The organism is Polynucleobacter sp. AP-Ainpum-60-G11 (assembly GCF_018688375.1).
In the GTDB taxonomy this organism is placed as follows: Bacteria; Pseudomonadota; Gammaproteobacteria; order Burkholderiales; family Burkholderiaceae; genus Polynucleobacter.
Map to the genome: position 1 here is coordinate 1 of NZ_CP061318.1, position 461,373 is coordinate 461,373.

Below are 461,373 nucleotides of genomic sequence, written 5' to 3' on the forward strand. Positions count from 1 at the left end.
TACAATGGATCCTCCAAAAATATGAGTAACTTACAGAATCCCCCCACATTGAATTCACTTAGCCCCCTGGGGTTTTGGGATGGCGCCTTAGGCGCCCTTGCTCGCGAGCTCTCTCCCCAACAATTTAAAACCTGGATTCAACCCCTAACTTTAGTATCTTTTGATGAGAGTGAGCAGTCACTCATATTGGGAGCCCCAAACAGATTTAAGCTTGACTGGATTAAGAAGACATTTTCTGATCGCTTCCAAGAGATGGCCGACCAGTATTTTGGGCAGCCAATTACTCTAAGCTTCATCCTAAATGTTGAGGGGTCGGCAGCACAAACGGTTGAGGTAAGTGCCCCCCAAGAAAAGTTTGAGGCCCCAGAGCTTGCTCTTAGCCCAGATAGCACCTCGACAGAGGAACAAGCCTTTGAGATTGAAGACCACTCTAAGTTGAACCCAAACCTGACCTTTGAGACATTTGTGACCGGTAAGGCAAATCAATTGGCAAGAGCAGCATCAATTCAGGTGGCTCATAACCCCGGCACATCTTATAACCCCATGTTTTTGTATGGCGGGGTTGGCTTGGGCAAAACTCACTTGATACATGCGATTGGAAACCACCTTCTAAAAGAGAAGCCGAACGCCCGAATTCGGTACATTCATGCCGAACAATACGTCTCTGATGTCGTTAGGGCTTATCAACAAAAAGCTTTTGATCGATTTAAACGCTATTACCACTCATTAGACCTGCTGCTAATTGATGATATTCAGTTTTTTAGCGGCAAATCCAGGACTCAAGAAGAGTTTTTCTATGCTTTTGAGGCGCTTCTGAGTAATAAAGCCCAGGTCATCATTACCAGCGACACCTACCCCAAGGAAATGGCTGGAATTGATGATCGACTCATTTCCCGGTTTGACTCTGGTTTAACCGTCGCCATTGAGCCCCCCGAACTTGAAATGCGGGTTGCTATTTTGATGAAAAAAGCCCTAAGCGAGGGAATTCCCATGAGTGAGGATGTGGCTTTTTTTGTAGCAAAACACCTCAGGTCCAATGTGCGGGAATTGGAGGGCGCATTAAGAAAGATTCTGGCATTTGTGCGCTTTCATGGCAAAGAAGTCACTATTGATGTGGCTCGTGTGGCCCTCAAGGACTTACTTTCTATACAAAACCGCCAAATCTCTGTTGAAAATATTCAAAAAGCGGTAGCAGATTTTTACAGTATTAAGGTTGCGGATATGTATTCCAAAAAGCGCCCGGCCAATATTGCACGCCCTCGCCAAATCGCCATGTTCATGGCTAAAGAGTTAACCCAAAAAAGCCTCCCGGAGATTGGTGAGCTATTTGGTGGGCGAGACCACACCACAGTCTTACATGCTGTGCGGAAGATTGGTGATGAACGCTCACATGATGGCCAACTCAATCATGAAATTCATGTGATTGAACAAACCCTAAAATCATAAGTTTTTTGCTTGTGGATAAGTCTGTGGATAGTTTAGGGGATAAGTTTGGGGATAGCTTGTGGATAAATTGTGGAAAGTTCACGCTTCATGCAAAAATAGGGTGTTGATTAAAAGTTATCCACTATTTATGCAGTCTTTATACAAAAGTTTTCCACAGGTTTTTTTGGTTTTAACAGCTTGTTTTTTATACGGTTTTTGAGTTATCCACCGAAATAACAAGCCTTATTACTACTACTAATGAGATATATACAAGGATTTAAAAGCAATGCAACTAATAAACACTTCACGTGACAGTTTGTTAAAACCACTTCAGGTTGTTAGTGGCATTGTTGAGCGTCGACACACCTTACCCATCTTGGCAAACTTGTTGTTTAAAAAACAGGGTGATAAGGTTTCTTTTATCTCCACTGATATCGAAATTCAGATTACAACCAATGCCAATTTTGGTGTTGGTTCAGAAGACGTAACAACTACAGTTGCAGCAAGAAAATTACTTGACATCCTACGTGCACTTCCCGAGGGGCCGGTTGCCTTAAATCTTAAGGACAACAAAATGGTTGTTCAAAGCGGGAAAAGCCGCTTCTCTTTACAAACTTTATCTGCAACCGAGTTCCCAATAATGCAAAGTGTTGGTGAGGTGACTGCGAGTTGGAAGATGACTCAAAAGAGTTTTCGTCAACTAGTTAGTCAAGTTCACTTTGCGATGGCGCAGCAGGATATTCGCTATTACCTAAATGGTATGTTGTTGGTTATTGAGGGCAAGCAAGTAATTGCTGTGGCAACCGATGGTCATCGCTTGGCTTACTCCCAGGTTGAGTTGGCAGAAGCCCCTGTAGGCTCTGGTCAAAAACAAGAAATTATTATTCCTCGTAAAACTATTCTTGAGTGCCAACACTTGCTTGAAGATTCAGACGAGATGCTTGAGATGAGCCTCACGTCCAATCAAGTGAAATTTACTTTTGGTGATATTGAATTGATTTCAAAATTGGTCGAGGGTAAGTTCCCTGACTTTCAACGAGTAATTCCAAAAGGACATAAAAATTCACTAGTTGTTGGTCGTGATGTTTTGCAGTCCGCACTTCAGCGCGCTGCTATTTTGACAACCGACAAATTTAAAGGTGTACGTTTTTCTTTATCACCAAATCGAATTACTGTTCAATCAACCAATGCCGAACAAGAAGAGGCGCAAGAGGAAATTGAAACCGAGTATGGTGGTGATGCAGTTGAAATTGGCTTTAATGTGAGTTATTTGTTAGATGTCTTATCAAACCTGAAGAATGAAAAAATTCAAATTAGTTTGGGTGATGCCAATAGTAGTGCGGTGATCACCTTACCTGGTTCAGAAGACTTCAAGTATGTTGTGATGCCAATGCGTATTTAATTTAGAAAAAAATGACTGAAGAAAAAAAGGTAGTAGAGCAGTACGGTGCATCATCGATCCAAATCTTAGAAGGCCTTGAGGCTGTTCGTAAACGCCCAGGAATGTACATTGGAGACACCTCTGATGGAACTGGTTTACATCACTTGGTTTTTGAGGTTTTAGATAACTCTATTGATGAGGCGCTAGCTGGGTATTGTTCTGAAATTACTGTAGTCATCCAAACCGATAATTCAATTTCTATTGTTGATAACGGACGGGGTGTACCAACCGGCATTAAATACGACGACAAACACGAGCCAAAAAGAAGTGCGGCTGAGATTGTGATGACTGAGTTACATGCTGGTGGTAAGTTTGATCAAAACAGCTATAAGGTTTCTGGTGGTTTACATGGTGTTGGTGTTAGTTGTGTAAACGCACTATCAAAATGGTTGAAGCTCACCATTCGTCGTGATGGTAAAGCCCATTACATGGAATTTGCACGTGGCGTTATCCAGAACCGTAATATCCAAGAAGAAAATGGCGTAGCAATTTCTCCAATTTCTATTACAGGTGATACATCCCTGTCGGGCACAGAGGTTCACTTCCTAGCCGATGAAGATATTTTTGGAAATATTGAATTTCACTATGAGATTCTTGTTAAACGTATTCGAGAACTCTCATTCTTAAATAACGGCGTACACATTAAATTAATTGATCAACGTTCTGGTCAAGAAGAGGACTTTGCGTTCTCTGGTGGTGTAAAAGGTTTTGTTGAGTACATCAATCAAACAAAAAATGTTTTACACCCAAATATTTTTTATGCAGAAGGAATTCGTCCATCTGACTTAGGTGGCAATATTACCGCTGAAGTATCTATGCAATGGAATGATAGTTTTAGTGAGCAGGTTTTATGTTTCACTAACAATATTCCACAGCGCGATGGTGGTACTCACTTGACAGGTCTACGTGCTGCAATGACCCGAGTAATCAATAAATACATTGATGAACATGAGGTTGCTAAAAAAGCCAAGGTAGAAATTTCTGGGGATGACATGCGCGAAGGACTCGCTTGTGTGTTGTCGGTAAAAGTTCCAGAACCAAAGTTTTCAAGTCAAACAAAAGATAAATTAGTTTCCAGTGAGGTTCGTGGACCTGTTGAGGAAATTGTTGCCGAAGCTTTAAGTGCTTATCTGCAAGAGCGGCCAGCCGACGCCAAAATCCTGTGCGGAAAAATCGTTGATGCGGCCCGTGCGCGGGAGGCTGCGCGTAAAGCGCGTGATATGACGCGCCGCAAGGGTGTTTTGGATGGCTTAGGTCTCCCAGGAAAATTAGCGGATTGCCAAGAAAAAGATCCAACTAAATCAGAATTATTTATTGTCGAGGGAGACTCAGCGGGAGGTTCTGCAAAGCAGGGGCGTGATCGCCGGTTCCAGGCAATTCTTCCGCTTAAGGGAAAAATCTTGAATGTGGAGAAGGCCCGCTTCGACAAAATGCTGGCCAGCCAAGAGGTTGTTACATTAATTACCGTGCTTGGTACTGGGATTGGTGTTGAGGAATACAAAGCCGACAAGCTGCGCTATCACCGCATCATCATCATGACCGACGCGGACGTTGATGGTAGTCACATCCGCACACTCTTACTTACATTCTTTTATAGACAGATGCCTGAGTTAATTGAGCGCGGTCACATTTATATTGCACAACCACCTTTATATAAGGTGAAGTTTGGTAAAAATGAGCAGTACATTAAAGATGACGCCGAGTTGAATCAACTACTCTTAAAGATTGCTTTGGAATCAGCATCACTTCAAACCCCTACTGGTGAAGTTATTGAGGGTGCCGCATTGGGTGAGTTGGCCAAACACTATCAAGTGATTCAGTCCATTGTTGATCGCCTCTCGCGTACCATTGACGAAGATGCTTTACGCGCCATTGCTTCGGGCACTCAACTGAACTTAGATACAGAAAAGTCCGCTCAAGAGTCCGCAGATCGTCTTCGGATTGCGTTGGCAGATTCCTTAAATCCTTTAGCACTCGCACCTGAAATTATTGTGCAGAAGGAAGAGCGCACCGATCGCTACAAGTTATTATTGTCCCGTCGCATTCATGGCAACTTGAAGTTGTCTGCAATTAACTCAGACTTTGTGCATGGTGATGACTACCAAAGCCTGGCAAACGCAGCAGCTGTTTTATCTGGCAAGGTGTTGCCAGGATCAAAAGTGCGTCGTGGTGATCCAGATAAGAATCAAAAAGAACAGTCTATTCAAGACTTCAGGGCGGCCTTTGCTTGGTTGCTTTCAGAGGCAGAACGTGTTCTCAGTCGTCAGCGCTATAAAGGTCTTGGTGAGATGAATCCATCGCAGTTGTGGGAGACCACAATGGATGCTGGCTCACGCACCTTGCTTCAAGTCAAAATTGAAGATGCAATTGCTGCGGATCAGGTCTTCACCACCCTAATGGGTGATGAGGTTGAGCCGCGCCGTGCATTTATCGAGAAAAATGCATTAATTGCTCGTAACCTGGATGTTTGATTTACATGAGTAAAAAGAAATTGGCCGCTCCGAAAATTGATCGCTCAAGAATTGTTGTGAAGTCTTCCCCAATTCATGGAAAAGGCGTGTTTGTTGCTAAGCCAATAAAAAAAGGTGAGGCCATCATTGAATACAAGGGTGAGCGCATTAGCTGGAAGCTGGCTGAGAGGCGGCATCCCCACGATCCAAAAGATCCAAACCATACTTTTTATTTTTCTTTAGAGGATGGTCGATGTATTGATGCCAAGTATGGTGGCAATGCCGCTCGCTGGATTAATCACTCATGTAAGCCTAGTTGTGAAACTCGGGAAGATAGTTTTAATGGTGAGCCTCGCGTCTTTATTTATGCGAAACGCAACCTTAAGTTGGGCGAGGAGCTTTTTTATGACTACTCGCTTGATGTAGAGGGCCCCATCACAAAGCAAATGAAAAAAGATTATGAGTGTCGGTGTGGTGCAAAAAAGTGCCGCGGCACCATGCTATCCCTCAACGAAAAATAATTTCATCAATGTTGTTCGTTAGCATTCAAGATTTAGAGGCGGCAATCAATTATTGGCGTAGCCAATCTCCAGCCTTTGGTGAGGAATTGCATCTTTGCCCAGAAGCTGCGGCGCTCGCAAAACCCTATGCCCTCATGATTGTTCAAGGCGCACAAAGAATTCCAGTTGATACATTGGATGAGACCGCAAAACTAGCAATTCAAAATTTTCTAAAAATTACTCGCTAAGACTAATCAAGATACCTTTTGTAATTTTAGGGTTATCGCTATATTAGTGATCGCCCTCTTGATGTATTCTTATTTTCTTACCCAAACAAGGGTGTGGGGATTTAAGTTTGCAAGAAACAATACTAAAAACAATTGGTCTAGGAAAATCCTTTAAAGGTTTTTCTGCGGTGAGTGATGTCAACTTAGATGTCACTCGAGGAACTATCCACGCCCTAATTGGGCCCAACGGTGCAGGCAAAACGACTTGCTTTAACCTGCTTACAAAATTCTTAGAACCTTCTAGCGGCCAAATACTATTTAATGGTTTTGATATCACCAAAGAAAAGCCAGCTCAAATTGCTCGACGCGGCGTTGTTCGCTCTTTCCAGATTTCGGCGGTTTTTCCTCACTTGACTGTTTTAGAAAATGTTCGTGTTGCACTGCAACAAGGATTGGGTACCGAGTTTCATTTTTGGAAGTCTGGAGACTCCCTTAATGTGCTTAAAGAGCGGGCAGAGGAGTTGTTATGTGAGGTCGGTTTGGCGGATTTTGCTCACGAGGAAACTTTAAATCTGGCTTATGGCCGCAAGCGTGCCTTGGAAATTGCTACCACCATGGCAATGGAGCCTGAGCTAATGTTGTTAGATGAGCCTACACAAGGTATGGGTCATGAGGATGTTGAGCGTGTGACCGAGCTAATTGACCGGGTGGCCAAGGGCCGTACTATTTTGATGGTCGAGCACAATATGAAGGTGGTTTCGTCTATTGCCGACCGTATTACCGTGTTGCAGCGTGGCTCGGTGCTAGCTGAGGGCTCTTATGATGAGGTTTCAAATAATCCCCAGGTGGTTGAGGCTTACATGGGTAGCCATGGGGGCGACAGCATATGAGCACCATGGCGCTTGAGGTTAAAAATCTCGAATCTTGGTATGGTGAGTCTCACATTCTTCATGGTGTGAACTTCGCAGTTCGTGACGGTGAGGTGGTTACTCTTTTGGGTCGAAACGGGGCGGGTCGAAGCACCATCTTAAAAACCATTTTGGGTTTAACTAGCAAGAGAACTGGCTCAGTAGAAATCTATGGCACCCAAACTATTGCGATGCCAACCTATAGAATTGCCCGCCTAGGCGTTGGCTTTTGCCCGGAAGAGCGCGGCATCTTTGCCAGCCTAAGTGCCGAAGAGAACCTGATGCTATTGCCAGAAATTGCACCTGGCGGCATGGGTTTGGATGAGATATACGAGATGTTCCCCAATCTGTATGAGCGACGCAATAGCCCTGGTACAAGACTATCTGGAGGTGAGCAGCAGATGCTCGCAATGGCGCGCATTCTGAGAACGGGTGCAAAACTATTGTTGTTGGACGAGATCACCGAAGGTTTGGCCCCTGTGATTGTGCAAAAACTGGGTGAGGTGGTAACTAGTCTACGAAATAAAGGCTTCACCATTGTGTTGGTGGAGCAAAACTTCCGTTTTGCTGCACCGCTAGCGGACAGACATTATGTAGTTGAGCACGGCAATGTTGTTGAGGTTGTCAATCAAAATGAGTTGGCTGAAAAAGCAGGTTTATTAAATGAGTATCTTGGTGTTTAGTGGTTATTTATAGGAGACATAAATGAAGTTAAAGCAAATTACCGCGTGTCTGGTGGCGGCAACCTTTTTTGGTTCAAATCCAGCATTCGCGCAAACATCTAAAGTGAGTGGTGACGTCATTAAGATTGGCGTGTTAACCGACCTTTCTTCAACCTATTCTGATTTGGCTGGCCCTGGTGCGGTGATTGCCGCCAAAATGGCAATTGCTGACTTTTCAAAAGACGGCACCGTTATTGGTAAGAAGATTGAGCTTCTTAGTGCGGACCATCAAAACAAGGCTGATATCGCTGCCAATAAAGCGCGAGAGTGGTACGACAAAGATGGCGTTGATGTGATTGTTGAGTTGGTTTCAACTAACGTAGCCCTTGCTGTCATGGAAGTGGCAGAACAAAAAAATAAGATTACTTTGGTTTCTGGCGCAGCTTCTTTGCCAATTACCAATGAAAAATGTACAGCCAACAACGTGCATTGGACCTATGACACTTATGCCCTTTCAAACGGCACTGCGAAGGCTGTTGTAAAGCAAGGCAAAAAGAATTGGTACTTCCTGACTGCTGACTATGCTTTCGGCGCGGCCTTGGAAAAAGATTCAACCAACGTTGTTAACGCTAACGGCGGTAAGGTGCTGGGAACTAGTAAGCACCCATTTCCTAATAGCGATTTCTCTTCATACCTCTTGAAGGCTCAAGCGAGTGGCGCCGATGTTGTTGCGTTGGCAAATGCGGGTCAAGACACCATTAACTCTGTTAAGCAGGCATCAGAGTTTGGTATCAATAAAAAGCAAACCGTTGTTCCATTACTCATGTTTATCTCTGATGTTCATTCCTTGGGTCTGAATGCTGCACAAGGCATGTACTTAACTGAGGGCTTCTACTGGGATAAAGATGACAAGACACGCGCCTTCGCCAAACGTTTTATTTTGCAACATAAGCGCATGCCTACTAGCGTTCAGGCCGGCGTCTACTCATCAGTTCTCGCTTACTTAGCAGCAGTTCAAAAAGCCGGCACTGACGATACTCAAGCGGTAATGAAGGCGTTGAGATCTACCAATATTGATGATGGTTTATTCAAAGGAAAAATCCGTGCTGATGGCAAGTTTGAGCATGACATGTATTTGCTTGAAGTGAAGAAGCCGTCAGAGTCTAAGAGCCCTTGGGATTATTACAACGTTAAGGCGGTGATTCCTGCTGCTGAGGCAACACAACCACTTTCATTGTCACGATGCAAGCTGGTTACTAACAAGTAATGAGTTTCTAATTAAGTATGTTTGAACTTCTTGGAATTACCCCACAAGGGCTGGTTGCTCAGCTCTTAGTGGGGCTTATTAATGGTTCCTTCTATGCCATTTTGAGTTTGGGTTTGGCCATTATTTTTGGCCTACTCAACATCATCAATTTTTCCCATGGTGCTCAGTACACGATGGGTGCATTTGTTGCGTGGATTGGTTTGACACAGGTTGGTCAGTGGTTTGGCTTTCCTGAGTTCTCAATTAATTATTGGTTTGCATTAATTCTGGTGCCGTTGGTTATGGCAGGCTTTGGTTTGATTCTTGAGCGCACCATGCTCAAGCGCCTCTATCACCTAGATCACCTTTATGGCCTGCTATTAACTTTTGGTTTGGCGCTCATTATTGAGGGTATGTTCCGCCACTGGTATGGTATTTCAGGTGAGAGCTATCCAGCCCCCGAAATATTACAAGGCGCGATCCCATTAGAGTCCATTGGCATCATCTTGCCTAAATATCGTTTGTGGGTTGTGGTCGCCTCATTGGTGGTTTGCTTCTCCACTTGGTATGTAATTGAAAGAACAAAGTTGGGCGCTTATCTTCGTGCCGGCACCGAAAATCCAAAATTACTTCAAGCATTTGGCATCAACGTACCCTTAATGATTTCTTTGGCCTATGCCTATGGCGTGGGACTTGCTGGTTTTGCTGGTGTTTTAGCTGCACCCATTTTTCAAGTGAACCCATTAATGGGTTCCAATTTAATCATTGTAGTTTTTGCGGTGGTGGTGATTGGCGGTATGGGCTCGATCATGGGCTCCATTTTGACTGGCCTTGCCTTGGGATTGATTGAAGGCTTAACCAAAGTTTTTTATCCAGAAGCATCTGGTGTAGTCATCTTTGTGATCATGGCAATCGTGTTGCTTATTCGTCCTGCTGGACTGTTCGGTCGGGAGAAATAAGTTGAACTCAAAAACAAAATTACTCTACGGCATTCTTCTTTTAATTGCTTTGTTGTTGCCGTTCCAAGAGTTTATTTATTTAGTGTTTGCAATGAAGGTGTTGTGCTTCGCACTTTTTGCTTGCGCCTTCAATTTATTGCTGGGTTTTACAGGACTTCTTTCTTTTGGGCACGCAGCATTCTTTGGTACCTCCGCTTACATTACTGCCTACCTCTGTAAAGAGGCTGGCCTATCCCCGGAGTTCGGAATTGTGTTGGGAGTTTTAGGATCTGGCTTCTTAGGCTTCTTGATCGGCTCTTTAGCCATTCGTCGTCAAGGAATTTATTTTGCAATGGTGACCTTGGCCCTCTCTCAAATGGTGTATTTCCTTGCCGTGCAGTTGCCATTCACCGGCGGTGAAGATGGTATTCAAGGTGTTCCACGCGGAATGTTATTTGGCCTGATTGATTTAAAAGATGACGTCAGTATGTATTACTTTGTGCTGACCATTTTCTTGCTTGGCTTTGCATTAATTGTTCGCACTGTACATTCCCCATTTGGCCAGGTCTTAAAAGCGATTCGTGAAAATGAGCCGCGCGCAGTGTCTTTGGGTTATGACGTTGATCGTTTCAAGTTAATCTCTTTTGTAATTTCTGCTGCGCTCGCCGGCCTTGCTGGTTCTTTGAAAACACTCGTATTCCAGTTGGCAACCTTGACCGATGTTCATTGGCATATGTCTGGCGAAGTTGTTTTGATGACTTTGCTCGGCGGCATGGGAACCATTCTTGGTCCAGTGGTGGGTGCCGGCATTGTTGTTGGTTTGCAAAACTATTTGGCCAACATTGGATCCTGGAGCACGATTGCAACAGGATTCATTTTTGTAATCTGCGTCCTAGCTTTTCGTCGTGGCGTTGTTGGCGAAATCACCCATCTCTTTAAGAAGAAAAGTTGATTTAGTTTTTTCTTATTAGCTTTTAGTACGGCGCTTCGGCGCCGTACTCATTTAAAGTTTGCAGCCATGCGCACCACACTGTTAGATATCACTCGATGGCAGTTATTGGCCCTTCCCCGAGGCCATTAATTCAACGTGATTTTATAAAAAAGTCAATAAAATCATAGGTTTATGAAATAACAATAACAGAAATTGTTATTTGGCTGCAGATTTGTTTCACGTGAAACCCACAAAATGCTATGATCATCGCCCTATCTGAGGCAAATCATGCGCTATTCAAAGAACTTTGATGTCATTGTGGTTGGCGGCGGTCACGCTGGAACTGAGGCCGCCCTTGCGGCTGCGCGCATGGGATGTGATACCCTACTCATAACTCATAGTATTGAGAATTTGGGTGCCATGAGCTGCAATCCCTCGATTGGCGGTATTGGTAAAGGCCATTTAGTTAAAGAGATTGATGCGATGGGCGGCGCCATGGCAGCCGCTACAGACGAGGCCGGCATCCAATTTAGGATCCTCAATTCAAGCAAAGGCCCTGCCGTTCGGGCAACCCGTGCACAAGGTGATCGTGTTTTATATAAAGCGGCGATTCGTCGTCGCCTAGAAAACCAACAAAATCTGACTCTTTTCCAGGCGGCTGTAGATGATCTTTTGGTTCAGGGTGATGTAGTCCAAGGCGTAGTGACGCAAATGGGCTTAAAGTTTATGGCCAAGAAGGTGGTCTTAACGGCCGGCACTTTCTTGGATGGCAAGATTCACGTGGGCTTAAATAACTATGCTGGTGGTCGTGCTGGCGACCCGGCAGCGGTTTCATTGTCGGCTAGATTAAAGGAGCTGAAGCTTCCTCAGGGAAGATTAAAGACTGGCACCCCACCACGTATTGATGGGCGAACCATTGATTTCTCGGTGATGTTGGAGCAGCCGGGGGATTTAGACCCTGTACCTGTTTTCTCCTACCTGGGTCGACCAGAGCAACACCCAAAGCAAGTCCCCTGCTGGATTTCTCATACGAATGAGCAAACGCATGACATTATCCGTGGCGGTCTAGACCGCTCCCCAATGTACACGGGGGTTATTGAGGGGGTTGGTCCGCGCTACTGCCCTTCTATCGAAGATAAGATCCATCGTTTTGCTTCTAGAAATAGTCACCAGATATTCTTGGAGCCAGAGGGGTTAACAACGAACGAGTTTTACCCCAATGGAATTTCTACGAGCCTGCCATTTGATATTCAGTGGGGTTTGGTGCGGAGTATTCGGGGTTTGGAGTCTGCGGTAATTGTCCGTCCCGGCTATGCCATTGAGTATGACTTCTTTGACCCGCGCCATTTGCGCCATAGTCTGGAGACCAAGGCAATTGCTGGCCTCTACTTTGCAGGTCAAATTAACGGCACAACGGGTTATGAAGAGGCTGCCGCACAGGGCATGCTCGCTGGAATCAATGCTGGCTTGGCAGCACAAGGCAAGGAGCCTTGGCTCCCCAAGCGGAGTGAGTCCTATATTGGCGTTTTGGTGGACGACCTCATTACCTTGGGTGTTCAAGAGCCATACCGTATGTTTACTAGCCGCGCCGAGTACCGCTTGAGCTTACGTGAAGACAATGCTGATTTGCGCTTAACCACTATTGGACGAGAGCTTGGTTTGGTGGACGATTACCGTTGGAATACGTTTTGCAGGAAGCAAGAAGCTGTTTCACGTGAAACATCCCGTCTGCAAGATATTTGGATTGGCCCAAAGCATGTGTCAGCCAAGGCCGTTTCTGAGCTTTTGGGGCAAGACTTATCGCATGAGTGTAGTTTGGCCGACTTATTGAGGCGTCCCGGCATTACTTATGAGGCGGTTACTTGTCTAGCAGATGGCCTTTGGTCCCCTGGGACGCTTGATGATGATTTGGGCCTGGCGCAACAAATCAGCGACCAAGTTGAAATTTCGATTAAATATCAAGGCTATATCGATAGGCAGGCTGTTGAAATTGCTCGGCAAGAGCATAACGAGAGCTTTCCTTTGTCGGAGTCTTTGGACTACGCCCAGGTTCTGGGTTTGTCGAAAGAGGTGCAGCAAAAGCTCAATTTACATAAACCTGGCACCCTTGGCCAGGCTGGAAGAATTTCTGGAGTGACGCCCGCAGCCCTCTCCTTGCTTTTGGTCCACCTTAAAAAGGGCTTAGGTCGCACCCAAGAAGAGACCCATGACTAACGATTTAGTTTCTTTGGGGATTGAGGATTTAGGTTTGAATCTCAGCCCTGCCAATATTGCTGATTTGGAGCTCTTTTTGCAAGAAATGGGTCGTTGGAACCAGGTGCATAATTTGACTGCAATTGAGGGCGAAAAGAACTCAGTTCGTTTGCATCTTATTGATTCTATTACAGTTTTACCATTAATGCGCCAATTTCTGGATATACAAAATCTCAAAATTGCAGATCTGGGGTCGGGCGGCGGTTTGCCGGCAATCCCCATCGCTATTTTGCAGTCCGATTGGCATGTGACCTTGATTGAAGCAATACGCAAAAAAACAGCTTTTTTGCAGCATGTGCGCGGCAAGTTGGGCTTAAAGAATATTCAAGTTCTAAGTGAGCGCGTCGAAGCAGTGGCTAAATCACAGCCCGGACAGTTTGATGCTGTAATTTCTAGGGCGTTTACTAATCTTGCCCATTTTTTGGAGCTTTCCTTGCCCCTTCTTAAGCCTAGCGGCCTGGTATTCGCAATGAAGGCAAGGCGCGCTGATGAAGAGCTGAAAGACGTGTGCATGGATGACTGGCGATTAGTCGCCGATGAGCCTTTGCAGATCCCAAACTTAGCGGTGGAGCGACGGCTTTTGGTTTTATCCCCCGTGAGAAAATCACCCCTTTAAAGCACGATCCTATTAAGAAAAATTATGGCCAAAATATTTTGTATCGCTAATCAAAAAGGTGGGGTTGGAAAGACCACCACTGCAGTTAATTTGGCCGCTGGTTTGGCTGGGCATCGGCAGCGTGTTTTGTTGGTGGATTTAGATCCACAAGGCAACGCCACAATGGGGTCTGGAATTGAAAAAGCAGATCTCAATAGCACGGTGTACCAAGTGCTAATTGGCCTCTCAACAGTAAAAGAATCGGCTGTACTTTGTGAGAGTTCTGGCTACGATGTGTTGCCAGCAAACCGCGACTTAGCTGGCGCAGAAATTGAATTGGTAGATTTAGATTCTCGCGAACAACGCTTAAAAGATGCGCTTGCGCTTGTAGCAAATGACTACGATTTTATTTTGATTGATTGTCCTCCTGCGCTCTCTTTATTAACGCTCAATGGATTGTGTGCGGCGAATGGTGTAATCGTGCCAATGCAGTGTGAATATTTTGCATTAGAAGGTTTATCAGATTTAGTGAACACCATCAAACAAGTGCATGCGAATTTGAATCCTGATTTGGTCATCATTGGTCTATTGCGAGTGATGTTTGATGCGCGCATGACATTGCAACAACAAGTTTCTGATCAGTTGCTCGAGCACTTCGGTGACAAAGTGTTTAAAAGCATTATTCCCCGTAACGTCCGTCTTGCCGAAGCCCCGTCCTATGGGCTTCCTGGGGTGGCGTTTGATAAGTCATCTCGTGGAGCCAAAGCCTATTTGGAGTTTGGCGCCGAGATGATTGAGCGCATTAAGCAAATGTAAAACCTAGGAACAATAAAAATATTATGGTTGTAATTAAGAAAAAAGGATTGGGCCGTGGCCTAGAGGCATTGCTCGGTGACAAGGCGCAAAAAGAAACCACAGCTGAGATTAATCGTTTGCCATTGACTGCTTTGCAAGCTGGCAAATATCAACCACGTCAGAAAATGGAAGTGGGCGCATTGCAGGAGTTAGCGGATAGTATTCGCGAGCAAGGTGTGATGCAGCCACTGCTAGTGCGCCTGGTTTCTCCTGGTAAATATGAAATTATTGCCGGTGAACGTCGCTTCCGTGCAGCAACATTAGCCGGCTTAAAAGAGGTGCCGGTTTTGGTTTCTGGTGCCAATGATCAAGCTGCTGCAGCTATGGCCTTGGTCGAGAATATGCAGCGCGAAGACTTAAATCCGCTGGAAGAATCTCAGGGTCTCGCAAGGTTAATTGAAGAGTTTGGTTTTACGCATGAGCAGGCGGCAAAAGCGGTGGGTAAATCACGCAGTGCTGTAACTAATTTATTGCGCTTAAATCAACTGGCAAAACCAGTGCAAGCCATGCTTTTAGCGGGCGATATTGATATGGGTCACGCCCGCGCTTTATTGCCTTTGCCTGGAGCAAGTCAGGTAGCTTTGGCGCAAAGAATTGCTGCTCAAGGACTGTCGGTGCGAGAGGCTGAAAGAATGTCGACTGCCCTGGCGCTTGCCGGAGGTCAAATTGGGGACAAAAAAGCCAAAACCCAGGCTGAAGCAGGTGCGCCAAGCCGGGATCCGGATATGCGCCGTTTGACCCAAGAAATTGCTGATTTGATAGGCTTAAATGCAGAATTTAAGTTCAAAGGCAAAGGCGGAGAGCTCAGGATTCGGTTCAGCCAATTTGATGAGTTGGATTCTTTGTTGAAAAAGCTGGGCGTTGAGGCTTAAAAGTCTCTAAAAATGACCCTAAAACATTTGACCTATTGCAGTGCACACATTAAACTCACGGGGCTAAATTGATTCCTCAAAAAAATCAATTTTCTGAGGCAAATGGCTGGGATGAGCCCGAAGAAGAGGTCTATCGGGTTTTAAGTAAAGAGGAAATGGCTGCATTGCAAGCAAGCAATGCAGTTAAACACCCCCCACTGTCGCCCTGGAGAATTTTGGCTGCGCAAGTGGCCGTTACCGTGCTCAGCATGGTGATTTGGTCAATTTTTGGGGAGCCGGTAGGGGTAAGCCTTTATACTCAGTCGGCCTTTTTAGGTGGTTTAATAAGCGTCTTGCCGTCAGCCTTGTTTTTATCCAGGCTTGAGATGGCTAAAAAGACGAAAATATTGAACCCAGGGAATTATTTGGCGGCATTGGTTTCAGGCGAATTTATCAAAATCGTCGTGACATTGATGCTGTTTATAGGGATTGCGTATTGGGTCCCGGGGGTGCTTTGGGTCCCATTGTTGGTGACTTATGTGCTTGCCCTCAAGTGTGTGTGGCTGGCGTGGTTGTGGCGCTAATAGTAATAAATGAGATTGAACCAAAGGACTAGTTAAGAGATGTCTAGCGAAGTAAACCAAGCCCACGCGGCAGCCGAGCAAATGACGCCAACAGCGTACATTTCTGAGCATTTACAAAACCTCAACAATTCAGGTGGACCACAGACGTCCATTATCGATTTCAGCATCATCAATTTAGACACCATTTTTTGGGCATCCCTCATGGGCTTGCTCACTGTATTTATTTTGTTGATTGCAGCGCGTCGCGCAACTCCAGGTGTGCCAGGCCGTTTCCAGTGCTTTATTGAAATGATTGTTGAGATGGCTGAGACACAATCGAAGAGCATTGTTCATGGTGACCGCTCTTATATCGCCCCACTCGCTCTATTCGTATTCTTCTGGATCATCCTCCTCAATACCTTGGACTTAGTCCCAGTGGATTGGGTTTTGGGTGTAAACCACTTTATTGAGAGTTTTGGTGTTCATGTGCCGCACCATAAGGTTGTTCCTACAACCGATCTAAATGCGACCATGGGCATGTCCATGTCTGTTTTGCTTTTAGTTTTCTTTTACAGCTTCAAAGTAAAAGGTTTTGGCGGTTTCCTGCACGAGCTGGTTTCTGCCCCGTTTGGCGCGAAGTGGTACTTAGCCCCATTCAACCTCGCTTTGAACATCATCGAATATCTTGCTAAAGGTGTTTCTTTGGGAATGCGACTGTTCGGCAATATGTACGCCGGTGAGTTGGTTTTCCTGCTGATCGCATTGCTTGGTAGTGTGTGGACATTTAATTTAGATTTATCCCTGTTCGGATTGGTGGGCCATGTTATTGCTGGATCAGCTTGGGCCATCTTCCACATTTTGGTTATTTTGTTGCAAGCCTTTATTTTCATGATGTTGACCTTGGTTTACATCGGGCAAGCGCATAGCCATCACTAAGATTTTTATTTTTAACTTATCTCTTTAACTTCAGGAGTCAGCAACATGCAACAATTTCTCGCAAACATTCAAGGTTTCACAGCAATCGCTATCGGCATCATCATCGGCCTCGGCGCGATCGGTGCTTGTTTAGGTATTGCATTGATGGGCGGTAAGTACATCGAAGCTTGTGCACGTCAACCAGAATTGATGGAGCCACTCCAAACTAAGATGTTCCTTTTGGCTGGTTTGATCGACGCTGCGTTTTTGATCGGCGTTGGTGTTGCAATGTTGTTTGCTTTCGCAAACCCACTGCTCGCAGTTATTAAGTAATTGTTTTGGCGTGGATGACCACCGGGTCATCCAACCGTTCTCAACAATACTGAAAGGAATATCGTGAATCTGAACGCGACCCTATTCGCGCAAATGATCGTTTTCTTCGTCTTATGGTGGGTTGTTGCACGCTTTGTGTGGCCACCGCTGGTTAAGGCGTTAGATGAGCGTTCAAGCAAAATTGCTGACGGCTTAGCTGCTGCCGAGCGCGGTAAAGAAGCGCTCGCTTTAGCAAGTAATGAAGCAGAGCAAGAATTAAATAAAGCACGCCAAGAAGGCGTGCAGCGTGTTGCAGAAGCAGAAAAACGTGCACAAATGTCCGCTGAAGAAATTCGCGTCAATGCACAAGCTGAAGCAGCCCGCATTATTTCTCAAGCTAAGCAAGATGCAGACCAGCAAGTTACTCGAGCACGTGAAGTATTGCGCGCTGAAGTCGCTGTGTTGGCTGTTAAAGGTGCCGAGCAAATTTTGCGTCGTGAAGTTGATGCAAAGGCCCACGGCACATTGCTAGATCAACTAAAGGCAGAACTTTGATATGGCTGAATTAGCCACGATTGCACGCCCTTATGCTGAAGCGCTTTTTCAAAGCGCTAAGCCTGCTGAGCTTGCTACTTGTTTAGAGCAGTTAAATGAATTGGCGCAGCTTGCTGCATTGCCAGAAGTTGCTGCTTTATCAAACAACCCTAAAGTATCTGCAGATGATTTAAGCAAATTGCTTTCTGGCATGGTGAAGACAAAGCTAGACGGCAAAATGGCAAGTTTTTTAAGCCTTGTAAATCAAAACCATCGCTTATCTGCTATTCCTGAAATTGCGCGTCAATTTGAGGCAATGAAGAATCAGAGTGAAGGTGCAGCAGAAGTAATGATTACTAGCGCATTCCCATTAGAGGGTTCCGCGCTGAAAGATTTGTTGTCAAGTTTGAAGAAGCGCTTTGGGGGTAAAGAATTGCGCCCAACTATTCAAGTAGATCCTGCGTTGATTGGCGGAGTTCGCATTCAAGTCGGTGATGAAGTATTGGATAGTTCAGTTAAGGCACAGTTAGCTCAAATGCAAGCAAGTCTTGGCGCATAAGTTATCCCTATTAAGAACATACGAAATAAGACCCAGGAGTAAGTAATGCAACTCAACCCTTCCGAGATCAGTGAACTGATCAAAAGCCGAATTAGCGAAATGGGTGTTGATTCCCAACTTCGCAACGAAGGCACTGTAATTTCAGTGACCGACGGTATTTGCCGCGTACATGGCTTGTCTGGTGTTATGCAGGGCGAAATGTTGGAATTCCCTAACAACACAATTGGCCTCGCATTGAACCTTGAGCGTGATTCAGTTGGTGCTGTGGTGTTGGGTGAGTACACCCACATTAAAGAAGGTGATCCAGTTAAATGTACTGGCCGTATTTTGGAAGTTCCAGTTGGCCCAGAGTTGCTCGGTCGCGTTGTAAACGCACTCGGTCAGCCGATTGATGGCAAAGGCCCAATCAATACTAAGTTAACAGACTTTATCGAAAAAGTTGCTCCGGGCGTTATCGCTCGTCAATCCGTTAGCCAACCAGTTCAAACTGGTTTGAAGGCGATTGATGCGATGGTTCCAATCGGCCGCGGTCAGCGCGAGTTGATCATTGGCGACCGTCAAACAGGTAAGACAGCAGTTGCGGTTGACGCGATCATTAACCAAAAAGGTAAAGGCGTTTATTGCGTTTACGTTGCGATTGGTCAAAAAGCTTCTACTATTGCTAACGTTGTTCGCAAGCTCACAGAGCTTGGCGCAATGGAATACACCGTGGTTGTAGCAGCGAGTGCTTCTGAGTCTGCAGCGATGCAGTACCTCTCAGCATACGCAGGTTGCACAATGGGCGAATACTTCCGTGACCGTGGTGAAGATGCATTGATCGTTTATGACGACTTAACAAAACAAGCTGTTGCATACCGCCAGATTTCTTTGCTCTTGCGTCGCCCACCAGGCCGCGAAGCTTATCCTGGCGATGTGTTCTATCTCCACTCACGTTTGCTGGAGCGCGCAGCTCGCGTAAGCGCTGACTACGTTGAGAAATTTACAAATGGTTCAGTAAAAGGTAAGACAGGTTCATTGACTGCATTGCCAATTATTGAAACTCAAGCAGGTGACGTTTCTGCATTCGTTCCAACCAACGTGATTTCGATTACTGACGGCCAGATCTTCTTGGAAACCGACTTGTTTAATGCGGGCGTACGTCCTGCGATTAATGCTGGTATTTCAGTATCACGTGTTGGTGGCGCAGCTCAAACTAAAGTCATTAAGAAATTGTCTGGCGGTATTCGTACCGACTTAGCGCAGTATCGTGAATTGGCAGCGTTTGCTCAGTTCGCTTCTGACCTTGACGAAGCAACCCGTAAGCAGTTAGAGCGCGGCCGTCGTGTTACAGAATTGTGTAAGCAAGCTCAGTACAAGCCTTTGCAGGTTTGGGAAATGGCTGCGTCACTCTATGCTGTTAACAATGGCTACTTTGATGACCTCGAAGTGAAGAACGTATTGCCATTCGAAAAAGGTTTGCAAGATCACTTGAAATCTAAATATGCGGATTTAATTGGCCGTATTGAAGAGACTAAAGATTTGAGCAAAGATGACGAAGCTGCTTTGCGTGCTGCAATTGAGGATTACAAGCGTTCAGCCTCTTTCTAAGAGGGCTCGCATAAATCATGGCAAGCACAAAAGAGATACGATCTAAGATCAAGAGCGTGCAAAACACGCGCAAGATCACGAAGGCAATGGAAATGGTCGCCGCATCCAAGATGCGCCGCGCCCAAGAGCGCATGCGTAATGCGCGTCCATATGCTGAAAAAATTCGTGAGATTGTTGCCAATCTTTCCAAAGCAAATCCTGAGTTCCGCCCTGCTTACATGGCAACTCGCGAAGTGAAGAAAATTGGCACGATATTGGTTACAACAGACAAAGGTTTATGCGGTGGTTTAAATACCAACGTACTGCGTTTGATTGCAAACCAAGTGCGCGATATGGAAGGCAGCAACATTGGCATTGAATACACTGCCATTGGTTCTAAAGGCCTCCAGTTTTTAAATCGCTCAAAAGCAAAACTGATTTCTCAAACAATTCAAATTGGCGATACGCCACATATGGATGTTTTGATTGGCGCAATTACTGCCCAATTGGAAGCGTTTGAGCGCGGCGAAATTGATGCCGTTTACTTGGCATATACCCGCTTTGTAAACGCAATGAAACAAGAGCCTGTTTTAGAAAAACTCTTGCCTTTGGAGTCGGCTGCATTAACTCCAGAAGAGAAGGCGGGAAATTCTTGGGATTACATCTACGAACCAGATGCAGAGTCCATTTTGAATGGCCTGCTCAAGCGCTATGTAGAAGCAATGATTTATCAAGCGGTTGCTGAGAATATGGCTTCAGAGCAATCTGCGCGAATGGTCTCTATGAAGGCCGCTTCAGATAATGCGAAGAATGTAATCGGCGAATTGCAATTGGAATACAACAAAACACGACAGGCTGCTATTACAAAAGAGTTGTCAGAGATTGTTGGCGGAGCGGCTGCTGTTTAAGCGGTCAGCGTTTAGGAATACGAAAGAATTCAGGAATTAAAAGCGGAGAAATGCGATGAGTAACGGAAATATCGTGCAGTGTATCGGTCCAGTGGTGGACATTCAGTTCCCACGCGACAAAATGCCAAACATTTATGATGCGTTGACATTAGTTGATAGCGGCGAAAAATCATTTGCTGAAAAAGGTTTGACCTTTGAGGTACAACAACAGATCGGTGACGGCGTAGTTCGCGCGATTGCCATGGGCGCAAGCGATGGTTTGCGTCGTGGTATGGAAGTGAAATCTACTGGCGGTCCAATTTCTGTTCCTGTTGGCCCAGCAACATTGGGACGCATCATGGACGTTTTAGGACGCCCAATTGATGATGCAGGTCCTATTGCCACTGAAGAGCGCCGCGCTATTCACCAGCCAGCACCAAAGTTTGATGAACTCTCTCCTTCCGTTGACTTGTTAGAAACCGGTATTAAGGTTATTGACTTAGTTTGCCCGTTTGCAAAAGGCGGTAAGGTTGGCTTGTTCGGTGGTGCGGGTGTTGGTAAGACCGTAAACATGATGGAATTGATTAACAACATCGCTAAGCAACACTCAGGTTTATCTGTGTTTGCTGGTGTTGGTGAGCGTACTCGTGAAGGTAATGACTTCTACCACGAGATGAAAGAATCTAACGTTATCGACAAAGTGGCAATGGTGTTCGGTCAGATGAACGAGCCTCCAGGCAACCGTTTGCGCGTTGCGTTGACTGGTTTGACGATGGCTGAAGCGTTCCGTGATGAAGGCCGTGACATTTTGTTCTTCGTTGACAACATCTACCGTTACACACTCGCAGGTACTGAGGTATCAGCGTTGTTAGGTCGTATGCCTTCAGCTGTGGGTTATCAACCTACTTTGGCTGAAGAAATGGGTAAGTTGCAAGAGCGTATTACATCAACTAAGACTGGTTCCGTTACATCTATTCAGGCCGTTTATGTTCCTGCGGATGACTTGACCGATCCGTCACCAGCAACAACCTTCTTACACTTAGACTCCACAGTTGTGTTGTCACGTGATATTGCTGCTTTGGGTATCTACCCAGCGGTTGATCCATTGGATTCAACCAGCCGTCAGCTTGATCCACAGGTGGTTGGTCAAGAGCACTATGAAGTAGCTCGTGAAGTTCAGATGACATTACAGCGTTACAAAGAGTTGCGCGACATTATTGCTATTTTGGGTATGGACGAGCTGTCACCAGAAGACAAATTAGCTGTGTCACGTGCACGTAAGATTCAGCGTTTCTTGTCCCAGCCTTTCCACGTTGCTGAAGTATTTACTGGTTCACCAGGCAAATACGTTCCATTGAAAGAAACTATCCGTGGTTTCAAAATGATTTGCAGCGGTGAATTGGATCACTTGCCAGAGCAAGCGTTCTATATGGTGGGTTCAATTGATGAAGCCATCGAGAAAGCTAAGAAGCTTTAATCGAACTCATCTAGGGAAATTATGTCAACCATACGCGTCGATGTAGTAAGTTCTGAGCAATCTATTTTCAGCGGTGAAGCCAAGTTTGTTGCGCTTCCCGGTGAGAATGGTGAGCTCGGTATTTTGCGCGGCCACACACCTTTGATTACACGTATTCGTCCAGGTTCAGTTCGTATTGAAAAAGCTGATGGTGATGAAGAGTTTGTATTCGTAGCAGGTGGCTATTTAGAAGTGCAGCCTGACCATGTCACCGTACTAGCAGATACCGCTATTCGTGGACATGACCTTGATGAAGCTAAAGCTAACGAAGCTAAGAAACGCGCTGAGGAAGCAATGCAAAATCGTGGTACTGACTTTGATATGGCTTTAGCTCAATCAGAATTTGCAATGGCGGCAGCACAGCTTGCGGCAATTGCACGTTTCCGTCGTAAAAAGTAAGAGCCGGCCATCTCCTTGTTGTTAAATGACCGGTTTTTAAAAGCCTGCTTGGGCGAAGCGGTTGATCAAACACCGCTTTGGCTCATGCGCCAAGCGGGTCGCTACCTTCCAGAATATAACGCTACTCGAGCTAGGGCTGGTAGTTTTTTGGGGCTCGCAAAGAATCCTGCATATGCTACCGAGGTAACGCTCCAACCCTTGGATCGTTACCCATTAGACGCAGCAATCTTATTTTCAGATATTTTGACCATCCCCGATGCAATGGGCTTGGGTTTGAAATTTACTGCTGGCGAGGGGCCTAGTTTTGATAATCCCCTTCGTACAGAAGAGGCGGTGAAAAAATTACGCGTTGCGGATATGGATCAGCTCAAATATGTTTTTGATGCTGTGTCTGAAATTCGTAAAGCACTTATTCAAGATGGTAAGCAACGCGTTCCATTGATTGGCTTCTCCGGAAGCCCATGGACATTAGCTTGCTACATGATTGATGGTTCTGGCTCTGATGATTTCCGTCATGCCAAGACGATGATGTTTAGTCGCCCAGATTTACTAGAACATATTCTGGAGATAAACGTACAGTCAGTAGCCGCATATTTGATTGAGCAGGTAAACGCTGGCGCGCAAGCGTTGATGATTTTTGACACCTGGGGAGGACTGCTTCCCGACGGCTGGTATCAACGCATGTCTTTGGCAGCAATGCAAAAAGTAATTGCACTATTGCCGCGTGAGCATGGGGGCCGCAAGATCCCAATCATTATGTTTACTAAAGGCGGCGGGATTTGGTTGAATGACATGGCGCAAATTGGCGCGGATGTAATTGCAATCGACTGGACTATGCGTTTAAGTCGTGCCCGTAAGCAGCTGTTGGATATTAAAAAGCCTCTGGCACTGCAGGGTAATTTAGACCCGCTGATTTTGTTTTCAGAGCCAAAGCAAATCTCGGCCGCTGCCGATTTGCTTTTGACTGATTTGGCAGGCGCCCCCGCACTAAAACAGGGCTTGCATTCTCTGGATGGCCACATCTTTAATCTTGGTCATGGTATCAATCAATTTACCCCACCAGAAAGCGTAGCTGCACTTTCTGAGACGGTGATATCTAGGTCAAAAGCCCTGCGAGCACAGCAATAAACACAAGTAATTGCTAACTTAGCCAAATATTTTGGTAAAAGTTATGCACAGAAATGTGCAAAATAAAAAATACAGTGAGATTCGTAAGAATTATGAACTTTCACCTTTAGTAATCGATATAAGCCTTTGATTTATATAATAGATTATTAAATTACCACTTTTCTATTCAAAAGAACAGTCCGATAGAATGACTATAGAAATATAAAAAAGCCAATGATATCCACAGACTTATCCACAGGGTAAGACAGAAAAATTCAATAAATAATGCCTCAGCCCATCGTTGTCCAGGTAGTAATAGATAAGCCATTAGCCCAAGGCTTTGACTATCTATGGGATGCTGAAAAATTAGGCAAACTACCAGAAATTGGGAATGTAGTGGAAGTCTCTTTTGCTGGATCTAGGGTAGTCGGTATTGTAATAAAAGTAAGTGATCACTCCGAATATGATTTAGCAAAGCTTAAATCCGTTGAGCAGCTTGCGCCACTGCCTGCATTTGATCCGGCCCTGTTGCGCCTGATGAATTTTGCAAGTCATTACTACATCCACGCTTTAGGCGAAACCATATTGCCCGTCATTCCACAAATGTGGAAGAAGGCAGAAAACTGGGAAAAAATCCCCAAAAAATTGGAATCTGCTGAAAAGAAAATTAAGAAAAATGCTGATGAGCCCGAAGAGGGATTAATTACGCAAGATCAATTAAACCCGAATCAAAAAAATGCATTGCAAGATTTGCTAAGCAGCAAAAATAGTAAAAATCAATTTAGAGCTGTCCTACTGCAAGGTCAAACAGGCAGTGGAAAAACTGCCGTCTTTCTCAATTGGCTAGCAAGCATCCTGCGTGATGAAAGCGCCCAAGTACTTTTGCTGGTGCCGGAGATCAATTTAACCCCACAATTGGAAAGACGCGTAAGAGCTTACTTCCCAGATAAAAAAATGGCTGTACTCCATAGCGGTGTCAGCGAAAAGAAAAGGGGTATTGCCTGGTATGAGGCAATGACAGGCAGTGCGCAAATTATTCTAGGAACAAGGTTGGCGGCTTTGACGCCGATACCAAACTTACGTGCCATCGTAGTAGATGAGGAGCATGACGCATCTTATAAGCAGCAAGATGGAATACGTTACTCAGCAAGAGATTTGGCAATTTGGCGCGCCCATGATCAAAGAGTTCCCATCCTCTTATCTTCAGCAACACCATCATTAGAAACTTGGCTGGCAGCACAGTCAGGTCGTTACGAATATATTCGTCTTGATCAGCGTGCGCAGGGAGCTAGCTTGCCACGCGTGCATCTCATTAATACGCGAGATCCACAAAATCAATTTAGCCCAGGCGATGAGAATGCGCCAAAGGAAAAAAGCCTCATCACCAAAACACTGGCTAATGCGATTAGCAAATCACTCGCAGAAAATAAGCAGAGCCTCATTCTGATTAATCGGCGTGGATATGCTCCAGTGTTGAGTTGCACAGCCTGCAATTGGTTATCAAAATGCAGTCAGTGCTCTACCTATACTGTGATGCATAAGGCAGGCGCCTTAGGAAGGCGATCCGTATTAAGTTGTCACCACTGCGGATTAGTAAAGTCGATTCCACAGTTTTGCTCAGACTGCGGGAATGCAGATTTAAAAACCTTGGGCCATGGCACGCAAAAGTTAGAAGATGCTATAGAGGCAATGTGGCCAGAAGCAAGAGTGCTCAGAGTTGACACAGACTCCAGTAAAAAGAGCAAAGGCGCGGAAGCACTATTTCAAGAGATACACGAGGGAAATGTAGACATTGTTGTTGGTACTCAAATGATTGCCAAAGGACATGACTATCAGAACATAGGATTAGTTGCAGTATTAGATGCTGATAGTCGACTGTACTCAGCCGACTTCAGGGCGGCAGAAAGATTATTTGCCCAGTTAGTGCAGGTGGCTGGACGTGCAGGAAGGTCTGGCACGCAAGGTGAAGCGGGCGGCGATATTTATATAGAAACTCAATATCCAGAGTCGCCTGTATTCCAGTATTTATTAAGGCACGATGTAGATGGTTTTTTAGCGTTTACTGCGAGCGAGCGAGAAGAGGCAAAGCTGCCACCCTACTCTTATCAAGCCCTTATCCACGCAGAAGGCAAAAGCCTCGATAAGGCGATTCAGTTTTTAAATCAGCTAAAAGCAAGCATGAAAAACAGGGGCATGATTACTAAAGAGTTAAAGGTCTACGACCCCGTACCCAAGCCGGTGATGCGAGTTGCCGGCTCAGAGCGTGCCCAATTACTTATTGAGTCCGCAAACCGCAAGGCACTGCAAGAGGCGCTTGAAATGATTGATCAAGAATTGCGCCAAGATTCAACTGGAAGAATCAGTAAGATATCCCGTATTCGTTGGCTGATAGAACGTGATCCAATTGCTATTTAGGCGCCAGGACCTGATTCATACTGCGCAAGTGACAGCAATGCACTGAGATCGGAGGTCAAAGAATCTACCGATGTTGGCTTAATTTTAAACAGCCAAACTGCATAAGGTTTTTCATTGATAATCTCGGGGCTGGCATCCATCTCATCATTGAGAGCGATGATCTCGCCACCAATAGGTGCATGAATGTCACTCGCCGCTTTAACAGACTCGATTGCTGCAATAGCTTCGCCCGGCTTTACTTGCTGCCCTATTTTGGGCGCTTGAAAAAACATGACATCACCTAAAGCTTCTTGTGCATGATTGCTAATGCCTACCCACACTAGCTCATCATCTTCGATGCTAGCCCACTCATGCGTTTCTGCAAATTTAAATGTATCTTGTGTTTTCATTGTGTATCCTGTGAGAGCTATTCTAGCTTCTTTGCCATAAACAAGTGGCCGATTAACTTATGCGTTTTTATTTATGCCGATCAAATTAGGAATTGTTCCCGTTACCCCATTCGAACAAAACTGTTCTATCTTAGTTTGCCAAGAAACTGGTGATGCAGCAGTGGTAGATCCTGGTGGAGATCTAGATAAGATTTTGGATGGCGTTAAGCAGCTAGGCGGTACGATTAAAAAGATTTTATTAACCCACGGCCATCTAGATCATTGTGCTGCAGCCAAGGATTTATCTGATCAATTGGGTGTACCTATTGAAGGCCCACAAATTGATGAACGGTTTTGGTTGGATCAATTGCCTGAGCAAACTATACGCTTTGGCTTTGGCCATGCAAAAGCATTTCTACCTACACGCTGGTTAGAGGATGGCGATCATGTACAAGTGGGGAATGTGGACCTAGAAGTTTTGCATTGTCCGGGCCATACACCGGGACATGTTGTGTTCTTTGATAAAGAAGATCGTTTGGCCTTGGTGGGCGACGTGCTTTTTGCGGGCTCAATTGGAAGAACGGATTTCCCTCGTGGCAATCATGCCGACTTAATAAATGCCATTAAGACAAAGCTATGGCCGCTAGGCGATGATGTGGAGTTTGTGCCTGGTCATGGACCTATGTCCACATTTGGTAAAGAACGACAAACAAACCCCTACGTTGGGGATTGATCAAGCTGGAGTTGGTAAAGCCTAATTGAGAAATTAGGTTTTTGCTGAACCGGTGCGGTGTGTGCGGTTATATAAACAGCTTGCACAAATCCAGCGTTGTTTGCGATTGCTTGTCGGAATCCAGGTGCCACCTTCCAGACGCTTTTCGCGACTGCATGAAGAGCAAAACTTAAGGCTCTGAGAGGTTTCTTGGGGAGCAGCTGGAGTCGAGGTAGTCATGGGCAATCCGGGTAAGCCAAATCTTGTACAGAGGATCTATTTTACCCGTTTTGTCCCGCTGGGGCTGGGCTCAGCACAACTCGAACGGATTCAGCGGTTTTATTGCCATCAAAATCGAGCCAAGCCTTGTTTTCGAAGTCATACAGCTTGCATTTGCGAGCTGTATCGAAATACCAGGCCCAAGAGAACTTTTGTACAAAAATACGCTCTGGAAGGATGGTTTCGAGGGTATTTTGGGCCTCTTGGAGACGGTATAGGGGAACGCTCATGTCCACATGGTGGGCAGTATGCTCCATGATGTGGTGCATTAAAGAGCCCCAAATCCAATTAAACGTTAAATGCACTGTGGTCGATACAAAAGGCTGGGCGCGTAACCACTCAGATTTTTTGTCATACCAAGAGACTTTTGGATGGGTATGATGAACATAGACAACAAAGCCAATCATGCCGTTCCAGAACAAGAAAGGGACGGCAAAGCCAGTAATTAAACCAAGCCAAACTGATTGTCCCGTTGCTAGTGCTCCTGCAATCAGGCAGCCTATCCAGATGATGGCAAAACCAGTTACCAGTAAATTGTCTTTAAGGAAAATGGGACGATCGCCAGGTTTGTTCTTGGCGTTGGGGAAGTACTCGCGTCTCCACCAGATTTCAATGAGGTAGTAGAAAACAGGGCCCCAGCCGCTGCGGTACAGGCGCTCTAAGGCTTTGCGCCATGCTGGCAAAGCATCAAACTCTGCCTTGGAAAGCGGGGCCCAAACAAAGTCAAAGCCCTTGAGGTTGGTTTGACCATGATGAACCACGTTGTGGCCTACATCCCATAAGCTATATGGGGTTAAGGACGGTAAGAAGGCAATGCGACCCAGAACCTTATTGAGTTCGCGGTGCGGGGTATAGCTCTGGTGGCAGGCATCGTGACCCAAGATAAAGATGCGGCCAGTAACAAATCCGGCAACCAAGCCCAAGATAATTTTGATCAGGATGCTTTCAACAAAAATAGTGCCGGCAATACAGGCGAGCCATAAAACGGCATCAAATGCGAGAAGCGCGATTGCTTTTGCTGTTTCTCCTTGAGCCATAGGGATCAGCCAGCTACGAATAACTTTTCGGTGTGGCAACGGAAGATCAGGAGCCAAAGGATTGGCCATAGATGGTTCGGAGAGTGCAGAATTTAGATGATTTGACATGATAAGAATCAATAAGTTAGGTGCAAATGATAGCCTTTTTCACGAATTTACGCATGATATAGGTCAAAAAACCCCCTGTTTTGGTGCGCCCGGCAGGAATCGAACCTGCGACCCTTGGCTTCGGAGGCCAATACTCTATCCACTGAGCTACGGGCGCCAGTAGGAAATTCGCTAACTACGCTATTGTAAGTGCCTATATCCCCCACGGTCTCGTTATAATCACGGCAAAGTAACCCTTAAACCCGTCAAACGATAAAAGTCCTATGAGCGAAGCGCACGGCAGCCTAATTAAGTCCCCTAAACAACTGATCATCATGGTGTTTGCCAGTTTTTTTGTGCCCCTGATTATTATTTTGTTACTAATGGTGTTTGTAAACAATGGCAAGCGCACGGACCCCGAAGCTTCCGCTGAGGTGCTGATTAAGCCTGTTGCCCAATTGAATTTCAAAGATGCTAGCGCACCACGTGAACTGCAAACCGGTGAGCAGGTATATAAAACAGTTTGTGCTTCTTGTCATGCAAGTGGTGCAGCAGGTGCGCCGAAATTTGGTGACACTGCCGCTTGGAGTGCTCGTCTTGGTAAAGGTTACGATGGATTGTTGACTTCAGTGCTCAAGGGCAAAGGTGCAATGCCTGCGCGCGGTGGCGCAAGTCCAGCGGATATTAGTGATTATGAGTTGGGTCGCGCGGTTGTTTACTTGGCAAACTCTGCTGGCGGCAAGTTGCCAGAACCTAAAGCCCCTGCCGCTAAATAATTCTGAGCGCATTAGAAAAAGCTGGCTACAGGCCAGTTTTTTATTGCCCAGCATTTTGGCTCTTGGCATCTAAAGCTACTTGGTAAGCCTCTTTCTTGCTCAGCCCCAGTGCTTGTGCAAGTACAGCAGCAATTTCTTTGCTACCTAAATAAGGGCTCAATGCATTGGCCCAGAGCAACAACGCAGAATGTTCCGGAGCCTCATCGGCATTGGCTTGCCGACCAGCAACCAAAATAATAAATTCACCTTTGAGGCTTTCTGCATTTTCAAGCCACCCTGGAATATCTGCCGCAGTAAGAGTGACTAGCTGCTCAAATTTTTTGGTGAGCTCTCTACCTACTAGCACCTGCCGTTCCGGCTCTAACTCTTTGCTCAGTGACAGCAGTGTTTCGCGTATTTGATGGGGCGATTCAAAAAAGATGCTCGTTTTGGAATTACTTCGAATATCTTGAATAAGTACACCGCGCTCTTTGGTTTTATTTGGCCAGAAGCCAAGAAACTGAAAGCGCCCTTCTGATGGCAGCATCACTGAACCACTGGCAGAAATGGCGGAGGACACTGCGCTAGCTCCAGGAATCGGAATAATTCGAAAGCCTGCTTTTTGAACGGCGCTTACTAGTCGTGCGCCTGGATCTGAAACGCCCGGGGTACCTGCATCTGAGATGTAAGCCCAACGTTCGTTTTGAGCCAGATGCTGAATAACAATTTGTGCGCCTGCAAGTTCGTTGTGCTCGTGCAATGCCACGCATTTTTTATGAATGCCAAAGTGTTGAAGCAAGGGCGCGCTATGTCTGGTGTCTTCACAGGCAATGCCGTCTACTGAATTAAGCACATGTAGTGCTCGCAAAGTGATATCTCCCAAGTTACCAATTGGGGTGGCAATCATATACAAGGCTCCAGCAGGCAAATCCTGTTGTTTTAAAAAATCAAGGGAGCTTAGTTCCATGGGGGCAATCACTTGCGCAAAAGATATGAATAACTAAGAGAATACGACTCTTTTGAAATCAGTGACAAGCTAGACAATTCGCTTGCACTTTGGCGCATAATAATGCGATGGATAAAGATACTCTCGAACGTTTGCGCGCTCGCGCATCCCAACATTTCTTAGACAGCATTGCTGTAAAGCAAGAGGCTGAAAAAATATTACCTGAACAAATTGCTCGCGGCATAGTCGCCATGACAAACTGTTTGCGCGCCGGAGGAAAGGTAATGGCTTGCGGCAATGGCGGATCTGCTGCCGATGCACAACATTTTGCTGCAGAGCTTATTGGGCGCTTCGAAAGAGAGCGACAAGAATTAGCTGCGATTGCATTGACAACTGATACTTCAATTTTGACCGCAGTGGGAAATGACTACAGCTACGACGAGATCTTTAGTAAACAAGTTCGCGGCCTTGGAAAAAAAGGTGACATCTTAATTGGTATCTCCACTTCAGGAAATTCAAAAAACGTAGTGAAGGCAATTGAGGCTGCAAAAAAATTAGATATCAAGATTATTGCTCTCACAGGCAATGGCGGTGGAAAGATTGCTAGCTTATTAGATGCGAATGATATTCATCTATGTGCACCCTCCACTCGCACTGCCCGTATTCAAGAAACCCATTTAGTTTTGCTTCACGCATTATGTGATGGCGTTGACCATCTGTTGCTAGATTAATAGCCTTACTAATTAGAAAGTTCGCACATGAGAAATACACTCACCATCAAACTATTTGCAGCGATTTTGATTTCATCATTCTTATCTGGATGTGGTGTATTGGCTGTCGGTGGTGTTGTGGCGGGCGCAAGTGTCATGGCCGATCGACGCACCCCGGCTGTACAGGCAATTGATAAGGGCATTGAGCTGGAGGCTGGAAATGCTTTGGCTAAGCGCTATGGCGATAACGCGCACATCAACGTGACATCATTCAATCAAAAGGTGTTATTAACTGGCGAAGCGAAAGATGCAGACATTAAAGGCCAGGCCGGTGCTTTTGTGAAGGCTATGAAAAACGTACGATCTGTTTTTAATGAATTGACCATTGGACCAAACAGTACCTATACAGCTCGTGCTAATGATTCTTTCCTCGAATCTAAAATCAAAACACAAATGATCTTCACAGATAAGTTGCCATCGAATTCAATGGCCATTGTTGCTGAAGGTGCTAGCGTTTATTTGATGGGTATTTTGACGCAGAATGAAGCGGCGATTGCAAAAAAAGTGGCTAGCAATGCCGACGGTGTAAAAGATGTTTACGCCTACTTCGATATTATTTCTGAGGCAGAAAAAACTCGTCTAGAAAAACAAGGCAAAGCAGACGAGTCGCAGCCCGACTCAATGCCTAAGCAGTAAATCCATTTGTCGGGAAGCGGGCAATGAATTTATCGATGCAAGCGCTAAAACTATTTTTCGCTACAAGTTTTTTTTCGCTTTGTACTTTGAGCGCTCATGCAGCCACTGAAGATGTGAAGGCAACAGCACTTGCAAAACAAAGTGCCTGCTTGGGATGTCATGCTGTCGATAAAAAAATTGTGGGGCCTAGCTTTCAAGCTATCGCAAAAAAATATGCGAACGACCCCAGCGCAACAGTTTTTTTGAAAAACAAAATTCTTAAAGGTGGTTCGGGGACTTGGGGCATTGTGCCCATGCCAGCAAATGCGAAGTTAAGCGATGCCGATTTATCCTTACTAACGACTTGGATTTTGCGTGGAGCGCCTAGCGCAAATTAGCTTGGACGTGCGATTGGTTTACCAAGAAACCAAGACCACACATCGTTTGAGCGCTTAAAGTTTGTCTTAACCGCGTAGTCAAAATCTGCCCATTGCTCATTAGCAGCCTCTTCCACCATAGTGCCGGGGTTTGCAGGGGGTAATTTGAGGTAAGCGTCTGCATCACCGTAGGCATATTCAACTCGCATGCCACTTTTCTGAGCTAGGTGCATCATGGCCCTATTGTTTGCTAAACAATGCACAAATAAGGTTTCGATACGTGTATTGCGTGAATGCACTGAGGCGCGTGCCAATAAAGCGGTGCCTATGCCCTGTCCACGACCATCGGGAAGTACAGACACTCCAAACTCAGCAGACTGAGGCTGGCCCTTAGTTTTTGGTAAATAGGCCAAATGCGCCATCCCAATGAGGTTTAGTTGGGAGTCAAAGCTGCCGAACACCGTGTCTCTATTGAAATCTAGGCCCTCAACATAGTGATGAATAACCTCATCAGGGGTCTGAGTACCGAAGCGTAGGCGACGATCTTCCTCATTTAAGAGTAAAAGATGGCGCAAAATCTCATCCCTATGACCTGCATGTAGCTCGCGCACAGGGACGACCAAGCCAGCCAGATAAGGCTTGCTGGGTGAGTGACTGTTTGCTAATTTATTGTGCATAGCAACATATTAGCAGAAATTACAGGGTTTTCCCTAGTTTTATCTATAAATAGGAAGAAAAGCAACAATGAGTGTGAAAAATGGGGTGCTTATCGCAAACCCTCGGTTGAAATCATAAAAAACAGTAGATTTTTGAAAAAAATTTATAAATATTTTTAATTTCTATCCCATTGTTTTTATTGAATTAAATTTCAAAGTAAGAAAAAACTTCGCCTTTTTAAGGAAAAAGACTACGAAAGGTGTTGACAGACCCAAATGAGTAGGATAAAGTCTCATCTCTCTGCTGAATGTTTTTAAGAAATACGAAACAAGTCAGCCCTCTTTAAAAATTAGTCAACCGATAATTGTGGGTACTAAGTGAAAGCATCAAGTCCTTCGGGACAGATGTAAATAAATAGTACTCATAGACAGTAAAAAGATTTGGTTTTATTACCAAGTCAATTTCTTGAATGAGTGCGACGATCCGCAAGGATCACAGGAATTGAACTGAAGAGTTTGATCCTGGCTCAGATTGAACGCTGGCGGCATGCCTTACACATGCAAGTCGAACGGCAGCACGGGTGCTTGCACCTGGTGGCGAGTGGCGAACGGGTGAGTAATACATCGGAACGTACCTTATCGTGGGGGATAACGCAGCGAAAGCTGTGCTAATACCGCATACGCCCTGAGGGGGAAAGCGGGGGATCGAAAGACCTCGCGCGATTAGAGCGGCCGATGCCTGATTAGCTTGTTGGTGGGGTAAAAGCCCACCAAGGCGACGATCAGTAGCTGGTCTGAGAGGACGATCAGCCACACTGGGACTGAGACACGGCCCAGACTCCTACGGGAGGCAGCAGTGGGGAATTTTGGACAATGGGGGAAACCCTGATCCAGCAATGCCGCGTGAGTGAAGAAGGCCTTCGGGTTGTAAAGCTCTTTTGTCAGGGAAGAAACACCGGCTCTAACACAGTCCGGGAATGACGGTACCTGAAGAATAAGCACCGGCTAACTACGTGCCAGCAGCCGCGGTAATACGTAGGGTGCGAGCGTTAATCGGAATTACTGGGCGTAAAGCGTGCGCAGGCGGTTATACAAGACAGGCGTGAAATCCCCGGGCTTAACCTGGGAATGGCGCCTGTGACTGTATAGCTAGAGTGTGTCAGAGGGGGGTAGAATTCCACGTGTAGCAGTGAAATGCGTAGATATGTGGAGGAATACCAATGGCGAAGGCAGCCCCCTGGGATAACACTGACGCTCATGCACGAAAGCGTGGGGAGCAAACAGGATTAGATACCCTGGTAGTCCACGCCCTAAACGATGCTGACTAGTTGTTCGGGATTTACATCCTGAGTAACGTAGCTAACGCGTGAAGTCAGCCGCCTGGGGAGTACGGTCGCAAGATTAAAACTCAAAGGAATTGACGGGGACCCGCACAAGCGGTGGATGATGTGGATTAATTCGATGCAACGCGAAAAACCTTACCTACCCTTGACATGTCACTAACGAAGTAGAGATACATTAGGTGCCCGTAAGGGAAAGTGAACACAGGTGCTGCATGGCTGTCGTCAGCTCGTGTCGTGAGATGTTGGGTTAAGTCCCGCAACGAGCGCAACCCTTGTCTTTAGTTGCTACGCAAGAGCACTCTAAAGAGACTGCCGGTGACAAACCGGAGGAAGGTGGGGATGACGTCAAGTCCTCATGGCCCTTATGGGTAGGGCTTCACACGTCATACAATGGTGCATACAGAGGGTTGCCAACCCGCGAGGGGGAGCTAATCTCAGAAAATGCATCGTAGTCCGGATCGTAGTCTGCAACTCGACTACGTGAAGCTGGAATCGCTAGTAATCGCGGATCAGAATGTCGCGGTGAATACGTTCCCGGGTCTTGTACACACCGCCCGTCATACCATGGGAGTGGGTTTTGCCAGAAGCCGTTAGCCTAACCGCAAGGAGGGCGACTGCCACGGCAGGGTTCATGACTGGGGTAAAGTCGTAACAAGGTAGCCGTATCGGAAGGTGCGGCTGGATCACCTCCTTTCTAGAGAAAGATGCTGAATCCTAGTGCCCACACTTATCGGTTGACAATAAAAGCCACGGGTCTGTAGCTCAGCTGGTTAGAGCACTGTGTTGATAACGCAGGGGTCGTAGGTTCAAGTCCTACCAGACCCACCACCAGCCAGAAACAAGACTTAGTGGGACGTTGGGGGATTAGCTCAGCTGGGAGAGCACCTGCTTTGCAAGCAGGGGGTCGTCGGTTCGATCCCGTCATCCTCCACCATCATCTAAATGTCAAAACTAAGCGAAGACTTAATCGTTTAGTTTTGCCATTTATGGCTGTTCTTTAAAAATTTGAGTAAGCAAAGTGTCAAATGTTTCTTTGAGAGGACATTTGACAATGTAATAAGGGTAAAGATTGAATCATCAATCAGTAATACAAACGAGTTTTACCAAGTTCTTAACAAAGTACTTACAGTTTGGATTACGGCAAACATGTCAGAAGTAGAAGTAAACCTGTAACAGGTACTAGCAATGGTGCTCGTTATAGGATCAAGTGAATAAGTGCACATGATGGATGCCTTGGCGATTACAGGCGACGAAAGACGTTATAACCTGCGATAAGCCCCGGGGAGCTGGTAAATAAGCTTTGATCCGGGGATTTCTGAATGGGGAAACCCACCACTTTTGTGGTATCCATACCTGAATACATAGGGTATGAGAAGCGAACCTTGTGAACTGAAACATCTAAGTAGCAAGAGGAAAAGACATCAACCGAGATTCCCAGAGTAGTGGCGAGCGAAATGGGAACAGCCTTCTAGTGATAGCTCAGTAATTAACAGAACGGAATGGAAAGTCCGACAATAAAGGGTGATAGTCCCGTATGTGAAAATTATTGGGTGGTACTAGGCTAGAGAGAAGTAGGGCGGGACACGTGAAATCCTGTCTGAATATGGGGGGACCATCCTCCAAGGCTAAATACTCGTAATCGACCGATAGTGAACAAGTACCGTGAGGGAAAGGCGAAAAGAACCCCGGGAGGGGAGTGAAATAGATCCTGAAATTGTGTGCATACAAACAGTAGGAGCCTCGTAAGGGGTGACTGCGTACCTTTTGTATAATGGGTCAGCGACTTACATTCAGTAGCAAGCTTAACCGAATAGGGAAGGCGTAGCGAAAGCGAGTCCGAATAGGGCGCTAGTTGCTGGGTGTAGACCCGAAACCAGTTGATCTATCCATGGCCAGGTTGAAGGTGCGGTAACACGTACTGGAGGACCGAACCCACTAACGTTGAAAAGTTAGGGGATGAGCTGTGGATAGGGGTGAAAGGCTAAACAAAACTGGAAATAGCTGGTTCTCTCCGAAAACTATTTAGGTAGTGCCTCGTGTATCACTGTAGGGGGTAGAGCACTGTCATGGTAGTGGGGTCCATTGCGGATTACTGCGCCATAGCAAACTCCGAATACCTACAAGTGCAAGCACGGGAGACAGACATCGGGTGCTAACGTCCGGTGTCAAGAGGGAAACAACCCAGACCGCCAGCTAAGGTCCCTAATATATGCTAAGTGGGAAACGAAGTGGGAAGGCTAAAACAGTCAGGAGGTTGGCTTAGAAGCAGCCATCCTTTAAAGAAAGCGTAATAGCTCACTGATCGAGTCGTCCTGCGCGGAAGATGTAACGGGGCTAAGCATATAACCGAAGCTGCGGATCACAGTAATGTGATGGTAGGAGAGCGTTCTGTAAGCCTGTGAAGGTGTCTTGTAAAGGATGCTGGAGGTATCAGAAGTGCGAATGCTGACATGAGTAGCGATAAAGGGGGTGAAAAGCCCCCTCGCCGTAAGCCCAAGGTTTCCTGTTCAACGTTCATCGGAACAGGGTGAGTCGGCCCCTAAGGCGAGGCAGAGATGCGTAGCTGATGGGAACAAGGTTAATATTCCTTGACCATTGTTAGATGCGATGGGGGGACGGATCGCGGAAAGTTGTCCGGGTGTTGGAAGTCCCGGTTCTTGCGTTGGAGATGGCTATTAGGTAAATCCGGTAGCGTAATTCAAGGGCGTGAGACGAGCGAATTTATTCGCGAAGCAATTGGAAGTGGTTCCAAGAAAAGCCTCTAAGCTTCAGTCTAACAAGACCGTACCGCAAACCGACACAGGTGGGCGAGATGAGTATTCTAAGGCGCTTGAGAGAACTCAGGAGAAGGAACTCGGCAAATTTGTACCGTAACTTCGGGATAAGGTACGCCCTGGTAGTTTGACCCTGTACAAGGGGAGGACGAAAGGGTTGCAATAAAAAGGTGGCTGCGACTGTTTAATAAAAACACAGCACTCTGCAAACACGAAAGTGGACGTATAGGGTGTGACGCCTGCCCGGTGCTGGAAGATTAAATGATGGGGTGCAAGCTCTTGATTGAAGTCCCAGTAAACGGCGGCCGTAACTATAACGGTCCTAAGGTAGCGAAATTCCTTGTCGGGTAAGTTCCGACCTGCACGAATGGCGTAACGATGGCCACACTGTCTCCTCCTGAGACTCAGCGAAGTTGAAATGTTTGTGATGATGCAATCTACCCGTGGCTAGACGGAAAGACCCCATGAACCTTTACTGTAGCTTTGCATTGGACTTTGAACCGGTCTGTGTAGGATAGGTGGGAGGCGTTGAAAGCGGGATGCTAGTTCCGCTGGAGCCAACCTTGAAATACCACCCTGGTTTGTTTGAGGTTCTAACCTTGGCCCATTATCTGGGTCGGGAACAGTGCATGGTAGGCAGTTTGACTGGGGCGGTCTCCTCCCAAAGTGTAACGGAGGAGTACGAAGGTACGCTTGGTACGGTCGGACATCGTACCTAAAGTGCAATGGCAAAAGCGTGCTTAACTGCGAGACCGACAAGTCGAGCAGGTGCGAAAGCAGGTCATAGTGATCCGGTGGTTCTGTATGGAAGGGCCATCGCTCAACGGATAAAAGGTACTCTGGGGATAACAGGCTGATACCGCCCAAGAGTTCATATCGACGGCGGTGTTTGGCACCTCGATGTCGGCTCATCTCATCCTGGGGCTGTAGCCGGTCCCAAGGGTATGGCTGTTCGCCATTTAAAGAGGTACGTGAGCTGGGTTTAAAACGTCGTGAGACAGTTTGGTCCCTATCTGCCATGGGCGTTGGAGATTTGACGGGGGCTGCTCCTAGTACGAGAGGACCGGAGTGGACGTACCGCTGGTGTACCTGTTGTTTCGCCAGAAGCATCGCAGGGTAGCTATGTACGGAAGAGATAACCGCTGAAAGCATCTAAGCGGGAAACTTGCCTGAAGATGAGATCTCCCGTAGGTTTAACCTACATAAAGGGTCGTTGAAGACCACAACGTTGATAGGTCAGGTGTGGAAGCGCAGTAATGCGTTAAGCTAACTGATACTAATTGCCCGTTAGGCTTGATCCTATAACCAGCACTATTGTGTTGGATGTTTGCCAGATTTAATCTGCATCCTTAATTACATGCTTACTCAAATAAGAGTTGTTGATTTATCAGCAACTCGACCCTCTACGCCCGGTGACCATAGCAAGTTGGAACCACTCCTTCCCATCCCGAACAGGACAGTGAAACGACTTTACGCCGATGATAGTGCGGATTACCCGTGTGAAAGTAGGTAACTGCCGGGCACCAATGCGACGCCCAGACCCTCTTAGGTCTGGGCGTTTTTACTTGTGCAAAGCGTTTTGAGGTTTTAGAGATTGACAGAAACTCCATTTGGAGTCAGAATATTGGGTTCGCGGAGGGGTGTCCGAGCGGCTAAAGGAGGCAGACTGTAAATCTGTTGGCTATGCCTACGTAGGTTCGAATCCTACCCCCTCCACCAGATGTGCGGGATTAGTTTAATGGTAAAACAGCAGATTTCCAATCTTCGGTCAAGAGTTCGATTCTCTTATCCCGCTCCAGTATTAACAGTATTTGTATTTGCCCATGTGGCTCAGTGGTAGAGCACTCCCTTGGTAAGGGAGAGGTCGGCAGTTCGATCCTGCCCATGGGCACCATGGCTTACGTAGTAAAAATTTTAATTTCGTGTGTTGGTTTAAGAGTTAACTAAAGGCAGACAAAAAAATGGCAAAAGAAAAGTTTGAGCGGACAAAACCGCACGTAAACGTTGGCACAATTGGTCACGTTGACCATGGTAAAACCACATTGACAGCAGCTATTGCAACTGTGCTTTCAAAAGCATTCGGTGGCGAAGCAAAAGCATACGATCAGATCGATGCTGCTCCAGAAGAAAAAGCACGCGGTATTACGATTAATACAGCACACGTTGAGTATGAGACTGCTAATCGTCACTACGCACACGTGGATTGCCCAGGACATGCTGACTACGTTAAGAACATGATTACTGGTGCTGCTCAGATGGACGGCGCTATTTTGGTTTGCTCTGCAGCTGACGGCCCAATGCCACAAACTCGTGAGCATATCCTCTTGGCACGCCAAGTTGGTGTTCCATACATCATCGTATTTTTGAACAAGTGCGACATGGTTGATGACGCTGAGTTGTTAGAACTCGTAGAAATGGAAGTTCGTGAGCTTCTATCTAAGTACGACTTCCCAGGCGATGACACACCAATCGTTCAAGGTTCTGCTAAGTTAGCGCTTGAAGGCGACGAAGGCCCATTGGGTAAAGAAGCCATCATGAAGTTGGCTGAAGCACTTGACTCCTACATCCCAACTCCAGAGCGTGCTGTTGACGGTGCGTTCTTGATGCCAGTAGAGGACGTGTTCTCTATCTCCGGTCGCGGTACTGTTGTTACAGGCCGTATCGAGCGCGGTATCGTTAAAGTTGGTGAAGAGATTGAAATTATCGGTATCAAGCCAACACTCAAGACAACTTGTACTGGTGTTGAAATGTTCCGCAAATTGCTCGACCAAGGTCAAGCAGGCGATAACGTTGGTATCTTGTTACGCGGTACAAAACGTGAAGAAGTTGAGCGCGGCCAAGTATTGGCTAAGCCAGGTTCAATCACCCCACATACTCACTTTACAGCCGAGGTTTACATCTTGGGTAAAGATGAAGGTGGTCGTCATACTCCATTCTTTAACAACTATCGTCCACAGTTCTACTTCCGTACAACGGACGTAACTGGTTCAATCGAGTTGCCAAAAGACAAAGAAATGGTAATGCCTGGCGATAACGTCACAATTACCGTAAAACTCATCGCTCCTATCGCGATGGAAGAAGGTTTACGTTTTGCGATCCGTGAAGGTGGCCGTACTGTTGGCGCCGGCGTGGTTGCAAAGATTTTGGCTTAATAGTTTTAATAAAGGGGTGTAGCTCAATTGGCAGAGCGTTGGTCTCCAAAACCAAAGGTTGGGGGTTCGATGCCCTCCGCCCCTGCCACGATTTGAACTGAAAGTAATATGTCTCAACATACAGCAGGTCACTCTGAAGAAAAGAGCAGCTGGGTCTCCGGACTCGCTGCTTTAATCGTCGTTGCAGCGTTAGTTCTTTACTACACGCTGGCGGATCAATCTCTATTGATTCGTTTAGCTGTTTTGTTAGGCGGCATTGCTGCTGCAGTTTTGATTGTGGCGATGTCAGCAGATGGACGTCGCTTCATCGCTTACGCAAAAGATTCTTGGTATGAAGTAAAAAAGGTTGTTTGGCCGACTCGTAAAGAGACGACGCAAATGACTCTAGTCGTATTTGGCTTTGTTCTGATCATGTCCCTCTTTTTGTGGATTGCAGACAAATTAATTGAATGGCTAGTTTTTTCAGTCTTCCTAGGCTGGAAGTGAGTAAAAAATGATTGAAACTGAATTGGTCTCAAATCCACAAGCTACTGGCAATATGCGCTGGTACGTTATTCATGCTTATTCAGGCATGGAAAAAAGCGTTAAAAGAGGCTTAGAAGAGCGTATTGCGCGCTCTGGAATGCCTGAAAAATTTGGCCGTATCTTGGTTCCATCCGAAGAGGTTGTAGAAATCAAGTCTGGCACTAAATCTGTATCTGAGCGTCGTTTCTTCCCAGGATATGTCCTGATTGAGATGGAAATGACGGATGAAAGCTGGCATTTGGTGAAAAATACGCCAAAAGTTACCGGTTTCGTAGGCGGTGTTCGTAATCGCCCAAGCCCGATTTCAACGGCAGAAGTATCCAAAATCATGGATCAAATGCAGGCCGGGGTTGATAAGCCTAAGCCTAAGACCCTATTCGAGGTCGGTGAGATTGTGCGCGTTAAAGAAGGTCCATTTGTCGATTTCAACGGAAATATCGAAGAAGTCAATTATGAGAAGTCAAGACTGCGCGTTTCTGTTACAATTTTTGGCCGCGGTACCCCAGTTGAGCTGGAGTTCGGGCAAGTAGAAAAGATGTAAAAACACCCAATTTAAGGGGGTTTTGTAGCAAAAAGTAGTGGTTTTAAGTGGTTAGCAATAACCGAGGAGCGGATCTAGATAGCCAAAAACTAGTGAAGCGTTTACTCAACAGCGGTCTTTCCTAATGAGGTTAGGCGCGCTTTTAGGAGCAATCAATGGCAAAGAAGATCATAGGCTTTATCAAGCTGCAGATCCCTGCAGGTAAAGCAAATCCATCACCTCCCGTAGGTCCAGCATTGGGTCAACGCGGCCTCAATATTATGGAATTCTGTAAGGCGTTTAATGCTCAAACTCAGAGCATGGAACCTGGCCTTCCAATTCCAGTCGTGATTACAGCGTTTGCTGATAAGAGCTTCACTTTTATCATGAAGACTCCTCCAGCAACCATCATGATTAAGAAGGCTGCAAAGATCGAAAAAGGATCACCACGTCCGCATACCGACAAGGTAGGAAAAATTACACGTGCTCAAGCAGAAGAAATTGCTAAAGCAAAAATGCCAGATTTGACAGCTGCTGATATGGATGCTGCTGTAAGAACAATCGCTGGTAGCGCCCGTTCAATGGGCATCACAGTGGAAGGTCTCTAATCATGACTAAGTTATCTAAGCGTTTAAAAGCAATCGAATCTAAGGTTGATCGCAATAAGTTTTATGCATTAGAAGATGCATTGAACCTCGTAAAAGAGTGTGCAACTGCTAAGTTCGATGAGTCTATCGACGTTGCAGTGCAGTTGGGTATTGATGCGAAGAAATCTGACCAAGTTGTGCGTGGCGCAGTAGTGCTCCCAGCTGGTACAGGTAAGCATGTTCGTGTAGCGGTATTTGCACAAGGCGAAAAAGCTGAACAAGCTAAAGCTGCTGGTGCTGAAATCGTTGGCATGGAAGACCTTGCTGATCAAATTAAAGGCGGCAAAATCGATTTCGATATTTTGATCGCATCCCCAGACACAATGAAGATCGTTGGTACTTTAGGTCAAGTATTGGGCCCACGTGGTTTGATGCCGAATCCAAAAGTGGGAACTGTTACTCCTGACGTTGCTACTGCAGTTAAAAATGCAAAAGCAGGTCAAGTGCAATTCCGTGTGGACAAAGCCGGTATCGTGCACGCAAGCATTGGCCGTCGTTCATTCGAGCCAGCTGCATTGAAATCAAACTTGCTCGCATTGCTTGAGGCTTTGAACAAAGCTAAGCCACCTGCATCTAAGGGCGTTTATTTAAAGAAGGTTGCCGTAAGCAGCACCATGGGTGCAGGCGTACGTGTTGACCAGGCATCGATACAAGCTGCTCAGTAATTAGCTTGTAGCAAAAAGAACTTTGGGTCGACTCCTGCTCTTAGAGTGAGAGTCGAACATCAAAGACCGTTGGTGAATTATTTGCTTACTCAGAATTAATTCTTAATCGTTACGAAAGTAATAGCCAGCGCAGATGGCGACCCTGAAAAGATTTCACAAGATTCTCTTGTGACAAATGATCAGACGCTGGTGTGTAACCCCAACTGGAAACAGTTGGTTTTTTAGGAGTTAAACCGTGCCTTTGAATGTACAAGACAAAAAAGCGATTGTTGCTGATGTCGGCGCTCAATTGGCTGGAGCTCAAACAGTCGTGCTCGCTGAATACCGTGGTATTCCAGTAGAGCAGTTGACAAAGCTACGTGCTAGCGCACGTGACCAAGGTGTATATCTTCGCGTTTTGAAGAACACATTGGCACGCCGTGCTGCACAAGGCACACAGTTTGAGCCTCTTGCTGATTCGATGGTTGGCCCCTTGATCTATGGCATCTCTGCTGATCCAATTGCTTCGGCAAAAGTATTGCAGAACTTTGCTAAGACTCAAGACAAGCTAGTCATTACTGCTGGCTTATATAACGGCAAGTTGTTAGATGTTGCGGGAGTTAAAGCTCTTGCAACAATTCCAAGCCGCGACGAGTTGTTATCTCAGTTGTTAGGTGTGATGTTGGCACCAGTATCTGCCATGGCTCGCGTATTGGGCGCAGTAGCAGCGCAAAAATCAGCCGGAGCACCTGCTCCAGTTGCAGCACCTGTAGTTGAAGCAGCAGCACCAGCAGAAGTAGTTGCTGAAGCGGCCGCTCCAGAAGCAGCTGCTGAGCCTGCAGCCCCAGAAGCTGGAACAGAAACACCTGAAACCCCTGCCGCTGAATAAGCGCAGATTAACTATTAAGTATTAGGAGCTAAAAATGGCGATTACCAAAGAAGAAATCATTGATGCAGTAGGTAGCATGTCCGTAATGGATTTGAACGACTTGGTTAAGGCGTTCGAAGAGAAGTTTGGCGTTTCAGCTGCAGCTATGGCTGTTGCTGGTCCTGCTGGCGCTGCTGGCGGTGCTGCTGCTGAAGAGCAAACAGAATTCACTGTTAACTTGCTCGAAGCTGGTGCAAACAAAGTTTCAGTAATTAAGGCTGTTCGCGAAATCACTGGCCTTGGCTTGAAAGAAGCTAAAGACTTAGTTGACGGCGCACCGAAGCCAATCAAAGAAGCTGTTGATAAGAAGACAGCTGAAGAAGCTAAGAAGAAGCTTGAAGAAGCTGGCGCTAAAGCAGAACTCAAGTAATACAAACTCTGTTAGTGCCCCTCAAAAAGGGGTGCTAGCCCTGTTGGGTTTGACCATTAGTGGTCAAACCCGATTTCATTTCTGATTGAAATCGGGTTTGCCTTCTGATACGACTGCAGAATGCAAGTTTGGTCGGACACTGAATCTTTCGATTTAGTGTTGTCCGCCAGTGATTGGTAGTGGCCAATCGCCAAATCTTTGTACAGTCGCTGAATTCGGAGATGAAATGAACTACAGCTTCACCGAACGCAAGCGAGTCCGTAAAAGCTTTGCTAAGCGAGTAAATAATCATCAGGTTCCATACCTGATCGCAACGCAGCTGGAATCCTACGCTAAATTTTTACAGGCTGAAAAGCCAGCAATGTCTCGTGTCACTGAGGGACTTCAAGCTGCCTTTACATCAGCATTCCCAATTGTGTCCAACAATGGCTACGCACGTATGGAATACGTGTCATACCAGTTGTCACAGCCACCGTTCGACGTTAAAGAATGTCAACAACGTGGTTACACATACCACTCAGCCTTACGTGCAAAAGTTCGCTTGATTATTTATGATCGCGAAGCGCCTACTAAGGTTAAAGAGGTAAAAGAGAGCGAAGTCTACATGGGTGAAATTCCACTCATGACTGATAACGGCTCTTTTGTGATCAACGGTACTGAGCGCGTGATCGTTTCTCAGTTGCACCGTTCCCCAGGCGTGTTCTTTGAACACGATAAGGGCAAGACACATAGCTCAGGTAAGTTGCTGTTCTCGGCACGCATCATTCCTTACCGTGGTTCATGGCTCGATTTCGAGTTTGATCCAAAAGATATTCTCTATTTCCGCGTTGACCGTCGTCGCAAGATGCCTGTCACCATTTTGCTTAAAGCAATTGGTTTAAACAACGAACAGATCCTTGCAAACTTCTTTAACTTTGATCATTTCTCATTGAGCGCAAATGGCGCGTCCATGGAATTTGTTCCAGAGCGTTTGCGTGGTCAGTTGGCTAGTTTTGATGTGCTTGATAAGAATGGCGTTGTTGTCATTCAAAAAGACAAGCGTATCAATGCAAAACATATTCGTGAACTCGAAGCCGCTAAGACTAAAAACATCGTTGTTCCAGATGACTACTTAGTTGGCCGCGTAGTTGCACGCAACATCATCGATCCAGACTCTGGTGAAATCTTGGCTTACGCTAATGATGAAATCACTGAAGAACTGTTGGCGACATTGCGCGATGCAGGTATCAAGCAATTGGAAACCATCTACACCAATGATTTAGATTCTGGCGCGTACATTTCTCAGACATTGCGTACTGATGAAACTGCGGATCAAATGGCTGCTCGTATCGCCATCTATCGCATGATGCGTCCTGGTGAGCCTCCAACAGAAGATGCTGTTGAAGCTTTGTTCCAGCGCTTGTTCTACAACGAAGATAGTTACGATTTATCACGCGTTGGCCGTATGAAAGTGAATAGCCGTCTCGGTCGTTCAGAGATGGAAGGCAAAATGGTTTTGTCGGATGAAGATATCCTCGACACCATTAAGTCTTTGGTTGATTTGCGTAACGGTAAAGGCGAAGTTGATGACATCGATCACTTAGGTAATCGTCGCGTACGTTGCGTAGGTGAGTTGGCAGAGAATCAATTCCGTGCAGGTTTGTCACGTGTTGAGCGTGCGGTTAAAGAACGTCTCGGCCAAGCCGAAACTGAAAACCTCATGCCGCATGATTTGATTAACAGCAAGCCAATCTCTTCAGCGATTCGTGAGTTCTTCGGTTCTTCACAGTTGTCCCAGTTTATGGACCAAACAAACCCATTGTCAGAGATCACGCACAAGCGTCGTATTTCTGCATTGGGACCTGGTGGTTTGACACGCGAGCGCGCAGGTTTCGAAGTGCGCGACGTGCATCCTACTCACTACGGACGTGTTTGCCCAATTGAAACTCCAGAAGGACCAAACATTGGTCTGATCAACTCACTCGCGTTGTTTGCGCGTTTGAATGAGCATGGTTTCTTAGAGACTCCATACCGTAAAGTTTCCAATAGCAAGGTAAGCGACGAAGTTGTTTACCTCTCTGCGATTGAAGAAGCGAAATACGTGATTGCTCAGGCAAATGCAACGATCGACAAGAGCGGTAAGTTAGCCGATGAATTGGTTTCAGCGCGTCAAGCTGGTGAGACCATGATGGTTAGCCCAGAGCGCATCGATTTCATCGACGTTGCTCCGAGCCAGATCGTTTCTGCTGCTGCTTCATTGGTTCCATTCTTGGAGCATGATGATGCGAACCGTGCGTTGATGGGTGCGAATATGCAACGTCAAGCGGTTCCTTGCTTGCGTCCAGATAAGCCATTGGTTGGTACCGGTTTAGAGCGCATTGTTGCGGTTGACTCAGGTACAGTTATTTTGGCTTCCCGCGGCGGTATCGTTGACTATGTTGACGCAAACCGTGTAGTTATTCGTGTAAACGATGACGAGACAGCGGCTGGTGAAGTTGGTGTGGATATTTATAACCTCATCAAGTACACCCGCTCAAACCAAAATACCAACATCAACCAACGTCCAATCGTTCAGGCTGGTGATCGTGTAGCCCGTGGCGACGTAGTTGCTGACGGTGCATCTACCGACTTAGGTGAGTTGGCTTTGGGTCAAAACATGACTGTGGCATTTATGCCATGGAACGGTTACAACTTCGAAGATTCAATCTTGATCTCTGAGAAAGTTGTTGCTGACGACCGTTACACCTCTATTCATATTGAAGAGTTGTCGGTTGTTGCTCGTGATACCAAGCTTGGTTCAGAAGAAATTACACGCGATATCTCCAACTTGGCTGAGTCACAGCTCTCCCGTTTGGACGAGAGCGGTATTGTTTACATCGGTGCTGAAGTTGAAGCTGGTGACGTATTGGTTGGTAAAGTTACTCCAAAGGGTGAGACTACTCTCACTCCAGAGGAGAAGTTACTGCGTGCGATCTTCGGTGAAAAAGCATCTGACGTTAAAGATACTTCTTTGCGCGTTCCATCTGGAATGATTGGTACTGTTATTGATGTTCAAGTCTTCACCCGTGAAGGTATTGAGCGCGATGCACGTGCACAGTCAATTATTCAAGAAGAATTACAACGCTATCGTTTGGACTTAAACGACCAGTTGCGTATTGTTGAAGGCGACGCCTTCATGCGTTTAGAAAAACTGTTGATTGGCAAAGTTGCCAATGGTGGCCCTCAGAAATTGGCTAAAGGCACTAAGATCGACAAGGAATACCTTGCTAGCTTAGATAAATACCATTGGTTCGATGTTCGTCCAGCGGATGATGAGGTTGCTACACAAGTTGAGGCAATCAAATCTTCTATCGAGGCTAAGCGTAAGCAATTTGATGAGGCTTTTGAAGAGAAGCGCACCAAACTTACCCAAGGCGATGATTTGCAGCCTGGCGTAACGAAGATGGTTAAGGTGTACTTGGCAGTTAAGCGTCGCTTACAGCCTGGTGACAAGATGGCCGGTCGTCACGGTAACAAGGGTGTGGTTTCTAAAATCGCCCCTGCAGAAGACATGCCATTTATGGCTGACGGACGCCCTGTTGACATCGTCTTGAACCCATTGGGTGTTCCTTCCCGTATGAACGTAGGTCAGATCTTGGAAACCCACTTAGGTTGGGCAGCTCAAGGTATTGGTAAGCGTATTGATGAGATGGTTCGTCAACAAGCTAAACAAGCTGAACTCCGTAAGTTCATGAAGCAGCTTTACAACGAAACCGGTCGCATCGAAGATATCGATAACTTCACTGATGAGCAGATCACAGTTTTGGCTGAGAATTTACGCCAAGGCTTGCCATTCGCTACCCCAGTGTTTGACGGTGCAACTGAAGCTGAAATCGGACGCATGCTCGAGTTGGCCTATCCAGAAGAGGTGGCTACTTCTTTGAAGATGACGCCTTCACGCCAGCAAATGATTTTGTGCGACGGCCGTACTGGCGATCAGTTTGAGCGTCCAGTAACTGTTGGCGTAATGCACGTCTTGAAACTCCACCATTTGGTCGATGACAAGATGCACGCACGTTCAACCGGACCTTACTCGTTAGTAACGCAACAGCCACTGGGCGGTAAAGCTCAGTTTGGTGGTCAGCGCTTTGGTGAGATGGAAGTTTGGGCCCTCGAAGCATACGGTGCTTCATATGTCTTGCAGGAAATGCTGACAGTGAAGTCCGATGACGTCGCAGGCCGTACCAAGGTTTACGAAAACATCGTCAAGGGCGAGCACACAATTGATGCTGGCATGCCCGAATCCTTCAACGTGTTGGTAAAAGAAATCCGCTCGTTGGGTATTGACATTGACATGGAGCGCAACTGATATGAAAGCATTGCTCGATTTATTTAAGCAAACGCAGGGTGATGAGCAGTTTGATGTCATCAAGATTGGTCTTGCATCCCCTGAGAAAATTCGCTCATGGTCTTTTGGTGAAGTACGCAAACCAGAAACCATCAACTACCGGACTTTTAAGCCCGAGCGTGATGGTTTGTTCTGCGCCAAGATTTTTGGACCAACCAAAGACTACGAGTGCTTATGCGGTAAGTACAAGCGTTTAAAGTTCCGTGGCGTTATCTGTGAGAAGTGTGGCGTTGAAGTTACGCTCGCTAAGGTACGTCGTGAGCGCATGGGCCACATTGAGTTGGCAGCCCCTGTAGCGCACATCTGGTTCTTGAAGTCATTGCCATCCCGCCTGGGTATGGTTCTCGATATGACCCTCCGGGATATCGAGCGCGTTCTTTACTTTGAAGCATATGTTGTTGTTGATCCTGGCATGACTCCTGAAGGCGCAATGAAGCGCGGTCAGATCATGTCTGAGGACGAGTACATTGCCAAGACTGAAGAGTATGGTGACGGTGCATTTACTGCCATCATGGGCGCTGAAGGTATTCGTGATCTCTTGCGTTCCATTGATATCGATCGCGAAGTTGAGACTATTCGTGCTGACTTAAAAGCTACTGGTAGCGATGCCAAGATCAAGAAATACGCTAAGCGCTTAAAAGTGCTCGAAGCGTTCCAGACTTCAGGTATTAAGCCTGACTGGATGATCATGGAAGTATTGCCAGTATTGCCACCTGAATTGCGCCCATTGGTGCCATTGGATGGCGGTCGCTTTGCTACCTCCGATTTGAACGACCTCTATCGTCGCGTGATTAACCGTAACAACCGTCTCAAGCGTTTGTTAGAGTTGCGCGCACCAGAGATCATCGTTCGCAACGAAAAACGTATGTTGCAAGAAGCGGTTGACTCATTGCTCGACAACGGTCGTCGCGGTAAGGCTATGACAGGCGCTAACAAGCGTCCTCTCAAGTCCTTGGCTGAGATGATTAAAGGTAAGAGCGGTCGTTTCCGTCAAAACTTGTTGGGTAAACGTGTTGACTACTCTGGTCGTTCAGTCATCGTGGTTGGCCCAACATTGAAATTGCATCAGTGCGGCTTACCAAAATTGATGGCTTTGGAATTGTTCAAGCCATTTATTTTCAACAAGCTCGAGACTTTGGGAATTGCAACCACGATTAAGGCTGCGAAGAAGGAAGTTGAAAGTCAGACTCCAATCGTTTGGGACATTCTCGAAGAAGTGATTCGTGAACATCCAATCATGTTGAACCGTGCGCCTACATTGCACCGTCTCGGTATCCAGGCTTTCGAGCCAATGCTGATTGAAGGTAAAGCAATCCAATTGCACCCATTAGTCTGCGCGGCATTTAACGCCGACTTTGACGGTGACCAAATGGCGGTTCACGTTCCTTTGTCGCTCGAAGCACAAATGGAAGCGCGTACATTGATGTTGGCTTCGAACAACGTATTGTTCCCAGCTAACGGCGAACCATCTATCGTTCCTTCGCAGGACGTGGTGTTGGGTCTGTACTACGCTACTCGTGACAAGATTAACGGTAAAGGCGAAGGCATGGTCTTCGCAAATATCACTGAAGTAATTCGTGCATACGAGGCTGGCCAGGTTGAATTGGCTTCCCGCGTTGCTGTACGTATTACCGAGTTTGAGATTGTGGACAAGAAGGCGGAGGGCGATGCCCGTTTTGCTGAAAAGACCAAGATCTATCAAACCTCAGTTGGCCGTGCAATCTTGTCAGAAATTTTGCCTAAAGGCATGTCTTTCGAGGAAATCAATAAGCCTCTGAAGAAAAAAGAAATCTCACGTTTGATTAACACTTCATTCCGTAAGTGCGGTCTTCGTGAAACAGTTATTTTTGCTGACCGCCTCTTGCAGTCTGGTTTCCGCTTAGCGACTAACGCCGGTATCTCGGTTGCGATCGACGATATGCTGATTCCGACCTCTAAAGAGCGCATCATCACTGAAGCTTCAAATAAGGTTAAAGAGTATGACAAGCAGTTCATGTCAGGCCTTGTAACCAATCAAGAGCGTTATAACAACGTGGTTGATATTTGGGGTGCCGCTGGTGACCAAGTTGGTAAAGCGATGATGGATGAGTTGTCACACGTTGACGTACTCGACCGTAACGGTAAAACTGTGCGTCAAGAATCTTTCAACTCCATCTACATGATGGCGGATTCTGGTGCGCGTGGATCTGCAGCGCAGATTCGTCAGTTAGCTGGTATGCGTGGTTTGATGGCAAAGCCTGATGGCTCCATTATTGAAACTCCAATTACTGCGAACTTCCGTGAAGGTTTGAATGTGTTGCAGTACTTCATCTCAACCCACGGTGCTCGTAAAGGTCTGGCTGATACAGCGTTGAAGACAGCGAACTCCGGTTACTTGACACGTCGTTTGTGTGACGTAACTCAAGACCTCGTGGTGATTGAAGAAGATTGCGGTGCAACTTCTGGCGTAACGATGAAAGCGCTTGTTGAAGGTGGCGAAATTATCGAAGCATTGCGAGACCGTATTTTGGGTCGCGTATGTATCGGTGATATCGTTCATCCTGACACACAAGAAGTCATCGTGCCTAACGACACCTTGCTCGATGAAGATCACGTTGATCAAATCGTTGCCTTGGGTATTGACGAAGTTAAAGTACGCACAGTGTTGTCATGCTTAACTCGTTTTGGCTTGTGCGCGAAGTGCTACGGACGTGATTTAGGTCGCGGTGGTTTGGTGAACGTAGGTGAGGCAGTTGGTGTTATTGCTGCTCAGTCTATCGGTGAGCCAGGCACTCAGTTGACTATGCGTACCTTCCACATCGGTGGTGCAGCGTCACGTGCATTGGTTGCAAGCAATATTGAAGCCAAGTCAAACGGTACTTTGAAGTTCTCCGGCACGATGCGTGTTGTGAAGAATGCAAAAGGTGAGCAGATCGTGATTTCACGTTCAGGCGAAGCTGTGATCATTGACGATAACGGTCGCGAGCGTGAGCGTCATAAAGTGCCTTATGGTGCAACTCTCTTGTTGAAAGAAGATGCAGCAGTGAAAGCCGGCGCAAGCTTGGCAACATGGGATCCGTTAACACGTCCAATCATCTCTGAGTACGCTGGTATTGCTCGCTTTGACAACGTTGAAGAAGGCGTTACTGTAGCTAAGCAAGTTGACGAAGTAACCGGCCTCTCCACTTTGGTGGTAATTGACGGTAAGCGTCGTAGTGCTGCTAGCAAAGGCGTTCGCCCAATGATCAACTTAGTTGATGACAAGGGCGGCGAAGTGATGATTGCGGGTACAGATCACCCAGTAAACATTGGTTTGCAAGTCGGCGCTTTGATCACCGTTAAAGATGGCCAAAAAGTTGAAGTTGGTGAAGTATTGGCACGTATTCCAATTGAATCACAGAAGACTCGCGACATTACCGGTGGTTTGCCACGTGTTGCTGAATTGTTCGAAGCGCGTTCACCAAAAGATGCTGCTGTATTGGCTAAAGTCACTGGAACAGTTTCCTTCGGCAAAGAAACCAAAGGTAAGCAACGTTTAGTGATTACCGATATGGATGGCGAAGCTAACGAATTCTTGATTCCTAAAGAGAAACAAGTTCTCGTTCATGACGGTCAAGTTGTGAACAAGGGCGAGATGATTGTGGAAGGCCCTGCCGATCCGCATGACATCTTGACACTCAGAGGTATTGAAGAGTTGGCGATCTACATCGTGGACGAAGTTCAAGACGTTTACCGTTTGCAAGGTGTGAAGATTAATGACAAGCACATTGAAGTCATCGTGCGTCAAATGTTGCGTCGTGTGCAAATTACTGATGGTGGCGATACTGCCTACATCACCGGTGAGCAAGTTGAGCGTTCTAAGTTGTATGACGCAAACGATGCTGTGATTGCACAAGGTAAGCGCCCAGCTCAGTTCGAGAATGTGTTGCTCGGTATTACTAAGGCGTCCTTGTCGACAGACAGCTTCATTTCCGCGGCTTCTTTCCAAGAAACCACCCGTGTATTGACCGAAGCCGCAATTATGGGCAAGACCGATACACTCCGTGGCCTCAAGGAAAACGTCATTATTGGTCGTCTGATCCCTGCTGGTACTGGCTTGTCTTACCGCCGTGCACGCAAGGTCAGAGAGCAATTCGAGCGTGATCGCGCTCAAATGATTGCCGCCGAAGAGGAAGCAATGGCTGATATGCCTGTAGAAATAGAGGCTGAAGTGATTGCTCCTGCTGGGGAGGCTGATCCAAGCTAATTTGGTATTCCTGGCCAGAAATGGCCAGTTTTTTCCCTCGAGGTTGACGGAAAGGGCTGGCCAGGCTAGAATGCTGAGTTCTACTGATTCAGAAGAGGGTCGTTTTGACCTAGAATTTCTCTAAGTCATTGATTTTCTTGAAGAAAGCAACAAAGAAGTACTAACCGAGCTATTTTATGCCAACAATTAATCAATTATTACGTAAGCCAAGAACTCGGCTGACCGTTAAAAGCAAGAGCCCTGCGCTGCAAAACAGCCCGCAGCGCCGTGGCGTATGTACACGTGTGTACACAACCACTCCTAAAAAGCCTAACTCTGCGCTACGTAAAGTAGCTAAAGTTCGCTTAACCAATGGTTTTGAAGTGATTTCATACATTGGTGGTGAAGGCCATAACCTCCAGGAACACTCAGTAGTGTTGATTCGTGGTGGTCGTGTAAAGGATTTGCCAGGTGTTCGTTACCACATCGTTCGTGGCTCACTTGACTTGCAAGGTGTTAAAGACCGTAAGCAGTCACGTTCCAAGTACGGTGCTAAGCGCGCTAAGAAAGCTGCTTAATAGCAACTTACAGTATTTGCAGTAAGTCTTCGTTTGTCAGACTTTAAAGACAAGTAAGTGGCCGTTCCGTCTAGAGATTTCTCCAGATAGTAGGGCGGCCGGAGCGGGTGATCCATGTGGACCACCCCTAACTGAACTGAAGGAGTAGTTATGCCACGTCGTCGTGAAGTTCCCAAACGGGAAATCCTGCCTGATCCAAAATTCGGCAATGTAGAAGTAGCAAAATTCATGAACGTCCTCATGTTGGACGGCAAAAAATCGGTTGCAGAGCGTATCGTTTACGGCGCCTTTGATCACATCGAGAAAAAAGCAAACAAAGAACCACTCGAAGTTTTCTCAACAGCTATGGGCAACGTTAAGCCAATGGTTGAGGTGAAGAGCCGTCGTGTTGGTGGCGCTAACTACCAGGTTCCTGTTGAAGTTCGCCCATCACGCCGTTCTGCTTTGGCAATGCGCTGGGTGCGCGAAGCCGCTAAAAAGCGCGGTGAAAAATCTATGGCTCAACGTTTGGCCAATGAATTATTAGAAGCTGCAGAAGGTCGCGGCGGAGCAATGAAGAAGCGTGAAGAAGTTCACCGTATGGCAGAAGCTAACAAAGCTTTCTCACATTTCCGCTTCTAATCGCACAGCAAAGAAAAGGTACCAACAGTGGCACGTAAAACCCCTATCGACAAATACCGCAATATCGGTATTTCTGCGCACATTGACGCAGGTAAGACAACAACAACAGAACGTGTTTTGTTCTACACCGGTGTTAATCACAAAATCGGTGAAGTGCATGACGGCGCTGCAACCATGGACTGGATGGAGCAAGAGCAAGAGCGTGGTATCACGATTACTTCTGCTGCTACTACAACGTTCTGGAAGGGCATGGCTGGTAATTTCCCAGAGCACCGTATCAATATTATTGATACCCCAGGACACGTAGACTTCACTATTGAAGTTGAGCGTTCAATGCGCGTTTTGGATGGCGCTTGCATGGTTTACTGTGCGGTAGGTGGTGTACAGCCACAATCCGAAACTGTTTGGCGTCAAGCTAACAAGTATCAAGTTCCACGTTTAGCTTTCGTAAACAAGATGGACCGTACAGGTGCGAACTTCTTCAAGGTCTATGACCAAATGAAGATGCGTCTCAAAGCAAATCCTATCTTGATCCAAATTCCAATCGGCGCTGAAGAAAACTTCAAGGGCGTTGTGGACTTGGTAAAAATGAAGGCCATTTATTGGGATGAGGCTTCACAAGGTACTAAATTTACATACGAAGATATCCCTGCTGAATTGCAAGCATCTGCTGAAGAGTGGCGCGAGAAAATGCTCGAAGCTGCTGCAGAGAGTTCAGAAGAGTTGATGGAAAAGTATCTCGGCGGCGAAGGCTTGACCGAAGAAGAAATTAAAGCTGCATTGCGTCAACGTACTATCGCCAATGAAATCGTTCCAATGTTGTGCGGAACAGCCTTCAAAAACAAAGGTGTTCAGGCGATGTTGGATGCGGTTGTTGAATTGTTGCCTTCACCGTTAGACGTTCCACCAGTTCCATGTGAATTAGAAGATGGCACACCGACAACACGTGAAGCTTCTGATAGCGCAAAGTTCTCAGCATTGGCATTTAAGATCATGACTGACCCATTCGTCGGCCAGCTCATCTTCTTCCGTGTTTACTCTGGCGTAATGAAATCTGGCGACACGATCTACAACCCAATCAAGGGTAAGAAAGAACGTGTTGGTCGTTTGTTGCAGATGCATGCAAATGAACGTGAAGAAATTAAAGAAGTATTCGCTGGCGATATCGCAGCTGCAGTTGGTCTAAAAGACGCAACTACTGGCGAAACATTGTGTGATCCAGATAGCATCGTTATTTTGGAGCGCATGGTATTCCCAGAGCCAGTGATCTCTCAAGCTGTAGAGCCAAAGACAAAAGCTGACCAAGAAAAAATGGGTCTTGCTTTGAATCGCTTGGCACAAGAAGATCCATCTTTCCGCGTGAAGACAGACGAAGAATCTGGCCAAACAATTATTTCCGGTATGGGCGAGCTCCACTTGGAAATTTTGGTTGACCGTATGAAGCGCGAATTCGGTGTTGAAGCAACTGTTGGTAAGCCACAAGTTGCGTACCGTGAAACGATTCGTAAAGTTTGCGAAGAGATCGAAGGTAAATTCGTTAAGCAGTCTGGTGGTCGTGGTCAATACGGTCACGTGGTATTGAAGTTAGAGCCACAAGCCCCAGGCAAAGGTTTTGAATTCGTTGACGCTATTAAGGGTGGTGTTGTTCCACGTGAATACATCCCTGCAGTAGAAAAAGGAATTATCGAAACATTGAACTCCGGTATTTTGGCTGGCTATCCAGTTGTAGATATCAAAGCAACATTGTTCTTCGGTTCATACCATGACGTTGACTCCAACGAAAACGCATTTAAGATGGCGGGCTCGATGGCATTCAAAGATGGTATGCGCAAAGCAGCCCCAGTGTTGCTAGAACCAATGATGGCTGTTGAAGTTGAAACACCAGAAGATTTCATGGGTAACGTAATGGGTGACCTCTCATCACGTCGCGGTATTTTGCAAGGTATGGATGACATTCCAGGGGGCGGTAAGATCGTTCGCGCTGAAGTGCCATTGGCAGAGATGTTTGGTTACTCAACTGGCTTGCGCTCGTTGACCCAAGGTCGCGCTACCTACACCATGGAATTTAAGCATTATTCCGAAGCACCTAAGAACGTTGCTGAAGCAGTGATGGCTGCTAAAGCGAAGTAATTTATCCACATTATTTTGAATATTGACTAGCTAAGAAGGCAGACAAAAAAATGGCAAAAGAAAAGTTTGAGCGGACAAAACCGCACGTAAACGTTGGCACAATTGGTCACGTTGACCATGGTAAAACCACATTGACAGCAGCTATTGCAACTGTGCTTTCAAAAGCATTCGGTGGCGAAGCAAAAGCATACGATCAGATCGATGCTGCTCCAGAAGAAAAAGCACGCGGTATTACGATTAATACAGCACACGTTGAGTATGAGACTGCTAATCGTCACTACGCACACGTGGATTGCCCAGGACATGCTGACTACGTTAAGAACATGATTACTGGTGCTGCTCAGATGGACGGCGCTATTTTGGTTTGCTCTGCAGCTGACGGCCCAATGCCACAAACTCGTGAGCATATCCTCTTGGCACGCCAAGTTGGTGTTCCATACATCATCGTATTTTTGAACAAGTGCGACATGGTTGATGACGCTGAGTTGTTAGAACTCGTAGAAATGGAAGTTCGTGAGCTTCTATCTAAGTACGACTTCCCAGGCGATGACACACCAATCGTTCAAGGTTCTGCTAAGTTAGCGCTTGAAGGCGACGAAGGCCCATTGGGTAAAGAAGCCATCATGAAGTTGGCTGAAGCACTTGACTCCTACATCCCAACTCCAGAGCGTGCTGTTGACGGTGCGTTCTTGATGCCAGTAGAGGACGTGTTCTCTATCTCCGGTCGCGGTACTGTTGTTACAGGCCGTATCGAGCGCGGTATCGTTAAAGTTGGTGAAGAGATTGAAATTATCGGTATCAAGCCAACACTCAAGACAACTTGTACTGGTGTTGAAATGTTCCGCAAATTGCTCGACCAAGGTCAAGCAGGCGATAACGTTGGTATCTTGTTACGCGGTACAAAACGTGAAGAAGTTGAGCGCGGCCAAGTATTGGCTAAGCCAGGTTCAATCACCCCACATACTCACTTTACAGCCGAGGTTTACATCTTGGGTAAAGATGAAGGTGGTCGTCATACTCCATTCTTTAACAACTATCGTCCACAGTTCTACTTCCGTACAACGGACGTAACTGGTTCAATCGAGTTGCCAAAAGACAAAGAAATGGTAATGCCTGGCGATAACGTCACAATTACCGTAAAACTCATCGCTCCTATCGCGATGGAAGAAGGTTTACGTTTTGCGATCCGTGAAGGTGGCCGTACTGTTGGCGCCGGCGTGGTTGCAAAGATTTTGGCTTAATAGCAGTAAAAATATTTAGCGGTTTGCTAACCGGTGACGTCCGTGCTGCGGATGTCACCGAGCTCTTTAGAAATATAACGCGGCAGCACCGCAACGCTCTTTGGAATTAATATGCAAAACCAAAAAATTCGTATTCGTCTTAAAGCATTTGATTACCGTTTGATCGACCAGTCTGCAGCTGAAATCGTTGATACAGCTAAGCGTACTGGTGCAGTTGTTAAAGGTCCAGTACCTTTGCCAACACGTATCGAGCGCTTTGACATTCTGCGTTCACCACACGTAAACAAGACATCACGTGACCAGTTAGAGATTCGCACCCATCTGCGTTTGATGGATATCGTTGATCCTACAGAGAAAACAGTGGATGCCTTGATGAAATTAGACCTCCCAGCAGGTGTGGACGTCGAAATTAAGTTGCAGTAATTCAGTATTTCCAGTCTTAGCGCTTGCCAAGACTGGCCTTTCGGGATAGAATCTAAGGCTTCGCTCAATTATTTGGGCGGATTTTAAGGTTTTATCAGCATCAAAAACGTTGTAAGTTATTGATTTAGAAGTACTTTTACTTGTAAATCACTTAAATTAATTTTGCCGACCAATCGAAGTCGGCGTGGAGCATGAATATGAGCTTAGGCTTAATCGGTCGAAAGATCGGCATGACCCGTCTATTTACGGACGAAGGGGAAGCAATTCCTGTCACCGTAATTGACGTGAGCGACAACAGAATCGCTCAAATCAAGACCCAGGCAACTGATGGCTATGATGCTATCCAGTTGGCACATGGCACACGTAGAGCTACTCGCGTTACCAAAGCAATGGCTGGTCACTTCGCTAAAGCGGGTGTGATGGCTGGTAACGGTCTCAACGAATTTCATTTAGATGCATCAAAAATCGCAGAAATGACACCAGGACAAGTTATTCCTGCTGACACTGCATTTGCTGCTGGCCAAAAAGTGGACGTACAAGGTGTAACGATTGGTAAAGGCTATGCCGGTACCATCAAGCGCCATCACTTCGCTTCAGGTCGCGCGTCACACGGTAACTCACGTTCACATAACGTGCCAGGTTCTATCGGTATGGCGCAAGATCCAGGTCGTGTTTTCCCAGGTAAGCGCATGACAGGCCACCTTGGAGACGAAACGCGCACTGTACAAAATTTAGTCATCGCACGCATTGATGCAGAACGCAATCTCATCATGGTTAAAGGCGCTATTCCAGGTGCCCCAGGCGGTAAAGTTATTGTTACTCCAGCGGTGAAGACACCGTTGAAGAAGAAATAAGGAGAGCGAATATGGAACTTAAGCTTCTCCAAGATAACGGAACTTTGGGCGCAGGCATTCAAGCCTCACCAGAAGTATTCGAGCGCGAATATAACGAAGCATTGGTACACCAAGTTGTTGTGGCTTACCAAGCAAATGCACGTAGCGGTAACCGTGCACAAAAAGACCGTGAGCAAGTTAAGCACACAACCAAAAAACCTTGGCGTCAAAAAGGTACTGGTCGTGCACGTGCTGGTATGAGCTCTTCCCCGCTGTGGCGTGGAGGTGGTCGTATATTCCCGAATTCACCTGAAGAAAATTTCAGCCAAAAAGTAAACAAGAAAATGTACCGCGCTGGTATGAGATCGATTTTGTCTCAGTTAGCTCGCGAAGGTCGTTTGAATGTTGTTGACCAATTTAATCTTGATGCTCCAAAGACTAAAGTTTTAGCTGACAAAGTTAAAGCAATGGGCTTGGATTCAGTCTTGATCATCGTTGATCAGGTTAGCGAGAATTTGTACTTGGCATCACGCAACTTGCATAAGGTTGCTGTTTGTGAGCCACAGCACGCTGATCCATTAGCTTTAGTTCAATACAAAAAAGTATTGGTAAGCAAAGCAGCGATCGCAAAAATTGAGGAGTTGCTGAAATGAGCCAAGTCCGTAAAAACGATCACAGCTTGATGAAGGTTCTGCTTGGACCGGTTATCTCTGAAAAAGCCACCATGGTTGCAGAGAAAAACGAACAAGTGGTATTCCAAGTTACACGCGACGCTAATAAAAGCGATGTGAAACAAGCTGTTGAGTTGCTCTTTAAAGTGCAAGTTGACTCTGTTCAAATCGTGAATCAAAAAGGTAAGCCAAAGCGCTATGGCCGTTTTGAAGGTCGTCGTGACCACACTAAGAAGGCCTACGTTAGCTTGAAGCCAGGTCAAGAAATTAACTTTGAAGCGGAGGCGAATTAATCATGCCTTTGATGAAGACAAAACCGACCTCACCAGGTCGTCGCTCAATGGTCAAGGTGGTAAATCCTGACCTGCATAAAGGTAAACCTTTTGCAGCGTTGGTAGAGCCACAGTTCCAAAAAGCAGGTCGTAACAATAATGGTCACATCACTACCCGTCATAAAGGTGGTGGTCATAAGCATCACTATCGTGTTGTTGATTTCAAACGCAACGACAAAGATGGCATTCCAGCAAAAGTAGAACGCTTGGAATACGATCCAAACCGCAGTGCAAACATTGCATTGATCGTGTTTGCTGATGGTGAGCGTCGCTATATCCTTGCTGCAAAAGGCATGACTGTTGGTCAGGCATTGATGAGTGGTGCAGAAGCCCCAATCAAGTCTGGTAACAACTTGCCAATTCGCAACATTCCAGTTGGTAGCACGATTCACTGTGTAGAAATGTTGCCGGGTAAAGGTGCTCAAATCGCACGTTCCGCTGGCGGCTCTGCAGTGTTATTGGCTCGTGAAGGTGTATACGCTCAGGTGCGCTTGCGATCTGGTGAAGTTCGCCGCATTTTGATTGATTGCCGCGCCACTATTGGTGAAGTTGGTAATGAAGAGCACAGCTTGCGCGTTATCGGTAAAGCTGGTGCAAATCGCTGGCGTGGTATTCGCCCAACCGTTCGCGGTGTGGCAATGAACCCAGTAGATCACCCACACGGTGGTGGTGAAGGTAGAACTGGCGAAGGCCGTGTACCTGTATCCCCATGGGGCACACCAACCAAAGGTTATCGTACACGTCGCAATAAGCGTACAACTTCGATGATCGTTCAACGTCGTCAAAAACGTTAAGCGATAAGGATAAATAGATATGACACGTTCAGCTAAAAAAGGCCCATTTTGCGAAGCCAGCTTAGTAAATAAAGTTGAAGTCGCACAAGCCAACAAAGACAAAAAGCCGATCAAAACTTGGTCACGCCGTTCAACAATCCTCCCAGACTTTATTGGTCTGACGATTGCTGTACATAACGGTCGTCAACACGTTCCGGTATATGTATCAGAAAACATGGTGGGTCATAAGTTAGGCGAATTTGCCTTGACCCGTACTTTCAAAGGTCACGCTGCTGACAAGAAAGTAACGAAGAAGTAAGGGGATGATGATGGAAGTTAAAGCTATTCACAAGGGCGCCCGCATTTCTGCGCAAAAGACACGTTTGGTCGCTGATCAAATCCGTGGTTTGCCAATTGCGCGCGCTATGAACATTTTGAATTTCAGCCCCAAGAAAGCTGCCTTCATTGTGAAGAAAGTTGTTGAGTCCGCAATGGCCAACGCTGAACACAATAAGGGTGCTGATATTGATGAGCTCAAGGTTTCAACAATTATTGTTGATAAAGGTACTTCCTTGAAGCGCTTCACAGCACGTGCTAAAGGTCGCGGTAATCAAATCGAAAAACAAACATGTCACATCACCGTGACCTTGAGTAACTAAGGGAAGATATGGGACAAAAGATAAACCCAACCGGATTCCGACTCTCGGTAACGAAGAACTGGACATCAAAGTGGTATGCAAACAATACTGATTTTGCGAAGATGCTCAAAGAGGACGTAGATGTCCGCATCTATCTCAAGAAGAAGTTGAAGAATGCATCAGTAAGTAAAGTAATTATTGAGCGTCCTGCAAAGAACGCGCGCATCACAATTTACAGCTCACGCCCAGGTGTTGTGATCGGTAAAAAAGGTGAAGATATTGAAGTTCTCCGTCGTGAACTCCAGAAACGTATGGGCGTTCCAGTTCATGTGAACATCGAAGAAATTCGTAAGCCTGAAGTTGATGCTCAATTGATCGCTGACTCTATTACTCAACAGTTAGAGAAGCGCATCATGTTCCGTCGTGCAATGAAGCGTGCAATGCAAAATGCGATGCGCCTTGGTGCACAAGGAATCAAGATCATGTCTTCTGGTCGTTTGAATGGTGCTGAAATTGCACGTCGCGAATGGTACCGTGAAGGTCGCGTTCCACTTCATACATTGAAGGCTGATATTGATTACGCAACTTCAGAAGCGGAAACAACATACGGCATCATCGGTGTAAAAGTTTGGGTATACAAAGGCGATACATTAGGCCGCGGTGCTGATGCTGTAGCAGTAACAGCAGAGCCAGCAGCTGAAGAGAAAAAGCCACGTCGCGTACCAGCTAAAACAACCGCACGCAAACCAGCAGCCGACAGCAAGCCTTTAGTTGCTGCTAAGCCAGCAGTAAAGCGTGCACCGAAAGCCGCTGAAGCCCCAAGTGCTGAAGCGCAGAAGTCAGGAGAGTAAGCATGCTACAACCAAAGCGTCGTAAGTATCGCAAGGAACAAAAGGGACGTAACACTGGCGTGGCAACACGCGGTAGTTCAGTAGCCTTTGGTGACTTTGGATTGAAAGCTATTGGCCGTGGTCGTTTGACTGCACGTCAGATTGAATCTGCACGTCGCGCAATGACACGTCACATTAAGCGTGGTGGTCGTATCTGGATTCGCATTTTCCCAGACAAGCCAATTTCACAAAAGCCAGCTGAAGTACGTATGGGTAACGGTAAAGGTAATCCAGAGTACTACGTAGCAGAAATTCAACCAGGCAAGATTTTGTACGAGATGGATGGTGTGGATGAAGGTTTGGCGCGCGAGGCTTTCAAGCTTGCTGCTGCTAAGTTGCCATTGCAAACCACTTTCGTGATTCGCCACTTAGGTTGATCGGGATAGAGATTATGAAAAAGACAGAATTAGCATCCAAAGATCTGGTTGCCTTGAACGCAGAATTAACAGAGCTTTTGAAGACTAGCTTCAAACTCCGTATGCAAAAAGGTACTCAGCAACTCACAAATACCAGCCAATTGGGTAAAACTAAGCGTGAAATTGCTCGCGTGAAGACTTTTATTACTCAAAAAACTGCACAGAAATAAGGAAAAAGGGATATGACAGAATTATCTAAACCCTTGCGCCGCACCCTTGTGGGTCGTGTCGTTAGCGACAAAATGCAAAAAACTGTGACTGTGCTAGTTGAGCGCCAAGTAAAACATGCGCTTTATGGCAAATATGTTGGACAGTCAAAAAAATACCATGCTCATGACGAAGCTGGTCAATACAAGATGGGTGATACCGTTGAAATTGCTGAATCAAAGCCAATTTCACGCACTAAATCTTGGGTTGTGACCCGTTTAGTTCAAGAATCCAAAGGTATTTAAAGAAATATTAGGGATTTTGGCGAACTTTCTTGCCAAATCCCTGTTTTGCGTAGTATGATAGAAGGCTTCTCTGGTTTGATTGGGGGAAGCAGTGTTTTTTCATTAATTCCGGGTTTTAACTTTCGTTAAAGCCCATAGACGGAACCAAGACTGTTTGCCTTTGGCTAACAAGTTGGGGATTAAAAAATGATTCAGACCGAAAGTAGATTACAGGTCGCCGATAACACAGGCGCCAGTGAAGTTTTGTGCATCAAGGTATTGGGCGGCTCTAAGCGTCGTTACGCCAGTATCGGTGATGTCATCAAAGTGACTGTAAAGTCCGCTGCTCCACGTGGCCGTGTAAAAAAAGGTGATATTTATAACGCCGTAGTAGTGAGAACTGCTAAGGGTGTACGCCGTCCAGACGGCTCATTGATTAAGTTCGATGGAAACGCTGCGGTATTGCTCAACGCTAAGTTAGAGCCAATCGGCACACGTATCTTTGGACCAGTTACGCGCGAATTGCGTACTGAGAAGTTCATGAAGATCGTTTCTCTCGCCCCCGAAGTTATTTAAGAGGCTGATATGAAAAAGATTCGTAAAGGTGATTCAGTAGTTCTTTTGACTGGCCGCGATAAGGGCAAGCAAGGAACAGTTACAGCCGTTCTCGAGAACAAATTGGTAATCGAAGGCGTAAATATTTACAAAAAGAGCGTTAAGCCAAATCCAGCAGCCGGTGTTACTGGCGGCATGATTGACAAGACGATGCCTGTTCACATTTCTAATGTGGCTGTGGTTGACGGTAACGGCAAACCATCACGTGTTGGTATCAAACTCGTGGACGGTAAAAAGCAACGTTTCCTCAAAACCACTGGCGCAACTTTAAGCGCATAAGGGGCACGGAGAAATTATGAGCACACGTTTTCAAGAACATTATCAAGCTAAAGTTGTTGCTGATTTGATCGCCAAATTTGGTTACAAGTCAGTAATGGAAGTTCCACGTATCACTAAGGTAACCCTCAATATGGGCTTGGGCGATGCAGTGAACGACAAGAAAATTATCGAAAATGCAGTTGGTGATTTGACTAAAGTTGCAGGTCAAAAGCCAGTTGTGACAAAAGCGAAAAAAGCGATTGCTGGTTTCAAAATTCGTCAAGGCTACCCAATCGGCGCCATGGTGACATTGCGTGGTGCACGCATGTACGAATTTTTAGACCGTTTCGTGACTGTTGCTTTGCCACGCGTACGTGACTTCCGTGGAATTTCCGGCAAGGCATTTGACGGCCGTGGTAACTACAACATCGGCGTTAAAGAGCAAATCATTTTCCCTGAAATCGAATACGACAAAATTGATGCCCTCCGTGGTCTCAATATCAGTATTACGACGACCGCTAAGACTGACGAAGAAGCAAAAGCTTTGTTAGCAGCGTTCAAATTCCCTTTCCGCAATTAAGAGGCTAACGTGGCAAAACTATCCCTAATTGAGCGCGAGAATAAGCGCACAAAAACTGTAGAGAAGTACGCTGTAAAGCGTGCTGAACTCAAGGCAATCATTGCTGATCAATCACGCAGCGATGAAGAGCGGTATGAAGCTCGCTTGAAGCTACAGGCACTTCCACGTAACGCAAGCCCGATTCGTCAAAGAAATCGTTGTTCATTAACCGGTCGTCCGCGCGGTGTATTCAGCAAGTTTGGTTTAGCGCGTAGCAAAATTCGTGAAATCGCCTTCCGTGGCGAAATCCCCGGTTTAACCAAGGCCAGCTGGTAAGCGGCGAAAGAATTAGGAGAACTCATGAGTATCAGCGATCCAATCGCCGACATGTTGACAAGGATCCGCAATGCGCAAGCAGTGCAGAAACCCGTAGTCTTGATGCCGTCGTCAAAAGTTAAAGTAGCTATTGCAAAAGTCTTGCAGGATGAAGGTTATATCGATAGTTTTGAAATCAAAGGTGAAGCAGCTAAGCCAGTGCTACACATTGAACTCAAATACTACGCAGGCCGCCCTGTTATTGAGCGTATTGACCGTGTTTCTACACCAAGTCTACGTATCTACAAAGGCCGCCACGACATTCCTGAAGTGATGAATGGCTTGGGCATCGCAATTATTTCAACCCCACAAGGCGTAATGACAGACCGCAAAGCTCGTGCAAACGGCGTTGGTGGCGAAGTTATTTGCTACGTCGCGTAAGGAGAGAGATATGTCCCGCGTTGGAAAATCACCTATTCCAGTACCTAAGGGCGCTGAAATCAGCATCAACGGTGCAAACATCACTGTAAAAGGCCCATTGGGTACTTTGACACATAACTTGCATCCTTCTGTTGGTTTGAAACAAGAAGATGGCGTATTGACAGTTATTTTAAATAACGACACACCAGAAGCTGGTGCACAGTCAGGTACAGCCCGCGCACTAGTTAACAACATGGTTGTTGGCGTAACTACTGGCTTTGAGCGCAAGCTCAGCTTGGTAGGCGTTGGTTACCGTGCTGCAGCTCAAGGCGAAACATTGAAGTTGCAGTTAGGTTTCTCACACGACATTATTTACAACCTGCCAAAGGGTGTAAAAGCTGAGACTCCAACTCAAACTGAAATCATTATTAAAGGTTCCAACAAGCAGCAAGTTGGCCAGGTTGCCGCTGAAGTTCGCGCATACCGTTCACCAGAGCCATATAAAGGCAAGGGCGTTCGCTACGTGGATGAGGTTGTGCACCTGAAAGAAACTAAGAAGAAGTAAGCGAGATTAAAAAATGAATAAAGACGAATCCAGACAAAGACGCGCTAGGCAGACTCGTATTCGCATTGCCGAAGCATTGGCAAATCGCTTAACAGTTATCCGTAGCAACTCACATATTTCTGCACAGGTATATAGCCCATGCGGAACCAAAGTTGTAGCAGCTGCTTCAACAATGGAAAAAGATTTGCGCCAAGCAATCAAAAACGGCGGCAACGCTGATGCGGCTAAACATATCGGCAAATTAGTTGCTGAGCGTGCTGTTAAGGCAGGCATTGTTGATGTTGCTTTTGATCGCTCCGGTCATCGTTACCACGGCCGTATTAAGGCCTTAGCTGAAGCTGCGCGTGAAGCCGGCCTGAAGTTCTAATAGGGTTTAGGAAAAAACATGGCAAAAATGCAAACCAAGATGCAAAACGAAGAGCGTGATGATGGTCTTCGCGAGAAGATGATTGCTGTTAATCGTGTAACTAAAGTGGTTAAGGGTGGTCGTATTCTCGGCTTCGCTGCACTCACTGTAGTTGGCGATGGCGATGGTCGTATCGGCATGGGCAAAGGCAAATCAAAAGAAGTTCCAGTTGCTGTTCAAAAGGCAATGGACGAAGCTCGTCGCAAGATGATCAAAGTTTCCTTACGTAAAGGTACTTTGCAGCACACTGTGATTGGTAAGCATGGCGCGTCACGCGTGATGATTTCTCCAGCTAAAGACGGTACTGGCGTTATCGCTGGTGGCCCAATGCGCGCAATTTTCGATGTAATGGGTGTAACTAACGTTGTTGCCAAGTCACTTGGCTCAACAAACCCTTACAACATGGTTCGTGCAACGATTGATGGCTTGAGCAAGATGAGCACTCCTTCTGAAATTGCTGCCAAGCGCGGTAAGTCAGTTGAAGAGATTCTCGGCTAAGACCAAAAGATTAGGAATCTATAAATGACAACAACTAACTCCAAAGTCAAACTGCAATTAGTGCGCAGCTTGATCGGCACACGCGAAAGCCACCGTGCAACTGTTCGTGGTTTAGGCCTCGGACGTATCAATTCTGTTTCAGAATTGGAAGACACTCCAGCTGTTCGCGGAATGATTAATAAAGTTTCTTATCTAGTTAAAGTCATTGGCTAATAACTAGCAAGTAAATAGGCGAAGAATATGCAACTCAATACACTCAAACCCGCAGAGGGATCCAAGAAAAATCGTCGTCGCGTAGGTCGCGGCATCGGTTCAGGCCTTGGTAAAACTGCAGGCCGCGGTCACAAAGGTCAAAAATCACGTTCCGGCGGATTCCACAAAGTTGGATTCGAGGGCGGCCAGATGCCTATGTATCGTCGTTTGCCAAAACGCGGTTTCGTGTCTTTGACACGTCGTCACGTTGGTCAAATCACTTTGAATGACTTAGCAAAAATCAACTTGCCAGAAGTAGACTTGTTGGTTTTGAGAGCCCATGGTTTTGCTGGCGAGCAAATCAATGCAGTCAAAGTAATTAAGACTGGCGAACTGTCAATTGCTGTGACCCTCAAAGGTATTACAGCAACTGCAGGTGCAAAAGCGGCTATTGAAGCAGCTGGCGGCAAATTGGTTGACTTGGTTTAATTAGTTTTTAGTAAACGATGGCACTCGCTCCTACCAACACAGCAAATATTGCTCAATCAGGAAACAAGTTTGGCGAATTACGCCAGCGCTTGATATTCCTGGTTTTGGCATTGCTCGTGTTCCGTTTGGGCGCGCACATTCCTGTTCCAGGTATTGACCCTGACCAATTGGCACAATTGTTCTCCGGTCAAAAAGATGGCATCTTGGGAATGTTCAATCTGTTCTCAGGTGGTGCTTTATCGCGCTTCACAGTTTTTGCTTTAGGAATCATGCCCTACATCTCTGCATCGATCATCATGCAGTTAATGACGATTGTTGTTCCTTCTTTGGAGTCTTTGAAAAAAGAAGGTCAAGCAGGACAGCGCAAGATCACTCAGTACACCCGTTACGGTACTGTGTTCTTGGCAACATTCCAGGCATTAGGCATCTCAGTAGCACTGCAGGCTCAACCAGGTTTAGTTATTAATCCTGGCTTGATGTTTGAACTCAACACAGTAGTTACTTTAGTTACTGGCACGATGTTCCTGATGTGGCTCGGAGAGCAGATCACTGAGCGCGGTCTCGGCAACGGTATCTCTATTATTATTTTCGGCGGTATTGTTTCTGGCTTGCCAACTGCAATCGGTAGCTTGCTTGAATTAGTTCGTACCGGTTCCATGAATATCCTATCCGCATTACTCATCGTAGTAATTTGTATTGCGGTAACTTATTTTGTTGTATTTGTAGAGCGTGGTCAGCGCCGTATTTTGGTGAACTACGCTAAGCGTCAAGTTGGTAACAAGGTATATGGCGGTCAGTCTTCATATTTCCCATTGAAGTTGAATATGGCTGGTGTTATCCCTCCAATTTTTGCTTCATCTATCATTTTGTTCCCTGCAACGATTGCTGGCTGGTTTACATCAGGCGAGCCTACCAATATGTTCAGCAGAATTATTAAAGACTTGGCAGCAACATTAGCCCCAGGTCAACCTGTTTACACAATTTTGTATGCAGCTGCGATTATTTTCTTCTGCTTCTTCTACACAGCTTTGGTTTTCAACAGCCGTGAGACTGCAGATAACTTAAAGAAGAGCGGCGCTTTTGTTCCAGGTATTCGTCCTGGCGATCAGACTGGTCGTTATATCGATAAGATCTTGGTTCGTTTGACATTGGCTGGTGCAATTTATATGGTTTTGGTTTGCTTGTTGCCGGAATTCTTAGTGTTGAAGTACAACGTGCCATTCTATTTTGGCGGTACTTCATTGTTGATTATTGTCGTTGTTGCAATGGATTTCATGGCTCAAGTTCAGTCATTCGTAATGCAACAACAATATAGTTCTTTGATGAAAAAAGCTAACTTTAAGATGGGCGCTTAACTGAATGTCTAAAGACGATGTAATTCAGATGGCGGGAGAAATTATTGAGAATTTGCCGAACGCAATGTTTCGCGTGAAGCTAGAGAACGGACATGTGGTTCTAGGGCATATTTCTGGAAAAATGAGGATGCATTACATCCGCATTCTGCCAGGAGATAAGGTAACGGTGGAGATGACTCCTTACGACCTTACACGCGCAAGAATCATTTTCCGAGCGAAGTAAAGATTAAGTAGTACATATTTTTTTAGAGGTGAGTTATGAAAGTTTTGGCATCCGTTAAGTGTATTTGCAGAAATTGCAAGATCATTAAGCGCAAACGCGTTGTGCGTGTGATCTGTTCTTCAGACGCACGTCATAAGCAGCGTCAAGGCTGATCTGGTTAATTAAGAGGAAATCTCATGGCACGTATCGCTGGGGTAAATATCCCAAATCATCAACATACTGTTATCGGTTTAACAGCAATTTTTGGCATCGGCACAACACGTGCTCGCAAAATTTGTGAAACCACAGGTGTTGCTATCGACAAAAAAGTTAAAGATCTTACTGATGGTGACTTGGAAAAGTTGCGTGATGAAGTAGGTAAGTTCATCACTGAAGGTGACCTTCGTCGTGAAGTAACGATGAGCATCAAGCGTTTAATGGACTTAGGCTGCTATCGTGGCGTTCGTCATCGTAAGGGCTTGCCTGTACGTGGTCAACGTACTAAGACTAACGCGCGTACCCGCAAGGGCCCACGTAAGTCTGGCGTGCAACTCAAGAAATAATCAAGAAAGTTTATTGACATGGCAAAACAACAATCCGCTTCTGCAGCTTCACAGCGCGCACGTAAGAAGGTTAAAAAGAACGTTGCTGACGGTATTGCACACGTTCACGCTTCTTTTAATAACACCATTATTACGATCACTGATCGTCAAGGTAATGCGCTTTCATGGGCAACATCTGGTGGCCAGGGTTTCAAGGGCTCACGTAAATCAACACCTTTTGCTGCTCAGGTAGCTGCAGAAGTTGCTGGTAAGACAGCTATTGAATGCGGCATCAAGAACTTGGAAGTTCAGATCAAAGGCCCAGGCCCAGGTCGTGAATCAGCGGTTCGTGCATTGAACTCATTGGGCATCAAGATCACTGAGATTCAAGACGTAACTCCAGTTCCACATAATGGTTGCCGTCCTCCAAAGCGTCGTCGTATCTAAGCTTAGATCTTGGCAGTACAACAGTTTTAGTAGTTTTTTATTAAAGCCCACCGTTCATCTGAATTAAAGGGTGAACTCACCGTCGGTCGTAAGACTGCGGCAAAGAAAGGAAAGCATCGTGGCACGTTACTTAGGGCCTAAGGCCAAATTAGCACGTCGGGAAGGTACCGACTTATTTTTAAAGAGCGCACGTCGCGCCCTGTCAGACAAATGCAAGTTAGATACTAAGCCTGGTCAACATGGCCGTACATCTGGCTCAAGAACATCTGATTACGGCAATCAATTGCGTGAAAAGCAAAAGGTTAAGCGTATCTATGGCGTATTAGAGCGTCAATTCCGTCGTTACTTCGCAGAAGCTGAGCGTCGTAAAGGCAATACTGGCGAAACATTGCTCCAGTTGCTTGAGTCACGTTTAGACAACGTGGTGTATCGCATGGGCTTTGGTTCAACACGCGCTGAAGCACGTCAGTTGGTTTCTCATTGCGCAATTTTGCTCAATGGTAGCCCTGTCAATATTCCATCTATTCAGGTTAAGCCTGGTGATATTGTTGCGATTCGTGAAAAAGCGAAGAAGCAAGCGCGTATTACAGAATCACTCAATTTAGTTGGGCAAATGGCAGCTGTTACTTGGGTTTCAGTTGACGCAGCCAAGCTCGAGGGAACATTTAAGCAAGTGCCTGACCGTGAAGACATTAGCGGCGAAATTAATGAAAGTTTGATTGTTGAATTGTATTCACGCTAATTAGGCACTCTCAAGGAAAAAATATGCAAACAAATTTGCTCAAGCCAAAAATTATTTCTGTTGAAGCGCTTACCGCCAACCAAGCTAAGGTTGTTATGGAGCCGTTCGAGCGTGGCTATGGCCACACACTCGGAAATGCATTACGTCGTGTTTTGTTGTCTTCGATGGTTGGTTATGCACCAACTGAAGTAGCAATTGCTGGTGTTGTTCATGAATACTCCACATTAGATGGCGTTCAAGAGGATGTAGTTAACCTTTTGTTGAACCTCAAAGGTATCGTATTTAAGTTGCAGTCACGTGATGAAGTTACTATCAATTTGCGTAAAGAAGGCCCAGGCGTCGTTACAGCAAAAGATATTGATTTGCCACATGATGTAGAAATCATTAACCCTGATCACGTTATCGCTCACTTGTCAGCTGGTGGTAAGTTGGATATGCAGATCAAGGTTGAAAAAGGCCGTGGTTATGTACCGGGCAATATGCGTCAATACCATGACGAAGCTACCAAGATCATTGGCCGCATCGTATTGGATGCCTCATTTAGCCCAGTAAGCCGTGTTAGTTATGCTGTTGAGTCTGCTCGTGTTGAGCAACGTACCGACCTTGATCGTCTCGTAATGACAATCGAAACAAACGGTGTGCTGTCTCCTGAAGAGGCGATTCGTCAAGCCGCTACCATTTTGGTTGATCAGTTAGTTGTATTCGCAGCTCTCGAAAGCAGCGAAGTTTCTGGTGATCTCGCACCAAGCCGCTCTTCAATGGTTGATCCAATGTTGATGCGTCCGGTTGATGATCTCGAACTCACAGTTCGCTCTGCAAATTGCTTGAAGGCTGAGAACATTTACTACATCGGTGACTTGATTCAACGTACAGAGAATGAATTGTTGAAGACGCCTAATTTAGGTCGTAAGTCTTTGAATGAAATCAAAGATGTATTGGCGGCTCGTGGCTTAAGTCTTGGCATGAAACTCGAAAGCTGGCCTCCAGCTAACCTCGAGAAATAATTAGAAAGGAAGCATCATGCGTCACGGAAACGGCTTACGCAAACTAAATAGAACATCATCACATCGCTTGGCGATGCTGCGCAACATGTCCAATTCTCTTTTGGAGCACGAAGTGATTAAAACCACTTTGCCAAAAGCAAAAGAATTGCGCATGGTTGTTGAGCCTTTGATTACCTTGGGTAAAAAAGATAACTTAGCAAATCGTCGCCTAGCATTCAATCGCACACGCGATCGCGATATCGTGACCAAACTCTTTACAGAGCTCGGCCCACGTTACGCAACCCGTCCAGGTGGCTACCTTCGCATTTTGAAGTTTGGCTTCCGTCATGGTGACAATGCGCCTATGGCTTTGGTTGAGTTGGTAGATCGTCCAGAAGTTGAAGAAACAGCAGTGGCTGAAGAGGCATAAGCCCTTTAGCAAGATTAAAAGCCAGGCTTCGGTCTGGCTTTTTTCATTTATACAGTTTAAATACACTATGACCAAAGACCAATCTGCCGAACTATTGATTATTGTTACCAGCTTTGCATCGCTTGAAGATGCAAAGAAAATGGGACATCAATTGATTGAAAGCCGTTTGGCTGCCTGCGTGCAAATTCAAGAGGGCGTGCATTCCATCTATCGATGGGAAGGCAAGGTATGCGAAGGCAGTGAGGTTCTATTGTCAGCAAAGACGGTTGCAGATAAATGGATGGATATTTCTAATTTCATCCAAAGTAATCATCCTTATGATTTACCAGAGGTGATTACCTATGCTCCTGAAAAATTTGAAGCGCTGTATGGCAAGTGGGTGCAGGCCGAGGTAAAGTAAGTCTCATGAGATTGATTAACAGATTCATCCCGGCTTTAGCAACACTCCTATTCTTTGCGGGGAATGCATTTGCAGCTCCAGAATTCCTGCCGCCTGAGAAAGCATTTCAGGCTGAAGCAAGCTGGTCGGTCAATACGAATGACATTGAGTTGGAGATTTTTCCAGCCAAGGGTTATTACATCTATCAAGAATCCTTGCATTTTAAGATGGGCTCCGAGCTCAGTAAATTAGGGCTTGTAAAGGCATCGCTTCCTTATGGGATTGAAAAGTATGACGAGACTTTTCAGAAGAAAATGCAGGTTTATAAGCAGGCATTTCTGCTCACTCTGGATAAAAAAGCAGAAGCAGGAAAGCCTCTATATTTTGAGCTGGAATTACAAGGCTGCGCTGAAGCAGGAATTTGTTATCCACCAATGACCCTGAAATTTTTACTTGCAGGACCGGGGGTAAAGGCTGGGCCGATACCGGATGTATTGGATGGGGTATCAGCAGCTACTGCGCCCCAAAAAGAATTGAGCCTAATGGATATATGGCGTGAGCGTGATGACGTTAATGCCATTAGTCGCTTCTTAGAAAGCACGCCAACTGGATATCTTTTCCTAGCATTCTTCATTCTGGGTCTGGCACTAGCTTTCACCCCATGTGTTCTACCGATGCTACCCATTCTCTCGAGCGTGGTATTTGGAACGCAGGGCAAGCAATCTATTAGTAAGAGTCGGGCAAGTCTTCTGGCTGTCGCTTATGTACTTGGTATGGCTTGTGTCTACGCCTTAGCCGGAGTCTTGATGGCTGCTCTGGGTGGTAGTGTCCAAAGGGCCCTGCAGAGCCCTATAGCGTTAATAACCTTTTCTGTATTGCTGTTAGCCTTGTCAGGAAGTCTATTTGGCCTATATGAGCTCAGAATGCCCCAATCTTGGCAGCAAAAGGTAGACCAATTGGCAGGGCGCCATAAAGGGGGCAGCTTTTTTGGTGCCTTTGCTCTAGGTGGAATTTCTACATTAGTTGCCAGCCCTTGTATTACTGCACCTTTAGCTGGGGTACTCGCGTTTATTGCCCAAACGGGCTCAATGAGTTTGGGTGCAGGACTTCTCTTTGTGATGGCTTTGGGCATGGGATTACCCCTTTTACTTATTGCTATTGAGGCGCGCATCCTCATTCCATCTACTGGTATTTGGATGGTCTGGTTGCAAAAAACGCTTGGTGTTCTCCTGGTGGCAACTGCAGCCTGGATTGCATCTCCATTACTCCAAGGTAATGGTGGGGAAGCAGGCAAGACAATGGTTAATGGTCAGCGTCAACATCAGGTTGGAAATGCGAATTTTGTAGTGATTGGATCTAGCGCACAGTTAGATCAACTCTTAATCCAAGCTAAAGAACAAAAGAAATTAGTGCTCTTAGATTTTTATGCAGACTGGTGCATCTCTTGTAAAGAGATGGAGGTCAATACATTTGCAAATTCAGAAGTGAATCAAGATCTACAGCAATTTGTTTTAGTTCAAGCGGATGTGACAAAGAACAGCCCTGAGAATCAGGCTCTACTAAAGCGCTTTGGATTATTTGGCCCGCCCGGAATTTTGATCTTTGATCTCAACTCAGAAGAGTTAAAAGACCAACGGGTGATTGGTTATATGCCGCCACAACGTTTTTCTGAGCGTTTGAAGAAAGCTTTGGGTAATTAAGTTACTTAGATGTAAATGGGGATAAGCCATTTACCTTCTTGAGCCATTAATTACTTGGCGGCCTTTAAAAGGCGTGCAGCTTCAAGTGCAAAGTAAGTCAGGATGCCATCGGCACCAGCACGTTTAAATGCCAGCAAGGATTCCATCATCACAGCGTCATGATCAAGCCAACCATTTTGCGCGGCAGCTTTGAGCATGGCGTATTCACCACTCACTTGATAAGCGTAGGTTGGGAAATTAAATTCATCACGCACTCTACGCACGATATCTAGGTATGGCATGCCAGGTTTGACCATCACCATATCAGCCCCTTCGCTGATATCAAGCGCAACCTCCCGCAAAGCCTCGTCAGTATTGGCACAATCCATTTGGTATGTTTTTTTATCGGCCTTGCCTAAATTCTTTGCTGAACCTACTGCATCTCGAAATGGGCCATAAAACGCAGAAGCATATTTAGCTGAGTAAGCCATGATGCGAGTGTGAATCAGTTTCTTCTGCTCTAGCGCCTCACGAATTTTTCCGATGCGACCATCCATCATGTCGGATGGTGCAACGATATCAACACCAGCTTCCGCCTGAGTAATAGCTTGTTGTACCAAGATCGCTGTAGTCTCATCATTCAGAATACGACCTTGCTCATCTAAGACACCATCTTGACCGTGGCTTGTGTAAGGGTCAAGTGCGACATCCGTCATGATGCCCAAATTCGGAAAGCGTTTCTTGAGTTCACGCACGGCAGTTGGAATTAATCCATTGGGATTAAAAGCTTCTTTGCCATCAGGTGTTTTCAGAGATGCATCAATCACTGGAAAGAGTGCCATTACAGGAATGCCTAATGAAACGCATTCTTCGGCAACGCCGAAAAGTAAATCTAGCGACACCCGATTGACTCCTGGCATGGAAGCAACGGCTTGAGACTGATTGCTGCCTTCAAGCAGGAAGACGGGGTAAATCAAATCACTTGAGTGGAGGTGGTTCTCTTGCATCAGGCGGCGGGACCAATCATCGTGACGCATACGACGTGGGCGATGTGCCGGAAAGTTCAATAAAGAGTTAGCTTGTAATTTCATCTTCTTGAGTCTCTGCTTCAAATAACCATTTAATAACAATATTGTCGGCCTCTTCAAGACCAATACGCTTAGTACTTGAAAATAATTGTGCCGTAAGTTGGGTAGATTCACCATTGCCGTCAGGCAGTGCCGGATCGTATTGTTGTAATCGCTTACGCACGGCTTCTAGGGCATGCTTGCACTCACTTTTATTGAGTTTGTCGCACTTACTGAGCAAAATATGAATTGGTTTGCCGGTTGGCACAAACCACTGAATCATTTGCTCATCCAAATCGGTGATGCCACGTCTAGAGTCCACAATAAGGACCATGCCTACCAGTTGCTCCCGCTCTTGCAGATAATCGCTTAGGAGGGCATTCCAGTGGTATTTGGTCTCATGATTGACGGCCGCGTAGCCATATCCAGGTAAATCCACTAAATAGGCTAAAAGATCGTCTTTTGCAAAAAGCCCAAAATAGTTGATGTGCTGAGTGCGTCCTGGCGTTTTACTGGCAAAAGCGAGCCTTTTTTGGTTGCAAAGCACGTTAATTGCACTAGATTTACCCGCATTTGAACGCCCAGCAAAGGCCACCTCACGCAGTGGAGTGGCAGGCAAACAATGGGTGTCGTTGACTGTGGTCGCGAATCGGGCTTGAAAGAGTTTAGACATGTCCAGAAGCTATTGTAAAATCACGCAAAATCATGAAATATCTCATGGTGTTGGGTAAAAGGTTGTAAAAGTAGGGCCCAAACACTTTTAGGAATTTTTGCCAAGGTAAACATAATGCGTCAAACCTCTCAAATCTCCAAATTAACTAGCGTAAGCGCTAGCCTAGCCGCTGGCTTTTTTCTGGCGATGACCAGCTTCTCCGGCGTGGTTAGCGCTGCAGATCCTGCTCCTGCTGCTGCTCCGATGGCGGAGGCTGCTGCTAAGCCAGCAGTTCCAGGTAAGCCTAAGGCAGATCCTGCAGTCGGTGAAGCGCTGTACTCTAACGGCGACGCTAGCCGTGGTGTAACTGCCTGCCTTACTTGCCATGGACCTAAAGGGCAAAGCGCTACAGCCACTTGGCCTAAGTTGTCTGCTCAACATGCTGCCTACACTACTAAGCAGTTAAAGAATTTTAAAGACGGATCTCGTGCTAACCCAGTCATGATGGGAATGGCTGCTACCTTAACTGAGCAAGATATGAATAATATTTCTGCTTACTTAGCTGCTCAGCCAGTTTCACAGGGCATCGCTCAAAACAAAAACACGATTGAATTAGGTCAAAGCATCTACCGCGGTGGTATCGCCGCCAAGGGTGTTCCAGCGTGTGCAGCATGTCATAGCCCAACTGGCGCTGGCATTCCATCACAGTACCCACGTATGGGCGGTCAGTGGGCTGAGTACAACGCAGCACAGTTGCTTGCTTTCCGTGAAGGCACTCGTAAAAATAGTACGCAAATGACTACGATTGCTACCAAGCTTTCTGATCAAGAAATGAAAGCTGTCGCTGATTACATGGCAGGCTTGCATTAATTTAAGGTTCAGTGCAAAACAAAAACCCCGCTGATGTAGCGGGGTTTTTTATTGCCTCATAATTCACTAAAAGAAGTGAACGTTCAATTGAACTTAATTTGGCAAGACGGTTTCACTAGCAAATAGATCAGCAACATTTTCCCGTGCGCGAATGACGTATGCGTTCTTGCCATCAACCATAATCTCTGCTGGCTTTGGTCTCGTGTTGTAATTCGATGCCATCACAAAACCATAAGCGCCAGTAGACAGAATAGCCAGTAGATCGCCTTCTTCAACTGCAAGATTACGATCTCTTCCAAGCCAATCACCGGATTCGCAAACAGGTCCAACAATGTCATAAGTGGAGTTTGTAACTTGTTTAGTCTGGACTGGAACGATACCGTGATAAGCCTCGTAGAGGGCTGGACGCATCAACTCGGTCATTGCCGCATCAACAATACAAAAGTTTTTCTCAGCGCCAGGCTTGAGATATTCCACTTTGGTCAAAAGCACGCCAGCATTGCCTACAAGGGATCTACCGGGCTCTAAGACGATATCGAGATGCGCAAAGCCGCGCTCAGCAACACGGTTGAGTAAGGTATTGGTGAACTCGGTAATGTCTGGTGGATTGTCGTCTCCATAGGAGATCCCAAGGCCACCACCTAAATCGAGATGATGAATCTCAATACCTTCTTTTTTCAATTGAGCAACTAACTCGAGTACCTTATCAAGCGCATCAAGGTAGGGTGCTGTGGTGGTGATTTGTGAGCCAATATGACAATCAATGCCCACTACATCAATTTGTGAAAGCAGCGCAGCCTCACGATAGGTTTTTAAAACCTCGTGATAAGCAATTCCAAATTTATTTCCCTTTAATCCAGTAGAGATGTAGGGATGTGTTTGTGCATCTACATCGGGATTTACGCGCAAAGAAATTGGGGCGCGACAATTCAGCTTAGTGGCAACGCGATTAATTTGGTGCAGTTCTGCGATCGATTCCACGTTGATACATTTAACGCCAGCCTCTAAGGCCTGAGCAATTTCAGAGGCGGACTTGCCAACACCTGCGAATACCAAACTCTTTGGATCTGCACCAACTGCAAGGGCACGAGCTAATTCACCGCCGCTGACTAAGTCAAAGCCAGAACCTAATTTCTTAAAGCAATCGATCACCGCTAAGTTGCTATTCGCCTTCATCGCATAGTGGACGCGAGCACGTCTTTTACCAGAAGAATCTACACAAGCTTTGTCATAGGCTTGATAAGCCTCGGTCAATGCTTTTTTGCTGTAGACATACAAAGGCGTGCCGAATTCTTTTGCCAAATCTGACAAAGGAATTTCTTCCGCATACCAATTGCCGTTGCGCTCTGTAAATCCAGCTAAGTCAGGGAGTGGAATCGCTTTACTTGTCATTGCTTGGTCGATGTTGGGTTGGTAGCAGGGCTTTGGGGTGGATAGAGCTTGCCTTTGGGTTCTGGTTCAGAGGGAGGGCTTGGTGCCGGCGGTACATTTGGCAAATATAAGGGCCCTCTGACCCCACACCCAACAAGGGATATTAGAAGGCTAATACCAAGAGTTCTTTTAAGAATCGCTATCATGAATGTCTCTAAAACGAATGATTGAATATAGCATGCAGGACTCTAATATGAAGCCGAGTAATTTGACTGTGGAAACCATCGACGATAAGCAATTCCACCAGTTAGGCAGCAATTTATTGCAGTCAATTGAAGTGGCCTTGGAAGCTGCAGACGATGCCTTGGATTTAGATCTCGATGTAGAGCGCCAGGGCGGGAACGTGATCAATATTCGATTCAGGGATCGCAGCGTAATTGTGGTCAATACACAACCCCCTCTGCATGAAATCTGGGTAGCAGCAAAATCTGGCGGTTATCACTACCGCTGGGCTGGGACTTTAGCTTCACCGCTGTGGCTAGATACCAAAACTGGGCGCGAGCTACTGGGCGACTTGTCGGAATTTGCTAGCGCCCAAGCCGGGCAAGCAATTACTATTGGCCTGCTCCAGAATAAGTAAGTTAGGAAATTAAACTGCCCCTGTGGCAGCTAGGGTCTCTATGACCTGAGCATCGGGAACACTCTTAATTTGCGCTTTGCCAATCTTTTCTAAAACGACGTAACGGATTTGTCCGCCCTCAGTCTTTTTATCTACTTGCATCAATTCCATATAACGCTGTGCGCCAAACTTCGGGGGCGCTATCGGCAGATTCATAGATTGAATAATCTGAGTTAAGCGATTGGCCTCATCCTGAGTAATGAAGTTCAAGCGTCTTGATAGGTCTGCACCCATGACCATGCCACAGCCAACAGCTTCACCATGTAACCACTCCCCGTAACCCATGCCGGCTTCAATCGCATGGCCAAAGGTATGTCCAAAATTGAGGGTGGCACGAATGCCCCCTTCTCTCTCATCTGCCGAAACAACTGCCGATTTAATTTCGCAAGAGCGTAAAACTGCATGCGCCATTGCTGCGGTATCACAGGCTAGCAAGGCTTTTGCATTTGCTTCAATCCAGTTTAAGAACTCCGCATCTGCAATAGCGCCATGCTTCACCACTTCAGCGAGGCCCGCAGAGAGTTCGCGCGCAGGCAATGTCTTTAAGGTATTGAGGTCAGCAATGACCGCTGCTGGCTGATGAAATGCCCCGATCATATTTTTTCCGAGCGGGTGATTGATGCCAGTTTTGCCGCCGACAGAAGAGTCCACTTGAGCTAATAAAGTTGTTGGTACTTGAATAAATCGAATACCGCGCATAAAGCTAGCTGCAGCAAAGCCAGTCATATCTCCAATGACGCCACCACCCAATGCCACCAACATAGTTTGACGATCAGCACCAAACTGAAGGAGGTCATCAAAAATGAGCTGAAGATTTTTCCAGTCTTTATAAGACTCTCCATCTGGCAACACAATCGTTCTAACAGGTTTGCCGAGTTTCTCTAAAGTCCTGGTAAGACGATCTGCATACAAGGGGGCAACGGTCGTATTGGTCACAATATAAATCGACGTTGCTTTTTCACAAGCGCTAAATAATTCTGGCTGATCTATTAAATCCGTACCGATATGAATGGGATAGCTACGATTGCCTAGATCAACTTCTAATGTTTTCATGGATAAATTTATGCGGAGAGTTCGAGTTGCATGATGAGGGTGTTGACGAGCTGATTGACGCTGGGTTTTCCAGTCTCAATGACATAGTCAGCGATTTCGCGATACAGGGGATCACGAATGGCGTATAAGTTTTCCAAAATCTTTTTTGCATCGCCATTTTTAAGAAGCGGTCTACCTTCACCACCTTTAGTGCGATGCCACAGCTCCATTGGATTGGCATGGAGATAAATTACGGTTCCTCTTTCACTGAGAAATTGCCGATTCTCAGGTAGAAGTATGGCACCGCCACCGGTTGCCAAAATGACATCACGTTCAGCGGTTACATCCTTGATGGCCTGAGCTTCACGTTTGCGAAATCCATCTTCACCCTCCATTTCGAAGATGACAGGAATCTTGACTCCACAACGATCTTCAATCACATGGTCGGCATCCAAAAAGCGACGATCCAATTTCTTAGCCAGCAATTTACCGACGGTCGATTTCCCGGCACCCATTAGGCCAATCAGAAAGATATTGTTAGATGAAGAGTTCACCCTCCGATTTTATTAGTGTTTATCGAGCACGGTGGGGGTTAAAAAGACTAATAGTTCAGTTTTATCAGCCAATTTAGATTTATGGCGAAATAAATGCCCAATCAAAGGAATATCGCTTAGAAGCGGAACTTTGATTTCATCATCGCGTTCAGTGGTCTGAAAGATGCCACCAATAATGGCAGTGCCTCCATTTTCTACAGTGACTTCAGAGCTCAGGTTTTTGGTATCAATGGCATAGCCCTGTTCGGTCTTCATGCCAATTGTGTCTTTATTGATCCCCACCAACATCGATATCTTCCCGTCAGGATGAATTTTGGGTAAGACTTCTAGGCGTAAGTTGGCTTTGCGGAACTGCAATTTACTCCCGCTTTGAGAGCTTACCTGGTAGGGCAGCTCGGTTCCTTGCTCAATAGTGGCCTTGACTTGATCGCCGGTCATGATGCGGGGATTGGAGAGGATCTTGCCTTGGCCATCGGATTCCAGGGCTGACAGCTCCATTTGTAGCAACCTGGCTGCATTCTTAGAAACCAGGGTAGCGGCCAAGGTGGCAGGGTTAAAACCAGCTAAGCCGGTACCCGCAAGATCTAGATTTGCGCTGGCGTGCTGGTCTGGATGATTGCCAATACCCTGGGCTTGGTAACCAAGTTTGATACCGAGTTCGCGTGCAAAGCGCTGGTCTGCCTCGACGATACGAGCCTCTATAAGGATCTGGCGAGGGCTATTAATGTGATCTCCACCAAAAGGAAGAGCAGCATCCTCCCGACGATTCTTTTGAAAACTTTGTATTTCCGCATGGGGGCCAATCCAGTAAATATCCCCATTTCGGATAAGGCGCAAGCCTCGACTAGCCAGAATGGAATGGAGGGCAGTTTGCCAGGGGGTGTCCTTGAGGTCGACCGAAATCTTGCCTTGAATAGATTCGCTCAGTAAAAAATTGGTATTCCCCATTTTGGCTAAAACCTGCAAAAGCTCAGTCATTTCAATGTGGCTAAATTGCAGGCTAATACGGTTATCTTTTGGCTTGTCTGAGAGGTTTGCCTCGGGGTGCTTTCCTGACGCTGGATTGAGTAAAAAGAGCAAAATCAGGGTTGCCAAGTTGGCATGGATTTTCTGAAGAATCTTCAAGGAAGTCACTCTGATGGGGTGGAGTTAAAAGTGATGGATTTGCCTTTAGGGTGGGTCAAGACGGCTAACTCTTTTTCTGCTTGAGTGAGGCGCCATTCCCCCAAAGTTAGATCCTGTTTTTGCACCATCCTGGTGGTCTTGCCAGTATGAAAAAAGGCCTGCTCAGTCACTCCCATTCTTGTGATCCCTAAATACCGCCAGCGACGCAGTTCTAACTCATGCGGTATGACTACAGGCTTGGTTTGGAGTGCTTGTATTGAAGGTTTTATATTTAATGAGTGAACACTTACTTCTATCTCATCAATGGCCTCATATAGAGCATCTCTTTCAGAAGCCCATTCACTTTGAGAGAATTCAAGCTCATCCTTGAGGGTGACTAGCTGATTCTGCAGGCTACTAATTTCTTCAGTAGCATCAGATCTAGTGAAGTCAAAGTAAAAAAAGAGGGCTCCACCGCAAAGCAAAAAGATGCCGCCTAAGAGCAAAAGCGGAGTGAAATTGAACCCTCTCAGATCAAAGGATTGAGATACAAATGGGAGGTTTGGGCCCTTGCTTTTGGGTGCTGTATCTACCCTTGGGGGAGATGATGTTTTGCGAATTCCATGGGGATCTGGGATGGCGGGGTCGTCCCCCAACTCGCTCAGAATGTCATCAAAAGACTGGGGGGAAATATGGCGTGGAGGCATGCCATATTGTTCGCCCTGAACTCAGGAAAAAGGATCGGGGAAGGCAGAATTACTTGTCAGAAATAGCTGCCTAAAAATATTTCTGACAAGGGTTTTGGAGCTTTAAGGAAAAGTGCGTAAGCACCCTATAATTTGACTCTATGGCCCTACCCCCAAAAGACAAGCCGCCCTTAAACCGGCGAAATACCCGACTACCTGATAGAGGCCCTGGTCAGTCAAGAGCGGGGCAATTTCTGTCAAAGAAATCGGGTGGTAATCCCCTCACAAAAGCACTACTCATTTTGAGTATGGTTTTTGCGGTGATATTTACGTTGTTGCTGGGCTACGCTTTTCTTATAGCGAAGCCGAATTTGCCAAAGATTTCCGCGCTGGTTGACTACAACCCGAAAACACCATTGCGCATCTATACGGCCGACAAGGTCCTGATTGGTGAGTTTGGCGAGGAGCGCCGCAAGGTGATTCCTTTGATCGAGATACCTAAGAGTATGCGTAACGCAGTCTTGGCCATTGAGGATGATCGCTTTTATTCCCATGGTGGTGTCGACTATGTCGGTATTCTCAGGGCTGCCCTTACCAATTTGCGGGGCAATCTTTCGCAGGGGGCATCAACCATCACGATGCAGGTAGCCCGGAATTTCTTTCTCAGCAATGAGAAAACCTTCAGTCGCAAAATTTATGAGGTTCTCTTAGCTTGGGAAATCGAGTCCCAACTAAGCAAAGACAAGATTCTTGAGATTTACATGAATCAAATCTTTTTAGGGCAACGAGCATATGGATTTTCCAGTGCTGCCCAGATCTATTTTGGTAAAGAGTTAAAAGATATTTCGATTGCTGAGTCAGCAATGTTGGCGGGTTTACCTAAAGCGCCATCAGCATATAACCCGGTTAGTAATTTCCGTCGTGCCAAAATTCGCCAGGAATACATCTTGCAACGTATGCGTGATTTGTCTTACATCACTCAAGAGCAATATCAAATCGCCATGGCGGAAGAGTTGCATATTCGTGGACTTGGAAATGAATTTAGTACTCGTGCAGATTTTCCGGCCGAGATGGTGCGTCAATTGCTGTTTGCGCAATATGGTGAGGCAATCTATTCCCAGGGAATTGATGTCTACACCACGATCTTGAAGGCGGATCAGGATGCTGCATATAAGGCAGTGCGCCGAGGTATTTTTGAATATGATTTGCGCCACGCATATCGTGGTCCAGAGGGATTTATTGATTTGCCGGAAGATTCTGTGAGGCGTCAACGGGCAATTGATGAGGCCTTATTGGCTTATCCACAATTAGATGATTTGCAGTCTGGCGTAGTGCTCGATATCAAGCCAAAAGAAATGCTGGTCATGACTTCTACTGGGGATACGATCACGCTCAAAGGTGATGGTATGAAGCTAGCTGCTGCTTCTCTAACAGATAGCGCTCAACCCAAAAAGCGTTTACGTCCTGGTGCGATTGTTCGATTGCTTTCTGATGGCGGCGTTTGGAAGTTAGCCCAGTTGCCGCAAGTTGAAGCCGCCTTTGTATCTATGAATGCAGAGACTGGTGCGATTCTCGCTTTGGTGGGCGGCTTTGATTTCCGTCGCAATAAATTTAATCACGTTACTCAAGCTCAACGGCAGCCAGGATCTTCTTTTAAGCCATTTATTTACGCTGCTGGAATTGAAAAAGGCTTTTCTCCAAGCACGATGGTGAACGATGCTCCTTTATCTATTGGCGGGATGGAAACCGGTAGTCAGGCCTGGGAGCCTAAAAATTACGATGGCAAATACGAGGGCTTGATGCGCTTACGTACTGCTTTAGCAAAATCAAAAAACTTAGTGTCAGTGCGATTAATACGTACTATTGGCCCATCTTATGCCCAAGAATATATTCAGCGCTTTGGATTTGAGGCTGAGAAGCACCCACCTTATTTAACAATGGCTTTGGGCGCGGGCTCTGTGACGCCTTTGCAAATGGCGTCAGCGTACAGTGTTTTTGCAAATGGTGGTTATCGTGTAGACCCTTATTTGATTAATAAGATGACGGACTCAAAAGGTGCGGTGCTGTTTGAGGCCAAACCCACTCAAGCGCGTGAAGATGCACCTCGTGTATTGGATGCAAGAACTGCTTTTGTGATGGACAGCATGTTGCAAGAGGTGACAAAAACTGGCACTGCAGCCAGTGCGAGAGCAAAATTAGGTCGCAATGATATCGCCGGTAAAACAGGTACTACCAATGAATCTCATGATGCTTGGTTTGCGGGATATAACCCAAAGGTCGTAGCGATTGCATGGATTGGCTTTGATAAACCAGCAAGTCTGGGTGATCGTGAAACTGGTGGTGGGCTCGCTTTACCAATGTGGATCTCCTATATGAGTACGGCGCTAAAGGATGAACCACAACAAGGTCGTGAAGTGCCAGCAGGTGTAACTCAGGTTGATGGAGATTGGTTTATTCCTGAGTTTTCTAATAATGGCGGTGTGCGCGAACTTCAGTAGTTCGCTTTAGCAATGGCAAGGCTAGCTCGTACCATTATTCCCGGCCAAGCAATGCATGTCATGGTCCGTGGCAATAATCGGGAAATACTCTTCTTTAATGATGCAGATCGCCGTATCTATTTAGATTGGCTCAGGGAAGCCGCTAAACAGTTTGGGAGTGCTGTGCATGCTTTTGCTTTGATGCCCAATCATGTTCATCTATTGATGACTCCGCAAAACGTAGATTCGCTCGCAAAAACGATGCAATCTTTAGGTAGACGTTATGCCCAGTATTTCAATCAGCAGCATCATCGCTCAGGAACGATTTGGGAGGGTCGCTATCGTTCCTCGCTAATAGATCCCGAATATTTTTTGCGCTGCCAACGCTATATCGAGCTCAACCCAGTCAGAGCCGGTTTTGAATCTAGTCCTCAGGATTCCACTTGGACTAGTTTTGCTTGCCATATCGGTGGCAATGCAGAGCCTTGGTTGGTTGATCACCAGCACTTCTGGAGCTTAGGTAATACCCCTTTTGAAAGACAAATGGCCTGGTCTGCGTTTGTGAAGGATGGCGCTCCTCACTGGGAGGATCGTCAGATTACTGAAGCATTGGTGAGGTCTAAGCCCTGGGTAAGTGATATTTATGCTAAAAAGTTGTTTAAGGATAATCCTGACCTGACACTGATGCGCCACCGTGGACGACCTAAGAAATTAATTCAATTAAATCAGTAACTTAAAGATGTAATGCGGCATAAGGCCGTTCAGTAGCCAAACCTTAGAATTTTACTCTGTCCCTTTTTTAGTAAATCATTTTGGTGCTCTCCCAATTTAAATGGGACAGAGTCATTTTATTTCTATTGCATCAGCATGGGTATTCACCTATATTGGATCCTCCAAAAGTAATCAGGCCCCCAGGGCAAACGGAAATACCATGACTACACAAATGAATACAGACCTTCGTCCAATCGCACAGGGTCTATACGATCCACAAAATGAGCATGATGCTTGCGGTGTAGGATTCGTCGCACACATCAAGGGCAAAAAGTCGCATGAGATTGTTGCTCAAGGATTGAAAATTCTTGAGAATTTGGATCACCGGGGAGCGGTTGGTGCTGACCCACTAATGGGTGATGGCGCAGGAATATTGATTCAGGTCCCCGATACTTTATATCGCGAAGAAATGGCAAAACAGGGAATCGAGCTGCCACCGTTCGGTGAGTACGGTGTCGGCATGATTTTCTTGCCCAAGGAGAATGCCTCCCGTTTGGCTTGCGAACAAGAATTGGAGCGGACTGTTCGTTTAGAAGGTCAAGTTGTTTTGGGTTGGAGAGACGTTCCGATTGATGTGAAGTTGCCGATGTCTCCAACAGTGCAAATGACAGAACCATTTATTCGTCAAATTTTTATTGGACGTGGGCGCGACATCATGACAACCGATGCGCTTGAGCGTAAGTTGTATGTGATTCGTAAAACTGCCAGCCACGCAATTCAAGATTTACATTTGAAGCACGGCAAAGAATATTTTGTAGCATCGATGTCGGCTCGCACCATTGTTTATAAGGGTTTGCTGTTGGCGAACCAAGTGGGTGCGTACTATAAAGATTTACAAGACTCACGCACTGTATCCGCATTAGCTTTAGTGCATCAACGTTTCTCCACCAATACTTTCCCAGCTTGGGAGTTGGCTCACCCATACCGCATGATTGCGCACAACGGTGAAATCAATACAGTTAAAGGTAACGTAAACTGGGTGAACGCTCGCGAGGGTGCGATTAGTTCACCAGTATTGGGAGATGATCTTAAAAAATTATGGCCGCTGATTTATCCAGGCCAGTCTGATACGGCCTGTTTTGATAACTGCTTAGAGTTATTAGTGATGTCAGGCTATCCATTAGCGCAAGCCATGATGATGATGATTCCAGAAGCATGGGAGCAACATTCATTGATGGATGAAAATCGCCGCGCATTTTATGAATACCATGCAGCAATGATGGAGCCATGGGATGGACCAGCAGCCATGGCGTTTACTGACGGTCGTCAAATTGGTGCCACTTTGGATCGCAATGGTTTGCGTCCAGCTCGCTACTACGTGACTGATGATGATTTAGTCATCATGGGTTCTGAGGCGGGTGTATTGCCGATTCCAGAGAGCAAGATTGTTCAAAAATGGCGCTTGCAACCAGGCAAGATGTTCATGATTGATATGGAACAGGGTCGCATTATTGACGACGTTGAATTAAAGGATGCCGTTTCTAAGGCCAAGCCATACAAGAGCTGGATCGATGCAGTACGCGTGAAGCTTGATGAAGTTGATGCAAGTAAAGATGACCTGGTTGATGAAAAAAATACTATTCGCCCAGCGGCAAAATTATTAGATCGTCAGCAAGCTTTTGGTTATACCCAAGAAGATATTAAGTACCTGATGGCACCAATGGCCATGAATGGTGAAGAGGCGATTGGATCGATGGGCAACGATAGCCCATTAGCCGTGCTCTCCAATAAGAACAAGCCCCTCTATAACTATTTCAAGCAATTGTTTGCACAGGTGACCAATCCTCCGATTGACTCTATCCGTGAAAACATGGTGATGTCTTTAGTGTCTTTCATCGGACCTAAGCCGAATTTGTTGGACACCAACAACATCAACCCACCAATGCGCTTAGAAGTAAGTCAGCCGATTTTAGATTTTGACGATATGACCAAAATTCGTCATATCGGCCACTACACCAATGGAAAGTTCCGTTCATACGAGTTGGATATTTGCTACCCAGCATCTTGGGGCAAAGCTGGCATTGAGGCACGCTTAGCATCTTTGTGTGCCGAAGCGGCGGATGCAGTGCGCTCTGGTTACAACATCTTGATCGTGAGCGATCGTCAGGTTGATGAACAGCATGTCGCTATTCCAGCATTGTTAGCAACTTCAGCGATTCATCAGCACTTAGTGGAAAAAGGTTTGCGTACAAGCGTTGGTCTCGTGGTTGAAACTGGTAGCGCGCGTGAGACACATCACTTCGCACTTTTGGCCGGTTATGGTGCAGAAGCAGTTCATCCGTACTTGGCAATGGAAACTTTGGCTGAAATGGCTAAAGGTTTGTCTGGCGATCTGTCAGCAGAAAAAGCCGTAAAGAATTTTGTTAAAGCGGTTGGTAAGGGCTTACAAAAAGTGATGTCCAAAATGGGCATCTCTACTTACATGTCTTACACCGGCTCACAGATCTTTGAGGCGATTGGTTTAAATAAAGACGTCATTGATCATTACTTCAAGGGTACACCTTCTAATGTGGGCGGTATCGGTGTATTTGAGATTGCTGAAGAAGCTTTGCGCATGCATCAGTCCGCATTTGGCAATGACCCAGTGTTGACCAATATGCTCGAGGCGGGTGGTGAGTATGCTTTCCGTATTCGCGGTGAGAATCACATGTGGACTCCAGATACGATTGCAAAGTTACAGCACTCCACTCGTATTGGTATCGAGAAGGGTTATCAAACCTATAAAGAGTATGCCAACATCATCAATGACCAAACCAAACGTCAGATGACATTGCGTGGCTTGTTTGAGTTCAAGATTGATCCAGCTAAAGCAATTCCATTGGATGAAGTCGAGTCTGCAAAAGAAATCGTTAAACGTTTTGCAACGGGTGCAATGTCTTTAGGATCTATTTCCACTGAAGCGCATGCAACTTTGGCAATTGCCATGAACCGTATTGGCGGTAAGTCGAATACGGGTGAGGGTGGCGAAGATCCAAATCGTTATGTGAATGAACTTAAAGGCATCCCAATTAAGAAGGGTGAAACCTTAGCCAGCATTTTGGGTAGCGATGTTGTTGAAGCAAACATTCCTTTGCTCGATGGCGACTCACTGCGCTCCAGAATTAAGCAGGTTGCTTCAGGCCGTTTCGGTGTTACTACTGAGTATCTCCGCTCTGCTGATCAGATTCAGATCAAAATGGCTCAAGGCGCCAAGCCAGGTGAAGGCGGTCAGTTGCCAGGCGGCAAAGTTTCTGATTACATTGGTAAGTTGCGCTTCTCAGTGCCAGGCGTTGGTTTGATTTCTCCTCCTCCGCATCACGATATTTACTCCATTGAAGATATTGCTCAATTGATTCACGATCTGAAGAACGTGAATCCAGCAGCTGACGTATCTGTGAAGTTAGTTTCTGAGGTGGGTGTTGGTACGATTGCAGCCGGTGTTGCCAAGGCGAAAGCAGATCATGTGGTGATCGCTGGTCATGACGGCGGTACAGGGGCATCACCACTCTCTTCCATTAAGCATGCTGGTTCCCCGTGGGAATTAGGCTTGGCTGAAACTCAACAAACATTAGTCCTTAATGGCTTGCGTAGCCGTATTCGTGTGCAAGCCGATGGTCAAATGAAAACTGGTCGCGATGTCGTAATCGGTGCATTGTTGGGCGCAGATGAGTTTGGTTTTGCAACAGCGCCATTGGTTGTTGAGGGTTGCATCATGATGCGTAAGTGTCATTTAAATACCTGCCCAGTTGGCGTTGCGACACAAGATCCTGAGTTGCGCAAAAAGTTCTCTGGTAAGCCAGAGCATGTTGTGAACTTCTTCTTCTTTATTGCCGAAGAAGTGCGCGAGATTATGGCTCAGTTAGGCATTCGTAAGTTTGATGATTTGATTGGTCGCGTTGATTTCTTGGATACCCGAAAAGGTATTGAGAACTGGAAAGTACATGGTTTGGATTTCAGCAAGATTTTTGCTGAGCCAGCGGTGGCTAAAGATGTGCCACGTTATCAAGTGTTGACTCAAGATCACGGTTTGGATAGTGCGCTCGATAACATTCTGATTGAGAAGAGTGAGCCTGCATTACAGCGTGGCGAGAAAGTCTCCTTTATTGTTCCGGTGAAGAACGTCAACCGTACTGTTGGTGCAATGCTCTCCGGAGAAATCGCCCAGCGTTATGGTCATGCTGGTTTGCCTGATGACACGATTCATATTCAATTGAACGGGACTGCTGGTCAAAGTTTTGCTGCCTTCTTGGCGCGTGGCATTACTTTGGACTTGGTTGGTGACGGTAATGACTATGTTGGCAAGGGCTTATCTGGTGGACGTGTGATTGTGCGAGCACCACATGAGTTCCGTGGCGATACAGCAAAGAACATTATTGTTGGAAACACTGTCCTCTATGGTGCTATTGGAGGTGAAGCATTCTTCAATGGTGTGGCTGGCGAGCGTTTTGCAGTTCGTAATTCTGGTGCAACAACTGTTGTTGAGGGTACTGGCGATCACGGCTGTGAATACATGACTGGCGGTACTGTAGTGGTGTTGGGCGCAACGGGCCGTAACTTTGCAGCAGGTATGAGCGGCGGTATTGCTTATGTTTATGACGAAGATGGACTCTTTGAGAAGCGTTGTAATACCAGCATGGCAACTTTGGAAAAAGTGTTGCCTTCCGCTGAGCAAATTGCCAAGATGCCTCAGTCAGAGTGGCATGCCCCTGTTGATGTGAAGGATGGTGGTGAGCGTATGACTGATGAGCAAATTCTGAAGGGCTTGATCGAGCGTCATTTCCGCCATACTGGTTCAGAGCGTGCAAAAGCGCTCTTAGCTGATTGGGAAAATGCCCGCAGTCGTTTTGTGAAAGTGCTACCAACCGAGTACAAACGTGCTCTAGGTGAGTTGTGGGAAAAAGCGCAAAACAAAACTGTAGCTGCGTAAGTTGCTTAATTAATAAAAACATTAAGAAAAGATATTAAGGATTCGATATGGGTAAGGTCACTGGATTTATGGAGTTTGAGCGCGTAGATGAAACCTACGAAGCTCCCGTTAAACGCCTCCATCACTACAAAGAGTTCGTTGCAGCATTAACGGATGACGAAGCCAAAGTGCAGGGTGCGCGCTGCATGGATTGCGGCATTCCGTTTTGCAATAATGGATGCCCTGTAAATAACATCATCCCCGACTTTAATGACTTGGTGTTTCATAATGATTGGAAGAATGCATTAGATGTTTTGCAATCCACCAATAACTTCCCTGAGTTCACCGGCCGCATTTGTCCTGCACCCTGCGAAGCTGCCTGTACCTTGGGCATTAATAGTGACGCAGTTGGCATTAAGTCTATCGAGCACGCCATTATTGATAAGGGTTGGGAAAATGGCTGGGTTAAGCCACAACCATCCAAAACTAAGACTGGTAAGAAAGTAGCAGTTGTTGGTGGTGGTCCTGCTGGTATGGCGACTGCTCAGCAATTAGCGCGTGTTGGTCACGACGTTACTGTGTTTGAGAAGAATGATCGCGTTGGCGGATTGTTACGCTACGGTATTCCTGATTTCAAAATGGAAAAGTGGTTGATCGACCGTCGTGTTGAGCAAATGCAAGCTGAAGGCGTGAAATTTGAGACCGGTGTATTTGTTGGAAAAGAAGCCATTGGGGCTGAAGTAAAAAACTATTCAACAAAAACAGTTTCTCCTGATCAGTTGATGAAAGACTTTGACGCTGTTGTTATCAGCGGCGGATCAGAGCAGCCGCGGGATTTGCCATTGCCTGGTCGTGAGTTGAAGGGCGTTCACTATGCCTTGGAATTCTTAATTCCACAGAACAAAGAAAACGCAGGTGATTTCAAAAACGAAATTTCTGCAGCTGGTAAGCATGTCGTGGTGATTGGTGGCGGTGATACTGGGTCTGATTGCGTAGGTACTTCCAATCGTCATGGCGCCGCCAAGATTACCCAGTTTGAATTGTTGCCGCAGCCACCAGAGACTGAAAACAAGCCTTTGGTATGGCCTTACTGGCCAACCAAGTTACGCACATCTTCTTCGCACGAAGAAGGTTGTGAGCGTGATTGGTCTGTTGCTACAAAGCGTTTTGAGGGCAAAGATGGCAAATTAGAGAAATTAATCTGCGTTCGCTTGGAGTGGAAAGACGGCAAGATGTCAGAAATGCCAAACTCTGAGTTTGAGATTAAGGCGGATCTGGTTTTCTTGGCGATGGGCTTTGTATCACCTGCGGCTCAAGTTCTCAATGCCTTTGGTGTTGAAAAAGACGTTCGCGGCAATGCAAAAGCTACTGTTGATGGCCAAAATGCGTATCAAACCAATGTTCCTAAGGTATTTGCTGCAGGCGATATGCGTCGTGGGCAATCTTTGGTTGTTTGGGCAATTCGTGAGGGCCGTCAGGCCGCCCAGGCGGTAGATGAGTATTTGATGGGGTCTTCTGTTTTGCCGCGATAATATCGAGCATATGAACAGTGGCCATGCCAACTCGGTGGAAGTGAAGCAAAAAACCTCTAGTGGTGGCCATGGCGAAGTTGTCGTTCAAATTAAGGACGTTAACTTTTCCTATGCCCCTGGTGAGCGGCAAATTTTATCGGGACTCAATATGGAGTTCCGTCGCGGCCAAGTTGTTGCAGTAATGGGCGGCTCCGGTTGTGGCAAGACAACTATTCTGAGACTCATCGGCGGCCAGTTCGCCGCGCAGTCTGGTCAAGTTTTATTCGAAGGCCATGACATTGGCAAAATGAACGGCACTGAATTGATGGCTGCCCGACGTCGCATGGGAATGCTCTTTCAGTTTGGCGCACTCTTTACTGATCTCAGTGTTTTTGAAAACGTCGCCTTTCCTTTGCGTGAGCACACCGATTTAAGTGAAGAGCTATTGCGCTCTTTAGTGTTGATGAAGCTCAATGCAGTTGGCTTGCGTGGTGCACGCGATTTGATGCCTGCACAAATCTCTGGCGGTATGGCACGTCGTGTTGCTTTGGCAAGAGCGATTGCACTTGATCCCCCGTTGATCATGTACGACGAGCCGTTTGCTGGCTTGGATCCGATTTCTTTAGGAATTACAGCACGCTTGATTCGGGATTTGAATCAAGCTCTGGGCGCGACCAGCTTATTGGTTACGCATGATGTTGAAGAGACTTTTGAAATTGCCGATTACGTTTATTTCATTGCCAATGGTCGTATTGGCGCTGAAGGAACTCCTGAAGAGTTAAGTAGATCAAGCGATCCTTTTGTACGTCAATTCCTCGATGCATCACCGGATGGCCCTGTGCCATTCCACTATCCAGGCCAAAGCCTCGCAGAAGATTTTGGGGTGAGCCTGAAATGAGCATGCTCCATAAAGCCATAGACCTTTTCGGTGATCTTGGATTTTTTATTCGTCGTAACTTAACGAGTCTTGGCCTTGCTGCCCGCATGTTTTCTGCAGTGATTTGGCGCTCTGGCTTTTTATTAAAAAGACCCCGCTTAGTTTCTGATCAGATTTTGTTTGTTGGAAATCACTCGTTTGTCATCATTGCGGTATCTGGTTTATTTGTTGGTTTTGTCTTGGGTCTGCAGGGTTATTACACGCTCAATCGTTATGGCTCAGAGCAGGCTTTGGGTTTATTGGTTGCGCTATCGCTCACTCGTGAATTGGGCCCAGTGATTACGGCCCTCCTATTTGCTGGTCGCGCTGGAACCTCCCTTACCGCCGAGATTGGTTTGATGAAGGCTGGTGAGCAGCTTAGCGCTATGGAAATGATGGCCGTCGATCCGCTGAGTCGCGTGATAGCACCGCGCTTGTGGGCTGGCATTATTGCGATGCCGATTTTGGCGACGATCTTTACGGCTGTTGGTGTGATGGGCGGGTACTTCGTTGGAGTCCCATTAATTGGCGTGGACTCCGGTGCTTTCTGGTCACAGATGCAGGGCGGGGTTGATCTCTTTTCCGATATTGGCAATGGCCTGATTAAGAGCCTAGTGTTTGGTGTGGCAGTGACTTTTATTGCCCTGTATCAGGGCTATGAGGCAAAACCAACGCCTGAGGGCGTATCGCAAGCTACCACTAGAACAGTGGTGATTTCTTCTTTATCGGTTTTAGCATTGGACTTCTTGCTCACCGCGATGATGTTCTCGAATTAGAAAGAATAAACTGGGACTCTTATGAGAAAAAGTGCAATTGATGTTTGGGTCGGAATCTTTGTAGCCATTGGCTTGCTGGCCGCTTTGTTTCTCGCATTGAAAGTCGGCAATATGAATGCCGTTTCCTTTGCGCCTACTTATAAAATTTCTGCGCGTTTTGATAATATCGGCGGACTCAAGCCGCGTGCACCAGTTAAAAGTGCTGGGGTAGTAGTTGGGCGTATTGCTAATATCTCCTTTGATGACAAGACTTATCAAGCAACTGTCACCATGACTATTGAAGATAGCTACAAGTTTCCTAAGGATTCATCTGCAAAGATTTTAACTTCGGGTTTATTGGGCGAGCAATACATTGGACTTGAGGCTGGCGGATCAGATGACATGCTTGCTGCTGGAGACAAAATTACTCAAACCCAATCTGCTGTAGTGCTAGAAAATTTGATTAGCCAGTTCCTGTATAACAAGGCTGCCGATAGCGGTAAAGATAAGGGCGCTGAAAAGTAATGCAGTGGCTTGCCAAATGTAAACGTCTTGTGCTCCTTTGTTTGGTAGCTGGAATGGTAGGCTGCGCCTCAATTCCTGCTGGCGTGGAGCCTTCCCCGCATGATCCTTGGGAGCCATTTAATCGCTCCGTCTTTGAATTCAATGAAGGCTTAGATGCCTATTTTCTCAAGCCGGTAGTAGCTGGTTACCGTTTTGTATTGCCAGAGTTTGTGCGTGACGGTATTTATAACTTTTTTAGTAACTACAGCGATATCTATACGGCTCTGCAGAACCTATTACAAGGTAAGCCTGATTACGCCTTTAGTGATTTGATGAGGGTGGTAGTCAACACTACCTTTGGTTTAGGTGGCTTAATTGATATGGCAACGCCCGGCGGTCTACCAAAACATAAGGAAGATTGGGGTCAAACCTTTGGTGTCTGGGGTATTCCTTCTGGACCATATGTTGTTTTGCCATTCTTCGGACCAAGCAATGTGCGCGATACCTTTGGTACGGCTGCTGACATGGAGTCTGATTACTTATTTAGACTGTTGCCAGATGTTGCCCTTCGTAACAGCATTACTGGTTTACGGGTAGTGAATGCCCGTAATACCTATTACGAAGCAGGCGACCTATTAGATGGCGCTGCAATTGATAAATACAGCTTTATGCGAGATGCGTACATTCAGCGACGTGAATATCAGATTAATGAAGGGCGCGACGATAAAGAGCCCCTTATGCCGGTTTACGAAAACCCTTACGAATAAAGGCGATCAAGCCTAGCCCGATTTCCTTTAAGGGCTAAAATGGGCTCCAAAGACCAGCATTCATCGAGGACATATGAAAACCCATAAAACCATTCAAAAATACTTTGCAGTATTGCTATCAAGCCTGCTCTTGATTGCTGGTGGCGCTTCTGCTCAGGCGGTTGATCAGTCCACGCCAGATGGTTTGATTAAGACCGTGGTCTCTGAGGTAATGGCTTCTGTAAAGTCTGATCCAGAAATTCAAAAAGGGAATATCCCGCGCATCGTGGATTTAGTGGAAAAGAAAATTGTCCCTTATACCGATATGCGCCGCACTACTGAAATGGCGATGGGCCCTAATTGGAAAAAAGCGACCCCAGAGCAGCAGACTCAATTAATTTCTGAATTTAAGAATTTACTGATCCGGACCTATTCTGGCGCTTTAAGCCAGTTGCGTGATCAGACTATTCAATTTAAGCCTTTGCGTGCGGCTCCGGACGATAAAGAAGTGGTTGTGAAGACTGTGGTGATTGGTCGTGGAGATCCAATACCTTTGGACTATCGCCTTGAGAAAACCCCCAATGGCTGGAAAGTCTATGACATGAACATTATGGGCGTCTGGCTGGTTGAGGCTTATCGTAATCAGTTTGCAAATCAAATTAGCCAGAATGGCGTTGAAGGTTTGGTGAAGTTTTTACAGGATCGCAATAAACAGCTTGCTGCTACGAAGCCAGCAAACTAAAGACCACACAAGATCAATCAAAGATAAATATCAGATGCCATTTTTATTACCCGCTTCAGTGACGCAGAGCAATGTCCTGCAGTTGGAAAAAGATGGCCTGTTAAATCTTGCGACATTAAGAAATATAGATTGCATCAATCTCAAGGATTTTGATTCCACCGTGCTAACAGTTTTATTAGCATGGCAGAAAAAATTGCAAGCCGATGGTCAGCAGATTTCTGTACAAAATGCACCAAAAAAATTAACCGTATTGGCTGGCGTATATGGCGTTGCTGAGTTGCTAGGTTTGTCATAGCATGCACTCAGCAATATCAATCAAAAACGTTTCAAAAAATTACGGCGCACTTCAGGCGCTAGACGATGTTTCCTTATCAATTGAGCAGGGCGAGTTCTTTGGCCTGTTGGGCCCTAATGGCGCCGGTAAGACAACGCTGATCTCCATTCTGGCTGGACTAGTTACAGCAGATGGGGGCCATGCTGCAATCATGGGTGCGGATGTTCAGAGTCAGTTTCGTGACGCACGTCGCATGCTCGGAGTCGTGCCGCAGGAATTAGTATTCGACCCCTTTTTTACTGTTAGAGAGACGCTGCAATTTCAGTCAGGCTATTTTGGGATTCGTCATAACGATGCCTGGATTGAAGAGATCATGGCGAACTTAGATCTGACCAATAAAGCTGACAGCAATATGCGCTCTCTATCTGGTGGTATGAAGCGCCGAGTATTGGTTGCGCAAGCTTTGGTGCACCGGCCGCCTGTGATTATTTTGGATGAACCAACAGCTGGTGTTGACGTAGAGTTGCGGCAATCCTTATGGCAATTTATTAGTCGCTTAAATCAGGATGGGCACACCATTGTTTTAACAACCCATTACCTTGAAGAGGCTGAGGCATTGTGTCAGCGCATTGCCATGCTCAAGCAAGGAAAGATTGTGGCTTTGGACACCACCGCTAATTTATTAAGTCAATACGGCTCAGTGAAGAAAGATGGCGAAGGCAAAACAGATCTCGAAGATGTGTTTGTCAACATCATGTCGGGGGGTGCTCGATGAAACCTAGTTTAAATAAGCTGCCAATCTCCTATGGCAGTGGTTTCCCAACGCTCTTACGAAAAGAAATTAAACGTTTTTATAAGGTAGCGTTTCAGACAGTTGCGGCACCCGTTCTGACCGCTGTTTTGTATTTAATGATTTTCGGTCATGTACTGGAGGGCAAAGAAGTTTATGGTCGCCTCAACTACACGGCTTTTCTGATTCCTGGCCTAGTCATGATGAGCGTGTTGCAGAACGCGTTTGCCAATACCTCCTCATCCCTTATTCAGTCGAAGGTGACTGGCAACCTCGCGTTTGTTCTGCTGGCTCCATTTAGTCACTTAGAGTTTTATGCTGCTTATGTCTTGGCTGCAGTGTTTCGTGGAATTGTTGTGGGCTCGGGTGTCTTGTTGATTACTGCCTGGTTCGCAATGCCATCTTTTGAATATCCTCTCTGGATCATGGCATTTGCTCTCTTGGGCGCTGCAATTTTGGGCAGTATGGGTTTAATTGCAGGTATTTGGGCTGATAAGTATGATCAATTAGCAGCCTTCCAGAATTTCATCATCATGCCGGCAACAATGCTTTCAGGCGTTTTTTATTCTATTCATTCTTTGCCGGCAGCATGGCAGGTCGTGTCTCACTTCAATCCATTTTTCTACATGATCGATGGTTTCCGTTATGGCTTCTTTGGAGTGTCAGATATCTCTCCTTGGAATAGTTTGGCGATTGTGGCCTGTTTCTTTGTGTTGGTCTCAGCTATTGCTTTGCGTTTACTGCAAAAAGGCTACAAGCTAAGGAACTAGCTACTGTTAGACCATCCCAAGATATGTATTAAAAAAATTATTCAGAAATTAGAAATCAGGAGATTGTGATGTTGCCAACCCCAGAACAAATTGAAGGCTATATCCAGCAAGGTCTAGCATGCACTCATGTCAAAGTTGAAGGTGATGGCCAGCATTTCTTTGCAACGATTGTGAGCCCAGAGTTTGAAGGCAAGCGTTTGATTCAGCGTCATCAATTGGTATACGGCGCTATGGGTGATCGTATGAAAGCTGAAGTTCACGCTTTATCAATCAAGGCATTTACTCCTGAAGAATTTGCACAAAACACCCCAACTTAAAATACGACGTTAGCTTTTTACTGGAATAGATTCATGGATAAATTACGAATGGTTGGCGGCACCCCGCTTAAGGGCGAGGTAGCGATTGCTGGTGCGAAGAATGCGGCACTACCCATTTTGTGTGCTTGTTTACTCACCGATCAGCCTATCACTTTGCGTAATGTTCCCGATTTGCAAGATGTGCGGACCATGCTTAAGCTCCTCCAGGAGATTGGCGTGACTGTTACTTTTCCAGTTGCACATGATCGCAATCACGTGGTGCTCAATGCGGCCAATATTAAGAGCTCTGAAGCAACGTACGAGATGGTAAAAACCATGCGTGCTTCTATTCTGGTTCTGGGCCCATTGCTTGCCAGAATGCATAGCGCTAAGGTTTCGTTACCAGGCGGATGCGCAATTGGAGCACGTCCAGTGGATCAGCACATCAAAGGCTTAAAAGCCATGGGTGCCACTATCAAGATTAAGAGTGGCTATATTCAGGCTGAAACCAAATCTGCTACTGGTCGTCTGCAGGGCGCTTCTATCTTGACTGACATGATTACCGTAACCGGTACAGAGAATTTATTGATGGCCGCCACTTTGGCATCAGGCACAACTATTTTGGAAAATGCTGCTCGCGAACCTGAAGTGGGTGACTTGGCTGAGTTGCTTGTCAAAATGGGCGCGAAGATTGCTGGTATCGGTAGTGATCGCTTAGTCATTGAGGGTGTGGAGAAGCTCCATAGCGCAGAACATGCTGTGATTGCAGATCGCATTGAGGCGGGCACATTCTTGTGCGCAGTTGCTGCTGCTGGTGGTGAGGTGCTGGTGAAGCACTGCCGTCCAGATACGTTGGATGCGGTCATCGTTAAACTCAAAGAAGCTGGCTTAAAAATGGAAGTAGGTCCCGACTGGATTAAGGCTTCCATGCAAGGTCGCCCTAAGGCAGTCAGTTTCCGGACTTCTGAATATCCGGCCTTCCCGACTGACATGCAGGCCCAGCTCATGGCGGTTAATGCCATTGCCGAGGGTAACGCCACGATTACCGAAACTATCTTTGAAAACCGCTTTATGCACGTTCAAGAGATGAATCGCCTTGGTGCTGATATCGCGATCGAGGGTAATACGGCAATTGCGCAGGGCGTGGAAAAGCTTTCTGGAGCTATCGTGATGGCCACTGATTTGCGTGCCTCTGCCAGCCTGGTAATTGCCGGCTTAGCTGCCCAAGGAGAAACCCAAGTGGACCGGATTTATCACTTGGATCGTGGATATGATCGTATGGAGCAAAAGTTGACCCTTTTGGGGGCTAACATTCAGCGAATCAAGTAAGCCTGATAGATAATTACTCTATGAAGTTAACTCTAGCCCTCTCGAAGGGGCGCATCTTCGAAGAAACTGCCGAAATCTTATCTAAGATCGGTATTCGTCCGCTTGAGGATCCAGAAAAATCACGCAAACTCATTATTGAGACCTCTAACCCTGATGTCCGTCTCATTATTGTGCGCGCATCAGATGTGCCTACTTACGTTCAGTTTGGCGGTGCCGATTTTGGAGTGGCTGGCCTGGATGTTTTGATGGAAAACGGCACCGATGGCCTATATGTTCCATTTGATCTAAACATCGCTAAATGCCGGATGTCGGTTGCTGTTAGAGAAGGCTTTGATTACGCTGCTGCAGTAAAGCAAGGTTCGCGTTTGAAGGTTGCCACAAAATATGTCAATTGCGCACGTGAGCACTTTGCCAATAAGGGCGTGCATATCGATACGATTCATTTGTATGGCTCGATGGAGTTAGCTCCATTAGTTGGTCTAGCAGATGCGATTGTGGATTTAGTATCTACAGGCAATACCCTGCGTGCTAATGGCTTGGTTGAAGTTGAGCCCATTGCTGATATCAGCGCACGCCTAGTCGTTAATCAAGCTTCGTACAAACGTAAGCGTACTCAGCTCCAACCATTTTTTGAATTGCTGAAGTAAAGAAAAATTCATATGTCAGCAGACATCAAAGTCAAGCGCCTTAATAGCAAAGATGCCGGGTTTAAAGACACGCTACTCTCTAGCCTTTCTTTGCCGATGGCAGATGACGAAGCGATTGATGCTGCAGTAGTAAAAATTCTGGCGCAAGTCAAAAGTGAGGGTGATGCTGCAGTGCTCTCCTTTACAAAGCAGTTTGATCGTCTCAATGTTTCAAGTGTTGTTGAGTTAGAGATTTCTCAAGCAGAATTAAAAAAAGCCTATGAAGGTTTATCGGCTGAACAAAAAAATGCTTTAGATATTGCTGCGCAAAGAGTGCGTGCGTATCACGAAAAGCAAAAGATTGAAGCGGGTTGTCACTCTTGGGAATATGAAGAGGCTGATGGCACACGCTTGGGTCAGAAAGTCACAGCCTTGGATCGCGTGGGTATTTATGTTCCTGGTGGTAAAGCTGCATACCCATCATCTGTTTTGATGAATGCGATCCCCGCAAAAGTTGCTGGAGTTAAAGAAGTCATCATGGTGGTACCCACTCCGGATGGTGCTCGCAATTCTTTGGTCTTGGCTGCCGCATACTTATCCGGAGTTGATCGCGTCTTTACGATTGGCGGTGCACAAGCTGTTGGTGCTTTGGCTTATGGCACCCAAACAATTCCGCCAGTGGACAAAATTGTTGGCCCTGGTAATGCCTATGTAGCAGCTGCTAAGCGCAGGGTTTTTGGTACTGTAGGTATCGATATGATTGCCGGCCCCTCAGAAATTTTAGTGCTCTGTGATGGCTCTAGCAATCCCGATTGGATTGCGATGGATTTGTTTTCTCAAGCTGAGCACGATGAGTTAGCGCAATCTATTTTGCTTTGCCCAGATGAGCAATTTATTGAGCAAGTGCAAGCAAGCATTAGCAAGCTATTACCTGAGATGCCCAGAAAGAAAGTGATTGAAACTTCGCTTGCTAATCGCGCCTTATTGATTCAGGTAAAAGATATGACTGAAGCTTGTGATATTGCCAATGCCATCGCTGCCGAACATTTAGAAATTTGTGCGACTGAGCCACGCAAGTGGGCTGAGTTAATTCGTCATGCTGGTGCGATATTTATGGGTAACTACACCAGCGAATCTCTAGGCGATTATTGCGCAGGCCCGAATCATGTTTTACCAACAGCACGGACTGCTCGCTTCTCATCCCCATTGGGTGTGTATGACTTTATCAAGCGCTCAAGCATGATTGAGGTGAGTGAAGCAGGCGCTCAGACCTTAGGCGCTGTTGCTAGCACGCTCGCACATGGTGAGGGTTTGACGGCCCATGCACGTGCTGCTGAGATGCGACTAAAAAAATAAACTTAAGTACTTGCCAGAATTTCTTTTAGAGCAGCAATTAATTCGTTTGTTTGATCATCGGTACCGATGGTGATGCGTAAAAATTCTTCAATGCGTGGCGATTTGAAGTGACGCACAATAATTCCGCGGTCGCGTAAAGCTTGATACAGCTTCACGCCAGTATGTTTCGGATGGCGCGTAAAAATAAAGTTGGCTGTTGATGGCAGGGTATCAAAGCCTAACACGCTTAATTCAGCTACTAAGCGTTCGCGAGTTTGAATCACTTTTTTGCTAGTGGATTCCAAATGGGCTTGATCTTGTATTGCCGCAATCGCTCCAGCTTGAGCTAGACGCCCCAGTGGGTAGGAGTTAAAGCTATTCTTCACACGCTCCAAGCCTTCAATGAGATCTGGGTGACCCACTGCAAAACCAACCCGCAGTCCTGCTAGGGCGCGTGACTTGGATAGGGTGTGAACGACTAAGAGGTTCTCTGGGCAAGCACTGCCGCGAAGAAGTGGAATGCAGGACTCAGTTCCATAATCTACATAGGCCTCGTCGATGACCACAACTGAATCTGTATTTCTGCTGAGTAGAGTCTCGATGTCTGAGCGCGGAATAGAGCGACCAGTTGGGGCATTTGGGTTGGGAAAAATAATCCCGCCATTTAGGACCTTGAAATTCTCTGTCTGAATTTCAAAATCAGGGCCTAAGGATACTTTTTGATAGTCGATCCCAAATAGCTTGCAATAGACTGGATAGAAGCTATAGGTGATATCTGGGAACTGGATAGCCTTAGCTTGCTTGAGTAGGCCTAAAAATACGTGGGCCAGGACTTCGTCGGAGCCATTACCCAGAAACACCTGTTTTGGGTCTAGGCCGTGTAAATCAGCGATGGCCTTTTTAAGGGCTGCGCCCTCTGGGTCTGGGTAGAGTCTTAAATCATCTGTATTTTGCTGGTTTATTGCTGCCAAAGCCTTAGGAGACGGGCCATAAGGACTCTCATTCGTATTGAGCTTTACCAGTCGCTCCATTTGCGGCTGTTCCCCAGGAACGTAAGGGGTGAGGGTCTGAACAACGGGGCTCCAAAAGCGGCTCATGAGGGACTCTAGTCAAAAATCAGCAAAAGTGAATAAACGCTAGCAATCAACATCGGCATTTATATCTGTATTAGGAATGATATTATGAGGCTTCAATCAACACTTCGCCTCGCGGCGCACTGAAGCATGCGGCAAGCCGACGTTACCCGAAACACTTCGGAAACCAAAATTCAAATTGCTATCAATTTAGATGGCACAGGTAAAGCTGAGCTAGCCTCTGGCGTACCTTTCCTAGACCATATGTTGGATCAAATTGCCCGTCACGGCATGATCGACCTTAAAGTGATCGCAAAAGGCGACACCCATATTGATGACCATCACACCGTTGAGGATGTAGGGATTACTCTGGGGCAAGCTTTTGCTAAGGCGGTTGGCGATAAAGCAGGCATTACCCGCTATGGTCACTCCTACATTCCTTTGGATGAAACCCTTTCTCGCGTAGTAATTGACTTTTCTGGCCGTCCAGGCCTGGAGTTCAACGTTCCATTTACCCGTGCACGTGTGGGTGACTTTGATGTGGATCTCAGCATCGAGTTCTTCCGTGGTTTTGTAAATCACGCTGGAGTGACTTTGCATATTGATAACTTACGTGGCATTAATGCTCACCACCAGATTGAAACCGTGTTCAAGGCCTTCGGTCGTGCATTGCGCATGGCTTTGGAGCTCGATCCACGCGCTTCCGGTGTTGTTCCCTCCACTAAAGGCAGTCTCTAATCTAGAAAATCTCTAGTATTGAGTAGCAGACTGCCAAAAAACTACGGAACATAGGCTAACAATTGGCGCAAACCATTGCGATCGTTGACTACGGAATGGGTAACCTACGTTCCGTGTATCAAGCCTTTCATCATGTAGCTCCCGATGCCAATGTTCTGATTGCGCACACTCCTGAAGAAATCATCTCCGCAGAGCGTGTAGTTCTCCCAGGGCAAGGCGCGATGCCCGATTGTATGAAGCATCTTCAAGAGTCAGGCTTATTGGATGCGCTATTAGATGCTGCCAAAAATAAGCCTTTGCTAGGTGTATGTGTGGGTGAGCAAATGCTGTTTGATCAAAGTGCTGAAGTGCGGGCAAATTCCAATACCGCTTGGACGCCTTGTTTGGGATTGATTCCTGGTGAAGTTCGGCGTTTTGAATTGGCTGGAAAATTACAGCCAGATGGTTCTGCGTACAAAGTGCCGCATATGGGTTGGAACCAGGTGCGCCAGGATCGCCGGCACCCACTATGGGACGGGATTCCAGATTTGACTAGTTTTTATTTTGTACATAGCTACTATGTTGTGCCGCAACGCAAAGAAGATAGTTCAGGCTCAACTGAATATGGTGATTGGTTTACTTCTGCAGTTGCGAGGGATAATATTTTTGCAACGCAATTTCATCCAGAAAAAAGTGCAGAATACGGATTAAAGCTCTACAAAAATTTTGTTTCTTGGCAACCTTAATATTTCTCTAACCTACCGCTATGCTGCTCATTCCTGCAATTGACTTAAAAGATGGTCACTGTGTTCGGCTCGAACAAGGTGACATGGATAAAGCTACTGTGTTTTCTGAAGATCCAGGCGCCATGGCTGCGCACTGGATTAGTAAGGGGGCACGTCGTTTACACCTGGTTGATTTAAACGGTGCGTTTGCCGGAAAACTCAAAAATGAATCTGCCATCAAATCTATTTTGAAAGCAGTGGGCGATGAGATTCCAGTTCAGCTAGGTGGCGGTATCCGCGATTTAGAAACTATTGAGCGTTTATTGGATGACGGTATTAGTACCGTGATTATTGGTACTGCAGCGGTGAAGAGCCCTGGCTTTGTGCAAGATGCCTGCACGGCTTTCCCTGGCCACATTATGGTGGGTTTAGATGCGCGTGATGGCAAGGTAGCAACCGATGGTTGGAGCAAGATTACGGGTCATGAGGTGATCGACCTCGCTAAGAAATTTGAAGATTACGGCGTTGAAGCCATCATCTATACCGACATTGGTCGTGACGGCATGATGAAAGGCATCAACATGGATGCCACAGTCAAATTGGCGCAAGCTATTCGGATTCCGGTGATTGCTAGCGGTGGTTTATCCAATAACCAAGATATTGAAGCGCTTTGTGAAGCCGAGGCTGAAGGCGTTATGGGTGTTATTGCCGGGCGCTCAATTTACGCTGGTGATTTAGATTTAACCGTAGCGCAAAAATATGCTGATGAGTTAACTCTGAAGTTTGCTAAGAAAATTATCTAGATTGCTGATCGGTGCTAACTAAAAGAATTATTCCTTGCCTTGATGTCACGGCAGGGCGCGTTGTTAAAGGCGTGAACTTTGTTGGTCTGCGTGATGCAGGTGATCCGGTGGAGATTGCTAAGCGCTATGACACTCAAGGTGCTGATGAGCTTACCTTCTTAGACATTACTGCTACCTCTGATGGGCGTGATCTGATATTGCATATCATTGAAGATGTTGCGTCCCAGGTATTTATTCCTCTGACGGTTGGTGGTGGTGTTCGTGCTGTAGCGGATGTACGTCGCTTACTCAATGCGGGCGCTGATAAAGTGAGCATGAATTCTTCTGCAGTGGCGAATCCAGATTTAGTTTCTGATGCGGCGTCGTATTACGGTTCGCAGTGCATCGTAGTTGCCATCGATGCAAAAAAAACTGAAGCGGGTAATTGGGAAGTCTTTACCCATGGCGGTAGAACTTCGACTGGTATGGATGTAGTGGCATGGGCTTCTGAAGTTGCTAAACGTGGTGCTGGAGAAATTCTTCTTACGAGTATGAATCGCGACGGTAGTAAAGATGGATTTGATCTGGAGTTAACTGCCGCTGTGAGTGATGCTGTAAGTGTGCCGGTGATTGCTTCTGGCGGCGTTGGTAATTTGCAGCACTTAGTCGATGGCATTACCAAAGGTCATGCTGATGCAGTTCTCGCAGCTAGTATTTTTCATTATGGTGAATTCACTGTTGGCCAAGCAAAAGAATATATGGCTAGCCAAGGTATCCCCGTTCGTATTTGAGCCAAGATAGATCTTCTGAAAGAATCATACGAATGACTATGAAAAATACCTTCACCCCAGTTGAATCCCTGGAAGTGGGTTCATGGGTTGACTCCGTTACTTGGAATGAGCAGGGCTTAGTTCCAGCAATCGCTCAAGAGGTTGGCAGCAAAGATATCTTGATGATGGCTTGGATGAATCGCGACGCCTTATTGGCAACGTTGCGTTTAGGGGAGGCTGTGTATTGGACTCGCTCCAGGCAGAAACTTTGGCATAAAGGCGAAGAATCTGGCCATACCCAAAAGGTGAAAGAAATTCGCCTTGACTGTGATGGCGATACGATTTTGCTGATGGTTGAACAAAAAGATGGCATTGCTTGTCATACGGGAGAGCACAGCTGCTTCTTCATGCGCTGGGATTCCGATAAATCTGCCTGGGTGGATGAGTCCAAGACTCATAAATAAGACCCTCTCAGTATTCCCGGCAATAAAAGACATAAAATCACTTTATGACTAGTCCAGCACAAAAACCTTCTAATTTAGATTCCGCTTTGGCTTATTTGGCTGATGTGCTGGATCAGCGACGCGATGCATTTAAAGCTGGAGAGGCCGACCCCAAGACTTCCTATACTGCTTTGCTCTTTTCTAAGGGTGATGACGGGATTTTGAAGAAAATTGGTGAAGAAGCAACTGAGGCTGTAATGGCGGCAAAAGATGCGCGTAATTCCAATCTAGCCCCTGAGCAGCAAAAGCTCTTGGTTGGCGAGATGGCTGACCTTTGGTTCCATTGCTTAATTGCACTTTCCCAGTTTGGCTTACGCCCAGAAGATGTGGTGGCCGAGTTGAATCGTCGCCTGGGCACCTCAGGCATCGAAGAGAAGGCAGCCAGAAAAGCTTCTGGCAAAGAGTAAATTCAGAAAATTCCCAATAATTCATCAAAACTAGAGGCGAAAGCGTGAGCCACGATCCGAATTGCTTGTTTTGCAAGATTTCCAAAGGCGAAATCCCGTCCCAAAAGGTATACGAGGATGATGAGATTTACGCATTTAAAGATATCAATCCTGCCGCTCCCATTCATTTTTTGATGATTCCTAAAAAACATATCCCTATGTTGGAGTCTGCGGAAATGGTGGATGCGCCATTGCTAGGTAGAATGATGGAATTAGCACCGCGTCTCGCCAAAGAGCAGGGTTGTAGTCCCGGAAAGGATGGCGGCTTTAGATTGGTAGTGAATAACGGTGCAGATGGTGGGCAAGAGGTTTATCACTTGCATTTACATGTGATGGGCGGTCCGCGCCCCTGGAAAAAATAGTCCGAGGAGATTAAAAATGGGTTCATTTAGTATTTGGCATTGGTTAATTGTTTTGGTAATCGTGATGTTGGTATTCGGTACCAAAAAATTACGCAATATCGGCACTGACTTAGGTGGTGCTGTGAAAGGTTTTAAAGACGGCATGAAAACACCTGAGGGAGCCGAAGAGTCGCAAGACAAAGCTAAAGAGCAAATTCATAGCGCTGCTGCATCAACAGAGAAAACTGTGGATGTCCAAGCTAAAGACATAAATAAGTAATTTCAGATTGAAATAATGCACACCCGCAATGATTGATCTCGGAGTTTCAAAGCTTGCACTCATTGCAGTGGTTGCATTGGTGGTGGTCGGCCCAGAGCGTCTTCCTAAGATAGCGCGCATGGCGGGTAATTTATTTGGAAGGGCACAGCGCTATATGGCTGATGTCAAATCCGAAGTTAGCCGGCAGATGGATGTTGAAGAGTTCAAGAAACTCCGTGAAGAAAGCGTCTCCGCTTTCAAGGATGTTGAGAGCTCAATTCAATCCACTACTCAAGAAGCAGGCGCAAATTTGAGCGATCAAGCTGACATCTTTGAAAATAATTTCACGAGAGCACCGCTTGATGAAAAAGAGGTGCTCCAAAAATCGGTTCGCCAAGGTCGCAAGAGTTGGGGTGTGAGACGTGCAGCAAGACCGGTTTGGTTTAAGCGCTCCACTGGCATGCGCACTCGCGTGCAATCTGGTGCAGCTCGCATGAAGAGATTCCACCACAGTGCAGGCAAATAAATTAGCCTAAAGAAAAGTAAATACGAATATCAATGACGCAAAATAATTCAACAGAAGATTCGGGCCTACAAGAATCCTTCCTGTCTCATTTATTTGAGTTGCGTGATCGCATCATTAAGTCGGCCTTAGCCATCATTGTGGTATTCATTTGCCTCGTTTACTGGGCACCAGATATTTTTCATTTGTTTGCACAGCCTTTACTTAAGGCATTGCCTGCAGGTGGCAAGATGATCGTGACGGATGTAACTGGTTCCTTCTTTGTGCCTATGAAAGTGACTATGTTGGTTGCTTTCTTAATTGCACTACCTGTGGTGATGTATCAGTTGTGGGCGTTTATTGCACCAGGACTTTATCAGCATGAGCGCAAACTGATTGTGCCTTTGGTAGTGAGTAGTTACAGCCTATTTATTTTTGGTATGGCCTTTGCTTACTTCTTGGTATTCCCAACAGTATTTCAATTCATGGCTAGCTATAACGCGCCACTGGGCGCGGAGATGTCGACCGATATTGACAACTACCTTAGCTTTGCAATGACTACCTTTTTAGCCTTTGGTATCACCTTTGAGGTGCCTGTGGTTGTCGTAGTGCTGGTGCGTATGGGTATGGTGCCGCTGGCTAAGCTGAGAGAGATACGCCCATATGTGATTGTTGGTGCTTTTGTGATTTCAGCAGTTGTTACGCCACCGGACGTGTTGTCACAATTACTTTTGGCTGTTCCAATGAGTCTTCTTTATGAACTCGGACTTCTGATAGCGCGCTTTTATGTGCCCAAGCCGTCAGGCGATGATGCTGACTCAACTACGAATTCCGATACTCAAGCCACTGCTTGATCTTGTGAGAAGGTGGTAGTGAGCCACCCTGTTACTCGATCAAATCGATAGCGCCTTTGTCGTAAATTTCCCTCTAAGTCTGAATCGATGCTTGCAAAAACTTTTCCAGCTGCAAGCAAAGAGCGGCGCTGCTGGGTAGTATCAATCTGAATCAATCTAGGTAGTATCTTTGGCAACTCGTGGCGAATATCTATAACAACACAATGTTCATGCTGCAATTGGCCAACTTTGCAAAGCAATAACTCGGCTTTACTCAAATTAAATTGATTGGCAATGATGAGTCGGTGACATAGCAAGATCCACTCCTCATCTAACTTATGTTCTGCATGATGATTTAAGGCTTTTTCAGCATAAGTAGCCAATTCAAACCAATCATTCTGCTTTGGGATGGAGACGTTCCCCAAGATTTTTCTAAGCAATTCTTTTGCCTCGGGTACGCCTTGTTGGTGTGCTTGCCAAACCCAATAGGAGGCCTGAAGTCCTCGAACCTTTTCCTCAATCTTTTCGCGCTTGCGCCATAAGCTAGCACCTTTTCGAAACTGCGCTTGGGCATGACCTAGGTCCGCAGCACGATCAAAACATCGATCGCTTTCACTGGCGTTGTATCCAGAAAATTGTGGGCGGCGGTAAATCTCACCAAGTGCAAACCAGGCATCACGATCACCATCTTTTGCTGCAAGTTCTAACCAGTATGCAGCCTTCTTGAGAGAGGCATTCGATTTGCCGCCCGGTTCATTCAAATCATTTTCAACTGGGTCAGTTAATTGCGCTAAACGCAAGCCTAAGGTGAGTTTTGCGATAGTGAGACCAAGCTCTGCGGCTTGTAAAAGTGGGGCATCATTTTGTTCAGTGAGCCACCTATTCCACAGAGAGGATAGCGCTTCATCTTTTGGTTGCAACTGAATCAGTAGCTCTTTAGCAGAGTTGGTAAACGGCGTTTCTGAGTTAGCTAGATTGAGAAGAAATTCTTTAGCTGTTTTTTGAAGTGATGCGAAGTCGGCGTTACCATTTCGCTTCAAAAGCCAGCCAACAATCTGAGTATGCAAAACTTTTTTATTGGGATTTAGTAAAAGTTCCGCGAGTTGCCATTGCGCAGCATGGCTTGCATCGATTTCAGCTTGAGCTAATCTCCAGAAAGATTCCCAACCAAATGAAAATGCGGGTGAATTGAAGGTCTTCTCTAAGGGAACGGTTGGAATTTGCCCCCAGATTTCCAGCATATCTGGGTGGAAGGGGTCTAATTCAGGAATTTCAGCATTACTCGAGCTCAGCTTGCTAACTAGCTGATTCTGAATTGATAAATAAGATTTTTCTAACCAAATCAGAGCATTAGCAGGCTGGATTGGGGTTTTAAATGCCCCAGTTAAATAGGCTGATGCTAAATTTTGTTGTGCGGATACATCACCCATTCTGGCAGATTGGAGGATTTTTAAGAATTCACGGCTTGCCATATGACAATTTTGGCATCTAAGACCCTAAAAAGACAGCAATCAAAGCTCTTGTTGCCCTGATACAACGAAGAAAGCCAAAAAACTGCCTTTCCACAAGCAAAAACAGCCTCTAAATGCCCCAACCCCTAATCTAGGAAAGCAAAACAAGCAAAATTCATGAGTCCCATCTTTATTTGGGCATTACTTTCAATTTATGGAGATTTAAAGAATGAAAAAATCGCTATTCGCAGTTGCAGCCGTAACAGCATTTGCTGGTGCAGCCCAAGCTCAGTCAAGCGTTACTGTTTATGGTCTTATCGACTATGGTTATCAGTACGCTCAACAACGTAACGCAACAGGTACTGCAGGTACTACAATTACTAACCAGAATACATCTGGATTCTCTGGTAACGGTGAGTCAACATCACGTATCGGTTTTAAAGGCAACGAAGATTTAGGTGGCGGTGCATCAGCATTCTTCACGGTAGAAGCAGCTTTAAATACTGACCAAGGTGGTATCTTGAACTCAGGCGCAACTGGTAACCGTCAAACATTCGTTGGTTTGGGCAAAAAAGGTCTAGGCGCTGCGAGTATTGGTATCCAGTACACACCAGTCCATGAAGCAGTTAGCGTGACTGACGCAGGCGGTGCAAACAATCAAAATGGTAACGTAATCTATGATCGTACTGGCGGCTTCGGCGCTACTTCAGGTCAACTTGTTGCTGGTTCAGGCGTGGGACTAAACTCAGTATCAGGTATGTCTACAAATACTTCATACACAGTTCGCTCAACAAACGCTCTTGTTTTGAAGTCCGAAAACGTTGCAGGTTTTTCTGGAAAAGCAATGCTAGTTAGTGGCGGCAAGAATTCAAACACTACCACTCAAACAGTTGATAATAGCGGTTGGGGTCTAGGTGCTGATTACACATGGCAAAAGCTTTATGTAACAGCTGCATACCAGTCATTTACTAACCAAACTTTAGGTGGCGGTGCATTTGCTCCTGGTTACAACGGTGCTGGTATTACTCCGGGCGTAAACAGCAAGGACAATCAGCAGTACTATGCTGCAACTTATGACTTTGGTATTGTGAAGGCATTTGCACAATACGTAAATCGTAAAGTTACCAACTTTGGTGATAATAATAATTACGTTTCAAGAAGTGCCCAGCAAATTGGTGTTCGTGCTCCAATTACACCAGCTGTTCAAGTTTGGGCTTCTGCAGGTACCGGCTCAATCAATGGGGGCGGTACTTCTGTAACGCCATCTAAGTTTAATGGTTGGCAGTTGGGTTCTGACTACATGTTGAGCAAGCGTACTAATTTGTATGCTATCTACGGTCAGACAGCTACAAGCGGCAATGCAATGGCTACTACATACGGAACAAACGCAGCTACAACTGCTCCAAATTCCTATAATGCAAACAGCTATGCTGTTGGTGTACGCCACACATTCTAATTTCTTAGCTTAAGTTTTAACTAAGAATTAGTTATAAGATCAAACCCCACTGTACTTTTGTGCAGTGGGGTTTTTTTTATTTAATAATAAAATCCTTTTTAAAGTAGTTTTGAATAGTTATTTAAAGTTTGACTGACATAAAAATGAATGTAAAAATTTATCAAATTTTTTATGATGAAGTTACAAGAGGTAGATTAGATCCAGGTTTTATACCGCTAGATAATAGAGACCCACAAGTGAAGGGTTGGTACGAGTTTTGGCCGATACTGAACTTCTTAAACAATCAAAAACTTGATGAGGGAGACTGGTATGGGTTTCTATCTCCAAAATTTGAGAGCAAAATTGGGCTTCGCTCCGAAGATTTAGTGGAGTTGATTGAGCAAAATAGCAGTCGTGCAGATGTACTTCTGCTATCTCCAGAATGGGATCAAATTTCATATTTTATAAATGTCTTTGAGCAGGGTGAGTTGTGCCATCCTGGGTTGACGTCTCTATCACAAAATTTCTTAGATTCAGCGGGCATCGAGATAAAACTCGACAGGGCTGTAATGGATTGCTCAAATTCAGTATTTTCAAATTACATCATTGCAAAAAAAGACTATTGGGAACGGTGGAGAGAGTATGCTAATTTATTTTTTGAGTATGTGAACCTTCGATCCGAATACAACAAAGAGGTAGGCGGAATTTTTTATAGCACTTACCCCATGAAGGCTTTTATACAGGAGCGCCTTGCAAGCATAGTATTAACTAAAACAGCATTTTCCACAATCAATGTCGATCAATCTGAGTGGGGTCCAGTGAATACATTCTTATTTGAAGACAGCCAAGAAACTCGAAAGCTATTAAGGGAATGTAACGAGCTGAAATCTCAATATAGAAGAACTGGTGATGGCCTATATTTAAGCCAATACTGGGATGTCAGAAGTAAGGTAAATATAAAAGACCTAGCATTTCTATCAAATAAACAATGAATGAAATCTTTTTTAAGGACTTACTTAGCATTGCAGAAAAAAACTACCTAGAAGGTAAATTTTTCGATGCCGAGATACAGTTAATTGAGTTGCTAAAGGAAAAACCATTAGATGCAAAGTCTAATGAATTGCTTGGCCTAGTTTATTTAAGTCAGGATAAAAATCAAGAAGCAATTGAAACGTTGGAAATAGCCGCAAAAGATAAGAGTGCCCCGATCTATGGGCAATACAAACTTGCAATGCTTTATATGCAAGAGGAATCTTATGAGTCAGCAATTCATACTTTATTGCGATTGCATAAAACTGCTCCAGAATCATTGGATATTATTCTCGAGTTGGCAAATGCCTACTTGATTGCAGGCAAATATGGTGAAGCATTGCAATGGCTGCATATGGCAAATACTCGATCACCAAAAGATAAAGAAATTCTTTATAACCTTGGAAGAATTTATGATGAAACGCATGAGTTATTAAATGCGATAAATTACTACAAAAAATCCCTAGAGGTTGATCCAAAATTTATTCTACCAATTATCAATATTGGAACAATATATATAGGTTTAAAGGATTATCAAAATGCAATAGAGTATTGCAAAATAGCGCTCCAAATATCGCCAAATTATGACTACTTAATAGGCGATATTATTTATTGCATGAAAAATCAATGCATGTGGTCGGAAGAAGACGAATTTATAAATAAATTAAATGAAAGAATTGCCCTAAATCAAAAGGCAATCTTTCCATTTCAGTATTTAGCGCTTAGTGACTCACCGAGTCATCAGCTTGCAATAGCAAAATCTTACAATGAAAAATTTGATGATATTGAGGTCGAACCCTTGGCGACCGGATTTAAAAAGCATAAAAAAATAAAAATAGCATACGTCTCAGCGGATTTTAAATCCCATCCGATGGCTTATCTAATGGCTGAAGTATTTGAACTCCATGATAGAAATCGTTTTGAAATATACGCATTTTCCCTATCTCCGCTAAATCAGAATGATGCAATAACATCGCGCTTAAGAAATGACTTTGATGAATTTTATGATGTATCAAAAAATACGGATGAGCAAATATACGAATTGGCGAGAAAAAAAGAGTTAACTATTGCCATAGATTTGATGGGCCACACAACCAATGCACGCACCAAGATATTTGCAAAAAGAATAGCTCCAGTACAAATAAATTTTTTAGGCTACCCTGGAACTATGGGGGGAAATTTTATGGACTACATTATTGCTGATAAAAATGTGATTCCCCAAGAGCAGAGAAAATTTTATGCAGAAAATATAATTTTTATGCCGCATACATTTCAACCTAATGATAATAAAAAAATTATTTCTAAGCAATTGATGTCAAAAATTGAAGTCGGTCTACCCGAGGATAAATTTATATTTTGCTGCTTTAATTCAATATATAAAATTAACAAAAATATATTTTCTGCATGGATTGAAATACTTAAATTAGTGCCTAATAGTATTCTTTGGATTTGCACAGATAACAGTGCTGCTATTAAAAATTTGAGAAATTCTATGGTGGAGGGAAATTTAGATCCTGGGCGCTTGATTTTTTCACACCCAAAACCATATAGCCAGTATTTGGAAATGTACAAATTTGCAGATTTATTTCTCGATACAATACCTTTTAATGCAGGTACAACTGCTCGAGATGCGCTTTACTGTGGTGTGCCAGTTTTGACTATCGAGGGAAAATCATTTTCAGGAAGAATGGCCTCAAGTCTCTTGAGGGCAATCGACATGGATGAGTTGATTGCTCAGGATTTGAGTGGCTACATCAATATTGCAATTAAGCTTGCAACTAGCGAGGAAGACTATAAAGCAATAAAGCTTAATTTAAGTATAAAAAAGAGTTCCAAGCAATTTTGCTCTGAGGAGTATGTAAGAAGTTTGGAGAGTGCATATGAAAAAATAGGTGAAATCGCCCTGAAAAATGGAGAGCATGGTGACTTGTATCTACATGGGTGAGCCTTAAAAATATATACTATTTTGTATTGTTGAAGAATTGCGCTCATTTTTGGTGATTGCCAATGGTGGAAAGCATGCATATGCATTCAGGGATGGATATAGGCTATTCATAGCAATATCAATACCGTTGTTCTGCATTTGATATGACATTAGTGGAAACTCAATCTCAAAAGGGAGTAGTGGAAAGCATTGCTCTTTAAATTTAACTGCACCTTGTGCACTTATTGTATAAGCTGGGATTCCAAAACATTTATCCAGCGACATTAATGTTGATGAAGATTTGGAGTTATAAAAATTAGGTACCGAATTACGGAGTTGCTGCTGATTAAAAATCATGATGACCGGAGAGATATCGGGCATAACGTTAACGGAAAGTACGTGATCAAAATTCCAGCCCCAAAGTACAATATCCCAACCACCACCTATGGAGTCGATCATTTTATTGTGCTCTGGCTCAAAGTCAGCTCTTAATATGACATCATCCTCTATCACTGTAATAGCGCGGTTAGTATTGATAGCCTCCTCCCAAAGTGATAGGTGAGAAAGCGCGCATCCAAATGCACCCTTCGTGTAGGGAAGCCTTCCATCAAATAACCCTGACTCCGCCAAAAATTTCTTACTTAATGTCGATCCATCAACACCTTCATGAAACGAGTAATTAACATTGGGATTATTCTTAATAAATTGTTCTTTTCGAGAAGTTGATCTCTTCAGATTGATAACTTTAATCATGGGTAGCCCCTATTTTTTATGAATTTATTGAATAATAACCTTAGTCGTATTGAATTTTTGGTTAGTGGCGGCTCAATCGAAGAAGCGGAAAGATTGTCTTCTGATCTTATAAAAATTTATCCGCAACATGCACTTCTTCTTCAGTATCGGGGAGTGATATTTGCCCTCTTAAATAAGCATAAAGAGGCAATAAAGTGTTACGAGAAAGTGCTTAAAAAAACCCCCAATAATTTGGATTGCATGCTTAATCTAGCATCATCATTAAATACTGTGGGTGAGAATATCAAAGCCCTTTCTTTTTTAGACAGAGTCATTTCTGTAAGTCCGAAATATTTCGAGGCCCACTACAACAAAGGAAATGTTCTCAATGATCTCGGAATGATTGAGAATGCAATTACATCATTTGAGCAGGCCGTGAGCATCAATCCTAGAGATCCAAGGGCTCATCATAATCTCGCAAAATGTCTTCATGATATTGGTCGTTTTGAATTAGCTGTTGTTGAATATGACAAGGCTATCTCTCTGGATTCCAACTATGCAGAGGCTTGGTCTAATAAAGGGGTTACTTTACTTGAAAACAGGCAATATGCTGATGCAATTATTTGCTTAGATACGGCAATAGCATTGACTCCAAGATTTGCTCCAGCATATTCAAATAAGGGGCTGGTCCTTCATGCGTTGAAAGATTTTGATGGGGCAATTGCTGAATATGACAAGGCTATCTCTCTGGATTCCAGCTATGCAGAGGCTTGGTCTAATAAAGGGGTTACTTTACTTGAAAACAGGAAATATGCTGATGCAATTATTTGCTTAGATACGGCAATAGCATTGACTCCAAGATTTGCTCCAGCATATTCAAATAAGGGGCTGGTCCTTCATGCGTTGAAAGATTTTGATGGGGCAATTGCTGAATATGACAAGGCTATCTCTCTGGATTCCAACTATGCAGAGGCATACCTTAATAAATCATTTTCTGAATTATTGTTGGGTAGATTTGATTCTGGTTGGAAAAATTTTGAATATCGCTGGAAGCTCAAAGAATTTGATGCGGAGAGACATGCTGTCATACCAAGACTTAGTTCATTGGAATCTATTGAGCATAAAAAAATCCTCATTTGGGCTGAGCAGGGACTGGGTGACAGCATCCAATTTTTTCGATTTGTGCTGTTGTTATGCGATTTGGGCGCTCACGTAGTATTCGAGGCGCCCGAATCATTGGTCCCCATATTTTCAAAGAAGGAAAACCTTGAAGTGGTTACTGAGGCAGTTAATGTAGATTTCGACTTTCAGTTGCCACTTTTATCGCTCCCACTAATATTTGATGTGCGCAAAGAGGTTATACCCAACAACATTAATTACATCGATATTAATCCTGAAAAAATTAACCTTTTTTCTGCTGTAACTAGATCTGAAAAACCTTACAAAATTGGATTGGTATGTAGCGGCCACAAAAATCATAGAAATGACATGAATCGTTCAATACCATTACATCAGTTTGCAAGCATTCTGGATCAAGGGCATCAGTATTTTTTAATTCAAAAAGAAATTAGGCTTGGAGATGAGGATTTTCTCAAGGATGGTGGAATTGAGAGTCTTGCACACTGTATCAATGACTTTTCAGATACGGCTGCTATTATTTTGAATCTAGATTGCGTGATCAGTGTTGATACCTCGGTCATCCATCTCGCTGGAGTTTTGAATAAGAAAGCATTCTTGCTGCTCCCATTTTGCCCGGATTGGAGGTGGCAAGTTGATCGAGGAGATACGCCATGGTATCCCAGTATAAAGATTATTCGTCAGACAAAAATAGATGATTGGAGTCAGGCATTGGAGGAGTTGCAAATGACTATCTTAAATCTAGCTAATTAGATTTCTTTAAGCTGTCACGAATCTCTCTCAGCAAGACCACATCTTCTGGTGTTGGTGGTGCAGGCGGGGAATCAGTAGTCCTTACTCTATTGACGATTTTCACCATTTGAAATATCACAAAAGCCAAGAGTATGAAATTAATGGAGATAGTGATGAAGTTGCCATAAGCAAAAATGGGCACGCCGGCTTTTTTGAGGGCATCAAAGGTTCTTGGAACCCCATCTGGAATCTTCCCCAGAACGAGAAAAAGGTTGGTAAAGTCAATATGACCCCCTAAGAGAGTGGAAATGACTGGCATGACAATGTCATTTACCAGGGAATCAACAATCTTCCCAAAAGCCCCGCCAATGATGACGCCCACTGCTAAATCAATGACATTTCCCTTAACCGCGAAGTCCCGAAATTCCTTTAAGACGGCCATAAATGCCTCCCTCTACGTTTAGATTGAGATTAACTCAAGATTAACCTCATAACTTACTTGCATACCCAACTTTTTACTTTAAAATCTTAACTTTAAGCAATTTCCACCTATAAATGCTCTATCAAGGAATTTTGTAAATGAGTGATAAGCCCTGTATGGATAAGGATCGTCGTAATTGGTTGATCGCGACTTCAGCGGTTGGCGGTGTTGGTGCAGCCGCAGCCCTTTACCCTTTTGTGGACAGTTTTGAGCCTTCTGAGCGTGCTAAAGCCGCTGGGGCAGCTGTTGAAATTGATATCGCTGGCATGCAGCCGGATGAGATGCGCATGGTTGAGTGGCGTGGTAAGCCGGTTTGGGTGGTGCGTCGCACGCCTGAGCAAGTTGCTGAGCTCTCAAAGATTGACTCTGAGCTCGCTGACCCTGATTCTTTAAGGGATCCAGCCCAATTTACACCGCCTTATGCCCAAAACCAGTGGCGTTCAATTAAGCCTGAATACCTCGTTGTAGTTGGTATTTGCACTCATTTAGGCTGCTCTCCTACGGCTAAGTTTGAGTCGGGCCCACAACCTTCTTTGCCGAATACTTGGCCAGGCGGCTTCCTATGCCCATGCCACGGCTCTACATTCGACATGGCAGGCCGCGTATTTAAGAACAAACCAGCCCCAGACAACATGGAAGTACCACCACATATGTATTTGAGCGATACCAAGATTCTGGTTGGCGAAGATAAGAAGGCCTAAGGAGAGATAAATGGCATTTCACGAAAAAGAAGTCCCGGCAGATGCTTCTGGCGCACAAAAGCTCATGGCTTGGGTAGATTCACGCTTGCCGGTAACAGAAGCGTTTAAGCGTCACATGAGCGAGTATTACGCTCCAAAAAACCTGAATTTCTTCTATATTTTTGGTGCGTTAGCAATTGTTGTGTTGGCAATCCAGATCATTACCGGCATTTTCTTGGTGATGAACTATAAGCCGGATGCAGCTAAAGCATTTGAATCTGTTGAATACATCATGCGTGAAGTGCCATGGGGTTGGTTGATCAGATACATGCACTCGACTGGCGCTTCAATGTTCTTTGTTGTGGTTTACATGCACATGTTCCGTGGCTTGATCTACGGTTCATATCGCAAGCCACGCGAGTTGATTTGGATTTTCGGTTGCGCGATCTTCTTGTGCTTGATGGGTGAAGCGTTCTTTGGTTATTTACTCCCATGGGGTCAAATGTCCTATTGGGGTGCTCAAGTGATTGTGAACTTGTTTTCTGCTATCCCATTAATTGGACCAGATCTATCTTTGTGGCTGCGTGGTGACTACGTAGTTGGCGATGCAACACTAAATCGCTTCTTCGCATTCCACGTAATTGCTATCCCATTGGTGTTGATTGGATTGGTTGCAGCTCACATTCTTGCTTTGCATGAAGTTGGCTCTAACAACCCAGATGGCGTAGAAATCAAAGATACACTTGATGCAAATGGTCATCCAGTAGATGGCATCCCCTTCCATCCTTATTACAGCGTCCATGACGTAATGTATTTGGGTGGATTCCTGATGGTATTTGCTTGCATCGTATTCTTTGCCCCGGAAATGGGCGGATACTTTTTAGAAGCAAATAATTTCATCCCTGCAAATCCATTTGTTACTCCAACCCATATTGCGCCGGTTTGGTATTTCACACCGTTCTATTCGATGTTGCGTGCTACAACCTCAAACTTCTTGCTGCCATTATGGATTTTCTTGGCAGTGATTTTAGGAATGTTCGCACTCAAATCTAACAATATCAAGGTTAAGGGTGCATGCGCTGCGATTGCCCTAGTTTTAGCTGCAGGCTTCTACGCATTTGATGCTAAGTTTTGGGGTGTTGTGATCATGGGCGGCTCTGTTGTGATCATGTTCTTCCTGCCCTGGTTGGACCATTCTCCAGTGAAATCTATTCGCTATCGCCCACAATTCCATAAATACATCTATGGAGTATTTATTGTGAGCTTTGTGATATTGGGTTACTTGGGTATTGAGCCGCCATCACCAATATTTGAAAAGATTTCTCAGATTTGCACTATTTATTATCTGGGCTTCTTCTTGGCGATGCCTTTCTGGAGCAAGCTTGGTACGTTCAAGCCAGTTCCAACTCGCGTTACTTTTAAGTCCCATTAATTCAGATACCCGAGAAATTAGGAACTAGTATGAAACGAATTCTGCAAACTTTGACGGGCGTCTGCCAAGCAACTGTTCTAGTTGCTGCCCTGGGCCTTGGCGTAAGCGCTAATGCCAATGAAGGCGGCTTTCCATTGGATACGGCGCCAACTCGCGTTAGCAATAACGCATCTCTACAAAACGGTGCCAAGTTATTTGTGAACTATTGCTTGAACTGTCACTCAGCTACAAGCATGCGTTATAACCGCTTGCGTGATATTGGCCTGACTGACCAGCAAATCAAAGATAACTTGATTTTTACTGATGCCAAGGTCGGCGATTTGATGACGATCTCCATGACACCAAAAGAAGGCAAGGCATTCTTTGGCAAAACTCCTCCTGATTTATCTGTAGAGGCGCGAGCACGAGGCACTGATTGGCTTTATACCTATTTTCGCACTTTCTACAAAGACGACGCTACTCAAACTGGTTGGAATAATTTGGTGTATCCAAACGTTGGCATGCCACACGTTCTATGGCAGTTGCAAGGCGAGCGTGCTGCGAAGTTTGAAGAGCGTAAAGATCCACATGATGAAACTCGTATGGAGAAGGTGTTTGTAGGTTTTGAGCAGTTGACGCCTGGAACCATGAAGTCACAAGAGTATGACGACAATATTGCTGACCTGGTTGCTTTCATGTCTTGGATGGCTGAGCCAGTCCAACTCGAGCGTAAGCGTCTGGGTGTTATTGTGCTGATCTTCTTGGCAATCTTCACGCTCCTAGCTTCACGTTTGAATAAGGCTTACTGGAAAGATATTCACTAGGCCAAGTTTTAAGAGTTAATGTCGCAGTTATTTGTGCGTTTGTTGTATTGAAGTGGATATTTAAGGAAATAAATTTATGATGGTGTTGTACTCGGGCACAAACTGCCCATTCTCGCAACGCTGCCGTTTGGTGCTTTTCGAAAAAGGCATGGACTTTGAGATCCGTGATGTTGACTTGTTTAACAAGCCAGAAGACATCTCGGTCATGAACCCTTATGGCCAAGTGCCAATCTTGGTTGAGCGTGACTTGATTTTGTATGAGTCAAACATCATCAATGAGTATATTGATGAGCGCTTTCCTCATCCACAATTGATGCCGCCTGATCCAGTTGCGCGCGCACGTGCACGACTCTTCCTTTTTAATTTTGAGAAAGAATTGTTTGTGCATGTTGCCGCTTTGGAGAATGAAAAAGGTAAGGCAGCAGAGAAATCTCACGAAAAAGCGCGTTTGGCTATTCGTGATCGCTTAACTCAGCTTGCACCTATTTTTGTGAAGAACAAGTACATGTTGGGCGAAGAGTTTTCTATGCTTGATGTAGCCATCGCCCCATTATTGTGGCGTTTAGAGCATTACGGTATCGACCTTTCGCGTAATGCGGCCCCCCTCTTAAAGTACGCTGAGCGTATTTTCAGTAGACCTGCTTACATTGAAGCTCTAACTCCTTCAGAAAAGGTAATGCGTCGCTAAGCGGCTCATTATTCATGCTGGCAAGATAGGCATGGCTGATATACCAAGCAATAAACCATACCTAATCCGTGCTCTACATCAGTGGTGCACGGATTTTGGTTTTACACCCTTCATGGCAGTTTTTGTAGATGAAAACGTAGAAGTGCCCATGGAGTTTGTGAAGAATAATGAAATCGTCCTCAATCTTTCCCTTGAAGCTTGTCATCAGCTCAACTTAGACAATGACTGGATTAGCTTCCAGGCTAGATTTGGCGGAGTCCCAAGAAAAATCATGGTTCCTGTGAGCCATGTTTTGGCAATCTATGCCCGAGAAAATGGCCAAGGAATGTCCTTTCCATTTGATGCTAGCCAGTCAGTCAAACCTAAAGACGGGGATCCACAGAATCTTGAAAAGCCAAAAGCCGGTAGACCTTCCTTGACAATTGTGAAATAGGTTAAAATATTAACCGTTGCCCCTTTAGCTCATCTGGTAGAGCAACTGATTTGTAATCAGTAGGTGGTCTGTTCGAGTCGGACAAGGGGCACCAAAATTCAAAACCTAAGTTCGCGAGAATTTAGGTTTTTTACTTATGAGGCCAGCAATTAAGTTTGCTGCAGTGTGTTTAATCAAGTAGATTCATTCTTTTGGTTTCGGGCAGATATAGTACTGCCATAATTGCACCACCCGCCAAGAAAATTGTCGGATACCAGAGCCCTGCGATGCTGCTTTTCCAGTATTGATTCAACCAAGTCACAATCAAAGGCAGAAGTCCGCCTATCCATCCTGCTGCAAGATTGTGCGGAAGTGTTGCTGCGCTATTTCTAGTTTTGGCTGGGAATAGTTCTGCAAGGAGGGCTGTTTGTGGGCCTACTACTAGCGCAAGGATTGCTGATAAGCCAATTAATATCAAGCTTATCAAGTATGTGGATCCAACATTACTTTGTAAGAAATGAAAGGCTGGCAGTATTAGTGTGGCGCCTAAGATTAGACCGGAGACAACTACAGGTTTTCTACCAATCTTGTCAGATAGCCATCCCGCAAAAACTGTTAGCGGCAGCAGGGCAACTGTTGCAAAGACACTCAATTGATCTACCAGTTGAGGCGGCAATTTCACAGAAGTCTTTAAAAAGATTGAGGTGTAAACCTGCACACAGAAAAATAACACTGCACCACCAGCAGAGATGCAGAAAAAAAGTAGGAACATTCTCTTTCTGATTTCAGGATCTTGGAGATTATCTCGTAAGGGGCTTTTGGATTGGGCCTCATTTTGACTTAGCTGTAAATAGATTGGCGTCTCCTCTAAAGCCATGCGAACTTTAAACGCGAGCAGTAGCAGAATAAGTGAAAGCCAAAATGGCACGCGCCAACCCCAGGATAGAAATTCTTCTTGAGTCAGATAGCCTTGAAGCAGTGCAATTTGTAGAGTGGATACCAGGATTCCTAGTGGCCCCATGAGTTGTAAGAAGCTTGTCTTAAAGCCGCGGTTAGTGTCTCCAGCATGCTCTGTGAGGTAAACAGCACTACCACCAATCTCACCACCTGCAGAGAGGCCCTGCAGCAGTCTTAGGCTAACTAAAAGAATGGGTGCCCAGATTCCAACTTGAGCATAGGTCGGCAAAAAACCAACGCAGACCGTTGCGATACCCATGAGGGTAATGGTAATCATGAAAACAGGCCTTCTTCCAATGCGGTCACCAATGCTGCCAAATATGGCCGCACCAATAGGCCTCACCACCATACCCACGCCAAAGGTTGCTAGGCTAGCTAATAAAGCTGTACTGGGATCACTGGAGGGAAAGAAGAGGGGTCCAAATACAACTGCAAGAGTTGCAAATGTCAAAAAGTCATACCACTCTAGAAATGTTCCGAAGCAGGCTGCAATGGCAACTTTTCTATAGGAAGGCGACGAGGTTTTTGATTCTGATTCGGAAGTAGCAGTCAATTTTTATTCTGCGTTTATTCTGTGTCTGTTGACGATTCAATCAGGGGTGCAGAGATATTTTTACTAGGCTTAACACCTAGCTCACGCACCTTCTCGGCAGTACGAATGAGATTGCCTTTGCCTGACTTGAGTTTATTGAAGGCATCGTGATAACTTGTTTGAGCTTGATCTAAGCGTTGACCTAGTTTTTCAAGGTCGTCCACAAAACCGACGAACTTATCGTAGAGGGTGCCACATTGTTTTGCAATCTCTAAGGCATTGCGATTTTGGTGATCCTGACGCCAGAGATGCGCAACAGTTCTCAGCGTAGCCATTAGAGTGCTTGGGCATACGAGCACAATATTCTTTGTCAATGCTTCTTGATAAAGATTGGGTGCAGTTTTCAGCGCCAATAGGAACGCGGGCTCAATGGGTACAAACATCAATACAAAATCTACAGAACCAATTCCATATAAAGAGCTATAGTTTTTGCTTGATAAGCCTTGAATATGTTGGCGCAGAGACTGAATGTGCGCAGCCAATTCCTGCTCGGCAATGACTGGATCGGATGCTTCTGCGTGCCTTGAGTAAGCAGTAATCGATACTTTGCTATCAACAACGAGACTTCTACCCTCTGGCAACTTAACAACTACGTCTGGTTGCAAACGTGAGCCATCGGTCTGGGTGTGGCTATCTTGAACCAAATACTCTTCACCTTTTCTTAGGCCCGAAGACTCGAGAATGGACTCTAGAACTAACTCACCCCAATTGCCCTGCACCTTGGGGTCACCTTTGAGTGCCTGAGTTAGCGAGCGAGTCTCATCAGACATGCGCAGATTGAGATTGGCAAGACGCTCGATCTCGCTTTTAAGCGCAAAGCGCTCGCGCGCTTCATTGCTATAAGAAGTATTGACTTGCTCTTTAAATTCTAAAAGCTTGGTTTGTAAGGGCTTGAGTAAGGCGTCTAGATTAGCAACATTCTGTTCAGTAAAGCGTTTCGATTTATCTTCCAATATTTCGTTGGCTAGATTTTTGAATTGACTAGTCAATGCCTCTTTAGCTTCATTGAGCGACTCAATTCTTCCCAAGCCCTGCTTACGCTCAGAATCTAGTGCCGCTTCAAGGCGGATAGCATTTTGCAGTGCCTGATCACGCTCTGCGCGAAGGCTGGTGGCTAATACAGTATCAGTTTGATTCTGTTGCTCAGCACGACTGAGAGCGGAGCGCAAATTCAGTGCATATACCAAAAGGCCTGCACATAAACCCAATGGCAGGCCAAATAGAAGCAGAGAGCTTAAGTCAAAAGTCACAAATTCAGCCTATGGAATCGGATGAATCTTAGGATTGAACTAACTTTTGTAATTCGCCACTTTGAAACATTTCAGTCATGATGTCAGAGCCGCCAATAAATTCACCATTGATATAAAGCTGAGGAATAGTTGGCCAATTAGCAAATTCTTTAATGCCTTGACGAATTTCTGCGTCTTCCAATACGTTTATCGTATGAAGTTTATCTACGCCACAGGTGCGCAAAATATTGACCGCATTTCCGGAAAAGCCGCACTGAGGAAACTGGGCATTACCCTTCATAAACAATACAACAGGATGACTGCTAACGATTTCTTGAATTCTTGCTTGGGTATCCATAATTTTTTCCTAAATTGATGCTGTAAGGTGATCTTGAGCTGCAACTAACAATAAGAGTAATTTTAAGGCTATCCGGAGAAAAGGGTTAATTTCTCGCTGGGGTTTTTAAAGGCTTTTTCTGCTAGATGCTGCGCGACTGTGACCAGCTAAATCCTGATGAACTTGCACGTCTACTAGGCCCGCCTCTTTCATGAGTTCCACCACCGTTTCTGATTGATCAAAGCCATGCTCGACGGCAATCAAGCCACCAGCTTTCAGGTGCTGATCTGCTCCGGCAATAATGATTTCTAGGCAATTCAGCCCACTAGCGTAATCCGTAAGGGCAGATTTAGGCTCAAATCGGAGATCCCCTTGGGAGAGATGGGGGTCTTGATTGGCAATATACGGCGGATTACTCACTATCACATCAAATTGGCTCTGCTGAATTAATACCTCATACCAGCTACCTTGTAAAAACTGGATTTGCTTTGTCAAATTTAACGATTCAGTGTTTTTTATTGCAATTGCCAAAGCCTCTGTGGATTGATCTGTTGCAACAACCGAGACCAATGGAGCTGCACTTGCGATGGAAAGCGCAATGGCGCCCGAGCCCGTACCCAAGTCCAATACTCTTGCGGGTTTATTGAGTTTAGTGATTTCAGCAAGAGCAATCTCTACGAGAAGTTCAGTTTCTGGGCGGGGAATCAGCGCCCCAGGCCCCACTTGTAACTCAATATTGTGAAAGCCTTTCTTGCCCAAGATATATGCAATGGGCTCACCATGTAATCTTCTGGATGCTAGGCTTTCCCATTCTTGAAAAGCTTGCTCATTCAGGCTCATATCGTCGTGCGATAGGAGGGCAGAGCGTGGGAGTTGATAGTGTTTCTCTAATACATGGGCGAGCAGTATGCGCGCCTCATTGGCTGGCAATACGCAGTTGCTAATTAATGCGCGCAAGGAGTGACTTCCACTCATCCTGCTTGTATTAATTGTCACCAAGTGCTGCAAGAAGTTCAGCCTGGTGTTCTGATGCCAAAGCATTGCACAGGTCGTCTAAATCCCCATCCATCATGGCATCAATCTTGTAGAGCGTGAGGTTAATGCGGTGATCTGTAATGCGCCCCTGCGGAAAGTTATACGTCCGAATACGATCGCTGCGATCACCAGAGCCAATGAGAGATTTTCTGGTTTGGGCTTCTAGCTGATGCTTTTCACGTTCTCTTGCATCCATGATGCGTGAGACCAGCACCTTCATTGCCTGCTCTCGATTACGATGTTGACTGCGATCATCTTGACACTCCACTACCGTTCCACTTGGTAGATGTGTGATGCGTACCGCAGAGTCTGTTTTATTAATATGCTGACCACCAGCACCAGATGCTCTAAAAGTATCAATACGTAGTTCAGCAGGATTAATCTTTACAGCCTCCAATTCATCGGCTTCAGGCATCACTGCTACCGTGCAGGCCGAAGTATGAATACGGCCCTGAGTTTCTGTTTGAGGTACACGTTGCACGCGGTGACCACCTGATTCAAATTTGAGGCGTGAGTAGACAGACTGACCAACTAGGCGAAGAACAACTTCTTTATATCCACCCAGGTCTGATTCGGCAGCATTCACTACTTCTACTCTCCAACCCTGTCGCTCAGCAAAGCGCGTATACATCCTCAGTAAGTCACCAGCAAATAGTGCGCTCTCATCACCACCTGTACCTGCACGAATTTCTAAGAAGACGTTACGCTCATCGTTCACATCTTTAGGTAATAGTAGTTTTTGAAGCACACCCTCAAGCTCTTCCATGGTGGCTTGCGCTTGCTTTTGTTCTTCGTCGGCAAAGTCCCTCATCTCAGGATCTTTGCGCATCTCTTCGGCGGCTTGAGCATCTGCCTCAGCTTGTTTGTATAAGCCAAATTGCTCAACCACCATCGCAATATCTGAATGCTCGCGCGTGAGCTTCCGGTAGTTGTCCATATCTTTAGTGGACTCTTCGGTGGTTAATAGGGAGTTAAGTTCGGCTAAGCGTGTGTCTAGGTGGTCTAGCTTAGCCCGCATGCTGGGCTTCATCTAATGATCTTCTGGCTTGGAGTGCGAGGCGAATAATTTAGGAAGCAACTTAATCAGGGCGTCACGCTCAGCGCCATTCGAGTGTTGTAAGGCATGCAATGAACCATGCAAGAACTTATTGGTTAAGCCTTGGGCCATTGCATTGAGAACCTCTTGGGGATCTTCGCCGCGCATTAATCGTTTCATGGCCCGATCCAACTCCAACTGCCTTAGGTGTTCACCTTGTTGCTGGATATCTTGAATGAGTGGAACAGTTTTACGGCTCTGCATCCAGTGCATGAAATTACCAACGCGATCTTCAATGATTGCTTCGGCTTGACTTACAGCGGCTTGACGCAAAGAAGCGCCTGTTTGAATCATCGCACCTAAATCATCTACCGTATAGAGATATACATCATCAAGTCTTGATATTTCAGGTTCAAAGTCACGGGGTACTGCCAAGTCAATCATCACCATCGGTTTATGGCGGCGCTGCTTTAGTGCGCTCTCTACCATGCCCAAGCCAATGATCGGCAGTGAGGATGCGGTGCTTGAAACAATGATGTCGAATTCATGAAGACGCGAGGGAAGCTCGGATAATTTAAATGACTCTGCTTCAACATCTTGAATCGATATCGAGTCCGCTAATTCTTGTCCGCGCTCGATGGTGCGATTGGCAATGGCAACAGCCTTAGGTTTGCGTGCAACGAAATGGGTTGCGCACAAAGTGATCATGTCACCAGCGCCGATAAACAGAACACGTTGTTCTGCAATACTTTCAAAAATACGTTCAGCTAGTCGAACGGACGCAGCCGCCATCGAAATCGAATGAGCACCAATCTCGGTAGAGCCACGAACTTCTTTTGCAACGGCAAAGGTTTTCTGAAAGAGTTGGTTGAGATAAGTACCCAAGACGCCTGCGTCATTTGCAGTGCGCACAGCATCTTTCATCTGCCCTAAGATTTGGGTTTCACCAATCACCATAGAATCCAATCCACAGGCAACTCTAAAGGCATGACGTACCGCATCTGATTGCGGTAGCGAGTAAATGTGTGGTTCTAAACTGCTGGGAGCAACCTGTTGAGTTTTTGCTAACCAATCAAAAGTGGCCTCATGCAAGAGACTGGCTGCATCTGCATCGTTAGCAGCGCAGTACACTTCTGTGCGATTGCAGGTAGACAAAATTGTGGCTTCCGGCAGGCCGGCCTGATTCGCGCCAACGAGATGTTGGCGAAGATCGTGCAACGCTTCTTGAAGAAATTCAGGGTCAAAGGCGACCTTTTCCCGAATGGCGACCGGCGCTGTGTGATGATTGATGCCGAGTGTCAACAACTTCATAATGGTGATTATAGATTTGATGGCAGCAATAATGGGGGTAGCAATGGGGTTTTTAGCTTTTCTGGTGATTGGTGGTTTAACTGGCGTATTCGCCTTAGCTTTTTACCCGGGAGAGCGTAAAGCTAGGCCCAAAATCAAGGGATTCCTCATGGCTGCCTTAATAGGCTTCTTGTCTGCCTTAGCGAGCTCCTATGTAGGGCAATTTACAGGCTTCTTTCAGTCTGGACAGATGCTCGAGTGGCTAAGCGCCATAGCCGCCTCGTGCCTTGTAGGCTGCCTCTATGCGGCAGTAAATAACTAGTTAAATAGTTTGGCCTGAGGGGCCGCGCTGGTGTTTTGCCCGCTTGGGATAGTCCAGCGAATGGGGGTTTCGTGGTGCTCCACTAACCATTCATTAGCCTTAGTGAAATGCCCACAACTTGCAATCCCACCCAGCTCCAGGAAGGGTCGATCCGTTTTATAGACGCCAAGCCCAGAGGGGTGGGAGGATTCCAGAATCAATTGGTTCGGAGCCGCCTCAATCATAGGTAACTTGGATTGGGCATGACCACCCCACAGCATCCAGACTAAATGGGGCTTTTGGAGAGCTAAGGCGCTAATCAGTCTATCGATCAGAGACTTCCAGCCCAGATTGGTATGGCTACCAGCCTCACCCAATTTGACACTGAGAGCAGTATTGATAAGTAGGACGCCTTGTTCAGCCCAGGCATGAAGATCGCCATTAGGAAGGGCGCCAAACCCCTCCAGTGCCAGTGCTTTACTGATATTGCGTAAAGAGCTGGGAAATTGCCGAGAATTCGTCGGAATATCACTCGGGATGGAAAAAGCTAGACCTTGAGCCAGCCCAGGAGAGTGGTAGGGATCCTGTCCCAAAATGACGACCTTGGCCTTGGTAAGCGGGGTTAATGTCAGCGCTTTGAAGAAATTCCGAGGTTCAGGGCAAATCTTTGCTGCGTCATTGTTTAATTCAGCCCTGAGATTGGTCTGTAGTTGTTGCCACTCAGGAGATTCGAAATAATCACCGAGCAGGGCGCGCCAGTCCTCAGGAATATCAGCAGCAGAAAACGAATGCATTACTCAGCTGGAGTGAGTGTGTACTGAGTTGGGATTTGATCACCCTCAAGAAAAGTCATGCATTCATGTTCTAGATCATCTCGGTAAAAACAAATCTGAATTACTTGTCCTGATATCAGGCTGGATAAGACCTTATCCCATCGAGCAGCAGTAACGCGCTCACCATTGATGCTAGCTAGGAGATCTCCGGTAGCTAGACCAGCCAATTGCGCGGCACCACCGTCGAGTACATGGGTTACCTTTAGCCAGCCGGCTACTTCGGTATGACGCAGCCCAAGTTGCAATTTAATTTGCTCAAGCTTGGAATGGGTTTTTTGTTTCACTGAAATAGTTTGGGAATCAATCCATTTCTGAATGGGAATATCTTCAGCGCCAAAAATGTAGCGGGATTGAAATTCATTCCAAGTTTTATTAAATCCTGTACCCAGAAGTATTTGCATTAAGTTATCGAGACCATCTTCGGCAATTCCATCAAGCGTGACACCATGGGTTTGCCAGATGAGGCGCATCAAATCATCTAGCGATTGACGGTTGTTGGTGAATGCGCGAATCTTAAGATCTAAACCTAAGGCGAGCAATGCACCTTTCCCGTAATAGCTGACAACTGCGTTCGGAGTGTTCTCGTCCGCTTGGTAATACTTAGTCCAGGCATCAAAAGAGCTATCCGCCAGGCTTTGCTTTAGTCGACCCGGCCCACGCAAAATACCATTCCAATTATTAGCGACTAGCTTGAGGTAGGTTTTGAGATCGATGCGTTTGCTGCGGAATAATTGCAGATCATCGTAGTAACTCGTAAAGCCTTCAAATAGCCACAGTAAGCGGGTATGGTTTCTGCGATCGAGTTCATAAGGCTGAAATGCTTTGGGCTGAATCCGTTTGACTAGCCAAGCATGAAAATACTCATGACTACAAAGACCTAAAAACTCACGATAGGATGCTTCATCCAAAGGAGTTTTGACTTGAGGAATCTGATCACGACGGCACAGCAGTGCAGTACTGTTGCGATGTTCAAGTCCGCCATATCCAGAAAGAACCGCATTGACCAAAAATAAATAATTCTGGAAAGGCGCCTTCTTTATCTTAGGCTCAAAGAGATTGATTGTGCAAGAGCAGATAGCTTGCAGATCTGTTGCTAAACGCTCAAGATCAATTTCATGAATGCAGCCCTGAATCGCCATGCTGTGCGACACGCCATTGGATTTCCAGTGGGAAATTTGAAACTCACCCATCGCAATCGGATGATCCAGTAGATCGTCATAATTTTTGGCGAGATAAAAACCATAACCTTGACTATCCACTTTGGCTGGCTGCAAACCTGTCTGAACAGTCCAAGAATTCGCACAAGTATCTTTAGGTGGAATCAATACTAAGGCACATGGCAAAGACTCTTGACCTTTGACTGCCAAACATAAACTACTTGGATTAATAAACGCACGTTCAGTATCGAGATAAGCTGCGCGTACAGAAGTATCAAATGCATATACCGTTATGAGAATTTCTACTGCACCAGCTACCTTGGGCAGGCGCCACTGATCGTTGTCGATTCTTTCTAACTGCAGTGCTTCGTGCGGGTTATCAATCGAAAACGCTTCAATCGTTTCAATTTGCTTACTAAAGTCGCGAATTAAATAGCTACCTGGAATCCAGGCAGGCATTTGCAGAATCTGCCCATTTGGCAATGGGTTCTCAATACGTAATTTCACGTGAAAGCGGTGACCATGCAGATCTGCCGCCCAAATGGTGTATTGGATTACTGGTAGATCAGAGGTATCTAATTTGTTCATAAGCTCGACCTATTACTTCAGACTACTAAATTTCTTTTCAATATCAGTGATTTGAACGGCACCTGGAAAGCGGCTGCCATCAGTAAAGAAAATAGTAGGAGTGCCAGTAATGCCGTAGGTCTTAGCAAAGGTCATATTCTTATCTAAAGGAGTGGCACAGTCACTTTTTCCACTCGGCACAATGCCATTGATCATCCAATCAATGTAGGCCTTCTGAGGGTCAGCGGAACACCAAATTTGTTTGGACTTCTGCGCGGAGTCTGGCGACAAAATCGGAATGAGATAGGTATAGATAGTGACGTTGTCTAATTGTTGAAGTGATTTCTCAAGGCGCTTGCAGTAACCGCAATTGGGATCGGAGAAAATAGCCAGCTGTCGACTGCCATTACCACGTACTGCTTTTAACGCATTCGCTGGAACGAGTTCAGACCATTTAATGCGATTCAAGTCCGCTTGTTTTTGTTCGGTAATATTTTTTCCTGTAGCGATCTCAATGATTTCACCCTGGATTAAATATTTGCTGCTCGCATCGGTGTAAAACACATCATTTCCCACCAGTACTTCGTATATGCCGGGAATAGGTGATAGGGAAACACTTTTAATTTTGGCATTGGCGCCAATCTTTTTTTGCAATTCAGTACGAACCTGTTGTTCCGATTGCGCGTTAACCATCCCGGCTACTAAAGTGAGAGAGCAAGCTAAAGTAATAATAGAAATTAATTTATTCAAAATCAGCATCTCCAAGGGCGCGTTCAATTAGGCGCCGTTTAATAAAGTGACTACGATTGACGAGGCCTAGGCCCCAATTGCGCAATTGTTTCTCTGTGCCGCTGCTGGCTGAAAATAACTTCTTGAGTTTGTCCGTCACCCAGAGTAGCGCGCTAGTGTCGCCTTGACGCTGACGCTCATAACGACGCAGCAGTACTTTGTCGTTTGGTAGGCGGAAAGATTCTCGTTTGCCTAAAATATTTAATAGTGTTGCTACGTCCCGTAATCCCAGGTTCAAACCCTGCCCTGCTAGTGGATGCATCACATGTGCGGCATCTCCAATGAGCGCTACTTTGGGGTTCTCATCGGGTCCGATAAAACGACTCGCACGAATTCTTCTGAGAGGAAAGGCGGCTGGTGTTGAATTGAGCGCAAGTGATCCCAGTTGCTTCACTATTTCCCCGTTGGCAATGGAGGAAAACTTTTCCGTCCATGCTGCTTGATCTAGCTTTAAAAGTTCTGCAGCATTTTCTGGTGAAGTTGACCACACCATCGAGACTTGTTTATTTGGTAATGGCAACATTGCAACGATATCGCCGCCCGGCAAAAACCATTGGTAGGCGGTTTCTAGATGTGCGTTACTGCAAATCCAATTAGCCACTACGGCACTTTGTGAATAACTTTCTTCTTTTGTAGAAATACCTAACTCAGCGCGTATGGGTGAATTAGCACCATCAGCGGCAATGACGAGTTGGGCGCGTAAGGTGGATCCATTTGCAAGATGGAGGGTGGCTCCATCTGAATCCACCTGAATACTTTCTACAGCGTCATTGATGCGCTCTAATTTATTTTGGAAGCGTGAGGCTTGATCTAGGGTGTGTTCAATCACATTCGATTCGCCAATCCAGGCTAACTGAGGTGTCCCCGCTTCAAAAGCAGACAGATGCAACTGGTCATGTTTTTCTCCACGATCGCCAAAAATTCGCATATCTCGAACGGGTTGCATACGACTGTGATCAACCGCATCCCAAATCTGAAGATGGGCTAATAGCTTTTGGGTGCTGGGAGAGAAAGCGTAAATGCGTTGCCCCCACTGCTCCCCCTGAGGAGCGGGAACGGCTTGCCCTAAGTCAGGTGCAATTTGAATGGTTTGCAGACCAAGCTGCGCTAGACCTAAGGCGCAGGCCTTACCCGCTATACCTCCACCCACTACAGCGACATCGATTGTCCGCATTTGGGAGGTATTTTTGGGCAATTTAGCTGAGTTATTTTGGAGAACTTCTGACATATCTCGATGATATCGAAACTAGCCCTTTACAATACGGCTATGTCTTTGAAATGTGGCATCGTCGGCCTGCCTAACGTCGGCAAATCTACCCTCTTTAACGCGCTTACCAAAGCTGGAATCGCGGCAGAAAACTATCCTTTCTGCACGATCGAGCCTAATGTGGGCGTGGTCGAGGTTCCTGACCCCCGTCTAGCCGCTTTGGCTGAAATCGTGAAGCCTGAGCGCATCCTGCCTGCAGCCGTCGAGTTTGTCGATATTGCGGGTTTGGTGGCTGGAGCATCTAAAGGTGAGGGTCTTGGAAATCAATTTTTAGCGAATATTCGCGAAACTGATGCCATTACCCATGTGGTGCGCTGTTTTGAGGATGCGAACGTGATTCACGTAGCAGGCAAGATCGACCCGATCTCCGATATCGCGGTGATTGATACCGAGCTGGCCTTATCTGACTTAAGCACCGTGGAAAAAACTCTGCAGCGCTCTAGCAAGGCAGCTAAGTCAGGCAATGATAAAGAGGCGGCAGCTTTGGTGGCTGTGCTAACTAAGGTACAGGCCCATTTAGATCAAGCTCAGCCAGTACGTAGCCTGAAACTGACTGACGAAGAAAATCTACTTTTAAAGCCTTTGTGTCTGATCACAGCAAAACCAGCGATGTATATCGCCAACGTCAAAGAAGATGGCTTTGACAATAATCCGCATTTAGAGGCAGTGATTCAGCATGCAGCTAAAGAGGGTGCTCCAGTGGTTGCGGTATGTGCAGCTATCGAGGCCGAGATTGCTGATTTAGATGATGCCGACAAGGTTGAGTTCTTGGCAGACCTCGGCATGGAAGAGTCTGGATTAGATCGTGTGATTCGTGCAGGGTATAAGTTATTAGGCTTGCAGACTTACTTTACGGCCGGTGTTAAAGAGGTTCGCGCCTGGACAATTCATCAGGGCGATACTGCTCCACAGGCTGCCGGGGTGATTCATACAGACTTTGAGCGTGGCTTTATTCGTGCCCAAACTATTGCATTTGAAGATTTCATTCAATTCAAGGGCGAGTCTGGTGCCAAAGAGGCTGGCAAAATGCGGGCTGAAGGCAAAGAGTATGTCGTTAAAGATGGTGACGTCTTGAACTTCCTCTTTAACGTTTAAACCAGCATTACCAAATGAAAAAGCCCTTACTTGTAAGGGCTTTTTGCTTTGTTTAAAGTGCTTAACTTTCTTTGACGGCCTTTGCTAAACACTTAGAGATCTCTTCATAGCGCTTGATAGCAATCTTGCTGGGAACCACTTCCTTTTTTCGACCATCTTCATTTTCGACCATCTTGATGTAACCCATGGCGCTGAGATTCTTCAGTCGTCCATGCAGGGTTGCCTGGGAGCCAAGCTCAGAGAGAGAAATCAGGTCTCCCACCAAAATAGATTGCTTAGCATCAAAGCTCAAAATAATTTTATCTAGAAGATTTTCTTCAATGTAGCCGAGTTTCTTGCCGGAATTGATGCGATCTAGAGCATCAATGAGATTTAAAAAACGAATGTAGCAAGAAGATTTGGTGGTGGACATGTCTCGTTATCGATGTAATTATAGGCTATTAGCTTAAGGGTTAGTGTTAGTTTATTCCCTAATATATGGACTGGTACTATGGGGTCAATACAAAATAAATAACCATGCTGATAGTCATGAAAAAAATACTCCCAGAGCGGATTTTACGCTTTTTGATTAGTGCGCTAGCATACACAATTTTTTATTTTGTATCGACGCATGGTTTGTGACTAATTTGACATATGGCTTGAGAGTAAATTGGATCTATCTTCCCGCCGGCCTAAGATTATTTCTGACCTTGCTATCTGGGCGATTTTCCTCAAGACTTAACTACCTGCATCGGCGTTGGTTTAATTTAAGGATTCGCCCCTTACTTTGCCAGAATATTTGTTTTGACGAATGTCAAAATTGCACTAGATCTAAGTAGCCTGAGTTTGCCAAAGTTATTGGCATGTATTTTGATTTATGCGCTTTTCAGTGCAGGCCTACATCAGTGGTGGTTTGCTGTGCGAGGACTTGATAAAACTGAAAGTTTTAATCACTTCCTGGTGATGCTAATTGGGGACGAGCTCGGCACCGCACTACTTATTGGTCTAATTAAATACGGCCTAGATTTAATGAAGCCCTCTAAGCTGGTCTAACTATAAAGTTGGCTTGGGCGATATAAATCGATCAGGCCAATCAAAATATTTTTGTTTGGTGGTGAGCAGAGAATCGTCTCAATCTCTTTAATGGAGTCTAGCGGCAATTCCCACCACTTAAGCTTTAAAAGCAGATTAATTACATCCTGATCAAAGCGTTGCTTAATGGATCGCGCAGGATTCCCCCCAACTATTTCATATGGCATGACATTCTTTGCAATAGTGGAATTGGCTGATAGAACGGCGCCATCCCCGATAGAAACCCCAGACAGAATGGTAACGCCAGATCCAATCCAAACGTCATTCCCAATCGTTACGCCGCCTTTTGTTGATGGGTGGCCTTTTATAGAATCGCCGCCAAGCTCACTTTGATAGATATGCCCAAATGGAAATGTAGTCACCCAGTCTGTTCTGTGATTCCCCCCCAAGAAAATACTAACATCTGTGGCTATTGAGCAAAAAGAACCTATGGCTAATGGTGCCCCTTCACCCCATTGCTTTATGCTGATGTTTTCAAATCCATATGAGAAGCGCCCAATAGAAATAGCGCTATTTCCCAAGACGCTTATTTTTTCACAATCATTTGAGAATGTTTTGTTTTTGGCAATTCGCAGGATTTTAAGTTTCCTAAGTATGTAATCCAGCCTGAAATAAAAATATTTTTTTATGCCCATTTGAGGTTGCTTAAGCTTCCAGTGTGATGACTTAATTTTTACAGAAACAGTTGACGTAAAGCCGCGCCGGGATCATTGGCGCGCATAAATGCTTCGCCAATCAAGAATGCGTTGATCTGGTGATCACGCATCAGTTGCACATCAGTGCGATTCATAATGCCGGACTCGGTAACCAGAGTTTTTCCCGCTGGAACCATTGACAGCAGTGAGAGCGTGGTTTGAAGAGTCACCTCAAACGTTTTCAGATTGCGATTATTGATTCCGAGCAGGGGAGTTTTTAATTCGAGGGCTTGCTCCAACTCGGGAGCGTTATGAACCTCAACCAGAACATCTAAGCCCAGCTCATGCGCACAAGCTTCCAACTCTTTCATTTGATTGAGTTCTAAGCAGGCAACAATGAGCAAAATAGCATCGGCACCGATTGCTCTTGCTTCGTAGACTTGATAAGGGTCGATCGTAAAGTCTTTACGTAAAACTGGAATGCTGCACGCAGCTCTTGCAGCTTGAAGGTAAGCATTCGCCCCCTGGAAATAATCTTTATCCGTGAGAACGGATAAGCAGGCTGCACCATTTTTTTCATAAGATTGAGCAATCTCAGCTGGCTGAAAGTTTTCTCGCAAGATACCTTTACTAGGACTCGCTTTCTTAATCTCAGTAATCACACCAGCCTTACCTGCCGTAATCTTATTTTCGATAGATTGAATAAAGCCCCTGGGCTTTAACAGTGCAACACGATTATTTTCTTCAGCCTGATCGCGTTGATTGGCCAAAGAGATTTTTTTTGAATCAGCAACAACCTCAATTTTTTTGGTGGCAACAATTTTGTCGAGGATATCGCTCATAAAGATCTTAATTAGTTTTGGGTTGCTGCTACAAATTGATCCAGCTTTTGACGGGCAGCACCAGAAGCAATGGCTGCTTGAGCCATCTGAATACCGCTAGCAATGTTTGGTGCCACATCTGCTACATACAGCACTGCTCCAGCGTTGAGGCAAACAATGTCGCTCGCTGGGCCAGGTGTTTTATTGAGGACATCTAAAACAATGGCTTTAGATTCTTCAGCATCAGCCACCTTAAAACTATTGGTTGGAGCTGTACTTAGGCCGAAATCTTTTGGATGAATCTCATATTCACGGACTTGACCATCTTTTAATTCGCCTACGAGAGTAGAGCCTTCAAGAGAAATCTCATCTAAACCGTCGCGGCCATAAACTACCAATGCATGATCCATGCCCATAGCCTGCAATACACGCGCCTGAATGCCTACCAAGTCCGCATGAAACACGCCCATCAAAATACGCTTGGCATCAGCTGGGTTGGTAAGGGGGCCCAGGATATTAAAAATCGTACGCACACCCAAATCTTTGCGAATCGGGACAACATTTTTCATTGCAGGGTGATGATTCGGGGCAAACATAAAGCCAGCCCCAACTTCTGAAATGCATTGTGCGACTTGTTCTGGTGAAAGTGATAGCTTCACGCCTAGCGACTCCAGAATATCTGCGCTACCTGATTTGCTGCTGACGCTACGATTGCCATGTTTAGCAATTTTGGCGCCAGCTGCTGCTGCCACAAACATGGCAGCAGTAGAAATATTGAAAGTATGAGCGCCATCACCGCCAGTGCCCACTACATCGACTAAATTTTTTCTATCTTCGACGTGTACTGGTGTCGCAAACTCACGCATCACTTGAGCTGCTGCAGCAATCTCACCAACGGTCTCTTTTTTAGTGCGCAGAGCAACTAGTAGACCAGCTACTAAAGTTGGCGGCATCTCACCACTCATGATGAGACGCATCATTGCTGCCATCTCGTCATGAAAAAGTTCACGATGTTCAATACAACGTTGTAGTGCTTGCTGAGGCGTAATAGGCATAAGGATTGAGTTAATGCTTTTGAGTTATTTTGCTTGCAAGAAATTCTTCAATAGTGCATGACCATGCTCAGAAAGAATGGATTCTGGATGAAATTGGACGCCTTCCACTGCAAGTTCCTTGTGGCGTACGCCCATAATTTCGCCATCGGAAGAAGTGGCTGTGACTTCAAGAGCTGCTGGCAATGAACTCTTCTCAATCGCGAGGGAGTGATAACGCGTCACCTTGAATGGGTTTGGTAAATCTTTGAAAACACCAACACCAGTATGGTGAATATCATCCGTCTTACCGTGCATCACTTTTTGAGCGCGAATAATCTTGCCGCCGAATGCTTCACCAATCGCCTGATGTCCAAGGCAGACCCCAAGAATCGGAATCTGTCCAGCATAGCGCTGAATCGTGGCTACAGAAATGCCTGCTTCAGCTGGACTGCATGGCCCAGGTGAAATGCAAATACGCGCAGGATTGATTTTGGCAATCTCTTCAACCGAAATTTCATCATTACGGAAAACTTTGACCTCTTCACCAAGCTCTGCAAAATACTGAACGAGGTTATAGGTAAATGAATCGTAGTTATCAATCATGAGGAGCATCGAGTCCTCCTTGTACTAAATCAGCCGCCATTAATACTGCTCGGGCTTTGGCTTCGGTTTCTTTCCACTCGGCGGTGGGGTCAGAGTCTGCAACTACGCCAGCGCCAGCTTGTGAATGCAGTACTCCATCACGAATCACACCAGTGCGAATGGCGATCGCTACATCCATATCCCCGGAGAAGGAGAGGTAGCCTACCGCACCACCATAGACGCCACGTTTCACAATTTCCATCTCATCAATAATTTCCATCGCCCGAATTTTTGGAGCACCCGATAAAGTGCCGGCTGGGAAGGTTGCGCGTAGAACATCCATATTGCTCATATTGTCTAGCAATTCGCCCTCAACAGAACTCACAATGTGCTGTACATGAGAATACTTTTCGATCGACATTGAATCAGTCACCTTGACGGTGCCTGTCTTTGCGATACGACCTACATCATTGCGTGCTAAGTCAATCAACATGACGTGCTCAGCAATTTCTTTTGGATCAGCAAGCAATTCGGTGGCAAGACGCTCATCTTCTTCAGGTGTTGCGCCACGTGGACGTGTGCCAGCTAGTGGACGAATCGTCACAATCTTTTGGCTTTCTCGTTGCTCTTGGCGAACCAAGATCTCTGGAGATGAGCCTACTACTTGCAGGTCACCAAAGTCATAGAAGTACATATAAGGCGATGGATTCAAAGACCGCAACGCACGGTATAGGGCGAGGGGTGAATCTGTGAATGGTTTACTGATACGTTGACCGATCACCACCTGCATGCAATCACCAGCCAAAATATATTCTTTAGTTTTGAGAACGGCATTTTCAAAATCAGCCGCTTTGAACTTGCGTACCAACTCTGTTTTGGTGCTTGGTAATGACGCTGGCATGCTTACTGGTTTGCTGAGGCAAGCAAGTAATTCTTTTAATCGAGCTTGGCCCTTCTCAAAACTATCGGCAACGCTTGGGTCTGCATAGACAATTAAAAAAATGCGACCCGCAACGTTATCAACTACTGCCAATTCTTCGGTGAGTATCAACTGAATATCAGGCACACCTAATTCATCTGGTAGATGATGTTTCGCTAAACGCGATTCGATGTAGCGAACCGTGTCATAACCAAAGTAGCCAGCAAGCCCGCCACAGAAGCGAGGGAGACCAGGTTGAACGGCTACTGTTAAGCGTTTGAAATAGGCATCTACAAAATCCAATGGGTTGTCATGATTGGTTTCAATCACTTTGTCATTGAAGAGGACTTCAGTCAGTGGCGCATCTGGAGTGCCAACTGTTCTTAAAACAGTTTTAGCAGGCAGACCAATAAAAGAGAAGCGACCAAAGCGCTCGCCACCTAGAACAGACTCAAGTAAATAAGTATTTTTTTGTCCAAAAGCCTGTGTGAGTTTGACGTACAGCGAGAGAGGCGTCTCTAAGTCGGCTAAAACTTCTTTCACCAAAGGAATGCGATTGAAACCCTGTTTTGCTAGGGCAAGAAATTCTTCGTACTGCATTACGCTTTTCCTGACGTCGCTAGTTCTGCGCGCATCGCTTTAATCACATCGGCATAATTTTCTTTGCCAAAGATTGCGGAGCCTGCAACAAATGTATCTGCACCAGCTTTGGCTACTTCTGCAATATTGTCGACTTTAATTCCACCGTCTACCTCAAGTCGAATATGGCGACCCGTTTCTTGTTGATGGCGATCTAAGCGCGCACGTACCTGCGCAATTTTATTGAGAGTGCTTGGAATGAATGACTGACCACCAAAACCTGGATTCACTGACATCAATAAAACCAGATCGAGTAATTCAAGCGTGTGATCGAGGTGATCAAGTGGAGTGGCTGGATTTAAAACTAAGCCAGCTTGACAGCCTTGATCGCGAATCAAATTAATTGTGCGGTTCACATGGGGGCTTGCCTCTGGATGAAAGCTAATTAGGTTTGCACCAGCTTTTGCAAAATCTGGAATGAGGCGGTCTACCGGCTCAACCATTAAATGCACATCAATCATCGCTGGCTTGCCATTTTTTGTTGCATGCGGGCGTATCGCCTCGCAAACTAAAGGCCCAATAGTCAGGTTCGGAACGTAATGGTTGTCCATCACATCAAAGTGAATCCAATCTGCGCCCGCCAAGAGAACATCTTGAACTTCTTTGCCTAGGCAGGCAAAGTCAGCCGACAAAATGGAGGGGGCGATGACAAACTGGCTATTTGAGGGTGATTTCTGGCTATCCATCCCTAGATTCTAGCTTGCAGTTGGGCTTAGGATGGAGCAGAATTCGAGCATGAATCCTCATGAAATCAGCATTACGGTCAAAACTCAGTATTTGTCCGACCAGTCCGACCCCGATAACCGCCAATTTGCGTTTGCTTATACCGTCACAATCAGAAATACCGGTACGGCAAGTATTCAGCTTATTGCTCGCCATTGGTTCATCACTGATGGGGACAATGATGTCCAGGAAGTCCGTGGCTTGGGGGTTGTAGGCCAACAACCGCTTCTTCGAGCGGGTGAGCAGTTTGAGTACACCAGCTGGGCTACTTTGCCGACACCAGCAGGGACTATGCGTGGTGAGTACTTCTGCGTGACTGAAGAGGCTCAGTTTTTCCAAGCCCCAATCCCTGAATTTGCCTTGGTAATGCCAAGGACCCTGCACTAGGTCCTCAAAGCGCTATTTTTTACCCTTACCGGTCCAAAGGACAATAAAGAGCAGGAGGGCTAAGGCGACTCCTCCCTCAACGGCAAACAAGATCATGGGGTATTCATCGAGTAAATTGGCAATCATGATTTCTATATCCAAATTAATAAGTCGTGAGAATCCTTCGCGGATTCTTGTCTGCAGTGTATTCGTAATCAGTATTGCCAGCTTACTGGCCGCTTGCTCTACGCCCTCTACTCGTGGATCTGGTTACCGGTCTAGCGGTAGTGCCCCATCTTCCTACACCTCCCCAATCGCCAGCTTTCGATCGGTCTCATGGCAAGACTTGCCTGGTTGGCAAGAGGACGATTTAACCCAGGCTTGGCCAGCTTGGCTCAAGAGTTGTGATGCCCTGCGCAAACGCAATGGTGATATTAATTGGCGCCAGGCATGTGCGCAGGCCGGTAATGTTTCAGCTCGTGATGGACGTGCAATTCGCCAATATTTTGAAGGCAATTTTCAAGTCTACGAAGTGAGCAATATCGCTACTGGGAAAGAGTCCGGCCTCATCACGGGTTATTACGAGCCTGTGATGAATGGCTCCCAGACCCGAACCGCTACTTACTCTGTTCCTTTGTATGGCCTACCAAGCGCATGGAAAGCCTCTAAGCCAAATCCTGCGCCGCCACGCGCAGAGTTAATGAGTTCTGGAGTGCTGCGCGGTTCCGAGATTGCCTGGGTGCAAGATCCTGTGGCTGCTGCCTTTATGCAAATCCAAGGCTCAGGAAAAATTCGTTTAGAAGATGGGCGCGTATTGCGACTCGGCTATGCCGGTACTAATGATCAGCCCTTTAGGTCTTTTGCACAATGGTTGCTAGACCGTAAGGAAATCACGCGGAGCGAGGCAACGATGCAAGGTATTTCTGCTTGGGCTAAGCGTAATCCAGGACGTGTGGAGGAAATGCTAAATGCCAATCCTCGCTTTGTGTTCTTCAAAGAGCTCCCTGGGAATGTCAGCGCAGATCTTGGCCCCAATGGTGCTTTGGGAGTACCTTTGACTGCCGAGCGTAGCATTGCCATCGATCTCAAGGCCATGCCCTTGGGCGCTCCAGTTTTTTTGAGTACGACCAAGCCCTTGAGTAGCCAAACCTTGCAAAAATTGGTGATGGCTCAAGATACGGGCAAAGCCATTGTGGGCGGGGTGCGAGCGGATTACTATTGGGGATCAGGGGATTCTGCAGGTGAATTGGCTGGACGCATGAAACAAGATGGCAAGATGTGGTTATTGTTGCCGCGCTGAACAAATCTATTTTTGAAAGAGATTGATGACTTACAACACCATATTGACTGAAGTAGATGGCAAGGTTGCTGTCATTACTCTCAACCGCCCACAAGTATTAAATGCCCTTAATGATGAATTAATGGATGAATTGGGCGCAGCCCTCCTTGGCTTTGATGCTGATGACAACATTGGCTGCATCATAGTTACCGGTAGTGAAAAAGCATTTGCTGCTGGCGCAGATATTGCAACGATGGCGAAGTATGGATTTGCAGATGTTTATCGCGGTGACTTTATCTCTCGCAATTGGGAGGAGATGAAAAAAGTACGTAAGCCAGTGATTGCGGCAGTGTCTGGATACGCCCTTGGTGGTGGATGTGAGCTGGCAATGATGTGCGACACCATCATGGCAGCTGACAATGCTAAGTTTGCGCAACCAGAGGTGAAGTTGGGAATTATTCCTGGAGCTGGTGGTACTCAGCGTTTACCGCGCGCAGTTTCAAAAGCAAAGGCAATGGATTTGGCTTTAACAGGTCGCATGATGGATGCAGCTGAGGCGGAGCGTTCAGGGCTGGTTGCCCGCATTTTCCCTCAGGCGGATTTGCTAAAAGAAGTGAAAGCGATTGCTAAGACAATTGCAGACATGCCATTACTGACCGCAATGATGGTGAAAGAAGCAATTAATGCTGCTTATGAAACAACGCTCTCAGAAGGCATTCATTTTGAGCGTCGTTTGTTCCATACTTGCTTTGCGACCAATGATCAAAAAGAAGGTATGGCAGCTTTTATGGAAAAGCGCCCTGCTAAATTTACAAACTCGTAAAAAATTACTGCTCAGACTGAATTATTTTTCCAAGTAGCGTTGGGCTAGTTTGACCCAGTAGCTGACGCCCACTGGAATCAGTGCGTCATTGAAGTCATAAGAAGGATTGTGAAGATGGCATGGACCCATGCCATGACCTACTGCGCGGTGATCGCCATCACCATTGCCTAGGAACACATAGCAACCAGGTTTCTCCAGCAGCATGAATGCAAAGTCTTCGGCACCCATCGTTGGGTCAATTGACGTGTTGACGTTTTGCGCTCCAACTAATTCACTCATGACCTCGCTTGCGAAGCCTACTTCCTTATCATGATTAATTAGCGGGGGATAGTTGCGAGCAAAACTGACTTCCGCTTGACAGTCAAATGCACTGGAGACGTTGTGAGATATTTCTCGTAAACGTTGCTCAATCAAATCCAAAACTTCTATTGTGAATGTGCGAACAGTCCCGCCGATAAATGCGCTATCCGGAATAACGTTGCTTGTCTCGCCCGCATGAAACTGCGTGACTGACAACACGGCTGCATCGACTGGACGTTTGTTGCGGGTAATGATACTTTGTAGAGCTTGGACAACTTGAGCGCCCGCAAGAACGGGATCAGCACTGTTGTGCGGCAAGGCGGCATGTCCACCTTTGCCTCTGATAGTGATTTCAAAAGTATTGCTGGAAGCCATCATCGGGCCAGAAGTGACGCCAAAATGACCTTCGGCAAGCCCGGGCCAGTTGTGCAAACCAAAGACGACATCACAAGGAAACTGCGTGAACAGCCCGTCGTTAATCATTTCTTGCGCACCAGCACCACCTTCTTCTGCGGGCTGAAAAATAAAAATGACTGAGCCTTTGAACTCGCGATGATTAGACAGGTATTGAGCCGCCCCTAAGAGCATGGCAGTGTGACCATCATGGCCACAGGCATGCATCTTTCCCGGATTCTTTGAAGTGTGTTCAAAAGTATTGTGTTCTTGCAGTGGCAGTGCATCCATATCGGCACGCAAACCAATCATCTTGCCTGGACCTAAGTCGCCATCAAGCCTGCCAACAACCCCAGTTTTTCCAAGGCCGCGATAGACCGTAATGCCCCAGCTCGAGAGAGCTTCAGCTACAAGATCAGAAGTGCGGTTTTCTTCAAAACGTAATTCTGGGTGCGCATGAATATTGCGGCGAATCTCTTGAATGGCTGATGCGGAGTCGATGATTTCTGGAAGTAATCGCATAACTTCATCTTATCTGAATTTACTCAGGCAGTTTTATATGCCCTGCAGCAAATCGTAAGGCCTCTATGGAGTAGGGGGCATTATCAGATTTGTGAAGCTGCTGAGGAAGCGTGGGAATGACGCCTAGAAAAGGCGCAAATATCCTCTCTTTTAAGGATTGAATATTTTCGTCTAAAAGAGGCATTTCCTCCGAAAGCGTGTTCGCTACCCAGCCAGCAATAGTTAACTGTCGTGACTGAATTGCTTCACAGGAGAGTAAGGCGTGATTAATGCAGCCCAAACGCATGCCGACTACAAGGATGACTGGTAAGTCCATCGCCTGCGCTACATCCCCTAAATCTTCTTCGTTGTTCAAGGGAACTAAAAATCCACCCGCACCTTCAACTACTACCGAATCAAATGCGGAAGTTAATGTATTGAATGCATCCAGGATCAGGGTGGCATCTAAACGAACCTTCTTTTTCTGGGCAACAAGGTGCGGTGCAGCTGCTTCATCCAAAATATACGGGCAAAGATTCTGCTCCTGAGAATTTAATCCTGAGGCAATTCTTAATGTCTCTAGGTCTTCATTGAATTTTTGGCCGCTAGAGTTGGTATAGGTGCCAGCCACTACGGGTTTAAAACCGATTGTGCTTGCACCCATCTCTCTCAATTTAAGAATGAGAGCGCCGCTGATTAAAGTTTTTCCGACTTCAGTATCAGTGCCTGTGACAAAAAATCCAGCAGGTGCATTTAATGTCATGAATTATTTCCAACTTTTTGTTCGATGACTTGTAATGTCTTAATGAGTTCACGCAAATCATCGACACCGTGGTTAGCCGAGAAGGTTATGCGTAGTCTAGAGCTGCCAACGGGAACAGTAGGTGGACGAATTGCTGGAATCCAATAACCCGCCTCATCCAGGAGACTAGCTGCTGCCAATGCATTTGCATTACTTCCCAATATGACTGGTTGAATTGGAGTGGACGAAGGGGTTTTTTCCCAGATATGGAAAGTCATTTCATCGCGCCAAATCTGAATTAGCTCATTGAGTTTTTTTCGGCGAGCAATGCCTTCATCACCTTCGATTAACGCAAGGCTGCTGAGTAGAGTATGCGCAATCGCCGGTGGTGTAGCGGTGCTATAAATGTAGGGGCGTCCCTTTTGGATAAGCCACTCAATAAACGGTGCAGCTGCGCAAATAAATGCGCCGCTAACGCCAGCTGCCTTACCAAGTGTGCCGACATAAATGATTCGCTCTGAATGCACGCCCGCTTGCTCCAAAATACCATGACCCTGATCGCCAAGCACGCCAAATCCATGGGCGTCATCCACCATTAACAAAGCATCATATTGTTCGGCAATGTGCAGTAGTTTTTCTACGGGCGCGATATCCCCATCCATGCTGAATACGCCATCGACCACAATCAACTTAAGGGAATGGGTATCTTGCTTTAGCGATTCCTCGAGCGAATCGAGTTTTTGGTGATCAAACAAAGTCACCTTGGCCTTAGTTTGTGCGCTTGCCAGGCGGACGCCATCAATCAAGGAGGCGTGATTGAGTTTGGCTGAGTAAATACTGGCTTGACCCTGCTCGGCAAGTCTAGCAAGTCCAGTAATGGCGTTGATATTGGCAAGATAGCCAGTGCTAAAGAACAGTGCCCTTGCATTGGGAATATGCTTTTCCTCGCAGGCAGCTAATTTTTTTTCAAGCAAATCATGTGCAATGCTATGACCGCTAATGAGGTGCGATGCGCCGCTCCCAACCCCATACAGTCTTGCGCCTTCCGTAAGCGCGGCAACTAATTTGGGATGGTTTGCTAGACCTAGGTAGTCATTACTACAAAACATTTTTAGCTCTCGCTCACCAACGCGTGCCTTGGTGTCGCAAGGTGATTCGGTAGTTCGCAGCTTGCGTCTCAGTAGTTGCGCGTCTAAGTCGGCAATCTGTTGCTCCGCCATATCGCGAGCTTTAAAGTGTGCACTCATACCAGCACCTGATTAAGAGCGCGCTCTACAGAGGCGCCCATTTGTATTGCTTCCTCTGAAGAGAGAATGTACGGTGGCATCACATAAATCGTATTGCCAATCGGTCTAATGAGAATGCCTTCTGCCATGCTTGCTGAAAACATGTCTCGTGAAAACGTAGCTGAATTTTTTAGTGCTGCGAGTTTGATATCAAAGGCTAGGATCATGCCCTGCTGGCGCCAATGTTCGATGCGAGGATCTGCTTTTGCCCAAGCAAATGCATTAGCAAGATCTTTGCTGCGTTCAAGATTTTTTTCAAGAACAGATTCGGTTTCAAAAATTTCTAAACACGCAAGCGCTGCAGCGCATGCTAATGGATTGCCTGTATAGGAATGCGAGTGTAAGAAGCCTTGTTGCATTTGATCGCCATAAAAGGCGCGATAAATTTTGTCAGTCGTCATGGAGAGCGACAGCGGAAGGTAGCCGCCACTAATGCCTTTAGACAGCGTCAAGAAGTCCGGCCAAATTCCCGCATGTTCACAAGCAAAAAACTTTCCTGATCGACCGCAGCCTACTGCGATCTCATCTGCGATGAGATGAATGCTATAGCGATCGCAGAGTGATCGCACTAAGCGTAAATATTCTGGTGAGTACATCGCCATTTGTCCTGCGCATTGAACGAGTGGTTCCACAATGATGGCGGCAATATGGTGATGTTCTGTTTCTAGTAGCGCCTCTAATTTTTTTGCAGCTTGTCTAGCAACATCATCAGCACTTTCACCAAGCTTTACTTTGCGCGCATCAGGTGAAGGGACGGTAAAAACATCTTGTAAAAGTGAGCCATAGGCTTCACGAAAGATTGCAACATCGGTGACTGCTAATGCACCTAAAGTTTCTCCGTGGTAGCCATTTTCTAAACAGACAAATTTTTTCTTTTGCGCTTGATTGTTCAGACGCCAAAAGTGATGACTCATCTTCAAAGCAATCTCTACTGCAGAAGCGCCATCGGATGCAAAAAAAACGTGACCCAAATGACCTTGAGTTAAAGCAGACAGTTTCTCGGAAAGCGCTACTACAGGTGGGTGAGTAAATCCGGCGAGCATGACATGCTCAATTTTTTCAAGTTGCTCAGTAATGGCTTGATTGATGCGTGGATTGGAGTGGCCAAACAGATTGGTCCACCAAGAGCTAATGCAATCCAGCAGCGCATTTCCCTTGTCATCAAAGAGCCAAGCACCCTTACCCTTGGTAATGGCAATTAATGGCAATGACTCGTGATGCTTCATCTGAGTGCAGGGATGCCAAACAGCATCTAGGCTGCGATCAACCAGAGAGGTTTGATTTGGATCAGAAATAAGCTTCATGTTTGGTATTTGACCACTAGTTTTTCCTAATTTAGGCCTGTATCTGTTATGTTTATGCCTTGAATTGATCTATTTTCTGGAATTCGACCATGCAGGCCACCCAAACTACTGAAAAACCCCTCACCCAAGTCAAATCTCAAAAGGATTTGCATAAAGAGGTCGATGCATCGGGCGCTTGGTCGGTTGCTCAAATTGAGGCTCTATTTGCCCTCCCATTTAGTGAATTGATGTTTAAAGCGCAGGAGACCCATCGCGCCAACTTCCCTGATGGCGATGTGGAATTAGCTACGCTCTTGTCCATTAAGACTGGCGGCTGCCCTGAAGATTGTGGCTATTGCCCTCAGGCAGCCCGTTACGACACTGACGTGAAGGCCAATAAGTTGATGGATTTGGACGAGGTGCTTGAGGCGGCTAAGGCTGCTAAAGCAGCAGGATCAAACCGTTTTTGTATGGGAGCCGCTTGGCGGGAGCCTAAAGACCGCGATATTGAAAAAGTCACCGCCATGATTAAGGGAGTGAAAGCTTTAGGCCTTGAAACCTGCGCCACCCTAGGGATGCTAGAGGCTAATCAGGCTCAAGCCCTTCAGGAAGCAGGCTTGGACTTCTATAACCACAATTTGGATACCAGCGAAGACTTCTATCGCTCAGTCATCTCTACTCGGGGATATCAAGACCGTTTAGATACGATTTCTAATGTACGTGCAGCCGGTATGTCAGTTTGTTGCGGCGGCATTGTGGGCATGGGTGAATCCCGTGAACAGCGTGCAGCTTTCTTGGCCCGCTTGGCCAATTTAAGCCCATATCCAGAGTCAGTTCCAATTAACCACCTGGTTCCTGTTGCGGGCACTCCTTTGGCAGATCAGAAGCCCTTAGATCCACTGGAATTCGTCAGAACTATTGCTGTTGCTCGCATCACGATGCCGCGTGCACGGGTGCGTTTATCGGCTGGTCGGCAGGAGCTCGGCAGGGCAGTTCAGGCCATGTGCTTCCAGGCTGGAGCGAATTCTATTTTCTATGGTGAGCAACTACTCACTACCGGTAATCCCGAGGCAGAACAGGACCGTGAGCTTTTGGCTGAGTTGGGTTTGAAGACTAAGCAAAGCTGCAAAGCAGAGGTTTTGGTCTAGTTTTTCAAGCCTATGGCGCTAATTGATCGCTTCATTATTGAGTTTGATACAGCCTTGCGCTCGGTAGTTGGGGGAGCTCATGCCCATCGCCCAACCCCAGGTTCGGATATTCAATCTACTGCATTGCTAGATGTCAAAGAGCGAGAGCATGCTGCTGGATTAATGCGTGTCAATCACGTGGGTGAGGTTTGTGCCCAAGCTCTCTATCAGTCCCAAAAATTAGTGGCCCGTAATCCTGAAATTCGGCAGATGTTGGATCATTCTGGCCAAGAGGAAATGGATCATTTAGCTTGGTGCGAAACACGTCTTCAGGAGTTAGGTTCGCACACGAGTTATCTCAATCCAATTTGGTATGCAGGATCCTTTGCAATCGGCCTGGCTGCTGGCTTAGCGGGCGATAAGTGGAGTTTAGGATTTGTTGCTGAAACAGAAAAACAAGTAGAGAATCACCTCGAAAGCCATCTTCAAAAATTGCCTATAGAAGATGAGCGTTCTCGAGCTATTGTTGATCAAATGCGCATCGATGAAATCGAGCATGGACAAGCTGCCATTTCTGCTGGAGGTGCGGCCTTGCCGGAGCCGATTCAGAAGTTAATGCAGGCGATGTCCAAAGTCATGACAAGCACTGCTTACAAAATCTAGTTCTAAGTTAATAATTTTGTTTAATTTGATTCAGAATACTGTTTATTAATACAGTATATTTATCTATTATTAGGATAAATAGCTAAGACCTATTCTTAAGTATATTTTCCAAGCCATTGTTTCAAGTAGCATTTTTATAGGCACCATTTTATTAACACATGACGCTAAGTGTTTGTAATCACTAGGAAATTTCCTAAAAAATTACCCAAAAACACTTGACCCTCTTATTGCGATCCTCTAAAGTGGGAGGAAGTGTGAAAAAGTGGGGTAAATGGTGTTTCAAGGTGCGTCAGCTCTCAATTTAGATGCAAAAGGCCGCATGTCTGTGCCGGCAAAGCATCGTGACGCCTTGTTAGTTCAAGGCGAGGGCCGAATTACGCTCACAAAACACCCCGACGGATGCTTGCTGCTGTTCCCGCGCCCTGAGTGGGAAACCTTCCGCTCGCGTGTTGCGCAACTGCCAATGGATGCCCATTGGTGGCGACGTATTTTCCTCGGTAATGCTGCGGAAATTGATTTGGATAGCGCTGGAAGAATTTTGGTGAGCCCAGAGTTGCGCTCAGCTGCCGGCATTGAAAAAGAAGTGATGCTGCTCGGAATGGGTAGTCATCTGGAGTTGTGGGACGCCGCTACTTACGCTGCAAAAGAACAGGCTGCCATTGCACAAGGTATGCCTGAAGCCCTGAAGCAATTTAATTTTTGATGACAGGGTGCCATGAACATAACTCATCGCCCAGTATTACTGGCCGAGGCGGTGACGGCGCTGATCAGTGGTCCACGCATCACATCTTCCGAGGCATCAAAAAATCCACTCTTGATCGATGGAACCTTTGGGCGCGGTGGCCATACGCAAGCACTGCTCTTGCAATTGCCTCCAAGCGCGCAAATGATTTCTTTCGACAAGGATTTAGATGCGATCGCAGTAGCGGAAAAAATCAACGATCCCCGTTTACGAATCGTGCACGACAGTTTTGCGCAGATGGACCAGTACGCGGAGCCAGAATCAGTCGATGGAATTTTGTTAGACCTTGGGATCAGCTCTCCACAAGTGGACGAAGCGCATCGGGGATTTTCCTTTCGCAAGGATGGCCCGCTGGATATGCGCATGAACACGGATCACGGTTTAACGGCGGCAGAATGGTTGGAGCAAGCATCACAAGAGGACATCACGCGCGTGATTAAGACTTATGGTGAGGAACGTTTTGCATTTCAGATCGCTAAAGCCATTGTGGCAAAGCGAGAAGAGGGCTTGTCTCCAAAAACAACCTTGCAGCTAGCAGGCTTGGTAGCCAGCGTGGTACGCACAAGAGAAGTGGGGCAAGATCCTGCCACGAGAACTTTCCAAGCTCTCCGAATATTCATTAATCGTGAGTTGGAAGATTTGGAGCTCGGATTGAAGGCTGCGCTCAATTTATTAAAGCCAGGTGCACGCTTAGCGGTAATCAGTTTTCATTCGCTTGAAGATCGCATCGTGAAGCAATTCATGCAGTCGCACGCGAAGGTTGAAATCCCACGGGGTTTGCCAGTACGCGATAGAGATCTACCGCAAAGTGCCTTAGAAATTATTGGACGGGTTAAGCCAAGTGATCAGGAGATTCGAGAGAATCCACGTGCTCGTTCCGCCATCATGCGCGTTGCTGAAAAACGTGCGGGAGTGCCAACTTGAATCGCGCCACGTTGACCTTATTGGTATTGCTATTAGTTTGCGCACTATCTTTGGTGGCAGCACAGCAGCGTGCACGTAAATTATTTATCTCTTTAGATCGCGCGCAAATTGAAGAGCGTAAATTAAATCAAGACTGGTTACGCTTAGAGTATGAGCAGCGCAATTTATCTAAGTCTGCGCGGATTCGCGATGTTGCTCGCAATCAGTTGCGGATGGTGCCTATATCTCCAGAGCGTACTTTGTACCTGAAGGAGGCTAGATGAGGACGGTAGGTTTTTCTACTACTCCAAATCTAGTATTGCGTCTGCCAATGTGGCGGTCACGCCTCATGCTATTTATGTTGTTCTTCGTATTCATGCTGTTATTAGTGCGAGCTTTTTGGATTCAGGGTCCGGGCAATGCCTTCTATGAGGCAAAAGGTGTTCGTGGTACGCAGCGCGAGTTAGAGTTGCCAGCTTCTCGCGGAAAGATATTGGATCGTAATGGCCAAGTGATTGCTACGAGCTTGGAGGCAAAGTCTGTGATTGCCTATAACGACACCGTACCAGATGATTTGGCGGTTGATAAGGTGCAAAAGTTAGCAAGACTATTGCAGATCAGCGAATCAGAACTGCGTAAAAAGTTAAAAGAAGATCGTAAGCAGGTTTTCTTGAAGCGCCAAGTAGATCCCGTGGTGGCGCAACAGATTAAACAATTAGAAATTCCCGGCATTGGCTTAAATAATGAATACCGTCGCTTTTATCCAGAGGGTGAAGCGATGGCGCACGTTGTTGGTTTTACAAATGTGGAAGATCGTGGTCAAGAGGGTATGGAGCTCTCTCGAGAAAAAGACTTGGCTGGACATCCAGGCGCGCGTCGAGTGGTTGTAGATCGCCTGGGTCGCGTGGTCGAAGATGTGGCCATTTTGCAGTTGCCACAAAATGGCAAGGATCTGCAACTTTCTATTGATAGCAAGATTCAGTTTTTAGCCTATAACGCAGTTAAGAGTGCGGTCGAGCAACACCGCGCTAGCGCAGGTGGCGCAGTGGTATTGGACACTCAGACTGGTGAGATCTTGGCTTTAGCAAATTACCCAAGCTATAACCCTAACGATCGCAAGAAGTTAACGGGTGAGCAGTTGCGTAATCGCGTTTTAACTGACACCTTTGAACCCGGCTCGACAATGAAGCCATTAACTGTAGCAATTGCCTTGGAAAAAGGTGTCATTGCTCCCAATACCAATATGGTGATTGGTGCTAAATATTTAGTGGGGCCTAAACCCATCACAGATACACATCCCTACGGTAATTTAACTGTTTCTCAAATTATTCAAAAATCAAGCAACATTGGTACAGCCAAAATTGCGATGAACAATTTAACTGCAGAAGAGATGTGGAATTTCTACACCTCTGTTGGTTTAGGTCAGGCGCCGAAGATTGGATTTCCTGGCGCTGTAGCTGGCACAGTTCATCCCTATAAAAAGTGGATGCCAACAGATCAGGCGCGGATTGCTTTTGGTTATGGCATCTCAGGCTCACTTTTTCAAGTTGCTCGTGCTTACACCATCTTTGCCCGCGATGGAGAATTAGTGCCACTCACGATTGAGCGCAGCCCAGAATTTAAGCCAGGTACACATGTTATTTCCGCTAAGACTGCCATGGAAATGCGAAGCATGATGGAGTCGGTAACAGAGCCTGGCGGCACTGCAATCAAAGCACAGGCTGAAGGTTATCGTGTTGGCGGAAAAACAGGTACAGCCCATAAATTAGTGGGTAAGGGCTATGGCAATAAATACCGTGCGTACTTTGCAGGTCTAGCGCCAATTAGTGCGCCACGTATTGTGGTGGCGGTAATGATCGATGAACCAACTGGCGGGAGTCACTATGGCGGTGATGTAGCTGCACCAGTGTTTTCTACTATTGTGAGTGAAACCTTGCGCACACTGAATGTTGCCCCCGATAGCAATGTGAATCAGGCAATGTTGGAAGATAAAAACAGTGTAGATATTCAGAGTGCTGCGGTTAAAACAAATGCCGCGGTTTTAAAGAGATGATGGCAATGGTGAATATCGAACCGCATCTCTTGATCTCGCACTTACGCGATCTCACATCTGTAGATGCCAAGGTATCTGCGGATAGCCGTCAAATTCAATCTGGCGATATCTTCTTTGCGTACCCTGTTGGTCATGGAAATGCCCTGCGTGATGGTCGTGATTACATTGCTGCCGCCCTAGCGAATGGTGCTGCGGCAGTTGTATTTGATCCTGCAGATGGTGTAGCTAATGAATACTTAGATCGCCCAGAATGTTTTGCTGTTGAGAATTTATCAAGTTTGGCTGGAGAGCTTTGTGCAGAGTGGTATGACTACCCAAGTAAACAGCTGAATGTTATAGGTGTTACCGGTACCAATGGCAAAACCAGCATCACTCAGTGGTTAGCACAGGCCTTGGATGAGTCAAATCATCGAACAGCGGTATTAGGCACCTTAGGCACTGGATTTCCAGGAGCATTGGTTCAGACTGGTTACACCACACCCGATGCGCCTCGCCTACAAACTCAATTGAAAGAATTGTTTGATTTAGGTGCTCAGCAAGTGGCGATAGAGATCTCCTCTCATGCACTCGATCAAGATCGCGTTACTGGTTTGGATGTGCGTACCGCGGTATTTACTAATTTGACCCAAGATCATCTGGATTATCACGGCACGATGGGTGAATACGCTGAGGCAAAAGCAAAACTATTCCAATTGCCTCGGCTTGAAAATGCCATTATTAATTTTGATGATCCCTTTGGTCGCGAATTAGCAATGAAGCTCCTCGCTGTCGACGGTCCTCGAGTATGGGGCTACGCATTAAGTATTGATGCATTTTCTGGGTTTGAAAAATTTGGCGATCGTCTGAAGCGTGCCTCTACAGAAAACACTGTATTTACGGCTACAGGCTATGAATCTGAATTTAGCTGTGATGCATCTGGACCATGTGCTGTCCAACTTGCAGTATTGGGTGAATTCAATCTGAGCAATTGTCTTGCTGTTTGGACAGTTCTATTGGCGCAGGGCTTGAATCCACATGAAGCCTCCAAGCGTATGTGCAAATTAAGTCCCGTTCCAGGCCGTATGGAATTGATTCCTGTGAATAAAACGCAAAGAACCGAAGGTCCATTGGTAGTTGTGGATTATGCGCATACACCAGATGCTCTCACTAAAGCATTGAATGCCTTGCACCCTATTGCAGATCAACGTGACGGAAAAGTGTGGTGTGTCTTTGGTTGTGGCGGCGATCGAGATTCAGGTAAGCGCTCACAAATGGGTAGGGTTGCTCAAGATTTTGCCGATTACATTGTGATTACAAGTGATAACCCGCGCTCTGAAGATCCAGAATCCATTATTACCATGATCCAGTCTGGTATGTCTGGCGACTTGGCAAATGTTCAAGTGCTGTCTGACAGGGCTGCTGCAATTATGGCTGCAGTAAGACATGCTGATACCAAAGATATTGTTTTGGTTGCTGGCAAAGGGCATGAGTCTACTCAAGAAATCAATGGCAAGAAATTTGATTTTTCTGATCAAGAGCATATTCGTTTGGCAGCAGGAGGTGGCATATGAGTATGTCTATGACTAGCCTCGCCCAAGTACATGCCATGTTGCCAGGTAGTCAGTTGATTCATACTGATGCAAAGTCTGCCGAAGGAATTTCTATTTCTCATGTTGGCAGTGATAGTCGTCAGATCCAGTCTGGTGAATTATTTATTGCCTTGTCGGGCGAACGTTTTGATGCGCATCATTTTTTGGGTGATGTGGCTGCAGCGGGCGCTAGCGCTGCGCTCATTAGTAATACACAAGCCTGTCCAGAGAACTTGCCTGCAGTTTGTGTTCAGGATGTTAAACAAGGCTTAGGTGAGCTAGCAAAAGCATGGCGTGCACAGTTTTCTATTCCAGTAGCTTTGGTAACTGGATCTAATGGTAAGACCACAGTAAAAGAGATGATTGCATCAATCTTCAGGACAGCTGTGGGTGAAGAGGGCACTCTAGTTACTAAAGGTAACTTCAATAACGATATTGGTCTGCCTTTAACCTTGTTACGCATGCGCTCAACGGATCGCTTGGCAGTGATTGAGTTGGGAATGAATCATCCTGGCGAAACCGCAGAGTTAGCCGTCATTGCTCAGGCCAATATTGCGTTAATTAACAATGCGCAGCGTGAGCATCAAGAATTTATGGCGACAGTAGAAGCTGTTGCGCAAGAACATGCATCAGCTTTGGCGGCACTCCCTGTGGATGGTGTTGCAGTCTTCCCAGCAGATTCTGAATTTTCTAGTGTTTGGCGGCAAGCTGCTGCTGGACGCAAGGTAATTGATTTTGCTTTATCTGCGGACTCGGCATTAGTCAAAGCCTCTGTGACTGGAAAGTTATTAGCTAGCGGAAAAATTGAGATTTCAACTGAACTTGGCAAAGTTGAGGTTCAACCCAATACCTTGGGAAGCCACAATGTGCGCAATGCCTTAGCGGCTAGTGCAGTTGCTCTGGGCGCTGGATTAAGTTTGGAGCAAATCAAAATGGGTCTGGAATCCTTTCATCCAGTAAATGGACGCATGCAATCAAAGCTTTTGGATGCAGGCCGTACCTTGATTGACGATAGTTACAACGCTAACCCTGATTCTGTCAGAGCAGCTATTGATGCGCTGAAACAGTCTGGGAATGTCTCCTGGTTGATATTGGGAGATATGGGCGAAGTAGGCGATCAAGGCCCCGCGTTCCATGAGGAAGTTGGTGCCTATGCTGCTGAGCAGGGGATTACTAAATTATTTGCTCTTGGAGAGCAGTGCAAATTTGCAGTGCAGGGCTTTAATGATTTATCGAAGACTCAGCATGCTAGTAGTGCTGCGCACTACACCACATTGGATCATTTACTTGAGGGGCTTAATGTGGCGCTAGCAGATCAAGAGTCAAGCAAGCAGTTGCACTTAGATATTTTGGTTAAGGGATCTCGTTTTATGCGTATGGAGCGTGTAGTGCAGGCCTTATTAGAGGAGGCTAAAACATGCTCTTGATATTGGCGCAATGGTTACAGGACGATTTTGGATTCTTCCGAGTCTTTAACTACATCACTTTTAGAGCGGTGATGGCAACAGTGACTGCTTTGCTAATTGGCTTGGCGGCTGGTCCATGGGTTATTCGCAAGTTGACTGCATTGAAGATGGGTCAAGCAGTCCGTACGGATGGTCCACAAACCCATTTAGTGAAATCAGGCACCCCAACAATGGGCGGTGTATTGATTCTTTTGGGTATTTTTATCTCCTGCATGTTGTGGGCTGATTTGAGCAATCGCTTTATCTGGATTGTGATGATTGTGACTTTTGGATTTGGCTTGGTCGGCTGGGTTGATGATTACCGCAAAGTCGCGCGCAAAGATCCTAAAGGAATGGCTTCAAGAGAAAAATTCTTTTGGCAGACTTTGATTGGATTATTTGCCGCTATTTATTTAGCCTTCTCTGTATCTGAAGTAAATAACCTCAAAGTCTTGCAGTTGTTCTTTGATTGGCTTAAGAGCGGCTTCGCATTGGATCTTCCAGCTAAATCAAACTTACTGATTCCGTTTATGAAAGAAGTGAGTTACCCATTAGGCGTAATGGGTTTCATTATTTTGAGTTACTTAGTGATTGTTGGTAGTAGTAACGCCGTAAATCTTACAGATGGACTAGATGGTCTAGTGATCATGCCAGTAATATTGGTGGGTGCTGCTCTAGGTGCTTTTGCTTATGTGATGGGTAATGCAATTTACGCAAAGTATTTATTGTTCCCATACATTCCTGGCGCAGGTGAGCTCATGATTTTCTGTGGGGCCATGGGTGGTGCGGGGCTCGCATTCCTCTGGTACAACACCCATCCCGCTCAAGTGTTCATGGGCGATGTTGGCGCACTTGCATTAGGCGGTGCACTCGGAACTATAGCCGTGATTGTTCGTCAAGAAATCGTGCTCTTCGTTATGGGTGGGATCTTTGTGGCGGAAACACTATCAGTGATGCTGCAAGTCTTTTGGTTCAAATTTACCAAGAAGCGATTTGGTGAGGGTCGTCGCATTTTTAGGATGGCACCACTACATCACCATTTTGAATTGGGAGGTTGGCGCGAAACTCAGGTAGTGGTTCGCTTCTGGATCATCACCATTTTATTAGTTCTCATTGGCCTCTCCAGCCTGAAATTACGGTAAGCCAAGGAATATGCATAACTTAGATCAAGCCTTCGCTAATCCAGCTCTCATCAAAGATGAGGGTTATCAAGCGCCTCAGAATTTCTTAATCTTGGGATTGGGAGAGTCTGGTTATGCCATGGCTAAGTGGTGTTTGCGGAACGCTGCAAAAGTTAGTCTGGCCGATACGCGTGATCGTGAACAGTTAAATGAGCATCAAAAAGCCTGGTTAGCTGATCTTGAATTTGCGGGGCTCAAAGAAGCCCACTTTGGTCCGCTTGATGACCTGAATTTAAAAAATATTGATGTCATCGGAATTAGCCCTGGTTTATCGCCACTTCAAGAGCCAGTAGCCTCATTCTTGGTGAAAGCACAAGAAGCCACTATTGATATCTGGGGAGAGTTGGAATTCTTTGCCAGAGCGATTGCTGCATTAGATCGCATGGCCCAAGTCTTAGAGTCAGAATATAAGCCGGCCTTATTGGCAATCACCGGAACCAATGGAAAGACAACTACAACTGCACTGACTGGACAGTTGTGCGAACGCGCTGGTAAGCGAGTTGCTGTTGCTGGCAATATCAGCCCTGCAGCTTTAGATAAATTGATGTCTTGCTTGGATGAATCCGATCAAGTCGCTGATATGCCTGAGATTTGGGTGCTTGAACTTTCCAGCTTCCAACTGGTTTACACCAGTACCTTCAATGCAACTGCAGCAACCGTATTAAATATTACGCAAGATCACCTGGATTGGCATGGTGATATGCAAGCCTATGTTGATGCAAAAGCGAATATCTTTGGGCAAGACACTGTCAGCATTCTGAATCGTGATGATTCATTAGTAATGAATTTACTAACTGAAGAGCAAAAAGCTAATAAATCAGTCATTACTTTTGGAGCAGGTCGTCCTGATGAGCAGGGTGATTTTGGTATTGAGCATGATCTGCGTGCCGGTGGCATTGATTGGCTAGTCTGGGCTGAGGTAGATGAAGAGCTTGAGCCCCAACCTAAGCGTCGCCGAAAAGTTATTGCAGAAGAAGAAGAGCCATTAAGACTGAAGCGTTTAATACCTGCTGATGCTTTACGTATCCGTGGCCGCCACAATGCGTTGAATGCATTGGCCGCATTAGCCTTGGCACGAGCAGCTGGTTTACCAATGAATATGCTCTTGCATGGTTTACGCGACTATCATGGCGAGCCTCATCGTGTTCAAAGTGTTTCAATTGTGTCGAATGTTGAGTATGTGGATGACAGTAAAGGTACGAATGTAGGCGCAACAGTAGCCGCGTTAAATGGTTTGAGCGCGAATGAATCTGGCAAGCGGATCTGGTTGATTGCTGGTGGTGAAGGCAAAGGCCAGGACTTTAGCCCTTTGCGTGATCCTGCGCTACGTTTTGTAAAAGGAGTCTTCCTGATTGGTAAAGATGCACCAATTATTGCGGAGGCTTTGGCTGATTCGGTGCCCTACGTCATGAGTGAGACTCTCAAAAATGCAGTAGCAGAAGCTGCCAAGCAAGCCCAGTCCGGCGATATCGTTTTACTCTCGCCAGCTTGCGCTAGCTTTGATCAGTTTAGTGATTACGTAGCACGCGCTGAAGCATTTGTTGCAGAAGTCCAAGAATTGGGAATGCAATTCGAAGGAGTCGATGCATGAGTTTGAGGGAAAAACTTTTTCCTGAGAATCGTATGGCCCTTGGCCGCTTCTGGAATTTTTCCAGAGGCGGAATTGATAATTTCCGTAGCGGCTTGAGAGATGCGGTTTCTGGTGTTGAGCAAACTCGTTCGCGCATGATGGACTATGACCAGCTACTGGTATGGGCTGTATTGTCTCTGGCCTTAATTGGCTTGGTGATGGTTTACTCCGCCTCCATTACTTTGGCTGATGGCCCTAAGTATGCAAACTACAGCAGTAACTTCTTTTTAATCCGTCACTGCATTTCATTGGCTATTGCTATTGGGGTTGCTATTTGGGTATTTAAGATCCCCACCCATGTGTGGGATCGCTATTCACCAGTGATTTTTGGTTTCACGGTTCTGCTATTAATTGCCGTGCTCATCCCTGGTGTTGGAAAAGGGGTGAATGGCGCCAAGCGTTGGATTCCTTTGGGGCTCATGAATTTCCAGCCATCTGAATTAATGAAATTTGCAGCCGTGATTTTTGCCGCAAGTTACACAGTGCAGCGCCAAGAATATCTTCACTCCTTTGTTAAAGGCATGTTGCCAATGGGTATTGCAGTTGCATTGGTTGGCGGCTTATTGATGGCTGAGCCTGATATGGGTGCATTTGTTGTGGTTGCCTTAATTGCGTTCGGAATTTTGTTCTTGGGTGGTATTAACGCAAAGTTGTTTGGTGGTTTGATCCTGGTTGGTTTGTTGAGTGGCGCCACCATGATTGCGCTTTCACCATTCCGTCGTGGTCGCATGTTGGCGTTTATGGATCCATGGCAAGTTGATAACGCAGCCAATAAAGGTTATCAATTAACTCATTCACTTATGGCATTTGGTCGTGGCGAATGGTTTGGTTTGGGTCTGGGTGGCAGTGTTGAAAAATTACATTACTTACCAGAGGCGCATACCGATTTCATCATGGCGGTGATTGGTGAGGAGCTTGGCTTTGTTGGTGTGGTAGTGATGATCTTTTTGTTCTATTGGATCGTACGTCGCGCATTCTTGATTGGACGCACTGCATTGCAATTGGATCGCAGCTTTGCGGGTCTTGCCGCTAAAGGTGTGGCGATATGGATTGGTTGGCAGGCATTTATCAATATGGGCGTTAACTTGGGTTTGCTTCCTACTAAAGGTTTGACCCTTCCTTTAGTTAGCTATGGCGGCTCAGGAATTTTGATGAATGCAGTTGCAGTAGCAATGCTCCTGCGTATTGATTATGAGAACCGAATCTTGATGCGGGGTGGCAAGTTATGACCAAGCCATCTATTTTGATTATGGCCGGCGGCACTGGTGGACATATTTTCCCGGGCCTGGCGGTTGCTGAATATCTACGCATCTGTGGCTGGAAAGTTTTTTGGCTTGGCAATCAAAGCGGTATGGAATATCGCTTGGTAAAAGCTTGCGACTTTCCATTTGAAGCTGTTGAGTTTGGTGGCCTGCGTGGCAAAGGCATCAAAGCAAAATTGATGCTGCCATTCAACCTGGCAAGGGCGAGTTTTCAGAGTTTGAAAATCATGCGCCGCATTAAGCCAAATGTGGTTTTAGGTATGGGTGGATACATTACATTTCCCGGTGGCTTGATGACAAAGTTTTTGAAGAAGCCATTGGTTTTGCATGAAGCTAATTCTGTAGCAGGAAGTGCCAATCGCGCTTTAGCCAAGATTGCTATGCGTACCTTAACTGGTTTCCCAGATACGATGGCTCATGCTGAGTGGGTAGGAAACCCTATTCGTGAAGAGTTTGAAACCGTGGGCGTGCCAGCAAAACGATATGAGGCGCGTACTGGACCTTTATCGGTCTTAGTGGTTGGTGGCAGCTTAGGCGCGGCTGCTTTAAATGAAGTAATTCCAGCAGCCTTAGCACTGATGGATAAAGATGCACGTCCTCATGTGATTCACCAGGCAGGCGATAAACATCTCGTAGATTTACAGAAGCGTTATGCCGACTTGGGTGTGGCCGCCGATATCCGTCCTTTTATTGATGACATGCCAGCCGCCTATGCTCAAGCAGATCTCGTTATCTGCCGATCTGGCGCGATGACTATCTCAGAAATCGCAGCATGTGGTGTTGCATCCTGCTTAATTCCATTCCCATTTGCGATTGATGATCACCAAACTGCAAATGCGCGTTTTTTGTCGGCTGCAGATGCAGCCATTTTGCTCCCACAGCAAGATCTCAATCCCCAGGATCTCGCATCCATGATTCAAAACTTTAGCCGCCAAGATTTACAAGTAATGGCTGAGCGTGCCCATGCTTTAGCAAAGCCCCATGCAACTCAGCGTGTGGCTGAGGTATGTGCAGACTGTGCAGGAGTAGGTATATGAAACATATCGTTCAGCAAATTCATTTTGTTGGTATAGGCGGCGCAGGCATGAGCGGCATTGCCGAAGTACTGCTGAATCTGGGCTATCAGGTATCTGGGTCTGACTTGGCCGAAGGCGCTACAACTAAGCGTCTAAAAGATTTAGGCGCAGTCATTCATATTGGGCATGATCCTAAAAATATTGGTACTGCAGAGGCGGTAGTAATTTCTACTGCAGTTGCAGGAAACAACCCTGAAGTGCTGGCTGCTCGTGCAGCCAAAGTTCCCGTTATTCAGCGTGCTGTCATGCTCGGTGAACTCATGCGTTTGAAGCAGGGAATTGCTATTGCAGGTACACATGGCAAAACCACCACCACCAGTTTGGTCGCCTCAGTCTTAGCTGAAGGTGGCTTAGATCCTACCTTTGTGATTGGTGGAAAGTTAAATTCCGCAGGTGCTAATGCACGATTGGGCCAGGGCGACTTTATTGTGGTTGAGGCGGATGAGTCGGATGCCTCTTTCCTGCAATTATTTCCAGCGATGGAAGTGGTCACCAATATTGACGCTGATCATATGGATACCTATCAGCATGACATGGCAAGGTTGAAGCAAGCGTTTGTTCAGTTCATTCAGCGCATGCCTTTTTATGGTGTTGCAGTACTTTGTATAGACGATGCAAACGTTCGCGACATTATTCCATTTGTGTCACAACCGGTATTGCGCTACGGCTTATCTGATGATGCAGACATTCGAGCAAGTAATGTACGAGCTGAGGGTACTCGCATGCACTTTACAGTTGATCGTAAAACGGTACGTCGTCACGGCAATAAGCCTGGTCGACTTGAAGTGCAACTCAATTTACCGGGCTTGCATAACGTTCGCAATGCTCTAGCAGCAATTGGTATCGCTACTGAGCTTGGTGTGGGTGATGAAGCAATTGTTAAGGCTTTATCTGAATTTAGTGGTGTTGGGCGTCGCTTCCAAAGATATGGAGAGATTCCTTTGCTATCTGGTGGAAGCTTCACATTAATAGATGACTACGGTCACCACCCTGTTGAAATGGCGGCTACTTTATCTGCGGCCCGTGGCGCTTTTCCAGGTCGTCGCTTGGTACTGGCATTTCAGCCACATCGTTTTACAAGAACGCGTGACTGCTTTGGTGAATTTGTACAGGTACTCAAAAACTTTGATGCTCTCGTGTTAACCGAGGTCTATCCCGCTGGTGAAGCGAAGATTCCAGGCGCTGATGGTCAAAGTCTCATGAAAGCAGCACTTACTGCTGATAAAACTGCAAATGGTTCATTAGACTTCGCTTCCGTAGCTTTTGCACCTAGCGTTGCAGATATGCCAGAAAAACTCAGCGCTTTATTGCGTGATGGTGATGTCTTAATTACGATGGGTGCAGGCTCTATCTCTGGCTTGCCTCATGTATTGGCGGAGGCAAAACATGTCTAAGCAAAATCAACAATATCTTTCTTGGGGTGAGCGAGTGAAGCATGAGCTCGCCATTCTCGATGTTAAATCTCTTGGTCGGGTTGGTGTATTGCTTGGCGGTCGCTCTGGTGAGCGTGAGATTTCCTTGATGTCGGGTAATGGCGTCTTGGAAGCGCTGCTCTCTGTAGGGGTTGATGCACATCCATTTGATCCAGGGTTGCGTTGCCCAACTGAACTGGCAAGAGAAAACTTTGACCGTATCTTTATTTCCTTGCATGGACGCTACGGTGAAGATGGCACCATCCAAGGATTACTCGAACTTTTAGGGTTGCCTTATACCGGTAGCGGCGTATTAGCATCCGCACTGGCGATCGACAAAATTGCAACGAAGCTTGTTTGGCTCAGTAGCGGCCTTTCAACGCCAGAATTTCAGGAGTTGAAAGCGGATAGCGATTGGAATGCGGTGGTGAAGCACTTAGGTTTGCCATTGATTGTCAAGCCAGCGCATGAAGGCTCTTCACTTGGTCTGACTAAAGTGAAATCCGTCGATGAGTTGCCTGCAGCTTATAAGTTGGCTGCAGGGATGGATAAAAAGGTGATTGCCGAAACTTGTATTGTTGGTGACGAGTTGACCTGCCCATTGGTTGGATTTGGCGCCGATGCTGAGGCCTTGCCTGTGATCAAAATTATCCCGCCAGAGGCCAATTACGATTTCCACAACAAGTATTTCTCTGATGAGACTAAATACTTGTGCCCAACTGATTTAGCGCCAGAGGTAAACAAGGCTGTTCAAGATTTGGCGTTGGCCGCCTATCGTGCGCTTGGTTGCAAAACCTGGGGTCGCGCTGATGTGATGCTCGATCAAAAAACTGGCAAACCTTATCTCTTGGAGATGAATACATCTCCAGGCATGACTTCACATTCTTTAGTTCCAATGGCTGCCAAAGCAGCCGGTGTTGAATATGCTGAATTGGTTCTCTGGGTCATTAGCCAAACCTTGAATACCAAAGGGTCTACGCAAGTATGAGTCGGATGAGCGCCTTCTTAAATGGCTTCGGTGAAGTATTTGCTTCACTGGCATCTCCGCTTTGGAATTATCCAGAGCGGATGCAAAAGCTGAGCCGTTTCTTGATGCGCTGTTTTGCAGTCATGGTTTGCGTTGGAATATTTGTGTGGTTAAGTCAGCGCCCAGTCTTCGCCTTGCGCCAAGTTGTCATTGAGCCAGTAGCTGGGCAAACACTCAAACATATTAATAAACCCGTAGTGAAGCAACAAGTCTTAGAGACGGTAAAGGGTAACTTTTTCAGCGTCAGGCTGGAGGATGTGAAACGTGGGTTTGAGTCAATGCCCTGGGTTCGTCATGCAAATGTTCGCAGAGTCTGGCCTAACGGATTGATTGTGAGTATTGAAGAGCAAAAGCCCTTTGGTACTTGGGGTGGGGTTGATAGTCACACCTTAATGAATACCCATGGTGAGCTGTTTGCTGGTCGTGTTTCTGATGTGGGCGATGGTATTCAGTTGGTTGACTTCACCGGTCCAGAAGATGCAAGTAAAGAAGTGATGCGCCTGTATGAGAGAGCAAACGCATGGTTTAAGCCTTGGAGTGCCGAAGTGAAAAGTCTCACTCTCTCTGAGCGTTATGCCTGGCACGTGAAGTTATCCAATGGCATGAAGGTGGAGTTCGGTAGGGATGAAGAGAACTCCGACAAAACATTAACTGAAGATCGCGTAGCGCGTCTCTTTAAATATTGGCCAGAGGTTCAAGAGAAGTGGGCAAATCGGGTAGATGCAATTGATCTGCGGTATGCAAATGGTTTTGCAGTGCATCTCGCTTCGGTAAGTTTGAAAAAGAATGAAGTAGACGGTAAAAAAAGTGAGCAGAAGCAATGAGGAATGAGAATGAGTAAAGACAACCGCGATTTATTGGTCGGATTGGATATTGGAACCTCCAAGGTGGTTGCTTTGGTCGCCGAACTAGGTGTTGATGGCCAATTCAATGTTGTTGGTGTTGGCCAAACTGCATCCAAAGGTTTGAAAAAAGGTGTCGTTGTCAATATTGAGGCAACAGTCCAGTCTATTCAAAAGGCGCTTGAAGAGGCTGAGGTGATGGCTGATCGCCAGATCGTTCAGGTCTTTACTGGTATCGCTGGAAATCACATTGTGAGCTTTAACTCCAGCGGTATGGTGGCTATTCGCGATAAAGAGGTCAGCGCTGGCGATGTTGAGCGTGTTTTAGAGACTGCTAAAGCAATCAATATTCCAACGGATCAGCAAATCCTTCACATTCTTGTTCAAGAATTCATTATTGATGGGCAAGAAGATGTGCGTGAGCCAATTGGCATGAGCGGTTTACGCCTAGAAGTGAAAGTACATATTGTTACTGGCGCCGTGAGTGCTGCGCAAAATATTGTGAAATGTGTACGTCGCTGTGGCTTGGAGGTAAATGATCTCATCTTGCAGCCGCTTGCATCTAGCTTAGCCGTATTAACTGAAGATGAAAAAGAATTAGGCGTTGTTTTGGTGGATATTGGTGGCGGTACGACCGATATTGCTATTTATTGTCAGGGCTCAATTCGACATACTGCAGTGATTCCAATTGCAGGCGATCAAATTACCAATGACATAGCAATGGCGTTGCGCACACCGACTATTGATGCGGAAGATCTCAAAATTCAATACGGTATTGCTCGCCAAGATATGGCTGATCCGACCACCATGATTGATGTCCCGGGTGTTGGTGATCGTGAGCCACGACCAATGTCAAAACAAGCCTTAGCTGCAGTAATCGAACCCCGAGTTGAAGAATTATTCACTTTGGTGCGAGGGGTGGTTCGCGATTCTGGCTATGAAGATATGGTTTCTTCAGGAATCGTACTGACCGGTGGAACTGCATTAATGCCAGGCATGGTTGAGCTTGCTGAACAAGTGTTCTTGCGCCCAGCGCGCATTGGTACACCCGAGTACCGCGGCCATCTGCATGAAGTTTTGCGTAGCCCACGTTTTGCTACCAGCATCGGTTTATTAATGGAAGGCCAAGCGCAGTTGTTGCGTGGCCGTCGAGTATCTCAGTCAGGCGCGTTGCAGAGTGTGATCTCGCGCATGAAGGAATGGTTCGCAGGAAATTTTTAAGTTTTTCGTCGTCGTCAATGTAGTACTTATTACCTAGGAGGGTATATGGAATTTGAAATGTTAGATCAAGAAACAGCCGGCAAAACCATTATTAAAGTGGTTGGAGTTGGTGGTGCAGGTGGTAATGCAGTTCAGCACATGATTCGTCGCGGTGTTAATGGCGTAGAGTTTATTTGCATGAACACCGATGCTGGCGCTTTACAGCGTTCTGAGGCATCTGTGAATTTGCAACTGGGCTCTAGCGGACTCGGTGCTGGTGCAAAACCTGAAATTGGAGCGGCTTCTGCTGAGGAGGCCCGTGCTCGCATTGCAGACACATTGCAAGGTGCACATATGGTATTCATTACTGCCGGCATGGGTGGTGGTACAGGTACTGGCGCAGCTCCAATCGTTGCTCAAGTTGCTAAAGAGATGGGTATTTTGACGGTTGGTGTTATCAGCAAGCCATTTGATTTTGAGGGCGTCAAGCGTCTTAAAGTTGCAGAGAATGGGGCAGCCGAATTAGAAGCATATGTTGATTCATTAATCGTTGTTCTTAATGAAAAACTCTTTGAAGTGATGGGTGAAGATGCTGAGTTTGATAAGGCATTCGCATGTGCTGATGATGTATTGCATAACGCTGTTTCAGGTATTGCAGAAATCATTAACGTTCAAGGCTTGATCAACGTCGACTTTGAAGACGTGAAAACAGTGATGGGCGAACAGGGCAAGGCAATGATGGGAACTGCAACAGTTTCTGGCATGGACCGTGCACGCTTGGCTGCTGAAGCTGCCGTTGCTTCACCATTGCTCGAAGGTGTTGATTTATCCGGTGCGCGTGGTGTATTGGTGAATATCACTGCTAGCCGTTCACTGAAGTTGTCCGAGACTCGTGAAGTTATGGCAGCAATTCGTGGCTACGCTGCAGATGATGCAACAGTGATCTTCGGTACCGTTTATGACGAGAGCTTAGGTGATGCCTTGCGCGTGACTGTGGTTGCTACGGGTTTGAATAATCCACAAGCACGTCAACATCATCAACCAGAGGTGGTTTGGAGACAAGCCACTGGTACACACGATGCAATGCCAACAATGGCTGACTTAAACAGCTTTGCTCCAGCAAGTGCTTCAGCAGCAATGAGCAAGGTAAGTCTTGATTCAGCTTTGGGCACTAGCGCTGGTTTGGCAATGACGGGTGCGGGTAGTACGCCTTCGATCGCCGCTCAGCCAGCCACTAGCGGTGTTGACTACAGTCAATACGATTTGCCACGTGTATTCCGTAGTTCGCGTGAAGCTGCACCAGCCCCTACTTTAGGTGCTGATAGCTCACCACAGGCAAAATCCATGTTGGATAAAGGGGCTGATTATTATGAAATCCCAGCTTTTTTACGTAAGCAAGCAGATTAATTAACTGCTTAATACAATAGGTAATGCAGAATGCCAGCGCGGCGCCCCTCCGGACGACGAATCCCGCGCTTGCGTTGGCATGCTAAATAACAATTACTTATTGGAGATGTCATGATTGCTGTCGGACAAAAATTACCTAACGCTACTCTTTATGAGTTTTTAGATGAAGCTAGCGAAGGTTGCGCTATCGGGCCAAATGCATTTGAAGTCGAGAAATTGACTGCTGGAAAAAAAGTCGTGATCTTTGCATTACCTGGTGCATTTACGCCAACCTGTTCTGCGAAGCATGTTCCTAGCTATGTTGAGCACTTTGATGCAATCAAAGCAAAAGGTGTTGATGAAATTTGGTGTATCTCAGTAAATGACCCATTTGTGATGGGCGCCTGGGGCCGCGATCAAAAAGTAGGTAAAAAGATTCGCATGTTGGGTGATGGCAGCGCTGAATTTACTAAGAAACTCGGTTTGGAGTTGGATTTGACTGCCCGTGGTTTAGGCGTTCGTTCAGATCGCTATGCCATGATTGTTGAGGATGGTGTTGTGACATGCCTGGATCGTGAAGCTCCTGGTAAATTTGAAGTGAGCGACGCTGCTTCAATTTTGAAAAAGCTTTAAGAAATTATTCCTGAACTTAGATAAAACTATGATGAAGCAACGCACGATCGCCACTCCGATTAAAACTGTGGGGATTGGCTTGCATTCTGGGCGCAAGGTGACCTTGTCTATTAAGCCTGCGCCAGTTAATTCAGGAATCCTATTTGTACGTGTAGATACCCCAGAGCAATCGGTTGTACCGGCTACTGCTCTGGCGGTTTGCGACACACGCTTAGCCTCAGTAATTCAAAAAGATGGAGTTCGTGTTTCCACTGTGGAGCATCTACTTTCAGCCTGTGCAGGTCTAGGGCTTGATAATTTATTGATTGAACTTGATGGCGAAGAAGTTCCGATCATGGATGGCAGTGCAGCTTCATTCTTATTTCTGATGGAATCAGCTGGTATTGCTGAGCAAGAGGCTTCAAGACAGTTTGTGGTGATTAAAAAACCCGTAGAAGTGAAAGAGGGCGATAAGCTTGCTCGCTTAGAACCTTTCTTTGGGTATAAGTTAGATTTCACAATCGACTTTAAGCATCCTGCAGTAGATAAGACTGGTCAGCGCTTTGTAGTTGATTTTGCGGAACATGCTTACCGAAGCGAGATTGGTCGTGCGCGCACTTTTGGCTTTGCTCATGAAGTTGAGGCATTGCGAGAAATGGGATTGGCACGCGGCGGCAGTTTAGATAACGCGATCGTGCTTGATGAGCATCGCATCCTCAATAACGAAGAGTTACGTTATGAAGATGAGTTTGTTCGCCATAAAATTTTGGATGCTATTGGCGATCTGTATTTAGTCGGACACCCTATTGTGGGCTCTTACGTAGCTGAAAAATCAGGACACGCCTTAAATAACGCGCTCTTGCGTAAGCTGTTGGAAGACCCTAGTTCCTACGAAATTAGCAGCTTCCTTGAAAGCAAGGCTCCCGCAGCCTATTCCAAAGAGAGCCAACCCCTCTTTTTCTAGGTTTATTTAGGTTTACTTTGAAGTAGGCGCTCAACCGCCTTGCGTAGATCAGAATCTGGCGCCAATTTCTCTAATAAGGATTCCCAGGAAGCTCTTGCCACAGCATTAAAGCCTTTTGGCTTTTGGCTAGCCTGCTGTCCCACGCGAGGTTTAATTTCCCAGCTCGGTGGTGCTGGTTTGAGGCGCACCTTAATACTTGCACAGACCACCCCTTTTTTATCTAACTCATTGATTAAACTAGGTAAAACCTGTTGAAGGCGGGTGGCGATACTGGCGCCATTCACTAATAAAAACAGCTCGTTCTGTCCGCCGGAGCGCCAGCCAGCCTCAATTTTGGGTGCTAAGTTATCCAAATCTAGCTCAAAAAGAGCTGCTTTGAGGGCAATTTTAAGTTTGGCAAGATCTTCTGTTTTAGCCAAAATACCGCCTAAGCCCTCTGAGTCCCGCAAATACTCCAACCACTCATGGGCGGCTTTCGTGCGGACAGGTTTAGGGGGGAAGTTCATATAAAAAGAGGGTGCGGGTGATAAACTCAAGGTCTTAATTTACTTCAATATCCCATGGTAATCGGTCTTCTTAAAACCCTGGTCGGCAGTCGTAACGACCGCCTCTTAAAACAGTATCGCAAAGTGGTTGCCAAAGTTAGTGCTTTAGAGCCTAGCCTGCAAGCTTTGGATGATGCCGCACTGCAAGCTAAAACTGCTGAGTTCAAGTCACGTTTAGCTGCGGGTGAGTCATTAGATGATATTGCTCCAGAAGCTTTTGCGGTGGTTCGTGAAGCGAGCACGCGGGTAATGAAGATGCGTCATTTTGATGCGCAGATGATGGGTGGCCTGGCACTGCATCAAGGCAAGATTGCTGAAATGGGAACGGGCGAAGGTAAAACCTTAACCGCTACGCTTCCTGTGTATTTGAATGCCTTAACCGGTAAGGGCGTTCACGTCATTACAGTAAATGATTACTTGGCTCAGCGAGATGCTGAGTGGATGTCAACACTCTATAACTTCTTAGGCATGAAGGTTGGCGTCAATCTATCTCAGATGGACCACACTACCAAACAAGAAGCTTATGCAGCTGATATCACTTACGGTACTAATAATGAGTTTGGTTTTGACTACCTCCGTGACAACATGGTGCAAGACTTGGGTCAACGTGTACAGCGTGGACTAGCTTATGCAATTGTTGACGAGGTCGACTCCATTCTGATTGATGAGGCTCGTACTCCGTTGATCATTTCTGGTCAGGCTGAAGATCACACTGATTTATATATCAAGATCAATGCATTGCCTGCTTACTTAGAGCGTCAAATCGGTGAAGAAAAAGCAGACGGCACTGGCGTTGAAAGGCCGGGTGATTATTGGGTAGATGAGAAGTCCCAGCAAGTCTATTTAACAGAGCGCGGTCACGATAAAGCTGAGACGGCTTTAGTTGAGCTTGGTGCCTTGAATGATGGCGACTCTTTGTATGCCCCGCAAAATATTACTTTGATGCACCACGTGTATGCAGCATTGCGTGCGCACACTCTGTACAACCGTGATCAACAATATGTTGTTCAAAACGGTGAAGTCATTATTGTTGATGAGTTCACAGGACGCTTAATGCAGGGTCGTCGCTGGTCTGATGGCTTACATCAAGCGGTTGAAGCCAAAGAAGGCGTGCAGATTCAGAATGAGAATCAGACCCTAGCTACGATTACCTTCCAGAACTACTTCCGTATGTACGGCAAGTTGGCTGGTATGACTGGTACTGCTGATACTGAAGCGTATGAGTTCAAGGAAATTTATAACCTTGAAACGGTAGTCATTCCTCCAAATCGCATCAGCCAAAGAAAAGATCGTCAAGATCAGATCTACAAGACATCGCGTGAGCGGTACGATGCAGTCATTAAAGACATTGAGGATTGCTATCAGCGTGGCCAACCTGTATTGGTTGGTACAACCTCGATTGAGAACTCAGAATTAATTGCAGGCTTGCTCGACAAGCGTCAGTTGCCACATCAAGTTTTGAACGCAAAACAGCATGCTCGCGAAGCAGAGATTATTGCTCAAGCTGGTAGACCTAAGATGATCACCATTGCCACCAATATGGCTGGTCGTGGAACGGATATCGTCTTGGGTGGCAATGTTGGTAAACAATCTTCCTTAATTGAAGCGGATGCTGGCCTATCGGATGCAGACAAGGCAAGCAAGATTAAGACTTTGCAAGATGAGTGGCAAAGCCTGCATGATCAAGTATTGGCTGCAGGTGGTTTACATATCATTGGTACAGAGCGTCATGAGAGTCGCCGTATTGATAATCAGCTGCGTGGTCGCGCTGGTCGTCAGGGTGATTCTGGTTCTTCACGTTTTTATCTTTCCTTGGATGATTCACTCTTGCGTATTTTTGCTGGTGATCGTCTGCGCGCAGTAATGGATCGTCTCAAGATGCCTGATGGCGAGCCGATTGAGGCTGGCATGGTGACTCGTTCAATTGAGTCTGCTCAGCGTAAGGTTGAAGGTCGTAACTTTGATATTCGTAAGCAATTGTTGGAATATGACGACGTTGCTAACGATCAGCGTAAAGAAACTTATCGCCTCAGAAATGAAGTTCTTGAAAGCGCCGATGTTGGTGAGTTGATTGCCAATTTGCGGGAGGATGTATTACGTGGCATTTGTGCCTTGTACGTTCCCCTAGAGTCCATGGAAGAGCAGTGGGACTTAGTTGGCCTTGAGAATGTGTTGGCTAGCGATTGGGGTTTAACCGTTGATCTAAAAAATTGGGTTGAAAATGCTGAGTCTATGGACGACGAGCAAATCGTTGATCACGTTCTAGAGGCAGCAAAAGAAACCTATGATGCAAAAGTAGAGCTTTCTGGACGCACATCTTTTGCTGGATTTGAGCGCTCTGTTTTGCTTTATAGCTTAGATACGCATTGGCGTGAACATTTAGCTGCTTTGGATCATTTGCGTCAAGGTATCCATTTGCGTGGCTATGCTCAGAAAGATCCAAAACAAGAATATCGTCGCGAAGCATTTGAGCTCTATGGTGAGTTACTTAACGTCATCAAGAATGATGTTGTAAAAAGCATCATGACAGTCCAGATTCGTAGTGCAAGCGAGTTGGATGAAGCATCTGAGTCGATGAATGAAGATTTAGCTAAACTGTCCGATGTGCAGTATCAGCACGCCGATGCCGATCTTGAGGTAGCTGGTTCAACTGGCGATCGTGGCGCAGCAATTGAAATTACTCCTGCTCCTATGCGCGCTGGCCCTAAGGTCGGCCGCAATGATCCTTGTACTTGCGGTAGTGGTAAGAAGTACAAGAACTGCTGCGGCGCATTAAGTTAAATTAACTGGGATTTAAAAAGAGCTGCCGCACTCGGCAGCTCCGCAATGCCTCATCTACAATTGTCAGATCATGACAGTTAACCTACCACTCCCCCAAAAAGACCAACTTAAGCCTGTTAAAGGTTTTCAGATGGGCATCGCTGAAGCTGGAATCAAGAAAGCTAATCGCAAAGACTTATTGGTGATGACCTTAGCGCCTGGCTCCCAGGTTGCTGGTGTCTTTACCTTAAATCGTTTCTGCGCTGCACCGGTTCAGATATGCCGTGAGCATTTAGCTCTGGATGGATCTAAGGGTGAGATTCGCGCTTTGGTAGTCAACACCGGAAATGCCAATGCCGGAACTGGCGAGCGCGGCATGAAAGATGCCTTATCCACTTGCGCCGAATTAGCAAAAGAATTGAAGCTCAATCCAGAACAAATTCTGCCGTTTTCAACCGGCGTGATTCTTGAGCCGCTGCCAATTGATAAGTTGATTTCCGCTTTACCTAAAGCAGTGGCTAATTTAGGTGAAGACCATTGGTTCGATGCTGCAGAAGCCATCATGACAACGGATACGCAGCCTAAGGCTACATCTACCACTGTGGATACTCCGTCTGGACCTGTAACGATCACGGGTATCTGCAAGGGCGCAGGCATGATTCATCCAAATATGGCAACTATGTTGGGATTCATTGCCACTGATGCTGGGTTTGCTCCAGGCTTGTTAAATACATTAACTCGTGAGATTGCTGATCTTTCATTTAACGCTATTACGATTGATGGCGATACCTCGACGAATGATTCATTCATCATCATGGCGACTGGCCAGTCAGCGGTACGGATTCAATCAACTAGTGATGCTAGTTATAACTTAGTTCGATCCGCATTAATTGATCTCGCCCGTGAGCTTGCCCAAATGATTGTGAGGGATGGCGAGGGGGCAACTAAATTTATTACGATTGATGTGCAAGGTGGCAAGACTGAAGAGGAGTGTCGCTTGGTTGCAGAGGCAATCGCTCACTCACCTTTGGTAAAAACCGCTTTCTTTGCGAGTGACCCCAACCTAGGCCGCATCTTGGCTGCAATTGGCTATGCAGGTATTCATGATCTTGATGTTAACCAAGTGCAAATGTGGCTTGGAGATGTGTGGGTTGCTAAGAATGGTGGCCGTAATCCTGATTACCAAGAAGCTGACGGTCAAAGAGTAATGCAGGCCCCGGAAATTACTGTCAAGATTGATTTGGGTCGCGGATCAGCACGGCAGACGATGTGGACTTGCGATCTATCGCATGACTACGTTTCCATTAATGCTGATTACCGCTCATAGGAATTTGTTACATGAATGAAAAATTGGAGCAACTCCTCAGTCATCTCGAAACGTTTTTGCCTAAAGCCTTGACGGAAGAGCAGTGGAAATCATCAACCGCTTTTAGATGGCGTCGTCGCGATAGTATTTTCGGGAGTATTGGATTTTTGCAGCCAGTTAAACATGTTGCAGATATTAGTTTTGAAGATCTCAAAAATATTGATCGTCAGCGTGATGCGATTCGTGACAATACAAAGAACTTCATCCAAAAAAAGCCGGCCAATAATATTTTATTAACGGGCGCTCGTGGCACGGGTAAGTCATCACTCATTAAAGCTAGCCTGCATGAGTTTGCTAGCCAAGGCTTGCGTTTGGTTGAGGTAGAAAAAGAGCACTTAGCGGACTTAGCTGATATCACGGATTTATTGGCTGATCGCCCAGAGCGTTTTATCGTTTTTTGTGATGACCTCTCATTCGAGGATGGGGAGTCTGGCTATAAAGCAATGAAGTCCGCTTTAGATGGCTCTGTATCTGCTCAAGTCGACAATATTTTGATTTACGCTACCTCCAATCGACGTCACCTCTTGCCTGAATACATGAAGGACAACGAAGGCTATGTCCATGGTGATGATGGAGAAATTCATCCGGGTGAAGTGGTTGAAGAAAAGATTTCTCTCTCTGAGCGTTTTGGCCTATGGCTATCTTTCTATCCACCAAAGCAAGATGAGTATCTAGAAATTGTTGCTCACTGGCTAGGTCATTTTGGTTTGAGCGATGCACAGATTCAGGGTGCACGAGCTGAAGCGTTGGTTTGGGCTCTGGAGCGCGGCTCACGCTCTGGCCGCGTAGCTTGGCAGTTTGCTAAGCACTGGGCTGGCTCCCATTCTGCTTAATCATTGACGACTCATGAATGACGCTAATCGCCCTGTGACGGAGGTCGCTGCTGGGATTCTATTGGATGCAGAAGGCCGCTATCTTCTGGGCCAGCGCCCTGAAGGTAAGCCGTATGCAGGTTACTGGGAAGTGCCTGGTGGAAAAATTGAAAGTGGTGAGTCTGTATTTGCAGCGCTGAAGCGTGAATTACAAGAAGAGCTTGGGATTGATATTGAGTCTAGCGAAGAGTTGGTCGTTTTAGAGCATGACTACCCACATGCCTACGTCCGCTTGCATGTCAGCATCATTCGAAAATGGAGTGGGATACCAAAGGGATGTGAGGGTCAGGCGCTATCTTGGCAAATGCTTGGTAATGCACTACCAACGGTGGAGCCTTTATTACCAGCTGCGTGGCCTATGCTGGAAAAGCTGAAACTACTAAAAGCTTAAAGCTGACAGAGTGTGAGTCTGAATGGGACATTCTCATTCATGATCTGCGGTTTTTTATCCTGATCAATTTTCATAAAACGAATTGACAGCAAATATTTATTAGCGCTGATTTCGGAGAAGAGGGTGTCATCCTCTACGGCGATACGCATCAATTGATAGACTTTGCCAGATGGCGCCTGTTGATAGGAGCCTTGATATGCCACAACATCTTTAGCTTCTCCAGATTGACGCAGCAATCTTAAGAAAATTTGGCAAGCTTCATGCCATGGCAGAAGTGGCCCTACATATTTTTCTAGTAATTCTCTGCGCTGAGTTGAGGGTGTATTTTTCCAAGCATGGTAGCTCGGCAAATCAATTGGACTAGTTCCACCAGGAATATTTAATCGAGTCCGAATAGCGTTGAGCCATTCACTCTCAGTAATGGCAGCATTCGGCTTAGCCATCGACTGATTGATATTCTTAGCGGCTTTGTCAATTTCAGATAGTGTTTGTGACAATGCTTCTTGGTCTACCTTTTGGGATGTCTTTAAACCATTCAAGGCATATTTTTGACGTTCAAATTCTTTGAGTAGGAGGGATTTGATATCACCTCGAGAACCTATGTCACCCAAGTCAAATAACATTGCAACTGCATTGTGGTGAAGCTCGGGATCATCCGATCGGAGGAAGTGATTGAAGCGGGCGAACAAATACTCCAGCCGAAGCATGCTTCGAACTAATTCATTGAAGGGGTATTCGTAGACAATCACAAGCCTATATTCTATGACGAACTCAGGAGCTCTTCCTAAATTTTGAGCAATTGTTGGTGCAGTTTTGAGGCTGCTGATTTGAGCTCATCCAGCTTGCCCTCATTTTCAATTACAGAATTAGCTGCGGCTAGACGGGTATTTCGGCTGGTTTGTGCCTTGAGGATATTTTCGACCTCAACGCGGGTCATATTGTTGCGGTGCATCACTCTTTGGATCTGGCTCTCTTCTGGGCAATCAATCACTACGAGGTAATCAATCACCTTTACCCAAGATCCAGATTCGATGAGCAGTGGGACTACAAAAACAAGGTAGGGCACTCCAGACTTAGCCAGCTTCATGGCCTGTTTAACGGTTTCCTGCTGGATTAATGGATGAGTAATCTGCTCCAAAAGCTCGCGGGCTTTGATGTCTTCAAAGACTAGGGTTCGCATTTTGGAGCGAATAAGTGCGCCTTGGCTATCAATAAAGTCATCCCCAAATGCTTTCGCAATCATCGGAATGGCTTCTCCACCAGGGGCGGTAATTTGATGAGAAATCAGGTCTGTATCAATGACTCCAGCGCCCAGCTCCCCTAGCAAGTTGCTAACTGCCGTTTTGCCAGACCCAATGCCACCAGTTAAGCCAATTAAAGGGATTTTCCCCTTGAGGGCTTTTAAATCAGCTTGGGCAGGATCAAGATTGGAATGAGTTGAGGCCATAACAACTCAATGATGCCAGCAATAGCTAAAAAGGGGCCAAAAGGGAAAGCTTGTTGGAGTTGATGGCCGCGCCATTTAAGCCAGATGATGCCACCGATTATTCCTGTGGCAGAAGCTATTAGGAGAATGCTAGGTAGCGTGCCCCAACCTAACCAAGCGCCGAGTGCTGCCAGGAGCTTTGCATCCCCCATACCGATGCCATTGCGGTTTTTTAGAAGACGGTAGCTGGCATTTAAGGCCCACAGCGATGAATACCCTAGGAGTACGCCGATGATTGCAGAGCCTGGGGTGGTGAGGCGCAGGTCTGAGGCTGCGTTAAAAGCAAGACCCAAAAAAATCAATGGGAATGTAATGGCATTCGGTAGGCGAAGGGTGCGCCAATCGACATAGGCCAAGTAAAGCAAGATCAGTATCAGCAGACCTTTAACTATCCAGATGTTTGCCGAAGCTTCCACTAAACGATTTGTCCTAAATTGAAGATGGGTAAATATAGGATTATGACTAAGCTGCCAATAATGGCGCCAACCAAAAGAATGAGTGCGGGCTCTAAACTTTGACTGAGTGCATTGAGTTGACTGCTCAATTGTGCTCCTAGTGCAGTAGCGCGCTTATTGAGCATTTCTGCTAATGCGCCACTTTCAGCGCCGATATGAAGCAATAGCAATGTCTCCACATCAAGCAGTCGTGATTTAGGATCTGCTCGCTTGAGTGACTCACCCAAAGGCCAGCCACGAGTAAGGTGTTTAAATATTTCAGCACTAAAGTCATGACTCACCCAGTGATTCGAGGATTGTGCAGCCACTCTCAGTGCATCTGGGAGGGGCAGTCCCGTTTCTAGCAAGTGCCCTAAGGTTCGACACCAATGCGTCAGAGTTGCTAGTCTGAATAAATTTCCAAAAAATGGCATACGGAGCAAAAGGGCATCATAGTATTTCTGGAGTGAGCTAGATTTAATCCATGTGTATGCAAAGCTGGTGACAATCATCAGTGCGCTCAATAAAATTTCCACAGCGAAATTCTGGATACCTGTGGAGGTGGCAATCAAGATCTTCGTTGGTGCTGGTAGCTCTGCTTGAAAGTGCCCAAAGACATCTTTAAATACAGGTACAACCCAAATCATCATTACTAGCACCAGTAGAAAAGAAGTTACTAAAGTAATGATGGGATAAGTTAACGACTGCTGTACTTTTCTCTGTAGCTCAATCTGCTCCTCCAGTTGATGTGAAATGGTGCGTAGCGCCAAACTAAGATCGCCTGTTCTCTCGCTAACTCTGATGAGGTTAGAAAACTCTGGGGAAAATTTTCCGTCTTGTGAACTTAAGCAAAAAGAAAAGCTATTGCCTTTTTGAAGAAGGGCACGAATATCTAATAACCAAGTTTGCCAAGGTTTGGGTGCCGACTGAATCAATAGTTGAATGGCATTCAGCAGGGGAAGTCCAGCTTGCTGAAGGGCGAGCATCTGCTGCGCAAAGTGAAGTTGCTCAGACTTGCTAAGTGCTTTTTTGAAAAACATATAGGCTAATGCCAAGTGCCAAGCTCAGACTCTAGAGATATCTGATCTATTAAGCCAGTTTTCAGTAATCGTATTGCTGCTGAGTGGATACCTAGGGCTTGAGCTGATTCAAATAAATGTTTGCTTCCCAAAACTTCATGTACTCCAATGCGACCAAAATAGCCCGATCCTTTACAAAGATCACAGGGCGCCTTTTGTGGAATTGCATTGCATTGCTTGCAGCGCTTTCGAATTAATCTTTGAGAGCTGACACAGCGAAGACAGGATTCAATTGATTCTTGATCGATACCGAGGCTTTTGAGTCTTGTTAAAGCGCCCATGGCATTGCGCGTATGCAGCGTGCTTAAAACTAAATGACCTGTTTGGGCCGCCTGGATGGCAAGCTGCGCACTTTCTGTGTCACGTATTTCACCAATCATGATGACGTCCGGATCCTGGCGAAGAAGAGCGCGAATAATTGTCGCAAAGTCTAACCCTGCTTTTGGGTGATAAGCGATTTGATTGACTCCGGGAAGTCGGATTTCAATGGGATCTTCGACGGAGCAAATATTGCGCTGAACTTGATTCAGTGCGCTCAAGTAGCTATACAAGGTTCGAGTCTTACCGGATCCGGTTGGCCCCGTTACTAGAATCAATCCATTAGTTTGAGCAATGGCCGCTTGAACTGTTTGGAGTTGTTCCGGTAGCAAGCCAATCTGATCTAAGTCTAGTTCATCGAGGCGACTTGGCAAGATACGAATAACCGCTTTTTCACCATGCAAGGTCGGCAGAATAGATACGCGGCAATCAATGTTGGGTCGGCTAAAGTCATAGCCGATCACAAGTCGTCCATCTTGAGGCAAACGCTTTTCTGCAATATCCAGGCGCGCCAGTATTTTGATGCGCGTAATGAGTCTCTCATGTAGATCAATGGGGAATTGATTTTGTAATTCGAGCCGACCATCTATTCTTGTACGCACTACGGTTTCTTGAGTTCTGGCCTCAATATGAATATCCGTAGCCCGAGTGTTTAGTGCATTAACTGCAATATCATGCCAGGCCCGAATAATGTGAGAGTCATGCAGTAGTTCACTCAATCTAAATTGGGTTGAGTGAGGGGTCGATAAAGCTTCACTGTTTTTACACCCTGCTCATCAAATTGAACAATCTCCATCACTACGCCAGCAATGCGAATGCTGACATCATAGTCGGGGATCGCTTCAAGCTTTTCTAGGATGAGACCATTTAAGGTGCGGGGTCCATCAAGCGGAAGATCGAGATTCAATAATCGATTTAAATCGCGCAATGATGCAGTACCACTCGCAAGATAGGTGCCATCAGCAAGCCAATGAGGATCATTGGAAAGATTGGAGAATGAGGTGGTGAACTCACCAATCAGTTCTTCAACGATATCTTCAAAGGTCACAAGGCCAAGTACTTCGCCATATTCATTTACAACTAGGCTTAGCCGTTGTTGGTTGTCCTGAAAAAATTGCATTTGCTGCAGAACGGGCGTCCCACTCGGAATGAAATAGGGCTCATTTAACAGGCACCTGAAGTCTTCGTGATTTAGCTCTGCATTACCCAGCAGAGACAATGCTTTTTTAACAGACAGAATGCCAACAATACGCTCGGAGTCGCCATCGCATACTGGCAATTTGTTGTGATAGCAGGTTTCTAATTGCTCAACTACCTCATCAATAGGGCGAGCAAGATCTAATATCTCAATCTTGGAGCGAGGCGTCATCACATCATCCACCAAAATATTTTCAAGATTGAAGAGGTTGAGCAAAATATTTCGATGATGAGCAGAAACAAAGCGATTCGATTCTAAAACTAAGCTACGCAATTCTTCCTTACTCATTACTCTGTTATCGGTTGACGCTTGTAATCCTAAGACCTTCATTAATCCTGACACAAAACTATTAATGAACCAGAGCAGCGGCTTGAGAATGAATGTAAGGGGAAGAATGAACCAGCCAACATTGCTGGCAATCTTTTCAGGAAAAGCAGCGCCGATTACTTTCGGGGTAATTTCACTAAAGATGATGATGAGTAGTGCAACAACTAAAGTGGCAATCGACAATACCAGACCGCTATCGCCAAAAATATGCAAAGCAATGCCGGTTACTAAGATTGGGAGGATGGTATTAATGAGGTTGTTGGAAATCAACAGCACTGAAAGCAGAGAATCAATACGCTTTAATAGTCTTTCAGCAAGAGCGGCGCCAGCATTTCCGCCGTTAGCCATTGCACGCAAGCGATGGCGATTGGAGGAAAGCATACTGGTTTCGGCCATCGAAAAGACGCCGGATAGTGCGAGTAGGAAAATAACTAATGCGACTTGACCAATAAAGGGCCAATCATCAAAAAAAGTGTCCATCAGTAATGCCTGTAAAGAATAAGGAACAACCAATATAGCAAAGTGCCATTTGACTAGCTATAGCCATTTCGGAATCCTGCACGAATTAGTCCCTCAATATGTGTCAGAATCCTCAGCATGCCCACCCCGACATCAACCGAGTATTGCGTGATACCCGCCCCATTTGGGTGTCTGGGTGTGCAAACTGAGTTGGTAGACGGTAGTTTGATGATTTCAAAAGTCGATTACCTGCCCCCTAAAACTACATTGCACCCTCCTAGGAATGAATTGGCCAAGGCTTTTTCAATACAGTGCATTCAATATTTCAAGGATGCATCATCAGTGTTTGATGTTCCCCTCAAACCTGCGGGAACGGCGCATCAGCAAAAAGTTTGGAATGCGACCCTAGCTATTGGCGTTGGGGAGACGAGCACCTATGGTGAGATTGCTAAGAAGATTAAAAGTGGGCCCCGCGCAGTCGGAACGGCTTGCGGTGCTAACCCCTATCCCTTGGTGACACCTTGCCACAGAGTGGTTTCCGCCCAAGGCCTTGGGGGTTTTATGAAAGAAGATGCTCCAGGTTTTTATCGCCAGATCAAAATTTGGCTCTTAAAGCATGAGGGTGTGCTCTAAGGTTTCTTTGCAGATAGTTTTCTGAGTTGGCTAGATGCTGCGAAAAAGAATGCTTTCATTAAGAAGGCATTGCCGGCTGCAATCTTTGTAAAGGTATAAAAACTCCAAACTGCATTTCTAGAAAGTTTTACCTCGGACTTATTGCTAAATTCTTTTCTGGTGGCAATTTTTTCAAGTGTCATGACTGCAAGCCCGAAGGCTAGAAAGCAGAAGCGCCTCATACCCACTTCATTTTGTGGAATTAAGAGAATGTAGCTCATGGAGTCTTGCAGCTTTTCGTAGGCAATTCTGAGTAGCTCAGATTGACTCATTGATGCAGGCTTCCAAGAAACACCACGTGCACGGTCTTCTGGGGAGTCTTTCAGAATATTAGTCATTTGCAGAGCTTGGCCAAAGGCGACGGCCAGTTGTTCGTGCCCTTGAATCTGTTTTGCAAAGCTAATCGAGTAATTGCTAAAAATACTTGTCAGAAGCTCTCCCACTACTCCGGCTACTACATAGCAATACTCCTCAAATTCTGCGAGATCTTTTAGTCCTTCTTGCGTTTGTCTTCCATGGAAATGGGACATGCCATCCGACATGATCGAAACACAGCGGCTAATGGCTGCCCGATCCTTATCAGGAAAGGTATGCAGAATACGAAGAACAGTGGGTGTATGCGCAATTAAATCGAGCTCATCGACATTGGAGTAGTCCTTCAGCGCCTTTAGGCAGGGGCTTACAAAAGCCTCTACCGAAATATTTCCTAGAACCGCTTCTAAAAAGAGCTTAGATAGACCTTGCTTCTCGATTGGGCTGAGTTCGGCAGCATCTTCAATCGTGTCAACAATCCGACACAGTAAGTAGGTGTTACCAACCACCGCCTCAATAGCGGGAGGCAGGAGGGGGATAGTGAGTGCAAAGGTGCGCGATACGGAACCCAAAATCGCCTTTTGATAGGCCAGATCGCTATTGGGGTTCTCTTTAGGGTATGGGGCGGAATTCACCTATGAATTATGTCAGACCGTATGCCCAAATTTAGCTCTGATTGATTAAATGTCATAAGTAACAAGGTCATATAATTTGAGCAAATTCCTGAAGGAGAAATTGGGCGATGTTGATTTGGTTTGTCATCATCTATTGGGTGGTATCTGTAGGTATTGGGCTCTGGGCTGCGCTACGGGTCAAAAATACTGCTGACTTTGCTGCAGCAGGTCACAGCCTCCCTTTGCCGATTGTTACTGCTACGGTATTTGCTACCTGGTTTGGTTCTGAAACCGTATTGGGTATCCCAGCCACCTTTTTGAAGGAAGGGCTTGGGGGTATTGTTTCTGATCCTTTCGGTTCCTCCATGTGCTTGATCTTGGTTGGACTCTTTTTTGCGCGCCACCTCTACAACCGCCGCATGCTCACGATTGGGGATTTCTTTAGAGAAAAGTATGGCCGCACCGTTGAGGTATTGGTCACGCTCTGTATTGTGGTCTCCTACTTGGGTTGGGTGGCTGCGCAGATTAAAGCCCTTGGCCTTGTCTTTAACGTTGTTTCAGAAGGTAGCATTACCCAAACTGGCGGCATGCTCATTGGTGCGGGTAGTGTTCTCATTTATACGCTCTTTGGTGGTATGTGGTCAGTTGCAATTACTGACTTTATTCAGATGATCATTATTGTGGTGGGCATGCTGTACATCGGAGGTGAGATGACAGCTCAAACTGGTGGCATTGGTGTTGTCTTGGAGCATGCCGCCGCCGCTGGGCAGTTCTCTAACTTCTGGCCTGATATGAATCTGGCTTCTATCCTCGGCTTTACGGCTGCCTTGTGCACCATGATGCTGGGCTCTATTCCGCAGCAAGACGTATTTCAGCGGATCACCTCCTCCAAGAACGTCAACATTGCGGTGCAAGCTGCTTTGCTTGGTGGGGTGCTGTATTTCATATTCGCATTTGTACCGCTATATCTGGCCTATTCAGCAACCATCATTAGCCCAGATTTAGTGAAGCAGTATCTATATACCGATCCGCAAATGATTTTGCCAAAACTGATTTTGAATCATGCTCCGCTGATCGCGCAGGTGATGTTTTTTGGTGCCTTGCTATCAGCCATCAAGAGTTGCGCAAGCGCTACTTTGCTGGCACCCTCGGTGACCTTCGCTGAAAATATTGTGAGAGGTTTTTTTAAACACCTATCCGACCAAGACTTGCTGAAAGTAATGCGCATCACAGTGCTCTGTTTTGCAGTCGTAGTCACCTTCTTTGCTATTAACTCGAATTTATCGATTTTTAAGATGGTTGAGAACGCCTATAAAGTGACTTTGGTCGCTGCTTTTGTACCACTGGCTTTCGGGGTGTATTGGTCTAGAGCCAATTCTTTAGGTGGATTGTTATCAGTGGTTTGCGGCCTTACTGTGTGGATTAGTTGCGAAGTTCTTGCCCCTGAAGCTATTCTCCCCCCTCAGTTGGCTGGGTTATTTGCCAGTATTGCGGGCATGCTTTTAGGCGGATTGGTGCCTAGGGCTAGATTGATTGCGAGTTGAACAAAATTGCTTAAATATGAGGCATATTATTTTGTTGCACTGCAAAATATTCACCTCTAAAATGACATTAATTCAAAATTTCTTATCTTTATGGAGTTCTTATGAAAATCTGTGTGATCGGTGGAGGGGGCGCAATTGGCGGTTACCTTGCTGTCATGTTGGCGCGAGCTGGCAATGATGTCACGGTTGTTGCGCGTGGCACTACATTAGCTGCGATCAAAGAACGCGGACTGGCATTGATTATGGATGACCAGCCTGAGCCTTTGGTTGCCCAGGTAAAAGCAGTTGAAAAAATTCGAGATGCAGAAACGCCAGACGTAGTGATTTTGGCGGTGAAGGCGCATCAGGTTGAGCCGATCATTGAAGATCTTGCTGCCATCATGGGCCCAGAAACTATATTGATTCCGATGCAGAATGGAATTCCATGGTGGTACTTCCAGAAGTTGGGTGGTGACTATCAAGACCATTCAGTTGAAACAGTGGACGCTGGTGGTGTTGCGAAGAATGCAATTAATCCAAACAACATTATTGGTTGCGTGGTGTATCCAGCCACCTTTACCCAAGCCCCTGGCGTAATTCGTCACGTTGAGGGAAATCGTTTTCCATTGGGTGAGCTAGATGGCAAGCAGACCGATCGTATTCAGAAGATGTCTGAAATGATGTCAGCCGCTGGATTTAAATCACCAATCCTGGAGGATATTCGCTCTGAAATTTGGTTGAAGTTGTGGGGCAATATGACTTTCAATCCAATCAGCTCGTTGACTCATGGCACATTGGAAGGCATTTGCCAGTATCCGCTTACCAAAGAGTTGGCTCGCAACATGATGGCTGAAGCACAAACTATTGCTGAGAAGTTGGGTGTGACTTTCCGTGTCGATATTGAGCGTCGTATTGCTGGTGCCGAAAAAGTGGGCAAACACAAAACATCGATGTTGCAAGACTTGGAAGCGGGCCGTAGCTTAGAGATCGATGCTTTATTAGGCTCTGTGATTGAGCTTGGCAAGATTACCGAAACACCAACACCTTGCCTCAATACGGTCTTTGCATTAACTAAGTACCTTGATGAAAATGTTCAAGCATCTAAAGGAAGCTTGGCATTACCTTCAGTTTCTGGTTACTAAGAATCTATAGAAATATTGAGATTCAATAGTTAAAGTAATTCAGTATTAAAAAACCCTCACCACTAATCATGGTGAGGGTTTTTGTTTTCAGTCTAAGCTTTAGATCGGAAAATAAGATGACTTATTCAAAACGATTATCTAAGCGTCCAACGCCATCAATGATGATGCTGACAGTGCTGCCGGGTTTCATAGAGCCAACGCCCACGGAAGTTCCGCAAGCAATAATGTCGCCAGCTTGTAGTGGAACATCTTGAGATATCAGGCTGATCAATTTTGCTGGCGGGAAAATCATGTCAACAACGGGATAGTTCTGACGCTCTTGATCATTCAGAATGGTTTTAATTGTTAACTTGCTTGGGTCTACATCAGTGGTGATGTAGGGGCCAAAGACGCCAAAGGTATTAAAACTCTTAGAGCGTGTCCATTGCGCGTATCCAGGATCGCGATTCAAAATCTCAATTGCAGTGACATCATTAATGCAGGTGTAGCCAAAAATTGCAGCAGCTGCTTGTGATTCATCAACTTCATGACATGGTTTGCCAATGACAATGCCGAGTTCGCCTTCATAAACGACTTTTCCAGAGTATGACTTTGGCGTGCGAATCACTTGATTGGCGGCCAAGAAAGAGTTATTGCCTTTCAGAAAATATAAGGGCTCTGCCGGTACGGCATGCTCAAGCTTAGTCACCAGTGCATGAAAGTTGTCGACCATGGCAACCATTTTCGATGGGGTGCATGGGATATCGATGGTGACATTAGACAGCATTAATGACTCTCCAGTAGCCTGGGGATTATTAAATAGATCGCCGGTATACACGGCAATTTGATCGCCCTGTATTTGTCCTAAGCCGGATTTGCCTTGATGTTGAAATCTGAGCCATTGCGCCATAATGAATTCTCCTGATAGTTAATATTTAATAAGCAATATCTTACAGGGATGGATTGATGAGCAAAAATTCTGAATTGCAGTTTGCGCCCGAATTAGACCAGCCCGTTCGCTATATTGAGCGCACTCGTAATTACTATCTTGGTTTGGGGTATGAAACACCCTATGTTTGGGCGCACTACATTGAAGTGCCTTTTACCCCACTGCAAAAGCCGCTCAATCAATCGATCCTGGGCTTAGTCACCACCGCAGTACCCTTTGATGCCAGCAAAGGTCCTCAAGGACCTGGCGCATCCTATAACGCTGCAGCTAAGTTTTACGATCCTTATATCCGCTCAATTGACGAGGATGCAGACTTGCGTATTGCGCACGTTGGTATTGATAGGCGGAACGCGAATATGCAGGATAGCAATTGTTGGTTTCCATTGGATGCATCCAGACGGGCTATTGCTAAGGGGCGTATTCAATCCTTGTCCCAGCATTTTTATGGTCTACCCACTAATCGTAGTCAACGACATACTCTGGAGATTGATGCGCCCTTGATTCTGAGTAAGATGCGTGCAGATCACGTTGATGTTGCCGTGCTGATTCCGAATTGCCCGATCTGTCATCAAAGTCAAAGTTTGTTGGCGCGTTATCTGGAGGCTGCCGGTATTCCAACAGTCATCATGGGTGCAGCAAAAGATATTGTGGAGTATTGCGGTGTGCCACGTTTCCTCTTTAGTGATTTTCCGCTGGGTAATGCTGCAGCGCTGCCCAATGATATTGAATCGCAAGACTCCAATTTTGAATTAGCTCTTCGTTTGTTAGAGGGTGCTCCAGGTGCGCGAACAACGGTGCAGTCCCCTTTAGTTTGGGCTTCTGATCCTGCCTGGAAATTAGATTATTCCAATCTTGAACGACTTACCGCTGAGGAAATTGCGCGCTTGCGTGATGAGGCAGAAAAGGCGCGCATCACTGCACGCGATATCAGAGTCAAAAGTGTTGGTGCTTAGGTCTGCCTAGATAAAGAGTATTTGCACAAGGCATGTAATGCTGTTGTTGCCTCATTTGCAGGGAAGTCTTTGAGGCATTCGAGCGCCAAATCAACCTCCCTTTTCGCAGCGGCTTGGGTGTAATCCAAAGCACCTGAATTTTGAACTGCACTCAGAATCTGTTGGAAGACATCATCTGGTAAATCTTGATTTTGTTCGATTGCGGCGCGAACCAGTAAGCGCTCTTCAGTAGTGCCATTTTCAAGCAGGTAAATGAGCGGCAATGTCGGTTTGCCTTCCCTCAAATCATCGCCAGCATTTTTCCCCATTTGGGATGCATCAGCGGTGTAATCCAGAAGGTCATCCATTAACTGGAAGGCGGTACCAATGTGGCGACCGAATGCAGCAGCTTGCTCTCGGAATTCATCTGGGACGTTTGTCAAAATTGCCCCCAGCTCGGTGGAGGCTTCAAATAACTTAGCGGTTTTATAGCGAATCACCCGTAAATAGCTCTCTTCGTCTACTTCAGGGTCATTCATATTGAGGAGTTGTAAAACTTCTCCCTCAGCAATCGTATTGGTTGCATCAGATAGGATTTCCATGACGCGGAGGTCATTGGGCCCCACCATCATCTGAAAGGCCCTGGAATACAGAAAATCACCCACAAGTACGCTTGCAGCATTGCCAAAAGCAGCATTTGCAGTTTCTCTACCCCTTCTCAGGGTGGATTCATCGACGACATCATCATGAAGTAGGGTGGCGGTGTGGATAAATTCCACTACGGCCGCCAGCTCTAAGGCATGGGGAGTTTCTTTACCATTGGCTAAGGCCTTGCTTACTAAGAGTAATAGGGCTGGTCGAACCCGTTTCCCGCCCGCCTGGATGATGTAAGTCGAGATTTGGTCGATTAAAGCCACTTTTGAGGCTAATCGCAGGCGAATCACTTCATCTAAGGCCTTGAAATCTAAGGCAATTGGGGCCAAAATTTGGCTTAACTCATTGGTTTTGACAGTGCTCGTCATGCAAGATATAATAATGGGCTTAGCTCATCCAGGGTGGATTAGCTTAAATGTAGATATTAATTGAGGTTTCAAACCATGTACGCGGTCATAAAAACCGGTGGCAAACAGTATAAAGTTGCTGCAGGCGAAAAATTGAAAATAGAACAGATACCAGCGGAAATCGGCAGCGAAATCACTCTTGACCAAGTCTTAGCCGTAGGCGAAGGCGCTTCACTCAAATTGGGTGATCCATTGGTTAATGGTGCAGCTGTGATGGCCACTGTCGTCTCCCAGGGACGTCACGATAAAGTGACAATCTTTAAGATGCGCCGTCGCAAGCATTATCAAAAGCACCAAGGCCATCGTCAGAATTACACAGAAATTCTGATTAACACGATCAAAGCCTAATTTAGGCTAACGGCTAAATAGCAGGAGAAAGATATGGCACAGAAAAAAGGCGGCGGCTCGACACGAAATGGCCGCGACTCAGAATCGAAACGCTTAGGCGTTAAAGTTTTTGGCGGCGAGCAAATCAACGCTGGCAGCATCATCATTCGTCAACGTGGTACACGAGTACATCCGGGTATGAACGTTGGTATTGGTAAAGATCACACTTTGTTCGCCTTAGTTGACGGACAAGTGGAATTTGGCGTTAAGGGTGCTTTGAAGAAGGCCCAGGTTTCAGTTCTCCCGCGTTCATAAGACGCCTGACTGAGACACGTTTGATTCAGATTTATTCCGAATTTAACTCTTAGGAACAGGCCTCGCTAAGCGAGGCCTTTTTTATTCATGAAATTTATAGACGAAGCTCGTATTGAAGTCATCGCCGGCCAAGGTGGCGCCGGGAGTGCCTCTATGCGCCGCGAAAAGTTTATCGAATTCGGTGGTCCCGATGGTGGCGATGGCGGTAAAGGCGGAAGTGTATGGGCAACTGCAGATCGCAATATCAACACCTTGATCGACTATCGCTACGCTAAAACGCACACCGCAAAAAATGGTGAGCCTGGCCGTGGTGCTGATTGCTATGGTCGCGCAGGCGACGATATCGAGTTGCGTATGCCAGTTGGCACCATCATTTCTGATTACGAAACTGGTGAGCCGATCGCTGACTTAACTACCCACGGTGAGCGTCTTTGTTTGGCGCAAGGCGGTGTTGGTGGTTGGGGAAATATTCACTTCAAGAGTAGTACGAATCGTGCTCCTCGCCAAAAGACGAATGGTAAAGAGGGTGAGCGTCGAAAGCTCAAACTCGAATTAAAAGTACTCGCTGATGTAGGTTTGCTAGGCATGCCGAATGCCGGTAAATCCACTTTGATTACTGCAGTATCTAATGCGCGTCCAAAGATTGCAGATTATCCGTTTACAACTTTGCATCCAAATTTGGGTGTGGTGCGTGTAGGTGCTGAGCGTAGCTTTGTGATTGCCGATATCCCGGGATTGATTGAGGGTGCTGCAGAAGGTGCGGGCTTAGGCCATCGCTTCTTAAGGCACTTGCAGCGCACTGGTGTGCTGTTGCATTTAGTCGATATCGCACCATTTGATGACAATATTGATCCAGTGGCAGATGCTGTTGCTATCGTGAATGAGTTGCGTAAGTACGATGAAGCTTTGGTTGAAAAACCACGCTGGTTAGTGCTAAACAAAGTCGACATGATTCCCGAAGAAGATCGCAAGAAGGTTGTTGCGGACTTTATTAAGCGTTTTAAGTGGAAGGGTCCTGTATTTGAGATATCCGCTTTAACTGGCTTAGGTTGCGATAAGCTGTGCTACTCATTACAAGATTATTTAGACTCTATTCGCAAGGACAGGGATGATGAGGATGAGCGCGCTGCTGACCCACGTTATCAAGAGCAAACTCAGCCAGAAGATAAAACTCCAGATTAAGTAGCAGTCATTCGAGATCCGTATTTGATATGAACACTCAGAAAGCGAAACGCATCGTAGTAAAGGTAGGTTCGAGCTTAGTTACCAATAATGGTGAGGGCTTGGATCGTGCTGCAATCGGCATGTGGGCAGAGCAAATGGCTGCCTTGTTATCTTCCGGTCATGAGGTGTTGATGGTCAGCTCTGGAGCGATTGCTGAGGGCATGCAACGTTTAGGATGGTCTAAGCGCCCAACAGAAATTCATCAGCTACAAGCTGCAGCTGCCGTTGGTCAAATGGGCTTAGTGCAGGTTTATGAAAGTTGTTTTGCACGTTTTAATTTGCGCAGCGCGCAAGTGTTGCTGACAAATGCAGACTTAGCCCACGTAGAACGTAAGGCAAATGCCAATGCGACTTTAGATACATTGTTAAAGCTTGGCGTTGTTCCCATCATCAATGAAAACGATACCGTAGTTACTGATGAAATTAAGTTCGGCGATAACGATAGCTTAGCCGCTTTAGTGACGAATTTAATTCATGCGGATTTATTGGTAATTCTGACTGATCAGGGCGGCTTATTCACGGCTGATCCGCGTCAAGATACTTCCGCCACTCTTTTAGGTGATGCTATTGCTGGCGACCCCGCTTTGGAAAAAATGGCTGGTGGCGCTGCTAGTGAACTTAGTAAAGGTGGCATGCTAACCAAAGTATTGGCTGCGAAAGTTGCCGCACAAACGGGTGCCACAACTATCATTGCTTCTGGGCGCGAGCCTCAGGTTCTCACTCGCTTGATGCGTGGTGAGAAAATTGGCACTTATTTGGCTGCTGAATAAGTGCCAATTTACGACATCTAGTTCGTTAGGATTTTATTCAAATAAGCCGTATGAATTAGTAGGTTTTGTGCCCCCAGTAAATCCATTTGGATTAAGGGAATGAATAATAGTTTTGATGTTCTTTTCCTGTGAATCGAAGTTGCAGAAAGCGCCTTGCGCCAATGCAGCTTGGTATCGATTAGGTACATTACTTTGGATGGCACGCCAACTCGAAAGAGGATTTTCTTTCCAGACATTATTCTCAAACGTGCCATAGAGACGCCATTGAAATGAATCGCAACGAATGCCTTCGTACTGAACTTGACTGTTGCCATTTGGGCTGGTCAGAATAACGATGTATCTCGTAATGCCGTCGTTACCGATGAGAATGGAGCCAGTGTCGACTGCAAACTTAAAAATAGTACGTTCCGAAACATAAAAGGACTGGATGGTTGATTTATTGGGAGGATTCAGCGGCATTGCTGTTGCCCCCTCTTTGAAAACCATCGGTGCAAAAGGATCAACCCCACTCTCAAGGGGATCGCCGGCACATCCCGCTATAGCCAAAGTGACGCCTAAGCCAAGTATTGAAAGTCGAAGATTGCAAATAGAGAGTTTCATCATGGCTTATCAGTCGGTTTTGTTTCTTTAGGCTCATCTTCTTCGCCCCCATACAGGGATTGAAATAGATCTAGCGGGGATCCCCAGGCAAGCTGTTGCATACGCATTCCACGGGATAGGTAACGTGCAAGCTCGGATAGGGCTAATTGATAGACGTCACGCTTAAAGTCAATCACGGTGTCTAGTTGAATCCAAAAAGGAACCCAGCGCCAAGCATCAAATTCTGGATGTTCTGAAGCGCGCAGATGAATATCGCTATCCAAGCCTACTAAACGCAGTAAAAACCAAATTTGTTTTTGGCCGCGATAGCTGGCTCGATGGGTTTTGGAGGTATGTTGACGACGCAAGAACTCCTCCGGGACGTCATAACGAAGCCAGTCCCTGGTTCGTCCAATAATTTGGACATGTTCCGGTAGCAAGCCAACTTCCTCATGCAATTCGCGGTACATGGCTTGCTCTGGGCTCTCACCATGCTGAATCCCGCCTTGCGGGAACTGCCACGAATGCTGCCCAACGCGTTTTCCCCAGAAAACCTCGTTATGGCTATTGAGGAGGACTATGCCGACATTGGGTCGATACCCTTCACGGTCAAGCATGAGATCGTGCCTCAAATCCTTTAAAATCAATGATTTGATTATATCCATACATGAAAGCTTCACAGTCATTTCTCGCCACGCTAAAAGAAGCCCCTTCCGACGCTGAGGTGGTTTCGCACAAACTCATGGTGCGTGCCGGTTTAATTCGCAAGCTCAGCGCGGGCATTTATAACTATTTGCCTTTGGGTTTGAAGTCCATTCGCAAAGTGGAAAACATCATCCGCGAAGAAATGAATCGCGCAGGTGCCATTGAGTTACTTATGCCTATGATTCAGCCTGCAGAGTTATGGCAAGAGACCGGTCGTTGGGAGAAGATGGGGCCAGAGTTGCTCCGCATCAAAGACCGTCATGACCGTGACTTTTTAATTCAGCCGACCTCTGAAGAGGTGGTGACCGATTTAGCGCGCAATGAAATCAAGAGTTACAAACAGCTCCCTGTGAATTTCTATCAAATTCAAACGAAGTTCCGTGATGAACGTCGTCCACGTTTTGGAATTATGCGTGGGCGCGAGTTCAGCATGAAAGATGCTTATTCATTTGATCGCGATGCCGAGGGATTGAAAAAGTCTTACCAAATTATGTTCGATGCCTACACCCGAATTTTCAAACGTATGGGTTTGAGGTTTCGTGCAGTAACGGCGGATAACGGCGCTATTGGTGGATCAGGTAGTCAAGAGTTCCATGTAATTGCTGATACTGGTGAAGATGCGATTGTGTATTGCCCGAGCTCTGATTACGCTGCCAATCTCGAAGCTGCTGAATCAGTCTCATTGATTGGGACCCGCGCGGCCGCAACTCAAGCAATGACAAAGGTCGCAACCCCAGATCAAACAAATTGTGCTGACGTGGCCAAGTTTTTAAAGTTGCCGATCGAGCAAACTGTGAAGTCACTTCTGTTCGCTGCAGATCAAGAAGAGGGCCCAGCTAAATTATTTATGGTGCTGGTGCGCGGTGACCACGAACTCAATGAAATTAAGGCTAGCAAGATTCCTGGTATGGCAGAGTCACGCTTTGCTAGCGAAGCTGAAATCAAACAAGCCTGTAATGCGCCAGCGGGCTATTTAGGGCCGGTTGGTATTGATGCTGCGGTAACCGTGGTTGCAGATCGTACTGTTGCCAATATGGCTGACTTTATATGCGGTGCTAATGATGCTGGTTATCACTTAACTGGCGTGAACTGGGGCCGTGATTTGCCAGAGCCTTTGGTGATGGATTTGCGTAATGCTGTAATCGGCGATCCTTCCCCTGATGGAAAGGGTGTTGTCGATATCTGTCGTGGTATTGAAGTGGGCCATGTATTTCAACTGGGTACGCGTTATTCAGAGGCGATGGGTTGTACTTATCTTGATCAGCAGGGCAAGGCACAACCGATGGTGATGGGTTGCTATGGCATTGGCGTCACTCGTTTGTTAGGCGCTGCAATTGAGCAAGGTAATGACGAGCGCGGAATTATTTGGCCGATTTCAATGGCGCCATTTGAAGTAGTGATCTGCCCAATGGGTTACGAAAAATCCGAAGCTGTCAAAGCTGCCGCAGATCAATTGCATGATGAGTTAATAGCTGCTGGAGTGGATGTAGTGCTCGATGATCGTGGAGAAAGACCGGGCGCGATGTTTGCTGACTGGGAATTAATTGGCGTTCCATTCCGTGTGGTGATCGGTGATCGTGGTCTTGCAGACGCCCAAGTGGAATTTAAAGGCCGCACCGATGCTGAATCAGAAAATATTCCACTGCCAGAAATTAAAGCAAAAGTGATTTCTGCAATTGAGGCTGCCAAGAAACTCGTTTCTTAAGCCAAACAGTTTTTAACTATTATTTTTTAAAGAGTCCGCCAATACCTTTGGCGGCTCCTTTAGCTGCCATGGATGCCATGGTGCGCGCCATTTTGCCGCCCTTGAATTGTTTCATCATGGTTTGCATTTGTTCAAACTGCGCCAATAGACGATTCACTTCCTGAACTTCAACGCCTGCACCAGCAGCAATACGGCGCTTACGAGTGGCTTTCAGTAATTCCGGTTTCGCACGCTCTTTTGGCGTCATGCTGTCGATGATTCCGCGCATACGCTTAGTTTGCTTATCGGCAGCACTTAAATTGGTTTTGGATGCTGCTTGGGCCATGTGACTTGGCAACTTATCCATCAAGCTAGCCATACCACCCATCTGTTGCATCTGCGCCAGTTGATCGCGGAAGTCGCCGAGATCAAACCCACCTTTAGAAATTTTGCTTGCTAACTTTTCTGCTTTGGCAACATCAACGTTTTGTTGGGCTTGCTCAACTAGGGCAAGGATGTCGCCCATACCCAAAATACGGTTTGCCATCCGGTCGGCATCGAATGCTTCGAGGCCATCCATCTTTTCGGCAACACCAATGAACTTTAGTGGCACGCCAGTAACTTGTCGCACTGAAAGCGCAGCACCACCGCGTGAATCACCATCAAGCTTAGTCAGAATTACACCCGTCAGTGGGAGTGCTTCATGGAAGGCCTTGGCTGTATTAACGGCGTCTTGGCCCAACATCGCGTCAACTACAAATAGTGTTTCTACCGGATTGAGATTGGCATGCAATGTTTTGATTTCTTGCATAAGTGCTTCATCGATACCCAAACGACCGGCTGTATCAACCAAGAGAACATCAAAGTAATGGCGCCGAGCCCAATCTAAAGCTGCCGTAGCAATCTCACTGGGCTTTTGATTGATATCGCTTGGGAAAAACTCAGCCCCAACTTGTTTGGTAACGGTTTCTAGCTGCTCTATAGCCGCCGGGCGATAGACGTCACAAGAAACGGTCAATACCTTTTTTTTCTTTTTCTCTTGCAAAAACTTGGCCAACTTACCAACCGAAGTCGTTTTACCTGCACCCTGCAAGCCCGCCATCAAAATTACTGCTGGTGGTTGAGTGGCTAAGTTGAGTTCACCGCTTTGTGAAGTATCGCCACGCATGACTTGAGCAAGTTCACGCTGCACAACGCCTACCAGTGCTTGGCCTGGACTGAGGCTACCAACCACTTCTTCGCCAAGGGCTTTAAATTTAATTTGTTCTAGTAAAGATTTAACGACGGGAAGCGCAACGTCCGCCTCCAATAAGGCCAGGCGGATCTCCCGCAGCATTTCTGCGGTATTTGCTTCAGTAAGGCGGGCTTGCCCCCGCATTGTTTTAACAACACGAGATAGGCGGTCGGTGAGATTCTCTAGCATTTATCGATTAGACTTTCCAGATGGATATTTTAGGTTACTCAGGCTCTGGATGGCTCCCATCTGCACTTTATTTACTGCTTTTGGTCTTTTTAAGTTCGCGGCCAAAGGGAAAAATGGAATCCTCAGCTTTTACAGGCTTGGTTCAGGCGTTTATTCTGTTGATTCTCTTGGTGCACGGTATACAGCTACATGACTCGGTCTTTACGCCAGAGGGGTTTGTATTTGGTTTTGCCCAAGACCTTTCTTTGATTGCTTGGGTCGGCCTCGCTTTTTATTGGTTTCAGTCCTGGTTTTTACCCATCTCCAGTTTGCGTTGGCTGGTTTTGTGTTTTGCGTTGATTTGCTCTGCCTTACCCACTATTTTTTCTGGCACCCTGATTTCTCCAAAGGCCGTTTCTGACCCTTGGTTTAAGGGGCACTTTATTGTTGCCACTATTTCGGTTGGCTTGTTGAGTTTGGCTGCGATGCATGCCATGTTGATGAGCATTCAGGATCGAGCATTACACCGCCAGTTGGCCATCATCCCTAATAGTCGTATAGCCCATTGGCTGGAAGATTTGCCACCTTTGATGACAATGGAAAGCTTACTGTTTAATTTGCTTTATGTAGGGGTTGCTTTACTGAGTTTGACAGTGTTTTCTGGTCTCCTATTTTCCCAAGCGCTATTTGGTAAGCCACTTGTTTTTGATCACAAGACTATCTTTGCCTTAATCTCCTGGCTGTTATTTTCTGGACTCCTGATAGCTCGTTGGCGCGTAGGTTTGCGTGGGCGCGTTGCTGTTCGTTGGGTCTTAAGTGCTTATACCGCTTTACTGCTGGCTTACGTGGGCAGCCGATTTGTTTTGGAAGTGATACTCCAGAGGGCATGACGTTTTGATTAAATGGCTTCTACTATTTGCAGGTGCAGGCGTTTTATACCTTTGGATAAAAGGGAAAAAGCAGACAAAGCTCAATGCAAAAGAGGATGCCAAGGCTCATGCTGAACGAAGCAAGGTCACTGAACCAGAGGCGATTGTTCAGTGCCGTCATTGTTCAGTGCATCTTCCAAAATCTGAAGCAATTAAACAGGAGGAGCGCTTCTATTGCTCTAAAGAGCATCTTGACAGTCTAGATGCTCAGGGTTGGCTGGGCTCGGCTGCTTGGCGAACTTCACCAAATCAAGATATTCGGCCAGAAGGCGTCGCTCCTGATTTAGTGGTGATTCATCACATCAGTCTTCCGCCCGGTGGTTTTGCAGGTCGCAACTCAACACAATTCATTGTGGATTTTTTCCAAAACAAGCTAGATTCATCGCTGCATCCATATTTTGAAGAAATTGCTGGGCAAAAGGTATCTAGCCATTTCTTGATTTCACGTAGTGGTGAGGTTTTTCAATTCGTCTCAACCCATAACAAAGCATGGCATGCTGGTGTTTCATCCTTCTTAGGTCGTGAAAAGTGCAATGATTTCTCGATTGGGATTGAGTTGGAGGGCGATAGCGGACACCCTTTTGAAGATATTCAGTACTCGACCCTGGCTAAATTAAGCTCCCAACTCAGCGCTATTTACCCCAATCTTCAATTTGCTGGACATAGCGATATTGCCCCTGGCAGAAAAACAGACCCCGGGATTCAATTTAGTTGGCAAAAGTTCCAAGCCAACACCAATCTTCCAGTCAAAAAATTACCCTTTGGTTTAGACCCTCGCTAGACCTCTAAATTAGTATGTGAGCACACGCTCACTTTCTTGCCCTTTAACTAAAAAGGGCTAGAAATTTCGCACCAAAATAGCCCCTAAATTATTGGAAAACTTAGGAAAAATACTTATAAATATTCATCAGAAATGTCTTACCAAATTCCGAATATTTCCCTATACTTAGTGTCAAATGCACTTCGAGACACTAGATGTAGTGTTTGAATACAGCAATACCCTATTGTTTTTTAACGATTTTTTGCCCAAATAACTATATATAAGCAGGAGAAATATGACATATGCCAACCCCCAGACAGCAGGACAGACTGCCGGCACAAATAATCCAGGAATGAATCCTTCTGAGTCGATGAATCAAGCGCCGTCTGCTGGCTTTGTAGCTGGTGGAGTTGGTGGTGGGCAAGCTACTCAATTGTCTGATTACAAAATCATTCGTCGCAATGGTTCAGTAGTGGCGTTCGAGCCATCCAAAATTGCAATTGCAGTTACAAAGGCATTTTTGGCAGTTAATGGTGGTCAGGGCGCAGCATCTGCACGCGTTCGCGAGCAAGTGGAGCAATTAACCCATTCAGTAGTGCGCGCTTTGTTACGTAGTCGCCCTAACGGTGGCACTTTCCATATTGAAGATATTCAAGACCAAGTTGAATTGGCCTTGATGCGTAGTGGTGAACACAACGTTGCCCGCGCCTACGTTCTCTATCGTGAAAAGCGTAATCAGGAACGTGCTGCGCAGCAGGTATCAGCTCAAGAAACTCAGGCGTCCACACAAACCTTAGAGCCAGGTTTGAAGGTGACTGATAACGGTGTTGAGAAATTGCTCGATATGGCTGCTTTGCGCACCATTATTGAAGCGGCATGTGAAGGCCTCGGCAACAATATTGATGCAAGCCCAATCATTACTGAGACCATCAAGAATCTATACGATGGCGTGCCAATGGCGCAGGTGTATGACTCTGCGATTTTGGCATCACGTACATTAATTGAAAAAGATCCTGCATACAGTCAAGTAACTGCACGTATTTTGATGCACGTAATTCGTAAAGAAATTTTAGGGAAAGAAGTATTGCAAGGTGATATGCAAGCTGAATACAGCGGCTACTTTGCAAAGTACATCAATGAAGGCATTTCTGCTGAGCTTTTAGATCCCCGTATGCGCGAGTTTGATCTTCCAAGATTGGCCGCTGCATTAAACGCAAGCCGTGACTTGCAGTTCAACTACCTCGGCTTACAAACTTTATATGACCGTTATTTCTTGCATATTGAAGAGCGTCGTATTGAGATGCCTCAAGCCTTCTTTATGCGCGTTGCCATGGGCTTATCTTTGAATGAGTTGGATCGTGAGCGTCGTGCAATCGAATTCTATGAAATCCTTTCTACATTTGATTTCATGTCCAGCACGCCAACTCTGTTTAACTCAGCGACAACCCGCCCTCAATTATCTAGCTGCTACTTGACAACTGTAGATGATGATTTGGATGGCATCTATGAAGCCCTAAAAGAGAATGCACTCTTGTCTAAGTTTGCCGGTGGTTTGGGTAACGACTGGACTAATGTTCGCGCTTTGGGAAGCCACATCAAAGGCACTAACGGTAAGTCACAAGGTGTTGTGCCATTCTTAAAAGTGGTTAATGACACAGCGGTTGCAGTGAATCAAGGTGGTAAGCGTAAGGGTGCAGTTTGTGCTTACCTAGAGACATGGCATTTAGATATTGAAGAGTTCCTCGAGTTGCGTAAGAACACCGGAGATGATCGTCGCCGTACGCATGACATGAATACTTCTAACTGGATTCCAGACTTGTTCATGAAGCGTGTGATGGAGGGTGGTGAGTGGACATTATTCTCACCTTCAAATACACCTGACTTGCATGACAAATTCGGCAAGGCTTTTGAAGAGGCATATGTTGCCTATGAGAAAAAAGCAGATGCTGGTGAATTAAAACCATTCCGTCGTATTCCTGCGCAACAATTGTGGCGCAAGATGTTGGGTATGTTGTTTGAAACTGGTCATCCATGGATCACATTTAAAGATCCTTGCAATATTCGTAGCCCACAACAACATATCGGCGTAGTTCACTCTTCCAACCTCTGTACTGAAATTACTCTGAACACAAACGAGAGTGAAATCGCAGTATGTAACTTGGGTTCCGTGAACTTGACGGCGCATATGACTACCGATGCGTCCGGCAAGATGATTTTGGATCATGAGAAGCTCCAGAAAACAATTCGCACTGCCATGCGCATGTTGGACAACGTGATTGATATCAACTACTACGCTGTTGCTAAAGCGCGCAACTCTAACTTGAAGCATCGTCCAGTCGGTATGGGCATCATGGGCTTCCAAGATTGCTTGCATATGCAACGCATTCCTTACGCTAGTGATGAAGCAGTGAAGTTTGCGGATTCATCCATGGAAGCAGTGTGCTACTACGCTTACCAAGCATCTAATGAATTGGCTGAAGAGCGTGGCGTTTACAGCACATACAAAGGTTCATTATGGGATCGCGGCATTCTTCCACAAGACTCAGTGGCCTTGTTGGCAGCAGAGCGTGGCGGTTATCTTGAGGTAGATAGCTCATCCACCATGAATTGGGATGGCTTACGTGCTCGCATTAAGCAGCACGGTATGCGTAATTCGAACTGTGTGGCGATTGCGCCAACAGCAACGATTTCCAATATCATTGGCGTTTCAGCTTGTATCGAACCTACATTCCAGAACTTGTTTGTGAAATCCAACCTCTCAGGCGAATTCACTGTAGTAAATGAGTACTTGGTCCGTGATTTGAAAGACCGTGGCCTCTGGGATGAAGTCATGATTGCGGACTTGAAGTACTTTGACGGTACTTTGTCCAAAATTGATCGTGTTCCACAAGATTTGCGCAATTTGTACGCTACTGCATTTGAAGTTGAGCCAAGCTGGTTGGTAGAGGCCGCTTCACGTCGTCAGAAGTGGATTGATCAAGCGCAGTCACTCAATATTTACATGGGCGGTGCATCTGGCAAGAAATTGGATGACACTTACAAGTTAGCTTGGTTACGCGGATTGAAGACCACGTATTACCTCCGCACAATGGCTGCAACGCATGTTGAGAAATCAACCGTGACTAGTGGTCAGTTGAATTCAGTATCTAGTGGTGGCGGTGTCAATGGAACGGATGCTGCAGCTGCACAAGAAGCGGATGGTCCAGTTTGCACAATGCGCCCAGGTGATGCTGGCTTTGAAGAATGTGAAGCATGTCAGTAAGCCATTGGCTAACTGATCTAGAAAAATAAGAATTAGGAGAGAATCATGTTGAATTGGGAAGAAGAAGTTGCCCCCGCATTAGCAAAAGCCGGTCTAGCGCCACAACCAGTGGTAGCCGAACCGCAGCGCCCGCAACCCGATCAAGTTGCGATTGCTGCGCCTCAAGATGTTGCACCAGTGCAAGCAGCCCCATTGTCTGGTGGTGCAGCTTTGCGTGTTAATGCTGCCGATAAGCGTGTGATTAACGCCAAGACTGACGTTAATCAATTAGTTCCATTTAAATATAAGTGGGCTTGGGAGAAGTATTTGGCCGGTTGCGCAAATCACTGGATGCCGCAAGAGATCAATATGAATCGTGATATCGCGCTTTGGAAAGATCCTAACGGCTTAACTGAAGATGAGCGTCGCATCATCAAGCGTAATCTTGGTTTCTTCACGACAGCAGATTCATTGGCGGCAAATAACATTGTTTTGGGTACTTATCGCCACATTACTGCCCCAGAATGCCGTCAATATCTATTGCGCCAGGCATTTGAGGAGGCAATTCACACCCACGCTTATCAATATATTGTGGAATCACTAGGCTTAGATCAGAGTGAAATCTTTAATGCGTACAACGAGATTGAGTCTATTCGCGCTAAAGATGAGTTCTTAATTCCTTACATCGACGTATTAACCAACCCTAATTTCAAAACTGGAACATTAGAAACTGACCAAACTTTGCTGCGATCACTCATTGTTTTTGCTTGCGTGATGGAAGGTTTGTTCTTTTATGTTGGTTTTACGCAAATACTTGCAATGGGTCGTCAAAACAAAATGACGGGTGCTGCTGAGCAGTATCAATACATCCTTCGCGATGAGTCTATGCACTGTAATTTTGGCATCGATTTAATTAATCAAATCAAGCTGGAGAACCCGCAGTTATGGACTTCTGCGTTCAAAGACGAGATCAAATCCATCTTCGAAAAAGCAGTGGAATTAGAGTACCGTTATGCAGAGGATACGATGCCTCGCGGAGTGCTCGGATTGAACGCGCCGATGTTCAAAGGTTACCTAAGATACATCTGTAATCGCAGATGTTTGCAAATAGGACTTGACGCGATGTTCCCAAATGAAGAGAATCCATTCCCATGGATGTCAGAAATGATTGATCTGAAAAAAGAGAGAAACTTTTTTGAGACACGCGTTATTGAGTATCAAACTGGCGGTGCGCTAAGTTGGGAATAGTAGTCAGGTAGAAAGCGCATAGCCGGCTAAATAGGAGATTAGACGGTTGGATAGTTTTAAAAGTCAGCAAAACCAGACTCAAGTCCGAAAACCCTTCCTCAAGGGTGTCTGGTCTACTCTCTCTATTTTTTCCAGCAAATTTAAGAAGCCGTTGCCCTTTGGGGCCACGGCTTTTTTTCCAGGATTCATTAGCGTGCAGCACTTAGCATCAAGCCGCGCGCCGATGAATGGCTCGCTCGTCGGCTCCAATCGGTTGCAAAACCAGGCGGAAATGAATTGGTCGGGTCTTCTTAATCGGTAGTTTGTACTAATCCTCACGTGAAGGAGCATTACTATGGCAATCGCCAAGAAAAAAGTTGCTGCAAAGAAACCTGCTGCTAAAAAAGCTGCTGCTAAAAAGCCAGCTGCTAAAAAAGTAGCTAAAAAGAAGCCTGCTGCTAAGAAAGTTGCTGCTAAAAAGCCAGCTGCTAAAAAAGTAGCTAAGAAGCGTCCTGCTGCTAAAAAAGCTGCTGCTAAAAAGCCAGCTGCTAAAAAAGTAGCTAAGAAGAAGCCTGCTGCTAAGAAAGTAGCTCGTAAAGCTGCTGCTAAAAAGCCTGCTGCTAAGAAAGTAGCTCGTAAAGTAGCAAAAAAAAAGTAAGTAAGCCTGCGGCGAAGAAAGCGGGCAAGGCTGTAAAAAAGCCCGCGGCTAAAAAAGCTGCTGCTTCAACTACGTTGAATCCAGCTGCTGCTTGGCCCTTCCCAACTGGCACACGTCCATAAGCTCTGCTTGTAGGCGGGTGAAGTTCAAAGGGATCTCTCACGAGATCCCTTTTTTATTATTACTTCTGAGAATTATTGGCTTTAGAGGGCAAATCCAAAGGCAGATTTGAACTGAGTGGCGATTTCATCTTTGCTCATTTGGTGATTTTGTGGTCCCTGATGGGTGATTTTGATCGAACCCATCAAACTAGCTAGTCGACCAGTAGTTTCCCAATCCATGCCATTTTCCAATCCAAACAGCAAGCCACCGCGGAATGCGTCACCACAACCGGTTGGATCAACTACTTTTGCTGCTGGCACTGGTGGAATTGCGATGCATTTGCCTTCAAAGTAGATATCTGCGCCTTCAGCACCCTTGGTAACGATTAATGCTTTCACCCTTTCGGCTACCTTAGCCAGGCTCAAGCCAGTTCTTTGAGAAAGCATTTCGCCTTCATAGTCATTTACGGCAAGATAGCTCGCAATATCAACCAGCTCTAGTAGTTCTGGACCATTAAACATAGGTAATCCCTGTCCTGGATCAAATACAAATGGAATATCTGCATCAGCTAGCTGATGGCAGTGCTCCCACATTCCTTGACGGCCGTCTGGGGCGACGATGCCAAACTTTGCAGCACCTTTGGCATTCTTGCTGCGCTCCGCAATGACTTCTGAAACTTGGTTGAGGTGGGATTCACCCATAGCACCCGGATGAAAGGCGGTAATTTGATTATTGGCTTGGTCAGTAGTGATCATGGCTTGAGCTGTGAACGCTTGCTCAATCTGGCGGATATGCGTCGCATCAATCTTGAGTTGCTTGAGACGATCAAGATAGGGGGCTGCATCACCACCCACCGTTGCCATGATGATGGGGTCACCACCCAGAAGGCTCAGGTTGTATGCGATATTGCCTGCACAACCACCGAATTCACGGCGCATTGTAGGAACCAGGAATGCAACGTTAAGGATATGAATCTGCTCTGGAAGAATTTGATCGGCAAATTTGCCTTCAAAGTTCATGATGGTGTCGTAGGCGATAGAACCGCAGATCAAGCTGGCCATAAATAATTACTTTCTAATAAAAATCGATTGGAATGAATGTATTTTCGAATTTGCAGTCTATTTTTCAGGGTAAAAAACTCTGACACGATAGCCTGCAGCGTTTTGCGGGAGAGAAATCGGGAATTCAGCGGAAATAATTTCGCCAGAGGGTGCGCCTTGACGTAAAAAATTTGGGTGCGACTCTTGCCAAAGTATTGGCAGCCACTCTTGCGGAGAAAATTGAATCGTTTTGATCGGCAATTCCTCTGCGTCAGTGAGAGAAATTTCCAAATTCGGAAATAAAACAGGTAGCGCAAGACGATTTTGTATTTCCACTTGCAACACAGATTGATTTGAAGGGTTTTTAAGGCCCTCTCGCGCGTTTTCAGGCAAAAGAGTGACTGAAGTTATTTTCCAAGCAGCAAAATCGCTCAGAGAGCGATCTACGCACCCTAGTGCACGACACAGTTGCGCATCAAATTTCATTAAAAGAGAGAATGCACTTGTTGCAAACGCAGAAGAGCTGCCATCAACACGCGTTGCTAATCTTGGGAGCAGGGAATTTCTAGAGAGGTGCTCGCCAACAATCAGGAGTAATAGGAAAGCAAGGCTGAGAAGAATTAATTTAAGACTTTTTTTTTGAGCCGGCACTACAGTGTCTTTGCGATTACTAAGCAAACTCGCTGTATCAAGCTGCTTAGCTAGCGTGCCACGCAAACAGACCCAGCCCTCACTTTCTTTCCAAACGGAGAGACTTAACCATTGGCTATAGGTGGCAATAACTTCTTCTGCTTGGCGCGCAAGCACGCCCGAGAGCACAATTTTTCCACCGGGGCGCATCTTGTTTACCAGGGCAGGCGCTAAAACTTGTAGTGGGTTAGCCAAAATATTGGCCATCACGATGTCGTATTTGGTTTCTGCGGCGAGTTCTGGCGCATTTTCATTGGGCAGAACAAAACGAATGATTGTCTTGTTGATTTCTGCATTACTGCGTGCTGCAACCATGGCTTGCGGATCAATATCAGTGCCCACAACGGGTTTGCAACCCAGTTTCGCGGCGGCAATAGCCAGAATTCCGGATCCACAACCGTAATCGAGCAAACTTTGATTCGCTAGCTGCGTATTTTGTTCAAGCCAAAGCAAACAAAGATGTGTAGTAGGGTGGCTGCCAGTACCAAAGGCGAGGCCCGGATCTACTGCTAAGCAAATTGCATTAGGGTCGGTGGGCGCTTCATGCCAAGAGGGTACTACCCAAATCCGCTCACCAATTTGAATTGGGGCAAATTGACTTTGCGTTAAGCGAACCCAGTCTTGTTCCTCAACAATCTTTTCTTGCGGAGCTGGAAGATGAAATCCAGCTTCTTGAAGCGATGCAAGTAACTCTGGAATGAAATTCACTGCATCAGAATCATCAATTTCTGGATTAAATAGGGCAGTTACAGAAGATCGGTCCCAGGCTTGAACCTCTGGTGAGAGCCCTGGTTCGCCATAAAGTGGGTTTTCATCATAGCCACCCGCAGCATCGTCTTCAACAGTGACTGAGAGTGCACCCACTTCCAGCAATGCATCACCTAAAGGCTCGGCAATTTCTGCTGGTACCGTGAAAACGAGTTCACGATAGGACATGCTGACTCCAAACGGGCATTAATTAACCTAAGACTTTGGGTTGCCGCGACTAGCAGCTTGCTCTTCGAGGCGATGCTCTAGATAGTGAATGCTGGTTCCGCCTTCCATGAAGTTCGGATCGAGCATGAGTTCACGATGCAGAGGTACGTTGGTTGTAATGCCATCAATCACCATCTCAGAAAGCGCAATCTGCATACGACGAATCGCTTGTTCGCGAGTATTGCCATAAGAAATCAGCTTGCCGATCATCGAATCGTAATTGGATGGCACCACATAACCGCTATAGGCATGTGAGTCAACACGAATTCCAGGGCCGCCTGGCATATGGAATGAACCAATCTTTCCTGGGCTTGGTGTGAACTTGAATGGATCTTCCGCATTCAGACGACATTCAATGGCATGACCACGGAAAACGATGTCTTTCTGGCGATAACTGAGTTTTAAGCCAGCAGCAATGCGAATTTGTTCCTGAACAATATCCACGCCAGTAATCATTTCGGTAACTGGGTGCTCTACTTGAACGCGGGTGTTCATTTCAATGAAGAAGAATTCCCCGTCTTCGTATAAGAATTCAAAAGTACCAGCACCACGGTAACCAATTTTTCTACAAGCTTCTGCACAGCGTTCACCGATCTTTGCGATTAAGCGGCGATCAATGCCGGGAGCCGGAGCCTCTTCGATCACTTTTTGGTGGCGACGTTGCATTGAGCAATCACGCTCACCCAACCAAATGGCATTGCCATGGGTGTCGGCCAAAATCTGGATCTCTACGTGGCGAGGTTTCTCAAGAAACTTCTCCATATAGACTTCTGGATTACCAAAAGCGCGACCAGCTTCTTCTTTGGTCATATTGACTGCATTCAGAAGGGCGGCTTCAGTGTGTACCACGCGCATACCACGACCACCACCACCACCTGCGGCTTTAATGATGACTGGATAGCCAACGCGTTTTGCCGTAGTAATAATTTCCTTTGGATTGTCTGGCAATGCACCTTCAGATCCTGGAACGCAAGGTACACCTGCTTTAATCATGGCGCGTTTAGCTGAAACCTTATCGCCCATGAGGCGAATCGAAGCTGCAGTAGGTCCAATAAATGCAAAGCCTGATTTTTCTACACGCTCTGCAAAGTCAGCATTCTCGGAGAGAAAGCCATAGCCTGGATGGATCGCTTCAGCATCAGTTACTTCCGCTGCTGAAATAATGGCAGGCATATTGAGGTAGCTGAGTGGTGATGGGGCAGGCCCAATGCAGACAGCTTCGTCTGCAAGCTTCACATATTTAGCTTCTTTGTCTGCGGTCGAATAGACCACCACAGTTTTAATTCCCAACTCGCGACATGCGCGTTGGATACGGAGAGCAATTTCTCCGCGATTGGCAATCAGAATCTTATCGAACATGTCGGCTCTGAGTTAAGTAACGGTGGATTGGAATAGATCTAAAGGGGGATCTATTAAGCGATGATGAACAGCGGCTGATCAAACTCAACACCTTGACCGTTTTCACACAGAATTTGCTTGATGACACCGGCTTGCTCAGATTCGATCTCATTGAGAAGCTTCATCGCTTCAATAATGCACAGTGTTTGACCCACTTTGACTGTATCGCCAACTTTGACAAAGTCTGGCGACTCAGGATTTGGTGCGCGATAGAAAGTGCCGACCATTGGTGAGCGAGCTACAAAACCAGTTTCAGCAGGCGTTTCTTCGGCGGCTGGAGCGGCAGCAGGCGCGGCTACGGGAGCAGCTTGCATTGCTTGAACCGGTGCTGGATTGGCGTAAACCACTTGACCAGCTGGAGCTGGAGATCCGGCATTCACAATGCGAACACGATCTTCACCTTCATTTACTTCTAATTCAGAAATTCCTGATTCAGAAACAAGGTCGATTAGGGTTTTTAGTTTTCTCAAGTCCATGGAAAGGCTTCCTCTCTTGTAATTCTTAATTAATCTTTATTTTTATAAACGTGCGATTGCTGCTTGTAAGGCCAGTTCATATCCAATCGCCCCTAGTCCGCAAATCACGCCAGTGGCGATGTCTGATAAATAGGAGTGTTTGCGGAATTCTTCACGCTGATGAATATTGGACAGATGTATTTCGGTAAACGGTATGGCAACTCCAGCCAAGGCATCGCGTAAGGCAACGCTGGTATGGGTAAAAGCACCAGGATTAATGATGATGAAATCCACGCCATCTTGTTTAGCTTTTTGAACTCGGTCAATGAGCTCGCCTTCATGATTGCTTTGGAAGGTGGATAGATCGACTGAGTGAGTCTTGGCAATTGCGCCAAGCTTTGTATGAATATCTTCTAGGGTAGTTTTACCGTAAACCTCTGGCTCACGAGTGCCCAGCAGATTGAGGTTAGGACCCTGAATTACAAGAATTGAAGTATTTTTCGACATAGATCGATATTTTTAGAGGCAGTTAGGTTTAATTACGCAAATACAGCTTTTCTCTAAAACTGCTTACCTCATGAAGAATTAACCTCACTAAGTACAGGCAAAGTATACCCCCAGAATCTAGCGGTAAGCCCAAAAAACGGGGGATAAATTAGCTATTTTTTATGATTTTAAGAGCAGATATTGCAAGATTCAGGTGCGAAATACCCAATACTTGGCCACATAATCATTGGTGAATAGCTCTTAAAAATCCTTATAAAGCTGATTTAATAGCTTTTCTGAGCTCTTCTTCGCTTATCTTCCCTAATTTGCTGCTAGTAGACTTGCCTTGAGCATTAATGATGATGGTGTACGGAAGAGCGCCTTGGCTGTTCCCCATTTGTTTAGATAGATTGCTACCCTCTAGCCCACCAATCACGATAGGGTAGGAAACTGGGGTTTTTTCAAGGAATTCACGAATATTAGAGGGTGAATCGATACCAATGCCGACAAATAAGACATTTTGAGTCTTAAATTCTGCTTGTAATTTGTCCAAAGCCGGCATTTCTTCGACGCAAGGGGGGCACCAAGAGGCCCAAAAGTTCACAACAAGGACTTTTCCTCGCCATTTCTCGGTATCGGCTGATTTTCCATCGGGCGTTTGCCATGGGTTGGCAAAAAAGGCCTTGATAGCGGGGTCGCTTGCGAGCCCTGTTTTGTAAATCCATTGCGAAGTCAGGACTCCCGCAACGAGTGCTGCAAGACTAATTGCGATGATGCTAATCCACTGTCTTCGGTTCATTACAACTCCTTAGCTAAAATTCCCCAATGCATATTCATATCTTGGGCATTTGCGGTACTTTCATGGGCGGCATTGCCGCAATCGCTCGGCAGGCCGGACATCGCGTAACTGGCTGTGATGCCAACGTGTATCCACCAATGAGTACTCAGCTTGAAGCGCAGGGCATTGAGCTCATCGAGGGATTCTCGCCCGAGCAATTATTACAGTTTGAGACAATGCCGGATTTATTTGTAATCGGCAACGTCGTTTCTCGTGGCAATCCGCTGATGGAGGCCATCCTTAATGAAGGCCTTCCTTATACGTCTGGACCACAGTGGCTTGGTGAGCAAGTATTGTTTGATAGGCATGTATTGGCGGTTGCTGGTACGCACGGCAAAACGACCACCTCTGCCATGTTGGCTTGGATTTTGGAATTTAATGATTGCAAGCCAGGTTACTTAATTGGTGGAGTGCCATTGAATTTCACGGTATCGGCTCGTATGGGTGAGAGTAAATACTTTGTTATCGAGGCAGATGAATATGACACGGCGTTTTTTGATAAGCGCAGTAAGTTTGTTCACTATCGTCCGCGTACAGCTCTATTAAATAATCTGGAGTTTGATCACGCCGATATTTTTGCTGATCTTGCTGCAATCGAAACACAGTTTCATCATTTGGTTCGCACAGTACCAGGCAATGGTCTTGTTGTGGTTAATGGCGAAGAGCCTGCCTTAGAGAGAGTCATCGTACGAGGTGCTTGGGCGCCTATTGAAAAGTTTGGTCAAGATAAAAATAATGCCTGGTCTTTAATTTCTCAAGCAGCAGATGGCTTTATTGTTTTGCATGATGGCAAAGAAGTTGCAATGGTGAACTGGGCTCCGGACTCTGGCGTCATGGGCCGACATAATCAGCTCAATGCATTAGCGGCGATTGCCTCAGCTAATCACATTGGCATTTCACCGGTTGACGCAGCGCGTGCACTTGCGGAGTTTAAGAATGTAAAGCGTCGCTTAGAAACCATTGGTGTAGCAAATGAAATAACGGTCTACGATGATTTTGCGCATCACCCTACAGCAATTATTACTACGGTAGATGGCTTACGTCGTCGTGTAGGGCAGTCTCGAATTTTGGCAGTCTTGGAGCCTCGGTCTAATACGATGAAGCTCGGCGTGATGAAGGCGCAACTACCGAATAGCCTAGAGGCAGCCGATAAGATTTTTGCTTATGGCGCTAGTGCTGGTAAAGATTCTTTAGGTTGGGATTTAAACGAAGTTTTAGCCCCATCAAATGCCAAAGAAAAAGATCGTGCCTTAGCCTTTGATGATTTAAGTGCTTTGGTAGATGCCGTGGCAAAAGAAGCAAAGCCTGGCGACCATATTTTGGTAATGAGTAATGGCGGCTTTGGTGGAGTACACCAAAAAATATTGACTGCAATACAAGAGAAAGCAAAGCAATGACTATGAGATTGAAAGATAAAGTCGCCATCATCACTGGCGCTGCGAAAGGCATTGGCTTTGCAACTGCAAAACGTTTTGCGCAAGAAGGTGCAAAAGTCATGATTGCCGATGTTAACCCTGACGCTGTTAAGGCTGCTGTTGACCTCATTCCTGGTTCGGAAGCCTTTGTCGTGAACGTGACTGATCGTGCAAGCGTTGAAGCGGCTATTGATCAAATTATGCGGCGTCACGGACGTATTGATATCTTGATTAACAATGCTGGCATCACACAAGATGCCCGCTTAGTCAAAATGACGGAAGCGCAATTTGATACGGTGATTGATGTTAATTTGAAGGGTGTATTCAACTGCACACAGTTGGTAGTGCCACACATGTTAGAGGCAGGCAAAGGTGCTGTCGTCAATGCTTCAAGCGTTGTCGGTATTTATGGAAACTTTGGTCAGACAAATTACTCTGCCACGAAATTTGGTGTCATTGGTTTTACTAAAACTTGGGCACGTGAATTAGGTGCAAAAGGTATTCGAGTAAATGCAGTATGCCCAGGCTTTATTGCTACTGAGATGGTCAAAGCTATGCCAGAAAATATTCTGAAGGATATTGAAAGCCGTAGCTGGCTTGGACGCTTAGGTACTCCAGAAGAAATGGCGAGCGTGTATTTATTCTTGGCGAGCGATGAAGCCAGTTATGTCAATGGCGTTGCACTTGAGGCCAGCGGCGGGATCTCTCTCTAAGCATGCATCTTTTATATGAAGAGGGTGGTGACATCAAGGTCGCCACAGTCCAGTCTGCCTCGGGCGCTGGAGATGCTGAATCTTGGCAGGCGACGAGCCTGTCCGGGAAGAAGATCAAACTCAAGACCAAAGAAGTTTGGCTACGTTTTGAAAAGCCAGAACCCCAAGCCTTAATGGATGAGGCAAATACTTTATCTAAAGAGATTGATCTGCAGTTCTTATGGGACTGTGCGCCTGATGAAGAATTTGGTTTGGTGGATGTTGCTCAAGAATACTTTGGCGCACAAGCCAGCATCCCGCAAAAGACAGCATTAGCCATTGCCTTACAAGGTGCGCCGGTATTTTTCCGTCGCAAAGGGCGCGGACGTTTTCAAAGAGCGCCGCTGGAGCAGTTACAGGCTGGTCTGGCTGCACTCGAGCGCAAGCAAAAAGAATTAGAGCAGCAAGCTTCATGGCAACAGGAGTTGGTGGCTGGTGTGTTCCCGCAAACACTCAAATCTCAAGCAAATCAACTTCTCTTTTCTCCGGATAAAAATACCTCAGCCTACAAAGCACTGATTGCAGCTTGTACTGAATCAGGAGAATCGCCTGCCCAATTGATGATCCGCTGCGGTGCCATTGATTCACCTTTGCAATATCACCAAGGCATGTTCTTAAAAGCCCATTTCCCTCGGGGTGCTGAACATGACCATAGTTTGGTGGTTGAGCAAGCTGCATTAAATGCCGCTATTTCAGAGTTACCTTTAGCTGAAGTGACTGCCTTCTCAATTGATGATTCTGGTACTACTGAAATTGACGATGCTTTATCGGTCACTGTGCTTGAAGGCGGTGGGCATCGTATTGGTATTCATATCGCGGCGCCTGGTTTGGTGATCGCTAAGGATGATGCCTTAGATAAGGTCGCACGCACGCGTATGTCTACGGTATATTTTCCTGGCGACAAGATTACGATGTTGCCCGATACAGTGATTTCGCAGTTCTCATTAGATGAGGGTGCTGCTCGACCAGCTTTATCGATTTATGTAGATATCAATGCAGCTGGAGTCGTAGATAAAGAGACGCTGCAGTTGCGTGCGGAGATGGTTCCCATGGGATCTAATCTTCGGCTCGAGAATTTGGAGCATCTAGTAACGGAAGAAAGTTTGGCTGATGAATTGTCTAACTATCCCTATCGTCAAGAGCTCAGTGTGTTGTGGACCGCAGCAAAGTTATTGCATGCAGGCCGCCAGGAGCAGCGTGTAGCCAACGGATTGCGCGCCGAACAATTAGGGGTCTTGGATCCCAATGCCTTAGCGAGAGACTTTCATTTTCAAATCAAAGAAGTGGATGGTTCACAGCGGGTAGACATTACTCCGCGCCAGCGCGGTTCAATCCTGGATACCATCGTTGCTGAGTGGATGATTTATTGCAACAGTGCTTCAGGACGCTTGCTGGCAGAACATGGGATACCTGGTTTGTTCCGAACTCAAAAGGGCTGGGGCCCTTTGCGAACACGTATGCAGACGACGCCTGGCCCTCATGAAGGATTAGGTTTGGAGTATTACGCATGGTGTACATCGCCATTGCGTCGCTATTCAGATTTAGTGAATCAGTGGCAGTTAATCGCCATAGCCAAGCATGGCATCACCGCCAAAATGGTAGCGCCATTTCCACCTCGAGATGCTGCCCTGATGGGTATTGCCGCTGACTTTGAAGCCTGCTATTCAGCCTATGGTGAATACCAGGATCGTCTTGAGAAATATTGGTGCTTGCGCTGGGTTGCTCAGGATGAAGTTCCTAAGCAAGTCTTTGTGAGGCATCTCAAAGAAGGTATGTCTCGAGTGGAGCCTGTTCCATTGCATTTGCCAGTCCCAGAGTTGGCTACTCACCCGCGTATGACCAGAGCTGAAGTGAGTATTGCGGATGTAGATCTTCTGCAACTCACTGCGGGAGTTCGAGTTCTTCATATAGAAGCTCCAGAAGTTCCCGAGAGTGATGCAAGCCTCAGCTAAGTTGACTTTGTTAGTTGCTCGTTTAGATGGTAGTTGGCGCCGCTACCCATTTGGCTATGCCTTGGGCCTCTCGATTTTGGCCCACCTGATATTTCTATCCTTTCGCTGGGGCATTGGAGAAATAGAAAATCGCCGTTTAAACACACCGCTGAGCGTTGTTTTGGTGAATGCTAGTAATCAAGTGGCGCCTAAGCAGGCAAATAAATTGGCTCAGGCAGATTTGCAAGGGGGTGGCAATACATCCAATCAAGATGCAAGTGCATTGCACCGGGCAAGGCTTGGTGCAGATGCCCGCCTAGAAGTTTTAGAGAAGCAGCAAAAACAAATGCTAGCTAAGCTCGAAGCAGAACGCGCTCTAGCAGGTGGTCGTAAAAGTGGTGATGAGAAAAAAGCCACGTCGCAGCTGAACTCTTTAGAGGCTGAGTTAGCGAAACGTTTGCAGGTCCATGGGCGCGAGCCTCGTCGTAAGGTTTTGACTGGAGCGAGCACTAAGGCAGTTGTATTTGCGCAGTATTACGATGCCATGCGTCAAAAGATTGAGGCTTATGGAAGCACTTTTTTTCCGCGAGCTAATGGTCGGCCTTTGTATGGCAGCTTGGTGATTGTTGTGAGTGTCGATGCCCAAGGGCGTATTGCCAATAATGCACAAGGTAAAGATGGTTTGAGCATTGGGCGAAGTTCTGGCAATCCCGAGTTAGATCGCCAGGCCCTAGCGATTGTTCGTGCTTCCGCTCCCTTTGGAGTTTTCCCTGTAGAAATGCGCAATCAAATTGATATCTTGGATTGGGTCTCCACTTTTGATTTCGCACGAGATGGATCTGATCGCTTAGATCTGCGTCCTTAATCTAGCAGACAGCACTCAATTTCGCTTATCCTGTAGTCACTATGAGTCAAGCCACATCCGCCGAGTTGCATATCGATCCCACCCAATTTCCTGGGGTTGATATTTATGCGGTCGCAGGTAATCCAATCTCACACAGTAAATCACCTGCCATCCATAAGCGGTTTGCTGAGCAGTCAAATCAAAAAATGCACTACGGTCGCTTGCAGCCTGCACTTGATCAATTCAAAACTGCTGCACAAGCCTTCTTTGCTGCTGGCGGCAAAGGGATGAATGTAACTGTTCCATTTAAGTTGGACGCCCAGGCGCTTGCAGATGTATTAACGCCGCGTGCACAGCTGGCTGGCGCTGTAAATACTCTACTTATTGAAGATGGAAAAATCTTTGGTGACAACACCGATGGTGCTGGTTTAGTCAGGGACCTATTAGCGCAGGGCATTCAGATTCAAGGTTCCCGAATTTTATTGCTGGGAGCGGGTGGCGCTTCTCGTGGAGTACTTGGCCCCCTACTGGAGCAATTACCCAAAGAATTAATTATTGCCAATCGATCGAATGCTAAAGCCGATGAATTGGCCCACTTGTTTGCTAGCTTGGCTAGCTCACTGGATGTTGCACTACAAGCGGTTTCTCTAAGTGATCTTGAGGATGCTAGTAAGACCTTAGCTCCTTTTGATCTCGTCATTAATGCCACTGCTGCTGGCCTATCCGATGCATCACCAATTAGCGATGCGGCAGCCAGCAATATTTTTATTCCAAAATCTTTCGCCTACGATATGGTGTACGGTAAAGCAACCGCCTTTATGCAGCAGGCATTGCATCGCGGCGCACGGGTCAGTGATGGCTTGGGCATGCTAGTAGAGCAAGCTGCGGATGCTTTCTTAATTTGGCGTGGTTCTGAGCTTGCCAATGCGATTGATCCTCGCGCTGTATTGGCAGAACTTCGCACTTCCTAGTTTCTAGCTGAGCTTCGATGCGCTGGCTTTCTTACCTTCTGAAATGTTTGCTGGGTGGTTTTATCGCTATGCAAATCTACTTTGTTATTCAGGTTGGCTTGTGGGCGGCGCTGGATCCAAGCAGTACTGCTTTTCAGAGGGCGGAACGCTGGCGTCTTTGCGGTCTGTCATGGTCTTGCCCGGTGCATTCATCTTGGGTTCCTTACGAAAAAATCTCCGGCAATCTTAAGCGTGCAGTCTTGGTGAGTGAAGATGACATCTTTTTTCAGCATATGGGTGTGCGGGTCGAAGATATGAAAAAAGCTTGGACTAAAAACTCACAACTTAATCAACAGAGCAGTAAATCTAAAACCGCTTTACGGGGTGGCTCCACAATTACGCAACAACTAGCGAAGAATCTTTTTCTCTCTTCCGAGCAGAATTATTTTCGCAAAGCGCAGGAGTTAATTATTACGGGCCTACTTGAGGCAATGCTATCTAAGCAGCGTTTGTTTGAGATTTATCTGAACTCAGTAGAGTGGGGCGAGGGCATCTTCGGAATTGGTGCTGCCTCTCAACATTACTATGGCATTAAGCCCTCACTGCTTGATCGAGAGCAGTCTGCAGCTTTAGCTTCTGCATTGCCAGCACCAAAGTGTTTTGATAAAGCGCAATACTGTCGCAAGGCCAATATTCACTTCCCTACCCGGCAAGACTTTATTTTAGAAAATATGGATAGAGTGGCCTTGACACCCACTCCAAAACTAAAGGCTCGTTAAATCTGCTGTAGCTCGACCCTACTTGTTTTTATTGGTTGGCTACAGCTCTTAATGCATCTCTAGTAGTGATTGCTACTTTTCTAGCTGCCTCAGCAAAATCATTGCCTGAGCTCGCGTACAAGATTGCTCTCGAAGAGTTAATCATCATGCCGGTACCTGGTTTATTCGGGATGCCGCCAGCCTTCACAGTGGCATCGATATCGCCACCTTGAGCACCAATACCTGGGATGAGCAAAGGCATCTCGCCCACAATCGCACGTACTTTGGCAATTTCTTCGGGGAAGGTTGCGCCAACTACGAGGCTAATTTGACCGGAGCTATTCCATTTCTGCGCGGCCAGCTTGGCAACATGCAAGTAGAGTGGTTCACTATTGGGGGCCACATTCAAGAACTGAAGGTCAGAGCCTCCTGGATTTGAGGTGCGACATAAAACAATCACGCCCTTGCCAGCATGCTTTAGGTAAGGCTCGATCGTGTCAAAGCCCATGTAAGGGTTCACGGTAACGGCATCCGCACCATAACGTTCAAAAGCCTCTAGGGCATAGTGGTCGGCAGTGCTGCCGATATCACCACGCTTGGAATCAAGAATGACAGGGATGAGGGGGTATTTATCTTTAAGGTAGTGAGTCAGTTTTTCTAGTTGGGCTTCGGCTCTTTGGGAGGCAAAGTAGGCGAACTGGGGCTTAAAGGAGCAGACGGTATCCGCAGTAGCGTCAGCGATCTCGCGGCAGAACTCAAAAATCCCCTCAGGCTTACCCTGAAATACGGCGGGTAAGCGCTTTGGATCTGGATCAAAGCCCACACACAACATGCTGCCTTGGGAAGCCCATGCAGACTGGAGTTGTTGGGTAAAGGTATTTGGGCTGGAGTTCATTGGAATTAAGCTTATTTTAGTGAAACTGTCATGTTCTATAGGATAAACTAGCGACCATTCCTTAGGAGTTCACCATGATCAACTTGTTCGTCCTGCAAAATGGCCGCCTCTCTCAAGAGCAAGTGGAAGATCGCAATGAATTGTTGCAATACTCCAACCCTATCTGGATCGACGTAGTTGACCCTGAAGAGGAAGAGCTCCTGTGGATTAAAGAGGCTTTTGGCGTTCTTTTGCCTGAATTAGATGATTTGGGTGACTTAGAAGCTTCTGCGCGTTATTTCGAGGCTGATGACGGCCATCTCCATATTCGCACCGATTTCCTGCTGGATGAAGAAGAAACTTCTCGTAACGTGCGAGTCGCTTTCGTGATGACCAAGCAAGTCTTGTTTTCGATTCATGATGAAGATTTGCCGGTATTCCGTTTGGTTCGATTGCGTGCCCGTTTGCGTCCAGGCTCAGTAAGTAATGCAAAAGATGTTTTGCTCGACTTGTACTCCACCGATGCTGAATATTCCGCTGATGCTTTGGAAGAGGTTTATGAAAATCTCGAGCAAGCAGGTAAGCGTGTGCTGCAAGACGACATCACTGATCACGATGCAGAAGAAGTGCTTGAAACAATTGCTAAGGAAGAGGATACGAACGGACGTATTCGTCGCAATGTGATGGATACCCGCCGTGCATTATCTTTTTTAATGCGCAGCAAATTATTGTCTGATGAGCAGCAAGAAGAAGCGCGTCAGATTTTGCGAGATATTGATTCACTAGAAAACCATACCGCGTTCTTGTTCGATAAGATTAACTTCTTGATGGATGCGACAGTCGGTTTTATTAATTTGAACCAAAGTAAGATCATCAAGATCTTCTCGGTGGTATCTGTTGCCTTAATGCCGCCTACTTTATTGGCGAGTGTCTGGGGTATGAACTTCCGCTACATGCCAGAGTTAGAACAGACTTGGGGTTATCCAGTTGCGATTATCTCTATGGTGATTTCCGCGATGATCCCTCTGGGCTACTTCCGCCACAAGGGCTGGCTAAGCTCACGCTAATTCTGTAGTACTGGCTTATTAGGCGTTTTTAGGTTTAAGCAATTCCAGAAATTGAGAGATCGCAAAATCACGCGCTTGTTCCCGTACGATTTGACGATCACCATTGAAATGTTTAGTCAACGTGACGGTATTGATGACATCAATTCCAATGCTCTCTTTAATTGCCCAGCCAAAGCAGACCGTGCCAACTGGTTTTTCAGGTGAACCACCTGTTGGTCCAGCGATGCCGGTAATAGAGATTGCGGCGTTGACATTTGAGTTGCGGAGCGCCCCCTCAGCCATGGCTTTAGCAACTTGCTCGCTGACTGCTCCAAAAGATTCAAGTGCTTCTACTGGAACATCTAAGCATTCAGATTTTGCGGCATTGCTATAGGTGATGTAGCCTCGATCAAGCCAATCACTGGAACCTGCCAAATCCGTCAGGGTTGCGCAGACAAGACCGCCAGTACAGGATTCAGCCAGAGCAATTTTCCAGCCTCGGTTTATTAAAGTCAGCGCAACAGCTCTCGATATTTCATGCTGAGGATCATTATTATTTTTCATGAGATGTAGCTCAATCCAATATGTAAAAGCGCAATAGTAAATAGCGTGAAAAATGCTGCAGCCAAATCGTCGGCAATGATTCCGAAGCCGCGCCACAGTATTAAGCCAACACTTGATGGAGAGGAGCTATCGCCACCTTCTAAATGTTTAAAGTGTCGATCAATCATTCCAATCGGACCCGGTTTCACGGCATCAAAAAATCGGAATAGTGCAAACGCCAAAATTTGTACCCATAAGTTTGCAGGCATGATGAAAATCAATACGAGCCAGAAGGCAACAATCTCATCCCACACGATTCCGCCAAAATCTTTTTTGCCCAACTCTTCGCTGACTTGTCCGCAGATCCAGCAGCCCAGCAGTATTCCAATTCCGATGACCCATAACCATGCTTCGGTAGATAGAAAATACTCGCCCACCAGGAATGCGGCCCAAGCCCACAGTGTTCCTGCGGTGCCGGGGGCGAATGGCGCCAAACCACTACCCATACCGAATGCCAGGGCGCGACTAGGTTTACTAAATACCCACTTGAAACTAGGTGTAAGGATGGAGGAGTTTGTCGTATTAGCTTGGGTATTCATGCGAAGTGATCAAAAGATTTCAGCAGTGAAGCTGCTTGCTGAGAATTTAATTCTTTTCCATCGTTATCAATGATGTGTATCTCAGGTGCTGAGTCTTGCATGGATTTGATGCTACCAATTTGAGTGAGTGGAAGATTGAGGTCTGCACTTATTTTGGTAATGACATCCCGTTTACCACTTGGGGCGGTAAAGCACAGCTCGTAATCGTCTCCACCATTCGCAGCATATTGATTTTGAATTGCCAGAGTTTGTTTGCGCAATGTGGCAGATTTTGGAATCTTATCTAAGAAGACTTCCGCATCTTTGTTTGACTGTTTGAGGATGTGCCTCAGATCGCCTAAAAGACCATCGGAGATATCTAGAGCGGAATTAGCAACCTCTCTCAAGGCAAGACCTAAATTCAGCCTGGGGGTAGGTTGATGCATGTGTGCCTCAATGCTTGCTAAATCTTCTTTCGACAATTCAATTTCATGACGCAGTGCAGCAAGATTAAGTCTTGCGTCCCCAACGGTTCCTGAAACCCAAATGTCATCACCTTCCGATGCCCCCGATCTGCGAATGGCTTTGTCTTTCGGAATACTGCCAAAGGCGGTGATGCAAATATTGAGTGGGCCAGCAGTGGTGTCACCACCGATCAGTGGGCAGTCATATTCATTTGCTATGGCAAATAAGCCTCTACTAAAGGCCTCTAGCCAGCTTGGATTAGGATCTGGCAATGCGAGTGCCAGGGTAAAGCCCAAAGGCTTGGCGCCCATGGCTGCTAGGTCTGAGAGGTTGACTGCTAGGGCTTTCCAGCCGAGCCACTCTGGATTGGCGTCTGGAAAAAAGTGCCTGCCAGAGACCAGCATGTCGCTGGTGATTGCAATTTCTTCAGTGGGGTCAATTTTGAGTAGGGCGCAGTCATCACCAATTCCTAGCTTCACCGAGCTTGTGTTCTTGGCAAGCATGAGTTCTGACTGCGTTTTGAAGAAACGCTGAATCAGGTCAAATTCACCAAGTGGGGATGTTTGAGATTGCATGCCCCATTTTATGGCCCTTGGGACTCTTTCATCCGAGAGGAATAGAATTAGAAACTTGAATACGTCCGATTGATGAGTGAACTGATGAGTAAACCAAGCAATAGCAGCAAAGAACAGCAAATAGCGGATTTAAGAGCAGCCGCTCTCCACTATCACGAGTTTCCGACCCCAGGAAAAATAGAGATTGCCCCTACAAAGCAACTCACAAATCAGCGAGACTTAGCGCTTGCATATACACCTGGTGTAGCTGCCCCTTGCGAAGAGATTGTTAAGGATCCTGCAAATGCATTCAAGTACACAGCGCGTGGCAATTTAGTTGGCGTAATTACCAACGGCACCGCTGTTTTAGGCTTGGGAAATATTGGGCCATTGGCAAGTAAGCCGGTGATGGAGGGTAAAGCGGTTCTCTTTAAGAAATTTGCTGGCATCGATGTATTCGATATTGAGGTCAATGAAAACGACCCAGATAAATTGGTTGAGATCATTGCCGCGCTTGAGCCCACTTTTGGCGGTATCAATCTAGAAGATATTAAGGCGCCCGATTGTTTTGTAGTCGAGCGTAAGTTACAAGCGCGCATGAAGATTCCGGTCTTTCACGATGATCAACATGGAACTGCGATTGTGGTTGCTGCCGCAATTCTGAATGGCTTGAAAGTCGTTGGTAAAGATGTTGCTGACGTGAAGTTGGTCACATCTGGTGCTGGCGCTGCTGCATTGGCTTGTTTAGATCTATTAGTTGACCTTGGGATCCCGCGTAAAAATATTTGGGTTACCGACTTAGCTGGTGTGGCTTATAAAGGTCGTAAAGAGTTAATGGATCCTGAGAAGGAGCCGTTCTGTCAGGAGACAGAGTTACGCACGTTGGATCAAGCAATTGAAGGTGCTGATATTTTCTTGGGTCTTTCTGCTGGCGGTGTGTTGAAGCAGGACATGGTTAAGAAGATGGCGCCCAAGCCATTGGTCTTTGCTTTGGCAAATCCAACACCAGAAATTCTTCCTGAAGAAGTAAAGGAAGTTCGCCCTGATGCGGTAATGGCAACTGGCCGTACTGATTACCCAAATCAAGTGAACAACGTATTGTGCTTTCCATTCATCTTCCGCGGTGCATTAGATGTTGGTGCAACTACTATTACGCGTGGCATGGAAGTCGCGGCAGTCAAGGCTGTAGCGGAGTTGGCGCAAGCTGAACAGAGCGAAGTGGTGACCTCTGTGTACGGGATTGAGAACTTGTCTTTTGGTCCAGAATATTTGATTCCGAAGCCATTTGACCCACGTCTCATTACGGTCATTGCACCTGCGGTTGCTAAGGCTGCAATGGATGATGGTGTTGCTCAACGTCCGATTAAAGACTTTGACGCTTACCGTAATCAGTTGCAGCAATTTGTGTATCACTCTGGCACTTTGATGAAGCCACTATTTAGCATTGCTAAACGTGTGCCTGCTGCACAAAAACGTATTGTGTTTGCTGAAGGTGAAGATGAGCGTGTATTGCGTGCAGTACAAATCATTATCGATGAGCATTTAGCCACCCCGATTCTGATTGGTCGCCCCGCAGTAATTGAGCACCGAATTGGCAAATTTGGATTGCGCATTAAGGCTGGTGATGATTTTGAAATCGTCAATCCAGAGAATGATCCTCGCTATCGGGATTTCTGGCAAACCTATTTAGGCTTGACTGAACGTAAGGGTGTCACCGAATCATTTGCAAAATTAGAAATGCGTCGTCGCAACAGCTTAATTGGTTCAGTGATGATTACTAAGGGCATGGCAGATGGCATGATTTGTGGAACTGTTGGCAACTTAGCAACCCATTTGAAATACATCGATGAGGTGGTGGGTCAAGAGCCGGGTGCCAATGTCTATGGCGCCATGTCTGGTTTGATATTGCCAGGTCGGCAAGTGTTCTTGGTAGATACCCATGTCAACATTGATCCAACTGCGGAGCAATTGGCTGAATTGACTTTGATGGCTGCAAGTGAAATGCGGAAATTAGGTTTAGCACCTAAGGTTGCGCTCTTGTCGCATTCTAATTTTGGTTCAAGCAGTGCACCATCCGCAATCAAGATGCGTGACGTGTTGGCTTTGATTCAAAAAGCAGATCCTACCCTTGAGGTGGATGGTGAAATGCATGGCGATAGCGCTTTGGATGAAACTATTCGTGCAAGCGCCGTTACTTCATCACCTTTAAAAGGCGATGCCAATTTGTTGGTGCTGCCAAATATTGATGCCGCAAACATTTCTTACAACTTGCTAAAGACAGCAGCTGGTAACGGTATTGCAATCGGACCATTACTCCTGGGCGCCGCTAAGCCAATTCATATTCTGACGCCATCAGCTACTGTGCGCCGCATCGTGAATGTCACCACTTTGGCGGTAGTTGAGGCAGCAAGTAATGCTAGGGGTGTAGCTTAAGGCTTCATAGCAGACTTTTATTTATGTTAGTTAGTAATAACTAACATAAATAATTATTATATAAATCAATGGTTTATATAAAATGCACTGTAATTGGGCTTGATTTGATGGCGTGTTAGGGGTAACCTAGCACCCATCATGAATAATCGCTCTGAAAACGGCACTACAGTAGGGTTCGACGAACACAGTCGAGCTGAAAGTTGGGATAGCAACGATCGACTTGAAACCGAGTCATCCGCTGCCAACATCTACGCCGAGGGTGGTTTATCTCGTTTACAAACCTATGCAGCAAATCAAGTTTCGGGGAAAAAAGTGACAGCTTCTTGGCGTGCCGCTTTGGCCGTTCGCGATGCCGGACCGCCGGCAATGTTGCGCAGTGTGCGCCCTAATATCGTGCAATCCATTCGTGCTTTCCGCACTCCTGACCTCCAGGAAGCAGCTACAGAGCTTGGTCAACATTTCATTTACGCTAATTGTGCAAATGCCATGACTAAAGGCGAAGTATTGGAAGCGATTGCGATTGCATACACATTTACTAAGCAACAAGCGAAGAATTTTGATCCTTTGCTCGATGCCTTGACGACTACTGTTGATAAGTCTGGCCCGCAACCCGGTTTCGTAGTGGTGCTCGAAGGTTTGCCTTGTACTCAGAAGTTTGACAAAGAAGCTCGCGAGACCCTGTTAGATGTGTTCCGTGATGCTGTGGACTTCTGGTCTGAGCGTCGCACACCATATCGCGTGTTCTATTCTTTTGCTTAATTTCTGCCCATTTACTAGCTAAGTAGTAAATAAGAGCCCAGCATAAATCGCCTCTATTTGAGGCGATTTTGCATTTCTGAATCCCAAATGCTATGAACGGCTGTGATTGCCACAATTCCAGCAGTCTCAGTTCGCAATACCCGGTCACCTAGAGAAACAATCTGATATCCAGAGGCTTGAGCTTGAGCCTCTTCTTCTGGAGAATGCCCACCTTCAGGCCCAATCATCAAAATCACATCCTGCGGCGGACTTTCAATGAGTACCGAATACAAGCTTTTGTCAGTATCTGGGCTTAAAAGTAGCTTAAGTTTGGCTTTTTGTGGCTTTTGTAGATAACTTTCAAAACTTTGAATGGGCTCTACTGAAGCTAAAACTGTGCGATCACATTGTTCGCATGCCGCCTGAACAATGCCCTCCCAGTGGAGGAGGCGTTTTTGCGCCCGCTCGGCATCGCTAGAGCGCGTCAATTTAATCACTGAGCGCTCGCACTGGAGGGGTGCAATCACTTGAGCGCCGGTCTCTATGGCCTTCTCAACAACCCAATCCATCTTGTCGCCACCAGCCAGACCTTGTACCAAAGTAATGGCGTAGGGGCTCTCTCGATGGGTATCTTGGCGAATATCACTCAACTCTGCTTCCCCAGATTTATTGCTCAAGGAAAGTAGCTTAGCCTTGGCAATCTGGCCTTTTCCATCAAAGATGGGGAAGAATTCACCGACTTGGATACGGCGGACGCGCAGGTGATGTGCGAGCTCAGGGGTGAGGGTATTTGGCTTTTGGGTTTCCCATGGGCCGGGAAGATAAAATTGAGGCATTACTGAAATATAGCTAATTAATTTCCTAGAGACCCAATTTACGATGTCAAACCTTCAAATTCGTATGGCTAATGCCATTCGTGCTTTATCCATGGATGCAGTCCAACAAGCCAATTCCGGTCACCCTGGAATGCCAATGGGTATGGCTGATATTGCAGTTGGTCTTTGGAATGAGCATTTGCAACATAACCCAACAGATCCACATTGGATGAATCGTGATCGTTTTGTTTTATCAAATGGTCACGGCTCGATGTTGTTGTATTCCTTATTGCATCTGACTGGCTACGACTTACCAATGAGCGAGTTGAAAAACTTCCGTCAGTTACATAGCAAAACCGCGGGACATCCTGAATATGGAATTACTCCTGGAGTAGAAACAACAACCGGCCCATTGGGTCAGGGAATTTCAAACGCAGTGGGTATGGCGGTTGCTGAAAAATTATTAGCGCAAGAATTTAATCGCCCAGGTCACGATATTGTTGATCACTACACCTATGTATTTTTAGGTGATGGTTGTTTGATGGAAGGTATTAGTCATGAAGTGTGTTCATTGGCTGGCACACTCAAACTCAATAAATTGATTGCACTATGGGATGACAACGGCATCTCCATTGATGGCAAAGTAGTTTCTTGGTTTAACGAAGATACGCCAAAGCGTTTTGAGGCATATGGTTGGAATGTGATTCGTGATGTTGATGGCCATGATGCAGAGGCCGTGTCTGGCGCAATCGCTAAAGCGAAGAAGAGTGACAAGCCAACATTGATTTGTTGCAAGACGGCGATTGGTCAAGGCTCGCCTAATATGGCTGGTAGCGACAAGGTGCATGGTTCCCCGTTGGGCGCAACTGAAATTGCTGCAACTCGTGTTGCACTGAACTGGCCATATGCCCCGTTCGAAATTCCAAATGATATTTATGAAGCCTGGGATTTTAAGAAACGTGGTCAAGCTGCTGAGCATGAATGGAATAAAGAATTCCAAGCGTACAAAAATAAATACCCAGAACTGGCTTCTGAATTACAGCGTCGCATGCAAGGCGACTTATCTAAAGATTTCTCTAAAACTTTAGATGCTTATTTAAAAACTTGCGAAACCAAAGCAGAAACTATTGCTACTCGCAAGGCAAGTCAAAATGCCATCGAAGCGTTGGCACCAGCCTTACCAGAATTTATGGGCGGCTCTGCTGACTTAACAGGCTCCAACTTAACGAACTGGTCTTCATGTAAGGCTGTACGTGGTGACCAGTGGGGCAATCACATTAATTACGGTGTGCGCGAATTTGGTATGAGCGCCATCATGAACGGTATCGCTTTGCATGGTGGCTATATTCCATTTGGCGGAACATTCTTAACTTTCTCTGATTACAGCCGCAACGCATTGCGCATGGCTGCATTGATGAAGTTACGTAGCATCTTTGTCTTTACGCATGACTCGATTGGCTTGGGTGAAGATGGTCCAACTCACCAGTCTGTTGAGCATGTAGCGAGCTTGCGCCTCATTCCGAATTTGATGGTTTGGCGTCCATGCGACACCACTGAGAGTGCGATTGCATGGGGTTCCGCGATTGAGCGCAAGCATGGACCAAGCGCGCTCATCTTTAGTCGTCAAAACTGTCCATTTGTATCGCGCAATAACCAGCAAGTAAAAGATATTGCCCGTGGTGGATATGTTTTGCGTGATCCTAAGAAATCCAAAATCGATGCAGTGATTATTGCCACGGGATCTGAGATTGCTTTGGCGCTCCAAACTGCAGAGCGATTAGAGGGTGAGGGTTTTGGAATTCGCGTGGTTTCAATTCCATCAACTACCGTGTTCGATCAACAAGATGCTGCTTACAAATCAAAAGTATTGCCGGCTGACGTTCCGCGCATTGCTGTTGAAGCAGGTGTGACTGATTTCTGGTGGAAGTATGGTTGTGCAGCTGTGCATGGCGTTGATACCTTTGGTGAGTCAGCTCCAGCACCTGTACTCTATGAATACTTTGGCTTAACGGTCGATCAGATTGCTAAAACAGTGAAGCAATGTATTGCAAAGAAATAGACACATAAGAAACAAAGTATTTATCTAAGAATTCAAAATTAGTAAGGGGAATGGAATGACAATTCGTGTCGCAATTAACGGTTATGGTCGTATTGGTCGCATGGTCTTACGTGCTTTGTATGAAGATCAAGACAATGGTAAGCCAAGACGTGATATCAAAATCGTTGCAATTAATGCCATGGGCGATATCGACATCAATGCACACCTGACCCAATATGATTCTGCGCATGGCCGTTTTCCTGCTGAAGTAAAAGTGGATGGCGATTGCATGGTAGTCAATGGTGATCGCATCAAAATGTTCTCTACCCGCAATCCTTTAGAAACTCCATGGGGTGAGTTGGGTGTGGACTTAGTACTTGAATGCTCTGGCAAATTCACCTCAAAAGAAAAAGCCATGGTGCATATTGCTCAGGGCGCGAAAAAGGTATTGATCTCCGCTCCCGGTGAAAAAGATGTGGATGCCACAATCGTTTACGGTGTAAATCAGCAAGTTCTTAAACCAGGCGACGTCGTGGTTTCTAACGCAAGCTGCACAACCAACTGCTTAGCTCCGCTAGTTAAACCATTGCTAGAAAAGATCGGTATCGAGTCTGGCTTAATGACTACGATCCATGCCTTTACTAATGATCAGGTTCTGACTGACGTGTATCACAAGGATATGCGCCGTGCACGTTCTGCTGTAACCAGCATGATTCCAACAAAGACAGGCGCTGCAAAAGCGGTTGGCTTGGTATTGCCAGCCTTAGCAGGGCGCTTCGATGGTTTTGCAATGCGCGTACCCGTCATTAACGTTTCTGTTGTGGATTTGACCTTTGCTGCCAGCCGCACTACTAGCGTAGACGAAGTCAATTCCATCCTCAAAACAGCAAGTGAGGGCGAATTGAAGGGTATTTTGGGTTTCAATACCTTGCCTTTGGTTTCCATCGACTTTAATCATGATCCACGCCCAAGTATTTATGACGCCTCTCAGACTCGCGTATCAGCAGATGGCAAGCTGGTCAAAGTCTTGGCTTGGTATGACAACGAGTGGGGCTATTCAGTCCAAATGCTCAATGCTGCGGAAGCATTGATGGCTGTAAAGTAAGTAATTAATCAGGCTTTACGGCTAAAAGAGCTTAAAATCTTATTTTTTATGTAAAAAAGACCTCAATTGAGGTCTTATTCATTATCTTTACTTATCTTCCTTAATTAGGATTTTGGCTTATTGCGACAATTCTTCTTTTGGCAGTGGCCATACATCGCTAAAGAGTGCTCCTGAAGCTTAAAACCCAGGTTTTTGGCAATATCGCGCTGTCTTTTCTCAATTGCTTCGTCAACAAACTCTTCAACATGACCGCAATCTAGGCAAACCAAATGATCATGGTGTTGACCCTCATTGAGCTCATAAATAGCTCTTCCATCACCTTTACTTGACTCAAAATGACTGCGGAGCAAGAGCCCTGCTTGTTCAAACTGGGTGAGTACCCGATATACCGTGGCTAAACCAATTTCTTTGTCATCCTTAGCTAAGGCCATAAAGATGTCTTCGGCGCTAAAGTGGGTACCACTATTTTGATGAAAAAAGTCCAAGATTTTCATGCGTGGACCAGTCGCCTTGAGGCCAATGTCGCGTAAATCTGCTGGAGTCGGATTTTGGTTCATATTCATGGGTTTGGGAGCTAAAATCAATGTCTTAATGATACGGCCTGCCATGCAAAATTGCCCTCAACTGTTTACCCGTCTACTGAACTCCATTTTTGGGGCTCTTGACCTTGCTCGATCAGGGCTGGTTATTGTTGCTGTGAGTTCAGTAATGATCGCTACAGGCTGCACCAGCGCCGTTGATGACACGCAACGCGCCTGGATGAATAAAGTCTTTAGACCTTATGTTCCCGATGTGGTGCAAGGCAACTTTATTTCTAGCGAGCAATACGCCAAGCTCTCAGTGGGCCAAAGTCGCGAACAAGTCCGTCAAATTTTGGGAACACCTTTACTGGCTAGTTATTTCCATGCCAATCGCTGGGACTACGTTTTTGAATTCAAACGCGCTGGCCAGCAAATGAGTAAAGAGCGTCGTGTCACCGTATTTTTCGAAGGCGATAAATTAGTGAAGTTCCAGGGTGACGCCTTACCAACGGAAGTGGAGTTAGTTGCCGAGATTGATGGCTATGCAAAAACTAAGCGTTCATTCTGGGACGTCATGACTGGCTCGAATAAGCCCCCAGTAACTCCGCCTTTGCAACAGCCAGAGATACTGGTGCCTAGCCCAACCAATAATTTGCCGGCTGGAACGCCTGTGCCTGCGGCCCCTGCTAGCAGTTCTTTTTGGGACTTTTTTAGCTTTTCAAAAAAATCACCAGATGCCCAGCCTGATCCTCAACCCTTAGGTCCAGGCGCCCTCAATATTCCGCAGGCTACTGAAGCGAAGTAAAGATAAAGTTGTGTTGATGTCGAGTGGTTTTTTCGACAACCTTGAATAAGAAACGAAGATATAAATGATGAAAATTGCAATTGCTGGTGCAACCGGCCGCATGGGAAAAATGTTAATCGAGGCTGTACTCAATTGCTCAGATGCTGAGTTGGTTGGCGCCTTAGAGCATGAGTCTTGCCTGTTACTAGGTGAAGATGCTGGTGCGTTCTTGGGTAAAAAAACTGGCGTAGCTATTACATCCGATATTGCCAGGGCTTTGAGTGGCGCTGAATTCTTAATTGACTTCACTCGACCAGAAGGCACGATAGCCCATTTAGCTGTTGCGCAAAAGACTGGCAGCAAAATGATTATTGGTACTACTGGTCTTAGCCCAGAGCAAATCGATAGCCTGAAGAAAGCGTCTACAAGTTTAGCCATCGTATTTGCGCCAAACATGAGTGTGGGTGTGAATGCCACATTCAAATTATTAGAAATTGCTGCCAAGATGTTGAACGAAGGTTACGACATTGAAATTGTTGAAGCCCACCATCGCCATAAAGTAGATGCCCCATCCGGCACTGCACTAAGAATGGGTGAGGTGATTGCAGATGCACTTGGTGAGAAGTTAGATGATGTTGCTGTGTATGCCCGCGAAGGTCATACCGGTGAGCGTAAAGCAGGATCGATTGGTTTTGCCACTATTCGTGGTGGAGATATTGTGGGTGATCACACTGTCTTATTTGCAGGCGAGGGCGAGCGCATTGAGATTAGCCATAAGTCTTCTAGCCGCCAGTCTTATGCGCAAGGTTCATTGCGCGCTGCACGCTTCTTACAAGGTCAAAACTCTGGTTTGTATGACATGCAAGATGTTCTTGGCCTACGTAAGTAATTAAGTAAAACAGAATAGAAGAAAAGAGTTGTACTGAATGAGTAAGGATTACGATCACCGCAGTATTGAAGCTGCAGCACGCGCTGATTGGGAAAGCGCGCAAGCTTACAAGGTAGCTGAGAACGCAGTTGATGCTTCTGGCAAGCCAAGACCAAAATACTACGCTTGCTCCATGCTGCCTTACCCATCCGGTAAGTTGCATATGGGTCACGTTCGTAACTACACCATCAACGATGTGATGGCGCGACAACTGCGCATGCAGGGCTATAACGTACTCATGCCAATGGGCTGGGATGCGTTTGGTATGCCCGCTGAAAATGCAGCGATTCAGAATAAAGTGCCACCAGCTAAATGGACCTACGACAACATTGCTTACATGAAAAAGCAAATGGCGGCGATGGGTCTAGCAATTGATTGGTCGCGCGAAGTTGCTACTTGTAGCCCTGATTACTATCGATGGAACCAATGGCTCTTTTTGAAGATGCTTGAAAAGGGTATTGCTTATCGCAAGACTCAAGTCGTCAATTGGGATCCCATCGATCAAACCGTATTGGCAAATGAGCAGGTGATTGATGGACGCGGCTGGCGCTCAGGCGCTTTGGTAGAAAAGCGTGAAATCCCTGGCTATTACTTCAATATCACTGCCTATGCAGAGCAATTACTTTCTGGTTTAGATGGTTTGGGTTGGCCAGAGCGCGTCAAGACCATGCAGCAAAACTGGATTGGTAAAAGTCGTGGTGTACGTTTTGCGTTCAAGCATGAGATCCAAGATGCACATGGCAATTTTGTTCAAGATGGCCATTTGTATGTATTTACAACGCGTGCAGACACCATCATGGGCGTTACATTCTGTGCAGTTGCTGCTGAGCACCCATTAGCAACATTGGCGGCCGCCAATAATCCTGAGTTATCTGCATTTATTGAGAAATGTAAAACGGGTAGTGTGATTGAAGCAGATCTCGCTACTCAAGAGAAAGTAGGCATGTTCACAGGTTTGTATGTGACGCACCCGCTGACTAATGAGCCAGTGCCAGTCTGGGTGGGCAACTATGTTTTGATGTCTTACGGCGATGGCGCTGTCATGGGTGTTCCTGCGCATGATGAGCGTGACTTTGCCTTTGCCCTCAAATATGACTTACCAATTAAGCAGGTGATTGCCCTTCGCGCTCCTTCAGACATGTTCAATACTAGCCATTGGCAAGATTGGTATGCCCAGAAGGATGATGTTGTTTGCTTAAACAGCGGTAAGTACGACGGCCTATCGCATGAGGAGGCGGTTGATGCAGTATCTCAAGATTTGGCAAAGATGGGTATTGGTGAAATCAAAACCACATACCGTTTGCGTGATTGGGGTATTTCTCGTCAGCGTTATTGGGGTACACCAATTCCGATTATTCATTGTGGCGATGAGCAGAACCCAGGTTGTGGCGCCGTGCCAGTTCCTGAAGCAGATTTGCCGGTAGTGTTGCCGGAAGATTGTGTGCCAGATGGTAGTGGCAATCCGCTCAATAAGCGTGCTGATTTCCTGAATGTGAAATGTCCAAAATGTGGCAAGCCTGCACGTCGTGAGACTGACACTATGGATACCTTCGTGGATTCTTCTTGGTATTTCATGCGTTACACCGGTCCAGATGCGAAGACTATGGTCGATGAGCGTAATGAATACTGGATGCCAATGGATCAGTACATTGGTGGCATTGAGCATGCGATTTTGCATTTGCTCTATGCACGCTTCTGGACTAAGGTCATGCGAGATCTCAATCTCATTACTTTTGATGAGCCGTTTCAAAACTTGCTGACGCAAGGCATGGTGCTCAATGAGACTTATTACTCTGAAGAAGCATCTGGCAAAAAAACTTGGTTAAACCCTTTGGATGTAGAGCTTGAGCTCGATGAAAAAGGCCGTCCTCAAAGCGCTAAGCTGAAAGGCGATACTTCTGGCGCACCAGTCATTATTGGTGGCGTTGAGAAGATGTCTAAGAGTAAAAATAATGGCGTTGATCCCCAGGCATTAATTGATCAATATGGTGCAGATACTGCGCGTTTATTTGTGATGTTTGCTGCTCCCCCTGAGCAGCAACTCGAGTGGTCTAGTGCCGGCGTAGAAGGTGCATCACGTTTCTTGCGTCGCGTATGGATGTATTCCAGCAGTCAGGCTGATGCAATCCGTGCGGCTAGTGAGGCGTTGCCAAACGATTTAAATGATGCTGAAAAAGAATTGCGACGTGAAGTGCATACCATTCTGAAGCAGGCTAACTTTGACTATCAACGTCGTCAGTACAACACCGTAGTTTCTGCGGCAATGAAGATGTTGAATGTCTTAGAGCCTGTGAAATTAGGTGATAAGACTGTAGTCCGACCCGCCGTATTGCGTGAGTGCATCAGTATTTTGATTCGGGTGCTTTACCCAGTCGTGCCTCACTTAACGCATGCCCTCTGGAATGAGATTGGTTGCGTTCTATCTTTTGGCAGTCTATTGGATGCACCATGGCCCGTAGTAGACGAGACTGCGCTAATTCAAACTGAGTTGACCATCATGTTGCAAATCAATGGCAAGTTGCGTGGTGATATCCGTGTACCTGCGGATGCCACTAAAGAGCAAATTGAGACCTTGGCATTACAAAGTGAGCCTGCTGTAAAAGCATTAAATGGCGCAGCTCCTAAAAAAGTGATTGTGGTGCCGGGTCGCTTAATTAATATTGTTGCCTAGGTCGTTGCAAATTACTTTGGATAGAAACTAAACACATGCGCGTAAATCACCTTCGACGTACCATGCTTGGGTTTCTGGCCTTGGCTCCAGTCAGTGGTTTGATTGCCTGTGGCTATCGTTTGCGTGGCATGGTCGATTTGCCATTCAAGGTAATCGCAATTACAGGCAGTCCATCACCACCTCTGAGAGCGGATCTGCAGACAGCTATTTTGACTGGTACCAATGCTAAGGTGGCTATCAACCCTAAAGATGCCGATCTCATTTTAGAAATTACCAGCGATCTCGATGGTCGTGAGATCTTGGCCTATAACTCGAATGGTCAAGTCTCTGCTTACCGTTTAAGTATTCGCGTTGGTTTTAGGGCTTATGACAATGCTGGAGCTGACGTCGTACCTGAAGCTGAAATCTACATGACTCGAGACATGGACTTCTCGGTATCTACCGTTTTGGCGACCGATGTCCAAATGCAGCAATTTTTATCTTTGATGCGTCGAGATCTTGCGGTGCAGATTTTGCGTCGTATTTCTGCTTCTGCTCGAGCACCGCGGGCTAAAAGTTTTTAAAGAATGACGATCGAATCGCATGGTTAAGAGCGATGCCCTACAGACTCACTTGAAGTCGCTTAATTCAGCCGCTTCATTAAAGCCCCTGTACATATTTAGTGGTGATGAGCCTCTCCTCATGATGGAGGCGATGGATCAATTACGTGCCACTGCGAAAAAAATGGGTTACACCGATCGTGAAGTCTTATTGCAAGAGCGTGGGTTTGATTGGAGCGCTTTGTTAAGTGCCGGTCAAACCATGTCTTTGTTTGGAGATAAGCGCTGGGTAGAGTTACGTATACCAACAGGTAAGCCTGGTCGTGATGGTGCTGATGCGCTCAAACAGTTCGCTGCCCAAATTGATTCTCAGATGGTGGGGCCAGGCGGACCGGACACCATTTTTTGCATCATCCTGCCCAAATTGGATGGAAAGACCAAAACCTCTGCCTGGTTTAGCGCTTTAGATGAAGCGGGCATGGCGATTCAATTAGATTCCTTGGATCGCACGCAATTGCCGCAATGGATTGCGGGACGACTTAAGAAGCAGGGGCAAGAGGTGCAGTCAGGTCCAGATGGGCAGCGCGCCTTAGCTTTTATTGCTGAGCAAGTGGAGGGTAACCTTATCGCTGCTCATCAAGAGATTCAGAAGTTGGGTTTGTTGCATCCTGCTGGCGTACTGACGGAAGAGCAAATTCGGTCAGCTATTTTGAAGGTGGCTCGCTATAACGTCTTTGAATTAACGGAAGCAATGTTGGCTGGTGATCTGCCTCGCCTCAATCGCATGCTAGATGGCCTCAAAGGTGAGGGCGAGCCTTTGGTCTTGATTCTATGGAGCGTAACGGAAGAGCTTCGGATACTATCGAAACTGAAGGCAGCGAGTGATGCAGGAGAGTCGGTTCAGAATTTAATGCGTGCCAATCGCATCTGGGGCAATAAAGAGCGTTTATATCCTATGGCCCTAAAACGGGTGCAACCTTTGAAGTTGCGCAGAGCGATGCAGGTGGCTGCAGGCTTAGATCGGCAGGCCAAGGGTTTGCATGCGGCTGAATTGCCAGCAGATCCTTGGGATGGCTTGCGTTTGGTGGGTAATTTATTGCGCTAGATGAATCTAGGGTGAAGATTGAAACTTAGATAAAACAATATTAATTTAGACACAATATAGATATGAGTAATTCAACAAATACTATTCGGCACATGATGCAAGATATTGGCCGACGTGCTCGTCAGACTTCACGCGCAATGGCGCGGGCATCTAGCGAACAGAAAAATCAGGCCTTATTGCATATCGCGAAGTTGGTTCGAGCGCGCTCTGAAGAAATTCAGCGTGTGAATGCGCTTGATGTTGCTCGTGCAAAAACTAATGGTCAAGATGCGGCGTTTATTGATCGTCTCACCATGACACCAAAGACGATTGAATCTATGGCCTTGGGTTTGGAGCAAATTGTTTCCCTGGAAGATCCGATTGGGAAAATTACAGCCTTGCAAAAACAGGCATCTGGTATTGAACTCGGTCAAATGCGTGTCCCACTCGGTGTGATTGGCATTATCTATGAGTCTCGTCCTAATGTGACCATTGATGCAGCCGCGCTTTGCTTGAAGTCAGGTAATGCGGTAATTTTGCGTGGTGGCTCAGAGGCAATTGATTCGAATGCCTTATTGGCACAGTTGATTCAAGAAGGTTTGGACGCTGCTAGTTTGCCAATGGATGCGGTGCAGGTTGTGACAACAACAGATCGTGCCGCTGTTGGTGAGATGATCACCATGACTGAATATATTGATGTGATCGTACCTCGTGGCGGCAAGAGTTTGATTGCCCGCTTGATGGCAGAAGCACGCGTGCCGATGATTAAGCATTTGGACGGCATCTGCCATACCTATATTGATGCTGACGCAGATATCGCAATGGCGATTAAGGTTTGCGACAACGCCAAGACCCAACGCTATGCCCCTTGCAATGCGATGGAAACACTCTTAGTTAATAAAACCATCGCCCCGCAAGTGTTGCCAGCTCTATGCAAAATCTACCAAGACAAGGGTGTGGAGTTGCGTGTTGATGCTCTTACACGTAATACTTTAGAGGCTGCAGGATTCAAAAATCTAGTCAATGCAGTTGAAGAAGACTGGCAAACAGAATATTTGGCACCAATCTTATCGATTAAGACTGTTGCCGATATGGATGAGGCAATGGGTCATATCGAGCAATACGGCAGCAAACATACCGATGCCATCATTACTGGTAATCAAGCGCAAGCTAATCGCTTCTTGCGTGAGGTCGATAGTGCCAGCGTGATGGTCAATGCCAGCACCCGTTTTGCAGATGGCTTTGAATACGGTCTAGGCGCAGAGATTGGTATTTCCAATGACAAATTACATGCCCGTGGCCCTGTAGGCTTAGATGGCCTGACTTCTCTCAAATACATCGTCATGGGTCATGGCGAGATACGTACTTAATCTAGCCTCAAAACAGAACGGAAATTATTCATCATGGGCAATGCATATTTATGGACCAAGACCTTTCATATTATCTTGATTGCCTCTTGGTTCGCAGGCCTGTTTTATCTGCCACGTATTTTTGTCAATTTGGCGGATGAGAAAAATCCTGATGTGTATGCGCGGCTTCTCGGTATGGCTGATCGACTCTTTCGTTTTATGACAATTTTGGCGGTACCGGCAGTATTGTTGGGGCTGACACTTTGGTTGTATTTCAAGATTGGCGCTGGCGAGGTTTGGATGCATGCCAAGATGTTCTTTGTCATCCTAGTCATTGGGTATCACCATGCATGCTGGAGTTTGCTGAAGAAGTTTCGCAATGGCCTTAATCCCCGTTCGGGAGTTTGGTTCCGTTGGTTTAACGAGGTGCCAGTGATTCTTTTATTGGTTGTGACAGCCTTGGTGGTCATTAAGCCTTAAGGCTGATCCTCGACCAATTGTTTAATTCTTCTTACTATTTTTTTACCTCCCCCTTTTTTAGATTGCTAGCCTCATGAGATTTTTTGTTGTTTGTCCAGGTGGATTGGAAGTGCCTCTTGCACAAGAGCTAGCAAGTATTGCGCAACGCCCCGACTGTAAGGCCTTGGGCGCTTGGGTGATTGATCCGACGCCTACTAGTCCAACTGGTGGAGTAGGACTAGCGGCACCAATTTCTGCTGCGATGGCTTTGAACTTGCATTCACGCATTGCAAGTCGAGTCTTGCTGCAGATGGCGGAATCGCCATATCGCCAGGAAGAAGATTTATATAAGCTGGGTAGTGGCTTGGCTTGGGAAGAGTGGTTTTCTTCTAAGCAAACTTTGCGGGTGGACGTGACGGCACATCGCTCTCCACTCAAGAGCTTGAATTTCGCGACCCTGAAGATTAAGGATGCGATTGTGGATCGCTTGCGTGATGTAACCGGTGACCGCCCTAGTATTGATACTGCGTTTCCGGATGTACGAGTGCAAGCGCATCTGACTGCAACGCATGCCACGATTTATTTGGATACTTCTGGTGAGGCCTTATTTAAACGCGGCTGGCGTGATGAAAAAGGTGATGCACCCTTAAAAGAAAATCTCGCAGCTGGAATTCTGTCAATTACTGGCTGGAAACCTTCGCAAACCTTATTTGATCCGATGTGCGGTAGTGGAACCTTTTTGATTGAAGCTGCACAGATGGCTTTGGCCATTCCTCCAGGAGCCATTCGGGCGGGAATGTATGGCGACGATGCAAAGCCAAGTCGCTTGGCTTACCGTCCATTGGTCACTTCAGCTCATGGATTTGGATTTCAGCGACTCAAGCCGTTTAACGAGGCTGCAGAGCAAAAGCGCTGGGGCTCTCTGAAAGACGCTGCACACGCTGAAATGATGGAAAAGCGCAAACAGTTCCCAGATTCAGAGTCTTTGGGAATTAGTGGCGGTGATATTAATGAGCGCCTAGTGGCGATGTTTAAAGGTAATTGGCAGCGTGCTCAATTGCCTGGCCTGCCGGTGACGCGCCAGATTGATGCTTTGGCTAGTAAGCCCCCTGCAAATGCTCAAGATGGCGTGATGCTCTTGAACCCCCCATATGGTGAGCGCTTAGTAATTAAGGGTGGCCGAGGTCAGGATCGCACTGCAGGCGGCGATATGGAGCAAGACTCCTACGAGCAGGCTGAAGAGCCAGAGGACCGCTATGCGTTTAATTTGGAAACGGGCCGTCAGAGCGCTAAACGCTCTAGCCGTGAATCTCTCAAAAAGTTGCAAGCTCAAGAAGATCAGGATCCAAAATTTGTCGAGTTCTTAAGGCAATTTGGTCAGCACCTCAAGGATGCTTTTGGTGGTTGGAATGTCTTTGTGCTCACGTCAGATATGGCCTTACCAGGGCAGTTGCGCATCAAGGAGTCTAAGCGCACCCCTTTATTTAATGGTCCGCTGGAATGTAGGTTATTTAAGTTTGAGATGCATCAAAAACGCGATGCTGTAGCAGATTTAAAATAAAAATATAGATAAGGAAGACGGCAATGGAATTTAAAACATATATGTGTTTAATTTGCGGTTGGGTTTATGACGAGGCTGCTGGTCTACCCGAAGAGGGTATTGCGCCAGGAACGCTTTGGAAAGACGTGCCCATGAACTGGACTTGTCCTGAGTGCGGTGCACGCAAAGAAGATTTTGAAATGATGGCGATCTAATCGCTCTAAATCAACTAATTACTAAAAATACTTTAGCGAAAGCAGGGCAGCATCTTGGGACAAAACGACATTTTATTTGAGCGTGCGCAAAAGACTATTCCGGGTGGGGTGAACTCGCCAGTACGCGCTTTTCGTCAGGTGGGTGGTACACCTCGTTTTGTTGCTAAGGCTAAAGGCCCTTATTTTTGGGATGTTGAAGGCACGCGCTATATTGATTTGATTATGTCTTGGGGCCCGATGATTGCGGGCCATGCGAATCCAGAAGTGGTTGATGCAGTAAAGCGGGCAGCAGAAACTAGCTTTAGCTACGGAGCTCCTACCGAAGGCGAAATTGAGTTAGCGGAACGTATTTGTCAGTTGGTTCCTAGTATTGAGCAAGTTCGTATGGTCTCGAGTGGAACCGAAGCTACCATGAGCGCTTTACGTCTTGCACGTGGCTACACGGGACGTGATCTCATTATTAAATTTGAGGGTTGTTACCACGGCCATGCTGATAGTCTTTTAGTGAAGGCCGGATCTGGTCTTTTGACTTTCGCAGATTCAACTCAAAATGCACCTTCATCTGGTGGTGTGCCACATGATCTAGTAAAGCATACTTTGGTATTGCCATACAACGATGTGGCAGCGCTGAAAGAAGTGTTTGATAAGCAGGGAGATCAGATTGCGGCAGTCATTATTGAGCCGATTGCCGGCAACATGAATCTGATTAAGCCCTCAAAAGAATTTTTATCGACACTACGTCAGCTAACTAGCCAACATGGCAGCGTATTAATTTACGATGAAGTGATGACGGGCTTTAGGGTTGCTTTAGGTGGTGCTCAATCATTGCAGGGCATCGTTCCTGACCTTACCTGTCTTGGCAAGGTCATGGGCGGCGGTATGCCGATGGCTGCCTTTGGCGGTAAAAAAGAAATTATGTCTAAGTTAGCTCCGCTGGGTAACGTTTATCAGGCGGGTACCTTATCAGGCAATCCGGTAGCCGTAGCTGCAGGCTTAAAGACTTTGGAGATTATTTCTAGAGAAGGTTTCTATGAGTGTCTGACAGGTCAAACTGAAAAATTGATGGCTGGCTTAAAGTTAGCTGCGGATGAAGCAGGTGTGCCATTTGCTGTTGATAGTGTTGGTGGCATGTTCGGCTTTTACTTTGCCAATGAAGTCCCAACTTCTTTTGAAGCAGTGACGAAAACCGATATCGAAGCGTTTAAGAAATTCTTCCACTTGATGCTCGATCAAGGGGTGTACTTAGCACCTTCTGCTTATGAAGCTGGATTTACTTCTATTGAGCACGACAACGCCGTGGTTGATGAGATTATTGCTGCAGCGAAAATTGCATTTAAAAAGCTATAAGAGGAACTAGTAAGGCTTACATTCTGAGTGGATGGTCGTAACCATCTACTTGGATAATTTCTAGCCCTTTACTGGGTTTGCCTGATTCTGGAATTTCCATAGCAGTCAGCTTGCCACCCCACACACAACCCGTATCTAGCCCAATGACATTCTCATGTCGGAGTAGACCTAGGGTTGACCAGTGCCCAAAATAAATTAGAGACTCCTGCGTTTTTCTCTTAGGAGCTTTGAACCAAGGGGTGTAGCCCTTTGGCCCATCTTCAAAACCTTCTTTGCTTTCAAACTCCATGGTGCCCGCTGGAGTGCAAAAACGAATACGAGTTAGCGCATTGGTAATGACGCGTAAACGCTCATAGCCCTTAAGGGAGCCGCTCCATTTATTGGGAGTGTTGCCATACATATTTGCTAAAAAATCTTTATAGGATTTTTTGCGAAGCGCTTTTTCTACCTCTTGCGCGCACTCAATCGTTTGTTGCAGATCCCATTGAGGCACGACGCCTGCATGAACGGTCAATACCTTGCCATCACTTAATGCCATGGGTCGCTGGCGCAACCAATGAATTAATTCGGCTCTATCGGGCGCATCTAGGATGGGTTGCACAGTATCGAGCCCCTTGGTTTTGCGAATGCCTGCATCTACTGCGAGTAAATGGAGGTCATGATTTCCAAGAATGCACTCGATGCGCTTCTCTTCTTCTAATTGCTTTAAGTAGCGTAGGGTGCCGAGGGAGTCAGGGCCTCGATTAACTAGGTCACCCAAAAAAATCATCTTAGACTGAGTCGGGAGTTTTTTGACGAGTGCCTTTAGTGAAGGCGCACATCCTTGAATATCACCGACGGCGTAGATTTTGCTCATACCCTATCTTAAAGCGGAACGAACTAAGGCCCGCAATTAAGTTGCGGAATCCTCAGAAGTCACTTTTTTAACTACGCTGTAGCGCACTAAGGTTTTTTTGCGCGCTTCGTCGTGATTAACAACTGGTAGCGGATAGTCACGCCCCAAAAGAATGCCAGCCGCTTCCAACTCAATATGACCAGCTTCCCAAGGCGCATGAATCGATTTCTTGGAGAGCTTGTCTAATTGAGGCAAGTAGCGGCGGATAAATTTTCCCTCAGGATCAAACTTTTGCGACTGGGTGATAGGGTTAAAGATGCGGAAGTAGGGTTGCGCATCGCATCCTGAAGATGATGCCCATTGCCAGCCGCCATTATTGGATGAAAGTTCGAAGTCGTTAAGATGCTTTGCAAAATACATTTCACCCCAGCGCCAATCGATTCCTAGGTCTTTGGTGAGGAAGCTGGCAACTACCATACGTAGGCGATTATGCATATAGCCACTTTGGTTGAGCTGACACATAGCCGCATCGACTAAGGGGTAACCTGTTTTTCCATCACACCAGGCTTTAAATAATTTCTTAGCAGTGGCACCACTTTCCCATTCGATATTGTCATAGTCTGGTTTGAAGGCTGCACCCTCAGCGAGGCGTGGATGATTAGCCAGGATCATGAAATAAAAATCACGCCAGATCAGTTCGCTTAACCAGATCGTTGCGCCCATGCTGCCTGCCAGCATCCGGCGGTGTGCTTCACGAACTAAGCCCCGAATGGATAGCATGCCAAAACGTAAGTGGGTGGAGAGATAGCTCACACCTTTGATCGCGGGGAAGTCTCTGCCAATTTGGTATTGATCAATGCGGTGGAGGAAGTCTTCCAAGAAACTCTGCCCGCCCTCAGATCCTGGTGGGAGATAAGTTTCAATACCAGTCGAGCTAAAGCCCATAGACTCTAGGGATGGAAAGGGCGCCTCTAATGATTTTGGGATGGCGGCTAACTGACCTTTTTTTGCATCGCAATCATAAGCAGCAATATCCTTTTCCTGCAGCGTCTTAAGCCAATTATTTTTATAGGGCGTGAAGATGGAGAACACCGTATTGGAGTTGGTGAGAATTTCTTTTTTCTCAAAAATCACTTGATCCTTGAAGGTCTCCAATTCAATACCAAGTTTCTCTAGTGATCTCGCTACAGATGCATCGCGGGCGATAGCCGATGGTTCATAGTCATGATTGGTGTAAACGGTATTGACGCCCAAAACCTCCGCAATTTTGGGAATGCAAGTAGTGGGCTTACCAAACTGAACAATTAGTCCGCCACCTTGTTTTTGTAGTTGCTCATCGATTTGCTTGAGACCTTGCCAAATAAAGTCCACGCGCCGATCATGTTTAAGGCCGCTTGCATCTAGATCTTCCGCTTTCAGCGGATCCAGAATATCGGTATCGAAGATAAACGCTAGCCAAACTTGGCCATTATTTTTCAGGGCGTGATGAAGGGCGGCATTGTCATAGAGACGCAGGTCACGACGGAGCCAAACGAGAGCTTTTTGCATAGGCAACATCTTATGGCTTATTGACTAAAAGTGCTTGAATACGTAGGAATTTCTGTAAAATAAAACCTTATATGAACATGGCTAAAAAAGCCCCTGTGGGTCAAGCTACAACACCCGACCAGACTTCCCAAGCTTTTGCTGCTGGGTCCTCAATTGCTTATTCTGCTGATCATTTAGCAAATCAATTCCTTATTGCCATGCCTGGGATGGTCGATCCCAATTTCTCAGGTTCAGTAATCTATCTTTTTGAGCATACCGAGCGAGGTGCGATGGGTTTGGTGATTAATCGCCCGACCGAACTCGATATGGGTGCCTTATTTGAAAAAATTGAGGTCAAGCTGGAAGCTGAGCCAGTATCTGAGCAACCGGTCTATTTTGGTGGTCCAGTACAAATCGAGCGTGGTTTTGTTCTGCATGAGGCCACCACAGAGGTAGCTTACAGTTCTTCCTTGGCCGTTCCAGGTGGATTGACCATGACGACATCCAAGGACGTGCTTGAGGCGGTGGCAGCCGGCTCTGGCCCCAGTAAATTCTTAATGACCTTGGGTTATGCGGGCTGGAGTGCAGGCCAGCTTGAGGAGGAGATTACCCTCAATGGCTGGATCAATGTCCCCTTATCCCAGAAGCAAATGGTTGAGATTATTTTTAATACGCCCTCCAGCCAGCGCTATGAGCGGACTATGGGACTTTTGGGATTTGACCCCTCTCATTTATCGGGTGAGGCAGGGCATGCCTGAGGGCGCTAAGAAGAGCGTAGAGCTGACGGTCATGGCTTTTGACTTCGGGACGCGGCGCATTGGTGTTGCCGTTGGCAATACTCTGACTAAGGCTGGCCAGCCCTTGAGGGTTATTGAGGAGCCATCTGAGGATGTGCGATTTAAGGCTATTCAGGCCCTCATCAAAGAGTGGCAACCAAATCGGTTGGTGGTGGGACTGCCGTGCCATCCTGATGGTACCGAGCATGAAATGAGTGCCAAGGCTCGCCGCTTTGGTAATCAGTTGCATGGACGCTTTCAGTTGCCGGTGGAGTGGGTCGATGAGCGCTATACCTCTGTCGTTTTAGAGGGTGATCCCGATATGCGAGACAATTTGGATGCCGAGTCTGCGGCCTTGATTTTGGAGCAGTATTTCCTTGAAAAGAATTGGATTAGTTGAGATGAATGCAGAGCAGTCCTATCTAAAATTACTGGAGACTTTGAGTCAGCGCCAAAAGGCTGGCGATTCATTTGAGTTGGCTGGCCTTGCAATGGGCGGGGCCTGGATTGCGGAACGTTTAGCTGCAGATTTAAAGCTTCCCCACTTTGGTGTCATTAATGTTGCGTTTCATCGAGATGATTATGCTGAGAAGGGTATGACAGCGCTTCGCACTGCCAGCACGATGTCTACCCATCTTCCTTTTGAGGTCAATGGCGTAAACGTCATTTTGATCGATGATGTTTTACTGACTGGCCGGACGGTTCGTGCAGCACTCAATGAGTTGTTTGATTTCGGTAGACCTGCACAAGTGGAGTTGATGGTTTTAGCGGATCGTGAGAATCGTGAGTTGCCAATCTCAGCCGATTTTGTGGGCGAACAAGTAAGTGTTCCCGACAATCAAATATTAGTTTTAGAAAAAGATGATGCTGGCAAGTTCAGCTTCCAATTAGAGGAGCGCGCAGAATGAGTCAAGCGAATAGCCCAGTCAACCAATTCAATGCAGCTGGTGAGTTAACCCATTTACTGACTTTGGAGGGTTTACCAAAAGAACAGATTCTGCATATTTTGGATACCGCACAACAGTTTGTCAGCGTGACAGATCCTGCTCGAGAAGTAAAAAAAGTTCCACTCCTTCGCGGCAAGAGTGTCTTCAACCTGTTCTTTGAAAACTCTACTCGTACTCGTACTACTTTTGAGATTGCTGCTAAACGGTTATCAGCGGATGTCATTAATTTAGATATCTCCACATCTTCTACTGCAAAAGGCGAAAGTCTTTTAGACACGATTGATAACTTAGTAGCTATGCAGGCAGATATTTTTGTAGTGCGTCATAGCGTCTCCAGAGCGCCTATCGAGATCGCTCAACATATTCCTGCGCATGTCCACGTAGTCAATGCCGGCGATGGTAGCCACCAACATCCGACTCAAGGCTTGCTGGATATGTATACGATGCGCCACTTCAAGAAAGACTTTAGTGGTCTGAAGGTCGCCATTGTTGGTGACATCGTTCACAGCCGTGTCGCAAAATCAAATATCTGTGCATTGAGAACTTTGGGTTGTACAGATATTCGTGCGATTGGGCCTGAAAGTCTTTTGCCAGGTGATTTAGATATGCTGGGGGTGAAAGTTTTCCACAGCATGGAAGAGGGCCTAAAGGGTGTTGATGTAGTTATGACATTGCGCATTCAGAAGGAACGCATGGAAGCAGGACAAGTTCCAGAGGGCGATGCTTTCTTCAAGCAATATGGCCTAACGCCTAGCCGTTTGGCATTAGCTAAATCAGACGCCATAGTCATGCATCCAGGCCCAATGAATCGCGGCGTAGAAATTGATTCCGCTGTAGCAGATGGCCCTCAGTCTGTCATTCTGAATCAGGTCACCTTTGGAATTGCGGTGCGCATGGCAGTGATGTCAATTGTGGCGGGAAATTAGGGGTGGCCCATTGCCTCATTAGCGATCTCATTGAGATCCGCTATTTTGAATTTCCCTAAATTTCGCCAGAATAGTTTTTGCCATTTCATCGTAAGAGAAGCGGCCTTTAATGAACTTTCTTCCCGCGACTGCAATCCTCTCTATTTTTTGACTGTCATTCAGTAGCTCAGAGAGGGATTGCTTAAATTCATCGACGTTGTTAAAAAGAATTAAGTTCTGATTATTAATGAGCTCTGGATGAAGTTCATCATAATTGTCGGAAAAAAGAATCGAGCCGGATGCTAAGATTTCATAAGGCCTCATATTTATCCCGCTTTGAGTCTCCAGCACGTTCTCTGGTTTTGCAATGATGCTTAGGACAACTTTAGATGAGTTGTAGAGTTGATTTAATTTTTCACCATAACACTCAATCCCCTTAATTGCTTTAAGTAAATGGGGTTTTGATAGGGCTGGTGCCACCCACCTTGAGCCATAGAGACTAACTTTGTTTGTTACCTCCAGCGCGGCCAATATAAATTTTTCTCGGTGTACGCTATGTTTTCCAACAAAGGAAATGTCAATTGATTTTCTGGCTTCAGGAAGATGGCGGAATTCATTCTGGTCAACTGCATGTGGCAAATAGCTTGTATTTTTAAAGCCCAGCTCCTGCAGGATTCTTATCGCAATCTTGCTGTAAGAAAAATACCAATCAAGATTCGTAGAAAATAAAGCCAGTCGCTTGGGGTCTTGAACTGGGTCAACAAGCCAGGCAATCTTAGGGGCATTAATTTGGGTGAGTGTTGATTCTGAGTAATGAATTCCATGAATAAAAAATACATAATCAGGATTATTTTTTTTGTAGAACTTGACGAGCTCTGTATTAAGATAATTCCAATGAGTTAATGGGTGTTTAGAAAAAAGAAACTTTCCTTTTTTAAGTATTCTGAGGTTGTGCGCCCACTTATTAATAGCATGGAAAATATATTTATCTACCCAATGGTGATATTCATTTGCTAGAAAGCTAATTGTTTCAAGGCCAGCATTTTGAAACCCCTTTTCTAGCCCGGGGACAATGGCTGGCTTAGATTGATAAACAATAAGTATGCGGGTCATGAGGGACGAGGACTTGGTGGCGATGATTATGTAAGTTTACAATGCTATTAAATACTTCTTTTGCTGCTAAGAGAACCTTTTAATCACTACCAGAGGCTATATGAGGCTTGTAAAGTATTTTAAAACCCTGAAAATGATGTTTCGGTCTCTTAGTCATATTGTTGATATGGAGGAGGTTGAGGACCTGGAACTTTTTTATTCTAAATTCCGAGCCGCCTCGCCGAATAATACAAATTCCAGGACTTTAGATTTGGGCTGCGGAGGTATTCCTAGGAATCCATTTAAGGCAGGCCTTCTTTATGGGATTGATATCCGAGATAGCGCTAATCCCAACATTGCTAGATCTGATCTTGCGCAAGAGGGAATTCCCCATGGCGACGCCTCCATGGACTACATTACTGCATTTGATTTTATTGAACACGTCCCCCGGGTTGTTTATTTACCTCAAATTCGCTATTCCTTTATAGAGTTAATGAATGAGGTTTATCGCGTCCTTACTCCTGGCGGACTCTTTCTGGCTCAAACACCTGTATATCCGTTTTCTGCAAGCTTCACAGATCCAACTCATATCAATCCAATAACGAGCGAAACGTTCTCTCAATATTTTGATGATCAGCGTCAGTGGGGGAGGATGTATGGATTCAATGGCGCCTTCAAGATAGAGGACCAAGTTCGCCATTCGACTCATTTAATCAGCGTTCTGAGAAAAGTTTGAGCTTGGTGAGGGACATTGCAATCAAGCCTAGGGTGGGCTCCAATAATGTATTGGTGCTTTACCATTACTTTGAAAAAGACCAGTCATACATTGATAACTTTGCCCATTTTTTGAGATTTGGCTATGACTCAAGCCTAAATTATTTAATTATTGTTGCTGGCGAATATTCAATTGAACTACCTGCTTTAGATAATATTGAGTATCTATTTACTGAAAATAGAAATTTTGACTACGGTGGTTATTGTGCGGCGATAAAAAATTTAGACCTATGGTGGCGGTACGATTTTTATTTCTTTATTAACTCATCTGTACGCGGCCCATTTCTTTTGGGGCACTGTAATCAAAAATGGACCGAGTTAATTATTGAGAAGTTTTCGGATGATGTTGGAATTGTCGGATCTGTTATCAGCATCACTCCCCGTGAGCATTCGATTGCAAAGATGTACTGTAAAAAGTATGGGGTGCTTGATCGAAATGAGCAGTTCTTGGGTCATGTGCAAACTACCTGTTATGTATTGAGCCGCGCTGTTCTCAGTCAGCTTATTGAAGGCGGTTTTTATGAGGGGGTTGATGATCTTAATAAGGATGAAACGGTGCGGGATTATGAAATTCGCCTCTCTCAACTCATTTTGGATATGGGCTTGAATTTGCAATGTATGCTTCCAGAATATAACCAGATTGACTATCGAGAAGCCTTGGCGGATATAAATCCTAGATCAAGGGAGGGCGATAGTGGTTTTGAGGGATCTTATTTTGGAAGGAGTGCCCACCCTTATGAGACCATCTTTATCAAGACAAGTAGAAATACTTTTTCCGATGAGGATCTGCAGCGTTTTGCATTCTCAATGTCAGCTCAAAGCGCAGCCAATATCGGCTTAGTACGGCAAGGTCTGCTCAGTGCTTACATTAAAAAAATTCAATCTTGTGCATTGAATGTCGATGCAAAAACTAAGCCTTATCGGAAAAATTCACTTAAAGCCTTTTTTAAGGGGTTTTAAGTGAATTAGGGTTTACTTGCAAAAGTAATCGGCGATTTGTTGTTTGAATATTCTTGGCTCATCTTGCAGCCACTTCCTGTAAGTGCCAAAATCCGCATAGTGTTTTGGGAAGTTTTCCATCACATCCTTAGCAAGTTCATCAAAGGCTTCTACAAAGTTTGGGGTGCTACTATCAAATTTGTATTGCGATGGTATGGGCAGGTCAATTGCATTTCCAGCTGAACCTAGCTTCCCGGTAATTAGGCAACATCCATGCATTGCTGCCTCACGTGGCATGCGATCCCTACCAGGGTGGTGTCCAAAATCAATGTATAGCTTTGCGCTGTAAAGTTTTTCAGAAAGCTGGTCTCGGTTTAGGCCCTTAAGCGGAAGAAATTTCCATTGAGGATAGCGCGCAATCAGTTGTTGTGTAACTTTCCAACCCTTGGTTGGGTTATACAAAATAATATTTTGCTTATGATCAATCTTGTCTAGATATTTATCCGTGAGGAAATCTTCATTGATTGAGTCAATCAGTGGAATGGGATCAATGCCACAGGATTTTAAGTATTGAGTTGAATGTTCAGTCTGCGAAAAGTGTAGGAGACTCTTGAGGTTTTTTGCGCCGCCCCAAGGTCTGCGTCTTTGAAGAACTCTTTTGAAATAACGCACGCGGTCATGAAGTGGCCAGATATGTCGGCGCTCTAAGAAGTTTTCCAGAGATAGCCACCAAAGAGCTGCTTTTGCATGCTTCACTTTGAGTGCAAGCATTGGATCTACTTCAGGGAAGATGATCAGGTTGCCTGGTACATCCTCATAGGGGGCTGACTGAGTTTGGTAGCGCTCGTAAGGAGCTGGGGGCTTTGCAGCTTCTGAGAATGGGAGATAGCACATGTAGGCTGGTAAACCTAGGCTATTCATATGCGCCGTTAGTTGGTGCAGCGCTTCGGGGCCACCGGTAACTGCGCCAGCTGGGCAAACCACTAATATCTTTTTATAGTTATGCATCTGAAAGTATTTGAATCTCAGTAAGTGATATTTAAGACTGTGCCGAATCTATTTGCCTGTAAAAGCGCCAAGTATCCTCGCACATTCGCTCAATTCCATGTTTTGCTTCCCAGCCTAAGACTGTTTTAGCTAAGTCTGAATTTGCATAATACTCCGCCAAATCTCCAGATCTTCGCTCTACCAAATCGTATGGAATGTTCTTGCCGCTGACTTTCTCAAAGGCTGCAATCATTTCAAGAACGCTGTAGGGTTTTCCGGTACCCAGGTTTACTGTAAGGGCGCCAGGGTGATCCTCTAGATACTGCAAGGCAAGTAAATGACCTTGAGCCAGATCATCTACGTGGATATAGTCTCTGAGGCCGGTGCCATCTGGTGTTGGGTAATCACTTCCAAAGACCTTCAATTTTGGGAGGATGCCTAAGGCAATCTGGCCAATGTAGGGCATTAAGTTATTGGGGGTGCCAACTGGATTCTCCCCAATTAAGCCTGATAGATGAGCTCCCACAGGGTTGAAGTAGCGTAAGCAGGCGACTCTAAGGCTGGGGTTGGCTTTTGCACCATCCCTGAGGATTTCCTCAACCATAAGTTTTGTGCGGCCATATACATTAATGGGGGAGGTAGGCATACCCTCTTGGTATTGATTAGCCCCTGGCTCTCCATATACGGTTGCAGAAGAAGAAAATACAAAGGTGTTTACTTTGGCCTTAATCATTTCTTCTAGAAGGGTGATGCTACCAGACACATTATTGTCGTAATACTTGAGCGGCTCGCTTTGGGACTCGCCAACAGCTTTTAATCCCGCAAAATGAATGACCCCGTCAATAGGGTGACTTGCAAAGATATCGCGTAACAGGGCGCAGTCTCGAATATCGCCTTGGTAAAAAACAGGGGCCTGAGAGCTAATTTTTTGAATGTTACTAAGAGTGATTGCTTTGCTATTGCAAAGGTTATCTAGTATCACAACTTTATAGCCACCCTCTTGCAGAGCCACTACAGTATGTGAGCCTATGTATCCCGCCCCGCCAGTGACCAAAATTGTCTTCATATTTCTCTTGATATTAAAAGTAAATGGACGCTATGTTCCTAATGGTATTCTCATGAGGTGCGGCCTTGCAGAGCTGAAAATATATTAATTAGGCATTCTTTACATAAATAATAATCCCCTGCAACTGATGATTGCAGTAAATTTATAAAATACCTATGAATCACAACTTAAATCACACCTATACAAAGCTAGACTGGTTTGTCATATTGTGTTTTTTCATGTTCCCGGTGACGTTTTTAACAGTCCGACACGGCGTCCATGTTTCTTTATTTGCGCTTGTACTTTTAGCCGCATACCACTGCTGGAGCGGTAAAGCGCCTAAGATCGAGTTGCATTATCCGCTCGACACCCTGATGCTTCTGACATTTGCAGGATTATTTTTATCGGTTTTGATATCCCAGGTGTTCCGTGGCGCTATGCACTTTGCTGCATTTGATGGCCCATCCCGAATCTTGCTTGCGGGAGTAGTCTTTTTATTGCTTAAGAGTCTGAATATTTCGTACATCAAAATTTTGAGTATTGCTGTCCCAGTTGGATTGATATGTGTGTTTCTTAGTGTGCAATTAAATCCGGGGGCTTATTGGGGAGAGCGCTATGCCACCTATTTTGTTGATCCCAATACTTTAGGAGCGCAGGCTTTTATTCTTGGCCTCCTATCACTCCTGATGATTGGCTGGGATGGTAGACAGTCCAAAGCATTAATGGTTTTACAGGTGCTAGGTGGAATACTTGGCTTATATGTTTCGGTTGGCTCAGGCTCGCGCGGTGGTTGGCTCACTGCACCTTTTATTCTTTTACTTATTTTATTGTTGAGGCTTGGCGATATTTCCCACGCTAGCAAGCTCCAAAAACAAAAAATGTGGTTACAGACGCTTGCGATTTGCATTGGCATCTGTTTTGTATCTTTAATAGGATTTTATTTTTCAGAGAAGTTGTCAGCTCGAATTATCAGTGGATATTTTGAAATCCTAAATTGGTTTACTGGGGCCAATTTAGATACATCTGCGGGTGCTCGGCTGAGTATGTGGAAGTTTGGTTTTCAGTTTGCTAACGAAAGTTTGCTCTTCGGTTATGGTGAAGAAAAAAATATGATGCAGGTTTTGCAAAATAGTCCGCTCAATATTGCCGCTAATGAGACTGCCATCAACACTATGGCATTAACTGGCCCACACAGCGATATTCTGAGTAAGCTCTTATCTGTAGGCCTATTTGGATTGGGTGCCTACTTGAGTCTTTTGCTTGTGCCATTTTCTATCTTTTGGAAGCGTCGCAACGCACTTGATTTCAACGTAAAGCAAGCTGCCAGAATTGGCCTTTTTTATATCACCGGCATATTTATTGCTGGGCTATCTAATGAGCAGTTATCCCTTAAGTACTTATGTACTTTTTATGGGCTAATGATTGCTGTGCTTTTAGCCCAGGTACTCCATAAGCCTTCAGCAGGCCGCATAAATTAATGTGGCTTTGAACTATGGCTGATGCAAAAGTAATTCTTTTTTCTGACTCGTCTATCAATATTGGCGGTCAAGAGTTGCAAGCGTTGCAGCAAATGCGCTCACTCAATGCTTTGGGCTATGAAACAATTTTGCTGTGCAAGCCTAACAGCGCAATTTCTAGCCGCGCAAAGAATGACGGTTTAGCGGTTCAGGAAATTCGTTTTCGGAATGCTTTTCATATACCAAGTCTGATGCAGCTACTTAGACTGGTTAAGGAAAAAACTCCTGTAGCCATGTTTTGTCATGGCAGTCATGATGCTTTGATTTGTGCGCTAGTAGGTATGGTGCAAGTACTGCTTGGCCGTAAGCGTATTCCTGTTTTCCGAGTAAAAACTTTTCAGCACGGTTATCCGCTATCTTTTGCTTATAACTATTTGTTTTCAGGAACGATCATCCCTAGCAGCTATTTACGTTCAAAGTTTTTAGATAACTCTGCCATCAAATCTCAGAAGCTTCAGGTCGTTTATCCGGGGATTGATTTTTCAGCGCTGGATTGCTCAACTGATCCACTACCAGAGCATGTCCTGAATTGGCTAGATGCTCATCCAGGTCCGGCGATATCGCACGGTGCAATTCTGAGGGGCGAAAAAGGGCACAGCACTATTTTGAAGGCTCTTGTTGAAGTGAAGGGGCGCATTCCAAATGTGCGCTATTTAATTGCTGGAGAGGGGCAAGATAAGTCGCTACTGGAGGCCGAGATTGCAGCGCTTGGACTGACTGAGAATGTGCTGCTAACCGGAATTTTAAAAAAGATTGCACCATTACTTAGAAAGAGCGATCTCGCAGTACTACCCTCTTTGGTTGAGCCTTTGGGGATGTTTCAGATTGAAGCGCAATACTTGGAGGTGCCCACGATTGCAAGCAGGGTTGGCGGTATTCCTGAGACTATCCTGCATCAAGAGACTGGCCTCATGATTGAGCCTGGTAATGTTGAGCAGTGGGCCAATGCTATCGTTTGGATGCTATCTAATCCAGAACCCGCAAAGCAAATGGCAAAAGCGGGAAAGCGAATGGTTGTTGATAAATTTTCTCTTGATGCTAATACTCAAAGCCTAATTAGCTTATTTGAAAAAGTCTAATTAAATCCACTCAAAGGCATTATTTTTTCTGAGTCCATGTATAGACATCCCATGCCCTTTCACCTCATTTCGGCTAGCTTCTGCTTGGTGTTTTTTTGCTTGAATCTTGGCTAGCTTTCTCTGCATCAAGCTTTGATTTAGTAGTTTGTAGTTGTAGCGATTGGCCAGACCATCTTTTTCTGCGAGCCCTCTTTCTTGCTTCATTGCAGTTTGGGTAATCGAGCCGAAGTGGTGTAACCACGACGCACCAGTAATCGCAGTTTGAATATTAGACTTCTTGAGTTCATTGAAGAACAGGGTATCTTCATAACCGAGGAGTTTGGGAATTGGTTGAAAATAACCTACATCCATCCAGACCGAGTTATGAATAGCGAGGCATACCGCATGCTTGCTGCCAAAGCGGTGCACATTCTTCATTTCTGAGCTAGCTTTTAAATTAAATGCTTCAAAGTCATAATCAAGTGGCCCCTCAATTAATGCTGGACTAATGACCTTGAGATTTTTAGACTCTGCAGCATGGATGAGATTCTCAATCCACAATGGTGATACCAGAACATCATTGTTCATGATGATGCTCCATTCGCTTTGTAGTGCTAGCGCACCTTGATTCCAAGCAGTTCCACACCCTAAATTGCTGGAATTAAAGATTCTTCCGCCTAAAGGTAGGGTAGAGAGATAGTCACGTGTACCATCGGTCGAGTGGTTATCTACCACTATGAGCCTGTCTAGCGGGGTGCCATGCTTCACCATGCTGTCAATACACATTTTTGTGTACGCAACTGAGTTGTAGCAAGCAAACGTAAGACTATATTTATTCGGATTCACGATATTTAACTTTTTAGTATTTAGGTCTTATTTTATGCAGTTTTTAATCTAAAATTGATAAACTTTTTGGTATCAATTGCGGATTAACTCTAATATAACGGCGCACAATGATCTTAGTAACCGGTGGTGCAGGCTTTATTGGTGGAAACTTTGTGCTCGATTGGTTAAAAGTCCCTGGTAACGAGGGCGTCATCAATCTCGATAAGCTGACCTATGCTGGTAATTTAGCCACGCTAGAGTCCTTAAATGATGATCCGCGCCATGTCTTTGTGCATGGCGATATTGGCGATAAAGATTTGGTTGCTAGATTGCTTAAAGATCATCAACCTCGCGCGATAGTGAATTTTGCTGCTGAGAGCCATGTGGATCGATCGATCCATGGACCCGCTGAATTTGTTGCTACCAATATCGTAGGCACATTCAACCTACTTGAGTGTGCCCGTGAATATTGGAATGGTTTAGATGAGTCCGCCAAGAAAGCCTTCCGCTTTCATCATGTATCAACTGATGAGGTTTATGGCTCGCTGTCTGCCACTGACCCCGCTTTTACGGAAACCAATTCCTATGAACCGAATAGCCCTTACTCCGCATCCAAGGCAGCCTCTGATCACTTAGTGCGCGCCTGGTTTCATACCTATGGTTTCCCGGTTGTCACAACCAATTGCTCCAATAACTATGGTCCATATCATTTCCCAGAGAAGTTGATTCCTTTAGTGATTCTCAATGCACTGAATAGCAAGCCATTGCCTATTTATGGCGATGGTCAGCAAATTCGTGATTGGCTTTATGTGGGCGATCATTGCTCCGCGATTCGTGAAGTATTGGCTAAAGGTGCATTGGGCGAGACCTACAACATTGGTGGCTGGAATGAAAAAGCCAATATTGATGTTGTTAAAACTATCTGCGCAATTCTGGATGAGCTGAAGCCGCGTGCCGATGGTAAATCATATGTTGATCAAATTACCTACGTTAAAGATCGCCCTGGGCATGATCGTCGCTATGCTATTGATGCAAGTAAAATTGAGCGTGAGCTCGGCTGGCGACCTGCTGAGACTTTCGATACCGGTATTCGTAAAACAGTGCAATGGTATTTAGATAATCCAGCTTGGGTAGAGGGCGTCGTCAGTGGCTCTTATCGCGACTGGTTACAAAAGCAGTACAACTAAGACTGCTTTCATCTCTATGAATATTCTGGTGTTCGGTAAGGATGGTCAACTAGGTAAAGCGTTTCATGTTTTGCTCGATTCACTCTTGCCTGCTTTGGCAGATAAGCCAAATATCCAATACTTAGGCCGCCCTGACTGCGAGCTTGCTGATGCGACTGCATTAAGCGCTCTCTTAAATCAATTGCAGCCCAAGCTGATTATTAATGCTTCAGCATATACGGCGGTTGATAAGGCTGAGAGCGATATGGATCAAGCCTTTGCCATTAATGCAAAAGCCCCTGAAATCATGGCGCAATATGCCTCAAGCCATGGTGCCACCTTGTTGCACTACTCGACAGATTATGTCTTTGATGGTGAGAAATACGGCTATTACCTGGAAGACGATATACGTAACCCTTTAGGGGTTTATGGAAAAAGTAAGGCCGCCGGTGAAGAGGCAATTGCCAGAATCTTTGCTAGTAATGACGGTAGCGGCCAATATGCCATCTTCAGAACCAGTTGGGTATATGGAGATGGTGGCAATTTTATTCGGACTATCTTGCGACTGGCCAAGGATCGTGAAGAACTCAAGATCATTGACGATCAGTATGGCGTTCCCACTAGTGCCACCTGGTTAGCGCAAGTGAGTTTGGATTTTGTCGCAGATGGCAAGCTGAAGATCAAAGAATTTCCTTCTGGCATTTACCATGCCGTTCCTGCGGGTGAAACTACCTGGCATGGTTTGGCAACTTTGGCAGTACAAGCGGCTTTAGAGACGGGGACGTCCTTGAAAGCGGTGCCGAGTGTAATTAAGCCAATTCCTGCGGTGGAATACCCATTGCCGGCTCCTAGGCCTATGAATTCAAGGATGTCGACGGACAAACTCGGTCAAGTCTTGAGGGGCTGCGGCGATATGTCAAAATTACAGCTACTCAATCAGCCTTGGGATATTGCCGTTAAGGCGTATGTCTCCAATTTGGCTAAAGATGGTCTTATCTAGAAAGCATCCTATGGCAGTAAATCAGATGAATCGCAAAGGTATTATTTTGGCTGGTGGATCTGGTACTCGTTTGTACCCAGTTACCCAGGCTGTTTCTAAGCAGCTGATGCCCGTCTATGACAAGCCGATGGTGTACTACCCTTTAACAACCTTGATGCTTGCAGGCATTCGGGATATCTTATTAATTTCTACGCCTCATGACACGCCACGTTTTTCAGAGTTATTGGGCGATGGTTCGCAATGGGGTTTAAATATTGAGTATTGCGTGCAGCCATCCCCCGATGGTTTGGCGCAGGCATTTACTTTAGGAAAAAACTTTATTGGCAATAACCCAAGCGCTTTAGTGCTGGGGGACAATATTTTTTACGGCCATGAACTAGTTGATCAACTGGATAGTGCTCATGCCCGCAATGATGGTGCAACTGTCTTTGCTTATCACGTCAACGATCCTGAGCGTTATGGCGTGGTGGAGTTTGATAAAGATTACAAAGCGCTTTCTATTGAAGAGAAGCCACTAAAGCCCAGAAGTAGTTATGCGGTAACAGGGCTATATTTCTATGACAATCAGGTTTGCGATATCGCCGCCACGATTAAACCTAGTGCACGTGGTGAGCTAGAAATTACCGACGTCAACCGCGTATATTTAGATAAGAACGAGCTTAGCGTAGAAATCATGGGTCGTGGTTTTGCCTGGCTGGATACCGGAACGCATGATTCTTTATTAGATGCTGCCGGCTTTATCGCGACTCTACAAAAGCGCCAAGGGCTAATGGTGGCTTGCCCTGAAGAGATTGCCTATCGTCAGGGCTGGATTAGCGCTGAGACAGTACAAAAAGTGGCCGCTCAATTAAGTAAGAATAGCTATGGTCAGTATTTAAGCAAGATTTTGAATGAGCTCAATACCTCTGCTCAACCTGTTTCCTTATCTCATAAGAAGATGATTGGATGAGCGCCTCTTTGAAGTTGCAAGTCACGCCTACGGCCATCCATGATGTATTGGTGATTGAGCCCAAAGTATTTGGCGATGAGCGTGGTTGGTTTACCGAATCTTTTAATGCGCAGGATTTTGCTGCTGCAACTAGCTTGAATGTTGAGTTTGTACAAGATAACCATTCTTTTTCTCGCCAATGGACTTTGCGTGGGCTGCATTATCAATTGGAGCAAACTCAGGGTAAATTGGTTCGCGTTGTAGCGGGCAGTGTTTTTGATGTCGCTGTGGATATTCGCAAAGATTCACCAACGTATGGCAAGTGGGTCGGGTTGGAACTCAGCGCCCAAAATCATAAGCAACTCTGGATCCCTGCTGGCCTGGCACATGGCTTTCTTGTGCTATCCGAGACGGCGGAGTTTTTATATAAAACAACCGACTACTACCATCCGCAAAGCGAAGCTTGTTTGGCTTGGAATGATCAAGCCGTAGGCATCGATTGGCCATTGCCACAAGGCATTATGCCGAATATGAATGCCAAAGATTCTGCTGGCTTATCGTGGGATGCTGCTCCTAAGTTTTAATTAAATTTAGGGGTATTTTCAAAAGATAAGATAATGCTCGCATGAGCACTTCTCCCAAAATCCTGTTGGTAAAGCTCTCCTCTCTTGGGGATGTCTTGCATAACTTGCCGATTGTGTGGGATTTGCGTGAACGCTTACCGGATGCTCAAATTGATTGGGTGGTGGAAGAGGGTTATGTACACCTGCTTGAGCCCTTGCTATCTCGTGATGGTTTTCAGGGGATTGATCGCATCATTCCTTTTGGCCTGCGCCGCTGGAAGAAAAATCTCTTTAGCTTGGCAACATGGAAAGAGTTTTTTGCGTTTAGAAAAACACTTCAAACTACTGCTTATGACGTCTTGATCGAAACGCAGGGCCTGCTTAAATCTGCCATCGTATGCGCCCTAGCCAAAAAAAGTTCTAGTGCCGTGATTGCAGGTCTTGCTAATGCAACCGAGTTTTCTGGATACGAGCCTTTGGCTAGATCTTTCTATAACCAGTCAGTACAAGTTCCTACGCAGTGCCATGCTGTTGATCGTTCCCGTTGGGTGATGTGCTCAGCCTTAGATTGGTCTTTGATAGAGCGAGGTGATGCGCCGCAGTTTTATCCCTCAGAATTTATTGCAAGCATTCCAAAAAGTTCTGTCGCAGGTTTACTCTCTCCTTATGTCTTGTGCTTTCATTCGACAGCCAGAGAGGCTAAGCGTTGGTCTAATGATAATTGGATTACGCTAGGCAAAGATTTGTCTGCCAAGGGGTATCAATTGGTTTTTCCTTGGGGAAATGCCGCAGAAAAGGCGGTTAGTCAATTGCTTGCCTCTCAGATTTCCGGGGCTTTAGTGCCACCAGCTTTTTCTATTGAAGATGCCTTTTCAGTAATTGCTGGAGCGGCTTTAACGGTAGGGGTGGATACTGGTCTGACGCATTTGGCAGCAGTACTTAATAAACCTACTGTCGAAATCTATTGTGACTCACCGCTCTGGAAGACTGAAGGTTATTGGTCTGATCAAATTTGTAATGTGGGTGATATTCAAAATCCACCATGCGTTCAAGAAGTACTTGATGCATCCTTAAGGCTTCTATAGCAAGCTTAATTTTTTACTTCTTTGGTTCTTAACGCAGCAGAGTGTTGATGGAGATTAGATCTTCATCTGAGAGTGATGCCGCATGCGCCTTTAACTTAATGGCATTCAGAATGGTGTTGTAGCGTGCTTGCTGTAATTGCGAGCGAGTAGTGATGACTGTATCTAATGCGATCAACACATCAATATTAATTAAAGTTCCAACCTGAAATCCCAACTTACTGGATTCGAGTGCTGAAGTAGAAGAGCGCTCAGCAGCCTCATACGCTTTTACACTTGCCAGGCCGCCATAGAAACCGGTAAATGCGGCACGCGTGCTTTGAGCTGCAGTACGGCGTGCATTGTCATAGTTCGCTTTAGCTGCGTCTAGCAATGCGGCGTTTTGACGAATGAGTGAGCTGTTGTAACCACCAGAGACTAAGGGAATAGTCATCTGTAATGCGATGGTGTTGTTATAAATATTTGTCTGCGACGGAGTTAAGCTATTGGCCGTTCCGTTGGAGGTGTTGTAACCCGCTGTACCTACAAAATTCAGGGAAGGATAGTTCAGCGCTTGAGAGGCTTTATAAGTGCTCTCAGCTAGAGAGACTGAGAGCTGACCAGCAAGCACATTAAAGTTTGCAGACTCAGCTTGGTTGATCCAGTCTTCTAGAGTTTGCCCTTTTGGCAGCTGGGGATTAACGCTATCGGCAATCGGAATCCCATTGCCGTCTTTTGACTTAGTGCGAGGGTCTTTGAGAACGCCATCAATCTTAGCTTCTTTGATCAGCGGCTTTAGAGCGCCTACGGGGCGACCCACTAATTGCTCCAAGACACCTCTCTTAACAATCAGGTCTGCTTGAGCAGCAATTTCTTGAGAGTTCGCTAAATCTAGAGCAGCCTGTGCGGTATTGACATCAACGATGGTTGCCAGCCCAGCATCAAACTTGGCTTGAGCAATTTCAAGCTGCTGCTTAATGAGCCCCTTTTTATTGCGATAGAGCTCAACATTGTCTTGGCTAGTAAGTGCATCAAAGTAGGCTTGTGATACGCGAATGATTAAATCTTGTTGCGCTAAGTAAAAGCGCATGTCCGCAATTTTGGTATTTAAGTCACCTTGCTTGAAAGCCTCAAATGCCGCTACATTAAAAACAGGTTGGGTCAGGGTGACGGTATAGTTTTTTTGGTCATATACCCGAGACCCTGTATACGAGTTAGCCGGTTGATTGCCTGCTGTATGTTGGTAGTAGCGCGTTCCACCAGGAACGGCTGCAGCTTGTGGCAATAAGAGTGATAAACCCTGCCAATAGAGCTCTTTACTAGCTTGATAATTAAAGCGAGCCGCATTTAATACGGGATCGCTAAATGCAGCTTCTTGATATAGGCGGATTAAATCAGTTGTTTGGTTACTTCCAATTGCCCCATTCGCGCCAAGATTGGATGGTGCCGCATTACTCGGAATTGCTTGTCGAGGCAATGGCGCCATCTGTGGCGGCATATCCAAGCCCACCAAAGACTGTGCGCTCACTGGGGTTGGTAGTGAAGGCTTAGCCCCATTGGCGCTTTGGGCTAGCGCTGTCGATGAATGTATCCCGAGTCCGAATGCCTGACCCAGGATTAAACCAAAAGCGGTTAGCTGGGGGAGGCGAAAGCGTATCAATGTCATCTAATTCGGGTACTTTTCAATATGCCATGAAGTTTAAGGCTTATTTAGCGAAAGCGCTGGATTTAAGGCTTATTTTGCCAAATCCCAGTGTCTACATCATCTATCTATAAAATTGCATCCATGGATCTAATTTTGCTGGCTAAAGCGGTAGTACTGGGTGTAGTGGAGGGCTTAACTGAGTTTTTGCCAATCTCCAGTACCGGGCATTTGATTTTGGTTGGCGACTTACTCAACTTCAACGATGAGCGCGGGAAGGCATTTGAGGTCATTATTCAGTTTGGCGCCATTCTGGCGGTCTGCTGGGAGTTTCGTGAAAAGCTCTGGAAGGTTGTCTCCACTGCTCGCACGAGCGCTATCTCACGACGATTTATCTTCAACCTATTGATCGCCTCTATTCCGGCAATGGGTTTGGCTTTCATATTTGGTAAGCATATTAAAGCCGTCCTATTTGCCCCCATTCCAGTGGCTAGCGCTTTCATCGTAGGCGCCTTGATTATTTTTTGGGCGGAACGCCGTCAAGCTAAATTCATTGACTCAGGCAAATCCTATATTCAGTCCGTGGATGATCTAACCCCTTTCGATGCTTTAAAGGTGGGTTTGGCTCAGTGTGCCGCTTTAATCCCGGGAACTTCTCGCTCAGGCGCGACCATTATTGGGGGTATGTTGTTTGGCCTGCCTCGAGCTGTAGCTACTGAGTTTTCTTTCTTCTTGGCCATTCCAGTAATCGGCGGGGCAACTGCATATGAATTAATCAAACTTTGGAAGAATCCAGTTGCTCTTTCTGGTGACTTTGTTTGGGCGATTGTGATTGGCTTTATCGCCGCTTTTATTTCCGCATTCATTTGCGTGCGCTGGTTAATTCATTATGTTGCAGGACATAACTTCATTCCATTTGCATGGTACCGCATCATCTTTGGAATTCTGGTCTTGGCAAGCTCATATAGTGGGCTGGTAGCCTGGTCTCATTAAGTAATAAAACTAATTGGAATCGATATGGATGTATCAATAGACGCGATCACAAATAATATTCAGCTGGCATTAGCCCCAGTATTTTTATTAACTGCAGTTGCCACCTTAATTAATGCAATCTCTGCTCGCTTAGCTCGATCAGTAGATCGTATGCGCGCAATTCAGCATCGCATTCAGGAGGGTGGCATTCAGGATCCAGACATGCTTGCTCATATGATGAAAGAGGCTAATGAGGCAAAGGTCCGAGGCCGTCTTTGTACGGCTGCGATTTTCTTTGATGTATTAAGCGGCGTCTTTATCTCCTTAACCGTCCTTGAGTTATTTTTCTTCCAGGCGGGTGCAGTACGGTCATTACAGGCAACCTATGTCATCTGGACATTTGTACTCGGATTAATGTCGTTCATGACCTCTCTTTCCATCGTCCTGGGCGAGGTGGTCTATGCCTATCGCTCGGCCGGATGGAATACGCCTTTTCCAAAGTAATTCTTCATAAAGATAAGTATTTCGTGAATATCCCAAGAACCGATCGCATTCGATCCTTTGTTTTGAGAGCAGGCAGAACGACTGCTGGTCAGCAGCGTGCTATTGAAGAATTGGGTCCCCAGTTCCTGGTGCCGTTTCAAGAGGCTGTATTGGATCTTCCCCAGGCCTTCAATGGCTCATCGCGCCCCAAGATATTGGAGATTGGTTTTGGGATGGGTGAGACCACTGCCAAAATTGCTGCCTTGCGTAATGAAGATGATTTCTTGGCAATTGAAGTGCACCCTCCAGGGGTAGGTGCTTTACTGAAATTGATTGGCGAGAACAATCTCACCAATTTGCGTTTGATTCGTCATGATGCTGTTGAGGTTTTGGAGAAAATGATTGCTCCTAACTCCTTAGATGGCATCCATATTTATTTTGCGGATCCATGGCATAAGAAGCGTCATCATAAACGGCGCTTGATTCAGGCGGAGTTCGTGAAATTGTTGATTTCTCGCTTAAAGCCTGGAGCGTATTTACACCTTGCAACCGATTGGCATAACTATGCTGAGCAAATGCTTTTAGTCTTAAATGCTCAATCAGATTTGACAAATACCTCTATTGAGCACATGAGTATTGAAACTTTTTCAGCTACTGATATTGCTAGTGAGAGTGAGCTTGCTAAAGAGTCCTTTAAAGAATTCAAGCCCACTCTTAAGCAACTTGAGGCTAAGCATCTTGGGTATGTTGAGAGACCTGCTTATAGACCAATCACTAAGTTTGAAACCCGCGGCATTAAGCTAGGGCATGGTGTTTGGGACTTGGTCTACAAGAAAAAATAAAGTAGTGGTGATGTCAAAAAATATAGCCGCTATAAGCGGCTATATTTATTTTCGGAGCTGACTTACAGTCCTAGGCAAACATATTTGAGCTCTAGGTATTCATCCATGCCGTAGACGCTGCCTTCACGGCCTAAGCCCGATTGCTTCACTCCCCCAAATGGCCCCACCTCATTGGAGATGATTCCAGAGTTGACGCCCACAATGCCGTACTCAAGCGCTTCAGCGGCTTTCCAGATGCGGCCAATGTCACGGCTATAAAAATAGGAAGCCAATCCAAATTGACTGTTATTGGCTAGTCTGATTGCTTCCTCATCACTTTCAAACGGCATGATCGGAGCGACTGGTCCAAAGGTCTCTTCATAGGTAATGAGCATGTCATTAGTTACATTAGACAGTATGGTGGGCTCATAAAATGTCCCGCCTAAAGGAGAGGGCTTACCGCCAGCAATGAGTTTTGCACCCTTGCTAATGGCATCAGCCACATGCCTCTCTACCTTCTCTAAGGCGGCTTGTTCAATCAGCGGACCTTGTGTACTCCCAGCTTCCATACCGTTACCTACTTTGATGACTTGAATGGCTTTCGCAAACTTTTCGACAAATTCATCCTGTACTTTTTTATGGACATAGAAGCGGTTCGCGCAAACGCAGGTTTGGCCGGAGTTACGATATTTAGATGCCATTGCGCCTGAAACAGCTGCATCAATATCGGCGTCTTCAAAAACAATAAAGGGAGCATGACCGCCGAGCTCAAGACCTAATTTCTTGACCGTGGGAGCGCATTGCGCCATTAAGATTCGTCCAACTTCGGTTGAGCCTGTGAACGATAGGTGGCGAACGGTAGGCGATGCACAGAGTGTTTTACCAATTGCAATTGACTCATTGGCATCTGCGGTCAGAATATTAATGACGCCTGCCGGGACGCCAGCGCGCTGAGCTAGCTCTGCTAGCGCTAATGCACTCAGTGGTGTGAGTTCAGCGGGCTTGATCACAATGGTGCAACCTGCTGCCATTGCAGGTGCAATTTTGCGCGTAATCATTGCGATTGGGAAATTCCAAGGCGTAATAGCAACGCACACCCCAATTGGCTGCTTCATGACGATCATGCGCTTATCGCTCCAAGTCGTACTTGGAATAGATCCAGCAACCCGCTTAGCTTCTTCAGCAAACCACTCTACAAAAGAAGCGCCATAAGCTACTTCACCAGCTGCCTCAGTCAGGGGTTTGCCTTGCTCTAAGGTCATGAGGGTGGCTAGATCCTGGGTGTTCTGAATAATCAGATCAAACCATTTGCGCATCACCTGAGCGCGCTCTTTTCCAGTTTTACATTTCCAGCTTGGAAAGGCTTGTTCTGCAGCTTCAATTGCTCGCTCAGCATCTATCGGTTCAAGATTGCTGACATCTGCAATGAGCTCACCAGTGGCCGGGTTATGAACTGCGAAAGTTTTTCCTGAATTTGTTTTGAACCACGCACCATCAATAAAAGCCTCTTCTTTAAATAGGCTTGGATCTTTGAGTAATTTGCGGATATCCGTTTTTTGCATAATGGCGTCTCTTTGGTAGAAAGTTATTTTTATTTTATCCCTGAGTGTAGTTTGGATTGCCACCCAAAGCTATGGACAAAATAAACCCCCTGGACCTCTTGGAAGCGCAGGGGGTGGAGTCTCTAGGATCTCTGAGTCTAGCTTGATTGCACCTCAGTGCTACGTAACTGTTGGGCTAGGAGATCTAATACACCATTGACGTATTTATGACCATCAGTGCCACCAAATGTTTTGGCTAATTCCACAGCTTCATTAATAGCCACTTTGTACGGAACTGCCAAATCAATAGCCAATTCGTATGTGCCAATCAGGAGGGCGGCATGCTCTACAGGGGATAGTTCATTAATGGGGCGATCGAGTGCTGGGGTAATGAGACCCTCTAGTTCATCGGTGCGCTCTAGCACGCCAGAAAAAATACCTTGGAACAAATCATGCTGGCAACGGCGAAAGCCGGGATCTTCTGCCAACTGCTTAGCGATTGCTGCAGCATTCGGAAGGCTACCTGCGCGACGCAAGACTAGGCTTTGATAAACGCCTTGTAAAGCATATTCACGGGCACGACGACGAGGTGTGAGTGAGCGCTTAGGTGCGCTGGGTGCACTTGGTGTACCAGATGCTACCTGTGGGCTAGGAACGTTTTTATTCATCTTGGAAATTACTCTTCCGAAGGATTGATTTCAAAATCAATGTCTGGAGTAAGGGCTAAAGCCAAGTTAGCCATTTCAACAACAGCTCTTGCGCAGTCCGCACCTTTTACCCGAACGCGAACCTGAGCTTGCTCGTCTGTCTCGCAGGTGAGAACACCATTGGCGATCGGCAATCCAGATTCAAGGCAAACGCGGGTAATGCCAGCACCAGATTCATTCGATACGAGTTCAAAGTGATAAGTCTCGCCACGGATGATTGCGCCTAGGGCAACCAAGCCATCAAACTCACCCGTCTCAGCGAGTTTTTGAAGTGCGAATGGGATTTCAAGTGCGCCTGGTACGGTTACTAGTTTGATATCGCTTTGGGAGACACCCAGCCTTATTAGCTCTTCAATGCAAGCGGTAGTCAGCGCAACACAATGGTCTTCATTAAAGCGTGCCTGCACAATACCGACGCGTAGATCTTGTCCATTGAGGTCGGTGTCGAGTACGCCTACTGCAGATTCGTCATTAGATGTATTCATCATGTTTTCTGGAATTGCTTATTTTTTAGATTCAAATGGGGTGTAGCCGGTTACTTCAAGCTTGTATCCGGAAAGACTAGGTACTGGACTAGGATTGGCGAGTAAACGCATTTTGCCAACGCCGATATCTTTGAGGATTTGTGCGCCGATGCCATAGCTGCGGAAATCAGTTTTGCGAGCTAATGGCTTTTTAGCTGCCTCAGTATGAGTGCCATTCAATTTATGAAATTGGGCTAACCAATCCACATCATTAGGGGCTGCAATACCGGAAGCGTTCAATAAAACCGCCACACCAGAAGGTGCAGCAGCTAATTTCTGTAAAGCTTTAGCCAACGGCCAAGAGTGCGTGCTGACATTCGAGTCCAAGAAATCCAAGACGGTGACTGGCTCATGAACACGCACTAGAGTCTCTTCAGTTTCTGATGGCTTGCCATGCACTAGCGCTAAATGCATACACGAGCTTGGCGTATCGCGGTAGATGATTCCCTGAAACTTACCCCAAGGAGTATCAAACTCACGCTCGCCTTCGCGCACCACAATGCTTTCATGTTGACTACGATATTTAATGAGATCGGCAATGCTGCCAATTTTTAATTGATGTTCTTTTGCAAACTCGAGCAAGTCTGGCAGTCGCGCCATACTGCCATCATCTTTCATGATCTCGCAAATGACGGCAGTGGGTGAGCAACCAGCCATCGCAGCTAAATCGCATCCAGCCTCTGTATGACCAGAACGGATCAACACACCGCCAGGTTGTGCCATCAAAGGAAAGATGTGGCCTGGCTGAACTAAATCATTTGGTTTTGCGTTTGCAGCAACTGCCGTCTTGATCGTGTGAGCACGATCTGCTGCTGAGATACCAGTGGTAACGCCGCTGGCTGCCTCAATCGAAACGGTGAAGTTGGTACCCATGGAGGTGCCGTTATCTCTCACCATTAAGGGGAGGTTGATTTGTTGGCAGCGCTCACGCGTCAAAGTAAGGCAAATCAAGCCACGACCATGCTTGGCCATGAAATTCACCGCCTCTGGAGTGACGTGATCGGCAGCAAGCACTAAGTCACCTTCATTCTCGCGATCTTCTTCATCGACCAGAATGACCATCTTGCCGGCTTTGAGCTGAGCAACGATTTCTTCTGTGGAGGCGAGGTTATTTTGCATAGCCCTCTATTTTAAGCTGAGGAGGGGGTTTCGGGCTTTAGCCTGGCATGCCGTGGTCAATATTGGAGCAATATCCAGTTTTTCTGACAGTGAGCGCCCATGAAAGGCCTATTTTTGCCTCTCAAGTCTCGAGAAAATGCCCTGTGCGCTCTCGAATTCAAAACCCCCCAAGCCTTCATGATTCGAATCAAGCGGCTAATGGATTCATCTTATTGGAGGTTCTGGTGGCAATGACCCTATTTGCAAGCAGTTGGGTAGGTTTGAGCAATACCTTTCAAGGGATGATTTTGCGCTTAGGTCAACTCCAAGGAAAAAGGGTAGAGCTCAGAAAAGAAATGGATCGGCACGAACTCGCCATGTTGACCGCTGCTCAACTAAACAACCCAAATAAAATTTCACGAAAGTTGGTTGATGAATCTATTGGAGTGTCTCGTCGGTCTCGCCCTGTCCCTAGTCTTAGTCGCACCACTCATCAAAAATAGTGGCCAGTTCATCGCTAAGCAAATTGAGTATGAAAAATCACAGTCTATGACTGCAGAAGCAGATCGTGCGCTGGAATTAATCGGGCGCGCTATTCGGATGGCTGGTTATCAGAATGCGCATTCAGCGATTTCATCTGCAAGAAAAAATTCTTCCTCGAATAATTACATTCAGATTCAGAAAAATAGCGGATACCGAGGATCAGATTCGCTGATGGTGAAACATGGGATATCTTCAGGGGTGGACTTTGATTGCATTGGCAATATTTTGTCAAAAGAGCGCACTAAAAATAATTTAGCGCAGCAAGGATTTTTGGTAGATCGACAAGCATCCACACCAAAAGGTGCCAAGATCAATGGCGGGTCGTTAATCTGCCAATCGCTTGATCGCCAGGGACGTATCCAAAACACAACCTTGATGAATGGCATTCACCATCTTTCCTTTGAGGCACTTCCAGCTAGTGCTGGTAGGGCTTTTAAGGTAATGCTGGAGATGACTGATGGCACGTCCATTCACCAGAAGTTTGAGCGAACATTTACTGCCCGTAATCTGCTGTGAGTCTATTGTGATTATTGCTTGGGTCATATCGCTGCTGACGCTACTCTCAATGCTGGTCATTCAGTTGGAGCGCTTAGCTGCAATTGAAGTCATGAGTGTTAATACTTATGCCCAATCCCAGAAAGAATTTATTGTTGCCGAACAATCTCTAACTGAATGTGAGCAACATCTTTCTAATATCACCGTCCTAGCAAGCACTACTTGCGATGTACAGTCTGCTGGAAAAAATCTTTGGTTGATATCAAGCAAATCAAAACCGAGCTTGGAGATCCTCATATTTTTGGATGAAAAAAACAACATCACTACACGATTAAATTGGCGGCAGAAATTTGAGTAAGCAAGATCAAGGATATAGCTTGTTAGAGTTGATGGCTGTTGTATCGATCATTGCCATTATTGCAGTATCGACATTACCTTTATTGCATGAGCAAATGGCCGCACGAGAAATCGACATCATTGCCAGACGTTTTATTGCGCATGCTCAATTTGCAAGAGCTCAAGCATTTGTATTGGCTACGCCCGTACGCATCACTCCATTGAATGGTGGTCTTTGGGAGGAGGGTTGGGTGGTTAAAAATGTTTGTGATGAACGTCAGCCAAAATCAACGTGTGCTGAACGGCAGTGGATTTCCCAAGGCGATCTTGCGCGGGTGTATTTCAAGGGCGGAGGTAAGCAGTTTATTGACCCTCATACCTCCAAGCGGGGTATTTTGTTTAATCTTGCTGGCGCTGCAAAGACAGCCCATGGCGGGTTTGTTGCCAATCGCCTGATCCTAGGTCACGACCGAGATTCTGGGCTCGAGCGGCACCTCATCTTAGGCAGCGGGGGTCGCTGGAGAATTTGCGATCCAATCAAGGACTCCAAAGCCTGCAAGTAGGGCGGGTAAAGTTGCCGCTTCTGCCCACAATCGGTTTTAATAGACCCATGTACACCGCAGTCGACCATCAATTTATGAGCCAGGCCTTAGTCGAGGCTCAAAATGCCCTTTACCTTTCTAACCCCAACCCACGGGTGGGATGCATCATTGTGAAAGATGGAGAAGTGATTGGCCGCGGGCATACCCAAAGAGTGGGCGGACCCCATGCGGAAGTTCAGGCTTTAGCGGATGTGAAGTCAAAAGGACTGGACCCTGCCAGATCAACGGTGTACGTCACCTTAGAGCCTTGCAATCACACCGGTAGAACCCCGCCTTGTGTCGATGCTCTAATTGCAGCCAAGCCCGCCATGGTGATTGTGGCGATGTCAGATCCCAACCCTCTAGTTGGTGGCAAAGGCCTTGAGCGATTAAAGGCTGCGGGCATTGATGTTCGGTGTGGTTTATTGGAATCTGAAGCCCAAGCATTAAACCGAGGATTTATTTCTAGGATGGCTAGAGGCTTGCCTTGGGTTCGTATGAAGATCGCTGCCAGCTTAGATGGCAAGACGGCTTTACCTGATGGCCAAAGCCAATGGATTACCAGCCCCTTAGCCCGGGTAGATGGCCATCATTGGCGTGCACAGGCTTGCGCTATATTGACTGGTGTAGGCACAGTTAAAGAAGATGACCCAAGTCTCAATGTTCGTGATGTCAAAACTGAGCGCCAGCCCTGGAAAATTATTGTGGACTCCAAGCTCGAGACGCCTCTGAACGCGAAGGTGTTGAGTAACCCAAAAATAGCTGGTGTCATTTTGGTTTGCGCTTCATTAGATTCTCGAGGGAGTCAAGATAAGGCAAAAGCATTCGAGACTCTTGGCGTTGAAGTCATTTCGATGGCTAATGCCAATGGCAAGGTGGACTTACCAAAACTCTTTGCGTATTTAGCAAAAGAGCGCCACATGAGTGAAATCCATGTCGAAGCTGGATTTAAGCTCAATGGATCTCTATTGAGAGAAGATTGTGTTGATGAACTCTTACTCTATTACGCACCCTTCTTGATGGGTGAAAGTATTGGTATGGCAAACATCTCTCCATTGACAGCTTTGGATCAGCGTCACGATTGGCAAATCATCGATCAAAGTCTGTTTGGCCCTGATCTTCGTTTGCGCCTGAGCAAGAAGTAGAAAATAAGAAACAACGATTCAAGAAAATTAAAAATACCTATTAAAGATCTCGCTATGTTTACTGGAATTATTACTGCAGTTGGCCAAATCAAAAGTGCTCAAGCTAAAGGTGATGGCCTTCATCTGGTGGTTGAGGTGCCTGATGGATATCTTGATGATGTTGAATTGGGAGACAGCATTGCTATTCAGGGCGCATGCATGACTGCCACTGAATTTACTGAAAATACTTTTGCTTTGGACATCTCACGCGAGTCTTTAAACAAGACGGTTGGCTTAGATAAAGTTGGCTCAGTCAATTTAGAAAAAGCCTTGCGACTCAATGATCGCTTGGGCGGTCATTTGGTGAGTGGTCATGTGGATGGGGTTGGCAAGGTTGCGCACTTTGCAACTGTCGCTGACGATGCTTATGGTTCTTGGCTTCTGCAAATCGAAGCCCCCAAGGCATTAGCGCCATTCTTGGCATACAAGGGATCGATTGTTGTTAATGGTGTTTCATTGACGGTTAATAAAACGCAAGACAGTAAAGATGCTTGCTTGGTAGATATCAACATCATTCCCCACACTCTTGAGAATACGACCCTAGGCAAGTTAAAGCAGGGAGATGCGGTGAATTTAGAGGTAGATTTAATTGCGCGTTATGTTGCGCGGATGCTGGAAACTCAACCTAGGTAACTATTTTCTTTTGCTGGCTGCTTTGTAAACGGCTGACTGATTTCTCTTGCCAACTGCAATAATAAGAACGACAAGTTTATGGTCAATTACTTCATAAACTAATCTATAGCCAAGTGCTGCAAGTTTTATCTTATAGAAATTATCCAGGTCACCATGTAACTTGGCGGAAGCAATTCTAGGATTTTGAATTCGTTTCTCTAGCTGTTTTTTGAACTGGCTACGAACTGAGTTATCTAATTTTTGCCACTCTTTTAAAGCAAGTACATTGAACTCAAGACTATAGGTCTTCAAGTTTTACTTTCACAGTTTTTCCGCTATTGCGTGCCTTAATAATTTTGATGAGTGAGAGATCATCTACTAAGTCTAGAAGTGCTTCATATGCTTTTGCCGACAGTAAATAGGCCTCTGGTTTGTTGTGATTCAGTACAGCTACAGGTAGGTCGCCAGCAATCTCTAAAATTTTGCTCGGATTACGCCTAAGGTCAGTCATGCTGACTGTGGTTTTGGCATGAATAGTTTGCGTGATTGTCATAATAAAATACCCATAATTTAGTGCATTATTATGTGTTTTTTACAAAAAGTCAAACCCCTAGCTAAATAGGGGATCACCCAGATTTAGCTTAAGCTCTGCGGTAGCGCGTTGGGTCGCTTAAATTGGCTTGCTTGAAGCCTGCTTGTCTCAAGCGGCAAGATTCACACTCACCACAAGCCTCACCTAAATCATTTGCCTGATAGCAAGAAACAGTTTGCGAGTAGTCGATACCTAAAGTAGTCCCAAGTCGAATGATTTCCGCTTTGCTCATGCTGATGATGGGCGCATGTACCCGAAAGCGATTCTCATTATTGAGTGCTTCTACACCAGCTTTTGTAGCGAGGCTCGCCATCGTCTCAAATGAAGCGACATACTCAGGGCGGCAGTCAGGATAGCCTGAGTAGTCAACGGCATTAGCGCCATAAAAAATATCTAATCCGCCCAATGACTCAGCCCACCCTAAAGCAAGCGATAGCAAAATCGTATTGCGAGCAGGAACATAGGTAACGGGGATTTCTAAATCTTTACCTGGGGTAATCGGAATGTCGATGGATGAGTCAGTCAGAGCTGAGCCACCAAAGCGCGTAAGATCTAAATTTACAACCTCGTGACGCACAACCCTCATTTTTTTAGCAATGTGTTTTGCTGCTGCCAGCTCAGAGGAGTGGCGTTGGCCGTATCCAACTGACAACACATAAGGTGCGTAACCAAGATCTTTTGCTAGGGCCAAAATTGTGCTTGAATCTAAGCCGCCAGAGAACAAAATCACTGCAGGCGCATTTGGTTTGCGTGGTGCGATGTTCTGAAAGGCAGCGGACAGCGATGACATGTCGAAACGTTTCTTTACTAGACTATTGAATTACTTTGTTGCAGCAATCAGTTGCTGCGCGTCTTTTGCTGCTTCAGTATCTGGATACTTGCTGATGATCTCGCTAAAGGTTTTCTTGGCAGCCGCTTTATTGCCGCTTTCCAATTGCGCATTTCCAAGCGTCAACATAGCCGATGGAATACGTGGGTGATTTGGGTAGCGCTTAATCAGGCTCTGCAGTTGGGTAATCGCGCCAGCATAGTCTTTGTTAGCGTATTTGCTGTTACCACTCCAAAAGAGCGCCAGAGGTGCATAAGGGCTAGTGGAGTACTTTTTAGCAAAGACAGAGAAGTCGCTATCTGCTTTTTTAAGGTTACCTGCCTGAAAGGTCTTCAATGCATCGTCGTAGGCTTTTTTCTCACCAGGTTGGACTGTGCCACTCACGCCTTCAATAGTTGCGGTGCGTGGCTCAAAATTACCTAAGCGGGTATCAAGATCTTGATAATAGGTTTTTTGACTGGTGCCAATATCTTGACCTTGTTTCTCAAGCTCCTCTACCTTGCCTCGTAGCTCGGCATTATCTGTTTTAAGTTTATCGATTTGTCCTTGTAACTCAAGCTGCGTGGTTGCCAAGGACTTGCGTAAGTCTAGTATTGCTTTTCGTGCGTCGTCATCTGCAAAGAGTGCCCAAGCATTGCCGGATAACCCCAGGAAAATGGTGGCGGCACTTAAACAAAACGCTCGTGAGAGCGTTTGTTTAAAAGAGTGTGAAAGGCTAGACATTAGTTTGTAGTATAAACAATGTCAGCACGGCGATTTTCTGCCCAAGCTGCTTCGCTATCACCTTCAGCTTTTGGCTTCTCTTTGCCAAAGCTCACCGCTTCCATTTGGTTTTCAGAAACACCCATCAAATTGAGTGACTTACGCACTGCGTCTGAACGACGTTGACCCAAGGCTAAGTTGTACTCTGCAGTACCGCGCTCATCGGTATTGCCTTGAATGATGATTTTCTGATTAGGATTGGCTTTTAAGAAGCTGGCGTGCGCAGACAATTGTTTTTGGTATTTGGTCTGAACGGTGTATTCATTCAAATCAAAGTAAACACTGCGTTGGAAAAGTGGGCTGCTTGGATCATTCCATGGTTGTGAGCCAAAATTACCGCTACCACCATTGGCGCCATCAACATCATCCAATTTGACGCTTGAACAAGCTGCCAAAAATAAGGCTGTCACACCAACAAGGGTGAGGGTTGCGGCGCGGCGTGCGATAGAAATCTTCATGATCTGTCCTTTTTCCTACAAACTGAGTAACTAAATAAGCTAATAGCCAATATTATGCCCCTAAGAGCCCAATATTGGCTATTTAGCCGGAAAGATCTGGATTGGGTTTGACTGAGGTCTTAGTCCATAAAAGGACCCCAGGAAGGCTGACGAACATCAGAACCCGGAATACTTAATACCTGCTTAGAGTTTCCATCTACTGATACGGCTGCTAAAACCCGTTTGCCACCCACTTTCGTGGAATACAAGACATAACGACCATTTGCAGCAAATGATGGGGACTCATCACTGGTGCCATCAGTCAGCGCTTGGGAGTCGCCCGTTGCCAGATTGAGGATATACAGGCGGAATGCCCCACCAATATTGGCGATATAGGCCAGATACTTACCGTCTGGAGAAATACGCGGTGAAGTCACAAAGCCTTGCTTGTAAGTAATACGCTTTGCGCCTTCAAGCTGTTCGCCTTCGGCGCTCATGCGGTAAATCTGAGGATTGCCACCACGATCACTCGTGAAATAGATCGTGCGACCATCGGCTGAGTATTGAGGTTCAGTATCAATGGTGTAGCCGCGAGTAAGGCGGTGCAAGCCGGTCCCATCAGCATTGATGCTGTAGATCTGGGTATTGCCATCCTTTGAAAGGGAGATTGCTAGCTTCTTACCGTCTGGTGACCAAGCTGGAGCACTATTGTTCCCTTTTTGATTAGAAAGCGGGATGCGACGACCAGTTGCTAGTTCGTGAACATAAATAACTGGTTTGCGATCTTCAAAAGAAACGTAAGCTACTTTTTTGCCATCAGGGGACCATGATGGAGAGATGATTGGCTCACCACTATTCATGGCATTACGAATATTTTGACCATCCGCATCAGAGATCACTAGACGATAGCGCTTACCTTCTTTAATGACATAGGAGAGGCGAGTTGAGAAGATACCACGCTCGCCTAATAGCTTGAGGATGATGTCATCAGCAATTTTGTGGGCTGCAGCACGCAAATTATCTGCACTGGAATTAATATTCAAGCCGCCAAGACTTTCGGATTTACGAATATCAAAAAGTTTGTAACGAATCTCAAACTGACCCGCGCTAGTCTGCACTACGGAGCCAACAGCTAAAGCATCTGCACCGCGAGCTGCCCAAGATTTGTAATTTGGTGTGCCCTCATCACTCTCGCTAGCATTGCCGTTCTCAGTATTTTTAAAATAACCACTGCGCGCCAAATCTTGACGAACGATGTCAGTCACACTCGTCGGCAGCTTGCCCTCATCCTTAAAGCGCATCACAGCAATAGGGTAGAGGGACTGTCCCACACCAGTGATTTGAATATTCATTTGTGCTAGAGCTGAAGAGCTCATGCCAGTCATGGACAGCATCACCATGAATACTGATGCCATCAATGAAAAATACTTTTTAGCTACTTGCAACATGCTCTAGTCCTTGGGTTTAAAGGTCAGCTTAACTTCTCTTTGAGGAATTTTTCCATTGTCGTCTTTCGGCAGACTTTCTGCGCGAGTCAGTGCGAGCAGAACTGCGCGATCCCAACCGGCATTACCGCTAGAGGTGACAAGCTCTGTACTTAAAATTGCACCATCGGGCGCGAGATTAACTTTAACGACTGCTGCAGGATTTCCGCTAATCGATTCTGGGTTAAATACGATGAGTGGTTTTACTTTTCTAACCACTTTATCCGTCCAGCCAGGAGGTGCATTGCCGCCACCGCCAACACCGCTACCGCTGTTACCACCACTACCGCCTTCAGCACCAGCGGCCGCACGTAAGCGTGCCAACTGGTCTGCACGAACTTTCTCAGCAGCAGCATTGGCTTTTGTTTCAGTAGGCGGTTTAGCTTCTACTTTTTTAGGCGCTTCCTTTTCCTTTGGTGGCGGAGGTGCAGGTACTGGCTTGGGAGCTTCCTTTTTCGGTAACTCTTTTACTTTTTCCTTGGGTGGTGGAGGGGGTGGCTGTATAGCTTTGGGAACTTCTTTTGGGATCTCTTTTTTAGGAGGTTCTTTTTCAACAGGCTTTTTCTTGATGGCGATATCTGCCGCCTCTTCCTTCATTTCTGTTTTGACTTCAGGTGCAACAGGTGTTTCAACTTGTTGACTCGCATCCCAGAGCTCCACTTCTACACCAGAGGGAGTGGAGTTATTCCAGTTGATGCCGATGACTAAGAATGCAAGTAAACCGAGGTGCGCAGCCAGTGAAAAACTAAAAGCACGTTTAGTGCTTTCGTTTTTAGTTGGGCGTCCTCGAGAAAAATTCGAGTGAAAAGTTTGAGCGCTATTCATGTATGCAATACAAAGAGGCTTATTGGCTCTTTACAGCAAGTCCAACACGTTTCACACCATTCTCTTTGAGCTTAGACATGACTTCCATTACCACTTCATATTTAATGGATTTGTCTGCTGCAAGAACTACTGGTTGATCAGCAGACTTCTCTGCTTGCGAGCGCGCAAATGCGCCAAGCTCAAACTTATTTAAAGTTTGAACCGGATCGCCATCTTTGCGCACGATGACATTCTCATTGGCATCGATCGTTAAAAAGACGGGCGGCAGTGATTGCACTTTTGCTCCACCTACAGTTGGTAAATTGACGACGCCAGGATTAACCATTGGCGCAGTCACCATAAAGATGACGAGAAGCACCAACATCACATCAATGTAGGGCACTACATTGATGTCGGCCATTGCCCGACGCTTGGAAGATTTTCTGAGTGAGCCGGCCATGCTTATTTGCCTGAAGCTTGACGTTGCAAGATATTGGTGAATTCTTCGATGAAGGTTTCAAAACGAATTGCCAAGCGATCTACATCTGTAGCAGCACGGTTATAGGCAACTACCGCAGGGATAGCAGCAAATAAACCGATAGCTGTTGCGATCAGTGCTTCAGCAATACCAGGGGCTACTGCAGACAAGGTTGCGTTCTGGACATTAGCTAGGCCGCGGAAGGAGTGCATGATCCCCCAAACGGTGCCAAAGAGGCCGATATAAGGGGAGACTGAGCCTACCGAGGCTAAGAAGGGTAGATTGGCCTCCAGCATGTCCATTTCGCGCTGGTATGTGGCTTTCATGGCGCGGCGAGCGGCGTCAATCTCTCGCACTTTCATGAACTCCTGCATACCCGCCTCAAAGATGTGCTCTAAAACAGCGTCACTGCGGGTATTTCGTTGGGCGGCATTAAAAAGGGTATTGAGATCTCCGCCGGACCAAAAATCCCGCTCAAAACGCTCGGTATCTTGTCTTACACCCCGCAAAATGGCGGTTTTCTTAAAAATGATGGTCCAAGAGGCTACAGACATGCTCAGTAATAACAACATTACTAACTGTACTAATAGGCTGGCATTAAGGACTAGAGAGAGGAATGAGAGGTCTTGTGTAGTGGTCATGGTGGATTTTGTATGATGTAGGTTGATTTTACTAAGTTAATTCACTTAGTAAGCCAACTTCTTCAGGATTATTACTATGTTTGACCGCCAAAACACCTTAGCCAAAACCGACCCAGAATTGTGGGCAGCGATTCAGAATGAGAATAAGCGTCAGGAAGACCATATTGAGTTGATTGCATCTGAGAACTACACCTCACCAGCAGTGATGCAGGCGCAGGGCTCTCAGTTGACCAATAAGTACGCTGAAGGCTATCCAGGTAAGCGTTACTACGGTGGTTGTGAGTTTGTGGACGTCGCTGAGCAATTGGCGATTGATCGCGTGAAAGCTTTGTTTGGTGCTGAGGCAGCAAACGTTCAGCCCCATTGCGGCGCCTCTGCTAACCAGGCAGTGTTCTTGGCTTTCTTGAAGCCAGGCGACACATTCATGGGTATGAGCTTGGCTGAAGGCGGTCACCTGACACACGGCATGGCATTGAACATGAGCGGTAAGTGGTTTAACCCAATTGCTTATGGCTTAGATAAAAATGAAGAAATTGATTACGAGCAGATGGAGCGTTTGGCTCGTGAGCACAAACCAAAACTGATTATTGCTGGCGCCTCTGCGTATTCCAAAAAGATTGATTTTGAGCGCATCGGTAAATTAGCAAAAGAAGTGGGCGCGATTTTCATGGTGGACATGGCGCACTACGCAGGTCTAGTTGCTGCTGGCGTATATCCAAACCCAGTACCACACGCTGACATTGTTACTTCCACAACGCATAAGAGTTTGCGTGGTCCTCGTGGCGGCATCATCTTGATGAAGGCTGAGCACGAGAAAGCAATTAACTCCGCTGTATTCCCTGGTCTACAAGGTGGCCCTTTGATGCACGTGATTGCTGGTAAGGCTGCAGCGTTTAAAGAGGCGCAAGAGCCCGGCTTTATTGATTATCAAAAGCAAGTGGTTGCTAATGCCAAAGCTTTGGCTGAGACATTAATTTCTCGTGGGTTACGTATTGTTTCTGGTGGTACGGATTCTCATGTGATGTTGGTAGATTTGCGTGCTAAGAAAATGACCGGTAAAGAAGCTGAGCGTGTATTGGGTGAGGCGCACATTACTTGCAACAAGAATGGCATTCCAAACGATCCAGAAAAACCAATGGTGACGAGTGGTATTCGTTTGGGTTCACCGGCGATGACTACTCGCGGTTTCAAAGAAGCAGAAGCACGTCAAGTTGGTAATTTCATTGCAGACGTTTTGGATAACCCAAATGATGCTGACAATATTGCTAAGGTTCGTGCGCAAGTCGCAGAGTTGACCAAGCGTTTCCCGGTTTACGGCTAATATCAATAACCGACTAAACCAAAACGTAAAGAAGAACTACATTGCGCTGCCCTTTCTGCCATAACGACGATACCCAGGTTCTTGATACTCGGGTATCGGACGAGGGCGATACCATTCGCCGCCGCCGCCGTTGTGCGAAATGCGATAAGCGATTTACGACTTACGAGCGTGTAGAGCTAGTCTTGCCGGCGATCGTCAAGAAGAATGGTAGCCGTGTTGAATACAGTCACGAGAAGTTGGTCAGTTCAGTTAAGCTGGCATTGCGTAAGCGCCCAGTCTCTTCTGATTCAGTTGATGAATCTATTGCTCGTATTGAAGAGAAGCTACTCAGCCTAGGTGAAAAAGAAATTCCAAGTGAGCGCGTTGGTGAGTTGGTAATGCGCGAACTCAAGCGCTTAGATAAAGTTGCCTACATTCGCTTTGCCTCTGTTTACCGAAGCTTTGCGGATATTGAATCGTTTGAGAGTGCGCTGAAAGAATTGAAATAAGAAAATCTTAAATTCTCAACCAATTCAACAGATCAAAGAAATAAAAAAGGACTGCTAATGCAGTCCTTTTTTACATTCGCAAGTTGTGAATTTTTTGTTTACTTTAATTCCGCAAAGATTGAAGCAGTAATGTCATCAACGCTACCCGTGCCGCTTACTTTACGATAGGCGGGCGCCTTCACTTTGTCGGCAGGATTACTTTGAGTTGCCCAAGTAGAGTAGTACTCAACCAACGGACGGGTCTGATCGTCGTATACCTGCAAACGCTTGCGAACAGTTTCTTCTTTGTCGTCATCACGCTGAATTAAGTCTTCACCAGTAACATCATCTTTGCCTTCAACTTTTGGCGGATTGAAAGTAACGTGATAAGTACGACCTGAAGCTGGGTGAACGCGACGACCGCTCATGCGATCAATGATGGCATCAAACGGTACATCGATTTCGAGAACGTAATCGATTGGCACGCCAGCATCTTTCATGGCTTGCGCTTGAGGAATCGTTCTTGGGAAACCATCAAACAAATAACCCTTACTGCAGTCAGGTTGGGTTAAGCGATCTTTTACTAAGCCAATGATGATATCGTCAGAAACGAGTCCACCAGCATCCATAATTTTTTTAGCAGCAATGCCAAGTTCAGATCCAGCCTTAACAGCAGCGCGCAACATATCGCCTGTTGAGATTTGTGGAATAGCAAATTTTTCGCAAATGAACTGAGCTTGTGTTCCTTTGCCAGCACCTGGTGCACCGAGCAGAATCAACCGCATTGTTTTCCCCTTAGAAGACCCTCATTGTCCCGTATTTTTTCGGGATCCTTTGTAACCAATTCCTAGGATTATCCCCGAGAACGTCTTGGCAACCAGATTCTGGGCTAGCTGGCTAAGATGCGGCGGACCCGCTCGAGGTCTTCGGCGGTATCAACCCCAGCTGGTGGGGCTTCGCTGGCTGTGTGGACTGCAATGCGGTAGCCATTCCAGAGGGCGCGAAGCTGTTCTAGAGCCTCCGCTTGCTCAGGTGGCGCTGGCTCAAGACGGGTATAAGCCTGCAGAAAGTCTGCCCGGTAGGCATAGATGCCTAAATGGCGTAAATGGGTAACAGTCCAATCAGAGTCTGGATCCCGCACAAACGGAATAGTGGCTCTAGAGAAGTAGAGCGCCTCGGCAGAGCGATTAAGGACCACCTTAACAACATTGGGGTTCGTGATTTCGGCTTCATCCGTAATGGGTACGGCAACCGTTGAAATTGCGCACGCGGCGTTGTCGGCCAAAGTTTGGGCAACTTGATTGATCAACTCTGGCGGAATAAGAGGTTCATCGCCTTGCACATTGACAACCAAAGTATCGGCTGGAAGTTTTAACAGTTGGGCAACTTCTGCAATACGGTCTGTGCCAGTAGGGTGATCTGCGCTAGTTAATAAACACTCGATCCGATGCTCATCACACGCCGCTTGAATTTCTGGCGAATCAGTCGCAACCACAACGCTTTGGGCGTTTGATTGCTGCGCACGCTCCGCTACACGAATCACCATTGGCTTGCCGCCAATATCGGCTAGCGGTTTACGAGGAAGTCGAGTAGATCCTAGTCTTGCTGGAATCACCACTAAAAATTCGGGAGGCTTCACGCTCATGAACTGGATTTCACCTGATCAATACTTAATTGATTTCATCAGCAGAAAGACTGCGGGCTTCATCGACAATCATGACTGGAATATCATTTCGAATGGGGTAAGCCAAGCGATCCGCTTTGCAGATGAGCTCATGTTTTTCTGCATTCAAATGCAAAGTGCTTTTGCATAAAGGGCAGACCAAAATCTCTAATAATCTCTTATCCATATTTGCTCTTTGCTATTTCTTATAAAGTGTATTGATTGGGATCGGGTCTTTGCAAAATCGATTGCAACCATTCTGCCAATATATTTGAAATCTCTAAACTCATCGGAACTACCCAAATGCGTTCATCCTGTATTGAGGTGCATTTTACGGCATCCTTTTCCGTAATCAGGATGCACTCAGCATGGATGGCATAGAAAAATTCTGGTGTGTAGCTGGCGTGATCTGACAAACCAATGCATTTACCTGCAATCCCCTGCTTCAGCAAGTCATCAAAAAAGCGTTGTGGATTACCAATTGCAGCGACAGCGGTAATCTTATTTGGTAGATAGGTGTCTGCAATGGATGAGAAAGATCGTGTATTGCTTGGATTATTCAGTTGATAGGGTACGCCCAATTGACTAGCTAGTGTGAAAGCGCGTCGCCCTAAAAAGTATTCATCAATATGACTAGCGGTTGTAGGGTTTGTGGCAGTGATTAAGGTAGCATCTCGCTCCCGTAAGGCAGGTTCACGTAAGGGGCCAGCAGGCAGTAAGAAGCCATTCCCTTCGCCGCGTTGATCACGCACTACGAATTCAATATCACGACCTCCTTCGCGGGCAGGCCAACGTAGCAGGCTTCGATGCTGCAAGCCATCATCACTAATGATGACGTTCACTGAGGGATCGTGTTTCAGCAGAGACTGAATGCTGAGGGTTCGTTTGGGGTGAACCCAAATCGGAAACTGATTATCTGTGCGCTTGGCAATCAAGACAGGTTCATCGCCAACTTCTGAAGGGCTGGAATCACTTTTGACTTGGCGGGGTGCGCTTAATGTAGACGCGCCATAACCTCTACTAATAATTGCTGGCTTCCAACCCATGCGTGCGAGTTGCTCAGCCAAGGCAATGACGATGGGAGTTTTACCAGTCCCACCAACGCGGATATTGCCAACAATAATGATTGGGACCGGAGCTGGTTTACGTCTTCCCAGGTTCAGATCATTTAACAAATCTAAGCCTTGATTTATCCAGCCGTAAATCTTAGACAAAGGCCAAAGCATGAGGCTAGTTGGCCCACGCCTTTCCCAAAACCGGGGAGCCTTATTAAAGAAAGAAGATTTTTTTGACGATGACATTAAAGGCGATTTGTTTTGCTCAATACTTCTAGTGTGTTGGATTATTTCTTGGTAGTTTGACTGCTAAATACGATATTAGCTAGGTTGGTATCACGCGCTGCCTCTAGAGCGCTCATGACTGCCTGGTGGGGGGCTTTAGCATCCGCATCAATATTGACTTGGATGGCATTGTCTTTGTTAAGTGCATTGAGGCTATTGCTCAGCTGGCTACGGTCAGTCACCTTGCCGTTGATTGCAAAGCGCCCATCACGACTGACTGCAATATGAATTTGCTTCACCTCCGACTGACTTGCTGCGCCATTGGCAGTTGGCAGGGTGATAGCTAACTCTTGGTAGCGAGTAAATGTTGTGGAGATCATCAGAAAGATCAGCACTACTAACAGCACATCAATAAAGGGAATGAGGTTGATCTCAGGCTCTACCGAAGATCTGTGCATTCCTAATGAAAATTGACCTCGATGCTGAAGCTTATTTTCTAACCAACTCATTTTGTATCCGCAGAATGTGGATAGAGTTTTTTAAATAATTGACGAGTAAATTCTTCGCACTCATGTTGGCGTTGATTGGCCATTGCACGCAGACCCCGCCATGCTGCCAACGCAGGAATGGCAATTAGTAAACCAAAAGCTGTGTTGTACAGAGCAATAGAGATGCCATGCGCTAATTGTTGAGGGCTGCCGACACCTTGACTGCCAAAGATTTCAATCATGCCGACAACAGTGCCAAAGAGTCCCAAGAGGGGTGCAATGGTCGCAATGGTTGCCAAGACGCCAAGATAGCGCTCTAGCTTTAACCAAGTTGATTGAGCGCTGGCCTGTAATTCTTCTAAGGCGGAGTCTACAGAGCTGCCAGAAGCTTTTTCATGAAGGACGCAAGCAAAGAGGCTGCCTACAGGGGAAAGTTGGCTGAGAGCACTAATTTCAGGTTCTGAGACTGTTTTTTTCTGGGAAATGGCGTTGGCTAGGCCAAATACCGTTTCCAGGCTATCTTTTGGGAATATGTGAATTTGGCGCAAATACCAAGCGCGCTCAATGACAATAGCCAAACCGATAATGGAGATGAGAAGAAGGGGCCAGATAGGCCAACCAGCAGACAGTAAGATTGAATACATAAGCTCAGTACTTTAGCTGAATTAAAAATGGGTTTTCACAAAGGCATCCTGTGGATAACTCTGTGCAAAACTTTTCAGAAAATATGTTGTAAGTCCTTGATTGATGGTGATGACAGTCTATTTTGTAGGATTTAGTCTAAGATAGAGCTTAATAATTCATGATATAAATCAATGGGATACAGATTATCTGTTGGTTTTATGAGACGTTTTGGGTCAGTAATTACTTACTTTTGAGTATTCAACCTAGGGCGAATTGGCTTCTGTGGATATTTATTGGCCCCAAGACCTAATGCTGGTGTAGAAAAAGAGAAAAAATGTCGGAAATATCAAGGGAAATCCTCAGTGTTGGCGATCTAAACCGCGCCATTGCTAGCTCTTTGGAGGAGCGCTTCGATACCGTTTGGGTGAGCGGGGAGATTTCCAATTTCAAGGCATATGACAGTGGCCATTGGTATTTCTCCTTGAAGGATGAAGAGGGGCAGATTCGCTGCGTGATGTTCCGCGGCCGCAATGGACAAGTCGGATTTATGCCTCAATCTGGGGATTTGGTGGAAGTTGCCGCCAATCTCGGTTTTTATGTTCCGCGTGGGGACATTCAGTTGACGGTGCAAAGCATGCGCCGTGCTGGTATGGGTGGTCTATATGAAGCTTTTTTAAAGCTGAAGGCCAAACTCGCCAAAGAGGGCTTATTTGATGCTGAGAATAAGCGCCCCATTCCAAGTCATCCGAGAGTAATTGGTATTGTTACCTCACCGCAAGCGGCAGCTCTGAAAGATGTCTTAAGCACGCTTGCTAGAAGGGCGCCGCATATACCCATTGTGATTTACCCAACCCTGGTCCAAGGACCAGATGCCCCTGCTGGAATTATTTCTGCTCTGAAAGCTGCCGAAAAAGAAAATGCTGTTGATGTGATTTTGTTGGTGCGTGGTGGTGGTAGCATTGAAGACCTGTGGGCATTTAATGATGAACAACTGGCTTATGCAATTGCGCAGTCTCCTATTCCAATTGTGAGCGGCGTTGGGCATGAAACCGATGTCACTATCACTGACTTTGTTGCTGACTTGCGAGCACCAACTCCTACGGGCGCGGCAGAATTAGCGGCGCCACGACGCGATCAAATGTTGCAAGAGTTAGACGCCATCATGCAAGCATTGCTGCAAAGAGTAAGTCAGCGAGTAGAGCGCGAAGCACAAACATTGGATCAATTTGCCTTGCGTCTTAGTCATGCTCTACCCAATCCCGATCGCATGCGTGAGCAAATTAGCGGTTGGCAAAAAAGGCTTAACCAAGCATGGCTGGTTAGGGTTGAAAATTGGAAACGTGACCAAGGCCACTTCCAGTCTCAACTTGAAATGCTCAACCCACAAAGAACTTTAGAACGTGGCTATGCAGTGATTCTGAGTAATCAAGAAAACTCAAAGGATGGTCAGGCTATGCATGTTGTGCGCAATCCCAGTGAGTTGAATACATGGAATGCGTTTCAGGTGCGCTTGGCCGAAGGTCAAGTGGAGGTTGAGTTCGCTAAAGTTGAATTGCCGAAATAAAGCTACAAAATATTTGGCTCAATCTCGAGTTGTACGCCGAATTTACCCAACACTTCTTCTTGAATACTCTTTGCCAGATTGAGGATGTCAGTCGATGTCCCGCCGCCATGATTCACTAGCACCAGCGCTTGTTTTTCATAAACGCCAACAGGGCCAATGCGCTTGCCCTTAAAGCCGCATTGATCGATGAGCCAGCCTGCAGCTAGTTTGCGCATGCTAGGAGTGTCGGGATAAGAAACCAGGCTCGGAAATTTCTGAATCAATTGCTCGCATTGCTCGGTGCTGACAATCGGGTTCTGGAAAAAACTCCCAGCATTACCAATGACCTTAGGGTCTGGCAATTTCTTAGACCGGATAGCGCACACCGCATCAAAAATTTGCTTTGCACTTGTGCTGGAGTTTGGCTCAGAAAATTGTTTTGCTAGATCGGCGTACTGCAATCGTGCCTGCCAAAATTTGGGGATTTTAAAAACGACCTTTGTCACAATAAATCGATTGGGATGTTGCTTGAAGTAGCTATCACGATAGGCAAACTGGCATGCCTCTTGCGGGAGAGTCACAAAGGCGTGGGCCACAGAATCAAATACTTCGATGCTGTCGATGTACCCCCCAACTTCAACACCATAGGCCCCAATGTTTTGTATTGGGGCGGCACCAACCGTGCCGGGTATCAGCGCGAGGTTCTCAAATCCCGGGAGATTGTTCTCTAGTGTCCAGAAAACTAATTCATGCCAATTAACGCCAGCGCCTACAGAGAGCCAGGTGTTGCTGTCATCCGATTTAATAAGCTCTTGGCCCAGAATATTGATGAGTAGGGTTGCCCCAGGCAAAGACTCTGGAAGAATGACATTGCTGCCACCACCCAATACACGCCAAGCTAGTTTTTTGTCCTCAAACTCTTTCATGAGGGCGGGCAACTGATCCGCTGATGTGATCTCATACGCCAATTCCGCTGTGGAATCTAGGCCAAAGCTATTCCGATGCTTGAGCCCCAGATTGGGGGTCAATTTTGCTGGATTGGGCGCATTTTTCGCGGAGTTCATGCCACAATCTTATTCGTGTTCGAGTTTCTGTTCGTAATTTATGGAAAAACTTGAAAAGTAACAATGCAATGATTGAATTTGCAGAATTGATTACCCAGATTATTTAAGGAGTTTGAGATGCCCTCATTTGACGTAGTGTGTGAGCCTGACATGATTGAGTTGAAAAACGCAATCGAGCAATCTAACAAAGAGATTACCAATCGTTTTGACTTTAAAGGCTCCGATAGCCGAGTGGAGCAAAAGGATGAGACTTTGATCTTGTTTGGTGATGACGACTTTAAGTTGGGTCAAGTTCGTGATGTTCTCTACGGTAAGATGGCTAAACGTAATGTGGACGTTCGCTACCTCAAAGACGACAAAAAAGAGACTATTGGGAGCGATAAGCGCAAGCAAACCATGAAGATCCAAAAAGGCATTACTTCGGAGTTGGCTAAAAAAGTAGTGCGCATTATTAAAGACAGCAAGATCAAAGTCCAGGCCAGCATTCAGGGTGATGCGGTTCGCGTAACGAGCACTAAGCGCGATGATTTGCAAGAGACTATGGCATTGCTCAAGAAAGAAGTGACCGAGGCGCCATTGGGCTTTAATAACTTCCGTGACTAATGTAGCTGTGCCAGTCATCTATCCGGCAAGCCAAGAAGCCATTGAGCGCTTCTGTGACGCTTGCTGGTTGGAGGATGGCTTGTCGCAAAATAGTTTGTCTGCCTACCGCCGAGATCTATTGCTCTTGGCTCAGTGGCTTCAAAAAGATTCGGGTACCGATCTCTACAGTGTCACTGAAAAAGATCTCACCGTATACATTGCACATCGCCGAGCTGATAAGGCAACTACCGCCAATCGAAGACTGACTGTATTCAAGCGCTTTTATCGCCATGCTCTGCGGATGAACTTGGTGAAAAGTGATCCATGTATTAGTTTGCGCGCCGCAAAACAAGCATTGCGTTTCCCGAAGACATTGAGCGAAGATCAGGTCACTGCTTTACTCAATGCCCCTGATGTGGAAACTATGCTTGGATTGCGTGATCGTACTATGCTGGAATTGATGTATGCTAGCGGCTTACGGGTTTCTGAAATCGTTTCTTTAAAGACAGTAGCCCTAGGATTAAATGAAGGTGTAGTTCGGGTGGTCAATGGCAAGGGCGGCAAAGAGCGGCTAGTTCCTTTTGGTGGTGAGGCGGGGCAGTGGTTGCGGCGTTATCTTGCTGATGCCAGAATGCCATTGCTTGAAGGCAAGACTTCAGATGAGGTATTTGTGGGGCGTCATACGGGAACTGGTTTAACTCGCCAGGCATTTTGGGTCTTGATCAAGCGGTATGCCACCATTGCCAATATCCCCGTTGCCTTATCTCCGCATACCTTACGCCATGCTTTTGCTACTCATTTACTTAACCACGGTGCAGATTTGAGGGTTGTACAGCTCCTCTTGGGTCATGCTGATATCTCAACTACGCAGATCTATACCCACGTCGCTAGAGAGCGTCTGAAGTCGATCCATCAGCAGCACCATCCTAGAGGCACATAAAGCGTGCCGATCCCAGCAATCATCAAGAATGTAATAAGTGTTTAAGATATCCCCATGAATTTAACTTTAGATCTTTTGCTGATTCCGATTGCCTACCTGATTGGTTCCATCTCTTTTGCGGTAGTGGTGAGTAAGTGCATGCGTTTGCCTGACCCCCATTCTTATGGATCTGGCAATCCAGGCGCAACCAATGTGCTCAGAACCGGTAACAAGCTGGCAGCTGTACTCACTTTAATTGGTGATGCCTTAAAGGGTTATCTTGCCGTCATGTTGGCGAGAATCTTGCTTGGCGATGAATCTCTGACATCGACACTCAATTCTTGGTTGTTATGTGGCGTGGTGATTGCTGTGTTCCTGGGCCACCTGTTTCCGATCTTTTATGGTTTCAAAGGTGGCAAAGGTGTCGCGACTGCCTGCGGTATTTTGTTCGGCATTAATTGGATTTTGGGTGCCGCAACTCTGGGAACCTGGATCATCGTAGCGATGTTCATGCACTATTCGTCTTTGGCTGCTTTGGCGGCTGCTGTATTTGGCCCAATCTATTTTGTATTTTTGTTTGGCTTTCAGCCTATGGGTATTGCGCTACTGGTAGTTTGTCTTCTGCTAATTTGGCGCCATCGCAGCAATATTCACAATATCATCAACGGCAAAGAAAGTCGCATAGGTTCCAAGAAAAAAGGAGAGTCATGAATATTGCTTATTGGTGTGTGCTGTTCATGGGCTTATTCCCATACGTAGCAGCAGGTATCGCTAAAAAAGGGTTTGAGAGTTATGACAATGCCGCACCACGTCAGTGGTTAGCAAAGCAGACTGGATTTCGGGCGCGTGCCAATGCAGCACAAGCCAACCTCTTTGAATCTCTCCCATTCTTTTTTGCTGCAGTGATCATTGCATCTATGGCTAATGCACCACAAGCCAGAGTTGATTTGTTAGCAATCGGATTTGTTATCGCACGTATTGCATATCTGGTTTGCTATGTAGCCAATTGGCCAACTACCCGATCCATTTTGTGGCTTGCGGGCCTGGTTTGCGTGGTATCAATTTTCTTCCAGATTTAAAAGAATAAAACTAATTTATAACATTCAGCGAGACAATAAATAGAAATGCCTACTAAAAAAATTCCTGCGAAAGCAGCTAGCAAGACCCCCGCTAAGAAAGTCTCTAGCGTTAAGTCTGCAAAGAAAGCTACTCAAAAATCCACTCCCAGAATGAGTGATGCTGGACTACCATTGTCTGTAGTGATTCGTCGACGCATTGAGACGCAAAAGGCACGCTTTCATGCAAATGACAACATTTCTAAATTCATTCAGCCTGGTGAGTTGGAGGGCTTGGTAGATGAAGTGGCAGAAAAAATGCAGGCGGTATTAGAGAGCTTGGTCATCGACACTGAGAGCGATCACAACACCAACAATACCAGCCAACGTGTGGCCAGGATGTTTGTTAAGGAAGTGTTCAATGGCCGATATATTGAGCAACCAGCCCTAACAAAATTCCCAAATGTCAGTCGCTTAAATGAGTTGATGATCATTGGCCCTATTACTGTTCGCAGCGCTTGCTCTCATCATCTTTGCCCAATCATGGGGCGTATTTGGATTGGTGTACTGCCAAGTAAAGAATCTGCGCTGATCGGCTTATCAAAGTACTCACGCTTAACTGAATGGGTTATGTGCCGTCCACAGATTCAGGAGGAGGCAGTAGTGGAATTGGCTGATATGCTTGAGAAAAAAATAAAACCGATTGGTGTTGCGATCGTGATGGATGCAGATCACTTCTGCATGCAATGGCGTGGTGTCAAAGATCGTGATTCGAAGATGGTGAACAGTGTCATGCGTGGAGCCTTCTTAAAAGACCCCAATTTGCGAAGAGAGTTTTTATCGCTTTTGGATAAGAGATAAAGACTTGCTGCTGAATGAGGAAGCATCCCTTGCTACAAACTAGGGTGAGACTTCTGAGCACTTGTTTGGTAGCCATGTCTTTGCTTGGTTGCTAATGAATGATTTATCCAGATGTGAATGTCGATTGCGCCAAGAACAATAAAGCCACTTATTCAAGAGGATGGCTTTATTGTTGTGCATAAGTCTAACCTTATGTTGATACTGGGGCGCATATCCTGCTGAGAATTTGCTACATGAATCTCAAGGGCTGGCGCTAATGCTCAATCCGGATTTGTGCTCAATTCTGAGTGACTCAATATTTTCTTGTTTGAGAACGATTATCAATAAAATAACTAATTAAATCAGTTGCTTACATTGCAGATGGTTGACTCATTTGATCTGATCTATGATTTTATCAGATTCAAACTTTATTCAATATCACGCATTGGAGTTCATATGAAAAATAGTCGTCGCCAATTTATGGTTTTGTCCGCTGCTGGTGCCTGCACCTTGGCCTTGAATGGCAAAATTCAAGCTCAAGCAATGGTTGCTGAAACTGATGCACAAGCCGCTGCTTTGGGTTACAAAGCAAATGCTACTTCTGTAGATAAAGCTAAGTACGCTAAGTACGCCGCTGGCCAAGCGTGCGATAACTGTGCTTTGTTTCAAGGTAAAGTTGGTGCAGCAGCTGGCGGCTGCTCGCTGTTTGCAGGTAAGCAGGTTGCTGGTAAAGGCTGGTGCTCGGCTTACGCTAAAAAAGCATAATTAGATTTCATTTGGCAAAATCAATTACTTGCTATGTAAATAAAAAAGACCGCTACAGCGGTCTTTTTTATTTCTTACAGCTGTGGTGGTAAACCCCAAAAGATGAACTGCACGAGCTTTGTATTGCCTATAATGACGAAATTTAATGGAGCTAAACGCTTGAATATTCTTCTAACAGGGGGCTTGGGTTATATCGGAAGCCATGTTGCGGTAGTATTGACCGAAGCAGGTCATCGTGTAACTATTCTTGACAATCTTTGTAATTGTAAAGTCGAAGTGCTAAGTCATCTGGCCAAGATTTTAGGAAGTAGCCCGATATTTATACAAGGAGATGTACGCGATCAAGTTTTGCTTGAATCAGTATTAAAAGATGGGAAGATTGAAGCGGTTATGCACTTTGCCGGACTGAAGGCTGTTGGTGAATCTGTGCAAAAGCCCCTAATGTATTACAACAATAATGTTGGGGGGGCTATTTCTTTGTTGAAGGCAATGAAAATATGTCAAGTAAAAACTTTTGTTTTCAGTTCTAGCGCAACGGTCTATGGGGTGCCAAAATATTTGCCTATAGATGAAGAGCATCCAACGTGCCCTGAAAGCCCATACGGTCAAACGAAATTACACATTGAAAGTATTCTGCGAGATTTGGCGAATTCTGACGATGCTTGGAATATCATAGCCCTCCGTTACTTCAACCCTGTTGGGGCTCATGAATCTGGATTGATTGGTGAGGAGCCAAATGATATACCTAATAACTTAGTGCCATACATTTCCCATGTGGCAACAGGTAAATTTGATAAACTTAAAATATTCGGCAATGACTATAAAACATTAGATGGTACTGGGGTGCGCGACTATATTCATGTGATGGATCTGGCAGAAGGACATGTTGCAGCTTTAAATTATCTAAATAAAAAGCTGCCTAAATTCTCCATAATAAATTTAGGCACAGGTGCTGGTTACAGTGTTTTAGAGTTGGTAAATCTATATGAAAAAGTCTCTTCTAGAAAGATTACTTATGAAATATCTGGTAGAAGAGCTGGTGATATTGCCTCTTGTTTCGCCAATGTCGATAAGGCTGCTTTTCTTATGGGGTGGAGGGCGAGACGTTCATTGCACGAAATGTTAGAAGATTCGTGGCGTTGGGTCAGCCAAAATATGACAATTGAATTATGAGCACAGATAACATTCTAAGATAGTATAAATTTTAAAAGAAAATAAGCGGTAAGAAGATATATGTATAAAAAAACAATTAAAAGAATTAATTACCTATTCACATATTTTCATGCCGGTAAAAAATTTTCATTTTTATTCTTTTTAATGATAACGGCCTCGCTCTCCGAGGTAGTGGGATTGGGCTCATTGGTCCCTTTCTTAATCGCATTAAGTGATCCGCAAAAATTATACGATTTCAGATATTTAGCTAAGTTTGTAGAAATTTTTAATATACAAAATAGCGTCCAACTAACTTTAATCCTGACGATTGTATTTTGTCTAGTGGCTATATTATCTGGGTTGCTGAGAATATATCTAACATATGCCACTACAAAATTTTGCTTCAGTATGGGCTCAAGAATTAGCTCTGAAATTTATAAAAATTTACTGTGTCAGCCTTACGAATTTCACATTCAAAAAAATAGTAGTGATTTAATATCGATCATTAGCAATAAGTCAGCAATTGTTGTGGATGGTCTGTTAATTCCAGCTTTAAATATATTTAGCGCCTCAACAATTTCCATTTTTATTGCGGCAACAATAATTTACATTAGCCCATTACCCGCAATCGCTGCTTTTATTCTGTTCAGCACAATATATTTAACAATCAGCTCTTGCTCAAGAGTAGTTTTAAAAAAAAATAGTAAAAAAATATCCGAGCAATATTTTAGGGAGATGCGAGACCTTCATGAGGGTTTTGGCGGGATAAGGGATGTAATCTTAAGTGGCACCCAAGATATCTATGTAAATAGATTTTCTAAATCAGATGCCATTCGTCGTGAAGCTCAAGCTGCAAATACTTTCATTGGGATTTATCCTAGGTTTGCAATTGAATATTTATGCCTGGTCGTGGTCGCTGCTCTAGCTTATATTATGTCTTATGATGACCAAGGTGTGGTTGGTATTATTCCAACACTTGGGATCATTGCTTTAGGCGGACAAAAATTACTCCCAGCAATGCAACAAATATATTACGGAATTTCGAGCATTCGCGGTAGCTCAAGTTCTCTTGATGACGTATTTGAACATCTGGATAAACCACAGGCAGGAATCTTAAGTGATTGCAATAATTTAGAAAAATTACGTTTCACTTCAGAAATTGTTTTGAATGAAGTAGAGTACCATTACCCCAATCGGTCAAAGCCTTGCCTTTATGGCATCAATTTAGTAATTAAAAAGGGTTCTAGGCTTGGTATTATTGGAGAAACCGGTTCAGGTAAGAGTACCTTGTTAGATTTATGTATGCAGCTATTGATTCCATCAGGCGGATCAATGAAGGTTGATGACGTATTGGTTACAAAAGAGAATTCCGCAAAACTGCAGAATATTATTGCCCATGTTCCGCAGTTTATTTATCTAGCTGATGCATCAATTGCAGAAAATATTGCTTTTGGAGTGCCGCTGCTTGACATCGATTTATGTTTGCTCAATAAAGTAATTGATGCGGCTAATCTGAAGGCATTAATTAATGACCTGCCTGAGGGATACTTATCACAAGTCGGCGAGCGGGGCTCGGCCCTTTCGGGGGGGCAAATTCAAAGAATTGGAATTGCAAGGGCCCTGTATAGGAAGTCTGAAATATTAATTTTGGATGAGGCTACTAGTGCGCTAGACAGCCTTAATGAGTCAAAAATATTAGAATCAATCGATGCACTTGGATTGAATATTACTATCATCATGGTGGCACACAGGTTAACCTCTTTAAAAGGTTGTAGTCAAATTATTGAGCTAGGCGAAGGTACTATCAGGAGGGTTATATCCTATTCCGATTTAATGAAATGATTGGTTTTTTAGAATAAATTCTGATAATCTGATCTATAAATGACTAATTACCTATAAGAGATTTAATGAGCGCGCTACTAGACACGGGTGTAAAACTTGTTCGTAATGTAGATAGATTTTCTATAGGGAGTGGTTCAATAAACTCCCTGGAGAAGGTGATTAATCACAGAAAAGAGCAAGTAACAGATTCTAAATGCGTCGGCCCTCACATAATATATCTTGTAGATGAGTTCTTTCGAGATAAATTAAGCTTTATTCCAGTCAAAGCTGAAGATAGAGTTATTTATATTTCTACGGCTGAGGAACCAACAACGAAATCCATAGATCATCTCACCCAGTTAATTTTGCAAAATAATTTATTATTACCTGCTGCAATCGTTGGCCTAGGTGGTGGCGTAACTCTAGATACAACAAAAGCAGTATCTAACTTGCTTACAAATGGTGGGAGCGCGGCAGATTATCAGGGCTGGGATTTGGTTAAGGAACCTGGAGTCTTTAAAGTTGGAATTCCTACAATTTCAGGTACTGGTGCCGAGGCAACCAGAACCTGCGTTATGACTAATGTAGAGTCGGGTTTGAAGCTGGGGATGAATAGTGACTTTACGGTGTTTAATCAGATTATTTTGGATCCCGATTTGTCAAGGACTGTGCCTAGGGAGCAGTTTTTTTATACTGGAATGGATGCTTATATCCATTGCGCAGAGGCGCTTTCTGGCTCATATCGAAATCCAATTGGTGATGCCTACTCTCGCGAGGTATTAAGTTTATGCAGGGATGTATTCTCTTCAAAAGAAATGATGAGCTCGGCAAATAGGGAAAAACTAATGGTGGCATCTTACTTGGGTGGATGTGCAATAGCCACTAGTTATGTTGGAATCGTTCACCCCCTTTCTGCGGCCTTGAGTGTTGTCCTTGGATTGCATCATTGTGTAGCAAATTGCATTGTGATGCGCGCGATGTCAGAGTTTTACCCTGATTATTACGATGATTTTTGGAATATGGTTAAGTTACAAAATATATTAATTCCAAGCGGAGTTTGTGCTGAACTGTCGGAAACTCAAATTACTGCACTCTGTCAGTCTGCTTTAATGCATGAAAAACCATTGACAAACGCATTGGGCCCGACATTTAAAGAAGTTCTCACTCATAAAAAGTTAAAAAATCTTTTTTTAATGATGTAATAAAGGAAACAAATGCCTGGTTACGAGCTAATGGGAATTGAAGAGCAAAGAGAGGTTAATGAAGTTTTTGACTCTGGCGGTGTTTTATTTAGACAAGGTTTCGATGCTTTAAGGGGTGGGTGTTTTAAAGTTAAAGAGTTCGAGGAAAAGTTTGCTGAGAAATTAAGCACAAATTTTGCGTTAGCAGTTACATCGGGCACCGCAGCTCTAAGGATTGCCTTGGCGACGATTGGCTTAAAACCTGGCGACGAAGTTATTACCCAATCATTTACCTTTGTGGCTACGGTTGAAGCAATTATTGAGGCTGGGGGAACTCCAATATGCGCAGAGATCGATGACACTCTAAATATGGACCCAGCGAATTTAAGAAAAAAAATAACATCCAGGACTAAGGCGGTAATAGTTGTACACATGCTTGGAACGCCAGCGCGGATAATAGAAATAAATAAAATTTGCAATGAGTGTGGGCTAAGTTTGATAGAAGATACAGCCTGGGGTTGTGGCGGATCTGTTTCTGGAAAGGCGCTTGGCACATGGGGGCGCATGGGTACCTTTAGCTTTGATTTTGCAAAAACTATAACAACTGGAGAAGGAGGGATGATAGTTTTTAAAAATAATGATGACTATCTAGCCGCTTCAGCTTGGCACGATCACGGACATGAAAATAATCCAATGGTGCCTAGGTGGGAGGACACGCGAAAATCTAGTGGATTTAACTATAGGATGATGGAATTACAAGGCGCAGTTGGACTGGCACAGCTAAAAAAATTAGATAGCATTTTAAAATTCCATAAAGAAAATTATTATAAGATTTATGAAAAAATAAAAAACATTAAAGGTATAACGTTTCGAACTGTACCAGATAACTCTATTCAAACTCATGACGCATTAATATTTTTCGTAGAAAATTCAGAAATAGCAAAAAAGTGTAGAAAAGAATTCTTAAATATAGGTTGCTCAACTAAGATACTGCCTGAAGCAATAAGTTGGCATTTCGCAGGAGAGTGGTCTCATATGCAAGAGCTTGTAGGTGCTTGTCAGGGTGATTTAGCAAACGCATATCCTGCATCCAAAGATTTACTCTTGAGAGCGGTAGCTTTGCCTATTAATATAAAAATGGATTCAAATTATCCAGAGAAAATTTCAAAAGCTTTGAAAAAAATATTTACATGAATCATTTAAAGCCAATAATATCAGTAATTGTTGCCGCACATAACGAAGAGAAATATATAGGGCGCTGTCTTCGCTCAATAATTGGTCAGACAATGCCAAAAGAAGATTTTGAAATAATAGTTGTTAATGATGCTAGTACAGATAAAACGACATATGCGTTGAGCTTATTTCATGATGCGATTAGAGTGATTGAGAATCAAAAAAATCTTGGGTTACCAGCCAGCCTAAACCTCGGAATTTTAAATGCCAAGGGCTCTTTAATAGTAAGGGTTGATGCGGATGATTACGTTAATAAAAATTTTTTAAATTTTCTCCATATTTTTTTAGTAACAAACTCACATTATGATGGCGTTGCATGTGATTATTTACTTGTAAATGATGAAGAAATCCTGCTATCTAGAGAAAGCAGTGCTAGCGATCCGATTGGATGTGCGGTTATGTTTAAAAAAGAGCATCTTTTAAAAATTGGCCTTTATGATGAAAATTTTTTAAGGCATGAAGATAAAGAGTTGATGAAAAGATTTTACAAGGAATTTAATCTTGGAAATCTTGAGGTGCCTCTATATAGATATAGACAGCATCAAAATAATATGACAAAAGATATTGAGCTTATGGAATATCATCAAAGAATGATAAATGAAAAGCATAGATAAATAGGTGAATAAAATGAGTAGTTATTTTTATGAAAAAAATCAGACTGCAGTGAAGCGCTTGACTCCGCCATATGTAATAGCTGAAATTGGGGTTAATCATGAGGGCTCAATTGAAAAAGCCATAAAAATGATTGATGACGCCAAAAAAGGGGGCGCAAATGCAGTAAAGTTTCAGAGTTATAAGGCGCAAACACTAGCATCAAAAAATTCACCGGCATACTGGGATACTACTAAAGAGCCAACGCTCAGCCAGTTTGAGCTATTTAAAAAGTATGATTCATTCGGGCAAGAAGAGTACATTAAATTATCGGAATACTGCAATAAATTAAATATTGATTTCTTATGTACGCCATTTGATGATGAGTCTATAGAATTTTTAGACCCATTGATGCCTTTCTATAAGATTGCTTCCGCTGATATTACAAATATCCCCTTTCTCAGAAAAGTTGCCCAAAAAAAGAAGCCAGTTGTTCTCTCGACTGGTGCTGCAACATTAGCTGAAATTCAAATTGCAGTATTAGAGCTTCAAAAAAAAGGCGCAACGAGTATATGCTTAATGCACTGTATTCTAAACTATCCAACAGTCGACGATAATGCGAACTTGTCGATGATAGGCGAGCTAAAAAATCTATATCCAGATTTTATTATTGGTTACTCTGATCATACCTTGCCGGATCCGGGAATGTTGCCGCTAATTACTGCATTTCTTCTTGGAGCTAGAGTTATTGAAAAGCACTTTACATTTGATAAAAAGCTACCTGGAAACGATCATTATCATGCGATGGACTGGTCTGATTTATCCATTTTTACAGGTGCTGTTGCAAAAATATGCACATTAGCGGGTGAAGAGGTGACAAAAAAGCCGATTGAAAGTGAAGAGATTGCAAGAAAAAATGCAAGAAGAAGTTTAGTTGCAAAAAAAGATTTGAGAGTGGGTGAAATTTTCAGCGAGGAAAATCTTACCTATAAAAGACCCGGTACTGGAATCTCCCCCATTCACTGGGACCTTATAATTGGCAAGACTGCGGCAAGAAACATAGAAAGTGATCACATATTAAATTGGGATGATATCGAAGGAGTTTGAGGCTTGAGTCAATTTAGTGTGGCCATAGTTATTCAGGCAAGAATGAATTCATCAAGACTTCCTGGAAAGATGATGATTAACCTTGGCGGTAATCCTATTTTGAAGTGGGTGCTATGCAGAGTGATGCGTGCAAAAATGGTCAAGGAGGTTGTAGTTGCTACATCCCATAACAAAAGTGATGACTGCATAGTAGATCTTGCAAAAAAAATAGGGGTTAAAGCATTTAGGGGGAGTGAGTTAGACGTGCTGGATAGATTTAGCAAGTCTACGTATCAACTTAGATCAAATGTAATAGTGAGAGTGTGTGCGGATAATCCATTTATTGATCCTGAAGAAATCGATGCACTAATTTCTTTTTACTTTGAAAAAAAGGTTGATTTGGCATTTAACCATGCACCTAAATATGGTTGTAAATATGCCGACGGATTTGGCGCGGAGATCTTTAGTAAGAATATATTATTAGAATTGGAAAGACTAACTTTTCTTGACGATAAAAAGTATCGCGAGCATATCACAACTTATTTTTATGAAAATGTTAATAAATATAAAATAGCATTTTTAGAACCGCATAAGAATTTGGAGTACCCAAACTTGAGATTTGACTTGGATTCTAATTTAGATCTTATTTGGCTAAGAAAACTATGTGACTCAGGAGTCACAATAAATACAAAAGCCACTGAAATTGTTAAGATTGCTAATGATTTATTGAATGAGAAGCGGTTAAATGATTGAGGATGAACAGTTAAAAAAAGTATTTACAAAAGATAGTCAAAGGTTATTTGCTAAAATTTCAGGTGATGCTAATCCAATTCACCTGGAAGAATTAGAGGCGGTTAAATTTGGCTCGAAGAGAGAGGTTGTTCATGGCGCTAATTTATTTTTAACTGGATTAAATTGGTTAATCTCCCTAAATCTAAATATAAATACATATAACTGCATTATTTGCGATTTTAAAAATACAGTAGCCGTAGATGAAGAAGTCATATACAGAATTGAAAATCAATTTGAAAAAAGTTTAAATTTGAATGTATACACTGATGCAACTTTATGTTGCACAATGAAATTTAGCAAAACAAATGAGAATAAACCTTCATCCAGTGGTGAGCTACTAAACTCAAATATAGAAGAAAATAAAAATAGAGAAAATAAATCACCAAATAATAACAGTCGAACGATTATTCTTAACGGAAATATTTGGGATGCAAACGAAGAAATCCTTCGAAATCAATATACATTTATTTTTGATAAATATGGCAAAAAATTTATAAAAACCATTTTATCAATGACATATGTTGTTGGAATGATAGTGCCTGGTAAAAGATCTTTATTCCTATCATTTCAATTGAAGTTATTCAATAAAGATAAGTCAACATTCACCTATAGAATTTCTAAGATAGAGAGTCGTATTAAGTTATACGAAATAGAATTCGAGGCCGGTCATGCGGTTGGTACTATCAGGGCTTTGCGAAGACGGAAGTCTATTAAACAGCCTAATATAGAGAATGTAATTAAATTAACATCAGGTGAGGAATTTAAGTGCGCTAATAGCTTAATAATAGGAGGCTCAAGAGGCATAGGGGAATTAGTTGCTAAAATCATAGCTGTAAAAGGTGGGAAAACTTATATAACTTATTACAGAGATGAAGCGGGCGCGAACAGAGTTATGAATGAAATCAATAATATTTTCCCTTTTAGCTCACAAGTAAAAAAACTTAATGTTTTGGATAATGATTATGGTATCGTAGGAGATATTTTAAAAAATATAAAACACATATATTATTTTGCAACGCCCGTTATAAATAATAAGCCAAATAAAGTTTTCGATCAAAAACTGTTTAAAAACTTTATCGACCACTATTTTTCAAGTTTGTTTAGTTTATGCTTAACATGCGAAAAATTGAACATGGGGAAAATTAAAATATTTTATCCTTCAACGATTTTTCTGAGCGAAAAAAATAATCATCATTATGAATATGCAGCCGCAAAGTTTGTTGGGGAGAAAACATGTGAGCTTATTAATAAGCATTTTACGAATGTAAGTGCCCATGCTGTAAGAATACCTATTCTAATTACAGACCAAGTAAACTCAATTTTTAGACATTCTTCTGAGAAAAATTTAAAACCACTAATCGAAATTGTAAAAATTATGAACAATTAAAAATATGAATATTAATATATCATCCACCTCCTTCTTAATGCCAGGATCCCCTTCTTGGAATATCCTTGCTAAAAATTATGGTCTTGAATTTGGTGAATTTGGTGATTGGGCTAAATCATTGCATTTATCCAACTCAAATTTTCTAGTCGTAATATACTTTCTGGATGATCTAGTTAATATGGATAAGGTTGACGAAAAATATCTAGATTCTATTTTAGACCTTACGGAGAATGCACTAAAATCTAGGATTAGCTCGAAGAGAGGTAATACAATATTTGCGTACTCTACTCGGAGCAAGTTAAATCCAATATGTAGTGCAATAAATCGTGATATTTTCTCTAAATTTTCAGCGAATCTTGAAATAGCATTATATAAATTAAGTAGCGAATCCTCGGGTTTATATTTACTGAACTTGGATAATATTTTTTCATCCATTGGCTTTGAAAGTAGTTTTGACTTAAGAAATTACTACGCTGCAAGATGTCAATTATCAAGTTCAGGGATGCGTGTTTGTATAAACGCTATAGCGGAAGTATGCAATAGAATTTGCACGCCATCTAAAAAGGTGTTGGCTCTTGATTGTGATGGAACAATATGGGGGGGTGTTGTTGGGGAGGTTGGGGTTGGTGGTTTAGATATAGGTGGAGATGGAGTGGGAAAGGTATTTTCAGATTTTCAAGCTGCAGCAAAGTTTTTGTCTAATGCTGGAATTATCTTAGTGCTTATTAGCAAAAATAATGAAGCAGAGGTATGGGAAGTTTTTGACAAATCCAAGGAAATGATCTTAAAGAAAAGTGACATTGTTGCGTCTTCAATATCGTGGCAAGAGAAATCAGTTGGATTGTCACATATCGCTGAAGAGCTAGGATTGGGGGTGGACAGTTTTGTATTCTGGGATGACAATCCAATAGAACGCGAGAAAATGAGAATAAATCTACCCACCGTATATACCCCAGAGCTGCCAGTTGATGTTACTAAATGGACAAATCTACTCCTCAGCGATCCTTGTTTCTCAAAATTCTCTACCACAGAAGAGGATCAAAAAAAAATTTCTCAATATAAAATGAGAACAGAGTTTATTAATAATTTAAAAGTCGTTAATGACGAGTATAGTTTTTTAAGTTCCATCCAAATGCGCCCTAAAGCACATAAAATAACTGATGGCTCTATAAGTAGGGCTGAACAATTATGCTTAAAAACTAATCAGTTTAATTTAACAAGTATAAGATATAGTCGTATCGAGTTGCAAAAAATTGCCCATTCAGACAATCATGGCCATTTTTTAATGGAGTTATCAGATAATTATGGGGACCATGGAATCATTGGGCTAGTTATTTATAAAATTGATAGTGAAAATTTATCGGCATGCATAGACACCTTTTTAATGAGCTGTAGAGTTTTAGGAAGGCATCTGGAGGCTTGGGTTATTCATAAAATAATATCAGAGTTAAAAAATTTAAAAATCAAAAGTTTATATGGTGTTTATCGAAAAACAGAAAGAAACATTTTGGTTAGCACGCTATATGAGAATTTGAATTTTGAAAAAGTGAATATCCATTCAAAAGAGCATTCAGGATTAAAATTTGAGGCCGATCAAGTTTACAAAATTGCAATTGATAAATATTCTTCTGAGTACATAGGGTTATTTAATGAGTGATGATAGACTGAGAAAATTATTGGTAAATTTTTTTCCTAATGACGAGATACCACAGGATATTGCTAATGTAGGTGTCGGTAGTTTCGAGGCTTGGGATTCACTTGCGCATTTTAATTTTTTGTTGCTCGTAGAGGATGAATTTTCAATTCGATTCTCATTGGAGCAAATAGCGGAGCTTAAAACGATAAGTGAAATAGAAGCTGCTATCAACAGATGAAGGCTTTAGTGTGATTGACTACGATCAAATTGTGAAAAGCTTTAGAAGCTGTGGAATTACCGATGGCTCAGTTTTGATGCTTCACTCCGATGCTCTAGGGTTATCGCAACTATCTGAATCACTCTCCAGAGAGGAAAAGTTTCATATTTTTTTTGATGCAATGCAGGAGGTGGTCGGAGTAAATGGCACTCTAATATTGCCAACGTTTTCATATAGCGTCACCAAGGGCGAAGTCTATGATGCCAATAAAACATCTAGCGATGTTGGATTACTTTCAAACTACTTTATGAAATTGCCGGGTGTGCATAGAACACAAGATCCAATGTTCAGTGTGGCAGTAAGAGGACGATTCACTAAAAATTTTCTAGAGGCGGATTTTAGCGACTGTTTTGGAGAAAATTCAATATTTGGGGTTTTGCATAGAATGAATAGTTTTATTTGCGGAATGGGATGTGGATTGGATGCATTTACTTACTTGCACTACGTAGAGCAGTTAAACAAAGTAGTCTACCGCACCTTTAAAAACTTTAGCGGTTCAGTAAATATCGATGGTGTAACTAATGATATTAAATTGAAATACTTCGTTAGGGCTGCGGATGAAGGTACAAATTTAGATACTAAGAACCTTCTGATGTACATGAAAAAAAATCGCCATATAAATATATCCACCCTTGGTAGGGTGCCAATTTACGTATCAACGGCTGAGAATTTAGTAGCTGCTTCTAAAAATTTACTTAAAAATGATCCTTATGCACTTGTTCAGTTGAGGGTTAAGTAGTGGATCATTCCTCCTCAAACTTAGGCCCAGAAATGTATAGATGGGCAGTTGACTTATTTCCCTTAACAAGAAGTATTACGGGTGAGGGTGTGAGAGAAACGTTGAGATATTTTAAGGAGTTATGTAATGACTTAGCAATCAAATCAATCCCGTCCGGGGAAAACGTCTTTGATTGGGTTGTACCAGATGAGTGGTGGATAGAAGAGGCCTATATTGAAAGTAGTTGCGGTGAAAGACTGCTTGATTTTAAGGAAAATAATTTACATGTAGTAGGCTACTCGCAGCCAATAGATGCTTTCATAGATTATGAGGAATTGAGTCACCACCTATATTCATTGGAAGATAATCCAAAGGCAATTCCATACGTTACCTCTTACTACTCAAAGACTTGGGGTTTTTGCATTGAAGATGATAAAAGAAAGAAGTTTGAAAAGTCTGGAAAATATCACGTAGTAATAAAAAGTGGATTAAAAAAAGGGGTAATGAACTATGCTGAAATTTTAATTCCAGGAGAGTCAAAAAAAGAAGTATTTATATCTACGTATATTTGTCATCCATCAATGGCAAATAACGAATTATCCGGACCGATTGTTGTGACTGCTTTGGCAATATGGTTGCAAAAGTTTCAAAAGAAAAAATATTCCTATAGATTAATATTTGTACCCGAAACAATAGGTTCGATTGCTTACATAAGTAAAAATTTTAATCACTTAAAAAAAAATGTTGTAGCAGGATTTAATGTCACATGTGTCGGTGATCCGGGGGTTTATTCATTTCTTCCATCCAGAAAAGGTGACACGCTCTCAGATAGAGTTGCTATACACACGCTTGACTACATAAATTCGCCCTATAAAAAATATAGTTATTTGGATAGAGGGAGCGATGAAAGGCAGTATTGCGCACCAGGAGTTGATTTGCCAATTGCCTCTATGATGAAAAGCAAGTACGGTGAATATCGCGAATACCATACTTCAATGGATAATTTAGATTTTATATCAGCCGAAGGATTGATGGAATCCTTGCATATGTATGAAACAGCCATCCAAATCCTAGAGAATGATTTCACTCCAATGTATAAATTCATATGCGAACCTCAGATGGGTAAAAGGGGTTTATATCAAAATATTGCTACACTTGGCTCATCCGAATCTTCTAGGATAATGATGGATATTCTGGCATATTCAGATGGAAAAAATACATTACTGGATATTTCAGAAATTCTTAAAAAACCTTTTGCACTTGTACATGAAAATGCAATAAAACTATTAAATGCAAATTTAATATTAAAAATTAATAACTATGATTAATAAACCAGCAATTAAAAGTTTTTTCAAAAATTTCTTTGTTTTTGAAAAGGATTATGTAAATATATTTGGCGTAATTCATGACCTAAGATATTTCATAAAGCAGGGGCATATTCTTAGTCATCTAAAAGATAGGTTGAAATTTAGAATCTTTCCAAAAATTTATGTAACACCAGAGTTCCCCTCTCATATTGATATAGAGGTCGCTAGCGCTTGTCAAATGAGATGTCCAATGTGTTTCACAACTTATATGGATGATTCTCTAAAGGGAATCATGAAGTTTGACTTATACAAAAAAATAATTGAAGAGTGTGCTGCTAGAGGTGTTTATTCGGTAAAGCTATCGTGGCGTGGTGAGCCCTTGCTAAATACAAATATCGTAGATATGGTCTCACTTGCAAAAAAATTAGGTATCAAAGAGGTTGGGTTTTTAACAAATGCAGAGCTTTTAACGAATAAAATTTCAAGATCCTTGGTTGATGCGGGATTAGATTGGATAAGCATTTCTGCGGATGGGGTTGGGGAGGTATATAATAAAATTAGGGCTCCAGCTATTTTTGAGGAAACAGTTTCCAAGGTCTCGAGCTTAAAAAGCTATCGAGATTCAAAGGGAGTTAAATACCCTCTTATTCGAGTGCAGACTATATTATCAGCAGTAAGTGATACTCAGGACTATAAAAAATTTGTAAAATCATGGGGCAATCTGGCAGATAGGATAAATTTAATATCTGATCATATTAGGTCTTATGATAACTTTACTAAGCGTGACTTTGATCCGTTTTATAAATGCCCAACGCCTTGGCAAAGGGTAAATATTGCATATACCGGAAAGGTACATCAATGCACCGCTGATTACACTGCCACAAACATATTAGGCGATATTAACGAGCAAACAATATATGACGTTTGGCATGGCCCTGGATTTAAGAAATTGAGAGCGGTTTTTATGCATGGAAATTATCTTGAGGAATTCAAGGCATGTTACTTTTGTTCATATGGACTTAAAAGAAGTTCAATCAAAATGCACAATATAAATACTCATAAATTCGATTCTGCAGAAATGGTGGTGCAAAATAAGAAAGTTATAAGAATTGTCCCAGAGGATAAATTAACTCCAAGAATTAAAAAATCTAGAGAAAATAGTGGCGAAAAGCTGTAATTAGTTTAACTCTTATGAGTGCCCAATGAGCTCCAAAATACTGTGGGATAAGTTTGCAATACGAAGTGCAAAGAAGGAGTCGAATGCTGCATATGAAATAGTGCTTAGCAGTCTTGCAAAAGATTTAAATGAATACCATAAAATAAACTGGTCCATTGATCAATATAAAATATTAATAGGATCATGGCTATTAAATTTTTCGCACACGTTATACGAAAGATGGGAAAACATCGAGACTTTCTCGATTGATAAAAAAGATCATTTGATAATACCGGCATCCAATTCTAACAATTCAATATTGGGATTTGCTAAATCTGACATTGTAAACTCCGGACTAAATTCAATCGTAGCGGATGCAAAGGATTCGAATCGAAATCTAAAAATAGTATTACCGGAGGATGGCTATTTGGAGGATAGATCTATTGCATTTTATTCAAGATCCTCAAGCATCTTGATTCATGATATGTATCACATACGCCATTGTAATAAATATTTAAATAAATTAGAAAATCAAATTAGTTATTTTCGTTTAAGAAAAAATTGTTCTCCTATTTATTTTAAAAAAAGTAAAGAAGTGAGTATTAAATTAGATAAGGCATGGAGATTAAGTGGGATTAAAAATCTGCAAGATAATTTTGAAGAAGCATGTCTGGGAATTGCAAAACTCTATATCCCCATAGTTTACCTTGAGGGATATCAAGCAATGATAGATCCCATTTATTTTGAAAATTGTAGATACTTGTATTCTGCGAATTCAATTCACTCTTCAGAGCCATATAAATTTATGGCAGCATCTAATTACGATCGATTAAGCTTGCTTACGCACCAATGCGGAAATGGTTATGGTGTTGATGAAAATCATACCCTTGAGGGGTATGAGAGATCAGTTAGTAAAAAATTCTTCACTTGGGGGTGGAAGGAGGGCGAGGATACCGAACCTTTATCAATACCCCCCAGATACTCAGCGGCATTGTATAAGTCTAAATCTGGAATTTTGGTTTCGGGTTCTTATCACAAGTACCCAATAAGGTTTGAAAATTATCATCTTGGTGAGCAGACAAGAAATTTAGTTGACGATACTATAAGTTTTATAGGTAAGTTAAGGGAAGTCAATATGGATATTTCCTACAAATACACGGGTGGAATTAATTTGGAGGAGGCGCTAATAAAATCTGGATATTCGATTAAGAAAAAGAGATATAAAACCGGCGAATATTCATATCAAGTACATAATTATTTTGGCACTCCTTTTTTAGAGTCTTTATACGCTAATATTCCTACAATTTGCTTCTATGATGACAAGATTTCATCATTTAGATTAAGGGCAAATCAATTTATATTAAAGTTTATAGGGTTAGGGGTCATTCATCGGACTCCAAATTCTGCAGCTATTAAATTAAATGAATTAGAGAATACCATGACAGATTGGTGGTTTCGACCGGAAATACAAACTTTGCGGAATGAATTTATAGCGGAATATGCTCAATTCTCAGAGGGGTGGAGTAAAAACTGGAATGAAAAATTCGAAGAGTTATTACAATAAATATATAAAATAGCATGTTAAATGTATGCAAATTAATATCCAATAATGCCCTATGTTTTGCAAAAGAGGATTGGGGCAATCGCTCTGCCGCTATTATCGAGAGTGCAATCTTGGATGCTATAAAAAAAAATGGAATATGTACTTTAATGTTGACAGGGGGCAATTCAGCGGAAAAAGTATATAGAAAGTGGAGTGAAGAAAAATTCATTAAAAAGTACGGCAATAAAATACATTTTTATATAACAGATGAAAGATGTGTTAGCTCAAGAAGCATACACTCGAATTCAAAAAAAATTATAAATGTACTTTTTGATGGAAAGGTCCCTAGCTACATAAATTATTTTAATTTTGGTGATGTAGATAAAGATATTAAGGGTGCCTTAATCAATTATGATTCTCTATTGCCAAGTCGGATGGATATAATCCTATTAAGTATTGGTGAAGATGGTCACATAGCGTCTATATTTCCAGACAAAGCAAGAACAAGATTAAGTATTGGTTCGATGTTTTTAAGTGAGAGTTCAGAGCATTTATTTAAACGGGTCTCGGTAAAACCAAGTTATATCGCCAATGCAAATAAGATATTTGTATTGGCAAATGGCAAATTAAGATCTAGGTATATGAGTTATCTAGATATGTGTAATGAAAATAAATTTAAACAGATCAAGCTTGCAATTAAAAATGCAACCTGGTTAATTGCGGAAGAATAAGGATGAACATATTAATTACAACTGCACCATTTGGGAAGGAAAATATAACGCCAATCCAACTTTTGGATAAGGAGAATGCAAAGTATTTTATTAACCCTTATGGAAGAAAACTGAGTGAAAAAGAATTAATTGATCTGGTTCCTGAATTTGACATAATAATTGCAGGTACTGAAAAAATAGGTATAGATGTATTTAATGCTGCAAGATCACTGAAACTTATTTCAAGAGTCGGCGTTGGATTAGATGGAATAGATTTGGTAGCAGCAAAGAAAAATAATGTACTCATAAGCTATACGCCTGATGCTCCAGCCCCCGCGGTTGCAGAACTTACGCTTGGGTTGACTTATTCTCTAATACGAAATATACATATGGCAAATGTGGATATGCATAGATCTCTTTGGAAGAGATATTTTGGAAAAAGGCTTTGTGATTGTAAGATCGGTATAATTGGCGTAGGCCGAATCGGTAATAAAGTCGCAAATCTTTATGCTGCAAATGGTGCGCAAACAATATTATTAAATGATCTAAAAGTAGATCAAGATAAATTTAATAAATTTCAATGGGTTGATAAAGAAATAATTTATAAGGATGCTGACATTATTACATTACATTTACCTTATACGAATATAACCAAAGATTTAATTGGTGCTAAAGAGTTGTCAATGATGAAGCCTGAGGCTGTAATTATCAATACTGCTAGAGGTGGGATTATTAACGAGAATGCCTTAATTCAAGCTTTAAAAGACAAGATGATCCATGGAGCTGCAATTGATGTTTTCGAAAATGAACCTTACGTTGGTGAGCTATCACAGCTTGATAATTGTATCTTGACGGCACATATGGGTTCTATGTCAAAAGACTGCAGGGCAAAAATGGAAATTGAGGCAACGGAAGAGGCGATAAGGTATTTACGGGGGGACCCATTGAAAAATTTAATACCTGATTTTTATTTCCAATCGGACCTTGTTCATGAGTAAGATATGCGTCATTGGTGGATCTGGGTTTTTGGGAAGTCATGTTTCTGATGCCCTAACTAATTTAGGACATCAAGTAACGATATTTGATGAGCATTACTCTAGATGGAGTAATAAAAATCAAAAATTTATACAAGGTAATTTGCTTGATAGAAGTAAGCTTGAAGAAGCAATAGAAGGCTGTCAATATGTATATAATTTTGCTGCTATATCTGATCTGAACGATGCAAAAAATAAAGCTATTGAAACTATTGAGGTAAATATACTTGGTAATGCTTATGTGTTGGAGCTTTGTAGAAAGCACAATATTTCAAGATTTGTATATGCAAGTACTGTTTACGTTCAAAGTAGAGAAGGTGGGTTTTACGGATGCAGCAAAAGGGCGGCCGAAGAATACATTATTGAATATGAAAAGTGCTATGGCCTTGACTACACTATATTAAGATACGGGTCCCTTTACGGTCCCAGGGCGAATAAAGCAAATGGGTTGTTTCGCATCATAGAAAGAGCATTAGACACGGGATTTTTGCAGTATGAAGGTAGCCCCGAGAGTATGCGTGAATTTATACACGTATACGATGCTGCTGAAGCTAGTGCAGCAGCGCTGGAAGAGAAGTTTAAAAATCAAAGCGTTGTTCTAACAGGGCAAGAGGCAATGAAAATTGCTGACTTGCTAAGTATGCTTGCAGAAATTATTGGGTTTAATCAAAATAGCATTAAATTCATCAATGATTATCAATCGGGTCACTATATAAGAACTCCATATGCGTATTTGCCAAAAATTGGTAAAAAGTATGTTCCGCCAATGCATGTTGATTTAGGGCAAGGCCTATTAGAGCTAATTGAATATGTGGTGAATAGTAAAGACAAAAATAAATGAAGAAACTAATAAAAAATCTTATACAAAATATAATTAGGATTGGGGGTTATACAAAATTAGGAAAGTTTCTGTATGAATCAATAATAATTTTTCAAACAAATAATTATTCTGACGTAAGGCATAGAAATTTAGATTTCAAATTCTTGATCTCAAATCAGTTGAATAAATTTAGAGTTGAAACATTTTCTACAAAGGAGCCTGAAACACTAGAGTGGATTGATGCAATGGAAGATGGCTCAGTTCTGTGGGACGTGGGAGCAAACATAGGTCTGTACTCATGTTATGCAGCAAAAGCAAAAAAATGCAATGTATACGCATTTGAACCTTCAGTGTTTAATCTAGAGAGTTTGGCAAAAAACATATATATAAATAGTTTGGAAGACAGCATAAGAATAGTCCCAATTCCATTAACTAATAGTAAAAAATTTGACTACTTAAATATGGGCACAGAATCTTGGGGTGGAGCTCTTTCGTCATTTGGTGAAAATTATGGGTGGGATGGTAAGCCCATAAAAAAGATATTCAACTATCAGTTATTGGGTATGAGTATTGATGAAATTATTGAACTCTTAAAAATACAGAATCCTGATTATATTAAAATTGACGTAGATGGAATTGAGCACTTAATTCTTGAGGGAGCTGCTAAAACTTTAAAGAATGTAAGAAGTATTTTGATAGAAGTAAATGATAATTTTTACGAACAATCAAATAAATGTAATGAATATTTGCTCGGGGCTGGATTTGTAATGATAGAAAAAAGGCATTCTGAAATGTTTAATTCAATCGAATCATTTGGGGGAGGGGTGGTGTGGAATCAAATATGGGCGAGAGAGAGTATGAAATAATCAAAAATTCAGAGATTATTTTTTGGGATTTTGATGGTGTAATTAAGGATAGTGTAAATGCAAAAGCTCAAGCCTTTGCCAATTTATTTATAGACTATAGTGTTGAAACGCAAAATAAAATAATCAACCACCATATTTTTAATGCTGGGGTTTCACGGGATGAAAAAATAAAGCAATACATTAGATGGACTGGCAGAGAGCCGAATGAAGAAATAATTAAATTATATACAGACAAATATTCAACTGAAGTGGTGCGTAAGGTTATTGAATCACCATGGGTACCTGGAGTAATAGATTTCCTTAGAAAAGATGTGGTAAAAAAATATAATATATTGTTAACTGCTACACCACATCATGAAATCTTATTGATATTAAAATTATTAAATATCCATAAATTTTTTTTCCAAATTTATGGATACCCTACAGTGAAAGAATTAGCAATGGCTGAATTTATAAAATCAACTAAGGCTGATTCTAATAAGTGTGTAATGATCGGCGATTCAATTGGAGATATGAGGGCTGCAAAATCAAATAATATATCGTTTATATTGAGAAGTACAAAATATAACTCAAGTATTAATTCTAAATATAGAGTTAACAATTTTTTATAACTATATGAATAAATATAATTCGTGCAAATTAATTAGAGAAAAACTAAAAAATAATACTCCATCAATCGGAGGTTGGATTCAAATTCCACACCCTTCAATTGCTGAGATTATGGGTCAATCAGGATATGACTGGGTGGCTATAGACATGGAGCATGGCTCAATTTCAAGGGATCAATTACCTGACCTTTTTAGGGCATTGGAACTTGGCGGAACATTACCATTAGTGAGGTTGGGATCACATTCGGAGCAAGAATGCAGGTCAGCTTTAGATGCAGGAGCTGCCGGTGTTATTATTCCAAAAATTCAAAGTGCTAAGCAGCTGCAAGATTTAATTGTAAGATGTTGTTGGCCACCAGCAGGGGAAAGAGGAGTTGCATTTTCTCGTGCAAATTTGTTTGGCAAGAACTTCAATGATTATTTTCTAGAGTCCCAAACACCGTTAATTATTGCGATGATAGAAGATAAAATAGGTCTAGAAAAAATTGATGAAATTTTAAATGTAAAAGGACTAGATGCTATATTTGTAGGGCCGTATGATTTATCAGCATCACTTGGGATAATTGGTGATTTTAAAAACCCTAAATTTATAAATGCAATGAATGTTATTAAAACTAAGGCTAAAGATTATTCTATTCCTTCGGGTGTTCATGTTGTAGAGGCATCGAAGGATGAGTTGGAAAATAGGATAAATGAGGGGTACAAATTTATAGCTTATTCAATTGATTCTGTCATTTTGAGATGCGGTGCTAAATTTGATTAGAAAAATTACTGCACACTATGAAAATGGCGACGTAAAATTTTTAGGAGATTCCCTGAATTGTGGACATGACTTCTTATTGAAGTCAAATTCTAAAATTCAAGATGCTGAATACATTCTTTTTTTTGATTCAAGAGGTATCAGTAAATCGTATGAAACTTCATTAATCAAAAGAATTGAAGAGTATTTAATTCAGAATAAGAAAAAATATCTAGCAATAGTACGTCCATTGGAATTAACTACATGGTCAACCTTAGTCAATTTTCTTAGGCTTAATAAAGTCAGCGCAAAAAATATAATCACAAACATGGGTTTTGTCGATTTTACACCCAAAAAATATTCCGTAATATGGGATGTTCTTCGGCAAGCAGAATCAATATTAGATGGTGGAGCAAAATGTCAAACAGTAGAGGTGGGACGGTCACTATCTTCGAGTGGTCAGATGATAACTTTACATGAAATAATTTATCCAAGCGAATTTAAAATTGCAGTTCAAAATTCATTAAGAGATTTTAATTGTTATGTATTTTCAACCCCAGAAATAAAAAAAGATATACAAATTGAACGAGCGAGACCTAATATTTTTTATTCATCAATACGCCTTACCAATAAATTTAATTTAAGCCTTAAAGCCATTGAATTAATAGAGTTACCGGAATTTAATGAGCAATTCACGTATGATGCCGTCCACTATACCGATGCTGGAAATATGAAGATATTTGAAATATTTCTAGATTATTTTAAGGGGAAAAATAATGTCAAATAAGTTAAAAATTGTAGCCATTATTCCAGCAAGAATGGGTAGTAGCAGGTTTCCAGGAAAGCCACTGGCCCTATTAGGTCGAATGCCTATGATTGGAGTAGTTTATAAAAATGTAGAAAAGTCACCCCTTCTCTCTAGAGTAGTGGTCGCAACTTGCGATCAAGAGATATATGAATATGTTCAATCAATTAATGGAAAAGCGATTATGACTAGTCCAGAACATGAGAGGGCATCTGATAGATGTGCTGAGGCATTAATTAAATTAGAGGTGGAGGAGGGGAAAAGGTACGACATTGTAGTGATGGTTCAGGGTGATGAGCCATTGATTAATGAACAAATGATTGAGCAAGCATTGAGCCCAATGCTAGACAATGAATCAATAAATGTTACTAATCTGGTTGGAAGAATAAAAACAATAGAAGAATTTGAGGACCGGAATTGCATCAAGGTTGTATGTGATGTTAATAATTACGCACTTTATTTCTCTAGGGAGCCAATACCAACATTAGCAAGGATAAAAAATGTGGCTCTTGGTAAGCAGATCTGTGTTATTCCATTCAGAAGAGACTATTTATTGAAGTACACTGAAATGAAGCCAACCCCATTGGAAATATGTGAATCAATAGATATGTTGCGAGTTATAGAGCATGGTGATAAGGTTTATATGGCATCAACTGAGTACGAGTGCCAGTCGGTAGATACCCCACAAGATCTTGAGAAGGTTAGGCGACTATTAAATCTGTAGATATATGAAGAAAAGTAACCTTCATATTTGGGATCAATATGAGCAAGAGCCTTTAGGGGATGATGATGTAGTTCTTCTATGGTCTAAATTCCCAAGGTCCAATGATGAGCGGACTTTATCGATATTAGACATTGTTGAAGGTGATGCTGAAAACTTAAGAAGTCGATATTTGAAGTGGATTAACGATATCCCAAATATTAAATATAGGCAGTCTTCCTTATTCAACGAGCTAAAAAATAAAGGAGAAATTAATTACTGGTGGCTCACTTATTTTTTTGAAAAATGTAACTACGCTAAATCTAAACAAATAAATGATGTAATTAAGATATTAGCATTAGAGGATTGGTTAAGAAATAATCAGTTTGCCTTGATAAAAGTTAAATTATCAAACAGAAATCTAACTGAAGTTTTAAAGAAATATTTCGAACAAAAAAAAATTAATCATGAAATAAACAATTTTGAGAAAAGTAAAATAGACGCAAATATTGTTTTTTCTAAATATAAAAAAATTCCAGCTGAAATGAGAGCCGTTATGTGGCTTTTTCTTTATTTAATCAAAAGAAATTCATTGAGAGGCATTGGAGTAAAAAAGTGGGTTGAAAATAAAAATAAAATTCTTTTTGCTACATATTTTGATAATTTTGAAGATGATAATTTTCAAATTCATAGATTTAAAAGTAGATATTGGGGTAATCTTACTGATTTAATTCACGGTATAAATTATTTACATATTTATGATGTAAGTAGTCAAGTAAAAAACATCAATTCAGCAAAAAAAATCTCAAAAAAATTTAATGAAAATAGTGATGATGCCCACTGCTTTCCTGAATCATTTTTATGTTTAAGAGTTATTTTTGATGTTGTAACTGATTGGCTAATTATTAGAAAAAAATATGAGCCCATTGAAAATAATCTACCAATGGTAGATGGCTCTCTAATACAGTTTGGGCTTCTATTTGAGGGTGAATGGAAAGAAACTCTTATTGGCCCAGTTGCTATGCATAATTTAATGACTTATCATTTAATAAAAAAAGCTATAAGTAATTTAACTTCGCAAAAAATTGGATTCTATTTGCTCGAGGGTCAAGCATGGGAAAGAGGGCTCAACTTTATTTGGGAAAAATTAGGGAATCAAAAGCTAGTCGGTTTTGCCCACTCTACAATTAGATTTTGGGATTTCAGATATTTTATTGATTTTAAAAATTATGAATCAAGCATTGCAAATGATTTAAGACTTCCAGATTATTTTGCAATAAATGGCCCTATTGCTTTTAATATGATTGAAGAAAGTGGTTATCCAAGAGAAAAAATTACTAAAGTTGAGGCTATTAGATATCAATATCTAGATGGCTATAGGAAAAAAGTAACGAATTTTATCGGCAATTCTGAGATAAAAATTATGATTGTATGTGAGTATCTAGACTGCAACTCAACCCAATTGGTAGAGGTAGTCAAGGATTCGCTGCGACACTTTAAAAATAAGGCAAGATTATTCCTAAAACCACATCCTAATAGCCGTATTAATTACCAAGATCGACAATATGATGAATTCTATATAGTTGATGGCCCATTCGAGAATAATGCACGTGAAGTAGATATTATAATATGTGGGAGTGTAACCTCAGCTGCATTGGAAGCATACTCAATGAATATTCCAGTAATATGTCTATTGGATTCATCATCACTTAATTTGAGTCCTATACGAAATTTAAAAAATACTATATTTATAAAAAATTCCAATGATTTATTGACGGCGCTTGAAAATTTTCAGTCGAATAAACATCTCTGCAATGAAAATCTCTTTTATGTTGATGAAAATCTAACGAAGTGGAAATCACTTTTAACAAAATGCGATGTTGAGTATTTTGAATAAATTATTATTAAAATTAACAACAATGGCATTGCTTCCAATAAATAATTATTTTTATGGATTTATTGCAGGACACGACTATATCGGAAATCTTGGCTTAATTAGATTAAGACGAATTGTTGGTATAAATTCTTCAAAAATAAATAGAAAATTTGAGCAAAAATTTGCAAAATTAATTGGTCCAGGTGATGCGGTATCATTTGCCTCAGGAAGAATGGCGTTTTATGCATTATTAAAATCATTTGGAATTGGTCCGGGTGATGAAGTTATTCTTCCTGGGTTTACTTGTTCTGTAATGGTTAATGCCATTCTCCGCACAGGTGCAAAACCAGTATATTCCGACATAGATACAGCAACATACGGCTCATATTTGGAGGGCATTGAAAAGGTATTCTCTGCAAATACAAAAGTAATTGTTGCACAACACTCATTTGGAATTCCCTGTGATATTTGCCCAATAGTTGAATTTGCAAATAGAAATGGAGTATTTTTGATCGAAGATTGTGCGCTAACAGTTTCTTCGGAAAAAAATGGAATAAGAGTTGGTAATTTTGGAAATGCTGCAATTTTTTCTACTGATCATAGCAAGCCAATTAATACTCTTATAGGTGGCCTTGCTTATACCAGCAATTCAGATTTATATAAAAAATTAAGAGCACAGGAATTGGTGGCGGATGAAATTAGTTTAAATATGCAGAGGCTTCTATGGTTTAGATTTAGAATTGAAAGACTATTTTATAATCCTAGAACTTATAAATGGATAAATTATTTAAATTTAATTTTAAAATTAATTAGTTTAATATACCCGATTAGGGACTCTTATCTAAAAGATAACACGAACTCTATATCTATTAAAAATATAAGTTATGAATATCCTGCAAGGATGCCATCATTTCTAGCATATCTTGGGTTAATTGAAATTAATCGTTGGGCAAAGCAGGTAAATGTTAGGTCTAATAATTTTGAAATGGCTAGAAAAGTTCTGGAAAAATTTAGTGACAGCATATCTTTTCCTGATGCTTATTTTGATTCAACTCTGAAAATAATACCCTTAAGATTTGTTTGGTTGGATTCAGATGCTACCCTATTTAAAAACAAAATACGCGATATCGTAGATACTCCATGGATATGGTTTATCAGTCCAATAGTTGGGTCGGACATAAGTATTGATGAATTTCAATACAACCGCGGATCCTGCCCAAACTCTGAGTCGGTTGGAAAACAAATAATTAACATTCCTTGCAACATAAGTCAAATTGACTTTACTAATTTGCTAACTATGCTTGAAAAAATCTATACAATTAATGATAAATAGCTATGTAATTTGATAATGGGAATCTTTTGTGGATATGAATATTTTTAATTCTAAAAAAGTATTAATTACAGGCAACACTGGATTTAAGGGAAGCTGGTTAACTGCCTGGCTAATTAAAAAGGGGGCAAACGTAACCGGTTATTCGAATAATATTCCAACCAATCCCTCCCACTACCTTTGTGCAAATTTAGATAAAAGTTTGGTGCAAATTTTTGGCGATATTAGAAATGCTGAGCATGTCAAAAAAACAATTTTAGAATTAAGACCGGATTATATTTTCCATTTAGCCGCGCAGCCCTTGGTAAAGGAGTCTTATAAAAACCCAAAAGAGACTTTTGAGGTTAACGCGATTGGAACTTTAAATGTGCTTGAGGGTTTAAGACATTTGGAATCACCATGCAGTGTAGTCTTAGTTACAAGCGATAAAGTCTACTACAACCAGGAACAAATTTGGGGATATCGTGAAAATGATTCAATAGGGGGGAGTGATCCTTACAGTGCATCAAAAGGTGCTGCCGAACTAATCATTAAGAGTTATATAAATTCATACTTCCAAAATTCAGATATTCGTATTGGAATATGTAGGGCCGGCAATGTTATCGGTGGAGGAGATTGGGCTGAAGATAGAATCGTGCCCGATATAGCTAGGTCTTGGGCAAGTAATAAAGTAGTTAATATAAGAAATCCAAATGCAACGAGACCTTGGCAACATGTATTGGAGCCGCTTTATGGTTACTTAATATTGGCAAATAAGCTCGCTCATGAAAAAGATATTTCTGGCGAGGCATATAATTTTGGACCAACAGCAGATCAAAACTATACTGTAAAAGACCTTCTATTAAGCTTTCAAAAAATATTGCCATCACTTCAATGGGAGCTGGGGGATTGCATAAATGTATCAGAAGCATCCTTATTAAAATTATGCTGCGATAAATCTTTGAGCATGCTTGGTTGGAAGCCAAGACTTTCAATCGAGCAAAATATCACTTTAACGGCTGAATGGTATAAGAAATTTTACCAGGGAAAAGACAGCATGATTGAGATCACTGAAAGTCAAATTGATCTTTATGAAAAAATTGTTGAAGGGAGATAAGGAATGAGTGAGATGGAAGGTATTTTTTTTAACTCATTGCAAAAAAAAATATCCAATGGAGGACATGTATGTCATGGTTTAAAAAGTAGTGACGATTCATTTTGTGGATATGGAGAGGCTTATTTTTCAGTGATAAAAGGCTTAACAATTCGCCCTTGGAAGCTGCACAATTTAATGACTTTAAACTTAATTGTAATATTGGGTGAGGTTAAGTTTGTTGTAGCTGATTTACGTAACAACTCAAATACTATTGGTCAAACACGTGAATTTATCTTAAATGATAATGATAGATATGGGAGATTGACAGTATATCCAGGTATTTGGGTTGCAATGCAGGGAAACACAATCGGGAAAAATATTATTTTAAATATTGCGAATATTGAACACAGTGAAGATGAAATTGTCAGAGAAGGCATAGATTTTATTAACCATGATTGGGGAAGAGAGTGAAGGTTGTAATATTGGCTGGCGGCTTTGGAACTAGGCTAGGTGAGTTGACTGACATCATACCCAAACCAATGATTCAAATAGGTGGTATTCCTATCATTGAGCATATCATGACTCGATACGCTCGATTTGGTTATAAAGAATTTATAGTGGCGTTGGGCTATAAGGCTGAGGTTATCAAAGAATATTTTTTAAAGTATGCAAACACCAGGAGCGACTTCACTGTAGATCTTCAATCTGGTGAAATACATTTACATAGTATTCCAAGGCATGATTGGAAAATTACCTTGGTAAGCACAGGTCTAGATACGATGACTGGAGGAAGAGTTAAAAGACTGAAGGAGTACATTGGCGATTCTACATTTATGCTTACATATGGAGATGGTTTATCAAATATAGATATTTCACAGTTAGTTAAGTTTCATAAGGAACATAAAAAAAGAGTAACTGTTTCTGCTGTTCGCCCGGTAGCTAGATTTGGTGAGCTAAATATAGATGGAATAAATGTAGTTGGATTTAAAGAAAAACCACAAACAACTGCAGGATGGGTTAATGGCGGTTTTTTTGTAATAGAACCTGAATTTATAAATACGATAATTAGTGACGATACGGTTTTAGAATCATATCCATTGGAATTGGCGGCAAAGGAGGGTCAATTAATGGCATATCTTCATGAGGGATTTTGGCAGTGTATGGATACGATCCGAGATAAAAATTACCTTGAAAAGATATGGGGGGATGGAAATGCACCATGGGCATAAAACCAGGATGAATCTAATTAGGCTCTCAAAAAGTTCCGTAGGTAATGAAGAGATAAGGGCTGTTACTCAGGTATTAAGAGAAGGTTACCTGGGCATGGGTGAGCAGGTAAAACAATTTGAAATTAATCTTGAAAAGTTCTTTGGAAGAAAAGTGCTTTGCGTATCAACGGGAACATCGGCCCTGCAGTTAGCATTGCAAGCATGTGGTATCGGTAGTGGGGATGAAGTAATCGTCCCTTCGCTTACATATATTGCTTCATTTCAAGCTATATCCGCCACAGGGGCAAAGCCAGTCGCCTGTGATGTTGATGCCTCATCTTTAATAATCGATTCTAATGACGTCGAAAAAAGAATTACCAAAAAAACAAGGGCAATAATGCCTGTTCATTATTCGGGGGGTGTCGGTGAATTGGAAAAAATATATAGCATTGCAAAAAAGTATAAGTTGAGAGTGATCGAGGATGCGGCGCACGCATTTGGCACTATTCACAAAAATCAGCTGGTGGGATCATTTGGCGACATTGTTTGTTTTAGTTTTGACGGAATAAAAAATATAACTAGTGGCGAGGGGGGCTGTGTTGTTTCAAATGATAAAAAGCTAATGAAGGTAATAGAGGATTTAAGGTTATTGGGAGTGGAGAATGACTCAGCAAATAGATATAAAAACATTAGAAGTTGGAGCTTCGATGTAAAGCATCTAGGCTGGAGATACCATATGAGTAATATTATGGCGTCAATAGGAATGGTGCAGTTGAAAAAATTTGAAAAGCTGAGCCAAAAAAGACAAGCATTAGCTAAAAGATATGATGATAAGTTGAGGGGGATTGGAAATGTGCTACCCCTTAGTAGAGATTACGATTTTGTAGTTCCTCATATATATGTAATTATTTTGAGTAAAAAAATAAATAGATCGCTATTAATGACGTGTTTATTGAAGCTGGGAATACAAACCGGTATACATTATTACCCAAACCATTTGCTTACATTATTTAAATCTGCATATAAATTAAAAAATACCGAGGATATCCATCAAAGAATACTAACGCTCCCCCTGCACCCGGAAATGAAATTAAAAGATATTGATTATATTTGTAGTCAGCTAGAATCCATCGTAAGAAATTAATGTCGCAGATTACACCCCCGTTAGTCAGCATAATCATAAATTGCTTCAACGGTGAAAAATACCTAAGGGATGCATTAGATAGCGTGCTCAACCAAAGTTATCGGAATTGGGAGATAATTTTCTTTGATAATTGCTCGACAGATCAGAGCGAAGAAATTTTTAAAAGCTACACAGACTCAAGGTTAAAATATTATAAAGCTAATGATCATATAAGCTCATTATATGAGGCCAGAAACCGAGCTATAGATTGTGCAAATGGTGAGTATTTTGCATTCCTGGATGTAGACGATTGGTGGGAATCTGAAAAGCTTTTTGAACAAATGTACGCATTTAAAGATCAGAGTATCGGATTAGTATGCTCTAATTTTTATATAATAAATGAAGTTACAGGAAGAACTAAAAAAAGATTCAAAAAAAATATAGATAACGAGATTAATATAAATACACTTTTAAAGTCGTATTATGTAGGCTTATTGACTATCGTTGTCAGTAGACGTGTATATGAGTCTCTAGAAAAAAAATTTGATCCAAGATTTCATATTATAGGTGATTTTGATTTTGTATTGAGAGTTTTGGAGCATTCCAGTATTAGATGCTTAAACGACCCTCTTGCATATTACCGAATACACGGCAACAATGAAACTATTAAAAGCGGTAAAAAAATTATAGAAGAATACTCAATATGGATAGAGGAATTCGAAGGAAAATATAAAAATAAATTTATGAATATAGCCCATATAAAAAATAGATTATATTTTTTTAAAAGCATAGAATATCTCATTGAAAATAACATTAATAAATGGTTATCAGAAATTGCTAAAATTAGAGATATTAATTTACTTATTAAAGCAGTAATATCATTTTTAATTCCAAAAAAATATTTATATCTTTTAAAAATATAAGGTAAATAATTTGAATGAGTTAATCTCCATAATAATTCCTATATACAGTGAAATTGATAATTCAATAGCATCAATAGAAAGTGCTTTAAATCAAACCTACCCTAAATTCGAGTTAATAATTGTAAATGACGGTTCATTAGAGAGTGATGAGAGGTTATTGTTTTGGATAAATGAAAGAGTATTAAATGGTGCATTAATAAATTACATAAAACTAAAAGATAATTTGGGCCCTGCGACAGCCAGAAATATTGGTATTAAAGAGTCAAGAGGGGAATACATAGCCTTTTTAGACTCTGATGATGTTTGGATGCCAGATAAATTAGAAGTGCAAGTAGCTATCATGAAAAAAATGGGTTGGTTTGCATCACACACATCCTATAAGAGAATTTATTCAAAATCTAAAAAAAGTAAAGTAATTCAAAGTGGGAGGTTAAACTACTCTTATTTTCGCGTGATATTTGCATGTAGGATAGCAATGCCCACTGTAATATTGAGGTCAGAGGTTTTGCAGGAGATAAGATTTAGGGATGGGCTGAGGGTTGGTGAGGATACGATGCTGTGGGCAGATCTTACTCAGATTGGCTACAACATTTATGGGCTTGATGACATAACGACAAATGTATATGTAGATGAATACACGACAGCTTTTAATTTAAAAGCTCAATTAGATGCAATTAAGGTTATCAGGAGCGGAATCAAAAATAAAAAAATTCTCTTTCTCTTTGAAATCTTTTCTATTATAAGAAAAATAAAATTACATGTTGTTAAAAAAATTAGATCATAATTATCAAAAAAAAATAATATTTAATGCTTTTAATTTTTTATTACTTTTATCATTTCTCATATCAATAATAACATGGTATTTTCTTAATTTTTTTGATAGAGGTGAGCACGTCAATTTGCTAGTATTAGATGAAACTACATTAGTAATTTCTATACTAAACTGCATAATTTTATTGGGATCGATAAGATTATGGCGATGGAGTAAAAACCCACTATTAATATATTTAATTCTCCATTTTTTTTTATTTTTTTACCTAAGACCTATTACACTTCAAATATGTCTACTCTTAAATATTGGCCATATTTCTGAAGTTTTATCAAGGGGTAATATTTCAGTAGCATCCTTTAACAGAATATATACTATTGCAATAATGGAATATGTATTTTTTTTTATTGGATTGTACTTGGGTAGAAAAAAATTTACTTATGATATAAATATTAGAAGCGTGTTAAATAGTAGGTATGAATACCAGCTAATATTTTCCAGCTATATAATGGCATTTTATATTCTTGTGTCTTCTTTTTTATTTATACTTGATTTTAAAAATAATTATTTTAATTTATTCATTGATCCGGTATTAATAATTTTATTTTTTTTTATAATAAATAAGGATAGGGGAAATAAAATTCTCTTGCGATTTTCAGCTTTTATTATTTTATTTAAAACTTTAGATGGGTCAAGGTCTGCCATTCTGTCATTGATATTTATTTGTCTAATTTTAAATAGGGATTTAGCCTTCTTTTCACTTAATGCAAAAGTTAAAAGAAATATGATTATTATATTTCTTGCTGGAATTTTACTCTATTTTATTGGTGGTTTTCTAAGGGGCCAATCTTTTTTTGAAAATCCTATACTTATTTATATATATTGGATAGCCCAAAGATTTGGAGAGCTGGACGCAACGGTTCTGATTCTAAATGACGTCGCTAATTATTCAAAAATAATAAACTTCAATTATTACATTAACAGTGTTGTTGATGGATTAATCATTGGCTCCTTAAGTGGTGTTGAAACACTAAGGGCTTCAATTGCACTTAAATCAGTGTATTTGGGTGTCGATATTAGCGAAGTTCCTTTATTGCCCTATTCATCAGATTGGATTACTATGTATGCAGATGCCTATATATTATTTGGCAAGTATTATTTGATAGCCCTAACTATAATTGGTTACACTTTTACCAAAGCTTATATATATAGTATGAGAATATCAAATACTGCGCTATCCATCTTATTGACAATAATTGTGCTTTATAGTTTTATGGGGTTCCTTAATGGCTGGGGGTTCGATTGGGAAATTCAAAGGATAATTAAATTAATTACCCTTTCTATCTTTACTATTGCCCTATCTTTTTTGATAAGCCCTATTTTGAAAAATTCAATCAAAAAAATTTCATGAATATAGCGATTTGCACTACCCCAATTCGTCCTGTCCCAACAACTTTCCCCCCTTTGGGAAGCATGGCTATCATTCAGGCATTGGAGTCAATTGGCGAGCAGGTAAGTTTTTATAATATCGACTATTTCAGGTACTCTAAGGCAGAGATAGAGGACTATTTCTGTAAAAATCAATTTGATGTTATCGGGATAAGTGCAGTGGTTTCTACTGCCTATGCCTATACAAAATTTCTGACCAATTTAATTAAAAAAGTCTCTCCCAAATCTATTGTGGTAGTTGGGGGTAATTTAGCGGCTAGTGCTGAAATTCTCCTACGATATTGCCCTGTAGACATATGTATTACTGGTGACGGTGAGATGCCAATCAAAGAGTTAATTAGTCATCTAAACGCTCATGAATACAATGTTGATAGTCTTAAAAAAATTAAAGGTCTAGTTTTTTTGGATTCAAATGGCGAGGCCTACTTTACCGGACACGGTGAAAAGTTACAGGCAGGTCAAATTTCATGGCCCGACTATAGTATTTTAGAAAGAGATGGATCAATTGACTATTTCATCTCCGACCAAATTGACAAGAGAGTTGATGGACATCAATCGGTAAATGAATTGGGCGGTAGAATAGCTACAGTTATATTAGCAAAAGGTTGCGTTGCTCGATGCACTTTTTGTCATAGGTGGGAAAGGGGCTATAGAGCAAAACCCGTAGAACAGGCTATAGCCCATATAAAATTCTTAATGCACAAATATAACGTGAGATATTTGGATATCGCAGATGAAAACTTCGGCGCCGATGTTGTCGTTACAAATGAACTTGTTGAGCAATTGGGTGCACTAAATCTCGCCTGGAGGGTTGGGGGGGTAAGGGCAAATACAGTCACCAAAGATATGCTTATTCATTGGAGAAAAAATGGATGTGCAAATGTAGAATTTGGCACGGAATCAGGAAGCCAAAAAATGCTCGACATAATGGAAAAGAAGACAACTGTTGAAACTAATATCAACGCCTTACGATGGGTTGGCGAGGCTGGATTAGGTACGATTATTCAGTTGATTATAGGGATGCCAGGCGAAAATGATGAAACTATTAAAGAGACCATTTCATTTATAAATAATGTATCAAGTGATATCAAATTTTGGAATGTTAATGAGCTAGAAAAAAATCAGATAATTGACATTCCGGAGATGCCAAGCGATAGAATAAGTATTAACTATGCGCAAGCATTACCAGGCACGCCATTATATGAATGGGCGAGAGAGAACGGCTATATTGGTAACGATGGAAAAGGTGAAGAGTCTTATTTGATGAAGATAAGCGATGTTGATGCATATTCTGAGGATCATTTTATAAATTATACTGGCCTACCTACTCTGAAGGTATTAATGTGGAGACCATGGATACTAGCTGAAATCGATGCATATCATTATAAAAAGACTTATAAAGATTCCATGAAATTAACTGAGGTATTCGGATACTATTCAAAATTTATTTATGCTCGAGTATTTATTAAAATATTAAAAAATATAAGAGACAAAATTCTTTCAAAAAAAGAAGGGGATTACTCATATATTAAAAATTCTGGATATTTTAATATTTATAAAGGATTAAAATATTCCCCTATTCTATTGTGTAATACTACTAGACCATATTTTTTTGCGCTGTTGGCAGTATTAGTAGCGTTAAAGCAGGGCAGGGGCATCGGCGAAAAATGTAAACTATTACTTGAATTATTAATGTGGAAAATAAGTGGAAGCAAGTATTCTGAGTCATCATTTAAGAAAATATCACTTCGTAAGCAAATTAGAATTGAAAAACAAGTTAATTTTATCGAAAATGTTAAGGAGGGAGACCCCTTAGAGCTAAGGGTTGGTCGTTAGTGGATTCCTTAATATCTCAAGTAAATAATTGAATTGCAATTCACCAAGTTAAGCGAGCATTTTTGAATAATTTTAAAAAACTTATAAGATTTATATTGATTTATGGGATAAGTTATACCTTATTTAAGGTGATGGGTAGGTCTCGATTTCGCTGCTTTAGTATTCGACAGCTGAGGGATGCAAATATTGGCGTAATTGGAACAGGTCAATATGCATACGCCACACTGGGCTATTGGATAAACAAGTTTTTTGGAAATAAGTTTATAGCTTGTTACGATATCGATAAATTTAATGAAAAAACCTTTAAAAATTTCTATCAAATTAAGAGCATGCATTTAAGTGCAGATGATTTAATACATTCAGAAAAAGTTAAATACGTCTACATTACATCTAATCATGCTACCCATACAGATTACGCGTTAATCGCAATTGCTGCGCAAAAGATTACTTATATTGAGAAGCCTATAAGCGTTAACGAAATCGAATTTATTAAGCTTGTAAAGGCCGTGCGCCTATCAAAGAGTGCAGTTTACGCTGGATATAACCGTCCATTTTCAAAAGTAATTAAGGCGTTAAGGTCGCATTCTATAAATGCGACCGGACCTTTTACTCTTAACTGCTTTGTTATTGGACATCATTTGGATGCCAATCATTGGTATAGGAATCCAGAGGAAGGTACCCGTGTATGTGGAAATATTGGGCATTGGGTGGATTTATCCTTGCATATTTCTGCATGGCATGGACTGCCTGATAAATGGCTAATAACATTGTCGTATGGAAGCATAAAAAGCAGAGATGAAAACTTATCCATTTGTCTAACCAGCGAAAAGGGTGATTTAATTTCAATAGTATTTTCTGCTAAAGGAGACCCGTTTGAAGGTGTTAGCGAGGCAATTAGCTATCACCAAGAGGATTTAATTTGCAAGATTGATAACTTTAGGTCAATGAGTATTTGGCAGGGCAGCAACTATAAGAAATATAGTTATTTCCCTAAAGATGCTGGGTCTGGATTGGCTTTAGCCCAACCCTTTTTAAATAAAGGGGATGGCTGGACTAAGAGGTGGGCTGAGGTGGAGAATTCTACGCTTATGCTTTTATCGATTAGAGATATGGTTCTAAAAGAAGAAAAAATTAGATCATTCTCCTTCTCGGAGGCTTGGAAAAACTTGGGAATATAGATTGTTATTAAATATTAGAGCTGGAAATTATCTGTGAAGCAAGTTATACAAAATTTTAATACTGGATTTACCGGATTAATTGATACCCCCTGCCCCAGAGTTGACGCTGGACAGTTGCTTATAAGAACCGAAAATTCATTAATTTCGACTGGTACAGAGCGAATGTTAATTGAATTTGGGCGATCTAACCTGTTACAAAAAGCAAGGCAGCAGCCGGATAAGGTCCGGCTGGTTTGTGATAAGGTCAGAACGGATGGAATAGTTCAGACTTGGGAAGCATTGAAGGAGAAACTTGATCAGCCAATTCCTCTTGGCTATTGTAATGTTGGCGTCGTCAGTGCATTAGGACAGGGCGTCAGCGAATTCTCCTTGGGCGAACGTGTTGTATCAAATGGCAGCCATGCTGAAATGGTTTCGGTTGCAAAAAATCTTTGCGCGCGAATACCGGAGAATGTATCAAATGAAGCTGCAGCATTTACAGTTGTAGGTGCCATAGCATTGCAAGGCATTCGACTTATAAAACCAACGCTTGGTGAAACCATTGCTGTAATTGGCCTTGGATTAATTGGTCAGTTATCAGTACAAATATTAAAGGCTAATGGATGCAATGTTATTGCAGCAGATTATGATAGAGAAAAGATTAAAATTGCCAAGAATTTCGGGGCTAAAGTTATTGATCTAAATGAAGAAGATCCGGTAGAAATTGTAGATAAAATATCAAAAAATATTGGCATAGATGCTGTACTTATTACCGCATCAACTGAAAGTGACACTCTAATACATCAAGCAGCCCAAATCTGTCGCCAGCGGGGAAGAATCGTGCTAGTTGGTGTGGTGGGGCTTAAGCTGCAGAGAAATGACTTCTACAAAAAGGAGATAAGTTTTCAAGTCTCCTCTTCCTATGGGCCTGGTCGGTATGATCCAAGCTATGAGGAAAAGGGAGTTGATTATCCAATAGGATTTGTAAGGTGGACCGAGCAGAGGAACTTTACAGCAATTTTAGATTTGATGAGCAAGGGAAGTATTGACGTACTGCCTTTGATAACAAATAGATTCAAGCTCGATAATATTGAGAATGCTTACGAGGCCGTAACAAACAGCAAGACTGCAATGGGGATTCTAATAGAGTATTCTTCAAACTTAAAGAAAGAAGATGCAAGCATCAATTCTAGATCGGTATATTTAAATCGAATATCTCCTAAGAAAAGCAAAGTTAATAATCCCACAATTTCAGTTATAGGGGCAGGGAACTATGCAACATCACAATTAATCCCTGCAATGAAAATGGCAGGGGCATCGCTATCCCAGATAGCAACAAATGGCGGTATTAAAGGAATTTATGCCGCAATGAAGTATGGGTTTGACGTCGCCACCACTGATATTGATTTGATGTTTGAAGAAAAAGGTTCGAGCGCAATAGTGATAGCTACAAGGCACGATAGCCACGCTAATTTGGTTATAAAAGCGATTGAATGTGGAAAACATGTGTACGTTGAGAAGCCGTTATGCCTAACTTTGGAGGAATTGGCTAAGATAAAGAATTCCTTTTACAGTAAAAGGGATGACGGTCTTGAACCAATTCTCATGGTTGGATTTAATAGGAGATTTGCTCCTCATGTTAGAAAAATAAAAGAGCTGCTTAATGGAATTTCTGAGCCTAAATCATTTTTGTTGACGGTAAATGCGGGCTACTTACCTAATGATCACTGGGCACATAATTCGAATATAGGTGGAGGAAGAATAATTGGTGAGGCTTGCCACTTTGTTGATTTACTTCGGCATTTAGCAGGCCACAAAATAATAAAATCAAGCATAAATAGGTTGTCGGAAAACGCTGAAGATACGGCGACAATTCAGCTAAGCTTTGAAGATGGGTCAATGGGAACGATTCATTACTTTGCGAATGGTAATAAAAAATTCCCAAAGGAGCGTCTTGAAGTATTTGTGCTGGGGCGAATTCTACAGCTTGATAACTTTCGAAGACTGAGGGGGTATGGTTGGAAAAACTTTAAGAACCTTAATCTTTGGAGGCAGGATAAGGGGCAAAAAACTTGTGCGAATGAGTTTATGAAGTCAATATCAAACGGCACCGAATCCCCCATATCGATTGAGGAAATATTTGAAGTTAGCAAAATAATAATTGAACTTGCTCAAAAAAATTAGCCTGTATTGGCACACAATACGATATTTGAAATGGATTCAAATCCACAGTCGCCTCAAGCAAAAAATTTATAGTCCAAGAATAAAATGGTCACACTTTTTAGAATTAGAGGTTAGAAAAGTAGATGGGGTTTGGTTGGGTTCAATACCAAGTAAGCAAAGTGTTGTCGAGTCTGGGGAATTTGTCTTTTTAGGTAAAAGTGGAAAATTAACAGATATAAATTGGAACGGATCCGAGAGAGATAAGTTGTGGCGTTATAACCAGCATTACTTTAATGACTTAAATGCAATTGAATCATTAAGTAGACAAAGTTGGCATTTAGAAATGCTCAATGATTGGGTTAAGCAAAACCCTCCAAACTATGGAGTTGGGTGGGAGCCATATCCCTTATCTATAAGGGTGGTGAATTGGATAAAATGGGGGCTGGCGGGGAACTCAATCCCAGAATTATGCATGCAGAGTCTTGTAATGCAGGTCCGTTGCCTAGAAAAAAAAATTGAGTGGCATTTATTGGGAAATCATTTGCTTGCAAATGCTAAGGCCTTAATATTTTCTGGAGTGTATTTTAAAGGTAGCGAGGCAAAAAAATGGCTAAAGTTAGGTTTGGAAATTCTTAAAACCCAAATTCCTGAACAGATCTTGGAAGATGGCGGCCATTTTGAGTTGAGTCCAATGTATCACTCAATCATTCTTGAGGATTTGCTGGATCTCATTAATTTATCTCAAACTTTTCAAAACCAAATTGAGCTCAGCTTTATTCTCACGCTAAAAAATACAGCCAAAAATATGTTGGAATGGCTTCTATGTATGATTCATCCTGATGGACAAATAGCATTATTTAATGATGCTGCCTTTGGAATTTCTGCTGCACCTAGAGATTTGATTAAATATGCAGATAATTTAAACATTATCTATGACAAATTGCAGAATTTTAATTCTGGCATCAAACATTTAAAGAGCAGCGGCTATGTAAGAATTAAATTGGATCAAGTAATTGCTATATTAGATGTTGCACCAATTGGCCCCGATTATCTTCCGGGGCATGCTCATGCTGATACGCTTTCATTTGAGCTGTCCATATATGGGCAAAGAATAGTGGTAAACGGGGGCACTTCATTGTATGGATCCAGTCCAGAGCGGCTGCGGGAGCGGGAAACAAAATTTCATAGCACCGTGGAAATAAATAATGAGAACTCTTCAGAGGTTTGGAGTGGATTTAGGGTTGCCAGGAGAGCATATCCTTTTGGTTTAAATATTGATTCGGGCAATAATATAATTTATGTAGGATGCTCCCATAACGGTTATGCAAGGCTTAAAAGTAATCCTATTCACCGTAGAGAGTGGTTTATGAGTAAGCATAATTTAACAATAGTAGATTCAGTAGTAGGCGGCGCATATAAATCAATTGCAAGGTATATATTGCACCCACAAATTTCAGTACAAGTGCTAAATGAGAGGGAATGGTGTTTATATGCACCATCAGGCAAAAAGTTTACTGTAGAAGTTTTAGAGGGAGATGGGGCTATAACTATGACTAGCTATGCTCCTGAATTTGGAGTAAAAGTACAAACTCACTGCATTGAAGTTAATATGAGATTAGGGCGATCTGAGGTAAGGTTTAATTGGCAATGATATTAATTTTTTAACTAATAATGAAATCCAAGAAAAAAATAATGCTTGCCTTTGGTACCCGTCCAGAGGCTATTAAAATGGCCCCTATCTATCATTGCCTTAAAGACAATAGTAATGATTTTGAGGTCCTGGTATGTGTAACTGCTCAACATCGCGAGATGCTTGATCATGCATTAAATACCTTTGATATTAAACCAGACATTGATTTGAATTTAATGACTCCAGGACAGGATCTATTTGACGTTAGCGCCGGAGTGCTATTGGGTATGCGTAATGTCTTAAATGATCATAAACCGGATATATTATTAGTACATGGCGATACGACAACATCCTTATTTTCTGGAATAGCAGGGTTTTATCAAAATATATTGGTTGGACATGTTGAGGCTGGCTTAAGGACGCATAATCTGCATGCACCATTTCCGGAGGAATTCAATCGACAAGCATTAGGAAGGGTGGTTCATTGGCATTTTGCACCCACAAAACTAAGTCGCGAGAATCTTTTGCGTGAAGGGGTGGATAAAAATCAAATTGCCATAACAGGCAATACAGTTATTGACGCCTTATATTTGGTTTTAGAGCGCATTGAGTTAAATCCTCATAAGCGACATTCAATACAAGATTATCTGAGTGAAAAGCTGTCTTTTAAATGGATGAGCGATAAATTTATCCTTATAACGGGGCACCGCCGAGAAAATTTTGGTGATGGATTCTTAAATATCTGTAATGCTATAAAAATACTGGCCAAACGATTTCCTATGATTAGGTTTGTATATCCAGTCCATATGAATCCAAAGGTTCAGGTGACCGTTAGAGATATTTTAGGCAACCTTTCAAATGTTCATTTAATCCAACCTTTGGACTACGAACCATTTGTTTACCTTCTTAAATATTGCTATTTTGTAATGACTGATAGCGGGGGAATTCAAGAAGAAGCTCCAAGTCTAGCAAAGCCTGTATTGGTTATGCGAGACTTAACAGAGCGACCAGAGGGGGTTGAGTTTGGAACTGTAAAGTTAGTAGGCGCAAATCAAGATATGATCATCTCAAATGTTGCGGAGCTGCTAGAAGATGAGGGGATCTATAAATCAATGTCAATGGCTCATAATCCCTATGGGGATGGAAAAGCATCTAATCGAATTATTGATATATTGAAGGGGGCCTAGATGAAAAATATTGAAATTTGCGTAATTGGACTTGGTTATATTGGACTTCCAACAGCAGCATTGTTGGCATCAAATGGTTATAAAGTAATTGGTGTTGATGTGAATCAATTAATTGTGGATGTTGTAAATCAAGGAAAGATTCATATTGTTGAGCCTGAATTAGATGCTTATGTAAAGTCAGCCGTTTCCAGTGGAAATTTAAAAGCGAAACTAAGCCCACAAGTCGCAGATATTTTTATTATATGTGTGCCGACCCCATTTATTGAGGGATCTGAAACGCCGTTGCCAAATATCGACTACGTATTGGCGGCCGCAGATAGTATAAAAAGCTTTGTTGAGCCAGGAAACTTGGTGATTCTAGAGTCTACATCGCCGATTGGAACAACAAAAAAAATTGAACAAGTCTTTCAGCGATCAGGTGTAAATACAGATGAGATAAATATCGCATATTGTCCTGAGAGGGTCTTGCCGGGAAACATTATGCGCGAGCTTGTTGAGAACGATAGAGTGGTTGGTGGTTTATCGTTCGCCGCAACTCAGATTGTCAGCGATTTTTATAGAACTTTTGTTAGGGGTAGAGTTTTAGAAACAAATGCGTCTACCGCAGAAATGTGTAAGTTGGTTGAAAATAGCTATAGAGATGTCAATATTGCATTTGCAAATGAACTTTCAATACTTAGTGCCAATGAAGGCATAGACGTTTGGAAATTAATAGAGTTGGCTAACCATCATCCACGAGTAAACATACTGCAGCCAGGTGTGGGGGTGGGTGGTCATTGTATTGCAGTAGACCCATGGTTTTTAGTTGCTCAAGATCCAATGAATGCAAATTTAATTAGGGTTGCCAGGGAAGTCAATAATTTTAAAACGAAGTGGGTTATAGATAAAATAAAAAAATGTATTGATCGGGAGCAAATAAAGAGCGATACCAAGATAAAGGTGGCGTGCCTAGGAATAACTTTCAAGCCGGATATCGATGATTTAAGGGAGTCACCAGCCCTCCAGATTACTCAGTCTTTGCTAAACCAAGGTTATGACGTGATAGTGGTGGAGCCAAATATAAAAAAACATAAATCGTTAAAATTGGTAGAGATCAATAAAGCCATAGCGGAAGCAAATGTAATTGCAGTTTTAGTGAGGCATAAAGAGTTTCTAGAGGTAGATGCGCTTAAAAATGATTATGCTAATAATGTGATGGATTTTTGCGGGATAACTTAGCATTAAGCTTTGGGTAGGCTTATACATGGATTTAATAGAGAAACTTATTAATGAGAATCCTTATCTTAACTTTTTACTATCCTCCAGACTTGTCTGCGGGCTCTTTTCGTGTTGCCGAACTTGTTAAAACATTAGAGGAGCTCTATAGTGAAAAAATTAATATAGAGATTGTTACAACTGAGCCAAATAGATATGCTACCTACACTCGGCTAGCTGATCATAAGGAGGTAGTTGGGGGAATTTCAGTCCATAGAATAAAAATTCCAAAACATAACAGTAGAATATTAGATCAAGCTAAAGCATTTGTTATTTATGCCGTATATGCAATAAAACACGTAAAAAATCGTGAATTTGATTTGGTGTTCTCAACATCAGGGCGTCTAATGACTGCGACGCTGGGTGCATTTATTGCTAAAAATAAGAAGTTACCCCTGTACTTAGACATGCGGGATATTTTTGTAGACACAATCCAAAGCACTCTACCCCTGATTGTTGCATTTATAGCAGCCCCAATATTTTCACTCATTGAGCGATACACGGTTAAGGCTGCTATTCATATAAATTTAGTGTCACCTGGTTTTAAAGATTATTTTGAAGAAAAATACCCAAATAAATCCTTTTCGTATTTTTCAAATGGGATTGATGAGGAGTTTTTAACTGCGGATGGAACAAAATTTAAAAAAAATGATGTCTTGAAGGTGTGCATCAACGAGCCACTTAGGATTTTATATGCTGGCAATATCGGCGATGGCCAAGGCTTGCACAAAATTGTACCAATGCTTGCAAAAAAATTAGATAAAAAAGTAAAGATTAGATTGATAGGTGGCGGCGGCAGATTGGAAGAATTAAACTCTAATTTAAAGCGAATGGGTATATGCAATGTAGAAATTTTGCCCCCGATTGCTCGTATGGATTTAATTAGTGAGTACCAAAATGCACATGTTCTATTTTTGCATTTAAATAATTATGATGCTTTTGAAAGAGTGCTGCCATCAAAGATATTTGAATATGCTGCAGTTGGTAAGCCGATATTGGCTGGAGTGTCTGGTTTTGCTGCTAATTTTTTAACTAAAGAGGTATTAAATAGCGCCGTGTTTGATCCATGTGATGTTGATGGTGCTATCACAGCACTTGAAAGACTTGAAATTAGGAATACTGATAGAAGTGATTTTGTAAAAAACTATCTTCGAAAAAATATAATGAAAACGCTGGCAGTAGATATCGTAACTCGAATCGATGCCTAATTTCTGATATTTTCATTTAATATTATATTTATCACCATAGCGCGACTGATATTGAAAATTATGAAACGATTTTTTGATTTGGTAATAGGTTTTTTTATGATTATGGTATTCATGATTCCTATAGGGTTAATTTGTTTTGCAATTAAATTAACAAGCAATGACTCAATATTTTATTGGTCTGATCGGGTTGGAAAGAATGGCATGATCTTCAGGATGCCTAAATTTAGGACAATGAAATCCTCGACTCCTGTTATGGCAACACACCTTCTTTTTGATTTGGGTCAATATTTAACCCCCTTGGGATCTTTTTTACGAAAAACAAGTCTTGATGAATTGCCACAGCTCGTGAGTGTTTTGGTCGGCAAGATGAGTTTTGTGGGGCCGCGACCTGCATTATTTAACCAAGATGACTTAATTGGATTGCGTATCCAGCATGGTATAGATAAACTTGTCCCAGGATTGACTGGCTGGGCACAAGTTAATGGCCGTGATGAGTTGTCTATTCCAGATAAAGTGCAATACGATTTAGAGTATCTTCATAACCAATCCTTTTTATTTGATATGCGGATATTGATTTTGACCCTTTTTAAGGTAATTCTGCGATCTGGAGTTTCTCATTAATTACAATTTTGCTAGAAAATATCGTGCCGATATTGGTCCCGTTACTCCCTCCGGTCAAGGATTTTAATTTGAGTTGATTTATTTTTCAGTAGAACTTTAATGAGAATTATTTATCATTAACCTTTACTGCCACTATTCCCTTGTCAGGGTGGTAGGTAAATTATAATAATTGCGTGCCTAGTAACGTAGCTAAACAATCCTTATTAAACTTGCACCGGTCATTAAAAACGGTGTTAGTGATATCTTCCGACGTCATTATTTGTGGATTTTGTGTCTGGCTTGCATTTGGACTACGTTTGGATGAATGGGGATTTTTTCAGGGCAAGCAATGGATCTTTTTTATTTCGACAGTTGGCTTTTCAGTCCCTCTCTTTATTTCATTTGGCCTTTATAGGGCAATTTTTAGGTATATCGGCTCAACTGCTTTTCTTTCCATCGTACGTGTTTTTATCATCTACACCAGCATTGTTTTCTGTGTTTTTACAATCATCAGTATCGGTGGTGTACCAAGATCAGTTGGAGTCATTCAACCAATTTTATTCTTTATTGCAATTGGTGCCAGTAGATTTTTTGTTCGATATTGGCTAGGCGGTACCAGCAATGTTCGTGCGCCATTTTATCGAACCCATGCTGTTGCTCTTGTTTATGGGGCTGGCAAAGCTGGTCGTCAGCTAGTGGAGGGCCTATCCAATAATGAGGAGATATCCATCAAAGGTTTCATCGATGATAATCCAAGCGTGCAGGGAAGGACCATAAATGGCATTAATGTTTATTCGAATACCAATTTACAAGATCTTATTTGCCGGTTAAAAATTACGGATGTGCTGCTGGCTATCCCCTCTGCAAACCAGAGTCGCAGAAGCGAAATTATTTCTTCATTAAATGGATGTGGGGTTCGTGTTCGGACATTACCAGGGCTGATTGACTTGGCCTCTGGTCGGTTCAAAATAGCAGACCTTCATGATTTGGATATGAATGATTTGCTCGGAAGAGCGGCGGTTCCTCCAAAAATAGAATTATTAGAAAAAAATATTCGTAATCAAATTGTTTTGGTAACAGGGGCGGGTGGCTCAATTGGCAGTGAGCTTTGTCGTCAGATTATTAAGTTTCGCCCTCAATCTTTAATTTTGATTGATAGTAGTGAACATTCCCTATATTCGATCTATGAGGAATTAAAGGCGGCTCATATTGGGCTCGAAGATAATTTTCTGATGAGCACCAGAGACAAGCAACAGTTCCTGCCGCAAGCAACTTTACCAATTAAGTTGGTCCCTTGCCTATCTTCGGTTCAAGATAGTGATCAGATTCGTAGGATTTTTAGGGAGCATCACCCGAATACAGTTTTTCATGCTGCTGCTTATAAGCATGTTCCATTGGTAGAGCAAAATCCTATTGAAGGTATTCGTAATAATGTATTCGGAACTATTACCTGCGCAAATGCCTCTCTAGAGACTGGCGTTTCCCATTTTATTTTGGTAAGTACCGATAAGGCTGTTAGGCCAACAAATGTGATGGGTGCCAGTAAGCGTGTTGCTGAATTAGTTTTGCAGGCAATGGCAGATAACGTCTCCAAGAACAATCGATCAACAATCTTTTCGATGGTGCGTTTTGGAAATGTACTTGGTTCATCTGGATCTGTTGCTCCTCTATTTAGCTTACAAATTGCAGCTGGTGGACCCATTACCTTGACGCATCCTGAAGTCACTCGCTATTTTATGACCATTCCCGAGGCAGCGCAGTTGGTAATTCAGGCTGGTTCAATGGCCATTGGAGGCGATGTTTTTGTACTCGAGATGGGTGAGCCAGTACGGATTTATGATTTGGCCGTCAAGATGATTTATTTATCAGGTCTATTGGTTAGAGATGAAACTCAACCCCATGGTGATATTGAAATTAAGATTACCGGATTGCGTCCGGGGGAAAAGCTCTATGAAGAGCTTCTGATTGGTGAAAATCCAGAGCCAACACAGCACCCTAAAATTTTGAAAGCGCATGAGCAATTCTTGTCTTGGAATACTTTAGAGCTCCAGCTTGAAGAGCTTAAGTTGGCCCTCGATACATTTGATGCTAAGTTGATTAGAGGCACCCTTAAAAATCTAGTGCCTGATTACCAGCCCAATGTCAGCACAGCTATTTAATTTTGGAATTTTTTCTTAAAGCCTAGTTCAGCCACCAAATGGGTATTTTTTGAGATAGATTATCCATTTATCGTCAATTACCTGCAGTATTGTCATGGCCGATTACTTAACATTCTTATTTTCACAGCGCAATCCCTTGCATAAATTGAAAATTTAATCTACTGGAAATATTGATTAAACATACCATTTACTTGATTGAAAACCAGGTCATTAAATTGATTATGCTGGTTTAGAAATTTTGAGAATTTATTGATAGTAATGAAGAGTTATCGGCCACTATTCTCATGTTGGATTGAGTTAATGATAGTATTTCTTAAATAGATTCCTGTCTTTCTAAGGCTTCCAGTGGAGTAAATTTTGAAGTGCAAATAATGAAAACATCATAAGTTGGGCGCTAAAATTTAAGGCACCAAACTTAAAAACAAAAACTCAAAGAAAATAATCAAGTGCACTACGCCCTGTAATAAGGTAGTTCTCCCAATAGCCAGCGTTAATGCCCCAATAAAGAATGACAGATACATTAGGGTCATATTTAGACTGCTGATACCTAGGCTTAGCGGCAGGTTAAAGACAATAGCAATGGTTGCTACTGTGGGGATAGTGAGCCCAATACTTGCTAAGGCAGATCCTAGCGCCAAGTTCAAGCTGCTCTGCAATCTGTTGGCTCTAGCAGCTCTGACTGCTGCATAGCCTTCTGGTAGAAGTACCAGCATGGCAATGGCGATACCTACTACTGTCTTTGGCGCACCTGCCCCTTTAACTCCAGCCTCAATTGCTGGGTTGAGTGCTTCTGCCAGCCCAACTACCACTATGAGTGACAATAACAATAAGACTGTGCTAATGCTTGTTTTAAGGTTGCTGGGTTTGTCCGCATGAGTATCACTGTCTATCTTACCTTCTTCCTTTTTTGGTAGGTAATAATCACGATGACTCACTGTCTGGAAGAATAAGAAGGCGACTCAGATTATCGGACTTTTTTAAGGATATCCTAACCTCCATTAAAGATAAGCCCTTGTCTTTGGAGGTTTTCTCAGATGATTTCCTTGAGATGGAGCATCAAGCCCTTAAGATTGCAGGCTGGGGTGAAAATGTTTATGTAAAGATCCCAATTACCAATACGAAGCAAGAGACTTGCTATGACTTAGTGAAAATATTGGCCAATCAAAAAGTCAAACTAAATGTAACTGCACTAATGACGCTTGATCAGGTAAGAAATGTTGTGGCTTCTCTTGATCCTAAAGTACCTAGCTATGTCTCAGTATTTGCGGGACGCGTTGCTTATACTGGATATGATCCGTTGCCGATGATGGCAAAAGCTGTTGATATATTAAAATCCTCTCCGGCTTCTGAGTTGATTTGGGTCAGTCCAAGAGAGTTATTGAGCATCTTCCAAGCCGATCATATTGGGTGCCATGTCATACCGTCACGAATGATATTCTCAAAAAACTTTCTCTGGTGGGCTATGATTTAGATCAATATTCCTTGGATACTGTTAAGATGTTTTACAAAGATTCTATTGATGCTGGTTTTAAACTCTGATTCAATCAAATCTTACGCTTGGAGAGGGCTTTTACCCCACCCTTATAAAGCCTATCGCCTGCTAATTAGATACTCTGGAATTTTGTAACGCACTATCGCCAAATATATCCAAACATAGCTTATGGCAAAGAGTGCTACAAACCCTATAAGGGCTAACTGATAGCGCCAGAACAGGACTGCAGGAATAACCCCAAGAAGGCATATTAGCCATAGATAAGGCGATGTCATTGAATTTCTATAGATCTGGTGTTGTTGGTCTTCATTGCTTCCATCCCAGCGTACTATTCGACGATAAATGAGTTGATGCAGATGGAGAGCATCCGGTATTCCGGGATTAATGCGCTTCAGTATCACTCTTCGATAAATAGTAAAGAGCGTTTCGAAAATAGGGTAGATGCAAAGCAATAGCGGAAACCATTTGGATACTTCTGGATGTCTTGCTGTTAAAAGGACTGAGAGTTCTGCAATCCAAAAACCAACTAGGTAAGCCCCGCCATCACCCAAGAAAATGAGGCCGCGTGGATAGTTCCAAATCAGAAAACCTAGTAAGGCCCCAATCATAGCTAGAGATGCAATCATGATTTGAGTATCACCAACCTGAAAGGCCACATAAGTCAGGCCACTAAGAATGATGATTGCTACCATACTCGTTAAACCGTTGTAACCATCGATGATATTAAAGGCATTCGCTACTCCAGCAACTGCAAAGCAGGTAATTCCAATAGCGACTGCCGGGTAAGCGAGCATTAAATTATCAATACCCAATATCTGAACTGAGGTTAGCCAGCCGCCTAAAAGATGGCCAGCAATTGCTGCAGCTATAAAGCTGGCAATAAGGCGAACCTTAACTCCTACCTTTTTTGTAATGTCTTCCACAAATCCAAATATAAAGGCAGGTAGTGATGATGCAATTAAGAGTAATCCAAAATTTCCAACGGCTTCATTCTCAAAGTATCGAACTACGAGTGAGACGATCAGCCCGAGTAATATTCCAAGCCCACCAATTCTTGGAACAACATGGGTGTGAAATTTTTGTATCCCCATGATGTCAGAGTCGGAACTAAATTTGGAATGCAAATGACTGCTGCGAATCACCCAGAAGGTGATTAATAAAGATACAAGAAAAGAGACTGCTAGAACACTCATATTTCCTAGATTATAAGAATTACAACTTTTGATGAGTCAATTCTAATCTATCAATGAAGCCTTGTATGGTTTGATCCTTAAGGTACCAAACTTAAGAACAAAAACTCAAAGAAGATAATCAAGTGCACTACCCCCTGTAATAGGGTAGTTCTACCAATAGCTAGCGTTAATGCTCCAATGAAAAATGACAGATACATTAGGGCCATATTCAGGCTGGTGATACCCAGGCTTAGCGGCAGGTTAAAGACAATAGCAATGGTTGCTACAGTGGGGATAGTGAGCCCAATACTGGCCAAGGCAGATCCTAGCGCCAAGTTCAAGCTACTTTGCAATCTGTTGGCTCTAGCAGCTCTGACTGCTGCATAGCCTTCTGGTAGAAGTACCAGCATGGCAATGGCGATACCCACTACTGTCTTTGGCGCACCTGCCGCATTAATTCCAGCTTCAATTGCTGGGTTGAGTGCTTCGGCTAGTCCCACTACCACGATGAGTGACAATAACAATAAGAATATGCTAATGCTTGTTTTGAGGTTGCTGGGTTTATCTGCATGAGTTTCACTGTTGATCTTACCCTCTTCCTTTTTTGGAAGGTAATAGTCACGATGACTCACTGTCTGGAAGAATAAGAAGGCGATATAGAGAGCAAAACAGGCAATGCCTGCAAATGCAAGCTGACTCTTAGTGAAATCTGGCCCTGGCGTACTAGTTGTGACAATCGGCATAACCAAGATAAAGGTAGCCATAGCAGTCAGTACGGCCAATGCTGAATTGGTGCCCTCATTACGGAAAGACATCTCGTGATGTTTGAATCCACCCATAAAGATACAGAGGCCAATCACTCCATTAACTACGATCATGACTGTAGCAAAGACAGCATCACGGGCAATAAATTCAGAGCCCTCATGACCCGATAGCATCATGGCGATGATGAGAGAAACTTCAATAATTGTGACACTAATTGAAAGTACTAGAGTTCCATATGGCTCACCTGTTTTGTGTGCAATTACTTCTGCATGATGAACGGCTGAGAGCACTGCGCCAAAAAGGGTGATGCCCATTACGATGATGAACCAAGTTTGGCTAAGAAGATTTGTCATTTATCTAGGGGTAGGGCGCTTAATTTCAGGGTAAGCTAAGATATTAATTCTAATGGTTTATAAGGTTTATATAGATGTGAATACAAAAGCAATCATCTTATTTGGCCATGGCGCCCGTGATACTCGTTGGCATGAACCATTTGATCGTTTGGCCGCTCTTTGGAAGGCTCAACACCCCAAGATTCTGGTGGAATTGGCTTTTTTGGAGCTCATGCAACCCGGTCTTGAAGAAGCTATTTTATCCTTGGTTATTGTTGGCGCAACAGAAGTGGTGGTGGTCCCTGTATTTTTTGGTCAGGGCGGTCATTTGCGCAATGACTTCCCAGTGCTAATGTCAGCCTGTCAGGAGAAATTTCCTTGGATTAAATTAAGCGCTACGCCTGCTGTCGGAGAAGATGCAGCTGTCTTGCAGGCCATCATTGACTTTGGGGCTAGAGCTTTTTAGTGCAGGCAGTGTCTTCATACTTTGATTGGCGTCCCGATTTGCAGATTGTCGCTTCTCTCTGAGGGCTTCCCCAACCATAATTAGTGCAGGCGAGGCTTTATCAAACCAGTCGTTGACTTTGCCGTCGGCTAATTGACCAAGAGTGCCTAACCAGTGACGCTCATTCTTAGTGCTGACTGCTTCTAGGATGTGAACGGGTGTCTCATGGGTGTGTTGAGAGTTACTCTCTACTAATTGCTTGGCTATATTGCTGGCATCCTTGCGCCCCATGTAATACACCACAGTATCTGCACTGGGGTTTTGTATAGGTTGAGCCGTGTCTTGATCTGCTGGGTGTTTTATAGTTTTAAAGGTTTCATTGGTTTGAGTTAAAGTCACAAAGGCAACACTTCTGCTAACGCCTCGTAATGTCAGCGACTGCTGAATGGTAGCTGCTCCCGCTAGGGCAGCGGTAATACCCGGCACTACTTCTATTTCAATATGATGATTTTTGAGTGCTTGGATTTCTTCATCAGCGCGCCCAAACATCATGGGATCGCCGCCTTTTAAGCGAACAATGATTTGATATTTATGAGCGGCATCAACGAGTCGCTTGTTAATGAAATGCTGCGCACAAGATGGTTTGCCGCAACGCTTACCAACAGGTTCTTTAATAGCCTGTGGACAGAGCTCCAGCATGGCTGGATCTACCAATGCATCATAAAAAACAATATCGGCTTTCTCAAGGAGCTTTGCACCACGTACAGTAATGAGATCTACTGCGCCAGGACCAGCGCCAACCAAGAAGACTTTCCCGAAAGTTGATGTCATGGTGCAGTTGTATCTATTAATTGATTAAACAGCATTAGTAGTGCGCTCATCACGCCAGCTGTTCTGGGTTGTCACACTAAAGAGATCAAACTGCTTGAGTCCGATGTCGAGGTTTTGATCGGGGCGTAGTTCAAAAGCATCAAAACCTACACGTGCGCCTTGTAAGAGTTGATCGATTAAGACATCCCCAATCGCACGGACTTCACCTTGCCATTCAAAGCGATTTCTGAGGAGCGCTGCAGTACTAAAACTTCTGCCATCCCGAAAAATAGGGAAATGCGCACCAACTACCGGCCATAAGGATTTAGCATCTTCAATGATGTCATCATGCTTGAGAATGTCATCATCGGCGGCAAACCACACGCCAATCTCTCCTTTGCCCGCTTTATCTTGTACATCCTGGTTCTTGTGATGTGTGATCCACCAATGAAACGGTACTAATACCTTGTGTAATCCATGCTCTAGGTCTGGAATGCCACCTTCATCACGCTCGCCATCCCAGGCTTGCCATTCATTAGCAATCACTGTTGGTTTGCCATCTTTTGGAAAGTAAATAATCTTTTGGTTCATAGTTTTTCCATGATTAAGCTAACACTCCTTTGGGGTGCTTGCGATTACTCTTGTAGGCCGCTTCTTTGAATGGGGTTACGCCTAGACGGCGGTAGGTCTCAATGAAAGGTTCATCGCCTGCGCGTTGTTCAATGTAGGTATTAATCAAACTGGTCATGACGTCGGGGATTTCATTGGCGTAGAAAGAGGGTCCAATGACTTTGCCAATAGAGGCATCATTGCCTTGCTCTCCACCTAAGGTGATTTGGTACCACTCTTCACCATCTTTATCGACGCCAAGTACGCCAATATTGCCGACGTGATGATGACCGCAGGAATTAATACATCCTGAGATATTTAAACTGATATCACCCAAATCAAATAAGTAATCCAAATCATCAAATCGCTCCTGAATTGCCTTAGCAATCGGAAGGGACTTAGCATTGGCTAATGAGCAGAAATCACCTCCTGGGCAGGCAATGATGTCAGTGAGTAATCCAATATTGGGTAGGGCTAGACTGTGATTCTTAGCAGCACGCCAAAGATTGAGTAATTGTGTTTGTTCAACATCGGCTAGCACTAAGTTTTGTTCATGCGTAACGCGTAACTCACCAAAGCTATATTGGTCGGCTAAGTCAGCTATGGCATTCATCTGCGCACTAGTGGCATCGCCTGGAGCAACTGTGCCATGGGGCTTGAGCGACAGGATTACGCTGGCATAGCCTGTAACTTGATGGGGTTTGACATTGCGCTCTAACCAACGAGCAAAGGCAGCTCTATCACTCTCAGGCGCAGCTACAAGAATGGCCTCATCACTTAATACATTCAACTGTTGATATGCAGGCTTAGTAAAGTGCTTAGCAACACGCCCCCATTCAGCCTGTGTGAAATTATCTTTACTCTGCTTTGTTTCATTGTGAAGGTGTGCCCATTCACCTTCAACTTGGCGTGCAAATTCTTCGGGACCTAAAGCCTTTACCAAAATCTTGATGCGGGCTTTGTAGAGATTATCTCTTCTACCAAAGCGGTTATACACACGCAAGAGGGCAGTTAAATAGCTTGGCAGTACCTGCCATGGCAAGCCTTGCTTAATTAATGATCCCACTATGGGTGTGCGACCCATACCACCACCTGCATAGATGTCTGCAGTGAGTTCACCATTCTTGATAGCTGGGTTTTTCTTGAGTTCAATACCGACATCATGGCAAAGCAAGACAGTGCGATCTTCTTTCGCACCATTAATCGCAAACTTGAACTTTCGTGGCAGGTGAGCAAACTCTGGATGTAAGGTTGACCATTGACGTAGGAGTTCACAAACAGGACGGGGGTCGACATGTTCATCGGCAGCAATACCTGCAAAGGCATCGCTTGTGATGTTGCGAATACAGTTGCCCGATGTCTGAATGGCATGCATTTCTACTTTGGCTAATTCAGCCAAGATGTCCGGAGTTTGCTCTAGCTCTACCCAGTTGAACTGAATGTTTTGACGGGTAGTGAAGTGACCATAACCGCGATCGTATTTATCAGCAATGAAGGCTAGCGTGCGAAGCTGTTTAGAGCTCAATAAGCCATAAGGAATGGCAATGCGTAGCATATATGCATGGCGCTGATGGTAGAGACCATTCTGTAGGCGGAGAGGGCGGAACTCTTCTTCGGCTAAGGTGCCGTTTAGACGACGTTCAACTTGGTCTCGGAATTGGATAACCCGTTGATCTACAAGGGTTTGGTCAATATGGTCATATTTGTACATAGACCCGTATTGTCTGGGGCTATGTCTATAACTACAAATACTTAAATATTGAATCTATATATCTAGATCAATATATAGGGTTTGATCATTCGGAATTGATGCTTTATTGCTGGGGGCTCAACGACAGCATTTAGAGGCTAAATTCTCTGTAATGCCTGTATAGATTGGCAATCGAAGCAAACCCTAAAACAACGATCAGAACCGCAAACAGGTATTCAAGCGTGAGGTAGCTAAAGATCCCTGACTGAATCGCTACTGCTGCCGCAATAAAAGCGGCAATCGCTCCAAACACCACAATCTTGAAGTTCGGAATAAAAGCGCCCAGAGTAATTGCAACAAATAGCAAGATAAGATCTGAAATTAACTGATCCGCAGTTTGAAAAATGCTATTGGTCAACTCGGGGTTAGTTAGCTTGCCCAGAACGGCAAGCAACAGAATGCTTGCAAGCACTGCAAAATTGAGTTTTGCTTTATTGAAAATCGTTTTGAGTTGATCGTTCATGCGTAGGATTTTTGTATGGTGAATTAGTAGTTCGGACTACCGCTAAATACTAGGCTGATCCCAATCCAAAGCAGAATAAAGGCAATCAAAATAGTGAAGCCAATCTTTTTGAGGAAGTACTCTAAGGTATCCATATAAGCTTCATCATTACGACCAAAGTACTGATCGAAACGTTTCCACACTAAACGACCAACAACTAAGGGTAGCAACATCGCTGCGATGCCGAGAACAACAGTAAAAGTGGTATCCATTGAGTTTGATTCTTTCTTGCTGATATCTATTGGTTGGTAGTAATGGCCGGAAAGTCATATAGCATACAGGGATTGTCTGAGAGGATGGTTTTTCTCAAGCTGGTATCTGTGATCCAGGATCCAAATAGATCACATAAGTCGGCATCATGAGGCATTTGTTTTTTGACCATCACATGCGGCCAATCGCTACCCCAGATCAATCTCTGACTATTGGCATGAATCACTTCATAATTAAATGCTCGCATGTCTTCATAGGGAAAGTCCCCATCACAAATACGATATGCCCCAGTCATTTTGACCCAAGCTTTGTTATTTCGAAGTAGTTCAAGTAGGCCCTCAAAACCTTTGTCATTGATGCCATGTTTTGCGTGGCAGTAGCCAAAGTGACCAAAAACTAAGTCGACTGGAAAGTCTGCAAATGTACTAGCAAGATTGGGATATTCATTGACATGGGCTAGTAACTCTAAATGCCACCCAAGGGGCTGGATCCGTTTGGCTATTGCAGTCAATTGAGCGATTGGCAAGCCGGCGGATTTATCGCTGACATCAACCACGTTACAGCGTATACCCCGCACTCCTGCCTGATGCATTGATTCTAATTCGGTATCTGTAATGCTAGGGTCAATCACCGCAACACCACGAAACTGATTGGGGTATGAAGCAAGCGCTGCGAGCATCGCGCGGTTATCGGTTCCATACACGCTGGGCTGTACTAAGACCGCACGATCAATGCCTAACATTGCCAATAAAGACTGATACTGGACAAGCGTAGCATCAGGTGGCGTGTAGATACGCTCCTTGGCATAAGGAAATTCGACTGCTGGTCCGCATATATGAGCATGACAATCTACCGCCCCAGTAGTAAATGCGATCTTAGGTGATCGGATTTCTGGATCTGGGGCTTGGCAGAGTGGTGCTGAGTAAGTGGAATTCAATTTACTGTTTGAGATTACTGAGGTTCAATATTGGCGTCTTTGGCAATCTTCTGATACTTCGCCATTTCATCGCGGACAAATTTGCTGAACTCTTGTGGGCTCATGGGAGTTGCTTTAATGCCCTTGGCTTCATAAGCGGTTTTCACTTCGGGATTTTGCATGGCTAGATTGATATCTTGATTAATCTTTTTAACAATTGCTGCTGGTGTGCCTGCTGGTGCCCATACGCCAAACCAAAGACCAATTTCAAAGGTGAAGTAACCCAACTCAGCAATGCTTGGGATATCTGGAACGGCCGCATTGCGAGCTTTGCTTGTCACGCCAAGCGCTCTTACTTTGCCGCCTTTTAGTTGTCCAATAGCAGTATCGAGTGGCGCCATGTAGAAAGCAGTCCGTCCAGCCATCGTATCTTGAATAGCCTCTGGCGAGCCTTTATAGGGCACGTGAATCAGTTTGATGCCCATCATTTGATTAAAGTATTCAGCGGCGAGGTGAGTAGAGCTTCCAACGCCAGCAGAAGCGAAAGTGATTTCACCGGGTTTGGATTTTGCCGCGATCACCAGATCCCTGATGGATTGGTATGGACCCTCTGCAGATGTGATTAAGACGTAAGGAGTTTGTCCAAGAATATCGACATCAACTAGGCTCTTGAGTGGGTCATACGGTAGTTTTTTATAGATTGCCGGATTAGCGGCATATGAAGCAGATTGCACTAACAGGGTATAGCCATCGGCCTCTGAGCTCACGACTGCGCCAGTGCCAATTAAACCTCCTGCGCCAGGACGATTTTCAATAATGACGGATTGCTTCCAGGTTTCTGCCAAGCTTTTGGCAACGATTCTGCCGGCAATGTCAGCCCCAGAACCCGCTGTCAAGGGAACAATCATCTTCACGGTCCGATTGGGATAACTTTGCGCATTGGCCAGGCTGGAAATGAGGCTCAGGCTAAAACCTAAGCCAATGAACAGGCTCAACATTAAATTGTTTTTGAGCGGACGAGGGGATTGCAATGTTTTTTGCATCATATCTCCTTAGTATTTTTATTGTTTCGTTGGATAATCTACCATGCTCCCGGCAAGATCACCATGATCAAGATGGGAAATATAAAAATTGCTAAATCAGCTAGAAAGTAGAGACAAATGGGCCAAAAACTAGAAAAACAGATCGTCAAGGTCAATGGGATAGATATTGCCTATCGTTTTGATGGTCCCAGCGACGGTCATGTAGTGATGATGGCTAACAGCTTAATGTCGGATTGCAGTATGTGGGACTGGAATGTGCCCGCATTAGCGGATCGCTACCGTGTTTTACGCTTTGATAAGCGTGGGCATGGCGACTCACAAACCACACCAGCGCCTTACAGCATTCCTCAATTAGCTGATGATGCTGTTGCTCTATTGGATGCTCTCAAGATTGATAAAGTGCATTTCATCGGTCTGTCGATGGGGGGTATGATCGGTCAGCAATTGGGTGCTCGCTATCCAGAGCGTGTTTATTCTTTATCTCTATGTGACACTGCCAGCGAAATGCCTCCCCGCAGTCTCTGGGAAGAGCGTTTTGAGATTGCCCAACAAGAGGGAATCGCAGGATTGGTAGATGGCACTATTAAGCGCTGGTTCACGAGCCCCTTTATTGCTCGCGCACCTCAAGATATAGCCAAAGTGCGCGAGATGATTCTGGGTACTGGAGTTGAAGGCTACTTAGGATGTGCAAGCGCGGTCAGGGATATGGCGCAAACCACGATGTTGCTGAAAATTAAAGCGCCAACACTAGTTCTGACAGGTCGCCAGGATCCAGCCTGTACTGTTGATCAAGCGATTGTGCTCAATCGCATGATTGATGGATCCAAGTTGGTTATATTGGAAGATGCGGCGCATTTATCTAATATTGAGCAGCCAGAGGTATTTAATCGCACCATTCGTGACTTTATTGATACAGTGGACAACTCTTTGTAAGAATGTATTTAAATATTAACGTGCTATGGCAATGAAAAAAACGGACCTCTACAAAAACCTTGCTCTGACTACTGCTCAGCGTATGAAAAATGCAGCAAAGACGCCAAAGCCAGGTGCTGCCGAGAATATTGCGAAATCCAAAAAAGAGCTTGCCAGTAGCAATCCTATGCTCGCTTCTTTGATGGGCAATACAAAGTCTGAGAAATCCAAATAATCACTCTTTATTAAATTGAGTGCCGGTCTATTTCTGTTTTGAAGCAAACGCAACCCCTTTTCTTAATTGATCTTCTCAAGGTCTTCGCAGCGCTGTTAATCATCCTGCATCACCTATCTAGCTACGGCCAGATTGCAGAAGATGCGCGCTTAGTATTGCCGAGCTTGATGACATGGCTCTTTGAGTACGGTCGTTATGCCGTGCAAATCTTTTTAGTGATGGCCGGCTACTTGGCAGCTCAGTCCCTGAGGCGATTCGCTAATACGAAATTCAGTAGCCAGAATTTACTGCGAGTCATCATCAATCGCTATTTGCGTTTGTTTGCACCCTATGTTGCCGCTTTGATTTTCACCATGCTTTGCGCTTGGATTGCGCGCTTCTGGGTGAATGATGAATTCGTTGGTGAGCAAGAGACCTTGAGTCAATTTATTGCCCACCTGTTTTTTCTGCAGGGCATCCTGGGTCTTGATTCGATCTCTGCAGGTGCCTGGTATGTGGCGATTGACTGGCAACTATACTCAGTACTGGCCGTCCTACTCATTTCTTTTTCCTCTTATCAAGCCTTGATATGGCTAATCAGCATTGTTGCCGTAAGCTCTTTGCTGTATTTCAATCGTTCCGCACATTACGAGGCCTACTTTATTTACTTCATTGGCTCTTATGGCCTTGGTGTGCTAGCTTATCTAGCTAAGAACTTTGCTGATAAGAAGATTCAAGGCTTAGCCAAGCTTGCACTCATTGCTATTGGGGTGATTATTGCTGTGTCCACGCTTCAACAGGTGTGGTTGCGCAACTTCTTGGCTTGGTTTGTGGCTTTACTGTTATTTGTTTGGGGCAATACTGCTTATCCCTCTGTTGGAACTGCAACGCGAGGATTGAAAGTAATAACACTGCATGTAATCGCTTGGGCTAGCCCCCGTTCTTACTGCGCGTTCTTAATTCACTTTGCATTTATCTTACTGGCAAATACGCTTTACATTGCCTCTGGAATGCATGCTCACGAGAGTGGTCTGATTGCAATCAGTCTGATGCTGGGAGTGGTGGTATGTAGCACTATTGCTGCTAGCTACCTGTATCGCTGGGTTGCGGTTCCCTCAGCGAAGCTGAAACTTTAAAGCAACAGCTTAAATACCCATATCTTTCAAGACGCGGAAGATTTCTCGATAAGCCTTAGGAGGTTTATTAACTTCTTTTTCTTTGCGCGCATTGCGGATGAGGGTGCGCATATTCTGGATATCCATATTGGGATATTGCTCAATCATCTTGGTAAAGGTTTCATCATTTGCGATTAGGCGATCGCGATAAGACTCCAGATGATGAAGCTTGGCAGTCTCTGCTTTGCTCACGCCCTGAATCGCATCCAAGCGCTTCTGAATCGCATCCAACTCTTCTTCATCCAAAAAGCGCATGAGTTTGCCAAGGTATTGCTTATGGCGACGAATCGCCTCAAAACTTTTAATCTTGTTAGTTTCTGCAATGGCGGCCTTAATGGCCTCATCCAATGGGATGGTCTTTAAAGCATCACTGCTGAGTGCTGCCAGAACCTCGGCCAGCTTTTGGCGCTCAGTCATCTGGCGCTTTAGCTCAGATTTGCTGGGCCCCTCATCAAGATCTTCTTTCTTAGGGGTGCGGTTCTTTTCGTTGACATGCATGGGGCTATTTTAGACGGGTATTCGCCGTTTCTAGCTGAATTACCCAATTTCTTCCCATCCGAAGATTTGGTAAATAATAGAGTTTAAAAATAAGCACCTATAAAAGTAGAGACATGAGCACAACAAGCCATCAAAACACCTACGACTACATCATCATTGGCGCTGGTAGCGCCGGCTGCATGTTGGCCAAGCGCCTCACCGAGAATCCCGCTAAACGCGTGCTCTTAATTGAGGCTGGTAAGAATGACAATTACATCTGGATCCATGTACCAGTTGGCTATTTATATTGCATCGACAACCCAAGGGCAGACTGGCGCTTTAAGACTGCGGCTGAAAAAGGTTTAAACGGACGTTCACTGCTGTATCCGCGTGGCAGAGTATTGGGTGGATGCTCCTCTATCAACGGCATGATTTACATGCGTGGTCAGGTTGGTGACTATGACTCCTGGGTGGCAGCAACAGGCGATGACTCTTGGTCTTGGCAAAATGCATTGCGTCGCTACAAATCATTTGAGGACTATCACGGCCCAGCTAGCCAGTGGCACAGCAAAGGTGGTGAGTGGACTGTTTCTAAGCAGCGCTTGCGTTGGCCCATCATGGATATCTTTAGGGAGGCAGCGGTACAAGCCGGCATTCCCTCATCAGATGACTTTAATCAAGGTGATAATTTCGGGGTTGGCTACTTTGATGTGAGTCAGCGCAAAGGTTGGCGGCTTAATACCTCCAAAGCATTTTTACGTGATGCGGCTAAACGGCTAAATCTCACGGTAATTACTGAGGCCATAGTTAATAAATTATTAATCGATGATGTCTCTAAAAATTGCTACGGCGTTCAATACATCAAAGATGGCAAAACAGTAAACGTGCTTTGCAGTAATCACAATGGTGGCTCTCAAGGCGAAGTGATTTTGAGTGCAGGTGCTATTGGTAGTGTCCAGGTGCTAGAGCGCTCAGGTGTTGGCTCAGCTGCACATCTCAATAAGCTGGGCATTCCGGTGATCGCAGATTTACCTGGCGTAGGTGAGAGCTTGCAAGACCATTTGCAATTACGCGTGATCTACAAGGTCAACAACATCAAGACTTTAAACACTAAAGCCAATTCTTTATTGGGTAAGTTGTTAATTGGTATGGAGTATGTATTTAAGCGCTCAGGTCCAATGTCCATGGCGCCCTCACAGTTAGGTGCTTTTGCATATAGCTCCCCAGATCAGCCTTCAGCAAATTTGGAATATCACGTACAACCTTTATCGTTGGAAAAGTTTGGTGAAGATTTACATTCTTTTAATGCGATTACGGCGAGTGTTTGTAACTTGCGACCAACATCTCGCGGTAGTGTGCACATCAGCTCGATTGATCCAGAAGCGCCTCCAGTGATTGCACCAAATTATTTGTCGACCGAGGAAGATCGCAAAGTAGCTGCAGACTCATTGCGACTCACGCGCAAGATTGTGGAAAGTCCTGCGCTCAAGCCGTATACGCCAGATGAGTACAAGCCAGGTAAGCAGTATCAAACTGATGAAGAGCTTATTAAAGCTGCTGGTGATATTGGTACAACGATTTTTCATCCAGTGGGCACTTGCAAGATGGGGCGCGATGATGATCCGATGGCAGTGCTCGATTCACAATTACGGGTGAGGGGTATTCATCATCTGAGAGTGGTTGATGCCTCTGCGATGCCGACAATTACCTCTGGCAATACTGCCGCACCTACGATGATGATTGCTCAACGCGCTGCTGAATTGCTTACTAGTGCGTAGTCTAAAAACACAAGGCAGTGCGCAGTCGCATTCCGGACTCCCAGCGAGTCACCTGCTGTTAGCGCTCGCCATTGTCGCTGTATGGGGCACTAACTTTGTAGTGATCAAGATTTCTCTTGATAGCTTCCCACCATTTTTCTTCGCAGCTCTGCGCTATATCTTTGTTTTATTCCCTTTTGTATTTTTTCTGCGCATACCCAAAGTGTCTTGGGTTAATTTGTGTATTTATGGTTTGGCCACCGGGGTGGGGCAGTTTGGGGTGATGTATTACGCCGTAGATAGTCAGATTTCTCCAGGCTTGGCTTCATTGGTAGTGCAGACGCAAGTTTTCTTTACGATTGGCTTTGCGATGGTATTTGCCAGGGAGGGTCTAAAGCCTTATCAAGCAGTTGCAGTTGCCATTGCCATGATTGGACTTGGGATTATTGCGCTGCACACAGATGCCACGACAACTTTCCTGGGTCTCGCACTTGTGGTGTTTGCTGGTTTCTCCTGGGGGATTGCTAATACCGTCAGCCGAAGGGCGGGCGCCATCAATATGCTGTCTTATGTGGTTTGGGCAAGCGCATTCTCCATTCCGCCCCTATTTATTGCTTCACTCATTTTTGAGGGCGGCGTTCATCAGTTATGGGAAGTCACCCTGTCAGCCCCCATGGGAGCTTGGGTCGGCGTACTTTGGCAGTCTTGGGCTAACACCCTATTTGGTTATGCGGCGTGGGGTTGGTTATTGTCAAAGCACCCGGCAGCCGTGGTAGCCCCCGCACCATTGCTAGTACCCATCTTCGGGATGGGGGCTTCAGCATTCTTTTTGGGGGAGGCTTTGCCAGCCTGGAAAGTCGAAGCTGCCAGCTTGGTAATTATTGGTCTGATTGTGAATCTCTTTTGGCCCAGCTTGCGAAGTAGGCTTGCTAAGTATTTTTAGAAAACGACCCCAACTCCACGGGCTAATGTAAAACCCTAATACAAGCCCCTTTTTTTGCCCCTACATTAACTGTAAGATGACTATTCGCTTTAAGTTGTACCTAAAAAAGAACTTATTTAATTAGCATTTTTAGTCATGGAGACTTTATGAATATTCGTCATCACATTTTTGCGGTAGCTGCTGCTGCTATGTTTACAACTGGCGCTTATGCTGCCGATATCAAACTTGGCCTTTCTGGCCCATTCACTGGTGGCTCTGCCTCTATGGGTGTAAGTATGCGTGATGGTGTGCGCTTAGCTGCTAAAGAAATTAATGCTGCAGGCGGCATTAACGGTAACAAAATCGTTTTGGTTGAACGCGATGACGAAGCTAAAAACGAGCGTGGCGTTCAAATTGCACAAGAATTGATTAACAATGAAAAAGTAGTTGCTACATTGGGTTACATCAACACAGGCGTGGCATTGGCCTCACAACGCTTCTATCAAGATGCGAAGATTCCAGTAATGAATAACGTTGCTACTGGCTCTATCTTGACCAAGCAGTTCCCTAATGCACCAGAAAACTATATCTTCCGTAATGCTGCTCCTGACAATATCCAAGCGCCATTGATCGCTAAAGAAGCAGTTGAGAAGCGTGGCCTGAAGAAGGTAGCGATTTTGGCTGACTCTACAAACTACGGTCAGTTGGGTCGTGAGGACTTAGAGAAGGCATTGAAGGGTTATGGCGTAACACCAGTAGCGGTTGAGAAATTCAACATTGGTGACGTTGATATGACTTCACAATTGCTCAAAGCAAAAAATGCTGGTGCTGATGTGATTTTGACTTACGCAATTGGACCTGAGTTGGCGCAAATTGCTAACGGTATGGCGAAGTTGGGTTGGAAGAAGCCAATGATCGGTTCATGGACATTGTCTATGGCCAGCTTCATTGATACAGCGGGTAAGAATGGTAACGGCGCAACAATGCCACAAACCTATATTCAAACTCCATCTACAACTGCTAAGCGTAAAGCTTTCCAAGCAGCTTACTTGGCCGAGTTCAAGCCGAAGAACAACAACATTGCATCTCCAGTTTCTGCAGCGCAAGGATATGACTCTGTTTACCTCTTGGCTGCTGCGATCAAGCAAGCAAACAGCACAGAAGGGCCAAAAATTGTTGCAGCATTGCAAGATTTGAAGACTCCAGTTGATGGTGTTGTGATTACTTACAACAAGCCATTCTCTGCAACTGATCACGACGCTATCAAGATGAAAGACGTAGTGATGGGTGTTGTTGAAAATGGTCGTGTTGAGTTCTTGAATGCTGAGGACGCAACTCCGAAGAAGAAGTAATTCATGCTAAGTAGCAGGCAAGTTATTTATTGCACTGCAACATTAGAAATACAAAGCGCCGCCCAAAAAGCGGCGTTTTGCTTACAATGGCAGATTCGTTAATAAAACAGTTTTAAGTATCTTTTAGGCCAAGAAAAATGGACATGCTTGCACAAATCCTCTCGAGCGGTATCGCTGTGGGGATGATCTATGCGGTAATCGCTTTCGGTTTCCAGCTCACTTTTGCCACCTCAGGCACCTTGAACTTCGGTCAAGGTGAAGCGCTGATGTTGGGTGCTCTAGTAGGTTTAACCTGCGTAGACACTTTCGGCATGAACTACTGGGTCATGATTCCAGTAGTGTGTTTATTTGGAATGATTCAGGGTGGCTTTGTCGAGCTCATCGGTGTTCGCCCAGCAATCAAAATTAAATCTGAGTTTGGTTGGATTATGTCCACCATCGCTCTCGGTATTATTTTTAAGAACGTCGCTGAAAACATCTGGGGTCGCGACGCTTTGCCATTCCCATCACCATTGCCAATGGAGCCAATGAGCTTCTTGGGCGCGAGTATTCTGCCGATGGAAATTTTGGTAGTCGTTGGTGCGCTTGTAATGATGTTATTAGTTGAGTTCTTTAACCGTAAAACAATTTACGGTAAAGCAGTGGTTGCTACAGCGAATGACCGCGATGCTGCTGGCTTGATGGGTATTAACACCAGCGTCGTAATTACCTTCTCCTATGCGCTCTCCTCTTTAACTGCCGCATTTGCTGGTGTCTTGATTGCACCTTTGACGCTCACTGGTGCAAGCATGGGTGGCGCATTAGGTTTGAAAGCATTCGCCGTGGCGATTATTGGCGGCTTGTCTAGCGGTATGGGAATTATTGTGGGCGGCCTAATTTTAGGAATTGTAGAAACCGCTACTGGTTTTTACGTCTCCACTGGCTATAAAGATGTTCCAGGTTTGATCTTGCTGTTGCTTGTCCTTGCATACAAGCCATCTGGTCTCTTTGGTAAATCTGCAATTAAGAAAGTTTAATGATGAAGAAGTCCCTAATCCCTCTATTAATTGCAATCGCGGCGCTGTTTACTCTGCCGCTATTCATTCACAATCCTTATTACATCCACTTGGTTGAAACCATTCTGATCTACACCATCTTGTTGTTTGGTTTAGATATTGTGGTGGGTTATGTTGGTCAGGTTTCCTTAGGTCATGCAGCACTCTTTGGTATTGGTTCATATACCGCTGGTGTGCTGTATTTCCACTTTGGCTGGACTATTTGGGGAACCCTCCCAGCATCTATCGTGGTAACCGCGATATTCGGTGGCATCTTGGCTCTACCAGCGTTAAAGGTTATCGGACCTTACTTGGCGATGGTGACCTTGGCTTTTGGAACCATTGCACAGATCTTGATTAACGAGATGACGTGGTTGACTGAAGGCCCATTGGGCATCAAGATTCCTAAGCCTGAGCTAATGGGCGTGCCGATGACTAAAGCAGAGTATTTCTGGATGGTCGGCATCATCTTGATTCTCTCCATGATCATCGTAGACCGTTTTGTTAAATCACAAATTGGTCGTGCGTTTGAGGCATTACGCGATAGTCCTATTGCCTGTGACTGTATGGGTGTCTCCGTATATCGCTTTAAAGTCATTGCGTTTGTAATCAGCGCCGGCTTTGCTGGCTTAGCCGGTTGCTTGTATGCCTACTCTGAGCAGTACATCTCACCAAATACCTATAACAACGAACTGGCAGTTTTGTTCTTGCTAGGCATCATCATGGGTGGACGTAAGTCACGCATTGGTGCAGTTATTGGTGCGGCGATTATTGTGTTGTTGCCAAAACTCTTGGATGACATTAATTTGTTCCGTATTGTTGCTTCGGTCATCGCTATCGTGGTTGTCGTCGGTGCGGCAATGGCGCTGTCTAAACAGGCCACAACATTAAGGCGTGTAGCCGTGCCTATCTCTGGTGTCGTTGGCTTGGCAGCGTTTTCATTCTGGCTCGACACAATCTCTGATTGGCGCCTGAGTATTTTCGGCTTCATGATTTTGCTAGTGGTGTACTACTTGCAAAACGGTATTGTTGGTTTTGCGAAGAGCTTCTACCAATCGATTGCTGGCAAGACTAAAACTACTCGTGGTGAAGAAGTTGAAGCAGTGGATGACTCCATCAGCTTTATCAGCAAAGTTAGCGATCAAAATACCGGTGCTGAGCTCCTGAAGGTTGACTCAGTATTGATGCAGTTCGGTGGTTTGAAGGCATTGAACAACGTTGATCTGAGCATCAAGCGTGGCACTATTCATGGTCTGATCGGTCCTAACGGTTCCGGTAAGAGCACGATGATGAACGTGTTGACAGGTATTTATGTGCCTACAGCAGGTAACGTTCTCTATGCCGGTCAAAGCGTTGTGGGCCGCACATCTTCAGATATTGCACTTTCTGGTATCGCTCGTACTTTCCAGAACGTTCAGCTCTTCGGTGAAATGACAGCCATCCAAAACATTTTGGTTGGTCTGCACCACACCTTTAAGTCCAATATGGTGGAGATTGCACTGCATCTACCGCGTTACAAGAAGGAGGAGGCAGAGGCGCATGCTCGTGCAATGGCTCTTCTTAAGTTCGTTGGCTTGGATGACTTGGCAAATGAAGAAGCGCGCAACTTGCCATACGGTAAGCAGCGTCTCTTAGAGATTGCTCGTGCCTTGGCTTTGGATCCAGAACTGCTCTTGTTGGATGAGCCAGCTGCTGGTTTGACAGCGCCGGACATTAAAGAACTCTTGCGCATTATTCGTAAGATCCGCGATAGCGGTATTACCTTCATCCTGATTGAGCATCATATGGATGTGGTGATGTCAGTATGCGACACCGTTTCTGTATTGGACTTCGGTCAGAAGATTGCAGAAGGTAAACCAGCTGAAGTTCAGGCAGACGAGAAGGTGATTCATGCCTACTTGGGTACTTAATCACTAGAACATATTGAATCGGTAAATACCATGTTATCTATTAAGAATCTTGAAGCAGGCTACGGCAAAGTAAAAGTTCTGCACGGCATCAATATTGATGTTCCTAAAGGACAAGTCATTACTTTGATCGGGTCAAACGGCGCCGGTAAAACAACCACCATGCGTGCTATTACCGGCATGATTAAGCCAACTGGCGGTGAAGTGACATTGGGGGGTGAAAAAATTGATGGTTACGACTCTCATAAAATTGCCCGCCTTGGTTTAGCGCATAGCCCAGAAGGTCGTCGTGTCTTTACGACCATGTCAGTAAATGACAATCTCTTGCTGGGCGCATTTCCACGCTTTACAGGTAGCCGTCCGAAAGGCGACATTAAGAACGATTTAGAGCGTGCTCTAGAAATGTTCCCGCGCTTAAAAGAGCGTCGAAATCAATTGGCTGGTACCTTGTCAGGTGGTGAGCAACAGATGTTGGCGATGGCCCGTGCTGTGATGCTCAACCCAGAGATCATTCTTTTGGATGAGCCATCAATGGGTCTGGCACCAATTTTGGTTGAGGAGGTATTTAAGATTATTTCTAATCTCAAATCACAGGGTGTGACCATGTTATTGGTTGAGCAGTTTGCTGCAGCAGCATTGAACGTGGCTGACTATGGTTATGTTTTAGAAAACGGCAAGATTGCTACTCATGGCCCAGCCGACAAGTTGATGCATGATCCAGCTGTCAAAGCGGCTTACTTGGGTGGTGCTGGCGGTCACTAAGATTTAGCAGCTTCCTGTTTGTTAAAAAGCCCTCGAAAGAGGGCTTTTTTATTGAGGCGTAATGAAGCGGTCCACTTAGCTAGTTCTGGAGTAGTGAGATTGACTCTCGTATTAATAGGGCGCGATAGCCCATATACATAGCGACACCTACAAAGCCCAGTAGAAATAGCTTGGGGACAATAGCGCCCTCTGCTACCAATTCTGAATTCAGAAGTCCGATAGCAACTCCCAAGAAGAATAGGGCACCAAGCCCTAAGACAATCCAATTCTCATGCTTGCTCACTTGCTGAGTGAGGTTGGCATAGGCGAGCACCTGAAAGCTATCCCCTTTTTGATATCCGGACACTCTCAGAGTATCGCCATTAATTACCACCATCGGTGTCGAGAATTTAGCTTCAATCGCACGATGACCTAAATTAAATTTGGATACAAAGAATCGCTGGTAATAAACAGAAGAATGATCGTGAGTAGGCTTTTCAGGATTTACATATTCCAGAAGCTCATTATTGAGATTGCTGACCGTTCCAGAAATAGTGCTCACAGAGCTAGTTAGAAAAGAGCTGGGTTTTAGAGTCATGAGTAAAGCTCCCAACAGCATGAGAGAAAAAATAAGAAGAAAGGACGCAAGTGGACGTTTCACAGATTCAAAGTTAGCACTCCCTTGGTGAGTAAGCCAATGGCAATCACCAAGGTAAAGATCGAGAAAATGAGCTGGGTATGCGGACCGCTTAACTTTTTACCTAAGAGCATCCCAAGCAATAGTCCACCCAATGCGGCAAGCGAAAATGGAGCCGCAACTACAATATTTAGGTTGCCACTCATTGCTGAGAAAATTGCTCCACCTCCAGTGATGATGGCCAGTACTCCAAGTGAAGTAGCGACAATCGATTTGACTGGCAGGTCGGTGTAGCGTTTGAGTGCTGGGACGATGATAAATCCACCACCTACACCTAGCAATCCCGATAAAAACCCAGCTAGACTACCGGCGAACATCAGGGCCCGCGCACAGGGTAGGGTCCACTGAAGTTTTCCTATGGCTGGATTCATTAGGCATGGGGGTGGCTTTCTGCTTGCTTCGGGTATGCCATTGATCTGATTGCGCGCCTGGCTTAAGAGACGTAGAGCAACATACAGGAGGATCAGGCTAAATATGATTTGCAGGGGAGCGTTCGGAATCTGTGGTGCCAGCCAGAGGCCCAAAGGCGAAAGCGCTAAGCCAAAGATCGCCATGAACCCAGCCGCCTTATAGCGCAAGATCTTATTTCTAAGGCCTAGGATGGCCCCAATACTAGAGGCAAGGGCAACGGCGCACAGTGCAATTGGCGCTGCCTCCGCAATAGGCAGCCCCAGGAAAAAGACTAATAGTGGGACCGATAAAATCCCGCCCCCAGCGCCGGTAAGACCCATAAGAACGCCCACTAGGATTCCTAGCGAGGGGCTGATAAGAATTGAGTAGTCCATTGCAATTTATTTTAGATTAATATAGTATATAAATATATATAATATTTATGCTACCGAGGAAATATTTTGACTGCAAACCATACCCCCCTGATTAAAGACTTTTTTGATCCAGAGACCTGGACCTATACCTATGTGGTTTATGAGGGTGATGGCAGCCCCTGCGTGATTGTTGACTCTGTTCTCAATTACGACCCTAAATCAGGCAGAACAACTACGAAGTCTGCTGATGAGGTGATTAGCTTCGTTAAGGCACACCAGCTGCAGGTAGATTGGATTTTGGAGACCCATGCCCATGCAGACCATTTAACTGCTGCCCCTTACTTGCAAAGCCACTTGGGCGGCAAATTAGTCATTGGGGATCACATCACCAATGTCCAAACCGTGTTTAAAGGCGTCTTCAATCTGGATGATCGCTTTAAAGCTGATGGCGCCCAGTTTGACTACTTGCTTAAAGAGGGTGAGTCACTCGCTTTTGGAAATCTTTCTTTGAAAGCACTTTTTGTACCGGGCCATACTCCTGCTTGCATGGCATATGAAATCGGTGATGCCATCTTTGTGGGCGATACCTTGTTTATGCCGGATGTCGGTACAGCTCGCTGTGATTTTCCTGGTGGCGATGCAAAGACACTCTATCGGTCTATTCAAAAGCTCTTGTCTTACCCTGGACAGACCAAGCTGTTTATGTGTCATGACTACCCGCCAAATGGACGCCCAGCCATGGGTGTGACTACCGTTGCTGATGAGAAGGCAGGCAATATTCACGTGCATGACGGTATCACTGAGGATCAGTTTGTACAGATGCGTACAACGCGAGATAAAACCTTGGAAATGCCAACATTAATTTTGCCTTCTATTCAGGTGAATATTCGGGCTGGGCATTTTCCTGAGCCAGATGCTAATGGCGTTGCGTACCTAAAAATTCCTTTAAACGCACTCTGATTGTGAGATGACAATGAATATGCCTATCTCAAAAGCAGAGTTAAAAAAGATGCAGTCATCGGCAGATGATGCTTGCAAGCTCATGAAGGTCTTGTCTAACCGTGATCGCATGATGCTCTTGTGTGAAATTGGGCAAGCAGAAAAATGCGTTGGTGAGCTGGAGGCAGCATTAGATTTGCATCAGCCAACCTTGTCCCAGCAGCTAACCGTATTACGTAAGGAAAAGCTGGTTAAAACACGTAGAGAGGGTAAGCAAATTTACTACTCGCTATCAAGCCAGGTCGCCGTAGCAGTCATGAGCTTGTTATACAAGCACTACTGCAAGAAGTAGTCGTAAAGAATTATTTAATCGTTTTTAAAGGGAGTTCAATATGAAATGTAACGTCGGTGGTATCGATCGTATCTTAAGAATCTCGGTAGGTATTGTGCTGGTAGTACTTGTAGCCAACGGTATCGTAGGCTGGTGGGGTTGGCTTGGACTAATTCCATTAGCTACGGGTATTTTCCGTTTCTGCCCAGCTTACCCATTATTGGGAATGAATTCTTGCGGAACATCTAGCGACAAAGATTCTTGCTGCAAGTAAGTCTTCTTAAGTTTGATTAAGGCGTATTGAGAAATAAAACTCAATGCGCCTTATTTCCATTTGGGGTGACCGCTTTCTTTGCATAAACACCATGTAATAAAAAGATAGCAAAGAAAGCAAGGCCAATTACCCAGTGGGTTGTGATGACGCTATCTCGAATTTCTTCAGGGCCGTAGTACAACAAGGCGCCTGATATCAATAAAGTAGCCAAAAAAGCCAATTGGCTTAAACCGCTCCACAGCTTTCTCTTCGACTTGAGGCCCGCCTTGAGGTGAAAGGGTAAGACCGAACCCAAAGCCATCGTAGCCATCATTGCGGCAATGCCATGCCACATCAATATTGAGTGAGCGCCCAATGCAGCGCCTTGAATATGAAATTCATGACCAAGTAAATAGGCTGTGCCGGTGAGTGAGCAGCTCAACATGCCAATGAGTACAAAGTGTCTTTGCCATGCCGGCATCTTGCCAAGGCGACTGGTATTTTTCATAAGGTGGTGATGTGAGGAATTTTGATGGCTTGGGCAGAGAAATGGCTCAAGCAAGGATGTTGGGTGTTGCCAGAGATACTGACCACTTTAGTTAATGCGTCCGCATAGACGCATTCACCGGCGATGACTGAATAAGACTCAGAAAACTCAATGTGTTCTTGATTGAGGGGGTTGACCATATAGCTTTTGGCATCAGCGTCGCGCTTTGAAAAGTAGAGGCTACTAGTCGCAATAGCACCTAACTTCATACTGCCAATCTGAATTAACTCCAGAGGCTTCCTCGGATTTCGGATTTGAATATCCTGAGTGCAATTTCCAAAGACGCGCATATCACCACCAGCATTGACCGAGCCAGATGGGATGTCGTTAGCAAGTAAAGCCTCTACCGCCTTATCAACTGCATACCCTTTGGCAATGCCACCAAGATCAAGGCAGAGTGGAAGCTTAGATTGAACCAAGTTTGACTCAATAAAGCGAAGATCTTCAATGCCTCCGAATGAGTGATCATCCAGTCTGACATGCCTTGGAAGCAGACCTGCCTCTACCAAGCGATGGCCAATTCCACAATTAAATATGCCTTTAGACTCAACATAAATCTCTTTGGCAATGGTTAGCACCTCAGCTGTCCAGGGGTGAATGCGAATCGGCTCCAAGTAAGATCTGGCATTAATTTGAGAAAGCTCGCTGTCAGGATCATGAAAGCCCATCAAAGATTGAACCTGTTCAATGGCCCTGAATGCCATCTCTATTGCATGGAGTGAATGCCCTCCATCTTCGGTTGAAATTTCAACAAAGGTACCTAAGAGTGGTTTGCAGCGAATCATTTTGCTTTTGGCGCTTGAGATTGATTTTTGAGCGCAATGTCATAAAGCACTGCAACACGTTTGACGCCATCAGTGAGATGTTTGCAGGAGAGTGTGGCGCCACCAATATTTTGAATATCTTGATTAAGCTTAATAGGGTCTGACGCAGTTTTGCCGATAAATTGATTGCGCCACTGGGCTTCAGCCACTTCATAGCCATAGGATTCAACATACTCTAGGATCTCGATGCCGGTGACTGCGCCTGATGGGCTCAGTGCAACGGCATAAGTAATCATTTCGTGTTTGCCTACCACCTCATCTACGATGAACCAACTTCCGTCAGCCGCCTTCCAAATGCGATCCCCTTGAAAAACTTGTCGAACGCTAGATGCTGAGCGCATTTTGTCTTGTAGTTCATCTGTAATGATGATGGGATTTTTAACAAGCGGTTTATTGGGTATGAGTATCTTTTGCGCTTGTTCGACGGATACATAAATCTTGGCGTGCGCTACGATCGGTGCCGTTGTTGCAGCAAGACCAGCTATTAATAGAGAGTTAAGTTTCCAGTTCATGTTCTAAATTCTTTTGCTAGAGGGTGATATAAATTAATTAGCCAGTAATTCATTGGCTTGAAAGCAAAGCTCATCAAGATCTTCAGTGCTTTCGCTTATCTGGGCCAAGGCCTCAAACATCATCAAAGCTCGCTCTCTCGCAGTGGCGCAATGGGTGGATTGAAACTTAATCAAATGTATTAGTGCAGCCATTAATAAATTTTGCTTTTCCATAGTTACCTTTAAATTAAAAATACGAGAGATCTTGTTTAGTTCAGTGGGAAGCCGACTTTGACAATGAATTCATTTACTGAGTGACTATCCCAAACGCGAGCATTGGAGCACTCTGCAGTTCCATCACCCATGCAGTTATTACCTTTGAGTTGATAGCGCCAAGCACCGGTAACCCACCAGTCTTTTTCTGCGTAATGTAAGTTGGGGCCAACAAAGGTAGCTCTTTGCACTTGGTTTTGTAGGTTGTAGCTAGAGTAGTCATTATGAAAACGTGCCTCAACGCCACCAGACCACTTGGGTGCAAATCGATAGCTCGCCCCCACCAGGAAATCCAGCATTGACTCAGGGACATTGCCATTTCCAACGAACTTCAATTGCTCATTAGCGACAACTACGTTTCCAGCCAAAACCAATTTGTCATCTATAAAGTTTGATTGCAGTAGCAAGCGTGCTTCAATTTCATTTTTGTTCTTGCCTATAGTTGGCTCTAAATATAGTCCGACTCCGACTGGAGAGGTGACTGGATTGGTAATGCGATAGATCGCCTCTAAAGCCCCACCTTCAATGCCACCCTTTCTGTAGGGTGAGGCAGGATTGTGTGATTCGGGGACAGGCTGTCCGCTAGTGCAGGATGCGGCGCCATCGCATGCATCTGAGTTGGTGTAATTTTGATTTGCATTCACGTAATAGGCATTAAGGTAGCCTGCAATCTGAAAGTCATTCGTGACGCCATATTCCAATTCTGATCTAGAGAACCATGCGTTATAGGATCCTGCCGCTTGTTGTTTATTCAGTTGTAAGCGCTGCTCGAACTCCAACTTACCCTTTGGCTGTAGATCAAGGGTGTAGATCCATCCAAATGCGCCTTCACCCGCATTGGCGAATGAGAAGTGCAGGGCGGTGGCTAATAGGATGCTGAAGGCAACAAGTCTTTTGATAGTCAGTTTCATGGTGTTATGGGTCTGGTTAGTAAAAGTAATTGAGAATCATTCGTAATATACAGCAAATGAGAATAATTCTCAATTGAGAAAATGACCCTATGTACTTAGGTGTTGAGATTTGCCTGGAGTGAATGCCAAGCTTGTAAGATCCATAGCTATGGATTCAGAAGCCCTTGTGAAGCTGGTCACAATGAAGATGCCTTATGGCAAGCATGCTGGTCGTGCGCTTGCGGACTTGCCTGGTAATTACTTGGCCTGGTTCGCTCGCGAGGGTTTTCCTAAGGGCGAGCTTGGTCAGCTCCTGGAGCTAATGCACACCCTAGATCACAATGGATTGCGAGGCTTGTTGGCGCCCATTCAGCGGGCCCATGGAATTGCTCCCCGCACTCAGGGGTAACAATTTATTTTGTGCGTACTATCGCTATGACGCGATTGCGTTCATAAGTCACATTAGGTGTGTCCGGCGGGCTGCTTTGCGAGAGTGTAACCACGATTGAGCTCTGAGCTTCAATCTCTTTCGCTAGGCTTTGAGCCAAACTGAGGTTGCGGTCATATTGAAGTTCTATGCTGGCAACCTTTCCAGCCTTGATGTTGGAGGTGATTGCTGCAACTTTGTCGGGTGAGTATTGATCGAAAAAGACTGGATACCATCCTCCGACGAGCTGTTTCGACTCGGATGCCTGCTTTTCAGTTGCTTGGTTAGGTCTGATCTCAGCAGCATTCACTGGAAGATGAAAGTCGATACTAGTTTTCTGGATTAATTCAGCATAAGAGATTGGCGCGCTCATTTGTGCATCGTCGGTATTCTCAACCCAATAAGCCCAAGCCAATTTTTTATTTGGGTCGTAGACTAACTTAAATAAATGACTCGGAATGGTGACCTTACCTTTGCCGATGCTGCCAGCATAACCAACTGAGCCAGTAAATACATATATATTGCCTTGTGCGCGCTTGATGTACATCCTGGTAGGCTCTTCAACCCGTTTTACCCAGATGCCCTGATTGTTTTGTCTGGCCTGCGGCATCATGTTAGCTAGGGAGAATGACTGAGCCATCCCCCGCTCGCTAGTCATATCACCCGCTGGCACGTTATGTCCTCGGTCGAAACCACTGCCTCGATAGTCTGTCAGCAGTGCGCGCTCACTCAAGGGCAGCCTAGCCTCCTCATAAAACTGATTGGTACGACGAGGATGTGGTGCTTGGAGTTGCACGCCATTGAGTTTCTCAACGGTATAGACGGGCTTTTTATCTACTGGTGAGTAGTAGATTGCAAAATCATCAAAACAGAGGTCTCTTCCCGCCTGAGTTGTGGTCGGAACCTGCTGGGCTGGGAACAGATCCTTGCATTGGTCAAATAGGGCAGAGGCACTCAACGGTAGCCAAAGCGCTATTAAGGTGAGTAGTCTGGCTAGGAGTTTCATTGGATATCAGTGTAATGAGTGTGAACCTCAGGAGTGCGGGCTTTAGTTTTCTGAGTGTCACTGGCTAGCCCTAGAGCCGATATTTGTTGGTACTTTTATATGCTTTTGAGTCAAGCATCAGGACAAATGAGCGATCTTCAATTGATGAAACTATGAGTGAGCTAATGGGCTCGATAACACTACCGGTAGAAAGATAAGCCGGATTGAATACTAGATGTACGGGTTAAGACGTTCTTTTGAAGCCCAAAATGTGCGATTACACATAAGCTGCAACTCCATATTCAATAAAATCAATAGGTTATTAATTTACTGGCCGCCAAAAGCTGAAAGTAATTTACGTATAAGTTGCAATTTTCTTAAGTAATTTGCGCATAAGTTGCAATTTTCTCAAAGTCACTTGTAAATTCGTTTTGAAGAAAATAGTTATTTAGTCGCTTCTCAAAAGAGGCGGGGAGAAATAAGTGGTCCTCTTTTTCAATTACCCCTGGGATTGAAATTGTCCATAAACCAAGCAACTCAATAGCATTTATGGTTTTCTCAAATGACTGACTGTGTTTAGCTGCAATTTTGCTGACATTTATAAAGTGAGTCTCAAACCGATCAATAAATGATCGGGTAATGATCTTGCCGTTGGGTTCTTCACGGTATTGAAGATATCCAGTGCGCATTAAAAATTCAATTCCTGTTTTATTTGTGCGAATATCACAGGCCGCTTGAGCAATCGAAAGCCCTTCATTTTGAATTGCAACTCTTTTTTGAGAAACATATTGCTTAATTTCTCTCTTATATAAAATTAAGCTCGAGAGCTTTTTCCCAAAGCGTCCTCGTACTGTAATTTTATCCTCTAAAATTCCCTTCAAAATAGAAATTTTTATTTCAACATCAATTGACTTCTTTTCTAAGACTTTCTCAAGCGTTATGAATTGTTCATTTCTTACCGAGGTACGTCTGAAGCCAACTATATTCTTTTTCTTAATGGTTTCAAGAATCTCATCTAGAACCTCTTTGAGCCAGGGAAATTTAAGAGATTTTGCTTTTTCTGTGATTAGATAATCACTCATAACTCCACTGCTCCAAAATAAGCCGAGAATATTATGAGGAACCCCTATGTAATCCGCAGCCTCTGTTAGGGTGAGAATTTTGTTATCCGTATGGGATGATTTTTCCTTGGGGGGTAAGTTGGGAAAATCATCAAAATAAGATACATGGGTGAGATTAGGTTTGCCCTTTAATGGGCTTGGAAATGTAAATTGATTTGAAAAGAGCAACAGCTCATTAATTAGAAAGTCAGTATTTTTGTCAAAATTGCTATTGTTGGTTAATTCATTAATTAGTTTCTTTATTTGTGTTGAATGTAAATATTTTTTTCCAAACTTATCAGCGGCATTAAAGTATCTATCTAAAAAATCTGCATACCCTTCAGGCCATCTTGAAAACATTGCTACACTCACATTAACGGCATTTGTTACGCCCAAGGTGGCGTCGTCTCTGGTTATAACTCTATCTTCGTGCGGTTCATAAAAACTACTCACTTTGCTATTTTTATGCAATATTTCCAACAGTTGCTCTAGCTGAAGTTTTTCGAAGTGGCTTAAGGGGAACCGATATGTATTTGGCAGGTTGTCAGTAAATTTTTCATTGAGTTTTGCGTAAATAATTCCCATCAACTCTGTGTGCGACTTTTTCGAGGGTTCTAGAGGAGCATTTGTATAATCAGCACCGCATTTACATTTGAGTAGCCCAGGCCTAAACCAGCTTATCGGATTAAGGCATGATTGACATTTAGTGATGGGTTTTACTTTATGCCTTGGACACGCAATTGCAATAGATAGGTCCCAAAAAGCATTAATATGACCATCTTCTTTTACGCAAATAGGGCAAATCTTTGCTTTAATAGTTATAAGGCGTTGGTGCCGTTGATTGCATCCGAGTTGCCGCCCAAGTATTTTTAACTTTGATGCTGATTTGCTGTCTGTGTGCGAATATCTATCAAGTCTATTTTCTGGAAATCCAAGAATTTCTGCAAATTTTTTTGTGGAGATATTTCTTGACCCGGGAGTGAGTTTCTCGGTCCCCAACATTTTTGCAACTAAAGAGGGTGATAGATAGCCATTTGCTTCTGATACTCTTAATAAATAGCCTCGCAGGCTTTCATATCTGAATGGCTTTGGGGTTACCACAAGAAGATTATTTTCATTTGCCTGCAAAACTAACCCCTAAGCGACTTGATCCCTCGGGGATTCAAATTTGTTGGTCTAGAAATGTCTGAGTGATTTAAATTTATTTTTGGCAATCCTATTTGTGCAACTTTCGCTAAAACTTCATTTGGCTGCGCCTGTATGAAGTTCCTTGAAAATGGATCAAAGTTTGACAGGATTTGTTCGTCTCTCCATATCGATGCTTCATAAGCAATTTTTAGGTCTTCAATCGTAATGATCTTCTTGTTTGTATCCAGGGCTTCCCAGACTGCATGTCGCAATAACTTGCTCAAATATCCAATAAGGCCACCAGTTGCGCAATAGCATCTAAATGCCATTTCATTTGAGTCCAGTGGGGGTATATCAAAATGAGAGCTTATTGATTTATGAAAGGCTCCTAATATTCCCACGAACTCCTCTCTTTGGTCGATATCTCCCCAATCAAATCTTGGCAAAACTATCGGGGCAAAAAATCTTCCTGCAAGCTGCTCATTCTGGTCTAGTACCGCTTTACAAGTGGGGAGCCCTGCTACAACTAAGGCGCATTTAGTATCGTCAACTAATATCTTTAACCAGTCGGCAACATAGTGCATTACTTTGTGCGTCCCCTTATCATAAAAGTGTTGAAATTCATCAATGATTACCATTGATGTTTTAGCGCTTCTCATTAAGAGTTTTAACCTCATTGTTTTGGCGTTTTCAGTGCCAGAGTAACTTTGTGGGTCACCCAATGCGCGAAGCATAATTTCGACTAAACCTTTTACGGTGGGTTTTGATGGGGTCTTTACCATTAAAATCGGGGCTTTGACACCATCCTCATCTCTTTTGGGTGGATGATTATGGTAGAAAGCTTCTAGCGCTCGACTCTTTCCAGTTCTAGATTCGCCAATTAAGGCCAGGCAGACTGGTTCTGGACTATCTAAAGAATACCGCATACATTGCTCGATGCGCATAGTAGCTGTTGAGAATGCGGTGTGAGGAACTAGAGTGGATTCGACAATATGCCTCTTTAATGCACTCATTCGGTTCCCCAATTTAAGGTCCGATTGGAGATGATTGGCTCAAATGTCCTTATCTTGCGTTGACTCGCTTGTACATTTCTAGGGGCATCGGGCCCTATATCATCCACGGCATTGCTTTTTAGGCTTGTTGAATGACCTAGTTGAGGAGCTGGCAATTCATCAATTGGACTTACAGATTTTGAAATTAAGCTCTTATCTCCCCTAAATCTATTAACCTTTTGTCGAATTTTCTTTGGTCCTGTTTTTAAGTCTTGATCAATCCAATCTTGAATCATTTGCTTTGCCTGAAGGCAGCCAAATACATCATCTTTATCGAGATGTTTTTGGGAAAGCCTTTTGCAAATTCGATGCTGATACTTCGAAAGTCCTTTTGCGTAGTGATTAAGTAGTGCTGGAACTGTGATTAATTCATTGTTACTCGGGGATAGTACGATAATTTGACCCAAGTCTGAGTCATCAATTTGAATTTGGACCTGAAGCTTTGTGCCAAACCGCCTTCTTAATGCTGCTAATTCTTGTGAGTTATAAAGTAGTCCATCGAGCTCTATACCTTTGTGTGTTAAAACCCTTGTTTCGCTACGACTTAAGATGGCATCTAATTGAGCAACATTATCGGGGAGTAATATATCGCCCGAATTAATACTGGATTTCCAAATCGAGGCAGGGCTTGCTTTCAGACTACGGTGAAGTTCTTGGTGGTATACATCTGCTATCCATGTGCGATAAATTTTTTGAAATGTGCTGTATTTAATGACCGCATGTTTTACTGGGTCGTACTCACCTTTATCAAAAATATTACTAAAAGTCGTTCCGGGGTTGCCGTGTGCAAGTTCTTTATTTATGGTTCCAAGAAAGCGTTCAATTTTTCCCTTGAACCATGGCGTTTTTCTTGCTGAATAGTGAATTTCTATGCCAAGGGAGTAACAGGCTTTCTCGAGATTCTCACCATGAAATTCCATTCCATTATCAACTACTAGTTCGCGCATTACTCCGTGAGCATCCCAGGCGGATTTTATTTCTGGGTATTCCTCTCTTAGATTTGCTTTTGGGAGAATTGCCATCTTCAAGCATTGAGCAACTGTCAAAAAGCTTGGGGGTTCAAAGCTCACTGATATCCCAAGAATGCATCTAGAATAATCATCAATACATGCTGTGATCCATGGTCGACCAAGCGGAAACCCGTTCTCATCAACCAACATGAGATCCAATTGAGTATGGTCAATTTCGGCTCTCTCTAATGGGGCTTGAGTTATGCGGTGAGATGTAACTGTGCGAAATTTATTGAGGGCTATATTCCTCCCGTCTCTCGCCATGCAGACATCAAAAGCTGGTATCGCAGAAATTAGTCTTTTAATCAATCTTGGGCTCGGCAACGGCAGTTGCATGCTTTGCACAAGCAGCGAATTTTCTTTTAGAACTAGAAGAGTTGCTCTTTCAAAAACCTTTTTTAGATTTCCTTTTTCTGGAGTGAGGTAAATTTCATCGATAGCTCTATTTACTATAGCCTCTACCTCCTTAGGGTATCTACTGCCGGTATTGCCTTTCTTGCTATGGTTATCGGCCAAGGACATGATGTCTTGACCAGACTTCATGTATCTTTTTTTCCACCTGTACACGGTGCTCCAATTTGGTGGCTTGGGTAATGTATTTTGGCTAATCATTACCCAAACTTTTCTAATTAACGGCTCAAATGCTTTTAATGAGTTGGGGGAGTCGATAACTGCGTTGACATAGGCCCTCTTGATTTTTAGGGTTTGCCAATCCTCATCGCTAAGTTCAGAGGTTAAGTTAGGGATTTTTTGGCGAGGATCTTTTTCAGTTATGAATCCCTCATTAAAGACTAATTTTCTATTTAAATATAGTTTCTCAAGTTCGGCAATTGATAACCTTATTAAATTACCAGTGTTAATTTCTTCGCACTGCCATGAATGATTCTCAACCCTTTTTCTCAGTACATATGACTCACCTTCAATTTTAATTTTGACGCCTTTTGTTAATGAAGAGCAGCTCATAATCTCTCCTCTCTTAATGGCTCCAAAAAAGATTTGCGCCATTGAAAAATGGTTTTGTTTGACCATACTTGATTAATGTCAAAGTAAATGTACCCCTCTATCACCAATCTACATATAATTTTTGGGCCCTGTGGTCCAATAAGCCCGGATTTCAGCTCACCCCAGCTGATGGTTCCGTGGCGCTCTAAGTAACGAAGCGCTTTTTCTTTCTCTACTATGCCGATGGGGTTTGCTCCATATCGCAACAAGGCTATAGTGTTTTGTTTTTTGGGCTGAAGTGTTAGACTTTTTGGGTCAACGGTGCGCCAGCTATAGCCCATCTTTAAAAGTTGACTTTTAAAAGCCTCTATATTTGTGATGGACATCCCATCAGTCATATCGGACCACTTCTTTATTTCCCAAACTTCCTTGTACTCATAAGATTTAACGAGTAAGTCTGGGTACCGATGAAAAGTCTTGCCATCAATTTCGTATTGAATTTCCATTGGAGATTCGTGAAATGAACTAATGGTTGGTGTGATATCTAGTAATCGAAAAGCATGAAGTTGGTCAATATTTTCCCAATGCAGCATATGACCCATTTTTAGACTTGGGTACTTGCCAGTTGGCTTGGTGTTTGACCGAGAGATTACTCGCTTGATTCTTGTCTCGCCTGCCTCGGGCATTCTTATTTGTATAATTTTAAGCATTTATTTATTTGGTTTAGCCAGCTATACTAGATTAATTAAAAAAAACTTACCTTTTTAGGAAATGAGTTAACAGCTGCAGTGAGGTTTCTAGTTTGTATGTCGGATCATTGCGCTTGGGTTTGCGAATTAGAGTCAATTTCTTATTATCTAAAGCTAAGATCCCGCAGTTATTAGGAGTACTCTTGGTTCCATAATCAGGATTGAATTCACAAAATGCTATCCAAATGTAATCACAGTATTTTGCTTGGACATAAAGGGGAGAACAGTCTTGCCTAGGATTGTTATTAGCTTTAATTTCAACCCCATGAAACTCTAGTCCGCTTTTATTTTCCAGCACAATCATTGCGTCAAAGCAGATACGCTTACCCCCATCATTTTTTTGCATGAGACAGAAGTTTGGCATCACCACTTCATACTTATTTTTATTTTCCATCTCCATCCAGTTATTGTCTGGAGAATTTAGGCAAACAAGCACCTGGGCTTCATTGATGCTCGCTTGATTTTTGGGATCCGCTAAGTCTATTTTGGGCCTCGATACGCCCGTCCCTCTCGATGTTTTACCTTCCAAACTTTTTCTATATGCAATCCAAGTGGACCGCAATTCATTTCTCTTGATATTTTCAGATAGAACTCTTTTTGCTAGAGTTATAAAAACATCTCGTGGAGTTACTCGTTCAATTTTTTCAAGAATTTCTAAGTTTTCAGGACTAATCTTCGCAGATAAAGTTTTGAATTCTGGGGCTGTTATCTTATATATTTTTAGTTCTTCCTGAAGGTTTTTGTAAAACTTTGCAGCTCTAAAGTATCTCCATAGACTGCTCTCACTCAGCGACAATTTTTTGCTGACATCAATTAGCCACTCAGTAAATGATTTATGGGTTGATGACCATTCTCCGGTTGCTTCATTGGAGAGCAAAAATTCAGCCATAACCACCCATGAGTTAGATGAGGATTGGAGGGGGGTGTCATTGATTTTTTTAATTTCCATTTTATTAGTTTAGCTGGCTAAAGTGAATTTGTCAAATGTTTTTTTCAGTTATTTAGTAAAGAGCTTATTAAGAGCGTGCTTATTTTATCGGATAACTTTACAGTTAGTCATTTTAAGTTTATAGTTTAATGACTTTAACTTTATATTAAACCATTTTTAACTTGGCAGTCAATAATGTCTAAACCATCAAGACTTAATCAACTTATAGCAAGCGTAACCGAGGATGTTGTAGCACATCCCGCTGATCTGACGCGCCATTACATGGGTAAGCTGAATATTTCCAGGGTTGGCGCAAATAACTATATTAAACAGCTAGAGGAGCAGGGTTGGATTGCCAGAAGTGGGCCATCTACAAGGCCTTTGTTTAGTCCTGGGTATCAAAGGCATGTCTCAAGGCTCTACGAAATCGAAAATCTTGAGGAGGATCTGGTTTGGGCTAAGGAATTTAGGCCATATTTCAGCCTTGCACCAAATGTCTTTAATATCGTAAATCATGGCTTTACCGAGATGTTAAATAATGCAATTGACCACTCTGGAGGGAGTGAGGTTTTTATTTGGGCTCGGCAAACCGAAACCCGTTTTACATTGGCTATATCTGACAATGGAATTGGCATATTCGCAAAAATCGCTACCGCACTTAATTTGCCAGATATGCGACAAGCTCTTTTTGAGCTGTCAAAGGGTAAATTTACAACCGACCCAAGTAGGCATAGTGGTGAGGGCGTATTTTTTACTTCTCGGATGTTTGATTGGTTTGAAATAAATGCTAATAACTTAGAGTTCCATCACGATCAAAAGCTTGTGGAGGATGTATTGCATGAAGCAAAGGGGATATTTCCTGATGGAACAGTTGTCTTTATGAGTATTGCTTTAGATAGCATGCGAACTACAGCCGATGTCTATGCGGAATATACAAATGCTCCCGATGATTTTGATTTTTCTAAAACCGTGGTTCCAATGAAGCTTGCGCAGTATGGGGAAGAGCATTTGGTTTCGAGGTCCCAGGCAAAAAGATTGATAGCGCGATTTGATAGGTTTAAAAGGGTGGTGCTTAATTTTGATGGGGTGCAAGAAATTGGTCAGGCATTTGCGGATGAAATTTTCAGGGTTTATGCCAATGAGCACCCCGATGTCGAGTTGATACCAGAAAAGATGACTAAACAAGTTCAGGGTATGTGGTTGAGGGCTGTGGCTCCAAGAATTTAGTGAATTTCACTATAGGTAGTTGTTGCGTTTCTCATTCTGACTATTAGTAGATGATTTAACGTTTTTATTGCTTGCAATTTATGGGGTCCAAACTTGCAGCTTATGGGGTCTAAATTGCAATTTATGCGTAAACGCACACCCAAAAATAGTAAAAAAATTGGATTTTGAGCCCTTTTTTATTATATGAAATAAGTCCCCACTAACTTCTATAAGTTATTGAAGTTAAAGGGTTAAATATCTATCTAAGTCCCTATATTAGGGATCTTACTTATTTCAAGACCTAGAAGTTATGGAAATAGAGTTCTTTATTCTTGACTTGATATAAGAACCTTCTTAGGATGGCTCATGTTTATTACTTATTGCATCGCAACATAAATCAGATCTTCGATTTTTGGAGTGTTGCAAAACCATAAATGATTAAAAGTTTTTCTGCCAATTTGAGTGACACACAACTAGCGCAGCCCGTAACGGCTGGTGCCAAAGAGTTGCTAGCTCACGCCCTCTCACCTGTCTACCGGGTGATGAACGGCCTATTGATTGTGAGTGTTTTCATGATTGTGGGGCTCTGGCTATCTGGCAATGGCACCCAAGCTGGTGCATTTGATTTGGCTCGCATCCTGGTCCCGGATGAGGCTCGCCATATGGTTTGGCAGAATGGTTTTGGGGTGCTCGATCAGTATCAAGAGGAGGCTCCTAAGGCTCTAGCCGATAAAGAAATCACTAATGTGATCTACGGAAAGCCTGCGCCTGCCTCTAGCACTGGCCTGACAAGCGCCAAGCAGCAAACGGTTGCCTTATTGATGCCCTCAGTGGCTCATGCCCAAGTCAAGCCGATTTCGCATTTATCGGACCGTATCCCGGCGTCAAAAATTGATCCTCAAGCACTCGATTCCAAGTTGATGGTATCCATCCAGAATCAACGTGCGGTAGCTGACTTCTTTGAAAAAAAATACAAGTTAGATCGCGCCAAGATTGAGGAATATGTTTCTAACACGGTGTTGATTGCAAAAGAGGTCAACATTGATCCAGTCCTCTTGCTTGCCGTGATTTCAGTAGAGTCAAACTTCAATCCATTGACAAAAAGTCATGCCGGTGCGGAAGGTTTGATGCAGGTGATGACTGCGATTCACAAAGATAAGTATGCCTTGTATGGTGGCGCGAATGATGCGATTAAACCTGAAGTGAATATTCGAGTTGGCGCTTATATCTTGAAGTACTTGATCGCAACTAGTGGCTCATTACGTAATGGCTTGAAATACTATGTTGGTGCTGCAAATGCAGAGACAGACGGTGGCTACACCGACAAAGTAATGGCTGAAAGAAATCGTCTAATTAGTTTATGCCAGCCAGCAACGCAAAATAAAGTAAGCCCAAGTGATAAGAATTTGAATTCATAAGTTCACCACTTTGTTCTTAGGAAAAATAAAGGCCACTCGATGAGTGGCCTTATTACTTGCAGATGCATGCTTGGAATTAATTGACTCCGTGTAGCTCTACATCAAATACCAAGGTCGCATTTGGGGGAATCACACCACCAGCACCACGTGGTCCATAACCCATCTCCGAAGGGATAATCAGGGTACGTTTACCGCCAACTTTCATACCCTGCACACCTTGGTCCCAGCCTTTAATAACATGGCCAGCTCCTAGGGGAAAGCTAAAAAACTGACCGCGATCGAGGGAGCTATCAAACTTCTGGCCTTTGTGATCCGGCGCATTCTCGTCAAATAACCACCCGGTGTAATGCACATCTACTTCATTCCCAGCAACAGCTTCTGCGCCATCACCAACAACGGTATCTATTTTTTGGAGTTCGCTCACGTTTATCTTCCTCTTTGGCTGAAATTGAAGGGCTAGTATATTCTGAGCGTAATCTTTTTGTTCGAGCAAACCAACATGACAAACTTCTGGCCACATTCAGCGTATCAAACCCTTGCAGTGGGCTCGGACAATCAATTGCTAGTGACAGATGATTTTCTGCGTACTTACTTATTGCGCCCGGAATTAAAACTCGTCCCGGAGTCTTGCGATGCTGAGCGCGCTCTTCATCAGTGCTTGAGTGAGAACCCCCGAGCAACTATCGCTGATCAAGAAATTACTGCGATGGCAGATCCGGATATTCAAGTGAACTATCAAGTTTGGCTCAGGTATCGAACCAAGCTATTGGCGGCTAGCTCCTTAGAGAACTTCTATATGAGCTTGTTTAAGGGTGATGGCGTGGATGTGCCGCCATTGTTTATTGCTCAGTTGGCGCAAATATTTATTCGACATATTTTGGGCGAGGATTGCAATCCTCTGGATGCTCGCATGGGAGAGATTTTCTTCCGGACTCAAAAGATCACTGTACTAGAAGATGGCGTTGTGATGGGCGCGGATGATGAGGTGGTAACTCGCAATGCGCAAGCCGGTGAGACTGGCAACATTCTCGACCTCCTTAAGAGCAAGTCGATGTCCATGCGCTCGATCGATTTAGATGTGCTGCATGAAGAAAATGCGGATCTGTATTGGGAGAAGAATGAGGATCATGATTTTGCAGTGCAGCTGAACTTTGGTCAGCCACCTATTAATCATTTTTGCCACGTCCTTGAAAAATGGGTGCAACACTTTTTAGGCGCTCAAGTTCGCGTTACCCCAATGCAGCAAATTACGGACCCCAAATGGTCTTGGCATGTTGGTTTAGATGCTGCGGCAACTGATATTTTGAACAAGCTTTACAACAAGGAGCCGGTAGATTCTGAGGAACTTGAAAAGGTTATTTGTTTATTCCGTTTGGACTTTATTGATGAGGCTGCTGTCACTCAATCTCAAGCTGGAAAACCGGTTTATTTAGCGATTGCCATGAATGATGAAAAGCAGCTCAAACTGAAGCCGCAAAACTTACTCTTCAATTTGCCCTTAGCTAAAGCATCCTAAGTAGCGGAAGCTGCATTAGTTTTCTTGCGATTGGCGCTCAGCCAAATCAAAGCAGCTGCTGTGACTGCAACAGGAAGCAGTGATCCCAGGTTTAGGATATTCCAGCCCTGCGAGGTGATGAGCGCTCCAGAGCCAAAGGAAGTGAAAGCCATGGTACCGAACACAAAAAAGTTAATGGCAGCCTGAGCTTTGTCACGCTCTTCAGGTCGATAGGCGGTCATCGCAAGAGACGTGGAACCAGTAAATAAAAAGTTCCAGCCAACACCCAATAAAAATAGTGCAATTAAAAATTGGTGAAACTCGACGCCAGTCAGTGCAATCGCAATACATAGTAGATTGAGGATCACTCCAACACCCATAATCTTGAGAGTGCCAAAGCGCTGAATGAGTGAGCCAGTAAAGAAGCCAGGTGCGAACATACCAATAACATGCCATTCCAAGACCAGCGCTGTATCTGAAAAAGGGATGCCACAAATTTGCATGGCGAGCGGAGTTGCCGCCATGAGTAGGTTCATGACGCCGTAGCCCAAAGAGGCGCCGATCACAGCCACCATAAAGACGGGTTGTCTAAGAATAGTCTTCAGATCCCTACCATCAGAAAGCGAGTGCTGGGTTTTGAACTCTTCCGGGAAATGGATGAACTGCATCACGATGATCCCAATAAAGCCAGCAATCGAAAGGGTGAGATAAGCACCCAAGAAGGCGGTATCAAAGAAGTCTTTAGTCCATGAGGCCAGGTTGGGTCCAATGACGGCCCCAAGGATTCCGCCGGCCAGCACCCAAGAGACTGCCTTATCCCTCTGGCTGACAACGGTTAGCTCGGCAGCTGCAAATCGATAGAGTTGCCCATTGGCGCTGTAATAGCCCGCAATAAAGGTGCCCAGCACAAGTAGCCAGAAATTCTTGGAGATGGCTGCATAGGCGCACAGGAGCGCTGAAAAGACCGCTACTAAGAGACCCAATTGAAAAGAAATCTTGCGACCAAAGTAATTTTGGGATTTGGCCACAATCGAGGTGGAGAATGCGCCGCCCACAACATAGCCCATCACGGGTAGGGTGGCCATCCAGGCAACCGGGCTCAGACTGAGTCCAACCAGGCCATTAATGGCAATAAAGGTCACATTATTAGTTAAAAACAAGCCTTGGCAAAGGATCAACAGAACAAGGTTTTTGTTGAGCAGAGGGTGCTTGTTAGTCATGTATCGCAGTTTACGTTGTCAGTGGATGGGGGATTGGCTTGGTGGATTCCCTTAAATTGACCGACTTCAGTCAATTTGGCGCCCAATTCCCCCTAATTTACTGGGGTCGATGATTTAAAATGGATGTCTCGGTCCAGTGCGTGAAATTACACCCAAGACAGCCAAAAGCGCCTGAAGTGTTGCGTGCGGAATACGAGAGTGGTTCGGTATAAGACCGAGCCCTAATATTTATCAATATCGAGGAAACATCAATGGCTTCAGAGAAATCAAAGATCATTTACACGCTGACAGACGAAGCGCCCTTATTGGCGACCTGTGCATTTTTACCAATCATTCGTACATTTACAGCGCCAGCTGGAGTACAGGTTGTTGAGAGCGACATTTCTGTTGCGGCACGTATCTTGGCGGAGTTCTCCGATTGCCTAACTGCTGAGCAGAAAGTTCCTGATAATTTGGCTGAGCTTGGCCGCATGACTTTATTGCCTGATACCAACATTATTAAGTTGCCTAACATCAGTGCCTCAGTTCCACAATTGCTCGCTGCAATCAAAGAATTGCAATCTAAGGGTTACAAGATTCCTGATTTCCCAGAAGATCCTAAGGATGATGCTGAAAAATCAATCCGTACCCGCTATTCCAAATGCCTAGGTAGTGCAGTAAACCCAGTATTGCGCGAAGGTAATTCTGATCGCCGTGCACCGAATGCGGTTAAGCGTTATGCCCGCAAGAATCCACACTCGATGGGTGATTGGAGTCAAGCTTCCCGTACGCACGTATCCCACATGCATGGCGGTGACTTCTACGCTGGTGAGAAGTCAATGACCATGACTAAAGCATGTGATGTGAAGATGGACTTAGTAACGAAGAGCGGCAAGACGATTGTTCTTAAGCCAAAAGTCTCCTTGCTTGCTGGCGAAATCATTGACAGCATGTACATGAGTAAGAAAGCACTTTGCGAATTCTACGAAAAAGAGATCGAAGATGCTTACAAGACTGGCATGATGTTGTCCTTGCACGTGAAGGCAACCATGATGAAGGTGTCACACCCAATCGTGTTCGGTCACGCAGTCAAGATTTTCTATAAAGATGCATTCGAAAAGCACGCCAAGTTGTTTGAAGAGTTAGGCGTTAATCCTAACAACGGTATGAGCAGCTTGTATGACAAGATCAAAACTTTGCCAGAATCTAAGCGCGAAGAAATCATTCAAGATTTGCATGCTTGCCATGAGCACCGCCCAGCATTGGCGATGGTGGATTCTGCTAAAGGTATCACCAACCTCCATTCACCAAGCGATGTGATTGTGGATGCATCGATGCCAGCCATGATTCGTGTTGGCGGCAAGATGTGGGGTGCTGATGGCCGTTTGCATGACACCAAGGCAGTGATTCCAGAAAGTACCTTTGCCCGTATTTACCAAGAGATGATTAACTTCTGTAAGACTCACGGTAACTTCGATCCAAAAACGATGGGTACGGTGCCGAACGTGGGCTTGATGGCTCAGCAGGCAGAAGAGTACGGCTCACATGACAAGACTTTTGAAATTCCTGAAGCTGGTGTAGCCCGCATTGTTGCTGATGACGGCACAGTATTGCTTGAGCAGAATGTAGAAGAAGGTGATATCTGGCGTATGTGTCAGGTTAAAGATGCGCCGATTCGTGACTGGGTCAAGTTGGCAGTCAACCGCGCACGCTTATCCAATACTCCAGCAGTGTTCTGGTTGGATGAGTACCGTCCACATGAAGCGGAGTTGATTAAGAAGGTACAAACCTATCTGAAAGATTACGATTTGACTGGTGTAGATATTCAGATCATGTCTCAAACTCGTGCAATGCGCTTTACATTGGAGCGCGTGATTCGTGGCAAAGATACGATCTCTGTGACAGGTAACATCCTGCGTGATTACCTCACTGACTTGTTCCCAATTATGGAGCTTGGTACTAGCGCCAAAATGTTGTCTATCGTGCCGTTGATGGCGGGCGGTGGCCTCTTCGAAACTGGAGCAGGCGGTTCTGCTCCGAAACACGTGCAGCAGTTAGTTGAAGAGAATCATTTGCGTTGGGATTCTTTAGGTGAGTTCTTGGCCTTAGCCGTTTCATTGGAGGATATTGGCGATAAAACCAATAATCCAAAGGTGAAGATTTTGGCTCGCACTCTGGATGAAGCTACCGGTACATTATTGGATAACAATAAGTCACCATCGCCACGTACTGGTGAGTTGGATAACCGCGGTAGCCAGTTCTACTTGGCAATGTACTGGGCTCAAGCCTTGGCTGCACAAACTGAAGACAAAGAGCTGCAAGCTCACTTTGCTCCGATTGCAAAAGCTTTGACTGAGAACGAGCAAAAGATTGTTGCTGAGCTCAAAGCGGTACAAGGTAAGCCAGCGGATATTGGTGGCTACTTTATGCCTGATCAAGCCAAGTTCAAAGCAGTGATGTGCCCAAGCACGACACTGAATGACATCTTGAAAAAAGCAGCAGCATAAGCTGAGTGAGTTTCACAAAAAAGGCAAACCACACGGTTTGCCTTTTTTCTTATGCACAACGGAAATACTTATGCATTCATATACTGTTCTTCTTGATACGTACTGACCCATTGCGGTCTGTATACCAAAAGAATAGCCAGCAGCATTCCTGAAAGCGAGCCCTCCATAAAAGAGAGGACGAGCAAGCCTAAAAACCAGCCTAAGGGGTCACTAGTTCCAAATGAACTTATCTGAAAGATCTGCTGTAAGCCAAAAATGAGGAGGCCAGTCACAAAGGTGCTGATGAAGGCGGCTAAATAGCCATTGCCTAAGATGAGAATAAACAAGTGTTTAGGTAGAAGCTTCTGAACGGCCTTCATCACACCACAAGCTACCAAAGCCGGAATGACGCTGACTAGCACGTAATGCCGTGAGGCTTCGACTAAGTCTCCGCTAATACCAAACACCCCCACCAAGGCGACGATAAACAGCAGGGTAATGGCGCTCCAGAATCCAAATAAGGCAACTAGGAGTGAGGCACCAAAAAAATGAAAGGACAGATCAATCAAGTTATCGATATTGCTATTAGGGAGGTGGGCGCGAAGATTCCAGGCGAGCGCTAATAGCAGGACGCAGGAAATGAAGATATTTCTGAGGCGAGCTTGCATTAAAACGCCATGACGGCACTTAAAAACACCTAACAAGAAAATGGCGCTTGCAGACAAAATCCAAGCCATGCTGACCTCATAAAAGGGGGTAAAAGCCTGATTTGACTCGTTTCTATCCAATGGGGGTATTGGATTTAACCCTATTACCTGGAGAGGGTTCAGCAATAAATCCTTAAGCGTAGGAGAATGAAACATATTCATCATGCAGTCTGACATCCATCAAAGAGCTATTGATATGTACATAAACGACCCTAAGCAACTTTCTCAGGAAATTACCCCCAAAGTAGTTTTTGAGGGGCGTCGCGACTTGATTAAAAGTGCTGCCGCCGGCACTTTTGGATTAGCGCTTGCACCGTGGTTCTCGCGAGAGGCTCTCGCCAGCAATCCTCAAAAGTTACTTGCCACGCTAAACCCAAACTTTGCTTTAAAAGATGAGACTACAAGTTATAAGTATGTAACCGGCTATAACAATTTCTATGAGTTCGGCACGGATAAGTCGGATCCCGCCGCCTATGCCGAGAGCTTGCAAACTCGGCCATGGACAGTCTCAATTGAAGGTTTAGTTAAAAAGCCAGTGACCTTAGATATCGATGCACTGCTCAAACTCGCTCCGATGGAGGAGCGTATTTATCGTATGCGTTGTGTTGAGGGTTGGTCGATGGTCATCCCTTGGGATGGCTACTCCCTTTCAAAATTACTCAATCAGGTTCAGCCTTTAGGCTCTGCCAAGTATGTTGAATTTATTTCCCTGGCAGATCGCAAGCAAATGCCTGGCCTGAAGAGTCAAATTATTGAATGGCCTTATCGCGAGGGCTTGCGTTTAGATGAGGCCATGAACCCACTGACGTTGCTGACCTTTGGTCTGTATGGAGAAACATTGCCCAAACAAAATGGCGCCCCCGTGCGCATCGTGGTGCCCTGGAAGTATGGCTTTAAGAGCGCTAAGTCGATTGTCAAAATTCGTTTGACGGAAGAGATGCCTAAGACCAGTTGGAGTCAGTTCGACGCCAGAGAGTATGGCTTTTATTCCAACGTCAATCCTTTGGTGGATCATCCGCGCTGGAGTCAGGCGACAGAGCGCCGGATTGGTGATTCCAAGGGAGTCTTTGCTCCAAAAATGAAAACCCAAATGTTTAATGGATATGGCGATCAGGTGGCGAGCATGTATGCCGGGATGGATTTGAAGAAATTTTATTAACGCCAAGCGATAAGTAAAGTTTGATGAAGTTATTGATTTTTCTGCTGGCACTCTTGCCTCTGGATCGTTTGATTTGGCTGGGCTTTACCGATGGCTTAGGTGCCAATCCTATTGAGTTCATTACACGCTCCACTGGAACGTGGGCGCTCGTTTTCTTGTGTTTGACACTAGCGATGACACCATTGCGTTTACTAACTAATGTAAGTTCATGGATTCGGTATCGCAGAATGTTGGGATTATTTAGTTTTTTCTATGCTTGTCTGCATTTTGGAATTTGGCTTTGGCTGGATCAAGATTTTGATCTGGCAGAAATGTTAAGAGATGTGCTCAAGCGACCATTTATCACCATGGGATTTATCAGTCTTGTTTTGCTGATTCCGCTAGCCTTGACCTCTACCCATTGGGCTCAAAGAAGGCTGGGTCGCCGTTGGTCGCAATTGCATCGACTGATTTATCTCATAGCTTGCACCGTGATCCTGCACTATTGGTGGCATAAGGAGGGTAAAAACGATCTTGATGCCGTAATAATCTATGCAATCGTTTTGCTATTGCTGTTATGTTGTAGGATTCCCTATATTCGCAAGCTCTTGGGCAAGCGATCTACCGTCTAAAGATACCCCTCCCATGATCCTGTTTTCATCTTCTCGTGCTGCATTCATTTCCACATTTTTCTTACTACTGGTTTGCTTTGGATCCCCTCAGGTCATAGCCCAGCAAGCAGACCAGAGTGTGAAGACCATAGCTACCTTAGATGTACCTCGCTATCTAGGTGCTTGGTACGAGATTGCAAAATTTCCGAATTGGTTTCAAAGAAAATGCGCTTCCAATACCAAGGCTGTATATAGCGCTAAGTCAGATGGCAATCTGCGAGTCCAGAATAGCTGCAAAACCGCCAGTGGAGAAACTACAGAAGCAGAGGGCTTAGCTCGCCAAATTGGCGCTAAGGATTCCCCAAAATTAGAAGTGCGCTTTGCTCCTGAATGGCTTTCATTTATACCTTTGGTATGGGGCGATTACTGGGTGATTGATTTGGATCCGCAATATCAGGTGGCAGCTGTCAGTGATCCAAGAAGAGAGTATCTGTGGGTTTTATCGAGATCGCCGCAGATCGATCCCAAAGTCTACGCCGATTTATTGCAGCGCCTTAAGAAGCAGCAATTTGATATTCAAAAACTTGAACTGACTACTCAGAAGAATTAAGGTGTCTCAAAAGCGCATAGATAATTATTTACTCCCGCCCGGAATAGAAATTTTCGAGCGTGGGTGGTTATCAGCAAATAATATTTTGCTCTTTGGCGAGGCTGATGTTTCCCTAGTCGATACTGGGTACTGCTCACACCAGCAGATGACTGTCGACTTAGTTAGCAATGCGCTTAAACGGCATGGCTTAAGAACCCTGAATAAAGTAGTCAACACCCATTTGCATTCAGATCACTGCGGCGGTAACGCGGCTTTGTCAGCCGTGTTTGATTGTGATATTTGGATACCAGAATCTGAGGCAATTGCAGTAAAAAACTGGGATGAGAATTTACTCAGCTTCCAGCAGTTGGGACAAGAGTGTCCGCGTTTTGCCCATCAAGCTCTGCTAGTGCCTGGGGAGGAGATTGTCTTAGGCTCCTATCGCTGGCAGATTCTTGCAGCACCGGGGCATGACAATCACTCAATAATGCTGTATCAAGATCAATATCAAATATTGATCTCTGCGGATGCGCTGTGGGAAGAGGGTTTTGGCGTAATCTTCCCTGAGCTCTGGGGTGAGGGTGGATTTGAAGAAGTGGCACAAACTCTAGAGCTAATCGAAAGTCTTCAGGTCTCCCTAGTGATTCCGGGGCACGGGAAACCTTTTACTGATGTAAAGAAGTCCATTGAGACCGCTAAATCTCGTCTAGATTACCTCTCAAGCGATGTCGATCGTAATGCTCGTCATGGAGCGAAGGTGCTCTTAAAGTACAAGCTATTGGAATGGCGCAACCAGGAAATGGTGAAAGTTAAGCAGTGGATTGAAGCTACCCCAGCCCTGGAAAGCGTTCGCCAGCAACTCAATCTGAGTGCGGAGGATTTTCAAACTTGGTTAGTGCAGGCTTTGGTGAAATCAAAGGCAGCAACTGTTGAAAAGAACTGCTTAGTCAATCTAGACTAAAACCTTCTTTAGAAATTGAACGACAGCTTGCCATAAAAAGACCAGTCGTAAACAGCGTAACTTTGTACTACTTGTTTGCTGGCACCTACTGCAAATAAGAAATTTTTATTGAGGCGATGGGTCAGCATGGCATCGAGCGGGACAAACCAACCGCCACCGCCACCAGTATTCAAGATGATTCCGTTTTCATCCCACAGTCGAATTTGAGTATCAGGAAAGACATTAAATCCCAGTGTTGGGAAGATATTGAGGTTGCGAGCTAGGGGTGGTTGATTGGGATTATTGGCTAATGAATTTCCCTTGCTATCAAAGCCATACATATATCGTAGAAGTGGTGAAAAGTCGGAGAGACGCGAGCTGCCATCTTTGCTGGGCACATATACCGTGCCAATCTGAGGTCCAACTGCCCATTGCCCATTATTGCCAAATGGAAAAATGACTCGACCGCCCAATGTACCCTCCCAGTTTTTTAGAACATCAGGGTGATTGCCCCAAACTGTCAGCATGGTATTGCCGGCGTTATAGGTCCCAGATGATTGCTCTGAAAGGGTGGGTCCATAAGTTGAAACGTAGGAGGTGTCGAGTCGCATAGTGCCTCGCCACCGGTCAAACTGGAGAGGTTGGTAATAACGCAGCTTCAAGGTATCACTTTGAGTTTGCTCTCCAAAAGCGTTGTGGTATCCCCAAAACTCGAGAACCCGCTGACTTGAATACTGATCAGACGCTTTCTCTAGGTTTAAAAAACCTCCAGAGAACTTGCTTTCATCGGCCATGGCTCCACCCACCAATCCCAGAAGGATCAATGAAGTCAGGGGGCGAGTCAAAATACGCAACAATCTCATATACGCAGTAATATAAATGACTCAGACAATGACAAACAATAAGTAGAGATATATGGAACATACAGTTTTAGTGACCGGCGCTACAGCCGGCTTCGGCGAAGCAACTGCCAGACGATTTCTGGCAAATGGCCATCAAGTTATCGCTTTAGGAAGAAGGGTGGAGCGCCTAGAGGCCTTAAAGGCATCTCTCTCAGCAGAACAGCAGAAAAAATTGCTGACCTTGGCCGTCGATGTATGCGATAGCGCTAAAGTGGATGGTCTTGCTGCCACATTACCAGCAGACTTTGCCAAAGTAACGGTGCTGGTCAATAACGCTGGATTGGCTTTAGGTCTAGAACCAGCGCATCAAGCCTATCTCACCGACTGGGATCAAATGATTGATACCAATATTAAGGGCTTGGTCCATATGACGCGCGCTTTCTTGCCGGGCATGGTGGAGCGTAAATGTGGACACGTGATTAATTTAGGTTCTGTCGCGGCGAGCTACCCTTATCCTGGTGGCAATGTTTACGGAGGGACCAAGGCATTTGTGCAGCAATTTAGCTTAAATCTCAGGGCGGATTTAATTGGTACGCCAGTTCGCGTTACTTGCGTTGAGCCTGGCATGTGCTCAGGCACGGAATTTTCGAATGTGCGCTTTAAAGGGGATGATGCTAAAGCCGATAAGGTCTATACCGGTGTGAAGGCCTTGAGTGCGGATGATGTTGCTGAGGCTATTTACTGGTCTGCTAACTTACCAAGCCATATGAATATTAATTTGGTGGAGTTAATGCCAGTGCAACAAGCCTTCAATCCTTTTAATGTTCACCGTGGTGAGTTTTAAGAAAAGCTAGAGTGTAGGCTTCCATTTGTAAAATTGGGGATAGACGCGCATTACTACCGGACCATCAAAATCCCAAGATTTGCAAGTTCCTAAATAGAGCGGCGGTTTATTCTCATCTGGATCAAATAGGGCGCCAGGGATAGACTGAAAAGCGGCGGTTGCGATATTGCTGAGAAGCTCTCGCAAATGCGTGCATCCCTTAATTCCACCAAGATGTTCATTGATGGTTTTACGCCAACCTTTACCCAGGCGCGTCCCAATGAGTGCATCCATTGGGGGGATTACTTGAGGGCATTCTGGATGAGGGTGGCTATCCATTGCAACCTCAATTGCTTGAATCACCAATTCAGTATTGACGGTAATCCGAACCCACATATCGTGAAAAGCTTGGCCGGGCTCCCAAGTTTTTCCACCGGTAGTAAAGGGATGAAATTTAAAGTCTCGTAGATGGGCTTCAATATCCCATAAGCCATCTTCTCGAGCGTAGCCCTGAAAAGTAATTTCGCGGGTATGGAGTGGGTTTCTGGGTGCTGGAGTAGAGAGCATAAGGGCAGTAAGTGATAAACGATAAAACGGTATTTACTCATCATAACGACTTCATTTGCCGGTCGCGCAGTCAGTCAGCTTTGTAGTATTCTCGGCAAGATATGGCCAAACCAATTTCTCTCGAAAAAATATTATTTAGCCAAGGATTTGGCACTAGGCGCTATTGCAGTGATTTAGTCTATGCCGACCTAGTGAAGGTAAATGGTGTTTTAGCAGAAGATCCTGAGGAGCGCATTGCGACTGAGGGATTGATGCTAAATGTAGAGGGTAAAGATTGGGAGTTTCATGAAAAGGCCTATATTGCCTTTAATAAGCCACCAAACTATGAGTGCTCTCATAAAACCACACATCACCCCAGTGTTTATAGCTTATTGCCTAAGCCGTTTGTAGAGCGTGGCTTGCAATGCGTTGGCCGCTTGGACTTCGATACCACTGGCCTCATTTTGATTTCAGACGATGGTCAATTTATTCACAAGATGACTACGCCAAAGAAAAACATTGGCAAAGTGTATGAGATCACTACCCCCGAACCTATCACCCAAAAACAGATCGACCATTTACTGAACGGGGTTGTGCTGGATGATGATCCAAAGCCTTGTTTTGCTACGGCATGCAAGCAGTTGAGCGAACATGTTTTAGCAATGACTATTGTTGAGGGGCGTTACCATCAAGTGAAGCGAATGATGGCGGCAGTTGGTAATCATGTTGCCAAGCTTCATCGCTCTGAAATCGGGCAATATGTGATGCCTGCGGATATAGCCGAGGGGGAATGGCGTTGGCTGTATCCAGAAGATTTACAAATGCTATCTAAAAGTGTGGATACCCCCAGTGCCTAAGCCAAAACTAGTTACAAGCGATTTTGATTTTGAAAAAATTCTGCCTGAATGGCAGGTCGACCACGGTACTCAAGAGTTAGGTCGGGTCTTTGTGTTTAAAGACTTTAAAAGTGCCTTTGAGTTTATGACGCTGTGTGCAAACTTCGCCGAGGAATTAGACCATCATCCCGATTGGTCGAATTCATGGAATAAGGTGTCAGTGCGTTTGAGCACCCATTCAATGAAGTCTTTGACTGAGCTCGATATCACCATGGCATGCGCCATGGATCAATTCGCCCTTCAAGTTAAAGGCTAGTTCGTTTACTGAACTTCCTCATCCTCTTCATCTTCTGAGGTAATACTCATCAGAATAGTTGCCAATAAACCATAAACAACTTCAGTGGCGATCATGCCATCTTCATCAAGCTCATCAATCAGATCATTCAGGCAATCTTCTGTTGGCTCATTTAAGAGAGTCATGGCGCATTCGCACCCATAGTCAAAATCTTCGTCGTTTTGGGTTTGAGTGTCGTTCGTCATAGGAATCCTTTAGGTGATGCTGCAGAATAGCAAATAAAGGCTCACTAGCCCAGCCCTATTATTTCAGGAGCGCAAGAACTTCTTTGAAGACTGGATTTTGAGCGCTCTTTAACCATTCAAATCCCAGCATTTCTGCGGTAATTGGTCTAGCACCGGCTGCATGCAGTCGATCAAGGGCAATTTGCTTATCAAGCGTACGGCGCGAGCCAACCCCATCCACCACCACTGATACATCAAAGCCTTCATCGATCAGTTTGAGTGCTGTTTGCATGAGGCAAACATGGGTTTCGCAGCCCATCAGAATGCATTGTCTGCGGCCATCTGAGATGGCTGCTATGAGGCCATCAGCGCAGGCATTGAAATGCTCCTTGCTAATAGTTTTGCTGCAAAACGATTTGATGGATTCAATATTGCTCCCTAGACTTTTTGGGCTTTGCTCGGTTCCAATAATCGGAATCTCGAGCAGTTGAGCAATCTTGGCAATCCGGATGCACTGATTGAGAATGGCCTCACCTTGATCAATTGCGGGCATCAGACGCCCCTGTAAGTCAATGAGGATGAGGGTGGATGACTCCGAATGAATGTGATTGGATGTATGCATAGCTATAGTGTTCAGAGTTTTAGTTTGACAATTTTAAAGTCGGGATCTTCATCTGGGTTGCTAATCTGAAATCCTAACTCTGAAACTAAGTGCAACATTTTTAGGTTTTTACTTAAGACATAGCCAAGCATTTCTTCTAATCCGTTTTCTTTTGCACATGCAATCAGGTCAAGCATTAAATGCGTACCGATGCCATGTGTAGTGTGGTCATCACTGACGCTGAGAGAGAACTCACACGTATTTTGATTGGGTGGAGTCACGTACCGTGAGATACCTACAATCTCCTCGATACCTGTTTGATTTGGCATGACTGCCACGAGAGCCATTTCCTTTTTGTAGTCCAAGTGCAAAATATCATCCAAAAATGCATCAGGAAGTTTGGAGATTGCATGGGCAAATCTCATATATCGGCTATCAGGCGAGAGATGATTAAATAAGCCAATGATTCCGTCACGATCATCTAGCTGGATAGGGCGTATGAGGTAGCATTCGCCGCTATCAAGGCCGTCAGTCTGATTGGAAAAAGAAATAGGTGTCTTCATGAATGAGAGGTAGGTAAGACATGAGGCTTTAGGATACCTTTATATATACGAATCCACACCCATTTAGCCCTAAAATAGCTATTCCACCCTATCGTCATCGGTCATTTCCTCATGATTTCCTTGGTTCAGGCTTTTAATGATCACTCCTCTGCCTTTTTTATCTTGGCTGCGATTAGCGTCATTATTGTGGGCATTTCTAAAAGTGGATTTGGTGCAGGCCTAGGAGTACTGTCCTTGCCGCTGATGGCTAGTCAGTCCAGCATCAATGAGGCTCTAGCAATCTTATTGCCACTCTTAATTGCAATTGATTTGGTTGGTTTGCGACGATTTCTCAAGAATGCCGATTGGCGAATACTGAAGTTGGTTTTATTACCCGCTGCATTTGGAATGCTTTTGGGCTATCTCTTTTTTTCGGCCATTACCCCGAAGATCCTTTCACTCTCAATTGGCATCTTTACATTGCTCTTTTTGATCCAAAGTGTAGTGATGTCGCGCATTGATCTAAAAGGAGCTAAGCCATTTCCCTGGTTAGGCAGATTGATGGGGGGCGTATCCGGCTTCACTTCTTTTGTGGCGCACATAGGCGGGCCTCCCATCACAATCTATATGCTCAGAGAGAAAGTCTCCCCCATGGTGTACACCTCAACCTTGGGTATCTTTTTCACTGTGATTAATTTCGGGAAGCTAGTTCCTTACGCTTATCTTGATTTACTGAACTTCAATCAATTAGCCACTTCAATACTGTTTTTGCCCTTAGTGCCAGTAGGCGTCTACCTAGGATTTTATTTGGCTAAAAAGATTTCGGCTAAGTGGTACTACATCACCGTCCAGTTTTTCTTATTGCTTGCTAGTATTAAATTAATTGCCGATGGCTTGCTCGCCTAGGTATAAAAAAGAAAGCATGATGACTATATCCATTCGGTGTACAGCAATCACGATATGTATCTTTGCTTATAGTTACGCCATTTCACCAACTGTGATCGCACAAACATTTTCACCTTATACACCTGCGCAAATTCAGGAGTTTAATAATCAAGCTATTGCGCCAATCGAGACTCCTTCAGGCCCAGTTTATGTAGAGCGGCCACCTGTTAGTCAGCAGCCCAAAGTGCCATTTGATTCTCGCTATATCAAAAATCCAGATGGTGAAGAGCAGGCCGAAGCACAAGGCGCTGAATCAGCCGCACCATTTGAGCCAATCCCCGCAACCTTCACCTTCTGACACTAGCTAGCTGGTAACATTGCTTCAATATTTTAGAAAAGAGTTATTTATGAAATTCCATTCCATTCGTTTTATTGCAAGTGCTCTGATAGCCTTCGGCTTTGTAAGCGCTGCATATTCCCAAAATTCTTTGCCAGTCAATGCTGCCGCCTCTGTTAATGGATTCATCATTTCCAATGACGCTGTTGAGCAAGGTATCCAAGCGGCCTTATCTCAGGGTCAAAAAGATTCACCAGAGCTACGTAAAGCAGTGCTTGGAAAAATGATTGAAATCTCACTCTTATCGCAACAGGCTGATAAAGATGGGCTTGCTAATTCTGATAGAGCCAATAGTCAGCTAGCCCTCATTCGTCAAAATTATTTAGCAGACTTAGAGTTGTCGACTTATATGTCGCAAAATCCTGTGAGCGATGCTGATGTGCAAGCGGAGTACAACCGCGAGATTGCTTCTTTGGGCCCGCAAGGCATGATTGTGGAATACAAGGTCAGTGATATCGCTGTTGCTACTGAAGCTGACGCCCAGGCCGCCCTAGCTAGGATTAAAAAAGGCGAGTCTTTTGATAAGGTGGCTAGGAGTGTTTCTCTGGCGCCAAATAAAGTGCAGGGTGGGGCTGTAGGCTGGGTGCAAGCAGGTCAGACATTGCCACAAATTGCTAGTGCTCTGACTACTCTTGCCAAGGGTCAAGTTTCACCAGCACCAATTCAGATGCCGCAAGGTTGGTATTTGATTAAGTTAGAAGATAAAAAATCTAGCAAGCCGCCTACTTTTGAGCAGGCTAAAGCAGCCATTCGTAATGGATTGATGCAGAAAAAACAGTTTGAATTCTTATCCCAATTGCGTCAGGGCGCGAATATCGTCGTACGCTAATTAATCTAGTGGGGTTAAAAAGGGTGCCTGTGGGTGCCCTTTTCTATTTCTGCCAGCCTCTAGTGGTATTTCTCTATCTCCATACCAGCCATTCGGGAGTAGATTGAAAAAATCACAAATAAACAAGGGGAGTGCAAATGAGCAAGAATCCATTTGATTTAGGTGCAATTGCAAATCAGACCAAAGGTATGAAGGCAGCTCAGGCGGCTGGCCAAGCGGCACTCACAAGCGCCCAGGAGATTGCTCAATTAAATCAGCGTGCTGCACAAGAGCTTTCTGCTCGATTGCAAGCTAAGGTTGCAGAGCTCATGAAAACCCAGGATCCCAAGGCAGCATTTGATTATGTCCACGCTGAGGTTTTGCAAGATGCTGCAAAAGAAGTGGCTGATTATCAAGCCCAACTTTTTCAAGCTTTAGCTAGCGGAAATAAAGAATTGGCCAAAATTGCCGAGACAATGATTAAAGACTCTCAGCATGACTTAATCCATTTCGTGAATGAAGCTACTCAAAATGCTCCAGCAGGAACCGAGCCCTATACCTCTGTATTCAAAGCCTCATTCAATAATGCACTTCAGAATTTTGAATTGATTCGTGCGGCAATGGCAGACTCATTTGCTGGCTTTGAGAAAAATGTTGAAAATATGAGTAAGTTTTCATCAGTGCAAAAAAGCAGTTCTTCATCCAAGTCAAAAAAGAAATAGCGTTTTTTATATTACTAATTTGGCGATCATGGAATACAGGGGAATGCCTAAAATAATATTGAATGGGAAGGTGATTCCCAGCGACATTCCCATATAGAGCCCGGGATTTACTTCGGGCAAGGCGTGTCGTAAAACAGCAGGTACGGCAATGTAAGAGGCGCTAGAGGCAAGAACCATTAGAAGTATGGTGTTCCCCAGTGGCAGCCCCACAAGCTTGCAGAGTCCCAATGCGATGAGGGCATGTGAAAAGGGTGAGCCAATCGCATAAAGCAAGGTGATAGTTGGTTTTCCACGCAGGTCTTTAATATTTCTGGCTGCCATTAAACCCATGTCCAGGAGGAAAAATGCGAGCATTCCCTTGAAGAGATCAATTGAAAATGGCGCCATGAGCTTCTGACCTGCATCCCCGCTGATTAGGCCCACGACCATCGACCCCAGCAAGAGAAGTTGTGCACCATCGGTAAATGACTCATGCAGTATCTTTGAGATGCCTGTTTGTTGATACCCATTTTTAGTCTGGTTTATTTGTGTAGCCCTCGCTTTGTTTGCTAAAACGATTGCAAAAATAACCGCCGGGGACTCCATGAGAGCCATCGCCGCAGCCATGTGGCCGCCATAACTGATATTGAATTGATCTAAGTATTGGGTGGCTGTAATAAATGTGACCGCACTGACTGAACCATAGGTAGCGGCAACGGCTGCTGCATCAAATGCATTCAATTTAGTTCTCAGAATTTGATAGCCAATGATGGGAATAAGAATGGCCAGAAATATAGCAAGACCGAGAGAGAGTGCAATCTCTACAGTAAAGCCTGACTTATGTAGGGCAAATCCTCCTTTGAGGCCTAATGCCATTAATAAGTAGAGCGATAGAAATCGAGCGATTGGTTGCGGGATTTCTAGATTCGATTTCACGGCACCAGCAAATGCACCAAATATAAAAAAGAGAATTGCTGGGTCTAAAAAATTTGCCATAGCCTAACGCCTAATAATTGCCTCTACTAGTGGGTGCTGAATTTTCTTTTCCGAGCGAATGGCATAAAAATATTCATAGATATCTTCGCACTTACCAATCATTTCGATGTGATAGGTTTCTTGCAAATCTTTTCTAATACTTTCGCCGGCAGGAAACACTCCAAGGCCACTCGCTGCAAAGGTTTTTAGTAGGGCGCTATCCTCAAACTCTCCAGCAATATTGGGGTTTATGCCATTTTCGGCAAACCATTGATCTATCAAATGCCGAACCTTCGAGTGGGAGGTTGGCAGCAAAATGGGTAAATCATTCAGACAGGCTGGAAATGCTTTCTTAGATTGCTTAAGTAGCTTCTTAGGGCCAAACCAGGCTATCGATGACTTTATTAATTCTTCGCTGTAAACATGTAGATTTTTGTTTATTGGTGCAGGCCTATCAGCAAGAACAATATCTAATCTATGCAAGGCTAGATCTGCTAAAAGATCTTCAAATTCACCTTCATGCGCAATGAGCTGCACATCATTTTTTTCCAGAATAGGTTCTAGTAGCTGTCTAGTTACCAGCTTTGGCAGACCATCTGATACTCCAACTGTAATTTTAATTTTAGGAGAGCTTGCAGCCTCTCTGACTGCTTCGGGCAATCGCTCCCCTAAGAGAAAGATTTGATCGGCAATTTCAAGGGCGGCATATCCAGACTCGGTTAACGCAATCCCGCGACCGGCCGGCTTAAATAGGAGATATCCAAGCGATTTTTCTAATTCATGCACTTGGGCGCTAATTGTCTGGATTGCGATATTGAGGCGTTCAGCGGCCTTAGACATGCTGCCTTCTTTAGCAACTACCCAAAAGTAGTAAAGGTGGCGATAGTTATAGAGCATTTTAATTGTCAGTTTTTTACGAAATTATTATCAATATATATCTGCTTTTAGTTAAGTGCAAATCGGCCTACATTAACCCCATGGAAATCCATGGAATCCATGGGTAATTATTTGAGGAGATGAAATTGGAACTATTTAGCCCGGAATTCTTTTCGGCTTTGCTCGCAATTATCGTGATTGATTTAGTGCTTGCGGGGGATAACGCGATTGTGATTGCGATGGCTGCTAGAAACTTGCCAGCGCATCTACAGAAAAAAGCAATCGTTTGGGGTGCTGTAGGCGCTATTGCTGTCAGAAGCGCTATGACTTTAGTGGTCGTCTATTTATTGAAGATCCCTGGCCTGATGTTGATAGGTGGCTTGCTATTGGTTTGGATTGCTTATCGCCTACTGAATCCTGAACAAGAAAAGGATGAGCACGGCCAAGCCTCCACTACCTTTTGGGGCGCAATGAAAACTATTGTGATTGCAGATGCCATCATGGGTCTCGATAATGTTCTCGCAGTAGCGGGCGCATCACACGGCAGTTATGTGCTTGTAGTCCTAGGATTATTAATTAGCATTCCAGTAGTCATTTGGGGGTCTACACAAATACTCAAGCTCGTTGAGCGCTACCCTTCTGTGACTTACTTGGGTGCTGGTGTGCTCGCATGGACTGCCGCAAAGATGATGATTTCTGAGCCTCTATCTCAAGAGTGGCTTGCTTCCCAGGGCCCTGCTTTGGAATACGTGATTCAAGTAGCTGTTGTGTCGGGTGTATTAGCTAGTGGTTTTATTAGAAGTAGGCGTGCGCTTGAAGGTGTGATTGCTCCTTCGGTTGTAGTTCCGGAGTCGGCAAAAGTGGTTTTACAAGAGCAGTCCCCTAATTTTGGAGAAAACATAATGAATAAAATATTAATTCCTGTGGATGGTTCAAAAAACTCAGACATGGCAGTAAAGCATGCTGTGAAAACTTATGGGCAAGATGCCGGTGCACATTTTTATCTGTGCAATGTGCAGCCTACTTTATATCGTCACATTGGTAAATTTTTGAGCAAACAAACTATTAATGAGTGGCATGCTGAGCGTGCAGCTGAAGCTGTAGCCTCAGCATCTGCTTATCTTGAAAAGCATGGCTTGAACTTTACTTTTACCTATGTCTGTGGAGACAAGGGCAGCGCTATTCGTGATGAAGCGATGCGGCTTGAGTGCAATCGTATTGTGATTGGTACTTCAAAGAAAAACTCGCTAAGCCGTTTATTTGAAAACTCAACTACGGCTAGGTTGCTAGAAATTAGCGATATTCCTGTAGAGGTGGTGACTGGCAGCACATTACCTGTACTGGAGCGTTGGGGTATTCCAGCCCTGGGTGCTGGCGCAGCAACCGCGCTGATGGCTGTAGTGATTGATTAGTTTTAATCCTGCTGTTCTCTTTTATGCCCTCTTCCCGAGGGCATTTTTTTATCTATATATATTCAGTTAAATACTGAATTAAATTCAATTTAATTCCTCTTTATTAGGATAGAAATGCTATGTATTCTGATCCTGTATTTAACAAAGGAGATGTCAATGAATGTGATCTTAGATTCTAGAGAAGAAATAGAACCGGAGTTGAAGGCTTTTACTGAGAACAGGGTGAAGTTCTCCTTAAAGCGACTTTTCTGGATGGTGCGCAAAATTAAGATTCAATACACTGCAGTTGCATCGTCGAAGACGACTTGTAATCAACATTGCAAGATTTGCTTGGAGACATTTGATCATCATCAAATCGAAGTGAGCATGGCGGCAAGAGACAAGCGGATGGCTTTGGAAATGTGTCTTAAGAAAATCTATAAACTTGTTCAAAAGACATTCCATAAAAGTCAGCAATATGGACGATTTTCAAAACACGTCTATGTATGAGCAATTGGGGCCCCATACAATCGATTTGTCATAAGTATGATCTAATTAGTCCTACACATGTGGGGAGTAGCCTGCTCAGTCAGCTGAGTCCTATATATCGTCAATTCGGCCCTTGGGCTCGGTATATAGGTGAATCAATATCAAGGCAAGACCATTTTAATTTTTATAAATGGTTATCTTTTGAATTTGCAGCCCCAAGCCTTGATTTCCCCACTCAAAACCGTGCCTTTATCCCTTATTTGGGGAATTTCACGTATCTCCCCTTTAATAGGGCGAGATAATGAATGATCTTATTTGTTCTCTAAAATTGTCGTAATGAAACGCTTAGCCCCAGCATTGATCTTTGTAGTCTGCGTCCTCTTTGCGGGCGGCGTCAGTGCACAAGCTCAAAAGCCACTTACACTCAATGAACTCATTGGGCTAGCATTGGAGTCAAGCCCTCAAGTGCTGGCAGCGCGCGATCAATCTAAGGCAATTAAGGGGCAACTTTCTTCCGCTCGGGCAATTCCAAATCCTGAGTTTGAGTTGAATACTGGTCAACAAAGATCTGCATCAGGCCCATTAACCACAGGCAATGTGTCGTCGTGGTCAGTGACACAACCATTGGATATGCCCTATACCCGCTATCCCAGAGTAAATGCTGCTGAGGCTAACTTGCGGGCTGCAGATGCGACCCGAGTTGCTTTTGAAATTGAAATGATCTCCAGAGTTCAGCAACGTTTTTATGAGTTGATGCGCCGTGAAGCGGAGCTAAAGGCAGCTGAAGAAGACTTGGGTTTAACCAAGCAAATTCGTGATCGCATGCAAATTCGTTATGACGTAGGGGAGACTGCTCGCTTTGAATTGATTCGAGCACAAGCAGAATTTCTGAATGCGCAAATTAATGCAGAATCTAGCAAACTCAGAGTTGATCAGGCTAAGGGTCAGCTTAGGCAGGTTGTTGGTCATAACTTACCGAATAGCTTTGAGGTAGTACCGCAGCCGATTAAGATCGAGACCTTGCCAGCCCTACCAATCTTGCTAAGTGAGCTGCATGCCCAGAGTCCTGAGCTACAGCGAGCAAAGGCGGAAGTCGAAGCAACTGAATCTAAGCTTAGTTTCGAACAGAACTCGCGCTTGCCTAGGCTGTCTATTAAAGCCCAGCAATATAACGATCCTAACTTTACTGACCGTCTATATGGCCTGGTAGTGAGCATCCCTATCTGGGACTTTAAGGGTGGGCAAATTGCGGAAGCAGAGGCCAATGCATCTAAAGCTAAGAATCAATTCAACGCTCAAAGCCAAAGCCTTGAGCAACAGCTAGAGACGGCATATAAGCTCTATCAAATGACAAGTTATCAAGTAAAAATTCTTGATCAAGATGTGGTTCAGCTGGCATCTAGTGCACGTCGGATTGCTGAAGTTTCTTATCGTTACGGTGAGCGTGGCATGCTGGAGTATTTGGATGCACAAAGAACATTTAGGGTGGCTCGGAATGATTTGATTAAGGCTCGTTTTGATTTGGCTTCAGTCGTTACGGAGATTCAGCGTTTAAGAGCAACTCCGGAGTGGATTCAAAAAATTGAGAGTGGAAAGCAATGAGACAAGAATTCATAGCAAAAATTGACAAATTGAAGGAGCTTTACGCTCGTTATAGATTGGTGGCAAAGGTTCATGTTCAAAAATGGATTGCCATCGTCATTAAGACTCAGAACGACTGGTATGCGCTGACCCATGAGTGGTTTAGTACGCATTTACCTCGCGTTGCTCAGCAATACGATAAGAGTCCTCAGTGGACCCAGAAAGGGCTTTTTTACTTTCCTTGGTTTTGTTTATTTTTGATCATCCTAAATTACTTCAATGTTTTTGATCGTAGTCCAACCATTAAGTCGGTCCAAGACCCCAATATAGTTATTGTTAATGCCGATTTGCGCAAAATGATTACAGATGGCAATCTTTATTCGGGCTCATTTGTGGAGGAGTTGCGAGCATCTGGTCGCATTGATTTCAACGAGCTCTTTTTATCCCGCATTGGTGCTAATGTCACGGGGCGGGTGTCTGAAATCCTGGGCGTTCCTGGTCAGATCGTAAAGCAGGGGGATATCCTCGCTAAAATTACTTCAACTGAATTAACCCAATCCCAACTCGCTTACCTAAAGGCCAAAAGCGCTAGTCAGTTAGCTGATCAAGCTGCTAATCGGGCCAGAATTTTATTTAAAGAGGATGTGATTGCTTTGGCTGAGTTGCAAAGACGTGAGTCTGAAGCTAGTAGCGCAAAGGCAGAGTTTCGTGCTGCTAATGATCAGCTGAGAGTTCAAGGTATGGATCAGCCTAGTATTGATAGACTGGCTAAATCTGGCGTGATTGAATCCACCAATAATGTCATCGCCACTATTCCCGGTGAAATCGTTGAGCGCAAGATTAATAAGGGTCAAGTTGTTCAGCCTGCAGAAGCACTCTTTACAGTGGCTGACTTGAGTACTTTATGGGCCGTATCTGAAATACCTGAGAGTAATGCCTACTTGATTCACAAGGGGCAAAAAATTACCTTGATTATTCCAGCCCTCAGGAATGCTGAGGTTGAAGGTGTAGTTGCTCACGTGGACTCGATTGTGAATCCACAAACACGTACGGTAGTTGTCAGAATGGAAGTGCCTAATAAAGATAGCCTGATCAAGCCCGGCATGTTGGCAACTATGATGATCGAAAGTCAACCTACCGAGAGGCTATTGGTGCCAGTAAGCGCTGTGATTCGCCAAGATAATCATGATCATGTTTTTATTCGTGAGGATGAAGATACTTATCGCATGATCACTGTTAAATTAGGGCCAGAAGGGAAAGGATATCGCCCTGTAATTTCTGGGCTTAAAGAGGGTCAGGAAATTGCTGTTAATGGCGCCTTTCATTTGAATGCCGAACGTAAGCGACAGTTGAGCGGTGGATAGATCTCATGATTGAGAAAATTGTTCGACTTTCACTTCAACAACGTCTTCTAGTTGCCATTATTGCGCTCGTCCTTTTTGTAGCTGGACTATTGGCAACCAAGCGTTTATCGGTCGACGCTTTTCCGGATGTCACCAACGTACAGGTGCAAATTGCCTCTGAGGCACCAGGACGCTCACCTGAAGAGGTGGAGCGCTTTGTCACAGTGCCAATTGAGTTGGGAATGACGGGTCTTCCAGGGTTAACTGAAATGCGTTCCCTGAACCGTAATGGCTTATCTGTGATTACCTTGGTTTTTACTGAAAAAACAGATTTGTATTTCGCTCGTCAATTGGTTACCGAGCGTTTGATTGAGGTGGCCTCCAAAATGCCGGAGGGTATTACTCCAGTAATGGCGCCACCATCTACAGGGCTGGGAGAGATCTACCAATACACTCTAGACCATCCCTCCGATGGGGATAGGCAGTTATCGGTAGAAGAACTCGAAGAGCGCCGCACGATTCAAGATTGGGTTGTTCGTCCAATGTTGCGGTCTATCGCAGGTGTTGCGGAAATCAATACGCAGGGCGGTTTTGCCCGTGAATATCAAGTGCTTGTTAATCCAGAGCGATTGCGCCATTACCAAGTCAGTTTGCGCGAAGTGTATGAGGCTCTTGCTAGAAATAATGCTAATTCTGGTGGTGGGCAGTTGCCTAGCTATGCAGAGCGTTTCTTGATTCGGGGGGTGGGATTAGTTACCAAGCCTGAAGATATCGGAAAAATTATTCTCAAAGAGGTTAAGGGGATCCCGGTTTACGTTAAGAATGTCGCGGAAGTGACTATCGGTAGCGAGGTTAGGCAGGGCGCCGCCATTAAAAATGGCTATACCGAAAGTGTTGCCGGCATCATTCAGATGATTCGCGGTGGTAATGCCCGAGAGGTAGTCAATCGCATTAAACAAAAGGTTGCTGAAATTAATGAGGGTAAGTTATTGCCTGATGGCCTGCAGATTGTCCCTTTTTATGATCGTACGGACCTGGTAAATGCTGCGATGTTCAACGTAGCAAAAGTGTTGATTGAGGGTGTGATCTTGGTGGTGATCCTGCTCTTCCTGTTCCTGGGTGACGTGCGCTCCTCTCTCATTGTGGTGGCAACCTTAATCCTCACGCCCCTACTGACATTCTTGGTGATGAACCGTTATGGCATCTCTGCTAACCTCATGTCGCTTGGAGGTTTGGCGATTGCAATCGGCATCATGGTCGATGGCTCGGTAGTGGTAGTAGAAAATACCTTTGCCAAGCTAGGCGAAAGGCTGAAGACTGGTGAGTCAAAGATTCGTATTATTTTGGAGGCAGCTACCGAAGTTGGTACGCCGGTACTCTTTGGTGTTGGCATCATTATTTTAGTTTTCATGCCCCTCCTATCTCTGGAGGGCATGGAAGGAAAGATGTTTGCACCAATGGCTATTACGATTGCCATTGCACTCACTATTTCACTAATTCTTTCTTTCACCCTATCCCCAGTTCTTTGCTCTTATATCTTGAAGGGTGGGAGCGAAGATGACACAAAAATCGTAGCACGTTTACGCGCGCCATATGACCGTTGGTTACATTGGTGTCTTACCAATCCTAAGTTGGTTGTCAAAAGATCTTTAATGGGCTTAGCTGCAAGCATTGTTGGATTTGCTCTGCTGGGAAAAGCATTTATTCCGGTAATGCAAGAGGGCTCCATTACGCCCGTGATTGTTCGTGCTCCCAATATTTCCCTGGATGAATCTATCAAGCTGGAGTTTGAAGCGATTAAACGCATCATGACTATTCCGGATGTGAAGATGGCGGTATCTCGTCTCGGTAAGGGTGAGTCTCCTGCAGATCCAGGTCAGCCTAATGAATCTGATCCTATCGTGACATTAAAGCCTTTGGGCGATCGCAAGTTTAGCCAGGAAGAGATTGCACAACAGATTCGCGACAAGTTGAAGACCTTGCCAGGTATTGAGCTTTCTATTTCTCAGCCAATCGCAGCGCGTGTGGATGAAATGGTTTCTGGTGTGCGCTCTCAAGTGGCAATTAAAATTTTTGGAGATGATATGGCAACACTCCAAAAGTTGGGCGCTCAGATCAGTCAAATTCTGACCAAGATGAAAGGTAGCAACGACTTGCGAATTGAGCAAGCTACCGGGCAGAACTATCTCAATATCAACATTAATCGCGATGCAATCGCTCGGTATGGAATTAATGTTTCTGATGTGAATGATGTGATTGAAACAGCAATAGGTGGTAAGCAGGCAAGTACAGTGTATGAAGGGGAGAGACGCTTTCCTTTGGTTCTGCGCTATCCGGCCCCATATCGGGATAAAGTTGATGCAATTGAAAATATCATCTTGCATTCACCTGATGGTGCTCAAGTCTTGATGCGTGACTTAGCTGATATTTCTTTGGTTGATGGCCCAGCACAGATTTCTCGGGAGTCTGGTAAACGACGTTTAGTCGTTGGCGTCAATGTAGATGGTCGTGATCTTGGTGGATTCGTAAAAGAGGCACAAAGTCTTATCGCCAAGCAGGTGGAGTTACCGCAAGGCTACACCCTGGAGTGGGGTGGGCAATTTGAAAACATGGAACGCGCTATGGCTCGTTTGATGATCATCATCCCGATAACGATTTTGGCGATCTATTTCTTGCTCTTCATGCTCTTTAAGTCGATGCGCTTGGCGGGTTTGATTATTTTGGTATTGCCATTTGCTTCGATTGGTGGTGTATTTGGACTCTTTATTGCTGGAGAGTACCTCTCGGTTCCAGCTGCAGTAGGCTTTATTAACCTCTGGGGTATTGCTGTACTCAATGGCGTGGTGCTGATTTCATTTATTAAGCAGCTGCGCGAGAATGGCTACTCTATGGAAGATGCCTTGTTGCATGGATGCGGTCATCGCTTCAGGCCGGTCATGATGACCGCTTCGGTCGCCATGTTAGCTTTGGTGCCGATGCTATTTTCAGGCGGCCCGGGCTCTGAAGTGACTCGCCCTCTGGCAGCTGTGGTGATTTCAGGATTAATTACCTCAACCGCTTTAACATTACTAGTACTCCCTGTCTTATATAGATGGTTTGAAGATAAAGAGGTGGAAGCATGATGGAAGTGAAGGCGGTTATTCGCCCAAATAAGTTAGCCGCTCTCAGAACGGCCTTACTGGAGACTCCAGGTTTCCCAGGCATGACCGTGACTAAGGTTGAGGGGTGTAGCGCCCCTAATCGAACTGCGAAGTTCAACATCAAAGATGAGTTAACTGACTATTCAGCCAAAGTGAAGATTGAGATTGTATGCAATGATGAAGTTGCACAAGTCTTTATGGATCGCATCGTGACTATTTGCCAAACAGGTCAAGTAGGGGATGGCGTGGTTTGGTGTACCGAAGTACCTAAAGCCTTTTTTATCTCTAAGACTTCAGCCTAGGCGTATTTATATATTCTTCGGTATGATGATTCGATCGTTTCGTCATATTGTTGCCAACATTCCTGGAGACTATCTTGAAAAATATTATCGATCGTATTGATCACATTGTTTTGACTGTGACAGATATCGAACTCACCACACAGTGGTATGAAAAAGCCTTGGGTTTTGAGAGGGAGTTTTTTACTGGGCCAGAAGGTCAGCCACGTTACTCATTACGCTTTGGGCAATTAAAAATCAATCTGCAAGATAAAGACACAGAGACACCGACCAAAGCCAGAGTGCCTACGATTGGTTCAGGCGACTTCTGTCTGATTTCAGCCATTCCTTTGGATGACTTTATTGCACATCTTCAAAAAAACAATGTCGCCATTGATGTTGGTCCTGTACCAAGGCGTGGCGCTCTCGGACCAATTCGCTCGGTCTACTTGCGTGACCCAGACAATAATCTGGTAGAGGTTGCCGAATACGTCTAATGAAAGTCTAGATCTTATATGCCTAGCTGGCGTGCAAGATCTATAAAGTCTTTAGCGTGGTAGTTAGTAAATTGCTCCACATGGAGATCGTCTCGTTGATGATTTTTCCCAAACTCCAATGGACGCTCAATAAAAGCAGTTTGTAATCCACAGGCATGAGCGGCCACCAGATCGTCCTTATGAGCTGCAACTAGCATCACATCTTCAGGCAAAACATTAAAAGTATCTGCTACCCCGAGATAGGTTTCGGGATCTGGCTTGTAGTGACGAAACACTTCAGCCGAAAGAATTAAATCCCAAGGCAAGCCAGCATTTTTTGCCATGTTGGCCAATAAACCCAGATTGCCATTGGATAGCGTCACGATCGTGAACTGACTTTTCAACTTGTGCAAACCTTCGACCGTTTCTGACCAAGGGGTAAGGCGGTGCCAAATTAGATTCAGATCCTGCACTTGAGTTTCAGTTAGTGAGGTGATCTTGAAGGTCTTGAGAACATTATCCAAAATCATGCGATGAAGATCGTCAATTTTGGTCCACGGAAGTTCACCAGAGCGCACTCTAGCCATAGCTGGTTTGTAGCCCTGTCGCCAGGCTGTAGCAAAAGCATCCGGATCAACCTGTAGCCCCAGTCGAGTGACCTCAGCAGCAATCGAGCCATGCCAGTCAACTACTGTGCCAAATACATCAAATGCAAGAACCTTGGGAGCTTTATTCATGGGATTGATTCTTGCCTGCTAGAGGGGTTTTGTCAAACATTGGGGTCATACGAGAATTCCTGGGAGTTGATAAAATATCCAATGCCCGAAAAGGGGTCATTGCATCTAATAAGGAATGAATCATGGGCGGTATTTCTCAGTGGGAGCAGCTTAATGTTGAGCTTACAGCGGCTCTTGGAAGCTCTGTTCATTTTGATACTGCCCACCAAGCGGTATATGCCTCGGAGGCATCCAACTATCGACAAATTCCAATCGGGGTTGTTACCCCCAGAAATACAGAAGAGTTTGTAAAGGGCATCGAAATTTGCCATCGCAATAATGCGCCGGTGCTCATGCGCGGTGCTGGTACTTCCATGAATGGCCAAACAGTCAATAACGCTGTGGTGTTTGATATCTCCAAGTACTGCAACCATATTCTTGACTTGGATCCAAAGGCTGGCAATGCCGTTGTTGAGCCAGGTGTGATTTGTGATTCATTACGTGATGCCGCTGAACTCCATGGACTCACTTTTGCACCAGACCCCTCCACGCATAGCCGTTGCACCCTAGGCGGCATGGTTGCCAATAATTCCTGTGGTGCCCATTCAGTGATGGCAGGCAAGACGCTAGAGAACACTGAAGCGCTCGAGATTATGACGTATGACGGTGAGCGCTTTTGGGTTGGCCCAACCTCTGATCAAGAGCTGCAAGAGATTATTGCTGCCGGCGGGCGTAAGGGTCAGATCTATCAAGATTTACTGACTTTGCGTGATCGCTATGCGGATTTAATTCGTGCGCGCTTTCCCAATATTAAGCGCCGCGTTTCTGGCTATAACTTAGATCAACTCTTGCCTGAGAATGGGTTTAACGTCGCACGTGCCTTGGTGGGTACTGAAGGTACTTGTGCGCTCACTCTAGCTGCTAAGGTGCGCTTGGTAAAGAGCCCTGCAAAACGGGTGGTTTTGGTTTTAGGCTTTGATGATATTTATCTAGCAGGCGATGCTGTACCGGAATACCAATCCTTTAATCCGATTGCGATCGAAGGCTTGGATTACAAAATTATCCGTGGTTTACAAGAGCGTAATTTAGCTAAAGCAGAAATTGATTTGCTCCCCCCTGGAAATGCCTGGGTAGTTGTGGAATTTGGTGATGACACTATCGAAGGCGCTATAGCTCAGGCTGAAAAAGCGGAGCAGTATTTCAAGACAAGAACCAAAGGCCCCAAACCCTCGACATGGCTTGAACCTGATCCTCTGGTGCAAAAACGTATTTGGTCGATTCGTGAAAATGGTGCATCAGCCACCCACTTATCGATTGACCCAAACTCTCCTGACCCAGTGGTAGGCTGGGAAGATGCTGCGGTTGATCCAGCGCGTTTAGGTGAGTACCTGCGCGCTTTCCAAGCGCTAGTGGACTCTTACGAATATGAGACTTCACTCTACGGCCACTTTGGAGATGGATGTATTCATGCGCGCATCACCTTTAACTTGCGATCTGCAGAAGGTGTTGCCAAATTTAGATCCTTCATTCGGGATGCGGCGACCTTAGTAGTGGAGTTTGGTGGCTCACTCACTGGTGAGCATGGTGATGGTCAGGCCAGAGCAGAATTTCTCCCCATCATGTTCGGTGAAGAGTTGATGGGCGCAATGCATGAGTTCAAGCGGATCTGGGATCCGCAAAACAAGCTCAATCCCGGTAAGGTCGTCCACCCTTATCGCGTAGATGAAAACCTACGCATGGGTCCAGAGTACAAAGTAGTTAATATCAAAACGCGATTAAATTTCTTAAGCCAAGAAGGCAATGGATTTCAGAGGGCAGTTGAGCGCTGTGTTGGTATGGGTAAGTGCCGTAGTGAAAAAATTGGCACCATGTGTCCAAGCTATCGTGCCACTAAAGAAGAGCGCTTTTCTACTCGTGGCCGCTCACGACTCTTCTGGGAAATGCTCCAAGGCGAAGTAATTAAGGATGGTTGGGAAAGTAAAGAGCTTAAAGAAGCTTTGGATACTTGCCTCTCATGCAAAGGTTGCAAGAGCGATTGTCCTGCGCACGTTGATATGGCTTCGTACAAAGCGGAGTTCTTATCCCACTATCACGAAACCAATAGCAGGCCTCGTCAGGCTCTGACCATGGGTCGTATTGGGGATTGGGCGCCATGGGCTAGTAAGTGCTCCTGGCTGATCAATGGAGTCATGCAAACACCTGTGCTTTCTAATGTCGCCAAATGGCTTGGTGGCGTGGCACAAGAACGCAGTCTGCCTAAGTTTGCGAACCAGTCCTTCAGAAAGCAATTCAACCCATCAAAGCATACAAATGTTGGTCAGAAGAAAGTCATTCTTTGGGTGGATACTTTCTGCGAGCACTTTCATCCCGAGGTGGCTAATGCAGCAGTTGAAGTCCTGGCGCATGCGGGCTTTGAAGCAACACTGCCGAAGACACCCCTATGCTGCGGACGACCTTTGTACGACTTTGGTTATTTAGACCTAGCAAAACAAAAGCTCGAAAAGATTTTGGATGCGATCGGTAGTGAGATCCAATCAAATCCAACTGCACCGATTGCCGTTGTGGGTCTTGAGCCTGGTTGTATGTCAGTGTTTAAGGATGAGCTATTAAAGTTCTTCCCGAATGATCCAAGAGCGAAGCTCTTGGCATCGAGCACCTATTTGCTTGGGGATTTTCTGCACGAACAGGGCTACACACCACCACCCTTAGATTGCAACATCTTGGTTCACTCACATTGCCATCAGAAGTCTTTATTTGGTACCAAGGGCGATGTAGCTCTATTAGCCGCCTTGGGTGCTAAGGCTAATTACATCGATAGTGGTTGCTGCGGTATGGCAGGTTCATTTGGATTTAATCCAGAGCATGTGGAGATATCCAAAGCCGTTGGCGAGCTAGTATTGCTGCCCGCTATTCGAGCTGCCGATCAGGAAACTATTATTCTGACCAATGGCTTTAGTTGTCGAGAGCAAATTGAGCAAGAGACAGGACGCAAGGTTAAGCATTTAGCTGAATTGCTACAAATGGCACATCAAGCCCAAGTCGAAAACGTCTAAGACAGAATCCCCGTCAGTAGGAAGAGAAAAGCCCCGAGAGATCGGGGCTTTTTACATCTAGGTACTGCTTTAAAGATCTTATGATCGAATCAAATAGTCAAAAGCGGAGAGTGATGCTTTAGCACCTTCACCCATAGCAATGATGATTTGCTTGTAAGGTACAGTAGTACAGTCACCAGCAGCAAATACACCCGGCATTGAGGTTTCGCCTTTGGCATCAATGATGATTTCACCGCGAGGGGATAAGTCAATTACACCTTTGAGCCAATCAGTATTAGGTAGCAATCCAATTTGAACAAAGATACCCTCAAGCGCTATGTCATGCATCTGCTGATTCGCACGATCTTCATATCTCAAAGTAGTTACTTTGCCATTGGCACCCAATACTTCTTTGCTTAAGGCATTGGTAATGATGGTGACGTTTGGCATGCTGTTTAATTTCTTTTGGAGTACTGCATCGGCACGCAACTTGGTATCGAATTCAACCAAGGTGACATGACTCACAATACCCGCTAAATCAATTGCAGCCTCAACCCCAGAGTTGCCCCCACCAATCACTGCAACGCGCTTACCTTTGTAGAGAGGGCCATCGCAATGCGGGCAGTAAGCCACACCTTTACCACGGTATTCTTGCTCGCCCGGTACATTCATTTCGCGCCAGCGCGCACCCGTACTCAGGATGACTGTCTTACTTTTCAGCACGGCGCCATTTTCTAGAGTGATAGCAATCTCATCGCCCATCTTACTGAGGCTCTGAGCAGTTTGCAGATTCATTACATCAACTTCATATTCTTTTACATGCTGCTCAAGTGCCATGACTAATTTAGGTCCTTCAGTCTCCTTAACGGAGATGAAGTTTTCAATACCCACAGTATCGGCAACCTGACCGCCAAACTTCTGAGCCACCACTCCGGTTCTAATGCCTTTACGAGCAGAGTAGATCGCAGCTGAAGCGCCTGCTGGACCGCCGCCAATGATTAAGGAATCATACGCAGCTTTAGCGTTCAATTTTTCCGCATCTCGAGCAGAGGAGTTGGTGTCGAGTTTTGCAGCAATTTCTTCAACGCTCATACGGCCTTGACCAAACACTTCACCATTCAGAATCACGGTAGGTACAGCCATGATCTGATACTGATCGACCAAGCCCTGAAAGAGAGCGCCATCAATCATTTCATGTTCAATATTGGGATTGAGCGCAGCCATGAGGTTTAAAGCCTGCACGACATCTGGGCAGTTATGGCATGACAAAGAGATAAATGTCTGAAAGCGTTTCTTGCCTTCCAAGCCTTTAATACTCTCGATCACATCTTGCTCCACTTTCGGTGGATAGCCGCTGGATTGCAAGATCGCCAGGATGAAAGAAGTCATCTCATGACCCATTGGTAGACCTGAGAATGCAATGCGCGCCACTTCATCTACCTTAGCGACAGTAAAACTAGGAATATTTTTGCTGCTGCCAGAAGTCTTTACTGTGATCTTGCTGGACTGCTCGGCAACCTCATTCAACAACTCCAACATTTGAGCGGATGGAGTGCTGTCATCGAGAGTAGCCTCTAAAACAATCGGGCTCTCAATTTTTTCAAAATAGGCCTTGAGTTGAGCCTTGATGTTTGCGTCTAACATGATGTGTTCCTAAGTATGAAGTCTTGATGAGTCTATTGGGCAAGGTTTCTGTTTCTCATCCTGCCCAATAGACTCTCCGAAGAGAGTCTATTGATTCCTAATTACTGCTGAATTGACTGCTTAGATCTTGCCTACGAGATCTAAAGATGGTGTCAATGTAGCTGCGCCTTCTTTCCACTTAGCTGGGCATACTTCACCTGGGTGAGCTGCTGTGTACTGAGCGGCTTTGAGCTTGCGTAAAGTCTCAGAGATATCGCGAGCGATTTCATTTGAGTGGATTTCAGCTGTCTTGATAACGCCTTCTGGATTGATGATGAATGTGCCGCGCAATGCGAGACCTTCTTCTTCAATGTGTACGCCAAAACCACGTGTCAATGTATGTGTTGGATCGCCAACCAATGGGAATTTCGCCTTACCTACTGCAGGTGAAGTCTCATGCCATACTTTGTGTGAGAAATGTGTGTCGGTAGTGATGATGTATACCTCTGCACCCATCTTTTGGAATTCTGCATAGTTATCAGCCGCATCTTCAATTTCTGTTGGGCAGTTGAATGTGAATGCTGCTGGCATAAAAATCAATACTGACCATTTGCCTTTGAGTGTCTCATCGGAAATAGTGACAAACTTACCGTTATGGAAGGCTTGGGTCTTGAATGGTGGAACTGGTGTGTTAATAAGTGACATGGTTTCTCCTGTTAAAAATGAAATAGTTGATTCACAACAAGAGCCATTCTAGAGACTAATTGTTTATTTGAATAATGAATAATTTAGATATATGTCATCGATTTATTAGATTAATAGCTTGCCTTGTTTAATTGTCTTGAAGGTAGCAGCATCTACTTTTTCAATATTTGCTTCTAGGCTCTTGGCGCCAGCCTGAAAAGGTTCATAATGTTATCTAAGCCCTATATAGATTGCGAGTAATCAATTGGACAAATTAAACCTGCAAGCCTCTTATTTAAGCAGCTCTACCTACAGAGGGGACGCTACTCTGCATGATCGCAAAATAGCCCCTAGTACAGCCTCTACTCGAGCCCACCCGGTCCCATCTGCACTGAAGGTTGAACAATCTGGGCCGGCAGCTACTATTGAAATCAGTGGCAATACCCCAGATCCCCTAAAGCTGATCCCGATGAGTGCTGACCGCCAAATCGGTGCATATATTCGTAATACCAAGTTGTTGTAAGTAGCCCAAACGTGATGGTGGCTATTCCGGGGCCTGGCTTTCACCGCAATTAGAGGGTGTGGCTCTAGCTAAATAAGTTTGCATTCACTAACTTATTTAGCCCTCATTGCAAATCAGGCGTCCTTCAGAGGACATCCCTAAATAAAGCTAGAATAGATCCCCGCCCAAACAGATGAGGGGGATAAGGCACCAAGGTGCTGGATGCCCAAAGGAAACCCAATGAGTTTGTTCAAAAAAAATTCCCAGTCCATTAAGTTCTTGCAGCCAACGATGGAGTCCTTTGAGACCATCATTGGACCAGCTACGGAGGTTCATGGCAGGCTAGTTGCTAATGAGAGTCTACGTATTGACGGTCGGGTGATCGGCAATATAGAGGCGCGCCAAGGAAAGAGTGTCAGCATTGCCTTGGGTCGTACGGGCGCAGTGCAGGGCGATATTTTTGCATTTAGGGTTCTCGTTGCAGGCAAGGTAGAGGGCAATATTTATGCAACTGAGCGCGTTGAGTTACACGAGGGTGCGGAAGTTCGGGGCGATATTACTTATGGCCAGCTTGGAATTGAGCATGGCGCAAAATTAAACGGTTTGATGATCTCAAGAAACGGTGAGGAGCCTGAAGGCGCCACTGATTCGGCAGCAATTTTTCAAGCGAATTGGAGCAAAATCAAGAGTCAGTAATTTTTAAACACGTATGATTTATACCCATAACGCATCAACAAGGATGGTAGATCATGGGATTATTTGACTTAATTAAAGGCGGGTCTTTGCAGATGAGTCAACTGCAATTTGACCAGTGCGTTTTCGATCATTATCGCGAACGATTTAACTACGATAGTTTTCAAAGTTTCTGGCATGCAACCGTTCCCAATGCTGATGGCAGTGTTGGGCGCTTAGTCGATCGTCTATATGCATGTGAGGATGGATTTCCAAAAGACAGTCTTTTGCATGCACAGTTAGCAGAAGCCTCTTTAATCATTGAAAAACATTGGTTCAATACCTACGGTATAAGTCCAGAGTCTTTAAGTATTTTTTCAAATATCTGCAACCAGGCACAAAAAGCGCTTGATGAGCAGTTGAGCTCTGAAGCCGCTCAGCCCGTTGAAGTTGATCCTGAGCTCAGGGTTGATGGGTGTCAAAAATCCCTGAAAACGTATGAGCAAAATCTAGCTCAAATGGGATTGCCAAAGTTTGATGATCTGATCAAGATTCATTATTTTATGGCGGATATGAATGAAGCCTTGTCAGCCCCGTTCAAATACAGCGGTAGCGTTTTGAAAGTATTAGAGCAAGATTCCTACATGCAGGATGATGTGAGCTGGGGGCGTTGGACTCTCTTTCGAGATACCACTGGCTATACCGATGTTTGGATTGTGCGCATAGAGTCTGGAAAAGCTGAAGTGGTAAAGATGATTTCTAAGGTAGATGCAGATACCTATAGCTTAGATGAGTCTCCCAGAGGTATTCAATTTGATTCAGAAATTTTTAAGGCGATAGATAAGACACGCATTACAGCGTTTGATAATTCTGAATTTAATGATCCACCACCTCCATATTTCCAAATGCTATCGATGATGGATGTCATTGGCGATAAACCGAATAGCAATGTCTAGATAAAAAAATACCCCAATAAAGGGATATTTTTTTTAAGCAGTTAAAACTTACTCATCATTAGAGTTTGAGCTTGAGTAGTCTTGTGTAGTGGAGCTTGAGTAGCTTGAAGATGATGGAGTGGCATCAATCACTCTTAATTCACCACTCAGTTTTGCACCTTTTTCAACACTCATTTCGGCGTACTGGGTGAGGCCAGTAATTTTTGCGCTAGAGCGAACATTCAGGTGGTTGGTTACATGAAGGCCTTGAGTAACTTCGCCGCGAATCTCAACCACTTCAGCGTTAATGCGGCCATTCACAATTCCAGAAGTATCAACTAGCACTTCTTTGGTGTTGAGTTCGCCTTCCACTAGACCAGCAACAACTGCCATTTCTGGTACTTCAAAAGTGCCCTTGACAATAACGCCCTCGCCAACGAAAAGGGAGCCTTTTGGATTGTTATCGGTCATAGTAAGTTTCCTGAGGTAATAAATATGGGTTGATCATATAGCAATTAAGGAGTGTTATGGGCGGCCGTGCTACTGGCTTGCCCTACATTGGGGCTGGTTTTTTCCCGGTAGTAGGGGTGGAGAGCTCTGAAAACTGCTCTTTTAACTCTTTAAGTGAGTTAATTTTGCTTTCAATATGGGGAATTTGCTTCTGCAGGGCCTGAAGGTTCTCGCGATAGTGAGCCTCAACCTCATCCATCTCCTTGCGCGTGATAACGCCGCCCATTTCCTTGGTCATTTCTGGGCTAAATCGAATAGCCACCCTAAATCCTAGGAAATGGATGCCAATGCCGAAGAGAATAAATGCGCTAAAGGATAAAAAAGCAATTTTGATGACCGTTCTACCAGTTATCTTGATTTGCTTCATGGTCGAAGTCGACCCAGAGATCCAAATGAGCTGCATTTTGTACTAATAATCCTCTATTTATCGGGTTTATCCCTTAATTGGGGGTGATTTTATCATTTTGGCATCATTTTGAAGCATTTTTTCTAAGAGAATCACTGCCTATACATCAACTAGTTTGCTAGTATTGCAATATAAATATAACAATATGGAGACAAGATTAGCCAATCTTTACTCCTGCTTGTATTTTTGCGGTGAAGTAAATTGAGGAAAATGGCATGTCGCCAGTTAAAAACAACCCCCTTCCAGAGGTCATTGGATCTTCGCTAAAAGCGGCCAGGGAAAATAGAAAGCTTGAGCGCTTAGAGCTGGCGAATTTATGCTGCCTATCAGCCAAAATGATTTTGGAGCTAGAAGAGGGCGGAATGAGCTCTTTTTACAGCTTCCCCTTGAAAGTCAATGCAGCTAAACGGGTGGGTAATTTTCTCAATCTTGCAGAAACCGATTATTTACTGTTTCCGCGACCAGTTGCCATCGCTGTTGAGAGTCCCGAGGGCGGCTCCCCTGACATCAAGGCTGCCGAGAATGCTGAAGAAGCCACTTCTCAACCCGATTCATTGGACGCTGTTGCGGATGTTGCTCCTGTAGAGTCAGGCCCCTCAACTACAAAAGATGAAGTTCGTGCGGGATCACTCGATCCTGCTATTACTGAGCGCTTGGAGTGGCAGGAGTTATTAACTGAAAAAGTGGGCGGGGATGTCTCTGGACCAGATGCTGGAAGACGTTTTAATCTTCCTATCAAACCAGTACTTTTTCTCTCATTAGGACTGGCTGTTGCTGGACTATTGTTTGGCCTAAATACAAAATATGATTTGGTTTATCAGGTTGCCAGCTTAATGGAATCTAAGCCAATTACTCCGGTTACTCCGCTTGAGGATGCGCCTAAAGATGCGGTTGAAGAACTCAAAGTTGAAGCCCAGGCCGAGGCAGTCCCCAGTCAAGAAAGTAAGCCTGCTGAGGTAAAGGTAGCAGTAGACCAGTGCCCCTATAAGCCGAATGCACAAATATTAAGCTTCCAATCGCCCAATCCTTCAAAGGCCGGGGATGTTGTGAATCTCAAAACCTTAGTTAAGCAGACGATTTGCTTTGTTGATAGCGCTGGTAAGCAATTGGTGATGGCAATGGAGGCAAATACCGCCCTTGCCTTTAAAGGTGTTGCGCCATTCACCGTTTTAGCTCAAGATTTGGATGATGTTGAAATGTATTTTCAGGGGTGGAGGGTTCGCTTACCTGCCGCCGGGACTAAGCAAGTGAAGTTACTCGAGGTGAATCAATAGCTCGCTATCCTGTGCGCTAATTTTTTGAGGTATTGAAATGTTCGAATTTTCAAAAAAAGGCCCGATGGCCGATACGCAATTGACTTATGCCAGCATGATTGGCAGTGGGTCTAGTGTTAAGGGTGATTTCACTCATCGCGGAAATATGCTCCTCTCCGGGCATCTGGTGGGAGATATTCATCAAGATGAGCAATCTCAAGGATCCCAAGACGGATACACCGCGGTCGTTGGTAAATCCGGGTTTCTAGAGGGCAACATTCATAGCGCCCACGCGATCATTATTGGCCGTATTGAGGGGTCAGTATATGCAAAAGGCCGCGTTGAAATTTACCCAGGTGCAATCGTCAATGGCGATGTGACCTACTCACAAATTAACGTTCATCCAGACGCTAAAGTGAATGGCAATTTAAAGTGCTTATTGTCAGACGCGACAGATCATTTACTAGACGAGCAGGACAGTGATGATTCTCTTAATAATGTGTTGCCAATGACAAAGGCGGATGGCTACTAAGTAGTCGCTATCCCAATGACAGATTACATCCCGCCGAGTGAGATTCATCACCTCAAAGAGGCTCAAGAAGACTCATCCTTTAGAAGCAAAGCCCCTTGGTATGGATTGCTAGCTTTTATTGTGCTCGTAGTTGTCAGCGCCATAGTCCACACCTACTACTTCAAGGATCTGCCAAAGTGCCGTGATGAGAATATTCAAATCTTGCTGAACAATAATTTGCGAAATAATGAGCAACTTTTAAATAACTCGCAAACCTTAGCTTTTGGGCAATTTCAAGAAAAATCTCACAGTGCAGTTCAGAGGGATTGCAGTGCAGAGCTTATAACTAATGCGGGGACTTATCTAATTCAGTATCGGGTAATTAATAATGCTGGAGAGCAAAACTTCTTCCAGCGTTTATTTTCTTCAGTTGATTACTCGATAGCGCTGGAGTCTGTTAATCCAACAAAGTAGTAATTTCTAGTTCTTCAGCTTTGCGCTCTGACTGGTAATCGGTTGTCAGAGAAAAAATTTACCAATGATGTAAAGCATTAGTCCGGATATCAGTAGATATCCAAAGCCTTTTGCGAGCGCTCTTTCTACGCCCTTTTGAACGATCCGATTCTGGATTCCTTCGTCGGCCACAATATTCTTGATATTCCAAAGATCTTTTCGAATGACGTTGAGGCTTTCATCGGATTTGCGATCTCTTTGTTGAAGATTGGCGCTAATTTCGGCTAAGTGAGCATTGATTGTTTGCAGCTCTTTAATTGCGTCATCCAAATTGCCCATAAATACCCCAGAATAATGTTTAAGCCAATAAGCATAGATTATTGCAAATCTTGACTGGGGTCGACCAATTGGTGGAAATCTCTCGGATTTGCTTTATAGTGATGCTAGGTCGAGATCGACGCTTAAATCGAACTCATTGCCACCTCAATATGACACGCAGCATGGATATCAAACCGCAAATGATCTTAAATCAAGTTGGGCTATTAGCAAAAAAAATTGCCAAAGTTTTGATTTATGCATTTATTGCTTTAGTGCTGCTTTATGTCGCCTTCAAAGCTTGGGAATACAAGACTGAGTCAGATCAGCAGCAGGCTGTTAAACAATCGCAAACTCAGCAAAGCGAGAAGTTTGCTAATGGCAGTCTATATGTGGCTACCTATTCTCCTTTGCTTGTTGGTAGCTCATCGCTAACTTTTGTTCAGCGCCCCAACAATGAACCTTTATTCAAGTATTTGTTAGGTGCTAGTTATGCAAATTTCATTACTGCCTTGGAAGATAGCGCCTCCTTGGTTTATGTGGGACCACAAATCTTGGGTACTGGATGCCAAAAGTTAGGATGCGCTGCGTTGCAAGCAGCGTTGCTCATTGATCCAACCAAGGGTCGTATTTATGCTGCCTTGATGGAAGGCGGAAAAGTGAGTTACTTTGGTTTAGCTGAGGGTCAGGCGGTACCGCCTGCATTAGAGAAGTGGGCTAGCGCTCAGGTCGTGGAGGGTGCAAAGTGAGTCAATTTTTCTGCCGTGTGAAGCCACTCATTCATCTTACGCTTGCATGTACGTTAATTTCTTTTGTAGGCGGAGCATATGCAAAAGCGCCTGCAGATACTGGCCATGCGAAAACTTCAGAGTCTAAGGGTGTGAGTAAATCAGCCAACGATAAAGATATCGTCCTGGGAAAGAATTCTGAGAACACCCTGTACTTATTAGCAGGTTGGGGCAAAGCAGAGGGGCCCTATATTTGGTACACAGTCTCTGCGCACTTCAATAAAGATCAATTGGCCCCTGATGGCAAGTCTTTCAATTTATTTAGTGCTAGCGGCGCATTGGATTGCAAAGAAAACACTTCTTTTTATTACCGTACTTCTTACATGTACTTTGACGCTAAGACGGGTGCGCTCAATGAGGTTTATTTTGAAAAAAATAAATCTAATCCTTTGGTGATTGATTCGGGGAGCATTGAAGGCGATGTTAAAAACATTGTCTGTAAATAATTTCCCCCTTTAGATATCTAAGGACCAAGAAAACTTGGCTCACCTCAATTTGGATTCAAAAATAGATCTGATCGCTCGCGATCCAGAATTCGCTGCTGAGCAGTTGAAGATTACTCTGGCGCACTTACAGCAAATTTTGCAAGCAACGAATCGACAGGCGGTCAGTGCCCACCTAGCTCGGGACTCCAGCTTATCGACTGTTCAACGCCGACTACTGGCCGGGCTGCTAGGTGAGGGCGGTGAGCTTGTTTCTGGTAATCGTGATGAGTTAACGGGTTTGCTCACTCGCTCAAGTCTATTAGATGGGTTCTCTCAAGAGTCTTATCATTCAGCTGGTAAGTCAGGATCATTGGCCATCTGCTTTATTGATCTAGATGGTTTTAAAGTAATCAATGATCAACATGGGCATGCAATCGGAGACCAAGTATTAGTAGCAATCAGTCAGCGTATTCAGGCTGCGATCCGACCTACCGATATGGCTGTGCGCTGGGGTGGTGATGAATTTATCGTGGTGTTCGAGGGGGTGAGCACACCAGATGTGGTGATGCAACTGGCAACTCGACTGCTGGGGATTATTGGCGAGCCACTGCAATTAGATCTGAATAATCCGATGCGCTTATTTTTAGGTGCCAGTATCGGCGTTGCGATTAGGGTCGATGAACAAATATCAATGACCGATTTAGTCAATCAGGCTGATCAGGCAATGTATCAAGCGAAAAAATCAGGGCAAAACAGCATTCAGATTTTTGCTTGAGCATTAGGCTTTGCGTAGATGCACTGCCGGTATGCGCATGGCTTCACGGTATTTCGCTACCGTTCTTCTGGCGATAACGTAGCCCTGATCACTCAGCAGTTTGGCAATATTCGTATCCGAGATGGGCTTTGTAGATGACTCGTTTTCTACAATTTGCTTGATCAAGGCTTGGACTGCTGTTGAAGAAATCGCACCACCTTTTTCTGAGCTGAGTTGACTGCTGAAAAAGTATTTGAATTCATAAATTCCCAGCGGACATGAAAGGTATTTTTGGGTCGTCACGCGAGAGATTGTGGACTCATGCATGTTGAGGCTTTCAGCAATTTCTCGCAGCACTAGTGGTCTCATTCCAACTGCGCCCATGGAAAAGAATTTTTGCTGGCGCGCAACGATCTCTTGAGCAACCTTAAGAATTGTTTCCTCGCGTTGCGCAATGTTTTTTACCATCCAGCTAGCCTCGAGCATCTTTTGCTTTAAAGCACCATCAGCTTTCTTCTGGCCATTTTCTTTTAGGATTCTGGCGTATTCACTATTGAGTGAAATGCGAGGTTTCGCATTGGGATTGGATTCCACGATCCATTGCCCATTTTTTGCTTTGACGGCGACATCAGGCAAAACCCATTGGTCGTGTTCACGCTCAAATTGGGCGCCGGGATTGTGTTGCAGGCTACGAATACACTCCACCGCTTTGAGGACTTCTGCCTGGGATTTGCCGCAAGCCTGTTTTATTTTGAGCCAGTCTTTAGATCCGACTTTATTTAAATGGGTATTGACGATGAGCTTGGCAAGCTGCCAGTCATCTGCATTGCCCTTTTGCTCCTCCAGAATGCGATCAATCTGCAAGGAAAGACATTCCGCAAGATTGCGTGCACCAACCCCTGGGGGGTCTAGTAGTTTGAGTCGATTCAGTCCAGCTTCTAAAAGTTCAGCAGAGTTTAGGTCTTGATCTTGGAGTTGAGATCCAATTTCAGCATTAATGGACTCGAGATCGTCTATCAAATACCCCCTTTCATCAAGACATCCAGCTAGGTAGGCAAGGATTGACTGTTCTTGAGGGGGGATATTGAGTAAATGAATCTGCTCTTCTAAATGCTCCAGCAGGGTTTGCTGATGGGCGACTCTTTCATAGCGTTCTACCCAGTCCTCATCATCTTGGCTTGACTGACTGGTATTTGACCAATTGTTCTGTGGGGCCTCAATACGCTCGTTTGATTGGCTGAGATTGGACTCAATTTCAGGATTAGGCTCAAATTCCAAGAGTGGATTGTCTTCTGCCGCCTTGGCTAATTCTTGCTCTAGCTCATTATTAGACAGTTGCAGTAGCTTGATGGCTTGCTGTAGCTGCGGGGTGAGGCTAACCTGAGTGCTCAGGCGGTTATTCAGTGAGATGGCCATATTGCTGCCTACGGGCGTCCAGCAGGCGAGGTAATGCGGAGGGGCCCTTGGGATTGGATAGTGCTAATCCTCAATTGCAGTAAAGACAGTTCCGAGTGCATAACGCCATTCTAACCATAAATTTTGTATAAATATCTATATAAATTAAAGGCTTAAGCGTTATATCTTGGTAGACTCCATATTGCGGGATGAAAATTACCTAATCGAAGCAGTCCATATAGCCGTATTAAAATGACTAGCAGATAAAAGAGACATTTCACATTATGGAAAATCCAGTCATTACCGAGCATCGCATTCGTGGCGAGCGTTTCTATACGATAGAAAAGAGTAGCAAAATTGCGTTTTATACGACCAATATTGCTGCTGCACGCTATTGGGTAAAGCATGTGATTGATGGAGAATCTATCCCCTTGCCTGCTCAAGAGGGTGGTGTGGAGTCCTCTCAGTCCTAATTAGGGTTTTCGTATTGACTGGCCTTTAGACAGAGTTGGTTTTGCCCAATAACTGATCACTGCAACTTGTTCTAAGTTGGGGTACTTTTACCCCTTAGATATCCGTATAATTGCCAATTTAGATGGTTTTCACCATGGGCAAGCCTTTTTCGATCAATCTCGCTGTATTAGTTCTCTCCAGTTTTTTTGGGGTGAACTTGGCGTTTGCGCAGGCAAACGAGGATTTGGTCATGGTGCTCGATGGTAAGCAATACTCTATTGGGTACTACAAGAGCTCGATTAAGTCATTGCCGCCGGATTGGAAAAAAGTCTGGATCATTACCAATCGAAAGCCTAGTGATGAGCATGCTCAGTCGCGTGTAGCGTCTGTGCGTCGCAATATTCTTTTTAACTGCGTGCGCAATACTTACTCTACCTTGGCAACCGTGAATTATGCCGATCCAATGGCCACAGGAAAACCGATGCTGCAAACCGATACAGGCTTTGAGTTAAATGATGAGCCAGTACCCGAGGGAAGTCCTTTAGCAATTGTGCAGAGTCAAGTTTGCGCGCCTTAATTCAATCTCATGAAATTTAATATATTCCCTCCTGAAGCACTGAAAAGCATTGAACCTAAGTTTCATGTTGAGCCACGTGCTATTGCAAAAACAATTGAACGCGAATTACATAAAAAGCCGCTAGCCGGTCTATACACACTTGATGGATCAGCCAGGGAATTGCCGGTATCGCTGTTAGATATTGCGCAAGGCTTATTGGTGATGCAGCCTCTAGTCAAGCCTGAAGGCGGTCTGACTAGTGTAGTCGGCGGTCAAAGATTGGTTGTCTTGTGTGGTGACACTGGCAAGATGCAATTTTTAGCGAACAATCTCAAGTTAACTGAAGATGGCAATCTCACATGCCCTTTGCCGGCCGATTTAATTTTGATTCAGCGCAGGAAAGAGTTTCGTACGCTTGGACCTGGCGATGAGGATTTGAATTTTGTGCTCTGTTTGGGCGCAGGCCAAGAACTGTTAACTAAAGTCATTGATATCTCTGATCATGGGGTATTGCTTGATCTTCGCTTGGGTGCAACTGAAGTTGAGGTTGGAAGATATTGGCACTCTGGCTATTTTGAGCGCCTCAAATCACGCTCTACTACGATTGATCTTGTGATCAAAAACGTTCGTCCTGGAGCCGCAATGGATCGTGTTCGTGCGGGCTGTGAGCTTTATGAGCCTACTAAATTGGCTTTGAAGGAATTTGAAAGTACGCGCAGTGCCATTGAGAATGCTCGGGTCCAAGGCCGCCTCAATCGCTGGTATCTGGGGGCATCGTGGCATGAATAATTTCGCTCTAAGAGATCACCTAATATCCGAATGAATTGACTATGAGCCTATTTGCCAACTTCACCACCGGAAAACTCATCATGATCATCAGCGCGCTGATGTTCATTGTGTTGCTGTATTTCTTTATCAAAGATTTTTACGGCAAAGTCGTTGAGGATGTGAAGACGAATGGAATTGGTCCTGAACCCATTGAACCAGTCATTGTGGCCAGCCTTCAAAAAACGCATCAGCTTGAAGAGGTCATTAATCAAAAAATTGCCAACATGAAGTTGGACCTCATGGCTGAACGTTTGCGTATTACTTCAACCGCAGAAGTCTTAAAAAATCTCGCAGTTGAGCGCCATCTTCCAGAGACCTTGTATCAAATTTATTTTGAGACTCGTGCATTTCCTAAAAAGAGTCTTGAGGCGCAGCAAACAGATTTAGAGTGGCATGCCCAGGCCGGCATTACGGATCTGAAGGTTGATCCCTTGCCCTTAGATGATGGCACGGTCATTCATTTCACCTTGCATAACTACCCTTACACGCTGACCGCTATTAACCATCGATTTGCCAGAACTTATTACGTGGAGTTGACCTTACGTGATGTAGATGATGTCAGATTGTTTGTGGTGCGCGTGAAGGCAAATGAAACAACAGGGCGCGATATTTTGGAGACTGCCATCATCGAGATGAAGTCAGGTGATTGGATTGATGATATTGCGAGTTGCCGATTATTGATGGATAAGCGTAAGACTGAGGTTCAGTTGATGGCCGAGCATCGCGAAGTGGAAATGCTTAAACAACGTTTTGTTTTAAATCATTCCGGCAGTAAATTCAGCGCAAGTAAAGCTGACTCTGGTCGTAAGAAAGGCTAGAGACTATCTTGTTTTCATTTCGACTCCAGCGCTCGCAGCGCAATCTTTATTTTTGGTTCTTAGCTTTCTCGGGATTTTTAGTCGCCGTCTCGCTCATGACGCTGCTAGGTGCTGCAAGTGAATTATCAAGCGCCTCTATCGAGTTAAAAAACCTGAAGGTCGTTAGTCCAAACCTTGAGGATTTTGTTAATACACAAAATATTGACTTTCGATTGAATGCCAACAATACCCAGCGCAGATTGAAGGCTGCTGATATCCCAAAGCTCGTGGATGATGCGATCGTGCCGGTAGGTTTAGACGAGGCTGTTACCAGGGCATTCCAATTCTTTGCCGAGTTTGAAAATAAGCGTTTCAAGCCGATTTTGACAGTCACTCCGCCAGTGATTGAATCTGTTGAGCCTGGTTCTCCCGCCGAATCGGCTGGCATCAAAGCCGGGGACCTTGTCTTGAATGTGAACTCAGCCAAAATTGAATCAGTCATGGGTTTTTATCTTGCCTTAAATGAGAAACCATCCGCCGAGGTAGCGCTCAAGCTTTTAAGGCACAAGAAAGACAATGTATCGGTGGTATTGCGTCTGATTGGTAAGGGCCCAATCAATGATAGTAATTGCGGGCTCAAGTTTTCAACTCCACCAGATGCAGTGTATTTAACTGAGCAAGAAACCAAGCGCCAAGCTGAGCAATATCGCCGCGATATGCTTACTAGTATTCCGGTAGATTGGCGTCCTGAGGCCGCAAACAATCTCATGCAAACTGCGAAGCGCCTCAATCTCATTGCAAAAAGCGTGATTGATCCCTCTGGTGCTAATCCTGCCAAAATTCAGTCTAAGGATGTATTGGCTTGGCAGCATAAAAAGTTTCTAGAAAATGTGGATACGTATTTTTCTCTTAGAAGAAAAATTGAGAGTAGAAGTAGCTCCCATTTAATGGGCATGGGCGATGCAGTTGTTGGCTTTGTATCTAGCCTGTTTATTTTTGCGATCGCATTGGGATTGTTTTGGTATCAGCGTCGAGTAACTGGTAAAAAATCATGAGCAATCTTGAGAATCCAGAATATTGGCTTGGTATGCGCATCAATGGCGAAAGATATGTGCTGCCAGCAAGCTCAGTGCAGTCCGTTTTTTTATATCCTGAAGCTGAGCAATCCCTAAAGGATTTAAGAATTAGCGGTGTGGTAGTTCATGAGGGTGCGCCGGTTTATCTGCGTAATCACTTTCAGGTATTACGATTTAATCGTCGATCAGAAAATATTGCCGATTGGCAGCAAGTTCTCAAGCCAGGGGCTGCACCCTGGATCGTCGTATTAAAGGATGGTCTTAATAAGGGTATTGGTTTTAGGGTGAACAATATTTCCGGCCCTTTTCATGCATCCGTTTTAAGTGATTCATTATTTGTGCATCACAATGGGATCGATCACCTTTTGGTGGAGGCTTCATAGAGCCGGGTGACTGGCCTTATTCATTAGCTAGAAAAAATATATGAGCAAAAAATATAAAAACCATATCTTTCAGCGAGCGACGATCCCTTGGCGTTGGCTAGCAATTGCTTCGTTTGTGATTGCGCTAGTAAGTAGCGTTGGTGCATTTATTACAGCGCGTAGCTGGGTTTCTGATGGAAAGTATTTGCAATCAATTGATATTGAGCAGATTGAGGTACTCCGCCTCATCCCGGCATTAAAAGTGCTGCAATCCCAAACGAGTGGCGCTTTTGGTCTAGAGCCTAGTTTTTTTAATAATCTTAAAAAATCAGATGGTCTCTTTAAATCCATTACAGATGATGTCAAGGTGCCTGTAGATGCCCCAGCAACTGATTCTGGATCTGCCAAAACTTCTAATACGAATTCGGCAAATCAAGCACCGAGTACGGACTCTAGCAAGCTAGCTACGCTCTCCGATAACGCTGCCTTGGCCTTTTTCCAAAAGTTAGATGCCAAAATTATGAAGGTGGTCTTTGGTAAGCCTGATAAATACGCTCATTTGACTGAAGAAAAGCTTGACGAGGTTGAAGCTCAACCAGCTGAAGCAAAGTCATCTAAAGTTGCCAGCGTTCAAGATGTCCTGATAGGGGCAAAGAAGACAGAGCTAGCAATCGGCACAGTCATAGCGCAAGAAAAAAGTTTGGCTGGATTTGGGATTCTTGCAAAGTCAGCAGAAGTCTTATTGTCGCCAAAAGGTGTACTGGAATTAGATAAGATTGCCAGTGATTCGCCAGTGAAAAAGTATGCGGAAAGTCTGAATGCTTTTCTGAAGGCGAATGATGCTTGGCAGAAAAATATCACGGATGCAGCTAGCACCTCTGAGCTGCAAAAAGCTTTAGGTACAGTGATTGATCAAAAGGTATTACTTGAAATTGAGTTGGGTAAAAAGGCCTCTGGAAAATCACCCTCTAAATTAGGTGAAGTGATGACCAAGGTTCATCAAACTCCTTGGCATACGAAGCTGCCTCAAGAAAGCGCCTTAGCCATTAAGCTTTATTCAAGCGGCATGACGACGATTCGTGATTTTGCTTCTAATCATGAAGCGTTGAAGGTAGTGGCTCAGCAAAATTCTCAAGACTTGGGATTCTTTGACTTTAAAACTGCCGGTGGATTTTTGGGTCTGACTATTGCCTCCATTGTTGGCATATTTGGTATTGCTGTTGGTGGCTTCGTCTTCTTCCGCAACACCAGCTTAAACGCCCTGGATTTGCAGCGCACTACCAAAGTGGCTTCTGCTGCTGATCAGCTCTTAAGTTCAATCGACTTAGGCTTTGCTAATGCCCCAAGTATGAAGGTGATGGATACGCCTAAGAGTGAGCCTCAGCCTGTTGCTGCTCAGCGCGCACCGCAGCCGGCTGCAGATCCAGCTTCGCCAGAATTGAAAACAGTTGTGAATGTGATTTCTGAGTTAAGTGGTGATTTGAAGCAAAAAATTAGCGAGATAGAGCGTCGCTTCAAGTTGCTCAGTCAGTTAAGTAACAAGCTACGACATTCTGTTAACACCTTGCAAGATAAAGCGGCGCAAATACGCCCCGCCAATTCTGGTGAGGATGAGCAAGCCTATTCTGGCTCCAATGAGAGAGCTAGCAGAGTGGGGCCTTTAGATCAGTTGCAAGATGCATTCTTTGCTTTGAAACAGCAGGGCGTCAGATTGTATTTGGCCATCTTGGATAACCACTCTAGTAAACAGCTCGCCGTAGAAACTGAGCAACTCAATCTCTTGGTTGATCGTGTTGAGGCAACCGTTTCAAAAATGAGAGGATCCCTTGCTGTAGCCCTAGAGCAAGCGGCTGCTACTGAGCAATTTGCACCAGAAATTTCTTTAGAGGCAATCGAGCTCTTGGGTATGGATGCTAAGCAAGTGATACGTGATCTCGATAGCTGGGAAGAAGAGTTCGATGGCTTAGGTCAAGAGTTCTCAGATCTCAAGCGTCAAGCGAAAACTTAATACGGTTAACTAAAGATAAAGCGCACATCCCATGTCTGAAGAAAAACCGCTATTTTTAATTGACGTTGATCGGGCGATTGAGGGCTTGGTCTCCTCAGTGCCGGCCAATGGCGGTGCTGGTTCAGCTAGGCTGGAGTCTTCTGTGATGTATTGCGTTGATTTAGCCAATGCTCTTGATGGTGCTGGTCTAGATGCTTTAAGTGCATTTGCAAGTGAGTTATCTGAGAGTTTTACAGCTAGTAGCGCTCAAGCATTTTTATTGATTCCAGATTTAGTCGCTCTGGTCAATGCAGAAGCCTCACATATTCACTCCTCTGGTGGTTCTAGTCCCTTGGTTAGTGTTGAGCAACTCAATCAGGCCAAGAGTGCATTCGAGCAGAAATTGGCGCAACTCAAGGCGGGTGTCCCAGTCTCCAAGGAGCCTATCTCTGCACTAGTGTCTGTCGTACAAACTGCGGAGTTGGTGGGTGAACCGAAAGAGGTATCGATAGCCCAACCGATGGCTCAGCCAGTGGCGCCCATCCTCGAAGATGAGTATGTGGATGAATTTCCAAATCAAGAATTTGCATCTGACATCAAAGAAGGTTTGCGCGCCTCTGAAAAAATTCCTGAGCCTCAAGTTCAGACTCAGAGCCCGCAAGCTCAGGTCCAGTCTGATGCACCTAGTGATCGTGAGATGGAATTAAATCGCACGCTAGATCGCACGATTAGTGAATTGAAGAATCTCTTTGCCCCTAGGCAAGAGTCTCCGCCAGTCGTTGTCCCAGAGCCAAGGCCTAAAGCGTTTGCGATTCCCGAAGGCTTATCTCAGCCAATCGATCGCGCCAGTGCTTTTGAGTACTCCAGTAATTCACGCTCTTTAGACAAGCACTATGTTTTGGATCGATCAACAAATTTAAATCGATTACAAAAAGCCCGTAGCTTAGCTGGCAAAGGCAATGGTTGGAGTGGAGTTGAGCTCGACTTTGTATTAAGCAAGGAGCAAGATGAATTGATTCGCGTAGGACAACAATCCTTGCGACATATTTTTGACAACTTAACTGATGAGTTGTTGATCGATGAAGTTTATGCAGACTCCGATGTTGCTCAGCAGTTATTAACTATCCTGAGTATTTTGCCGCCATGCCCGAGCATTTTTGCGGTTCAGCAAGAGCTCATGATTTTTATCGATTTGGATCACATTTCTTTATCTCAAGAACACTTGTTGGCAGTTGGCAGCATGATGGCTGAAATCGGTGGTTCTTTGGAAGTGCATCACGAGGGCGTTCGCCTGTCCTGCCCATCTAGTCTTTTGAGAATGCCAATGGCTTATTTCTCCCGTCATGGAGAGTATTTCGCTGTATCTGCGATCCAATATTTAGGTGAAGAGCAGTTGGAGAAGGTTGCCAGCTCAAAAGTGGACTCTTTAGGTGAAATCATCCATCCCGCCAGGAAAATTGCTATCCGGGCAGGTTTAGAGACCTACTGGATCTATGTCCACGAGTTTTTGGGTGTTGAGAATATGAACATTCACCAAAATATACCTGCGGCATTAGACAGGCCGCATTGGTTGGCTGGTGTGGCTTTAGATGGCGCCAATACTGTCTATTCTTGGGTTGCCTTGGATCGGTACGTCAGATAATGCGCTTGTTTGGCTTTGGTCTACTTGCTTTCTTCATTCAGTGCCTTGCGGCACTCTCCGTTCAGGCGGCCTTACCTCCAGATATCGACGCATCCATCAAACGCTTTATCCAGAAAAGCCCTAGCGTGAATGGCCTGCGTGTTGAGGTAGAGCTGATGGAGCCAAATCAGGTGATTCCAGCCTGTTTAGGCGGTTCTGTTGAGATATTGACCCCTCCCGGAGTTCGACTCTGGGGCAGAAGTACCTTGCAATTGCGCTGTGCCAAGGCCTCTTGGATGGTCAATGTGCCTGTCAATATCCATGCTTATGGGGATTATGTAGTGGCTAGTCGCTACCTTGGTTTTGGCCAGAAGATTGAAAATGGCGATATTCGGGTGATTGAGGGGGATTTAACCACCTTGCCTGATGATGTCTTGAGAACCCCTCGGGCTGCCTACGAAAAGGTATTGGGTCGATCGCTGCAAATGGGGGCACCAATAGGGCTAAACGATTTAAAGGAATCATCCGTAATAAAGGTAGGAGATCCTGTTTTGATCCAATTAGTGGGTAAGGGATTTCAGGTATCGGGAGAAGGAACCGCCCAAACTGCCGGAATGATAGGCGATATGGTGCGTGTGCGCCTGATGGATGGTCAGGTCTTACAAGGCAAGGTTTTAAGGCCGGGTGTGATCGGGGTTACTGTAGAGTGAGCAACTGCTTACTTTATGTGGTAATTTGTAGTACGTAGGCATTAATTCAGCTGTAAAATTGTTGCAAAGTGCAGTTCATAGGAGAATGAGATGAAGATTAATGAGAATGCATCACTGATTCCACCAAATTCAGGAGTGGGTAAAGCCACACCAGGCTCAAACTCGGCTGCTGTAAATAACACTGCTGCTAAAGCCAATGCGGATGTAGTTTCTGGCCCAGCTGTTAATTTAGATATCAGCCTGACTGCAAAGTTGGCTGAAGTTCAAAATGATTCCAAAGCAAGTAAAGCAAGCGACGAAGCATTAATTGAGAAGTTGCGCGCTAAGGTTGCTGCTGGTGAATTTGAGATTGATTACAAAAAAATCTCTCAAGCTATGCTTAAAGATGTCGTAGCTGCAATCGGTCAAAAACCGAATCGCGCCTAAACTGACTTCTAGCTAGATTTCGTAACACCCCTCAATAAAAAACTATGTCTGTTTCAGCTCCATCAATGTCATTTGATGGGCTGCATTCTTTTCTTCAGAAAATTGATACAGCTGTAAGAGATCTGCGCACCGCCTTAGAGGCGAACGATATGGATCGACTGCCCAATGCTCTTGAGCTCACTAATGCGGCCTTAGAGTCAATTAATGGCTATCCCGGTGGAGCGGAAAAACTTCGAGGGGATATCAATGAGTTCCCCGAGGATCAAAAAGAGCGTTTATTAAGTTTGCTCAATGAAACCTCTACCAATCATCAAATTAATGGTGATTTAATACGTCTGGCAATGCAGCGTAGCGCCGCTATGCAGTCGTTTATTGCTCAGCAAGCCCCAGGCGCCACCTATGGCAGTGATGGCGGTGTTCCTGGATCTGTGGGTGGAGTTTTATCCCGCAAGGTTTAGGCTTTTCTGTTCCCATTTAGCCCCTCTGGGGTGAATATCAAGACTGCGGATATTTGTATAATTAAGGCTTATAGAAGCTTCAAGTTTGTGCCAGTTTTCTCATCAACATTTTTAAATTTGAGAATGCATTCATGGTGGGAACGGGCAATTACAAATTCCAGCGATGCCATTCAACATTTACCAGCCTGATCCCGGCCAGATTGATCCTAAATACAATTTAGACAGTCGATTTCTATATAAGAATTTGGAGAAATTTTTCTCACCAGGCCCAGTCTGTGCAATCTTTAATACCAAGTCATCGCAATTGCTGCCTGTCAGTGTGGATGGTTTAGAAGTCAAGGCGGGTTTCAAATTTAAGGTAGAGGAAGCGCCAAAAAATGGAGTGCATTCCTTCCTAGCGGACCCATGCATTTTTGTTGCGGGGCTAGATGTGGGCAAGTTACAATTTTCAATGCAGGGCTTGCGATCCTTAGATAACGGCTTGCTAGCATGTGATATTCCTAAGGAGGTAGCCCTCATCCAGCGTCGAGAAGACTTCAGGGTGCCGGCACCGCCTGATAGGGCATTTAAGGCCTTAATTTACTTTAGTGTTGGCAAGGAAATGATCGCCGATATTGTGGATATTTCCGATAAGGGTATTCAGTTTGATATTCGTCTTGGCGCAACCGAGCTAGAGGTTGGCAAAATCTGGACTGGCTGCACCTTAGAGAGATTGCAAGCTCGGACTGCTAAGTTCGATCTCATCATTCGGAGCATTAGACCAAGCCTTCTAGAGGAATCCCGGGTTCGGGTGGGTTGCGAGCTCCATGAGCCAACCAGGCTAAATGAAAATGAATTTGTGAGCACCAGGACGGCCATTCAGAGCTCTAGAGTGAATAGACGCATTAATTACTGGTATCAGGAAGCCTCCTGGTGCTAACTTTATGCCCTAATGTAGGGCAATAAAAATTCATCGATAATGAGCCATTCAATAAAATTAATGCCTTACTAGGAGTTAGAGATTATGGGTTACGGTGCAATTGAACTAGGTCAATTAAATATGCAGAAAGGCAAGTTTGATGTTGCCTTTGATATTTTGTATGACTGCGCAGTAAATGACCAAAATGATGATGCAGTCTTCCTGATGACCAAAATGGTATTTGATGGAAATCTCTCCCCAGAACATATTGAAAAATTCTATGAACTACAAAATGGCCATACCAGTTTAGGCAATGGCTACGCGCTATTTAATGTGGGATTGATGCATGAACGTGGTCTTGGAAAAGTTGTTCAGAATTACAAGGTAGCGGTTGAGTACTATCAAAAAGCGATCAAAGAGGAAGTGAAGGATGCCTACTGTAATTTAGGCAATATTCTGGCGCTAGGCTTGGGTATGGATCAAGGAGTGCCGCGAGATGTCAATAATGGAATCAAGTTTTTAGCCATGGGCGCTCAAGAGGGTAGTCGGCAGTGTGCTTATACCTTGGGCTCACTCTATGGCAAAGGTGAATTTGTTCCGCAGGATCTTAAAAAAGCGTTTTATTACCTCTCGCTGGCAGCGCTGCAAGGCCATGATCAGGCAAAGCGGGTGCTTCATATTTTTGTCCATAGTCATAAAGAAGACTACGATGCAGAGATGTCTGCTGCAGAGGAAACATTTGGCAAGATTCAAAATTTGCGCATGCTTTATAAGTGCCTATAAGAACTATTTAAGGCAAAAAATCAAACCTCAAAAGCGTAGTGCTTTTGAGGTTTTTTCTTTTTTACATCATGCGAAATCAAGCCGCGTACTCTAAAATAGTAATTCACTTCAATCGATTGGCACTTCATGCAGTTTGATAATTCTCGTTTAGATATCGCCACCTTAAATCTCAGAAAAGGTAGGTACGATGCTGCGTTTGAGATTTTCTTTGACCTAGCGACAATCGATTTAGATCAAGAGGCGCAGTTTGCCTTAACCAAGATGTGTTTTGATGGCCATCTTGATCCAGAGCAGATTAATAAACTCTTTACTTGGGTAAATTCCAATAGCAGCTTGGGTAACGGCTATGCCCACTTTAATGTGGGCCTCATGCACGAGCGCGGCATGGGGGAAATCAAGCAGGACTACAAGACTGCCATTGAATACTATGAGAAGGCAATTAAAGAGGACGTATATGACGCCTATTGCAATCTTGGAAATATATACGCACTTGGACTAGGTGTGGAGCAGGGTGTGCCCAGGGATATTTTTAAGGGCGCGGCTTATTTAGCTAAAGGGGCTGAAGAGGGTAGTCGCCAAGCTGCATATACATTGGGGTGTTTATATGAGCAAGGGGAATACATCCCTCAGGATCATAAAAAGGCTTGCTATTACTTAGTACTCGCAACCCTTCAAAAGCATGACCAAGCCCATCGAGTATTAATCATGTTTCAGCATGCTAACAGAGGAAATTACGATAAAGAATTTGATGCTGCAGAAGCGCAGTATGGAAAAATTCAAAACATGCGCAGACTGTACAGGTGTCTGTAACTGAAGCGATCCTTGTGCGGTAGTAGTGCTTAGACTTTCAGTTTGGCTCTAATTCGAATCATCCCTTGGGTGTGGATTTGGCTAATACGGCCAGGGGTGATATTCATGACTTGGGCAATTTCTCGATAAGACAGGTCTTCCTGGTAATGCAGCGCAAATACCAGTTTTTCATTTTCAGGCAATCCCTCAAGAATAGTCGCGATCCGATCTGCAAGCTGACTCATGGCAACTGCCCGCATTGGATCTGAATCATCGGCATCAGATGGCAGTAGGTCATCCGATAAATCATCGAGAGGCATCAGGTGAACCATATTAGCCATGATGGCATGGTAGGCCTCGATAGTGATCTCTGCGCTACTGGCAATTTCTTTTTCAGACGGATGACGGCCTAAGTTTTGCTCGAGTTTGCGAGTGACCTTTTCAAGTCCTACGAGTTCATCGCGCTGATTGCGCGGCAAGATATCATTTTTGCGGCAGGAGTCGTAGATAGCCCCACGAATACGCGTTCTTGCGTAAGCCTCAAATGCGAGGTTAGGTTGTGGTTCATACCGGGTGATGGCATCTAGTAGACCGGTAAGACCTTCTTGAATAAGGTCATCCACTTCCACATTGGGCGGCAGTCGTGAGCAGATCTGATGAGCAATCCGCTTAACCAGCGGCAAGTTCTCCTCAATTACCTGATTGATATCAATTGACTGGGAATATGTGGATGGCTTCAATCACAACTCATTTATTGGGAATGCTTAATTTTATGCGACTTAACTGGTGATTTTGGCAGAAATCGCTTTAAAAAATCCCATAGGCAATACAAACTCATGTGTTTCCCCTTTGCTTACGGGGTTCCAGCTTAAATCATCTTGATCTAATTCAACGCGTTCAGCAGTTAGAGCTTTGATCCAGCCAATGAAATCTAAAGGCTGCTCCAGGGCAGATAGGGACGCATTGTGAAGTTTTTCAAAAGCAGCGGCACCAGCAGTCTCATCTTCTCCACCCACGATGAGGATGGAGAGCGGCTCATCTATCTGTAAGGTGGCCATTTGGCGAACCATGAGTAAGGCCTTTTTGAGAGAAGCCTGATCGTGTGCGGTAACTAGAATGCGCTTAATGTTGCTGCCGTAATAAGCCACGATGTTCGCTTCTGGATCAATGGTGGGGAAAATAATGTAATCAATATCAATCTCATGATTGACTAGGCGTTGATCCAGCTGAGGGTATTTAGCAAAACGGCGGCTCACCTCAGAGCGCAATTTGACGCTGGTTGCATACCAAAAATTCTCTTCGATTGCTTTGAGACTTCTTGCTAGATCAACTGACTTTGAAAATACTTGGCCCAAGTCATATCGCACTGGGTATAAAAACCCTGACATTGTTTTGCGATCCGACAAAGGGATTTCATCTATTAGGAGAACGCGGTGCCCCAATTGTTTAATGCTGTGGGCGGTACCGTGACCTAAATGAATGGTTGAATCCGCATCTAGAGTGCTGGCGATGCAAATAACCCGTGATAACTCGGCGCCAAAAATATTTCGTAAACCCGCGGCTTGATCGACGCCGCTTGAAGTGGTCGTGCTCATTGATTGACTTTACGAATCCAGTCACCAAGGTGGTCTGAAAGAAGAGCAGGTACTTGTTCGTCGGTAATCGAGAACGTTTCTGAGAAAGCGCGCATCGCCATCGCACGGTGACTCAAGTAGTTGATATCAGGCTGACTGAGATCTTCAGGAACACGTTGACCGTTCGAGACAAACATAACAGACAGATCATTACGAATCACACTGTCAATGACGGGCGCAAGATGAGCAGCTTCATCAATTTTAGTAATGATGACTGAATCCAGCTTCTCGCCATTGGCATTTTGCATGGCTTGATTATGTAGGCTAATGACCTCTTCCTGGGTGCGTAGATCCGTAGTGGAGCTCATCACTAGAATGCGTTTCGCCTTATTTGAGCCATGCTCTAATAATTGTGATTGCTCAACCATCAGGGTATCGCGTTGGCTCACTCCGGCGGTATCTAAGAGGACAATCTTGCGATTAGAAAAATCTTTAATCTTTGCGGCTAAATCTTCACTATCTCTAACAGCGGTTACTGAAAGCCCTAGAATTTTGGCAAATGTTTTGAGTTGCTCTTGAGCGCCGATACGATAGGTATCTGTGGTGAGTAGGGCAACTTGGTTGCGGCCATAGCGCAGAACACAGCGCGCAGCAATTTTGGCGACCGTTGTTGTTTTACCGACGCCAGTTGGGCCAATAAATGCAAAAACGCCACCCCGGTCAAAAATATCAAAAGCATGAGAAGTCTTGATCATGCACTTGACTTGCTCGCGAGCATTTTTGATTAACGCAGGCAAACTTAAATCTTCAGGTAAGTTGCGTGCAATCTCCGCGCAAAGCTTGGGAGAGAAACCACTGTTGAGGAGATGTTTGACGATCTCCGTAACGTGGGTATTTTCTTGCTGAATACTTCCCCAAAAATTACCAGCTACATGCGATTGCAGTAAGAACTTGACTTCGCTAATTTCAGATAAGAGCTTTTCTACTTTAGGCGAGCTGCCAGATTCAAATATGTTGGTGACCGCTGGAGAAGGAGATGCAGCAGGCGCAGCTTGCTTTTGTAATGATGTCTCTGAAATACGATGCGCTTGAGCGGCATTAAGAGCTGATACTCTGGCAGCATTGAGCGCAGCAACATCTTGAGCTGCTTTAGCATTAGCAGCAGCAGAGGCGTTAAAGATCGCGTCATTATTAGACGGGTTGATCACACTACTATCACTGCGATGAATACGCTCAACATCATTAAATGAGGTTGGTAAAAATGCTTCGGCACCAGGAGCTCTTACAGAGCGACCAGCTCTTGCTGGATTGCGTCTTAAGCTGCCTGCGGGAATTTCGCCATACGGTTTTGGTGCAGGAGCTTGGGCACGACGGGCAATGGCATTCTCAAACTTGTCTGACAGACCAGATTGAGCCATGGATCTTTCTGAGAAAGGACTAGCTTCGTTACTAAACGAATCGAGAGATTCAGAGCGGGTAGATAAGTTAGCTAAATCTTGCGAAGTGATGGCAATAATTTCTACGCCTTGATCAGTGTCTTTAGTTGAGAGCACCATAGCGTCAGAACCCAATTCTGTACGAATCAGCTTTAACGCGTCAGCGGTATTGGCTGCAATAAATTTTTGGGGGCCCATGCTTAAACTCCGGAGTAGATCTCTTTAATAGTGATTTTAGGGGTTTTTGCCCGTTTGGGAACAAAGAACCTTGAAGAAGGCTAGATTGGAGGTTGGTGGCAGCTCACTTAAGGCCAATACCACCGCCTGAGGGCAGACCCTACGAGCAATTCTGGAGATGGTGGTTCTGGTCCGTGTACCACTGACAATGACTGGGGGCAGGTTTTGGTTCTCCATCTCCTGAACGCCCTTGATAACTTCTTCCCCGAACATGCGTGCCAAGGAAGGCTCAATTAGGCCATCTGGAGCAATTGCGCCGGCGCCAATGGACTGCTCAATGAGGCGCTCAAATTCTGGCTGAATTCCTAAAACTTGATAGTTGTTGCCATCACCTAAAGCATCTTGAACGATCGTGCGGCGCAGTGCATAACGAATATGCGGCAAGATCTCTAAAGGATCATTGAGCTTGCCTGCATATTCACTAGAGATTTCTAAAATCGTGCGCAGATCTTTGATGGGAACATTTTCTTCAAGAAGCAATTGCAAGATGCGCTGTAGCTGTGCCACGGTCACAATCTTCGGAATAACATCCTCAACTAATTTTGGATAGCTCATCTTGAAGTGATCAAGTAAGTCTTGAGTTTCTTGACGACCTAATAGCTCGGCAGCGTGCTGATGAATCAGGTGATCTAAATGCGTAGTAATTACAACTGCAGGCTCAACTACGGTATAGCCTTTCGCGATGGCTTCATCACGCATAGTGCGCTCAATCCAAACTGCTGGCATACCAAAGGTTGGATCTTTGACTTCAATACCGGGAATCTTATCGGTACCACTTTGTTGAATTGCCAACAAACGATCTGGCAAGCATTGCCCTCGTCCAATCTCAGCACCGTAAAGCAAGATACGATAGGTCTCCGCACTGAGTTGTAAGTTATCTCGAATATGCACAGAAGGAATTAAGAATCCGACTTGAGTAACGAACTTGCGACGAATCGCTTTAATGCGTTTAATGAGATCGCTCTCATCACCTTTGTCCACCAATGGAATGAGACGATACGCCAACTCAAGGCAAAGTGGCTCCACAATCGGTACGTCTTTCCACTCCAGCTCTTCGTTAACCACTGGCTGAGCAGCTGCAACCTTGGCCGCTGCTGCCTCTTTCTTAATGCGCTGATGTGTCAGGTAAGCAAGACCACCAAAAAGAGCTGCAAAGCCCAAGAAGATGACGTGCGGCATGCCAGGCAAGACCCCTAAGATGCCAAGCACACCAGCTACAACTCCCAATGCATTGCTGTTCGCTTCAAACTGTTTAGAGACCTGCCCGGAAAAATCATCCTCGGTTGCAACACGGGTTACCAAAATACCTGCTGCAGTAGAAATTACCAAAGCTGGAATCTGTGCAACCAAGCCATCACCAATTGTCAGTGATGCAAATGTGGCTAGAGCTTTGCCAAAGTCCATGCCATGTTGGAGAACGCCGATCATCAAACCGCCAATGAGGTTGATGACCAAAATCATGATGCCGGCCATAGCATCGCCGCGCACGAACTTGGACGCACCGTCCATGGAACCAAAGAAGTCTGCTTCTTGCGCTACATCTGCGCGTCGTGATTTTGCTTCGTCCTGCTGAATGAGGCCTGCATTGAGATCGGCGTCAATCGCCATCTGTTTACCAGGCATGGAGTCCAAAGCAAAGCGAGCAGAAACTTCCGCTACGCGGCCAGAACCCTTGGTGATTACCACGAAGTTGATGATCGTGATCACAATAAAGATCACGATACCCACTGCAAAGTTACCGCCAATCAGGAAAACACCAAAGGCCTCAATCACCTTACCGGCAGCATCCGTTCCTTTGTAACCATCCATCAACACAATACGAGTGGACGCGACGTTAAGAGATAAACGCAGCAGGGTGGTTAAAAGTAGAACTGTTGGAAAGGCAACAAAATCTTTAAAACTCTTGATATTGATCGCTGTAAATAGAACGATGATGGACAGCGCAATATTGAAGGTAAAGAGCACATCGAGAATGATGGCTGGCAAAGGCACCAGCATCATGATCAGTACTAAAAGTACCAAAATCGGGATGGCGCCTTGTGCCGATGGGCTCGGCAACTTTGAGGTGTCAAAACCCAAGATTTTCATGCGATAGGTCTATTGCCTGATAAAAGATTAAAAATTGCCAAAAAACTACGCTAAATCAGTAGGCGCTAACCTATATATAGTGTTTAGCACCCCAATAGACCCTAAATATACTGTATTTCAAGGGAAAAAACACGAAAAATGGCAAAAATTGCCGCATTTTTAGACAAAAATTGCCACTAACTAACAATGTGGGATTGAGGGCCTAATTTAGCGGTTTTTACGCCTCCATCCGCCTCAATCAAACCCCATTTTTGGCTTGAAATCTAAAGTAATTCAGGTTTTTATCCGTTTAGCCCGAAGAGAAACCTTTTTTGTGAAGGTTTTGTCCAAATTAAAGGCTTTTCAGTGGCGATATCTTCAACCAGTTCAGCAACGAATGCATCGATCGATGTAGCGAGCATTGTCTCGCAGTTGATGACATCTGAAAATAAGCCGCTAGACAAAATTGACGCCAAAATCGCCAGTCAAAAAGTGGTGATTAGTGATCTGGGAATCATTAAGAGCAAGGTTGCGGCGCTAGAGGATGCCTTGACGGTATTTGAGGATGTAAATACCTATGGAAATATGTCTGCAAGTTCAGACAATACCGCGATCGTTACAGCCACCGCTGGTACAGGTGCAACAGCTGGGACTTATGCAGTAACTGTTACGCAGGTGGCTCAAAAAAGTACATATAACATTACTGGCTTGGCTAGCGCTACTGATGCAGTCAATTTCACCACCAGTTCTGGTTTTCAGATCACTGTAGGCACAACTGTGTACAGCAGTAATGGCAGTAAGACTGTTGCTGGCGTGACTACTGCAAATGCGATTGCGGTATTGGCGGCCAATCCAACGGCAACAACACTAAAAGATTGGATCAATAGCGTTAGTGGCTCGACCAATGTCACTGCATCTCTATCTCAAATGACTGCTGGCCATTGGAGTCTTGTGCTCAATGGTACCCAGGAGGGTCTGAGTAATGATTTTTCTATTTCTGGCTTGCAGACTGGGGCAAGTCTTAGGGGGTTTACTGCATCCACAGATTTGGTTCTGCTAGATCAAGCCAATGGTTTTCAGTTAATCGCCGATGGCGTGACATACAAAACTAGTGGGGCTGGTAGTAATGTCACAGCGATAGCTGGTAGCGGAATGGCTGGTGCCGTCACCTTAGGTGATTTGGTCACATGGATTAATGCACGCTCTACTGCGAATACGCTTGGCCTTACAGCAGCAATCGTCACGGACGCAACTGGCGCAAGTTTAGAAATTACACAATCAGGTAACGGTGCAAAGACCTTGAGTATTGCTGGCGTTACTGCAAGCTCAACTTATCCAGCCGTAGTTTCCAGAACTCAAGGCATTAGCGATGAGACTGCAACGTTTACATTCCCTGCCATGAAGGCTGGCGATTCTGTGACGATTGCTGGTTTGACTATGACTGCCAAGATGGATTTAACAGCTGCTCAGTCTGCCGCCTCATTTAATGCTCTGCAATCAGGGGCGACGGCGCCATTGCAGACCAGCATATTAAATGGCAAGACTTCAGACCCAATAAGCGGCGGATCTACAGTAAGTTTGAGTAATGTGTCATTGCCTACAGACTCAGGCGTATACCGTTTAACTAGCATAGGCGCGGTACTGACGATGACAAAATATGTCAGCGGAAGCGCTGTTGCGTCTTCTTCAATTGAGCTGGTGACATCAGGCTCTAGTGATGCAACTGCAACGCCTCCAAAAGTACTCTTTGCTGGTGCACTCAATGGTGTGACGACATTAAGCTTTGGTTCTCTTGGCTCATTTAACGTCAATACCTCATTGGCTGCAACCAATGTTGAAACCGCATCAGAAATTGCGGCAAAGATTGTGAATGCCAGTGCTGCAGATCCAGTGGCTATTGCCAACGCTTGGATCTCCGTGCCAGGTGCAGATTGGGCGGATACCGCAAGAACCAACTTAAGTTTGGGCGCGGGTGATTTAATGAAAGCGGTCATTACCACTACGGGCAGTACTAAGCTACGCATAGGTGCCGCCACAACGGCCGCGCTTACTGAAGTCTATGGCTATGCTAATAAAGCCGCTATGGATGACGGCTTGGTGACGGAGCTTGCCTTTATTGGAACGGCAGCTCAGCTCAATGCCGCATTAGCAACATTGGAGGCAAACAGTCCGGATGGTTTGGGGAAGGTCTCCATCAATATCGTGCCATCAGACATTATTTCTAGATCAGATTCTGTTACCGGTGATGCCTCTTACTACAAGGTAGTTTCTGGATCGATTGGGATTGCAGCTGCTAGAGCGGCAGCGTCAGCTAGTACGTTTATGGGTTTGACAGGATTTTTAACAAACATTACCAGTCAAGAAGAGAATGACTTTATCCGCGGAAAAGTCAACACCACCTCATGGATTGGTGCAAATGATTCTGCCAATGAGGGCAAATGGGTTTGGGGTGATGGACCGGAAGCGGGTATTGAATTTTATACAGCTACAAATCCAACCGATAAGCGTGCAACAACGACAGTTACTGCAGGTACTGTTAGCTCAAAAGAAGTGCGAACTTGGAATTTAGAAAGTACCAACTCGAGTGCAATGAATATTGCTGCTGGGGCAACCATTAGCTTCCTATTAGTAAACCCAGCTGATAGCAACACAGATACAGTTACGTACACCAATTTATCTGGAGCAGCACAAAGCATCGCAACTGTATTAACAAATCTGAAAACATATTTTGATTCGGGAGCTGCTATCGATGTAACCGATGCGGCTTATTCAATTGATGGCACCAAGACTTCAGGAGCGGCTGGTACTTTAGGGCTCTTTTCAGATTTTGACTTTACCTATAGCGTTGCCGGTAATTCCCAAAGTGCAAGCTTGAGCTTTACTGGAAAAGTAAATGGCGAAGTTACCGATGGAGCCTTATCTAATTTACAAATCCGTGGGATAAATCTGTATAGCAATTGGGCAAATGGTGAGCCTAACAACTCTGGTAACGAGGATTATGCAAACTTTTCGCAGCCTCAGGGTTTTCAATGGAATGACTTAAATGCCAATCCTATTGGCGCTTACGTTGTTGAGTACAACACCAGTGCCGGCTCGGCGGTACTGGGTAATCTCAAGCGAGAAATTAGTTTGCCAATACCTGGCGTGATTGAGGTGGGTAATCCTGCTTCAGTTGCGGTGGGCAATGCACTTGGATACGCAAACTTTTCTGGCGCTCTTACTGGGTTTAGTTCGGTGGTAAATGGTAGTCAGGTAATACTGACATCCAGTACAGCGGGATCTGACGTTGCCAATATCAGCTCTTCCTTTGTGAATCGTGCTGCATCTAGTAGTAGCGTTCTCGCAATCGACTCTTCAACAGCGGGTACTGCAGGCACTAAAGAAATTTGGACATTTAATTTCAGTGCATTGAAAGCGGGTGATGCTGTAACCCTTACCGAAGCTAGTGCTGGTGGATCTATTACCTATACAGCAAACGTAGATTTAACTGCAGAAAAAGTAGCCCAAGCATTTGCAAGCATTGCAGCCGGCGCGACTAAAAGCTCAAATCTTAGCGGTACGTTTAGCGGAACAAATATTGCTAGCTATGCATCAGGCTTGGCGAATGGTAGCAAGGTGACATTTACCGCCTCCGTTAATGGAGACGCAGCCAATCTATCAGGCGCAATTGTTGGTCGCACTGTTTCAACTACAGCATTTGGCGCTCCCGCTATCTCTAATGGAGGCGCCGCCGCTCAAGAAAGTGTGCAATTTAAATTTGCACCAGCTGGCATTAAGTCAGGCGATTCCATCACTATCGGTGGGCTTACTTTTACAGCAGGAAGGGCGCTGACTACTGCTGAGTTATCCGGTGCATTTGCGAGCCTTGCTAACAATGCAACAACGGGCGCGGGGTCTAGCTATGGTAGTTATTCCGGATCACTTTCAGGTTATTCCTCCGGGGCAGTTATTGGTGGTGATCAGGTTTTATTTACCTCTACTGCAGCGTCTGGAACAAACGTAACCGATCTAACAGCAAGCTCAGTTATCAGAACAATTTCTGGCACAGGCCTCACCGTTAATCAATATACAACTGCACGCAATGCTCAACTGAGTATCGGTGGCATTGCTTATGAGCGTTCAAGTAACTCTATTAGTGATATTTATTCAGGGGTTACTTTTAATTTAATGGGCACTGCTGGCACGACCAACGTGAAGGTAATTTTAGGTGCTGATAACACTGAAAAAAGTATTACAGATTTAAAAGATGCGTACAACGATCTCATTAAGAGCTACAGTGCAATGACGGCTAATAGTACTAACTCTAGTACCCCCGGTACATTTGCTAGCAACCCAACAATGCTTTCTTTTATTGAAGCTATTAAGAATCGTTTTGCTACTGGACTCACTTACAACATCGGGACAAATAATGATGATGGCGATCCATACACATTGAGTCTTGCTAGTCTTGGCTTAGATTATCAACTTGATGGAACTCTAAAATACAACGCAGTTTCTTATCTGATGTCCCAGTCAGCAGGTCTTCGTGAAAAATTCCTTAAAGGTGTCAAAATTGGCTATACCAGTGCCACGGATAACCTCATGAGCTTTGTTAAAGCTCAATCAAGCACTATTGGGGCGCTTGCTCAGGAAATTCAGGTTGAATCTGACAATATCGATAGCCTGACTAAAGAGAAGGAAGATATTCAGAATCGCCTCAGTAAAGTTCAAGAAAATTACATTGCCCGCTACTCTGGCCTCAATACTTTGCTATTTCAACTCAATTCCACCAGTACCAGCCTTGGAAGCGCCTTGGATAGTCTGACCAATATGAATTCGAATAATTAACCCTCACTAAGATCATTGGCTGGCCTAGCTCCCAACTTCTAAATCTATCGACTTCAGACTAAATCGGATGATCTTAGTAATTGGAGCTATATAAGCCATTGATTTTTATAGAAATTTTAAATATATAAAAATTTTTAACAAAAAAGCTAAACACTTTCTGTCTTATTGCCGTAGGTAACGATAAGGATGACCTTTTTTGGGGCTTAGCAGTAAACCTCAAATTTTTTGGTCTCGTATCGCTGCTTTATGTGCTTATTGGATAAGAGAGAGTTTTATGACTATTTCAGCTATTGCAAATTCAGGCCCTCAGCCACCTTCATTGGCTAGCCTGTTGCAAATTAATCGGATTAATCCGATTACTGGCAAAGACCCTGATGAGTCTAATAGTGTCTCAGGCTCAGCCGTGCCTAAGGCTAGCTCAAAACCCTCGGTTATTCCAAAGCTTGTACAAGATGTTTTGAAAACTCTGAGTCAAATGGGCGCAAATCCTCTGGGTAATAAGGCTGAGAATTCGGGTGCTCAAGCACAAGAAACTAAAAAAACTGCTGTGGACTTTTTGACCTCAGTAATTTCTGCCGTTAAAAATCAGGCAAATAGCTCCGCAAAGGTGGCTAATCCGCTCGAGCAGTTAAATGCCGGGATTTCTCAAATGATTGGCGAAGTGGGTAATGGCTCATCTATAGATGTTGCTGTTATGCAAAGCGCTGATAAGTTGCTAAAGTCTGCCGGCGTGCCAAGTAATTCAAATACCTTGGGCGGCTTACTCGAGGGTTTGCAAAGATCATTGCTAGATGATTCTGGTGTTGGAAGTTTGATAAACGTTACTGCATAATTTAATAAGAAATAGACTTGAAATGAGTAATATGATCAACAGTGCAAATGGAGCAGGAGCGCAATACGCAAATAGCGTATTGCCAGCCCCAACTCCGCCTGTTGCTTCAAGTGCTCCTAAGGTGAATATCCCAAGTGATGCTGAGGTTGTATCAAAAGTTATTAACACGCAAATTAGGCCATCTGGCGTTACAGAGATGGCTCAATCAACCCGGGCTGTAATTGAAAAAGCCGCCCAAGAGCTGGAGAGTTTTGTTCACTCCATGGGAAGAAGCATCAATATCTCCGTTGACGGAAATACTGGCTATCACGTTGTAACGGTAACCAATCCAGACACCGGAGAGGTGATCCGTCAAATGCCTTCTCCTGAGCTGCTCAAGATTGCTCAGAGCTTACCTAAGTTTGATGGTTTATTTTTAAATCGTAAGGCTTAGTTTTGGTCTTAAGCAGTGATCAATTTACCCAATAACTAAGCTATCGCCAACCTTACGCACTGCTGGAGCGCCCGATGCCTTAGCATTCTTCTAGGCATCTTTTTCCAGGTCTCGTTTTCACCTTTTACTTCAGTTAAGTACTCCCTAACGGTGGTCGGCACTTCGCGATCTTTTCGATAGATCGAGCATTCAAGCCACTCTGGTAAACCATCTATTAAGGTATCTGCTTGAGTAAAGTGCAAGCCATTAAATTGGGGATGTTGATTGAGTAACTTAGCGCATCCTTCAATCGTAATCAATACTTGCCATTGCCCATCTTCATATTGAGTACAGCCAATTTCTTCAGATAGGGGATCTAAGTGTAGGTTTTGCATCATCCGCAGTAATGTCAAAATCACCTTAGCTGGCACTTCGATTTGCAGGTCTACCCAAGCTTGAAGTTCTGCTTCATCAATGCCCAGTCCACTAGCTGCTCTAGCGAGTTCTTTTGCAATCAGCTGATTAAAGAGTTCTATTGATTGAGCGATATTCGTTTGACCATTCGATTGACTAATGGATCCTGCACCAAAAGTTACCACCTTTGGAGTGTTGGTTGAGCCGGTCGCCTCTATCACCCCCTCAATAGGATCTTCTGCAATATGTTCTATACCCTGCTTTTGCAAGATGCTCTTTAAAGCTTGGGAGCGCTTATTGGGTTTATTGGATCTCTCCAAAATACTTTTCATAATGGGTCTCCTTAATTGGCTAAGCAATCTGTTTAATAACTAAACGCCTGCTGTTCTGTACCGGCATCTTGTAGTTATTCGCAATCTCGGGATGCTCTAGCTCTAACCGTTTGCTATCTAATCTAAATGAGGGCTTAGGGGCTTTCCAGGTTGCCAGCACCTTTCCTTGATAGGTAAGAGATTCAGCTTCTCCCATTTGATTCATGATGTTTTGCTTAATAGTGGAGATCTCTTCTTCGCGCACATCGATCTCGCTGTTGAGCATTTGTAGTCGCTTCGTTAATTCAAGAGTCTGCGCTATAGCCTCTATCGACTTAGTAGGATCTCCTTTGCTAAAGAGGGCCTGGCAATCTGCTTCGCTTTGCGCTGGCGGTGGTAGATCTTTTAAAACATAGTCATTCCAAAAGAGATTAGCCTTTTGCAATATGGTGTTCTCTAACTCGAGGTCTCTCGCAATCTCATAGATCCTAAAGTCGCTATTGCCAAAGAGCACGGCCAGATCAACCTTGTTGATGTTGGTTATGGCCATATACCAAATGCACTGGCATAGATAAGCCAAGGGCACTTCATCTGAGCCGACTTCTCCCCAGTCACCAGAGCTAACGGGATTAGCTGTTTTACATTCCAAAATCCGAGTAGGGGATTTGGAGCCTTCTTCCAATACAAAGCGATCCATATGTGCGCTCATAAAGGAGTGCTGCCGGTGGATGTAGATCGACTCATCGTGGATGAGTTCAAAGCCAGTAGCTCGGGCATATTCGCTAGCAACAAACTCTTCTGCAAAGGACCCAAAGCGCAGGGGTAGGGAGTCTAGCTTCTTGTTTTCTTTGCCGGTCTTTTCCATCCAGACCTCTAATGGAGATCTATAGCGTGACAGACCCAAAATAGCTCCAATGTCACTGCCACCTATGTATTTACTGCGATCTACGCTAAAATCTTGATTAATAAGCATTTTTTATCTCCAATTAAATATATAAGATTACGTTACTGATATATTTAATATCATTATAGGATAAATTGAGATTGATTACAAGTGGTCAAATTAAGGCGGCTCGCGCATTATTGGGCTTGACTGTTGCTGAGCTGGCTAAAACAGCTGGTATTGGCTTCACCACTATGGTTCGCTTGGAATCCTCTGATGGCATTCCTGCGGGGAATGTAAAAACTCTCACCTCGGTAAAGACGGCTATTGAAAAAGCTGGGGTTGAATTCATTGGCACGCCCGACAGTGGGGCAGGGGTCAGGTGGAAAACATAGTTTTTGCGAAACGAACTCGATTTCTATTAATGAATTTAATGAGTTAATTTTTTAAGGGGGGTGACATGACGCAAGGCAAACGATCTGGCGGACCTAAAACCATAGAAGGTAAGTCTCGCTCCTCTAAAAATGCCACATCTCATGGCCTTACTTCCATGGTGCCCAGTAATTCAAACGAAAAGGCTTTGGTTGATTCCTATTCAAAGGAGCTTATTGAGTATTACAAGCCAGAGTCACCTTTGGAGCGATTGCAAATCCAGCGAATTGCAACCTGCAGAGCTAAATTAGCCTATTTATATGACCTTGAGCAGGTCAAACTTTCTTTGGCTGCAAAAGAACTTGAATCCCAGCCGGAAAAAATTCTAGAAAAGATTCCTGGCGCCACCGGTATGGCAATGGGAATGGCGAAAGAGTTCATCACGAGTGGAGAGATTCATTTGCCGCTCCGCCTCGACCTGCCATTGCTAGAAGCCATTTGCAAGGAAATCAATCAAATGCATGGTGCCATAGAGAATAAGCACCAATTTGCAAGGGCCTTGCCGCGCCTCACTAAATACCTCAATAGCTACCCAGTAGTCGGCTTAAATAACAGTAGCGACTGGATGGAAAAGTTAGCAGCAATCGGCAAAGATATCAAGATGACAGATGAAATGGGTGAAAGGCATCTAGGTAGATTAGACGAGATTCTAAGAGGTTATCTGCGAAGTAAAGAATGCGAGTCGCTCCTAGAAAAAGAGGCAGGCAAGCCGGCAATGGATGAATTGGAAAGGTACCAAGAGGAGCGACGCATTGCACGCGGGCAGAAGCCCAAAATAGTCGAGTCGCCAGCAAGGGTTGATCCAGATGCCATTGCAGATATAGATGTTATTAAAGAGTATCTAGGGGAATTTCTCAACCTTCATCAAAGCTATCAAGAAGCCACAGAGCTTGTAGATCAATATCAGGAGGTCAAAGCTTTAATGCTCCGGGCAATTAGCCTCCCGGTGGTGGAATCCGATCTATTAATGCGCTATCAAACTACATTGGAGCGAAGATTGTCCTCAGCTATTGGGGAATTATTGGCTTTGCAGCGAAATTTAAAATTTAAAGAATGATTCTGGACGGCAGGCAAGATTAGAATTGAATAGGTAGTTAACTTGGAAAATATATGAAGCCAGAGAAAAAAGATAAAGAGTTAGAGGTTGTCTTATTTTATATAAATGATAAGCAAAAAAAACTGGAGAATATCCTTCGCATCTTTAAGGTCGTTAACGAAAATGTTTCGCCCAAGGAAATGCTTGAAATGTGCGTATGGTCAATAAAAAAAGTAATGCCATCAGCAAAAATTACGCTTTTTACTGACGAGAGCACGAACATTCATGACTCAATAGAAAATATTTCTGTAGTTAGATTTTCGGATATCCAGCATGACAGGCTAATGTTTGATTTGCAAAGAGTAAGAAAAGAATATATTGCCAGTCATATTGCGAGCGGGATCAGTAAAAATTATATTTTTACTGATATCGATGTCCTTTTTAATAAAAGCATGGAGCATGTCTTTCTTCAGGATTTCGACATTGCTAGCCCGGCTACATTCCACCAGCAAAGATACAGTCCAAGAGGTGTGCCTTATAACAGTCTAATGTCAATAATAAATGGGGGGCTATGGTTTATAAAAGCTGATCAAAGGGTAATTAGTTTTTATGAAAACTGGCTTGAGACAATGCTTGATTTAGAAAGGACGGACGAGTTACTAGAGTATGGAGATTTGGCAGGCATGGTGAAGAAAGATTTTCTCAAATGGTGGGGGGAGCCGCATTCTTTGATGGTTATGTTTGCTAATGATTTTGCGGCAGGGGAGCGAATACTAATAAACTACAAAGGTACTTCATTCAGAATTTTGGATGAAGATTTATATAACTATGCCCCTGATATCGTAAAGACGGAGTCGGGTGGTGAAGTTATCAATATAACGGATGGCGACTTGGCGACTAAATATTTATTTCACCTTCGCGGAGGTAGAAAATTATTCATGAGGAGTCTTGCGGCACTTCTTGGGTACTCTAAAGTATGTTGATACCTTTTACAAAAACAACAGTTATTGGTTCAGAGATAGGCTATGTATCTGAGGTAATTACATCGCTAAGCGGTTTAGCTGAAAACGGAAAGTTTTCAAAATTATGCACATCGCTACTAAAGCAGATGGTTGGATCAGACCACGTACTATTAACGGGCAGCTGTACCCAGGCGCTAGAAATCGTAGCGCTTCTTCTAAAGTTAAGTCCAGGGGATGAGGTGATTATGCCCTCATACACTTTTGTTAGTGCTGTAAATGCTTTTGTGATCCACGGCGCAACTCCGGTATTCATTGACGTAAACCCTTCGACCATGAATATTGATGAGCGTCAACTAGAATCAGCAATTACAAGTCGCACTAAAGCCATTATGGTGATGCACTATGGTGGGGTTGGTTGTAATATGGATGCAATAACTTCAATTGCAAAACGTTTCAATTTACCGCTCGTTGAAGATGCCGCTCAGGCACTTTCAGCAAGTTATAACAATAAGCCGCTCGGGTCTTTTGGTGATTTTTCTGTATTTAGCTTCCATAATACAAAGAATTATTCCTGTGGCGAGGGCGGCGCTCTTGTAATCAATAATCAAAATCATGTCACAAGAGCAGAAATTATCAAGGATAAAGGAACTAATCGGTCACAGTTTTTGGCCGGTATGGCTGAAAAATATGAATGGGTTGATATAGGTGCATCATATGTACTTAGTGAGCTAAATGCTGCATATTTATATGCTCATTTGGAGTCCATCAAAGCAATCAATGCCGATAGAAGCCGAGCTTGGTCTAAATATAAGTCTGACTTAACTGGCCTTGAAAAATTGGGCTTAATTGAAATGCAAAAAATACCTGAAAATTGCCTGCATAACTCACATTTGTTTTTTATTAAGTTAAGGGACTCGCTTGAAAGATCGAGGTTAATTACATATCTTAAGGAAAGGGGGGTTACTGCCTCATTTCATTATTCGCCACTGCACACTACGGCACCTGGAAAGCTTTATGGAAGATATTTTGGATCTGATGTCTACTCAACCAAAGAAAGTAACCGTTTGCTAAGATTGCCAATCTTCTATGGAATAAATCAGGAAGAAGTTAAATATGTTGTTGATTTAATGTACAACTTTTTTTCTGTTGAGCGCAATTAAGGACTCAGAACCGAAGTAATTTTTTCAGAATATTGATGGGTTATTTTTATGAGACTAAGTCGATTCACCCAATACAAATCTCAAATCTTTTTGAATTTCTTTCAATACTGCACCCCAGTCGCCCATTTTGTTTTGTCTGTATAGCTTTAAAGATGGATACCAGGGGCTATCAGTCCTACCTGAAAGCCAACGCCAGTCTGCAATAAAGGGCAACAATACTAAAGTCGGTTTTCCAAGTGCGCCCGCTAGATGAACGGTTGTATTATCTATCGAGATAACAAGATCGCAGGCTTCAATCAATGCTCCCAAACCCAACATATCATCATAGATATTGATAGAGGATTCGATAATGTTAATTCCCAAAGAATCTCTAATATCAATTATTTCATTTGATGTATCTCCATATTGGAGATTGATAAACTGAATATTATCTAGCGTGATCCCTCGGATCAAGTCTACTAATTCAATCGATCGACTTGCGCCGGAGCTCTTCGCAAGGCTGCGCCAGCTAATCCCAATTTTCAGTTTTTCTTTAGCTTGTTTTAATTCAATTTCCTGTTTTACATGGTTAATTGCATCCAATGGAATATCAAGATATTTAATGGGCTGAGGAATGGTATCGACCTCTGTATGAAATGCAAGGGGCAGTGACATCAGTGGACATTGATAGTCAAATGATGGTAATGGGTCTCCACTTAAAATAAACTCATCAAAACCTTGCGCTCCTTGGATCAAAGGGGCTATCTTTTTGGGCGCCTCCAGAATAACGTAGGCCCCAAGTTTATTCAGCAACTCAAGATATCGACAAAACTGAATGATGTCTCCAAGTCCTTGTTCGGCATACACGAGAATTTTCTTTCCTATGAGCGGTTCTTTGCCGAGCCATAGTGGCTGTGAAAAAGTTCGTGCGGTGCCTCGCGCTTTATTTTTCCAGCCCCATTCATAGCCTTGCCAACCAGCTTTGAAATTTCCCATTAATAAGTGCGCTAAAGATAAATTCCAATTTGCGTCAGCATAGTTGGGAGAGATGTTAATGGCTTTATTGTAGTCAGCCAAAGCTTCATTTAATCGACCTAATGCTTGTAAGGTAACACCTCGATTCGAGTAAGCATCGGTAAAATTGGCCTTGATGGAGATAGCTTTGTCAAAGTCAGTCAAAGCCTCATTTAAGCGACCTAGTGCTAGTAATGTTACGCCACGATTGCAGTGAGCCCCCGCTGAATTAGGATTGATGCTGATTGCTTTATTTGTATTGAGCAAAGCCTCCTCTAGGCGTCCTTGCGCTCTTAGTGCATCCCCCCGGTTGGAATGGGCATCTGCAAAATTAGGATTGATGCTAATGGCCTTGTCATAACTTAGTAAAGCTTCATCTAGGCGCCCCAGTTCTTTTAATGCATTACCCAAATTAGAGTGGGCTTTTGCATTGTTAGGATTGATGCTAATGGCCTTGTCATAACTTAGTAAAGCTTCATCTAGGCGCCCCAGTTCTTTTAATGCATTACCCAAATTAGAGTGTGCATCTGCAAAATTAGGATTGATGCTAATGGCCTTGTCATAACTTAGTAAAGCTTCATCTAGGCGCCCCAGTTCTTTTAATGCATTACCCAAATTAGAGTGTGCATCTGCAAAATTGGGATTGATGCTAATGGCCTTTTCATAGCTGAGCAAAGCCTCATCTAAGCGAGTAAGAATTTGTAAGGTGACTCCACGATTAGAATAGGCACCCACAAAATTAGGATTGATGCTAATGGCCTTGTCATAACTTAGTAAAGCTTCATCTAGGCGCCCCAGTTCTTTTAATGCATTACCCAAATTAGAGTGTGCATCTGCAAAATTGGGATTAATTTTTAATGCCTTGGATAAAACATCAAAAGCTTTTGTAAATTGATGAGTCATTAAAAATAGCACCCCCAAGATATGTAGCGCATCAAAATAGTTTGGTTGTGTTTTTAAAATTGACTCTAACCTAATACGCGCCTCGTCATAATGACAGGAATGGATTAACGCTAAGCTTTCGTTTATTAAATCTGCAGATTTTTCTTGATGCGGCATTGCTCTATTGAGAGAATGCAATTTTCTGGAGGGAATAGTTGGGCGGCGAGACATTAATTAATTTTAGCAATAAAGACTTGGCCGCAGAATTCAAGGTGTTTATGACAGAGTGCTTAAAGCTTCTGGTAGCACTAATTCATCTTGCCAGATGATCTGTCATCTATTGTCAAGTAGCTACAGTAATCGTTTGTCCGCAAGACTGGCTATGAAATGGGCATTCTTTTTTAAATAGTTGAGTTAAGTGTAATTTTCTGGGGCTGCATTTGATGGTAAGAGTATTTTGAATGCTTATATAAAACTCATGCTAACAACACCATTTTTATTATTAAGAATCCTTGAGGCTCCAAGCATACAATCGGGAACTTCAATAAATGGAGCATCAATTTCGGCAAGGAATAGATCCATTGCCTTATAAATAGGACTATCTACTTTAGCCATCAGCAAGTCAGACCAATTTCTTTGATTAATTGCTAGAGGCCTCCATTTAGTGGCCTTAGTAAATTTTGCGCAAGCCTCTAAAACACCGAGATTCTGTCTGTGACCAGCATCTGAGAAGCAGCAATCATTCATTTGAATAATTGCATTTTCAGAGCAAAAATCGGAATAAATCATCAGATCGTTAAAAACATACTCATATTGATGATTCCCATCAATGTACATATAGTCGATGCATTTGGCCCCTAGGTGGCCTTTTAATTCCTCGTGAGCAGCAAGCGAATCCGCCCTGATTACTTTTACATTATTCAAGCCTTCAAAGTTGGCAAGAGTTTGTTGGTACAGGGAGTCAAATGTCTGCTGACTTTCTGGATCGCCACCATAATAGCGCTTGTATAAATCAGCCTGAAGCATGTCAACCCATTTTGGTACTGGTTCAAAAGGGTAATAAGATTTGCGCAGGAGTGATGCCGACCATCCATCAATTAAATACATAAAGTTGGGGGAAAGTTTGTCGTATATCAACCGTGCGTTCTTACCATTATAAACGCCAAGCTCCATGGCTATAGGCTCAATATTGAGCATCTGAAATACGAGGCTAGTGATGCCATAAAAATGATGACGATCAATATTTAGAATTTTCATGTAAGTTTCAGTGTAAGCGTGTTTATTGAGGTTGAATATTTCTTTGAATAACTACTTAAAACGTTTATAAAGATGAAACGTTAGGCGGATATCGCGATTAATATTCCAAGGCTCGCAATCATATCGCTGGTAGGGTAATTTTAAGATGTTCGTCAAAAAGAAATTTTCCGCCAGCATGCCCGTAACATACTCCTCAGGTTCGCGGTTAAAAATAGGCGGATTGCCTTCACGCCGCCAGCGCCTGTCCATCAGTTCAGCAATAAGCACTGCATCTGATGAACTAGAGAGTAGTTTTAAAAAACGTCCAAGCTCATTATCGGGAATGTGGAAAGCGGTGCAATATGCCAATGTTAAGTCCGACTTGGGCAATGATTCCCATGGTTTTATTAAATTGAGGTTGTAGTTGGGGAATCGGCTTTTTCCGTGTGCAATCGCCTTTGGGTTAATGTCGAAGCCTTGATATTTGTCTGGGGCAAAGGTTGAGCAAAGCCTTCCATACCCACAGCCAATCTCCACAACACTCATTTCAGAGGGGATAAGCTGGCGAAGTACGCCTAGCAAATCAAACCCCTCCGGAAATTCTGAGCCAGTATTTGGAATTATGTAATCAAGTCCCGCGTTTTCCCAAAAGGATGCAAGGGACTCAACACTAGGGCTTAGATCGTCAATAGACATAAGACTCTTTTCTTTGGTTAGTGAATTTGCATTGATAATGCCGCTCAATATGGTTTTATAGAAATAATACAGTTAGGAACACAATTTTCTAATAACCGCAGTTTTTCATGCCTAAGCCCATGTTCAAAATTCTGCATTGATGCATTTGATGGGTGTTTGGGCCTGTATTGATTGGTTGCCGGTAAGAATTTGCCCTTTCAGCACCCCATAATTACCTATTCCGAATTGCACTCCTATGTTGCTGGTCCTATCGAATTGTAGTAATCATCTTGTATTGATTTAGGTCTGGGGAATTTAAAAATATTCAATAAAAACAATGACTTATAAAATTCCTAGGGGTAGATAACAAAAAAAGAATGAACTTGTCCTAAACACATGGGTTCACATGTCCGTAATCAGAATTACAGGGGAAAACAAAACCATGTTGGCTTGTCCCTCAACCGATTATTAGGAGATTTTCAATGTCTACCGTTATTAACACCAACCTGGCCTCTTTGTTTGCTCAAAACAGCCTTTCTAACGCCCAAAACAATTTGGCAACCTCTGTCCAACGCTTGTCATCTGGCTTGCGTATTAATAGTGCAAAAGATGATGCCGCAGGTTTGACAATTTCACAAAATATGCAAAGCCAAATTAATGGCACAAATCAATCAATTCGCAATTTGAGCGATGCGACTAACTTATTGCAAGTAGCTGATTCATCTTTGTCAACAGTACAAGATATGATTCTTCGCTTAAAGCAATTAGCGACACAAGGTTATGATGGTTCCTTGTCCACTAGCCAAAAGTTAAACATTGTTCAAGAAATGAAAGATCTCAATAATGAGATCAATGCAACTGCACAACGCACCCAATTTAATGGTATTAATTTGTTAACTAGTGGCGCAAGTGTTGACTTGGTAAATTCTGATATTAAATCTGGCAACACAGTATCAAATACTGCAATTGCACCGATGTATACAGTTTCAACCAACTTGGCTTACTATGACGCTCTAAACGGATCTGCAGCCACAAAAACTTTGGGCGACGCTGCCTATACTGGTACTACTGCTTCTACATTCACCCTGACACTTGATTCAAGCAAGCTTCAGAGCACTCCTGGGTCATATACATTAACTAGTAATGGCGCTAATTTGACTTTGGCGGGTACTATTGATGGTAAAACTACATCCCAGACTATCGCTCTTAGCGACACTTCAGGTAACGTAGTAAATGGTGTAACTCAAACCCAAGCACAAGAGATTAACTTTAGTAACTTTGGTGTTTCCATTCATGTAAATCAAACTGTTGATGCTGGTAAGACTGAAACTGGGGCGCAGTTAGCCTCCTCCATTATTACTAAGGCGGGCGGTACAGCAACTGTAGTAGGCTCAACTGTGGCCGGTAGTTTGATCGTTGGCGGTAAGTCAGGAACTGTTACTAATGTGAACTTATCTGGTACTGCTCCAGGTACATATACATTGAGCTACACAAAAGATGCGGGTGCCCTATATAGCTTAGACACAACTGGAATGACAGACAAGCTAACCACTGCAGCAGTATCGGCAAGTCATGCCTATACTGGTGTAACGGTTACTGATGGTGCTGGACATTCAGCTACAGTAACAGTAACTACTGGTACAACAGCATCTGATATTGCATCGATCACTATTACTTCTGGTGGTACTGGATTTGCTGGTGATGCAACACTTACTATTGCAGCTGCATGGGATGGTACTAGCGCAAGCGCGATTACTGGAATTAAGGTTGATACATTAACAAACCTAACTACGCATAATGCATTGACCTTGTCTGGAACAATTAATGGCGTAACAACTACAGAGTCAGTTAACTTATCGGATAATGCTGCTAACGCAGTTGAATCTATTAACTTTAGCTCCTTTGGCGTATCAATGGATGTGAAGAGCTTCCAGCATCAGAATGCCGATCAAATTGGCTATCAGTTAGCGCATATGAATAGCAACTCGAACGGCACCGCCGGTCAGATAGTTGTAACTCAAGGTGCTGATAGCGCATTGAAATTCCAAAGTGGTGCAAATTCTGACGCGTTTATTCAGATCAATACATTGAACATCCAAACTGGAACAACTGGTTATACTGCTGGTTCATCAAGCGAAATGATCGCCCTTGGAAGCCGAATCAGTCAGTCTGGTGCTGGTAATTTAGGTGCGTTGGGTTTAAATGATTCGATTGATACATGGCAAACAGCGTTTAAAAATGCCGCTGCCGCTGTTGACACTGCACTTGATTATATTTCTACGCAGCGCGCAACATTTGGTTCACAAATGAATCGATTGAGCTACATCTCGACTAACTTAACAGCTCAAAGCACGAATTTGCAGAATTCACGTTCCGCAATCATTGACACAGACTTCGCTTCTGAAACTGCTAAATTGACTAAGGGTCAAATCATGCAGCAGGCTGCAACAGCGATGTTGGCGCAAGCAAATCAAATGCCAAACGTCATCTTGTCATTGCTGAAGTAAATTTAAAGTAACCAATAAAACCTAAGGTGCTAACCCACCTTAGGTTTTAGTCCTTGAGGGGAAAATTAATATGAGCACAGTTAACGCAGGAAGTGCCGTAGCTAGTTCTACGGTTATGCCAGAAAGCCACTTTGTTCCGCAGATTAAGCATGGTTCATCTGATGCCGAGGTTGTGGCAAAAGTTGCCGCAACAGTTATTAAGCCGTCTAGTATTGAAAGTACAAGTCAGCCATCACGTGATGTGGTGGCCAAGGCAGCCGCTGATTTGCAAAATTTTGTTCAATCAATGGGTCGAAATTTAAGTTTTTCTGTGGATGAAACAACTGGCTACCATGTTGTTCGGGTTGTAAACCCCAATACTGGTGAATTAGTGCGCCAATTGCCTTCTGAAGAGTTGTTAAAGATTTCCCGAGATTTTCAGCGTTTAAATAACGTACTCGTTAGTCAAAGAGCGTAGTTTTGTCAAAAGATATGTATGCTGGAGAAATCTGGCATACATATTGCATATATTGATGTAAGTATTTTGCTTATTTTTATTATCTGAACTGGGATTAAGCTTGCATCATGGCCGTTTCATCTACTAGCTCCTCATCCTCTACCGGCACCGCTTCTATTGACGTGGCTGGCATTGTTTCTCAGTTGATGACAGCTGAAAATAAGCCATTAGATGCCATTAAATCAAAAATTACTGAACAGCAGGTGGTGATCAGTGATTTGGGCGCCGTTAAAGCAAAAGTGTCCACATTCAAAGATGCCTTGAAGGTTTTTGAGGATCCCAATTCCTACAATAATTCGGTTGCTGCAACAAGCGACTCGAGTGTGGTTACTGCGACAGCAGCAAACGGTTCTGTTGCTGGAAGTTACAAAATCAGTGTTGAGCAATTAGCGCAACCCTCAAAGTATGGTGTATCGGATTTTTCATCATCTACAGCTGCCATTAGCGTTGATGATGGAAATGGGTTTGAAATCACCGTAGGTGGTACAAAATATAGTACAAAGGGAGCGGTAACAGTTGATGGAGTGCTCAGCGCCAGAACAGTTCCCGTGCTTGCTTCAAGTCCAACGGTATCTGACTTGAAGTCTTGGATAAATGCTCTTGGCGTGGATGTTAAGGCCAATGTTGTCCAGACAACCGCTAGTGATCAGTGGGCTTTAACTATTGAAGGAACCTTGCCTGGTGCAGACAATGCTGTGACCTATACAGGGTTAAATACCGGCACATTAAATCCGGATGCAACAGTAGTAGCTCAAAATGCGAAATTTACCGTTAATGGGATTGCCTTTGAGAGATCTAGCAATGCTATCAATGACGCAGTTTCTGGATTAACCATTAATTTAGTCAGCACAACCAGTGCTGGTAGTACAAAAACGATCTCCGTTTCTGCTGGTGCGAACAACTCGGAAAAAGTGATTCAAGATTTAGTATCGGCCTATAACGATTTGGTGACTCAATACCGATCCTTGACAGCCAATAGCGCTAATTCAACAACGCCCGGCACATTTGGCAATAACCCAACAATGTTGGCGTTTATAGGTGATATTAAGTCTCGCTTCGCTACTGGATTTTCTTACGGCGACGTAGATCCGGTAACAGGCAAAAAGTCGAGCATGAGCTTGGCATCCCTGGGTATGGATTTGCAATTGGACGGCACAATCAAATTTAACTCCATTACTCATGCGCAGGCTAGTTCGAATGGTTTACAGGCAACTTTAGCCAAAGGCGTAAAGGTTGGCTATGTCAGTGACACTAATTCGCTGATGACATTTGTGACCTCAGAAACTAGTTTTAGTGGCGCGCTTAGTCAGCAAATCCAGGCGCAATCGAATTCAGTTGCAGATCTGCAAAAACGTCAAGATCAATTGCAAGAACGTTTAGCCACGATTCAAAACAATTATATTTCGCAGTACTCAGCATTAAATGCTTTACTCTTTCAGCTCAGCTCTACCAGCAATTCATTGACCAGTGCCCTAGATGCGCTGACTAATAACAATTCAAAAAATTAAAAGGCCTGATCATGGGAGTTAGAGCTGCAAAGGCTTATGCGAGTAATCAGGTTCAGACGGGTGTTGCTGCCTCAGACTCCGGTAGTCTCATCATTATGGTTTATGAGCGTATTTTTGATCATCTCAAGATTGGTAAATACGCAATGGAGCGCGGTGAATATGCTGTGGAATCATTCACTAAGGCGCACGACCTCATTCAGCAAGGATTACTTGCGTGCTTAGACTTTGAAGAGGGCGGTGAAATTTCACAAAGCTTGGGCGCTGTTTACGAATGGTCATTGCGTGAAATTATTAGCGCGAGAGCGAGTAAATCACCAGAGAAAATTCAGGCAGTGATTGAAGTTCTTACTCCTTTGTATGAAGCCTGGCTTCAATTGACTCCAAAAGAGATTTTTAGTAATTTATCTGCTGATGAGAGTAGTCTTAGTAATCCAAATTTGCAAAGACAAGTTACCAATTGAGGCGCTAGCGAGTCCGGATTATGGCAATTCCAATCCCTCCAAACCTGCCTATAAGTCCAGTAGTTGATTTTCATCGCAATGATTTAATTACGCCTCCATCCGCCCCCGCAGTTGTTGAGAGTCTTGGCGCAATTGATCCTCGAGTGGCATTAAGGATGCCTTTGCCAGTTGGAGATTCATCTGCTGGCGCCGCTATGCACGATGCATTGCAAAATGCTGCTGCTAGAGCGGGCGCTGCTGTTGCATCTGAACCCAGTGTTGATCAGGCAGTCTTGTTGGAACTTTCGTCCATGACGGCTGATCTGGCAGAAGCTGCAGGTAACCCATCTCAAGCTCGAGTAACGAACTTGCTATCCCAGAGTCTGGCACGTATGGATACCTTGGGTGGGGCTGCTTTAGGCCAAATGCTCTCGGATATCTTGGCAGTCGATGTGCCTGAACTTGGGCAATCTGTGACTACAGATGCTAAGAGTGCGGCAACACAAAGCGCTGTTGTCTCCTGGCCTGCAGCCAGTGCTCAAACTCCGTTGGTTAGTGTCGCAGATCCTAAATTGGCTATGAACACGCTGTATCAAAATTTGCAGAGCTCGGGAATATTTGCAGCGGATCAATTAAAGAGATTGTTGTTTCCCGCTAGCGAAGATGATGGGGCGCCATTAGCGACTAGCAATAGTGTTGAGACTGAAACTGCAAATTTAGTTGGGCAACTATCAACAGATTCACCAGCAGTACGAGATTCAGTCAAATTGCTTTTGCGCGGAGATATTCTTTGGCAAGGGCAATTGATGCCAAACGTACAGGGGCGCTTATATCGCGAGGATGCATGGGAAGCAGATCCAGATCAGCCTGGGCAATTACAAAAAGGTAGCCGAATCACGATGGAAGTAACTCTGCCCAATTTAGGCCCATTTAAAGTGGTGGGAACTCAATTCGGTGAGAGTGTGCACGTTGCAGTAGAGGGTGCTCCTGAAGCGCAAAGTACCCTGACAAATGCTTTTTCAGATTTGCTAGAGCAAATGCGTTCTCAAGTGGATCCTGATGCAAAAGTCAGCTTAAAGGGTGGCGGGTCTTCCAATGGATGAGAAAAAGATTCGCAAAGCGGTTGCCCTTGCATATGAAGTTAATAGTGCCGCACCACGCATTACCGGACAGGGTGAGGGCTTTGTGGCGGAAGCTATTTTGGCCAGGGCAAAAGAATTCGGCATTCCGACCAAAACAGAGCCAGAGTTAGTCGAGTTTTTAATGCAGCTCAAACTCAATGAGTTGGTGCCGCCAAAACTTTATGCCGCTGTAGCTGAGGTGCTAGCTTGGGCTTATGAGGTGGATGGCAAAAGCGTACCCAATCCAAACAATATTCCGATAGATTCTCGATAAGAGATCTTGGTAATAAAAAAAGCCCAGTTCAACTGGGCTTTTGCTTATCTGGGGCCTGGTTACTTAAACCTGTAAGTTCGTCACTTCTTTGTAAGCATCCACTAATCTGTTGCGAACTGCAATCATGCCTTGTAAGGAAAGATTGGCTTTTTGGAGGGAGACGATCACATCTTCCAATGAGGTATCCGATGCACCAGTTGCAAAGGACTGGGCTTTAGCTTGAGCACTATTTTGCGCGGTATTGACGTTTTCAATCGCATTTTTGAGAACTGCGGAGAAATCAACGCCATTGCCAGCTTGGTTATCAGTAGCGACAGGCTTACCACTGGCTGCAGCGGCTAATGCCTGCATCCGGGTAATCATCGAATCTACGCTGGTTGTTGTGCTCATGCGCCTAATTATCTATCAAAATCACTCAAAATACTTATTCATTAAGAAAGCCTGCTTCTTTATAGGCTTTCAGCTTGTAGCGTAATGCCCTTGCTGAGATGCCTAATACTTCTACGGCTTTCGTTCTATTTCCATTTACTTCTGCCAAAACCTTGAGGATGTGCTCACGCTCCACTGACTCAATATCCTGACTTAATTCACCCTTAGGTAATGCAATTTCTGTGCCATTTTGGGGCATTTTGCCCTCTGGAGTACGATTTATTGCTTCTTTTAGGGAGTGATCGACTGTGGCAGTGTGGGTCAGTTGGGAGTCGTCCAGTTCTAAGTCTTCCGCATAGATTTGATCCCCATCTGCCAATAAAACCGCCCTTTGAATGATGTTCTCTAGTTCACGGACATTGCCAGGCCAAGGGTACTTTTGTAAAAGTGCTCTAGCTGCCACACTCAAGGTGAGGGTGTCACGGCCAATATTTACGCTATAGCGTTTGAGAAAGAACTCCGCCAGTGGAATGATGTCTAGAGGGCGATTGCGCAATTCCAGAACATGAATTGGGAACACGTTTAGGCGGAAGTACAAATCCTCCCTGAACTTACCTGCTTTGACTTGCTCTTGAAGATTGAGGTTGGTAGCCGCAATGATGCGGACATCTGCCTGGATGGAGTCAGTTGAGCCAATACGCTCAATCATTTTGTCTTGCAATACGCGCAAGAGTTTGGCTTGTAGTGGTGCTGGCATCTCACCAATTTCATCTAAGAAGAGGGTGCCTTTATGGGCTTGCTCAAACTTACCCGCTTGTGATTTGGTGGCACCAGTAAATGAACCTTTTTCATGACCAAACAAAATCGATTCCAACAAGGTCTCTGGAATAGCCGCGCAGTTAATGGCTACGTAAGGTCCTTTTGCGCGCTTGGATGTTTTATGAATGTGATGCGCAATCACTTCTTTACCTGCACCAGATTCGCCTGTCACTAAAACGCTCGTATCGGTTGCGGCCACTCGTTCACATCTCGTGAAGGTAGCAATGCTCTGTGGGTCTACTGCAATCACGTTGTGCTCCGCAGGTCGAATCTGTGAGCCAACTTCTTTAGTTTTTGGCGTAGCTTCTACTGGAGCAGATTCTTCGGGCGTACTTACTAGATTGGTTTCTGGTGGGTGATAGCGAGAAATAATTTCGATTAGCTGTTGCGGTACAAACGGCTTAATGAGAAAGTCTCTTGCGCCTGCTTTTAAAGCTTCTACTGCAAGCTTAGTATCAGCAAAAGCGGTCATGATCACCACCGGCAAATCAGGACATTCTGTTTGTGCGATCTTCAGGAGATCTAAGCCAGTCATGCCAGGCAGCTTGTAGTCTGTGACCAATACGGTCTTGAGTCCTGGGCGCAGGAGTGGTACTACTGTCTCAGCTCTTTGGTGAGTAACAAAGTCAATATTCTTCATGCGAAGCGTGACTGCGATAGCCTCTCTGAGGTCTTCATCATCCTCAACCAAAATCACGGGGAAACGTTGATCAATAGCGTCATTCATTTCAATAGTTCGTTTCTCAGTATTTATTGTTGCGTGATGGGTAAGGTGATCTTAAAGACGGCGCCGTGTTTAGTGTTGTGAACAGCAATTGTTCCGCGGTGGGCATCTAAAGTATTTTTTGCAATCGATAGACCAAGACCGGTGCCATTAGCGCTAGTTGTAGAGAAGGGCTCAAACAAGGAGTCAATGATCGTGCTCGCAATTCCGGGTCCCTGATCTTCGATGGTGATGATTAGCTTCTTTGAATCAATGCTTGCGGTGAGTGAAACGGCGTCATTGGGCTTTGAAACCGCCAGTGCATTTTCAAGAATAGCTACGAGTGCATTCGGAATGGATTTAGGCTCCACTAGCAACATCACCGTTTCCGAAATATCGCACTGAACATTGAGTTTTACTTGTTTTGTTTCAAACAATGCTTGAATGCTAGCTTGCGCTTCATCAATCAGTTGCTTGGCAGAAGCAAGTACAGTTTTGGTGGGGCGATTAGAAATAAATCGCAACATATCTTGTGAGAGTTTTTCAAGATCGAGCAATTGTTTGCGCAAACGCAAGGCAAACTCTTTTGCCATTTCTGGCTGAACTTCATCATCGCAAAGATGGGATGAATACAGTAGGGCAGTAGCTAGCGGTGTGCGAAATTGGTGTGCAATACCGGCGGCCATTTTGCCCATAGCGGTGAGGCGATTCTCGCGCTGGGTTTCTTGATGAAGAGAGATGTTGGCCGTAATGTCTTGAATCTGAACAAAGCTTCGAATGCCCTCATCAATGCGAATCACCTGAACCATCTTTTGCGGCGAGTTGCGATTTTCCGCATTGCCAATCAGATATTCACCAGGCGCTATGGAGGCTTGCCAATCATTTGGTAATTCAAAATGATTGCCTGTACTTAAATTAGGTAAGAACTGGAGTACAGCTGGGTTATGAAGCAGAACAATGTTGTTCTCTAAAAGAATGACGCCGGCCGGAATGGCATTTAATAAGATCCCTAAGCGCTGATTGGACTTTTGCAGCTCAGAGCTGAGCTGATTGATCTTCTCTTGTAGGGCGGCTTGCTGAGTCTCGAGCTTTTGAGATTCCGCATAAAAAATGGCAAATGCCTCCTCTAGGTGCTTGGCAGCTAGAGTGGGATCTTTCTCAGCAGGTATAGTAGGAACTGACTTGGTCAATGTATTTATCTATAGCTAAATGCGGATTAAATGACTTTGGTTTTCTAATGACTGGGGCGGCAATTTTTGCCTCTTTAATCCCATAGAATATCAATATTTAGGGAAAAAAGGCAAAAAGGTTCTATATTTAGTGATATTATGTTTACAGAATTTTTACCTGATTTGACGGAATCGACCCATTGAGCGAAGAGGCAAAGCCCGGAATACAGGATAGCGAGAAGGATGCAGCAGTAGTTAGCATTGGCTCTAAAGCCGCCTCCGCAGCTATTCCAGCGACGGCCCCATCTAAGGGCAAGGTCAAACTCCCCTCAAAATTGGGCGAACTCCAGCAGCGCTTTAGTGCCTTAGGCCTCCAGCAGCGTCTGATCGTAGCCGCAGCACTCTTCCTATTTATCTCAGTATTGGTCTTTGTATCGGTCTCTGGCCGCAGCAAAGATGACTATCGCGTGCTCTTCTCTAGCATCAATGAGCGTGATGGTGCTGCAATCGTGGCCGCCTTGCAGCAGATGAATGTTCCTTATAAGTTCACAGAAGGCGGCGCCGCCATTTTGGTGCCAGAATCTTCAGTCTATGAAACCCGTTTGCGCCTTGCTGGACAAGGGCTCCCGAAGGCGGGCAACGTTGGTTTTGAACTGCTTGAAAACCAAAAGATGGGTACCAGCCAGTTTGTAGAGCAGGTGAACTATCAGCGTGGTCTTGAGGGTGAGCTAGCCCGCAGCATCAGCTCCTTAGCGCAAGTTAAATCTGCTCGAGTGATGTTAGCCATTCCGAAGCAAACCGCATTTATGCGTGAGCAAGAAAAGCCTACTGCCTCTGTTGTGGTGACCATGCACCCAGGCCGATTCTTGGACGCCCAGCAAGTTGCTGCCATTACCAATTTAGTAGGCTCTTCCGTACCCAATCTAGGACCAGCCAATGTCACGATTGTGGATGCCGAAGGCAGTCTATTGGCGCCTAATGCTCAGCGCCTAATGGGGCTTGATAGTAATCAGTTGAAATACGTAGCCGAACTCGAAGGCGCTTTATCTAAGCGGGTGCAAGCCATCTTGGAGCCCGTCACTGGTAAAGAGAATGTGCGCGCTCAAGTTACCGTAGATATGGACTTTGGTGAGCTTGAGCGTACCGAAGAAACTTTCGGTCGTAATTCACCACCAAATCAATCTTCGATTCGTAGTCAGCAAACTAACGAGGCGGCAACGCCTGGATCTTCAGCAGCAGGTGTTCCTGGTGCATTGACCAACCAGCCTCCAGGTGGCGGGCAGGCGCCAATTAATGCTGCAGGCGGAGCTGCTACTGGACCGCAAAATCTGAACGCACCTCCATCAAGCTCAAGCTCGACTGCAAGCAACATCAAAAAAGACGCAACCATTAATTACGAGTTAGATCGTGCGATTCAGAGAATGAAATCTGAAAAAGGCCAGGTCAGAAGAGTGTCTGCTGGTGTAGTGGTGAACTACAAGCAGCCTACTGGAGTTGATAAAGATGGCAAGCCACTCAAGCCTGTTCCTTATAACGCCAAAGAGTTAGATCAGATTAATAATTTAGCCCGTGATGCGGTCGGTTTTAATGAAAAGCGTGGCGATAGCGTGAGCGTTGCCAATATTCCATTTAAGATCGAAGCAGATATGGAGCCGCCGTTTTATAAACAGGCGGGTGTGATTGAGCTCAGTAAAGAGTTCTTTAAGTTTGCGATTATCCTGGGATCTCTAGGCATTATTTTCTTTGGCGTTGTGAAGCCATTACTCTTTCCGAAGAAGATGGACGAGGCTTTGGAAGAGCAGCGTATAGAAGAAGAGTTTGATGAGAAGATGAAGGCTGAGATGGCCCAAATGGATCCGAAAGCTCGCGACAAACGTCGCATGGAAATGGAATTACTCAAAGAGCGTCAGCGTATCGCCGAAGAGGAAGAGCGTGCACGCCTTGAAGAAGAGCGCACCAAACTCGAAGAAGAGCGTAAGCGTGCTGACGAAGAGAAGAAGCAGGAGTACGACGAGTTGCTCAAATATGCACAAGAATTTGTGGAGGAAAATCCGAAGGTGGTCTCCTCAATATTTAAAGAGTGGCTGGCCGATGATGCCGAAAAAACGAATACCGCTAATGCCGCTGCGGCAAACGCTGGTTGAGATAAAGAGTAGAGAACATGGCTGACGAAGAAACCTCTGCACCCAAACAACTATCGATAGCTGAAGCCCTGAAAGAGGGCGTCAAAGGCGCTACTCAATCTGGCAATCTCAGCTTTGAAGAGCTTGATGGAGCTTCGCGCGCCGCCGTGGTTTTGTTGGCGGTGGGCGCGGAATCTGCCGCAAACGTCTTGCGTCAAATGACGCCATTTGAAGTGCAGCGCCTATCAGGAAAGATGGCGGTGGTTCGTTCATTAAGTCGCGATCTCGTGCTGCAAGTGTTGCGTCAATTTAAAGATGTCACTGCGAATAATTCACAGGTGGCGTTTGATACCGACTCCTTCATGCAAAACATGCTGACTAAAGCGATGGGTGCTGAAGGTGCTTCTGATTTACTCGGTCGCCTGGAGTCCACGCTCGACATGTCGGGTATTGAGACTTTGAAGCGCATGGAATCGGATGTTCTGTACGAGATGATTAAGAATGAGCATCCGCAAATTATTGCTACAGTGATGGTGTTCTTAGAGCCATCACAAGCGGCATCTGTTCTTAAGCTGTTTGGTGATGATTTGCGTAATGAATTGATCTTGCGTATTGCCTTGTTAGAGAAAGTCCAACCAGCCGCTTTGAAGGAATTGAACGAAGTGATGTCACGCTCCGCAGGTCCAGATGCCGACTTCCGCAGAAGTACGGTTGGTGGTGTTGTGCCTACCGCAGAAATTCTCAATATGTTGTCTGGTGGTTTGGACAAAGAAGCGCTCAATACGATTCGTAACTTTAATGGCGAATTGGCTGATGCAATTCAAGAGAAGATGTTCGTTTTCGAGGATTTCAACGATATCGAAGATCGTTCACTGCAGACTCTGTTGTTAGAAGTTCCGCAAGAAACTTTGATCGTTGCTCTGAAAGGCGCAAGTCCAAAGTTGCGCGAAAAGCTCTTCAAGAATATGGCCAAGCGTGCCGCCGATGGCGTGCGCGAGGATCTGGAAACTCGCCCACCAGTCAAAGTGCAAGAAGTCGAAGAGATGCAAAAAGAAGTTATTCGTGTTGCACGTACCTTGGCTGATGAAGGCCGCATGATCATGGAAAGGGGCAAGTCAGCCGATGCCTTCCTCTGATGAGGACTCCCTGCTGACGAGGTGGGAGCCACCCTCCTTTGATCCTCCAAAGCCCCCAAAACCTCCCAAGGTTGCACCTATTCAATACCCTACGGTTGAAGAGGTTGAGGAGATTCGCGAGAACGCCTACAAAGAAGCTTACGAGCTAGGTTCAAACCAAGGTTTTGTAGAAGGCAGAGACGCTGGTTACAAAGAAGGTAAAGAATCGGGTTATCGCGAAGGTTATAAACAAGGCTATGTAGAAGCGGACGAAGAAACTAAACGTTTGCAAGATGCCTTGGGTCAATTGCTTGAAGCGATTACCGGAATGCCTGAAGCCATTGCTGAGCCCCTCACACAACTGAGTTTTGAAATTGCTTCACGTCTTACTGCCAATATCTCAATGGAGCGCGCTCCCTTTGTCGCAGCTGTACAAGAAGCGCTGATGCGCCTTCCACGCCCCGGTGAAAATCTTTACCTGCGTTTACGCGCAGAAGAAGTGGAGACCTGGAAAAAAATTGTTGATGATCCTGGTCTGCCATTTGCATGCACCATTTTGGTTGATGCAGATGTACGACCCGGACATGCTTATGTTGAGGTAAGTGGGGCGCGTATTGATGTAGGTCTTGAAGCGCGCTTAGCTCTAGTGAGAAATGCCTTAGGCATGGATGGCACTGCTGAAGAGGTCGCCAAGGTAAATACTGAAGCCTTGTTAGATAGCAGCATCAAGATGCTGGATGATGAGTTGGGTGAAGACTCTCATCTGGATGAAGAGCAGCACCTAGATGCCCCTTACTCTGGTGAGGTGGAAAAAGAGTGAGTCACTTGCAGCCGGCTCAAATAGCAGATCAACTAGAGATGCGCAGGCAACATCTGGCGCAAACACCTCGCTCTATTCGCGAAGGTAAGCTCAAACGGGTTTCTGGAATTGTGCTTGAGGTGGAGGGTTTGCCAATGAGTATTGGCACTGGCGCAACGATTCTTTCTGAGCTCGGTGGCAAAACCTACGATGCAGAGTGCATTGGCTTTAACGGCGCAATTACTTATTTGATGCCTATCGATACGATGGAAGGAATTTCTCCGGGTGCCTTGGTGTACCCAGCAGATACTCCTTTCAATTCTGGATCGGGATATACCTCTAATAGCATTGGCGAGCCATTACCGATTGGTGAGAGTCTGCTTGGTCGTGTAGTCGATGGCCTGGGTCGTCCGATTGATGGCAAAGGTTATGGAGAAAAACAATTCTCCCCATTCATTCAAAGAACTTTGAATCCATTGGATCGAACACCTATTCATGAACCATTAGATGTTGGCATTCAAGCAGTTAATGGTTTGCTTACCGTTGGTCGAGGACAGCGCGTTGGAATCTTTGCGGGTTCTGGTGTTGGCAAAAGCGTTTTATTAGGTATGCTCGCGCGCAACTGTGTGGCTGATGTCATCGTGATTGGTTTGGTGGGTGAGCGTGGTCGTGAAGTGCGTGAGTTTTGTGAAGACACGCTAGGCCCAGAATCATTTAAGCGTGCAGTTGTAGTTGCGGCACCTGCAGATGCATCTCCTTTGGCGCGCTCAAAAGGCGCTTCATATGCAACTGATGTGGCGATCTGGTTTAGAGACCAAGGTAAGCACGTAGTTCTCATTGTGGATTCTCTAACGCGCTATGCGATGGCATTGCGAGAGATTGGTCTGAGCTTAGGTGAGGCGCCAGTAGCACGTGGATATCCACCTAGTGTGTTTGCTCGTATGCCTGAACTCGTTGAGCGGGTTGGTAATGGCGCTAATCCCGATGGATCCATTACCGCGTTTTATACCGTCCTGCTAGAGGGTGACGATACGAATGATCCGGTTGCTGATACTGCCCGGGGAATTTTGGACGGCCACTTCTTCTTATCTCGAGAATTGGCAGATAGCGGCCACTACCCAGCAATCGATGTAGAAAAATCGATTTCACGCGTGATGCCTAAAGTGGTATCTAAAGAGCACCTCTTATCCGCTAGACGCTTAAAACAACTTTATAGCCGCTACATGCGAGGGCGCGATTTGGTCTCCATGGGCGCTTATATTGCCGGCACTGACCCGGATTTAGATGCAGCGCTCCAGGCTTGGCCAAAGATTCAGGCGTTTTTGCAGCAAGATGCCGAGCAAACTATTCCGATCGATCAAACCGAAAAACTCCTTTTCGAGATCGCTCCGCCGGTGGTCTAATCCCCTTATGTCTGCAATTGAGCTGCTACTTCGTCTAGCCAAAATCCGCGAGGATCAAGCGATGGCACGTGCAAAAAGGGCAGCTGGCCAGGTTAATCAAACAAAAGCCTTTAAAAATCAAGTGCTTGAGTATGCCAAGGACTATGAAGTGCAGATGATTGCCGGTGGCAATCAAAGTGTTTCAGTGGCATTCATACAGGATGCCAATGCCTTCAGGGAAAAGCTGATTCAGAGCTCAATTGAGATGGATGGGCAGATTCAAGGGCTATCTAGGGCCTCGGAAGACACGCTTAAGACTGCCACAGAGGCCAGAATGCGCACCCGTGGATTGACTAAATTAGTTGATAAAAAGAAGCTGGAAGCCAGAAAGAAGAAGGCTAAGGCGGAAATGAACCTCTTTGAAGACAACTACGCCGCGAGGGCTTTTGCCAATTCTGGCACGAAAGATGCATAGTAAGTAGTGTTCCTTTTGGAGAGGCTATGCCAACAGTAAGTCAAATTCGAATGCAAGCAGCAGCCAGTGGCGTAAATGCCGCAGGTAGCAAGTCGGGCTCAACGCCTGGCGGCTCTGCTATGCCTGTAGGATTTGAAGCCTTCTTGTCAGCGCTAGATCGCTCTACAGCTTCTCGTCGTGAGGCCCAGCTAACTTCTGGCCAATCTACTACTTCAGGCGCTTTTGCTATGCAAAATTTGCCTACTATGGGTGCTAAACAGCCTGGGGCTGCAAAAAATACTGATCCAGTCGATCTGTTAATGGCAGAAATAGCCGCACAGGGCTTGCTCAATGTTGCTTTTCAAAACCCAAGCCAAGTAAATCAGACGAATGGTGCTACAAATACTGATGCAGCTACTGATATTCAGAGTTTGCTGAGCAGTCTTAATACGCAACAAAATCAATCCATATTGGGATTGGCAAACGGGCAACAGCTCGATGCAAAACAAACAGCCTTGATTAGCCAGGCACTTTCCAAAGCAATGAAAGCTTCTGGTCAGGGCGCGGAAGTTGCTATGCAAGGTCAAGCAGCTTCCCTGCTACAAGCATTGCAACAACAGTCCTTGGGTCAGCAAAATACCCAAACTCCAGCCCAAATTGCTAGCGCTATTCAAAGCCTGGCTCAGAAAAATGGCATTACTCTGCCTCCTGAGATTCAGACTCAATTGACGAACCTCATTAATAAGGGTTCTGAAACAGGCTCGATTAAGCTTTTGGGAGTAGAGGGAGCTGGACAGCAAACCTCTGCAGTAGTGGTTGAGCAGGCCGGTGTAGTTGATCCCACCAAGGCAACTACGATTCAAAATGTAACTGATCCTAAGGCTCCTAACGTATTGACAAGCGCTGGCGACAAGCTAGCCAAGTCTAAGACTTTGGACGCCAACTTAACTTCAGGTAATTTAAGTGATAAAGGTCAGCTCGCTAAAGGCGGTGCACCATTGATGAGTGCAAGTGCTGTGGACGCCAAGGGCGCAGTAGAAGCCCAAAGCTTGTCCCATACCGAGAAGCAAGAATTTAAAGAGACTTTAAATTTAAGCGAAATTACTGCAAGTAACGGCAATTTAGCTAGATTAGATGCTCAAAATGTAGGCAATCAACAGAAGATCGAGTTGAAGGCCTCAGAAGTTTCCCTAGCCTCAGGACCTCTGCATGAGCAGGTCATGAGCGCAGCTAAGTCGGGTGGCGGTCGGATTATGTTGGAATTGACCCCTCCAGAGCAAGGAACCATTCGTATTGACCTTCGAATTGACCAAACCGGACGTGCTCACCTCATCGTTGAGGGTGCCAGTGATGCTACAAAATCACGCCTTGATCAAGGTGGCCAAAACCTGAAAAATGAATTTGCTCAAATGGGCTTGAATTTATCGCTCGATTTAAGGCAGGGTGGTCAATCTCAGCAAGCTCGAGAGCAAGGTTTTGGCGGTTCTCGACAAGGTTTTTACAACAGTCAGTCTACGATTTCTCAAAGCTCAAATACAACATTAGCCATCGGTTCTGTCAGATCAGGTGATAATAGGGGAAATAGCGATACAGTCCACCTGTATGCTTGATATTATTGAGTAAAGAGGAATACAGCGATGGCTGAAGAAGAGCGTATTGAACCGACTTTAGATCCGAATGCAGCAGCACCTGCTGCAGCTGCTTCAGGCCCTCCCGCACATGATGACGGTGCCGCAGAAACAGAAAAGCCTAAAAGCAAAAAAACACTTTTTATCATTATTGGTTTAGTGGTTGTGATTGCTGGCGCTGTAGGCGGATACATGTACATGCAGCACGCTGCTGAAGCTAAGCGGCACCAGGAAGCAGAAGAAAAGCGTCCTGAGAATATCCTGAAAAAACAGTTGATGGAGCGTAAAGAAAATGCGCCTCCAATCTATATTCCGCTTGAAGAGATGGTGGTCAATCTTCCTGGTCGTGGTGGCGAACATTATTTGCAAGCAAAGATTGTTCTGAGAACAAATGATTCCGCTACAGAGGGCAAGATTAAGAATTTCATGCCGGTGATTCGGGACAAGATCATTACTGTTCTGTCCTCACGTCAAATGCAAGAGTTGGCTACGGTAGAAGGCAAGGTCATGATGGCGCGAGAAATTGCCTTAGTGATCAACTCCATCATTGCGCCACAGCTAACTGCGATTTATATTTTGCAACAACAGCCAGGTACTGCTGATATGCAAAATTTAGAGCGCATTGGTGCAGTTCCAAAAGAGACATCTTCCGGTCAAAAAATTACCGGCGAAGCTGCAAGAGCGGCTGCTGAATTCTGGAATGTCACTGAAATGGATTTGCCAGTGCAAGCTGTGTTGTTCAGTTCTTTTGTGATGCAGTAATCGACCACTTTAGAAAGTCCACTTAGGAAAACATGGCGGCAGAGGAAATCAATGTCGAAATGAACATTGACGCTGAAGATCAGCGTGCAATGTTTGATAAATCGAAGATCATTGCTCGGCGCCGCATGCCGACTTTGGAGTTGATTCACGAACGTTTTAGTCGTGCAGTCCGACTCACACTCTTCAACATGATTCGTGCGCCGATTGAAGTGCAGATGCATCTTCCGGTGGTCAAGAGTTATCAAAAATTCGTAGATGAGTTTCCAGAGCGTACTAATATTAATATCGTTGGTATCCGCCCGCTTCGTGGTGTGGGTTGCTGGATTGTCGATCCAGGTGTCGTGTATATCGCGATTGACAATATGTTTGGTGGCGAAGGACGTCTAGCTCCACGCCTCAACTTGCGTGAATACACCGCCACAGAATTGCGCATTATTCGCCGCTTAGTTGACGCCTTTCTCAGTGAGTACGAGAAAGCGTGGAAATCTGTCTATGAGATTAAGTTTGACTTCATGAGGCAGGAAACAAACTTTGGTTTTGCCAAGATCACCTCTCCAGGTGAAATGGTGCTGCATTCCAAATTCACTATTGAGATTAATGGCCGACCAGGCGATATCGATTTGTGTATTCCATTCTGGGTCTTAGAGCCGGTTAAAAGTATTCTGTACAACAATATGCAGGGCTTTGCGACCGAGCCTGACCAGCATTGGACTGATTTGTTAAATGATCAAGTTCATGAGGCGCCAGTTACTGCTGTAGCAGTACTAGCTCGCAAGCAAATGTTGCTCCGTGAAATCACCTCACTCTCGGTTGGGGACATTATTCCGATTGAGATTAATGATCCTGTGACCGTTTATGTAGATGGTTTGCCGGTGATTAAAGGGCAATATGGTACGAAAGATGGTCGCTATTCGGTAAAGGTCGGCACGATTCAACATCCTGCGGAATTCTTGAAGAGCCCTCTAGAGAGTGCGCGCCTTGGACCAAGTATGATGCGCAGTGCTGAAAAAGGGGAGCTTTATGAGCAACTGCCAGAAGCCGCCCAAAGTCATGTTGTTGCGCCGGAAAGTCCAGACGCAAGCGATACAATTAGCGCAGTGGCTGATGGTTTAGTGCCTGATGGTCAATGATGCACAAAGAAAGCAGAGAATAGGGAATCACCATGGCTGAAAACGATAACGATTTAGCAAAATCGATGACTAGTGCAGATGTATCTGGTTCATTGAGAAAAGCCACCTTTAATAATCTAGAGGAAGGTGCTAGAACGAACCCAGACTTCAACGAAATTGACTTGGTAATGGATGTGCCAGTTCAAGTCACTGTTGAGTTGGGTCGCGCCAAAATGCAAATTCGCAATCTGCTGAACTTGACCTATGGCTCTGTGATTGAATTGGATATTCTGGCTGGTGAGCCACTTGAAGTCGTTGTTAATGGATGCTTGGTTGCTCAGGGCGAAGTAGTGATTGTGAACGACCGTTATGGTATTCGCTTGACTGATATCGTTACTCCAGCAGAGCGTCTGCGTAAAATTAATCGTTAATTGACATGGGCTCCTCAGTCGGAGGTATGTTGCTCTTTTCATTTATCTGGCTTGCACTTGCAGCTGCTCTGATTTGGGTTGTTGCATTTTTAGTAAAACGTGACTCTGCGATGCGCGCTAGCAACCCACATGTGATGATCTTGGCTCAACAAGCATTGGGCCCTCGCGAACGAGTAATTGTCCTTAATGTCTTAAATCGTATCTTGGTTGTGGGGCACACTCCCAGTCAAATTACTCTCCTGACTGAGCTTGATCCCGAGGATGTTGCTAATTTGAAGCCGCAAGCGGCGAGCACAGATTTTGCAAATAATTTGCGCCAGTTTGTGAAAAGAAAATTAGGATGAAACGCAAAATATTCTGGTACTCATTTGGAATTACAGCCCTGATTGGGCTGTTTCCATTAGTTGCCTGGAGTCAATCTTTGCCTTTAGTGACTGCTAAGGCGGGTGGCGGCGGCACCATGTATGCAGTGCCAGTAGAAACCATCATTGCACTAACGGCCTTAAGCTTTTTGCCGGCTGCTTTGGTTCTGATGACCAGCTTCACGCGCATCTTGATTGTCTTTTCCCTATTGCGTCAGGCTCTGGGTTTGACAACCATGCCGCCCAATATTGTGTTGATCGGTCTTTCATTTTTCTTGACGCTGTTCATCATGAATCCCGTCTTGGACTCCATTTATAAGAGTGCTTACCAGCCCTATGCTGCTGGCAAGATGGGCTTTCCTCAGGCGGTAGAGGTGGGCGCTAAACCCTTAAAAGAATTCATGCTCAAGCAAACCCGTCGAGATGATCTCAACCTCTTTGCAAAAATGTATGGTCAAGAAATTGCTACTCGCGAGGATGTGCCGTTTACTGTTTTAATTCCAGCGTTCGCCATCTCCGAAATCAAGACAGGCTTTCTCATTGGCTTCGTGATTTACTTACCATTCTTGGTGATTGACTTCGCTGTCGCCAGTATTTTGACCTCGCTTGGTATGGTGATGGTTTCGCCCATGATGTTTTCATTGCCACTAAAGTTAATTGTGTTTGCCTTGGCTGACGGGTGGGCGCTTCTGTCTACCTCGCTTGTACAAAGTTACATTAATTAGTTCTCATGGAAAGCGGAGTCATTATCGATTTGGTGTACCAAGCCTTGAGAATGGCTGCGGTATTGGCGGGTCCGATATTGATGGCCTTGCTAGTAGTGGGTTTAGTAATTGGTATTTTGCAAGCCGCTACTTCTGTTAATGAATCGACCGTTGCCTTTGTTCCTAAATTGATTGTCTTCGGTGTGGTCATCATGTTGATTGGACCGGTCACCTTAGTCTTATTCACTGATTACATTAAAGAGCTCTTTGCTCGTATCCCTGGTTTGGTGAACTAATTTATGTTGACCATTTCAGGTCTTCAGATTGAGCAGTACATGGCAATCTTTATGTTTGCTTCAATGCGAGTGTTTGGTCTTTTCCTCACCACGCCACTATTTGCCTTTCGAGCACTCCCAATGCAGTTTCGTTTATTGGTGGCACTCTCGTTTGCTGCCTATATGATGCCCGTGATTTCTTCCGAGTTAATTCCTAATCCGGGCAGCATTACTTTCCTTGCCTCAGTGATCGAGTTATGTATCGGGGCATTTATGGGCTTTGTGATTCGCGTAGGTTTCATGGTGATTGATATTGCTGCTGAAGTTTTATCCTTTCAGGCAGGCTTTAGTTTTGCTTCCACTGCATTTCGAGATCCGGCTTTAGATTCTGGTTTAGTGGGTCAATTCTTGGGATTAACTGCGATCGCTTTGGCTTTTTCCCTCAACATTCATCTGGTCCTGATTGAAATCATTTTGAGTAGCTTTAAAACAATCCCGGTTGGAGTTTGGCCTGATGCATGGTCATCCAAGGGGGTGCTAGAGTTAATTGCTGCCTCATTTCGTTTGGGATTAATTTTGTCCATGCCTATACTGCTCGTGTATATGATGTTTAATTTAACGCAGGCATTTTTAGGTAGAACCAGTCCGCAGATGAACTTATTCTCGGTGGGCTTTGCCGTCAGTATCCCTTTGGCATTCTTAGTTATATTTATGATTCTTCCTGATTTACAAATTGTTTTGGAGCGCTCCCTTGAAAACCCACTGCAACTTATTCGCCAAGGCGTGGAGATACCAAATGCAAGATAAATTTTTAATCCAGTCTGCGCTGACCTTGTCGCTATTGATCCTTGGTTCCACTAGCTTTGCGCAATCATGGCCTGGTGGCCCAGCTACGCCAGAAAGCGGTACCAATCAAACCCTATCTACACAAGATAAGGCTACTATTTCTCAGAATTCTCTAGACCAAGCCCAAGTCGGCCCGGATGATTGTGAGGCGAAGTTTCCTTTCCCCTCCTCAACAAAGCGTGATCCCTATGCTGAAAATGGTCCTGAGGTTTGCAAAAAATTGCAGATTCGCGGACAAAGAATGCAGTGCGAGGTAGATTCGCTCTTATTGGAAAAACCGACTAGCTCCACCACTGGTTCCAAGATTGAATTGGCTGCTTGGGCTCGTTGCAATAGCAAGGTGGCATCTCTGCTAATTGAAGGCTATTACTTACCTGCCAGTGAAATTGAGCGTCGCCTTCAAATCTGTAGCGCGAACTTTTATGCTGATCCTGGAAAAATGCCAAAGTTGGGTTGGTACCAACGTTTTCTGAAGTGGGCAACTAGCAATGATTTAACCCCACCCCCTACAGATGCGGCGCTTGAAGTGGCGTTGAGGCAATCTACCCCACTAGAGAACCACCAGGATGCTGCTGGACTGATGAAATGTGAGTGGATGTTTTCCAGAAGTAGGTCGCCAATGATTGATGTTCTTCCAGGAGGCAGTCTGGCTGATGCATCGAATGCT

The 461,373-nt window shown here is 44.6% G+C and carries 470 protein-coding genes, 8 tRNA genes, 3 rRNA genes and 7 pseudogenes (1 of these 488 only partly in view); 343 read left to right on the plus strand and 145 right to left on the minus strand.

The genetic code is table 11. The annotated features are described in order from the left end of the window. The first annotated feature begins 21 nt into the window (after window positions 1–21). The 25 genes from dnaA (at window position 22) to priA (ending at window position 26,055) form a co-directional block, all read left to right on the plus strand. Entirely contained in the window at window positions 22–1,446 is a 1,425-nt protein-coding gene (gene dnaA / locus FD971_RS00005) for a chromosomal replication initiator protein DnaA (RefSeq protein WP_215334123.1), read from the plus strand. A gap of 265 nt (window positions 1,447–1,711) precedes the next feature. Further along, on the plus strand, window positions 1,712–2,827 hold the full coding sequence (dnaN, locus tag FD971_RS00010) for a DNA polymerase III subunit beta (protein ID WP_215334124.1): 1,116 nt from the start codon (window positions 1,712–1,714) through the stop codon (window positions 2,825–2,827). An 11-nt stretch (window positions 2,828–2,838) separates the two neighbouring features. Next, window positions 2,839–5,337: a DNA topoisomerase (ATP-hydrolyzing) subunit B gene (gene gyrB, locus FD971_RS00015; RefSeq protein WP_215334125.1), complete on the plus strand. Its 2,499-nt coding sequence runs from the start codon at window positions 2,839–2,841 to the stop codon at window positions 5,335–5,337. A 5-nt stretch (window positions 5,338–5,342) separates the two neighbouring features. Next, window positions 5,343–5,837, plus strand: a complete 495-nt coding sequence (locus tag FD971_RS00020; RefSeq protein WP_215334126.1) for an SET domain-containing protein — start codon at window positions 5,343–5,345, stop codon at window positions 5,835–5,837. A gap of 8 nt (window positions 5,838–5,845) precedes the next feature. Continuing rightward, entirely contained in the window at window positions 5,846–6,064 is a 219-nt protein-coding gene (locus FD971_RS00025) for a DUF3717 domain-containing protein (RefSeq protein WP_215334127.1), read from the plus strand. A 107-nt stretch (window positions 6,065–6,171) separates the two neighbouring features. Then, window positions 6,172–6,933: an ABC transporter ATP-binding protein gene (locus FD971_RS00030; protein ID WP_215334128.1), complete on the plus strand. Its 762-nt coding sequence runs from the start codon at window positions 6,172–6,174 to the stop codon at window positions 6,931–6,933. Then, window positions 6,930–7,634, plus strand: coding sequence for an ABC transporter ATP-binding protein (locus tag FD971_RS00035; protein WP_215334129.1), 705 nt, complete (start codon window positions 6,930–6,932; stop codon window positions 7,632–7,634). Before FD971_RS00030 ends, FD971_RS00035 begins: the two co-directional genes overlap by 4 nt. 22 nt (window positions 7,635–7,656) lie before the next feature. After that, window positions 7,657–8,880 carry an ABC transporter substrate-binding protein gene (locus FD971_RS00040; RefSeq protein ID WP_215334130.1) on the plus strand — a complete coding sequence of 408 codons (1,224 nt, stop codon included), beginning with the start codon at window positions 7,657–7,659 and terminating at the stop codon, window positions 8,878–8,880. A gap of 17 nt (window positions 8,881–8,897) precedes the next feature. Next, entirely contained in the window at window positions 8,898–9,818 is a 921-nt protein-coding gene (locus FD971_RS00045; protein ID WP_215334131.1) for a branched-chain amino acid ABC transporter permease, read from the plus strand. A gap of 1 nt (window position 9,819) precedes the next feature. Next, complete coding sequence (locus tag FD971_RS00050) at window positions 9,820–10,749, plus strand: branched-chain amino acid ABC transporter permease (protein ID WP_215334132.1); 930 nt, start codon at window positions 9,820–9,822, stop codon at window positions 10,747–10,749. Window positions 10,750–11,016: 267 nt separating this feature from the next. Then, complete coding sequence (mnmG, locus tag FD971_RS00055; protein WP_215334133.1) at window positions 11,017–12,942, plus strand: tRNA uridine-5-carboxymethylaminomethyl(34) synthesis enzyme MnmG; 1,926 nt, start codon at window positions 11,017–11,019, stop codon at window positions 12,940–12,942. Beyond that, complete coding sequence (rsmG, locus tag FD971_RS00060; RefSeq protein WP_215334134.1) at window positions 12,935–13,597, plus strand: 16S rRNA (guanine(527)-N(7))-methyltransferase RsmG; 663 nt, start codon at window positions 12,935–12,937, stop codon at window positions 13,595–13,597. The genes mnmG and rsmG overlap by 8 nt, the downstream gene beginning before the upstream one ends. 24 nt (window positions 13,598–13,621) lie before the next feature. Further along, a complete protein-coding gene (locus FD971_RS00065) occupies window positions 13,622–14,392 on the plus strand; it encodes a ParA family protein (RefSeq protein WP_215334135.1) in 771 nt (256 codons plus the stop codon). Between the two features lie 23 nt (window positions 14,393–14,415). Next, window positions 14,416–15,303, plus strand: a complete 888-nt coding sequence (locus FD971_RS00070; protein WP_215334136.1) for a ParB/RepB/Spo0J family partition protein — start codon at window positions 14,416–14,418, stop codon at window positions 15,301–15,303. Between the two features lie 68 nt (window positions 15,304–15,371). Then, window positions 15,372–15,866, plus strand: a complete 495-nt coding sequence (locus FD971_RS00075) for an ATP synthase subunit I (protein ID WP_215334137.1) — start codon at window positions 15,372–15,374, stop codon at window positions 15,864–15,866. A 39-nt stretch (window positions 15,867–15,905) separates the two neighbouring features. Then, complete coding sequence (gene atpB / locus FD971_RS00080; RefSeq protein ID WP_215334138.1) at window positions 15,906–16,781, plus strand: F0F1 ATP synthase subunit A; 876 nt, start codon at window positions 15,906–15,908, stop codon at window positions 16,779–16,781. Window positions 16,782–16,826: 45 nt separating this feature from the next. Continuing rightward, window positions 16,827–17,093, plus strand: a complete 267-nt coding sequence (atpE, locus tag FD971_RS00085; RefSeq protein WP_012357116.1) for a F0F1 ATP synthase subunit C — start codon at window positions 16,827–16,829, stop codon at window positions 17,091–17,093. Window positions 17,094–17,156: 63 nt separating this feature from the next. After that, window positions 17,157–17,627 carry a F0F1 ATP synthase subunit B gene (locus FD971_RS00090; RefSeq protein WP_215334139.1) on the plus strand — a complete coding sequence of 157 codons (471 nt, stop codon included), beginning with the start codon at window positions 17,157–17,159 and terminating at the stop codon, window positions 17,625–17,627. Window position 17,628: 1 nt separating this feature from the next. After that, entirely contained in the window at window positions 17,629–18,165 is a 537-nt protein-coding gene (locus FD971_RS00095) for a F0F1 ATP synthase subunit delta (RefSeq protein WP_215334140.1), read from the plus strand. Window positions 18,166–18,210: 45 nt separating this feature from the next. Beyond that, complete coding sequence (gene atpA, locus FD971_RS00100) at window positions 18,211–19,752, plus strand: F0F1 ATP synthase subunit alpha (protein ID WP_215334141.1); 1,542 nt, start codon at window positions 18,211–18,213, stop codon at window positions 19,750–19,752. A 17-nt stretch (window positions 19,753–19,769) separates the two neighbouring features. Further along, window positions 19,770–20,639, plus strand: a complete 870-nt coding sequence (gene atpG / locus FD971_RS00105; protein WP_215334142.1) for a F0F1 ATP synthase subunit gamma — start codon at window positions 19,770–19,772, stop codon at window positions 20,637–20,639. A gap of 55 nt (window positions 20,640–20,694) precedes the next feature. Beyond that, complete coding sequence (atpD, locus tag FD971_RS00110; protein ID WP_015420207.1) at window positions 20,695–22,095, plus strand: F0F1 ATP synthase subunit beta; 1,401 nt, start codon at window positions 20,695–20,697, stop codon at window positions 22,093–22,095. Between the two features lie 21 nt (window positions 22,096–22,116). After that, a complete protein-coding gene (locus FD971_RS00115; RefSeq protein ID WP_215334143.1) occupies window positions 22,117–22,533 on the plus strand; it encodes a F0F1 ATP synthase subunit epsilon in 417 nt (138 codons plus the stop codon). Between the two features lie 9 nt (window positions 22,534–22,542). Beyond that, entirely contained in the window at window positions 22,543–23,661 is a 1,119-nt protein-coding gene (gene hemE / locus FD971_RS00120) for a uroporphyrinogen decarboxylase (RefSeq protein WP_215335050.1), read from the plus strand. A gap of 264 nt (window positions 23,662–23,925) precedes the next feature. Then, window positions 23,926–26,055, plus strand: coding sequence for a primosomal protein N' (priA, locus tag FD971_RS00125; protein ID WP_215334144.1), 2,130 nt, complete (start codon window positions 23,926–23,928; stop codon window positions 26,053–26,055). Here the strand turns inward: priA and gcvH are convergent. Continuing rightward, the gene (gene gcvH, locus FD971_RS00130) at window positions 26,052–26,444 is read right to left on the minus strand and encodes a glycine cleavage system protein GcvH (RefSeq protein WP_215334145.1); all 393 of its coding nucleotides are present in this window, start codon (window positions 26,442–26,444) and stop codon (window positions 26,052–26,054) included. The genes priA and gcvH overlap by 4 nt on opposite strands. A gap of 73 nt (window positions 26,445–26,517) precedes the next feature. On the opposite strand from gcvH, the gene FD971_RS00135 reads away from it, so the two are divergent. Next, window positions 26,518–27,156: an MBL fold metallo-hydrolase gene (locus tag FD971_RS00135; RefSeq protein WP_371743042.1), complete on the plus strand. Its 639-nt coding sequence runs from the start codon at window positions 26,518–26,520 to the stop codon at window positions 27,154–27,156. Between the two features lie 33 nt (window positions 27,157–27,189). Here the strand turns inward: FD971_RS00135 and FD971_RS00140 are convergent, their stop codons facing one another. The 3 genes from FD971_RS00140 to FD971_RS00150 all read right to left on the minus strand — a co-directional run bounded on the left by FD971_RS00140 (window position 27,190) and on the right by FD971_RS00150 (window position 28,716). Further along, window positions 27,190–27,375, minus strand: coding sequence for a hypothetical protein (locus tag FD971_RS00140; RefSeq protein ID WP_088526654.1), 186 nt, complete (start codon window positions 27,373–27,375; stop codon window positions 27,190–27,192). A 41-nt stretch (window positions 27,376–27,416) separates the two neighbouring features. Continuing rightward, the gene (locus FD971_RS00145; RefSeq protein ID WP_251368632.1) at window positions 27,417–28,559 is read right to left on the minus strand and encodes a fatty acid desaturase; all 1,143 of its coding nucleotides are present in this window, start codon (window positions 28,557–28,559) and stop codon (window positions 27,417–27,419) included. A gap of 81 nt (window positions 28,560–28,640) precedes the next feature. Next, a tRNA-Arg gene (locus FD971_RS00150) sits at window positions 28,641–28,716 on the minus strand. 106 nt (window positions 28,717–28,822) lie between these two features. Here FD971_RS00150 and FD971_RS00155 point away from each other — a divergent pair. Next, entirely contained in the window at window positions 28,823–29,314 is a 492-nt protein-coding gene (locus tag FD971_RS00155; RefSeq protein ID WP_215334146.1) for a cytochrome c5 family protein, read from the plus strand. 40 nt (window positions 29,315–29,354) lie between these two features. Here FD971_RS00155 and rsmI read toward each other — a convergent pair whose 3' ends face one another. Further along, a complete protein-coding gene (rsmI, locus tag FD971_RS00160) occupies window positions 29,355–30,260 on the minus strand; it encodes a 16S rRNA (cytidine(1402)-2'-O)-methyltransferase (RefSeq protein WP_215334147.1) in 906 nt (301 codons plus the stop codon). Window positions 30,261–30,367: 107 nt separating this feature from the next. Here rsmI and FD971_RS00165 point away from each other — a divergent pair, with 107 nt between their 5' ends. The 3 genes from FD971_RS00165 to FD971_RS00175 all read left to right on the plus strand — a co-directional run bounded on the left by FD971_RS00165 (window position 30,368) and on the right by FD971_RS00175 (window position 32,022). Then, window positions 30,368–30,970: a phosphoheptose isomerase gene (locus tag FD971_RS00165; RefSeq protein WP_215334148.1), complete on the plus strand. Its 603-nt coding sequence runs from the start codon at window positions 30,368–30,370 to the stop codon at window positions 30,968–30,970. Between the two features lie 27 nt (window positions 30,971–30,997). Continuing rightward, window positions 30,998–31,645 carry a BON domain-containing protein gene (locus FD971_RS00170; RefSeq protein WP_215334149.1) on the plus strand — a complete coding sequence of 216 codons (648 nt, stop codon included), beginning with the start codon at window positions 30,998–31,000 and terminating at the stop codon, window positions 31,643–31,645. Window positions 31,646–31,731: 86 nt separating this feature from the next. Then, on the plus strand, window positions 31,732–32,022 hold the full coding sequence (locus FD971_RS00175) for a c-type cytochrome (RefSeq protein ID WP_251368633.1): 291 nt from the start codon (window positions 31,732–31,734) through the stop codon (window positions 32,020–32,022). Here the strand turns inward: FD971_RS00175 and FD971_RS00180 are convergent. After that, window positions 32,019–32,678 carry a GNAT family N-acetyltransferase gene (locus tag FD971_RS00180; protein WP_215334150.1) on the minus strand — a complete coding sequence of 220 codons (660 nt, stop codon included), beginning with the start codon at window positions 32,676–32,678 and terminating at the stop codon, window positions 32,019–32,021. The two genes, FD971_RS00175 and FD971_RS00180, sit on opposite strands and share 4 nt — an antisense overlap. Before the next feature lie 483 nt (window positions 32,679–33,161). Here FD971_RS00180 and FD971_RS00185 point away from each other — a divergent pair. The 53 genes and pseudogenes from FD971_RS00185 (at window position 33,162) to dsbD (ending at window position 73,204) form a co-directional block, all read left to right on the plus strand. Next, window positions 33,162–34,694, plus strand: a 16S ribosomal RNA gene (locus tag FD971_RS00185). Between the two features lie 57 nt (window positions 34,695–34,751). After that, window positions 34,752–34,828: transfer RNA gene (locus FD971_RS00190), tRNA-Ile, on the plus strand. 30 nt (window positions 34,829–34,858) lie between these two features. Next, window positions 34,859–34,934, plus strand: a tRNA-Ala gene (locus FD971_RS00195). Between the two features lie 267 nt (window positions 34,935–35,201). Further along, window positions 35,202–38,075, plus strand: a 23S ribosomal RNA gene (locus tag FD971_RS00200). A 107-nt stretch (window positions 38,076–38,182) separates the two neighbouring features. Then, window positions 38,183–38,296 (plus strand): 5S ribosomal RNA (gene rrf, locus FD971_RS00205). Together the 16S, 23S and 5S rRNA genes with 5 tRNA genes alongside form the textbook arrangement of a ribosomal RNA operon. A 112-nt stretch (window positions 38,297–38,408) precedes the next feature. Continuing rightward, a tRNA-Tyr gene (locus FD971_RS00210) sits at window positions 38,409–38,493 on the plus strand. Between the two features lie 5 nt (window positions 38,494–38,498). Next, a tRNA-Gly gene (locus FD971_RS00215) sits at window positions 38,499–38,572 on the plus strand. 21 nt (window positions 38,573–38,593) lie between these two features. Then, window positions 38,594–38,668, plus strand: a tRNA-Thr gene (locus FD971_RS00220). 67 nt (window positions 38,669–38,735) lie between these two features. Further along, on the plus strand, window positions 38,736–39,926 hold the full coding sequence (gene tuf / locus FD971_RS00225; protein WP_215302340.1) for an elongation factor Tu: 1,191 nt from the start codon (window positions 38,736–38,738) through the stop codon (window positions 39,924–39,926). A gap of 12 nt (window positions 39,927–39,938) precedes the next feature. After that, window positions 39,939–40,014, plus strand: a tRNA-Trp gene (locus FD971_RS00230). A 20-nt stretch (window positions 40,015–40,034) separates the two neighbouring features. Continuing rightward, window positions 40,035–40,412: a preprotein translocase subunit SecE gene (gene secE / locus FD971_RS00235; protein ID WP_215334151.1), complete on the plus strand. Its 378-nt coding sequence runs from the start codon at window positions 40,035–40,037 to the stop codon at window positions 40,410–40,412. Between the two features lie 7 nt (window positions 40,413–40,419). Beyond that, on the plus strand, window positions 40,420–40,992 hold the full coding sequence (gene nusG / locus FD971_RS00240; RefSeq protein WP_215334152.1) for a transcription termination/antitermination protein NusG: 573 nt from the start codon (window positions 40,420–40,422) through the stop codon (window positions 40,990–40,992). A gap of 155 nt (window positions 40,993–41,147) precedes the next feature. Then, a complete protein-coding gene (gene rplK / locus FD971_RS00245; protein ID WP_011901890.1) occupies window positions 41,148–41,579 on the plus strand; it encodes a 50S ribosomal protein L11 in 432 nt (143 codons plus the stop codon). A gap of 2 nt (window positions 41,580–41,581) precedes the next feature. Continuing rightward, window positions 41,582–42,283: a 50S ribosomal protein L1 gene (gene rplA / locus FD971_RS00250; RefSeq protein WP_015420223.1), complete on the plus strand. Its 702-nt coding sequence runs from the start codon at window positions 41,582–41,584 to the stop codon at window positions 42,281–42,283. 235 nt (window positions 42,284–42,518) lie between these two features. After that, window positions 42,519–43,031 (plus strand): annotated as a pseudogene (gene rplJ / locus FD971_RS00255) (50S ribosomal protein L10); the annotation flags it as partial. 154 nt (window positions 43,032–43,185) lie between these two features. Further along, window positions 43,186–43,560 carry a 50S ribosomal protein L7/L12 gene (rplL, locus tag FD971_RS00260; protein WP_011901893.1) on the plus strand — a complete coding sequence of 125 codons (375 nt, stop codon included), beginning with the start codon at window positions 43,186–43,188 and terminating at the stop codon, window positions 43,558–43,560. Between the two features lie 226 nt (window positions 43,561–43,786). Then, window positions 43,787–47,887, plus strand: coding sequence for a DNA-directed RNA polymerase subunit beta (gene rpoB / locus FD971_RS00265; RefSeq protein WP_215334154.1), 4,101 nt, complete (start codon window positions 43,787–43,789; stop codon window positions 47,885–47,887). A gap of 1 nt (window position 47,888) precedes the next feature. Then, window positions 47,889–52,151: a DNA-directed RNA polymerase subunit beta' gene (gene rpoC, locus FD971_RS00270; protein WP_215334155.1), complete on the plus strand. Its 4,263-nt coding sequence runs from the start codon at window positions 47,889–47,891 to the stop codon at window positions 52,149–52,151. Between the two features lie 176 nt (window positions 52,152–52,327). Then, window positions 52,328–52,708 (plus strand): 30S ribosomal protein S12, encoded by a 381-nt coding sequence (rpsL, locus tag FD971_RS00275; protein WP_041484791.1) that lies wholly within the window; start codon window positions 52,328–52,330, stop codon window positions 52,706–52,708. Window positions 52,709–52,858: 150 nt separating this feature from the next. After that, window positions 52,859–53,329 carry a 30S ribosomal protein S7 gene (gene rpsG / locus FD971_RS00280; protein WP_015420229.1) on the plus strand — a complete coding sequence of 157 codons (471 nt, stop codon included), beginning with the start codon at window positions 52,859–52,861 and terminating at the stop codon, window positions 53,327–53,329. Window positions 53,330–53,356: 27 nt separating this feature from the next. Beyond that, window positions 53,357–55,459 carry an elongation factor G gene (gene fusA, locus FD971_RS00285; protein ID WP_215334156.1) on the plus strand — a complete coding sequence of 701 codons (2,103 nt, stop codon included), beginning with the start codon at window positions 53,357–53,359 and terminating at the stop codon, window positions 55,457–55,459. Window positions 55,460–55,509: 50 nt separating this feature from the next. Further along, window positions 55,510–56,700 (plus strand): elongation factor Tu, encoded by a 1,191-nt coding sequence (tuf, locus tag FD971_RS00290; protein WP_215302340.1) that lies wholly within the window; start codon window positions 55,510–55,512, stop codon window positions 56,698–56,700. Between the two features lie 111 nt (window positions 56,701–56,811). Continuing rightward, on the plus strand, window positions 56,812–57,123 hold the full coding sequence (gene rpsJ, locus FD971_RS00295; RefSeq protein WP_011901899.1) for a 30S ribosomal protein S10: 312 nt from the start codon (window positions 56,812–56,814) through the stop codon (window positions 57,121–57,123). A 197-nt stretch (window positions 57,124–57,320) separates the two neighbouring features. Then, window positions 57,321–57,977 (plus strand): 50S ribosomal protein L3, encoded by a 657-nt coding sequence (gene rplC / locus FD971_RS00300; RefSeq protein ID WP_215335058.1) that lies wholly within the window; start codon window positions 57,321–57,323, stop codon window positions 57,975–57,977. An 11-nt stretch (window positions 57,978–57,988) separates the two neighbouring features. Next, on the plus strand, window positions 57,989–58,609 hold the full coding sequence (rplD, locus tag FD971_RS00305; RefSeq protein WP_215326126.1) for a 50S ribosomal protein L4: 621 nt from the start codon (window positions 57,989–57,991) through the stop codon (window positions 58,607–58,609). Continuing rightward, the gene (gene rplW, locus FD971_RS00310; protein ID WP_076024545.1) at window positions 58,606–58,920 is read left to right on the plus strand and encodes a 50S ribosomal protein L23; all 315 of its coding nucleotides are present in this window, start codon (window positions 58,606–58,608) and stop codon (window positions 58,918–58,920) included. The genes rplD and rplW overlap by 4 nt, the downstream gene beginning before the upstream one ends. Window positions 58,921–58,922: 2 nt before the next feature. Next, a complete protein-coding gene (rplB, locus tag FD971_RS00315; RefSeq protein ID WP_215334157.1) occupies window positions 58,923–59,753 on the plus strand; it encodes a 50S ribosomal protein L2 in 831 nt (276 codons plus the stop codon). A gap of 19 nt (window positions 59,754–59,772) precedes the next feature. Next, window positions 59,773–60,051 (plus strand): 30S ribosomal protein S19, encoded by a 279-nt coding sequence (rpsS, locus tag FD971_RS00320; protein WP_046329379.1) that lies wholly within the window; start codon window positions 59,773–59,775, stop codon window positions 60,049–60,051. A 7-nt stretch (window positions 60,052–60,058) separates the two neighbouring features. After that, the gene (rplV, locus tag FD971_RS00325) at window positions 60,059–60,391 is read left to right on the plus strand and encodes a 50S ribosomal protein L22 (protein ID WP_215300499.1); all 333 of its coding nucleotides are present in this window, start codon (window positions 60,059–60,061) and stop codon (window positions 60,389–60,391) included. 8 nt (window positions 60,392–60,399) lie between these two features. Further along, window positions 60,400–61,221: a 30S ribosomal protein S3 gene (gene rpsC / locus FD971_RS00330; protein WP_215334158.1), complete on the plus strand. Its 822-nt coding sequence runs from the start codon at window positions 60,400–60,402 to the stop codon at window positions 61,219–61,221. A gap of 2 nt (window positions 61,222–61,223) precedes the next feature. Further along, entirely contained in the window at window positions 61,224–61,637 is a 414-nt protein-coding gene (gene rplP / locus FD971_RS00335) for a 50S ribosomal protein L16 (protein ID WP_015420238.1), read from the plus strand. Window positions 61,638–61,651: 14 nt separating this feature from the next. Beyond that, window positions 61,652–61,846 carry a 50S ribosomal protein L29 gene (gene rpmC / locus FD971_RS00340; RefSeq protein ID WP_015420239.1) on the plus strand — a complete coding sequence of 65 codons (195 nt, stop codon included), beginning with the start codon at window positions 61,652–61,654 and terminating at the stop codon, window positions 61,844–61,846. A 12-nt stretch (window positions 61,847–61,858) separates the two neighbouring features. Continuing rightward, the gene (gene rpsQ, locus FD971_RS00345; RefSeq protein WP_076024550.1) at window positions 61,859–62,128 is read left to right on the plus strand and encodes a 30S ribosomal protein S17; all 270 of its coding nucleotides are present in this window, start codon (window positions 61,859–61,861) and stop codon (window positions 62,126–62,128) included. Between the two features lie 186 nt (window positions 62,129–62,314). Continuing rightward, window positions 62,315–62,683 carry a 50S ribosomal protein L14 gene (gene rplN / locus FD971_RS00350; protein ID WP_015420241.1) on the plus strand — a complete coding sequence of 123 codons (369 nt, stop codon included), beginning with the start codon at window positions 62,315–62,317 and terminating at the stop codon, window positions 62,681–62,683. Between the two features lie 9 nt (window positions 62,684–62,692). Then, on the plus strand, window positions 62,693–63,001 hold the full coding sequence (rplX, locus tag FD971_RS00355) for a 50S ribosomal protein L24 (protein WP_011901911.1): 309 nt from the start codon (window positions 62,693–62,695) through the stop codon (window positions 62,999–63,001). A 16-nt stretch (window positions 63,002–63,017) separates the two neighbouring features. Further along, window positions 63,018–63,560, plus strand: coding sequence for a 50S ribosomal protein L5 (gene rplE / locus FD971_RS00360; RefSeq protein ID WP_046329383.1), 543 nt, complete (start codon window positions 63,018–63,020; stop codon window positions 63,558–63,560). 9 nt (window positions 63,561–63,569) lie between these two features. Next, window positions 63,570–63,875 carry a 30S ribosomal protein S14 gene (gene rpsN, locus FD971_RS00365; RefSeq protein ID WP_046329384.1) on the plus strand — a complete coding sequence of 102 codons (306 nt, stop codon included), beginning with the start codon at window positions 63,570–63,572 and terminating at the stop codon, window positions 63,873–63,875. Window positions 63,876–63,899: 24 nt separating this feature from the next. Continuing rightward, window positions 63,900–64,295: a 30S ribosomal protein S8 gene (gene rpsH / locus FD971_RS00370; RefSeq protein WP_015420245.1), complete on the plus strand. Its 396-nt coding sequence runs from the start codon at window positions 63,900–63,902 to the stop codon at window positions 64,293–64,295. A gap of 10 nt (window positions 64,296–64,305) precedes the next feature. Beyond that, entirely contained in the window at window positions 64,306–64,839 is a 534-nt protein-coding gene (rplF, locus tag FD971_RS00375; protein WP_215334159.1) for a 50S ribosomal protein L6, read from the plus strand. Window positions 64,840–64,852: 13 nt separating this feature from the next. Further along, the gene (gene rplR / locus FD971_RS00380; protein WP_215334160.1) at window positions 64,853–65,206 is read left to right on the plus strand and encodes a 50S ribosomal protein L18; all 354 of its coding nucleotides are present in this window, start codon (window positions 64,853–64,855) and stop codon (window positions 65,204–65,206) included. An 18-nt stretch (window positions 65,207–65,224) separates the two neighbouring features. Beyond that, window positions 65,225–65,743, plus strand: coding sequence for a 30S ribosomal protein S5 (gene rpsE, locus FD971_RS00385; protein ID WP_015420248.1), 519 nt, complete (start codon window positions 65,225–65,227; stop codon window positions 65,741–65,743). A 24-nt stretch (window positions 65,744–65,767) separates the two neighbouring features. Further along, window positions 65,768–65,956 carry a 50S ribosomal protein L30 gene (rpmD, locus tag FD971_RS00390; protein WP_215334161.1) on the plus strand — a complete coding sequence of 63 codons (189 nt, stop codon included), beginning with the start codon at window positions 65,768–65,770 and terminating at the stop codon, window positions 65,954–65,956. Window positions 65,957–65,983: 27 nt separating this feature from the next. Next, window positions 65,984–66,424, plus strand: a complete 441-nt coding sequence (gene rplO, locus FD971_RS00395; RefSeq protein ID WP_015420250.1) for a 50S ribosomal protein L15 — start codon at window positions 65,984–65,986, stop codon at window positions 66,422–66,424. Between the two features lie 17 nt (window positions 66,425–66,441). Beyond that, window positions 66,442–67,779: a preprotein translocase subunit SecY gene (gene secY / locus FD971_RS00400; protein ID WP_215334162.1), complete on the plus strand. Its 1,338-nt coding sequence runs from the start codon at window positions 66,442–66,444 to the stop codon at window positions 67,777–67,779. Between the two features lie 4 nt (window positions 67,780–67,783). Further along, entirely contained in the window at window positions 67,784–68,002 is a 219-nt protein-coding gene (infA, locus tag FD971_RS00405) for a translation initiation factor IF-1 (RefSeq protein WP_015420252.1), read from the plus strand. 35 nt (window positions 68,003–68,037) lie between these two features. Further along, entirely contained in the window at window positions 68,038–68,154 is a 117-nt protein-coding gene (rpmJ, locus tag FD971_RS00410) for a 50S ribosomal protein L36 (protein ID WP_012357167.1), read from the plus strand. A 24-nt stretch (window positions 68,155–68,178) separates the two neighbouring features. Further along, window positions 68,179–68,544: a 30S ribosomal protein S13 gene (gene rpsM, locus FD971_RS00415; protein ID WP_015420253.1), complete on the plus strand. Its 366-nt coding sequence runs from the start codon at window positions 68,179–68,181 to the stop codon at window positions 68,542–68,544. An 18-nt stretch (window positions 68,545–68,562) separates the two neighbouring features. Then, on the plus strand, window positions 68,563–68,970 hold the full coding sequence (gene rpsK, locus FD971_RS00420) for a 30S ribosomal protein S11 (protein WP_015420254.1): 408 nt from the start codon (window positions 68,563–68,565) through the stop codon (window positions 68,968–68,970). 118 nt (window positions 68,971–69,088) lie between these two features. Next, on the plus strand, window positions 69,089–69,712 hold the full coding sequence (gene rpsD / locus FD971_RS00425) for a 30S ribosomal protein S4 (protein WP_215334163.1): 624 nt from the start codon (window positions 69,089–69,091) through the stop codon (window positions 69,710–69,712). A 23-nt stretch (window positions 69,713–69,735) separates the two neighbouring features. After that, entirely contained in the window at window positions 69,736–70,716 is a 981-nt protein-coding gene (gene rpoA / locus FD971_RS00430; protein ID WP_015420255.1) for a DNA-directed RNA polymerase subunit alpha, read from the plus strand. A gap of 16 nt (window positions 70,717–70,732) precedes the next feature. Beyond that, window positions 70,733–71,125: a 50S ribosomal protein L17 gene (gene rplQ, locus FD971_RS00435; protein WP_015420256.1), complete on the plus strand. Its 393-nt coding sequence runs from the start codon at window positions 70,733–70,735 to the stop codon at window positions 71,123–71,125. Continuing rightward, window positions 71,094–71,525, plus strand: a complete 432-nt coding sequence (gene cutA / locus FD971_RS00440; protein ID WP_251368634.1) for a divalent-cation tolerance protein CutA — start codon at window positions 71,094–71,096, stop codon at window positions 71,523–71,525. Before rplQ ends, cutA begins: the two co-directional genes overlap by 32 nt. A gap of 5 nt (window positions 71,526–71,530) precedes the next feature. After that, window positions 71,531–73,204: a protein-disulfide reductase DsbD gene (dsbD, locus tag FD971_RS00445; RefSeq protein ID WP_215334164.1), complete on the plus strand. Its 1,674-nt coding sequence runs from the start codon at window positions 71,531–71,533 to the stop codon at window positions 73,202–73,204. A gap of 50 nt (window positions 73,205–73,254) precedes the next feature. Here the strand turns inward: dsbD and hemB are convergent, their stop codons facing one another. Beyond that, window positions 73,255–74,274 carry a porphobilinogen synthase gene (hemB, locus tag FD971_RS00450; protein ID WP_215334165.1) on the minus strand — a complete coding sequence of 340 codons (1,020 nt, stop codon included), beginning with the start codon at window positions 74,272–74,274 and terminating at the stop codon, window positions 73,255–73,257. Then, a complete protein-coding gene (gene yihA / locus FD971_RS00455) occupies window positions 74,258–74,923 on the minus strand; it encodes a ribosome biogenesis GTP-binding protein YihA/YsxC (protein ID WP_215334166.1) in 666 nt (221 codons plus the stop codon). Before yihA ends, hemB begins: the two co-directional genes overlap by 17 nt. Window positions 74,924–75,109: 186 nt before the next feature. Here yihA and FD971_RS00460 point away from each other — a divergent pair, with 186 nt between their 5' ends. Beyond that, window positions 75,110–75,772 carry a cytochrome c gene (locus FD971_RS00460; RefSeq protein ID WP_371743068.1) on the plus strand — a complete coding sequence of 221 codons (663 nt, stop codon included), beginning with the start codon at window positions 75,110–75,112 and terminating at the stop codon, window positions 75,770–75,772. A 93-nt stretch (window positions 75,773–75,865) separates the two neighbouring features. Here FD971_RS00460 and lysA read toward each other — a convergent pair whose 3' ends face one another. Together lysA and FD971_RS09960 are read right to left on the minus strand one after the other, a co-directional pair. Continuing rightward, window positions 75,866–77,164 (minus strand): diaminopimelate decarboxylase, encoded by a 1,299-nt coding sequence (lysA, locus tag FD971_RS00465; RefSeq protein WP_215334168.1) that lies wholly within the window; start codon window positions 77,162–77,164, stop codon window positions 75,866–75,868. Further along, a complete protein-coding gene (locus tag FD971_RS09960) occupies window positions 77,161–77,349 on the minus strand; it encodes a lipoprotein (protein ID WP_215334169.1) in 189 nt (62 codons plus the stop codon). Before FD971_RS09960 ends, lysA begins: the two co-directional genes overlap by 4 nt. 47 nt (window positions 77,350–77,396) lie before the next feature. Here FD971_RS09960 and cyaY point away from each other — a divergent pair, with 47 nt between their 5' ends. Then, entirely contained in the window at window positions 77,397–77,783 is a 387-nt protein-coding gene (cyaY, locus tag FD971_RS00475; RefSeq protein WP_215334170.1) for an iron donor protein CyaY, read from the plus strand. Between the two features lie 9 nt (window positions 77,784–77,792). Here the strand turns inward: cyaY and aroB are convergent, their stop codons facing one another. Genes aroB through FD971_RS00495 form a run of 4 tightly spaced genes read right to left on the minus strand, consistent with a single transcriptional unit; the run spans window position 77,793 to window position 81,219 of the window. Continuing rightward, the gene (aroB, locus tag FD971_RS00480) at window positions 77,793–78,875 is read right to left on the minus strand and encodes a 3-dehydroquinate synthase (RefSeq protein ID WP_215334171.1); all 1,083 of its coding nucleotides are present in this window, start codon (window positions 78,873–78,875) and stop codon (window positions 77,793–77,795) included. 8 nt (window positions 78,876–78,883) lie between these two features. Then, window positions 78,884–79,408 (minus strand): shikimate kinase, encoded by a 525-nt coding sequence (locus FD971_RS00485; protein WP_215334172.1) that lies wholly within the window; start codon window positions 79,406–79,408, stop codon window positions 78,884–78,886. 12 nt (window positions 79,409–79,420) lie between these two features. Further along, window positions 79,421–80,542: a secretin and TonB N-terminal domain-containing protein gene (locus tag FD971_RS00490; protein ID WP_251368635.1), complete on the minus strand. Its 1,122-nt coding sequence runs from the start codon at window positions 80,540–80,542 to the stop codon at window positions 79,421–79,423. After that, window positions 80,539–81,219: a hypothetical protein gene (locus tag FD971_RS00495; RefSeq protein ID WP_215334173.1), complete on the minus strand. Its 681-nt coding sequence runs from the start codon at window positions 81,217–81,219 to the stop codon at window positions 80,539–80,541. The genes FD971_RS00490 and FD971_RS00495 overlap by 4 nt, the downstream gene beginning before the upstream one ends. 287 nt (window positions 81,220–81,506) lie before the next feature. On the opposite strand from FD971_RS00495, the gene FD971_RS00500 reads away from it, so the two are divergent. From FD971_RS00500 to hisD, 16 genes are all read left to right on the plus strand, one after another. Further along, entirely contained in the window at window positions 81,507–83,696 is a 2,190-nt protein-coding gene (locus tag FD971_RS00500) for a penicillin-binding protein 1A (protein ID WP_251368689.1), read from the plus strand. A gap of 12 nt (window positions 83,697–83,708) precedes the next feature. Then, complete coding sequence (locus tag FD971_RS00505; RefSeq protein WP_215334175.1) at window positions 83,709–84,407, plus strand: transposase; 699 nt, start codon at window positions 83,709–83,711, stop codon at window positions 84,405–84,407. A gap of 199 nt (window positions 84,408–84,606) precedes the next feature. Next, complete coding sequence (locus FD971_RS00510) at window positions 84,607–89,352, plus strand: glutamate synthase-related protein (protein WP_215334176.1); 4,746 nt, start codon at window positions 84,607–84,609, stop codon at window positions 89,350–89,352. A gap of 47 nt (window positions 89,353–89,399) precedes the next feature. Continuing rightward, window positions 89,400–90,863 carry a glutamate synthase subunit beta gene (locus tag FD971_RS00515; RefSeq protein WP_215334177.1) on the plus strand — a complete coding sequence of 488 codons (1,464 nt, stop codon included), beginning with the start codon at window positions 89,400–89,402 and terminating at the stop codon, window positions 90,861–90,863. Between the two features lie 10 nt (window positions 90,864–90,873). Continuing rightward, window positions 90,874–91,740 carry an ABC transporter ATP-binding protein gene (locus FD971_RS00520; RefSeq protein ID WP_251368636.1) on the plus strand — a complete coding sequence of 289 codons (867 nt, stop codon included), beginning with the start codon at window positions 90,874–90,876 and terminating at the stop codon, window positions 91,738–91,740. Beyond that, complete coding sequence (mlaE, locus tag FD971_RS00525) at window positions 91,737–92,534, plus strand: lipid asymmetry maintenance ABC transporter permease subunit MlaE (protein WP_215334178.1); 798 nt, start codon at window positions 91,737–91,739, stop codon at window positions 92,532–92,534. Before FD971_RS00520 ends, mlaE begins: the two co-directional genes overlap by 4 nt. Before the next feature lie 21 nt (window positions 92,535–92,555). Next, the gene (gene mlaD / locus FD971_RS00530; protein ID WP_215334179.1) at window positions 92,556–93,038 is read left to right on the plus strand and encodes an outer membrane lipid asymmetry maintenance protein MlaD; all 483 of its coding nucleotides are present in this window, start codon (window positions 92,556–92,558) and stop codon (window positions 93,036–93,038) included. After that, window positions 93,038–93,784 (plus strand): VacJ family lipoprotein, encoded by a 747-nt coding sequence (locus tag FD971_RS00535; protein ID WP_215334180.1) that lies wholly within the window; start codon window positions 93,038–93,040, stop codon window positions 93,782–93,784. The genes mlaD and FD971_RS00535 overlap by 1 nt, the downstream gene beginning before the upstream one ends. 73 nt (window positions 93,785–93,857) lie before the next feature. Then, complete coding sequence (locus FD971_RS00540) at window positions 93,858–94,505, plus strand: phospholipid-binding protein MlaC (RefSeq protein ID WP_251368637.1); 648 nt, start codon at window positions 93,858–93,860, stop codon at window positions 94,503–94,505. Between the two features lie 34 nt (window positions 94,506–94,539). Continuing rightward, on the plus strand, window positions 94,540–94,800 hold the full coding sequence (locus FD971_RS00545) for a lipid asymmetry maintenance protein MlaB (protein WP_215334181.1): 261 nt from the start codon (window positions 94,540–94,542) through the stop codon (window positions 94,798–94,800). A gap of 1 nt (window position 94,801) precedes the next feature. Next, a complete protein-coding gene (locus FD971_RS00550) occupies window positions 94,802–95,554 on the plus strand; it encodes an ABC transporter ATP-binding protein (protein WP_215334182.1) in 753 nt (250 codons plus the stop codon). Further along, window positions 95,551–96,339 carry an ABC transporter permease gene (locus FD971_RS00555; protein ID WP_215334183.1) on the plus strand — a complete coding sequence of 263 codons (789 nt, stop codon included), beginning with the start codon at window positions 95,551–95,553 and terminating at the stop codon, window positions 96,337–96,339. The genes FD971_RS00550 and FD971_RS00555 overlap by 4 nt, the downstream gene beginning before the upstream one ends. Window positions 96,340–96,407: 68 nt before the next feature. Continuing rightward, a complete protein-coding gene (locus FD971_RS00560; RefSeq protein WP_215334184.1) occupies window positions 96,408–96,656 on the plus strand; it encodes a BolA family protein in 249 nt (82 codons plus the stop codon). A 33-nt stretch (window positions 96,657–96,689) separates the two neighbouring features. Beyond that, complete coding sequence (gene murA / locus FD971_RS00565) at window positions 96,690–97,964, plus strand: UDP-N-acetylglucosamine 1-carboxyvinyltransferase (RefSeq protein WP_215334185.1); 1,275 nt, start codon at window positions 96,690–96,692, stop codon at window positions 97,962–97,964. Between the two features lie 20 nt (window positions 97,965–97,984). Further along, entirely contained in the window at window positions 97,985–98,611 is a 627-nt protein-coding gene (hisG, locus tag FD971_RS00570; RefSeq protein ID WP_015420282.1) for an ATP phosphoribosyltransferase, read from the plus strand. A 12-nt stretch (window positions 98,612–98,623) separates the two neighbouring features. Further along, window positions 98,624–99,946 carry a histidinol dehydrogenase gene (gene hisD, locus FD971_RS00575; protein WP_215334186.1) on the plus strand — a complete coding sequence of 441 codons (1,323 nt, stop codon included), beginning with the start codon at window positions 98,624–98,626 and terminating at the stop codon, window positions 99,944–99,946. 2 nt (window positions 99,947–99,948) lie between these two features. Here the strand turns inward: hisD and hisC are convergent, their stop codons facing one another. Continuing rightward, window positions 99,949–101,022, minus strand: coding sequence for a histidinol-phosphate transaminase (hisC, locus tag FD971_RS00580; protein WP_215334187.1), 1,074 nt, complete (start codon window positions 101,020–101,022; stop codon window positions 99,949–99,951). A 126-nt stretch (window positions 101,023–101,148) separates the two neighbouring features. Between hisC and hisB the strand changes: the two genes are divergently transcribed. From hisB to tatC, 10 genes are all read left to right on the plus strand, one after another. Then, complete coding sequence (gene hisB / locus FD971_RS00585) at window positions 101,149–101,736, plus strand: imidazoleglycerol-phosphate dehydratase HisB (protein WP_215334188.1); 588 nt, start codon at window positions 101,149–101,151, stop codon at window positions 101,734–101,736. A 62-nt stretch (window positions 101,737–101,798) separates the two neighbouring features. Then, a complete protein-coding gene (hisH, locus tag FD971_RS00590; protein ID WP_215334189.1) occupies window positions 101,799–102,461 on the plus strand; it encodes an imidazole glycerol phosphate synthase subunit HisH in 663 nt (220 codons plus the stop codon). Between the two features lie 20 nt (window positions 102,462–102,481). Next, on the plus strand, window positions 102,482–103,243 hold the full coding sequence (gene hisA / locus FD971_RS00595; RefSeq protein WP_215334190.1) for a 1-(5-phosphoribosyl)-5-[(5-phosphoribosylamino)methylideneamino]imidazole-4-carboxamide isomerase: 762 nt from the start codon (window positions 102,482–102,484) through the stop codon (window positions 103,241–103,243). 11 nt (window positions 103,244–103,254) lie between these two features. Further along, window positions 103,255–104,013 (plus strand): imidazole glycerol phosphate synthase subunit HisF, encoded by a 759-nt coding sequence (gene hisF / locus FD971_RS00600; protein WP_215334191.1) that lies wholly within the window; start codon window positions 103,255–103,257, stop codon window positions 104,011–104,013. Window positions 104,014–104,051: 38 nt separating this feature from the next. Beyond that, a complete protein-coding gene (hisI, locus tag FD971_RS00605; RefSeq protein WP_215335068.1) occupies window positions 104,052–104,456 on the plus strand; it encodes a phosphoribosyl-AMP cyclohydrolase in 405 nt (134 codons plus the stop codon). 44 nt (window positions 104,457–104,500) lie between these two features. Next, complete coding sequence (locus FD971_RS00610) at window positions 104,501–104,902, plus strand: phosphoribosyl-ATP diphosphatase (protein ID WP_215334192.1); 402 nt, start codon at window positions 104,501–104,503, stop codon at window positions 104,900–104,902. A 44-nt stretch (window positions 104,903–104,946) separates the two neighbouring features. Next, complete coding sequence (locus tag FD971_RS00615) at window positions 104,947–105,303, plus strand: histidine triad nucleotide-binding protein (protein ID WP_215334193.1); 357 nt, start codon at window positions 104,947–104,949, stop codon at window positions 105,301–105,303. A 16-nt stretch (window positions 105,304–105,319) separates the two neighbouring features. Continuing rightward, on the plus strand, window positions 105,320–105,562 hold the full coding sequence (gene tatA, locus FD971_RS00620) for a Sec-independent protein translocase subunit TatA (protein ID WP_215334194.1): 243 nt from the start codon (window positions 105,320–105,322) through the stop codon (window positions 105,560–105,562). A gap of 28 nt (window positions 105,563–105,590) precedes the next feature. Beyond that, window positions 105,591–106,067, plus strand: a complete 477-nt coding sequence (gene tatB / locus FD971_RS00625; RefSeq protein WP_215334195.1) for a Sec-independent protein translocase protein TatB — start codon at window positions 105,591–105,593, stop codon at window positions 106,065–106,067. A gap of 32 nt (window positions 106,068–106,099) precedes the next feature. Next, on the plus strand, window positions 106,100–106,897 hold the full coding sequence (gene tatC, locus FD971_RS00630) for a twin-arginine translocase subunit TatC (RefSeq protein ID WP_215334196.1): 798 nt from the start codon (window positions 106,100–106,102) through the stop codon (window positions 106,895–106,897). On the opposite strand, the gene FD971_RS00635 is transcribed toward tatC, so the two are convergent. Continuing rightward, window positions 106,882–108,348: a tetratricopeptide repeat protein gene (locus FD971_RS00635; protein WP_215334197.1), complete on the minus strand. Its 1,467-nt coding sequence runs from the start codon at window positions 108,346–108,348 to the stop codon at window positions 106,882–106,884. The genes tatC and FD971_RS00635 overlap by 16 nt on opposite strands. Window positions 108,349–108,556: 208 nt before the next feature. Between FD971_RS00635 and FD971_RS00640 the strand changes: the two genes are divergently transcribed. The 3 genes from FD971_RS00640 to FD971_RS00650 all read left to right on the plus strand — a co-directional run bounded on the left by FD971_RS00640 (window position 108,557) and on the right by FD971_RS00650 (window position 112,736). Further along, the gene (locus FD971_RS00640; protein ID WP_215334198.1) at window positions 108,557–109,783 is read left to right on the plus strand and encodes a porin; all 1,227 of its coding nucleotides are present in this window, start codon (window positions 108,557–108,559) and stop codon (window positions 109,781–109,783) included. 143 nt (window positions 109,784–109,926) lie between these two features. Beyond that, window positions 109,927–110,754 (plus strand): hypothetical protein, encoded by an 828-nt coding sequence (locus FD971_RS00645; RefSeq protein ID WP_215334199.1) that lies wholly within the window; start codon window positions 109,927–109,929, stop codon window positions 110,752–110,754. Then, entirely contained in the window at window positions 110,751–112,736 is a 1,986-nt protein-coding gene (locus FD971_RS00650) for a tetratricopeptide repeat protein (protein WP_215334200.1), read from the plus strand. Before FD971_RS00645 ends, FD971_RS00650 begins: the two co-directional genes overlap by 4 nt. 3 nt (window positions 112,737–112,739) lie before the next feature. Here the strand turns inward: FD971_RS00650 and FD971_RS00655 are convergent, their stop codons facing one another. Beyond that, complete coding sequence (locus tag FD971_RS00655) at window positions 112,740–113,468, minus strand: glycosyltransferase family 25 protein (protein ID WP_215334201.1); 729 nt, start codon at window positions 113,466–113,468, stop codon at window positions 112,740–112,742. 18 nt (window positions 113,469–113,486) lie between these two features. Here FD971_RS00655 and FD971_RS00660 point away from each other — a divergent pair, with 18 nt between their 5' ends. Further along, entirely contained in the window at window positions 113,487–115,337 is a 1,851-nt protein-coding gene (locus tag FD971_RS00660) for a tetratricopeptide repeat protein (protein ID WP_215334202.1), read from the plus strand. Here the strand turns inward: FD971_RS00660 and mscL are convergent. After that, window positions 115,330–115,758 carry a large conductance mechanosensitive channel protein MscL gene (mscL, locus tag FD971_RS00665; RefSeq protein WP_215334203.1) on the minus strand — a complete coding sequence of 143 codons (429 nt, stop codon included), beginning with the start codon at window positions 115,756–115,758 and terminating at the stop codon, window positions 115,330–115,332. The genes FD971_RS00660 and mscL overlap by 8 nt on opposite strands. Window positions 115,759–115,895: 137 nt before the next feature. Here mscL and petA point away from each other — a divergent pair, with 137 nt between their 5' ends. From petA to FD971_RS00695, 6 genes are all read left to right on the plus strand, one after another. Then, the gene (petA, locus tag FD971_RS00670) at window positions 115,896–116,498 is read left to right on the plus strand and encodes a ubiquinol-cytochrome c reductase iron-sulfur subunit (RefSeq protein ID WP_215302386.1); all 603 of its coding nucleotides are present in this window, start codon (window positions 115,896–115,898) and stop codon (window positions 116,496–116,498) included. Window positions 116,499–116,508: 10 nt separating this feature from the next. Then, window positions 116,509–117,909, plus strand: coding sequence for a cytochrome bc complex cytochrome b subunit (locus tag FD971_RS00675; RefSeq protein ID WP_215334204.1), 1,401 nt, complete (start codon window positions 116,509–116,511; stop codon window positions 117,907–117,909). Between the two features lie 29 nt (window positions 117,910–117,938). Continuing rightward, complete coding sequence (locus FD971_RS00680; RefSeq protein WP_215334205.1) at window positions 117,939–118,712, plus strand: cytochrome c1; 774 nt, start codon at window positions 117,939–117,941, stop codon at window positions 118,710–118,712. 76 nt (window positions 118,713–118,788) lie between these two features. Then, window positions 118,789–119,400, plus strand: a complete 612-nt coding sequence (locus tag FD971_RS00685) for a glutathione S-transferase N-terminal domain-containing protein (protein WP_015420301.1) — start codon at window positions 118,789–118,791, stop codon at window positions 119,398–119,400. Between the two features lie 31 nt (window positions 119,401–119,431). After that, window positions 119,432–119,833, plus strand: a complete 402-nt coding sequence (locus FD971_RS00690) for a ClpXP protease specificity-enhancing factor (RefSeq protein WP_215334206.1) — start codon at window positions 119,432–119,434, stop codon at window positions 119,831–119,833. 18 nt (window positions 119,834–119,851) lie between these two features. Beyond that, window positions 119,852–119,927: transfer RNA gene (locus FD971_RS00695), tRNA-Thr, on the plus strand. 75 nt (window positions 119,928–120,002) lie between these two features. Here the strand turns inward: FD971_RS00695 and FD971_RS00700 are convergent. The 6 genes from FD971_RS00700 to hemA all read right to left on the minus strand — a co-directional run bounded on the left by FD971_RS00700 (window position 120,003) and on the right by hemA (window position 126,309). Further along, a complete protein-coding gene (locus FD971_RS00700; RefSeq protein WP_215334207.1) occupies window positions 120,003–121,322 on the minus strand; it encodes an MFS transporter in 1,320 nt (439 codons plus the stop codon). A 14-nt stretch (window positions 121,323–121,336) separates the two neighbouring features. After that, window positions 121,337–122,611 (minus strand): DNA recombination protein RmuC, encoded by a 1,275-nt coding sequence (gene rmuC / locus FD971_RS00705; protein ID WP_215334208.1) that lies wholly within the window; start codon window positions 122,609–122,611, stop codon window positions 121,337–121,339. Between the two features lie 28 nt (window positions 122,612–122,639). Next, entirely contained in the window at window positions 122,640–122,948 is a 309-nt protein-coding gene (grxD, locus tag FD971_RS00710) for a Grx4 family monothiol glutaredoxin (RefSeq protein ID WP_215334209.1), read from the minus strand. A gap of 105 nt (window positions 122,949–123,053) precedes the next feature. Continuing rightward, the gene (prmC, locus tag FD971_RS00715; RefSeq protein WP_215334210.1) at window positions 123,054–123,902 is read right to left on the minus strand and encodes a peptide chain release factor N(5)-glutamine methyltransferase; all 849 of its coding nucleotides are present in this window, start codon (window positions 123,900–123,902) and stop codon (window positions 123,054–123,056) included. A 10-nt stretch (window positions 123,903–123,912) separates the two neighbouring features. Beyond that, window positions 123,913–124,992, minus strand: coding sequence for a peptide chain release factor 1 (gene prfA, locus FD971_RS00720; protein ID WP_215334211.1), 1,080 nt, complete (start codon window positions 124,990–124,992; stop codon window positions 123,913–123,915). After that, window positions 124,993–126,309: a glutamyl-tRNA reductase gene (gene hemA / locus FD971_RS00725; RefSeq protein ID WP_215334212.1), complete on the minus strand. Its 1,317-nt coding sequence runs from the start codon at window positions 126,307–126,309 to the stop codon at window positions 124,993–124,995. It abuts the gene before it with no gap. Window position 126,310: 1 nt separating this feature from the next. Here hemA and FD971_RS00730 point away from each other — a divergent pair, with 1 nt between their 5' ends. Next, entirely contained in the window at window positions 126,311–126,610 is a 300-nt protein-coding gene (locus FD971_RS00730) for a hypothetical protein (protein ID WP_251368638.1), read from the plus strand. Here FD971_RS00730 and FD971_RS00735 read toward each other — a convergent pair. From FD971_RS00735 to FD971_RS00750, 4 genes are read right to left on the minus strand one after another with little or no spacing between them, the layout of a single operon-like run. After that, window positions 126,607–127,383 (minus strand): uracil-DNA glycosylase, encoded by a 777-nt coding sequence (locus FD971_RS00735; protein WP_215334213.1) that lies wholly within the window; start codon window positions 127,381–127,383, stop codon window positions 126,607–126,609. The two genes, FD971_RS00730 and FD971_RS00735, sit on opposite strands and share 4 nt — an antisense overlap. Continuing rightward, window positions 127,383–129,167: a M61 family metallopeptidase gene (locus FD971_RS00740; protein ID WP_215334214.1), complete on the minus strand. Its 1,785-nt coding sequence runs from the start codon at window positions 129,165–129,167 to the stop codon at window positions 127,383–127,385. Before FD971_RS00740 ends, FD971_RS00735 begins: the two co-directional genes overlap by 1 nt. Window positions 129,168–129,179: 12 nt before the next feature. Then, window positions 129,180–129,839, minus strand: a complete 660-nt coding sequence (locus tag FD971_RS00745; protein WP_215334215.1) for a DsbC family protein — start codon at window positions 129,837–129,839, stop codon at window positions 129,180–129,182. Between the two features lie 49 nt (window positions 129,840–129,888). Continuing rightward, window positions 129,889–131,163 carry an FAD-dependent monooxygenase gene (locus tag FD971_RS00750; RefSeq protein ID WP_215334216.1) on the minus strand — a complete coding sequence of 425 codons (1,275 nt, stop codon included), beginning with the start codon at window positions 131,161–131,163 and terminating at the stop codon, window positions 129,889–129,891. 39 nt (window positions 131,164–131,202) lie between these two features. On the opposite strand from FD971_RS00750, the gene ychF reads away from it, so the two are divergent. Beyond that, window positions 131,203–132,297, plus strand: a complete 1,095-nt coding sequence (gene ychF, locus FD971_RS00755) for a redox-regulated ATPase YchF (protein ID WP_215334217.1) — start codon at window positions 131,203–131,205, stop codon at window positions 132,295–132,297. Between the two features lie 61 nt (window positions 132,298–132,358). Here ychF and FD971_RS00760 read toward each other — a convergent pair whose 3' ends face one another. From FD971_RS00760 to rpe, 7 genes are all read right to left on the minus strand, one after another. Continuing rightward, window positions 132,359–132,709 carry a hypothetical protein gene (locus FD971_RS00760; RefSeq protein WP_215334218.1) on the minus strand — a complete coding sequence of 117 codons (351 nt, stop codon included), beginning with the start codon at window positions 132,707–132,709 and terminating at the stop codon, window positions 132,359–132,361. Between the two features lie 616 nt (window positions 132,710–133,325). Continuing rightward, window positions 133,326–134,003, minus strand: a complete 678-nt coding sequence (locus FD971_RS00765) for a CatB-related O-acetyltransferase (protein ID WP_215334219.1) — start codon at window positions 134,001–134,003, stop codon at window positions 133,326–133,328. A 38-nt stretch (window positions 134,004–134,041) separates the two neighbouring features. Next, window positions 134,042–134,845, minus strand: a complete 804-nt coding sequence (gene trpC, locus FD971_RS00770; protein WP_215334220.1) for an indole-3-glycerol phosphate synthase TrpC — start codon at window positions 134,843–134,845, stop codon at window positions 134,042–134,044. An 11-nt stretch (window positions 134,846–134,856) separates the two neighbouring features. After that, window positions 134,857–135,879, minus strand: a complete 1,023-nt coding sequence (trpD, locus tag FD971_RS00775) for an anthranilate phosphoribosyltransferase (protein WP_215334221.1) — start codon at window positions 135,877–135,879, stop codon at window positions 134,857–134,859. A gap of 24 nt (window positions 135,880–135,903) precedes the next feature. Further along, entirely contained in the window at window positions 135,904–136,470 is a 567-nt protein-coding gene (locus FD971_RS00780) for an aminodeoxychorismate/anthranilate synthase component II (protein ID WP_215334222.1), read from the minus strand. Further along, window positions 136,454–137,959 (minus strand): anthranilate synthase component I, encoded by a 1,506-nt coding sequence (gene trpE, locus FD971_RS00785; protein WP_215334223.1) that lies wholly within the window; start codon window positions 137,957–137,959, stop codon window positions 136,454–136,456. The genes FD971_RS00780 and trpE overlap by 17 nt, the downstream gene beginning before the upstream one ends. Next, window positions 137,959–138,684, minus strand: coding sequence for a ribulose-phosphate 3-epimerase (gene rpe, locus FD971_RS00790; protein WP_215334224.1), 726 nt, complete (start codon window positions 138,682–138,684; stop codon window positions 137,959–137,961). Before rpe ends, trpE begins: the two co-directional genes overlap by 1 nt. A 49-nt stretch (window positions 138,685–138,733) precedes the next feature. On the opposite strand from rpe, the gene apaG reads away from it, so the two are divergent. From apaG to FD971_RS00805, 3 genes are all read left to right on the plus strand, one after another. After that, on the plus strand, window positions 138,734–139,108 hold the full coding sequence (gene apaG, locus FD971_RS00795; RefSeq protein WP_215334225.1) for a Co2+/Mg2+ efflux protein ApaG: 375 nt from the start codon (window positions 138,734–138,736) through the stop codon (window positions 139,106–139,108). Window positions 139,109–139,232: 124 nt separating this feature from the next. Beyond that, window positions 139,233–140,387, plus strand: coding sequence for a murein transglycosylase A (locus FD971_RS00800; RefSeq protein WP_251368640.1), 1,155 nt, complete (start codon window positions 139,233–139,235; stop codon window positions 140,385–140,387). A 25-nt stretch (window positions 140,388–140,412) separates the two neighbouring features. Next, window positions 140,413–141,189 carry an enoyl-CoA hydratase gene (locus FD971_RS00805; protein ID WP_215334227.1) on the plus strand — a complete coding sequence of 259 codons (777 nt, stop codon included), beginning with the start codon at window positions 140,413–140,415 and terminating at the stop codon, window positions 141,187–141,189. A 21-nt stretch (window positions 141,190–141,210) separates the two neighbouring features. On the opposite strand, the gene FD971_RS00810 is transcribed toward FD971_RS00805, so the two are convergent. Genes FD971_RS00810 through bioA form a run of 4 tightly spaced genes read right to left on the minus strand, consistent with a single transcriptional unit; the run spans window position 141,211 to window position 145,715 of the window. Beyond that, window positions 141,211–142,404, minus strand: coding sequence for a M20 aminoacylase family protein (locus FD971_RS00810; protein ID WP_215334228.1), 1,194 nt, complete (start codon window positions 142,402–142,404; stop codon window positions 141,211–141,213). Window positions 142,405–142,423: 19 nt separating this feature from the next. Further along, the gene (gene bioD, locus FD971_RS00815; protein ID WP_215334229.1) at window positions 142,424–143,146 is read right to left on the minus strand and encodes a dethiobiotin synthase; all 723 of its coding nucleotides are present in this window, start codon (window positions 143,144–143,146) and stop codon (window positions 142,424–142,426) included. Further along, a complete protein-coding gene (locus FD971_RS00820) occupies window positions 143,143–144,372 on the minus strand; it encodes an 8-amino-7-oxononanoate synthase (protein ID WP_215334230.1) in 1,230 nt (409 codons plus the stop codon). Before FD971_RS00820 ends, bioD begins: the two co-directional genes overlap by 4 nt. Further along, complete coding sequence (gene bioA / locus FD971_RS00825; RefSeq protein WP_215334231.1) at window positions 144,369–145,715, minus strand: adenosylmethionine--8-amino-7-oxononanoate transaminase; 1,347 nt, start codon at window positions 145,713–145,715, stop codon at window positions 144,369–144,371. Before bioA ends, FD971_RS00820 begins: the two co-directional genes overlap by 4 nt. A gap of 89 nt (window positions 145,716–145,804) precedes the next feature. On the opposite strand from bioA, the gene bioB reads away from it, so the two are divergent. From bioB to lpxC, 19 genes are all read left to right on the plus strand, one after another. After that, the gene (gene bioB / locus FD971_RS00830; RefSeq protein WP_215334232.1) at window positions 145,805–146,842 is read left to right on the plus strand and encodes a biotin synthase BioB; all 1,038 of its coding nucleotides are present in this window, start codon (window positions 145,805–145,807) and stop codon (window positions 146,840–146,842) included. A gap of 12 nt (window positions 146,843–146,854) precedes the next feature. After that, window positions 146,855–147,484: a 2-polyprenyl-3-methyl-6-methoxy-1,4-benzoquinone monooxygenase gene (gene coq7, locus FD971_RS00835; protein ID WP_215334233.1), complete on the plus strand. Its 630-nt coding sequence runs from the start codon at window positions 146,855–146,857 to the stop codon at window positions 147,482–147,484. A gap of 274 nt (window positions 147,485–147,758) precedes the next feature. Next, a complete protein-coding gene (gene mraZ / locus FD971_RS00840; protein WP_215310265.1) occupies window positions 147,759–148,187 on the plus strand; it encodes a division/cell wall cluster transcriptional repressor MraZ in 429 nt (142 codons plus the stop codon). A gap of 12 nt (window positions 148,188–148,199) precedes the next feature. After that, window positions 148,200–149,150 (plus strand): 16S rRNA (cytosine(1402)-N(4))-methyltransferase RsmH, encoded by a 951-nt coding sequence (gene rsmH / locus FD971_RS00845; protein ID WP_215334234.1) that lies wholly within the window; start codon window positions 148,200–148,202, stop codon window positions 149,148–149,150. Next, the gene (ftsL, locus tag FD971_RS00850) at window positions 149,147–149,413 is read left to right on the plus strand and encodes a cell division protein FtsL (protein ID WP_215334235.1); all 267 of its coding nucleotides are present in this window, start codon (window positions 149,147–149,149) and stop codon (window positions 149,411–149,413) included. The genes rsmH and ftsL overlap by 4 nt, the downstream gene beginning before the upstream one ends. After that, on the plus strand, window positions 149,410–151,182 hold the full coding sequence (locus FD971_RS00855) for a penicillin-binding protein 2 (protein ID WP_215334236.1): 1,773 nt from the start codon (window positions 149,410–149,412) through the stop codon (window positions 151,180–151,182). Before ftsL ends, FD971_RS00855 begins: the two co-directional genes overlap by 4 nt. Next, entirely contained in the window at window positions 151,179–152,732 is a 1,554-nt protein-coding gene (locus FD971_RS00860; RefSeq protein ID WP_215334237.1) for a UDP-N-acetylmuramoyl-L-alanyl-D-glutamate--2,6-diaminopimelate ligase, read from the plus strand. Before FD971_RS00855 ends, FD971_RS00860 begins: the two co-directional genes overlap by 4 nt. 2 nt (window positions 152,733–152,734) lie before the next feature. Next, window positions 152,735–154,177, plus strand: a complete 1,443-nt coding sequence (murF, locus tag FD971_RS00865; RefSeq protein ID WP_215335072.1) for a UDP-N-acetylmuramoyl-tripeptide--D-alanyl-D-alanine ligase — start codon at window positions 152,735–152,737, stop codon at window positions 154,175–154,177. After that, window positions 154,168–155,337, plus strand: a complete 1,170-nt coding sequence (gene mraY, locus FD971_RS00870; protein WP_215334238.1) for a phospho-N-acetylmuramoyl-pentapeptide-transferase — start codon at window positions 154,168–154,170, stop codon at window positions 155,335–155,337. Before murF ends, mraY begins: the two co-directional genes overlap by 10 nt. Before the next feature lie 10 nt (window positions 155,338–155,347). Next, entirely contained in the window at window positions 155,348–156,967 is a 1,620-nt protein-coding gene (gene murD, locus FD971_RS00875; RefSeq protein WP_215334239.1) for a UDP-N-acetylmuramoyl-L-alanine--D-glutamate ligase, read from the plus strand. Between the two features lie 32 nt (window positions 156,968–156,999). Beyond that, the gene (ftsW, locus tag FD971_RS00880) at window positions 157,000–158,235 is read left to right on the plus strand and encodes a putative lipid II flippase FtsW (protein ID WP_251368690.1); all 1,236 of its coding nucleotides are present in this window, start codon (window positions 157,000–157,002) and stop codon (window positions 158,233–158,235) included. Further along, a complete protein-coding gene (murG, locus tag FD971_RS00885; protein WP_215334241.1) occupies window positions 158,232–159,305 on the plus strand; it encodes an undecaprenyldiphospho-muramoylpentapeptide beta-N-acetylglucosaminyltransferase in 1,074 nt (357 codons plus the stop codon). Before ftsW ends, murG begins: the two co-directional genes overlap by 4 nt. Further along, the gene (gene murC, locus FD971_RS00890; RefSeq protein ID WP_215334242.1) at window positions 159,302–160,738 is read left to right on the plus strand and encodes a UDP-N-acetylmuramate--L-alanine ligase; all 1,437 of its coding nucleotides are present in this window, start codon (window positions 159,302–159,304) and stop codon (window positions 160,736–160,738) included. The genes murG and murC overlap by 4 nt, the downstream gene beginning before the upstream one ends. Further along, entirely contained in the window at window positions 160,731–161,744 is a 1,014-nt protein-coding gene (locus tag FD971_RS00895; RefSeq protein WP_215334243.1) for a D-alanine--D-alanine ligase, read from the plus strand. Before murC ends, FD971_RS00895 begins: the two co-directional genes overlap by 8 nt. Then, window positions 161,741–162,607: a cell division protein FtsQ/DivIB gene (locus tag FD971_RS00900; protein ID WP_251368642.1), complete on the plus strand. Its 867-nt coding sequence runs from the start codon at window positions 161,741–161,743 to the stop codon at window positions 162,605–162,607. The genes FD971_RS00895 and FD971_RS00900 overlap by 4 nt, the downstream gene beginning before the upstream one ends. 9 nt (window positions 162,608–162,616) lie before the next feature. Further along, window positions 162,617–163,846, plus strand: coding sequence for a cell division protein FtsA (ftsA, locus tag FD971_RS00905; RefSeq protein WP_215334244.1), 1,230 nt, complete (start codon window positions 162,617–162,619; stop codon window positions 163,844–163,846). A gap of 45 nt (window positions 163,847–163,891) precedes the next feature. Further along, entirely contained in the window at window positions 163,892–165,232 is a 1,341-nt protein-coding gene (gene ftsZ, locus FD971_RS00910) for a cell division protein FtsZ (RefSeq protein WP_215334245.1), read from the plus strand. A gap of 111 nt (window positions 165,233–165,343) precedes the next feature. Continuing rightward, on the plus strand, window positions 165,344–165,844 hold the full coding sequence (locus tag FD971_RS00915) for a peroxiredoxin (protein WP_215334246.1): 501 nt from the start codon (window positions 165,344–165,346) through the stop codon (window positions 165,842–165,844). A 28-nt stretch (window positions 165,845–165,872) separates the two neighbouring features. Then, window positions 165,873–166,787, plus strand: coding sequence for a UDP-3-O-acyl-N-acetylglucosamine deacetylase (gene lpxC / locus FD971_RS00920; RefSeq protein ID WP_215334247.1), 915 nt, complete (start codon window positions 165,873–165,875; stop codon window positions 166,785–166,787). 2 nt (window positions 166,788–166,789) lie between these two features. Here lpxC and FD971_RS00925 read toward each other — a convergent pair whose 3' ends face one another. Next, the gene (locus tag FD971_RS00925; RefSeq protein WP_251368643.1) at window positions 166,790–167,323 is read right to left on the minus strand and encodes a hypothetical protein; all 534 of its coding nucleotides are present in this window, start codon (window positions 167,321–167,323) and stop codon (window positions 166,790–166,792) included. 24 nt (window positions 167,324–167,347) lie between these two features. On the opposite strand from FD971_RS00925, the gene secA reads away from it, so the two are divergent. The 4 genes from secA to FD971_RS00945 all read left to right on the plus strand — a co-directional run bounded on the left by secA (window position 167,348) and on the right by FD971_RS00945 (window position 172,721). Then, complete coding sequence (secA, locus tag FD971_RS00930; protein ID WP_215334248.1) at window positions 167,348–170,113, plus strand: preprotein translocase subunit SecA; 2,766 nt, start codon at window positions 167,348–167,350, stop codon at window positions 170,111–170,113. Window positions 170,114–170,183: 70 nt separating this feature from the next. Further along, window positions 170,184–171,419, plus strand: a complete 1,236-nt coding sequence (gene argJ / locus FD971_RS00935; protein ID WP_215334249.1) for a bifunctional glutamate N-acetyltransferase/amino-acid acetyltransferase ArgJ — start codon at window positions 170,184–170,186, stop codon at window positions 171,417–171,419. A gap of 11 nt (window positions 171,420–171,430) precedes the next feature. Then, window positions 171,431–172,291 carry an ATP-binding protein gene (locus FD971_RS00940; protein ID WP_215334250.1) on the plus strand — a complete coding sequence of 287 codons (861 nt, stop codon included), beginning with the start codon at window positions 171,431–171,433 and terminating at the stop codon, window positions 172,289–172,291. A 13-nt stretch (window positions 172,292–172,304) separates the two neighbouring features. Then, window positions 172,305–172,721, plus strand: a complete 417-nt coding sequence (locus FD971_RS00945; RefSeq protein ID WP_215334251.1) for an NUDIX domain-containing protein — start codon at window positions 172,305–172,307, stop codon at window positions 172,719–172,721. Here FD971_RS00945 and zapD read toward each other — a convergent pair. Genes zapD through FD971_RS00975 form a run of 6 tightly spaced genes read right to left on the minus strand, consistent with a single transcriptional unit; the run spans window position 172,718 to window position 178,043 of the window. Beyond that, window positions 172,718–173,470: a cell division protein ZapD gene (zapD, locus tag FD971_RS00950; protein ID WP_215334252.1), complete on the minus strand. Its 753-nt coding sequence runs from the start codon at window positions 173,468–173,470 to the stop codon at window positions 172,718–172,720. The two genes, FD971_RS00945 and zapD, sit on opposite strands and share 4 nt — an antisense overlap. A gap of 35 nt (window positions 173,471–173,505) precedes the next feature. Continuing rightward, complete coding sequence (gene coaE / locus FD971_RS00955; RefSeq protein WP_251368645.1) at window positions 173,506–174,168, minus strand: dephospho-CoA kinase; 663 nt, start codon at window positions 174,166–174,168, stop codon at window positions 173,506–173,508. Beyond that, window positions 174,123–174,623, minus strand: coding sequence for an A24 family peptidase (locus FD971_RS00960; protein ID WP_215334253.1), 501 nt, complete (start codon window positions 174,621–174,623; stop codon window positions 174,123–174,125). The genes coaE and FD971_RS00960 overlap by 46 nt, the downstream gene beginning before the upstream one ends. Further along, window positions 174,623–175,681, minus strand: coding sequence for a type II secretion system F family protein (locus FD971_RS00965; RefSeq protein ID WP_215334254.1), 1,059 nt, complete (start codon window positions 175,679–175,681; stop codon window positions 174,623–174,625). The genes FD971_RS00960 and FD971_RS00965 overlap by 1 nt, the downstream gene beginning before the upstream one ends. A 5-nt stretch (window positions 175,682–175,686) precedes the next feature. Continuing rightward, window positions 175,687–176,757, minus strand: coding sequence for a GspE/PulE family protein (locus FD971_RS00970; RefSeq protein WP_215334255.1), 1,071 nt, complete (start codon window positions 176,755–176,757; stop codon window positions 175,687–175,689). Then, complete coding sequence (locus FD971_RS00975) at window positions 176,754–178,043, minus strand: HlyC/CorC family transporter (RefSeq protein ID WP_215334256.1); 1,290 nt, start codon at window positions 178,041–178,043, stop codon at window positions 176,754–176,756. The genes FD971_RS00970 and FD971_RS00975 overlap by 4 nt, the downstream gene beginning before the upstream one ends. Window positions 178,044–178,160: 117 nt before the next feature. On the opposite strand from FD971_RS00975, the gene FD971_RS00980 reads away from it, so the two are divergent. Further along, window positions 178,161–178,655 carry a methylated-DNA--[protein]-cysteine S-methyltransferase gene (locus FD971_RS00980; protein ID WP_215334257.1) on the plus strand — a complete coding sequence of 165 codons (495 nt, stop codon included), beginning with the start codon at window positions 178,161–178,163 and terminating at the stop codon, window positions 178,653–178,655. Here FD971_RS00980 and FD971_RS00985 read toward each other — a convergent pair. Beyond that, window positions 178,652–179,641 (minus strand): squalene/phytoene synthase family protein, encoded by a 990-nt coding sequence (locus tag FD971_RS00985; protein ID WP_215334258.1) that lies wholly within the window; start codon window positions 179,639–179,641, stop codon window positions 178,652–178,654. The two genes, FD971_RS00980 and FD971_RS00985, sit on opposite strands and share 4 nt — an antisense overlap. Window positions 179,642–179,748: 107 nt before the next feature. Here FD971_RS00985 and FD971_RS00990 point away from each other — a divergent pair, with 107 nt between their 5' ends. Further along, window positions 179,749–181,164: a sodium:solute symporter family protein gene (locus FD971_RS00990; RefSeq protein WP_215334259.1), complete on the plus strand. Its 1,416-nt coding sequence runs from the start codon at window positions 179,749–179,751 to the stop codon at window positions 181,162–181,164. Between the two features lie 101 nt (window positions 181,165–181,265). Then, window positions 181,266–182,285, plus strand: coding sequence for a 2-dehydropantoate 2-reductase (locus tag FD971_RS00995; RefSeq protein ID WP_215334260.1), 1,020 nt, complete (start codon window positions 181,266–181,268; stop codon window positions 182,283–182,285). 121 nt (window positions 182,286–182,406) lie between these two features. Here FD971_RS00995 and FD971_RS01000 read toward each other — a convergent pair whose 3' ends face one another. Further along, window positions 182,407–183,174 (minus strand): fumarylacetoacetate hydrolase family protein, encoded by a 768-nt coding sequence (locus FD971_RS01000; RefSeq protein WP_215334261.1) that lies wholly within the window; start codon window positions 183,172–183,174, stop codon window positions 182,407–182,409. Window positions 183,175–183,230: 56 nt separating this feature from the next. Between FD971_RS01000 and FD971_RS01005 the strand changes: the two genes are divergently transcribed. After that, entirely contained in the window at window positions 183,231–184,166 is a 936-nt protein-coding gene (locus FD971_RS01005) for a glycine/sarcosine/betaine reductase selenoprotein B family protein (protein ID WP_215334262.1), read from the plus strand. Here the strand turns inward: FD971_RS01005 and FD971_RS01010 are convergent. Further along, window positions 184,163–185,167: a polyprenyl synthetase family protein gene (locus FD971_RS01010; protein ID WP_215334263.1), complete on the minus strand. Its 1,005-nt coding sequence runs from the start codon at window positions 185,165–185,167 to the stop codon at window positions 184,163–184,165. The two genes, FD971_RS01005 and FD971_RS01010, sit on opposite strands and share 4 nt — an antisense overlap. A gap of 75 nt (window positions 185,168–185,242) precedes the next feature. Between FD971_RS01010 and rplU the strand changes: the two genes are divergently transcribed. The 4 genes and pseudogenes from rplU to proB form a co-directional block, all read left to right on the plus strand. Further along, window positions 185,243–185,554 (plus strand): 50S ribosomal protein L21, encoded by a 312-nt coding sequence (gene rplU, locus FD971_RS01015; RefSeq protein ID WP_041484800.1) that lies wholly within the window; start codon window positions 185,243–185,245, stop codon window positions 185,552–185,554. Window positions 185,555–185,587: 33 nt separating this feature from the next. Next, entirely contained in the window at window positions 185,588–185,848 is a 261-nt protein-coding gene (gene rpmA / locus FD971_RS01020) for a 50S ribosomal protein L27 (protein ID WP_015420374.1), read from the plus strand. Between the two features lie 87 nt (window positions 185,849–185,935). Beyond that, complete coding sequence (obgE, locus tag FD971_RS01025) at window positions 185,936–187,030, plus strand: GTPase ObgE (RefSeq protein ID WP_215334264.1); 1,095 nt, start codon at window positions 185,936–185,938, stop codon at window positions 187,028–187,030. Between the two features lie 29 nt (window positions 187,031–187,059). Further along, window positions 187,060–187,836 (plus strand): annotated as a pseudogene (gene proB, locus FD971_RS01030) (glutamate 5-kinase); the annotation flags it as partial. Window positions 187,837–187,875: 39 nt separating this feature from the next. Here proB and FD971_RS01035 read toward each other — a convergent pair. After that, complete coding sequence (locus tag FD971_RS01035) at window positions 187,876–188,445, minus strand: CNP1-like family protein (protein ID WP_251368646.1); 570 nt, start codon at window positions 188,443–188,445, stop codon at window positions 187,876–187,878. Then, the gene (locus FD971_RS01040) at window positions 188,442–189,038 is read right to left on the minus strand and encodes an RNA pyrophosphohydrolase (RefSeq protein WP_215334266.1); all 597 of its coding nucleotides are present in this window, start codon (window positions 189,036–189,038) and stop codon (window positions 188,442–188,444) included. The genes FD971_RS01035 and FD971_RS01040 overlap by 4 nt, the downstream gene beginning before the upstream one ends. 50 nt (window positions 189,039–189,088) lie before the next feature. On the opposite strand from FD971_RS01040, the gene FD971_RS01045 reads away from it, so the two are divergent. Continuing rightward, a complete protein-coding gene (locus FD971_RS01045; protein ID WP_215334267.1) occupies window positions 189,089–190,831 on the plus strand; it encodes a proline--tRNA ligase in 1,743 nt (580 codons plus the stop codon). A gap of 19 nt (window positions 190,832–190,850) precedes the next feature. Here FD971_RS01045 and ffh read toward each other — a convergent pair whose 3' ends face one another. Further along, complete coding sequence (ffh, locus tag FD971_RS01050; RefSeq protein ID WP_215334268.1) at window positions 190,851–192,233, minus strand: signal recognition particle protein; 1,383 nt, start codon at window positions 192,231–192,233, stop codon at window positions 190,851–190,853. A gap of 113 nt (window positions 192,234–192,346) precedes the next feature. On the opposite strand from ffh, the gene FD971_RS01055 reads away from it, so the two are divergent. The 5 genes and pseudogenes from FD971_RS01055 (at window position 192,347) to FD971_RS01075 (ending at window position 199,149) form a co-directional block, all read left to right on the plus strand. Next, entirely contained in the window at window positions 192,347–193,102 is a 756-nt protein-coding gene (locus FD971_RS01055) for an inner membrane protein YpjD (protein ID WP_251368647.1), read from the plus strand. Window positions 193,103–193,106: 4 nt separating this feature from the next. Then, complete coding sequence (gene ampD, locus FD971_RS01060; protein ID WP_256442898.1) at window positions 193,107–193,922, plus strand: 1,6-anhydro-N-acetylmuramyl-L-alanine amidase AmpD; 816 nt, start codon at window positions 193,107–193,109, stop codon at window positions 193,920–193,922. Between the two features lie 274 nt (window positions 193,923–194,196). Further along, on the plus strand, window positions 194,197–197,163 hold the full coding sequence (locus tag FD971_RS01065) for a ribonucleoside-diphosphate reductase subunit alpha (protein WP_215334270.1): 2,967 nt from the start codon (window positions 194,197–194,199) through the stop codon (window positions 197,161–197,163). Window positions 197,164–197,208: 45 nt separating this feature from the next. Further along, on the plus strand, window positions 197,209–198,390 hold the full coding sequence (locus tag FD971_RS01070; protein ID WP_215334271.1) for a ribonucleotide-diphosphate reductase subunit beta: 1,182 nt from the start codon (window positions 197,209–197,211) through the stop codon (window positions 198,388–198,390). 334 nt (window positions 198,391–198,724) lie between these two features. Continuing rightward, window positions 198,725–199,149: pseudogene (locus FD971_RS01075) on the plus strand (histone H1-like repetitive region-containing protein). 81 nt (window positions 199,150–199,230) lie between these two features. On the opposite strand, the gene FD971_RS01080 reads toward FD971_RS01075, so the two are convergent. The 7 genes and pseudogenes from FD971_RS01080 to FD971_RS01105 form a co-directional block, all read right to left on the minus strand. Then, a complete protein-coding gene (locus FD971_RS01080) occupies window positions 199,231–200,190 on the minus strand; it encodes a carbohydrate kinase family protein (protein ID WP_215334272.1) in 960 nt (319 codons plus the stop codon). 57 nt (window positions 200,191–200,247) lie between these two features. Further along, window positions 200,248–200,820 (minus strand): DUF3426 domain-containing protein, encoded by a 573-nt coding sequence (locus FD971_RS09885; protein WP_251368692.1) that lies wholly within the window; start codon window positions 200,818–200,820, stop codon window positions 200,248–200,250. Between the two features lie 54 nt (window positions 200,821–200,874). Beyond that, window positions 200,875–201,795, minus strand: a pseudogene (gene prmA / locus FD971_RS09890) (50S ribosomal protein L11 methyltransferase); the annotation flags it as partial. Between the two features lie 27 nt (window positions 201,796–201,822). Continuing rightward, window positions 201,823–203,193, minus strand: coding sequence for an acetyl-CoA carboxylase biotin carboxylase subunit (gene accC, locus FD971_RS01090; RefSeq protein WP_215334274.1), 1,371 nt, complete (start codon window positions 203,191–203,193; stop codon window positions 201,823–201,825). Between the two features lie 53 nt (window positions 203,194–203,246). Beyond that, window positions 203,247–203,708, minus strand: coding sequence for an acetyl-CoA carboxylase biotin carboxyl carrier protein (gene accB, locus FD971_RS01095; RefSeq protein WP_215334275.1), 462 nt, complete (start codon window positions 203,706–203,708; stop codon window positions 203,247–203,249). Between the two features lie 42 nt (window positions 203,709–203,750). After that, window positions 203,751–204,194: a type II 3-dehydroquinate dehydratase gene (gene aroQ / locus FD971_RS01100; RefSeq protein WP_215334276.1), complete on the minus strand. Its 444-nt coding sequence runs from the start codon at window positions 204,192–204,194 to the stop codon at window positions 203,751–203,753. Window positions 204,195–204,444: 250 nt separating this feature from the next. Continuing rightward, window positions 204,445–204,972 carry a TlpA disulfide reductase family protein gene (locus FD971_RS01105; protein ID WP_215334277.1) on the minus strand — a complete coding sequence of 176 codons (528 nt, stop codon included), beginning with the start codon at window positions 204,970–204,972 and terminating at the stop codon, window positions 204,445–204,447. Between the two features lie 26 nt (window positions 204,973–204,998). Between FD971_RS01105 and mpl the strand changes: the two genes are divergently transcribed. The 6 genes from mpl to mtgA are packed head-to-tail and all read left to right on the plus strand — an operon-like array spanning window position 204,999 to window position 211,682. Then, entirely contained in the window at window positions 204,999–206,408 is a 1,410-nt protein-coding gene (gene mpl / locus FD971_RS01110; RefSeq protein ID WP_215334278.1) for a UDP-N-acetylmuramate:L-alanyl-gamma-D-glutamyl-meso-diaminopimelate ligase, read from the plus strand. Window positions 206,409–206,410: 2 nt separating this feature from the next. After that, on the plus strand, window positions 206,411–207,139 hold the full coding sequence (fabG, locus tag FD971_RS01115; RefSeq protein ID WP_215335086.1) for a 3-oxoacyl-ACP reductase FabG: 729 nt from the start codon (window positions 206,411–206,413) through the stop codon (window positions 207,137–207,139). Between the two features lie 2 nt (window positions 207,140–207,141). Next, the gene (locus FD971_RS01120; protein WP_215334279.1) at window positions 207,142–209,130 is read left to right on the plus strand and encodes a ribonuclease catalytic domain-containing protein; all 1,989 of its coding nucleotides are present in this window, start codon (window positions 207,142–207,144) and stop codon (window positions 209,128–209,130) included. Then, window positions 209,114–209,974 carry an energy transducer TonB gene (locus FD971_RS01125; RefSeq protein WP_215334280.1) on the plus strand — a complete coding sequence of 287 codons (861 nt, stop codon included), beginning with the start codon at window positions 209,114–209,116 and terminating at the stop codon, window positions 209,972–209,974. Before FD971_RS01120 ends, FD971_RS01125 begins: the two co-directional genes overlap by 17 nt. 41 nt (window positions 209,975–210,015) lie before the next feature. Beyond that, window positions 210,016–210,924, plus strand: a complete 909-nt coding sequence (gene aroE, locus FD971_RS01130) for a shikimate dehydrogenase (RefSeq protein WP_215334281.1) — start codon at window positions 210,016–210,018, stop codon at window positions 210,922–210,924. A 17-nt stretch (window positions 210,925–210,941) separates the two neighbouring features. Then, window positions 210,942–211,682 carry a monofunctional biosynthetic peptidoglycan transglycosylase gene (gene mtgA, locus FD971_RS01135; protein ID WP_215334282.1) on the plus strand — a complete coding sequence of 247 codons (741 nt, stop codon included), beginning with the start codon at window positions 210,942–210,944 and terminating at the stop codon, window positions 211,680–211,682. A gap of 28 nt (window positions 211,683–211,710) precedes the next feature. Here mtgA and pyrF read toward each other — a convergent pair whose 3' ends face one another. After that, on the minus strand, window positions 211,711–212,556 hold the full coding sequence (gene pyrF / locus FD971_RS01140) for an orotidine-5'-phosphate decarboxylase (protein ID WP_215334283.1): 846 nt from the start codon (window positions 212,554–212,556) through the stop codon (window positions 211,711–211,713). Between the two features lie 74 nt (window positions 212,557–212,630). On the opposite strand from pyrF, the gene corA reads away from it, so the two are divergent. Then, a complete protein-coding gene (gene corA / locus FD971_RS01145; RefSeq protein ID WP_046329509.1) occupies window positions 212,631–213,602 on the plus strand; it encodes a magnesium/cobalt transporter CorA in 972 nt (323 codons plus the stop codon). A gap of 18 nt (window positions 213,603–213,620) precedes the next feature. Here the strand turns inward: corA and FD971_RS01150 are convergent, their stop codons facing one another. The 3 genes from FD971_RS01150 to thiL are packed head-to-tail and all read right to left on the minus strand — an operon-like array spanning window position 213,621 to window position 215,742. After that, entirely contained in the window at window positions 213,621–214,145 is a 525-nt protein-coding gene (locus tag FD971_RS01150) for a CinA family protein (RefSeq protein ID WP_215334284.1), read from the minus strand. Then, a complete protein-coding gene (locus tag FD971_RS01155) occupies window positions 214,142–214,723 on the minus strand; it encodes a phosphatidylglycerophosphatase A (RefSeq protein ID WP_215334285.1) in 582 nt (193 codons plus the stop codon). Before FD971_RS01155 ends, FD971_RS01150 begins: the two co-directional genes overlap by 4 nt. Then, complete coding sequence (thiL, locus tag FD971_RS01160) at window positions 214,720–215,742, minus strand: thiamine-phosphate kinase (RefSeq protein ID WP_215334286.1); 1,023 nt, start codon at window positions 215,740–215,742, stop codon at window positions 214,720–214,722. Before thiL ends, FD971_RS01155 begins: the two co-directional genes overlap by 4 nt. 72 nt (window positions 215,743–215,814) lie before the next feature. Between thiL and FD971_RS01165 the strand changes: the two genes are divergently transcribed. Both FD971_RS01165 and FD971_RS01170 read left to right on the plus strand, forming a co-directional pair. Continuing rightward, window positions 215,815–218,154 (plus strand): NADP-dependent malic enzyme, encoded by a 2,340-nt coding sequence (locus FD971_RS01165; protein ID WP_251368648.1) that lies wholly within the window; start codon window positions 215,815–215,817, stop codon window positions 218,152–218,154. A 138-nt stretch (window positions 218,155–218,292) separates the two neighbouring features. Next, entirely contained in the window at window positions 218,293–218,913 is a 621-nt protein-coding gene (locus FD971_RS01170; protein ID WP_015420405.1) for a barstar family protein, read from the plus strand. Between the two features lie 53 nt (window positions 218,914–218,966). Here FD971_RS01170 and FD971_RS01175 read toward each other — a convergent pair whose 3' ends face one another. Further along, window positions 218,967–219,728 carry a 16S rRNA (uracil(1498)-N(3))-methyltransferase gene (locus FD971_RS01175; protein WP_215334287.1) on the minus strand — a complete coding sequence of 254 codons (762 nt, stop codon included), beginning with the start codon at window positions 219,726–219,728 and terminating at the stop codon, window positions 218,967–218,969. 43 nt (window positions 219,729–219,771) lie between these two features. On the opposite strand from FD971_RS01175, the gene tkt reads away from it, so the two are divergent. Together tkt and gap are read left to right on the plus strand one after the other, a co-directional pair. Further along, a complete protein-coding gene (gene tkt / locus FD971_RS01180) occupies window positions 219,772–221,766 on the plus strand; it encodes a transketolase (RefSeq protein ID WP_251368649.1) in 1,995 nt (664 codons plus the stop codon). A 55-nt stretch (window positions 221,767–221,821) separates the two neighbouring features. Then, the gene (gene gap, locus FD971_RS01185) at window positions 221,822–222,850 is read left to right on the plus strand and encodes a type I glyceraldehyde-3-phosphate dehydrogenase (RefSeq protein ID WP_215334288.1); all 1,029 of its coding nucleotides are present in this window, start codon (window positions 221,822–221,824) and stop codon (window positions 222,848–222,850) included. Window positions 222,851–222,954: 104 nt separating this feature from the next. On the opposite strand, the gene fur is transcribed toward gap, so the two are convergent. Next, a complete protein-coding gene (fur, locus tag FD971_RS01190; protein WP_215335092.1) occupies window positions 222,955–223,413 on the minus strand; it encodes a ferric iron uptake transcriptional regulator in 459 nt (152 codons plus the stop codon). Between the two features lie 43 nt (window positions 223,414–223,456). On the opposite strand from fur, the gene FD971_RS01195 reads away from it, so the two are divergent. From FD971_RS01195 to hemL, 10 genes are all read left to right on the plus strand, one after another. Next, window positions 223,457–224,176 carry an outer membrane protein assembly factor BamE gene (locus tag FD971_RS01195; protein WP_215334289.1) on the plus strand — a complete coding sequence of 240 codons (720 nt, stop codon included), beginning with the start codon at window positions 223,457–223,459 and terminating at the stop codon, window positions 224,174–224,176. Window positions 224,177–224,243: 67 nt separating this feature from the next. Next, entirely contained in the window at window positions 224,244–225,044 is an 801-nt protein-coding gene (gene dapB / locus FD971_RS01200; RefSeq protein WP_215335094.1) for a 4-hydroxy-tetrahydrodipicolinate reductase, read from the plus strand. Window positions 225,045–225,081: 37 nt separating this feature from the next. Beyond that, the gene (leuS, locus tag FD971_RS01205; protein ID WP_215334290.1) at window positions 225,082–227,754 is read left to right on the plus strand and encodes a leucine--tRNA ligase; all 2,673 of its coding nucleotides are present in this window, start codon (window positions 225,082–225,084) and stop codon (window positions 227,752–227,754) included. A 35-nt stretch (window positions 227,755–227,789) separates the two neighbouring features. Further along, entirely contained in the window at window positions 227,790–228,317 is a 528-nt protein-coding gene (lptE, locus tag FD971_RS01210) for an LPS assembly lipoprotein LptE (RefSeq protein ID WP_215334291.1), read from the plus strand. A gap of 19 nt (window positions 228,318–228,336) precedes the next feature. Then, window positions 228,337–229,398 carry a DNA polymerase III subunit delta gene (holA, locus tag FD971_RS01215; protein ID WP_215334292.1) on the plus strand — a complete coding sequence of 354 codons (1,062 nt, stop codon included), beginning with the start codon at window positions 228,337–228,339 and terminating at the stop codon, window positions 229,396–229,398. Between the two features lie 62 nt (window positions 229,399–229,460). Beyond that, entirely contained in the window at window positions 229,461–230,747 is a 1,287-nt protein-coding gene (locus tag FD971_RS01220) for a glutamate-5-semialdehyde dehydrogenase (RefSeq protein ID WP_215334293.1), read from the plus strand. A 33-nt stretch (window positions 230,748–230,780) separates the two neighbouring features. Beyond that, entirely contained in the window at window positions 230,781–231,206 is a 426-nt protein-coding gene (locus FD971_RS01225; RefSeq protein ID WP_215334294.1) for a CopD family protein, read from the plus strand. Window positions 231,207–231,279: 73 nt separating this feature from the next. Next, the gene (locus FD971_RS01230; protein ID WP_215334295.1) at window positions 231,280–232,746 is read left to right on the plus strand and encodes a class I SAM-dependent RNA methyltransferase; all 1,467 of its coding nucleotides are present in this window, start codon (window positions 231,280–231,282) and stop codon (window positions 232,744–232,746) included. Between the two features lie 23 nt (window positions 232,747–232,769). Beyond that, a complete protein-coding gene (locus FD971_RS01235; protein WP_011902084.1) occupies window positions 232,770–232,940 on the plus strand; it encodes a rubredoxin in 171 nt (56 codons plus the stop codon). A gap of 54 nt (window positions 232,941–232,994) precedes the next feature. Continuing rightward, a complete protein-coding gene (hemL, locus tag FD971_RS01240; protein ID WP_215334296.1) occupies window positions 232,995–234,287 on the plus strand; it encodes a glutamate-1-semialdehyde 2,1-aminomutase in 1,293 nt (430 codons plus the stop codon). Between the two features lie 16 nt (window positions 234,288–234,303). Here the strand turns inward: hemL and FD971_RS01245 are convergent, their stop codons facing one another. Continuing rightward, window positions 234,304–235,143, minus strand: a complete 840-nt coding sequence (locus tag FD971_RS01245) for a symmetrical bis(5'-nucleosyl)-tetraphosphatase (RefSeq protein WP_215334297.1) — start codon at window positions 235,141–235,143, stop codon at window positions 234,304–234,306. A gap of 36 nt (window positions 235,144–235,179) precedes the next feature. After that, a complete protein-coding gene (locus tag FD971_RS01250; protein WP_215334298.1) occupies window positions 235,180–236,670 on the minus strand; it encodes a deoxyribodipyrimidine photo-lyase in 1,491 nt (496 codons plus the stop codon). Window positions 236,671–236,822: 152 nt separating this feature from the next. On the opposite strand from FD971_RS01250, the gene FD971_RS01255 reads away from it, so the two are divergent. The 4 genes from FD971_RS01255 to FD971_RS01270 are packed head-to-tail and all read left to right on the plus strand — an operon-like array spanning window position 236,823 to window position 239,298. Continuing rightward, window positions 236,823–237,407 (plus strand): YqgE/AlgH family protein, encoded by a 585-nt coding sequence (locus FD971_RS01255; RefSeq protein ID WP_215335096.1) that lies wholly within the window; start codon window positions 236,823–236,825, stop codon window positions 237,405–237,407. After that, on the plus strand, window positions 237,400–237,825 hold the full coding sequence (gene ruvX, locus FD971_RS01260; protein WP_215334299.1) for a Holliday junction resolvase RuvX: 426 nt from the start codon (window positions 237,400–237,402) through the stop codon (window positions 237,823–237,825). Before FD971_RS01255 ends, ruvX begins: the two co-directional genes overlap by 8 nt. A gap of 1 nt (window position 237,826) precedes the next feature. After that, entirely contained in the window at window positions 237,827–238,333 is a 507-nt protein-coding gene (pyrR, locus tag FD971_RS01265; RefSeq protein WP_215334300.1) for a bifunctional pyr operon transcriptional regulator/uracil phosphoribosyltransferase PyrR, read from the plus strand. Next, window positions 238,330–239,298 carry an aspartate carbamoyltransferase catalytic subunit gene (locus FD971_RS01270; protein WP_215334301.1) on the plus strand — a complete coding sequence of 323 codons (969 nt, stop codon included), beginning with the start codon at window positions 238,330–238,332 and terminating at the stop codon, window positions 239,296–239,298. The genes pyrR and FD971_RS01270 overlap by 4 nt, the downstream gene beginning before the upstream one ends. A gap of 27 nt (window positions 239,299–239,325) precedes the next feature. Here the strand turns inward: FD971_RS01270 and FD971_RS01275 are convergent, their stop codons facing one another. Beyond that, window positions 239,326–240,390: a glycosyltransferase gene (locus FD971_RS01275; RefSeq protein WP_215334302.1), complete on the minus strand. Its 1,065-nt coding sequence runs from the start codon at window positions 240,388–240,390 to the stop codon at window positions 239,326–239,328. Window positions 240,391–240,490: 100 nt separating this feature from the next. On the opposite strand from FD971_RS01275, the gene FD971_RS01280 reads away from it, so the two are divergent. Next, the gene (locus tag FD971_RS01280; protein WP_215334303.1) at window positions 240,491–241,105 is read left to right on the plus strand and encodes a methyltransferase domain-containing protein; all 615 of its coding nucleotides are present in this window, start codon (window positions 240,491–240,493) and stop codon (window positions 241,103–241,105) included. Continuing rightward, the gene (locus FD971_RS01285; RefSeq protein ID WP_215334304.1) at window positions 241,102–242,103 is read left to right on the plus strand and encodes a hypothetical protein; all 1,002 of its coding nucleotides are present in this window, start codon (window positions 241,102–241,104) and stop codon (window positions 242,101–242,103) included. The genes FD971_RS01280 and FD971_RS01285 overlap by 4 nt, the downstream gene beginning before the upstream one ends. Before the next feature lie 12 nt (window positions 242,104–242,115). Here the strand turns inward: FD971_RS01285 and FD971_RS01290 are convergent, their stop codons facing one another. Next, the gene (locus tag FD971_RS01290; protein WP_215334305.1) at window positions 242,116–243,090 is read right to left on the minus strand and encodes a hypothetical protein; all 975 of its coding nucleotides are present in this window, start codon (window positions 243,088–243,090) and stop codon (window positions 242,116–242,118) included. A gap of 31 nt (window positions 243,091–243,121) precedes the next feature. Then, window positions 243,122–244,135: a UDP-glucose 4-epimerase GalE gene (gene galE, locus FD971_RS01295; protein ID WP_215334306.1), complete on the minus strand. Its 1,014-nt coding sequence runs from the start codon at window positions 244,133–244,135 to the stop codon at window positions 243,122–243,124. A gap of 155 nt (window positions 244,136–244,290) precedes the next feature. Between galE (FD971_RS01295) and FD971_RS01300 the strand changes: the two genes are divergently transcribed. Both FD971_RS01300 and FD971_RS01305 read left to right on the plus strand, forming a co-directional pair. Beyond that, window positions 244,291–245,592, plus strand: a complete 1,302-nt coding sequence (locus tag FD971_RS01300; protein ID WP_215334307.1) for an O-antigen ligase — start codon at window positions 244,291–244,293, stop codon at window positions 245,590–245,592. A 14-nt stretch (window positions 245,593–245,606) separates the two neighbouring features. Further along, complete coding sequence (locus FD971_RS01305) at window positions 245,607–246,710, plus strand: glycosyltransferase family 4 protein (RefSeq protein ID WP_215334308.1); 1,104 nt, start codon at window positions 245,607–245,609, stop codon at window positions 246,708–246,710. On the opposite strand, the gene FD971_RS01310 is transcribed toward FD971_RS01305, so the two are convergent. Then, window positions 246,711–247,535: a glycosyltransferase family 2 protein gene (locus FD971_RS01310; RefSeq protein WP_215334309.1), complete on the minus strand. Its 825-nt coding sequence runs from the start codon at window positions 247,533–247,535 to the stop codon at window positions 246,711–246,713. 107 nt (window positions 247,536–247,642) lie between these two features. Here FD971_RS01310 and rfbB point away from each other — a divergent pair, with 107 nt between their 5' ends. The 5 genes from rfbB to waaC are packed head-to-tail and all read left to right on the plus strand — an operon-like array spanning window position 247,643 to window position 252,256. Next, window positions 247,643–248,701, plus strand: coding sequence for a dTDP-glucose 4,6-dehydratase (gene rfbB, locus FD971_RS01315; RefSeq protein ID WP_215334310.1), 1,059 nt, complete (start codon window positions 247,643–247,645; stop codon window positions 248,699–248,701). A gap of 16 nt (window positions 248,702–248,717) precedes the next feature. Then, on the plus strand, window positions 248,718–249,680 hold the full coding sequence (rfbD, locus tag FD971_RS01320) for a dTDP-4-dehydrorhamnose reductase (RefSeq protein WP_215334311.1): 963 nt from the start codon (window positions 248,718–248,720) through the stop codon (window positions 249,678–249,680). A 25-nt stretch (window positions 249,681–249,705) separates the two neighbouring features. Continuing rightward, window positions 249,706–250,629 carry a glucose-1-phosphate thymidylyltransferase RfbA gene (gene rfbA / locus FD971_RS01325; protein ID WP_215335098.1) on the plus strand — a complete coding sequence of 308 codons (924 nt, stop codon included), beginning with the start codon at window positions 249,706–249,708 and terminating at the stop codon, window positions 250,627–250,629. Beyond that, window positions 250,626–251,192, plus strand: coding sequence for a dTDP-4-dehydrorhamnose 3,5-epimerase (gene rfbC / locus FD971_RS01330; RefSeq protein WP_215334312.1), 567 nt, complete (start codon window positions 250,626–250,628; stop codon window positions 251,190–251,192). The genes rfbA and rfbC overlap by 4 nt, the downstream gene beginning before the upstream one ends. Window positions 251,193–251,233: 41 nt before the next feature. Then, a complete protein-coding gene (waaC, locus tag FD971_RS01335) occupies window positions 251,234–252,256 on the plus strand; it encodes a lipopolysaccharide heptosyltransferase I (protein ID WP_215334313.1) in 1,023 nt (340 codons plus the stop codon). A 28-nt stretch (window positions 252,257–252,284) separates the two neighbouring features. Here waaC and FD971_RS01340 read toward each other — a convergent pair whose 3' ends face one another. Next, on the minus strand, window positions 252,285–253,898 hold the full coding sequence (locus FD971_RS01340) for a TolC family protein (protein ID WP_215334314.1): 1,614 nt from the start codon (window positions 253,896–253,898) through the stop codon (window positions 252,285–252,287). Between the two features lie 120 nt (window positions 253,899–254,018). Between FD971_RS01340 and FD971_RS01345 the strand changes: the two genes are divergently transcribed. The 3 genes from FD971_RS01345 to trmB are packed head-to-tail and all read left to right on the plus strand — an operon-like array spanning window position 254,019 to window position 256,171. Then, window positions 254,019–254,867 carry an undecaprenyl-diphosphate phosphatase gene (locus FD971_RS01345; RefSeq protein WP_215334315.1) on the plus strand — a complete coding sequence of 283 codons (849 nt, stop codon included), beginning with the start codon at window positions 254,019–254,021 and terminating at the stop codon, window positions 254,865–254,867. Window positions 254,868–254,891: 24 nt separating this feature from the next. Beyond that, complete coding sequence (locus FD971_RS01350; protein WP_215334316.1) at window positions 254,892–255,350, plus strand: DUF2721 domain-containing protein; 459 nt, start codon at window positions 254,892–254,894, stop codon at window positions 255,348–255,350. Beyond that, complete coding sequence (gene trmB, locus FD971_RS01355; protein WP_215334317.1) at window positions 255,326–256,171, plus strand: tRNA (guanosine(46)-N7)-methyltransferase TrmB; 846 nt, start codon at window positions 255,326–255,328, stop codon at window positions 256,169–256,171. Before FD971_RS01350 ends, trmB begins: the two co-directional genes overlap by 25 nt. A gap of 62 nt (window positions 256,172–256,233) precedes the next feature. Here the strand turns inward: trmB and FD971_RS01360 are convergent, their stop codons facing one another. The 4 genes from FD971_RS01360 to ribBA all read right to left on the minus strand — a co-directional run bounded on the left by FD971_RS01360 (window position 256,234) and on the right by ribBA (window position 260,041). Then, window positions 256,234–257,712, minus strand: coding sequence for an NAD-dependent succinate-semialdehyde dehydrogenase (locus FD971_RS01360; RefSeq protein WP_215334318.1), 1,479 nt, complete (start codon window positions 257,710–257,712; stop codon window positions 256,234–256,236). Between the two features lie 137 nt (window positions 257,713–257,849). Continuing rightward, complete coding sequence (gene nusB, locus FD971_RS01365; RefSeq protein ID WP_215334319.1) at window positions 257,850–258,359, minus strand: transcription antitermination factor NusB; 510 nt, start codon at window positions 258,357–258,359, stop codon at window positions 257,850–257,852. 8 nt (window positions 258,360–258,367) lie between these two features. Beyond that, on the minus strand, window positions 258,368–258,886 hold the full coding sequence (gene ribH, locus FD971_RS01370; RefSeq protein WP_215334320.1) for a 6,7-dimethyl-8-ribityllumazine synthase: 519 nt from the start codon (window positions 258,884–258,886) through the stop codon (window positions 258,368–258,370). 15 nt (window positions 258,887–258,901) lie between these two features. Further along, entirely contained in the window at window positions 258,902–260,041 is a 1,140-nt protein-coding gene (ribBA, locus tag FD971_RS01375) for a bifunctional 3,4-dihydroxy-2-butanone-4-phosphate synthase/GTP cyclohydrolase II (RefSeq protein ID WP_215334321.1), read from the minus strand. A 411-nt stretch (window positions 260,042–260,452) separates the two neighbouring features. On the opposite strand from ribBA, the gene FD971_RS01380 reads away from it, so the two are divergent. The 6 genes and pseudogenes from FD971_RS01380 to FD971_RS01400 all read left to right on the plus strand — a co-directional run bounded on the left by FD971_RS01380 (window position 260,453) and on the right by FD971_RS01400 (window position 263,792). Further along, window positions 260,453–261,079 carry a hypothetical protein gene (locus tag FD971_RS01380; protein ID WP_251368650.1) on the plus strand — a complete coding sequence of 209 codons (627 nt, stop codon included), beginning with the start codon at window positions 260,453–260,455 and terminating at the stop codon, window positions 261,077–261,079. Beyond that, window positions 261,021–261,416 (plus strand): hypothetical protein, encoded by a 396-nt coding sequence (locus FD971_RS01385; RefSeq protein WP_215334322.1) that lies wholly within the window; start codon window positions 261,021–261,023, stop codon window positions 261,414–261,416. The genes FD971_RS01380 and FD971_RS01385 overlap by 59 nt, the downstream gene beginning before the upstream one ends. After that, window positions 261,409–261,483: pseudogene (locus FD971_RS09965) on the plus strand (prepilin-type N-terminal cleavage/methylation domain-containing protein); the annotation flags it as partial. The gene FD971_RS01385 and the pseudogene FD971_RS09965, both read left to right, overlap by 8 nt. A gap of 114 nt (window positions 261,484–261,597) precedes the next feature. Continuing rightward, window positions 261,598–261,957, plus strand: a pseudogene (locus FD971_RS01390) (hypothetical protein); the annotation flags it as partial. A 47-nt stretch (window positions 261,958–262,004) separates the two neighbouring features. Continuing rightward, window positions 262,005–263,120 carry a bifunctional diaminohydroxyphosphoribosylaminopyrimidine deaminase/5-amino-6-(5-phosphoribosylamino)uracil reductase RibD gene (gene ribD, locus FD971_RS01395; RefSeq protein WP_215334323.1) on the plus strand — a complete coding sequence of 372 codons (1,116 nt, stop codon included), beginning with the start codon at window positions 262,005–262,007 and terminating at the stop codon, window positions 263,118–263,120. Between the two features lie 54 nt (window positions 263,121–263,174). Beyond that, entirely contained in the window at window positions 263,175–263,792 is a 618-nt protein-coding gene (locus FD971_RS01400; RefSeq protein WP_215334324.1) for a riboflavin synthase, read from the plus strand. Here the strand turns inward: FD971_RS01400 and FD971_RS01405 are convergent, their stop codons facing one another. From FD971_RS01405 to tolQ, 9 genes are all read right to left on the minus strand, one after another. Then, a complete protein-coding gene (locus FD971_RS01405) occupies window positions 263,793–264,083 on the minus strand; it encodes a type II toxin-antitoxin system RelE/ParE family toxin (protein ID WP_215334325.1) in 291 nt (96 codons plus the stop codon). It abuts the gene before it with no gap. Beyond that, a complete protein-coding gene (locus tag FD971_RS01410; protein WP_215334326.1) occupies window positions 264,070–264,324 on the minus strand; it encodes a type II toxin-antitoxin system prevent-host-death family antitoxin in 255 nt (84 codons plus the stop codon). Before FD971_RS01410 ends, FD971_RS01405 begins: the two co-directional genes overlap by 14 nt. Before the next feature lie 88 nt (window positions 264,325–264,412). After that, window positions 264,413–265,153 (minus strand): 7-cyano-7-deazaguanine synthase QueC, encoded by a 741-nt coding sequence (gene queC, locus FD971_RS01415; RefSeq protein WP_215334327.1) that lies wholly within the window; start codon window positions 265,151–265,153, stop codon window positions 264,413–264,415. Between the two features lie 30 nt (window positions 265,154–265,183). Next, window positions 265,184–265,915, minus strand: coding sequence for a tol-pal system protein YbgF (ybgF, locus tag FD971_RS01420; RefSeq protein WP_215334329.1), 732 nt, complete (start codon window positions 265,913–265,915; stop codon window positions 265,184–265,186). Continuing rightward, on the minus strand, window positions 265,915–266,412 hold the full coding sequence (pal, locus tag FD971_RS01425) for a peptidoglycan-associated lipoprotein Pal (RefSeq protein WP_215334331.1): 498 nt from the start codon (window positions 266,410–266,412) through the stop codon (window positions 265,915–265,917). Before pal ends, ybgF begins: the two co-directional genes overlap by 1 nt. 119 nt (window positions 266,413–266,531) lie before the next feature. Beyond that, the gene (gene tolB, locus FD971_RS01430; protein WP_251368652.1) at window positions 266,532–267,839 is read right to left on the minus strand and encodes a Tol-Pal system beta propeller repeat protein TolB; all 1,308 of its coding nucleotides are present in this window, start codon (window positions 267,837–267,839) and stop codon (window positions 266,532–266,534) included. Window positions 267,840–267,842: 3 nt separating this feature from the next. Beyond that, window positions 267,843–268,700: a cell envelope integrity protein TolA gene (locus tag FD971_RS01435; RefSeq protein WP_215334333.1), complete on the minus strand. Its 858-nt coding sequence runs from the start codon at window positions 268,698–268,700 to the stop codon at window positions 267,843–267,845. Between the two features lie 19 nt (window positions 268,701–268,719). Next, window positions 268,720–269,139, minus strand: coding sequence for an ExbD/TolR family protein (locus FD971_RS01440; RefSeq protein WP_215334334.1), 420 nt, complete (start codon window positions 269,137–269,139; stop codon window positions 268,720–268,722). Window positions 269,140–269,141: 2 nt separating this feature from the next. After that, a complete protein-coding gene (gene tolQ / locus FD971_RS01445; protein ID WP_215334336.1) occupies window positions 269,142–269,798 on the minus strand; it encodes a protein TolQ in 657 nt (218 codons plus the stop codon). A 76-nt stretch (window positions 269,799–269,874) separates the two neighbouring features. Here tolQ and glyA point away from each other — a divergent pair, with 76 nt between their 5' ends. Both glyA and nrdR read left to right on the plus strand, forming a co-directional pair. Next, complete coding sequence (gene glyA / locus FD971_RS01450; RefSeq protein ID WP_215334337.1) at window positions 269,875–271,119, plus strand: serine hydroxymethyltransferase; 1,245 nt, start codon at window positions 269,875–269,877, stop codon at window positions 271,117–271,119. 41 nt (window positions 271,120–271,160) lie between these two features. Then, window positions 271,161–271,607, plus strand: coding sequence for a transcriptional regulator NrdR (gene nrdR / locus FD971_RS01455; RefSeq protein WP_046329561.1), 447 nt, complete (start codon window positions 271,161–271,163; stop codon window positions 271,605–271,607). A gap of 98 nt (window positions 271,608–271,705) precedes the next feature. On the opposite strand, the gene adk is transcribed toward nrdR, so the two are convergent. The 6 genes from adk to FD971_RS01485 form a co-directional block, all read right to left on the minus strand. Then, on the minus strand, window positions 271,706–272,371 hold the full coding sequence (gene adk / locus FD971_RS01460) for an adenylate kinase (RefSeq protein WP_215334338.1): 666 nt from the start codon (window positions 272,369–272,371) through the stop codon (window positions 271,706–271,708). Between the two features lie 104 nt (window positions 272,372–272,475). After that, entirely contained in the window at window positions 272,476–273,231 is a 756-nt protein-coding gene (gene kdsB / locus FD971_RS01465) for a 3-deoxy-manno-octulosonate cytidylyltransferase (RefSeq protein WP_215334339.1), read from the minus strand. A 25-nt stretch (window positions 273,232–273,256) separates the two neighbouring features. Next, on the minus strand, window positions 273,257–273,436 hold the full coding sequence (locus tag FD971_RS01470) for a Trm112 family protein (RefSeq protein ID WP_215334340.1): 180 nt from the start codon (window positions 273,434–273,436) through the stop codon (window positions 273,257–273,259). Window positions 273,437–273,455: 19 nt separating this feature from the next. After that, complete coding sequence (lpxK, locus tag FD971_RS01475) at window positions 273,456–274,475, minus strand: tetraacyldisaccharide 4'-kinase (RefSeq protein WP_251368653.1); 1,020 nt, start codon at window positions 274,473–274,475, stop codon at window positions 273,456–273,458. Window positions 274,476–274,591: 116 nt separating this feature from the next. Continuing rightward, entirely contained in the window at window positions 274,592–275,038 is a 447-nt protein-coding gene (locus tag FD971_RS01480) for a biopolymer transporter ExbD (protein WP_215334343.1), read from the minus strand. Continuing rightward, complete coding sequence (locus FD971_RS01485) at window positions 275,035–275,661, minus strand: MotA/TolQ/ExbB proton channel family protein (protein WP_215334345.1); 627 nt, start codon at window positions 275,659–275,661, stop codon at window positions 275,035–275,037. Before FD971_RS01485 ends, FD971_RS01480 begins: the two co-directional genes overlap by 4 nt. Before the next feature lie 314 nt (window positions 275,662–275,975). Here FD971_RS01485 and xseA point away from each other — a divergent pair, with 314 nt between their 5' ends. Continuing rightward, complete coding sequence (gene xseA / locus FD971_RS01490; protein ID WP_215334346.1) at window positions 275,976–277,205, plus strand: exodeoxyribonuclease VII large subunit; 1,230 nt, start codon at window positions 275,976–275,978, stop codon at window positions 277,203–277,205. Between the two features lie 2 nt (window positions 277,206–277,207). On the opposite strand, the gene murB is transcribed toward xseA, so the two are convergent. Beyond that, entirely contained in the window at window positions 277,208–278,248 is a 1,041-nt protein-coding gene (gene murB, locus FD971_RS01495) for a UDP-N-acetylmuramate dehydrogenase (RefSeq protein WP_215334348.1), read from the minus strand. Between the two features lie 117 nt (window positions 278,249–278,365). On the opposite strand from murB, the gene FD971_RS01500 reads away from it, so the two are divergent. The 46 genes from FD971_RS01500 to FD971_RS09945 all read left to right on the plus strand — a co-directional run bounded on the left by FD971_RS01500 (window position 278,366) and on the right by FD971_RS09945 (window position 327,518). Next, window positions 278,366–278,851: a YajQ family cyclic di-GMP-binding protein gene (locus FD971_RS01500; RefSeq protein WP_215334350.1), complete on the plus strand. Its 486-nt coding sequence runs from the start codon at window positions 278,366–278,368 to the stop codon at window positions 278,849–278,851. Beyond that, window positions 278,835–279,770 (plus strand): site-specific tyrosine recombinase XerD, encoded by a 936-nt coding sequence (gene xerD, locus FD971_RS01505; protein WP_371743069.1) that lies wholly within the window; start codon window positions 278,835–278,837, stop codon window positions 279,768–279,770. The genes FD971_RS01500 and xerD overlap by 17 nt, the downstream gene beginning before the upstream one ends. A gap of 54 nt (window positions 279,771–279,824) precedes the next feature. Beyond that, window positions 279,825–280,460 (plus strand): glycerol-3-phosphate 1-O-acyltransferase PlsY, encoded by a 636-nt coding sequence (gene plsY / locus FD971_RS01510; protein WP_215334354.1) that lies wholly within the window; start codon window positions 279,825–279,827, stop codon window positions 280,458–280,460. Continuing rightward, window positions 280,457–280,828: an MAPEG family protein gene (locus FD971_RS01515; protein ID WP_215334356.1), complete on the plus strand. Its 372-nt coding sequence runs from the start codon at window positions 280,457–280,459 to the stop codon at window positions 280,826–280,828. Before plsY ends, FD971_RS01515 begins: the two co-directional genes overlap by 4 nt. 150 nt (window positions 280,829–280,978) lie before the next feature. Further along, on the plus strand, window positions 280,979–281,665 hold the full coding sequence (gene folE / locus FD971_RS01520; RefSeq protein WP_251368693.1) for a GTP cyclohydrolase I: 687 nt from the start codon (window positions 280,979–280,981) through the stop codon (window positions 281,663–281,665). Window positions 281,666–282,100: 435 nt separating this feature from the next. Further along, window positions 282,101–282,409 carry a high-potential iron-sulfur protein gene (locus FD971_RS01525; protein WP_215334360.1) on the plus strand — a complete coding sequence of 103 codons (309 nt, stop codon included), beginning with the start codon at window positions 282,101–282,103 and terminating at the stop codon, window positions 282,407–282,409. A gap of 159 nt (window positions 282,410–282,568) precedes the next feature. Beyond that, window positions 282,569–283,582: a UDP-glucose 4-epimerase GalE gene (galE, locus tag FD971_RS01530; RefSeq protein ID WP_251368654.1), complete on the plus strand. Its 1,014-nt coding sequence runs from the start codon at window positions 282,569–282,571 to the stop codon at window positions 283,580–283,582. Between the two features lie 60 nt (window positions 283,583–283,642). Continuing rightward, window positions 283,643–285,403: an ABC transporter ATP-binding protein gene (locus tag FD971_RS01535; RefSeq protein WP_215334364.1), complete on the plus strand. Its 1,761-nt coding sequence runs from the start codon at window positions 283,643–283,645 to the stop codon at window positions 285,401–285,403. Window positions 285,404–285,468: 65 nt separating this feature from the next. Next, window positions 285,469–286,584 (plus strand): iron-containing alcohol dehydrogenase family protein, encoded by a 1,116-nt coding sequence (locus FD971_RS01540; RefSeq protein WP_215334365.1) that lies wholly within the window; start codon window positions 285,469–285,471, stop codon window positions 286,582–286,584. A gap of 12 nt (window positions 286,585–286,596) precedes the next feature. Then, complete coding sequence (locus tag FD971_RS01545) at window positions 286,597–287,757, plus strand: DegT/DnrJ/EryC1/StrS aminotransferase family protein (protein WP_215334367.1); 1,161 nt, start codon at window positions 286,597–286,599, stop codon at window positions 287,755–287,757. After that, window positions 287,754–288,410 carry a glycosyltransferase family 2 protein gene (locus FD971_RS01550; protein WP_215334369.1) on the plus strand — a complete coding sequence of 219 codons (657 nt, stop codon included), beginning with the start codon at window positions 287,754–287,756 and terminating at the stop codon, window positions 288,408–288,410. The genes FD971_RS01545 and FD971_RS01550 overlap by 4 nt, the downstream gene beginning before the upstream one ends. Window positions 288,411–288,423: 13 nt before the next feature. After that, window positions 288,424–289,494 carry an N-acetylneuraminate synthase family protein gene (locus FD971_RS01555; protein WP_215334370.1) on the plus strand — a complete coding sequence of 357 codons (1,071 nt, stop codon included), beginning with the start codon at window positions 288,424–288,426 and terminating at the stop codon, window positions 289,492–289,494. Window positions 289,495–289,497: 3 nt separating this feature from the next. After that, entirely contained in the window at window positions 289,498–290,226 is a 729-nt protein-coding gene (locus tag FD971_RS01560; protein WP_215334372.1) for a cytidylyltransferase domain-containing protein, read from the plus strand. After that, window positions 290,219–291,652, plus strand: a complete 1,434-nt coding sequence (locus FD971_RS01565; protein ID WP_215334373.1) for an SDR family NAD(P)-dependent oxidoreductase — start codon at window positions 290,219–290,221, stop codon at window positions 291,650–291,652. The genes FD971_RS01560 and FD971_RS01565 overlap by 8 nt, the downstream gene beginning before the upstream one ends. A gap of 4 nt (window positions 291,653–291,656) precedes the next feature. Next, window positions 291,657–293,309 (plus strand): HAD family hydrolase, encoded by a 1,653-nt coding sequence (locus FD971_RS01570; RefSeq protein ID WP_215334375.1) that lies wholly within the window; start codon window positions 291,657–291,659, stop codon window positions 293,307–293,309. Then, window positions 293,302–293,526 (plus strand): acyl carrier protein, encoded by a 225-nt coding sequence (locus tag FD971_RS01575; RefSeq protein ID WP_215334376.1) that lies wholly within the window; start codon window positions 293,302–293,304, stop codon window positions 293,524–293,526. Before FD971_RS01570 ends, FD971_RS01575 begins: the two co-directional genes overlap by 8 nt. 10 nt (window positions 293,527–293,536) lie before the next feature. Continuing rightward, complete coding sequence (locus tag FD971_RS01580; protein WP_215334377.1) at window positions 293,537–294,304, plus strand: AAC(3) family N-acetyltransferase; 768 nt, start codon at window positions 293,537–293,539, stop codon at window positions 294,302–294,304. Further along, window positions 294,304–295,611: a DUF4910 domain-containing protein gene (locus FD971_RS01585; RefSeq protein ID WP_215334378.1), complete on the plus strand. Its 1,308-nt coding sequence runs from the start codon at window positions 294,304–294,306 to the stop codon at window positions 295,609–295,611. The genes FD971_RS01580 and FD971_RS01585 overlap by 1 nt, the downstream gene beginning before the upstream one ends. Beyond that, window positions 295,604–296,767: a radical SAM protein gene (locus FD971_RS01590; protein ID WP_215334379.1), complete on the plus strand. Its 1,164-nt coding sequence runs from the start codon at window positions 295,604–295,606 to the stop codon at window positions 296,765–296,767. The genes FD971_RS01585 and FD971_RS01590 overlap by 8 nt, the downstream gene beginning before the upstream one ends. Window positions 296,768–296,792: 25 nt before the next feature. Then, window positions 296,793–298,310, plus strand: coding sequence for a hypothetical protein (locus FD971_RS01595; protein ID WP_215334380.1), 1,518 nt, complete (start codon window positions 296,793–296,795; stop codon window positions 298,308–298,310). 14 nt (window positions 298,311–298,324) lie between these two features. Continuing rightward, window positions 298,325–299,020 carry a 6-phosphogluconolactonase gene (locus tag FD971_RS01600; protein ID WP_215334381.1) on the plus strand — a complete coding sequence of 232 codons (696 nt, stop codon included), beginning with the start codon at window positions 298,325–298,327 and terminating at the stop codon, window positions 299,018–299,020. Window positions 299,021–299,022: 2 nt separating this feature from the next. Next, on the plus strand, window positions 299,023–299,997 hold the full coding sequence (locus FD971_RS01605; protein ID WP_215334382.1) for an NAD(P)-dependent oxidoreductase: 975 nt from the start codon (window positions 299,023–299,025) through the stop codon (window positions 299,995–299,997). Beyond that, a complete protein-coding gene (locus tag FD971_RS01610) occupies window positions 299,990–300,874 on the plus strand; it encodes an NAD(P)-dependent oxidoreductase (RefSeq protein ID WP_215334383.1) in 885 nt (294 codons plus the stop codon). Before FD971_RS01605 ends, FD971_RS01610 begins: the two co-directional genes overlap by 8 nt. Then, window positions 300,871–301,719, plus strand: coding sequence for an FkbM family methyltransferase (locus FD971_RS01615; RefSeq protein WP_215334384.1), 849 nt, complete (start codon window positions 300,871–300,873; stop codon window positions 301,717–301,719). The genes FD971_RS01610 and FD971_RS01615 overlap by 4 nt, the downstream gene beginning before the upstream one ends. Then, complete coding sequence (locus FD971_RS01620; RefSeq protein WP_215334385.1) at window positions 301,683–302,330, plus strand: HAD family hydrolase; 648 nt, start codon at window positions 301,683–301,685, stop codon at window positions 302,328–302,330. The genes FD971_RS01615 and FD971_RS01620 overlap by 37 nt, the downstream gene beginning before the upstream one ends. 4 nt (window positions 302,331–302,334) lie before the next feature. Continuing rightward, window positions 302,335–303,090: an HpcH/HpaI aldolase/citrate lyase family protein gene (locus tag FD971_RS01625; protein ID WP_215334386.1), complete on the plus strand. Its 756-nt coding sequence runs from the start codon at window positions 302,335–302,337 to the stop codon at window positions 303,088–303,090. Further along, a complete protein-coding gene (locus FD971_RS01630; protein WP_215334387.1) occupies window positions 303,083–303,853 on the plus strand; it encodes a hypothetical protein in 771 nt (256 codons plus the stop codon). The genes FD971_RS01625 and FD971_RS01630 overlap by 8 nt, the downstream gene beginning before the upstream one ends. Further along, the gene (kdsB, locus tag FD971_RS01635; RefSeq protein ID WP_215334388.1) at window positions 303,843–304,595 is read left to right on the plus strand and encodes a 3-deoxy-manno-octulosonate cytidylyltransferase; all 753 of its coding nucleotides are present in this window, start codon (window positions 303,843–303,845) and stop codon (window positions 304,593–304,595) included. Before FD971_RS01630 ends, kdsB (FD971_RS01635) begins: the two co-directional genes overlap by 11 nt. 4 nt (window positions 304,596–304,599) lie before the next feature. Then, window positions 304,600–306,468 carry a TIGR04326 family surface carbohydrate biosynthesis protein gene (locus tag FD971_RS01640; protein ID WP_215334389.1) on the plus strand — a complete coding sequence of 623 codons (1,869 nt, stop codon included), beginning with the start codon at window positions 304,600–304,602 and terminating at the stop codon, window positions 306,466–306,468. Then, window positions 306,449–307,780, plus strand: a complete 1,332-nt coding sequence (locus FD971_RS01645) for a DegT/DnrJ/EryC1/StrS family aminotransferase (RefSeq protein WP_215334390.1) — start codon at window positions 306,449–306,451, stop codon at window positions 307,778–307,780. The genes FD971_RS01640 and FD971_RS01645 overlap by 20 nt, the downstream gene beginning before the upstream one ends. A 34-nt stretch (window positions 307,781–307,814) precedes the next feature. Beyond that, window positions 307,815–308,873 carry a CDP-glucose 4,6-dehydratase gene (rfbG, locus tag FD971_RS01650; RefSeq protein WP_251368694.1) on the plus strand — a complete coding sequence of 353 codons (1,059 nt, stop codon included), beginning with the start codon at window positions 307,815–307,817 and terminating at the stop codon, window positions 308,871–308,873. A gap of 3 nt (window positions 308,874–308,876) precedes the next feature. Next, window positions 308,877–309,323 (plus strand): dTDP-4-dehydrorhamnose 3,5-epimerase, encoded by a 447-nt coding sequence (locus tag FD971_RS01655; protein ID WP_215334392.1) that lies wholly within the window; start codon window positions 308,877–308,879, stop codon window positions 309,321–309,323. Continuing rightward, on the plus strand, window positions 309,320–310,081 hold the full coding sequence (rfbF, locus tag FD971_RS01660) for a glucose-1-phosphate cytidylyltransferase (protein WP_215334393.1): 762 nt from the start codon (window positions 309,320–309,322) through the stop codon (window positions 310,079–310,081). The genes FD971_RS01655 and rfbF overlap by 4 nt, the downstream gene beginning before the upstream one ends. Continuing rightward, window positions 310,059–311,204, plus strand: a complete 1,146-nt coding sequence (locus FD971_RS01665; RefSeq protein WP_251368655.1) for a DegT/DnrJ/EryC1/StrS aminotransferase family protein — start codon at window positions 310,059–310,061, stop codon at window positions 311,202–311,204. The genes rfbF and FD971_RS01665 overlap by 23 nt, the downstream gene beginning before the upstream one ends. Further along, a complete protein-coding gene (locus FD971_RS01670; RefSeq protein ID WP_215334394.1) occupies window positions 311,204–312,106 on the plus strand; it encodes a glycosyltransferase in 903 nt (300 codons plus the stop codon). The genes FD971_RS01665 and FD971_RS01670 overlap by 1 nt, the downstream gene beginning before the upstream one ends. A gap of 10 nt (window positions 312,107–312,116) precedes the next feature. After that, a complete protein-coding gene (locus FD971_RS01675; RefSeq protein ID WP_215334395.1) occupies window positions 312,117–312,890 on the plus strand; it encodes a glycosyltransferase family 2 protein in 774 nt (257 codons plus the stop codon). A gap of 403 nt (window positions 312,891–313,293) precedes the next feature. Next, the gene (locus tag FD971_RS01680; RefSeq protein ID WP_215334396.1) at window positions 313,294–314,286 is read left to right on the plus strand and encodes a hypothetical protein; all 993 of its coding nucleotides are present in this window, start codon (window positions 313,294–313,296) and stop codon (window positions 314,284–314,286) included. Beyond that, the gene (locus tag FD971_RS01685) at window positions 314,283–316,160 is read left to right on the plus strand and encodes a B12-binding domain-containing radical SAM protein (protein WP_256442901.1); all 1,878 of its coding nucleotides are present in this window, start codon (window positions 314,283–314,285) and stop codon (window positions 316,158–316,160) included. The genes FD971_RS01680 and FD971_RS01685 overlap by 4 nt, the downstream gene beginning before the upstream one ends. 62 nt (window positions 316,161–316,222) lie before the next feature. After that, a complete protein-coding gene (locus tag FD971_RS01690; protein ID WP_215334398.1) occupies window positions 316,223–317,338 on the plus strand; it encodes a Gfo/Idh/MocA family protein in 1,116 nt (371 codons plus the stop codon). Between the two features lie 33 nt (window positions 317,339–317,371). Next, the gene (locus FD971_RS01695) at window positions 317,372–319,501 is read left to right on the plus strand and encodes a bi-domain-containing oxidoreductase (RefSeq protein ID WP_215334399.1); all 2,130 of its coding nucleotides are present in this window, start codon (window positions 317,372–317,374) and stop codon (window positions 319,499–319,501) included. Then, on the plus strand, window positions 319,479–321,131 hold the full coding sequence (locus FD971_RS01700) for a heparinase II/III family protein (protein ID WP_215334400.1): 1,653 nt from the start codon (window positions 319,479–319,481) through the stop codon (window positions 321,129–321,131). Before FD971_RS01695 ends, FD971_RS01700 begins: the two co-directional genes overlap by 23 nt. A gap of 20 nt (window positions 321,132–321,151) precedes the next feature. Beyond that, window positions 321,152–322,297, plus strand: coding sequence for a non-hydrolyzing UDP-N-acetylglucosamine 2-epimerase (gene wecB / locus FD971_RS01705; RefSeq protein ID WP_215334401.1), 1,146 nt, complete (start codon window positions 321,152–321,154; stop codon window positions 322,295–322,297). Beyond that, complete coding sequence (gene wecC, locus FD971_RS01710) at window positions 322,298–323,515, plus strand: UDP-N-acetyl-D-mannosamine dehydrogenase (protein WP_215334402.1); 1,218 nt, start codon at window positions 322,298–322,300, stop codon at window positions 323,513–323,515. A 50-nt stretch (window positions 323,516–323,565) separates the two neighbouring features. Continuing rightward, window positions 323,566–324,759 carry a glycosyltransferase family 4 protein gene (locus tag FD971_RS01715; RefSeq protein ID WP_215334403.1) on the plus strand — a complete coding sequence of 398 codons (1,194 nt, stop codon included), beginning with the start codon at window positions 323,566–323,568 and terminating at the stop codon, window positions 324,757–324,759. Between the two features lie 60 nt (window positions 324,760–324,819). Beyond that, the gene (locus FD971_RS01720) at window positions 324,820–325,380 is read left to right on the plus strand and encodes a sugar transferase (protein ID WP_215334404.1); all 561 of its coding nucleotides are present in this window, start codon (window positions 324,820–324,822) and stop codon (window positions 325,378–325,380) included. A 236-nt stretch (window positions 325,381–325,616) separates the two neighbouring features. After that, the gene (locus FD971_RS09945; protein ID WP_305848902.1) at window positions 325,617–327,518 is read left to right on the plus strand and encodes a nucleoside-diphosphate sugar epimerase/dehydratase; all 1,902 of its coding nucleotides are present in this window, start codon (window positions 325,617–325,619) and stop codon (window positions 327,516–327,518) included. Between the two features lie 401 nt (window positions 327,519–327,919). Here FD971_RS09945 and FD971_RS01730 read toward each other — a convergent pair whose 3' ends face one another. Further along, window positions 327,920–328,453 (minus strand): hypothetical protein, encoded by a 534-nt coding sequence (locus FD971_RS01730; RefSeq protein WP_215334406.1) that lies wholly within the window; start codon window positions 328,451–328,453, stop codon window positions 327,920–327,922. Here FD971_RS01730 and FD971_RS01735 point away from each other — a divergent pair. Further along, the gene (locus tag FD971_RS01735; RefSeq protein ID WP_215334407.1) at window positions 328,426–328,989 is read left to right on the plus strand and encodes a transaldolase family protein; all 564 of its coding nucleotides are present in this window, start codon (window positions 328,426–328,428) and stop codon (window positions 328,987–328,989) included. The genes FD971_RS01730 and FD971_RS01735 overlap by 28 nt on opposite strands. A gap of 119 nt (window positions 328,990–329,108) precedes the next feature. On the opposite strand, the gene FD971_RS01740 is transcribed toward FD971_RS01735, so the two are convergent. Together FD971_RS01740 and FD971_RS01745 are read right to left on the minus strand one after the other, a co-directional pair. Beyond that, the gene (locus tag FD971_RS01740) at window positions 329,109–330,203 is read right to left on the minus strand and encodes a glycosyltransferase (RefSeq protein ID WP_215334408.1); all 1,095 of its coding nucleotides are present in this window, start codon (window positions 330,201–330,203) and stop codon (window positions 329,109–329,111) included. A gap of 77 nt (window positions 330,204–330,280) precedes the next feature. Continuing rightward, window positions 330,281–331,300, minus strand: a complete 1,020-nt coding sequence (locus tag FD971_RS01745; protein WP_215334409.1) for a calcium:proton antiporter — start codon at window positions 331,298–331,300, stop codon at window positions 330,281–330,283. A gap of 76 nt (window positions 331,301–331,376) precedes the next feature. Between FD971_RS01745 and FD971_RS01750 the strand changes: the two genes are divergently transcribed. Beyond that, complete coding sequence (locus tag FD971_RS01750) at window positions 331,377–331,745, plus strand: sirohydrochlorin chelatase (protein ID WP_215334410.1); 369 nt, start codon at window positions 331,377–331,379, stop codon at window positions 331,743–331,745. Here FD971_RS01750 and cobA read toward each other — a convergent pair. The 7 genes from cobA to FD971_RS01785 form a co-directional block, all read right to left on the minus strand. Further along, complete coding sequence (cobA, locus tag FD971_RS01755) at window positions 331,668–332,555, minus strand: uroporphyrinogen-III C-methyltransferase (RefSeq protein WP_215334411.1); 888 nt, start codon at window positions 332,553–332,555, stop codon at window positions 331,668–331,670. The two genes, FD971_RS01750 and cobA, sit on opposite strands and share 78 nt — an antisense overlap. A gap of 24 nt (window positions 332,556–332,579) precedes the next feature. Beyond that, on the minus strand, window positions 332,580–333,125 hold the full coding sequence (locus FD971_RS01760) for a DUF934 domain-containing protein (protein ID WP_215334412.1): 546 nt from the start codon (window positions 333,123–333,125) through the stop codon (window positions 332,580–332,582). Window positions 333,126–333,138: 13 nt separating this feature from the next. Next, window positions 333,139–334,854 (minus strand): nitrite/sulfite reductase, encoded by a 1,716-nt coding sequence (locus FD971_RS01765; RefSeq protein WP_215334413.1) that lies wholly within the window; start codon window positions 334,852–334,854, stop codon window positions 333,139–333,141. A gap of 130 nt (window positions 334,855–334,984) precedes the next feature. Further along, window positions 334,985–335,356 carry a hypothetical protein gene (locus FD971_RS01770; protein ID WP_215334414.1) on the minus strand — a complete coding sequence of 124 codons (372 nt, stop codon included), beginning with the start codon at window positions 335,354–335,356 and terminating at the stop codon, window positions 334,985–334,987. Window positions 335,357–335,379: 23 nt separating this feature from the next. Further along, window positions 335,380–335,607, minus strand: coding sequence for a hypothetical protein (locus tag FD971_RS01775; RefSeq protein WP_215334415.1), 228 nt, complete (start codon window positions 335,605–335,607; stop codon window positions 335,380–335,382). A gap of 26 nt (window positions 335,608–335,633) precedes the next feature. Then, window positions 335,634–336,542 carry an amidohydrolase gene (locus FD971_RS01780; protein ID WP_215334416.1) on the minus strand — a complete coding sequence of 303 codons (909 nt, stop codon included), beginning with the start codon at window positions 336,540–336,542 and terminating at the stop codon, window positions 335,634–335,636. A 14-nt stretch (window positions 336,543–336,556) separates the two neighbouring features. Continuing rightward, a complete protein-coding gene (locus FD971_RS01785; protein ID WP_215334417.1) occupies window positions 336,557–337,567 on the minus strand; it encodes a tripartite tricarboxylate transporter substrate binding protein in 1,011 nt (336 codons plus the stop codon). A 114-nt stretch (window positions 337,568–337,681) separates the two neighbouring features. Here FD971_RS01785 and pcaD point away from each other — a divergent pair, with 114 nt between their 5' ends. The 3 genes from pcaD to FD971_RS01800 are packed head-to-tail and all read left to right on the plus strand — an operon-like array spanning window position 337,682 to window position 339,826. Then, window positions 337,682–338,497, plus strand: coding sequence for a 3-oxoadipate enol-lactonase (pcaD, locus tag FD971_RS01790; RefSeq protein WP_215334418.1), 816 nt, complete (start codon window positions 337,682–337,684; stop codon window positions 338,495–338,497). A 25-nt stretch (window positions 338,498–338,522) separates the two neighbouring features. After that, window positions 338,523–338,711, plus strand: a complete 189-nt coding sequence (locus FD971_RS01795) for a hypothetical protein (RefSeq protein WP_215334419.1) — start codon at window positions 338,523–338,525, stop codon at window positions 338,709–338,711. A 38-nt stretch (window positions 338,712–338,749) separates the two neighbouring features. Then, window positions 338,750–339,826, plus strand: coding sequence for an acyltransferase (locus FD971_RS01800; protein ID WP_215334420.1), 1,077 nt, complete (start codon window positions 338,750–338,752; stop codon window positions 339,824–339,826). 9 nt (window positions 339,827–339,835) lie between these two features. Here FD971_RS01800 and yjgA read toward each other — a convergent pair whose 3' ends face one another. Further along, window positions 339,836–340,363: a ribosome biogenesis factor YjgA gene (gene yjgA / locus FD971_RS01805; RefSeq protein ID WP_215334421.1), complete on the minus strand. Its 528-nt coding sequence runs from the start codon at window positions 340,361–340,363 to the stop codon at window positions 339,836–339,838. A 113-nt stretch (window positions 340,364–340,476) separates the two neighbouring features. Between yjgA and FD971_RS01810 the strand changes: the two genes are divergently transcribed. The 6 genes from FD971_RS01810 to FD971_RS01835 all read left to right on the plus strand — a co-directional run bounded on the left by FD971_RS01810 (window position 340,477) and on the right by FD971_RS01835 (window position 348,076). Beyond that, window positions 340,477–342,120 carry a GMC family oxidoreductase gene (locus FD971_RS01810; protein ID WP_215334422.1) on the plus strand — a complete coding sequence of 548 codons (1,644 nt, stop codon included), beginning with the start codon at window positions 340,477–340,479 and terminating at the stop codon, window positions 342,118–342,120. Further along, entirely contained in the window at window positions 342,113–343,042 is a 930-nt protein-coding gene (locus FD971_RS01815) for an EamA family transporter (protein ID WP_215334423.1), read from the plus strand. Before FD971_RS01810 ends, FD971_RS01815 begins: the two co-directional genes overlap by 8 nt. Before the next feature lie 146 nt (window positions 343,043–343,188). Beyond that, entirely contained in the window at window positions 343,189–344,373 is a 1,185-nt protein-coding gene (locus FD971_RS01820) for an ABC transporter substrate-binding protein (RefSeq protein ID WP_215334424.1), read from the plus strand. 137 nt (window positions 344,374–344,510) lie between these two features. Next, complete coding sequence (locus FD971_RS01825; protein ID WP_215334425.1) at window positions 344,511–345,389, plus strand: branched-chain amino acid ABC transporter permease; 879 nt, start codon at window positions 344,511–344,513, stop codon at window positions 345,387–345,389. After that, window positions 345,389–347,317, plus strand: coding sequence for an ATP-binding cassette domain-containing protein (locus FD971_RS01830; protein WP_215334426.1), 1,929 nt, complete (start codon window positions 345,389–345,391; stop codon window positions 347,315–347,317). Before FD971_RS01825 ends, FD971_RS01830 begins: the two co-directional genes overlap by 1 nt. Before the next feature lie 30 nt (window positions 347,318–347,347). Next, the gene (locus FD971_RS01835; RefSeq protein WP_015420530.1) at window positions 347,348–348,076 is read left to right on the plus strand and encodes an ABC transporter ATP-binding protein; all 729 of its coding nucleotides are present in this window, start codon (window positions 347,348–347,350) and stop codon (window positions 348,074–348,076) included. Window positions 348,077–348,155: 79 nt separating this feature from the next. Here FD971_RS01835 and FD971_RS01840 read toward each other — a convergent pair whose 3' ends face one another. Both FD971_RS01840 and FD971_RS01845 read right to left on the minus strand, forming a co-directional pair. Further along, complete coding sequence (locus tag FD971_RS01840) at window positions 348,156–348,653, minus strand: hypothetical protein (RefSeq protein WP_251368657.1); 498 nt, start codon at window positions 348,651–348,653, stop codon at window positions 348,156–348,158. Window positions 348,654–348,712: 59 nt separating this feature from the next. Further along, entirely contained in the window at window positions 348,713–349,537 is an 825-nt protein-coding gene (locus FD971_RS01845) for a sulfite exporter TauE/SafE family protein (RefSeq protein ID WP_215334428.1), read from the minus strand. A 66-nt stretch (window positions 349,538–349,603) separates the two neighbouring features. On the opposite strand from FD971_RS01845, the gene FD971_RS01850 reads away from it, so the two are divergent. Genes FD971_RS01850 through FD971_RS01860 form a run of 3 tightly spaced genes read left to right on the plus strand, consistent with a single transcriptional unit; the run spans window position 349,604 to window position 351,060 of the window. Further along, the gene (locus FD971_RS01850; RefSeq protein WP_215334429.1) at window positions 349,604–350,476 is read left to right on the plus strand and encodes an MBL fold metallo-hydrolase; all 873 of its coding nucleotides are present in this window, start codon (window positions 349,604–349,606) and stop codon (window positions 350,474–350,476) included. A 13-nt stretch (window positions 350,477–350,489) separates the two neighbouring features. Then, complete coding sequence (locus tag FD971_RS01855; RefSeq protein WP_251368695.1) at window positions 350,490–350,807, plus strand: metalloregulator ArsR/SmtB family transcription factor; 318 nt, start codon at window positions 350,490–350,492, stop codon at window positions 350,805–350,807. A gap of 40 nt (window positions 350,808–350,847) precedes the next feature. Next, complete coding sequence (locus FD971_RS01860; protein ID WP_215334430.1) at window positions 350,848–351,060, plus strand: DUF2892 domain-containing protein; 213 nt, start codon at window positions 350,848–350,850, stop codon at window positions 351,058–351,060. Between the two features lie 40 nt (window positions 351,061–351,100). On the opposite strand, the gene FD971_RS01865 is transcribed toward FD971_RS01860, so the two are convergent. Genes FD971_RS01865 through FD971_RS01885 form a run of 5 tightly spaced genes read right to left on the minus strand, consistent with a single transcriptional unit; the run spans window position 351,101 to window position 354,085 of the window. Then, window positions 351,101–351,547 (minus strand): hypothetical protein, encoded by a 447-nt coding sequence (locus tag FD971_RS01865; RefSeq protein WP_215334431.1) that lies wholly within the window; start codon window positions 351,545–351,547, stop codon window positions 351,101–351,103. Beyond that, entirely contained in the window at window positions 351,544–352,371 is an 828-nt protein-coding gene (locus FD971_RS01870) for an FAD:protein FMN transferase (protein ID WP_215334432.1), read from the minus strand. Before FD971_RS01870 ends, FD971_RS01865 begins: the two co-directional genes overlap by 4 nt. After that, entirely contained in the window at window positions 352,368–352,922 is a 555-nt protein-coding gene (locus FD971_RS01875) for an FMN-binding protein (protein WP_215334433.1), read from the minus strand. The genes FD971_RS01870 and FD971_RS01875 overlap by 4 nt, the downstream gene beginning before the upstream one ends. 33 nt (window positions 352,923–352,955) lie before the next feature. After that, on the minus strand, window positions 352,956–353,135 hold the full coding sequence (locus FD971_RS01880) for a hypothetical protein (RefSeq protein ID WP_215334434.1): 180 nt from the start codon (window positions 353,133–353,135) through the stop codon (window positions 352,956–352,958). A 35-nt stretch (window positions 353,136–353,170) separates the two neighbouring features. Beyond that, window positions 353,171–354,085, minus strand: coding sequence for a DUF6662 family protein (locus FD971_RS01885; RefSeq protein ID WP_215334435.1), 915 nt, complete (start codon window positions 354,083–354,085; stop codon window positions 353,171–353,173). A 148-nt stretch (window positions 354,086–354,233) separates the two neighbouring features. Between FD971_RS01885 and FD971_RS01890 the strand changes: the two genes are divergently transcribed. Beyond that, window positions 354,234–354,473: a DUF3820 family protein gene (locus tag FD971_RS01890; RefSeq protein WP_215334436.1), complete on the plus strand. Its 240-nt coding sequence runs from the start codon at window positions 354,234–354,236 to the stop codon at window positions 354,471–354,473. A 4-nt stretch (window positions 354,474–354,477) separates the two neighbouring features. On the opposite strand, the gene FD971_RS01895 is transcribed toward FD971_RS01890, so the two are convergent. The 6 genes from FD971_RS01895 to FD971_RS01920 form a co-directional block, all read right to left on the minus strand. Next, complete coding sequence (locus tag FD971_RS01895; protein ID WP_215334437.1) at window positions 354,478–355,497, minus strand: DNA/RNA non-specific endonuclease; 1,020 nt, start codon at window positions 355,495–355,497, stop codon at window positions 354,478–354,480. Between the two features lie 356 nt (window positions 355,498–355,853). After that, window positions 355,854–357,704, minus strand: coding sequence for a TniQ family protein (locus FD971_RS01900; RefSeq protein ID WP_215334438.1), 1,851 nt, complete (start codon window positions 357,702–357,704; stop codon window positions 355,854–355,856). Window positions 357,705–357,706: 2 nt separating this feature from the next. Next, window positions 357,707–358,717, minus strand: coding sequence for a TniB family NTP-binding protein (locus FD971_RS01905; protein WP_215334439.1), 1,011 nt, complete (start codon window positions 358,715–358,717; stop codon window positions 357,707–357,709). After that, window positions 358,714–360,729: a Mu transposase C-terminal domain-containing protein gene (locus FD971_RS01910; RefSeq protein WP_215334440.1), complete on the minus strand. Its 2,016-nt coding sequence runs from the start codon at window positions 360,727–360,729 to the stop codon at window positions 358,714–358,716. Before FD971_RS01910 ends, FD971_RS01905 begins: the two co-directional genes overlap by 4 nt. Beyond that, on the minus strand, window positions 360,726–361,310 hold the full coding sequence (locus FD971_RS01915) for a hypothetical protein (RefSeq protein WP_215334441.1): 585 nt from the start codon (window positions 361,308–361,310) through the stop codon (window positions 360,726–360,728). The genes FD971_RS01910 and FD971_RS01915 overlap by 4 nt, the downstream gene beginning before the upstream one ends. 154 nt (window positions 361,311–361,464) lie before the next feature. After that, window positions 361,465–362,406 (minus strand): hypothetical protein, encoded by a 942-nt coding sequence (locus FD971_RS01920; RefSeq protein ID WP_215334442.1) that lies wholly within the window; start codon window positions 362,404–362,406, stop codon window positions 361,465–361,467. Window positions 362,407–362,580: 174 nt separating this feature from the next. Between FD971_RS01920 and FD971_RS01925 the strand changes: the two genes are divergently transcribed. Together FD971_RS01925 and FD971_RS01930 are read left to right on the plus strand one after the other, a co-directional pair. Next, window positions 362,581–363,612, plus strand: a complete 1,032-nt coding sequence (locus tag FD971_RS01925; protein ID WP_215302643.1) for an STAS-like domain-containing protein — start codon at window positions 362,581–362,583, stop codon at window positions 363,610–363,612. Between the two features lie 437 nt (window positions 363,613–364,049). After that, a complete protein-coding gene (locus FD971_RS01930; RefSeq protein WP_251368658.1) occupies window positions 364,050–365,009 on the plus strand; it encodes a transglycosylase SLT domain-containing protein in 960 nt (319 codons plus the stop codon). A gap of 76 nt (window positions 365,010–365,085) precedes the next feature. On the opposite strand, the gene FD971_RS01935 is transcribed toward FD971_RS01930, so the two are convergent. Then, window positions 365,086–365,433, minus strand: a complete 348-nt coding sequence (locus FD971_RS01935; RefSeq protein ID WP_251368659.1) for an FKBP-type peptidyl-prolyl cis-trans isomerase — start codon at window positions 365,431–365,433, stop codon at window positions 365,086–365,088. A 75-nt stretch (window positions 365,434–365,508) separates the two neighbouring features. Here FD971_RS01935 and FD971_RS01940 point away from each other — a divergent pair, with 75 nt between their 5' ends. After that, the gene (locus FD971_RS01940) at window positions 365,509–366,525 is read left to right on the plus strand and encodes a DUF6352 family protein (RefSeq protein WP_215334445.1); all 1,017 of its coding nucleotides are present in this window, start codon (window positions 365,509–365,511) and stop codon (window positions 366,523–366,525) included. On the opposite strand, the gene FD971_RS01945 is transcribed toward FD971_RS01940, so the two are convergent. After that, window positions 366,522–367,724 (minus strand): MFS transporter, encoded by a 1,203-nt coding sequence (locus tag FD971_RS01945; RefSeq protein ID WP_215334446.1) that lies wholly within the window; start codon window positions 367,722–367,724, stop codon window positions 366,522–366,524. The genes FD971_RS01940 and FD971_RS01945 overlap by 4 nt on opposite strands. A gap of 251 nt (window positions 367,725–367,975) precedes the next feature. Between FD971_RS01945 and FD971_RS01950 the strand changes: the two genes are divergently transcribed. Next, window positions 367,976–370,210, plus strand: a complete 2,235-nt coding sequence (locus FD971_RS01950; protein ID WP_215334447.1) for an NADP-dependent isocitrate dehydrogenase — start codon at window positions 367,976–367,978, stop codon at window positions 370,208–370,210. Between the two features lie 68 nt (window positions 370,211–370,278). Here the strand turns inward: FD971_RS01950 and FD971_RS01955 are convergent, their stop codons facing one another. Then, window positions 370,279–370,926, minus strand: a complete 648-nt coding sequence (locus FD971_RS01955) for an energy-coupling factor ABC transporter permease (RefSeq protein WP_215334448.1) — start codon at window positions 370,924–370,926, stop codon at window positions 370,279–370,281. A 166-nt stretch (window positions 370,927–371,092) separates the two neighbouring features. Here FD971_RS01955 and msrP point away from each other — a divergent pair, with 166 nt between their 5' ends. The 4 genes from msrP to FD971_RS01975 are packed head-to-tail and all read left to right on the plus strand — an operon-like array spanning window position 371,093 to window position 374,195. Next, on the plus strand, window positions 371,093–372,055 hold the full coding sequence (gene msrP / locus FD971_RS01960; protein ID WP_215335110.1) for a protein-methionine-sulfoxide reductase catalytic subunit MsrP: 963 nt from the start codon (window positions 371,093–371,095) through the stop codon (window positions 372,053–372,055). 23 nt (window positions 372,056–372,078) lie between these two features. Continuing rightward, window positions 372,079–372,666, plus strand: coding sequence for a sulfite oxidase heme-binding subunit YedZ (locus FD971_RS01965; protein ID WP_215334449.1), 588 nt, complete (start codon window positions 372,079–372,081; stop codon window positions 372,664–372,666). A gap of 13 nt (window positions 372,667–372,679) precedes the next feature. Beyond that, a complete protein-coding gene (locus tag FD971_RS01970; RefSeq protein WP_215334450.1) occupies window positions 372,680–373,255 on the plus strand; it encodes a lipocalin family protein in 576 nt (191 codons plus the stop codon). A 1-nt stretch (window position 373,256) separates the two neighbouring features. Further along, a complete protein-coding gene (locus FD971_RS01975; RefSeq protein ID WP_251368660.1) occupies window positions 373,257–374,195 on the plus strand; it encodes an MBL fold metallo-hydrolase in 939 nt (312 codons plus the stop codon). Between the two features lie 8 nt (window positions 374,196–374,203). Here FD971_RS01975 and FD971_RS01980 read toward each other — a convergent pair whose 3' ends face one another. Next, window positions 374,204–375,037 carry a hypothetical protein gene (locus tag FD971_RS01980; protein WP_251368661.1) on the minus strand — a complete coding sequence of 278 codons (834 nt, stop codon included), beginning with the start codon at window positions 375,035–375,037 and terminating at the stop codon, window positions 374,204–374,206. A gap of 52 nt (window positions 375,038–375,089) precedes the next feature. On the opposite strand from FD971_RS01980, the gene FD971_RS01985 reads away from it, so the two are divergent. After that, window positions 375,090–375,860: an SDR family oxidoreductase gene (locus FD971_RS01985; protein WP_215334451.1), complete on the plus strand. Its 771-nt coding sequence runs from the start codon at window positions 375,090–375,092 to the stop codon at window positions 375,858–375,860. Between the two features lie 6 nt (window positions 375,861–375,866). Here FD971_RS01985 and FD971_RS01990 read toward each other — a convergent pair whose 3' ends face one another. Then, on the minus strand, window positions 375,867–376,406 hold the full coding sequence (locus FD971_RS01990) for a DUF2889 domain-containing protein (protein ID WP_215334452.1): 540 nt from the start codon (window positions 376,404–376,406) through the stop codon (window positions 375,867–375,869). A gap of 101 nt (window positions 376,407–376,507) precedes the next feature. Between FD971_RS01990 and FD971_RS01995 the strand changes: the two genes are divergently transcribed. After that, window positions 376,508–377,242: a pseudouridine synthase gene (locus FD971_RS01995; RefSeq protein WP_215334453.1), complete on the plus strand. Its 735-nt coding sequence runs from the start codon at window positions 376,508–376,510 to the stop codon at window positions 377,240–377,242. Then, a complete protein-coding gene (locus FD971_RS02000; protein ID WP_215334454.1) occupies window positions 377,235–377,537 on the plus strand; it encodes a 4a-hydroxytetrahydrobiopterin dehydratase in 303 nt (100 codons plus the stop codon). Before FD971_RS01995 ends, FD971_RS02000 begins: the two co-directional genes overlap by 8 nt. 5 nt (window positions 377,538–377,542) lie before the next feature. Here FD971_RS02000 and FD971_RS02005 read toward each other — a convergent pair whose 3' ends face one another. The 3 genes from FD971_RS02005 to FD971_RS02015 are packed head-to-tail and all read right to left on the minus strand — an operon-like array spanning window position 377,543 to window position 378,904. Further along, the gene (locus FD971_RS02005; RefSeq protein ID WP_215302665.1) at window positions 377,543–377,761 is read right to left on the minus strand and encodes a hypothetical protein; all 219 of its coding nucleotides are present in this window, start codon (window positions 377,759–377,761) and stop codon (window positions 377,543–377,545) included. 58 nt (window positions 377,762–377,819) lie between these two features. Then, on the minus strand, window positions 377,820–378,362 hold the full coding sequence (locus FD971_RS02010) for an isochorismatase family protein (RefSeq protein WP_215334455.1): 543 nt from the start codon (window positions 378,360–378,362) through the stop codon (window positions 377,820–377,822). 11 nt (window positions 378,363–378,373) lie between these two features. Next, on the minus strand, window positions 378,374–378,904 hold the full coding sequence (locus FD971_RS02015; RefSeq protein WP_215334456.1) for a GNAT family N-acetyltransferase: 531 nt from the start codon (window positions 378,902–378,904) through the stop codon (window positions 378,374–378,376). 111 nt (window positions 378,905–379,015) lie between these two features. On the opposite strand from FD971_RS02015, the gene FD971_RS02020 reads away from it, so the two are divergent. The 4 genes from FD971_RS02020 (at window position 379,016) to FD971_RS02035 (ending at window position 381,695) form a co-directional block, all read left to right on the plus strand. After that, a complete protein-coding gene (locus tag FD971_RS02020; RefSeq protein WP_251368662.1) occupies window positions 379,016–379,789 on the plus strand; it encodes a sulfite exporter TauE/SafE family protein in 774 nt (257 codons plus the stop codon). 16 nt (window positions 379,790–379,805) lie between these two features. Then, window positions 379,806–380,126: a hypothetical protein gene (locus FD971_RS02025; RefSeq protein ID WP_215334457.1), complete on the plus strand. Its 321-nt coding sequence runs from the start codon at window positions 379,806–379,808 to the stop codon at window positions 380,124–380,126. Between the two features lie 19 nt (window positions 380,127–380,145). Further along, entirely contained in the window at window positions 380,146–380,994 is an 849-nt protein-coding gene (locus FD971_RS02030) for a peptidylprolyl isomerase (RefSeq protein WP_256442902.1), read from the plus strand. Window positions 380,995–381,131: 137 nt separating this feature from the next. Continuing rightward, window positions 381,132–381,695, plus strand: coding sequence for a phasin family protein (locus FD971_RS02035; protein WP_215334459.1), 564 nt, complete (start codon window positions 381,132–381,134; stop codon window positions 381,693–381,695). Window positions 381,696–381,701: 6 nt separating this feature from the next. On the opposite strand, the gene FD971_RS02040 is transcribed toward FD971_RS02035, so the two are convergent. Together FD971_RS02040 and FD971_RS02045 are read right to left on the minus strand one after the other, a co-directional pair. Next, a complete protein-coding gene (locus FD971_RS02040; RefSeq protein WP_215334460.1) occupies window positions 381,702–382,670 on the minus strand; it encodes a sodium-dependent bicarbonate transport family permease in 969 nt (322 codons plus the stop codon). A 3-nt stretch (window positions 382,671–382,673) separates the two neighbouring features. Beyond that, the gene (locus FD971_RS02045) at window positions 382,674–383,546 is read right to left on the minus strand and encodes a LysR family transcriptional regulator (protein ID WP_371743048.1); all 873 of its coding nucleotides are present in this window, start codon (window positions 383,544–383,546) and stop codon (window positions 382,674–382,676) included. Window positions 383,547–383,665: 119 nt separating this feature from the next. On the opposite strand from FD971_RS02045, the pseudogene FD971_RS09900 reads away from it, so the two are divergent. From FD971_RS09900 to FD971_RS02075, 7 genes and pseudogenes are all read left to right on the plus strand, one after another. Then, a pseudogene (locus FD971_RS09900) lies at window positions 383,666–384,334 on the plus strand (TerC family protein); the annotation flags it as partial. Window positions 384,335–384,427: 93 nt separating this feature from the next. Then, complete coding sequence (locus FD971_RS09905; protein ID WP_256442906.1) at window positions 384,428–384,937, plus strand: universal stress protein; 510 nt, start codon at window positions 384,428–384,430, stop codon at window positions 384,935–384,937. Between the two features lie 804 nt (window positions 384,938–385,741). Beyond that, on the plus strand, window positions 385,742–387,007 hold the full coding sequence (locus FD971_RS02055; RefSeq protein ID WP_215334462.1) for a TolC family protein: 1,266 nt from the start codon (window positions 385,742–385,744) through the stop codon (window positions 387,005–387,007). Then, a complete protein-coding gene (locus FD971_RS02060; protein WP_215334463.1) occupies window positions 387,004–388,350 on the plus strand; it encodes an efflux RND transporter periplasmic adaptor subunit in 1,347 nt (448 codons plus the stop codon). The genes FD971_RS02055 and FD971_RS02060 overlap by 4 nt, the downstream gene beginning before the upstream one ends. A gap of 5 nt (window positions 388,351–388,355) precedes the next feature. Next, window positions 388,356–391,451, plus strand: a complete 3,096-nt coding sequence (locus FD971_RS02065; protein ID WP_215334464.1) for an efflux RND transporter permease subunit — start codon at window positions 388,356–388,358, stop codon at window positions 391,449–391,451. Continuing rightward, complete coding sequence (locus FD971_RS02070) at window positions 391,448–391,771, plus strand: P-II family nitrogen regulator (RefSeq protein WP_215334465.1); 324 nt, start codon at window positions 391,448–391,450, stop codon at window positions 391,769–391,771. The genes FD971_RS02065 and FD971_RS02070 overlap by 4 nt, the downstream gene beginning before the upstream one ends. Window positions 391,772–391,845: 74 nt before the next feature. After that, window positions 391,846–392,244: a VOC family protein gene (locus tag FD971_RS02075; protein WP_215334466.1), complete on the plus strand. Its 399-nt coding sequence runs from the start codon at window positions 391,846–391,848 to the stop codon at window positions 392,242–392,244. A gap of 14 nt (window positions 392,245–392,258) precedes the next feature. Here the strand turns inward: FD971_RS02075 and FD971_RS02080 are convergent, their stop codons facing one another. Next, the gene (locus FD971_RS02080) at window positions 392,259–392,960 is read right to left on the minus strand and encodes a haloacid dehalogenase type II (protein ID WP_215334467.1); all 702 of its coding nucleotides are present in this window, start codon (window positions 392,958–392,960) and stop codon (window positions 392,259–392,261) included. Window positions 392,961–393,082: 122 nt separating this feature from the next. Here FD971_RS02080 and FD971_RS02085 point away from each other — a divergent pair, with 122 nt between their 5' ends. After that, window positions 393,083–395,992 (plus strand): FAD-binding and (Fe-S)-binding domain-containing protein, encoded by a 2,910-nt coding sequence (locus FD971_RS02085; protein ID WP_215334468.1) that lies wholly within the window; start codon window positions 393,083–393,085, stop codon window positions 395,990–395,992. Between the two features lie 78 nt (window positions 395,993–396,070). Here FD971_RS02085 and ahpF read toward each other — a convergent pair whose 3' ends face one another. Both ahpF and ahpC read right to left on the minus strand, forming a co-directional pair. Next, window positions 396,071–397,615: an alkyl hydroperoxide reductase subunit F gene (gene ahpF / locus FD971_RS02090; protein ID WP_215334469.1), complete on the minus strand. Its 1,545-nt coding sequence runs from the start codon at window positions 397,613–397,615 to the stop codon at window positions 396,071–396,073. Between the two features lie 120 nt (window positions 397,616–397,735). Further along, on the minus strand, window positions 397,736–398,299 hold the full coding sequence (ahpC, locus tag FD971_RS02095; protein WP_215334470.1) for an alkyl hydroperoxide reductase subunit C: 564 nt from the start codon (window positions 398,297–398,299) through the stop codon (window positions 397,736–397,738). Between the two features lie 244 nt (window positions 398,300–398,543). Here ahpC and FD971_RS02100 point away from each other — a divergent pair, with 244 nt between their 5' ends. The 3 genes from FD971_RS02100 (at window position 398,544) to FD971_RS02110 (ending at window position 400,408) form a co-directional block, all read left to right on the plus strand. Next, window positions 398,544–398,801, plus strand: a complete 258-nt coding sequence (locus FD971_RS02100; RefSeq protein WP_215334471.1) for a hypothetical protein — start codon at window positions 398,544–398,546, stop codon at window positions 398,799–398,801. Window positions 398,802–399,020: 219 nt separating this feature from the next. Beyond that, on the plus strand, window positions 399,021–399,476 hold the full coding sequence (locus FD971_RS02105) for a polymer-forming cytoskeletal protein (protein ID WP_215334472.1): 456 nt from the start codon (window positions 399,021–399,023) through the stop codon (window positions 399,474–399,476). A 53-nt stretch (window positions 399,477–399,529) separates the two neighbouring features. Next, window positions 399,530–400,408 carry a hypothetical protein gene (locus FD971_RS02110; protein ID WP_215334473.1) on the plus strand — a complete coding sequence of 293 codons (879 nt, stop codon included), beginning with the start codon at window positions 399,530–399,532 and terminating at the stop codon, window positions 400,406–400,408. 48 nt (window positions 400,409–400,456) lie between these two features. Here the strand turns inward: FD971_RS02110 and FD971_RS02115 are convergent, their stop codons facing one another. Together FD971_RS02115 and FD971_RS02120 are read right to left on the minus strand one after the other, a co-directional pair. After that, window positions 400,457–400,858 (minus strand): polymer-forming cytoskeletal protein, encoded by a 402-nt coding sequence (locus FD971_RS02115; RefSeq protein WP_215334474.1) that lies wholly within the window; start codon window positions 400,856–400,858, stop codon window positions 400,457–400,459. A gap of 82 nt (window positions 400,859–400,940) precedes the next feature. Continuing rightward, complete coding sequence (locus FD971_RS02120; RefSeq protein WP_215334475.1) at window positions 400,941–401,264, minus strand: hypothetical protein; 324 nt, start codon at window positions 401,262–401,264, stop codon at window positions 400,941–400,943. A 254-nt stretch (window positions 401,265–401,518) separates the two neighbouring features. On the opposite strand from FD971_RS02120, the gene FD971_RS02125 reads away from it, so the two are divergent. The 3 genes from FD971_RS02125 to FD971_RS02135 are packed head-to-tail and all read left to right on the plus strand — an operon-like array spanning window position 401,519 to window position 403,541. Next, window positions 401,519–402,577, plus strand: a complete 1,059-nt coding sequence (locus FD971_RS02125) for a hypothetical protein (RefSeq protein WP_215334476.1) — start codon at window positions 401,519–401,521, stop codon at window positions 402,575–402,577. 37 nt (window positions 402,578–402,614) lie between these two features. Further along, entirely contained in the window at window positions 402,615–403,088 is a 474-nt protein-coding gene (locus FD971_RS02130) for a polymer-forming cytoskeletal protein (protein WP_215334477.1), read from the plus strand. Window positions 403,089–403,103: 15 nt separating this feature from the next. Beyond that, a complete protein-coding gene (locus FD971_RS02135) occupies window positions 403,104–403,541 on the plus strand; it encodes a hypothetical protein (RefSeq protein WP_215334478.1) in 438 nt (145 codons plus the stop codon). A gap of 45 nt (window positions 403,542–403,586) precedes the next feature. Here the strand turns inward: FD971_RS02135 and FD971_RS02140 are convergent, their stop codons facing one another. Next, window positions 403,587–403,859 (minus strand): hypothetical protein, encoded by a 273-nt coding sequence (locus tag FD971_RS02140; RefSeq protein WP_215334479.1) that lies wholly within the window; start codon window positions 403,857–403,859, stop codon window positions 403,587–403,589. Between the two features lie 149 nt (window positions 403,860–404,008). Between FD971_RS02140 and FD971_RS02145 the strand changes: the two genes are divergently transcribed. Genes FD971_RS02145 through FD971_RS02155 form a run of 3 tightly spaced genes read left to right on the plus strand, consistent with a single transcriptional unit; the run spans window position 404,009 to window position 405,823 of the window. After that, window positions 404,009–404,584, plus strand: a complete 576-nt coding sequence (locus FD971_RS02145; RefSeq protein ID WP_215334480.1) for a hypothetical protein — start codon at window positions 404,009–404,011, stop codon at window positions 404,582–404,584. Then, the gene (locus FD971_RS02150) at window positions 404,581–405,069 is read left to right on the plus strand and encodes a hypothetical protein (protein ID WP_215334481.1); all 489 of its coding nucleotides are present in this window, start codon (window positions 404,581–404,583) and stop codon (window positions 405,067–405,069) included. Before FD971_RS02145 ends, FD971_RS02150 begins: the two co-directional genes overlap by 4 nt. Before the next feature lie 34 nt (window positions 405,070–405,103). Continuing rightward, window positions 405,104–405,823, plus strand: coding sequence for a GGDEF domain-containing protein (locus tag FD971_RS02155; protein WP_215334482.1), 720 nt, complete (start codon window positions 405,104–405,106; stop codon window positions 405,821–405,823). A 3-nt stretch (window positions 405,824–405,826) separates the two neighbouring features. Here FD971_RS02155 and rpoN read toward each other — a convergent pair whose 3' ends face one another. Then, window positions 405,827–407,218 carry an RNA polymerase factor sigma-54 gene (rpoN, locus tag FD971_RS02160; protein ID WP_215334483.1) on the minus strand — a complete coding sequence of 464 codons (1,392 nt, stop codon included), beginning with the start codon at window positions 407,216–407,218 and terminating at the stop codon, window positions 405,827–405,829. Between the two features lie 263 nt (window positions 407,219–407,481). Between rpoN and FD971_RS02165 the strand changes: the two genes are divergently transcribed. From FD971_RS02165 to FD971_RS02230, 14 genes are all read left to right on the plus strand, one after another. Beyond that, window positions 407,482–407,670 carry a hypothetical protein gene (locus FD971_RS02165; protein ID WP_215334484.1) on the plus strand — a complete coding sequence of 63 codons (189 nt, stop codon included), beginning with the start codon at window positions 407,482–407,484 and terminating at the stop codon, window positions 407,668–407,670. Between the two features lie 134 nt (window positions 407,671–407,804). Continuing rightward, complete coding sequence (locus FD971_RS02170; protein WP_215334485.1) at window positions 407,805–408,227, plus strand: surface-adhesin E family protein; 423 nt, start codon at window positions 407,805–407,807, stop codon at window positions 408,225–408,227. A gap of 9 nt (window positions 408,228–408,236) precedes the next feature. After that, window positions 408,237–408,995 (plus strand): hypothetical protein, encoded by a 759-nt coding sequence (locus tag FD971_RS02175; protein ID WP_215334486.1) that lies wholly within the window; start codon window positions 408,237–408,239, stop codon window positions 408,993–408,995. A gap of 41 nt (window positions 408,996–409,036) precedes the next feature. Further along, window positions 409,037–409,852 carry a hypothetical protein gene (locus FD971_RS02180; protein WP_215334487.1) on the plus strand — a complete coding sequence of 272 codons (816 nt, stop codon included), beginning with the start codon at window positions 409,037–409,039 and terminating at the stop codon, window positions 409,850–409,852. A gap of 8 nt (window positions 409,853–409,860) precedes the next feature. Beyond that, complete coding sequence (locus tag FD971_RS02185) at window positions 409,861–410,886, plus strand: PDZ domain-containing protein (protein WP_215334488.1); 1,026 nt, start codon at window positions 409,861–409,863, stop codon at window positions 410,884–410,886. Beyond that, window positions 410,883–411,290 (plus strand): hypothetical protein, encoded by a 408-nt coding sequence (locus FD971_RS02190; RefSeq protein WP_215334489.1) that lies wholly within the window; start codon window positions 410,883–410,885, stop codon window positions 411,288–411,290. Before FD971_RS02185 ends, FD971_RS02190 begins: the two co-directional genes overlap by 4 nt. Window positions 411,291–411,330: 40 nt before the next feature. Next, window positions 411,331–413,277, plus strand: coding sequence for a hypothetical protein (locus tag FD971_RS02195; protein WP_215334490.1), 1,947 nt, complete (start codon window positions 411,331–411,333; stop codon window positions 413,275–413,277). A gap of 31 nt (window positions 413,278–413,308) precedes the next feature. Further along, window positions 413,309–414,898, plus strand: coding sequence for a hypothetical protein (locus tag FD971_RS02200; protein ID WP_215334491.1), 1,590 nt, complete (start codon window positions 413,309–413,311; stop codon window positions 414,896–414,898). Further along, window positions 414,898–415,587 carry a flagellar basal body P-ring formation chaperone FlgA gene (gene flgA, locus FD971_RS02205; RefSeq protein WP_215334492.1) on the plus strand — a complete coding sequence of 230 codons (690 nt, stop codon included), beginning with the start codon at window positions 414,898–414,900 and terminating at the stop codon, window positions 415,585–415,587. Before FD971_RS02200 ends, flgA begins: the two co-directional genes overlap by 1 nt. A 90-nt stretch (window positions 415,588–415,677) precedes the next feature. Continuing rightward, window positions 415,678–416,013 carry a flagellar biosynthesis anti-sigma factor FlgM gene (gene flgM / locus FD971_RS02210; RefSeq protein ID WP_215334493.1) on the plus strand — a complete coding sequence of 112 codons (336 nt, stop codon included), beginning with the start codon at window positions 415,678–415,680 and terminating at the stop codon, window positions 416,011–416,013. 44 nt (window positions 416,014–416,057) lie between these two features. After that, window positions 416,058–416,471 (plus strand): hypothetical protein, encoded by a 414-nt coding sequence (locus tag FD971_RS02215; protein ID WP_215334494.1) that lies wholly within the window; start codon window positions 416,058–416,060, stop codon window positions 416,469–416,471. A gap of 163 nt (window positions 416,472–416,634) precedes the next feature. Continuing rightward, window positions 416,635–417,390: a hypothetical protein gene (locus FD971_RS02220; RefSeq protein ID WP_215334495.1), complete on the plus strand. Its 756-nt coding sequence runs from the start codon at window positions 416,635–416,637 to the stop codon at window positions 417,388–417,390. A gap of 120 nt (window positions 417,391–417,510) precedes the next feature. Continuing rightward, entirely contained in the window at window positions 417,511–418,152 is a 642-nt protein-coding gene (locus FD971_RS02225) for a tetratricopeptide repeat protein (protein ID WP_215334496.1), read from the plus strand. 126 nt (window positions 418,153–418,278) lie between these two features. Continuing rightward, window positions 418,279–418,962: a tetratricopeptide repeat protein gene (locus FD971_RS02230; protein ID WP_215334497.1), complete on the plus strand. Its 684-nt coding sequence runs from the start codon at window positions 418,279–418,281 to the stop codon at window positions 418,960–418,962. Window positions 418,963–418,991: 29 nt separating this feature from the next. Here the strand turns inward: FD971_RS02230 and FD971_RS02235 are convergent, their stop codons facing one another. The 4 genes from FD971_RS02235 to flhA are packed head-to-tail and all read right to left on the minus strand — an operon-like array spanning window position 418,992 to window position 424,276. Beyond that, window positions 418,992–419,681, minus strand: coding sequence for a FliA/WhiG family RNA polymerase sigma factor (locus tag FD971_RS02235; protein ID WP_215334498.1), 690 nt, complete (start codon window positions 419,679–419,681; stop codon window positions 418,992–418,994). A 39-nt stretch (window positions 419,682–419,720) separates the two neighbouring features. Then, window positions 419,721–420,536, minus strand: a complete 816-nt coding sequence (locus FD971_RS02240) for a hypothetical protein (RefSeq protein ID WP_215334499.1) — start codon at window positions 420,534–420,536, stop codon at window positions 419,721–419,723. Next, window positions 420,533–422,149 carry a flagellar biosynthesis protein FlhF gene (flhF, locus tag FD971_RS02245; protein WP_215334500.1) on the minus strand — a complete coding sequence of 539 codons (1,617 nt, stop codon included), beginning with the start codon at window positions 422,147–422,149 and terminating at the stop codon, window positions 420,533–420,535. Before flhF ends, FD971_RS02240 begins: the two co-directional genes overlap by 4 nt. A gap of 36 nt (window positions 422,150–422,185) precedes the next feature. Next, complete coding sequence (flhA, locus tag FD971_RS02250) at window positions 422,186–424,276, minus strand: flagellar biosynthesis protein FlhA (RefSeq protein ID WP_215334501.1); 2,091 nt, start codon at window positions 424,274–424,276, stop codon at window positions 422,186–422,188. Window positions 424,277–424,621: 345 nt separating this feature from the next. Here flhA and fliD (FD971_RS02255) point away from each other — a divergent pair, with 345 nt between their 5' ends. The 3 genes from fliD (FD971_RS02255) (at window position 424,622) to FD971_RS02265 (ending at window position 430,347) form a co-directional block, all read left to right on the plus strand. Beyond that, on the plus strand, window positions 424,622–429,082 hold the full coding sequence (gene fliD / locus FD971_RS02255) for a flagellar filament capping protein FliD (protein ID WP_215334502.1): 4,461 nt from the start codon (window positions 424,622–424,624) through the stop codon (window positions 429,080–429,082). 274 nt (window positions 429,083–429,356) lie between these two features. Then, a complete protein-coding gene (locus tag FD971_RS02260) occupies window positions 429,357–429,914 on the plus strand; it encodes a hypothetical protein (RefSeq protein ID WP_215334503.1) in 558 nt (185 codons plus the stop codon). Between the two features lie 22 nt (window positions 429,915–429,936). Further along, window positions 429,937–430,347 carry a flagellar protein FlaG gene (locus FD971_RS02265; protein ID WP_215334504.1) on the plus strand — a complete coding sequence of 137 codons (411 nt, stop codon included), beginning with the start codon at window positions 429,937–429,939 and terminating at the stop codon, window positions 430,345–430,347. Window positions 430,348–430,382: 35 nt separating this feature from the next. Here the strand turns inward: FD971_RS02265 and FD971_RS02270 are convergent, their stop codons facing one another. Next, window positions 430,383–431,072 carry a recombinase RecT gene (locus tag FD971_RS02270; protein WP_215334505.1) on the minus strand — a complete coding sequence of 230 codons (690 nt, stop codon included), beginning with the start codon at window positions 431,070–431,072 and terminating at the stop codon, window positions 430,383–430,385. Window positions 431,073–431,091: 19 nt separating this feature from the next. Then, on the minus strand, window positions 431,092–432,024 hold the full coding sequence (locus FD971_RS02275; protein WP_215334506.1) for a YqaJ viral recombinase family protein: 933 nt from the start codon (window positions 432,022–432,024) through the stop codon (window positions 431,092–431,094). Window positions 432,025–432,089: 65 nt separating this feature from the next. Between FD971_RS02275 and FD971_RS02280 the strand changes: the two genes are divergently transcribed. The 4 genes from FD971_RS02280 to rffA all read left to right on the plus strand — a co-directional run bounded on the left by FD971_RS02280 (window position 432,090) and on the right by rffA (window position 435,524). Further along, window positions 432,090–432,329, plus strand: coding sequence for a helix-turn-helix transcriptional regulator (locus FD971_RS02280; protein WP_215334507.1), 240 nt, complete (start codon window positions 432,090–432,092; stop codon window positions 432,327–432,329). A gap of 65 nt (window positions 432,330–432,394) precedes the next feature. Continuing rightward, entirely contained in the window at window positions 432,395–433,423 is a 1,029-nt protein-coding gene (locus FD971_RS02285; RefSeq protein ID WP_215334508.1) for a hypothetical protein, read from the plus strand. A 53-nt stretch (window positions 433,424–433,476) separates the two neighbouring features. Further along, window positions 433,477–434,385 (plus strand): putative nucleotide-diphospho-sugar transferase, encoded by a 909-nt coding sequence (locus tag FD971_RS02290; RefSeq protein WP_215334509.1) that lies wholly within the window; start codon window positions 433,477–433,479, stop codon window positions 434,383–434,385. After that, the gene (gene rffA / locus FD971_RS02295) at window positions 434,379–435,524 is read left to right on the plus strand and encodes a dTDP-4-amino-4,6-dideoxygalactose transaminase (protein WP_215334510.1); all 1,146 of its coding nucleotides are present in this window, start codon (window positions 434,379–434,381) and stop codon (window positions 435,522–435,524) included. The genes FD971_RS02290 and rffA overlap by 7 nt, the downstream gene beginning before the upstream one ends. 54 nt (window positions 435,525–435,578) lie before the next feature. Here the strand turns inward: rffA and FD971_RS02300 are convergent, their stop codons facing one another. The 3 genes from FD971_RS02300 to FD971_RS02310 form a co-directional block, all read right to left on the minus strand. Next, window positions 435,579–437,630 carry a tetratricopeptide repeat protein gene (locus FD971_RS02300; protein ID WP_215334511.1) on the minus strand — a complete coding sequence of 684 codons (2,052 nt, stop codon included), beginning with the start codon at window positions 437,628–437,630 and terminating at the stop codon, window positions 435,579–435,581. A 234-nt stretch (window positions 437,631–437,864) separates the two neighbouring features. After that, on the minus strand, window positions 437,865–438,656 hold the full coding sequence (locus FD971_RS02305) for a class I SAM-dependent methyltransferase (RefSeq protein WP_215334512.1): 792 nt from the start codon (window positions 438,654–438,656) through the stop codon (window positions 437,865–437,867). Between the two features lie 51 nt (window positions 438,657–438,707). Continuing rightward, a complete protein-coding gene (locus FD971_RS02310) occupies window positions 438,708–439,331 on the minus strand; it encodes a bifunctional 2-polyprenyl-6-hydroxyphenol methylase/3-demethylubiquinol 3-O-methyltransferase UbiG (protein WP_215334513.1) in 624 nt (207 codons plus the stop codon). A gap of 461 nt (window positions 439,332–439,792) precedes the next feature. Here FD971_RS02310 and FD971_RS02315 point away from each other — a divergent pair, with 461 nt between their 5' ends. From FD971_RS02315 to FD971_RS02340, 6 genes are all read left to right on the plus strand, one after another. Further along, window positions 439,793–441,817 (plus strand): flagellin, encoded by a 2,025-nt coding sequence (locus tag FD971_RS02315; RefSeq protein ID WP_215334514.1) that lies wholly within the window; start codon window positions 439,793–439,795, stop codon window positions 441,815–441,817. Between the two features lie 70 nt (window positions 441,818–441,887). Next, window positions 441,888–442,274, plus strand: coding sequence for a flagellar protein FlaG (locus tag FD971_RS02320; RefSeq protein ID WP_215334515.1), 387 nt, complete (start codon window positions 441,888–441,890; stop codon window positions 442,272–442,274). Between the two features lie 107 nt (window positions 442,275–442,381). Then, window positions 442,382–443,821, plus strand: a complete 1,440-nt coding sequence (gene fliD, locus FD971_RS02325; protein WP_215334516.1) for a flagellar filament capping protein FliD — start codon at window positions 442,382–442,384, stop codon at window positions 443,819–443,821. Between the two features lie 11 nt (window positions 443,822–443,832). After that, a complete protein-coding gene (gene fliS / locus FD971_RS02330) occupies window positions 443,833–444,282 on the plus strand; it encodes a flagellar export chaperone FliS (protein ID WP_215334517.1) in 450 nt (149 codons plus the stop codon). Between the two features lie 20 nt (window positions 444,283–444,302). Next, on the plus strand, window positions 444,303–445,364 hold the full coding sequence (locus FD971_RS02335) for a hypothetical protein (RefSeq protein ID WP_215334518.1): 1,062 nt from the start codon (window positions 444,303–444,305) through the stop codon (window positions 445,362–445,364). Then, window positions 445,357–445,656 (plus strand): EscU/YscU/HrcU family type III secretion system export apparatus switch protein, encoded by a 300-nt coding sequence (locus FD971_RS02340; RefSeq protein WP_215334519.1) that lies wholly within the window; start codon window positions 445,357–445,359, stop codon window positions 445,654–445,656. Before FD971_RS02335 ends, FD971_RS02340 begins: the two co-directional genes overlap by 8 nt. Window positions 445,657–445,719: 63 nt before the next feature. On the opposite strand, the gene fliE is transcribed toward FD971_RS02340, so the two are convergent. From fliE to FD971_RS02355, 3 genes are read right to left on the minus strand one after another with little or no spacing between them, the layout of a single operon-like run. Beyond that, window positions 445,720–446,046 carry a flagellar hook-basal body complex protein FliE gene (gene fliE, locus FD971_RS02345; protein WP_215334520.1) on the minus strand — a complete coding sequence of 109 codons (327 nt, stop codon included), beginning with the start codon at window positions 446,044–446,046 and terminating at the stop codon, window positions 445,720–445,722. A gap of 34 nt (window positions 446,047–446,080) precedes the next feature. Next, a complete protein-coding gene (locus FD971_RS02350) occupies window positions 446,081–447,571 on the minus strand; it encodes a sigma-54 dependent transcriptional regulator (protein WP_215334521.1) in 1,491 nt (496 codons plus the stop codon). Between the two features lie 23 nt (window positions 447,572–447,594). Continuing rightward, window positions 447,595–448,737, minus strand: coding sequence for a PAS domain-containing sensor histidine kinase (locus FD971_RS02355; RefSeq protein ID WP_215334522.1), 1,143 nt, complete (start codon window positions 448,735–448,737; stop codon window positions 447,595–447,597). Window positions 448,738–448,916: 179 nt separating this feature from the next. On the opposite strand from FD971_RS02355, the gene fliF reads away from it, so the two are divergent. The 14 genes in view from fliF to FD971_RS02425 are tightly spaced (at most 32 nt apart) and all read left to right on the plus strand, a layout consistent with a single transcriptional unit that may run on beyond the window. Continuing rightward, window positions 448,917–450,860, plus strand: a complete 1,944-nt coding sequence (fliF, locus tag FD971_RS02360; protein WP_215334523.1) for a flagellar basal-body MS-ring/collar protein FliF — start codon at window positions 448,917–448,919, stop codon at window positions 450,858–450,860. A gap of 17 nt (window positions 450,861–450,877) precedes the next feature. Beyond that, window positions 450,878–451,975, plus strand: a complete 1,098-nt coding sequence (gene fliG, locus FD971_RS02365; RefSeq protein WP_215334524.1) for a flagellar motor switch protein FliG — start codon at window positions 450,878–450,880, stop codon at window positions 451,973–451,975. After that, the gene (locus tag FD971_RS02370; RefSeq protein ID WP_215334525.1) at window positions 451,962–452,774 is read left to right on the plus strand and encodes a FliH/SctL family protein; all 813 of its coding nucleotides are present in this window, start codon (window positions 451,962–451,964) and stop codon (window positions 452,772–452,774) included. The genes fliG and FD971_RS02370 overlap by 14 nt, the downstream gene beginning before the upstream one ends. Further along, a complete protein-coding gene (locus tag FD971_RS02375; RefSeq protein WP_215334526.1) occupies window positions 452,771–454,156 on the plus strand; it encodes a FliI/YscN family ATPase in 1,386 nt (461 codons plus the stop codon). The genes FD971_RS02370 and FD971_RS02375 overlap by 4 nt, the downstream gene beginning before the upstream one ends. 7 nt (window positions 454,157–454,163) lie before the next feature. Further along, complete coding sequence (locus FD971_RS02380; RefSeq protein WP_215334527.1) at window positions 454,164–454,610, plus strand: flagellar export protein FliJ; 447 nt, start codon at window positions 454,164–454,166, stop codon at window positions 454,608–454,610. A 26-nt stretch (window positions 454,611–454,636) separates the two neighbouring features. Continuing rightward, window positions 454,637–456,199, plus strand: coding sequence for a flagellar hook-length control protein FliK (locus tag FD971_RS02385; RefSeq protein WP_215334528.1), 1,563 nt, complete (start codon window positions 454,637–454,639; stop codon window positions 456,197–456,199). A gap of 27 nt (window positions 456,200–456,226) precedes the next feature. Beyond that, complete coding sequence (fliL, locus tag FD971_RS02390; protein WP_215334529.1) at window positions 456,227–456,979, plus strand: flagellar basal body-associated protein FliL; 753 nt, start codon at window positions 456,227–456,229, stop codon at window positions 456,977–456,979. A 32-nt stretch (window positions 456,980–457,011) separates the two neighbouring features. Continuing rightward, window positions 457,012–458,109, plus strand: coding sequence for a flagellar motor switch protein FliM (fliM, locus tag FD971_RS02395; protein ID WP_215334530.1), 1,098 nt, complete (start codon window positions 457,012–457,014; stop codon window positions 458,107–458,109). Between the two features lie 32 nt (window positions 458,110–458,141). Then, window positions 458,142–458,519, plus strand: coding sequence for a flagellar motor switch protein FliN (fliN, locus tag FD971_RS02400; RefSeq protein WP_215302791.1), 378 nt, complete (start codon window positions 458,142–458,144; stop codon window positions 458,517–458,519). 5 nt (window positions 458,520–458,524) lie between these two features. Then, window positions 458,525–458,863 (plus strand): flagellar biosynthetic protein FliO, encoded by a 339-nt coding sequence (gene fliO / locus FD971_RS02405; protein ID WP_215334531.1) that lies wholly within the window; start codon window positions 458,525–458,527, stop codon window positions 458,861–458,863. Continuing rightward, window positions 458,860–459,606 (plus strand): flagellar type III secretion system pore protein FliP, encoded by a 747-nt coding sequence (fliP, locus tag FD971_RS02410; protein ID WP_215334532.1) that lies wholly within the window; start codon window positions 458,860–458,862, stop codon window positions 459,604–459,606. The genes fliO and fliP overlap by 4 nt, the downstream gene beginning before the upstream one ends. 5 nt (window positions 459,607–459,611) lie before the next feature. Continuing rightward, window positions 459,612–459,881, plus strand: coding sequence for a flagellar biosynthetic protein FliQ (locus tag FD971_RS02415; protein WP_215334533.1), 270 nt, complete (start codon window positions 459,612–459,614; stop codon window positions 459,879–459,881). A 3-nt stretch (window positions 459,882–459,884) separates the two neighbouring features. Next, entirely contained in the window at window positions 459,885–460,667 is a 783-nt protein-coding gene (locus tag FD971_RS02420; protein ID WP_215334534.1) for a flagellar biosynthetic protein FliR, read from the plus strand. Further along, on the plus strand, window positions 460,657–461,373 hold the 5' portion of the coding sequence (locus FD971_RS02425; RefSeq protein ID WP_215334535.1) for a hypothetical protein. 81 nt of this gene lie beyond the right edge of the window; the window shows 717 of its 798 coding nt (coding positions 1–717); the start codon lies at window positions 460,657–460,659; the stop codon falls past the right edge of the window. Before FD971_RS02420 ends, FD971_RS02425 begins: the two co-directional genes overlap by 11 nt.

Bases quoted from the DNA above. Each gene is read 5' to 3' on its own strand.
- dnaA (WP_215334123.1), top strand. From the start codon at position 22: ATGAGTAACTTACAGAATCCCCCCACATTGAATTCACTTAGCCCCCTG.
- dnaN (WP_215334124.1), top strand. From the start codon at position 1,712: ATGCAACTAATAAACACTTCACGTGACAGTTTGTTAAAACCACTTCAG.
- gyrB (WP_215334125.1), top strand. From the start codon at position 2,839: ATGACTGAAGAAAAAAAGGTAGTAGAGCAGTACGGTGCATCATCGATC.
- FD971_RS00020 (WP_215334126.1), top strand. From the start codon at position 5,343: ATGAGTAAAAAGAAATTGGCCGCTCCGAAAATTGATCGCTCAAGAATT.
- FD971_RS00025 (WP_215334127.1), top strand. From the start codon at position 5,846: ATGTTGTTCGTTAGCATTCAAGATTTAGAGGCGGCAATCAATTATTGG.
- FD971_RS00035 (WP_215334129.1), top strand. From the start codon at position 6,930: ATGAGCACCATGGCGCTTGAGGTTAAAAATCTCGAATCTTGGTATGGT.
- FD971_RS00040 (WP_215334130.1), top strand. From the start codon at position 7,657: ATGAAGTTAAAGCAAATTACCGCGTGTCTGGTGGCGGCAACCTTTTTT.
- FD971_RS00045 (WP_215334131.1), top strand. From the start codon at position 8,898: ATGTTTGAACTTCTTGGAATTACCCCACAAGGGCTGGTTGCTCAGCTC.
- mnmG (WP_215334133.1), top strand. From the start codon at position 11,017: ATGCGCTATTCAAAGAACTTTGATGTCATTGTGGTTGGCGGCGGTCAC.
- rsmG (WP_215334134.1), top strand. From the start codon at position 12,935: ATGACTAACGATTTAGTTTCTTTGGGGATTGAGGATTTAGGTTTGAAT.
- FD971_RS00065 (WP_215334135.1), top strand. From the start codon at position 13,622: ATGGCCAAAATATTTTGTATCGCTAATCAAAAAGGTGGGGTTGGAAAG.
- FD971_RS00070 (WP_215334136.1), top strand. From the start codon at position 14,416: ATGGTTGTAATTAAGAAAAAAGGATTGGGCCGTGGCCTAGAGGCATTG.
- atpB (WP_215334138.1), top strand. From the start codon at position 15,906: ATGTCTAGCGAAGTAAACCAAGCCCACGCGGCAGCCGAGCAAATGACG.
- atpE (WP_012357116.1), top strand. From the start codon at position 16,827: ATGCAACAATTTCTCGCAAACATTCAAGGTTTCACAGCAATCGCTATC.
- FD971_RS00095 (WP_215334140.1), top strand. From the start codon at position 17,629: ATGGCTGAATTAGCCACGATTGCACGCCCTTATGCTGAAGCGCTTTTT.
- atpA (WP_215334141.1), top strand. From the start codon at position 18,211: ATGCAACTCAACCCTTCCGAGATCAGTGAACTGATCAAAAGCCGAATT.
- atpG (WP_215334142.1), top strand. From the start codon at position 19,770: ATGGCAAGCACAAAAGAGATACGATCTAAGATCAAGAGCGTGCAAAAC.
- atpD (WP_015420207.1), top strand. From the start codon at position 20,695: ATGAGTAACGGAAATATCGTGCAGTGTATCGGTCCAGTGGTGGACATT.
- FD971_RS00115 (WP_215334143.1), top strand. From the start codon at position 22,117: ATGTCAACCATACGCGTCGATGTAGTAAGTTCTGAGCAATCTATTTTC.
- priA (WP_215334144.1), top strand. From the start codon at position 23,926: ATGCCTCAGCCCATCGTTGTCCAGGTAGTAATAGATAAGCCATTAGCC.
- gcvH (WP_215334145.1), bottom strand. From the start codon at position 26,444: ATGAAAACACAAGATACATTTAAATTTGCAGAAACGCATGAGTGGGCT.
- FD971_RS00135 (WP_371743042.1), top strand. From the start codon at position 26,518: ATGCCGATCAAATTAGGAATTGTTCCCGTTACCCCATTCGAACAAAAC.
- FD971_RS00140 (WP_088526654.1), bottom strand. From the start codon at position 27,375: ATGACTACCTCGACTCCAGCTGCTCCCCAAGAAACCTCTCAGAGCCTT.
- FD971_RS00145 (WP_251368632.1), bottom strand. From the start codon at position 28,559: ATGTCAAATCATCTAAATTCTGCACTCTCCGAACCATCTATGGCCAAT.
- FD971_RS00155 (WP_215334146.1), top strand. From the start codon at position 28,823: ATGAGCGAAGCGCACGGCAGCCTAATTAAGTCCCCTAAACAACTGATC.
- rsmI (WP_215334147.1), bottom strand. From the start codon at position 30,260: ATGGAACTAAGCTCCCTTGATTTTTTAAAACAACAGGATTTGCCTGCT.
- FD971_RS00165 (WP_215334148.1), top strand. From the start codon at position 30,368: ATGGATAAAGATACTCTCGAACGTTTGCGCGCTCGCGCATCCCAACAT.
- FD971_RS00170 (WP_215334149.1), top strand. From the start codon at position 30,998: ATGAGAAATACACTCACCATCAAACTATTTGCAGCGATTTTGATTTCA.
- FD971_RS00180 (WP_215334150.1), bottom strand. From the start codon at position 32,678: ATGCACAATAAATTAGCAAACAGTCACTCACCCAGCAAGCCTTATCTG.
- tuf (WP_215302340.1), top strand. From the start codon at position 38,736: ATGGCAAAAGAAAAGTTTGAGCGGACAAAACCGCACGTAAACGTTGGC.
- secE (WP_215334151.1), top strand. From the start codon at position 40,035: ATGTCTCAACATACAGCAGGTCACTCTGAAGAAAAGAGCAGCTGGGTC.
- nusG (WP_215334152.1), top strand. From the start codon at position 40,420: ATGATTGAAACTGAATTGGTCTCAAATCCACAAGCTACTGGCAATATG.
- rplK (WP_011901890.1), top strand. From the start codon at position 41,148: ATGGCAAAGAAGATCATAGGCTTTATCAAGCTGCAGATCCCTGCAGGT.
- rplA (WP_015420223.1), top strand. From the start codon at position 41,582: ATGACTAAGTTATCTAAGCGTTTAAAAGCAATCGAATCTAAGGTTGAT.
- rplL (WP_011901893.1), top strand. From the start codon at position 43,186: ATGGCGATTACCAAAGAAGAAATCATTGATGCAGTAGGTAGCATGTCC.
- rpoB (WP_215334154.1), top strand. From the start codon at position 43,787: ATGAACTACAGCTTCACCGAACGCAAGCGAGTCCGTAAAAGCTTTGCT.
- rpoC (WP_215334155.1), top strand. From the start codon at position 47,889: ATGAAAGCATTGCTCGATTTATTTAAGCAAACGCAGGGTGATGAGCAG.
- rpsL (WP_041484791.1), top strand. From the start codon at position 52,328: ATGCCAACAATTAATCAATTATTACGTAAGCCAAGAACTCGGCTGACC.
- rpsG (WP_015420229.1), top strand. From the start codon at position 52,859: ATGCCACGTCGTCGTGAAGTTCCCAAACGGGAAATCCTGCCTGATCCA.
- tuf (WP_215302340.1), top strand. From the start codon at position 55,510: ATGGCAAAAGAAAAGTTTGAGCGGACAAAACCGCACGTAAACGTTGGC.
- rpsJ (WP_011901899.1), top strand. From the start codon at position 56,812: ATGCAAAACCAAAAAATTCGTATTCGTCTTAAAGCATTTGATTACCGT.
- rplC (WP_215335058.1), top strand. From the start codon at position 57,321: ATGAGCTTAGGCTTAATCGGTCGAAAGATCGGCATGACCCGTCTATTT.
- rplD (WP_215326126.1), top strand. From the start codon at position 57,989: ATGGAACTTAAGCTTCTCCAAGATAACGGAACTTTGGGCGCAGGCATT.
- rplW (WP_076024545.1), top strand. From the start codon at position 58,606: ATGAGCCAAGTCCGTAAAAACGATCACAGCTTGATGAAGGTTCTGCTT.
- rplB (WP_215334157.1), top strand. From the start codon at position 58,923: ATGCCTTTGATGAAGACAAAACCGACCTCACCAGGTCGTCGCTCAATG.
- rpsS (WP_046329379.1), top strand. From the start codon at position 59,773: ATGACACGTTCAGCTAAAAAAGGCCCATTTTGCGAAGCCAGCTTAGTA.
- rplV (WP_215300499.1), top strand. From the start codon at position 60,059: ATGATGGAAGTTAAAGCTATTCACAAGGGCGCCCGCATTTCTGCGCAA.
- rpsC (WP_215334158.1), top strand. From the start codon at position 60,400: ATGGGACAAAAGATAAACCCAACCGGATTCCGACTCTCGGTAACGAAG.
- rplP (WP_015420238.1), top strand. From the start codon at position 61,224: ATGCTACAACCAAAGCGTCGTAAGTATCGCAAGGAACAAAAGGGACGT.
- rpmC (WP_015420239.1), top strand. From the start codon at position 61,652: ATGAAAAAGACAGAATTAGCATCCAAAGATCTGGTTGCCTTGAACGCA.
- rpsQ (WP_076024550.1), top strand. From the start codon at position 61,859: ATGACAGAATTATCTAAACCCTTGCGCCGCACCCTTGTGGGTCGTGTC.
- rplN (WP_015420241.1), top strand. From the start codon at position 62,315: ATGATTCAGACCGAAAGTAGATTACAGGTCGCCGATAACACAGGCGCC.
- rplX (WP_011901911.1), top strand. From the start codon at position 62,693: ATGAAAAAGATTCGTAAAGGTGATTCAGTAGTTCTTTTGACTGGCCGC.
- rplE (WP_046329383.1), top strand. From the start codon at position 63,018: ATGAGCACACGTTTTCAAGAACATTATCAAGCTAAAGTTGTTGCTGAT.
- rpsH (WP_015420245.1), top strand. From the start codon at position 63,900: ATGAGTATCAGCGATCCAATCGCCGACATGTTGACAAGGATCCGCAAT.
- rplF (WP_215334159.1), top strand. From the start codon at position 64,306: ATGTCCCGCGTTGGAAAATCACCTATTCCAGTACCTAAGGGCGCTGAA.
- rplR (WP_215334160.1), top strand. From the start codon at position 64,853: ATGAATAAAGACGAATCCAGACAAAGACGCGCTAGGCAGACTCGTATT.
- rpsE (WP_015420248.1), top strand. From the start codon at position 65,225: ATGGCAAAAATGCAAACCAAGATGCAAAACGAAGAGCGTGATGATGGT.
- rpmD (WP_215334161.1), top strand. From the start codon at position 65,768: ATGACAACAACTAACTCCAAAGTCAAACTGCAATTAGTGCGCAGCTTG.
- rplO (WP_015420250.1), top strand. From the start codon at position 65,984: ATGCAACTCAATACACTCAAACCCGCAGAGGGATCCAAGAAAAATCGT.
- secY (WP_215334162.1), top strand. From the start codon at position 66,442: ATGGCACTCGCTCCTACCAACACAGCAAATATTGCTCAATCAGGAAAC.
- infA (WP_015420252.1), top strand. From the start codon at position 67,784: ATGTCTAAAGACGATGTAATTCAGATGGCGGGAGAAATTATTGAGAAT.
- rpmJ (WP_012357167.1), top strand. From the start codon at position 68,038: ATGAAAGTTTTGGCATCCGTTAAGTGTATTTGCAGAAATTGCAAGATC.
- rpsM (WP_015420253.1), top strand. From the start codon at position 68,179: ATGGCACGTATCGCTGGGGTAAATATCCCAAATCATCAACATACTGTT.
- rpsK (WP_015420254.1), top strand. From the start codon at position 68,563: ATGGCAAAACAACAATCCGCTTCTGCAGCTTCACAGCGCGCACGTAAG.
- rpoA (WP_015420255.1), top strand. From the start codon at position 69,736: ATGCAAACAAATTTGCTCAAGCCAAAAATTATTTCTGTTGAAGCGCTT.
- rplQ (WP_015420256.1), top strand. From the start codon at position 70,733: ATGCGTCACGGAAACGGCTTACGCAAACTAAATAGAACATCATCACAT.
- dsbD (WP_215334164.1), top strand. From the start codon at position 71,531: ATGAGATTGATTAACAGATTCATCCCGGCTTTAGCAACACTCCTATTC.
- hemB (WP_215334165.1), bottom strand. From the start codon at position 74,274: ATGAAATTACAAGCTAACTCTTTATTGAACTTTCCGGCACATCGCCCA.
- yihA (WP_215334166.1), bottom strand. From the start codon at position 74,923: ATGTCTAAACTCTTTCAAGCCCGATTCGCGACCACAGTCAACGACACC.
- FD971_RS00460 (WP_371743068.1), top strand. From the start codon at position 75,110: ATGACCAGCTTCTCCGGCGTGGTTAGCGCTGCAGATCCTGCTCCTGCT.
- lysA (WP_215334168.1), bottom strand. From the start codon at position 77,164: ATGACAAGTAAAGCGATTCCACTCCCTGACTTAGCTGGATTTACAGAG.
- FD971_RS09960 (WP_215334169.1), bottom strand. From the start codon at position 77,349: ATGATAGCGATTCTTAAAAGAACTCTTGGTATTAGCCTTCTAATATCC.
- cyaY (WP_215334170.1), top strand. From the start codon at position 77,397: ATGAAGCCGAGTAATTTGACTGTGGAAACCATCGACGATAAGCAATTC.
- aroB (WP_215334171.1), bottom strand. From the start codon at position 78,875: ATGAAAACATTAGAAGTTGATCTAGGCAATCGTAGCTATCCCATTCAT.
- FD971_RS00495 (WP_215334173.1), bottom strand. From the start codon at position 81,219: ATGCCTCCACGCCATATTTCCCCCCAGTCTTTTGATGACATTCTGAGC.
- FD971_RS00500 (WP_251368689.1), top strand. From the start codon at position 81,507: ATGGTTTTTGCGGTGATATTTACGTTGTTGCTGGGCTACGCTTTTCTT.
- FD971_RS00505 (WP_215334175.1), top strand. From the start codon at position 83,709: ATGGCAAGGCTAGCTCGTACCATTATTCCCGGCCAAGCAATGCATGTC.
- FD971_RS00510 (WP_215334176.1), top strand. From the start codon at position 84,607: ATGACTACACAAATGAATACAGACCTTCGTCCAATCGCACAGGGTCTA.
- FD971_RS00515 (WP_215334177.1), top strand. From the start codon at position 89,400: ATGGGTAAGGTCACTGGATTTATGGAGTTTGAGCGCGTAGATGAAACC.
- FD971_RS00520 (WP_251368636.1), top strand. From the start codon at position 90,874: ATGAACAGTGGCCATGCCAACTCGGTGGAAGTGAAGCAAAAAACCTCT.
- mlaE (WP_215334178.1), top strand. From the start codon at position 91,737: ATGAGCATGCTCCATAAAGCCATAGACCTTTTCGGTGATCTTGGATTT.
- mlaD (WP_215334179.1), top strand. From the start codon at position 92,556: ATGAGAAAAAGTGCAATTGATGTTTGGGTCGGAATCTTTGTAGCCATT.
- FD971_RS00535 (WP_215334180.1), top strand. From the start codon at position 93,038: ATGCAGTGGCTTGCCAAATGTAAACGTCTTGTGCTCCTTTGTTTGGTA.
- FD971_RS00540 (WP_251368637.1), top strand. From the start codon at position 93,858: ATGAAAACCCATAAAACCATTCAAAAATACTTTGCAGTATTGCTATCA.
- FD971_RS00545 (WP_215334181.1), top strand. From the start codon at position 94,540: ATGCCATTTTTATTACCCGCTTCAGTGACGCAGAGCAATGTCCTGCAG.
- FD971_RS00550 (WP_215334182.1), top strand. From the start codon at position 94,802: ATGCACTCAGCAATATCAATCAAAAACGTTTCAAAAAATTACGGCGCA.
- FD971_RS00555 (WP_215334183.1), top strand. From the start codon at position 95,551: ATGAAACCTAGTTTAAATAAGCTGCCAATCTCCTATGGCAGTGGTTTC.
- FD971_RS00560 (WP_215334184.1), top strand. From the start codon at position 96,408: ATGTTGCCAACCCCAGAACAAATTGAAGGCTATATCCAGCAAGGTCTA.
- murA (WP_215334185.1), top strand. From the start codon at position 96,690: ATGGATAAATTACGAATGGTTGGCGGCACCCCGCTTAAGGGCGAGGTA.
- hisG (WP_015420282.1), top strand. From the start codon at position 97,985: ATGAAGTTAACTCTAGCCCTCTCGAAGGGGCGCATCTTCGAAGAAACT.
- hisD (WP_215334186.1), top strand. From the start codon at position 98,624: ATGTCAGCAGACATCAAAGTCAAGCGCCTTAATAGCAAAGATGCCGGG.
- hisC (WP_215334187.1), bottom strand. From the start codon at position 101,022: ATGAGCCGCTTTTGGAGCCCCGTTGTTCAGACCCTCACCCCTTACGTT.
- hisB (WP_215334188.1), top strand. From the start codon at position 101,149: ATGCGGCAAGCCGACGTTACCCGAAACACTTCGGAAACCAAAATTCAA.
- hisA (WP_215334190.1), top strand. From the start codon at position 102,482: ATGCTGCTCATTCCTGCAATTGACTTAAAAGATGGTCACTGTGTTCGG.
- hisI (WP_215335068.1), top strand. From the start codon at position 104,052: ATGAAAAATACCTTCACCCCAGTTGAATCCCTGGAAGTGGGTTCATGG.
- FD971_RS00610 (WP_215334192.1), top strand. From the start codon at position 104,501: ATGACTAGTCCAGCACAAAAACCTTCTAATTTAGATTCCGCTTTGGCT.
- tatA (WP_215334194.1), top strand. From the start codon at position 105,320: ATGGGTTCATTTAGTATTTGGCATTGGTTAATTGTTTTGGTAATCGTG.
- tatB (WP_215334195.1), top strand. From the start codon at position 105,591: ATGATTGATCTCGGAGTTTCAAAGCTTGCACTCATTGCAGTGGTTGCA.
- tatC (WP_215334196.1), top strand. From the start codon at position 106,100: ATGACGCAAAATAATTCAACAGAAGATTCGGGCCTACAAGAATCCTTC.
- FD971_RS00635 (WP_215334197.1), bottom strand. From the start codon at position 108,348: ATGGCAAGCCGTGAATTCTTAAAAATCCTCCAATCTGCCAGAATGGGT.
- FD971_RS00640 (WP_215334198.1), top strand. From the start codon at position 108,557: ATGAAAAAATCGCTATTCGCAGTTGCAGCCGTAACAGCATTTGCTGGT.
- FD971_RS00645 (WP_215334199.1), top strand. From the start codon at position 109,927: ATGAATGTAAAAATTTATCAAATTTTTTATGATGAAGTTACAAGAGGT.
- FD971_RS00650 (WP_215334200.1), top strand. From the start codon at position 110,751: ATGAATGAAATCTTTTTTAAGGACTTACTTAGCATTGCAGAAAAAAAC.
- FD971_RS00655 (WP_215334201.1), bottom strand. From the start codon at position 113,468: ATGATTAAAGTTATCAATCTGAAGAGATCAACTTCTCGAAAAGAACAA.
- FD971_RS00660 (WP_215334202.1), top strand. From the start codon at position 113,487: ATGAATTTATTGAATAATAACCTTAGTCGTATTGAATTTTTGGTTAGT.
- mscL (WP_215334203.1), bottom strand. From the start codon at position 115,758: ATGGCCGTCTTAAAGGAATTTCGGGACTTCGCGGTTAAGGGAAATGTC.
- petA (WP_215302386.1), top strand. From the start codon at position 115,896: ATGAGTGATAAGCCCTGTATGGATAAGGATCGTCGTAATTGGTTGATC.
- FD971_RS00675 (WP_215334204.1), top strand. From the start codon at position 116,509: ATGGCATTTCACGAAAAAGAAGTCCCGGCAGATGCTTCTGGCGCACAA.
- FD971_RS00680 (WP_215334205.1), top strand. From the start codon at position 117,939: ATGAAACGAATTCTGCAAACTTTGACGGGCGTCTGCCAAGCAACTGTT.
- FD971_RS00685 (WP_015420301.1), top strand. From the start codon at position 118,789: ATGATGGTGTTGTACTCGGGCACAAACTGCCCATTCTCGCAACGCTGC.
- FD971_RS00690 (WP_215334206.1), top strand. From the start codon at position 119,432: ATGGCTGATATACCAAGCAATAAACCATACCTAATCCGTGCTCTACAT.
- grxD (WP_215334209.1), bottom strand. From the start codon at position 122,948: ATGGATACCCAAGCAAGAATTCAAGAAATCGTTAGCAGTCATCCTGTT.
- prmC (WP_215334210.1), bottom strand. From the start codon at position 123,902: ATGAGTGGAAGTCACTCCTTGCGCGCATTAATTAGCAACTGCGTATTG.
- prfA (WP_215334211.1), bottom strand. From the start codon at position 124,992: ATGAAGCCCAGCATGCGGGCTAAGCTAGACCACCTAGACACACGCTTA.
- hemA (WP_215334212.1), bottom strand. From the start codon at position 126,309: ATGAAGTTGTTGACACTCGGCATCAATCATCACACAGCGCCGGTCGCC.
- FD971_RS00730 (WP_251368638.1), top strand. From the start codon at position 126,311: ATGGTGATTATAGATTTGATGGCAGCAATAATGGGGGTAGCAATGGGG.
- FD971_RS00735 (WP_215334213.1), bottom strand. From the start codon at position 127,383: ATGCATTCGTTTTCTGCTGCTGATATTCCTGAGGACTGGCGCGCCCTG.
- FD971_RS00740 (WP_215334214.1), bottom strand. From the start codon at position 129,167: ATGAACAAATTAGATACCTCTGATCTACCAGTAATCCAATACACCATT.
- FD971_RS00745 (WP_215334215.1), bottom strand. From the start codon at position 129,839: ATGGTTAACGCGCAATCGGAACAACAGGTTCGTACTGAATTGCAAAAA.
- FD971_RS00750 (WP_215334216.1), bottom strand. From the start codon at position 131,163: ATGTCAGAAGTTCTCCAAAATAACTCAGCTAAATTGCCCAAAAATACC.
- ychF (WP_215334217.1), top strand. From the start codon at position 131,203: ATGTCTTTGAAATGTGGCATCGTCGGCCTGCCTAACGTCGGCAAATCT.
- FD971_RS00760 (WP_215334218.1), bottom strand. From the start codon at position 132,709: ATGTCCACCACCAAATCTTCTTGCTACATTCGTTTTTTAAATCTCATT.
- FD971_RS00765 (WP_215334219.1), bottom strand. From the start codon at position 134,003: ATGGGCATAAAAAAATATTTTTATTTCAGGCTGGATTACATACTTAGG.
- trpC (WP_215334220.1), bottom strand. From the start codon at position 134,845: ATGAGCGATATCCTCGACAAAATTGTTGCCACCAAAAAAATTGAGGTT.
- trpD (WP_215334221.1), bottom strand. From the start codon at position 135,879: ATGCCTATTACGCCTCAGCAAGCACTACAACGTTGTATTGAACATCGT.
- FD971_RS00780 (WP_215334222.1), bottom strand. From the start codon at position 136,470: ATGCTCCTCATGATTGATAACTACGATTCATTTACCTATAACCTCGTT.
- trpE (WP_215334223.1), bottom strand. From the start codon at position 137,959: ATGCAGTACGAAGAATTTCTTGCCCTAGCAAAACAGGGTTTCAATCGC.
- rpe (WP_215334224.1), bottom strand. From the start codon at position 138,684: ATGGATAGCCAGAAATCACCCTCAAATAGCCAGTTTGTCATCGCCCCC.
- apaG (WP_215334225.1), top strand. From the start codon at position 138,734: ATGAATCCTCATGAAATCAGCATTACGGTCAAAACTCAGTATTTGTCC.
- FD971_RS00800 (WP_251368640.1), top strand. From the start codon at position 139,233: ATGATTTCTATATCCAAATTAATAAGTCGTGAGAATCCTTCGCGGATT.
- FD971_RS00805 (WP_215334227.1), top strand. From the start codon at position 140,413: ATGACTTACAACACCATATTGACTGAAGTAGATGGCAAGGTTGCTGTC.
- FD971_RS00810 (WP_215334228.1), bottom strand. From the start codon at position 142,404: ATGCGATTACTTCCAGAAATCATCGACTCCGCATCAGCCATTCAAGAG.
- bioD (WP_215334229.1), bottom strand. From the start codon at position 143,146: ATGACATTAAATGCACCTGCTGGATTTTTTGTCACAGGCACTGATACT.
- FD971_RS00820 (WP_215334230.1), bottom strand. From the start codon at position 144,372: ATGAGTGCACACTTTAAAGCTCGCGATATGGCGGAGCAACAGATTGCC.
- bioA (WP_215334231.1), bottom strand. From the start codon at position 145,715: ATGAAGCTTATTTCTGATCCAAATCAAACCTCTCTGGTTGATCGCAGC.
- bioB (WP_215334232.1), top strand. From the start codon at position 145,805: ATGCAGGCCACCCAAACTACTGAAAAACCCCTCACCCAAGTCAAATCT.
- coq7 (WP_215334233.1), top strand. From the start codon at position 146,855: ATGGCGCTAATTGATCGCTTCATTATTGAGTTTGATACAGCCTTGCGC.
- rsmH (WP_215334234.1), top strand. From the start codon at position 148,200: ATGAACATAACTCATCGCCCAGTATTACTGGCCGAGGCGGTGACGGCG.
- FD971_RS00855 (WP_215334236.1), top strand. From the start codon at position 149,410: ATGAGGACGGTAGGTTTTTCTACTACTCCAAATCTAGTATTGCGTCTG.
- FD971_RS00860 (WP_215334237.1), top strand. From the start codon at position 151,179: ATGATGGCAATGGTGAATATCGAACCGCATCTCTTGATCTCGCACTTA.
- murF (WP_215335072.1), top strand. From the start codon at position 152,735: ATGTCTATGACTAGCCTCGCCCAAGTACATGCCATGTTGCCAGGTAGT.
- mraY (WP_215334238.1), top strand. From the start codon at position 154,168: ATGCTCTTGATATTGGCGCAATGGTTACAGGACGATTTTGGATTCTTC.
- murD (WP_215334239.1), top strand. From the start codon at position 155,348: ATGCATAACTTAGATCAAGCCTTCGCTAATCCAGCTCTCATCAAAGAT.
- ftsW (WP_251368690.1), top strand. From the start codon at position 157,000: ATGGCCCTTGGCCGCTTCTGGAATTTTTCCAGAGGCGGAATTGATAAT.
- murG (WP_215334241.1), top strand. From the start codon at position 158,232: ATGACCAAGCCATCTATTTTGATTATGGCCGGCGGCACTGGTGGACAT.
- murC (WP_215334242.1), top strand. From the start codon at position 159,302: ATGAAACATATCGTTCAGCAAATTCATTTTGTTGGTATAGGCGGCGCA.
- FD971_RS00895 (WP_215334243.1), top strand. From the start codon at position 160,731: ATGTCTAAGCAAAATCAACAATATCTTTCTTGGGGTGAGCGAGTGAAG.
- FD971_RS00900 (WP_251368642.1), top strand. From the start codon at position 161,741: ATGAGTCGGATGAGCGCCTTCTTAAATGGCTTCGGTGAAGTATTTGCT.
- ftsA (WP_215334244.1), top strand. From the start codon at position 162,617: ATGAGTAAAGACAACCGCGATTTATTGGTCGGATTGGATATTGGAACC.
- ftsZ (WP_215334245.1), top strand. From the start codon at position 163,892: ATGGAATTTGAAATGTTAGATCAAGAAACAGCCGGCAAAACCATTATT.
- FD971_RS00915 (WP_215334246.1), top strand. From the start codon at position 165,344: ATGATTGCTGTCGGACAAAAATTACCTAACGCTACTCTTTATGAGTTT.
- lpxC (WP_215334247.1), top strand. From the start codon at position 165,873: ATGATGAAGCAACGCACGATCGCCACTCCGATTAAAACTGTGGGGATT.
- secA (WP_215334248.1), top strand. From the start codon at position 167,348: ATGGTAATCGGTCTTCTTAAAACCCTGGTCGGCAGTCGTAACGACCGC.
- argJ (WP_215334249.1), top strand. From the start codon at position 170,184: ATGACAGTTAACCTACCACTCCCCCAAAAAGACCAACTTAAGCCTGTT.
- FD971_RS00940 (WP_215334250.1), top strand. From the start codon at position 171,431: ATGAATGAAAAATTGGAGCAACTCCTCAGTCATCTCGAAACGTTTTTG.
- FD971_RS00945 (WP_215334251.1), top strand. From the start codon at position 172,305: ATGAATGACGCTAATCGCCCTGTGACGGAGGTCGCTGCTGGGATTCTA.
- coaE (WP_251368645.1), bottom strand. From the start codon at position 174,168: ATGGCCTCAACTCATTCCAATCTTGATCCTGCCCAAGCTGATTTAAAA.
- FD971_RS00965 (WP_215334254.1), bottom strand. From the start codon at position 175,681: ATGTTTTTCAAAAAAGCACTTAGCAAGTCTGAGCAACTTCACTTTGCG.
- FD971_RS00975 (WP_215334256.1), bottom strand. From the start codon at position 178,043: ATGGACACTTTTTTTGATGATTGGCCCTTTATTGGTCAAGTCGCATTA.
- FD971_RS00980 (WP_215334257.1), top strand. From the start codon at position 178,161: ATGCCCACCCCGACATCAACCGAGTATTGCGTGATACCCGCCCCATTT.
- FD971_RS00990 (WP_215334259.1), top strand. From the start codon at position 179,749: ATGTTGATTTGGTTTGTCATCATCTATTGGGTGGTATCTGTAGGTATT.
- FD971_RS00995 (WP_215334260.1), top strand. From the start codon at position 181,266: ATGAAAATCTGTGTGATCGGTGGAGGGGGCGCAATTGGCGGTTACCTT.
- FD971_RS01000 (WP_215334261.1), bottom strand. From the start codon at position 183,174: ATGGCGCAATGGCTCAGATTTCAACATCAAGGCAAATCCGGCTTAGGA.
- FD971_RS01005 (WP_215334262.1), top strand. From the start codon at position 183,231: ATGAGCAAAAATTCTGAATTGCAGTTTGCGCCCGAATTAGACCAGCCC.
- FD971_RS01010 (WP_215334263.1), bottom strand. From the start codon at position 185,167: ATGACGAGCACTGTCAAAACCAATGAGTTAAGCCAAATTTTGGCCCCA.
- rplU (WP_041484800.1), top strand. From the start codon at position 185,243: ATGTACGCGGTCATAAAAACCGGTGGCAAACAGTATAAAGTTGCTGCA.
- rpmA (WP_015420374.1), top strand. From the start codon at position 185,588: ATGGCACAGAAAAAAGGCGGCGGCTCGACACGAAATGGCCGCGACTCA.
- obgE (WP_215334264.1), top strand. From the start codon at position 185,936: ATGAAATTTATAGACGAAGCTCGTATTGAAGTCATCGCCGGCCAAGGT.
- FD971_RS01035 (WP_251368646.1), bottom strand. From the start codon at position 188,445: ATGATGAAACTCTCTATTTGCAATCTTCGACTTTCAATACTTGGCTTA.
- FD971_RS01040 (WP_215334266.1), bottom strand. From the start codon at position 189,038: ATGCTTGACCGTGAAGGGTATCGACCCAATGTCGGCATAGTCCTCCTC.
- FD971_RS01045 (WP_215334267.1), top strand. From the start codon at position 189,089: ATGAAAGCTTCACAGTCATTTCTCGCCACGCTAAAAGAAGCCCCTTCC.
- ffh (WP_215334268.1), bottom strand. From the start codon at position 192,233: ATGCTAGAGAATCTCACCGACCGCCTATCTCGTGTTGTTAAAACAATG.
- FD971_RS01055 (WP_251368647.1), top strand. From the start codon at position 192,347: ATGGAATCCTCAGCTTTTACAGGCTTGGTTCAGGCGTTTATTCTGTTG.
- FD971_RS01065 (WP_215334270.1), top strand. From the start codon at position 194,197: ATGACATATGCCAACCCCCAGACAGCAGGACAGACTGCCGGCACAAAT.
- FD971_RS01070 (WP_215334271.1), top strand. From the start codon at position 197,209: ATGTTGAATTGGGAAGAAGAAGTTGCCCCCGCATTAGCAAAAGCCGGT.
- FD971_RS01080 (WP_215334272.1), bottom strand. From the start codon at position 200,190: ATGGCCAGCTTGATCTGCGGTTCTATCGCCTACGACACCATCATGAAC.
- accC (WP_215334274.1), bottom strand. From the start codon at position 203,193: ATGTTCGATAAGATTCTGATTGCCAATCGCGGAGAAATTGCTCTCCGT.
- accB (WP_215334275.1), bottom strand. From the start codon at position 203,708: ATGGACTTGAGAAAACTAAAAACCCTAATCGACCTTGTTTCTGAATCA.
- aroQ (WP_215334276.1), bottom strand. From the start codon at position 204,194: ATGTCGAAAAATACTTCAATTCTTGTAATTCAGGGTCCTAACCTCAAT.
- FD971_RS01105 (WP_215334277.1), bottom strand. From the start codon at position 204,972: ATGAACCGAAGACAGTGGATTAGCATCATCGCAATTAGTCTTGCAGCA.
- mpl (WP_215334278.1), top strand. From the start codon at position 204,999: ATGCATATTCATATCTTGGGCATTTGCGGTACTTTCATGGGCGGCATT.
- fabG (WP_215335086.1), top strand. From the start codon at position 206,411: ATGAGATTGAAAGATAAAGTCGCCATCATCACTGGCGCTGCGAAAGGC.
- FD971_RS01120 (WP_215334279.1), top strand. From the start codon at position 207,142: ATGCATCTTTTATATGAAGAGGGTGGTGACATCAAGGTCGCCACAGTC.
- FD971_RS01125 (WP_215334280.1), top strand. From the start codon at position 209,114: ATGCAAGCCTCAGCTAAGTTGACTTTGTTAGTTGCTCGTTTAGATGGT.
- aroE (WP_215334281.1), top strand. From the start codon at position 210,016: ATGAGTCAAGCCACATCCGCCGAGTTGCATATCGATCCCACCCAATTT.
- mtgA (WP_215334282.1), top strand. From the start codon at position 210,942: ATGCGCTGGCTTTCTTACCTTCTGAAATGTTTGCTGGGTGGTTTTATC.
- pyrF (WP_215334283.1), bottom strand. From the start codon at position 212,556: ATGAACTCCAGCCCAAATACCTTTACCCAACAACTCCAGTCTGCATGG.
- corA (WP_046329509.1), top strand. From the start codon at position 212,631: ATGATCAACTTGTTCGTCCTGCAAAATGGCCGCCTCTCTCAAGAGCAA.
- FD971_RS01150 (WP_215334284.1), bottom strand. From the start codon at position 214,145: ATGAAAAATAATAATGATCCTCAGCATGAAATATCGAGAGCTGTTGCG.
- FD971_RS01155 (WP_215334285.1), bottom strand. From the start codon at position 214,723: ATGAATACCCAAGCTAATACGACAAACTCCTCCATCCTTACACCTAGT.
- thiL (WP_215334286.1), bottom strand. From the start codon at position 215,742: ATGCAATCTCAAACATCCCCACTTGGTGAATTTGACCTGATTCAGCGT.
- FD971_RS01165 (WP_251368648.1), top strand. From the start codon at position 215,815: ATGAGTGAACTGATGAGTAAACCAAGCAATAGCAGCAAAGAACAGCAA.
- FD971_RS01170 (WP_015420405.1), top strand. From the start codon at position 218,293: ATGAATAATCGCTCTGAAAACGGCACTACAGTAGGGTTCGACGAACAC.
- FD971_RS01175 (WP_215334287.1), bottom strand. From the start codon at position 219,728: ATGCCTCAATTTTATCTTCCCGGCCCATGGGAAACCCAAAAGCCAAAT.
- tkt (WP_251368649.1), top strand. From the start codon at position 219,772: ATGTCAAACCTTCAAATTCGTATGGCTAATGCCATTCGTGCTTTATCC.
- gap (WP_215334288.1), top strand. From the start codon at position 221,822: ATGACAATTCGTGTCGCAATTAACGGTTATGGTCGTATTGGTCGCATG.
- fur (WP_215335092.1), bottom strand. From the start codon at position 223,413: ATGAATATGAACCAAAATCCGACTCCAGCAGATTTACGCGACATTGGC.
- FD971_RS01195 (WP_215334289.1), top strand. From the start codon at position 223,457: ATGCAAAATTGCCCTCAACTGTTTACCCGTCTACTGAACTCCATTTTT.
- dapB (WP_215335094.1), top strand. From the start codon at position 224,244: ATGAAAATTGCAATTGCTGGTGCAACCGGCCGCATGGGAAAAATGTTA.
- leuS (WP_215334290.1), top strand. From the start codon at position 225,082: ATGAGTAAGGATTACGATCACCGCAGTATTGAAGCTGCAGCACGCGCT.
- lptE (WP_215334291.1), top strand. From the start codon at position 227,790: ATGCGCGTAAATCACCTTCGACGTACCATGCTTGGGTTTCTGGCCTTG.
- holA (WP_215334292.1), top strand. From the start codon at position 228,337: ATGGTTAAGAGCGATGCCCTACAGACTCACTTGAAGTCGCTTAATTCA.
- FD971_RS01220 (WP_215334293.1), top strand. From the start codon at position 229,461: ATGAGTAATTCAACAAATACTATTCGGCACATGATGCAAGATATTGGC.
- FD971_RS01225 (WP_215334294.1), top strand. From the start codon at position 230,781: ATGGGCAATGCATATTTATGGACCAAGACCTTTCATATTATCTTGATT.
- FD971_RS01230 (WP_215334295.1), top strand. From the start codon at position 231,280: ATGAGATTTTTTGTTGTTTGTCCAGGTGGATTGGAAGTGCCTCTTGCA.
- FD971_RS01235 (WP_011902084.1), top strand. From the start codon at position 232,770: ATGGAATTTAAAACATATATGTGTTTAATTTGCGGTTGGGTTTATGAC.
- FD971_RS01245 (WP_215334297.1), bottom strand. From the start codon at position 235,143: ATGAGCAAAATCTACGCCGTCGGTGATATTCAAGGATGTGCGCCTTCA.
- FD971_RS01250 (WP_215334298.1), bottom strand. From the start codon at position 236,670: ATGCAAAAAGCTCTCGTTTGGCTCCGTCGTGACCTGCGTCTCTATGAC.
- ruvX (WP_215334299.1), top strand. From the start codon at position 237,400: ATGCCTGAGGGCGCTAAGAAGAGCGTAGAGCTGACGGTCATGGCTTTT.
- pyrR (WP_215334300.1), top strand. From the start codon at position 237,827: ATGAATGCAGAGCAGTCCTATCTAAAATTACTGGAGACTTTGAGTCAG.
- FD971_RS01270 (WP_215334301.1), top strand. From the start codon at position 238,330: ATGAGTCAAGCGAATAGCCCAGTCAACCAATTCAATGCAGCTGGTGAG.
- FD971_RS01275 (WP_215334302.1), bottom strand. From the start codon at position 240,390: ATGACCCGCATACTTATTGTTTATCAATCTAAGCCAGCCATTGTCCCC.
- FD971_RS01280 (WP_215334303.1), top strand. From the start codon at position 240,491: ATGAGGCTTGTAAAGTATTTTAAAACCCTGAAAATGATGTTTCGGTCT.
- FD971_RS01290 (WP_215334305.1), bottom strand. From the start codon at position 243,090: ATGCATAACTATAAAAAGATATTAGTGGTTTGCCCAGCTGGCGCAGTT.
- galE (WP_215334306.1), bottom strand. From the start codon at position 244,135: ATGAAGACAATTTTGGTCACTGGCGGGGCGGGATACATAGGCTCACAT.
- FD971_RS01300 (WP_215334307.1), top strand. From the start codon at position 244,291: ATGAATCACAACTTAAATCACACCTATACAAAGCTAGACTGGTTTGTC.
- FD971_RS01305 (WP_215334308.1), top strand. From the start codon at position 245,607: ATGGCTGATGCAAAAGTAATTCTTTTTTCTGACTCGTCTATCAATATT.
- rfbB (WP_215334310.1), top strand. From the start codon at position 247,643: ATGATCTTAGTAACCGGTGGTGCAGGCTTTATTGGTGGAAACTTTGTG.
- rfbD (WP_215334311.1), top strand. From the start codon at position 248,718: ATGAATATTCTGGTGTTCGGTAAGGATGGTCAACTAGGTAAAGCGTTT.
- rfbA (WP_215335098.1), top strand. From the start codon at position 249,706: ATGAATCGCAAAGGTATTATTTTGGCTGGTGGATCTGGTACTCGTTTG.
- rfbC (WP_215334312.1), top strand. From the start codon at position 250,626: ATGAGCGCCTCTTTGAAGTTGCAAGTCACGCCTACGGCCATCCATGAT.
- waaC (WP_215334313.1), top strand. From the start codon at position 251,234: ATGAGCACTTCTCCCAAAATCCTGTTGGTAAAGCTCTCCTCTCTTGGG.
- FD971_RS01340 (WP_215334314.1), bottom strand. From the start codon at position 253,898: ATGACATTGATACGCTTTCGCCTCCCCCAGCTAACCGCTTTTGGTTTA.
- FD971_RS01345 (WP_215334315.1), top strand. From the start codon at position 254,019: ATGGATCTAATTTTGCTGGCTAAAGCGGTAGTACTGGGTGTAGTGGAG.
- FD971_RS01350 (WP_215334316.1), top strand. From the start codon at position 254,892: ATGGATGTATCAATAGACGCGATCACAAATAATATTCAGCTGGCATTA.
- trmB (WP_215334317.1), top strand. From the start codon at position 255,326: ATGGAATACGCCTTTTCCAAAGTAATTCTTCATAAAGATAAGTATTTC.
- FD971_RS01360 (WP_215334318.1), bottom strand. From the start codon at position 257,712: ATGCAAAAAACGGATATCCGCAAATTACTCAAAGATCCAAGCCTATTT.
- nusB (WP_215334319.1), bottom strand. From the start codon at position 258,359: ATGAATAAAAACGTTCCTAGCCCACAGGTAGCATCTGGTACACCAAGT.
- ribH (WP_215334320.1), bottom strand. From the start codon at position 258,886: ATGATGAATACATCTAATGACGAATCTGCAGTAGGCGTACTCGACACC.
- ribBA (WP_215334321.1), bottom strand. From the start codon at position 260,041: ATGCAAAATAACCTCGCCTCCACAGAAGAAATCGTTGCTCAGCTCAAA.
- FD971_RS01380 (WP_251368650.1), top strand. From the start codon at position 260,453: ATGAATCTATTGGAGTGTCTCGTCGGTCTCGCCCTGTCCCTAGTCTTA.
- FD971_RS01385 (WP_215334322.1), top strand. From the start codon at position 261,021: ATGGCACGTCCATTCACCAGAAGTTTGAGCGAACATTTACTGCCCGTA.
- ribD (WP_215334323.1), top strand. From the start codon at position 262,005: ATGTACACCGCAGTCGACCATCAATTTATGAGCCAGGCCTTAGTCGAG.
- FD971_RS01400 (WP_215334324.1), top strand. From the start codon at position 263,175: ATGTTTACTGGAATTATTACTGCAGTTGGCCAAATCAAAAGTGCTCAA.
- FD971_RS01410 (WP_215334326.1), bottom strand. From the start codon at position 264,324: ATGACAATCACGCAAACTATTCATGCCAAAACCACAGTCAGCATGACT.
- queC (WP_215334327.1), bottom strand. From the start codon at position 265,153: ATGTCATCGCTGTCCGCTGCCTTTCAGAACATCGCACCACGCAAACCA.
- ybgF (WP_215334329.1), bottom strand. From the start codon at position 265,915: ATGTCTAGCCTTTCACACTCTTTTAAACAAACGCTCTCACGAGCGTTT.
- pal (WP_215334331.1), bottom strand. From the start codon at position 266,412: ATGAAGATTTCTATCGCACGCCGCGCCGCAACCCTCACCCTTGTTGGT.
- tolB (WP_251368652.1), bottom strand. From the start codon at position 267,839: ATGTTGCAAGTAGCTAAAAAGTATTTTTCATTGATGGCATCAGTATTC.
- FD971_RS01435 (WP_215334333.1), bottom strand. From the start codon at position 268,700: ATGAATAGCGCTCAAACTTTTCACTCGAATTTTTCTCGAGGACGCCCA.
- FD971_RS01440 (WP_215334334.1), bottom strand. From the start codon at position 269,139: ATGGCCGGCTCACTCAGAAAATCTTCCAAGCGTCGGGCAATGGCCGAC.
- tolQ (WP_215334336.1), bottom strand. From the start codon at position 269,798: ATGACCACTACACAAGACCTCTCATTCCTCTCTCTAGTCCTTAATGCC.
- glyA (WP_215334337.1), top strand. From the start codon at position 269,875: ATGTTTGACCGCCAAAACACCTTAGCCAAAACCGACCCAGAATTGTGG.
- adk (WP_215334338.1), bottom strand. From the start codon at position 272,371: ATGCGGTTGATTCTGCTCGGTGCACCAGGTGCTGGCAAAGGAACACAA.
- kdsB (WP_215334339.1), bottom strand. From the start codon at position 273,231: ATGAGCGTGAAGCCTCCCGAATTTTTAGTGGTGATTCCAGCAAGACTA.
- FD971_RS01470 (WP_215334340.1), bottom strand. From the start codon at position 273,436: ATGGATAAGAGATTATTAGAGATTTTGGTCTGCCCTTTATGCAAAAGC.
- lpxK (WP_251368653.1), bottom strand. From the start codon at position 274,475: ATGCTTTGGCCTTTGTCTAAGATTTACGGCTGGATAAATCAAGGCTTA.
- FD971_RS01480 (WP_215334343.1), bottom strand. From the start codon at position 275,038: ATGAGTTGGTTAGAAAATAAGCTTCAGCATCGAGGTCAATTTTCATTA.
- FD971_RS01485 (WP_215334345.1), bottom strand. From the start codon at position 275,661: ATGTATTCAATCTTACTGTCTGCTGGTTGGCCTATCTGGCCCCTTCTT.
- xseA (WP_215334346.1), top strand. From the start codon at position 275,976: ATGTCGGAAATATCAAGGGAAATCCTCAGTGTTGGCGATCTAAACCGC.
- murB (WP_215334348.1), bottom strand. From the start codon at position 278,248: ATGAACTCCGCGAAAAATGCGCCCAATCCAGCAAAATTGACCCCCAAT.
- FD971_RS01500 (WP_215334350.1), top strand. From the start codon at position 278,366: ATGCCCTCATTTGACGTAGTGTGTGAGCCTGACATGATTGAGTTGAAA.
- plsY (WP_215334354.1), top strand. From the start codon at position 279,825: ATGAATTTAACTTTAGATCTTTTGCTGATTCCGATTGCCTACCTGATT.
- FD971_RS01515 (WP_215334356.1), top strand. From the start codon at position 280,457: ATGAATATTGCTTATTGGTGTGTGCTGTTCATGGGCTTATTCCCATAC.
- folE (WP_251368693.1), top strand. From the start codon at position 280,979: ATGAGTGATGCTGGACTACCATTGTCTGTAGTGATTCGTCGACGCATT.
- FD971_RS01525 (WP_215334360.1), top strand. From the start codon at position 282,101: ATGAAAAATAGTCGTCGCCAATTTATGGTTTTGTCCGCTGCTGGTGCC.
- FD971_RS01535 (WP_215334364.1), top strand. From the start codon at position 283,643: ATGTATAAAAAAACAATTAAAAGAATTAATTACCTATTCACATATTTT.
- FD971_RS01540 (WP_215334365.1), top strand. From the start codon at position 285,469: ATGAGCGCGCTACTAGACACGGGTGTAAAACTTGTTCGTAATGTAGAT.
- FD971_RS01545 (WP_215334367.1), top strand. From the start codon at position 286,597: ATGCCTGGTTACGAGCTAATGGGAATTGAAGAGCAAAGAGAGGTTAAT.
- FD971_RS01550 (WP_215334369.1), top strand. From the start codon at position 287,754: ATGAATCATTTAAAGCCAATAATATCAGTAATTGTTGCCGCACATAAC.
- FD971_RS01555 (WP_215334370.1), top strand. From the start codon at position 288,424: ATGAGTAGTTATTTTTATGAAAAAAATCAGACTGCAGTGAAGCGCTTG.
- FD971_RS01565 (WP_215334373.1), top strand. From the start codon at position 290,219: ATGATTGAGGATGAACAGTTAAAAAAAGTATTTACAAAAGATAGTCAA.
- FD971_RS01570 (WP_215334375.1), top strand. From the start codon at position 291,657: ATGAATATTAATATATCATCCACCTCCTTCTTAATGCCAGGATCCCCT.
- FD971_RS01575 (WP_215334376.1), top strand. From the start codon at position 293,302: ATGAGTGATGATAGACTGAGAAAATTATTGGTAAATTTTTTTCCTAAT.
- FD971_RS01590 (WP_215334379.1), top strand. From the start codon at position 295,604: ATGATTAATAAACCAGCAATTAAAAGTTTTTTCAAAAATTTCTTTGTT.
- FD971_RS01595 (WP_215334380.1), top strand. From the start codon at position 296,793: ATGAGCTCCAAAATACTGTGGGATAAGTTTGCAATACGAAGTGCAAAG.
- FD971_RS01600 (WP_215334381.1), top strand. From the start codon at position 298,325: ATGTTAAATGTATGCAAATTAATATCCAATAATGCCCTATGTTTTGCA.
- FD971_RS01605 (WP_215334382.1), top strand. From the start codon at position 299,023: ATGAACATATTAATTACAACTGCACCATTTGGGAAGGAAAATATAACG.
- FD971_RS01610 (WP_215334383.1), top strand. From the start codon at position 299,990: ATGAGTAAGATATGCGTCATTGGTGGATCTGGGTTTTTGGGAAGTCAT.
- FD971_RS01615 (WP_215334384.1), top strand. From the start codon at position 300,871: ATGAAGAAACTAATAAAAAATCTTATACAAAATATAATTAGGATTGGG.
- FD971_RS01625 (WP_215334386.1), top strand. From the start codon at position 302,335: ATGAATAAATATAATTCGTGCAAATTAATTAGAGAAAAACTAAAAAAT.
- kdsB (WP_215334388.1), top strand. From the start codon at position 303,843: ATGTCAAATAAGTTAAAAATTGTAGCCATTATTCCAGCAAGAATGGGT.
- FD971_RS01640 (WP_215334389.1), top strand. From the start codon at position 304,600: ATGAAGAAAAGTAACCTTCATATTTGGGATCAATATGAGCAAGAGCCT.
- FD971_RS01645 (WP_215334390.1), top strand. From the start codon at position 306,449: ATGTTGAGTATTTTGAATAAATTATTATTAAAATTAACAACAATGGCA.
- rfbG (WP_251368694.1), top strand. From the start codon at position 307,815: ATGAATATTTTTAATTCTAAAAAAGTATTAATTACAGGCAACACTGGA.
- FD971_RS01655 (WP_215334392.1), top strand. From the start codon at position 308,877: ATGAGTGAGATGGAAGGTATTTTTTTTAACTCATTGCAAAAAAAAATA.
- FD971_RS01665 (WP_251368655.1), top strand. From the start codon at position 310,059: ATGGAAATGCACCATGGGCATAAAACCAGGATGAATCTAATTAGGCTC.
- FD971_RS01670 (WP_215334394.1), top strand. From the start codon at position 311,204: ATGTCGCAGATTACACCCCCGTTAGTCAGCATAATCATAAATTGCTTC.
- FD971_RS01685 (WP_256442901.1), top strand. From the start codon at position 314,283: ATGAATATAGCGATTTGCACTACCCCAATTCGTCCTGTCCCAACAACT.
- wecB (WP_215334401.1), top strand. From the start codon at position 321,152: ATGAAATCCAAGAAAAAAATAATGCTTGCCTTTGGTACCCGTCCAGAG.
- wecC (WP_215334402.1), top strand. From the start codon at position 322,298: ATGAAAAATATTGAAATTTGCGTAATTGGACTTGGTTATATTGGACTT.
- FD971_RS01715 (WP_215334403.1), top strand. From the start codon at position 323,566: ATGAGAATCCTTATCTTAACTTTTTACTATCCTCCAGACTTGTCTGCG.
- FD971_RS01720 (WP_215334404.1), top strand. From the start codon at position 324,820: ATGAAACGATTTTTTGATTTGGTAATAGGTTTTTTTATGATTATGGTA.
- FD971_RS01740 (WP_215334408.1), bottom strand. From the start codon at position 330,203: ATGAGTGTTCTAGCAGTCTCTTTTCTTGTATCTTTATTAATCACCTTC.
- FD971_RS01745 (WP_215334409.1), bottom strand. From the start codon at position 331,300: ATGACAAATCTTCTTAGCCAAACTTGGTTCATCATCGTAATGGGCATC.
- cobA (WP_215334411.1), bottom strand. From the start codon at position 332,555: ATGACATCAACTTTCGGGAAAGTCTTCTTGGTTGGCGCTGGTCCTGGC.
- FD971_RS01760 (WP_215334412.1), bottom strand. From the start codon at position 333,125: ATGAACCAAAAGATTATTTACTTTCCAAAAGATGGCAAACCAACAGTG.
- FD971_RS01765 (WP_215334413.1), bottom strand. From the start codon at position 334,854: ATGTACAAATATGACCATATTGACCAAACCCTTGTAGATCAACGGGTT.
- FD971_RS01770 (WP_215334414.1), bottom strand. From the start codon at position 335,356: ATGAACGATCAACTCAAAACGATTTTCAATAAAGCAAAACTCAATTTT.
- FD971_RS01775 (WP_215334415.1), bottom strand. From the start codon at position 335,607: ATGGATACCACTTTTACTGTTGTTCTCGGCATCGCAGCGATGTTGCTA.
- FD971_RS01785 (WP_215334417.1), bottom strand. From the start codon at position 337,567: ATGATGCAAAAAACATTGCAATCCCCTCGTCCGCTCAAAAACAATTTA.
- pcaD (WP_215334418.1), top strand. From the start codon at position 337,682: ATGGGCCAAAAACTAGAAAAACAGATCGTCAAGGTCAATGGGATAGAT.
- FD971_RS01795 (WP_215334419.1), top strand. From the start codon at position 338,523: ATGGCAATGAAAAAAACGGACCTCTACAAAAACCTTGCTCTGACTACT.
- yjgA (WP_215334421.1), bottom strand. From the start codon at position 340,363: ATGCATGTCAACGAAAAGAACCGCACCCCTAAGAAAGAAGATCTTGAT.
- FD971_RS01810 (WP_215334422.1), top strand. From the start codon at position 340,477: ATGAGCACAACAAGCCATCAAAACACCTACGACTACATCATCATTGGC.
- FD971_RS01820 (WP_215334424.1), top strand. From the start codon at position 343,189: ATGAATATTCGTCATCACATTTTTGCGGTAGCTGCTGCTGCTATGTTT.
- FD971_RS01825 (WP_215334425.1), top strand. From the start codon at position 344,511: ATGGACATGCTTGCACAAATCCTCTCGAGCGGTATCGCTGTGGGGATG.
- FD971_RS01830 (WP_215334426.1), top strand. From the start codon at position 345,389: ATGATGAAGAAGTCCCTAATCCCTCTATTAATTGCAATCGCGGCGCTG.
- FD971_RS01835 (WP_015420530.1), top strand. From the start codon at position 347,348: ATGTTATCTATTAAGAATCTTGAAGCAGGCTACGGCAAAGTAAAAGTT.
- FD971_RS01840 (WP_251368657.1), bottom strand. From the start codon at position 348,653: ATGACTCTAAAACCCAGCTCTTTTCTAACTAGCTCTGTGAGCACTATT.
- FD971_RS01845 (WP_215334428.1), bottom strand. From the start codon at position 349,537: ATGGACTACTCAATTCTTATCAGCCCCTCGCTAGGAATCCTAGTGGGC.
- FD971_RS01855 (WP_251368695.1), top strand. From the start codon at position 350,490: ATGAATATGCCTATCTCAAAAGCAGAGTTAAAAAAGATGCAGTCATCG.
- FD971_RS01860 (WP_215334430.1), top strand. From the start codon at position 350,848: ATGAAATGTAACGTCGGTGGTATCGATCGTATCTTAAGAATCTCGGTA.
- FD971_RS01865 (WP_215334431.1), bottom strand. From the start codon at position 351,547: ATGAAAAATACCAGTCGCCTTGGCAAGATGCCGGCATGGCAAAGACAC.
- FD971_RS01870 (WP_215334432.1), bottom strand. From the start codon at position 352,371: ATGATTCGCTGCAAACCACTCTTAGGTACCTTTGTTGAAATTTCAACC.
- FD971_RS01875 (WP_215334433.1), bottom strand. From the start codon at position 352,922: ATGAACTGGAAACTTAACTCTCTATTAATAGCTGGTCTTGCTGCAACA.
- FD971_RS01880 (WP_215334434.1), bottom strand. From the start codon at position 353,135: ATGGAAAAGCAAAATTTATTAATGGCTGCACTAATACATTTGATTAAG.
- FD971_RS01885 (WP_215334435.1), bottom strand. From the start codon at position 354,085: ATGAAACTGACTATCAAAAGACTTGTTGCCTTCAGCATCCTATTAGCC.
- FD971_RS01890 (WP_215334436.1), top strand. From the start codon at position 354,234: ATGGATTCAGAAGCCCTTGTGAAGCTGGTCACAATGAAGATGCCTTAT.
- FD971_RS01895 (WP_215334437.1), bottom strand. From the start codon at position 355,497: ATGAAACTCCTAGCCAGACTACTCACCTTAATAGCGCTTTGGCTACCG.
- FD971_RS01905 (WP_215334439.1), bottom strand. From the start codon at position 358,717: ATGAGTGCATTAAAGAGGCATATTGTCGAATCCACTCTAGTTCCTCAC.
- FD971_RS01910 (WP_215334440.1), bottom strand. From the start codon at position 360,729: ATGAGCTGCTCTTCATTAACAAAAGGCGTCAAAATTAAAATTGAAGGT.
- FD971_RS01915 (WP_215334441.1), bottom strand. From the start codon at position 361,310: ATGGGTCATATGCTGCATTGGGAAAATATTGACCAACTTCATGCTTTT.
- FD971_RS01920 (WP_215334442.1), bottom strand. From the start codon at position 362,406: ATGGAAATTAAAAAAATCAATGACACCCCCCTCCAATCCTCATCTAAC.
- FD971_RS01925 (WP_215302643.1), top strand. From the start codon at position 362,581: ATGTCTAAACCATCAAGACTTAATCAACTTATAGCAAGCGTAACCGAG.
- FD971_RS01940 (WP_215334445.1), top strand. From the start codon at position 365,509: ATGACAAACTTCTGGCCACATTCAGCGTATCAAACCCTTGCAGTGGGC.
- FD971_RS01945 (WP_215334446.1), bottom strand. From the start codon at position 367,724: ATGACTAACAAGCACCCTCTGCTCAACAAAAACCTTGTTCTGTTGATC.
- FD971_RS01950 (WP_215334447.1), top strand. From the start codon at position 367,976: ATGGCTTCAGAGAAATCAAAGATCATTTACACGCTGACAGACGAAGCG.
- FD971_RS01955 (WP_215334448.1), bottom strand. From the start codon at position 370,926: ATGGCTTGGATTTTGTCTGCAAGCGCCATTTTCTTGTTAGGTGTTTTT.
- msrP (WP_215335110.1), top strand. From the start codon at position 371,093: ATGTACATAAACGACCCTAAGCAACTTTCTCAGGAAATTACCCCCAAA.
- FD971_RS01965 (WP_215334449.1), top strand. From the start codon at position 372,079: ATGAAGTTATTGATTTTTCTGCTGGCACTCTTGCCTCTGGATCGTTTG.
- FD971_RS01970 (WP_215334450.1), top strand. From the start codon at position 372,680: ATGATCCTGTTTTCATCTTCTCGTGCTGCATTCATTTCCACATTTTTC.
- FD971_RS01980 (WP_251368661.1), bottom strand. From the start codon at position 375,037: ATGAGATTGTTGCGTATTTTGACTCGCCCCCTGACTTCATTGATCCTT.
- FD971_RS01985 (WP_215334451.1), top strand. From the start codon at position 375,090: ATGGAACATACAGTTTTAGTGACCGGCGCTACAGCCGGCTTCGGCGAA.
- FD971_RS01990 (WP_215334452.1), bottom strand. From the start codon at position 376,406: ATGCTCTCTACTCCAGCACCCAGAAACCCACTCCATACCCGCGAAATT.
- FD971_RS01995 (WP_215334453.1), top strand. From the start codon at position 376,508: ATGGCCAAACCAATTTCTCTCGAAAAAATATTATTTAGCCAAGGATTT.
- FD971_RS02005 (WP_215302665.1), bottom strand. From the start codon at position 377,761: ATGACGAACGACACTCAAACCCAAAACGACGAAGATTTTGACTATGGG.
- FD971_RS02010 (WP_215334455.1), bottom strand. From the start codon at position 378,362: ATGCATACATCCAATCACATTCATTCGGAGTCATCCACCCTCATCCTC.
- FD971_RS02015 (WP_215334456.1), bottom strand. From the start codon at position 378,904: ATGAAGACACCTATTTCTTTTTCCAATCAGACTGACGGCCTTGATAGC.
- FD971_RS02020 (WP_251368662.1), top strand. From the start codon at position 379,016: ATGATTTCCTTGGTTCAGGCTTTTAATGATCACTCCTCTGCCTTTTTT.
- FD971_RS02025 (WP_215334457.1), top strand. From the start codon at position 379,806: ATGATGACTATATCCATTCGGTGTACAGCAATCACGATATGTATCTTT.
- FD971_RS02035 (WP_215334459.1), top strand. From the start codon at position 381,132: ATGAGCAAGAATCCATTTGATTTAGGTGCAATTGCAAATCAGACCAAA.
- FD971_RS02040 (WP_215334460.1), bottom strand. From the start codon at position 382,670: ATGGCAAATTTTTTAGACCCAGCAATTCTCTTTTTTATATTTGGTGCA.
- FD971_RS02045 (WP_371743048.1), bottom strand. From the start codon at position 383,546: ATGCTCTATAACTATCGCCACCTTTACTACTTTTGGGTAGTTGCTAAA.
- FD971_RS09905 (WP_256442906.1), top strand. From the start codon at position 384,428: ATGAATAAAATATTAATTCCTGTGGATGGTTCAAAAAACTCAGACATG.
- FD971_RS02055 (WP_215334462.1), top strand. From the start codon at position 385,742: ATGAAACGCTTAGCCCCAGCATTGATCTTTGTAGTCTGCGTCCTCTTT.
- FD971_RS02060 (WP_215334463.1), top strand. From the start codon at position 387,004: ATGAGACAAGAATTCATAGCAAAAATTGACAAATTGAAGGAGCTTTAC.
- FD971_RS02065 (WP_215334464.1), top strand. From the start codon at position 388,356: ATGATTGAGAAAATTGTTCGACTTTCACTTCAACAACGTCTTCTAGTT.
- FD971_RS02070 (WP_215334465.1), top strand. From the start codon at position 391,448: ATGATGGAAGTGAAGGCGGTTATTCGCCCAAATAAGTTAGCCGCTCTC.
- FD971_RS02080 (WP_215334467.1), bottom strand. From the start codon at position 392,960: ATGAATAAAGCTCCCAAGGTTCTTGCATTTGATGTATTTGGCACAGTA.
- FD971_RS02085 (WP_215334468.1), top strand. From the start codon at position 393,083: ATGGGCGGTATTTCTCAGTGGGAGCAGCTTAATGTTGAGCTTACAGCG.
- ahpF (WP_215334469.1), bottom strand. From the start codon at position 397,615: ATGTTAGACGCAAACATCAAGGCTCAACTCAAGGCCTATTTTGAAAAA.
- ahpC (WP_215334470.1), bottom strand. From the start codon at position 398,299: ATGTCACTTATTAACACACCAGTTCCACCATTCAAGACCCAAGCCTTC.
- FD971_RS02105 (WP_215334472.1), top strand. From the start codon at position 399,021: ATGAGTTTGTTCAAAAAAAATTCCCAGTCCATTAAGTTCTTGCAGCCA.
- FD971_RS02110 (WP_215334473.1), top strand. From the start codon at position 399,530: ATGGGATTATTTGACTTAATTAAAGGCGGGTCTTTGCAGATGAGTCAA.
- FD971_RS02115 (WP_215334474.1), bottom strand. From the start codon at position 400,858: ATGACCGATAACAATCCAAAAGGCTCCCTTTTCGTTGGCGAGGGCGTT.
- FD971_RS02120 (WP_215334475.1), bottom strand. From the start codon at position 401,264: ATGAAGCAAATCAAGATAACTGGTAGAACGGTCATCAAAATTGCTTTT.
- FD971_RS02125 (WP_215334476.1), top strand. From the start codon at position 401,519: ATGTCGCCAGTTAAAAACAACCCCCTTCCAGAGGTCATTGGATCTTCG.
- FD971_RS02130 (WP_215334477.1), top strand. From the start codon at position 402,615: ATGTTCGAATTTTCAAAAAAAGGCCCGATGGCCGATACGCAATTGACT.
- FD971_RS02135 (WP_215334478.1), top strand. From the start codon at position 403,104: ATGACAGATTACATCCCGCCGAGTGAGATTCATCACCTCAAAGAGGCT.
- FD971_RS02140 (WP_215334479.1), bottom strand. From the start codon at position 403,859: ATGGGCAATTTGGATGACGCAATTAAAGAGCTGCAAACAATCAATGCT.
- FD971_RS02145 (WP_215334480.1), top strand. From the start codon at position 404,009: ATGACACGCAGCATGGATATCAAACCGCAAATGATCTTAAATCAAGTT.
- rpoN (WP_215334483.1), bottom strand. From the start codon at position 407,218: ATGGCCATCTCACTGAATAACCGCCTGAGCACTCAGGTTAGCCTCACC.
- FD971_RS02165 (WP_215334484.1), top strand. From the start codon at position 407,482: ATGGAAAATCCAGTCATTACCGAGCATCGCATTCGTGGCGAGCGTTTC.
- FD971_RS02170 (WP_215334485.1), top strand. From the start codon at position 407,805: ATGGGCAAGCCTTTTTCGATCAATCTCGCTGTATTAGTTCTCTCCAGT.
- FD971_RS02175 (WP_215334486.1), top strand. From the start codon at position 408,237: ATGAAATTTAATATATTCCCTCCTGAAGCACTGAAAAGCATTGAACCT.
- FD971_RS02180 (WP_215334487.1), top strand. From the start codon at position 409,037: ATGAGCCTATTTGCCAACTTCACCACCGGAAAACTCATCATGATCATC.
- FD971_RS02190 (WP_215334489.1), top strand. From the start codon at position 410,883: ATGAGCAATCTTGAGAATCCAGAATATTGGCTTGGTATGCGCATCAAT.
- FD971_RS02195 (WP_215334490.1), top strand. From the start codon at position 411,331: ATGAGCAAAAAATATAAAAACCATATCTTTCAGCGAGCGACGATCCCT.
- FD971_RS02200 (WP_215334491.1), top strand. From the start codon at position 413,309: ATGTCTGAAGAAAAACCGCTATTTTTAATTGACGTTGATCGGGCGATT.
- flgA (WP_215334492.1), top strand. From the start codon at position 414,898: ATGCGCTTGTTTGGCTTTGGTCTACTTGCTTTCTTCATTCAGTGCCTT.
- flgM (WP_215334493.1), top strand. From the start codon at position 415,678: ATGAAGATTAATGAGAATGCATCACTGATTCCACCAAATTCAGGAGTG.
- FD971_RS02215 (WP_215334494.1), top strand. From the start codon at position 416,058: ATGTCTGTTTCAGCTCCATCAATGTCATTTGATGGGCTGCATTCTTTT.
- FD971_RS02220 (WP_215334495.1), top strand. From the start codon at position 416,635: ATGCCATTCAACATTTACCAGCCTGATCCCGGCCAGATTGATCCTAAA.
- FD971_RS02225 (WP_215334496.1), top strand. From the start codon at position 417,511: ATGCAGAAAGGCAAGTTTGATGTTGCCTTTGATATTTTGTATGACTGC.
- FD971_RS02230 (WP_215334497.1), top strand. From the start codon at position 418,279: ATGCAGTTTGATAATTCTCGTTTAGATATCGCCACCTTAAATCTCAGA.
- FD971_RS02240 (WP_215334499.1), bottom strand. From the start codon at position 420,536: ATGAGCACGACCACTTCAAGCGGCGTCGATCAAGCCGCGGGTTTACGA.
- flhF (WP_215334500.1), bottom strand. From the start codon at position 422,149: ATGGGCCCCCAAAAATTTATTGCAGCCAATACCGCTGACGCGTTAAAG.
- flhA (WP_215334501.1), bottom strand. From the start codon at position 424,276: ATGAAAATCTTGGGTTTTGACACCTCAAAGTTGCCGAGCCCATCGGCA.
- FD971_RS02260 (WP_215334503.1), top strand. From the start codon at position 429,357: ATGACTATTTCAGCTATTGCAAATTCAGGCCCTCAGCCACCTTCATTG.
- FD971_RS02265 (WP_215334504.1), top strand. From the start codon at position 429,937: ATGAGTAATATGATCAACAGTGCAAATGGAGCAGGAGCGCAATACGCA.
- FD971_RS02270 (WP_215334505.1), bottom strand. From the start codon at position 431,072: ATGAAAAGTATTTTGGAGAGATCCAATAAACCCAATAAGCGCTCCCAA.
- FD971_RS02275 (WP_215334506.1), bottom strand. From the start codon at position 432,024: ATGCTTATTAATCAAGATTTTAGCGTAGATCGCAGTAAATACATAGGT.
- FD971_RS02285 (WP_215334508.1), top strand. From the start codon at position 432,395: ATGACGCAAGGCAAACGATCTGGCGGACCTAAAACCATAGAAGGTAAG.
- FD971_RS02290 (WP_215334509.1), top strand. From the start codon at position 433,477: ATGAAGCCAGAGAAAAAAGATAAAGAGTTAGAGGTTGTCTTATTTTAT.
- rffA (WP_215334510.1), top strand. From the start codon at position 434,379: ATGTTGATACCTTTTACAAAAACAACAGTTATTGGTTCAGAGATAGGC.
- FD971_RS02300 (WP_215334511.1), bottom strand. From the start codon at position 437,630: ATGTCTCGCCGCCCAACTATTCCCTCCAGAAAATTGCATTCTCTCAAT.
- FD971_RS02305 (WP_215334512.1), bottom strand. From the start codon at position 438,656: ATGAAAATTCTAAATATTGATCGTCATCATTTTTATGGCATCACTAGC.
- FD971_RS02310 (WP_215334513.1), bottom strand. From the start codon at position 439,331: ATGTCTATTGACGATCTAAGCCCTAGTGTTGAGTCCCTTGCATCCTTT.
- FD971_RS02315 (WP_215334514.1), top strand. From the start codon at position 439,793: ATGTCTACCGTTATTAACACCAACCTGGCCTCTTTGTTTGCTCAAAAC.
- FD971_RS02320 (WP_215334515.1), top strand. From the start codon at position 441,888: ATGAGCACAGTTAACGCAGGAAGTGCCGTAGCTAGTTCTACGGTTATG.
- fliD (WP_215334516.1), top strand. From the start codon at position 442,382: ATGGCCGTTTCATCTACTAGCTCCTCATCCTCTACCGGCACCGCTTCT.
- fliS (WP_215334517.1), top strand. From the start codon at position 443,833: ATGGGAGTTAGAGCTGCAAAGGCTTATGCGAGTAATCAGGTTCAGACG.
- FD971_RS02335 (WP_215334518.1), top strand. From the start codon at position 444,303: ATGGCAATTCCAATCCCTCCAAACCTGCCTATAAGTCCAGTAGTTGAT.
- FD971_RS02340 (WP_215334519.1), top strand. From the start codon at position 445,357: ATGGATGAGAAAAAGATTCGCAAAGCGGTTGCCCTTGCATATGAAGTT.
- fliE (WP_215334520.1), bottom strand. From the start codon at position 446,046: ATGAGCACAACAACCAGCGTAGATTCGATGATTACCCGGATGCAGGCA.
- FD971_RS02350 (WP_215334521.1), bottom strand. From the start codon at position 447,571: ATGAATGACGCTATTGATCAACGTTTCCCCGTGATTTTGGTTGAGGAT.
- fliG (WP_215334524.1), top strand. From the start codon at position 450,878: ATGGCTGACGAAGAAACCTCTGCACCCAAACAACTATCGATAGCTGAA.
- FD971_RS02370 (WP_215334525.1), top strand. From the start codon at position 451,962: ATGCCTTCCTCTGATGAGGACTCCCTGCTGACGAGGTGGGAGCCACCC.
- FD971_RS02380 (WP_215334527.1), top strand. From the start codon at position 454,164: ATGTCTGCAATTGAGCTGCTACTTCGTCTAGCCAAAATCCGCGAGGAT.
- FD971_RS02385 (WP_215334528.1), top strand. From the start codon at position 454,637: ATGCCAACAGTAAGTCAAATTCGAATGCAAGCAGCAGCCAGTGGCGTA.
- fliL (WP_215334529.1), top strand. From the start codon at position 456,227: ATGGCTGAAGAAGAGCGTATTGAACCGACTTTAGATCCGAATGCAGCA.
- fliM (WP_215334530.1), top strand. From the start codon at position 457,012: ATGGCGGCAGAGGAAATCAATGTCGAAATGAACATTGACGCTGAAGAT.
- fliN (WP_215302791.1), top strand. From the start codon at position 458,142: ATGGCTGAAAACGATAACGATTTAGCAAAATCGATGACTAGTGCAGAT.
- fliO (WP_215334531.1), top strand. From the start codon at position 458,525: ATGGGCTCCTCAGTCGGAGGTATGTTGCTCTTTTCATTTATCTGGCTT.
- fliP (WP_215334532.1), top strand. From the start codon at position 458,860: ATGAAACGCAAAATATTCTGGTACTCATTTGGAATTACAGCCCTGATT.
- FD971_RS02415 (WP_215334533.1), top strand. From the start codon at position 459,612: ATGGAAAGCGGAGTCATTATCGATTTGGTGTACCAAGCCTTGAGAATG.
- FD971_RS02420 (WP_215334534.1), top strand. From the start codon at position 459,885: ATGTTGACCATTTCAGGTCTTCAGATTGAGCAGTACATGGCAATCTTT.